439 protein-coding genes, 6 tRNA genes and 8 pseudogenes (1 of these 453 only partly in view) are annotated in these 458,161 nt (G+C 65.9%); 164 read left to right on the top strand and 289 right to left on the bottom strand.

All coding sequences use genetic code 11. The annotated features are described in order from the left end of the window. Positions 1-172 precede the first annotated feature (172 nt). Positions 173-973: a pyridoxamine 5'-phosphate oxidase family protein gene (locus ACOOF5_RS08975; RefSeq protein ID WP_420438305.1), complete on the top strand. Its 801-nt coding sequence runs from the start codon at positions 173-175 to the stop codon at positions 971-973. Between the two features lie 18 nt (positions 974-991). On the opposite strand, the gene ACOOF5_RS08970 is transcribed toward ACOOF5_RS08975, so the two are convergent. The 5 genes from ACOOF5_RS08970 to ACOOF5_RS08950 are packed head-to-tail and all read right to left on the bottom strand — an operon-like array spanning position 992 to position 4,109. After that, on the bottom strand, positions 992-1,429 hold the full coding sequence (locus tag ACOOF5_RS08970; RefSeq protein ID WP_420438303.1) for a GFA family protein: 438 nt from the start codon (positions 1,427-1,429) through the stop codon (positions 992-994). Continuing rightward, positions 1,426-3,246 (bottom strand): SWIM zinc finger family protein, encoded by a 1,821-nt coding sequence (locus ACOOF5_RS08965; protein WP_420438301.1) that lies wholly within the window; start codon positions 3,244-3,246, stop codon positions 1,426-1,428. Before ACOOF5_RS08965 ends, ACOOF5_RS08970 begins: the two co-directional genes overlap by 4 nt. 12 nt (positions 3,247-3,258) lie before the next feature. Continuing rightward, a complete protein-coding gene (locus ACOOF5_RS08960) occupies positions 3,259-3,459 on the bottom strand; it encodes a hypothetical protein (RefSeq protein WP_420438299.1) in 201 nt (66 codons plus the stop codon). Positions 3,460-3,463: 4 nt separating this feature from the next. Further along, entirely contained in the window at positions 3,464-3,919 is a 456-nt protein-coding gene (locus ACOOF5_RS08955; RefSeq protein WP_420438297.1) for an SDH family Clp fold serine proteinase, read from the bottom strand. Beyond that, the gene (locus tag ACOOF5_RS08950; protein ID WP_420438295.1) at positions 3,909-4,109 is read right to left on the bottom strand and encodes a hypothetical protein; all 201 of its coding nucleotides are present in this window, start codon (positions 4,107-4,109) and stop codon (positions 3,909-3,911) included. Before ACOOF5_RS08950 ends, ACOOF5_RS08955 begins: the two co-directional genes overlap by 11 nt. A 297-nt stretch (positions 4,110-4,406) precedes the next feature. On the opposite strand from ACOOF5_RS08950, the gene ACOOF5_RS08945 reads away from it, so the two are divergent. Then, complete coding sequence (locus ACOOF5_RS08945; protein ID WP_420438293.1) at positions 4,407-4,976, top strand: hypothetical protein; 570 nt, start codon at positions 4,407-4,409, stop codon at positions 4,974-4,976. A gap of 1 nt (position 4,977) precedes the next feature. Here the strand turns inward: ACOOF5_RS08945 and ACOOF5_RS08940 are convergent, their stop codons facing one another. From ACOOF5_RS08940 to ACOOF5_RS08925, 4 genes are all read right to left on the bottom strand, one after another. After that, positions 4,978-5,160, bottom strand: a complete 183-nt coding sequence (locus ACOOF5_RS08940) for a hypothetical protein (protein ID WP_420438291.1) — start codon at positions 5,158-5,160, stop codon at positions 4,978-4,980. 248 nt (positions 5,161-5,408) lie between these two features. Beyond that, positions 5,409-5,828 carry a hypothetical protein gene (locus ACOOF5_RS08935; RefSeq protein WP_420438289.1) on the bottom strand — a complete coding sequence of 140 codons (420 nt, stop codon included), beginning with the start codon at positions 5,826-5,828 and terminating at the stop codon, positions 5,409-5,411. Between the two features lie 24 nt (positions 5,829-5,852). Continuing rightward, positions 5,853-6,092, bottom strand: coding sequence for a hypothetical protein (locus ACOOF5_RS08930; RefSeq protein ID WP_420438287.1), 240 nt, complete (start codon positions 6,090-6,092; stop codon positions 5,853-5,855). After that, positions 6,040-7,494, bottom strand: coding sequence for a hypothetical protein (locus tag ACOOF5_RS08925; RefSeq protein WP_420438285.1), 1,455 nt, complete (start codon positions 7,492-7,494; stop codon positions 6,040-6,042). Before ACOOF5_RS08925 ends, ACOOF5_RS08930 begins: the two co-directional genes overlap by 53 nt. 269 nt (positions 7,495-7,763) lie before the next feature. On the opposite strand from ACOOF5_RS08925, the gene ACOOF5_RS08920 reads away from it, so the two are divergent. Then, positions 7,764-8,609 carry a gamma-glutamyl-gamma-aminobutyrate hydrolase family protein gene (locus tag ACOOF5_RS08920; RefSeq protein WP_420438283.1) on the top strand — a complete coding sequence of 282 codons (846 nt, stop codon included), beginning with the start codon at positions 7,764-7,766 and terminating at the stop codon, positions 8,607-8,609. Between the two features lie 77 nt (positions 8,610-8,686). Here the strand turns inward: ACOOF5_RS08920 and ACOOF5_RS08915 are convergent, their stop codons facing one another. Beyond that, positions 8,687-9,715 carry an LLM class flavin-dependent oxidoreductase gene (locus ACOOF5_RS08915; protein ID WP_420438281.1) on the bottom strand — a complete coding sequence of 343 codons (1,029 nt, stop codon included), beginning with the start codon at positions 9,713-9,715 and terminating at the stop codon, positions 8,687-8,689. Between the two features lie 194 nt (positions 9,716-9,909). Between ACOOF5_RS08915 and ACOOF5_RS08910 the strand changes: the two genes are divergently transcribed. Both ACOOF5_RS08910 and ACOOF5_RS08905 read left to right on the top strand, forming a co-directional pair. Then, complete coding sequence (locus ACOOF5_RS08910; RefSeq protein WP_420438279.1) at positions 9,910-11,607, top strand: flavin-containing monooxygenase; 1,698 nt, start codon at positions 9,910-9,912, stop codon at positions 11,605-11,607. Positions 11,608-11,645: 38 nt separating this feature from the next. Continuing rightward, entirely contained in the window at positions 11,646-13,916 is a 2,271-nt protein-coding gene (locus tag ACOOF5_RS08905; RefSeq protein ID WP_420438277.1) for a xanthine dehydrogenase family protein molybdopterin-binding subunit, read from the top strand. Positions 13,917-13,940: 24 nt separating this feature from the next. Here ACOOF5_RS08905 and ACOOF5_RS08900 read toward each other — a convergent pair whose 3' ends face one another. Next, positions 13,941-15,149: an MFS transporter gene (locus ACOOF5_RS08900; RefSeq protein WP_420438275.1), complete on the bottom strand. Its 1,209-nt coding sequence runs from the start codon at positions 15,147-15,149 to the stop codon at positions 13,941-13,943. A 65-nt stretch (positions 15,150-15,214) separates the two neighbouring features. Between ACOOF5_RS08900 and ACOOF5_RS08895 the strand changes: the two genes are divergently transcribed. Then, complete coding sequence (locus ACOOF5_RS08895; RefSeq protein WP_420438273.1) at positions 15,215-16,747, top strand: carboxylesterase/lipase family protein; 1,533 nt, start codon at positions 15,215-15,217, stop codon at positions 16,745-16,747. A gap of 279 nt (positions 16,748-17,026) precedes the next feature. Continuing rightward, positions 17,027-18,892 carry a translational GTPase TypA gene (typA, locus tag ACOOF5_RS08890; protein ID WP_420438271.1) on the top strand — a complete coding sequence of 622 codons (1,866 nt, stop codon included), beginning with the start codon at positions 17,027-17,029 and terminating at the stop codon, positions 18,890-18,892. Positions 18,893-18,976: 84 nt separating this feature from the next. Here the strand turns inward: typA and ACOOF5_RS08885 are convergent, their stop codons facing one another. The 5 genes from ACOOF5_RS08885 to ACOOF5_RS08865 form a co-directional block, all read right to left on the bottom strand. Continuing rightward, positions 18,977-19,384 carry a type II toxin-antitoxin system PemK/MazF family toxin gene (locus tag ACOOF5_RS08885; RefSeq protein WP_420438269.1) on the bottom strand — a complete coding sequence of 136 codons (408 nt, stop codon included), beginning with the start codon at positions 19,382-19,384 and terminating at the stop codon, positions 18,977-18,979. Between the two features lies 1 nt (position 19,385). Then, positions 19,386-20,045 carry a hypothetical protein gene (locus ACOOF5_RS08880; protein WP_420438267.1) on the bottom strand — a complete coding sequence of 220 codons (660 nt, stop codon included), beginning with the start codon at positions 20,043-20,045 and terminating at the stop codon, positions 19,386-19,388. 264 nt (positions 20,046-20,309) lie between these two features. Beyond that, positions 20,310-20,456 carry a hypothetical protein gene (locus tag ACOOF5_RS08875; protein WP_420438265.1) on the bottom strand — a complete coding sequence of 49 codons (147 nt, stop codon included), beginning with the start codon at positions 20,454-20,456 and terminating at the stop codon, positions 20,310-20,312. Between the two features lie 416 nt (positions 20,457-20,872). Continuing rightward, complete coding sequence (locus ACOOF5_RS08870) at positions 20,873-21,685, bottom strand: HNH endonuclease (RefSeq protein WP_420438263.1); 813 nt, start codon at positions 21,683-21,685, stop codon at positions 20,873-20,875. A 132-nt stretch (positions 21,686-21,817) separates the two neighbouring features. Continuing rightward, positions 21,818-22,966, bottom strand: a complete 1,149-nt coding sequence (locus tag ACOOF5_RS08865; protein ID WP_420438261.1) for a serine hydrolase domain-containing protein — start codon at positions 22,964-22,966, stop codon at positions 21,818-21,820. Between the two features lie 214 nt (positions 22,967-23,180). On the opposite strand from ACOOF5_RS08865, the gene ACOOF5_RS08860 reads away from it, so the two are divergent. Genes ACOOF5_RS08860 through ACOOF5_RS08850 form a run of 3 tightly spaced genes read left to right on the top strand, consistent with a single transcriptional unit; the run spans position 23,181 to position 28,219 of the window. Then, positions 23,181-23,945 carry an ABC transporter ATP-binding protein gene (locus tag ACOOF5_RS08860; protein WP_420438259.1) on the top strand — a complete coding sequence of 255 codons (765 nt, stop codon included), beginning with the start codon at positions 23,181-23,183 and terminating at the stop codon, positions 23,943-23,945. A gap of 12 nt (positions 23,946-23,957) precedes the next feature. Beyond that, on the top strand, positions 23,958-25,313 hold the full coding sequence (locus ACOOF5_RS08855) for an ABC transporter substrate-binding protein (protein ID WP_420438257.1): 1,356 nt from the start codon (positions 23,958-23,960) through the stop codon (positions 25,311-25,313). A gap of 50 nt (positions 25,314-25,363) precedes the next feature. After that, positions 25,364-28,219, top strand: coding sequence for an ABC transporter permease subunit (locus tag ACOOF5_RS08850; protein ID WP_420438255.1), 2,856 nt, complete (start codon positions 25,364-25,366; stop codon positions 28,217-28,219). A 62-nt stretch (positions 28,220-28,281) separates the two neighbouring features. Here the strand turns inward: ACOOF5_RS08850 and ACOOF5_RS08845 are convergent, their stop codons facing one another. Both ACOOF5_RS08845 and ACOOF5_RS08840 read right to left on the bottom strand, forming a co-directional pair. After that, positions 28,282-30,681, bottom strand: coding sequence for a xanthine dehydrogenase family protein molybdopterin-binding subunit (locus tag ACOOF5_RS08845; RefSeq protein ID WP_420438253.1), 2,400 nt, complete (start codon positions 30,679-30,681; stop codon positions 28,282-28,284). 66 nt (positions 30,682-30,747) lie between these two features. Further along, positions 30,748-31,515, bottom strand: coding sequence for an SDR family NAD(P)-dependent oxidoreductase (locus ACOOF5_RS08840; RefSeq protein WP_420438251.1), 768 nt, complete (start codon positions 31,513-31,515; stop codon positions 30,748-30,750). Between the two features lie 352 nt (positions 31,516-31,867). Between ACOOF5_RS08840 and ACOOF5_RS08835 the strand changes: the two genes are divergently transcribed. The 7 genes from ACOOF5_RS08835 to ACOOF5_RS08805 all read left to right on the top strand — a co-directional run bounded on the left by ACOOF5_RS08835 (position 31,868) and on the right by ACOOF5_RS08805 (position 36,466). Next, positions 31,868-32,371, top strand: coding sequence for a hypothetical protein (locus tag ACOOF5_RS08835; protein WP_420438249.1), 504 nt, complete (start codon positions 31,868-31,870; stop codon positions 32,369-32,371). Then, positions 32,368-32,544: a hypothetical protein gene (locus tag ACOOF5_RS08830; RefSeq protein WP_420438247.1), complete on the top strand. Its 177-nt coding sequence runs from the start codon at positions 32,368-32,370 to the stop codon at positions 32,542-32,544. Before ACOOF5_RS08835 ends, ACOOF5_RS08830 begins: the two co-directional genes overlap by 4 nt. 77 nt (positions 32,545-32,621) lie before the next feature. Then, the gene (locus ACOOF5_RS08825; RefSeq protein WP_420438245.1) at positions 32,622-33,299 is read left to right on the top strand and encodes a metal-dependent transcriptional regulator; all 678 of its coding nucleotides are present in this window, start codon (positions 32,622-32,624) and stop codon (positions 33,297-33,299) included. Between the two features lie 247 nt (positions 33,300-33,546). Continuing rightward, on the top strand, positions 33,547-33,828 hold the full coding sequence (locus ACOOF5_RS08820; RefSeq protein ID WP_420438243.1) for a (2Fe-2S)-binding protein: 282 nt from the start codon (positions 33,547-33,549) through the stop codon (positions 33,826-33,828). Between the two features lie 97 nt (positions 33,829-33,925). Continuing rightward, complete coding sequence (bfr, locus tag ACOOF5_RS08815) at positions 33,926-34,402, top strand: bacterioferritin (RefSeq protein WP_420438241.1); 477 nt, start codon at positions 33,926-33,928, stop codon at positions 34,400-34,402. A 33-nt stretch (positions 34,403-34,435) separates the two neighbouring features. Then, positions 34,436-35,260, top strand: a complete 825-nt coding sequence (locus tag ACOOF5_RS08810; RefSeq protein ID WP_420438239.1) for a sterol desaturase family protein — start codon at positions 34,436-34,438, stop codon at positions 35,258-35,260. A gap of 15 nt (positions 35,261-35,275) precedes the next feature. Beyond that, the gene (locus ACOOF5_RS08805; RefSeq protein WP_420438237.1) at positions 35,276-36,466 is read left to right on the top strand and encodes a hypothetical protein; all 1,191 of its coding nucleotides are present in this window, start codon (positions 35,276-35,278) and stop codon (positions 36,464-36,466) included. Positions 36,467-36,484: 18 nt separating this feature from the next. Here ACOOF5_RS08805 and ACOOF5_RS08800 read toward each other — a convergent pair whose 3' ends face one another. The 3 genes from ACOOF5_RS08800 to ACOOF5_RS08790 form a co-directional block, all read right to left on the bottom strand. Continuing rightward, positions 36,485-37,132 carry a methyltransferase domain-containing protein gene (locus tag ACOOF5_RS08800; RefSeq protein WP_420438235.1) on the bottom strand — a complete coding sequence of 216 codons (648 nt, stop codon included), beginning with the start codon at positions 37,130-37,132 and terminating at the stop codon, positions 36,485-36,487. Positions 37,133-37,212: 80 nt separating this feature from the next. Continuing rightward, on the bottom strand, positions 37,213-38,589 hold the full coding sequence (locus ACOOF5_RS08795) for a DUF3179 domain-containing protein (RefSeq protein WP_420438233.1): 1,377 nt from the start codon (positions 38,587-38,589) through the stop codon (positions 37,213-37,215). Positions 38,590-38,625: 36 nt separating this feature from the next. Beyond that, positions 38,626-40,506 carry a hypothetical protein gene (locus ACOOF5_RS08790; protein WP_420438231.1) on the bottom strand — a complete coding sequence of 627 codons (1,881 nt, stop codon included), beginning with the start codon at positions 40,504-40,506 and terminating at the stop codon, positions 38,626-38,628. A 169-nt stretch (positions 40,507-40,675) separates the two neighbouring features. Between ACOOF5_RS08790 and ACOOF5_RS08785 the strand changes: the two genes are divergently transcribed. Continuing rightward, positions 40,676-42,595, top strand: coding sequence for a flavin-containing monooxygenase (locus ACOOF5_RS08785; protein ID WP_420438229.1), 1,920 nt, complete (start codon positions 40,676-40,678; stop codon positions 42,593-42,595). Positions 42,596-42,629: 34 nt separating this feature from the next. On the opposite strand, the gene ACOOF5_RS08780 is transcribed toward ACOOF5_RS08785, so the two are convergent. After that, positions 42,630-43,445, bottom strand: a complete 816-nt coding sequence (locus ACOOF5_RS08780) for an enoyl-CoA hydratase/isomerase family protein (protein WP_420438227.1) — start codon at positions 43,443-43,445, stop codon at positions 42,630-42,632. Between the two features lie 140 nt (positions 43,446-43,585). On the opposite strand from ACOOF5_RS08780, the pseudogene ACOOF5_RS08775 reads away from it, so the two are divergent. The 7 genes and pseudogenes from ACOOF5_RS08775 to ACOOF5_RS08745 all read left to right on the top strand — a co-directional run. Then, positions 43,586-43,999 (top strand): annotated as a pseudogene (locus tag ACOOF5_RS08775) (trimethylamine methyltransferase family protein); the annotation flags it as partial. Positions 44,000-44,012: 13 nt separating this feature from the next. Continuing rightward, a pseudogene (locus ACOOF5_RS08770) lies at positions 44,013-44,093 on the top strand (trimethylamine methyltransferase family protein); the annotation flags it as partial. A 41-nt stretch (positions 44,094-44,134) separates the two neighbouring features. Beyond that, positions 44,135-44,491: a trimethylamine methyltransferase family protein gene (locus ACOOF5_RS08765; RefSeq protein ID WP_420440934.1), complete on the top strand. Its 357-nt coding sequence runs from the start codon at positions 44,135-44,137 to the stop codon at positions 44,489-44,491. Between the two features lie 58 nt (positions 44,492-44,549). Next, positions 44,550-45,605, top strand: coding sequence for an LLM class flavin-dependent oxidoreductase (locus ACOOF5_RS08760; RefSeq protein WP_420440932.1), 1,056 nt, complete (start codon positions 44,550-44,552; stop codon positions 45,603-45,605). A gap of 52 nt (positions 45,606-45,657) precedes the next feature. After that, complete coding sequence (locus tag ACOOF5_RS08755; protein ID WP_420438225.1) at positions 45,658-46,050, top strand: nuclear transport factor 2 family protein; 393 nt, start codon at positions 45,658-45,660, stop codon at positions 46,048-46,050. A gap of 7 nt (positions 46,051-46,057) precedes the next feature. Then, positions 46,058-46,861, top strand: a complete 804-nt coding sequence (locus ACOOF5_RS08750) for an IclR family transcriptional regulator (protein WP_420438223.1) — start codon at positions 46,058-46,060, stop codon at positions 46,859-46,861. A gap of 120 nt (positions 46,862-46,981) precedes the next feature. Further along, positions 46,982-48,151, top strand: a complete 1,170-nt coding sequence (locus ACOOF5_RS08745; protein WP_420438221.1) for an alanine racemase — start codon at positions 46,982-46,984, stop codon at positions 48,149-48,151. 13 nt (positions 48,152-48,164) lie between these two features. Here the strand turns inward: ACOOF5_RS08745 and ACOOF5_RS08740 are convergent, their stop codons facing one another. Next, positions 48,165-49,661, bottom strand: coding sequence for a M81 family metallopeptidase (locus ACOOF5_RS08740; RefSeq protein WP_420438219.1), 1,497 nt, complete (start codon positions 49,659-49,661; stop codon positions 48,165-48,167). Positions 49,662-49,876: 215 nt separating this feature from the next. On the opposite strand from ACOOF5_RS08740, the gene ACOOF5_RS08735 reads away from it, so the two are divergent. The 10 genes from ACOOF5_RS08735 (at position 49,877) to ACOOF5_RS08690 (ending at position 60,957) form a co-directional block, all read left to right on the top strand. Further along, on the top strand, positions 49,877-50,731 hold the full coding sequence (locus ACOOF5_RS08735; protein ID WP_420438217.1) for an SMP-30/gluconolactonase/LRE family protein: 855 nt from the start codon (positions 49,877-49,879) through the stop codon (positions 50,729-50,731). 24 nt (positions 50,732-50,755) lie between these two features. Next, positions 50,756-52,231 carry a M81 family metallopeptidase gene (locus ACOOF5_RS08730; RefSeq protein ID WP_420438215.1) on the top strand — a complete coding sequence of 492 codons (1,476 nt, stop codon included), beginning with the start codon at positions 50,756-50,758 and terminating at the stop codon, positions 52,229-52,231. 178 nt (positions 52,232-52,409) lie between these two features. Next, positions 52,410-53,702, top strand: coding sequence for an aspartate aminotransferase family protein (locus ACOOF5_RS08725; RefSeq protein ID WP_420438213.1), 1,293 nt, complete (start codon positions 52,410-52,412; stop codon positions 53,700-53,702). Positions 53,703-53,737: 35 nt separating this feature from the next. Next, entirely contained in the window at positions 53,738-54,559 is an 822-nt protein-coding gene (locus tag ACOOF5_RS08720) for a phytanoyl-CoA dioxygenase family protein (protein WP_420438211.1), read from the top strand. 323 nt (positions 54,560-54,882) lie between these two features. Continuing rightward, positions 54,883-56,445, top strand: coding sequence for an ABC transporter substrate-binding protein (locus ACOOF5_RS08715; RefSeq protein ID WP_420438209.1), 1,563 nt, complete (start codon positions 54,883-54,885; stop codon positions 56,443-56,445). Between the two features lie 36 nt (positions 56,446-56,481). Next, entirely contained in the window at positions 56,482-57,447 is a 966-nt protein-coding gene (locus ACOOF5_RS08710) for an ABC transporter permease (RefSeq protein WP_420438207.1), read from the top strand. After that, positions 57,444-58,358, top strand: a complete 915-nt coding sequence (locus ACOOF5_RS08705; protein ID WP_420438205.1) for an ABC transporter permease — start codon at positions 57,444-57,446, stop codon at positions 58,356-58,358. The genes ACOOF5_RS08710 and ACOOF5_RS08705 overlap by 4 nt, the downstream gene beginning before the upstream one ends. After that, positions 58,358-59,362 (top strand): ABC transporter ATP-binding protein, encoded by a 1,005-nt coding sequence (locus tag ACOOF5_RS08700; RefSeq protein WP_420438203.1) that lies wholly within the window; start codon positions 58,358-58,360, stop codon positions 59,360-59,362. The genes ACOOF5_RS08705 and ACOOF5_RS08700 overlap by 1 nt, the downstream gene beginning before the upstream one ends. Beyond that, positions 59,359-60,147: an ABC transporter ATP-binding protein gene (locus ACOOF5_RS08695; RefSeq protein WP_420438201.1), complete on the top strand. Its 789-nt coding sequence runs from the start codon at positions 59,359-59,361 to the stop codon at positions 60,145-60,147. Before ACOOF5_RS08700 ends, ACOOF5_RS08695 begins: the two co-directional genes overlap by 4 nt. Before the next feature lie 39 nt (positions 60,148-60,186). After that, a complete protein-coding gene (locus tag ACOOF5_RS08690; protein ID WP_420438199.1) occupies positions 60,187-60,957 on the top strand; it encodes an SDR family NAD(P)-dependent oxidoreductase in 771 nt (256 codons plus the stop codon). Between the two features lie 62 nt (positions 60,958-61,019). Here ACOOF5_RS08690 and ACOOF5_RS08685 read toward each other — a convergent pair whose 3' ends face one another. Beyond that, positions 61,020-61,937: a succinylglutamate desuccinylase/aspartoacylase family protein gene (locus ACOOF5_RS08685; protein ID WP_420438197.1), complete on the bottom strand. Its 918-nt coding sequence runs from the start codon at positions 61,935-61,937 to the stop codon at positions 61,020-61,022. Then, the gene (locus ACOOF5_RS08680) at positions 61,934-62,089 is read right to left on the bottom strand and encodes a hypothetical protein (RefSeq protein WP_420438195.1); all 156 of its coding nucleotides are present in this window, start codon (positions 62,087-62,089) and stop codon (positions 61,934-61,936) included. The genes ACOOF5_RS08685 and ACOOF5_RS08680 overlap by 4 nt, the downstream gene beginning before the upstream one ends. Before the next feature lie 70 nt (positions 62,090-62,159). Here ACOOF5_RS08680 and ACOOF5_RS08675 point away from each other — a divergent pair, with 70 nt between their 5' ends. Then, positions 62,160-62,897 (top strand): acetoacetate decarboxylase family protein, encoded by a 738-nt coding sequence (locus tag ACOOF5_RS08675; protein ID WP_420438193.1) that lies wholly within the window; start codon positions 62,160-62,162, stop codon positions 62,895-62,897. Between the two features lie 7 nt (positions 62,898-62,904). Here ACOOF5_RS08675 and ACOOF5_RS08670 read toward each other — a convergent pair whose 3' ends face one another. Next, entirely contained in the window at positions 62,905-64,050 is a 1,146-nt protein-coding gene (locus ACOOF5_RS08670) for an aminotransferase class V-fold PLP-dependent enzyme (RefSeq protein WP_420438191.1), read from the bottom strand. Then, complete coding sequence (gene nagA / locus ACOOF5_RS08665) at positions 64,047-65,267, bottom strand: N-acetylglucosamine-6-phosphate deacetylase (protein WP_420438189.1); 1,221 nt, start codon at positions 65,265-65,267, stop codon at positions 64,047-64,049. The genes ACOOF5_RS08670 and nagA overlap by 4 nt, the downstream gene beginning before the upstream one ends. A gap of 151 nt (positions 65,268-65,418) precedes the next feature. On the opposite strand from nagA, the gene ACOOF5_RS08660 reads away from it, so the two are divergent. Further along, positions 65,419-66,288 carry a phytanoyl-CoA dioxygenase family protein gene (locus ACOOF5_RS08660; RefSeq protein ID WP_420438187.1) on the top strand — a complete coding sequence of 290 codons (870 nt, stop codon included), beginning with the start codon at positions 65,419-65,421 and terminating at the stop codon, positions 66,286-66,288. A 189-nt stretch (positions 66,289-66,477) separates the two neighbouring features. Here the strand turns inward: ACOOF5_RS08660 and ACOOF5_RS08655 are convergent, their stop codons facing one another. Beyond that, positions 66,478-66,747 carry a type II toxin-antitoxin system Phd/YefM family antitoxin gene (locus ACOOF5_RS08655; RefSeq protein WP_420438185.1) on the bottom strand — a complete coding sequence of 90 codons (270 nt, stop codon included), beginning with the start codon at positions 66,745-66,747 and terminating at the stop codon, positions 66,478-66,480. 20 nt (positions 66,748-66,767) lie between these two features. Further along, entirely contained in the window at positions 66,768-67,541 is a 774-nt protein-coding gene (locus tag ACOOF5_RS08650) for an SRPBCC family protein (RefSeq protein ID WP_420438183.1), read from the bottom strand. Between the two features lie 190 nt (positions 67,542-67,731). Here ACOOF5_RS08650 and ACOOF5_RS08645 point away from each other — a divergent pair, with 190 nt between their 5' ends. The 6 genes and pseudogenes from ACOOF5_RS08645 to ACOOF5_RS08620 form a co-directional block, all read left to right on the top strand. After that, positions 67,732-68,961 carry a hypothetical protein gene (locus ACOOF5_RS08645; protein ID WP_420438181.1) on the top strand — a complete coding sequence of 410 codons (1,230 nt, stop codon included), beginning with the start codon at positions 67,732-67,734 and terminating at the stop codon, positions 68,959-68,961. Next, positions 68,958-70,022: a hypothetical protein gene (locus ACOOF5_RS08640; RefSeq protein ID WP_420438179.1), complete on the top strand. Its 1,065-nt coding sequence runs from the start codon at positions 68,958-68,960 to the stop codon at positions 70,020-70,022. Before ACOOF5_RS08645 ends, ACOOF5_RS08640 begins: the two co-directional genes overlap by 4 nt. 1,119 nt (positions 70,023-71,141) lie before the next feature. Next, positions 71,142-71,369 (top strand): hypothetical protein, encoded by a 228-nt coding sequence (locus ACOOF5_RS08635; protein WP_420438177.1) that lies wholly within the window; start codon positions 71,142-71,144, stop codon positions 71,367-71,369. 156 nt (positions 71,370-71,525) lie between these two features. Next, on the top strand, positions 71,526-71,753 hold the full coding sequence (locus ACOOF5_RS08630) for a hypothetical protein (RefSeq protein WP_420438175.1): 228 nt from the start codon (positions 71,526-71,528) through the stop codon (positions 71,751-71,753). Between the two features lie 272 nt (positions 71,754-72,025). Continuing rightward, the gene (locus ACOOF5_RS08625) at positions 72,026-73,141 is read left to right on the top strand and encodes a hypothetical protein (protein ID WP_420438173.1); all 1,116 of its coding nucleotides are present in this window, start codon (positions 72,026-72,028) and stop codon (positions 73,139-73,141) included. 106 nt (positions 73,142-73,247) lie between these two features. Further along, positions 73,248-73,373 (top strand): annotated as a pseudogene (locus ACOOF5_RS08620) (AAA family ATPase); the annotation flags it as partial. Between the two features lie 109 nt (positions 73,374-73,482). Here ACOOF5_RS08620 and ACOOF5_RS08615 read toward each other — a convergent pair. Next, entirely contained in the window at positions 73,483-74,403 is a 921-nt protein-coding gene (locus ACOOF5_RS08615) for a dienelactone hydrolase family protein (RefSeq protein ID WP_420438171.1), read from the bottom strand. 87 nt (positions 74,404-74,490) lie between these two features. Here ACOOF5_RS08615 and ACOOF5_RS08610 point away from each other — a divergent pair, with 87 nt between their 5' ends. Genes ACOOF5_RS08610 through ACOOF5_RS08595 form a run of 4 tightly spaced genes read left to right on the top strand, consistent with a single transcriptional unit; the run spans position 74,491 to position 76,796 of the window. Continuing rightward, the gene (locus ACOOF5_RS08610; RefSeq protein ID WP_420438169.1) at positions 74,491-74,901 is read left to right on the top strand and encodes an RDD family protein; all 411 of its coding nucleotides are present in this window, start codon (positions 74,491-74,493) and stop codon (positions 74,899-74,901) included. A 42-nt stretch (positions 74,902-74,943) separates the two neighbouring features. Next, the gene (locus tag ACOOF5_RS08605; RefSeq protein ID WP_420438167.1) at positions 74,944-75,198 is read left to right on the top strand and encodes a type II toxin-antitoxin system Phd/YefM family antitoxin; all 255 of its coding nucleotides are present in this window, start codon (positions 74,944-74,946) and stop codon (positions 75,196-75,198) included. Continuing rightward, complete coding sequence (locus tag ACOOF5_RS08600) at positions 75,189-75,581, top strand: type II toxin-antitoxin system VapC family toxin (protein ID WP_420438165.1); 393 nt, start codon at positions 75,189-75,191, stop codon at positions 75,579-75,581. Before ACOOF5_RS08605 ends, ACOOF5_RS08600 begins: the two co-directional genes overlap by 10 nt. 54 nt (positions 75,582-75,635) lie before the next feature. Next, positions 75,636-76,796, top strand: coding sequence for an NAD(P)/FAD-dependent oxidoreductase (locus tag ACOOF5_RS08595; protein WP_420438163.1), 1,161 nt, complete (start codon positions 75,636-75,638; stop codon positions 76,794-76,796). 45 nt (positions 76,797-76,841) lie between these two features. Here the strand turns inward: ACOOF5_RS08595 and ACOOF5_RS08590 are convergent, their stop codons facing one another. Next, a complete protein-coding gene (locus ACOOF5_RS08590; protein ID WP_420438161.1) occupies positions 76,842-77,216 on the bottom strand; it encodes a VOC family protein in 375 nt (124 codons plus the stop codon). 272 nt (positions 77,217-77,488) lie between these two features. Continuing rightward, entirely contained in the window at positions 77,489-78,832 is a 1,344-nt protein-coding gene (locus tag ACOOF5_RS08585; RefSeq protein WP_420438159.1) for an MFS transporter, read from the bottom strand. Between the two features lie 135 nt (positions 78,833-78,967). On the opposite strand from ACOOF5_RS08585, the gene ACOOF5_RS08580 reads away from it, so the two are divergent. Then, positions 78,968-79,846: an LLM class F420-dependent oxidoreductase gene (locus tag ACOOF5_RS08580; protein WP_420438157.1), complete on the top strand. Its 879-nt coding sequence runs from the start codon at positions 78,968-78,970 to the stop codon at positions 79,844-79,846. A gap of 89 nt (positions 79,847-79,935) precedes the next feature. Here ACOOF5_RS08580 and ACOOF5_RS08575 read toward each other — a convergent pair whose 3' ends face one another. From ACOOF5_RS08575 to ACOOF5_RS08535, 9 genes are all read right to left on the bottom strand, one after another. Next, positions 79,936-80,439, bottom strand: a complete 504-nt coding sequence (locus ACOOF5_RS08575) for a hypothetical protein (protein ID WP_420438155.1) — start codon at positions 80,437-80,439, stop codon at positions 79,936-79,938. 39 nt (positions 80,440-80,478) lie between these two features. Further along, positions 80,479-81,264 carry an enoyl-CoA hydratase/isomerase family protein gene (locus ACOOF5_RS08570; protein WP_420438153.1) on the bottom strand — a complete coding sequence of 262 codons (786 nt, stop codon included), beginning with the start codon at positions 81,262-81,264 and terminating at the stop codon, positions 80,479-80,481. Between the two features lie 149 nt (positions 81,265-81,413). Further along, positions 81,414-82,496 (bottom strand): hypothetical protein, encoded by a 1,083-nt coding sequence (locus tag ACOOF5_RS08565; protein ID WP_420438151.1) that lies wholly within the window; start codon positions 82,494-82,496, stop codon positions 81,414-81,416. A 147-nt stretch (positions 82,497-82,643) separates the two neighbouring features. Continuing rightward, complete coding sequence (locus tag ACOOF5_RS08560) at positions 82,644-83,645, bottom strand: hypothetical protein (RefSeq protein ID WP_420438149.1); 1,002 nt, start codon at positions 83,643-83,645, stop codon at positions 82,644-82,646. A gap of 64 nt (positions 83,646-83,709) precedes the next feature. Further along, positions 83,710-84,234: a hypothetical protein gene (locus ACOOF5_RS08555; protein ID WP_420438147.1), complete on the bottom strand. Its 525-nt coding sequence runs from the start codon at positions 84,232-84,234 to the stop codon at positions 83,710-83,712. Between the two features lie 219 nt (positions 84,235-84,453). After that, positions 84,454-86,316 carry a hypothetical protein gene (locus tag ACOOF5_RS08550; RefSeq protein WP_420438145.1) on the bottom strand — a complete coding sequence of 621 codons (1,863 nt, stop codon included), beginning with the start codon at positions 86,314-86,316 and terminating at the stop codon, positions 84,454-84,456. A gap of 284 nt (positions 86,317-86,600) precedes the next feature. After that, positions 86,601-87,803: an acyl-CoA dehydrogenase family protein gene (locus ACOOF5_RS08545; RefSeq protein ID WP_420438143.1), complete on the bottom strand. Its 1,203-nt coding sequence runs from the start codon at positions 87,801-87,803 to the stop codon at positions 86,601-86,603. An 89-nt stretch (positions 87,804-87,892) separates the two neighbouring features. Beyond that, positions 87,893-89,083, bottom strand: coding sequence for a CaiB/BaiF CoA transferase family protein (locus ACOOF5_RS08540; RefSeq protein ID WP_420438141.1), 1,191 nt, complete (start codon positions 89,081-89,083; stop codon positions 87,893-87,895). 11 nt (positions 89,084-89,094) lie between these two features. Beyond that, positions 89,095-89,502 (bottom strand): hypothetical protein, encoded by a 408-nt coding sequence (locus ACOOF5_RS08535; protein ID WP_420438139.1) that lies wholly within the window; start codon positions 89,500-89,502, stop codon positions 89,095-89,097. 128 nt (positions 89,503-89,630) lie between these two features. On the opposite strand from ACOOF5_RS08535, the gene ACOOF5_RS08530 reads away from it, so the two are divergent. From ACOOF5_RS08530 to ACOOF5_RS08510, 5 genes are all read left to right on the top strand, one after another. After that, on the top strand, positions 89,631-90,761 hold the full coding sequence (locus ACOOF5_RS08530; RefSeq protein WP_420438137.1) for a hypothetical protein: 1,131 nt from the start codon (positions 89,631-89,633) through the stop codon (positions 90,759-90,761). Between the two features lie 109 nt (positions 90,762-90,870). Next, positions 90,871-92,298: an amidase gene (locus ACOOF5_RS08525; RefSeq protein ID WP_420438135.1), complete on the top strand. Its 1,428-nt coding sequence runs from the start codon at positions 90,871-90,873 to the stop codon at positions 92,296-92,298. A 125-nt stretch (positions 92,299-92,423) separates the two neighbouring features. After that, complete coding sequence (locus tag ACOOF5_RS08520) at positions 92,424-92,729, top strand: putative quinol monooxygenase (RefSeq protein WP_420438133.1); 306 nt, start codon at positions 92,424-92,426, stop codon at positions 92,727-92,729. A gap of 160 nt (positions 92,730-92,889) precedes the next feature. After that, positions 92,890-93,360 carry an FxsA family protein gene (locus ACOOF5_RS08515; RefSeq protein ID WP_420438131.1) on the top strand — a complete coding sequence of 157 codons (471 nt, stop codon included), beginning with the start codon at positions 92,890-92,892 and terminating at the stop codon, positions 93,358-93,360. Then, a complete protein-coding gene (locus ACOOF5_RS08510; RefSeq protein ID WP_420438129.1) occupies positions 93,344-94,237 on the top strand; it encodes a hypothetical protein in 894 nt (297 codons plus the stop codon). The genes ACOOF5_RS08515 and ACOOF5_RS08510 overlap by 17 nt, the downstream gene beginning before the upstream one ends. 88 nt (positions 94,238-94,325) lie before the next feature. Here ACOOF5_RS08510 and ACOOF5_RS08505 read toward each other — a convergent pair whose 3' ends face one another. After that, positions 94,326-94,730, bottom strand: coding sequence for a VOC family protein (locus tag ACOOF5_RS08505; protein WP_420438127.1), 405 nt, complete (start codon positions 94,728-94,730; stop codon positions 94,326-94,328). 298 nt (positions 94,731-95,028) lie between these two features. Here ACOOF5_RS08505 and ACOOF5_RS08500 point away from each other — a divergent pair, with 298 nt between their 5' ends. From ACOOF5_RS08500 to ACOOF5_RS08490, 3 genes are read left to right on the top strand one after another with little or no spacing between them, the layout of a single operon-like run. Further along, positions 95,029-95,964, top strand: coding sequence for an alpha/beta fold hydrolase (locus ACOOF5_RS08500; RefSeq protein ID WP_420438125.1), 936 nt, complete (start codon positions 95,029-95,031; stop codon positions 95,962-95,964). A 9-nt stretch (positions 95,965-95,973) separates the two neighbouring features. Continuing rightward, positions 95,974-96,564 (top strand): NADPH-dependent FMN reductase, encoded by a 591-nt coding sequence (locus tag ACOOF5_RS08495; RefSeq protein WP_420438123.1) that lies wholly within the window; start codon positions 95,974-95,976, stop codon positions 96,562-96,564. 49 nt (positions 96,565-96,613) lie between these two features. Beyond that, positions 96,614-98,293, top strand: coding sequence for an FAD-dependent monooxygenase (locus ACOOF5_RS08490; RefSeq protein WP_420438121.1), 1,680 nt, complete (start codon positions 96,614-96,616; stop codon positions 98,291-98,293). Positions 98,294-98,331: 38 nt separating this feature from the next. Here the strand turns inward: ACOOF5_RS08490 and ACOOF5_RS08485 are convergent, their stop codons facing one another. Beyond that, the gene (locus tag ACOOF5_RS08485) at positions 98,332-99,894 is read right to left on the bottom strand and encodes a DUF3179 domain-containing (seleno)protein (RefSeq protein WP_420438119.1); all 1,563 of its coding nucleotides are present in this window, start codon (positions 99,892-99,894) and stop codon (positions 98,332-98,334) included. Positions 99,895-100,212: 318 nt separating this feature from the next. Here ACOOF5_RS08485 and ACOOF5_RS08480 point away from each other — a divergent pair, with 318 nt between their 5' ends. Then, positions 100,213-100,656 carry a VOC family protein gene (locus ACOOF5_RS08480; RefSeq protein WP_420438117.1) on the top strand — a complete coding sequence of 148 codons (444 nt, stop codon included), beginning with the start codon at positions 100,213-100,215 and terminating at the stop codon, positions 100,654-100,656. A gap of 420 nt (positions 100,657-101,076) precedes the next feature. Here ACOOF5_RS08480 and ACOOF5_RS08475 read toward each other — a convergent pair whose 3' ends face one another. Continuing rightward, the gene (locus ACOOF5_RS08475) at positions 101,077-101,712 is read right to left on the bottom strand and encodes an MSMEG_1061 family FMN-dependent PPOX-type flavoprotein (protein WP_420438115.1); all 636 of its coding nucleotides are present in this window, start codon (positions 101,710-101,712) and stop codon (positions 101,077-101,079) included. A 424-nt stretch (positions 101,713-102,136) separates the two neighbouring features. Beyond that, positions 102,137-103,864 (bottom strand): HNH endonuclease signature motif containing protein, encoded by a 1,728-nt coding sequence (locus ACOOF5_RS08470; RefSeq protein ID WP_420438113.1) that lies wholly within the window; start codon positions 103,862-103,864, stop codon positions 102,137-102,139. Between the two features lie 415 nt (positions 103,865-104,279). On the opposite strand from ACOOF5_RS08470, the gene ACOOF5_RS08465 reads away from it, so the two are divergent. The 3 genes and pseudogenes from ACOOF5_RS08465 to ACOOF5_RS08455 all read left to right on the top strand — a co-directional run bounded on the left by ACOOF5_RS08465 (position 104,280) and on the right by ACOOF5_RS08455 (position 104,936). Beyond that, on the top strand, positions 104,280-104,453 hold the full coding sequence (locus ACOOF5_RS08465) for a hypothetical protein (RefSeq protein WP_420438111.1): 174 nt from the start codon (positions 104,280-104,282) through the stop codon (positions 104,451-104,453). Next, a pseudogene (locus tag ACOOF5_RS08460) lies at positions 104,428-104,610 on the top strand (DUF1697 domain-containing protein); the annotation flags it as partial. The gene ACOOF5_RS08465 and the pseudogene ACOOF5_RS08460, both read left to right, overlap by 26 nt. Before the next feature lie 134 nt (positions 104,611-104,744). Further along, the gene (locus tag ACOOF5_RS08455) at positions 104,745-104,936 is read left to right on the top strand and encodes a hypothetical protein (protein ID WP_420438109.1); all 192 of its coding nucleotides are present in this window, start codon (positions 104,745-104,747) and stop codon (positions 104,934-104,936) included. A 280-nt stretch (positions 104,937-105,216) separates the two neighbouring features. On the opposite strand, the gene ACOOF5_RS08450 is transcribed toward ACOOF5_RS08455, so the two are convergent. Next, on the bottom strand, positions 105,217-105,807 hold the full coding sequence (locus ACOOF5_RS08450; protein WP_420438107.1) for an ArsR family transcriptional regulator: 591 nt from the start codon (positions 105,805-105,807) through the stop codon (positions 105,217-105,219). Between the two features lie 191 nt (positions 105,808-105,998). Between ACOOF5_RS08450 and ACOOF5_RS08445 the strand changes: the two genes are divergently transcribed. After that, a complete protein-coding gene (locus ACOOF5_RS08445; protein WP_420438105.1) occupies positions 105,999-106,373 on the top strand; it encodes a helix-turn-helix domain-containing protein in 375 nt (124 codons plus the stop codon). Positions 106,374-106,534: 161 nt separating this feature from the next. On the opposite strand, the pseudogene ACOOF5_RS08440 reads toward ACOOF5_RS08445, so the two are convergent. Then, a pseudogene (locus tag ACOOF5_RS08440) lies at positions 106,535-107,147 on the bottom strand (DUF5131 family protein). Positions 107,148-107,477: 330 nt separating this feature from the next. Between ACOOF5_RS08440 and ACOOF5_RS08435 the strand changes: the two are divergent. After that, positions 107,478-108,101 carry an NYN domain-containing protein gene (locus tag ACOOF5_RS08435; RefSeq protein ID WP_420438103.1) on the top strand — a complete coding sequence of 208 codons (624 nt, stop codon included), beginning with the start codon at positions 107,478-107,480 and terminating at the stop codon, positions 108,099-108,101. 15 nt (positions 108,102-108,116) lie between these two features. On the opposite strand, the gene ACOOF5_RS08430 is transcribed toward ACOOF5_RS08435, so the two are convergent. Then, positions 108,117-111,242 carry a DEAD/DEAH box helicase family protein gene (locus ACOOF5_RS08430; protein WP_420438101.1) on the bottom strand — a complete coding sequence of 1,042 codons (3,126 nt, stop codon included), beginning with the start codon at positions 111,240-111,242 and terminating at the stop codon, positions 108,117-108,119. Positions 111,243-111,415: 173 nt separating this feature from the next. On the opposite strand from ACOOF5_RS08430, the gene ACOOF5_RS08425 reads away from it, so the two are divergent. After that, positions 111,416-112,708: an ISL3 family transposase gene (locus ACOOF5_RS08425; RefSeq protein WP_420437296.1), complete on the top strand. Its 1,293-nt coding sequence runs from the start codon at positions 111,416-111,418 to the stop codon at positions 112,706-112,708. Here the strand turns inward: ACOOF5_RS08425 and ACOOF5_RS08420 are convergent. Genes ACOOF5_RS08420 through ACOOF5_RS08410 form a run of 3 tightly spaced genes read right to left on the bottom strand, consistent with a single transcriptional unit; the run spans position 112,705 to position 115,720 of the window. Further along, positions 112,705-113,001, bottom strand: coding sequence for a hypothetical protein (locus ACOOF5_RS08420; protein WP_420438099.1), 297 nt, complete (start codon positions 112,999-113,001; stop codon positions 112,705-112,707). The two genes, ACOOF5_RS08425 and ACOOF5_RS08420, sit on opposite strands and share 4 nt — an antisense overlap. Further along, entirely contained in the window at positions 112,998-114,167 is a 1,170-nt protein-coding gene (locus ACOOF5_RS08415; RefSeq protein ID WP_420438097.1) for a restriction endonuclease subunit S, read from the bottom strand. Before ACOOF5_RS08415 ends, ACOOF5_RS08420 begins: the two co-directional genes overlap by 4 nt. Next, the gene (locus ACOOF5_RS08410) at positions 114,164-115,720 is read right to left on the bottom strand and encodes a type I restriction-modification system subunit M (protein WP_420438095.1); all 1,557 of its coding nucleotides are present in this window, start codon (positions 115,718-115,720) and stop codon (positions 114,164-114,166) included. The genes ACOOF5_RS08415 and ACOOF5_RS08410 overlap by 4 nt, the downstream gene beginning before the upstream one ends. A gap of 113 nt (positions 115,721-115,833) precedes the next feature. Here ACOOF5_RS08410 and ACOOF5_RS08405 point away from each other — a divergent pair, with 113 nt between their 5' ends. After that, a complete protein-coding gene (locus ACOOF5_RS08405; protein WP_420438093.1) occupies positions 115,834-116,280 on the top strand; it encodes a TIGR02391 family protein in 447 nt (148 codons plus the stop codon). 32 nt (positions 116,281-116,312) lie between these two features. Here ACOOF5_RS08405 and ACOOF5_RS08400 read toward each other — a convergent pair whose 3' ends face one another. Then, complete coding sequence (locus ACOOF5_RS08400; RefSeq protein WP_420438091.1) at positions 116,313-117,077, bottom strand: MazG nucleotide pyrophosphohydrolase domain-containing protein; 765 nt, start codon at positions 117,075-117,077, stop codon at positions 116,313-116,315. Positions 117,078-117,218: 141 nt separating this feature from the next. Between ACOOF5_RS08400 and ACOOF5_RS08395 the strand changes: the two genes are divergently transcribed. Next, the gene (locus ACOOF5_RS08395) at positions 117,219-118,568 is read left to right on the top strand and encodes an IS1380 family transposase (RefSeq protein WP_420438089.1); all 1,350 of its coding nucleotides are present in this window, start codon (positions 117,219-117,221) and stop codon (positions 118,566-118,568) included. A gap of 352 nt (positions 118,569-118,920) precedes the next feature. On the opposite strand, the gene ACOOF5_RS08390 is transcribed toward ACOOF5_RS08395, so the two are convergent. The 7 genes from ACOOF5_RS08390 to ACOOF5_RS08360 all read right to left on the bottom strand — a co-directional run bounded on the left by ACOOF5_RS08390 (position 118,921) and on the right by ACOOF5_RS08360 (position 124,128). Continuing rightward, entirely contained in the window at positions 118,921-119,466 is a 546-nt protein-coding gene (locus ACOOF5_RS08390) for a C1 family peptidase (protein ID WP_420438087.1), read from the bottom strand. A 195-nt stretch (positions 119,467-119,661) separates the two neighbouring features. Further along, on the bottom strand, positions 119,662-120,903 hold the full coding sequence (locus ACOOF5_RS08385; protein WP_420438085.1) for an ImmA/IrrE family metallo-endopeptidase: 1,242 nt from the start codon (positions 120,901-120,903) through the stop codon (positions 119,662-119,664). 72 nt (positions 120,904-120,975) lie between these two features. Beyond that, entirely contained in the window at positions 120,976-121,353 is a 378-nt protein-coding gene (locus tag ACOOF5_RS08380; RefSeq protein ID WP_420438083.1) for a helix-turn-helix domain-containing protein, read from the bottom strand. After that, positions 121,350-121,853: a holo-ACP synthase gene (gene acpS, locus ACOOF5_RS08375; RefSeq protein WP_420438081.1), complete on the bottom strand. Its 504-nt coding sequence runs from the start codon at positions 121,851-121,853 to the stop codon at positions 121,350-121,352. The genes ACOOF5_RS08380 and acpS (ACOOF5_RS08375) overlap by 4 nt, the downstream gene beginning before the upstream one ends. Next, complete coding sequence (locus tag ACOOF5_RS08370; protein WP_420438079.1) at positions 121,850-122,680, bottom strand: hypothetical protein; 831 nt, start codon at positions 122,678-122,680, stop codon at positions 121,850-121,852. The genes acpS (ACOOF5_RS08375) and ACOOF5_RS08370 overlap by 4 nt, the downstream gene beginning before the upstream one ends. Continuing rightward, positions 122,677-123,006, bottom strand: a complete 330-nt coding sequence (locus ACOOF5_RS08365; protein WP_420438077.1) for a hypothetical protein — start codon at positions 123,004-123,006, stop codon at positions 122,677-122,679. Before ACOOF5_RS08365 ends, ACOOF5_RS08370 begins: the two co-directional genes overlap by 4 nt. A gap of 66 nt (positions 123,007-123,072) precedes the next feature. Then, on the bottom strand, positions 123,073-124,128 hold the full coding sequence (locus ACOOF5_RS08360; protein ID WP_420438075.1) for a nucleotide kinase domain-containing protein: 1,056 nt from the start codon (positions 124,126-124,128) through the stop codon (positions 123,073-123,075). Positions 124,129-124,182: 54 nt separating this feature from the next. Here ACOOF5_RS08360 and ACOOF5_RS08355 point away from each other — a divergent pair, with 54 nt between their 5' ends. Continuing rightward, on the top strand, positions 124,183-124,371 hold the full coding sequence (locus ACOOF5_RS08355; protein WP_420438073.1) for a hypothetical protein: 189 nt from the start codon (positions 124,183-124,185) through the stop codon (positions 124,369-124,371). 192 nt (positions 124,372-124,563) lie between these two features. Here ACOOF5_RS08355 and ACOOF5_RS08350 read toward each other — a convergent pair whose 3' ends face one another. Continuing rightward, positions 124,564-125,412: a hypothetical protein gene (locus ACOOF5_RS08350; RefSeq protein WP_420438071.1), complete on the bottom strand. Its 849-nt coding sequence runs from the start codon at positions 125,410-125,412 to the stop codon at positions 124,564-124,566. Beyond that, positions 125,412-126,632: a toll/interleukin-1 receptor domain-containing protein gene (locus ACOOF5_RS08345; RefSeq protein ID WP_420438069.1), complete on the bottom strand. Its 1,221-nt coding sequence runs from the start codon at positions 126,630-126,632 to the stop codon at positions 125,412-125,414. Before ACOOF5_RS08345 ends, ACOOF5_RS08350 begins: the two co-directional genes overlap by 1 nt. Positions 126,633-126,700: 68 nt before the next feature. On the opposite strand from ACOOF5_RS08345, the gene ACOOF5_RS08340 reads away from it, so the two are divergent. Continuing rightward, entirely contained in the window at positions 126,701-127,168 is a 468-nt protein-coding gene (locus tag ACOOF5_RS08340) for a TIR domain-containing protein (protein WP_420438067.1), read from the top strand. A gap of 3 nt (positions 127,169-127,171) precedes the next feature. Beyond that, a complete protein-coding gene (locus ACOOF5_RS08335) occupies positions 127,172-127,780 on the top strand; it encodes a hypothetical protein (protein WP_420438065.1) in 609 nt (202 codons plus the stop codon). 195 nt (positions 127,781-127,975) lie between these two features. Here the strand turns inward: ACOOF5_RS08335 and ACOOF5_RS08330 are convergent, their stop codons facing one another. The 3 genes from ACOOF5_RS08330 to ACOOF5_RS08320 form a co-directional block, all read right to left on the bottom strand. Further along, positions 127,976-128,140, bottom strand: coding sequence for a DUF4411 family protein (locus ACOOF5_RS08330; protein WP_420440930.1), 165 nt, complete (start codon positions 128,138-128,140; stop codon positions 127,976-127,978). A gap of 6 nt (positions 128,141-128,146) precedes the next feature. Beyond that, positions 128,147-129,304 carry an ImmA/IrrE family metallo-endopeptidase gene (locus ACOOF5_RS08325; protein WP_420438063.1) on the bottom strand — a complete coding sequence of 386 codons (1,158 nt, stop codon included), beginning with the start codon at positions 129,302-129,304 and terminating at the stop codon, positions 128,147-128,149. A 153-nt stretch (positions 129,305-129,457) separates the two neighbouring features. Continuing rightward, positions 129,458-130,138: a hypothetical protein gene (locus ACOOF5_RS08320; protein ID WP_420438061.1), complete on the bottom strand. Its 681-nt coding sequence runs from the start codon at positions 130,136-130,138 to the stop codon at positions 129,458-129,460. Positions 130,139-130,293: 155 nt separating this feature from the next. On the opposite strand from ACOOF5_RS08320, the gene ACOOF5_RS08315 reads away from it, so the two are divergent. From ACOOF5_RS08315 to proX (ACOOF5_RS08295), 5 genes are all read left to right on the top strand, one after another. Further along, entirely contained in the window at positions 130,294-130,842 is a 549-nt protein-coding gene (locus ACOOF5_RS08315) for a carboxymuconolactone decarboxylase family protein (protein ID WP_420438059.1), read from the top strand. A gap of 37 nt (positions 130,843-130,879) precedes the next feature. Beyond that, the gene (locus ACOOF5_RS08310) at positions 130,880-131,053 is read left to right on the top strand and encodes a hypothetical protein (RefSeq protein WP_420438057.1); all 174 of its coding nucleotides are present in this window, start codon (positions 130,880-130,882) and stop codon (positions 131,051-131,053) included. Between the two features lie 11 nt (positions 131,054-131,064). Beyond that, entirely contained in the window at positions 131,065-131,253 is a 189-nt protein-coding gene (locus ACOOF5_RS08305) for a hypothetical protein (protein ID WP_420438055.1), read from the top strand. A gap of 103 nt (positions 131,254-131,356) precedes the next feature. Continuing rightward, positions 131,357-133,351, top strand: coding sequence for an ABC transporter permease (locus ACOOF5_RS08300; protein WP_420438053.1), 1,995 nt, complete (start codon positions 131,357-131,359; stop codon positions 133,349-133,351). A 257-nt stretch (positions 133,352-133,608) separates the two neighbouring features. Continuing rightward, on the top strand, positions 133,609-134,763 hold the full coding sequence (gene proX, locus ACOOF5_RS08295) for a glycine betaine/L-proline ABC transporter substrate-binding protein ProX (protein WP_420438051.1): 1,155 nt from the start codon (positions 133,609-133,611) through the stop codon (positions 134,761-134,763). 156 nt (positions 134,764-134,919) lie between these two features. Here the strand turns inward: proX (ACOOF5_RS08295) and ACOOF5_RS08290 are convergent, their stop codons facing one another. Both ACOOF5_RS08290 and ACOOF5_RS08285 read right to left on the bottom strand, forming a co-directional pair. Beyond that, a complete protein-coding gene (locus ACOOF5_RS08290; RefSeq protein WP_420438049.1) occupies positions 134,920-135,885 on the bottom strand; it encodes a glycine betaine ABC transporter substrate-binding protein in 966 nt (321 codons plus the stop codon). A 31-nt stretch (positions 135,886-135,916) separates the two neighbouring features. Further along, on the bottom strand, positions 135,917-137,743 hold the full coding sequence (locus tag ACOOF5_RS08285) for a BCCT family transporter (protein WP_420438047.1): 1,827 nt from the start codon (positions 137,741-137,743) through the stop codon (positions 135,917-135,919). 158 nt (positions 137,744-137,901) lie between these two features. On the opposite strand from ACOOF5_RS08285, the gene proX (ACOOF5_RS08280) reads away from it, so the two are divergent. The 4 genes from proX (ACOOF5_RS08280) (at position 137,902) to ACOOF5_RS08265 (ending at position 142,181) form a co-directional block, all read left to right on the top strand. Further along, positions 137,902-140,085 carry a glycine betaine/L-proline ABC transporter substrate-binding protein ProX gene (gene proX, locus ACOOF5_RS08280; protein ID WP_420438045.1) on the top strand — a complete coding sequence of 728 codons (2,184 nt, stop codon included), beginning with the start codon at positions 137,902-137,904 and terminating at the stop codon, positions 140,083-140,085. Positions 140,086-140,515: 430 nt separating this feature from the next. Continuing rightward, positions 140,516-140,974, top strand: coding sequence for a mobile mystery protein A (locus ACOOF5_RS08275; protein WP_420438043.1), 459 nt, complete (start codon positions 140,516-140,518; stop codon positions 140,972-140,974). After that, the gene (locus ACOOF5_RS08270) at positions 140,971-141,558 is read left to right on the top strand and encodes a mobile mystery protein B (RefSeq protein ID WP_420438041.1); all 588 of its coding nucleotides are present in this window, start codon (positions 140,971-140,973) and stop codon (positions 141,556-141,558) included. The genes ACOOF5_RS08275 and ACOOF5_RS08270 overlap by 4 nt, the downstream gene beginning before the upstream one ends. A gap of 263 nt (positions 141,559-141,821) precedes the next feature. Next, positions 141,822-142,181: a protein phosphatase 2C domain-containing protein gene (locus ACOOF5_RS08265; RefSeq protein WP_420438039.1), complete on the top strand. Its 360-nt coding sequence runs from the start codon at positions 141,822-141,824 to the stop codon at positions 142,179-142,181. On the opposite strand, the gene ACOOF5_RS08260 is transcribed toward ACOOF5_RS08265, so the two are convergent. From ACOOF5_RS08260 to ACOOF5_RS08250, 3 genes are all read right to left on the bottom strand, one after another. Beyond that, positions 142,138-142,569, bottom strand: a complete 432-nt coding sequence (locus tag ACOOF5_RS08260; RefSeq protein WP_420438037.1) for a PPOX class F420-dependent oxidoreductase — start codon at positions 142,567-142,569, stop codon at positions 142,138-142,140. The two genes, ACOOF5_RS08265 and ACOOF5_RS08260, sit on opposite strands and share 44 nt — an antisense overlap. Before the next feature lie 183 nt (positions 142,570-142,752). After that, complete coding sequence (locus tag ACOOF5_RS08255; protein ID WP_420438035.1) at positions 142,753-144,216, bottom strand: sulfatase-like hydrolase/transferase; 1,464 nt, start codon at positions 144,214-144,216, stop codon at positions 142,753-142,755. 6 nt (positions 144,217-144,222) lie between these two features. Further along, positions 144,223-145,164, bottom strand: a complete 942-nt coding sequence (locus ACOOF5_RS08250) for a Gfo/Idh/MocA family oxidoreductase (RefSeq protein ID WP_420438033.1) — start codon at positions 145,162-145,164, stop codon at positions 144,223-144,225. A 145-nt stretch (positions 145,165-145,309) separates the two neighbouring features. Here ACOOF5_RS08250 and ACOOF5_RS08245 point away from each other — a divergent pair, with 145 nt between their 5' ends. Continuing rightward, entirely contained in the window at positions 145,310-146,218 is a 909-nt protein-coding gene (locus tag ACOOF5_RS08245) for an amidohydrolase family protein (RefSeq protein ID WP_420438031.1), read from the top strand. Between the two features lie 2 nt (positions 146,219-146,220). Continuing rightward, on the top strand, positions 146,221-146,859 hold the full coding sequence (locus ACOOF5_RS08240) for a GntR family transcriptional regulator (RefSeq protein WP_420438029.1): 639 nt from the start codon (positions 146,221-146,223) through the stop codon (positions 146,857-146,859). Positions 146,860-146,969: 110 nt separating this feature from the next. On the opposite strand, the gene ACOOF5_RS08235 is transcribed toward ACOOF5_RS08240, so the two are convergent. Continuing rightward, positions 146,970-147,971, bottom strand: coding sequence for an amidohydrolase family protein (locus ACOOF5_RS08235; protein WP_420438027.1), 1,002 nt, complete (start codon positions 147,969-147,971; stop codon positions 146,970-146,972). A gap of 77 nt (positions 147,972-148,048) precedes the next feature. On the opposite strand from ACOOF5_RS08235, the gene ligA reads away from it, so the two are divergent. Both ligA and ACOOF5_RS08225 read left to right on the top strand, forming a co-directional pair. Further along, positions 148,049-148,447, top strand: coding sequence for a protocatechuate 4,5-dioxygenase subunit alpha (gene ligA / locus ACOOF5_RS08230; protein ID WP_420438025.1), 399 nt, complete (start codon positions 148,049-148,051; stop codon positions 148,445-148,447). Continuing rightward, positions 148,444-149,301: a class III extradiol dioxygenase subunit beta gene (locus ACOOF5_RS08225; protein ID WP_420438023.1), complete on the top strand. Its 858-nt coding sequence runs from the start codon at positions 148,444-148,446 to the stop codon at positions 149,299-149,301. Before ligA ends, ACOOF5_RS08225 begins: the two co-directional genes overlap by 4 nt. Positions 149,302-149,487: 186 nt before the next feature. Here ACOOF5_RS08225 and ACOOF5_RS08220 read toward each other — a convergent pair whose 3' ends face one another. Further along, positions 149,488-151,176, bottom strand: coding sequence for an amidohydrolase (locus ACOOF5_RS08220; RefSeq protein ID WP_420438021.1), 1,689 nt, complete (start codon positions 151,174-151,176; stop codon positions 149,488-149,490). A gap of 23 nt (positions 151,177-151,199) precedes the next feature. On the opposite strand from ACOOF5_RS08220, the gene ACOOF5_RS08215 reads away from it, so the two are divergent. Next, complete coding sequence (locus tag ACOOF5_RS08215; protein WP_420438019.1) at positions 151,200-151,946, top strand: SDR family NAD(P)-dependent oxidoreductase; 747 nt, start codon at positions 151,200-151,202, stop codon at positions 151,944-151,946. Positions 151,947-152,051: 105 nt separating this feature from the next. Here ACOOF5_RS08215 and ACOOF5_RS08210 read toward each other — a convergent pair whose 3' ends face one another. Genes ACOOF5_RS08210 through ACOOF5_RS08195 form a run of 4 tightly spaced genes read right to left on the bottom strand, consistent with a single transcriptional unit; the run spans position 152,052 to position 157,154 of the window. Further along, positions 152,052-153,848 carry an aryl-sulfate sulfotransferase gene (locus ACOOF5_RS08210; protein WP_420438017.1) on the bottom strand — a complete coding sequence of 599 codons (1,797 nt, stop codon included), beginning with the start codon at positions 153,846-153,848 and terminating at the stop codon, positions 152,052-152,054. Then, positions 153,845-155,065: an FGGY-family carbohydrate kinase gene (locus ACOOF5_RS08205; protein ID WP_420438016.1), complete on the bottom strand. Its 1,221-nt coding sequence runs from the start codon at positions 155,063-155,065 to the stop codon at positions 153,845-153,847. The genes ACOOF5_RS08210 and ACOOF5_RS08205 overlap by 4 nt, the downstream gene beginning before the upstream one ends. Next, entirely contained in the window at positions 155,066-156,163 is a 1,098-nt protein-coding gene (locus tag ACOOF5_RS08200; protein WP_420438015.1) for a zinc-binding dehydrogenase, read from the bottom strand. Between the two features lies 1 nt (position 156,164). Then, positions 156,165-157,154 carry a hypothetical protein gene (locus ACOOF5_RS08195; RefSeq protein WP_420438014.1) on the bottom strand — a complete coding sequence of 330 codons (990 nt, stop codon included), beginning with the start codon at positions 157,152-157,154 and terminating at the stop codon, positions 156,165-156,167. Between the two features lie 67 nt (positions 157,155-157,221). Here ACOOF5_RS08195 and ACOOF5_RS08190 point away from each other — a divergent pair, with 67 nt between their 5' ends. Genes ACOOF5_RS08190 through ACOOF5_RS08180 form a run of 3 tightly spaced genes read left to right on the top strand, consistent with a single transcriptional unit; the run spans position 157,222 to position 160,096 of the window. After that, complete coding sequence (locus ACOOF5_RS08190; RefSeq protein ID WP_420438013.1) at positions 157,222-157,974, top strand: SDR family NAD(P)-dependent oxidoreductase; 753 nt, start codon at positions 157,222-157,224, stop codon at positions 157,972-157,974. Beyond that, a complete protein-coding gene (locus tag ACOOF5_RS08185) occupies positions 157,971-158,531 on the top strand; it encodes a carboxymuconolactone decarboxylase family protein (RefSeq protein WP_420438012.1) in 561 nt (186 codons plus the stop codon). Before ACOOF5_RS08190 ends, ACOOF5_RS08185 begins: the two co-directional genes overlap by 4 nt. Then, entirely contained in the window at positions 158,528-160,096 is a 1,569-nt protein-coding gene (locus ACOOF5_RS08180) for a sulfatase (RefSeq protein ID WP_420438011.1), read from the top strand. Before ACOOF5_RS08185 ends, ACOOF5_RS08180 begins: the two co-directional genes overlap by 4 nt. A gap of 9 nt (positions 160,097-160,105) precedes the next feature. On the opposite strand, the gene ACOOF5_RS08175 is transcribed toward ACOOF5_RS08180, so the two are convergent. The 4 genes from ACOOF5_RS08175 to ACOOF5_RS08160 form a co-directional block, all read right to left on the bottom strand. Next, positions 160,106-160,678: a carboxymuconolactone decarboxylase family protein gene (locus tag ACOOF5_RS08175; protein WP_420438010.1), complete on the bottom strand. Its 573-nt coding sequence runs from the start codon at positions 160,676-160,678 to the stop codon at positions 160,106-160,108. A gap of 8 nt (positions 160,679-160,686) precedes the next feature. After that, on the bottom strand, positions 160,687-161,016 hold the full coding sequence (locus tag ACOOF5_RS08170) for a hypothetical protein (RefSeq protein WP_419837667.1): 330 nt from the start codon (positions 161,014-161,016) through the stop codon (positions 160,687-160,689). Between the two features lie 18 nt (positions 161,017-161,034). After that, positions 161,035-161,673, bottom strand: a complete 639-nt coding sequence (locus ACOOF5_RS08165) for a hypothetical protein (protein WP_420438009.1) — start codon at positions 161,671-161,673, stop codon at positions 161,035-161,037. A 165-nt stretch (positions 161,674-161,838) separates the two neighbouring features. Beyond that, positions 161,839-162,159, bottom strand: a complete 321-nt coding sequence (locus tag ACOOF5_RS08160) for a hypothetical protein (protein WP_420438008.1) — start codon at positions 162,157-162,159, stop codon at positions 161,839-161,841. A 60-nt stretch (positions 162,160-162,219) separates the two neighbouring features. Between ACOOF5_RS08160 and ACOOF5_RS08155 the strand changes: the two genes are divergently transcribed. Next, the gene (locus tag ACOOF5_RS08155; protein ID WP_420438007.1) at positions 162,220-163,788 is read left to right on the top strand and encodes a sulfatase; all 1,569 of its coding nucleotides are present in this window, start codon (positions 162,220-162,222) and stop codon (positions 163,786-163,788) included. A 14-nt stretch (positions 163,789-163,802) separates the two neighbouring features. On the opposite strand, the gene ACOOF5_RS08150 is transcribed toward ACOOF5_RS08155, so the two are convergent. The 8 genes from ACOOF5_RS08150 to ACOOF5_RS08115 form a co-directional block, all read right to left on the bottom strand. Next, positions 163,803-164,699: an SMP-30/gluconolactonase/LRE family protein gene (locus ACOOF5_RS08150; protein ID WP_420438006.1), complete on the bottom strand. Its 897-nt coding sequence runs from the start codon at positions 164,697-164,699 to the stop codon at positions 163,803-163,805. A 143-nt stretch (positions 164,700-164,842) separates the two neighbouring features. Continuing rightward, entirely contained in the window at positions 164,843-165,907 is a 1,065-nt protein-coding gene (locus tag ACOOF5_RS08145) for an oligopeptide/dipeptide ABC transporter ATP-binding protein (protein ID WP_420438005.1), read from the bottom strand. Beyond that, the gene (locus ACOOF5_RS08140; RefSeq protein WP_420438004.1) at positions 165,904-167,835 is read right to left on the bottom strand and encodes a dipeptide/oligopeptide/nickel ABC transporter permease/ATP-binding protein; all 1,932 of its coding nucleotides are present in this window, start codon (positions 167,833-167,835) and stop codon (positions 165,904-165,906) included. The genes ACOOF5_RS08145 and ACOOF5_RS08140 overlap by 4 nt, the downstream gene beginning before the upstream one ends. Next, on the bottom strand, positions 167,832-168,788 hold the full coding sequence (locus tag ACOOF5_RS08135; protein WP_420438003.1) for an ABC transporter permease: 957 nt from the start codon (positions 168,786-168,788) through the stop codon (positions 167,832-167,834). The genes ACOOF5_RS08140 and ACOOF5_RS08135 overlap by 4 nt, the downstream gene beginning before the upstream one ends. 102 nt (positions 168,789-168,890) lie before the next feature. Beyond that, positions 168,891-170,648 carry an ABC transporter substrate-binding protein gene (locus ACOOF5_RS08130; RefSeq protein ID WP_420438002.1) on the bottom strand — a complete coding sequence of 586 codons (1,758 nt, stop codon included), beginning with the start codon at positions 170,646-170,648 and terminating at the stop codon, positions 168,891-168,893. 141 nt (positions 170,649-170,789) lie between these two features. Then, a complete protein-coding gene (locus ACOOF5_RS08125; protein WP_420438001.1) occupies positions 170,790-171,317 on the bottom strand; it encodes a MarR family winged helix-turn-helix transcriptional regulator in 528 nt (175 codons plus the stop codon). Beyond that, the gene (locus tag ACOOF5_RS08120; protein ID WP_420438000.1) at positions 171,310-172,182 is read right to left on the bottom strand and encodes an alpha/beta fold hydrolase; all 873 of its coding nucleotides are present in this window, start codon (positions 172,180-172,182) and stop codon (positions 171,310-171,312) included. Before ACOOF5_RS08120 ends, ACOOF5_RS08125 begins: the two co-directional genes overlap by 8 nt. Then, the gene (locus ACOOF5_RS08115) at positions 172,179-172,346 is read right to left on the bottom strand and encodes a hypothetical protein (protein ID WP_420437999.1); all 168 of its coding nucleotides are present in this window, start codon (positions 172,344-172,346) and stop codon (positions 172,179-172,181) included. Before ACOOF5_RS08115 ends, ACOOF5_RS08120 begins: the two co-directional genes overlap by 4 nt. A 151-nt stretch (positions 172,347-172,497) precedes the next feature. On the opposite strand from ACOOF5_RS08115, the gene ACOOF5_RS08110 reads away from it, so the two are divergent. Beyond that, complete coding sequence (locus ACOOF5_RS08110; RefSeq protein ID WP_420437998.1) at positions 172,498-174,060, top strand: sulfatase; 1,563 nt, start codon at positions 172,498-172,500, stop codon at positions 174,058-174,060. Further along, entirely contained in the window at positions 174,060-175,244 is a 1,185-nt protein-coding gene (gene pobA / locus ACOOF5_RS08105) for a 4-hydroxybenzoate 3-monooxygenase (RefSeq protein WP_420437997.1), read from the top strand. Before ACOOF5_RS08110 ends, pobA begins: the two co-directional genes overlap by 1 nt. Before the next feature lie 59 nt (positions 175,245-175,303). On the opposite strand, the gene ACOOF5_RS08100 is transcribed toward pobA, so the two are convergent. Both ACOOF5_RS08100 and ACOOF5_RS08095 read right to left on the bottom strand, forming a co-directional pair. Further along, positions 175,304-177,355 carry a 4Fe-4S dicluster domain-containing protein gene (locus ACOOF5_RS08100; protein WP_420437996.1) on the bottom strand — a complete coding sequence of 684 codons (2,052 nt, stop codon included), beginning with the start codon at positions 177,353-177,355 and terminating at the stop codon, positions 175,304-175,306. A 243-nt stretch (positions 177,356-177,598) separates the two neighbouring features. After that, the gene (locus tag ACOOF5_RS08095) at positions 177,599-178,258 is read right to left on the bottom strand and encodes a VOC family protein (protein ID WP_420437995.1); all 660 of its coding nucleotides are present in this window, start codon (positions 178,256-178,258) and stop codon (positions 177,599-177,601) included. A gap of 56 nt (positions 178,259-178,314) precedes the next feature. On the opposite strand from ACOOF5_RS08095, the gene ACOOF5_RS08090 reads away from it, so the two are divergent. Beyond that, entirely contained in the window at positions 178,315-179,538 is a 1,224-nt protein-coding gene (locus ACOOF5_RS08090; protein WP_420437994.1) for a TetR/AcrR family transcriptional regulator, read from the top strand. Then, a complete protein-coding gene (locus ACOOF5_RS08085; protein WP_420437993.1) occupies positions 179,535-180,845 on the top strand; it encodes an alkyl sulfatase dimerization domain-containing protein in 1,311 nt (436 codons plus the stop codon). Before ACOOF5_RS08090 ends, ACOOF5_RS08085 begins: the two co-directional genes overlap by 4 nt. Positions 180,846-180,849: 4 nt before the next feature. Here the strand turns inward: ACOOF5_RS08085 and ACOOF5_RS08080 are convergent, their stop codons facing one another. Continuing rightward, on the bottom strand, positions 180,850-181,449 hold the full coding sequence (locus ACOOF5_RS08080; RefSeq protein ID WP_420437992.1) for a carboxymuconolactone decarboxylase family protein: 600 nt from the start codon (positions 181,447-181,449) through the stop codon (positions 180,850-180,852). A 111-nt stretch (positions 181,450-181,560) separates the two neighbouring features. On the opposite strand from ACOOF5_RS08080, the gene ACOOF5_RS08075 reads away from it, so the two are divergent. From ACOOF5_RS08075 to ACOOF5_RS08060, 4 genes are read left to right on the top strand one after another with little or no spacing between them, the layout of a single operon-like run. Beyond that, complete coding sequence (locus tag ACOOF5_RS08075) at positions 181,561-182,355, top strand: SDR family NAD(P)-dependent oxidoreductase (protein WP_420437991.1); 795 nt, start codon at positions 181,561-181,563, stop codon at positions 182,353-182,355. 1 nt (position 182,356) lies between these two features. Beyond that, positions 182,357-183,826 (top strand): aldehyde dehydrogenase family protein, encoded by a 1,470-nt coding sequence (locus ACOOF5_RS08070; RefSeq protein WP_420437990.1) that lies wholly within the window; start codon positions 182,357-182,359, stop codon positions 183,824-183,826. Positions 183,827-183,848: 22 nt separating this feature from the next. Beyond that, the gene (locus tag ACOOF5_RS08065; protein ID WP_420437989.1) at positions 183,849-184,277 is read left to right on the top strand and encodes a cupin domain-containing protein; all 429 of its coding nucleotides are present in this window, start codon (positions 183,849-183,851) and stop codon (positions 184,275-184,277) included. Continuing rightward, positions 184,274-185,173: an MBL fold metallo-hydrolase gene (locus tag ACOOF5_RS08060; RefSeq protein WP_420437988.1), complete on the top strand. Its 900-nt coding sequence runs from the start codon at positions 184,274-184,276 to the stop codon at positions 185,171-185,173. Before ACOOF5_RS08065 ends, ACOOF5_RS08060 begins: the two co-directional genes overlap by 4 nt. A gap of 94 nt (positions 185,174-185,267) precedes the next feature. On the opposite strand, the gene ACOOF5_RS08055 is transcribed toward ACOOF5_RS08060, so the two are convergent. Further along, complete coding sequence (locus ACOOF5_RS08055) at positions 185,268-185,828, bottom strand: carboxymuconolactone decarboxylase family protein (protein ID WP_420437987.1); 561 nt, start codon at positions 185,826-185,828, stop codon at positions 185,268-185,270. Next, a complete protein-coding gene (locus tag ACOOF5_RS08050; protein ID WP_420437986.1) occupies positions 185,819-186,334 on the bottom strand; it encodes a carboxymuconolactone decarboxylase family protein in 516 nt (171 codons plus the stop codon). The genes ACOOF5_RS08055 and ACOOF5_RS08050 overlap by 10 nt, the downstream gene beginning before the upstream one ends. A gap of 63 nt (positions 186,335-186,397) precedes the next feature. Here ACOOF5_RS08050 and ACOOF5_RS08045 point away from each other — a divergent pair, with 63 nt between their 5' ends. The 4 genes from ACOOF5_RS08045 (at position 186,398) to ACOOF5_RS08030 (ending at position 192,444) form a co-directional block, all read left to right on the top strand. Next, a complete protein-coding gene (locus ACOOF5_RS08045) occupies positions 186,398-186,703 on the top strand; it encodes a hypothetical protein (protein ID WP_420437985.1) in 306 nt (101 codons plus the stop codon). Positions 186,704-187,503: 800 nt separating this feature from the next. Beyond that, positions 187,504-190,410, top strand: coding sequence for an RCC1 domain-containing protein (locus ACOOF5_RS08040; protein ID WP_420437984.1), 2,907 nt, complete (start codon positions 187,504-187,506; stop codon positions 190,408-190,410). Between the two features lie 58 nt (positions 190,411-190,468). After that, on the top strand, positions 190,469-191,389 hold the full coding sequence (locus ACOOF5_RS08035) for a hypothetical protein (protein WP_420437983.1): 921 nt from the start codon (positions 190,469-190,471) through the stop codon (positions 191,387-191,389). Further along, positions 191,389-192,444 (top strand): hypothetical protein, encoded by a 1,056-nt coding sequence (locus ACOOF5_RS08030; RefSeq protein WP_420437982.1) that lies wholly within the window; start codon positions 191,389-191,391, stop codon positions 192,442-192,444. Before ACOOF5_RS08035 ends, ACOOF5_RS08030 begins: the two co-directional genes overlap by 1 nt. Before the next feature lie 206 nt (positions 192,445-192,650). On the opposite strand, the gene ACOOF5_RS08025 is transcribed toward ACOOF5_RS08030, so the two are convergent. Next, positions 192,651-192,863, bottom strand: a complete 213-nt coding sequence (locus ACOOF5_RS08025) for a DUF5615 family PIN-like protein (protein ID WP_420440928.1) — start codon at positions 192,861-192,863, stop codon at positions 192,651-192,653. A gap of 62 nt (positions 192,864-192,925) precedes the next feature. Between ACOOF5_RS08025 and ACOOF5_RS08020 the strand changes: the two genes are divergently transcribed. Together ACOOF5_RS08020 and ACOOF5_RS08015 are read left to right on the top strand one after the other, a co-directional pair. Further along, positions 192,926-193,096, top strand: coding sequence for a hypothetical protein (locus ACOOF5_RS08020; protein ID WP_420437981.1), 171 nt, complete (start codon positions 192,926-192,928; stop codon positions 193,094-193,096). A gap of 385 nt (positions 193,097-193,481) precedes the next feature. Continuing rightward, the gene (locus tag ACOOF5_RS08015; protein ID WP_420437980.1) at positions 193,482-194,762 is read left to right on the top strand and encodes a Fic family protein; all 1,281 of its coding nucleotides are present in this window, start codon (positions 193,482-193,484) and stop codon (positions 194,760-194,762) included. 578 nt (positions 194,763-195,340) lie between these two features. Here ACOOF5_RS08015 and ACOOF5_RS08010 read toward each other — a convergent pair. Next, the gene (locus ACOOF5_RS08010) at positions 195,341-196,291 is read right to left on the bottom strand and encodes a hypothetical protein (protein ID WP_420437979.1); all 951 of its coding nucleotides are present in this window, start codon (positions 196,289-196,291) and stop codon (positions 195,341-195,343) included. Between the two features lie 279 nt (positions 196,292-196,570). On the opposite strand from ACOOF5_RS08010, the gene ACOOF5_RS08005 reads away from it, so the two are divergent. Then, positions 196,571-197,365: a TIGR02391 family protein gene (locus ACOOF5_RS08005; protein ID WP_420437978.1), complete on the top strand. Its 795-nt coding sequence runs from the start codon at positions 196,571-196,573 to the stop codon at positions 197,363-197,365. A gap of 130 nt (positions 197,366-197,495) precedes the next feature. On the opposite strand, the gene ACOOF5_RS08000 is transcribed toward ACOOF5_RS08005, so the two are convergent. The 3 genes from ACOOF5_RS08000 to ACOOF5_RS07990 form a co-directional block, all read right to left on the bottom strand. Further along, entirely contained in the window at positions 197,496-197,648 is a 153-nt protein-coding gene (locus tag ACOOF5_RS08000; protein ID WP_420437977.1) for a hypothetical protein, read from the bottom strand. Between the two features lie 14 nt (positions 197,649-197,662). After that, positions 197,663-198,463, bottom strand: coding sequence for a hypothetical protein (locus ACOOF5_RS07995; protein ID WP_420437976.1), 801 nt, complete (start codon positions 198,461-198,463; stop codon positions 197,663-197,665). A gap of 427 nt (positions 198,464-198,890) precedes the next feature. Then, complete coding sequence (locus tag ACOOF5_RS07990; RefSeq protein WP_420437975.1) at positions 198,891-200,759, bottom strand: GmrSD restriction endonuclease domain-containing protein; 1,869 nt, start codon at positions 200,757-200,759, stop codon at positions 198,891-198,893. A gap of 219 nt (positions 200,760-200,978) precedes the next feature. On the opposite strand from ACOOF5_RS07990, the gene ACOOF5_RS07985 reads away from it, so the two are divergent. The 3 genes from ACOOF5_RS07985 to ACOOF5_RS07975 all read left to right on the top strand — a co-directional run bounded on the left by ACOOF5_RS07985 (position 200,979) and on the right by ACOOF5_RS07975 (position 203,441). Further along, positions 200,979-201,932 carry a DNA-methyltransferase gene (locus ACOOF5_RS07985; RefSeq protein WP_420437974.1) on the top strand — a complete coding sequence of 318 codons (954 nt, stop codon included), beginning with the start codon at positions 200,979-200,981 and terminating at the stop codon, positions 201,930-201,932. A 22-nt stretch (positions 201,933-201,954) separates the two neighbouring features. Next, entirely contained in the window at positions 201,955-203,091 is a 1,137-nt protein-coding gene (locus ACOOF5_RS07980) for a hypothetical protein (RefSeq protein WP_420437973.1), read from the top strand. A 179-nt stretch (positions 203,092-203,270) separates the two neighbouring features. Continuing rightward, on the top strand, positions 203,271-203,441 hold the full coding sequence (locus ACOOF5_RS07975) for a hypothetical protein (RefSeq protein ID WP_420437972.1): 171 nt from the start codon (positions 203,271-203,273) through the stop codon (positions 203,439-203,441). 46 nt (positions 203,442-203,487) lie between these two features. Here the strand turns inward: ACOOF5_RS07975 and ACOOF5_RS07970 are convergent. Continuing rightward, a tRNA-Met gene (locus tag ACOOF5_RS07970) sits at positions 203,488-203,564 on the bottom strand. 312 nt (positions 203,565-203,876) lie between these two features. Beyond that, a complete protein-coding gene (locus tag ACOOF5_RS07965) occupies positions 203,877-206,813 on the bottom strand; it encodes a UPF0182 family protein (protein WP_420437971.1) in 2,937 nt (978 codons plus the stop codon). Positions 206,814-207,001: 188 nt separating this feature from the next. Between ACOOF5_RS07965 and purN the strand changes: the two genes are divergently transcribed. The 3 genes from purN (at position 207,002) to ACOOF5_RS07950 (ending at position 211,247) form a co-directional block, all read left to right on the top strand. After that, entirely contained in the window at positions 207,002-207,709 is a 708-nt protein-coding gene (gene purN, locus ACOOF5_RS07960; protein WP_420437970.1) for a phosphoribosylglycinamide formyltransferase, read from the top strand. Further along, the gene (gene purH / locus ACOOF5_RS07955) at positions 207,706-209,274 is read left to right on the top strand and encodes a bifunctional phosphoribosylaminoimidazolecarboxamide formyltransferase/IMP cyclohydrolase (RefSeq protein ID WP_420437969.1); all 1,569 of its coding nucleotides are present in this window, start codon (positions 207,706-207,708) and stop codon (positions 209,272-209,274) included. Before purN ends, purH begins: the two co-directional genes overlap by 4 nt. A 149-nt stretch (positions 209,275-209,423) precedes the next feature. Then, positions 209,424-211,247 carry a D-alanyl-D-alanine carboxypeptidase/D-alanyl-D-alanine-endopeptidase gene (locus ACOOF5_RS07950; RefSeq protein WP_420437968.1) on the top strand — a complete coding sequence of 608 codons (1,824 nt, stop codon included), beginning with the start codon at positions 209,424-209,426 and terminating at the stop codon, positions 211,245-211,247. A gap of 39 nt (positions 211,248-211,286) precedes the next feature. Here ACOOF5_RS07950 and ACOOF5_RS07945 read toward each other — a convergent pair whose 3' ends face one another. The 8 genes from ACOOF5_RS07945 to ACOOF5_RS07910 all read right to left on the bottom strand — a co-directional run bounded on the left by ACOOF5_RS07945 (position 211,287) and on the right by ACOOF5_RS07910 (position 221,190). Continuing rightward, on the bottom strand, positions 211,287-212,006 hold the full coding sequence (locus ACOOF5_RS07945) for an aspartate/glutamate racemase family protein (RefSeq protein WP_420437967.1): 720 nt from the start codon (positions 212,004-212,006) through the stop codon (positions 211,287-211,289). Positions 212,007-212,038: 32 nt separating this feature from the next. Beyond that, positions 212,039-213,016, bottom strand: a complete 978-nt coding sequence (locus ACOOF5_RS07940) for an ABC transporter permease (RefSeq protein WP_420437966.1) — start codon at positions 213,014-213,016, stop codon at positions 212,039-212,041. A gap of 17 nt (positions 213,017-213,033) precedes the next feature. Beyond that, a complete protein-coding gene (locus ACOOF5_RS07935) occupies positions 213,034-214,581 on the bottom strand; it encodes a sugar ABC transporter ATP-binding protein (RefSeq protein WP_420437965.1) in 1,548 nt (515 codons plus the stop codon). Further along, positions 214,578-215,738, bottom strand: coding sequence for a sugar ABC transporter substrate-binding protein (locus tag ACOOF5_RS07930; RefSeq protein WP_420437964.1), 1,161 nt, complete (start codon positions 215,736-215,738; stop codon positions 214,578-214,580). The genes ACOOF5_RS07935 and ACOOF5_RS07930 overlap by 4 nt, the downstream gene beginning before the upstream one ends. A gap of 151 nt (positions 215,739-215,889) precedes the next feature. Next, positions 215,890-217,488, bottom strand: coding sequence for a helix-turn-helix domain-containing protein (locus ACOOF5_RS07925; RefSeq protein WP_420437963.1), 1,599 nt, complete (start codon positions 217,486-217,488; stop codon positions 215,890-215,892). Between the two features lie 8 nt (positions 217,489-217,496). After that, on the bottom strand, positions 217,497-218,546 hold the full coding sequence (locus ACOOF5_RS07920; RefSeq protein WP_420437962.1) for a dipeptidase: 1,050 nt from the start codon (positions 218,544-218,546) through the stop codon (positions 217,497-217,499). Beyond that, positions 218,543-220,111 carry a hydantoinase/oxoprolinase N-terminal domain-containing protein gene (locus ACOOF5_RS07915; RefSeq protein WP_420437961.1) on the bottom strand — a complete coding sequence of 523 codons (1,569 nt, stop codon included), beginning with the start codon at positions 220,109-220,111 and terminating at the stop codon, positions 218,543-218,545. Before ACOOF5_RS07915 ends, ACOOF5_RS07920 begins: the two co-directional genes overlap by 4 nt. Next, positions 220,108-221,190: a DUF917 domain-containing protein gene (locus ACOOF5_RS07910; RefSeq protein ID WP_420437960.1), complete on the bottom strand. Its 1,083-nt coding sequence runs from the start codon at positions 221,188-221,190 to the stop codon at positions 220,108-220,110. The genes ACOOF5_RS07915 and ACOOF5_RS07910 overlap by 4 nt, the downstream gene beginning before the upstream one ends. A 297-nt stretch (positions 221,191-221,487) precedes the next feature. On the opposite strand from ACOOF5_RS07910, the gene ACOOF5_RS07905 reads away from it, so the two are divergent. Beyond that, positions 221,488-221,730: an AbrB/MazE/SpoVT family DNA-binding domain-containing protein gene (locus ACOOF5_RS07905; protein ID WP_420437959.1), complete on the top strand. Its 243-nt coding sequence runs from the start codon at positions 221,488-221,490 to the stop codon at positions 221,728-221,730. A gap of 13 nt (positions 221,731-221,743) precedes the next feature. Continuing rightward, positions 221,744-222,187, top strand: a complete 444-nt coding sequence (locus ACOOF5_RS07900; RefSeq protein WP_420437958.1) for a hypothetical protein — start codon at positions 221,744-221,746, stop codon at positions 222,185-222,187. Positions 222,188-222,220: 33 nt separating this feature from the next. Here ACOOF5_RS07900 and ACOOF5_RS07895 read toward each other — a convergent pair whose 3' ends face one another. From ACOOF5_RS07895 to ACOOF5_RS07875, 5 genes are all read right to left on the bottom strand, one after another. Further along, positions 222,221-223,210, bottom strand: coding sequence for a malate dehydrogenase (locus ACOOF5_RS07895; RefSeq protein ID WP_420437957.1), 990 nt, complete (start codon positions 223,208-223,210; stop codon positions 222,221-222,223). A gap of 132 nt (positions 223,211-223,342) precedes the next feature. Next, entirely contained in the window at positions 223,343-224,188 is an 846-nt protein-coding gene (locus ACOOF5_RS07890) for a bifunctional 5,10-methylenetetrahydrofolate dehydrogenase/5,10-methenyltetrahydrofolate cyclohydrolase (protein WP_420437956.1), read from the bottom strand. An 85-nt stretch (positions 224,189-224,273) separates the two neighbouring features. Then, on the bottom strand, positions 224,274-224,525 hold the full coding sequence (locus tag ACOOF5_RS07885; RefSeq protein ID WP_420437955.1) for a hypothetical protein: 252 nt from the start codon (positions 224,523-224,525) through the stop codon (positions 224,274-224,276). Continuing rightward, positions 224,515-225,042: an AAA family ATPase gene (locus tag ACOOF5_RS07880; RefSeq protein WP_420437954.1), complete on the bottom strand. Its 528-nt coding sequence runs from the start codon at positions 225,040-225,042 to the stop codon at positions 224,515-224,517. Before ACOOF5_RS07880 ends, ACOOF5_RS07885 begins: the two co-directional genes overlap by 11 nt. A gap of 9 nt (positions 225,043-225,051) precedes the next feature. Next, on the bottom strand, positions 225,052-226,335 hold the full coding sequence (locus ACOOF5_RS07875; RefSeq protein ID WP_420437953.1) for an NAD(P)/FAD-dependent oxidoreductase: 1,284 nt from the start codon (positions 226,333-226,335) through the stop codon (positions 225,052-225,054). A 101-nt stretch (positions 226,336-226,436) separates the two neighbouring features. Here ACOOF5_RS07875 and ACOOF5_RS07870 point away from each other — a divergent pair, with 101 nt between their 5' ends. Then, positions 226,437-226,724 carry a DUF1330 domain-containing protein gene (locus ACOOF5_RS07870; protein ID WP_420437952.1) on the top strand — a complete coding sequence of 96 codons (288 nt, stop codon included), beginning with the start codon at positions 226,437-226,439 and terminating at the stop codon, positions 226,722-226,724. 199 nt (positions 226,725-226,923) lie between these two features. Here the strand turns inward: ACOOF5_RS07870 and ACOOF5_RS07865 are convergent, their stop codons facing one another. Beyond that, positions 226,924-227,925: a lysylphosphatidylglycerol synthase domain-containing protein gene (locus tag ACOOF5_RS07865; RefSeq protein WP_420437951.1), complete on the bottom strand. Its 1,002-nt coding sequence runs from the start codon at positions 227,923-227,925 to the stop codon at positions 226,924-226,926. Between the two features lie 121 nt (positions 227,926-228,046). Here ACOOF5_RS07865 and ACOOF5_RS07860 point away from each other — a divergent pair, with 121 nt between their 5' ends. Further along, positions 228,047-228,415 (top strand): hypothetical protein, encoded by a 369-nt coding sequence (locus ACOOF5_RS07860; RefSeq protein ID WP_420437950.1) that lies wholly within the window; start codon positions 228,047-228,049, stop codon positions 228,413-228,415. A 5-nt stretch (positions 228,416-228,420) separates the two neighbouring features. On the opposite strand, the gene ACOOF5_RS07855 is transcribed toward ACOOF5_RS07860, so the two are convergent. Beyond that, positions 228,421-228,741, bottom strand: a complete 321-nt coding sequence (locus ACOOF5_RS07855) for a hypothetical protein (RefSeq protein ID WP_420437949.1) — start codon at positions 228,739-228,741, stop codon at positions 228,421-228,423. A 157-nt stretch (positions 228,742-228,898) separates the two neighbouring features. Here ACOOF5_RS07855 and ACOOF5_RS07850 point away from each other — a divergent pair, with 157 nt between their 5' ends. Further along, on the top strand, positions 228,899-230,110 hold the full coding sequence (locus ACOOF5_RS07850; RefSeq protein WP_420437948.1) for a glycosyltransferase: 1,212 nt from the start codon (positions 228,899-228,901) through the stop codon (positions 230,108-230,110). A 52-nt stretch (positions 230,111-230,162) separates the two neighbouring features. On the opposite strand, the gene sucD is transcribed toward ACOOF5_RS07850, so the two are convergent. From sucD to ACOOF5_RS07820, 6 genes and pseudogenes are all read right to left on the bottom strand, one after another. Further along, positions 230,163-231,047, bottom strand: coding sequence for a succinate--CoA ligase subunit alpha (gene sucD / locus ACOOF5_RS07845; protein WP_420437947.1), 885 nt, complete (start codon positions 231,045-231,047; stop codon positions 230,163-230,165). 159 nt (positions 231,048-231,206) lie between these two features. Further along, positions 231,207-232,355, bottom strand: a complete 1,149-nt coding sequence (gene sucC, locus ACOOF5_RS07840) for an ADP-forming succinate--CoA ligase subunit beta (RefSeq protein WP_420437946.1) — start codon at positions 232,353-232,355, stop codon at positions 231,207-231,209. A gap of 111 nt (positions 232,356-232,466) precedes the next feature. Beyond that, entirely contained in the window at positions 232,467-234,830 is a 2,364-nt protein-coding gene (locus tag ACOOF5_RS07835) for an ATP-dependent helicase (RefSeq protein ID WP_420437945.1), read from the bottom strand. A 40-nt stretch (positions 234,831-234,870) separates the two neighbouring features. Next, the gene (locus tag ACOOF5_RS07830) at positions 234,871-236,085 is read right to left on the bottom strand and encodes a bifunctional ornithine acetyltransferase/N-acetylglutamate synthase (protein ID WP_420440926.1); all 1,215 of its coding nucleotides are present in this window, start codon (positions 236,083-236,085) and stop codon (positions 234,871-234,873) included. 255 nt (positions 236,086-236,340) lie between these two features. Beyond that, the gene (locus ACOOF5_RS07825; protein WP_420437944.1) at positions 236,341-236,721 is read right to left on the bottom strand and encodes an RDD family protein; all 381 of its coding nucleotides are present in this window, start codon (positions 236,719-236,721) and stop codon (positions 236,341-236,343) included. A gap of 1,024 nt (positions 236,722-237,745) precedes the next feature. Then, positions 237,746-237,871, bottom strand: a pseudogene (locus ACOOF5_RS07820) (IS5/IS1182 family transposase); the annotation flags it as partial. A gap of 271 nt (positions 237,872-238,142) precedes the next feature. On the opposite strand from ACOOF5_RS07820, the gene ACOOF5_RS07815 reads away from it, so the two are divergent. Next, positions 238,143-238,763, top strand: a complete 621-nt coding sequence (locus ACOOF5_RS07815) for a hypothetical protein (RefSeq protein ID WP_420437943.1) — start codon at positions 238,143-238,145, stop codon at positions 238,761-238,763. Further along, complete coding sequence (locus tag ACOOF5_RS07810; RefSeq protein ID WP_420437942.1) at positions 238,760-239,278, top strand: RES domain-containing protein; 519 nt, start codon at positions 238,760-238,762, stop codon at positions 239,276-239,278. Before ACOOF5_RS07815 ends, ACOOF5_RS07810 begins: the two co-directional genes overlap by 4 nt. 156 nt (positions 239,279-239,434) lie before the next feature. On the opposite strand, the gene ACOOF5_RS07805 is transcribed toward ACOOF5_RS07810, so the two are convergent. The 4 genes from ACOOF5_RS07805 to ACOOF5_RS07790 all read right to left on the bottom strand — a co-directional run bounded on the left by ACOOF5_RS07805 (position 239,435) and on the right by ACOOF5_RS07790 (position 242,900). Beyond that, a complete protein-coding gene (locus ACOOF5_RS07805; protein WP_420437941.1) occupies positions 239,435-239,689 on the bottom strand; it encodes a hypothetical protein in 255 nt (84 codons plus the stop codon). Positions 239,690-239,792: 103 nt separating this feature from the next. Beyond that, positions 239,793-240,002 (bottom strand): hypothetical protein, encoded by a 210-nt coding sequence (locus ACOOF5_RS07800; protein WP_420437940.1) that lies wholly within the window; start codon positions 240,000-240,002, stop codon positions 239,793-239,795. 5 nt (positions 240,003-240,007) lie between these two features. Next, complete coding sequence (locus ACOOF5_RS07795) at positions 240,008-241,651, bottom strand: thiamine pyrophosphate-dependent enzyme (protein WP_420437939.1); 1,644 nt, start codon at positions 241,649-241,651, stop codon at positions 240,008-240,010. Between the two features lie 37 nt (positions 241,652-241,688). Further along, positions 241,689-242,900, bottom strand: a complete 1,212-nt coding sequence (locus ACOOF5_RS07790) for an ATP-binding protein (protein ID WP_420437938.1) — start codon at positions 242,898-242,900, stop codon at positions 241,689-241,691. A gap of 245 nt (positions 242,901-243,145) precedes the next feature. Here ACOOF5_RS07790 and ACOOF5_RS07785 point away from each other — a divergent pair, with 245 nt between their 5' ends. The 4 genes from ACOOF5_RS07785 (at position 243,146) to ACOOF5_RS07770 (ending at position 244,460) form a co-directional block, all read left to right on the top strand. Further along, positions 243,146-243,397, top strand: coding sequence for a type II toxin-antitoxin system Phd/YefM family antitoxin (locus ACOOF5_RS07785; RefSeq protein ID WP_420437937.1), 252 nt, complete (start codon positions 243,146-243,148; stop codon positions 243,395-243,397). After that, positions 243,394-243,660: a type II toxin-antitoxin system RelE family toxin gene (locus ACOOF5_RS07780; RefSeq protein WP_420437936.1), complete on the top strand. Its 267-nt coding sequence runs from the start codon at positions 243,394-243,396 to the stop codon at positions 243,658-243,660. The genes ACOOF5_RS07785 and ACOOF5_RS07780 overlap by 4 nt, the downstream gene beginning before the upstream one ends. A 100-nt stretch (positions 243,661-243,760) precedes the next feature. After that, positions 243,761-243,967, top strand: coding sequence for a hypothetical protein (locus ACOOF5_RS07775; protein ID WP_420437935.1), 207 nt, complete (start codon positions 243,761-243,763; stop codon positions 243,965-243,967). Between the two features lie 4 nt (positions 243,968-243,971). Next, positions 243,972-244,460 (top strand): type II toxin-antitoxin system HicB family antitoxin, encoded by a 489-nt coding sequence (locus ACOOF5_RS07770; RefSeq protein WP_420437934.1) that lies wholly within the window; start codon positions 243,972-243,974, stop codon positions 244,458-244,460. A 303-nt stretch (positions 244,461-244,763) separates the two neighbouring features. Here ACOOF5_RS07770 and ACOOF5_RS07765 read toward each other — a convergent pair whose 3' ends face one another. The 16 genes from ACOOF5_RS07765 to ACOOF5_RS07690 form a co-directional block, all read right to left on the bottom strand. Continuing rightward, a complete protein-coding gene (locus tag ACOOF5_RS07765; RefSeq protein WP_420437933.1) occupies positions 244,764-246,113 on the bottom strand; it encodes an IS1380 family transposase in 1,350 nt (449 codons plus the stop codon). 270 nt (positions 246,114-246,383) lie between these two features. Next, positions 246,384-248,027 carry a glutamine-hydrolyzing GMP synthase gene (gene guaA, locus ACOOF5_RS07760; protein ID WP_420437932.1) on the bottom strand — a complete coding sequence of 548 codons (1,644 nt, stop codon included), beginning with the start codon at positions 248,025-248,027 and terminating at the stop codon, positions 246,384-246,386. Between the two features lie 184 nt (positions 248,028-248,211). Next, positions 248,212-249,864 carry a chaperonin GroEL gene (gene groL / locus ACOOF5_RS07755; RefSeq protein ID WP_420437931.1) on the bottom strand — a complete coding sequence of 551 codons (1,653 nt, stop codon included), beginning with the start codon at positions 249,862-249,864 and terminating at the stop codon, positions 248,212-248,214. Between the two features lie 34 nt (positions 249,865-249,898). Further along, the gene (groES, locus tag ACOOF5_RS07750; protein WP_419863559.1) at positions 249,899-250,189 is read right to left on the bottom strand and encodes a co-chaperone GroES; all 291 of its coding nucleotides are present in this window, start codon (positions 250,187-250,189) and stop codon (positions 249,899-249,901) included. Positions 250,190-250,484: 295 nt separating this feature from the next. After that, positions 250,485-250,913: a TA system VapC family ribonuclease toxin gene (locus ACOOF5_RS07745; RefSeq protein WP_420437930.1), complete on the bottom strand. Its 429-nt coding sequence runs from the start codon at positions 250,911-250,913 to the stop codon at positions 250,485-250,487. Next, positions 250,907-251,140 carry a ribbon-helix-helix domain-containing protein gene (locus ACOOF5_RS07740; RefSeq protein ID WP_420437929.1) on the bottom strand — a complete coding sequence of 78 codons (234 nt, stop codon included), beginning with the start codon at positions 251,138-251,140 and terminating at the stop codon, positions 250,907-250,909. Before ACOOF5_RS07740 ends, ACOOF5_RS07745 begins: the two co-directional genes overlap by 7 nt. Positions 251,141-251,624: 484 nt before the next feature. After that, positions 251,625-252,968: a HipA domain-containing protein gene (locus tag ACOOF5_RS07735; protein ID WP_420437928.1), complete on the bottom strand. Its 1,344-nt coding sequence runs from the start codon at positions 252,966-252,968 to the stop codon at positions 251,625-251,627. Positions 252,969-252,973: 5 nt separating this feature from the next. Then, positions 252,974-253,210, bottom strand: coding sequence for a helix-turn-helix domain-containing protein (locus ACOOF5_RS07730; protein WP_420437927.1), 237 nt, complete (start codon positions 253,208-253,210; stop codon positions 252,974-252,976). A 280-nt stretch (positions 253,211-253,490) separates the two neighbouring features. Further along, positions 253,491-254,498, bottom strand: coding sequence for a tRNA (adenosine(37)-N6)-threonylcarbamoyltransferase complex transferase subunit TsaD (gene tsaD, locus ACOOF5_RS07725; protein ID WP_420437926.1), 1,008 nt, complete (start codon positions 254,496-254,498; stop codon positions 253,491-253,493). After that, positions 254,495-255,178 (bottom strand): ribosomal protein S18-alanine N-acetyltransferase, encoded by a 684-nt coding sequence (gene rimI, locus ACOOF5_RS07720; protein ID WP_420437925.1) that lies wholly within the window; start codon positions 255,176-255,178, stop codon positions 254,495-254,497. Before rimI ends, tsaD begins: the two co-directional genes overlap by 4 nt. Further along, positions 255,175-255,873 carry a tRNA (adenosine(37)-N6)-threonylcarbamoyltransferase complex dimerization subunit type 1 TsaB gene (gene tsaB, locus ACOOF5_RS07715; protein WP_420437924.1) on the bottom strand — a complete coding sequence of 233 codons (699 nt, stop codon included), beginning with the start codon at positions 255,871-255,873 and terminating at the stop codon, positions 255,175-255,177. The genes rimI and tsaB overlap by 4 nt, the downstream gene beginning before the upstream one ends. 57 nt (positions 255,874-255,930) lie before the next feature. Then, the gene (gene tsaE, locus ACOOF5_RS07710) at positions 255,931-256,434 is read right to left on the bottom strand and encodes a tRNA (adenosine(37)-N6)-threonylcarbamoyltransferase complex ATPase subunit type 1 TsaE (RefSeq protein ID WP_420437923.1); all 504 of its coding nucleotides are present in this window, start codon (positions 256,432-256,434) and stop codon (positions 255,931-255,933) included. Between the two features lie 12 nt (positions 256,435-256,446). Next, positions 256,447-257,649 carry an alanine racemase gene (gene alr, locus ACOOF5_RS07705; protein ID WP_420437922.1) on the bottom strand — a complete coding sequence of 401 codons (1,203 nt, stop codon included), beginning with the start codon at positions 257,647-257,649 and terminating at the stop codon, positions 256,447-256,449. Further along, complete coding sequence (locus ACOOF5_RS07700) at positions 257,646-259,136, bottom strand: bifunctional ADP-dependent NAD(P)H-hydrate dehydratase/NAD(P)H-hydrate epimerase (protein ID WP_420437921.1); 1,491 nt, start codon at positions 259,134-259,136, stop codon at positions 257,646-257,648. The genes alr and ACOOF5_RS07700 overlap by 4 nt, the downstream gene beginning before the upstream one ends. 129 nt (positions 259,137-259,265) lie before the next feature. Next, positions 259,266-259,634, bottom strand: a complete 369-nt coding sequence (gene acpS / locus ACOOF5_RS07695) for a holo-ACP synthase (protein WP_420437920.1) — start codon at positions 259,632-259,634, stop codon at positions 259,266-259,268. A 12-nt stretch (positions 259,635-259,646) separates the two neighbouring features. Beyond that, a complete protein-coding gene (locus tag ACOOF5_RS07690; RefSeq protein ID WP_420437919.1) occupies positions 259,647-263,477 on the bottom strand; it encodes an SIS domain-containing protein in 3,831 nt (1,276 codons plus the stop codon). A gap of 116 nt (positions 263,478-263,593) precedes the next feature. Here ACOOF5_RS07690 and ACOOF5_RS07685 point away from each other — a divergent pair, with 116 nt between their 5' ends. Beyond that, the gene (locus ACOOF5_RS07685) at positions 263,594-264,517 is read left to right on the top strand and encodes a catechol 2,3-dioxygenase (RefSeq protein ID WP_420437918.1); all 924 of its coding nucleotides are present in this window, start codon (positions 263,594-263,596) and stop codon (positions 264,515-264,517) included. A 57-nt stretch (positions 264,518-264,574) separates the two neighbouring features. Here the strand turns inward: ACOOF5_RS07685 and ACOOF5_RS07680 are convergent, their stop codons facing one another. The 4 genes from ACOOF5_RS07680 to ACOOF5_RS07665 all read right to left on the bottom strand — a co-directional run bounded on the left by ACOOF5_RS07680 (position 264,575) and on the right by ACOOF5_RS07665 (position 268,801). After that, the gene (locus tag ACOOF5_RS07680; protein ID WP_420437917.1) at positions 264,575-265,987 is read right to left on the bottom strand and encodes a phosphoglucosamine mutase; all 1,413 of its coding nucleotides are present in this window, start codon (positions 265,985-265,987) and stop codon (positions 264,575-264,577) included. Positions 265,988-266,054: 67 nt separating this feature from the next. After that, entirely contained in the window at positions 266,055-266,447 is a 393-nt protein-coding gene (rpsI, locus tag ACOOF5_RS07675) for a 30S ribosomal protein S9 (RefSeq protein ID WP_420437916.1), read from the bottom strand. A gap of 53 nt (positions 266,448-266,500) precedes the next feature. Next, positions 266,501-266,947, bottom strand: coding sequence for a 50S ribosomal protein L13 (gene rplM, locus ACOOF5_RS07670; protein WP_420437915.1), 447 nt, complete (start codon positions 266,945-266,947; stop codon positions 266,501-266,503). 132 nt (positions 266,948-267,079) lie between these two features. Next, on the bottom strand, positions 267,080-268,801 hold the full coding sequence (locus tag ACOOF5_RS07665) for an N-acyl-D-amino-acid deacylase family protein (RefSeq protein WP_420437914.1): 1,722 nt from the start codon (positions 268,799-268,801) through the stop codon (positions 267,080-267,082). Between the two features lie 89 nt (positions 268,802-268,890). Here ACOOF5_RS07665 and truA point away from each other — a divergent pair, with 89 nt between their 5' ends. Then, positions 268,891-269,778: a tRNA pseudouridine(38-40) synthase TruA gene (gene truA, locus ACOOF5_RS07660; protein WP_420437913.1), complete on the top strand. Its 888-nt coding sequence runs from the start codon at positions 268,891-268,893 to the stop codon at positions 269,776-269,778. A gap of 113 nt (positions 269,779-269,891) precedes the next feature. Here truA and ACOOF5_RS07655 read toward each other — a convergent pair whose 3' ends face one another. Together ACOOF5_RS07655 and ACOOF5_RS07650 are read right to left on the bottom strand one after the other, a co-directional pair. Beyond that, on the bottom strand, positions 269,892-272,918 hold the full coding sequence (locus ACOOF5_RS07655; RefSeq protein WP_420437912.1) for a M16 family metallopeptidase: 3,027 nt from the start codon (positions 272,916-272,918) through the stop codon (positions 269,892-269,894). Positions 272,919-273,077: 159 nt separating this feature from the next. After that, the gene (locus ACOOF5_RS07650) at positions 273,078-273,422 is read right to left on the bottom strand and encodes a hypothetical protein (protein ID WP_420437911.1); all 345 of its coding nucleotides are present in this window, start codon (positions 273,420-273,422) and stop codon (positions 273,078-273,080) included. A 106-nt stretch (positions 273,423-273,528) separates the two neighbouring features. On the opposite strand from ACOOF5_RS07650, the gene ACOOF5_RS07645 reads away from it, so the two are divergent. Beyond that, on the top strand, positions 273,529-274,188 hold the full coding sequence (locus tag ACOOF5_RS07645; RefSeq protein ID WP_420437910.1) for a superoxide dismutase: 660 nt from the start codon (positions 273,529-273,531) through the stop codon (positions 274,186-274,188). Between the two features lie 36 nt (positions 274,189-274,224). Here ACOOF5_RS07645 and ACOOF5_RS07640 read toward each other — a convergent pair whose 3' ends face one another. From ACOOF5_RS07640 to ACOOF5_RS07630, 3 genes are read right to left on the bottom strand one after another with little or no spacing between them, the layout of a single operon-like run. Then, positions 274,225-278,286 (bottom strand): C-terminal helicase domain-containing protein, encoded by a 4,062-nt coding sequence (locus tag ACOOF5_RS07640; RefSeq protein ID WP_420437909.1) that lies wholly within the window; start codon positions 278,284-278,286, stop codon positions 274,225-274,227. Beyond that, on the bottom strand, positions 278,283-280,580 hold the full coding sequence (locus ACOOF5_RS07635) for a hypothetical protein (RefSeq protein WP_420437908.1): 2,298 nt from the start codon (positions 280,578-280,580) through the stop codon (positions 278,283-278,285). The genes ACOOF5_RS07640 and ACOOF5_RS07635 overlap by 4 nt, the downstream gene beginning before the upstream one ends. Continuing rightward, positions 280,577-282,061, bottom strand: a complete 1,485-nt coding sequence (locus tag ACOOF5_RS07630; RefSeq protein ID WP_420437907.1) for a DUF6361 family protein — start codon at positions 282,059-282,061, stop codon at positions 280,577-280,579. The genes ACOOF5_RS07635 and ACOOF5_RS07630 overlap by 4 nt, the downstream gene beginning before the upstream one ends. A gap of 318 nt (positions 282,062-282,379) precedes the next feature. Between ACOOF5_RS07630 and ACOOF5_RS07625 the strand changes: the two genes are divergently transcribed. After that, the gene (locus ACOOF5_RS07625; RefSeq protein ID WP_420437906.1) at positions 282,380-283,318 is read left to right on the top strand and encodes an acyl-ACP desaturase; all 939 of its coding nucleotides are present in this window, start codon (positions 282,380-282,382) and stop codon (positions 283,316-283,318) included. Positions 283,319-283,429: 111 nt separating this feature from the next. Here the strand turns inward: ACOOF5_RS07625 and ACOOF5_RS07620 are convergent, their stop codons facing one another. The 33 genes and pseudogenes from ACOOF5_RS07620 to ACOOF5_RS07460 form a co-directional block, all read right to left on the bottom strand. After that, positions 283,430-284,131 carry an RraA family protein gene (locus ACOOF5_RS07620; RefSeq protein WP_420437905.1) on the bottom strand — a complete coding sequence of 234 codons (702 nt, stop codon included), beginning with the start codon at positions 284,129-284,131 and terminating at the stop codon, positions 283,430-283,432. Positions 284,132-284,163: 32 nt separating this feature from the next. Further along, positions 284,164-284,514 (bottom strand): annotated as a pseudogene (gene rplQ / locus ACOOF5_RS07615) (50S ribosomal protein L17); the annotation flags it as partial. 2 nt (positions 284,515-284,516) lie between these two features. Next, positions 284,517-285,518, bottom strand: a complete 1,002-nt coding sequence (locus tag ACOOF5_RS07610; protein WP_420437904.1) for a DNA-directed RNA polymerase subunit alpha — start codon at positions 285,516-285,518, stop codon at positions 284,517-284,519. Positions 285,519-285,552: 34 nt separating this feature from the next. After that, positions 285,553-286,170, bottom strand: a complete 618-nt coding sequence (gene rpsD / locus ACOOF5_RS07605; RefSeq protein WP_420437903.1) for a 30S ribosomal protein S4 — start codon at positions 286,168-286,170, stop codon at positions 285,553-285,555. 1 nt (position 286,171) lies between these two features. Next, positions 286,172-286,564 (bottom strand): 30S ribosomal protein S11, encoded by a 393-nt coding sequence (gene rpsK, locus ACOOF5_RS07600; protein ID WP_420437902.1) that lies wholly within the window; start codon positions 286,562-286,564, stop codon positions 286,172-286,174. 61 nt (positions 286,565-286,625) lie between these two features. After that, the gene (rpsM, locus tag ACOOF5_RS07595) at positions 286,626-287,003 is read right to left on the bottom strand and encodes a 30S ribosomal protein S13 (protein WP_420437901.1); all 378 of its coding nucleotides are present in this window, start codon (positions 287,001-287,003) and stop codon (positions 286,626-286,628) included. Between the two features lie 18 nt (positions 287,004-287,021). Next, positions 287,022-287,135 carry a 50S ribosomal protein L36 gene (gene rpmJ, locus ACOOF5_RS07590; RefSeq protein ID WP_419837562.1) on the bottom strand — a complete coding sequence of 38 codons (114 nt, stop codon included), beginning with the start codon at positions 287,133-287,135 and terminating at the stop codon, positions 287,022-287,024. A 61-nt stretch (positions 287,136-287,196) separates the two neighbouring features. Beyond that, the gene (locus tag ACOOF5_RS07585) at positions 287,197-287,757 is read right to left on the bottom strand and encodes an adenylate kinase (protein WP_420437900.1); all 561 of its coding nucleotides are present in this window, start codon (positions 287,755-287,757) and stop codon (positions 287,197-287,199) included. Beyond that, on the bottom strand, positions 287,757-289,085 hold the full coding sequence (gene secY, locus ACOOF5_RS07580; protein WP_420437899.1) for a preprotein translocase subunit SecY: 1,329 nt from the start codon (positions 289,083-289,085) through the stop codon (positions 287,757-287,759). Before secY ends, ACOOF5_RS07585 begins: the two co-directional genes overlap by 1 nt. 9 nt (positions 289,086-289,094) lie before the next feature. After that, positions 289,095-289,586: a 50S ribosomal protein L15 gene (gene rplO, locus ACOOF5_RS07575; protein ID WP_420437898.1), complete on the bottom strand. Its 492-nt coding sequence runs from the start codon at positions 289,584-289,586 to the stop codon at positions 289,095-289,097. Then, positions 289,570-289,797, bottom strand: a complete 228-nt coding sequence (gene rpmD / locus ACOOF5_RS07570) for a 50S ribosomal protein L30 (RefSeq protein WP_420437897.1) — start codon at positions 289,795-289,797, stop codon at positions 289,570-289,572. The genes rplO and rpmD overlap by 17 nt, the downstream gene beginning before the upstream one ends. Continuing rightward, a complete protein-coding gene (rpsE, locus tag ACOOF5_RS07565; RefSeq protein ID WP_420437896.1) occupies positions 289,794-290,486 on the bottom strand; it encodes a 30S ribosomal protein S5 in 693 nt (230 codons plus the stop codon). Before rpsE ends, rpmD begins: the two co-directional genes overlap by 4 nt. 10 nt (positions 290,487-290,496) lie before the next feature. Then, the gene (gene rplR, locus ACOOF5_RS07560; RefSeq protein ID WP_420437895.1) at positions 290,497-290,850 is read right to left on the bottom strand and encodes a 50S ribosomal protein L18; all 354 of its coding nucleotides are present in this window, start codon (positions 290,848-290,850) and stop codon (positions 290,497-290,499) included. Then, a complete protein-coding gene (rplF, locus tag ACOOF5_RS07555) occupies positions 290,847-291,416 on the bottom strand; it encodes a 50S ribosomal protein L6 (protein ID WP_420437894.1) in 570 nt (189 codons plus the stop codon). Before rplF ends, rplR begins: the two co-directional genes overlap by 4 nt. A 9-nt stretch (positions 291,417-291,425) precedes the next feature. Beyond that, a complete protein-coding gene (rpsH, locus tag ACOOF5_RS07550) occupies positions 291,426-291,827 on the bottom strand; it encodes a 30S ribosomal protein S8 (protein ID WP_420437893.1) in 402 nt (133 codons plus the stop codon). 13 nt (positions 291,828-291,840) lie between these two features. Continuing rightward, complete coding sequence (locus tag ACOOF5_RS07545; protein WP_419554737.1) at positions 291,841-292,026, bottom strand: type Z 30S ribosomal protein S14; 186 nt, start codon at positions 292,024-292,026, stop codon at positions 291,841-291,843. Between the two features lie 28 nt (positions 292,027-292,054). Beyond that, positions 292,055-292,654, bottom strand: a complete 600-nt coding sequence (gene rplE, locus ACOOF5_RS07540) for a 50S ribosomal protein L5 (RefSeq protein WP_420437892.1) — start codon at positions 292,652-292,654, stop codon at positions 292,055-292,057. After that, complete coding sequence (gene rplX / locus ACOOF5_RS07535) at positions 292,651-292,989, bottom strand: 50S ribosomal protein L24 (RefSeq protein ID WP_420437891.1); 339 nt, start codon at positions 292,987-292,989, stop codon at positions 292,651-292,653. Before rplX ends, rplE begins: the two co-directional genes overlap by 4 nt. Positions 292,990-293,002: 13 nt before the next feature. Next, on the bottom strand, positions 293,003-293,371 hold the full coding sequence (gene rplN / locus ACOOF5_RS07530; RefSeq protein ID WP_419837551.1) for a 50S ribosomal protein L14: 369 nt from the start codon (positions 293,369-293,371) through the stop codon (positions 293,003-293,005). 4 nt (positions 293,372-293,375) lie between these two features. Further along, positions 293,376-293,654, bottom strand: coding sequence for a 30S ribosomal protein S17 (gene rpsQ / locus ACOOF5_RS07525; RefSeq protein WP_419917196.1), 279 nt, complete (start codon positions 293,652-293,654; stop codon positions 293,376-293,378). Next, on the bottom strand, positions 293,651-293,950 hold the full coding sequence (gene rpmC, locus ACOOF5_RS07520) for a 50S ribosomal protein L29 (protein WP_420437890.1): 300 nt from the start codon (positions 293,948-293,950) through the stop codon (positions 293,651-293,653). The genes rpsQ and rpmC overlap by 4 nt, the downstream gene beginning before the upstream one ends. Next, positions 293,950-294,366, bottom strand: a complete 417-nt coding sequence (rplP, locus tag ACOOF5_RS07515) for a 50S ribosomal protein L16 (RefSeq protein WP_323671046.1) — start codon at positions 294,364-294,366, stop codon at positions 293,950-293,952. The genes rpmC and rplP overlap by 1 nt, the downstream gene beginning before the upstream one ends. After that, positions 294,366-295,253, bottom strand: a complete 888-nt coding sequence (gene rpsC, locus ACOOF5_RS07510) for a 30S ribosomal protein S3 (protein ID WP_420437889.1) — start codon at positions 295,251-295,253, stop codon at positions 294,366-294,368. Before rpsC ends, rplP begins: the two co-directional genes overlap by 1 nt. Before the next feature lie 2 nt (positions 295,254-295,255). After that, positions 295,256-295,918, bottom strand: coding sequence for a 50S ribosomal protein L22 (gene rplV / locus ACOOF5_RS07505; protein WP_420437888.1), 663 nt, complete (start codon positions 295,916-295,918; stop codon positions 295,256-295,258). Next, positions 295,915-296,196 (bottom strand): 30S ribosomal protein S19, encoded by a 282-nt coding sequence (gene rpsS, locus ACOOF5_RS07500; protein ID WP_420437887.1) that lies wholly within the window; start codon positions 296,194-296,196, stop codon positions 295,915-295,917. The genes rplV and rpsS overlap by 4 nt, the downstream gene beginning before the upstream one ends. Positions 296,197-296,200: 4 nt before the next feature. Then, positions 296,201-297,037: a 50S ribosomal protein L2 gene (rplB, locus tag ACOOF5_RS07495; protein ID WP_420437886.1), complete on the bottom strand. Its 837-nt coding sequence runs from the start codon at positions 297,035-297,037 to the stop codon at positions 296,201-296,203. Between the two features lie 27 nt (positions 297,038-297,064). Further along, entirely contained in the window at positions 297,065-297,355 is a 291-nt protein-coding gene (rplW, locus tag ACOOF5_RS07490) for a 50S ribosomal protein L23 (RefSeq protein WP_420437885.1), read from the bottom strand. Beyond that, positions 297,352-298,059: a 50S ribosomal protein L4 gene (rplD, locus tag ACOOF5_RS07485; RefSeq protein ID WP_420437884.1), complete on the bottom strand. Its 708-nt coding sequence runs from the start codon at positions 298,057-298,059 to the stop codon at positions 297,352-297,354. Before rplD ends, rplW begins: the two co-directional genes overlap by 4 nt. Before the next feature lie 10 nt (positions 298,060-298,069). Then, entirely contained in the window at positions 298,070-298,732 is a 663-nt protein-coding gene (gene rplC, locus ACOOF5_RS07480) for a 50S ribosomal protein L3 (protein ID WP_420437883.1), read from the bottom strand. 271 nt (positions 298,733-299,003) lie between these two features. Continuing rightward, positions 299,004-299,462 (bottom strand): hypothetical protein, encoded by a 459-nt coding sequence (locus tag ACOOF5_RS07475; protein ID WP_420437882.1) that lies wholly within the window; start codon positions 299,460-299,462, stop codon positions 299,004-299,006. Continuing rightward, on the bottom strand, positions 299,462-300,589 hold the full coding sequence (locus ACOOF5_RS07470; RefSeq protein WP_420437881.1) for a mandelate racemase/muconate lactonizing enzyme family protein: 1,128 nt from the start codon (positions 300,587-300,589) through the stop codon (positions 299,462-299,464). Before ACOOF5_RS07470 ends, ACOOF5_RS07475 begins: the two co-directional genes overlap by 1 nt. Positions 300,590-300,612: 23 nt before the next feature. Continuing rightward, on the bottom strand, positions 300,613-302,307 hold the full coding sequence (locus ACOOF5_RS07465) for a GH3 auxin-responsive promoter family protein (protein ID WP_420437880.1): 1,695 nt from the start codon (positions 302,305-302,307) through the stop codon (positions 300,613-300,615). Next, the gene (locus ACOOF5_RS07460) at positions 302,304-303,266 is read right to left on the bottom strand and encodes a sterol desaturase family protein (RefSeq protein WP_420437879.1); all 963 of its coding nucleotides are present in this window, start codon (positions 303,264-303,266) and stop codon (positions 302,304-302,306) included. The genes ACOOF5_RS07465 and ACOOF5_RS07460 overlap by 4 nt, the downstream gene beginning before the upstream one ends. 193 nt (positions 303,267-303,459) lie before the next feature. Here ACOOF5_RS07460 and ACOOF5_RS07455 point away from each other — a divergent pair, with 193 nt between their 5' ends. The 4 genes from ACOOF5_RS07455 (at position 303,460) to ACOOF5_RS07440 (ending at position 307,493) form a co-directional block, all read left to right on the top strand. Further along, entirely contained in the window at positions 303,460-304,338 is an 879-nt protein-coding gene (locus ACOOF5_RS07455) for an FAD binding domain-containing protein (protein WP_420437878.1), read from the top strand. Beyond that, entirely contained in the window at positions 304,338-304,817 is a 480-nt protein-coding gene (locus tag ACOOF5_RS07450) for a (2Fe-2S)-binding protein (RefSeq protein WP_419837535.1), read from the top strand. Before ACOOF5_RS07455 ends, ACOOF5_RS07450 begins: the two co-directional genes overlap by 1 nt. Before the next feature lie 51 nt (positions 304,818-304,868). Beyond that, positions 304,869-307,142: a xanthine dehydrogenase family protein molybdopterin-binding subunit gene (locus tag ACOOF5_RS07445; protein ID WP_420437877.1), complete on the top strand. Its 2,274-nt coding sequence runs from the start codon at positions 304,869-304,871 to the stop codon at positions 307,140-307,142. A gap of 102 nt (positions 307,143-307,244) precedes the next feature. Then, a complete protein-coding gene (locus ACOOF5_RS07440) occupies positions 307,245-307,493 on the top strand; it encodes a MoaD/ThiS family protein (RefSeq protein ID WP_420437876.1) in 249 nt (82 codons plus the stop codon). 35 nt (positions 307,494-307,528) lie between these two features. On the opposite strand, the gene rpsJ is transcribed toward ACOOF5_RS07440, so the two are convergent. The 16 genes from rpsJ to ACOOF5_RS07360 all read right to left on the bottom strand — a co-directional run bounded on the left by rpsJ (position 307,529) and on the right by ACOOF5_RS07360 (position 324,792). After that, the gene (gene rpsJ, locus ACOOF5_RS07435; protein ID WP_323671069.1) at positions 307,529-307,843 is read right to left on the bottom strand and encodes a 30S ribosomal protein S10; all 315 of its coding nucleotides are present in this window, start codon (positions 307,841-307,843) and stop codon (positions 307,529-307,531) included. Positions 307,844-307,875: 32 nt separating this feature from the next. Next, positions 307,876-309,060 (bottom strand): elongation factor Tu, encoded by a 1,185-nt coding sequence (gene tuf / locus ACOOF5_RS07430; RefSeq protein WP_420437875.1) that lies wholly within the window; start codon positions 309,058-309,060, stop codon positions 307,876-307,878. Between the two features lie 173 nt (positions 309,061-309,233). Further along, positions 309,234-311,318 (bottom strand): elongation factor G, encoded by a 2,085-nt coding sequence (gene fusA, locus ACOOF5_RS07425; RefSeq protein ID WP_420437874.1) that lies wholly within the window; start codon positions 311,316-311,318, stop codon positions 309,234-309,236. Between the two features lie 51 nt (positions 311,319-311,369). Further along, entirely contained in the window at positions 311,370-311,840 is a 471-nt protein-coding gene (rpsG, locus tag ACOOF5_RS07420) for a 30S ribosomal protein S7 (protein WP_420437873.1), read from the bottom strand. Between the two features lies 1 nt (position 311,841). Continuing rightward, positions 311,842-312,213 (bottom strand): 30S ribosomal protein S12, encoded by a 372-nt coding sequence (rpsL, locus tag ACOOF5_RS07415; RefSeq protein WP_419837519.1) that lies wholly within the window; start codon positions 312,211-312,213, stop codon positions 311,842-311,844. Positions 312,214-312,400: 187 nt separating this feature from the next. After that, positions 312,401-316,339: a DNA-directed RNA polymerase subunit beta' gene (locus ACOOF5_RS07410; RefSeq protein ID WP_420437872.1), complete on the bottom strand. Its 3,939-nt coding sequence runs from the start codon at positions 316,337-316,339 to the stop codon at positions 312,401-312,403. 76 nt (positions 316,340-316,415) lie between these two features. Next, entirely contained in the window at positions 316,416-320,075 is a 3,660-nt protein-coding gene (locus tag ACOOF5_RS07405) for a DNA-directed RNA polymerase subunit beta (RefSeq protein WP_420437871.1), read from the bottom strand. A 248-nt stretch (positions 320,076-320,323) separates the two neighbouring features. After that, positions 320,324-320,716: a 50S ribosomal protein L7/L12 gene (gene rplL, locus ACOOF5_RS07400; RefSeq protein WP_420437870.1), complete on the bottom strand. Its 393-nt coding sequence runs from the start codon at positions 320,714-320,716 to the stop codon at positions 320,324-320,326. Continuing rightward, complete coding sequence (rplJ, locus tag ACOOF5_RS07395) at positions 320,713-321,363, bottom strand: 50S ribosomal protein L10 (protein ID WP_420437869.1); 651 nt, start codon at positions 321,361-321,363, stop codon at positions 320,713-320,715. The genes rplL and rplJ overlap by 4 nt, the downstream gene beginning before the upstream one ends. Positions 321,364-321,692: 329 nt before the next feature. Then, on the bottom strand, positions 321,693-322,379 hold the full coding sequence (gene rplA, locus ACOOF5_RS07390; protein WP_420437868.1) for a 50S ribosomal protein L1: 687 nt from the start codon (positions 322,377-322,379) through the stop codon (positions 321,693-321,695). A gap of 130 nt (positions 322,380-322,509) precedes the next feature. Beyond that, complete coding sequence (gene rplK, locus ACOOF5_RS07385) at positions 322,510-322,965, bottom strand: 50S ribosomal protein L11 (RefSeq protein WP_420437867.1); 456 nt, start codon at positions 322,963-322,965, stop codon at positions 322,510-322,512. A gap of 130 nt (positions 322,966-323,095) precedes the next feature. Further along, on the bottom strand, positions 323,096-323,866 hold the full coding sequence (nusG, locus tag ACOOF5_RS07380; protein ID WP_420437866.1) for a transcription termination/antitermination protein NusG: 771 nt from the start codon (positions 323,864-323,866) through the stop codon (positions 323,096-323,098). A gap of 21 nt (positions 323,867-323,887) precedes the next feature. After that, a complete protein-coding gene (gene secE / locus ACOOF5_RS07375; protein WP_420437865.1) occupies positions 323,888-324,196 on the bottom strand; it encodes a preprotein translocase subunit SecE in 309 nt (102 codons plus the stop codon). Between the two features lie 113 nt (positions 324,197-324,309). Continuing rightward, positions 324,310-324,383, bottom strand: a tRNA-Trp gene (locus tag ACOOF5_RS07370). A 112-nt stretch (positions 324,384-324,495) separates the two neighbouring features. Continuing rightward, positions 324,496-324,572, bottom strand: a tRNA-Met gene (locus ACOOF5_RS07365). 147 nt (positions 324,573-324,719) lie between these two features. Beyond that, positions 324,720-324,792, bottom strand: a tRNA-Thr gene (locus ACOOF5_RS07360). Positions 324,793-324,876: 84 nt separating this feature from the next. Between ACOOF5_RS07360 and ACOOF5_RS07355 the strand changes: the two genes are divergently transcribed. Then, a complete protein-coding gene (locus ACOOF5_RS07355; protein ID WP_420437864.1) occupies positions 324,877-325,392 on the top strand; it encodes a GNAT family N-acetyltransferase in 516 nt (171 codons plus the stop codon). A gap of 27 nt (positions 325,393-325,419) precedes the next feature. Here the strand turns inward: ACOOF5_RS07355 and ACOOF5_RS07350 are convergent, their stop codons facing one another. Continuing rightward, complete coding sequence (locus ACOOF5_RS07350; protein ID WP_420437863.1) at positions 325,420-326,334, bottom strand: 1,4-dihydroxy-2-naphthoyl-CoA synthase; 915 nt, start codon at positions 326,332-326,334, stop codon at positions 325,420-325,422. Between the two features lie 232 nt (positions 326,335-326,566). On the opposite strand from ACOOF5_RS07350, the gene ACOOF5_RS07345 reads away from it, so the two are divergent. After that, the gene (locus tag ACOOF5_RS07345; protein WP_420437862.1) at positions 326,567-327,445 is read left to right on the top strand and encodes an LLM class F420-dependent oxidoreductase; all 879 of its coding nucleotides are present in this window, start codon (positions 326,567-326,569) and stop codon (positions 327,443-327,445) included. Positions 327,446-327,612: 167 nt separating this feature from the next. Here ACOOF5_RS07345 and ACOOF5_RS07340 read toward each other — a convergent pair whose 3' ends face one another. The 3 genes from ACOOF5_RS07340 to glnT all read right to left on the bottom strand — a co-directional run bounded on the left by ACOOF5_RS07340 (position 327,613) and on the right by glnT (position 331,026). Then, positions 327,613-328,887: a rhodanese-like domain-containing protein gene (locus ACOOF5_RS07340; RefSeq protein WP_420437861.1), complete on the bottom strand. Its 1,275-nt coding sequence runs from the start codon at positions 328,885-328,887 to the stop codon at positions 327,613-327,615. A gap of 114 nt (positions 328,888-329,001) precedes the next feature. Continuing rightward, complete coding sequence (locus tag ACOOF5_RS07335; RefSeq protein ID WP_420437860.1) at positions 329,002-329,634, bottom strand: cysteine dioxygenase; 633 nt, start codon at positions 329,632-329,634, stop codon at positions 329,002-329,004. A 12-nt stretch (positions 329,635-329,646) separates the two neighbouring features. Further along, positions 329,647-331,026 carry a type III glutamate--ammonia ligase gene (glnT, locus tag ACOOF5_RS07330; RefSeq protein WP_420437859.1) on the bottom strand — a complete coding sequence of 460 codons (1,380 nt, stop codon included), beginning with the start codon at positions 331,024-331,026 and terminating at the stop codon, positions 329,647-329,649. Between the two features lie 173 nt (positions 331,027-331,199). Here glnT and ACOOF5_RS07325 point away from each other — a divergent pair, with 173 nt between their 5' ends. The 3 genes from ACOOF5_RS07325 (at position 331,200) to ACOOF5_RS07315 (ending at position 334,334) form a co-directional block, all read left to right on the top strand. Beyond that, the gene (locus tag ACOOF5_RS07325) at positions 331,200-332,099 is read left to right on the top strand and encodes a class II glutamine amidotransferase (protein ID WP_420437858.1); all 900 of its coding nucleotides are present in this window, start codon (positions 331,200-331,202) and stop codon (positions 332,097-332,099) included. A 97-nt stretch (positions 332,100-332,196) separates the two neighbouring features. Then, positions 332,197-332,919 (top strand): hypothetical protein, encoded by a 723-nt coding sequence (locus ACOOF5_RS07320; RefSeq protein ID WP_420437857.1) that lies wholly within the window; start codon positions 332,197-332,199, stop codon positions 332,917-332,919. Further along, a complete protein-coding gene (locus tag ACOOF5_RS07315) occupies positions 332,916-334,334 on the top strand; it encodes an FMN-binding glutamate synthase family protein (RefSeq protein WP_420437856.1) in 1,419 nt (472 codons plus the stop codon). The genes ACOOF5_RS07320 and ACOOF5_RS07315 overlap by 4 nt, the downstream gene beginning before the upstream one ends. Before the next feature lie 157 nt (positions 334,335-334,491). On the opposite strand, the gene ACOOF5_RS07310 is transcribed toward ACOOF5_RS07315, so the two are convergent. Then, on the bottom strand, positions 334,492-335,268 hold the full coding sequence (locus ACOOF5_RS07310; protein WP_420437855.1) for an enoyl-CoA hydratase-related protein: 777 nt from the start codon (positions 335,266-335,268) through the stop codon (positions 334,492-334,494). 225 nt (positions 335,269-335,493) lie between these two features. Between ACOOF5_RS07310 and ACOOF5_RS07305 the strand changes: the two genes are divergently transcribed. Next, a complete protein-coding gene (locus tag ACOOF5_RS07305) occupies positions 335,494-337,140 on the top strand; it encodes a SulP family inorganic anion transporter (protein WP_420437854.1) in 1,647 nt (548 codons plus the stop codon). Between the two features lie 29 nt (positions 337,141-337,169). On the opposite strand, the gene ACOOF5_RS07300 is transcribed toward ACOOF5_RS07305, so the two are convergent. From ACOOF5_RS07300 to ACOOF5_RS07290, 3 genes are all read right to left on the bottom strand, one after another. Further along, positions 337,170-337,748 (bottom strand): hypothetical protein, encoded by a 579-nt coding sequence (locus tag ACOOF5_RS07300; protein WP_420437853.1) that lies wholly within the window; start codon positions 337,746-337,748, stop codon positions 337,170-337,172. A 144-nt stretch (positions 337,749-337,892) separates the two neighbouring features. Further along, on the bottom strand, positions 337,893-338,297 hold the full coding sequence (locus ACOOF5_RS07295; RefSeq protein WP_420437852.1) for a DUF1330 domain-containing protein: 405 nt from the start codon (positions 338,295-338,297) through the stop codon (positions 337,893-337,895). A 42-nt stretch (positions 338,298-338,339) separates the two neighbouring features. Further along, the gene (locus tag ACOOF5_RS07290) at positions 338,340-339,173 is read right to left on the bottom strand and encodes a phytanoyl-CoA dioxygenase family protein (RefSeq protein ID WP_420437851.1); all 834 of its coding nucleotides are present in this window, start codon (positions 339,171-339,173) and stop codon (positions 338,340-338,342) included. A 179-nt stretch (positions 339,174-339,352) separates the two neighbouring features. Here ACOOF5_RS07290 and ACOOF5_RS07285 point away from each other — a divergent pair, with 179 nt between their 5' ends. Beyond that, positions 339,353-339,871, top strand: a complete 519-nt coding sequence (locus tag ACOOF5_RS07285; RefSeq protein WP_420437850.1) for a MaoC family dehydratase — start codon at positions 339,353-339,355, stop codon at positions 339,869-339,871. A gap of 106 nt (positions 339,872-339,977) precedes the next feature. Continuing rightward, entirely contained in the window at positions 339,978-340,754 is a 777-nt protein-coding gene (locus ACOOF5_RS07280; protein ID WP_420437849.1) for an SDR family NAD(P)-dependent oxidoreductase, read from the top strand. 7 nt (positions 340,755-340,761) lie between these two features. On the opposite strand, the gene ACOOF5_RS07275 is transcribed toward ACOOF5_RS07280, so the two are convergent. Next, positions 340,762-340,846 (bottom strand) — tRNA-Tyr (locus ACOOF5_RS07275). A 64-nt stretch (positions 340,847-340,910) separates the two neighbouring features. Between ACOOF5_RS07275 and ACOOF5_RS07270 the strand changes: the two genes are divergently transcribed. Beyond that, on the top strand, positions 340,911-341,399 hold the full coding sequence (locus tag ACOOF5_RS07270) for a YajQ family cyclic di-GMP-binding protein (protein WP_420437848.1): 489 nt from the start codon (positions 340,911-340,913) through the stop codon (positions 341,397-341,399). 9 nt (positions 341,400-341,408) lie between these two features. Here ACOOF5_RS07270 and ACOOF5_RS07265 read toward each other — a convergent pair whose 3' ends face one another. The 4 genes from ACOOF5_RS07265 to ACOOF5_RS07250 all read right to left on the bottom strand — a co-directional run bounded on the left by ACOOF5_RS07265 (position 341,409) and on the right by ACOOF5_RS07250 (position 346,763). Then, positions 341,409-342,263 carry a zinc metalloprotease HtpX gene (locus ACOOF5_RS07265; protein WP_420437847.1) on the bottom strand — a complete coding sequence of 285 codons (855 nt, stop codon included), beginning with the start codon at positions 342,261-342,263 and terminating at the stop codon, positions 341,409-341,411. Positions 342,264-342,536: 273 nt separating this feature from the next. Continuing rightward, positions 342,537-343,040, bottom strand: a complete 504-nt coding sequence (locus ACOOF5_RS07260) for a hypothetical protein (protein ID WP_420437846.1) — start codon at positions 343,038-343,040, stop codon at positions 342,537-342,539. 7 nt (positions 343,041-343,047) lie between these two features. Then, positions 343,048-345,066 (bottom strand): acetate--CoA ligase, encoded by a 2,019-nt coding sequence (gene acs, locus ACOOF5_RS07255; RefSeq protein ID WP_420437845.1) that lies wholly within the window; start codon positions 345,064-345,066, stop codon positions 343,048-343,050. A 524-nt stretch (positions 345,067-345,590) separates the two neighbouring features. Continuing rightward, positions 345,591-346,763: a tyrosine-type recombinase/integrase gene (locus tag ACOOF5_RS07250; protein ID WP_420437844.1), complete on the bottom strand. Its 1,173-nt coding sequence runs from the start codon at positions 346,761-346,763 to the stop codon at positions 345,591-345,593. Positions 346,764-347,116: 353 nt separating this feature from the next. Here ACOOF5_RS07250 and ACOOF5_RS07245 point away from each other — a divergent pair, with 353 nt between their 5' ends. The 3 genes from ACOOF5_RS07245 to ACOOF5_RS07235 all read left to right on the top strand — a co-directional run bounded on the left by ACOOF5_RS07245 (position 347,117) and on the right by ACOOF5_RS07235 (position 353,517). Then, positions 347,117-352,066 (top strand): DEAD/DEAH box helicase family protein, encoded by a 4,950-nt coding sequence (locus tag ACOOF5_RS07245; protein ID WP_420437843.1) that lies wholly within the window; start codon positions 347,117-347,119, stop codon positions 352,064-352,066. A 161-nt stretch (positions 352,067-352,227) separates the two neighbouring features. Beyond that, entirely contained in the window at positions 352,228-352,488 is a 261-nt protein-coding gene (locus ACOOF5_RS07240; RefSeq protein ID WP_420437842.1) for a hypothetical protein, read from the top strand. Between the two features lie 120 nt (positions 352,489-352,608). After that, positions 352,609-353,517 carry an ATP-binding protein gene (locus ACOOF5_RS07235; protein WP_420440923.1) on the top strand — a complete coding sequence of 303 codons (909 nt, stop codon included), beginning with the start codon at positions 352,609-352,611 and terminating at the stop codon, positions 353,515-353,517. A 121-nt stretch (positions 353,518-353,638) separates the two neighbouring features. Here ACOOF5_RS07235 and ACOOF5_RS07230 read toward each other — a convergent pair whose 3' ends face one another. Next, positions 353,639-354,106, bottom strand: coding sequence for a helix-turn-helix domain-containing protein (locus ACOOF5_RS07230; RefSeq protein WP_420437841.1), 468 nt, complete (start codon positions 354,104-354,106; stop codon positions 353,639-353,641). Positions 354,107-354,208: 102 nt separating this feature from the next. Between ACOOF5_RS07230 and ACOOF5_RS07225 the strand changes: the two genes are divergently transcribed. Both ACOOF5_RS07225 and cbiB read left to right on the top strand, forming a co-directional pair. Further along, entirely contained in the window at positions 354,209-354,835 is a 627-nt protein-coding gene (locus ACOOF5_RS07225; RefSeq protein WP_420437840.1) for an adenosylcobinamide amidohydrolase, read from the top strand. Positions 354,836-354,851: 16 nt separating this feature from the next. Beyond that, positions 354,852-355,838 (top strand): adenosylcobinamide-phosphate synthase CbiB, encoded by a 987-nt coding sequence (gene cbiB, locus ACOOF5_RS07220; RefSeq protein WP_420437839.1) that lies wholly within the window; start codon positions 354,852-354,854, stop codon positions 355,836-355,838. A 177-nt stretch (positions 355,839-356,015) separates the two neighbouring features. Here cbiB and ACOOF5_RS07215 read toward each other — a convergent pair whose 3' ends face one another. The 44 genes and pseudogenes from ACOOF5_RS07215 to ACOOF5_RS07000 form a co-directional block, all read right to left on the bottom strand. After that, positions 356,016-357,203, bottom strand: coding sequence for an SAM-dependent methyltransferase (locus tag ACOOF5_RS07215; RefSeq protein WP_420437838.1), 1,188 nt, complete (start codon positions 357,201-357,203; stop codon positions 356,016-356,018). Positions 357,204-357,217: 14 nt separating this feature from the next. Continuing rightward, positions 357,218-357,643, bottom strand: coding sequence for a hypothetical protein (locus ACOOF5_RS07210; protein WP_420437837.1), 426 nt, complete (start codon positions 357,641-357,643; stop codon positions 357,218-357,220). A 161-nt stretch (positions 357,644-357,804) separates the two neighbouring features. Further along, positions 357,805-359,469, bottom strand: a complete 1,665-nt coding sequence (locus ACOOF5_RS07205; RefSeq protein ID WP_420437836.1) for an NADH-quinone oxidoreductase subunit N — start codon at positions 359,467-359,469, stop codon at positions 357,805-357,807. A 59-nt stretch (positions 359,470-359,528) separates the two neighbouring features. Further along, positions 359,529-361,091: a complex I subunit 4 family protein gene (locus ACOOF5_RS07200; RefSeq protein ID WP_420437835.1), complete on the bottom strand. Its 1,563-nt coding sequence runs from the start codon at positions 361,089-361,091 to the stop codon at positions 359,529-359,531. Positions 361,092-361,236: 145 nt separating this feature from the next. Further along, complete coding sequence (gene nuoL, locus ACOOF5_RS07195) at positions 361,237-363,450, bottom strand: NADH-quinone oxidoreductase subunit L (protein WP_420437834.1); 2,214 nt, start codon at positions 363,448-363,450, stop codon at positions 361,237-361,239. A gap of 10 nt (positions 363,451-363,460) precedes the next feature. After that, a complete protein-coding gene (gene nuoK / locus ACOOF5_RS07190; RefSeq protein WP_419551211.1) occupies positions 363,461-363,760 on the bottom strand; it encodes an NADH-quinone oxidoreductase subunit NuoK in 300 nt (99 codons plus the stop codon). Between the two features lie 93 nt (positions 363,761-363,853). Next, a complete protein-coding gene (locus ACOOF5_RS07185) occupies positions 363,854-364,348 on the bottom strand; it encodes an NADH-quinone oxidoreductase subunit J (protein WP_420437833.1) in 495 nt (164 codons plus the stop codon). A gap of 8 nt (positions 364,349-364,356) precedes the next feature. Further along, on the bottom strand, positions 364,357-365,019 hold the full coding sequence (locus tag ACOOF5_RS07180) for a NuoI/complex I 23 kDa subunit family protein (RefSeq protein ID WP_420437832.1): 663 nt from the start codon (positions 365,017-365,019) through the stop codon (positions 364,357-364,359). Then, a complete protein-coding gene (nuoH, locus tag ACOOF5_RS07175) occupies positions 365,020-366,063 on the bottom strand; it encodes an NADH-quinone oxidoreductase subunit NuoH (protein ID WP_420437831.1) in 1,044 nt (347 codons plus the stop codon). Next, the gene (locus tag ACOOF5_RS07170; protein WP_420437830.1) at positions 366,060-367,244 is read right to left on the bottom strand and encodes an NADH-quinone oxidoreductase subunit D; all 1,185 of its coding nucleotides are present in this window, start codon (positions 367,242-367,244) and stop codon (positions 366,060-366,062) included. Before ACOOF5_RS07170 ends, nuoH (ACOOF5_RS07175) begins: the two co-directional genes overlap by 4 nt. A gap of 94 nt (positions 367,245-367,338) precedes the next feature. Beyond that, entirely contained in the window at positions 367,339-368,058 is a 720-nt protein-coding gene (locus tag ACOOF5_RS07165) for an NADH-quinone oxidoreductase subunit C (protein ID WP_420437829.1), read from the bottom strand. Positions 368,059-368,060: 2 nt separating this feature from the next. Further along, positions 368,061-368,654 carry an NADH-quinone oxidoreductase subunit B gene (locus ACOOF5_RS07160; RefSeq protein WP_420437828.1) on the bottom strand — a complete coding sequence of 198 codons (594 nt, stop codon included), beginning with the start codon at positions 368,652-368,654 and terminating at the stop codon, positions 368,061-368,063. A 21-nt stretch (positions 368,655-368,675) separates the two neighbouring features. Further along, positions 368,676-369,041: an NADH-quinone oxidoreductase subunit A gene (locus tag ACOOF5_RS07155; protein ID WP_420437827.1), complete on the bottom strand. Its 366-nt coding sequence runs from the start codon at positions 369,039-369,041 to the stop codon at positions 368,676-368,678. Between the two features lie 99 nt (positions 369,042-369,140). Beyond that, positions 369,141-369,443: a hypothetical protein gene (locus ACOOF5_RS07150; RefSeq protein WP_420437826.1), complete on the bottom strand. Its 303-nt coding sequence runs from the start codon at positions 369,441-369,443 to the stop codon at positions 369,141-369,143. A gap of 1 nt (position 369,444) precedes the next feature. Beyond that, positions 369,445-369,708, bottom strand: coding sequence for an HPr family phosphocarrier protein (locus ACOOF5_RS07145; protein ID WP_420437825.1), 264 nt, complete (start codon positions 369,706-369,708; stop codon positions 369,445-369,447). Positions 369,709-369,729: 21 nt separating this feature from the next. Continuing rightward, on the bottom strand, positions 369,730-370,197 hold the full coding sequence (locus ACOOF5_RS07140) for a PTS sugar transporter subunit IIA (RefSeq protein ID WP_420437824.1): 468 nt from the start codon (positions 370,195-370,197) through the stop codon (positions 369,730-369,732). A gap of 8 nt (positions 370,198-370,205) precedes the next feature. Continuing rightward, positions 370,206-370,535 (bottom strand): hypothetical protein, encoded by a 330-nt coding sequence (locus ACOOF5_RS07135; protein WP_420437823.1) that lies wholly within the window; start codon positions 370,533-370,535, stop codon positions 370,206-370,208. A 167-nt stretch (positions 370,536-370,702) separates the two neighbouring features. Beyond that, positions 370,703-371,794 carry a PTS transporter subunit EIIC gene (locus ACOOF5_RS07130; protein ID WP_420437822.1) on the bottom strand — a complete coding sequence of 364 codons (1,092 nt, stop codon included), beginning with the start codon at positions 371,792-371,794 and terminating at the stop codon, positions 370,703-370,705. A 239-nt stretch (positions 371,795-372,033) separates the two neighbouring features. Then, a complete protein-coding gene (locus tag ACOOF5_RS07125; RefSeq protein WP_420437821.1) occupies positions 372,034-373,533 on the bottom strand; it encodes a BglG family transcription antiterminator in 1,500 nt (499 codons plus the stop codon). A gap of 5 nt (positions 373,534-373,538) precedes the next feature. Continuing rightward, complete coding sequence (ptsP, locus tag ACOOF5_RS07120; RefSeq protein ID WP_420437820.1) at positions 373,539-375,245, bottom strand: phosphoenolpyruvate--protein phosphotransferase; 1,707 nt, start codon at positions 375,243-375,245, stop codon at positions 373,539-373,541. Next, positions 375,242-375,919 carry a hypothetical protein gene (locus ACOOF5_RS07115; protein ID WP_420437819.1) on the bottom strand — a complete coding sequence of 226 codons (678 nt, stop codon included), beginning with the start codon at positions 375,917-375,919 and terminating at the stop codon, positions 375,242-375,244. The genes ptsP and ACOOF5_RS07115 overlap by 4 nt, the downstream gene beginning before the upstream one ends. 2 nt (positions 375,920-375,921) lie before the next feature. Next, positions 375,922-376,854 (bottom strand): 1-phosphofructokinase family hexose kinase, encoded by a 933-nt coding sequence (locus ACOOF5_RS07110; protein WP_420437818.1) that lies wholly within the window; start codon positions 376,852-376,854, stop codon positions 375,922-375,924. Next, a complete protein-coding gene (locus ACOOF5_RS07105) occupies positions 376,851-378,617 on the bottom strand; it encodes an alcohol dehydrogenase catalytic domain-containing protein (RefSeq protein ID WP_420437817.1) in 1,767 nt (588 codons plus the stop codon). Before ACOOF5_RS07105 ends, ACOOF5_RS07110 begins: the two co-directional genes overlap by 4 nt. A gap of 601 nt (positions 378,618-379,218) precedes the next feature. Continuing rightward, positions 379,219-380,856, bottom strand: coding sequence for an NADH-quinone oxidoreductase subunit N (locus tag ACOOF5_RS07100; RefSeq protein ID WP_420437816.1), 1,638 nt, complete (start codon positions 380,854-380,856; stop codon positions 379,219-379,221). Between the two features lie 106 nt (positions 380,857-380,962). Next, a complete protein-coding gene (locus tag ACOOF5_RS07095) occupies positions 380,963-382,558 on the bottom strand; it encodes a complex I subunit 4 family protein (RefSeq protein ID WP_420437815.1) in 1,596 nt (531 codons plus the stop codon). Between the two features lie 103 nt (positions 382,559-382,661). Further along, complete coding sequence (nuoL, locus tag ACOOF5_RS07090) at positions 382,662-384,587, bottom strand: NADH-quinone oxidoreductase subunit L (RefSeq protein ID WP_420437814.1); 1,926 nt, start codon at positions 384,585-384,587, stop codon at positions 382,662-382,664. Between the two features lie 4 nt (positions 384,588-384,591). Next, on the bottom strand, positions 384,592-384,906 hold the full coding sequence (nuoK, locus tag ACOOF5_RS07085; RefSeq protein ID WP_419837445.1) for an NADH-quinone oxidoreductase subunit NuoK: 315 nt from the start codon (positions 384,904-384,906) through the stop codon (positions 384,592-384,594). Then, positions 384,903-385,541: an NADH-quinone oxidoreductase subunit J gene (locus tag ACOOF5_RS07080; protein WP_420437813.1), complete on the bottom strand. Its 639-nt coding sequence runs from the start codon at positions 385,539-385,541 to the stop codon at positions 384,903-384,905. The genes nuoK (ACOOF5_RS07085) and ACOOF5_RS07080 overlap by 4 nt, the downstream gene beginning before the upstream one ends. Next, entirely contained in the window at positions 385,541-386,224 is a 684-nt protein-coding gene (gene nuoI / locus ACOOF5_RS07075) for an NADH-quinone oxidoreductase subunit NuoI (protein ID WP_420437812.1), read from the bottom strand. Before nuoI ends, ACOOF5_RS07080 begins: the two co-directional genes overlap by 1 nt. Beyond that, positions 386,224-387,501 (bottom strand): NADH-quinone oxidoreductase subunit NuoH, encoded by a 1,278-nt coding sequence (gene nuoH, locus ACOOF5_RS07070; RefSeq protein WP_420437811.1) that lies wholly within the window; start codon positions 387,499-387,501, stop codon positions 386,224-386,226. The genes nuoI and nuoH (ACOOF5_RS07070) overlap by 1 nt, the downstream gene beginning before the upstream one ends. Further along, a complete protein-coding gene (gene nuoG, locus ACOOF5_RS07065; protein ID WP_420437810.1) occupies positions 387,498-389,984 on the bottom strand; it encodes an NADH-quinone oxidoreductase subunit NuoG in 2,487 nt (828 codons plus the stop codon). The genes nuoH (ACOOF5_RS07070) and nuoG overlap by 4 nt, the downstream gene beginning before the upstream one ends. After that, complete coding sequence (gene nuoF / locus ACOOF5_RS07060) at positions 389,977-391,443, bottom strand: NADH-quinone oxidoreductase subunit NuoF (RefSeq protein WP_420437809.1); 1,467 nt, start codon at positions 391,441-391,443, stop codon at positions 389,977-389,979. The genes nuoG and nuoF overlap by 8 nt, the downstream gene beginning before the upstream one ends. Beyond that, entirely contained in the window at positions 391,440-392,072 is a 633-nt protein-coding gene (gene nuoE, locus ACOOF5_RS07055) for an NADH-quinone oxidoreductase subunit NuoE (RefSeq protein ID WP_420437808.1), read from the bottom strand. The genes nuoF and nuoE overlap by 4 nt, the downstream gene beginning before the upstream one ends. Before the next feature lie 194 nt (positions 392,073-392,266). Beyond that, entirely contained in the window at positions 392,267-393,616 is a 1,350-nt protein-coding gene (locus ACOOF5_RS07050) for an NADH-quinone oxidoreductase subunit D (RefSeq protein WP_420437807.1), read from the bottom strand. Further along, on the bottom strand, positions 393,613-394,143 hold the full coding sequence (locus ACOOF5_RS07045) for an NADH-quinone oxidoreductase subunit C (protein WP_420437806.1): 531 nt from the start codon (positions 394,141-394,143) through the stop codon (positions 393,613-393,615). The genes ACOOF5_RS07050 and ACOOF5_RS07045 overlap by 4 nt, the downstream gene beginning before the upstream one ends. A gap of 146 nt (positions 394,144-394,289) precedes the next feature. Further along, a pseudogene (locus ACOOF5_RS07040) lies at positions 394,290-394,796 on the bottom strand (NADH-quinone oxidoreductase subunit B); the annotation flags it as partial. Continuing rightward, on the bottom strand, positions 394,796-395,338 hold the full coding sequence (locus tag ACOOF5_RS07035) for an NADH-quinone oxidoreductase subunit A (protein WP_420437805.1): 543 nt from the start codon (positions 395,336-395,338) through the stop codon (positions 394,796-394,798). The gene ACOOF5_RS07035 and the pseudogene ACOOF5_RS07040, both read right to left, overlap by 1 nt. Positions 395,339-395,413: 75 nt before the next feature. After that, positions 395,414-396,310, bottom strand: a complete 897-nt coding sequence (locus ACOOF5_RS07030; RefSeq protein ID WP_420437804.1) for a hypothetical protein — start codon at positions 396,308-396,310, stop codon at positions 395,414-395,416. Then, on the bottom strand, positions 396,307-397,551 hold the full coding sequence (locus ACOOF5_RS07025; RefSeq protein ID WP_420437803.1) for a c-type cytochrome: 1,245 nt from the start codon (positions 397,549-397,551) through the stop codon (positions 396,307-396,309). Before ACOOF5_RS07025 ends, ACOOF5_RS07030 begins: the two co-directional genes overlap by 4 nt. Before the next feature lie 10 nt (positions 397,552-397,561). Then, positions 397,562-398,452 (bottom strand): ubiquinol-cytochrome c reductase iron-sulfur subunit, encoded by an 891-nt coding sequence (locus ACOOF5_RS07020; protein ID WP_420437802.1) that lies wholly within the window; start codon positions 398,450-398,452, stop codon positions 397,562-397,564. Positions 398,453-398,464: 12 nt separating this feature from the next. Beyond that, entirely contained in the window at positions 398,465-398,980 is a 516-nt protein-coding gene (locus ACOOF5_RS07015; RefSeq protein ID WP_420437801.1) for a hypothetical protein, read from the bottom strand. Positions 398,981-399,274: 294 nt separating this feature from the next. Beyond that, positions 399,275-399,991, bottom strand: coding sequence for a selenite/tellurite reduction operon b-type cytochrome ExtP (gene extP / locus ACOOF5_RS07010; protein ID WP_419840735.1), 717 nt, complete (start codon positions 399,989-399,991; stop codon positions 399,275-399,277). A 147-nt stretch (positions 399,992-400,138) separates the two neighbouring features. After that, positions 400,139-400,555, bottom strand: a complete 417-nt coding sequence (locus tag ACOOF5_RS07005; protein WP_420437800.1) for a 4Fe-4S dicluster domain-containing protein — start codon at positions 400,553-400,555, stop codon at positions 400,139-400,141. A 4-nt stretch (positions 400,556-400,559) separates the two neighbouring features. Continuing rightward, positions 400,560-400,994, bottom strand: a complete 435-nt coding sequence (locus tag ACOOF5_RS07000; protein WP_419837430.1) for a hypothetical protein — start codon at positions 400,992-400,994, stop codon at positions 400,560-400,562. A gap of 343 nt (positions 400,995-401,337) precedes the next feature. Between ACOOF5_RS07000 and ACOOF5_RS06995 the strand changes: the two genes are divergently transcribed. The 4 genes from ACOOF5_RS06995 (at position 401,338) to ACOOF5_RS06980 (ending at position 403,927) form a co-directional block, all read left to right on the top strand. Further along, entirely contained in the window at positions 401,338-402,111 is a 774-nt protein-coding gene (locus tag ACOOF5_RS06995; RefSeq protein ID WP_420437799.1) for a c-type cytochrome, read from the top strand. Positions 402,112-402,201: 90 nt separating this feature from the next. Beyond that, on the top strand, positions 402,202-403,467 hold the full coding sequence (locus ACOOF5_RS06990; protein WP_420437798.1) for a geranylgeranyl reductase family protein: 1,266 nt from the start codon (positions 402,202-402,204) through the stop codon (positions 403,465-403,467). A gap of 86 nt (positions 403,468-403,553) precedes the next feature. Next, positions 403,554-403,745: a type II toxin-antitoxin system HicB family antitoxin gene (locus ACOOF5_RS06985; RefSeq protein WP_420437797.1), complete on the top strand. Its 192-nt coding sequence runs from the start codon at positions 403,554-403,556 to the stop codon at positions 403,743-403,745. Continuing rightward, positions 403,742-403,927, top strand: coding sequence for a type II toxin-antitoxin system HicA family toxin (locus tag ACOOF5_RS06980; RefSeq protein WP_420437796.1), 186 nt, complete (start codon positions 403,742-403,744; stop codon positions 403,925-403,927). The genes ACOOF5_RS06985 and ACOOF5_RS06980 overlap by 4 nt, the downstream gene beginning before the upstream one ends. Before the next feature lie 11 nt (positions 403,928-403,938). Here ACOOF5_RS06980 and ACOOF5_RS06975 read toward each other — a convergent pair whose 3' ends face one another. Together ACOOF5_RS06975 and ACOOF5_RS06970 are read right to left on the bottom strand one after the other, a co-directional pair. Continuing rightward, complete coding sequence (locus ACOOF5_RS06975) at positions 403,939-404,445, bottom strand: 3'-5' exonuclease (protein ID WP_420437795.1); 507 nt, start codon at positions 404,443-404,445, stop codon at positions 403,939-403,941. A 167-nt stretch (positions 404,446-404,612) separates the two neighbouring features. Next, positions 404,613-404,966, bottom strand: coding sequence for a hypothetical protein (locus ACOOF5_RS06970; protein WP_420437794.1), 354 nt, complete (start codon positions 404,964-404,966; stop codon positions 404,613-404,615). Positions 404,967-405,295: 329 nt separating this feature from the next. Here ACOOF5_RS06970 and ACOOF5_RS06965 point away from each other — a divergent pair, with 329 nt between their 5' ends. The 3 genes from ACOOF5_RS06965 to ACOOF5_RS06955 all read left to right on the top strand — a co-directional run bounded on the left by ACOOF5_RS06965 (position 405,296) and on the right by ACOOF5_RS06955 (position 407,290). Continuing rightward, positions 405,296-405,589: a hypothetical protein gene (locus ACOOF5_RS06965; RefSeq protein WP_420437793.1), complete on the top strand. Its 294-nt coding sequence runs from the start codon at positions 405,296-405,298 to the stop codon at positions 405,587-405,589. 467 nt (positions 405,590-406,056) lie between these two features. Continuing rightward, complete coding sequence (locus tag ACOOF5_RS06960; RefSeq protein WP_420437792.1) at positions 406,057-406,809, top strand: hypothetical protein; 753 nt, start codon at positions 406,057-406,059, stop codon at positions 406,807-406,809. Beyond that, positions 406,799-407,290 carry a type II toxin-antitoxin system VapC family toxin gene (locus ACOOF5_RS06955; RefSeq protein WP_420437791.1) on the top strand — a complete coding sequence of 164 codons (492 nt, stop codon included), beginning with the start codon at positions 406,799-406,801 and terminating at the stop codon, positions 407,288-407,290. Before ACOOF5_RS06960 ends, ACOOF5_RS06955 begins: the two co-directional genes overlap by 11 nt. Here ACOOF5_RS06955 and ACOOF5_RS06950 read toward each other — a convergent pair. From ACOOF5_RS06950 to ACOOF5_RS06885, 14 genes are all read right to left on the bottom strand, one after another. Continuing rightward, on the bottom strand, positions 407,283-410,618 hold the full coding sequence (locus tag ACOOF5_RS06950; protein ID WP_420437790.1) for a helicase-related protein: 3,336 nt from the start codon (positions 410,616-410,618) through the stop codon (positions 407,283-407,285). The genes ACOOF5_RS06955 and ACOOF5_RS06950 overlap by 8 nt on opposite strands. Next, positions 410,615-412,477: a phospholipase D family protein gene (locus ACOOF5_RS06945; protein WP_420437789.1), complete on the bottom strand. Its 1,863-nt coding sequence runs from the start codon at positions 412,475-412,477 to the stop codon at positions 410,615-410,617. Before ACOOF5_RS06945 ends, ACOOF5_RS06950 begins: the two co-directional genes overlap by 4 nt. Beyond that, positions 412,477-413,718: a DUF6361 family protein gene (locus ACOOF5_RS06940; protein ID WP_420437788.1), complete on the bottom strand. Its 1,242-nt coding sequence runs from the start codon at positions 413,716-413,718 to the stop codon at positions 412,477-412,479. The genes ACOOF5_RS06945 and ACOOF5_RS06940 overlap by 1 nt, the downstream gene beginning before the upstream one ends. A 620-nt stretch (positions 413,719-414,338) precedes the next feature. Beyond that, complete coding sequence (locus ACOOF5_RS06935) at positions 414,339-414,527, bottom strand: hypothetical protein (protein ID WP_420437787.1); 189 nt, start codon at positions 414,525-414,527, stop codon at positions 414,339-414,341. 104 nt (positions 414,528-414,631) lie between these two features. Then, positions 414,632-415,921, bottom strand: a complete 1,290-nt coding sequence (hemL, locus tag ACOOF5_RS06930; protein WP_420437786.1) for a glutamate-1-semialdehyde 2,1-aminomutase — start codon at positions 415,919-415,921, stop codon at positions 414,632-414,634. A 28-nt stretch (positions 415,922-415,949) separates the two neighbouring features. Further along, positions 415,950-416,738: a uroporphyrinogen-III synthase gene (locus tag ACOOF5_RS06925; protein WP_420437785.1), complete on the bottom strand. Its 789-nt coding sequence runs from the start codon at positions 416,736-416,738 to the stop codon at positions 415,950-415,952. Next, positions 416,731-417,645, bottom strand: coding sequence for a hydroxymethylbilane synthase (gene hemC, locus ACOOF5_RS06920; RefSeq protein WP_420437784.1), 915 nt, complete (start codon positions 417,643-417,645; stop codon positions 416,731-416,733). Before hemC ends, ACOOF5_RS06925 begins: the two co-directional genes overlap by 8 nt. An 11-nt stretch (positions 417,646-417,656) precedes the next feature. Next, a complete protein-coding gene (locus ACOOF5_RS06915) occupies positions 417,657-418,916 on the bottom strand; it encodes a glutamyl-tRNA reductase (protein WP_420437783.1) in 1,260 nt (419 codons plus the stop codon). A gap of 219 nt (positions 418,917-419,135) precedes the next feature. Then, positions 419,136-419,960 (bottom strand): SAM-dependent chlorinase/fluorinase, encoded by an 825-nt coding sequence (locus tag ACOOF5_RS06910; protein ID WP_420437782.1) that lies wholly within the window; start codon positions 419,958-419,960, stop codon positions 419,136-419,138. Between the two features lie 31 nt (positions 419,961-419,991). Next, on the bottom strand, positions 419,992-420,783 hold the full coding sequence (gene proC, locus ACOOF5_RS06905; RefSeq protein ID WP_420437781.1) for a pyrroline-5-carboxylate reductase: 792 nt from the start codon (positions 420,781-420,783) through the stop codon (positions 419,992-419,994). Between the two features lie 163 nt (positions 420,784-420,946). Further along, positions 420,947-421,423 (bottom strand): YbjN domain-containing protein, encoded by a 477-nt coding sequence (locus tag ACOOF5_RS06900; RefSeq protein WP_420437780.1) that lies wholly within the window; start codon positions 421,421-421,423, stop codon positions 420,947-420,949. A 19-nt stretch (positions 421,424-421,442) separates the two neighbouring features. Continuing rightward, positions 421,443-422,714, bottom strand: a complete 1,272-nt coding sequence (locus ACOOF5_RS06895) for a glycosyltransferase (RefSeq protein WP_420437779.1) — start codon at positions 422,712-422,714, stop codon at positions 421,443-421,445. Between the two features lie 120 nt (positions 422,715-422,834). Continuing rightward, positions 422,835-423,833 (bottom strand): hypothetical protein, encoded by a 999-nt coding sequence (locus ACOOF5_RS06890; RefSeq protein WP_420437778.1) that lies wholly within the window; start codon positions 423,831-423,833, stop codon positions 422,835-422,837. Positions 423,834-423,847: 14 nt separating this feature from the next. Further along, complete coding sequence (locus tag ACOOF5_RS06885; protein WP_420437777.1) at positions 423,848-424,090, bottom strand: MoaD/ThiS family protein; 243 nt, start codon at positions 424,088-424,090, stop codon at positions 423,848-423,850. Positions 424,091-424,255: 165 nt separating this feature from the next. Between ACOOF5_RS06885 and ACOOF5_RS06880 the strand changes: the two genes are divergently transcribed. Further along, the gene (locus ACOOF5_RS06880) at positions 424,256-424,960 is read left to right on the top strand and encodes a histidine phosphatase family protein (protein WP_420437776.1); all 705 of its coding nucleotides are present in this window, start codon (positions 424,256-424,258) and stop codon (positions 424,958-424,960) included. Positions 424,961-424,996: 36 nt separating this feature from the next. Here ACOOF5_RS06880 and ACOOF5_RS06875 read toward each other — a convergent pair whose 3' ends face one another. Beyond that, positions 424,997-425,206: a hypothetical protein gene (locus ACOOF5_RS06875; RefSeq protein ID WP_420437775.1), complete on the bottom strand. Its 210-nt coding sequence runs from the start codon at positions 425,204-425,206 to the stop codon at positions 424,997-424,999. Positions 425,207-425,286: 80 nt separating this feature from the next. Between ACOOF5_RS06875 and ACOOF5_RS06870 the strand changes: the two genes are divergently transcribed. Further along, positions 425,287-425,359, top strand: a tRNA-Lys gene (locus tag ACOOF5_RS06870). Positions 425,360-425,367: 8 nt separating this feature from the next. Here ACOOF5_RS06870 and ACOOF5_RS06865 read toward each other — a convergent pair. Beyond that, entirely contained in the window at positions 425,368-425,754 is a 387-nt protein-coding gene (locus tag ACOOF5_RS06865) for a hypothetical protein (protein WP_420437774.1), read from the bottom strand. A 103-nt stretch (positions 425,755-425,857) separates the two neighbouring features. Here ACOOF5_RS06865 and ACOOF5_RS06860 point away from each other — a divergent pair, with 103 nt between their 5' ends. Continuing rightward, the gene (locus ACOOF5_RS06860) at positions 425,858-426,349 is read left to right on the top strand and encodes a prepilin peptidase (protein WP_420437773.1); all 492 of its coding nucleotides are present in this window, start codon (positions 425,858-425,860) and stop codon (positions 426,347-426,349) included. 51 nt (positions 426,350-426,400) lie between these two features. On the opposite strand, the gene ACOOF5_RS06855 is transcribed toward ACOOF5_RS06860, so the two are convergent. From ACOOF5_RS06855 to ACOOF5_RS06835, 5 genes are all read right to left on the bottom strand, one after another. Further along, on the bottom strand, positions 426,401-427,114 hold the full coding sequence (locus ACOOF5_RS06855; protein WP_420437772.1) for a hypothetical protein: 714 nt from the start codon (positions 427,112-427,114) through the stop codon (positions 426,401-426,403). A gap of 446 nt (positions 427,115-427,560) precedes the next feature. Beyond that, positions 427,561-428,394, bottom strand: coding sequence for a hypothetical protein (locus tag ACOOF5_RS06850; RefSeq protein WP_420437771.1), 834 nt, complete (start codon positions 428,392-428,394; stop codon positions 427,561-427,563). A gap of 67 nt (positions 428,395-428,461) precedes the next feature. Next, positions 428,462-429,202, bottom strand: a complete 741-nt coding sequence (locus ACOOF5_RS06845) for a hypothetical protein (RefSeq protein WP_420437770.1) — start codon at positions 429,200-429,202, stop codon at positions 428,462-428,464. A gap of 337 nt (positions 429,203-429,539) precedes the next feature. Next, entirely contained in the window at positions 429,540-430,580 is a 1,041-nt protein-coding gene (locus ACOOF5_RS06840) for a hypothetical protein (protein ID WP_420437769.1), read from the bottom strand. A gap of 45 nt (positions 430,581-430,625) precedes the next feature. Continuing rightward, a complete protein-coding gene (locus ACOOF5_RS06835; RefSeq protein WP_420437768.1) occupies positions 430,626-435,479 on the bottom strand; it encodes a hypothetical protein in 4,854 nt (1,617 codons plus the stop codon). A gap of 120 nt (positions 435,480-435,599) precedes the next feature. Here ACOOF5_RS06835 and dut point away from each other — a divergent pair, with 120 nt between their 5' ends. Together dut and ACOOF5_RS06825 are read left to right on the top strand one after the other, a co-directional pair. Further along, positions 435,600-436,034, top strand: a complete 435-nt coding sequence (gene dut, locus ACOOF5_RS06830; RefSeq protein ID WP_420440921.1) for a dUTP diphosphatase — start codon at positions 435,600-435,602, stop codon at positions 436,032-436,034. 246 nt (positions 436,035-436,280) lie between these two features. Then, a complete protein-coding gene (locus tag ACOOF5_RS06825) occupies positions 436,281-436,496 on the top strand; it encodes a hypothetical protein (protein ID WP_420437767.1) in 216 nt (71 codons plus the stop codon). Here ACOOF5_RS06825 and ACOOF5_RS06820 read toward each other — a convergent pair. After that, positions 436,493-437,308, bottom strand: coding sequence for a potassium channel family protein (locus ACOOF5_RS06820; RefSeq protein ID WP_420437766.1), 816 nt, complete (start codon positions 437,306-437,308; stop codon positions 436,493-436,495). The two genes, ACOOF5_RS06825 and ACOOF5_RS06820, sit on opposite strands and share 4 nt — an antisense overlap. 43 nt (positions 437,309-437,351) lie before the next feature. Here ACOOF5_RS06820 and orn point away from each other — a divergent pair, with 43 nt between their 5' ends. The 7 genes from orn to ACOOF5_RS06785 all read left to right on the top strand — a co-directional run bounded on the left by orn (position 437,352) and on the right by ACOOF5_RS06785 (position 442,834). After that, a complete protein-coding gene (gene orn / locus ACOOF5_RS06815) occupies positions 437,352-437,972 on the top strand; it encodes an oligoribonuclease (protein WP_420440919.1) in 621 nt (206 codons plus the stop codon). Positions 437,973-438,003: 31 nt separating this feature from the next. Beyond that, positions 438,004-439,092: an MBL fold metallo-hydrolase gene (locus ACOOF5_RS06810; protein WP_420437765.1), complete on the top strand. Its 1,089-nt coding sequence runs from the start codon at positions 438,004-438,006 to the stop codon at positions 439,090-439,092. A 314-nt stretch (positions 439,093-439,406) separates the two neighbouring features. Beyond that, positions 439,407-439,652, top strand: a complete 246-nt coding sequence (locus ACOOF5_RS06805; RefSeq protein WP_420437764.1) for a hypothetical protein — start codon at positions 439,407-439,409, stop codon at positions 439,650-439,652. Positions 439,653-439,781: 129 nt separating this feature from the next. Continuing rightward, positions 439,782-440,126, top strand: coding sequence for a WhiB family transcriptional regulator (locus tag ACOOF5_RS06800; protein WP_420437763.1), 345 nt, complete (start codon positions 439,782-439,784; stop codon positions 440,124-440,126). 297 nt (positions 440,127-440,423) lie between these two features. Further along, entirely contained in the window at positions 440,424-441,215 is a 792-nt protein-coding gene (locus ACOOF5_RS06795) for a TlpA family protein disulfide reductase (protein ID WP_420437762.1), read from the top strand. Continuing rightward, positions 441,212-442,129 carry a cytochrome c biogenesis CcdA family protein gene (locus ACOOF5_RS06790; protein WP_420437761.1) on the top strand — a complete coding sequence of 306 codons (918 nt, stop codon included), beginning with the start codon at positions 441,212-441,214 and terminating at the stop codon, positions 442,127-442,129. The genes ACOOF5_RS06795 and ACOOF5_RS06790 overlap by 4 nt, the downstream gene beginning before the upstream one ends. 6 nt (positions 442,130-442,135) lie before the next feature. Further along, a complete protein-coding gene (locus ACOOF5_RS06785) occupies positions 442,136-442,834 on the top strand; it encodes a poly-gamma-glutamate hydrolase family protein (protein ID WP_420437760.1) in 699 nt (232 codons plus the stop codon). A gap of 102 nt (positions 442,835-442,936) precedes the next feature. Here ACOOF5_RS06785 and serS read toward each other — a convergent pair whose 3' ends face one another. Beyond that, positions 442,937-444,190 carry a serine--tRNA ligase gene (serS, locus tag ACOOF5_RS06780; RefSeq protein ID WP_420437759.1) on the bottom strand — a complete coding sequence of 418 codons (1,254 nt, stop codon included), beginning with the start codon at positions 444,188-444,190 and terminating at the stop codon, positions 442,937-442,939. Positions 444,191-444,273: 83 nt separating this feature from the next. On the opposite strand from serS, the gene ACOOF5_RS06775 reads away from it, so the two are divergent. Both ACOOF5_RS06775 and ACOOF5_RS06770 read left to right on the top strand, forming a co-directional pair. Next, the gene (locus ACOOF5_RS06775; protein WP_420437758.1) at positions 444,274-446,040 is read left to right on the top strand and encodes a uracil-xanthine permease family protein; all 1,767 of its coding nucleotides are present in this window, start codon (positions 444,274-444,276) and stop codon (positions 446,038-446,040) included. Then, positions 446,037-447,842: a UGSC family (seleno)protein gene (locus tag ACOOF5_RS06770; RefSeq protein ID WP_420437757.1), complete on the top strand. Its 1,806-nt coding sequence runs from the start codon at positions 446,037-446,039 to the stop codon at positions 447,840-447,842. Before ACOOF5_RS06775 ends, ACOOF5_RS06770 begins: the two co-directional genes overlap by 4 nt. 39 nt (positions 447,843-447,881) lie before the next feature. On the opposite strand, the gene ACOOF5_RS06765 is transcribed toward ACOOF5_RS06770, so the two are convergent. From ACOOF5_RS06765 to ACOOF5_RS06730, 8 genes are all read right to left on the bottom strand, one after another. Then, positions 447,882-448,265 (bottom strand): cytochrome C oxidase subunit IV family protein, encoded by a 384-nt coding sequence (locus ACOOF5_RS06765; protein ID WP_420437756.1) that lies wholly within the window; start codon positions 448,263-448,265, stop codon positions 447,882-447,884. Between the two features lie 10 nt (positions 448,266-448,275). Continuing rightward, positions 448,276-448,956 (bottom strand): cytochrome c oxidase subunit 3, encoded by a 681-nt coding sequence (locus ACOOF5_RS06760; protein ID WP_420437755.1) that lies wholly within the window; start codon positions 448,954-448,956, stop codon positions 448,276-448,278. Beyond that, positions 448,949-451,024: a cytochrome c oxidase subunit I gene (locus ACOOF5_RS06755; protein WP_420437754.1), complete on the bottom strand. Its 2,076-nt coding sequence runs from the start codon at positions 451,022-451,024 to the stop codon at positions 448,949-448,951. Before ACOOF5_RS06755 ends, ACOOF5_RS06760 begins: the two co-directional genes overlap by 8 nt. Before the next feature lie 35 nt (positions 451,025-451,059). Further along, positions 451,060-452,223, bottom strand: coding sequence for a cytochrome c oxidase subunit II (gene coxB / locus ACOOF5_RS06750; protein WP_420440917.1), 1,164 nt, complete (start codon positions 452,221-452,223; stop codon positions 451,060-451,062). After that, positions 452,223-453,002 carry a hypothetical protein gene (locus tag ACOOF5_RS06745; RefSeq protein ID WP_420437753.1) on the bottom strand — a complete coding sequence of 260 codons (780 nt, stop codon included), beginning with the start codon at positions 453,000-453,002 and terminating at the stop codon, positions 452,223-452,225. The genes coxB and ACOOF5_RS06745 overlap by 1 nt, the downstream gene beginning before the upstream one ends. Before the next feature lie 7 nt (positions 453,003-453,009). Beyond that, positions 453,010-453,630, bottom strand: a complete 621-nt coding sequence (locus tag ACOOF5_RS06740; protein ID WP_420437752.1) for a cytochrome c oxidase subunit 3 — start codon at positions 453,628-453,630, stop codon at positions 453,010-453,012. Beyond that, the gene (locus ACOOF5_RS06735; RefSeq protein ID WP_420437751.1) at positions 453,630-455,366 is read right to left on the bottom strand and encodes a cbb3-type cytochrome c oxidase subunit I; all 1,737 of its coding nucleotides are present in this window, start codon (positions 455,364-455,366) and stop codon (positions 453,630-453,632) included. The genes ACOOF5_RS06740 and ACOOF5_RS06735 overlap by 1 nt, the downstream gene beginning before the upstream one ends. Before the next feature lie 157 nt (positions 455,367-455,523). Next, positions 455,524-456,423 carry a heme o synthase gene (locus tag ACOOF5_RS06730; protein ID WP_420437750.1) on the bottom strand — a complete coding sequence of 300 codons (900 nt, stop codon included), beginning with the start codon at positions 456,421-456,423 and terminating at the stop codon, positions 455,524-455,526. Between the two features lie 36 nt (positions 456,424-456,459). Between ACOOF5_RS06730 and ACOOF5_RS06725 the strand changes: the two genes are divergently transcribed. The 3 genes from ACOOF5_RS06725 to ACOOF5_RS06715 all read left to right on the top strand — a co-directional run. After that, on the top strand, positions 456,460-457,461 hold the full coding sequence (locus ACOOF5_RS06725) for a COX15/CtaA family protein (RefSeq protein WP_420437749.1): 1,002 nt from the start codon (positions 456,460-456,462) through the stop codon (positions 457,459-457,461). A 122-nt stretch (positions 457,462-457,583) separates the two neighbouring features. Then, complete coding sequence (clpS, locus tag ACOOF5_RS06720; protein ID WP_420440915.1) at positions 457,584-457,931, top strand: ATP-dependent Clp protease adapter ClpS; 348 nt, start codon at positions 457,584-457,586, stop codon at positions 457,929-457,931. A 59-nt stretch (positions 457,932-457,990) separates the two neighbouring features. After that, on the top strand, positions 457,991-458,161 hold the 5' portion of the coding sequence (locus ACOOF5_RS06715; protein WP_420437748.1) for a DUF2017 family protein. 318 nt of this gene lie beyond the right edge of the window; the window shows 171 of its 489 coding nt (coding positions 1-171); its start codon is at positions 457,991-457,993; the stop codon falls past the right edge of the window.

Here is a 458,161-nt window from a genome sequence, read left to right as displayed (position 1 = left end):
CTCTTGGCTCGGAGTCTGCCGCCCGGGGCGGGTCCTGTCAGCGAACACCCCGCAGTCCTCGCAAGCTGCGGCTGCGGGGGCCCCGTTCGCTGCCACCCACCCCTCCCGCCGCTACGTCAGGATTCCTCGCCCGAGTAGACGCAGCGAGGCGTGTGCCGCGTACGGTGCTGGCGTGAACGAATCAAGCGAGTCAGACAAGAACAGCGCGCAGGCACCGTCTGCCCGAATGAAGCTGCGGCGCATGGCGGAACGCGGTCGCTATGGACGCGATGAGGTGGCCGAGATCCTTGATGCTGGGCTCATTGCGCACGTGGGCGTTGACACTCCCGACGGGCCGCTTGTGCTTCCGATGGCCTATGGCCGCGACGACGAGAATCTGTACCTACACGGGGCGCTGGCCAACCACTTGCTGAACTCCGGCGAAGGCACCGAGATCTGCGTGACGGTCACCCGCCTCGACGGGCTGGTGATGGCTCGCACGCCGTTCCACAACTCGATGAACTACCGCTGCGTCGTGGTGCGCGGTCGTGCCCATCGCGTCACCGAAGCAGCGGCCAAAGAACGAGCACTCAAGCTGGTGACTGACCACATCGTCGCCAACTGGGACACCTCCCGGCCGCCAAGCGCCGAGGATCTGCGAGCCACGCTAGTGCTCGAGCTGCCGCTGGCAGAGGCATCGGCCAAGGTCCGAACCGGCGACCCGGTCGACGACGCCGAGGACATGGCCGGTGACTGGTGGGCCGGCGTTGTCCCGCTTACCACCCGATTCGAACTGCCGACGCCCGCCGCCGACCTCACCGAAGGCATCCCCACGCCATCAGCCGTCGCCAACCTCGCCCACCGCACCCCCGACACTCGTCTGTCCGACGAACTCACAAGGACTGAAGATCCTTGGCGGGGCCGCGCAGGCTTCGGACCAGAAGGACTGAGCGTGGCGCCAGGCGAGATCGACGACGCCGTCTACGACACGTAAAGCTCGCCCTCAGTTGGTCTATTCGTGGCTCTCGGCGGGGATCGCAGGGTCAAGCTTGTGGTAGTCGGCGGCTTCGTCGATGAAGATGGCCCGCTCGGTGTGCAGGCCCGAGGGGAGGTCGAGGGTGCCGGCGCAGATCGCAATGTGGTCGATCTGGTGCAGTTCGCCCTCTGCCACCCTCCAGAACATCGACCCGCCGCACTCCCCGCAGAAGCCGTAGGCCACGTTGGGGTCGTCGGCTGGGTGGTACCACGACAGCGAGGCATCCGAGACCAGCCGGAGGTCCGCCCTCTCGCATCCTGTGGCCGCCATGAAGTGCCCCGTCCAACGACGGCACCGCCAGCAGTGGCAGTCCCACACCTGTCGGATCGGTCCGTGCACCTCGTAGCTCACACCGCCGCACATGCAGTGCCCCGACGCCACCGGCGCCGAAGCAGGCTCGGCCGTCTCGCTCATGTCAATTCCTCAGCGAGCGGCGTCAGGTCCTTCATCTCGCTTTGGAGGCGGCGCTTCGCCTTGTGATCGGTTCTGACGCGGTGCAGCAGCGAATCGAACAGCGCCGGCTCGCCAGCCTCGACGGCCAGGCGCCGTATCCGAGACATCAGGTCGACGGCGACCCAGTACTGGTCAGCCTTCTTGCGGTTGATGACCGCCAAGGCCTGCGATTCGTAGATCGCGATCGAGTCACGGGGCGCCGTCGGCTCGCGCGCTCGTGCGAGCGCCATCCACAGCTGCCAGCTGGTGCCGTGCTGCAATGCCGTCGCCCACGCCTCTTCGGCACGTCCCTCGTACAGCAGGATCTCGACGAGGACGATCTCCGCGCTCGGTGTGGCATCGAACCCGGTGGCTATGACTTCGGTCGGCAGCGTCGACGGCGATGCCGTGGTCACCGAGCTCGTCCCCAAGCGGCCGCGGAGATGCCGCAAGCAGCGTTCCAACCAGTCTGGACAGTCTGGTCGGTCGTCTTGGCGCACCAATGTCCGGCAGGCCCCTAGCGATGGGCTGGCAGTGAACGCGTTCCAGTACAGATCGACCGCCGCGCCGGATTTGCCCTGCTCACGCAGCTTCCGAGCTAGGAAATCGCACAGTTCGCCTGTGTGCCACGCATCATGGCCGAATTCGGCAATCCCCGTGCGCGCCCAAGTCACCGCTTCGTCATCGCGCCCTGCGGCCTCATACGCCCGAGCGATCTCCAGCGTCTCGTTCGGGCGGATGCGCTCACGCCGATGCGCCTCGACGAGCGCGTCCGGATCACCAGTGGCGAGCGCCCATCCGATCATCGCCTCTCGCGCGCGGTGGTCCCGGGTACGCCACTGACCGCCTGCCGGGTCGATCTTGAGCCAGCTCGGCTCGACGGACTCGCGAAATGCCGCGAGCCCCGCCGAACCCAGCAACTCCGCGTAGGGCGCCGCAGACCGAAAGAACGCCTCCAGCTCGTAGTTGAGCTCCAGCTTCGCCAAACGCTGCGCGAGCTTGACTGGTTCGGGCGATCCGGCCTCGCATGCCTGAAAATGCAGGTCCCCCAGCCGCTCGCCGACCATCATCAGCGTGCCGTCCTCGTCGTAGATCTCGCCCATTGCGAGATCGGTCCTCATGTACGCGTGCTCGACGAGCTCCGCCGCCGCCTCGCCGTAGCCCGCGTCGATGAGCTCGGCGAGGGCGTCGATCACCTCGTTCACCTCGTCTGCCCAGTCAGCAGTGTCGCGGTAGTGCACGTAGCCACGCCGGTCAAGCTCGCCGAAGCTGAATGCGCTGTCGATTGTCTCGCGCCACTGCGCGATGTCGAGTCCCAGTCCCCGTTCGGCCCTGGCTTCCAGCAGCAATTGCTCTCGCAGTCGCCAGTCAGCGCCTGTTTGACTCAGCACGATCTCCGCGAGCCGCTCGTGTTCGAGCCGGCCGACGAAGTCAGCGAGCAGTTCGCCTTCGGTGCTCTGCTTGCCTGCTTTCGCAGATGGCGTTGCGGCAGTTCCATCCGACGGCTCATCGCCATAGATCAGCGACAGAGCTACCGCAGTGCAGTGCTTGCAGAACGAGCCGTCTTCGGCTGCCGGGCATGAGCAGGTCCACCGCAAGCTGTCGTCGTCGAACCACATCTCGACGCCATAGGGCACAGTGCCTCGCACGGTCGCTTGCAGCCGCTCGTCCCCTTCAGCTAGCGACTCCACTCGGCCGTCTTCCCAGTACCCCACGCCGCGCTCGAACACATCCGGCCCGGCGAGGTCCCCGACCATGCGAACGTCAAGCGTCGGACTCAGTTCGTCGGCGATGCTCATGAGCACCCAAGCTCAGCGACCGAGGGCTTCCATGAATGCGCTGGCCTCGTCTGCGGTGAGGCTTGGGAGACTCAACTCCCCGATGTCCGCCACGGGGGCAACGTTCTGCTCATCGGCGAGTTCATCGACAGGCTTCGTCACCCAGAAGTCCGGCAATTGCCGAGTGAGATCAGAATGCCCGCCGACGGGGCTCTGGGGCACGTGGATGTTCACCTGTTTATTTTCGCGCGCAGATGCCGCCACGCAATTGATGCGGCCGAGCGCATTCCGGGCAGCTGAGACTCAGCGCGCTTGCAGATGTATCACTCATGACAACAGCCTCAGACGCCAGAGCCAGAAGGGTCGCAGCCGATGCCGCCGTGTCCGGGACAACGACGCGAAAGTCGTCGCGTTCTGCGTGGCACATCGTCGCAATACGAAGCGCGGCTTTGGCATCCCCACCAAGTGAGGTCAACATAAGGTCAAGGGGCTGACCAGGTCGTACGTCTTTGATTGCGTCCGCGAACGGTGTTACCACAGCCGAGAGGATCGGACCCCAAAATACGACGAGGGCGCGACCCGTGGAGTCCTCGTAAGCGCGAATCTCAGCTTGCCGCGCATAACGGGCAGCTTCAGACGCCCTGAAGAATGCACTCTGAGACGGCACGCCATCAGGCTGCACCTCATCGGACATGCAGTCGCTCCGAACCGAGATCAAGTTCGTCACGCACCCGCCAGCGGCGCTCATCTGGCTTGATCGTGGCGTATCGACGCGCCACTCGCTCTGCAGCCTCTTCGCGGGCTCGCCGCGCTCGAGCCACTCGTTCAACGAGCGTCGGCTCGTTCCTGCGTTCCTCGGGTGTGATCGGCAAGGTCTCAGACATCGGTGCTCCCTATCGAGCGGAGGTGCAAGGCGTGCAGCGCACCGCTGTATCTGGTGTCAAGGGTAGGCAGACCGTGTGACAGGAAGGTGCCGACGCCATAGACAGGCCGACACGTATGCGAACTCGCCACGCCCGCTCGGCCCGCGGTCAGTTCCCACCTGCTCATTGTCGCACGCACCTGACGCTCCCTCTAGGTTCAGGGCCACCCCGCACGACATTCGGGTGCTTACGACACGACAAACCGAACATGCGCAGGTTCATGGCCATCACCGACAGGTTGATGCAGGCGTGCCGGTGATGGAGACGCTTCGAGGCTCGATCACGTCTGTGGGATTCGCCTCTGGTCATCGATTCGTGATCGGCGACTGGAAGCACAGCCCCATCGGCCCCTTTGTCGACATCATGTGGGCGATGCCCAACGGGCGCCGTGTCCTGCTCGCCAATGCCGACGCGGCTGCGTACGCCGTCTCGGTATACCCATTCGACGATGTCCGCCACCAAGTCGTTTCTGCGGAACGCGACGGACGCCGCTACACCGTTCGCTCAGACGGCCTCGAACTGCGCATGAAGATCGGACTGGCCAGCCTCAGCCTGCCGCCGCGACCCCGCTGGATCACAGCCACCATCGAGAACTGGTGCTCGTTCAAGCTGCTCGGTGTCCGCACCTACGGCACCAGCCCGACTGGTGTCGTGGAGTGGTACCGAACCCGCACGGCCCGCCGGATCGTCGCCGCCACCGGGCGCCTCGACGGCACCGACCTCGAGCTGCTCGCACCGCTCGACCGGCCACTCGCTTTCGGATTCACCGATCCGCCCCGGCAGCCCTCCCACGTCAGGCTGCGAGTAGACCTGCAGCGCGCCGGGTGATTCAACGACCGCGCAAGCTGAGTACGGCATCGTCGAGTCGAACCACGCTGCGGGCGTGCCGCAGCCCGGTCCAGGTCTTGCCGCAGCCCTTGGGCCCCTCGATACGCACGGCGCCCATCGCGCGCAACTGCTCAGTGACCACGCCGTCCGCAATCCGGGACAGATATCCGGCAGGTGTCAGCATCTCACTTTCGCCGTTCGTCGCTGGCGACGTCGTGCCTGCCGCCAACATTCCCCGTCGGCTGCTCCCGAAGCGCTCGACACTCCCAGGAGTCTCTTCCCGATGCTTGACAGTGCAGAAAATCTGACTTCGACGCTGTAGAAAATTGGCCTCTCCAACTACAAGATTTCCGACTGCAGCGAATCACCCGGCCGACCATGGTTCCCGAAGTGGTACGCCTCATCGATCACCACAACATCGGCCCGAGGCGGTCAGTCGGTCGGGTTGGCGGGTTCGATGTGCAGATCGATGCCTTCGGCTTCGGCAACCTCGGGCCACGAGCGACCGACGTTGCCGTGGCCCACATGTACCGGCGTCCCGAGCACGATGCCTGCCGACAGCAGTTCTGCACCCACGAGGCTGAGCGGATACAGGGTCATCAGACGTGCGGCGGTGGCAGTGAGATTGCGCGGGTCGATCACGCGCAGCATGTCGGCAGGGGGCGCCACAACGAGGCGCAGCACCCGCTCGTCGATCCCACTGCTCAAGCGTCCCTGCAAACGCATGTCCAGGACGGCCCTCACCAGCCGGAAGTGGAATCCCCACGGAATCCAAGGAGCTCCGTCGGGCCAGTGTCGAACCTGCCGTCCGGAGAGGATCGACAGCGCGAGATGATCGTCGACAACCGACATGCCCGACGAGATCCGGCGCCCGGCCTATCCGGGCTCAGTCTCGACCGGGTCGATGCCGAGCTGCGGATCTCCGCCGAACAAGCGCCTTGACACTGCTGGATAGCCGTCGGCGAGTTCCGTCAGGGCTCGGCGAATCTCAGCGTCAAGCACGACCGGCTGGGCAGCGGCATCGTCGATGATGCCTCGCAGGACAGCGCTGCGAGTCGTGCCGTCAACGGCGGCACGAGCATCGAGATGCTCGGCCTGTTCCGCCGTCAAGTACACGTTCGTACGCTGCATACACCACATCGTACACCGCCTCGACGACATCCGCCGTCGCCTTTTGCTCCGCCGGAGGGGCTGGCGGCGGCACCACGATCGAGTACGCCCAGTGGCTGGTAGGCGAGGCGGAGTCGGAGAAGATCAAGCGCTGGCCGTCAGCGCTCCACTGCAGCGCGGGCACCATGCTCAGCGAAGCCTGCTCGACGCCCCGCACTGAAATTACCTGCAGGTCCCCGGGAGAGAGCTCCGGCAGGTCGCTGACCAAGATCGTGGCCCCGCCATCGATCCAGTCCCGAAACGCCGCTACTCGCGAGCCATCGGGAGACCAGGAGCCCGGGCCGCCGACAACTCCCACCAACAGCGTGGAACGGGACGGGTCGTCGAGCCGCAACGCTCTCAGCTCGTCGCCGACCCGATAGGCGATGGCACCACCATCAGGCGACCACGACGGCGCCGACATTCGCTCAGCACTGCTTGCAACCTCCTGCTCGTCGCCGCTCATCAGATCGACCACCACGATGCGGTGCACGAATTGGGTGCCTCCATCAGCGTCGGTTACCCGTGCTCGCCGAGCAAACGCAATGCGAGACTCACCCGGGGACCACGAGGGATCTCGATCCAACACGGCCCCGTGGGTGAGCTGAGCGAGGCCCAGGCCATCGGGCAGAACCATGAAGATGTGGCTGGCCCGCTCTCCTTCCACGATGGCACCCTGCGAGAACGCAATCCACTGGCTGTCGGGTGACCACACCGGAGCACTGAGGCCGTGCTGGGCGGTGAGAAATGGCATGTCACCCGTGCCGTCGCCGTCTGCCAACCACAGCGTTGAGCCGACCCGGAACACGATGCGCCGGCAATCCGGCGACCATGTCAGCTGGTCGATGCGATCCGGCTTGGTACTGGCGAATCGCAGGGGAAGCTGGATCCGGTTCGCCATGAGTGGCCCGCTGCAGACCTCCGCCGGCGGGCCGAGTTCGACGGGCCGTACCCGGCTCGGGATGTACGGCTCCACGCCTGAGACCGGGTGCTCTGGCTCGCCGAAGGCTTGCGACAACTCCGCGCTCTGATCGTCTTCGTCATCGGTCGATTCGTCGCCCGCGGGGTCTGGGTCGGTCTGGTCCGTGGGCGCTGAATCCGCCGGCGGCGCCTGGGGCACCTCTGCTTCATCCACCGGCGCCTCCGCGTCCAGGTCGGATGCGTCCGACGCGGCTTCGGCACCATCGCTGGCTGTGTCGGAGCCGTATTGGGAACTGATTGCGACAGCGGCAATGAGAATCGCGATCGCGGCGGCCGCGACCAGCCACCAGCGGGTTCGAGGCCCGTCGGCACCCTGCGGAGACTCGACAACCGCAGATCTGGCGTCGCTCGACTCCTGCGGCACTAGCACAACAGGGTCATCAGGCATGTCCGTGCGCCGCTCCGCATCGCCCTGAGCACTGACTGTCGCACGAGGTCGCGCACCGCACCACCATGCGCGCGACCGTACTTGCACACGCTCGGCAAATGGCCCGAGGCGAATCGCGCAACGCCACGCTGCCGGGTGGCTGAACCGCAACGTGAAGCCGGGTACTGAACCGCGAAGCGAAGCCGGGAACTGGGCAGCCAACATCAGCGCGAGACAACGGCCGATGCAGCAAACAAACGCACCTATCCGCCGCTCTCTAGGGTGGCCCGGTGCCCAAGCCGCTGATTGGATTGTCGGGACGGCGCCGCTCCGGTGCCCGCATCCGAGGCTTCCCGCCTGTGTTCGTCGACGTCGAAGTCGATCTCTACATCGCTCACTACGCCCAGGCGGTTCATGCTGCGGGGGCGATCGCGCTCCATGTGCCGCTCGATGCCGACCCCGCCGACGTGGTGCCGCACCTCGACGCTGTGCTGCTCACGGGCGGCGAGGACGTGGCGGCCTGCCTGTACGCCGATCGCCTGCGCGAGCGGGTGTACGAGGGCGTCGATCCGTTCGCCGAGCGCGCCGCCGGATTCGACAACGACAGCGACGACACCAGCAGCGTGACCCCCATGGCCACACTGCACGCTCGCGACGGCGGCCGCGCTGGGCAAGCCGGCGACACCAGCAGCGCCGACAGCAAGGTGCCGCTGCGCGACGAGTTCGAGATCGGACTGCTCGACGCCGCCGTCAACAGCGGCTTGCCGGTGCTGGGCATCTGCCGCGGCCCGCAGCTCATCAACATCGCTGCCGGCGGGACACTGCACCAGCACCTGCCCGAGCACGCGGCAACCGACGGACCGCCTGATGCCACGCCCCACACCGTCACCACGACCGAAGGCAGCCAGCTGCGCGAGATGTACGGCCCCGAGGTAGCTGTGAACTCACTGCATCACCAAGCGGTCGATCAGCTTGGCGACGGCTACATCGCCACAGCCCACTCCACCGACGGGATCATCGAAGGCATCGAGCACACCGAACTGCCGATTCTTGGGGTGCAGTGGCATCCCGAACTGATGACCGAAGCGCTGACGGACCCCTGCTTCAGCTGGCTCGTCGAACGCGCCAGCCGCTGATCTCAGCGACGAAACGGCCGCAGCACAGCCGGCCGGCTACGCCACGACCGTCCGCCACACCCCTGCCGGCTGGCTGCTCAGTGGGCGCCGCCCTCGACGGCTTCGCGCACCCGCGGGATGACGTTGCGGGCCAGACGCTCAAGCGACGTGTTGAACAGCGACGGCGCCATGCCCGGCGAGGCACCCCACGTGCACACGTCGGTGAAGCCGTAGCGCGTGATGAAGTCCACCAGCTCGGCGACGCAGTGGTCCTCATCGCCGACGATCCAATTCTGGGGGATCGCACCCTTGTCGGGGTCGAAGGCGGTGAACTCGTCAGGCGTCTCGGCGAAGAACTTGGCATACACGCCGAGCCGGTAACGCTCTGCCGCTTTGATGGGGTTCCACTCCCGCTCGGCGTCATCGGTCACGAACACCGAGCGGATGATGCCCACCCGGTAGTCGTCGGGGTCGCGGCCCGTCGCTCGCAGCTCGTCTTTCCACGGATCCATCACCACCTCGGGTGCGCCTTGGGGCAGCAGATGTGTATCAAAGCGAGCGGCCCGCACTGCCGCATTTGCGCTCATGCCTGCAATCCACAGCGGCGGCCCCCCGGGCTGCACCGGTGCAGGCGTCACCAGCAGGTCGTCGAAGTGGTGACGCTTGCCGTGGAAGCTGAACGGCTCTCCCTTCCACGCCAGCCGCAGGATCTGCACCAACTCCTCAGTCAGCGACACCCGGCGCGACTGCGGGATGCCGAAGCCCCGGAACTCGTGAGCTGCGTAGCCCATGCCGATGCCCAGCTCGATGCGCCCGTTCGAGATGTTGTCGAGGATCGCCAAATCCTCGGCCAGCCGGATCGGATGGGCGAACGGCGCCAGCAAGATGTCGGTCGACAGGCGGATGCGGGACGTGCGCGCCGCCACCGCCCCAGCTATCGGCACGAAATTTGGCAGGTGGCCGTCGTCGAGAAAGTGGTGCTCGGTGAACCATCCGAGATCGAAGCCCAGCTCGTCGGCCATCTCGAGCTGATCGAGCGCTTGGGCGTACATCTCGGCCAGAGGCACCTCGCTGCCGGGAGGGCTGCGCAGATCGTGGACGACACCGAATCGCAGAGGTTGAGCCATTCCCGGAGACTAGAGCCGGGCCGGCGAGGCCGACCGACCAGCAATACGTCCCCTGGAGATTTCCTAACATGCATTCGACTATTGTTGGAAAGCAGATCAATCGGGCGCTCTCGAGCGGGGCGGCAGCCCATTCGCCGAGTCCAAGCCGTCTGTCCAGGCGACGCGTTCAACGATTCCAGCGGGGGAAATCAGACATGTCAGCAGCAGCGACGAACGGAACCTCGAACGGCAGCGCCGCAGGCGAGCCTGAGTACGAGGTCATCATCATCGGCGCCGGCGTGGCCGGTATCTACCAGATGTACCGGCTGGCCGAGCGCGGCGTCCATGCGACCGTGCTCGAGATGGGCAGCGACCTCGGCGGCACCTGGTTCTGGAACCGCTACCCCGGCTGCCGGTTCGACTCGGAGAGCTACACCTACGGCTACTCGTTCTCCGACGAGCTGCTCGACGAGTGGCACTGGAAGGAACGCTTCTCGGGCCAACCGGAGAACCTGCGCTACCTGAACCACGTCGCCGACAAGTTCGACCTGCGCAAGTACATGCAGTTCAACTGCACCGTCGAGACAGCGCACTTCGACGACGACGCCGGCATCTGGCGCCTGCACCTCGGTGACGGGCGTGACCTGAGCTGCCGGTTTCTGCTCACCGCCCTCGGCCTGCTGTCCGCTCCCACCTATCCCCGCATCGAGGGCGTCAACGCCGACGGCACCGACGTCTTCGAAGGACCGTCGTTCCACACCTACCACTGGCCCGCCGAACCCGTCGAGATCGAGGGCAAGCGGGTTGCGGTGATTGGCACCGGCGCAACCGGCGTGCAGGCCATCGCAGCCATCGGCGAGCGAGCCGAGCACCTCACGGTGTTCCAGCGGCGGCCCAACTGGTGCGCCCCGCTGCACAACAGCGAGATCTCCGACCAGGAGATGGACGGCATCCGCGCCCGCTACGACGAGATCTTCGAAAAATGCGCACGTACTCCAGGCGGCTTCGAGCACGAGCCCGACCGCCGCGGCTTCTGGAACGTCACACCCGAAGAACGACGGGCGATGTGGGAGAAGCTGTACGGAGAACCGGGCTTCGGCATCTGGATGGCCAACTTCCGCGAGATCTTCTTCGACGAGAAGGCCAACGCAGAGCTGTCGGCCTTCATCGGCGACAAGATCCGCGAGCGGGTCGACGACCCGGTCATCGCGGAGAAGCTCATCCCCAAAGACCACGGCTTCGGCGTGCAGCGGGTCCCGCTCGAGACGCGCTACTACGAGACCTACAACAAGCCGAATGTGGATCTGGTTGACATCACCGAGACACCGATCACCCGCATTACCCCGACCGGCATCGAGACCACCACAGGGCACCACGAGTTTGATCTCATCGTGTACGCCACCGGCTTCGACGCCATCACCGGCAGCTTCGACCGGATCGATTTCCGGGGCTCGGGCGGCGTGGCACTGCGCGACAAGTGGTCCGACGGGCCGGTCACCTACATCGGCCTCATGGTGCATGGCTTCCCGAACCTGATGACCATCGCCGGGCCGCAGAGCGGCTCAGCTTCGACCAACTACCCGCGCGGCATCGAGATCGGCGTCGACTGGGTGACCGGCATGCTCGACTACGCCTGGGAGAACGGCTACACCCGCTTCGAGGCCGACGAAGACGCCGAGCGGGAATGGACCAATCACGTCATCGAGATGTACTCCATGATGCTGATGCGCAAGGCGCAGGGCTGGTTCACGGGCTACAACTCGAACGTCGACGGGCACGAGAAGGGCACGATCCGCTACCTCGTGTACAACGGCGGCGCCCCGAAGTACAAGCGACGCATCGACGACATCGCCGATCACGACTATGACGGAGTGTCGTTCGCGACCCAACGCACCGCAGTCGGCGTCGGCTGATCGTCGGGCGACGCTGCAATCGAAGGATTTCCCTGCTCATGAGCATGCTCGGCACCCGCGTGGAACGAAAGGAAGACCCCGAACTCCTCACCGTCGGCGGCACCTACGTCGATGACGTCGAATGCGAGGGGGCACTGTCTGCCGTGTTCGTCCGATCGACGATGGCCCACGCAGACATCTCGGCCATCCACGTCGACGAGGCGCAAGGCATGCCGGGCGTTGTGGGCGTGTTCACAGCGGCCGATCTCGAGCTCAGCGCCGATCCGCCCCGCATGCCCATGCTCAACCAGCAGATGCTGCGCTCGCCGCTGGCGGCAGATCGGGTGCGATATGTGGGCGATCCCTACGCCGTGGTCGTCGCCGAGTCGCAGACTAAAGCGATCGATGCGGCCGAGTTGGTGTACGCCGAATTCGAACCGCTCGATCCCCTGCTCGACACTGCAGAGTCCGCACGCAACGACCGGCTGCTGTTCCCCGAGGCCGAGACCAACACGGTGTTCGCCATCCCTTCGGGCCCCCAAGACGGGCAGGACCCCTTCACCGGCTGCGAGGTCACCGTCGAGCTGGCGTTCACCAACCCCCGGATGACCGCAGCCCCCATCGAGCCTCGCGCTGCGCTGGCCTCCTGGGACCCTGCCACACAGCGGCTTACCTATTGGGCCTGCACGCAGTTCCCCCACCAGACCCGGGACACCCTGTCGGCATTCTGCGGGCTGGAGCCCAGCCAGGTCCATGTCATCACGCCCGATGTCGGCGGGGGCTTCGGCGCCAAGAACGCCCAATATGTCGAAGACTTCGTGGTGGCGCGCCTCACCTGCCGCCTCGAACGCCCTGTGCGCTGGGCGGAGACTCGCTCGGAATCCATGACCGGATTCACCCATGCCCGGGCGATCTCGTACTCGGCACGGCTCGGGGGCACCCGTGACGGCAACGTGACGACCTACGAGGTGGACGCACTGCAGGACGCCGGCGCCTACCCCATGATCGGGTCACTGCTGCCCATGTTCGTGCGCACCATGGCAACGGGCGTGTACGACATTCCGAACGTGGCGGTGTCCACCAATTCGGTCCTAACGAACACTGCGCCGGTGGGCGCGTACCGGGGAGCAGGCCGACCGGAGGCCGCTTTGGCGATCGAACGCATGATGGACCTGTTCGCGGCCGAGATAGGGATGGACCCCGGCGAGCTGCGGCGCCGCAACTTCATCCAGCCTGAGGCGTTCCCGTTCAAGACCCCCACCGGCGCCGACATGGACTCCGGCGAGTACGCCAAAGCCCTCGACGCCGTGACGGAAGCTGCCGATTACCGGAGCCTGCGAGCCGAGCAGCAGCGACGCCGCTCGCAGGGCTCATCAAAGCTGCTCGGCTTGGGCTGGAGCGCTTACGTGGAGATCTCGAACCCGATGGGCGCACCGGAATTCGGCGCCATGGAGGTCCGGCACGACGGATCGGCGCTGGTGCTCACTGGCTCATCGAACCATGGGCAGGGCCATCACACCGCGTACGCCCAGATTGCTGCCGACCTCACCGGCATCGCGTTCGACATGATCGAGGTGCGTCACGGGGACACCGACGAGATCCCCCGCGGCGGCGGCACCGGCGGCTCCCGCTCGCTTCAGACAGGCGGGGCTGCGGTGTTCGAAGCAGCCGAAGCAGTGGTCGAGCAGGCCAAGCAAGCCGCCGCAGCAATGCTCGAGGCCGATCCCGCTGACATCGTGCTGGACGTCGAGGCCGGCACGTTCGCGGTGGTCGGGACGCCCGCCCGGTCACTCGACTGGGCCCAGATTGCGGCCCACGCCAACGAGTCCGAGGGTCGTGATCTGCAGGCTGAGAGCGACTTTCAGCCGCCGGCGGCCACGTTTCCGTTCGGTGTGCAGCTCTCGGTCGTGGAGGTGGATCGCGACACCGGCCAGGTCACCCCGCTGCGCCATGTGACGTGCGACGACGCCGGCGTGATCGTGAATCCGATGATCGTCGAAGGACAGGTGCATGGCGGCGTGGCCTCCGGCATCACCCATGCACTCGGCGAGGTGTTCGTCTACGACAACGACGGCAACCCGCTGACCGGCAACTTCATGGACTACGCCATCGCATCAGCAGCAGAACTGCCGAGCTTCGAACGGATCCCGCTGGAGACGCCGACCGACCGCAACCCGCTGGGCGCTAAGGGCATCGGCGAGTCAGGCACGATCGGCGCCACGCCGGCAGTGCACAACGCGGTGGTTGATGCGCTGTCGCACCTCGGCATCCGTCATGTCGAGCTCCCCTGCACGCCCGAGCGCGTGTGGCAACACCTGCAGCACGCGTAACAGCTCGCGGCCGAAACGGCCGATTCAGACTGGGCCGTTGGTGTCCAGCCGGCTGGCCAGTACGGCCACGACAGCGAGACCGCCAACCGCGGCGGAGGCAAGGTACGCCGCAGTCGGGCTGACCGCGAACACGGGGAGCCACACAATCGAGCCGATGGCATGACCGCTGAACCGCAGCGACAGAGTGAACGAGAGGGCGCCCGTCCGGTTGTCGGGCGCCGCAATCGAGGCGAGCGACTGAAAGCTGACCACGGTGGCCTGGATGGCGGCGCCCGCCACGAACCAGATGCATGCAAGCAGCCAGGTCGACTGTGCGACGGGCAGCAGGGCCACCAGCGCGGAGCAAGTGGCGATGGCGATCGTGGCTGCTCGCCGCCCACCTAAGCGGTCAAGCGCTATGCCCCACGGCGGCGCGGTGACCATTCCGGCAGCACCCCCGCCAAGCAGGAGCACCCCCACCTGTGAACCCGTCAATCCGATGACATCCCGGCCGCTCAACGCCACCAAGATGCTCGCGCCGACGGGTCCCAAGGCGGCCAACAGCGCCGTCGTGGCGACCAGTAGTGTCGGGAGGCGCATCAGTGTGCGCAGCCGAGGCGGCGGGATCGGCGCAAGAGAGGTGATCGCGTCGGAGGGGCTGGGCACCTTTGCCGACATGTTCGGGCTCTCGGACTTCGTGCTCGGGCTCTTCGGCAGCAGCAGTGCGATGAGTGCGCCGACGGCGGCCGTCACGACGTACGCAAGGCGCCAGTTGGTGTCTGCGCCAATCCCGCCCAGCAGCGGCGCAGACAGTTGACCGAGGGCCTGGAAGGCCGCATAACGACCGACAACGCGCCCGACGCGGTCTGCGGACGCGGTCTCGGTCAGCATCGCCAGCAGCAGCGGTGTGATGAATGCGTTCATCGACCCCTGCCCGACGCGGGCGGCGAGGAACCACAAATACCCGGGCGCGATTGCGCATCCGAGGGTCGCCACTGCATACAGCGCAACGGCAGGGCGCAATACCCGGGCGCGGCCCCAGCGGTCGGCGATCGTGCCCGACACCAGCAAGAGCCCAGCGAACGGCACGAGGTAACACCACAGAGCCCAGCCGATCTGGCCGGTGGTGACCGAGAACGTCAAGCGCAGCTCGGGGATCATCGGCAGCATCACGAACGTGCCGAGCGGCCCCATCATTCCGCCGAAATAGAGCAGCACGCGGCGCCACTCGCCCGTCGTGCCCCGCCTCTTCATAAGCCCCTGCACGCTAGTTCCGCACCGCTCGCGCCTAACATCGCAGCGCAACGAGGGGGGCAGGCATGGCTGCAGAAGTGACGATCAGTTCAGGACGTCTGGCTGGCGTCGATGATCAGGGCGTTCACGCCTACAAGGGCATTCCCTATGCGGCACCGCCAGTGGGCGACTTGCGGTGGCGGCCCCCAGTGGCCCCGGCCAGTTGGGATGGCGTCCGAAACGCCTCGTCCTACGGCCCTGTGGCGCTGCAGCAGCCCATGCCCGGCATTTTCGGCGAGCTGGGCACACCACCCAATCCCGCCGGCGATGACTGCCTGCGGCTGAATGTGTGGACGCCGGACCCGGGCGCCGGCGGCCTGCCGGTGCTGGTGTGGATCCACGGCGGCGCTTTCTACGCCGGCAGCGGCGTCGACGACGTCTACAACGGCGCGGCGTTCGCCCGTGACGGCGTGGTGTGCGTGACGATCAACTACCGGCTCGGCGTCCAGGGGTTCATGAACCTCGCCAGCCACTTCGGCCACCTGCCCGCCTCGGGCAACATCGGCATGCTCGACCAGGTCGCGGCTCTGCGGTGGGTCCAGGAGAACATTGCAGCGTTCGGCGGCGATCCATCGAAGGTGACGATCGCCGGCGAGTCGGCGGGCGGCATGAGCTGCGGAACGCTGATGGCAATGCCGGCGGCGAAGGGGCTGTTCCAGGGAGCTATTCCCCAAAGCGGCGCTGCCCACAATGGTCTCAGCGCCGACACGGCGTCGCTCATCAGCGGCTACGTGCTCGACGCTGTCGGAGTGAAGCCCGGCGATTCCGCCGCTCTGGCCGCAGTCGGCAACGACGCCCTGCTTGCGGCGCAGATCGACGTCGTCAACGATCTCGGTGCTACCCGCAACCCGGAGAAGTACCGCGAAGCGGCAGCGTCGGCGATGGCCTTCCAGCCCACGTATTTCACCGAAGAACTGCCTCAGCGCCCGATCGACGCCATCGCCGCGGGGGCAGCGTCGGATGTGCGAGTGATGATCGGCTCCACGATGGAAGAGGCGCAGATCTTCGTGGTCGACCTCAAGGAGATGTTCAACGAGGAACTCGTACGCACCAGCATCGGTGCCGTGTTCGGCATGGTCGGCAAGGATGGCGATGCCGCCCTCGGGGTGTACAGCGGAAACCGGCCCGAGGCCGCACCGCACGAGCTCGCTGCGGCGGTGGAGACCGACCGGATGTTCACCGTCCCGGCCGTCCGCCTTGCCGATGCGCAAGCTGCGCACAACCCGAATTTGTGGATGTACCGGTTCGACTGGCGCACACCGCAGGGCGACGGGGAGTGGGGCGCCCACCACTTCCTTGAGGTGCCGTTCATGTTCGATCAGGTCAACAACGACATGGCACGTGGCTTCGTCGGCGACGACCCACCGCTCGACTTGGTTGCCAACACCCATGAGGCGTGGGTTCGGTTCGTCACTGACGGCGATCCGAATCACACAGGGCTGCCGGACTGGCCGCGTTGGACTGCCCAATCGCGCCCGACCATGCTGCTCGACACCGAGTGCCGGTTGGCAAACCGCCCCGCCGACGACGAGATCAGCCTCTGGGACGGCGTCATTTAGCGCCCCCCGCCCACAAGCTGTAGGCCAATCAGTCCTCAAGCTGTAGGACGAGGTCAGTCTGCGCCGCGCTCGGCGCCACGGCTGACTGCTGAGCCGGCTGGCCGCTGTGCGCAGTTGCGCCCGTAGAGTTCAGCATTGCCGGGTCCTCGCACCCGGCAGCCATCACGACGTCCGGGTGCATTGAGAACCTGCGCAGCGCCCGGCGTCATCGGCTGCACTCACCGGTGGTGAGTCCGCACGCCGATCCTGCGCCGGAACCCCTCTCCCGTGAGGCTCGCCATGTCTGCAACCGAGCATCTTGTTGCGCGCGCAGACCTGCGCAATGTGGCGATCATCGCCCATGTCGACCACGGTAAGACCACGCTGGTCGACGCCATGCTGTGGCAGTCGGGCGCCTTTCGCTCCAATGAGACGGTCGCGGAACGGGTCATGGACTCCATGGATCTCGAACGCGAGAAGGGCATCACGATCCTGGCCAAGAACACCGCCGTCCGGTATACCGACGACGCCGGCGCGGAGACCAAGATCAACATTCTCGACACGCCTGGCCACGCGGACTTCGGCGGCGAGGTCGAGCGCGCCCTCACGATGGTGGACGGCGTCCTGCTGCTGGTCGACTCCAGCGAGGGTCCGCTGCCCCAGACGCGCTTCGTCCTGCGCAAGGCATTGGAACTGCAGCTGCCGGTCGTGCTCGTGATCAACAAGATCGACCGGCCCGACGCCCGCGTCAGCGAAGTGGTCGACGAGGTCTACGAGCTGTTCATGGACCTCGACGCGACCGACGACCAGATCGACTTTCCCATCGTCTACACCGACGCCCGACGCGGCACGGCGTCGTTGCAGCCCGAGGTGCCCGGCACCGATCTGCGCCCGATGTTCGACACGCTGCTCGCCACCGTCCCAGCCCCCCGCCACGATCCCGAGCATCCGCTGCAGGCGTGGGTGACCAATCTCGACTCGAGCCCCTACGTGGGGCGCATCGCGCTGTGCCGTGTCATGCACGGCACCATCAAGCGCGGCCAGACCGTGTCGTGGTGCCGAACCGACGGCACCGTTTCGACTGCCAAGATCAACGAGCTCTACGTAACCGAGAGCCTCGAGCCCGTCGATGCCGACGAGGCGAACGCGGGCGAGATCATCGCGATCTCGGGCATTCCGGACATCACGATCGGCGAGACGCTCACCGACCTGGAGCATCCGGCACCGCTGCCGCTCATCAGGGTGGACGAGCCCAGCCTGTCGATCACGATCGGCATCAACACCTCGCCGATGTCAGGTCGGGACGGCGACAAGCTCACCGCTCGCCTCATCAAGAATCGTCTCGACGCAGAGCTCATCGGCAATGTCTCGATCCGGGTCCACGAAGCCGACCGGCCCGACACCTGGCAGGTCCAGGGTCGGGGCGAGCTGCAGTTGGCGGTGCTGGTGGAGATCATGCGACGCGAGGGCTTCGAGCTGACGATCGGCAAACCCGAAGTGATCAGCCGCACCGTCGACGGCCAGCTCTGCGAGCCGACCGAGCGCGTCACGATCGACGTGCCCGAAGAATTCGTCGGTGCCGTCACCCAGATGCTCGGCGAGCGCAAGGCGACGATGCTGAACATGTCGAATCACGGCACCGGATGGGTTCGGCTCGACTACGTCGTGGCGACACGCGGCCTCATCGGATTCCGGACCGAGTTCCTGACCGAGACGCGAGGCACCGGGCTCATGAACAGCGTGTTCGAGGGCTACACACCGTGGCTGGGCGAGGTGCGCACCCGCAACTCGGGGTCGATCGTCGCAGACCGCTTCGGTGCAGTCACCGGATATGCGATCGCGGCCCTCCAAGAGCGGGCATCGCTGTTCGTCGCTCCGGGTGACGAGGTCTACGAGGGCATGGTGATCGGCGAGAACCCTCGGCCCGAAGACATGGACGTCAACATCTGCCGCAAGAAGAAGCAGACCAACGTGCGGGCAGCCGCGTCAGACGACACCGTCCGGTTGACCCCGCCCCGAGTCCTGTCGCTCGAGCAAGCGCTGGAGTTCATCGCCGATGACGAGTGCGTCGAGGTGACCCCGGACGCCGTGCGCATCCGCAAGACGGTGTTCGACGCCACCGCCCGCGGCCGAGCCCGCAAGCGCCTCCAGCGGACGTCCATCTGACCCCCGCCGAGCCCAGCAGCCCGAATCCCACAAAATCGCGAAGGCTCAACTCTCTTGATCTGGGTTGTGAGCGTTAGCCAGCCGTCAGATGCCGGCGTCAGCGTCGGCGCTCGGAGTTGAGGGGATCCTGAGTCCCAGATAGAAGAGGAGGTTCCCTCTTACTTCGGCCAGCCGCTGAGCGGGCAGCCGTCCTCTCCAGCGAGATGGCGCAAGGTCGGACTTTTCCAGTGGCTGCAACGCTGCCACCCGAATCCAGCTCGTCTTGTTCATGCCGGCCTCGCCGCTCTGCAACTGAACGCAGAAGGCCGTTGTTGACTTGGCCGAACTGGATATCGGACAGCCCATGACGACGGGCCAATGCTGCTGGTCGTTTCCGATGTCATTGAGGACAACGAATGGCCGTGATGCGTGAAAGCTCCGATCACCCTCAGGCAACATGCGAATCAGGTCGTCGTCGATGTCGTAGACATCGCCCAGTCGGATGTGCGACACCTCAGTCAGCCAGCAACCTGCGATTGGCTCGCGCCCGGTTGCCGCGAAACATTCCGACGATCTCGGCTGCGTCCGGGGCACCCAAGGAGCTGGCATCAACCAGGGGCATGGCAACGAGATCGGGCCGCTCAGCCAGGGCGGACATGACGGCATCGACGTCGGCCGCATCGGTTCGCCCCACCTGCAAGTCCAGCACAACGCCTCTTACTCCAGATTGCTGAGCTTCAACCATCGGAGCAGTCTGGTATGCCAAATCCGTCAACGCGCCAGCAGTCATACGGCCGTGGTCGTCGAGCACGGCTTCGAGATGCGTCAAGAACGCACTAGCCCGAGTCGAAATCTCCGACGAAGCACTGCCGGAACTCAACACCGCCTCCTCTACATCTGCGGAGAGATAACTGGTGCTGCGCTTGATCAATCCGTCAGCGACGAGCCGGTCCTCGACCCTGCGCAGCGATTGGCAATACGGGCCGTAGTGCCACCAGCGCCACAAGATGCCCGAACGGGCCCGCCCATCCGTCGCGACCGATCTAAGGTCCGCCAGATACAGCAGCTTGACCACCATGGTGCGCGTCATGCGCAACCGTCGGCCGTCTGCGGACTCCAGCAGGGCACGTATCGAGACGCTCGCACAATCCTCATCGGTAGCGAGCAGCACCACATCGCCAGTGTATGCAGCATGCTGAGTTCCGGCCATCAGGTCCGAGCAAGCGAGGCCGCCAATCGCTCTTGCGTGGCCGTCCTGAGCTTCTGCACGATCACCATGTCGCGTCGCGGTCATCGACTCTCCTCCTCTGGCAGCGACTCGAACGTACGCCGGGGATGTAACAATCACGCGGGTTGCGCAACTGGTGCTCGTCGCGGTTCGCAGGTCAGCGATGAGTCGTCCAGCGCTCGGCAATGACGTCAGCGAGCGGACCGTGGGCTAGATGCTGGGGTTGGCCGGGACGGCCAGCTCCAGGCGCGGCTCGGTGTCGATGCTGTGGAAGTTCTGGAGCCGTTCGATCGTCTCTGCGTAGCGCTCGCGCTTTGCGGCCTCACGCTGCGGGGCGCGCTCAGCGAACTCGGGCATGACTTCCAGGCGAACAGCTCCATCGACTCGCAGATGTCTTCGTGGCAGTTGCGACCCGCCTGGCTCACGAAGATCAGCTCGTCCACCCCGGCGTCCTCGTAGGCGCGCACGAAGTCGCGGATCTGGTCGGGCGTGCCGATGCAGCCCCGCAGTGAGTCCAGCCCGCCTTCCTCGATGCCAGTGTTGTCATCGGCGCGGGCTTCGTCGACCTGGGCATTCAGCTTCTCGAAGCCCATTTCGGCACGGTTCTGCTCGAACTCGGTCCAGATGTCGGTGCGACCCGGCGTGTGCGTGCCGAATTGGTAATAGTGCAGCAGCGAGTAGGCGAAGAAGTGGAAGCCGTCGAGACCACAACCACCATCATGAGTGCGAAACGCCTCTATGTCGGCGTGAGATGTAGTACCGCCGACAATCCGCTATTGAGCGACATCCTGGATGATCTTCTGAAGTTCCTCGACGGTGCGGGGCTCATCGACACCTATGTGGAGCATTTCGTGGCAGTTAGGGCACACCGGCACTAGATCGTTTACTGGATCAAGTTCATATCCAGATCCGTCTACCGCTCCGGAGAGGGGCACCTTATGATGGACGTGAATGTGGCCGGCACCAATTTGACCATACATATCTTCAAAGTCAAGCCCGCAGACTGCGCAACGCGCACCGTGCGCCCTTATGCAATGCTCTCTCGCTTTCTTGCTGCGCTCAAAACGATTTACGACCACTCGTTTTGACGCACCTTCGACTATCCGCCTCTCCGCGCCAGATCGCACTCCGGCCTCATTTGCCGGGAAATCAACATCGAGGCCCACGAGCCAGTCGTACCACGCTTCAAGCAGTGATTCCTGGTCCTCGACTCGGACCTCAGCTCCTGACGATTGCAGACTGTTCCATGCTGTGTTAGGAGCAACATTCACGACTACGTCGATCGGCATGCGGTCATCTACCGGAAGAATGGTCTGCCAGACAACATCGATATAACGAGCGATTCTGTCCGAGCCGTCCCAGTGCTCGTCCTCAAATATTTCGCTCTCCGCAGTCCCGAGTGCCACAATTCCTCTTTCCCGCTTAACCCGAAGCAGGAACATCTTATCGCCTATCGAAACACCTCCTTTGCGATGTACCGACCAGTCACGGACAAGCGAATTTTCTTCGCTGAAATCGTGTTGCAACATTTCGAACTCATGGTCGTCGACACTCGACGAGTCGGGGTTCCACAACAAGACAAACATTTCAATTCTCCGGGCATGGCCGCGCCGGGCGGACCACACTTGAATTCAACGCATGGTCGCTTCTGGCCACAATCCCGGCTCTCGCCGCCGGGGGCGCGGTTCGGTCGTGCTCCGACATCGACTATGTCCTACTCAGCCGGCGGCGGAGATGCTGGCGAAGGCGGCATCCACGATGCGGCCGCCGCGCGGGTCGCCGGTGATGGCGGCATCCATCCGGTTCATCACGTAGGCCACCGACGCTCGCACGTCGAAATCGACCACGGCAATCGAGCCGCCCCAGCCGCCCCAGAACATGTGATTCGGATTGGGGCTGGTGACCCAGCCGTCGAGCTCGCGGGCGAAGCCCAGACCATGCCGGAGCCGCAGCAGAAGCACATCGTCGATGTTGTCGATCTGTTCTTCGAGAGCCTTGCGCGCCCCGGCATAGGACATGATGCGCACGCCGTCCACGTCTCCCCCGCATGCGAGCATGGAATGGATCCGTGCAATGGACCGTGCGTTGCCGAAGCCGCCGGCGGCGGGGATCTCGGCTGCTCGCCACGCCCGTGTCCGAGGCTCAGTGGCGTTGAGCAGGCAGCTGGTCATCGTGCGGATGCAAGTCGAGTCGGGGCCGACCGGCACACCGTTCAGCTCCGGCATCGGCGGTGGCGGTGGGGGGATCAGGTCGCTCACCCGGCGATCCTCGGAGGCGGGCAGGCTCATCCAGAAATCAGCGCCCAGCGGCTCTGCGATTTCCTCACGAAACCAGTCGGCCATGCGCCTTCCGGTGATGCGGTAGAGGATCTCGCCTTCGAGGTTGCCTTGGGTGACTGCGTGATAGGCCGATTTGGTGCCTGGCTCAAACCACAGTTCCTGGGCCGCGAGCCGTTCGGCGATGACGTCGAGGTCGTACAGGTCCTCCGCCGAGACTGCCGGCACGAAACCGGGGAGCCCGGCGGTGTGGGACATGACGTGGCACACCAGCACGCCGTCCTTGCCGTTCTGAGCGAACTCTGGCCAGTACTCGCACACGGGCGCGTCGAAATCCAGCTGGCCGCGGTCGGCCAAGGCCAGCATGCAGGTCGCCGCCATGGTCTTGGTGGTGGAGTACACGTTGACGATCGTGTCGCGATCCCACGAGGCGCTCTGCGGGTCGGCATCGCCGGCCCAGATGTCCACGACGGATTCGCCGTCGACGGTGACCGCCGCTGCGGCGCCAACCTCGAGGCCTTCGGCGAAGTTCTGTTCGAAGGCGTCGCGGACTGCCTCAAAGCCTTCCTTGCATGTCCCGCTGACTTCCATGACCAGTCCTCTCTGCCGTGCCGGACCCTCCGGCCGCCGATTCGACGTTCATCATTGCAGCCGCGACATCGCGCGAACGGAAAGCGGGACCGTCGGTCCGCTCGCCGGCAGAGGTCGGCGCGTGCGCTGTTTGACGACTCGGCCGACGGGTATCGGGACGAGGCCGTCACCGACGCCTACCTTGGTTCCGAGGTCCACACATGAGCCCAACCGCATGAGCACAGCCGAGGCCGCAGTCCCCGAAGGCACCGCTGTCGCAACCCGTGCGCTGGATGTTCGGAATCTGGTGGCCGGCTGGGGCGGCGTGCCGGCCGTACGCGACCTGTCGCTCCATGTCAACCCGGGAGAGGTAGTGGCGCTGCTCGGACCCAACGGCGCGGGCAAGACGACCACGCTGCTGACCATCGCGGGTGTCCTACGGCCCATCGACGGCGAGATCGACGTGCTGGGCAAGCCCCTCGGCGGCGCCAGCGCGCACCAGGTGGCCCGTCGAGGCGCAGCGCTGCTGCCCGAGGACCGCGGCATCTTCTTCCAGCTCAGCGTTGCGGAGAACCTGCGCCTTCACCGGCACCGCCGCAGCGAGGTCACCGAGGACGACATCATCGGCTGGTTTCCCGCCCTCTCCGAACTCCTGGACCGTCGAACCGGATTGCTCTCGGGCGGCGAGCAGCAAATGCTGGCCTTGGGCTGCAAGCTCATCGCCGATCCGAAGCTCCTGATGGTGGACGAGATGAGCCTCGGCTTGGCGCCGATCATCGTGGAGCGCCTGCTGCCGGTGGTGCGCCGCATCGCCGACGAGACTGGCACGGCTGTCCTGTTGGTGGAACAGCACGTGCACGCCGCGCTCGCCATCACCGACCGGGCCTACGTGCTCAATCACGGCGAGCTGGCGCTGTCGGGCACGGCGGAGGAACTGGCGCAACGGCCCGAGGTGCTCGAGGCCAGCTATCTCGGTGAGCGAACCCTGGACCACGAGTAGCGTCGAAGCCCCGTGTTGCTTCTCCTGCCTCGACTCTTCGCAGTCCTCTGCGCTTTCAGTCTCGTCGCAGCCGCATGCGGCGGCTCTGACGACGCCAGCGACACCGACGAGCCTGTGGCCACCACGGCACCCGCGGCGACCGGCGACTCGGAAGCCGACGACGATGCCGGCGACGGCTCGGCATCTGACGGCGATGACGCAGCCGGCGGCGATGACCCCTCAAGCGCCAGCGCTGCCATCGACCGCGCCGGCGAGGTCATCCGGGTCGGCTACGTCAACAACGAGGGCGGCAATATCTCCCTGCCGGAGATGCGCATCGGCGGCGAGGTAGCCATCGACGTCATCAATCGGAACGGCGGTATCCACGGCGCCGTCATCGAGCCGGTCGTGTGCCTCTCCGACGGCACGCCCGAGAGCGCCATCAACTGCGCCATCAAGCTGATCGAGGAAGACGTCGTCATGGCCTACATGGGCGTCGAGCTGAGCTCAGAAGCCGCACTCGGGCTGTGGGTCGACGCAGGCATTCCCTACGTCTCGTCTCACTCGTGGGGCCCCACCGAGCGCAACAGCCCCGGCGCGTTCCTGCTTCACGTCGCGACCGGCGCTTTTGCCGTCGGCCCGGCCAAGACCTTCAAGGAGCTCGGCATCGACCACATCGCCGTGGTCATCCAGGATTCGTCCACCGCCCTGGACTTCATGGACAACATCATCGCCCCGGTGCTTGAACACCACGGCATCAACATGTCGCGCATCGTGGTTGATATCGCTGCGCCCGACTGGACTGCCGCGATTGCAGCCGCCCAGTCCGCCGGCGTTGACGGCATGATGGGCCAGCTCGACGAGTTCGGCTGCATCGGCATGGTCGGCTCTGCGGCCGCCAGCGGCTTCGACAAGCCGATCTTCGCCGGGTCGTGCTCTCTGTACATCGACGTGCTCGGGCCTGCTGCTTTGGGCACCTACACCCAAGGCGACCAGTGGGTGCCGTGGGTTGCCGAGTTCGCGCCTCCCGAGATTCAAGAACGCCTCGCGGCGTACGCGCAGGACATGACCGCGGCAGGTCATGAACAGCTCATCGAAGGATTCGCCGTGGCACCCTACGGGGCGTGGCGCGAGATCGAGTTTGTCCTCGAGACGATCGAGGGACCCATCTCCGCCGAGTCGATAACCAATGCATTCGCAAACTCCGGCGAGACGCCCGGCTGGTTCGGGCCCAACCTGCGATGCGGGCAAGCGCCGTGGCCGCCGGAGTCGTCGCACTGCATGTCGCACATCATGGTGTGGCAAGTCGTCGAAGCCGAAGACGGCACGCTTCGCCGGGTCGTGGTCGGCGACGGGCCCTTCGACGCCTACGAACTCAGCGGTTTGTAGCGACCACCATCCACACAACCGCCGGCTCATCCGCGAGCATTCCCAGATGAGTGACCGGCCGGTCTGAGGTGGACCAGTACCTCCTCTTCGCGATCGTCGGCCTGGGATTCGGCTGCATATACGCGGCGCTGTCGATGGGCTTGGTCATCACCTACCGCGGCACCGGCATCATCAACTTCGCCACCGGGGCCATGGCGATGTGGGGGGCCTACGTCTACGACGAGCTCAGCCGCACCGGCGATCTCGTGCTGCCAGTGGTGGTCCTTCCCAACCGGATCGGCCTCGGCGGCAGCTCAGGCACGGTGGCATTCGCGGTGGCGATCATCCTCGCCGTGCTGTCGTGCAGCCTCGTCGGTCTGATGGTGCACTTCCTCGTCTTCCGGCCGCTTCGACGCGCTCCGATCCTGGCCCGCGTCGTGGCGTCGGTGGGCGTACTGCTCGTGATCCAAGCCATGATCGTGATGCACTTCACCAGCACGGCCCGTGTCGTGGCGCCGATCCTGCCGAACGAGCCGGTGAGCTTCGCCGGCATCAGCTTCTCGCGCGACCGCCTGTGGCTCAGCGCTGTCGTGCTCGCGACTGCCGTGGTGGCGTGGGCATGGTTCCGCTTCACGCGACTGGGGCTCGCCACCCGGGCGTCCGCCGAGAACGAGCGGGCGGTCAGCCTGGCCCGCTACTCGCCGCAGATGCTGGCGGGCTCGACGTGGGTGCTGTCGAGCACCGCCGTCGGCTTCATCGTCATCCTGACCTCGCCGATCGTCACCTTGAGCCCGTTGACCTACATCCTCGCGATCGTGCCCGCGCTGGCCGCCGCGGTCATCGGTCGCTTGCTGTCCATCGCTGTCAGCGTGGCGGCAGGGTTCGGCCTCGGCATCTTCCAGTCGATCGTCGTGTACCAGACCACCAACCCGTGGTGGCCCGACTGGGCCATCACCGGAATCTCCCATGCGCTGCCGTTCGGCGTCATCGTGATCGCCCTGTTCGGCTTGGGTCACACGCTGCCGTCCCGCGGCGCTGTCGAAGCCGACGCCCTGCCCGAGGTGGTGAGGCCGAAGATGCGCCCCGGTGTTGTCACAGCCGTCGTGGTGGTCGCAATCGTGCTGACCGTGGTGACCCAAGGCAGTTATCGCATCGGGATCATCACCAGCATGGTCATGACCATCGTCATGCTGTCGCTGGTGGTGCTGACCGGGCTTGTCGGCCAGATCTCACTGGCGCAGGCCGCAATTGCGGGAGCGTCAGGCTTTGCGCTCAGCAAGCTGGGCGACTCCCTCGGCGTCCCATTTCCCATCTCCCTGCTGCTGGCGGCACTCATCGCTACCAGCTTCGGCCTCGTGGTGGGAATCTCCGCCCTGCGCATCCGCGGCGCGCAACTTGCCGTGGTCACCCTGGCGGGTGCCGTCGCGCTCGAGGAATTCGTCTTCCGCAACACCGCCATCACCGGCCTGTATGGCAACCCGATCTCAGGGCCGTCGCTCTTCGGTGTCGACCTTTCCATCCGCGAAGGCAGGAATTTCGCGCGCATGGAATTCGGGCTCTTGGTGGTGGGGGTGGTGACCGTGTGCGCGATCGCCGTGGGCAACCTTGCGCGCAGCGCGACGGGGCGCCGGTTCCTGGCCGTGCGCTCGAACGAGCGGGCCGGGGCGTCGATCGGCATCTCGGTGGCAAAGACCAAGATGCTGGCGTTCGGGATCGCGTCGTTCCTCGCCGGCATCGGCGGTGCGTTCATCGGCTACAGCCGGGGCCAGCTGTCCGCGGAGAGCTTTGCCGTGCTGATCGGCTTGAGTTTCCTGGCGCTGGCGTACCTGTGCGGCATTACGAGCGTGGCCGGCGCGATCATCGCCGGGCTGTTCGCGCCGCTCGGCATCGTGTACATCACCGCCGACCGGATCGCCACACTCGGCCGCTGGTACCAGTTCGCCGCTGGCGTGGCACTCGTTGTGACCGCCATCTTCTTTCCCGAGGGCCTTGCCGGCGCCTACCGACAGAACCTCGCACGGTTCAAGGCAGTTCGGGCGCGCAGGCGCGCCAGAGCAGCGGCCCGCGGAGGCGAACTCAAGGCCGTGTTCGGCGCCGACGCCACAGAGTCTCCGGGCGAGATCCCAGCATCATCGAGCTACCGGCGCAAGGTGCGCCCTCGGAGCTTTGACGATGCGCCCGTCGTGCTGGACGTCACGGACCTCACGGTTCGATTCGGCGGGCTGAAGGCAGTGGACGGGGCATCGCTGCGAGTCCGCGAGGGCGAGATCGTCGGGCTGATCGGGCCGAACGGCGCCGGCAAGACGACATTCGTCGATGCCCTTACGGGGTTCGTGCCATCGCGAGGGCAGGTCACCTTCTGCGGGACGCCGCTCACCAGCGAAGCCCCCCATGAACGCGCCCGGCTGGGCTTAACGCGCACTTGGCAGTCGCTCGAGCTGTTCGACGACCTGACCGTGCGAGAGAACGTGCAGGTTGCCGCCGAGCGTTCCTCGTTCCGCTCAGTTCTCGCCGACTTTGTGGTGCCGACGCGACCTGCGCAAGAGTCGCGGGCGGATGCCGCGATGGCGCTGGTCGGGCTGGACCACGACACTGAGGTGAAGCCGACAAGCCTGCCGCTCGGCAGCCAGAAGCTGGTCGGCGTGGCGCGGGCACTTGCGCCGGCACCGCGCGTGATGCTCGCCGATGAGCCTGCCGCCGGCCTGACGACACCCGAGAGCATCGCGTTGGGCGTCCGGCTGCTGGATGTGGCCTCGGAGGGCGTGTCGATCTTGCTGATCGACCACGACATGGGCCTCGTGCTCGAGGTGTGCGACTACATCTACGTGCTCGAATTCGGCCGGGTCATCGCGCAGGGCACGGCAGCCGAGATCCGCGTCAACGAGACCGTGGTGAACGCATACCTCGGCTCAAGCGCCCACGTCTGAGCACCCCTCAAGCTCGACGGCGCAGACGGCGATGTCTCCATGCGGGAGGCAGCATCTGTGCTCTAGCGCTGGGCGCCCGCAGCCCTGATTGCTGCATGGACCCGGGCGGGGCTGAGGGGCAGATCGTCGATGGTGACGCCGAGCGGGGCGAGCGCATCGCAGACCGCGTTCGCGATGGCGGCGTAGGGACCGAGCGTGCCGCCTTCGCCCACGCCACGGATCTGGTTCAGGTTGTGGGCAGGATCGGCGATGTGGCCGAGCTCGATCGGCGGCACGCGATCCGATGAGATCGCCAGGTAATCCATGAAGGTGCCCGACTGCAGCTGCCCGTTGTCGTCGTACACCAAGTGCTCGTACAGCGCCCCGCCCACACCTTGGGCGATCGCGCCCTGCACTTGACCGTCCACGATCATGGGGTTGATCGCACGCCCGGTGTCTTCCACGCAAACGATCCGCTGCACGTCCACCTCGCCGGTGTCGGGGTCCACCTCGACGACGGCCGCCTGGGCACCCGCGGCAAACGTGCCGGTGATCGGATCGTAGAAGCGGGTCGCCTCCAGTCCCGGCTCCGTGCCGGGCGGCAGGCGTTGCGGTTCGAAGTAGGCAACAGCAGCGACCTCTGACAGCGACACGCCGACAGCAGGCGCGTCGGCGGTGTGAATGAACCTGTCGTCGATGCTCAGCCACTCCGGCTCGGCTTCCAGCAGATGCGCGGCGATGACGAGCGCCTTGGCCCGCACCGTGCGTGCTGCGAGCGTGGCCGCTCCCGAGCCGATGACGCCTTGACGGCTGGCGAAGGCCCCCAGCCCGAAGGAGAGCCGGTCGGTGTCACCCATCTCCACAGATACGTCATCGACGCTGACGCCCAACTCGGCTGCCACCACTTGGGCCATCGTGGTCTCGAGGCCTTGGCCCTGGGAGGTCGCTCCCATCGCTGCGGTAACGGCACCGGTGGGGTCGATGCGCACGCTGGCCGATTCGTGCCCGGTGCGAAACGGCAGCCGCGGACCCGCCGAGGCCTTCTGTCCCAGGCCGGTCAGCTCGTTGTAGCAAGCGAATCCGATCCCGATCAGCCGTCCATCGCCGCCGGGCGCGCCAGATGCCTTCTGCAACGTGCGAAAGTCCTCGTAGCCGACGCGTTCGACCACTCCTTCGAGACAGTCGAGATAGGTGCGCGAGTCGTGCACCAAGCGGGTGGGTGCGGTGTACGGCAGGTCCGCGGGCGCCACCAGGTTCTTGCGGCGGATGTCGAGCGGATCGATGTCCAGCGCCGCCGCAGCGTCGTCGAGCAGGCGTTCCATCACGAACACCGTGGCGGGCCTCGCCACCCCGCGATAGGGGCCTGTCGGCGCGGTGTTCGTGGCAACGCCTTTCACGTCGCAGCGGTAGTGGCCGAGCTTGTAGGGCCCGGTCAGCAGCCCGCCTGCCATCAGCGGTTCGATGCCTGCTGTCCAGGGCGGCGCGCTGTATGCGCCCACGTTGGCGTGCAGCGCGGCATCGACCGCTATGAGCGTCCCGTCGGCGTCGAAGCCAGCCCGCGCGGTGTAGTGATGGTCGCGGGCGTGCAGTGCTGTCAGCAGATGCTCCGAGCGGGTCTCGACCCAGCCAACGGGCTGGCCGAGCCGCCGAGCGAGCTGGCTCACCACGGCGTCCTCGGGATACAGCACCGCCTTGATGCCGAAGCCGCCGCCCACGTCGCCGACCAGCAACTGCACCGCGCCGTCGGGCACCCCCAACACCTTTGCGAGGCCGTTGCGGTGCAGATACGGGACCTGCGAGGTGGCATGCAAGGTGAGCTTGGTGCGGTCGCTGTTCCAGCGCGCCACCGCGCCCCGGCCCTCCATCGGCGTGCCGCCGTGACGGTTCGTGCGGTACTCCCGCTCGATCACCAGGTGCGCATCGGCGAGGGCCCCCTCGACGTCGCCGGCATCGAACAGGCGTGTGACGATGAGGTTGTCAGGAGCCATGTCGTGCACGGGATCGCTCGGATCCGCTGCGGCAGTGACGGCATCGACGTGGCAGGTCAGCTCGGCGTAGGTGACCTCGACCAGTTCGGCGGCATCCGTCGCCAAGGCTGCACTCGTGGCGACGACGGCGGCGACTGCCTCGCCCTGGTAACGGACTTTCTGCGCCGCCAGCACGGGCTGGGGCGTAGCGATGTGGGTTGGCAGTGCCGATTCGGCCACCAGTGCCATGTGCTCGAAGTCGGCGTCGTCTCCTGTGGCGATGTCGACCACGCCGGGGGCGGCGAACGCCGCTGAGGTGTCGATGCCCACGATGCGGGCATGTGCGACTGGACTGCGCACGAACGCCACCGCGAGCTGCCCGTCGTAGCGGATGTTCGCGATGTAGCTGCCGCGTCCCCGCAGCAGCCGGGGGTCTTCCCGCCGCGGGATCGGCTCGCCGAACGGGCCGCCTTCGGTCGGCGCTGTCTCGTCCAGCCGGAACGGCTCGTCTGCCACGCTGCTCTCTTTCCGACCGGCGTCCCGCCGGCACGCTGGCACGCACCGGAAAGACAGTTTGGCCGCCTAGACCATCGAGTAGCCGCCGTTGACCGAGACGGTTTGGCCGGTCGTCCAGCCCGACAGCGGCGAGGCCAGCAGCAGGACCATCGGCGGAACGTCATCGGGTGCGCCGACCCGTCGCAACGGATACATCTTGGCGATGCGCGCCATGCGCTCGTCGTCCGCATTGCCAGTGTGGTGGGCGAACCGCTCCGAGCGCACCAGCCCCAGCGACACCGTGTTGGCGCGGATCCCGTTGCGGCCGAACTCCTTCGCCACCGACTTCATCAAACCCATCGTCGACGCCCTTGTGGCGGCCACGCCCGCCAGGCGGCTCTCGCCGACCCGGCCGGAATCGCCCATGAGCGACACGATCGAGCCTTCGATGCCCACCTCGACCATGTGGCGCACGACAGCCTGCGTCATCCGCATGGTGCCCATGACGGTCACGTCAACCATGCGCTGCAGATCGTCGGCATGGATGTCGAGGAAGGGCCCGGTATCGGTGTATGCAGCGTTATTGACCAGCACGTCGATGCTGCCGAGCTGGCTGACCACCTCGCTGACGGTGCGCTCCACGTCGCCTCCGCTGGTGACGTCGCATCGGATCGCAAGTGCCGCGCGGCCGGCTTCCTGGGCAGCGGCAGCCCCCTTTTCCGCACCCTCGCTCGATGCGTTGTACGCGAAGGCCACGTTTGCGCCTTCGTCAGCAAACGCTTCGGCGATGGCCAGGCCGAGCCCCTGCCCTGCTCCAGTCACGAGGACGTTCTTTCCTGCCAGATGCAGATCCATCGCACACTCCGTTCCGTAGGCCCCGCCCACAGAGGGCACCGTCAGTCTGCCCCGAAGAGACCGTAAGCGCCCGTGCACTCCGATGCCGGACCATTGCGACGGCAAGAAACCGAGCCCCGCGCGGGACGTGAGCGCCCACGCGTTCCGGCGCCGGTCAATATGAAGGAGTTCATAGACAGGTTGACGGGTTGACGACCCAACTACTAGGCTTGCCCCGAGGCCGATACCCGAACCGCCGTCCTGAACCGCGAGGTGCCACACGCCAACCACCGCCAGCGGCGACGCACTCACCGATGCGCTGCGACAGCGTCTGTCCGTTGGCGAGAGTGTCCAAAGCGAACACGAGGCGCCGATGGTGATCGTCGCTCAGAGCTTCATCGACTCTCTCGCCCGACAATCGGGCCGCAAGTACACCACGGTGATCGATGACGAGACGGCGAGGCGGATGGGGCGCACCGCTGCCGAGCAGGTCATGGCGCTCGCAGCGTGGGATGCGGCCATCGGGGATCGCCTCGACACCACTCAAGTACGTGAACTGCTTGGCATCAGCCGGCAGGCGCTGGCAAAGCGGCAGCGCAGTGGCTCGCTCATCGCACTCGACGGGCAGCGCACGAGTTGGTACCCCGAGTGGCAGTTCGATCGCGAGCAGCGACGCGTCCGGCCGGTCGTCGCTGACATCATCGCAGCATTCTGCGAATACCTCGACGAGGTCGACCCCGTCCTCATCGCGGCATGGGCCACGACTCCCCAGCTTGACCTTGGCGATCGCACCCCCGCGCAGTGGATCGCAGACGCGAACGGTGACGAGCATCTGACTCGCGCCGCAAGGCGCGCGGCGGTCCGGCTCGCACAGTGACCGACTGGCACGATCCGCAGATGCTGCTTGAGGCGCTCGCACTCTTCGGCGAACCCGAAGCGACAGCCCATGCTCGCCTGAGGCAAGACAATCCGTCACCCATTCCTAGATCGCTCATCAATGACGGCCGGCAGTTCGGCATCGAAGTGCTGCCGAGGTGGGTCGGCGCATAGTTGAGCGCACGGCAGGAATGCAGGCGCCCCCCAAACCCGGTGCAGCCGATCTGCGGGGTACCGCTATGGTGGCGATCATGGGGTACGAGCCGGTGGAACACCACCCTGCCTTCGAGGAGTACTCCGAGACGGTGTACGAACTGGCAGAGGATGGCGTCGAGGTCATCCAGGCACGCATCGCCGAACGGCTGGAAGTCTCGCGCCCAGCAGTGTCGGAGATGATCCGGCGTATGCAGCGAGAGGGCCTCGTCAAGGTCGACGATGACGCCCACATCACCCTCACCGACGAGGGCCAGCAGATCGCCACGACCGTGGTCCGCCGCCACCGGCTGGCAGAGCGGTTTCTGACCGACATCTTGAAGCTGAACTGGGCAGACGCCCATCACGAGGCAGGCCGCTGGGAGCATGTGATCTCCCCCGTCGTGGAACGGGCAATGATGGACGTGCTCCACGATCCGAACACCTGCCCGCACGGCAACCCGATCCCCGGCTCCGATTACATCGCTCCCACCGATGCCAAGCCGCTCGCCGATGTCGGCACGGCCGGGAGCTTCACCGTGCAGCGCATTCCCGAGGAGCTCGAGTTCGAGCCTGGGCAGCTCGAGTTCCTGGAGCAATCAGGGCTCATGCCCGGACGCGCAGGGACGGTCATGTCGGTGTCACCCGACGGCACCGCCACCATCGAGATGGACGAGGGCACCGTGGGAGTCAGTGCGTACACCGCAGCGCGCATCCTCGTCACCGCCGGCAGCTAGGGCGCCGCGCTATTGGGTGCGCCCGCTGCGGAGGCGGCAGATCCCTCTGCTCCGGCGATCCAGCCGACGAGAGATGCGCACCTACCCGCATTTCTCACCGACATCATCGACACGTCGCGATGCCTCCAATATGGAACCGGTCGCAACGTCGCAGAGTCCCCTGCCGCCTCCGCGGCTACGGCATCTGTGTCGATCAGCGCTTGCGCGCAGTGCGTTAGCGACGCCTAACATTGGACATCAAGGTTGCGTGCGCCGCTCACTGGTGTGCGCCTGTGCCATTCCGGAGACCGCAGCTTCGATGATCGTCTGTCAATGCCTCGCCACCAATGAGGCGACTATCCGCCACCTTGCCGCCCAGGGCGTCGACTCCGTGGGCGACATCGGGCGGGCGTGCGGTGCGGGCACCGATTGCGGCAGCTGTCTCATGACGATTCGGGCGGTGCTGGATCAGAGCCGGGATGGCGCGCTTGAGGGGACGCACCACTCGGTGCGCTCAATCGCATTCGACCCGATCGCCGTCGGCGCATAGCGGCTGCGGAGCGGCGCCCTGCTCGCAGCGAACGCAGCGCACGCGTCGGTCATCGGCCGCGGTGTGTCTTCGCGCAGCCTGCGCGTAGGGTGGAACCATGCGAGGAACGCCCGAGGTCATCGAGTTTCTGAACGAAGCACTGACGGCCGAACTGACGGCTATCAACCAGTACTTCGCCGCTTCGAAAATCGCTGACAACTGGGGGTACGGACGCTTGGCGTCGCAGTACCACGAGGAGTCCATCGAAGAGATGCGAGACGCCGAGAAGCTCATCGAGCGCATCCTGCTGCTCGATGCGCTGCCCAATATGCAGCGCCTCGGGACCGTGATGATCGGCGAGACCGTGCCAGAACAGCTGGCGCTGGATCGCCAGCTCGAAGAGCACGCCATCGATCGCTACCGCAGCGGCGTCCGCCTGTGCCTCGACCACGGTGATGCGGGCACCCGGGAGCTTCTCGAGCATCTGCTGGTCGGCGAAGAAGAGCATCTCGACTGGATCGAAACCCAGCAGAGCATCATCGAAGACATCGGCGTCGAGCGCTACCTGCAATCACAGATCGGCGACGGCGACTAGCTCGACGACGGCCCACAGAACGGGAGAGGCCGCATGGGAGGGATCGACTGGGGTCTCCTCATCGCGTGCGTTGGCGGTGCCAGCTTCGCGGGCATTGCCGTCTATCACGCAGTCGCTGGCTACCTCTATGTCCGCTACTACGTCCGGCGGCGCACGACGGCGGAATCGTGGAAGCTGCAGCCTGAGCGCTACCTGACGCCCGAGCTTCACCGCCTCGCCATCTGGTCCGGCACCCGCAACATGACGCTGAGCGGCCTGCTGAGCGGAGTTCTTGTCTACGTCATCGCCAGCGGCAGCTTGGACACGCCCATCTACACCGACGTGGCGGGATGGGGCGGTTGGGCATACACCCTCGGCTCCACCGTCGTGTTGTTCTTGCTGACCGACTACATCGCCTACCTCGTGCACCGCACGCTGCACACGAGGTTCCTGTTCAGACACCTGCACCGTTTCCATCATCGGTTCGTCGCAACAACGCCCTACGTGACATTCGCACTGCACCCAGTGGAACTGCTGATCCTGCAAGCGGCCACATTGGCGCCGATGCTCGTCATCCCGTTCCACGCCGTGTCGATCGTCGGCGTCCTGCTGTACATCGTGGTGTTCAACATCGAGGGTCATTCCGGCGTCAAGCGGGTCTCGGCGCTGCCGTGGCAGCCGCCCTCCCAGTTCCACGACGACCATCACGCCCATTTCCATGTGAACTACGGACAGCATCTGATGATCTGGGATCGCGTTCACCGCACCTTGCGAAGGCACGGCAGGCGCTATGGCCCGGAGGTCTTCGGCGGGCGCGGCGAGCGAGACACCGGCGGTGCCGACGCGGGGCGCGAACTCGAATCGTTCATCAGCTACTGACAGGGCGACCCGACGTTGAGAACACTGCCGTGGGACACGTCGCCGCACCTTCCTTGGAAGGTGTTCACCGTCCCTGCCGAACAGTGGGCCGCGCTGCCGACGTTCCTGATCGGGGAGTACGTGATTATCGCGTGTGCCGCGCTCGCCCTGATCCACGCGCTCCGCGCAGGCCGTGCCAACCGGCTGATCTGGGCTGCCGCGCTGATCGCCGGCACTGCGAACGATCTGATCTTCATGGCGTTGCCGGTGGTCGACACTTTCTGGCAGGCCCAGGCGACCATCATGATCACCCCACGCCTGCCGCTGTACATCCCGTGTGTGTACATCGTCTTCCTGTACTGGCCGACAGTCGGCGTTCGTCGGCTCGGGTTGGGGCGCTGGCCGGCAGCGGCACTCACCGGACTGGTGGCGTGTCTGCTGTACGCGCCCTACGACATCGTCGGCGCGAAGTTCCTGTGGTGGACATGGCACGACACCGATCCCGCCATCGCTGAGCGGCTCTTCGGAGCGCCGCTCAGCAGCAGCCTGTGGGTACTCACGTTCACCGGCGCGTTCGCGCTCGTGGTTGACCTTGTCCTGCGTGCCAAGAGCGTCACTCATCGAAGGTTCATCGCCGCCATCGCGCTGACTGCCTGCTTCACGACGCCGTTGATGACGGCGCAGATGTTCGTTCTGCAGCTTCTGGACGGGGGTGTGCCCGGCGTTGCCGCCTTCTGCACCGGCGCAGTCCTCTATGCCGCAGTTTCATTGGCGGGGCGCCGAACTGCGCTTCCCGACGAGCAGCCGGTGGACTGGCTAGGGCGCGGAGCCGCCGCCTACTTGATCGCGTTCGCCCTCAGCATGGTGTTCTTCGCGCCGGAGACCCACAGCAGCAGCGGCGTCCACCAGCTGCCCGGCCCTTGCGGCGTTTCCGAATCAGACATCACCGGCAATACGCGCGACAAGTACCTCTGCGTGGACGACTACGCGGAGGACTACACATTTGCGTGCGCCACGCCTCCCACCCATGGGGTGGAGTGGTACACCGTCTGCGGCAAAGAGCATGCGAACTACCCGGCATATGCCGCCGTCGTCAGCGGCCTGATGCTTGGGGGAATCGCGGCATTCTTCGCCACGTTCGGTGCCAAGGGCCCCAGCATCCGGCGGCCGGAGGATCCCTATCGGGCACCGAGCCATCACGGACGTTCGGCAGTCGGGCGCCTGTGATTCCCACGCTGCGATCGGCTATGCCGGCTTGCGCACGAGGACGAAGTACATCGGGGTGAATGTCCGCAGCCGCCCGGATTCTGCGAGGGCTGCGGCGGCGGTGTTCAGTAGTCGCGCCGCTCCCGGAGTGCCGCGCGGAACGACCCGTAGGGCTTCGAGAATCCGCAGGAACTGGTAGGTCGCCGATCGCCCGACACGCGAGCTTCGCAGACCTGTCAGCGACAGCCTGGGGCCGGCCAATGGCTGGTACCACGAGATCGAAGGCTCGGGGGCCTCAGCCATGTCGAATGCTTCCAGCACCTCAAAACCGACCTTGTCCAGAGCGGCATCCACCTCGTGCAGCGAGACGATGTCCTGAAGCCCGCCACCAAGTTCGATGTCGTGCTTGAGCTGGCAGTGGTGCGAGTCGCCCGCGTCGAATCGATCCGTGAGGCACCACTCGAACGATTCGAAGCAGCCTCCTGGCTCGAGCAGACGGAACGCTTCCGCGAAGACGTCGACGCGATCAGGCGCATGGCAGGTCGAATCGAGCGCGTAGACGGCATCGAACGACTCGTCCGGTTCATCCACAGCGGTGAAGTCCGATTCGAGATAGGTCCCGAGCTGGCTCAGCCCCGCCGCCTCGGTGTAGGCGCCGACGCTGGACTCGACATCGTCGGGACCCAAGGATCGTCTGAGTATCTGTGAGAGCCGGCTTGGCCTGCTTGTCGAGGCGGTTCGCTCCGTGATTCGGCGCGCCGCGGAGCCTAACCGTCCAGTGTGTGCAGGCTGATGTCGAGGTCGTAGGCGGCTGCTGCGAACCAGAAGGTGTCGATGTGCTCGATGGGCTGAAGCTGGGTTCCGGCCAGCGGGCCGGCGAGGGCCCGGCCGAGTATCGACCATGTCGTGCCGGTTTGATCGTCGGTGAAGCCTCCTGGGCCGTCCGAGCTCGCAGCGTCGGGCACGCGCGTGAAGGTCAGCACCTGGCCATTCACCGATGGGTCGAACACTCCGGTCGCGCCGACATCGCGGCCGAACGCGACCTGATCGTGCTGGATCGGCGTGGCGGTGCCCGGCAGATGGAAGGCGACGACCTGCGAGCCACCCAGATCCAGCGGCAGCACGCCTTCGGACTGCAACGAATCGTGCTGGACCGCGAGCGAAGCGCCGCCGTTGCGGACGACCAGCACGCGGGTCTGTGGCGGCAGTCGCGGATCGGGCGTGCCGCCGAAGAAGATCGGATTGCCGTCGGGAGAGTCGTAGTTGGCATAGGGATTGGTGCCGTATTGCCGGCCGAGACCGCCGGGCCTGGTCAACACCAGACCGTTGGGGTGCTCGTCGAGGAACGTCTCGAAGGCCACCGTGGCGACTGGTATGAGTTCGAGTTGGGATCCGGTGAGCGCGCCTGCGATGGCTTGACCGGTGTAGTGGGCCCACAGGCTCTCGGTCTGGCGGTCATACATGACGAGCGCCGAGTTGTAGAGCCGTCCCGAGGTGCCGAAGTCGAAAATTCGGTCGCCGAGCTGGCGGTAGTACCCGATGGCGGTATTGCACAGCGGGCAGTAGGTGATGGTGACGGGCTCGCCGCCGACGGTGTCATTGACAATCTCGTGCCACAGCAGCACTTGCACCGGGTAGGCGCGGGCATCACCGTTGAGCGTGAGCGCGACGACAGCCTCTTGGGGCTGCAGGAATCCGACGTCGGTAGCCCGTTCGAATTCCGGCACGTCGATGGCAGGTATGCCGTCGGGCGCCGGTCCGCCGGACAGGACATCGACCGGAGACACCAGCGGCTCAGGCAGCAGCGGCGCAGTCATGCCCTCGCGCAGCGCCGAGACGGTGACTTCGCGCGGGCCGCCAGGGATCTGCGTGACCTTGACGTCGACGATCACCTCGGCTGGAGTGGTTGTCGCGGGCGCGGTCGCCGTTGTCGCCGGTGCGGTGTCGGCACTCGGTGCCCCCGTCTGTGTTGCGTCTGAGCCAGCGGTGTCCGGCGCGGGCTCCTCCTCGCCTGACGAGGCGTCTGCGCATCCCAGTGCGATGAGCATGAGCGCGGCTGCCAGCAGCGCCGGGATGCCACCAGCGGCAAGTGGTCGTGCCGGCGCGACCTTCAGCCGGGACGAATGCCGCTGTCGTGGAGCCATCGTGCGACGCTACTCCGGCAGTCCAGGCCCATCTGCTCACAGACCGATGCACATGCGCCCAGGCAGATGCCACAGCGCCCACGACGCCGCGGGTTCGTCGACGAGGCGCCGGGCATTCGTGCAACGCTGCCCAAGATCGTCGTCGGCAATGACCAACTCCGAGCAGGACGTGCTGCCGGCGTTCAGGCTGATCCGTTCGTGTGCGATCTCGGGGACTTCCAAGCGGTACAGCCACAGCGCATAGTCCGGCACTGATGTTCGGTCGTGGCCGAGGCAGTCCAGATTGGCGAGATCGGCGGCGTCGGCAACCGCGTGGGCTGCGGTGGCCTGGTTGCGTGCAACGGCACCGACATCGGCGAGATGGCGGTGATTCAGCACCGTCGCTGCAGCCCCGAGCCCGACGGCGGCCGCGACGAGTGCCATGGCGGCGCCCGATGCCAGGTATCGGCGCGGCGGCTTGCTGGAGGGGGCCGACTCCTGCGGTGGGGCTGCCAGGTGGTCTCGATCAACGCCTCCCCAGCGCACCACGGCCGCGGCTGCCAGCACGCCGACAAGGGTCACGCCGAGCGCAGCTACTGCAACCAGCGACAATCGCTCGTCCAGCCAGACCCACGCCGGGCTGAATGACAGGGTCATGATGCGGCGGGGAGCTGCGTCATAGGAGCCCGCGGCGCCCACGACCACGGCGCAGGCGACCAGCGGCACCGCTGCGCTCACCGCCAGCACCCCCAAGACGCGGCGTTGCTTCGCAGATCGTGTTGCCAACCAGCAAAGCGCCACGATCGCAAGCGGCACCGCCCACGGGTCGAGATAGCGCCCGTACAGCACCGCATCCGCCCGGTCGCTGCCGGTCAAAGTCCAACCGCCAACCAGCACGGCCCCGACTGCGCCGAGGGCCAAGAAGAGTGCCGCGAACGCATGCGGATCGCCACGGTGCAGGCCCGCGTTGGGGCCTCCTCGCTGTCGCTGCCCCGAATGCCCCTGCGGATCGGGCGCAACGGCGGTCGTCGCTGCCGGCGCGTCGCCGTCGATCAGCTCGTCCGGATTGCGAGCAGGCGCCCTTGCGAACACGTCGAATGCGCTACCGATGCCGACGATGAGACCGATCAGCCCGAGCCCGACCGTTCCGGCACCCAAGGCCAGCAGCTGGCCGGACACCGTGGCGATCGGTTCGAGGCCACGGTCAAGCTGGGCGGCCTCGCTGAGCCGCGCTCCCGGCCACGTGTCGGTGAGCAGCAGCGCCATGATCGTCGCTGTTGCGCCGATCAGCAACCCGCCGCCGAGGGCGATCCAAGCACGGCGGCCGATGCGGCACACCGCTGCCGTCACGACGAGGGCGACTACCAGCACGACCATCCTGGCGTGGAGCGACACCGCCAGCGTGGCCAGCATTCCTGCGCTGCCCCAGATCCGCCATGCGGCGGTTCCGCGCTGAGTTGTGACGGCGACCGCTGTGGCGACCCCGAGCACCGCCAATCCGAGCAGTGTCTCGGGCCACGCGATGCGCGACGCGCTCGACAGCGACGGATGCACCGCTGCGATAAGCGCTGCTGCGCCTGCCACCCACCAGCGTCGGGACAGGATCATTCCCAGGCGTCCCGCAACGAAGACCGCTGCAGCCGCCGCCAGCGAATTCACGATCAGCGCGAGCTGGTGCACCGCCTCGCCCTGGACACTCAGCAGCGAGACACCAGACAGCGCCACGAGCGGTGCAAGCAGCAGTCCGTAGCCGGGCTGGAACGGAATGCTCTCGGGCGCGAGCCCGTCGCCGCCGACCCATTGGGCGATGCCCAGATAGGCCGGGACGTCAGGTACCGCTACCGGCCCGCCCGCGGCCATCGCCGTGATCAGGTGTCCCGAGAGCACGGCTGCCAGCACGCCCGTTCCCACGGAGAACCACGCGAGTGCTCGCGGCATGTGACGCTGCATGTCGTTGCGAAGGCTGTCACACGCAGGCGAGGTGCCGGCCCGGCAACGTGTCGCGTGCCTCCCCTAACATCGACCGGGGCGAAGCGGCCGGTCGGCGCGGCAAGCACCCGACGAGTTCGGCGACGCAGCGCGAAGCGCACGCACGGAGGTCAGAACCATGGCAGCAGGCCAGACGACAGAGGATGTGGGCATGCGTCCAGCGATCAGCATCGACTCCGAAACGGGTCGCAAGGTCTTCAACACCCGGGCGGCGAAGGCATCGGAGAAGATCGCCGGCAAGGGCTACTCGGTGACAGCCGATGAGCACCTCAAGGAGCTGCCGCCTCCCCCGCCTGGTGCCGTGTTCAATGCCGAGGAACAGGCCAAATACCGGGACTTCAAAGAACGGCGCCGGGGCGCGGCGGACTACATGGCGATGGAAGGCGAGTTCAAGCGTTACCTCGACGACGTGTATTCGGAGCCGCCGATCGAGCGTGAAGCGCTCGACGACGAATGCGAGGTGTTGGTGATCGGTGCAGGGTTCGCCGGGCTGTTGCTGTGGCACAAGCTGAGCAACGCCGGCTTCACCGACGTGCGCTTCTGCGAGAAGGGCGGCGACGTCGGCGGCACCTGGTACTGGAACCGCTACCCGGGTATCGCCTGTGACGTCGAGTCCTACAGCTACCTACCGTTGCTGGAGGAGATGGGCTACATCCCCTCGATGAAGTTCGCGTCGGGCTTCGAGATCCTCGAGTACTGCCAGTCGATGGCCGACAAATTCGGCTTCTACGACCACTGCCTATTCCACACCACGGTGGATTCGACCGTGTGGGACGAGCAGACGGGCCGCTGGACCGTCTATACCGACCGCGGCGATGCCATGAAGGCCCGCTACGTCATCTTGGCCAACGGCATCCTGACCAGCCCAAAACTGGCCCGCATCGACGGCATGGCCAGCTTCGACGGGGAGTCATTCCACACGTCACGCTGGGATTACAACATCGATCTCGAAGGCAAGCGCGTCGGCATCATCGGTACCGGCGCCACGGCGGTGCAGGTCATTCCCGAGATCGCCAAGGTCGTCGGCGAGCTGTACGTGTTCCAGCGGACGCCGTCGTCGATCGACGTGCGCGACCAGCGGGCCACCGACCTCGAAGAGATCGCCGAATGGTCGAAGGAGCCCGGCTGGGCACGGGCACGGCGCAAGCGGTTCTCGCGCATCTCGTCGGGCCGCACTGCCATCAAGGCCAACGACGACTACCTCGCCGGCCGGGTGGATGACTTCAAGGAGCGCAAGCAGCATGAGCGCAAGCTGTCGCCCGAAGAGCTGGTGCAAAAGCAGCTCAACACAAACTTCCGGATCATGGAGCAGATCCGCGCCCGGGTGGATGCGATCGTGGAGGACCCAAAGACGGCTGAAGCGCTGAAGCCGTACTACCCCTACGGCTGCAAGCGACCGACATTCCACGACGAGTACCTGCCCACGTTCAATCTGCCCCATGTGCACTTAGTGGACACCGCACCGATGGGAGTGCAGGAGATCAACGAGCGAGGCGTCGTGCACGAGGGCATCGAGTACCCCCTCGACGTGCTCATCTACGCCACCGGGTTCCAGTGGATGGCAACCTCGACGTTCAACATGATCGAGGGCCGCGACGGCGTGACGCTGAGCGAGAAGTGGCAGACTCAGGGCACCCGGACGTTCCTCGGGCTGCACAGCCATGGGTTCCCGAACCTGTTCATTGTGTCGGGTCCCCAAGGCGGCGGCGGCAGCTTCAACTTCACCGACGCCATCGACACCCACGGCGACTACATCATCTGGATGCTGACCGAGATGCGGGACAAGGCGCTCAACGTGGTCGACATCACTGAAGACTCAGAGGTGTCCTACGCAGAGCACTGCCGGGTGGCTGACATCACCACCGCTCCGCTGCGCGACTGCCTGTCGTATTACAACGGGCACGGCGATGCCCAGCCTGGCAGCTTGGCGTACTACGGCGGCGGCTACTGGCACAAGTTCCGGATCGCCGCCCAGGAATCGCTCGACCCGTATCTGTTCGAGTTCAAATCGGAACGGGTGACCCAACCCGCCGGCTAGCCCCGCTTGGGCCGGCTGGCGGTGGCGACCCCGTTCAGCGGTTGGACCACTTCACCTGGCGGCGTTCGAGGAACGACGCCATGGCCTCTTTGCTGTCCTCAGTGAGCGACGACATGATCTGGGTGCGGTTCTCGAGGTCGATGCCGGCGCGCAGACTGCCGATCTCGAGGTTCGACCACATGACTTCCTTGGTCATCCACACGCCGAATGGACTGTTCGCGGCGATTTCGGCGGCAACGCCCAGGCAGGTATCCATGAGGTCGTCGTCGGGGACGACCGCGCTGACGAGCCCAATCCGGTCGGCTTCGGCAGCATCGATAACCCGGCCGGTGAGCAGTAGCTCCCACGCACGGGAGGCGCCGATGAGGCGGGGCAGCATCCAGCTCACACCGATGTCGCAGCCCGAGATGCCGAGCCGTACGAAAGCCGTGCCGAATTTGGCATTCTCGGCGCAATAGCGGATGTCCGATGCGCAGGCCATGGCGAATCCGCCTCCTGCAGCTGCGCCGTTGATTGCTGCGATGATCGGCTGGCGCACGTCGCGCATGTGGTGGACCAATTCGGCGATCTCCTGTTGGACGGCCATGCCGCGCTGGGGGCCGCCGTGGTCCTCGGTGCCCGGCACGGTGCCGTAACCGGTCAGGTCGAGCCCGGCGCAGAATCCTCGACCGGCACCCGTCAGCACGATGGCGCGGGTGTCGTGGTCGGCGTCGACGGCACTGAACACGTCATGCAAATCGCTGACCAAACCATGGGTGATGGCGTTCAGCCGTTCGGGCCGGTTGAGCGTGATGCGGGCGACGCCGTCTGCTGGTGCGTCGATCGCCAAGTTCTCGTATGTGTCTGCCATGTGCGGATGCTCCTGTGCCGTGAACCGGAACGACGCCGTGGGACGTTGCGGACTGATCGGCACAGTACCCAGCCGCTGTTGCACGGTGCCGTGGCGGGTGAAGGGCGCGGCCGGTCTCCGGCGTCGCCCAGAATGTGCCGATGGCCGGTGGGGATGGCAGCGGTCGAAGCGTGCGGAGGGGGCGATCGAGCCGGGTTGCAGCACGCACCGCCGGTCCGACGCCAACGGCGGCCGGAACCACGCCGCGACGCAGCATTCCCACCTACGAGCTGCTCGACGACGCGAATCTCGTTCGGCTCGAAGCTCATGCCGACTGGATCCTGTCCGAGATCGGGGTCGAGTTCCGTGGCGACGACGAGGCTCTGGAACTGCTCCGAGCCGCGGGTGCGCAGGTGGACGGTGTACGGGTGCGATTCGAGCCCGGCCTAGCCCGCCAACTGTGCTCGACGGCGCCGGGGCGCTTTGCCATGTGGGGCCGCGACGGTCGGCGTATCGAGATCGGCGGCGATCACGTGCTCTTCACGCCTACGTACGGCCCGCCGTTCGTAACGGACCTCGGCCGAAGCCATGACTGGTATCGCCCTCACCCAGCTGGTGCAGCCCGGCTCGCCGATGATCTACGGGAACTTTCTGACCACCATGGATCTCCGCTCGGGTGCGCCGACGTTCGGGACCGCCGAGTCGTCGCGATGGACGCCGACCGCTGCGGCATGCTGCACCGGCTGCTGGAGGGCCTTGCCATCGACGACAATGAGCTCGGGTCGTCGGCGTTCAACGAAGCCGGTCCGGGCGGCAATTTTCTGGCGACCGCTCACACCATGGCCAACTTCGAGTCGGCGAACTTCGAGGCTGCCTTGTGCGACACCCGCTCGTTCGAGCAATGGTCTGAAGAGGGCAGCCTCGACATGGCCCAGCGAGCCAACCGGCAGTGGAAGCAGACGCTGGCCGACTACGAGCCGCCCCCGCCATTCGATCCTGCGGTCGACCGGGAGCTGCAGGCGTTCGTCACCGAGCGCAAAGCAGCCGTTCCCGACGCCTGGTACTGAGCCCGGATGGCTCCACAAGCGTCGAACTAGCTTCCCGTATTCGAATGAGGAGTACGCGATGGCGCAGTCGCTCAGGTTCGGGATCGTGCACGACTTCCGCTGCCCGCCGGGCAGCGATGTCACGATGCCGCAGGTGTATGCCGAGACATTCGAGCAGGTGGTGCTGGCCGAACAGCTCGGCATGGAGCTGTGCTGGTTCACCGAGCATCACTTCATGGCCGACGGCTACCTGCCCAACTTCGTGCCGGTGGCGGGCGCCGCGGCTGCGCTCACCACCAGCATCCGATTCTCCACCGACATCTGCCTGATGCCGTTCCGGGATCCGGTGCGGCTGGCCGAGGACCTGGCCGTGCTCGACAACATCTCGGGTGGCCGGATGGAACTGGGCATCGGCATGGGCTACGCCGCCCACGAATTCGCCGGGTTCGGGCTGCCGCTCAGCCGGCGGGTGTCGCTGACCGAGGAGCCCATCGAGATCCTGCGACTGGCGTGGTCGGGCGAGCCGTTCAGCTACGAGGGCAAGCGCTACACCTACCGCGACCTGCGGGTCACGCCCGATCCCGTGCAACCCGGCGGACCACCGCTGTGGGTGGCGGCCACCAGCGTGGCCGGCGCGCTACGGGCTGCCCGATTCGACACCAACCTGCTGCCCCAAGGCCCGAAAGCTGCCGTGCTCGAGCCGTGGAAGGAAGCGCTGGCGGCGGACGGTCGGGATCCCGGCGACAAGCGGGTCGGGATCATTCGCGGCGTATACGTGACCGACGGCTCCGACGCGGCCGACGACCCGAACTGGGAAGCAGTAGCCGCGGCCGAGAAGTACCGCCGCGGCGTCTATGTCGGCATCATCAAGGCCAGCACCGACCACAAGCAGACGGCCCGTGAGCGTTCGGCTCGCACCGGTCCACGCCAGCCCGATCCGCTCAACCCGCTCGTGTGGACCGTCGGCGATGCCGACCATTGCGTCGGCGAGCTGACCGCCATGATCCGCGACCACGACGTCACCGACCTAGTCACCTGGGGCGGCCCGCCCGGTCTGCCGCCGTCGGTCATGAACGATTCGCTGGAACGCATGGCGCGCGATGTCATCCCCCAAGTCCGCGCCAACTTGTCGTAGCGGCTAGCGGCGCGTTCGGCCCAACGAGCAAGCGCTGCCCTAGGGTCGGACCATGGATATTGGTGACCGTCTGGAAATACATGAGCTGCCGGGCCGCTACGGCGACATCATCGACGATCGAGACTGGGACCGGCTGGGGACGATCTTCACCGACGATGCGGTGTTCGACCTGACCGATTTGGGTGCGCGCCGGCTGGAGGGGCTAGCTGCGATCCGCAAATTCATGGCGGACGACGCAGAGCACCCTCGCACCCACACGATGACGAACATCTACGTGAACGAGACCGACGATGGCGTGGAGCTGAAGTTCCGGATCCTGGCGCTGCTGGGTGGCGGCAAGGTGGGAACCGCGTCGTATCACGATCGGGTAGTGAAGACATCGGACGGCTGGCGTGTGCAGGATCGGATGCTGAAGCACCGCCGGACGCAGGTGTATCCCGACTGAGAGACCGATGAACAACAAGAAGTCCTCGACATCGGACGACACGACGTCGGCTGGCTCATCGAACGCTTACCCGATTCGAGCTGTCGAACGCGTCTGCGACATCCTCGACCTCCTGCAGCGTTCGCACGAGGGGGTGTCGCTCCCTGAGACCGCGTCGGTCACGTCGCTGCCGAAGAGTTCGGCATTCCGGTACCTGTCGGCGCTGGAAGCCCGCGGCTACGTCGAACGTGACACCCAATCAGCGCTGTACCGAATCGGGCTCGCCTTTCAGCCTCACAACACGCGCCAGCTCGAGGCATTTCTCGCGCGGGCAGGCGGTCCGCTGCAGCGACTCCGCGACGACACCGGCGAGACAACGAACCTCGGAACGCTCCAGGGTTCGATGATCGTCCACAATCTCGTCTTCGAGAGCAGCCAGATGATGCGCCTCGCGGCCCGGGTCGGAGATCGCGCCCCCATCCACTCGACGGCTCTCGGCAAGGCGATCGCGGTGGAGTTGCCCCCTGATCGTGTCCGGGCGATCCTCGACACCGTCGGAATGTCGCCGTTTACCGACGCCACGATCACGACGCCAGAGGCCTATCTGTCCGCGCTGGAGACTGTTCGAGATCAGGGGTTCGCGATCGATGACTGCGAAAACCAAGCCGACGGCCGATGCGTCGCCGTTGCTCTGCGGGGCATGCCGTTCCCCTGCGGCATCAGCGTGAGCGCACCGGCGCGACGGCTCACCATCGACATGGTGCCGTCGGTCGTCAAACGAATTTGCGGCGTCGGCAAGCATCTGGTCAGCGACTTCCTCAACGAAGGCTGAGGCGGCGCCATGGAGCCCGAACCACCACTGCCGGCCCGGCAGGTATCCCCCAGCGGACAGCAATCACCTTCGAGACCGAAGGGGCTGCCTCTCTCTTCGACACCAGACTCCCGATGGTGTGTGTTCGATGCCGACGTGCCCTATCCCGCCGCATTGTTGTTCGCATCGGCGATCGAGCACAACAGCGCGGCGATGATGGCCTTCTGCGAGCGCAACAGCGTCTCCTTGGCTCCCCATGGCAAGACGACCATGGCCCCGGCGCTGCTGCGCCGACAGCTCGACGACGGCGCCTGGGCCATTACCGCTGCGACGACATGGCAAGCCAAGACCATGCGGGAGGCAGGGGTCGATCGGGTCCTCATCGCGAATCAGGTCGTCGTCCCCGCTGAGATCGAATGGCTGGCACGGTCGGGCGCCGATGGCTTTGATGTCTACTGCTACGTCGATTCCCTCGAAGGCGTGGACATCATCAACGAGACCTTGGCCCACGTCCGACCGGCGCGTCGGCTCGCGGTACTGGTTGAGCTGGGCATAGCTGGCGGACGTACCGGGGCACGCAGCATTGACGACGGCCTGCGAGTCGCGGCGGCTGCCCATGCATCCCCGTACCTCGCCCTCACCGGAACATCAGGATTCGAGGGGATTCTCGGGCCGATGGACGACCGGCTTCCACGAGCGGGAGTCGAGGAGTTCCTCGACCAGATCGTCGAGCTGACGCACGCCATTGATGCCAGCGGGTGGTTCGAGCCGACACCAGAGGTGATCGTCACCGCTGGCGGCAGTGCATACTTCGATCAGGTCGTCGACAGGTTCTCACTCGTCGACATCAAATCACCGCTGCGGATCGTGCTGCGCAGCGGCTGCTACATCACCCACGACGACGGTTCGCTGCACCAGGTCTCCCCGATGGGCGCGGCACCGCGCATCGACCAAGACGAGCAGCTCGTGCCAGCCATCGAAGTCTGGGGTGTGGTGCTGTCGCGCCCTGAGCCCACGCGCGCCTTGGTAGGCATCGGCAAACGCGACGCCTCCACCGACGGCCTGTTGCCGGTGCTCAAGAAGGTCCGTCGCCGGGGGTCAGCCCGCATCGAGACAGTCCCCCATAACCGCGCCGTCGACATCAACGATCAACATGCCTACCTCGATCTCGATGCCGACGATCCGCTCGCCGTCGGCGACCTCGTCGGGTTCGGCATCTCCCATCCGTGCACCACGTTCGACAAGTGGCGTGCGATCCCCATCGTCGACGACGACTACTGCGTGGTGGAGATCGCCGAGACGCTGTTCTGATCGCCGCTGAGGGTCAGGCTCGCAGCGGGCTGTAGTCGGCATCGCGCTCGTAGGGGAACATCGGCCGAGGCCGATGCGCATAGTCGAGTGCGCTGATGTCGGCGCTTGTGCAGCCAGGAGTGTTCAGCCAGATCATCTCGGCTGCAATCGGCTCATACGCGGCCCGCGGCGAGTGGACGCCCTTGGCGACGATGATCGGCTGTGTCGCCGGATCGAGTCCAGCGCTGATCAGTTCTTGGCGACTGGTGTTGCCGCGAGGATGCGACGTCAGCAGCACCATGTGATCGTCTCGCGTGTGGACCAGGGCCCTCGGGCCGTGGTCATAGAACCGCCAGCCGCCATGGGTGGGCCCGTCATCGGTGAATTTCCCGTCATCGAGCATCAGAACCGTTCCCTCGAGGGTCACCGGATCGCCGTGTTGATCGTCGGTCTTTCCGCCCGCGCGCACCACGACGCCGGCGCCTACACCAGCGTGTGCGCAGGCGGCGACCGCATCGGGATCGCACAGCGAATGGAACAGCCCGCCGATCGCCAGCCGCTGCGCTGCTGCCAGCACATGAGTCGAATCGCCCGGGCTGCCCCCACCGACATTGTCTCCAACGTCGAGGAGCACGACGGGATGGGCGTCGGCCCCGGCGGCGCGCCGCAGGGCATCGTCGATCGCGACTCCGTCGCCTTCAAGTTCGCCGCGGGCCTCCCACACGGCGAGCGCGAGTTCTCGGGCGACTTGGCGAGCCAGATCAGCATCGTCATCGGTCACCGCCACCACGGCCATCCCCATCTCGGAGACATCGGCATACGGGAAGCCCTCGGCGATGCTGACCGACAGGACGCCTGTGCGAGTGGCAGCCTGCGCGGCCAGCGCGACGAGCTCGCACATCGGCGAGTCGCTCGTGCCCTGCCGCAGGATGTTGACCGCTACCGGCGGCTTCTCGAGAGCCATGACCGGTCGCACTTCCCCGCGTATGGAAGCGAAGAGCACCTCGGCGCATTCTCGGGCACGAATACGGGCATCGAGGTGGGGATTCGTCATGTATGTGGTGACCACGTCGGCGCACTCGACCATTCGACGCGAGATGTTGGCGTGCATGTCGTAGGTGACCGCGATGGGAGTCTCGGCTCCGACAAGTTGCCGTACCCGTTCGAGGACTTCGCCATCGGCGTCACGACACTGCTCAGATGCTGCAGCGCCATGCAGGGCCAGCAGGATCGCGTCCCAGGGACCGTTGCTGTCGAGTTCGATCAGCAGCCGCTCGGTGATGTGCTCCAACGCTTCGGCCGTGATCGTGCCCATGGGGTTGAGGTCGAAATACACAAGCGGTACCAGCTCGACATCCGCTTCAGCTGATGCTGCTTCGATGAATCCCGCCAGCGTGGCCTGCGAAGGGGCGTACTTGGCGACCAAACCGTCGCCCGCGTCGGGTCCGCTGGCCAAGAACTGATCAAGGCTCGCCGGCACCGGAGCGAACGTGTTCGATTCGTGGTGGAAGCCGAGTGTCGCAACGCGCATGGATTCCTTAGTTGTCAAGCGAGCCAGCCGGCTAGGCGTTGGCGTGGTTCGAGCCTCTTCGAAAGACTCGCCCGGGACGATCGGTGCTGATGATTCCATGATCCAGCACGACGGTGCCGCCGACGATGACGACATCAATGCCGGTCGGTGATTCGGCGGGCTCGGGGTCGAACGTCTCGAAGTCGCCGGCGAAGGCAGTGACCTAGAGTGCCGACGTGACTCCCGAAACAGTCGTGGAGTGTGCTTGCGATCTCGGGGAAGGACCCACGTGGGACGCAGCACGGCAACGGTTGTTGTGGCTCGACATCGACGGTCAGGTCCTCCATCAGCTGAGCGTCGATGGCCACCACACCGCGGTGGCCATCGATCAGCGTGTCAGTGCCGTCGTTCCCGATGTGGAGGGCCATCTGGTCGCCGTTGCGGGCCTCACGGTGGCTCGGCTCGGCCCCGACGGCCGCGTCGGAGCGGTGCTTGCGACGCTGCCGCCCGATGGCGACGGTCTGTCGAACGACGCTCGTTGCGACCCGCAGGGGCGTCTGTGGGTCGGCACTGTCGACCGCTCAGGGGAGATGCTGGCGGGTCTGTTCTGTGTCTCGCCCGACGGAACGATCCGCCAGGTTCGCGATCGTGTGGCCTTGTCGAACGGCATCGACTGGAGCCCTGACGGGCGAACCTGCTACTACGTCGATTCGCTCCTGCATCGAGTCGACAAGCTGCAGCTCGACGACGACGGGTTCCCGGTTCGCACCGAGACCCTCGTCGAGATCGACGCCATTCCCGACGGCCTCAGCGTCGACGCCGAAGGCGGGGTCTGGGTCGCCCTGTGGGATGGTGGCGCTGTTCACCGGTACTCCCCGACCGGAAGCCTGGACCGCACCGTCGAGGTGCCGGGAGGCTTCATCACGAGCTGCGCGTTCGGTGGTCCTGAGGGAACCACGCTGTTCATCACGAGCGCGCGGGGCGGCCTGCCAGAAGCGGACCTGCGCTCCCAACCGCAAGCTGGTGCCCTGTTCGGGGTCGATGTCGGCGTGACGGGCCGCGGCTATACGCCGTTCGGCGCATCGAATTGACAGCCACCAGTCAGGCAGCCGCACATGCGCATCGGGCTTATCCAGATCACCCAGGAGACGAGCAGTTTCAACCCGACGCTGACGACGCTCGCCGATTTCGAGTCGTTCGGGATCTACGAAGGCGTCGAAATGCTCGAGCGTCTGCACGAGTCGGGACCTGTCGGGGGCTATCTCGACGCCATCGGTCGCACTGACGTCGACGTCGAGACCGTTCCCATCATTCGCGGTGCCGCCCGATCCGGCGGCCGGCTGTCGCTCGAGGCGTTCGAGTTCTTCGACGCGAAGGTGCGAGACGGACTGCGCAGCGCTGGCGAACTCGACGGGCTGGTCATGCTGCTGCACGGAGCGGCGTCGGCGGAGGGGATCGATGACGTGGAAGGTGCCCTGCTTCGCACCGCTCGGGACGTCGTCGGCCCGTCGCTGCCGCTGGCGTTGATGCTCGATCATCACGCGAACGTGACCCAGGAGATCATCGACCGCTCCGACCTCATCGTGGGATTCCGAACCCAACCGCACGATCAGTACGAGACCGCTCGTGACTTGACTTCGCTCGCAGTGCGGTTCTTTGGCGGGGAGATCTCTCCGGCGACGAGCTGGCGAAAGCTCCGCATGCTCACCCATCAGGAGCAGTACCTCACCTCGCGCGGCCCGATGAAGACGTTGTTCGACCGGGCGCGGGACGCAGAAAGCGACCCTCGGGTGCTGGCCGCATCGCCGTTTCCGATGCAGTGCTGGCTCGATGCCGCCGAAGGCGGCTGGGCGATCATCGTCGTGACTGACGACGATCCGCATCTCGCCGAGTCACTGGCCGAGGAATTGGCCGAACTGGCGTGGTCGATGAGGGAGGACTTCCAGCGCACCGAGAGCCTCCCCATCGACCAAGCCCTCATGGAGGCCGACCGGGCCGAGCGCGGTTTGGTAATTCTCAGCGACACCGGCGATTCGGTGCTGGGCGGTTCGGGAGGCGACAGCACCGTGATCCTCGAGGCGATCCTGCGGCTCGGCATCCGGAGTCGTGCCCTCGTGCCGATGATCGACGCCGCTTCTGCTGTTCGACTGGCACAGGCCGGTGTCGGTGCCACCGTGACCGTCGACCTGGGCGGCCGATCCAATCCTTTCTTCACGCCCCTGGAAGTGACCGGCGTCGTGCGCGCCGTCTCCGACGGAGTCGTTGATCTGAAGGGCCATGCCGAGGACCAGATCCAGATGGGTGCCACGGTTGCCTTCGATGTCGGACCGGTGACGCTGCTGGTGAGCGAATACGCAGGCATCGCAGGCATCGATCCGGCCGTCTACCGACACGTGGAAGTGGAGCCAGCCGACTACAAGTTGGCCGTGATGAAAACTGCGTCCAACTTCCAGTACATGACCCCGCTCACATCGGCGATCATTCGCGTCGCCACGCCCGGCCCGACGCAGTCCGACATCGCATCGCTGCCGTGGAAGCAGATTCCGCGGCCGATCTTCCCGATGGATGCGCCGGCGACTTGGCGGGGCTGATCTCAGTCGGACCGGCGCGTGGTTTCAAGATGTGGAACCAGTGTTGCAGTGATTGACACGGTGTGTTACGACATACTGAGGTCCGCTCACCTCACCGCCGACCTCACCGAGTCTCCTTTGAGGTGACCGTCACCACCACGAGCAGGACCTGAATCGCCCATCGCAACGAAGGTGGCAGATGACAGCCGCGAACTCTCCCCGCTACGACCACAGTCGGACGGAGCACGCTCGACGCAAGAAGGTCATCGCCGGGGGCGTCAATTCAAATGTCCGCCTGCACGGCGCGCCGGTGCCGCTCACATTCATTCGTGGCGAGGGAGCGCTCCTGTGGGACGTGGACGGCAATGCCTACATCGACTACGCGGCTGGCATGGGTCCCATGGTGCTCGGCCACAACCACCCATCCGTGACTGCCGCCGTGAAGGAGTCCCTCGTGTCGGGCCAGCTCTTCGCGGGACAGCACCAACGCGAAGCTGAGTTCGCCGAAGCTCTCGTCGACGCGTTGCCCTGGATTGAGAGCATTCGGATGGGCATGAGCGGGACGGAGATGGATCTCTTGGCGGTTCGAATCGCTCGGGCCGCGACCGGCCATCGCAAGATCGTCCGGTTCGCCGGCCATTACCACGGCTGGCTGGATCCGTTGTTCGTCGACATGTCCGTCACGACAGACCCACTGGCGCCGGTGCCGCTCACTGCGGGCCAGTCGGCCTCAGCGGCAACCGACGTGATCATGTGCGAGTGGAACGATCTCGCTCAACTCGAGCGGGCGTTTGAAGACGACGATATCGCTGGCGTCCTGATGGAACCGGTGATGTGCAATGTCGGATTGATCCCGCCGTCGGCCGGATACCTCGAGGGCGTCAAGGCACTGTGCCGGCACCACGGAGCACTGTTCATCGTCGACGAGGTCATCACCGGCTTCCGCTTGGGACTGCGCGGGGCCCAGGGCTTCTACGGGATTCACGGCGACATCTCGATCTACGCCAAGGCGATCGCATCGGGTTTCCCGCTCGCTGTTCTCGCCACCAGCGCCGAGCTCCTCGCCGGTGTCGGCAGCGGGGAGATCAACCATTCCGGCACCTACAACGCCGGTGTCTCGTCGGTGGCCGCCGGCGTGGCCACCCTCCGATTCCTGATCGACAACGACCCGTACCCTCAGATGGATCGCCTGACGTGTCAACTAGCTGATGGTCTGCGCCGACTGGACGCGGAACTCGGCGTCGGCCTCGTTGTCGATCACATCGGCGGCTCAATGCTCCAGACCCGATTCGGCAAGCCCGGGCCGATGGCATCACGTGCGGAGTTCGCTGCGAACTCCGACGATGACCGACTTGCCCGTTTCCTCGGGCATCTGCAGGATCTCGGGGTGCGGCCAACAAGCCGGGGCTTGTGGTTCGTGTCGGCCGCACACGACGAGGCCCTGATCGACAAGAGTCTCGAAGCCGCCCGACAAGCGCTGCGTCAGCTGTAGGCGCCGTCCCCCAAGCCGTTGCGAGCAGTTCGCCAATGAGACCCACATACGAACGCGACGGATACGTCTTTCCGCTCAAGGCCATGACACCACAGCGCGCGGTCGAGTATCGAGCCATGTTCGAGTCGGCCGAGGCGGCGAATGCAGACGATGCCCTCGTCAGCCGGATCCTGAAGGGCTGCCCGAGCATCGTGCTGCCGTTCATCAGCGAGATCACTCGCCTGCGGTCAATCATCGAGCCGGTCAGGTCGATCCTGGGCGACGATCTTCTGACCATCGGCGCCAACTTCTTCATCAAGGAACCGGCAACGTCATCGTTCGTGAGCTGGCACCAAGACTTGACATATTGGGGCTACGACGACGCGCTCGAGGTGACAGCGTGGGTTGCGCTGAGCCCTGCGACATCACACAGCGGCTGCATGCGGTTCCTTCCCCGCAGCCATCGGTCCGAGATCGTCGAGCACCGCGACACCTTCGAGGATTCGAATCTGCTGTCGCGAGGCCAGATGGTGACGGTTGACGTGGACGAGGCGGACGCAGTCGACGTCACACTTCAGCCCGGCGAGATGTCGCTGCATCACGGCCGGTTGTTCCATGCGTCACATCCCAATTGCTCGGCCGACCGGCGCATCGGACTGGCCATCCGTTACGTCGCCCCATCGATGCGTCAGGTAAACGGCCTGAAGCCATCTGCGCATCTGGTCGCCGGCGAGGATCGCTACGGGCACTTCCGGCTCTTGGAGCCGCCCACTCGCGTCTTGACACCCCACGACATCGATGACGCCCTGCAGGCGATCGCCGTGCAAGAACGCGTCGGATATGAGGGGTCCGCTGACCGCGGCAAACGCATCACCTGAGGGGCAGATCCGGCGCGTCGCGTCCCACGCTGCGAACATGCAGAACGCGCTCTTCGCACGCACCGGGCCGCTTGACCGGCTAGGGCGTCAGGACTACGGTTCGGCTACGGTTCTAGACAGTGAAACTCCAGTTTCAGAGGTCGCGTATTCGCGACATCACTTACGCCGTTGAGAGCCGTACCGGACATGGGCCGACACCGCTTGAACGATCATGGACCAGGACTTGAGCGCTCACGCGCGCAGTCCTATTGCATCGAGCCAACCGGAACAATCCTGAACGGATTGCGCAGCGGCGTGAATACGCACCAAGAAAGGACCACCTCATGAAGACCCACAAACGCAGTTGGCTGATTGTCAGCCTGCTCATGGCCTTCGCCCTGTTCGCTGCGGCGTGCGGTTCGGACGACGACGGCGACGATGCGGCCCCGGCGACGACCGCGGCTGCCGGAGACGACGCTGGCGATGGCGCCGTAGATGACGCTCCAGAACCGCAGGAGCTGATCCTCGCTGTCGCTCAGGAGCCGGCCAACTGGGACTACGTCGTCAACGGAGCGACCGCCATCAAGACGCCGCTGCTGTACAACGTCGTCGAGACGCTTGTCGAGAAGCAGGCCGACGGCAGCGTTGCCCCGATGCTCGCTGAGTCGTGGGACATCAACGATGACGGGACGGTGTACACGTTCACGATTCGCGAAGCCAAATTCCACGACGGGAGCGATCTCGTCGCCGCCGACGTCGTCTATTCGCTGGAGTACAACCGGGCCGGAGTGGGCGACATCACCACGCCGTTCGATGCTGTCGCATCCATCGAGGCAACCGATGACCACACCGTCGTAGTGACGCTGACCCAGCCCAGCCAGGCCTTCCTGCAGGGCATGGCACGCATCAGCGCGGCAGTCGTTCCCGAAGGGACCGGCGAGGACATCGCCCAAGGCCCCGTCGGCACCGGCCCCTACGTCTTCGTCGAGTGGAAGCCTGACGTCTCGGTCACCATGGACCGTTTCGCCGACTACTGGGGTGAGCAGCCGTTCTTCTCAGATGTCACCTGGCGGTTCATCACCGACGAGACCGCGAGCCTGAATGCACTGCTGGCCGGTGACATCGACGGCGTTGCAGGCATCCTCGGAGAAGGCATCGACCGCGTCGACGAGATCGACGCCGAAGACGGCTTCAGCATCCTGACGGTCTCCGGATTCGAGATCTCATATCTCAGTCTCAATGCGACCGCCGACATCTTCCAGGACCCGCTGGTCGTCCAGGCGGTGAACCATGCCGTCGACCGTCAGCCGATCGTCGATGCTGCGTTTGCCGGGCTCGGCGAGCTGACCTGCACCTTCGTGAATCCGCCGAACGAGCCGTGGAACAGCGACTACTGCCCCTATGAGTACGACCCGGCAAAGTCCCAGGCACTGCTGGAAGAGGCTGGCGTCCCAGGTCTGGTCATCCCGTTCAAGTACCTGACCATTGCGGAGTTCCCGCCGATTCAAGAGGTCGTTACTGCACAGCTGACCGAGGCAGGCTTCACGGTCGAACTCGAAGGCCGTGAGCTGACGACGTACCTCGACGAGGTGCTCGGCGAGAGCGCGGACTACGTCTTCACATCGCTGAGCGGTCCCAGCACCATCGACGCATGGAAGTGCCCGGGCTTCTTCACCCTGTACTGCGACCCGGCGTTCGATCAGCTGCTCGACGACGGCGATGCGGCTGTCGACTCGAACGTGACGACAGAGCTTCGACGTCAGGCAGTCGAGATGCACGCCGACGCCGGCTACCTGATTCCGATCGTCGCGAAGCTCCAGGCTGTGGCCGTGCGCGCTGATCTCAAAGGCGTCAAGAACTTCACCGCTGGCAGCGAATTCGACCTCGGCAATCTGAGAATCGAGTAGAAGAAGACATAACGAACTCACGGAATAGGACGATGAATGGTTCGAGTTCTGGTTCGCGCGGTTGCCTCGGTGGTGGCGTCCGCTCTCATGGGCTCGATCATCGTCTTCCTCTTGTTGCGGTTGCTCAAGGGTGACGTCGCAACGGTCATCCTTGGGCAGACCGCAACCCGTGAGGCGTTGGAGGAGCTCCGAGCCGAGATGGGCTTGGACGCTTCGCTCGTCGAGCAGTACCTGCAGTGGATAGGGGGAGTACTCCAAGGCGACATGGGCACGTCGTATGCGGCGGAATTCGACATTGCCCATGAGATCTGGGTTCGGATACCGCTGACATTCACGCTGGCATTCTCGTCACTGATCCTCTCGGTCATCGTCGCTCTGGTCATCGGCACTTTCTCGGCAATCCATGCCAAGAACTGGCGCGGCACCACAGTGGACATCCTGTCCCAGGTCGGAATCGCAGTTCCCTCGTTCTGGCTGGGCCTGTTGATGGCCACGTTGTTCGCCGTGCACCTGGGTTGGCTGCCCGCCGGCGGGTACGTCCCGCTTTCTGAGGACTTTGTGCGGGGCGTCAAATCGTTAACGATGCCCGTGCTCGCGCTGGCGATCCCGCTCAGCGCCGTACTCGTCCGCTACGTGCGCTCAGGCATGCTCGAAGTGCTCGACGAAGACTTCATCAGGACGGCCCAGGCCAAGGGTCTCACGCTCAGACGGGCTGCATGGCGTCACGGGATCCGCAACGCGTCGATTCCGCTCGTGACCGTCACCATCCTGCAGTTGGGCCAGCTGCTCGCAGGCGCGGTGGTCATCGAGAATGTGTTCACGCTGCCAGGGCTCGGCCGCATGCTGGTCGTGGCGGTCGGCGGGCGCGAAGCCTTGTCGGTCCAATCGCTGGCCTTGGTGCTGATGCTCATGATCCTGACCTTGAACTTCCTGATGGACATCGCCTACGGGCTGTTGGATCCGCGGATCCGCGGACGCGGTCAGACGGTGTCGCACGCATGACCGACGAAGCATCCACGCAGGCCGCCTCGGTGCCCGACACCGACGAGCTGAAGACGTTCGAGGGCTCGACCCGTCGGTCGTTGCGGTGGCTCCCGCCGCAGCTCATCATCGGCGGAGCGATTGTGGCGTTCATCGTCGGGATCGGCCTCGTGTCGCTGTTCTGGACCCCCTACGACATCAACAAAGTCGACGTCCCGAACCAGTTCCTGCCTCCGGGATCGGACGGCTTCCTTCTGGGCACCGACAAGCTGGGGCGCGACATCACCAGTCAGATCATGGCCGGCGCACGGAATTCCCTTCTGGTCAGCGTCGTGTCGACGATCGCGTCGCTGGTCCCTGGGGTCTTGATCGGTTTGATCGCCGCCGGAGCCAAGCCGATGCAGCAGCGGATCCTCAGCCGCATGACCGATATCGGGGTCGCCCTGCCCGGCATCGTGGTGGCCCTGGTTGTGGCGACGTCTTTGGGTCCGGGCAACACGACGGCGATCGTCGCCATCATGTTCTGGCTCATCCCGACGGTCGCCCGCGTCGTCATCGGACCAGCGCGCCAGATTCTCGCGCGTGACTTCGTAGAAGCCGCTCAGGCGTACGGACGCTCTCGGCGGTTCATTCTGTTCCGGCACGTGTTGCCCAATATCGGACCGCTCATCATTGTCCAGGCGTCGATCATGTTCGCGATCGCGATCCTCGTCGAGGCGGCTCTGTCGTATCTCGGCATCGGCGCTCAGCGGCCGACCCCGTCGTGGGGACGCCTGCTGAAAGAAGCTCAGCCGCTCATCGATCAGGCGCCGTATCTCATGATCATCCCCGGGATCACCATCATGGTTGCGGTGATCGGATTCAACGTTCTCGGCGACGGCCTGCGGACCTATCTGGATCCGCAGCAAACCGCCAAGGGCGCAGACGTCTGATGCTCGAGATCAACGACTTGAACATCACGATCGGGCCGAACGAGATCGTCTCGATCGAGCGTTTGTCGATTCCGGCGGGGCGGCGCCTCGGGCTCGTCGGCGAGTCGGGCTCGGGCAAGACGATGACCGCCATGAGCATCATCGGCCTCCAGCCCCGTGAGGCCGTGGTGACCGGCTCAATCACGTTCGCCGGCACGGAGATGGTCGACCGGTCCGAGCGTGACCTCTCCGATGTTCGCGGTGCCGAGATCGGCGTCATCTTCCAGGATCCGCTGCGGGCGCTGAACCCGACGATGAAAGTCGGCAAGCAAGTCGCTGAGGCACTTCGACTCCACAACACGGTCCCCCGCAAGGACGTCAAGGCACGCACGCTCGAATTGCTCGAGCAGGTTCAATTGCCGAACCCTGCAGCCCTAGCCCGCCGATACCCCCATCAGCTGTCGGGCGGCCAGCAACAGCGGGTGCTCATCTCGATGGCCATCGCCTGCGACCCCAAGCTGCTGATTGCCGACGAGCCGACAACCGCGCTCGATGTGACGGTCCAGAAGGAGATCTTGGAGCTGCTGGCGCGCCTCAGCGAAGAGCGGGGCATGGCGATCCTGTTCGTCAGCCATGACCTCGGCGTCATCCAGGCCATCTCGGACTACATCGCGGTGCTCTACGGCGGCAACCTGGTCGAGACAGGGCCCACCTCCGACATCGTCGAACTGCCCAGACATCGCTACACCGAAGCGCTGATCAGCGTCAATCCCGGCCACCCTGAGGACATCAGTGCTTCCCTCGGCGAGCCTCTCGTCACGATAAGGGGCTCGGTTCCGCCCTCCGGAGGGTTCTTGCCGGGCTGTCGCTTTCGCGGCCGCTGTCCTCACGAGATCGAGCAGTGTGCGCAGGCGCCGCCGATCTCTGAAATGGCGGGCGGGCACACGTTCAAGTGCTGGAACCCGGTCGACGAAGCGGCACCCGCCCTCGCACACAGCGCTGAACTCGCGGACGGCCGTCGATGACTGCACTCATTGAGATCGACGATCTCTTCTTCGACTATCACGCCCGTACGCCGCGACGTGACGCCAGTGACGAATGGACGCTGCGAGACATCGCCTTCACCATGGCTGCGGGCTCCACCGTCGGCATCGTCGGCGAGTCCGGTTCGGGCAAGTCAACCCTGGTTCGGCTGCTGTGCGGCCTGCTCGTTCCTTCGCAGGGTCAGATCACCTTCGACGGTCAATCCGTGAAGGACTGGCTGTCCCAGGATCGTCGCGAGTTTCACCGCCGCAACCAGATCGTGTTCCAGAGCCCTGCTAGCTCGCTGGATCCGAGACTGCGAGTGCGGACATCGTTGTCCGAGCCGACCAAGGCTCTGGAGCAGCGCAAGCCCGGGTCCGACGAACTCGGGGCCTGGCTCACCGACGTGGGCCTGAGCAATGAGATCCTCTCCCGCTACCCGCACCAGCTCTCAGGCGGCCAACTGCAGCGGATCGCCGTGGCCCGTGCGCTCTCGGTGCAACCCGATGTGCTGTATGCGGACGAACCCACCAGTGCTCTCGACGTGTCTGTCCAGGCGCAGGTGCTGAACCTGCTGATGGGGCTGAAGCAACGCCACGGGTTGACGCTGGTGCTCGTTTCTCATGATCTGGCTGTGGTGGCTCGTGTGTGCGAGCAGGTCATCGTGCTGAAGGACGGACAGGTCGTCGAAGCCGGCTCAACCGCTGAGGTGATGAGCGACCCCAAGACCGACTACACCCGCACGCTGGTGGAGGCGTCCCGAGCCACGAGCTTGATCAGGACCTGACACTGCGCAATCGCTGGAGAACGACCCGGAGGGGCAGCCGTGGGAAGACTTGACGATCGTGTCGCGCTGGTGACCGGAGCCTCGCGTGGCATCGGCGCTGCGGCGGCGGAGGCCTTTGCCGCCGAGGGCGCCAGCGTGATCATCAACACGATTCCCGATGAGCGAATGGAGGCCTTGGCCTCCGAAGTCGTGTCGAGGATCACCGACGCAGGCGGCGCCGCTATCACTGTGGCGGCCGACGTCACCGTTCCTGCTGACGTCGAGGCGATGGTCGCCGAGGCCCGGAGCGCGTTCGGCGACATCGACGTGCTGGTCACCAATGCCGCGTACGCGAGACGCTCGCCCTGGAACGAGATCAGCGTCGAGCAATGGGATCAGACGTTGGCGGTCAATCTCCGGGGTGCCTTTGTGTGCGCCAAGGCGGTGCACCCCGGAATGCTTCGACGCGGACGCGGCAGCATCATCACGGTGACGAGCGTGATGGTCGATCTGGGCATGGCGGGCGCTCTTGACTATGTGGCGTCGAAGGGCGGCGTCATCGGTTTCACTCGGGCATTGGCACGCGAAGTCGGTCCTGACCAGATCAGGGTGAACAGCGTGATGCCGGGTGCGATCCGTACCGAGTACGAAGTCGAAACCGAGACCGAGACCGAGGAAGAAATCGCCGAGCGGTTGGCAGGACTCCAGTCGCTTCCCCAGCGCGGCTACGCAAAAGACCTCGCCGCCACCTTCGTCTATCTCGCGTGCGATGACAGCGCCTTCGTGACCGGCCAAGTCATCGCTGTCGATGGCGGTTGGGTCCACCACTGAGCTGTCATACAGGAACTGAGTCGCGCCGGGATTGAGCCCCTCAGCAAGTCGCCCTCTGTGGCCTACTCATCAGCAGTGGCGAGACAGACGACGAGATCACCGGCCACCACCGGCGGACGCCGCTTGACCGCCATCACCCAGGCGTCCTTCGGGGCATGTACTTCTTCGAGAGTCTGTCCGTCTGTGGTGACCACCGTTCCCAGCAGCTGGCCGGCTTCGACCTGGGCTCCACCCCGCAGATCTGTCAGGAACTGGCCTTCGTTGCGAACCGAGATCATGTCGCGGTCCAAGTCGCCGCCACCGGTGATGCGAATCGATGAGCGGGGTGGATCAAGCGCCGGGTCGGCAACCATGTCCATCGCAGTGAGGACACGCAGGACACCCCCGACGTAGGCATCGACCGAAGCGTTGCTCACCAGTCCGCCGCCGGAGCACTCGACGTAGATGGCCTGATCGACCACGCTGACCGTGCGGCCTTCGGTGCGAACCGGATGACGCCACAGGAATTCCGCGCCGAATGCGGCGGCAGCCTTCTGGGACAGGGACTCGGCCGTGGCGGTTTCGGCGATGTAGCCGGCGAGGAACGGCATGTCGTAGCCCTGCCCAGAAGTGTGCAGGTCGATCAGCAGGTCGGCACCGCGCAGAACCTCGGTGTACAGGTGATGTGCGAGCTGCGCGGTCGGGGTGCCGTGGGGATCTCCCGGGAAGACCCGCGCCAGGTTGCCGTCGTCGATGGCACTCGTGCGGCTGTCAGCGGCGAACGCTGCCTCGTGACAGACCGGCACGATCGCGACGCTGCCGCGGGTCAATCGGGTCTCATCGGTTGCCAAGCATCCCGCCGCCAAGACGCCCTGAGTCTCATCGCCGTGAACTCCGCCGAGCACCACGACACGCGGGCCGACCTCGGTGGCCGCGGCGGTCCAGACATCGAAGCCGCCAGCTTCCCCCGCCGCGACCCGACGTTGGGAGTAGCCGATCACGACGGCGCCTCAGTCCCTGCAAGCACACCACCGACGGCGACAGCGACGGCGCCGTCGGGGAGCGTCACCAGCCGGGCACCGGCGACCTGCGACAGCTGTCCGACGTGAGCCAGCAGTCCAGTGCGATCAAGCGGTTGACCGTGCACCTCCATCAGCAGGCAACCTAGACGCAGATGTGAGTTACGGTTGCGGAGGCGCTGAGCGCTCCGAACCGCCGATCCGATGGCCATTCCTCTCGACCAGATCACGTCGATGCCGGCGTTCTCGCCGTACTTCCCCCCACCACCGGCGCGCTATCGCAACGCCAAGTTCCAGTACGTCTATTTCCGGGCGAGCCTCGAAGCGATCGACCGAGTGCTGCCGGAGTGTTTCGAACCCAGCCCCGACGGCATGTGCGCGGCCATCGGCCTGAGCGTCCCGTGGTGTTCCAGCTACGGGGCGTTCGACGAGAGCGTCCTGTCCGTCAAGTGCGTCTATGAAGGCACCGAAGGCTGGTTCGCGCCTGTCGTGTTTCTGAACTCCAAGTCCAGCATCCCCGCAGGCCGCGAGATCTACGGCACGCCGAAGGTGCACGCAGACTTCGAGATCGGATTCGACGAGCGTGTCATGTACACGAACACCTTGGTCGGCGGGACGATGCTGATGGGCGTGCGTTCGACGATGCATCGCCCCGCTGACGCCGATGAGATGCCATCGGGCAATCCTGCGTGGCGGATCAAGGCAATCCCCCGCGCCGACGGCAACGGCGTGGACGTGCTGCAGTTGATCGACGTCACCAACACCCCGACCGACCAGGTGATCCATGTGTGCCGGGCGGGCGACGGCGTCGTGCAGTTCAACCCGTCGCCGATCTACGACCTGTCGGACTTCACGCCGCTCAAGTACTTCGGGGCGTTCTACGTCGAGCTGGACATGACCGAGAACTGGGGCGAGATCGTCAAGGATTTCCTGGCGGAGTGATCTGCGCTCAGCGGGTTCGCCGGGCGCATCGCTCGATGACAGCGAGGAAGTGGTCGAGCTCTTCTTGGGTGTTGTAGAAGGTCGGGTCGCAGCGGATGCCGTCGAGAAAGCTGCCGCAGTAGATGCGCTCGGCCTTCAGCTCTTGGTGAACTGCCGCTGCATCGGGAATCCTGAAGAACACGATGCCCGCCCGCTCGTCAGCCGGCAGCGGCGTCCAGATCTCGAGGCCCAGTCGGCCCAGCCCGTCCAGCAGGTATTGGGTCAGATCCCTGACTCGCCGTTCGATGAACGGGCGGCCGATCTCATTGAGCAGGTCGACGCCGGCGAGTGCTCCGGCGATGCCGACGAGTTTGGGTATCCCGCCTTGGAATCGGCCCGCATCGTTGTGAAGTTCGCAGTTGCGTACGTCCCACTGGTCGACGTTCGCGGCTGACATCCAGCCCACGGTGGGCGGTGTCGCATCGAGATGCTGATCGGCCACATAGAGGTAGCCGACGCCCGTGGGTCCTATCAGCCACTTGCTCGTCGTGCCGGCCAGAAAATCCACGGGTGTCGCACCGACATCGACGTCGATCACCCCCAGCGCCTGTGCGGCGTCGACGATCAGCGGAACTCCGGCCGCCTGGGCCATGTCGGCCAGCGGTGCGAGGTCGTAGCGGTAACCGCTTCCCACGGTGACAGCACAGACGGAAACACATGCCGTCTCGGTGTCGATCGCCGCTTCGATGTCTTCGAGTGCGACGCGTCCGGCTCGTTGCTCGACGAAGCGGACATCGGGTATCGCGGACGTGCTCGCGAGCCACTGGTACGTGCTTGACATGAACGCCAGATCGGTGAGCACCACGTTCTCCTCCGGCGTCGGCGCGAGAAGCTGCGCGGCGAGATTGAGACCGGCAGTCGTGGATTCGGTGATCACGATGTTGCCCGGTTCGGCATGTAGCAGGCTTGCCAGCCGCTCCTTCAGCAAGCCGAACCGTTCGTACCCGGCGTGGAAGGCATCTTCTCCCCCGCGTGCGCATTCGTCGACTGCGTTGTTCATGGCCTCGGACACGGGTCTGGCGAGGGGGTGGATGCTGCCGTTGTAGAGATACGTCCAATGATCGACGACCGGGAACAGCTCCCGCAGGTCTGAGACCGTCTGCTCGTCGGTCATCGCAGCGCCTCGGGCTCGGTCGAATACACCAGCCGCCCGCCGACCAGGGTGTGCTCGACGTTGCCGTGGCTGTCGAGCACCGTGATGTCGGCGTCCTTGCCCGGAGCCAGGCTGCCCTTGCTGGCGAAAATCCCTACCGCTCTCGCGGGCGCCTCGGTCGCCATCACCAGCGCGGTCTCAACGGGGACTGAGGCGACCGCCGCAACATTCCGCACAGCGCTCGACATCGACATCACGCTCCCGCAGAGCCAGCCGCCCGCGAGCCGTGCGACATCCTCATCGGCGGTCGTCACCAGTTCCTGGCCATCACTCATCTGGTGGTCACCGGGCTCGAGGCCGGCCGCGAACATCGCGTCGGTGATCAGCGACAGCTTCGCTTCGCCCTTGCAGCGCAATGCGAGCTTCACCAACGCTTCGTTCACGTGGGCGCACGCCGAATCGCACACGATGTCAGCGGTGAGGTCGTCGTCGATGAGTGCGAGTTCCTCCAAGCCGACTCGTCTGGTTCCGTCGTAGCCCTGCGCTTCGGTCGGTTGCCGGGGTTCCATGGCGTTGAAGAGATGGGTGACGTGTGTGGCGCCTGCGCTGCGGGCCGCCGAGTAGTCGGCCGGTGTGGCGTCGGAATGGCCGAGCGACACCAGGGCGCCTGCGGCGGCGAATTGTCTGATCCCCTCGATCGCGCCGGGCTGCTCGGGAGCGATTGTGACCATTGCCAGCGCTTCGCCCGACGCTTGGATCAGCATCTCGACCGCCTCAGGGCGTGCGTCAAGCACGAAGTCGGGACGCTGGGCGCCGTACCGCGGGTTGAGGAAGGGCCCTTCGAGGTGGACGCCTCCGATGGTGGCGCCCCCGTCGACAGGTCCCGACGATGCTTGGATCTTGGCGGCCGATTCGACCATGGCGAGCAGTTCGTTCGTCATCAACGTCGGCAACAAGTACGTGCATCCGCCGCTCGCGACATGTCGGGCCATGCCGATCGGGTCATCCTCGGCGTAACAGCCGCCCGACCCGTGAATGTGCAGATCGATGAAGCCCGGCGAGATGATCCGGTCGGGCATGTCGAGACGGCGAGCGTCGGGCGGAATATCGAGCCCGTCCCGCTGGCCTGCCGCCACGATCTGTTGGCCGAGCACGAGGACGACTCCATCGTCGACGATGGCTCGATCGATCAGAACCCGACCTGTGATTGCCAGCGGGCGAGCAGCGTCTGCCGACATCTAGCGACCGTTCCGGGGCGAACCCCGAAGTTCGCCGAGCGGCTGCGACACCTTGGGCTCACCCATCACGCATCCCCCAGAATTCGCGGTGCTCCGCGTGGGCTCTCACGCTAAACGACATGCCGCGCGGGGGTGGCTCTAAGGTTTGGAGATGACTGCCGTCGTCACTCGCGCGGACGTGGCGTTCTACGAGGAACGGGGCTACCTCGTCGTACCTGATGTCCTGTCCGAGGCCGAGCTCAAGGTGATCCGCGGTGAACTCGACCAGCTGGTCGAGCGGGCGTGCGAGGTCACCGAGAACGACGACATATTCGACCTCGAGGACAATCACACCCCCGCGGTGCCGAAGATCAGGCGGATCAAGAGCCCCGACGCCGTCATGCCGAGCGTGGCGGCGCTCCTTGGCCACCGTGGAATGCTCGATGTGCTCGCCCAATTGCTCGGGTCGGGGGTTCGCTTCCAGGTCAGCAAGCTCAACATGAAGGCCGCCCACGACGGCTCAGCGGTCGAGTGGCATCAGGACTGGGCGTTTCACCCGCACACCAACGACGATCTGCTCACCGTCGGGGTCATGCTCGACGATGTCGACGAGACCAACGGGCCGCTGTGCGTGCTGCCCGGAAGCCATAGAGGCGAGATCCACGATCACCATGCGAACGGCTACTTCAGCGGCGCCATCGACCCGGTCAAGAACCCGATCGATTTCTCCGCCGCTGTCCCATTGGTCGGCACTGCGGGTTCGATGACGTTTCACCATGTGCGCACCGTGCACGGCTCAGCCCCGAATCGGTCGGTGCGCCAGCGGAATCTGCTGCTGTTCCAGTTCGCCGCGAATGACGCGTTTCCGCTGGTGCACCCGATCGGCGACCTCGCCAGCTTCGACCGGATGATCGTTGCGGGCGAACCCACGATCGAACCGCGGGTGACCGAGGTGCCGGTCAGGATGCCGTTGCCGCCCGCACCCCAAGAAGGCTCGATCTACGAGATCCAGCGGACAATGGCGAATCGATTCTTCGACTGAGGTCGACTGCACCTGGCGCTGCCTCGTTTCGGAGTTGGGCTGCGTCGCGGGACTCGACGGGCGTCGAAATGTGCCTGAGATATACGGCGGGTCGAGGGGATTCGTTCATGGCGGACACATCCTGCTCCGAGGCCGCAGGCGTCGTTGGGTCCGGTTATCCGATGTCCGAGGACTATTGGGCCTCGATTGTCACGTATGCCGAAGCGCCCGTACTGCCTCTACACCGCGCACTACATCACCCCGCTCGACCGCCTGCTCGCCCTCGGCAATCGCCTGCATCTCCTCGGGGTCGCTCAGGATCGCCAACGTCTCTTCGAGCGATTCAAGATCTTCCGGGTTGATGAGGATGGCCGCGGGCTCGTCGTTCCGGGTGATGACGAACCGCTCATGGTCGCTATGGACCCGCTCGACAAGATCGGCGAAACGATTTCGAGCAGCCTGAAATGACACGGACGACATGGAATTGATCGTCTACCGATTCAACTCGCTTGCGGGGCGCGACTGTCGAGCCAGGCGCGCCAGCTTGTGTCGCCGCGCTCGGCCGCGGCTGCGCCTTCGGGGCCGTAGAGGTAGAGCCACACCGAGACCATCGTGAACCCTCCCCCGTCCTCGGAGGTCAGGAACCCGGTACCAAGTGCGGGGGTGTCCAGCAGCAGGCTGATGCGGCGCGGGCCGGTGTCGACGACCGTGCCGCCCAGCTTCGTGTCGTAGTCGGCGGCCACGTCGAACCGATCGCCGATGCTGGGCATCTGGCTGATGCCGAGACCGCCGGCCAGGATCTCCCAGCCCTGCTCGGGTGTGACGGGCCACATCACCATCGGGAGCGCCGAGGTGGCGGTCTGGCCGGCGAAATGCTCGAGGTGGAGCTGCAGGTTGGACATGAACAGCTTCCAGCCGTCGATCATGGCGTCGTACTGAGGGTCGTCGTCGCCGAAGCCGGCGTTGTTCAGCCGCACGGTGCAGGTGTTGTCATCGTGCGGCTCGACGGTCCACTCGAATGACAGGCCCTCGACGCCCTCGCCTCCGTCGAACACCACCCGGTGCGGCGGCTCCCAGACCGCGACCCGACCATCGATCTGCATCTCGGGCTCCGGGCCGAACGATGCGGTGCCCGCGCCCCCAGCGCGCTCCTCAACGGTGTGGGGCACGTACCACGCCGAGATCCCCGGCCCAGTCGCCACCGCTCTCCACACCGTGTCAACGTCGCCGATCACCTCGACCGAAAGGTCAATCACCCGTCCCGTGTTTGCCATCCCCACAGCCTGCCAGTCAATGACGGTCGGTGCGTGCGTACAAACGTCCGCACGAAGACTGCGAGGTGAACGCACCGCTGTGCCTGCGTTAGTGCCGACACGACGCTTCGCCGGTACTTCCAGCCACAATCGATCCATTCGTCAGGCTCGTCTCGTGCCCAAGTCCGCAACTGCGTACGCTTGATGGGCCATGGCGACGGATTCTGGATACTTGCCTCGGCTCCAGTCCCGAGAGGCGTTCGTCGACCACCTCGAGGGTTACACCGAGCCCACGGTGGCCGAGCTCCGTGACGGCAAGCTGACTCGAAAACTGCTCAAGACCTACATGCTCGAGACAGCCAGGCACGACCACGCGACCCCGGAATTGGCGGCGCTCTTCCCGCCTCACATTCAGATGCACCGCCTCGACGACACGCTCTACCGCGTCGAGGACGCAACTCACGAGGGTCGCGTTGTCGGATTGCTGGAAGCGCTCGAAGAGCGACATCCGGTCTTTTACACGACGCTGGCCGCTGACGACAGCAACAAGTGGGTTCGGCAGGTCGTCGACCGCAACCCGTGGCTGGACCGGCTCTGGCTCTCGTCGCCGATTCTGTTCGAACTATGGAAGTACGTGCAACGCACCACTCCAGCGCACCGCTACGTCCGCCTCGGTTTCGAGCACGAAGCGTGGTACGAGACCGCCTCCGACCTCAGTGACACAGATGCGGCCGAAATCGACGATGACGAGCCCGCTGACGATGAAGCGGCTCATGGGTTTGTCGAGCGCCGACGGTCGAAGGTGGCGCTCACCGAGCGGCTAGGTGTGCTTCAAGAGAAGCTTCCGCAGTTTCGAGACCTGTACGACCCGATGCACTCGTTGGTTCAGTTGCAAATCCCCAGCGGGAGCAGGGGAGGCCACCTGCTCTACCACGACGGCCACGCGACCAACAGAAGTGACTCGTTCGTTGAGCATCGGTCGGCAGTTGCGCAGGTCCTCGGCTTGTATCGGCGCATCACCGAGCACTCAGAAGATCAGCTCTGGGTCGACACAATCGAGGTTGGTGAGGACGGCTTCACGGTCAAGGGCGCGCCGGTCACTATCGGGTTCCGTCAACCCTTGAGCGAGGCGACCTTCAATCGATTCGTCGATCTCGGGCTCGAGCGCCGGACCAGTCGGCTTCGAATCGGCGGCTATGTCACGCGACGTGGGCCGACCAAGGTCCATGTCGCTGCCATAGATCGTCACCTCTGGCAACCGTTCCTGCTCGAAGTAACGAGCAAGCAACTTGTCGCCGTCCTGCCTCGTGGGACCTGCGGCAACACGATCCACCGGCTAGTGACCAACGTCCAGCGCCTCCTCGACCCGAGCGTGGACGTATGGCTCGGAAACGAGCGCTACGACACTGCCGTCGAGAATTCCATGCTGGCTGCCGCATGACCGACGCATCCACACTTCTCTCGGATCAGGTCTTCCAGCTCAACACGTTCTTGTGGGCTCTCGAAGACCTCCCCGACGAGAGCCAGATCCAACCAGTCCTAAGGCAAGCTGGCTACTACCTCGGCTCCATCGGCAGAAGCGTCCTCATGCCGAGGGGTGAGCGGGCGATCGCTGCGCTCACGAGCCTAAGTGGTTCCGCGAATCGTTCACCATGTCGTCCGGACCTTTGGCTGAGGCACTCAAGTGACTCAGTCCAGCCCATCGTCGAACTGAAGGCGCGAGGCTTCTCAACGGACTCGTCAAATCGTCGACAGGCGCTGAAGCTCATCGCTGCATCCTTCAACCTCGCTCCGTCGCTCGCCGAGCCAGGCGAACGACCGGGTCACGTCCTTTACGCAACCACTGCTGCCGATGCCGACGGACTCGCTTCGACGCTCAAGGACTTGGCCCGATCCCTTGTCGCCGAGAGCGTTCCCGCTGCGCCAACCGGGGCCATCGGTCTCTCACTCGAAGCCGAAGGTGTCGCATTGTCGAGTCCGCGGCCGGTCGATCTGCCGACGCCGCTCGGCGCCGCACTCGCCGACCGACCGATCGTTCTACGCGCAGATGGGGAAAACGAGGTAAAGCCCCTCTACTTCGTTCCCTGGATGCCCGGGATTGACGGCAGCCAAGAACCAGAACTTCGCTCGGCTGGGCTTCAGGAATTGACGGCGCGCGTACTCACCCACATGCTTGCCGCAGTCGGCCAAGCACGGCCTCCGACGACGCTGATGCTCGATGGCACCCGACTCCTGAGCGCCGCGACGTTTGGTGTGTTCGATCAGTGGCGAGACACCGATAGGCAAGAGTTCAGCGAAGCCGTTGGAAAGATTGTGGACAGAGCACTGAAGCCGGTGGTCGAAGTGCGTCGAGTCTCGGGGGACTGCCGAGAAGTAGACCTTCCGAACGCCGAGCTTCAAGACGCGGTCACCGACCGTCTCGAACGAGCGGATCCGGCCAACCCGGCAACAAATCTGGAGACCGCCGTCGAAGAACCGGCCACCCTCTTCGACGAGTTGTAGCCACGGCCATCTACGGCGGGTGATCGTCGACAGCGTGCAGCTCGAATTACGTGCTGCCCAGGCGACTCGAAATCGCACGCGCCCAGCACGGGCAAGTTCTCCCGCGAATAGCTGCCGAATGATGTCAGCAACTCGCCGACATTGGGAGTCTGCTCGGGAAGAATCCAGCGGATGGCGGCGAACATCCAGAGCGCCGCCACGACCGCTGCGAAGCCGATGGCGAGCGTGGCAGGCGCGAGCAGCAGTCGCTGCCGTCGACTCACCGGGACCGCACACCGAATGTTGCGCTCGTACCGGTAGAGCATTCCCGGCGCTATGAAGACCGCCGTCAGCAGCAACGCGACCAGCGCTGCGGACATGGCCTACTCGCTTGCTGAGTCGGCGTCCTCCGGCTCTTGTGGCGGCGGTGGCGGCGGTGCCTTGGCGTTCGGGCCGGGCAGACCTCGCACGTCGCCTGAACCCGGCCAGCGATGGCTTCGCCCATCGCCGCGCTCATGCGCCTGACGGCGGCGAGCAGCCGCTTTTCGAACTTCACGGGACTTGGAATGATCGGGCATCGTCTTCCTTTCGACTATTCCCAATTTCGCGCGCGACAAGCCCGCGACTGCGCCGGATTCTCGTTCGGTTCGCCCGCAACAGCGCCTCCAGCTAGACGGCGCCAATGACTTCAAACTCATCGAACTCGGTCTGGAGACTCGGGGCGACGGCGTGTGTATCGCCCGCTGGTCGAGGGGGCACCGTTGGGCGCGAGGTTCCGCCTCGGGCGCTTCGCCACATGCTGAGCGAACGCGCGTTGCTGAATGACGCCGAAATTCCGGATCTATTGCGGAGGTAAGCGCAGAGCCGCAGGAGCAACGCATGCACACCGTACGCGTGTACCGAAACTCTGGGAAAGGCGCCAACTGATGGGCTGAGGACGATCTGGGCTTCGCCGGCGGTGCGAACCATCTGACGGACCTCATGGCCTCCATCCGCGAGTGGGCCGAAGCCGAAGGCGTGCTTGACGACCTCGCCGTCAGCATCGCCTATGGCGGCCGCACGCCCGCATGATTGGCCTCTGGACGGGCAGTGCCGAAACGTTTGCCGTCGAGCGCACAGTCGTCCAATACATTCGATGGCATGGCCCGGAGAACGGTGCGGCTAGACGACGAAGGCCGACAGATCCTCGAGCGGCTCGCTCCCAAGTTCGGCGGCAAGGCAGCCGCCGTCCACGATGCGCTGCAACGACTCGCCGCTGACCACGACCGCAAGGTGGCCTTCGATGCCTTCATGAAGGCGTGGGAGGAAGCGGACGGCCCGCTCAGCGACCAGGAGATCTCCGCCATGGCCAAGCGCTGCGGCCTGTAATTCTCGACGCTGGTCTTCCGATCTCGGCACATCGGCGGATCGCGAGGCCCGCAGCGTGCCTGTCGTCGCCTAGGACGATCAACGCGCATGCTTGTTCGACGGCCAACCGATTTAATTCGGGCGACGGGCCAGCAGGCGTCCAATTCAGTCGGCGCCATGGCGAAGACTGCAGTTCGGCTCGACGATGAACACCGCCAACTCCTCGCACGGCTCGCTCCGGCATTCGGCGGAGCGACCGCCACGGTTCGCGAAGCGCTGTGTCGTCTCGCGGCCGATCAAGATCGCCGGGAGGCGCTCGACGACTTTCTCGCGGAGTGGGCCCGAGAAAGCGGGCCGCCCGATGAGGCTGCAGTCGCGGCGATGGCCGAGCGCTACGGCCTGTGATCCTTGACGCGGGCGTCTTGATCTCGGTGGACCGGGGCGAGGATGCGGCGCAGGTTCTCCTCGCGACTCGAGGGCCCGATTCCTCGTTGCACACCACGCATCCCGTCCTCGCACAGGTCTGGCGTGACGGCTCCCGGCAAGCACGCCTCGCGGCGAAAGTCAAGACCTTGACGGTGCATCCGTTCGATGACGGTCCAGCAGTTGGACGGCGGCACAGCCTCATGCCGAAATTCGGGCGAAGGTTGTGACAGCCCCTGCCTACGTTGCGGGACATGACACAACACACCACACGCATCCTTCCCGACTACGACTCGGCCGAGCGGCCGCCGTGGCTGGTGCATGGCGCCAAAGAGGCGCTGTACGCCGCACTGCAGACGGAGAGGTACATCGATTGGTCCGAATTCGTCGTGCGCGCGTGCGACGAGATGGCGACTGCGGCCGATGGGCTCCCCGGCTTCCCCGGTCCCGGCAGCGACCCGCCGAGCGCAGTTGGGCGCCAGGTCTGCGGAGGCACCCACCAGCTGGCGACACGGGCCGATGCCCGGCGAGAGCGCGGGGGCGGCGCGGCTGTTGAGACCTGCACGCCCAATGGAGGCTTCGAGGTTGCCATGGCAGCAGAACTGTTGGGCGGAATCGCGACGAGAGCTGCGTCGCCGTACGACGCCAACGATCTGTGCCGCACAGCGTTTCCGCGCCGCTGGGATTCGGCGCTGGGCGATGCGGCTGCCGACCCCCACGCAGCCCTCGAACCCGACCCGGTCCTCTACGACCACAGCGTCACGCTGCGGTCGGTGTGCGAAGCCGAGGGACCGTGGCCCGCAGGCATGTACGAGGCTCTTGACGCGGTCATGGATCTCGCGAATTTCGTGGGTGCTGCCAGCTCGCTCGGGCTGAGCCTGGCCCATGTCGCTCCCAGCCCGGTGGTGTGGCCACCGCCCGAAGCCTCGTCAGCGCTCGACGCCGCCCGGCGCGACCTTGACAGTGCCCTTACAGGAACACTCGTCAGCCAGCACGAGCACACGGCCATACTGCACAGCTACCTGTCGGCTCGTGACAATCCCGACGTGCCGGATCCCTCGCCGGCAGAGTCCGAACAGGTGGAGACATCGGTACGCGACTGGTACGGCTCCGTCGTACCTGCCGCGGTGCGCCTGGCCACAGCCACGTTCGCCCACGCATACGAATGGGCCAGCGTCGACACCGACCGCTGGGATCCCGCAGCCATCGCCTACGCCCACACCGAGGCCTACCTGTCGATCCATCACCTGCGCCAGATCACCGACTCCTATGACCTCACCAATGGCGCCGTGTGCAGCTACGCCTGGTGGTGGTGTCACGACCGCCGGCTCGACTTGGCGGGCCTGCAGGAGCTGGCGAGCACTTGGTAGCTCCGACCTGAGGGCGGGGCGGTTGGCTTCTGCGGCACATGTATCGCTAGGACTGCGATACCTGTATTGGTATTAGTGCGTTAGTTGTATTGATAACACTGCGGGGCTCCGATGGCTCGCCGAACGCATCGGTGACCGACTTGCCGACGCCGTCATCGTGAACACAGGACCGCAGTCATATCGACGTCAAGATGGCATCGCGGTAGTGCCAGCCGCCCTCCTCGGCCCCTGACTGGAGTTGCACAGGCTGATGCGGGCGCTCAGCGCCCTTCCCGATGCGACTGGGCTTGGCAAACCGGCGGTAGCTGACGAGCACATGGCGACGCCGACCTGGATGGCATTCACTCCGAGGTCAGTGCCAGGACTTCGAGCCAGAAGGTGGTCATGTCTTCGACGAAGAGGCGGGCGAGCTCGGGGCTGCCGCCGATGTGGGCGCCGCGGACGCCGTAGCCCGCGTTGATGGCGTGGAGGAAGCCGTCGAGATCGACCATCGACGGGTCCGGCTCGTCGGAGGTCGGCGGGATGAAGGCGCCGTCATCGGCGATGTAGACGGTGGGCGCTCCTGGCGTCACGGCAGCATCGGGGATGTGCTCGAGCGGCGTGGTGCGGTCGAAGCTGTGGTGGGCATCGGGCACGATCCGCACCGAGGCGTCGCCGCCCGCGACCCGCATGGCCCCGATGTGGGCTTGGACCTGCATCGGCGAGCACCAGTCGTCTTGATCGCCGATGATCGCTCGGACACGCGTGCCGCCGACAGCAGGGTCGACGAACTGGTGGCCGCACCAGGGATAGGCGGCATAGACGCCCGCCAGCTTCGGGGCGCCGGAGGCCGCGGCGAGGTGCACTGATGCAGCGCTGAGCACCGCCGAGCCGCCCCGGCTGTGGCCCTGCGCGCCGATGCGGGTCGCGTCGATATCGGGGCGTTGGGCGAGCACTTCGGCGGTAGCGAGCACATCCCAGGCGCTCGTCGCAAACGAGTACTGGACCTGATTGGCGACAGTCGAGGTGACGCTGCGTGGACCGAAGGGATCAATACCGCACGCAGCGATGCCGAGGTCAGTGAGCGCCGACGCGTGAGCGAGATGATGGGGCTGGAGCCCGAGACTGCCCGGAACCACGATGACGACCGGGAACAGCCCAGGCCCCTCGGGCAGGAAGAGCTTCGCCGAGATGTCCTGGCAAACCATCGCGGCAGTGTCCGATATGGCCTGATGGAAGTTCGTGGGGTTCGCCGAGGGGATGGTGAGCGCAATGTCGGCCATTGGCACAGCCTGCCGCGTCCCGACCCGTCCGGCTTCCACGAAACGCCGATCACTGCGTCGGCGGGGGCGCGCTGACAGACTCGCCGCATGTCCGATGGCTTCGAGCCGCCGCAGAACGAGCCATATGCGCACGTGACCAGCGCGGGACCCATTCGGCGCCTGACGGCCCACGCGATCGACGGGTTCTTCGGCCTGCTGGTTCTCATGTTCTGGTGGCTCATCGTCGTCTACGTGCCGTGCTGGCTCTTCGTGCTGGCATGGGGTCAGACGCCGGGCAAGTTCCTCACCGGATTGGTGGCGGTGCGATCCGACGGCACACCCTTCGGCTGGGGCCGCATGTTCGTCCGCGAAGTCTTCCAACGCCTCTTCTGGGCCGTCTCGCTGGGCTTCGGATCGATCGTGGACGCCGGTGTCCTGATGCTGAGTCGCGACCGCCGGTCATTCACTGACCGGGTCGTGTGCAGCACGATCGTCCGCGTCTCGGCCCGGCAGAGCTAGCAAGGAGTGCTACATACGTCGCATATGTGCGACACTGCCTTCATGGAAACCGTGGCCTCTCGTGAGTTGCGCAATCAAACGCGTGAATTGCTAGAACGAGTCGCTGCGGGCGAGTCGGTCTGCATCACGGTGCACGGCAAGCCGGTCGCCGAACTCCGGCCCATCGAGGAACGCCCTCAATGGATGAGTCGCGAGCGCTTCATCCGTGATGTCTTGGCCCATCAAGCAGACCACGGTCTGGCTGATGACCTGGCAGATCTCAAGTCCGAGACAACGGACGACTTGCCGTGGCCGTAGGCCGCGGGCTGGCGGACACGTCGCTGTTCATCGCACGCGAGACGGGTCGTCCGTTGAGAACCGATGCATTGCCTGATCGTCTGAGCGTGTCGGCCATCACGATCGGCGAACTTCGCGTCGCTGTGCTGAAAGCAGCCGACACTGTCGTGCGTGATCGCCGACTCTCGACACTGACCAGCGCATTGGCACTGCATCCGCTTCCGGTGGACAGCGACGTGGCTGCCGTATGGGCACGGTTGCGAGTCACGCTGCGAGAGCGAGGATTGGCGATGCCGATCAACGACTCGTGGATCGCAGCTACGGCCGTCGCCCATGGAGTTCCTGTCGTCACTCAGGACGCCGACTTTCTTGAACTCGACGACTTGGGTGTTGTCCGAGTTTGACCACGAGTTTCCGGTCACCGGCACTTCTGCCCCGAGAGCATCTAGCTTGCGGGCGTGTCGCAGTTCGAAGTTGCAGTTGTCGGGCGGGGTCTGATCGGGAGCGCTGCCGCCCGGCACCTGGCGGAGGCCGGGCGTTCGGTGGCGCTGATCGGGCCTGGTGAACCGGCGGATTATGCGACGTCGTCGGGTCCGTTCGCGAGCCACTACGACGAGGGGCGCATCACCCGGATGATCGATCCCGATCCTGCGTGGTCGCACCTGGCGATCCGTTCGATCGGCAGGTACGCAGACATCGAGGAGCGCTCCGGCATCTCGTTCCATTCCGGTGCCGGGCTCGTCTACTCCCCCGCAGATCCCCAAGCGGATCTTGCTCACGCCCGCAAGCTTGACGTCGACGCACGTGAAATCAGCGCGGCTGAGGTCGCAGAGCGCTTCGGGATCGACATGTCGAGCGCGGACACAATCATCCTCGAAGCTGCGCCGGCGGGCCACATCAACCCACGACGGATGATCGCGGCGCAAAGCAAACTGACGGCCGCAGCGGGCGGGACGGTCGTGGATGCGCCGGTGTCCGCAGCTGTGTCGACACCAGACGGCGTGCAACTCACCGTCGAGAACGACACGCTCGTGGCCGAGGGCGTGCTGTTGTGCACCGGCGCCTGGGCGGCCGAGCTCGTCGGAGTCGACTTGCCGCTCGAGCGCAGCCTGCGGACGATCCTGATGGCCGAACTCGGCGAGGGCCCGACGCTGCCGAGCTTCATCTCGCGGACGGACCCGGCCACGTGCGAGGCAGACCCCCGCCACGACGTCTACTGGGTTCCGCCCGTTCGATTCCCGGACGGTCGGGTCATGCTGAAGATCGGCGGTTACGACCCCGCCGCCACCATGGCCGACGATGTCGCCACCGTGGTCGACTGGTTCCGCAGCGGCGGGAGCCAGGCCGAAGCAGACGATCTCGAGAGCCGGCTGCGTGAATTCCTCCCCGAGCGCACGATCCGTTCAGGCGACATCAAGCCCTGCGTCGTCACGAATACCCCGCACGCCTTGCCCTGGATCGACTGGGTCGACGATCACGTCGCCGTCGCGGTCGGCGGCTGCGGCTCAGCAGCTAAGTCCGCCGATGAGATCGGGCGGTTGGCGGGGACGCTGTTCACCGAAGGCGGCTGGAACGACCCGGTGCTGGAGCTTGCGTCGTTCCGGCCTTCGAACACTTGAGGAGACGAAGCGGCTGACAGAGCGCCGCCGGTGAGAGCGATTCGGTCAGGAACGCAGCACCGCCGGCTCCATCAACTCAAGGCGGTTGCCGAAGGGGTCGTCCACGTAGACACGGTGGTAGCCCTCGAGCGGTTCGTCGTCTCGGACGGTGATCCCCGCTGCCCCCAACCGCTCGACTAGGGCCGCGAGGCCATCCACCTTCAGTGCTGGGTGCGCCTTGCGTGCCGGCCGAAACGGGTCCTCGACACCGAGATGAATCTTGACGGTGTCGCTCTCAAACCAGCAGCCCCCACGGACCTCCAGATGCGGCGGCTTTGGCACCCGCTGTACGCCAAGCAACCCCTGATAGAACGCCTGCGCCTCGGCTTCACGGCCGGATGGCATCGCAAGTTGAACGTGGTCGATGCCCACGACGCTCATCGGGCGGCCCTCGCAATAGTTCCGCTCGCCACACGGCTTTTGCCGGTGGCAGGGTTCGAATGAGCCATGCTGCAATCCTGCCGACTGTGGCGACAGATCGGCATCGGGTGTCAGACTCGAACGGCCGAGACGCGAGGGCGCAGCGAGGAGACGACACCGGTCAGACGATCCACGTCGACGGCGGTTGGAGCGCCTGATCACCCGGGGCAACCCGCGCCGAGTTGACATGACGCTGGTCATGGTGGAGCCGCCGCCCGAAGAGACGCCCTAAATCAGCTGCGGACGGCGGCAGCGGTCTGCTCGTGCTGCGGTCGTCGCGTCGCCCGCCGCATCCCGGTGTAGGTGAAGAAGGTGACCGCCACCAGCGCGATGCCGAACAGAGCGTTCGCATAGTTCACGCCGCGGTACTGGAACGTCTCGTACAGGGCGCCCGAGCTGAGCCCAGCCAGCGCACCCGCGCCGAGCATCGCGAAGTCGCCCACGCCCTGCACCGACACTCGCTGATGGATCGGGTACAGCTCCACCAGCAGGCTCGACGCGGCGACCACGCCGAAACACCATCCCAGCCCGATCAAGAAATTTCCCATGAACACGCCGAGGACGCCCTCGGGCGGTGTCACCGCCGCCCACCACGCACCCCACGTGCAGAGCCCTCCCGCGACATACAGCATCGGGTACTTGCCGACCGAGTCGGTGAGGCGGCCCACGAGGGGCGACAGGAGATACATGCCCAAGATGTGGAATCCCATCATGTGACCGATGACGTTCTGGGACTGGTCGCCTTCATTCATGTGCAACGGTGTAAGCGCCATGACGCCGACCATCGTCACCTGCGAAACAATCATGGCGAACACGGCGAGACGTGCCTGTCTCTGCTGCATGATCAGCGAGATCGCCTGACGCACAGTCGGCCGAGCCTCGGCCTTGCGGGTCCCGTTGGCAACACCCTCGGCCGCCAGCTCGTTGGCCATGTGCAGCGGGTCTGGGCGCAGGAAGACCTCCACGATCGCCGCTGCCAGCAGGAACATCACCCCGGCGAACACGTACGAGCCGGTTTTGTCGGGCAAGCCGATCGAGACGCCGACCTCGCTCGCATAACCCGACACGACAGATCCGGTGTAGGAACCGAATGTGGTCGCCCACACGATCATGCTGATGGTGCTGGCGCGCCGGTTCTCCTGTGCCAAGTCCGACGCTGCGTAGCGAGTCGCCAAGTTGGCGGCGTTGCCGGCGCCGGCACCGAACACGCCCAGGCACAGCAGCGGGTAGCTGAGCAGGATCGCTCCCAGCACCGCCAGCGTCGCGCCCCCCGCACCCACCAGGTATCCGAATCGCAGGCCCGACCGGCGGCCGTACTTGTTCATGAGCTTTGACATCGGGGCGGCGACCGAGGCAGAGCCGATGGACAGGCTGCTCGCCGCGATCGTCGCCAGCGTGGAGCTGCCGGTGATGTCCTCGGCCAGCAGCGCACTCACGATGTAGGTGGCGACCAGACCGAAGCCGCCGGCGGCCTGACTGGCGATAAGCACGATGACCGTGCGCTTTTGGACGCGCTCCTGATCCGCACGGGTGTACGCGGAGGCGCGCTCCACTGCGAAAACGGCGTCCCCCGGCATCGGCACAGCTTGGCCCACAAAGACGCTGCGTGCACGACTGCGCGGAACGCAGGTCGATCGGCTGAACAGGCTGGCCGCGCCACCGGCCGCTCGGGCGCGGAGCGCCCGCTGTGGGTCTTGCGTACAGTCCCGCAGATGCACGTCGGCATCACACCCATCAACTCGGCCGCCTATCTCGACCCCGGGTACCTGCGGTCCTTCGCGCAGCAGCTCGAGGAGCTCGGCTACGAATCGGTGTGGACGTTCGAGCACGTCATCGTGCCGTACGACTACGAGAGCCGGTACCCCTACAACCCCAGCGGCAAGCTGGGCCTCCCCACCGACACAGGATTCACCGACCCGTTCATCGCCCTGACGTTCGTCGCCGGGGCAACGCAGCGGCTCCGGCTCGGCACCGGCGTCAACATCGTCACCCAAGCCAATGCGCTCTACTTCGCCAAGCAGGCGTCGTCGCTCGACCACCTGTCGGGCGGGCGGCTCGAACTGGGCATCGGCGTGGGCTGGCTGGAAGAGGAATTCGACGCGCTCGGTGTGCCCTTCGATCGGCGAGGCGCCCGCGCGGATGAGTACATCGACGCCATGACCGCCGCTTGGTCCGGCGAGGATGTGGACTTCGTGGGCGAGTTCCTGAACTGGACCGGGTTCTCGATGCTGCCGACGCCTGCGCAGCGGCCCCGCATGCCGTTGCTCATCGGCGGCACGACACCGCCTGCCATTCGCCGCCTAGTGGCCCGAGGCGACGGCTGGTATGTGATCCACAAGGACCTCGACGACTTCAAGCGCCTGGTCGGCGAGATGCACGCCGAATGCGACCGCCAAGGCCGCGACCCTGCCGAACTGGCGCTGACCGCCTACTGGAACTACCACCGCGAGGGGCTCGCAGGGTTCGAGATCTACCGCGACCACGGCGTCGAACGGCTGCTGGTCAACACCGCTGCGCTGCGCATGGGCAGGCCCGAAGACGCGATCGCGCAGTTCGCCGACGAAGCGCTGCCGGCCTGCAACGAGGCCTAAGGGGTCACGCGCGACCGCTGCGGCGGCTATGGCATCTGTGCTTGCCGGCCCAGGTTCCGATGGGTCGACGACATCTCAGGCTTGCTGATTCATTCGCCGATGGAGATGCGGATGCTGCCCGCCGGGTGCAGCGAGCAGTAGCTATTGAACGCTGCTGCCTCGCCGAATGTGTGCTCGGAGGTTTCGCCCGGCCCGACCTCGAAGGGGCCGATGGTGTGCTTCACCGAGTCGCGGTTCACGATGATCAGCAGGTCGCGCAGCTTGAAGTCCAACTCGTCTGGGACGATCTCGACGTCCTCGCCGGCGGCCAAGCGCTCCGCCGTGCCGGGCGGGATGTCAATGGTGTACGCCTCGCCATCGGGCTGATCGACAAGGCGCGACGCCGCAACGGGGATCGCCGCTATCAGCAGCCCTCCCACCAGGTACAGCAGAAGCGTCCGCTGGTTCGGCCAGCCGACTTCTCGATGGCGACGCGCAGATGGCTCGGTCTCGGCCTTGTCTCGGCCGTCAGGATTGGCGTGGCCGCCGATGGCCTTTTCTTCGCCGCCGGGCGTCGAGTCGTGTCCTGACGGGTCCTCGCTGCGGGGACTCACGCGACCATCCTCGCAGGCGCGCTCATCGGGCGATGCCGCTCAGTCGTCGGACCAATTCCTCTCGTTCTGGTCGAAGTAGCTGCGCACGGCGGTACGGGAGCTCTCGCTCTTGCCCATGTAGCCGACGGCGATGTGGTCGAGGTGGTTGATTGCTCGGCCCAGCGGCATCGCCTGTGCGTTGATCGACGCCTTCGACGACGTGACGGGCACCGGCGGCTGGTTGACGATCGCCGCGGCGAGGCGCTCGGCAGCAGGCACCAATTCGTCGTCACCAGACACCGTCTCGGTGAAGAACCCCCACGAGTCCAGCTCCTCCACGCCGTAGGTGCGCCCGAGGATCAGCATCTCCTTGGCCCGGTGCGGACCGACCAGGTTCACCAGTGCCGGCACCGAATGCCACGTCAGGTTGAACCCGATGCTGACCTCGTTGAGGGTGAGGCTCATCGACGGGCTGCCGATACGGAAGTCGCACGCGGCGGGCAGCACCCCTCCGCCGCCGATCATGTACCCGTGACACAGGCAGATCGTGATCGCGTTGAGGTGCATCAGGGTGTCGTACATGCGAGCACCCTGCTTGGAGCCCAGCATCGCGTCGAGGCTGGTGCCGCGCGCCTGCTTGAGATCCGCGCCCGAGGAAAGGCTGCGGCCTTCGCCGCGCACGATCACCACCCGCACGCTGGGGTCCGCGTCGAGCGCGAGGCACGCAGCGTGAACATCAGCGACCAGCTGGGAGTTGACAGCGTTGTGCACCTCTGGCCGGTTCAGCACGAGGTGCCGCACCGCACCATCGCCGTCCACCCGCACCGTCTCAAGTTCCAACGACATGCCCGCTCCCCCGCTCCCGAGATCCATACGCGGCAGTTTGACACGCGCCGACCGCCAGGCGTTCAGAGACCACGCCGGGAGGAATGAGTTGGAAGGAATGAGACTGCGAGCAGATCGCGAACTGGGCGAAGTCGAGGCGATCAGCCGACTCAGAGATCGAATCCCATCAAGTCGCCGAAATCGCCGACGATCTCGTCGGCCGGAGGCGCCTCGATGCTGATATCGGCGTCGTAGTCGTAGAAGTTGACCGTTTGGCCGAGTTCGGGAAGCTCATCACCCAGATCAGCCGACTCACCGGTGAAAGCGCCCATGAGGTCGCCGAGGAGGGCGGCAAGGTCGATGCCCATTCGGCGCATCAGCCCATCGGAATCCACCCAGAAACTCACGGTCAGTTCAACGGGCAGCAAGTCGCTTACCAAGAAATCGGTCAGGTCCTCGTCTCCGACGATGGCACCTGCTGAAGGGTCCTGCTCGATCAGCGCAGAGAGGTCGATCGAGACGTCGATTCGAGTCGTCGAGGTGCCACCGAGGTCTTCGGTGCCAACAATCTCGGCGCCGGTCGCGGCATCGAGCAGACCGGACATGTCATCGGGGAACTCGCATCCCCCCTCAGTCCCGAGCTGCCCCAAGATCGCTGTCGGGCACACCGGACCCACCACGTCGACGGCTTCAGGTCCGACGGTGAACCAGCCCTCGGGCGGCAGACGAACGGTCGAAAAATCCCGTATCTCAGGCGGGACGACGACACGAACGAAGCTCTCGGCGCTCACCGACCGGTATTCCAGAGCGATTCCTGCAGTCGAAGCATCGTCGGGCGCGTCGGGGTCCAGGGCCACCTCGCCGTCGAGTTCAATGAACGCTGAGACATCGCCCTGCGCATCGGCTTCGAAGCGCAGGGAAAGGGGCGGAACATCTTCGCCGGGCTCGGGGAGCATCAGCGTCATGTCGCCGCGGACGGATCGACCCAAGCTCGTCTCCACGCTGGCGCGCAGCAGATCCAAGGCATCAGACGACGACGCAGCGGTCGGAAGCGCAGTCGAGGGCGGCGGCGGTGCCGCAGTTGTGGGTGACACGGTGGTCGGGGGCGCTGCGGTCGTAGCCGGTGCAGCGCTCGCCTGCGTTGCGGCACCTTCCCCGTCCCCGTTGGTGGCGTCACCACTGCATGCAGCGGCGATCAGCGCCGCTGCCGCCATGGCTGCCGCGAATCTCGCCCTGCGAGCCTTCACGTTCATCATCTCCTTGCCGGTGCGGCAGCGTCGTCTGCTGGGCACCGCAGATGTCAACCGGCCTGCGTCGAGTGTGACACAGGTTCCTGTCCGCTCAAAGTCACTTTTCGCGGCATTGCCGGTGGAACAGCGACCTCGTGCCGACGCCGAGCGCTATGCCGTGGAGATCGGATCCGCGACCAGGCCCGGGAATCCCAGCTTCTCGAGCCACTCGCCGAACTCGCCGATGATCTCGTCGGCGGGCGGCGCCTCAATGGTGATATCGGCACCGAAGTCGTAGAAGTCCATCACGACGATCACCGTCGGCACCTCGTCGATCTCCTCACCGAGCTCTTCGCCCAACGCCTCGAGATTCGGAGTGACGTCCATACTCATGCGATGCACCCGCAGGTCGTCGTCAACCCACAGCTCTAGGGGAAGTTCGCTGGGCATCATGGCAACGACCAGGTCCATGAAGCCCTCGACGGAGCCGTCATCCAAGGCCTCTTCCATGAGCGACTTGAAGTCGAGTGCCGATTGGACTCTGATCGTCTCAACACCGCGCACGGATTCACGTCCGACGATGGCCGCCTCGAGCACGAAGTCCGTCATCCCAGAGAGATCGTTGGGCGGCACACACGCCTCGCTGTCGAGTACGGAACCCGGTACCGGAGGCCCGCAGCTGACGCCGAACAACTCCATAGTTTCGCGTCCCATCGTCATCCAGCCGTCGGGAATCTCGATTTCCGATTCGCCGAGTTGCTCGTCAGGGATAGAGAGCCGGATGTACCCGACACCATCGACGTCGAGCACCTCATGGGAACTCAGAGAACCCGGGTCTCCCGGTACCAACTGCTGGAATGTAGTGGTGCGCGTATTGCCGTACGCGTCGATCTCATACTCGGCCGTGTTGCTGCCGGCATCGCCCATGTCGGTGGTGGCGCTCGCTCGGCTCGACTCGCTGACCTGAAGGCTCATGGCTGCGAGGACGAGCTCTCGAGCGGTGAGCTCTGATGGATCTGGTCTGTCCACGCCGGCCAGACCGTCAGCCTGGTTGCCAGCAATCACTCGTTGATCGGACGATGGTCCGCACGCGCTCAGCGTCAGTACTGCTGCGACGATGAGGACCGTCAGCAGTTTCTGCTTCGACCGCCGTTGCGTGGGTCGCATCTTCATCGAGTTCCCTTGCACCGCATTGCTGTATGCCTCCACCAGATATTGCCAGATTGCGGAAGGGTTTCTACAGGCTCGCGGCGGCGTCAAGAATCAGGCGTTTCAGCTTCGCTGCCGCCTCGTTCCATGCCGTGGGCCGCAGCGGATGAGGCTTCGGGCGACGGCTCACGTCGAGCACGACGGACTGCCGCAGACCTCGGCGGCGGCGTGCTCGGCAGGCGTACCGTCCGCCTCGGCGCAATGCGTGCGCGGTGACAGTCAGGCCGCATGAGCATTCGATCACGCCGACGGCCGAGCGCACACTTTGATGGCCGCCGCTCACGGGGCGACCGTCTCGGCCTCGATGGTCGTTACAGCGGTGGGCAACGCTGCGAGATGCGTCAGCCGGTCGGCTGCCGTCGAACGGCGCTCGCGGCGCCAGGATCGCCAACGCCCCGCGGGTGTCGCCGCTGTCGACCGCGACGGCGAGCAGCCTGTCCAACGCGACCGCGTCGGCGGCGGCGTCAGTATCGGCGTTGATGGTGCCCGCGTCGACCTCGGCGAAAATACGACACGCGGCATGACGGGTGACGCCGAGCTCGTCGGCGATCACGCGCTCTGAAGCACAGTCAGCACGCAAGGCAGCAGCACGTGCCTGCAGCCGCTAAGCATCAACGGTCATGCACACAAACTGCACAACCAACGGTCGCAGCAATGCAACCAACGGGCGCGCAGCCGTCCTGCGACCTCACCCCACGGCCGAACGCGCTCAGCGGCCGCCCGTGCAAGTGCCAGCGTTCCGGGCGGCGGTGATGTCACGGTCAGGCAGATGTCAGTCGGTGAAGCAGACCTCCGGATCGTAGACCTTGTCGCCGTAGTCCTCCAGCCGACCGCCCGGGAGGGCGATCACAGTCGGGTGCCATTCGCCGAAGATCTTGATTTCGATTCGCAGCCTGCGATAGCCGCATGCCTTCAGCGCTTCGGCCGCAGCCGCCGAGCCGGCCACGACGGCACCGTTGTTGGCTGGAATCGTGCGAACCGTGCGAGGCGTGTTGGGAGGCTCCCGGTAACCAATCTCGAAGGTGTCCCACACGATGGTTGGTGTGAGCCGAATGGCGTCGATGGGGTAGGAGGCATGGCCATCCCAGTCCACCGTCGGGTTGAAAATACCGACGTGCACGGGGAGCGTTACATCGTTGTAGCCGAGGGACAGGACAAAAGGAGTGCGGCAGGCGTTTTGGTGGAAGTCGCGTTCGAAGCGTTCTGGGGTGGTGCCGAAGGCTGTTTGGAAGCGTTGTTGGTGGGTGCCGGGGGTGGTCCAGTAGTCGGTGATTGCGGCCCAGCCGTGTTGGTCGGCGAGTTCGGTGAAGGCGAGTTCGCCGGCACGGTACACCGATTGTGAGAATTGGCCGGGTCCCATGCGTGAGAGGTCGTTGTTCTCGCCGAGCGGATTACCGCACAGCTCGCGTTCGCCGCGGGCGTCGCCGGGTGAGTATTTGTGGGCGATGTATTCGGCGAAGCCTTCGACGACCCACTCCGGGAAGTTGTGGAGGTTGTCTGTGGCGTGCTGGTAGACGTGGGTGTATTCGTGTGCGAGCAGGTCGCCCTGGAGCTGTGCGGGCGAGTCGGTGTAGTGGATGGTGTCGCCGACGGCGCACGCCGCCGCGAAGCCTCCGCATGCGCCCGATGAGAAGGTGACCGGGACGGGTTCGCCGAGGCCGATCTGGGCGAACCAGTCCTGTATGTGGGTGACGCGTTCCTCGGGGGTGCGGCCGGTGGCTGTGGTGGCCGGCGGGGCGATCCGGACGCTGCTGCGGGCTGCTGTGGCTATGAGGCTGCCGGCGCGGTCGCCGACGTCGGCGGCTGTGTGCCAGCGGTCGGCTCCGGCGATGCGGGCTGCGATGTCTTTGCCGGCGAGCTTCGCGGCGGGGACTGCTTTGAGGCCGCCGACGACGAACACTGCGGCCGCTGTGTCGAGGCGTGCTTTTTGGGCGGCGGGCAGCCCAGTGTCGCTGCGGTTGCCTGCGAGCACTACGCAGTCGGTGCCCAGCGCGCCGGCGAGGGTGACGGCGCTGTAGAGGTCCGACTGGGCTGCGGCGTCGGAAGCGGCGACGACTGCGGGCTTGGCGGTGCAGTCGGTGCGCCACGGCGGGGCGGGCCAGCCGGCTTCGGGCACGGCGGTGGCCAGGTCGGGCAGCAGGGCGCGGTACCAGCCGTCCTCGGCGATCAGAGCTGCGGCAGCGCCGACTCTCGCGGCGGTGCGCCACCGGTCCGTTCCGGCGATGCGCACGGCGATGTCGTAGCCGGCGAGCTTGACGTCAGGCACCGCCGATTCGCCGCCGACGACATAGATGTAGAAGCCTGCCGCGTCGAGGCGTGCCTGCTGGGCGGCGGGCAGCCGTGGGTCGCCGCGGTCGCCTGCGAGCACTACGCAGTCGGTACCCAGGATGCCGGCCAGGGTGACGGCGCTGTAGAGGTCGGACTGGGCTGCGGCGTCGGACGCGGCCACCACCGCCGCGTCGGAGCTGTCGCACTGCGAGGCTGTCCACGGCTGGGAGCCCGCCACGAACGCGCTGCTGCCGGTCTGGGCTACGGCGGGCGGCACAGCGGCCAGAGTCGCCGCCGCCCACACCGCCACCGCCAACAACAACACCCGACGCGTCGCTGTGAACCCCAAAACCGACAGATCAGCCATCGCCCCGACAGTAGAGAAAGGGACGGCCCGCGGCGCTCATGGCGCGAGCGCGCTCGTCGGCAGCGGTGCGCTGAAGGCGCTGCGAGCAGCCGCCAGCGCCTCGGCCGTCGGGCGCGGGCCGACGTTCACGGCCACGGGCAGCCGTCGACGGTGAGCCGTCAGCGGTCAGCGTCGAGCGTGTCGGCGGCCCATTCGGCGGGGGTTCGTCCGACTTTGCGGCCGTTGCATGCGGCGCAGGTCAGCACGAGGTTCGCCGCGCCGTCGATGTCGCCGCCGTAGTCGGCCTACAGGGGGTGGGGGCCGGGGTCCATGCCGAGGCGGGTGCGGCCGTAGGCCTCGCCGATCGTGTCGAGATCGGCGACTTGGTGCTGACTGGCCATGGTCGCGTCGCGGAATGCCTGCTGCAGGCGGCTGCCGTCGAACACGGCTCGCCCGCCAGCGGCGGTGGTGACGCGGTCGAGCGCCCGACGGCATAGCTCGATGGCGTAGCTGCCCTGATACTTCGCCTGGGCTCGCAGCTCTTTGGAATCGGCGCCCTCGGCGGCTTGGCGCAACAGCCCGAGGGTGTCGTCGATTAGCAGTTCGGCCGAACGCACCTCGGTGTTGGCCGCCGCCAGGCGCATGTGCAGGCCTGGGCGCTTGGACTTCGACGACCCCAGGTATCGATCGTCCTGCACGCCGAAACGCTCGGCGGCATCGTCGAGGCCGGCCCTAGCGAGCCCGAGCGTGGTCGCTGCGACATGCACGGCCAGCCCGGGCAAGATCGGCGTGCGGTAGACGCTGGTGCGGTGCCGGCTTGACCACGGCGAGCGGCCGCCGAGCAGCTCGCCCGAGTCGATCATGCGGTACGTCGGCACGAAGGCCTGCTCCGCGACCACGTCGCACGAGCCGGTGCCACGCAGGCCGATCGGATGCCAGTTGTCGTCGACAGCGATGTCGTCGCGGGGGATGACCACGTGCAGCAGACGGGGGCGCTCGCCCGGTGCGACCACTTGGGAGCCGAGCAGGAACCACTCGCCCCAGATCGCGCCGCTGGTAAACGGCCAGCGTCCGTCGATGAGCCAGCCGCCGTCGCACTCGGTTGCACAGCCGGCCGGGGCCAGCGAGCCGGGCACGATGGTGTCGGGATCTGCCCCGTAAACCTCGTCCTGCAATTCCTCGGTCATCGAGCCCAACATCCAGCTGTGCCCAACGAGCACCATCAGCACCCACGCCGCGGCGCCGTCGTAGAGGGCGGCCTCGCGCACATTGGCGACCATGTCGGCGAATTCCCGTTCGTCGCCCCCGGCTCGCTCGGGCACGAGCAGGCGCAGCGCGCCTGAGTCGCGCAGTGCCCCCAGCGCCCCGTCGGCGAGACGACGGTGCTCTTCGTTCCAAGCTGCGTGGTCGGCCAGCACGGCACCGGTGCGCTCGTCGATGCGCAGGTCTCGGCCCGAGCTGTCGGACCCGTTCGAGCCATTCGAACCCGTCACTTCATCAGCCGTCATCTCACCATTCCTACTGCACTTCGCATGACGACTTCCCATAACGACTGCCTGGGTCGCCTCGTTGGCTCGCTCTGGTGGAATCGCCGGCCCTACTTCACTATTCCGGCGGTGCGGAGTTCAGCGATGCTGTCTGGCGTCATGCCGAGCTCGGCAAGAATCGCGTCGGTGTCGGCGCCGCGCTCGACGGCGGGACGCAGCTCGGGCGTGCCGGCGGCGAAGAGCGCTGCGGGGCGGTTCTGGCGGATCCGACCGACGATGGGGTGGTCGACCTCGCGGATCACCCCCGTGTGCTGAACCTGGACGTCGTTCGCGACCTCGTCGGGCCGCAGCGCCGGCGCAACAGGCACGTCGGCAGCGATGAGCCGCTCGACAATGTCGTCGCGGGCCACATCAGCCACCACCTCGCCGAGAGCGTCGAGCATCTCGCTGAAGTGAGCGGCCCTCGACCCTCCTTCAGCGAAGCGAGGGTCGGTCAGCAGGTCGGGCCGGTCGAACGCATCGGCCACGCCCTTCCATTGCCCGTCAGTGAGCGGCATGACCGCCACATGGCCGTCCCGGCAGCGCAGCAGCTTGTAGCCGTACAGCGGGTTGGGCCGGTGGTCGGCGTCGTCGGCCAGCACGACCTGCTCCATCATCGAGTCGGGCCACATGAAGCTGACTGCGGCGTCCAGCAGGGACAGCTCGACATGCTCGCCCACACCGGATCGCTCCCGATTGAACAGCGCCGCACACACCGCCTGGGTCCAGGTGAGCGAGGTGACCTTGTCGGGAACGAAGCTCCTCACGAACTGCGGTTCGTCGTCGCCGCCCTGCACGGCGGCGATCCCGGTCCAAGCCTGGATGACGGCATCGTAGGCAGGCCGGTTCGAATACGGCCCGTCGCGGCCGAAGCCGCTGATCGACACGTAGATGATGCTCGGGTTGCGCTTGCGCACATCGGCTTCGCCGATGCCGAGCCGATCAGCTACACCGGGGCGGTACGCCTGCACGAACACATCGGCAGTCGCCAGCAGATCAGCCATGGCCTCACGGCCCGCTTCGGAGGCGATGTCCATGCACAGCGATCGCTTACCGGCGTTGAGGTTGGCGAACCAGCCCGACATGCCGCCCCGACTCGACCCGAACATGCGCAACGGGTCGCCGACGACCGTGTCCTCCACCTTGATGACCTCGGCGCCTTGAGAGGCCAGCAGGTGGGTGCCGCCGGGAGCGGCAATGAAGGTCGCTATCTCGACGACGCGGATGCCTGCGAGGGGCCCCGCTGCTGTCGGGCCGGTCACACCGTGTCGGCTCAGGCGGGCTTGCCGCCGCGTGTTCGCACAGGCGACCACGCAAAGAACCGGACGCTTCGAGTGCCGACGGCGTTCAGACCCCCGAAAGAAATGAGACCGACGGCGTTCAGCCCGCCGAATGAGATGACGCCGATGCTGTTGAGACCGCCGATCGAGACGATCCCGATGGCGTTCGTCCCGCCGATGGCGACGATGCCGATGGCGTTCCATCCACCGAAGGCAACGACACCCATGCCGTTGGCGGCGCCCGCAGCGAGGACCCCTGCATCGGTCCTGGACACGTCGTCGAGCAGGCCCCATTGCGTCAGGGCGAACATGAGAGTCACGCCACCGACGAGCAACAGACCCCACAATAAGGTGAGCCCTCGCATCTGGAGGCGCTCGAACTTGCCGGGTTCGTCAGCCATCGCACGGCTCCTTCTCGACGGGGCCTACAAGAAGCAACGCTAACCCATCGTCGCTGTGTGGCCCGACCTACATTGACGATCAGGCATTGACGGCCAGCGAAGACGAGCGCCGGGCCTGACGGTGCGACGTGGGAGCAGGCGACGTGGGAGCAGGCATGGACATCTTGGTCATCGGCGGGACCGGTCCGACCGGGCCCCACATCGTGAACGGTCTCGTTGACCGCGGTCACACCGTGACGATCCTGCACACGGGACGCCACGAGGTCGACACCATTCCTGCGCACCTCGAGCACATCCACACTGATCCGTTTGACCCCGACGCGTTCCGGTCTTCGATCGAGGGCCGCACCTTCGACGTCGTATTCGCCATGTACGGCCGGCTGCGGGCGATTGTTCAAGTGCTCAAAGGCCGGACACCACGGTTGTTCTCGATCGGCGGCGTGCCCATCTACAGCGGGTTCTCCGAGCCTGCCATCGAGTTTCCCGAAGGCATGCCCGTACCCACCCACGAGAGCGACAGGCTGATCAGTGACGAGCGCTCGGGGCCCAAGCCGCTCAAGATCGCCCAGTCAGAGGAGCTGACGTTCTCGCTGCACCCCGACGCCACCCACTTCCGGTACCCCTACATCTACGGACCCAACCAGGTGCTGCCCCGTGAGTGGACACTCGTCAAGCGGGCTCTGGACGGCCGGCAACAGATCATCGTGCCCGACGGCGGCCTCACGGTGATGACGTCGGCGTTTGTTGAGAACGCCACGTCGGCGGTGCTGCTGGCGGTGGATCACATCGACACCTCGGCGGGCGAGATCTACAACGTGGGCGACGATCTGCAGTTCACCTATGCGCAGATCGCGCAGATCGTCGGCGATGAGCTCGGCAATCCATTCGAGCTCGTCTCGGTGCCGTGGGACCTGGCGGCGACTGCCGGGCCGTTCCTCCACAATCACTCGTCGACGCATCGCATCCTCAGCACTGAGAAGATCCGCCAGCAGCTCGGCTACCGCGACCACGTGCACCCCGAAGAAGGGCTGCGACGCACGGTGCGCTGGCAGGCGGAGAATCTGCCCGCCAACGAGGATGTGGCGGTTCGGCTTCAGGACCCGTTCGACTACGCCGCCGAGGACGCTTTGATCGCTGCGACTCAGCGCTACGCGAGCGACGTCGGCCGCATCGAGTGGGAGCACACGCCGGGCTGGAGCTTCGGTTACTACGGACCGCACGAGAATCCCGGAGGGCGCCGCGGGAGCTTCCGAGCCTGAGCTTGGTTCTACTGACGCCCTGCTGATCGTCCGGGATTGATCGCGCGGCCTCCGCAGCGGGGCGCGAGACTGCTCGTTGCGAATCGGTTGGGCGGCGAGCGGGGGAAGCGTGACGGCGACGATTGCTGAGCTGGCGGCGGGCTACCGGGATGGATCACGGTCTCCGGTCGAGGCCACGCAGGAGTGCTTGGCGGCGATCGCCTCGCTGGACGGGCGCGTCGGCGCTTGGCAGGCGGTCTATGGGGACGAGGCCCGAGCGGCGGCCGAGGCTGCCGAGGTTGCGCTGGACCTGGCGGCGGGCGAGCCGGTGGGGCCGTTCTGGGGGGTGCCGTTCGCACTCAAGGACATCGTGGACGTCGAGGGTCGGGTGACCACGGCGGGATCTGCTGCGTGGGCCGACCGGATTTCGCCGATGACGGGCACGGTTGCTCGGCGGCTGCTGGAGGCCGGCGGGATCCTGCTGGGCAAGACCAAGACGGTCGAGTTCGCCATGGGCGGCTGGGGCACCAACCAGCACATGGGCACGCCGTGGAATCCGTGGGATGCTGACGTGGCGCGCACACCGGGCGGCTCGTCGTCGGGGTCGGGCGCGGCGGTGGCGGCGGGCATGGCGCCGTGCGCAGTGGGAACTGATACAGGCGGCTCGGTGCGGCTGCCGGCGGCGCTGTGCGGGATCGTCGGGCTGAAGACCACCGAGGGCCTGCTGCCGATCGACGGGATCGTTCCCCTGTCGCACACGCTGGACACGCCTGGGCCGCTGGCTCGCTCGGTGCTCGACGCCGCGCTGATGTTCGATGCCATGTTGGGCACGCCGCCCGCCGAGGTTGAGCGGGACTGGCTGGCAGGGGCCGGTCGGTATGGGGCGCTGCGGGCGGCTGCGGACGGCGGCCTGGGCGGGCGGCGCATCGGGTGCTTGAGCGATGCCGAGCGTGCAGGTGTGGAGGCTGACCAGCTCGCTGCTTACGACGCCGCGCTCGAGGTGCTGGCTGGACTCGGTGCCGAGTTGGCAGTGTTCGACCCGCCGACGTCGTTTGAGGAGATGAAGAACACCCGCTTCCTGATCGTGACCGCTGAGTCGTACCACTACTACGGCGAGCTCATGGAGGATCCGAGTTCCAAGGTGGACGAGCGGGTGAGGGCGAGGGTGCTGCCGGGGGCGGGGATTTCGGCGAGCGCCTACATCGAAGCGATGTTGCGGCGACGCACAGATCTGGCCGAGTTTGCGGCGGCCTTCGAGGGCTTCGACGCGATGGTGACACCGACCACGCCGATGCTGCCGATGCCGGTGGACGAGGCCGACGAGACGAACACCCCGGCACTGTTCACCCGTGCGGCCAACTTCTTGGCGTTGTGCTCGACGACGGTGCCGTCGGGCGTGTCGGGGCCCGGATTGGCAACCGGATCGCCGGGCGGCCTGCCGACGTCGATCCAGTTCATGTGCCGTGGCGGCGACGAGACGCGGTCGCTGAGCTTGGCGGCCGCGTATGAGGCTGCCCGGGGGGCGATGCCGAATCCGCCGCTGTGGGCCGGCGGCTGAGACGTACCTCGCTGTCGCTGACGCCCGCGGGCAGCCTGCACTGTTCGTGGTAGGCATGCAGCCGCGGCTCGGTGCTCAGCGCATCTCGACGCCGCCGCAGCGAATACCACCAAGGAGCGACGACCATGGGCAAGGCGACGGTGATCGGCAGTTTCACGTGCCAAGACGGCAAGGCCGACGAGATGGAAGCCGTGCTGGCTTCGATGGTCGAAGCGGCCAAGGACGAGCCCGGCGTGGAGATCTACTCGTACCACCGCGGCGAGGGAAACCAGTTCTGGTTCTTCGCCTTGATGAACGACGCCGAGTCGATGCAACACCACGGCCAGACGCCTGCCATGCAGGAGGCGATGGCTGCGTTCGGCCCGCTGATGGGTTCGCCCCCGCAGATGCAGATGACCGCGCCGATCGCTGCAATCGGTCTGGATCTCTAGATCCCTCACCTGAGATATCCCGCCGTCGCCGACGCGGGATGCAGCTGGGTCGTTGCCTTCTTCGCCGGCAGGCGGCGAGAGGCCCAGGTCAGATCCTCATGGCCAGACTGCGACGAGGCGCGACAGAGCGCACCCGCCGGGCGGCCATAGGGTGGGCGGCGTGCTGGCGGTGCTGATTCTGTTGCTCCTCTCGGTGCCGCTGGTGGAGCTGTTCGTCATCGTGCAGGTGGCGGGCGGGCTGGGCGCTGGGCAGACCATCTTGCTGCTGGTGGTGGTGTCGGTCGTGGGAGCTTGGATGGTGCGGCGCTCGGGGCTCGGCGTGCTGAATCAGATCCGCACTCGCTTGTCTCAAGGCGAGATCCCCGGCAACGAGCTCGTCGACGGACTGCTGATCCTGCTCGCCGGAGCATTCATGCTGACGCCCGGCTTTCTGACCGATGCCGTCGGGCTTGCGATGCTCTTCCCGCCGACCCGCAAAGCCGTACGCTCGATACTCGTGCGCCGTTACGCCAAGCGAGTCGACATCGCTGGCTGGTCGGGTGCACAGGGCGGTCCTGGCGGTCCTCGTCGCTTCGGCGCCCCCCTCGACGCCGAGAGCTTCACGAAGGACACCGATGACCGGACCGACTGACTTTCCAGAACCCCCTGGCATGGGACCTCCGCCAAACGAGGGCCTGATAGCGCTGAAGGATCGACTTCCCCTCGGCATTGCGCTGCTGGCACTCGCGGTAGCGATCGCAGCGCTGGTGGTTGCCGTCGGCGACTCCGACAGCGACGATGAGGGCGATGCGCCTGAAGCCACCGCCACTACTTCGGCACCCTTGGCGACGACGCCAGCCCCGATGCCCACCACGACCATCGGCACGGTCCAGACACTGCCGCCCACGCCCACAACGGCGGCCGACCAGCAGATCGTTACCGCCACAACAGTCCCCGAGGTCGAGGTCGAAGACGGCGCAGCGCAACGCTTGATCTTTGCTGTCGTGGGCATCGGCTACGACAGCACGCTGAACGTGCGCGATGAGCCGGGAGGCCAGATCGTCGCCAAGCTCGACTCGACGGACACCGGAGTCGTTCCGACTGGCACGATCCAAGTGGTCACCGGGGTGTCCTGGCACGAAGTGCACGCAGCCGGCGTTGTCGGCTGGGTCAGCGGCGAGTACGTGACCCCGTTGGGTGCCACCGTCGACGCGACAACCGAGATCGCGGGACGCCTCGGCGAGACGCCCAGCGCCGCCAACTTGGCAGCCTTGGGTCGGACCGTCGCAGGTGCTGTCGCATCCGATGAGCCCGAGTCGCGGGTGAGGATCTCGGGTGAGCCGACCGTGGGCGAGCTCAGCGAGGTCACGATGGATGTCGTCGGTCAGCCTGACGACTCGATCCGTGGATTCCGGCTGCACATATTCGCGACCCGCAACAGCGACGGAACGTTCACGCTGCGCAACGTTGAGGGCACCATGATGTGCTACATCGAACGAGGCGTCAACGCCCAGGGCATCTGCAACTAGCGAAGGTCCGGCTCACGGGCGCAGCCGGTGTACCTGTAGCGGTCAGGCGCAGTCCGGCTCACGGGCGCAGCCGGTGTTCCTGTAGCGGTCAGGCGCAGTCCGGCATCTCGGCGGTGCCGTAGCTCTCGTCCACCACGCCTTCGGTGAAGAACGCCTCCCACCACAAGCCGTTGGGATCGGTCACCCAGGACTTGTGCTGGAGCTGGTAGCCGCACACCAAGTCGTTCTGGTCGGAACGAGGCAACTCCGCTGAGTCGATATGGGAGCGCAGGTCGGTGAGTTCGTCGTGCGTCTCCACCTGGATGCCGTAGTGGGCCGAGCCGGGTGGTCCGTCGCCGTGGGTGTCCAGCGAGAAGTTGACCTGGGGGTCCTCGAGCATCCACTTGGCGTAGTCGGGGCGCCGCAGCGTGGGTTCGCAGCCGAAGAGCCGGGTGTAGAACTCGACCGACTCGCCGAGGTCGTCGACCTGCAAACCGATGTGCATGCGCCGCATGGTCCGAACGTTACGGCACCCTGCGACGTTCTGTCTGCCCGGTCTTGCAAACCAGCTGCACCAACTGCCTGCGGCAAGCTGGTGACGCCGACCGGCCGAAACACGGCGTTGCGTCAGTCGCCCCCGAGCGTTGGCCTGCTGTGCCGTGCCGAAGAGCACAGCTGTGCCAACGGCTGCGCCAGTGGGCCGTCGGCGCAGCTGCGGCAGACTGCTCGCCGTTGGAACCGGCTTCCCGAGCTGAGCACTCCAGTCGGATGCTGAGATTCGCCGTCGTCCCGGCAGCGAGCAGGAGACCACCATGTCCATTGCGATCGTCAACACGTTCGATTCGAGCCAGCGCAGCGACTCGGCAGAAATCCGGCTCTACTACGAGACCCACGGCGACCCCGCCGACCCGGCGCTGCTGCTGGTGAACGGGTACTCCTCGCAAATCATCGGGTGGCATCCCGGCTTCCGGGAACAGCTCGCCGAACGGGGGCGGTTCGTCGTGAGCTTCGACAATCGTGATGTGGGCCTGTCAACGCACCTGGACGGGATCGAGGTGGATCTCGCCGCAGTGAGCAAGGCCGCCGTCAAGGCTGCGGCCGCTGGCGAGCCCATGCCGCCTGTGCCGTACACGCTGTCCGACTTCGCCGATGATGCCGTGGGGCTGCTTGACCACCTAGGCGTCGGAGCGGCGCACATTGCCGGCATGTCGATGGGCGGGATGATCGTGCAGCAGATGGCCATCGACCATCCCGACCGGGTGCTGTCGATGACGTCGATCATGTCCACGACCGGCGAGCCTGGCTACTTCGAGGCCACGCCCGAAGCCATGGCGGCACTGATGACACCGCCGCCGGCCGACCGCGAGGGGTACATCGCCGCCAGCGTGGCCTTCCGCAAGGTCAGCTCGAGCCGGCGCTACTTCGATCCCGATCGGGCTGCCGAGATGGTGGCCGCTTCCTACGACCGCATGTACTACCCCGAGGGCCTCCCCCGGCAGATGGCGGCCGTGCGCTGCTCGCCGCCGCGGGCCGATGCGCTTCGCCGGCTGGCGGTGCCGACGCTGGTGATCCATGGCCGGGACGACACGCTGATCCAGCCGAACGGCGGGGAGCGCACCGCCGAGCTGGTACCCAGCGCCGACCTGCTGCTGGTGGGCGACATGGGCCACGATCTGCCCGAACCGCGGTGGCCGATGCTGATTGACGCGATCATCAGCCACACTGCTCACGCCGGCCCACATGAGTGAGACGACACCATGAAGCTCTTGGCCTTTGCCGCCTCCAACGCCAGCCATTCGATCAACCGGCAGCTCGTGGACTACGCCGTCGGGCTCCTTGCCGACGGGCAGATCGAGGGCGTGCCGGCCGGCGCGCTGGAGATCAGCTCACTCGACCTGAACGACTTCGAGATGCCGATCTACAGCATCGATCGGCAGAACGCTGACGGCATCCCGCAGCCGGCGCACGACTTCTACAACCTGCTCGGTGCGGCGGATGCGCTGCTGATCTCGTTCGCTGAGCACAACGGCTCGTACACCGTCGCGTACAAGAACGTCTTCGACTGGGCGTCACGGATCGACATGCGGGTGTACCACGACAAGCCGATCGTGATGCTGTCCACGTCGCCGGGCGGCGGCGGGGGCGGATTCGTGCTGCGGACTGCGGGTCATCTGGCCGGGTACTTCGGCAACGAGGTGCTCGCCAGCCTCGCTGTTCCACGATTCGGCGAGAACTTCGACACCGAGGCGGACAGGCTGACCGATCCCGACCTCGATGTACAGCTGCGTGAGGCCCTCGCCACGCTGGCGGGAGTGTTGACCGGATGCGCCGACAACCCTGATTCGTAAGGCGCCGCGTCGTCGGTACGGTGCACTATGCCCAAGCCGCCGAGCGCTCATGACTGACGCCGCTGTTCTCATCGCGGGTGCGGGGCCGGCGGGACTGTCGATGGCGATCCTGCTCGGGCGCATGGGGCTGGAGACCATCGTCGTGGAGCGTCGCAGTGGCGTGAATCCCCATCCTCGGGCCCGGTCGATCAACGTGCGCACCGCCGAGCTGATGCGCCAGTGGGGGGTGCTCGACGAGATGGTGGAGGTGAGCCTGCCGCTGCGGTGGACCGAGCAATTCGTGTACTGCGAGACCTTGGCGGGCGATGAGATCGGCCGGGTGACGACCAACGTCCAGCCGGTTGTAGACGGTGTGGAGCTCTCGCCGGCGCCGTGGCTGCTGACCTCGCAGGACCGGATCGAGGAGATCCTGCTCCGCCACCTCGGTGGCATGAGCGAAGTGCAGATCTATTGGGACACCGAATTCGTCGATGTCGCTCAAGACGGCGAGCAGGTGACAGTTGATGTGCGCGGCCCATCGGGCACCCGGCACCTCACGGCTCGCTGGCTGGTGGGTGCCGACGGGGCTGCATCGAGAGTGCGACGCAGCCTCGACATTGACATGGCTGGCATCGCCAGCTTCGGGACGATGATCAACTGCCAGTTCTACGCCGACCTCGGACCGTGGACCGATCATCGTCCCGCTGCCTTGTACTGGACCACCAACCCGGCGCGGAATGTCTTCCAGAAGATCGATGTCAACGATCGGTGGCTGTGCCAGCTCAACTACGACCCGTCGATGCACCGGCCGGAAGACTTCGACGTCGACACGGCAACGGAGTGGATCCGGCGGTCGATCGGGCCGGAGCTTCCTGACGGCTTTGACCTTCGGGTCACCGATGTCATCCCGTGGGTGATGTCCTCGATGGTGGCTGAGAGGTTCTCCGACGGGCAGGTGTTCCTGGTCGGCGATGCGGCTCACCAGCTCCCGCCGACTGGCGGATTCGGCATGAACACGGCAATCCAGGACGCCCACAACCTGGCGTGGAAGCTCGCCGCGGTGGCGGGGGGTCACGGTGGCGCTGCGCTGCTCGATACCTATGGAATCGAACGGGCGCCCGTCGCGCAGTACAACGCAGATCGGTCCCGTGAGAACTCCCGCAGTGTCGGGCGGATCCGGCGGCTGGTCGAATCGGGCACGGCGACCGTCGAGCAGAAGCGCGAGGCCCTCGGGGCTTCGACGCAATACGGGAGCTGGCTCGGCATGGATCTGGGGCTGCAATACGACGAGGGGTGCCTCATTCCTGATGGGACTGAGCCTCCGCAGGTGGATGACCCGGTGTCGGTCTATTCGCCGATCGCCCGGCCGGGTCACCGTGCTCCCCATGTCTGGATCGACGGGGCGACGTCGACGCTGGATCTCTTCGACACGCACTTCGTTCTGCTGTGCGGGCCTGACGTCGACGCCGAGGCCGACACTGAGAACGAGCCCGGGACCGTTGAGACCGGCACTGTGGCTGACGCCGAGCTCGTGGCTGAAGACGTCGGCCGCAGCGGACACCCGGCACTGCGGTTGCTGCGGCTCGGTGTCGATCTCCACGATCCGGGCGGACGGATCGCTGATGTCTACGGCATCGACCGCAATGGAGCCGTGCTGGTGCGGCCGGACGGCCACGTCGCCTGGCGAGATCTGCACGCAACGGCCACTTCAGCGATAGCGGCGCTCAACACGCTGCTCAAGCAGGCTTAGCCAAGCGCCGACCGAACCAGCTCAGACTGGACCGGGAGCTAGGGCTCCCACAGGAGCGTGTCTGCCATGAACTGGCTCCAGGCGAACCAGAACGACTGGTGGCCTTCGACCCGATTGCCGTCCGCGTCGACGGCACGCACCCCGCCGCCGTCGAGCTGCAGCGTGACACCGGCGAGCTCGACGGTCCCGCCTGCCTCGAGTTCGGCCCTGGCAGCTTCGACCCCGAAGGCGACCGGGCTGCCGTCGTCGAGCACGACGCCGAAGACCTGGTCTTGGACGCTGAGTCGCTCGTCGACATCGCCGACCGGGAAGATCGGCCCGTTGTCGTCCCGCCCGCCCAGCGGGTTGAACGGGTAGCTGCGCCCGATCCCGCCATCGGAGGCGATGATCGTCGTGTCGGGATGGGCGGCCTTCCACTCGCCCCAGGTGGTGGTGACCACGGTGGTCTGGGGCAGCACGACGCCTCGCTCGCGCAGCGGGCCCGAGATGGCCCTGCCCGTGAAGGTGTTGAACACCGACTTGGTGACGAGGTCGTACATGACCTTGTTCGACCGTGAGAGCAAGCCCGAAGTCCGCAGCACCGGGGTGGTCACACCGTCGGGCACTTCGGCGGTCAGGTACGCCTGGGCGGCACCGCACAGCGTGCAGTACGGCATGCCGATGCGTTGGCCCCCGAGGGTGTCGTTGATCATCTCGTGGATTTCCATGATGTGGCGGGGGTATGCCCGGGCTTCGCCGCCGAGCACGACGGCGAACACGATGCCGTCGTCTGGGTACCACGAGCCGCCATCGGCATCGGTGACGCCGGGGTTGTCGAGGGCGGGGATGCAGCCTTGGGGGCACGGGCGGGGGTCGCCGAGCTCTCGGTTGTCGATCAGCACCCCGCCCCAGCTCACGATGCGCCAGTCGATGTCGGAGTCGGTGTCGTCGAAGAACGGCTGCCAGCCGGGCTCGACCAGCGTGAACAGCCGCTGCTTGTACTCGGGGTAGCCCTCGAAGACGGGCAGATCCCAGGCGAGCAGGTGATCGGTCACCGATTGCCATGGGCTGCGGCGGGCCACGGGGTCGTCGAACAGCCTGACGCCGGTCAGCGACTGGAAGGCCGAGACGGCCCCTTCGGTGAGTTCGCCGGGAGGGACGAACCTGAGCAAATCGGCGACGATCCAGGCGAGTCTCGGGTCGTCCGTTCGGCCCAGTTGGGCGACGGCGTCGCCGTCGATGCCGCCCCGCTGCAAACCGGACCAGATCATGTTGAGGTCGTTGAGCACGGTGCGTTGCAGCGGGCCGGTCGGCACCTCAGGTGCGGGAGGGAACGTGTAGCCGAGGAAGTTGCGCAGCTTCCCGGTGTCGCGTGGATCTCGGACGACAGCGTCGGAATCGGTATCGGGGGCCGTCGTCGTGCCGGCAGCGTCGGGTTGTGCCGTCGCCGCGGGGGAATCATCGGGAGCATCCTGTGCCCGGGCCGCCGTCTGACCGCCCGCCGACTCAGCCGTTCCTGACTCTGAAGCAGGGGCCGACGTCGGCGCAGTCGTCTCGGTGGCGGCGCAGGCGGCTGCCAGCAGCGCGGTCCCGATCAGCAGGGCGCCGACCCGGGACTGCACGACGCCACCTTATGACGCCGCACGCCGCACGTTGCCTCACCCGCTGACGCGCTCTGCCACGCGCCTTCCACGTAGCGCAGGGCGTCCGGTTGCGCCGGTGGGCGCCAGTAACCAGAGTCCGGCGACGTGCGAACCGCCCCCTAGTCGTTCTTCATGGCGCAGGCGCTTTCGTGGACGGCGTAGACGCAGTCCTTTGCGGCGATCCTACGGTGCTCCATCGAACCGGCTAGCCCGCCCTCGGTACGCTCGCCCATGGGGGATACTGGCGCCGTCGACAGCATCGGCACTGACGGCCGGGACACCCCGGGAGGTTGCCCGATGTTCCGATTGACGTCGCTGGATCACATCGTGCTGCGGGTCTCCGACGTCGAGCGGAGCATGGACTTCTATGGCTCAGTGTTGGGCTGTGGCGTCGAGCATGTCAACGCCGAGATCGGCCTGTATCAGATGCGAGCCGGCGATTCCATCATCGACCTCGTCGATGTCGCGGGTGTGCTCGGCCTACAGGGCGGCCCGCCGCCGAGTCCGACGGCACACAACGTCGATCACTTCTGCGTCCGGATCGAGCCCTTCGACGAGGACGAACTGCGCCGGTATCTCACCGGCCACGGCGTCGAGGCCGGCCGCCTGTACAACAACTGGGGCGCCGACGGACGCGGGCCCTCGATGTACATCAAGGACCCCGACGGCAACACAGTCGAGCTCAAGGGCCCCCCGACCCACCCCTACGATCCCGCTGTCGGCTACATCCACGCGCCATAGACCGTTCGCCGAGGGCATCTGAATGGACCGGGCTGCGGAACCGCGCGGGTAGGTACGCCCGCTGTGGAGGCGGCATGAGCCTCTGCGACCGGCGATCCGGCAGGCGAGAGATCTGCACCGCACCGCATCCCTTGGACGGCGTCAGAGACGCATCGCCGTGCATCCGATAGGGAACCGGTCGCAACGTCGCCGAGTCTGCTGCCGCCTACCCAGCTCTGGCATCTGTGCCGACTGGCTCGAGTCCTCAGTGCGCCGGCGAGGGAGGTTCCGCGATCAACCCGCGTGGGAGCACCCGCCTCGGAACTCAAGCCGCGTCGGAACTCAAGCCGCGTCGGAACTCAAGCCGCGTAGGAGCTCAAGCCGCGTGGGAGCACCCGCCTCCGGGCTCAACCCGCCTCCGGGCTCAACTTGCGTCGGGGTTCAACCCGCGTCGGACCACAGCGTGGCTTCATAGCCCGCTTCGAGGTTCTGGTCGATTTCCTCGGGCTCGGCCCGTAGCTCGTGCTGGGAGGCGAGGATCTCCCCCGCGGTGGGCACCTCGCTCTCGGGCCACGTGGAGGTGTCCCAGATATTGGCGCGAATCAAAGCCTTGCCACAGTGCAGGAAGCACTCGTCGACATCGACGACCACGGCCGTCTTGGGCACCCGATCCCCCACAGTCGCTGCAGCGCAGATGTCGGGGTCGGTCGTGAGCGAGGCAGTGCCGTTCACCCGCACGGTGTGGTCGCTGCCGGGCGCGAAGAAGATCAAGCCGACCTGGGGATTGTCCAGGAAGTTCGTGTACGAATCGAGACGGTTGTTGCCGGCAAGGTCGCCGAAGGCCAACTGTGCACCGTCATCGAGCACACGGGCGAATCCGGCAGGCCCGCCGCGGGGCGAGGCGTCAGTCCCACCCGGTCCATGGGTCGCCAGCACGCACAGCGGCGAGAGCGCCAAGAACCGGGCCGACTCAGCATCGATCGCCGACACGTTCTTGTTGGCAACCAGCTTGGACGGCTGGCGATAGATCTCCCGCAGTGCAGTCGTGTCACTGATCTGACTGACTTGTCTGTCCATGGATCCCTCTCTTGAACTCCGTCGCTTGAGTCTCGTCGTTTCGCCTCCGTCGCGTCGGTTCCCAAGCACACTTGCCGCCCGCTGGTTCCACACGTCGATTTCTCGCTTCCGCAGCGTCGGTTCCCGACCACACTTGCCGCCCGCTGGTTCCACACGTCGATTTCTCGCTTCCGCAGCGTCGGTTCCCGACCACACTTGCCGCCCGCTGGTTCCAAACGTCGATTTCTCGCTTCCGCAGCGTCGGTTCCCGACCACACTTGCCGCCCGCTGGTTCCACACGTCGATTTCTCGCTTCCGTCGCGTCGGTTCCCGGCCACACTTGCCGCCCGCTGGTTCCACACGTCGATTTCTCGCTTCCGTCCTCGGCGCCCTGTCATCAGTCTTCGCAGCGGTTCTGCATGTCGCGTCCGCTTGACGAATCTGATCAGCAGTTCTGCCGGACGCGGTCCGTAGCTGGCGTACGGGCTTTGCGCGGTGGGGCCGGCGTGACCGTCCACCCCTCGCCGGGCGGGGCCGGACCCTGCGGGGGATGCAGCATCAAGTTGTACTTGTGCAAGCGGTGATGGTGGCTGTGACACAACAGGGCCAGGTTGACCAGGCTCGTCGGGCCGTCGTCGAGCCAGTGCTGAATGTGATGCCCGTCGCAGTGGATCGGGGCCCGGTCGCAGCCGGGCCAAACGCAGCCTTGATCGCGGGCAATCAGTGCTCGGCGGATCGCCGGCGGGATGGTGCGAGTGGCCCGCCCGACATCAAGCACTTCGCCGAGACCACTCATCACCACGGGGATGACACGAGTGTCACAGGCGATCTTGCGCGCGTCAGCCACGCCAAGCACGGTGCCGGTCTCGGTGGTTGCCACGGCGCCGGGAACTGCCAAGAGATCGCGCACCGGAATCGAGGCTGCGCCCGTGCAGCCAGCATCAGGCTGCCTGCCCGCCGAAGCACCACGCAGATTGTCCAGGGTCGTAAGCACGATCATCTGTGTCGGACTCGGAACAACCCAGCCGTCGTCTCTCAAGCCCTCGCCGACAACGCCTCCAGCATCACGAGCTGCAGACCCCGCACCGGAAGCACCACGGGACGCACGCCCCGCGCCGGGAGCACCATCGGCCGCCGCAGCATCCCACGGCGTCGCGCCGGCATGCAGGGCGCCACCGTCCGCCGCACCAACCCGCGGCATCGCATCGGCATGCAGGGCGCCACCGTCCGCCGCACCAACCCGCGGCATCGCGCCGGCATGCAGGGCGCCGCTGGGAGTCGCACCGTCTCCGCCCGCAACTCCCGCGCCTGGGACGCCGGCCGAGGTGAGCAGCCATGCGAGCGCGTCGGCAGCGCGCTGTTGCACGCTGCGCCGCTTCGATTCGGGCAAGTCCTTGTCACTGCGCCAGTTCCGTTCGATGGCGCTGATCAAGAGGCGGTTGATCGCGTCCCCCGTCAACGCATCGAACTTGGCCCGCAGGTGCCACATGCCGTCGTTCGGGTAGATCCACATCGACGCCGACCTCGCTGCGCGCTGGCGCGCATGCCGTTGCGCTTCGCTCTCGCGCCGCCACGCTGCTTCCGCACTACGCACTGTCTGCCGCGTCTGATCTGCTGTCTGGTTCCTCGCCTGTTTGCACAGATCGCTCCGCACGTCGTCGGGTACATCTGCCGCGGCTACCACCGCCGCCTGATCTGAGGTGATCTCACCCCGCCCCAGCGATTCGGCCACGGGAGGGTGGGCGCCCAGGGCCTGAGCCTCGCGTTCGATCCGGCGCGCCAACGCGCCGCCCACCGCCGTTGCATTGACCAGCGTCTCTGCCCCTGAGGCCTCCCCGCGGCGTGCATGCAATTGACGTCGAACTACTTCAGCGGCCAGCGAGCTGCGCGCTCCCTCAAGCATGTTGATGGCCCGTTGCACCGACTGCGCACACCACACCAAGTCTTCGTCGTGGGCGGATCGAACCGCCTTCGCATCGACCAATGGACCCGCACCCGCGACCGACCCCACCGCGGATTCGACTGCTCGCCGAACGACATTGCCGTCGCCAGAGTCGTCCTTGCAGCGCCGTACCAGCCGTGCGCGCAACTCCACCAGGCAGGCACCACTCACGGCGGGGCGGCGCGGGGTCCCCCGGCTGCCGACTTCCGACGGGCGTGAGGCGGAGTTCATGACAGCGACCTTAGAAGAGGGGTGTGACATTCGTTCACCACAACCCATCTCCGAACCCCGGTCGGACGAAGTGACGGCCGCAAACTCATATCGGCCAACGTAGAAAAGGGGTGTGACAGTCATGATCTTGGGGTCAGCAGTTCGGGCCGGGTTCCGGCTCGGGAGGATGCGTTCGGTGTCTCGATGAGCTGGTCTGACTCTGGGTGCGACGGGCGTCGGTGCCTTGATCTGTCGGGTTGGTTTGCGGGCTGCTGGCGCGCACCGACCGGCCCGCTTACACGGAACATGGGACACTCCGACCGGTCGGGCAGCCGCACAGCCATGGCGGAACCACAATTCAGCGTGTCGCTACCCGAGCTGCACCGCGGCCGGAAATCGGGCAGTCTCGAACCCGCCGCTGCCCTACCGTTCTCGCATGGCCCCAGCGACCTGCAACGCCGACGAAGGACACGCCCGCGTGCGCTGCCGCGCCGACGAAGGACACGCCCATGCCGCCTGTCACGCCAACGACTCATTCCAAGAACGCCTCGCCGCCTCCATGAAGCGCAACCGCCGGATTCTCGATCGTCTCGCCCGCGAGTCCGGCTGAGCCGGCGACCATAACCATCCGCTGTGTCGTTCTCCCCCGGGGCATCAACGTCGGCGGACACAACCGGGTGCCCATGGCCGAGCTTCGCCCCAAGCTGGCAGAGGTCGGCTACGCCGACCCCGCCACGATCCTCCAGAGCGGCAACATCATCGTCACTGCCGAGCTCGCGTCCGAGCCCACAGCCGACCTGCCCGACGATGCCGCAAACGTACGCAACCCCCCGAATGCCCCACGCCGACCATCGCGAAATCTCTGGCTCTGTTCGTCAGGCGTGTCGCTACGGTCGGCGAGATGCAAGGCCGAAGCACCATCGCCTGCCTCATCGAAGCGGGACGACTCGAGCGGGTTGCCGTTGAAGGCCGACAACAAGCGGGTGCCTGGGTGCTCGGTCAAGCTGAAAGGAGGCTCGGCGCGGCGATCGCTGTGCTCGAAATCGACGACATCGCAGGCGCGTTGTCCCTTGCGTACGACGCATACCGGTAGGCGGCCGAATCACTGTTGCTGCGCCAGTGTCTGCGGCCGATGTCCGGGGAGGGCTCTCATATTGCTGTTGAAGACGCTGTCTCGTCGCAATTTGTGGATTCGATCCCCCAGTTTGCGAAGCCGACGTATGAGAGGCTCTGCCGGAATCGGCACGCTGCCCGGTACTACGACGCTGACACGCCGCCACTGACAGGCGAGGACGCGCGGTGGGCGATCTCACTCGCCGAGGCTGCTCTGGAGGGCTCGCGCAGGGTCGGCGAAGAAGATGCCTTGGAGCCGTTCAGCCCTGACCGAGATCGATCTGAACCAGAGGCCGGCTGACGACGGTTGCGTGGAAGCTGTCGGTGCCGTTGGCAATCCAGTCCGCCGGGCGCACGGCTACCTGGACCGGACGTCCGAGTCGTTCTTCGGCGGCGGAAAGCGCTGCATAGAGCCGATCACGATCCGGAGCGCCAAGCACGAGGACGTCGATGTCCGCGACGGGACGGTTGCCCCCGACTTCAGCCCAACGGGCTGCCCACGATCCGAAGATATACGCAGCCTCGATGCCGTCGACATTTTCGAGCACTTCCGCAAGCACTTGCGGGGGGCCGAATGCCTTGACCAGCACGTCGGCGAGTCCCGCGTAGTAGGGACTGTCGGTGTCGGCCCGCACGAGCCGGACGTTGCCGATTTTCCGACTCGTGACGATGCCAGCCGCGTGTGCCCGCTCGATCTCGCGGTGCACCGAGCTGATCGGTGCGCCCAGCATCGCTGCGATGTCCGTGACGCTCGCTTCGAGTTCAGGGTCGCCGAGCAGCCGCGCCAAGATCTCGCCCTGCTGACGCGATCGCAGCAGCGGCAGCAGCTTCGGCGTAGCCGACTTGCCCATATTTTGGAAACTATATCCCTATATACGGAATCTCTGTCCGCACCTAGCGACCGGCACGCGCAAGCAGTACGCAGCGGCCGCCGGCCTGGCACAGAATGACGCTGTCTAGCGCGGTTGACACAGACGAGCGGCAAGCTGTTGTGCACGTCGCGCCAGCTCGAACCGTGCCTCGGGAAAGGATGGCTGAGACGATGACCAGCTACACCGTGACCTACCGGCGTGATCCGGGTGACGACGCTTGGCTCATCGACATCGAGGGCATGGCCGATATCCACACCTTCGGCCGGAACCTCGACGAAGCGGCGACGAATGCCCGCGAGGCCATCGCCGTCACCGCCGACATCCCCGAATCCTTCGTGGAAATCGACGAGCGCATCTGCGTTGCGGACGTCGATATCGATGAACTCGCGCGCCTGCGCGACCAAGCGCTGGAAGCGCACGAGATCTACTTGGCTCGCCAGCGGGCCGCTGCGCTGCGGCTCACCGAGGCCGGCGTCTCACGCCGGGATGCGGCTCGACTGCTCGGCGTGTCCCACCAACGAGTCCAGCAGCTCGTGGCCGACTGAATCACGTTGCAGGGGCAACGGGTCCTGATGTGAACGAGGTCGACCCCCAAACGCTAAACAGCCCCGACCGAAGTCGGGGCCGTCGGACCGGGGTTACGCGCCCCGGTGGGGTGCGCTCATCGTACCGAAGGCATCACTGGAAGGGCGGTGCCGTGCCGCACCTAGGCGCTAGCCAGCAGTTCCCAACGTCCGCCGTTCGACCGAGCCGCCTCGAGCGGCAGCTCGTCCCACAGCGCGCCCTCGAGTTCCCGGCCGCCGGCCTTGGGCGTCCTGCCTCCCCCAAACCCCCACCGCTGCGGTCACCTTGCGCAGGTGATCGATGCGGAAGGCGTACCGGCGGGTCTCGACGCTCACGCCCATCGGTAGGTTCGGCGGCCAGTCGAGCTCGCCCGCGACCCAGCTGAGTCGCTGCGCTCGCTTGGTGAGCACCTGGTAGGTGTGCTGCGGCGTCTCTCGGATGACATCGAAGACCTGCGCGATGAACTCGGGCGGCACATCGTCATGGAACAGATCGCTCATCGAGTCCACGAACACGAGGCGGGGTGCGCTCCAGCGTCGAGGCATATCAAGCGATGACCGCTACAAGGTGAGCTTGAAGCCCGGCCCGCTCGTCGACGGATCGCCGTCGTTCTGGTATTTCGGCGACCCCATCGCCTTGAGCCTCTTGGTCAGGGTCTGCGCATGGCAGCGATCACAACCCGGCGACACCCGATCGCAACCCGTGGTCGGGTTCCACGTCGCCTCGGTCCACTCGATCGCCGCCTTGTCAGCCACGCTCCAACCGTAGGGACGGGCTGTGACAGCGACGGGGCCAGATTCGGAATCTCGTCGCCGATCGCGGGCGTCGGTGTATCGCGCACGACACGAAGCGCGGCCCCTCCGGACTTCGCTGCCCCCCCACCAATACGCTGGCGCGTATTGGTGGGGGGGCGCGCGAACGAATTACGGACCAGCAACACCTGTGAGAACTCTCGCCCAGACGCTAAACAGCCCCGGCCGAAGCCGGGGCCGTCGGACCAGGGTTACGCGCCCCGGTGGGGTGCGCTCAGCGTACCGCCATCGGTACGCCTGTCAAATCCATTGGACATCTAACCTCGACGTGCCATGTCTGTCGAACGGGTTGCCGCATACATCGATGGCTTCAACCTCTATCACGGTCTCATGGAAGCCAAGCTGGGCTCGTCGCGCTGGCTGGATCTCAGGGCCATGTGCAGCAACCTGCTGAAGCCGCATCAACAACTCGTCAGCGTCCGCTATTTCACGACCCGCGTCAGGAACGATCCCGAGAAGCAAGCCCGCCAAGGGACCTACATCGATGCGCTGCTGGCGCATGGAGGAGTCGAAATCGACTTCGGCCACTTCCTCTCAAAACCCGCTCAATGCAAGCAATGTGGCAAAAGATGGCAGCGCAGCGAGGAGAAGAAGACGGACGTGAACATCGCAGTGCGACTTCTCGACGATGCGTACGACGACCTGTTCGATGTCGCAATCGTCATTTCGGGAGACAGTGATCTTGCACCTCCAATCGAGTCGGTCCAACGAAGGCACCCAGCGAAGACCGTCGTCGTGGCATTTCCCCCAAAGAGGCGTTCCGCTGAACTCAGACGAGCAGCCCGTGTGGCCCTTCCCATCGGAGACGGCGTCATCCGCAGGAGCCGCCTGCCGGACTCGATCTTCAAGGCCAACGGCCACAAGTTGCAGGCACCACAGGGGTGGTTGCCGATTTAGGGCAGCGTAAGCCGGTCAGACGGCGGCTGTGCTGCGAAGGTGCTTGACGATCTCGAAGAACTCGTCGACGTCTTCGGGCACGAAGATGGCGTCGGGTCCTTCGGGGGCGACGCTGATGAAGGGTGACTCGTAGACGCGGCGCTCTTCGACGGTGCCGTGCTCGGTGAGGTAGTCGATGACCATGTCGACGAAGCGGATCTGGTTGGTGCTGTAGCGCTTGTCGTCGAGGAACTTGGCGAAGGCGCGCTTGGCGGCGGCCCGGTCGAGTCCTACCAGCGAGCGGATGAACAGCCCGAAGCTGCCGGCGCGCTTTGACGCCTCGGCGAAGGTGTCGGTGTCGCCGATGCCGGCGGCTACCAGGACGCGCTGCAGGGCGTCCATGTCGACGAGCGTCAGTGTTTCGCCGCTGCGGACCTTGGCCACGACATCGGTGGCCAGGTTCTCGGTCAGGAAGTGCTGGGTCTTCTTGCGGAACTGAGCGAACTCGTCGCCAGCGCCACCACCAACAGCGTCGTCATCGTCCCCAGCATCACCATCGCCGCCGGGATCGCCGGTGCCAGGCAGCTTGATCACACTGGCCCCGCCGAACTCGTCGGCGAAGTCGCTGTAGAGCACGTTCTTGTTCGTGTGCACGATGAGCTGCACCAGGTTGCGGAGCCGCTTGCGGGCGTCCTCAAGCATCGGATATGTGACGTCGGCCCACCACTCGTCGGTCTGGATGTCGACAATCAGCTCTTGCTGCTGTGCCACCACCGGAATCGCCGTGCCCAAGTCCGCCAGCGCGGACGCCACACGAATGATCCGCTTGCGCTGCCGCTCGAACGGCTCGCGCCGCAGCAGGCCCAACTGCGCATTCAGCATCACCACGTCGAAGCGTTTGGCGTCCTCGCTGTCGGCATCGAGCTGGTCGGGCAGCTTGGCCACCCGCTCATTGAGCTCAGCCAAGTCCGCCAGCGAGGCCGTCTCCCACGCTTCGAGCGAGCTGAATCGCTCCACCAGCTCCAAGTGAGGCCGCACCAGGAAGTTGTCGGGGTTCATCGACGCCACGGTCTTGTGCAGCGTGGCTGCGATCTCAGCCCGCTCGTCGCCGAGCGCCGCCACCGAATCGAGCGTGGCCAGCAGCTCCAACCGGGCCGAGAACAGGATCTCGCTGAGCGATTTGCCGCTCGATTTCGCCACCGGCACCAGCGGCTGGCTGAAGTACTCGAGGTTCCCGCAGAAGTCGAACACGTTGAAGTGCGTCTTGTCCTCCCCGGGCCCGAACAGGTCCCCACACAGTCGGGTCCCTCGCCCGAGCATCTGCCAGAACTTTGTCTTCGACCGCACCAGCTTGAAGAACACCAGGTTGACGACTTCGGGCACGTCGATGCCGGTGTCCAGCATGTCCACGCTGATCGCGATGTGCGGCGCCTTCGCCTTGTTGGAGAAGTCGTCGATCAGGCTCTGGCCGTACTTCACCTGATGGGTGATGACCCGGGCGAAGTTCCCGGCATCTAGCGACGGGTAGTTGGCGTCGAAGCGCTCCTTGATGAACTCGGCGTGCTTCTGGTTCTTGGCGAAGATGATCGTCTTGCCCAGCCGGTCGCCGCCGGCCACCTTGACGCCCTCGGTCATCAGATACTCGAGCACCCGGTCGACGGTGTCGGTGTTGAACAGCCACTTGTTGAGCTCGGCGGGGTCGACCGCCTCGGGCGGCGCCAGCGGGCTGCCCTCATCGTCGGTGCCCCAGTCCAGCTCGTCCCAGTCGTCCTTCTCGTCTTCGCTCAGGTCGTCGTAGCGGATGCCCTCGCGCACGAATTTGAGCTGAACCGACACGCTCTGGGGCGGCACCAAGAACCCGTCCTTGATGGCGTCGTCCAGCGAGTAGGCGTCGGTGGGCACCCCCGTCTCCAGGTCGAACAGGTCGTAGGTGTTCTTGTCGACCTCATCCTTGGGGGTGGCGGTCAGGCCCATCAGCAGCGAGTCGAAGTACTCGAAGATTCCCCGGTACTTGCGGTACACCGACCGGTGCGCCTCGTCGATCACCACCAGGTCGAAGTGCCCCACCCCGAACCGGCGGGTCTCGTCGGCCCGGTACTCGTCGATCTTGCCGACCATCGTCTGATAGGTCGACACGTACACCCGGCCGTCCACGTTGCCCTCGGTCACCAGGTTCACTGGCGCCGAGTCCGGCAGATGAGTCTTGAAGGCGTTCACCGCCTGGTTCACGAGCGCTGTGCGATCAGCCAGGAACAGCACCCGCTTCACCCACCCGGCTCGCATCAGCAGGTCCACCAGGGCGATTACCGTGCGGGTCTTGCCCGCCCCGGTGGCCATCACCAGCAGTGCCTTGCGCTGCCTGCTCTGCTCGAAGTGCTCGGCGATAGCGCTGATCGCCCGCCGCTGGTAATGGCGATCGACGATCTGCTCACCGACATCCAGTGACACCAGCGGCCTGCGAGCCGTGCGTCGCTGGATGAGCAATGCCAGCTCGTCGCGGGTGCAGAACCCTTGCACTCGCCGGGACGGATATTGGGTGTCGTCCCACAGCCAGTGCTCGTAGCCGTTGCTGCAGTAGATGACGGGCCGCTGCCCAGTCTCGGCCTCCAAGCAGTCGGCGTAGAGCTTCGCCTGCTCCATGCCGACCTTCGGATCAGCCAGCGCCTTCTTGGCCTCCACCACGGCCAGCGGCAGTCCGTCGGCACCCCACAGCACATAATCCACATAGCCGACGCCTGAGTCGGAGGGCATCCCGTGTACCTCGTACTCGGTGTCTCGGCCCTCGACGAATCCGGTCCAGCCGGCTTCTGCCAGCAGGGCGTCGATCTTGAACTTGCGAGTCTGGGCCTCAGACCAGTCGAAGGCCTCCGGCGGGACCGTCTCGGCCGCCTTCTTCTTCGCCGCGGCAACCTCTGCCCGCAGCTTCGCCAGCTCGGCGTTCAACTCCTCGGCGGTGCGAGTCGAATCCGCCAGTCGCAGCTGGGCCGCAGCGAGTTCTTCGGACTCGTGCTCCAGCTGTGCCTCGAGCTCTTGGCGCTCGCGTAGCGATGCCCGCTCTGCTTCGCCCGCGTCGAGCAACCGATGTGGGTTGAATCGCAGCGACAGGTCGGGCTTCGATGTGCGGCCGTAGGTGAACGCGAACCAGAGGCAGAACTGGAACAACGCCGAGACAATCTCGACGGCCTCCAGCTTCGATGGGGCCTTCGACTGGTGAACAGCACGGTTTCCCGGCGCTTCGCGTTTGCGCGTGGGGTGAGCGTTTGAGGGTCCCGGCTCGATAGGGAGGGATCCCCCAGAATCGGAGGTGTTGAGACCCCGAGATCTGGAGGATCCCTGTGGCTGTTGACTGTACGCGTGCGTTGTTGCTGATCGTCGGTTTGGGTCCGGGTGTCGCGGTGCGCGATGTTGGGGGCGGCCGCGGCGGCCCGCTCGAGGTCGTGATAGCGCTGACGGATCGGCCGTGCTGTGGGGGCTGCGGCGGGCGGGTGTGGGCTCACGGGGCGAATGGGGTGCGCCTCGCTGATCTGCCGGCGTTCGGGCGGGCGGTGAAGCTGGTGTGGCGCAAGCGCCGCTGGCTGTGCCCCCATCAGGGCTGTGCGGTGCGCACGTTCACCGATCAGCAGCCCGCCATCGCGCCGCCCAGGGGGCGCATGACCAGCCGGGCTGCGCGTTGGGCGACCCGCCGCGCCGGTGCGGGACGCGCGATCAAAGAGATCGCGGCCGAGCTGGGCTGCAACTGGCACACCGCGATGGCTGCGGTGCAGCGTTGGGGCCAAGCGCTGCTCGAAGCCGACGCCTCGCGCATTGACGGGGTGACCGCTTTGGGTCTCGATGAGATCTTGATGTTCCGACGCGGCCGGTACCGCGAACAGCACTGGGGCACCACCATCGTGGACGCCGGAAAAGGCAAGCTGCTGGACATAGTCGCTGGTAAGAGCGCTAAGGGCGCTACCAGATGGATCCAGGGACGCACGTCGAGATGGCGAGCCCGGGTGCGCTGGGCAGTCATGGACCTGTCGGGCCCGTACCGCAAGGCGTTCACCGACGCGTTGCCCAAAGCGATCCAGGTCGCCGATCCGTTCCATGTCGTCAAGCTCGCCAACTCGGCCGTCGACGAGGTGCGCAGACGCGTCCAGAACGAGACAACCGGCGGACGCGGCACCAAAGACGATCCCTTGTATCGGATACGGCGGCTTCTGCTCAAAGCCCACGAACGCGTCACCCAACGCGGCGAGGCGAAGCTGCGCGGCCTGCTCGCAGCCGGCGACCCCCGCGGCGAGGTCCGCGACGCCTGGCACGCCAAGGAAACCCTTCGCATGACCTACCGCATCGGCGACCACAAGACCGCTCTCGAAGCGCTCGACGAGCTGTCCCGCGACCTGCGCGACGAGGCGTACTCGCCGGAGCTGAACAAGCTCGGCCGCACGCTACGCACCTGGCGCACCCCGATCACCAACTGGCACCGCTCACGAGTGACCAACGGTCCCACCGAAGCAGCCAACAACCTGGCCAAGCTGATCAAGCGCGTGTCGTTCGGGATCACCAACTTCGACCACTACCGCACCCGAGTCCTGCTCTACGCAGGAAAACCCGACTGGACCCTGCTCGACACCCTCACCCCACGCTAAAACGCGAAGAGCCGGTTTCCCGCCCTCTGGATTTTCCGAGCCACGTCGAAGATCCGGCCGCCTTCCAGCGCCTTGAACGCAGCCTCGTTCAACAGCGTGTTGAGCGAGTCGCCGTAGGCCGAAGGAAGGGACGGATCATGCTGGTAAATCCACTTGACGGCTGATTCCAGACTCTTGCGCGCATAGATGACCGCGGCACCCGGATCCGACAGCGTGTACCCCTCGGCCCGCGACGCGGACTCGAACTCGGGCTTGAATTCGGCATCGAGGAACGAGAACTGCGACTCGCTCACAGGTCCCCCCGAAACGCCCGCTGTTGTAGCGAGGCAAACAACACGTCCAAGGATTGAGAACTCGCTTCGAGAGTTGTTCGGTGATGTCGAATCCGCTCGACCGCGTCGACGAATTGGTGCTGTGATTCCATCGGCGGCAGGGATAACTCAAACTGCGCATACTTGCTTGCATTGACATTGGGCTGGGCGACGGTCGTGGCCGCCCCCGCGACCCAACTCCGATATCTCTCAGTTCTCGTGCACTGGTATAGGAACTCAGGCAGAATCCGCTGCTGGTCGGGCACGAACCTGATCAGATATCCCGCGAAGACGAAAGGTGCACTCTCGTCCTGCATAAGGAATGTCTTGCCCACCGTCGCTCCCGAACGAGCGAACACCAGATCTCCGGGATTCAGGATCTTCGAACGCCATTGGTCTTCCGTGCCACCGGGTCCTACGGCTTCATCAGTCAGGGTTCCATCGCTGCGTATGTCCGTAATTCTCAGGTAGCGGGGCATACCACTGACGAGTTCGACAGCAGGAACATTCGCGCCGTACTCACCCTTGTGGCGACAGACCTCCTCCAGTCGTACCCTTGGCCACCCCGATTCGACCGTCGGGTCACCGAACATGTCGAAGAAAACGGCTTGTACAAGGTCATCCAGCTTGCCGAGCGCCTGACGGCGCTTCGCCTGAAGCGCCTCAGCCGCGTCCAGCACTGCCGCAATCCGCCGTTGCTCCCCCAGCGGCGGCAGCGGAACCAGGAGCTTCTTCAGTTTCGATGCATTGACTCCCTTTTGGACTCCGCCGTCTGATGCGCTGGCAATCTGTCGCCAGTAGCTCGGAGAACGAAAGAAATGACTCACGTAGCCGGGTTCGGCGATCGCTGGTTGCACCCGCAGCCGAATCAAGTACGACGCGAAGACAGCTCCTTCGGGACAGTCACGAACTAGCAAGCTATTGCCCGTCGACCCAGTCCGAGCGAAGACGATGTCACCGGCCCTGAGGCGCCGGGCCTTCACACCCTTCGTAGTTTCGGCACAGTGGGGCACAGTTGACCAGTTGATCCCGGTTTCTCTGATGTCAGTGATCCGAAGCATCTTCGGGCCGATCGGATCCTTGGATGCGGAGGCCGTTACCCCGTAGTCGACCTGAGCCGCGAAGTCGCCGACGGGAACCGTTCTCATCCGAGAACAGCCCTGAGTTCGTGGAGGCCCGATTGGATGTCGTTTTCCAGCATCTGCAGTTCATCGATGATTGAGGCCGGCGAGTCATACGGCACTTCGTCGAAGACAATCTCCTTGTAACGGTTGATGCTGAGGTCGTAGTCGTTGATGACGATGTCGGCCTTGGGCACACAGAAGGACTGCTCGGTCAGGGCCCGCTCCAGTTCCAAATCGTTGCGCGCCCACCAACGGGTCAGCGCGTCGGGAAGGTTGTTGGCTGCGTGTTCATCCTCGACCAGGCCCTCAGCGAGTACACCGAGCTTGTCGTCGTGCATCAGCGGAGCCCGCTTGTCGTCGAGGCTGTAGCCGTCTGCCATGAGGTCGTAGAACCAAACGAGGTCGGTGCCTCCGGAGTTCGTCTTCGTGAACAGCAAGATCGCTGTGGACACGCCCGCATACGGCTTGAAAACACCCGCGGGCAGCGACACGATCCCGTCGAGCTTCTGATCCTCGACCAAGATCCGGCGGAGTACCTTGTGTGCCTTCGTCGAGCCAAACAGCACTCCGTCGGGAACGATCACGGCGGCTCGGCCACCCGGCTGGAGGAGCCGCAGGAAAAGCGAGAGGAACAGCAGCTCAGTCTTCTTCGTCCTGGCGACCTGCAGGAGGCCCTTGGCGGTGCCCTCGTAGTCGAGCGATCCGGCGAACGGGGGGTTGGCGAGAATCAGGCTGTAGGCCTCAGCGTCGCCAGCGTGATCCTCGGCGAGCGAGTCCCGGTAGCTGATGTTCGGGTTCTGCACTCCGTGGAGCTGCATGTTCATCGACCCAATGCGGAGCATCGTGTTGTCGAAGTCGTAGCCCGCGAACATCCCGTTGTGGAAGTGACGCTGCCGGCGATTGTCGGTGAGGGCGCCCGGGTGCTCGCGACGGATGTACTCACTGGCACCGACCAAGAATCCGCAGGTGCCGCTAGCCGGGTCACAGATCACGTCGTCGGGCTGGGGCGCCATCATCTCGACCATCAGCTCGATGATGTGCCGTGGCGTGCGGAACTGGCCGTTCTGGCCGGCCGTGGCGATCTTCGAGAGCATGTACTCGTAGACGTCGCCCTTGGTGTCCCGGTCGGCCATCTCGACCGCGTCGAGCCCGTCCACGGCCTTTTGCAACAGCCCAGGCGCGGGAATCGTGAGCTTGGCACCGGTCATGTGCTTGGCGTGGGTGCTCTCGTCGGCTCGCTGCTGGAGGAACGGGAACACGTAGTTCTCAACGATGTCGAACATCTCGGATGGAGGCAGATTCTTGAATCTCGACCAGCGCAGATCCCGGTACGGCCGGCCTTCGGCCCGCCCTTCGGGCTGGAACGCCTGACTCTCAGGGAAGATGTCGTCCTCGGCCGGGATCGGCTTGCGCGTGCGATTCGCCTTGTTCTCCGCGAGCGTCTGCTGCTCATCGAGGGCCTTGACGAACAGCAGGTAGGTGAGTTGTTCCATCACCTCCAGCGGGTTCGAGATGCCCCCCGACCAGAAGTCGTTCCACACCGCATCGATCTGCCGTTTCAGCTCACCCGTGACCATGGCCACCCATTCTCGCCGGTCCAAGCACGCCGCGTGAAACCGGCCGCGTCGCGATCCAACAGGCCAATCACAACCGTTTCCGAGGGCGATCGCGTTACCTCTTCTCGGTCTTCGTGACCCGAGCAGGGCATGAGGCGTTGGGGCGCGGGATAGATCACGTTCGTGCCCTGCACAGCCTCGCGGAGGGCCTCCACCCAGAAATCGACCGTCGAGCCCGTCGGCAATTCCTGCTCGGCGAGCACGAGCAAGCCGTATTCGTCTCGATGAATGCGATCGAGGTGCGGGTTCGCGGACTCAGTGACCTCGGGGACGATCTCATCGGGGTCGATCTGATGAACCAGGCATTCGGCCAAGGCGGTTCGTTGACCGATCCGAATGCGGTGGCCAGCGAGCGCGAGGGGCGGCGGGCACTCTTCGCCGGTGCCTACGCCGTGCTCAGGAATCCGGCCGGGCATCGGGATGTGGACTACAACGATGTCGCCGAAGCCGCGGAAGCCGTAGCCACCGCGAGCCTGCTCATGCGGATTCTCGACTCCATCGGGAACAGCCGGACGGTCTGACCAACGGCAACTCGTGGCGGGTCAGCCCACTGTTACCCCAACGGTGCGTACGTCAGCCTTCTGGCGGCAAGGTCGCCCCGCAGGACACCGCCGTTATTCTCCTTCAGTTGTCGCCATGCGGCGAATCCTTGGAACACGGCTTCCTCGACCTCCCACAGATGGCGCTGTGAGACCTCAAGTTCGGCCGTGAAAATGCGAAAAGTTCTGAGCGCGTTGTAATCGAGGTGTCGCACGTTCTCAAGGTCGTTGTGCTGGCACGCGTATTCGAACATGAATGCTGCGAACGCTTCTTCGACCACGATGGCCCGACCACCGTCCTCGACAGCGTCAGTCATCGTTCCCTTCGGACGCTTGCGGTCGAAGATCTTGCCTCGGGCCACAGGCGACCAACCAAGAACCGCAGCGTTGGCCAAGTGAAATGCATCGTGGTATCGGTAACCGCTGTCGCCGTAGGTGTTGTCTGCGAGGCTGCTGGCGACGCGCTTCCTGTTCCAGATCACCTCTATCAACGGTTCGGGTCCGTCGCTGGACGCTGGCCGAATCGTCACGGTGAACTTGCGGGGAAGCCGATGTCTCCACGGCAACCCATCATCGAAGTGCTCTGATGGCCTTCGGCGCCTCGGCGTTGCCTCGCCGCGAGTCGGCCATCGATCGGAAGTCTTGGCCAGGTTGCTCCGAGCAACCTCATCGAGCGAGAGACCAGCCTTTTCGGCGGCGTTCGCCAAGTACCACAAGATGTCCCCGAGTTCTTCTGCGACGTTGTCTTTAAAGAGCTCATACGCCGCGCCATCTCGCAACCGCTTCTTGTACGCCGCTAGCCCTGATTCTTCATGGGGCTGTGGGTCGGTGCGGTGTGGGTCCGCGGAAAAGCCCCTCTGACCTGCGACGATGCATGGCGTTGAGTCAAGCATCAGCGAGTTCAGGGGGGCATCTCCGAGGTGAAACCTACCAGTGTCACGAACGCGCAGTTGACAGGCGGCGGGGACCGGGTTGTTTGGGGTGCGGGCCTGTTCGCGCTGGGGCGGTTCGCGGACCGTGTGGGGCTGACCGAAGCGCTGTCGGCGGCGGTGCCCGCACGCGGGGAGCGCGCCCCGGTTCATGACCGCGGCGCGGTTTTGGTTCATGCGTTGTTGGTGCTGGCGGGCGGCGGTGAGGCGTGCACCGATATCGAGTATCTGCGTGCTCAGCGTGAGCTGTTCGGCGAGGTGGCGTCGGACTCGACGCTGTATCGCACTCTCACCGGTCTGGGCCCCGGCGGCCCCGAAGCGCTGATGGGCGCAGCGGCAGCGGTACGCGAGCGGCTGTGGGCCGGCCGTGATCGCGGTCGCCCGCTGGTGGTCGACGTCGACTCGACATTGGTGGAGATCCACTCGGAGAACAAGGAGGGCGCAGCGCCGCATTTCAAGGGCGGCTACGGGTTTCATCCGATGGTGTGCTCGACCGCGGACGGGGAGCCGCTGTGGGTCAAGCAGCGTCCGGGCAACGCCGCAGCGAACGACATCGCCGATCATCTCGAAGTGATCGACGCCGCGGTGTCGATGCTGCCCTGCCCTGACGCGGCAGGGCACCGCCCAGGCGACGACAGCGAGCTGGCGCAGCGTTCGCTGGTGGTGCGCATCGACGCGGCGGGCTGCTCGGCGAAGCTCGCGAAAGGACTGCGGGACCGCAACATCGGGTTCATGGTGTCAGCACGCTCGACGCCCGGCATCCAAGCAGCGATCCGCGGCGCTTTGGGCGACCCGGGCCGCTGGCACAACGCCGCCAAGAGGCCCCGCCAGCGCAAGCCCGGCCGCGCTCAGGTCGCGGACCTCACCGACCTCGTCGACCTGCCGGGCTGGCCCGCTCGAACCCGGCTGATAGTGCGCCGCGAACCATTGCATCCCGGCGCGCAGCGCAGCCTGTTCGGAAGCGACAACTACCGATACTGGGGATTCCTCACCGACCGGACCGGCGACACAGCCCAGCTCGACCGTCTCATGCGCTCACACGCCGACGTCGAGAACGCCATCTGCCGGCTCAAAGACAGCGGCCTGGCCCGCATGCCGTTCACCGACTGGCACGCCAACAGCGCCTGGGCCGCCCTGGCCATGACCGGCCTCGCGCTCGTGGGATGGTTCCAGACCCGCTGCCTCACCGGAACGCTGCGCCGAGCAGCCCCCAAACGGCTCCGCTGGCAGCTGTGGCACCTCCCAGCGGTCGTGTGCCACAGCGCACGACGCGTCCTGCTGCGGCTCCCCCAACAACACCCCGGCGCCCGAGCCCTGCTCGCCATCGCCCACCCCCGCTGACCCGCCGCGGCACCCGAACTCGACGATGCCCGCACCAGCGGGCCGGCTCCGCCGCGCCCCCGAACACGCCCCACAGCATGCCCACACCCAAATCGGAGCCAAAAACAGCCCGGCCGAGCCCCGGCCCGCACCCCGACAACCCCGACACGACAAATCAGGCCAACCGGCATGCCCAAAAGACGACTCGCGGCATTCTCATGAATAATCAGGGCTAGCAATGTCCCGACTTCGCCCGCAAGACCGAGCAGGGGACCCAGTAGGGGATCGCCCCCTTCATCGTCAGGCTCTGGAAAGTGGTCCGTTAGTTGAGAGCGGTGTTGGAATTCGGCGATGGTGAGCGGGTCGTTCGTCATCAGGAATCGATCCTCCAAGTGCTCGGTAGTGAGCCGCTCGTCAAGCTCAATGGGTCGATCGCACCAGCGCGTGCGCCGAACGCGATGAGGTAATCCGTGGGCAGCCAGCCGTAGCCGCCCGCTCCCCATCCGGGTCCCCAGCTATTTCGGACGAGCAGGACTCGGACCTGTTCGTGTGTCCGAGCTCCAACCACCAACACGGCGTGGTAGGCACCTTGCGGTGCAGTCAACGGAGGCACTTCGATGGTGCCTTCAGGCGCTGCCTGCTCGAACTCAGTCGTGATTTCGATGATCAACGCGACGACGAGGCCAGCCGCGAGCAGATCTTCGATGACGTCCTCGATGCCATCGTTGGCCACCGACACAGGGGTCAATTCGGCTTGGTGCCAGACGGACACCTGGGCCGCCGATGGCACCTGATCCGCACCGTGACCGATCGCGGAATTGAACGGCCAGACCACCAGGCTGGGCTGGCCGACTGTGCGGAGCGCATCGGCAACTGCCTCCAGGATCGTGCCTCCACGAGATGCTGTGCCGATCGCCACGCAACGGGACCACAAGGCGTCGGGTGCTAGCGGCTCGGGAGGCTGTGTACGACACGCTTCATGCGCAGCGGTCACGACGATTGGGATGCACAGCGGCCGGAATCCTTGGTCGATGGCGGGAGCGAGCATCGGTCTCAGATCGACCGGTGAACGAGCCAAGCTGCGCTGTCGCCTTGCGTCGTAACCGGCCATCGTCTAGCTGGGATCATCTGCCGATGATGTGACGCCGGAGCGCTTGCCTTCCCGTGTGATATTGGCCCAGGCGTCTGTGCCGTCGCTGATCTGATCGATAGTGATCGCCTCTCGCCGCGCTTCGACGGCCGCCGTGATTCGGTACTCGTCGACCGGATCTGCATCTCCGTACTCGTTGCGCAGCACCAGCCGAAGCTGCGTCGTGCCTGGCTCTGTCAGCCGAACCCCGAGCACTCGCCGGCCCAATGCACCAGCGACGATCTTCTCCTCGCGAACGTGCTGCACAGCTTTCCGCGATTCGGAGGCTCCAAGTCTCGCCAGACGGCGGCTTCGGATGGCCGCGTCGGTCATCGCCTGAGAGAAGCGATCGGCGATGTAGACATCGCCGACCACGGCTGCCCGTCCGCCTGCAATCTCGAGCGGTTCCGGCCTGTCCGGCGACGCCGGCTGGCGCGCTCGGTCGACGGCCTGGCTTGGCGGCCTGGCTCGTGGCGCCGCCTTCGGTTCTGCCAGCGGCAGTGCTGCCGGCTCGAGGGGACCGTCATCGGCGAAGGGGGGAGGCGGCGGTGCCGCGGCACGTCGTGGGCTCGCATTGGGACTCGCGATCGACCACCTGTAGCCGGTGCTGCGGTCCTCAGGCAAGGAAATAATGATCTCGTCATCAGTGCGAACGTTGAGCAGTTGGCCGTGCCACGCCATATCGACTGGCCAAACGTCCGCAACGCCAACAACGGGTCGACGTCCGGCCCCAATCGACTGCTTGACCTTCAGCGGCTGCACCTTGAGCAGCTCTCGCAGTTCGTGCTGCGTGATCCGGTCGAGGTGGTGCAGCTGCCTTGCGGCCGCCTCGTAGCTGACGCCAGCTTCACGGGCGACGGTGTAGACGTCGAGCGGGCCAAGCGATGTCGCACTGCGGCGCGACAGGATGGTGTGGACGAGCGGGGGTGGGATCAGCAGCGCCCCAGCGAAGACCTGCGCGAGCGTCTCGCGCTCCAAGGTGGTGCGTCCCAGTACATCCGATTCGGTATCGAGGGCAGCATCGTGACCGCCGTCGAGTCGCCAGTGACCGAGTTCGTGCGCTGCTGTGTATCGCTGGATCGGCGTCGAACGTTCGGTGGTGATGAGGATCCCACCGGTGCCCTCCGGCAGGTATGCCCCTAGCAGCCCATCGAGCGGGAAAAAGGCGAGCCACAACCCGAGGCTTTCGACTAGGCCGAACACATCGACTTGGCGCGTCTGATCCAAACCTGCCTCGCTCAAGAGGCGGCTCGCGGAACTCGCAGCCGCGAGGCGTCGGGTATGACCGGAAACCATGGGCTATTCCGCTTGCTCGGTCCGAGCAGCTCCGGGTCGTCCCGCGCCAGCGAGGAACTCGGCGAAGCGCAAGACTTGCTCCTTGTCTTGATCCGACAGGTCCGCCGTCGCTCGGTACAGAGGCGTGTCCATATCAACCTCTGCGCCTTCCTCTCCGAGCAGCCACGCCACGGGCCGGCGATACAAGCGGCCCAGACGCCTGAGTTCAAGTGATGAGACGCGCCGCTTTCCGGACTCAATGGCGGACACGCTCGCCCTAGGGATGTCCAGTGCCGTTGCGACATCCTCTTGCAGAAGGCCGATGTACTCGCGCGCGTTCCTCAAGCGCTGTGCGAGCGCCATCGCTTCACCCTCGTCTGACTCGGGCGCATCCGTGCTCATGATCCGTCCTCTCGTTGTATTGCCACTTTGGAATCTTGGTGTTCTGTCGATGCCGAGGCGACCGCAATTGCCGCGGCCCAGCCACTCTCGTGAGTTGCCGAGACGTGGAACTCGGAGATCCCGAGCGATTGGGCCCGCCCGGCAGCCGAGCCTCGCAACACAACGCTTGGAGCGCCCGAATTCTGCGACACGATCTCGACGTCTCGCGGGTCGAGGTCGCTTATCCCCACACCGAGGCATTTCATTACGGCTTCCTTCGCCGCCCAACGTGTTGCGAGCCGTTCTGGGTCGTCGCCCGCTTCGGCGAGTTCGTGTGATGTCCAACAGCGCTGAAGAAACGCCGGCCCGCCTTCGGAAACCAGGCGGCTCATCTTGGAGACGCAAACAACATCAACTCCGACACCTGCTGCTTCATCACGATCACCGGCAAGCGCTGAGGCATTCACCGCTGATGCGAGAACCGCGGAAGGGTCGGGCACCAAAGCGCCGTCGCCTGTCACAGCAGTGCCTCTATGGACTGGACGAGATCTCGTGGCTTCGCCGGATGACCCGGCTCCGCGTCAGCCAAGGTGGCGTGGACTACCAGTTCGCCACACTCGGCGCCCGTCTGTTCGCACAGGAAGTGCATCAGCCGGCTGAGGCCGACCAAGTTCCCGTAGGCCTTGGTGATGAGGTACTGGTGGCGGTATACGGCCATGCAGTGCAGCGTCCCATCGAACAAGGTGAGATCGATATGCACCAAGCAAGGAAAGCCGCGCATGCGCCGATCTGTCGGAGCGTAGAGCTGCACCCCAGCAAGAGATTCAGGGAGCAAAGCATCTGCACCGACGTCGATATCGAGCGTGTTGTTGGTTCGCTTCCCCTTGGAAAACTCGCCGCGTATGCGGGCGATCCTCAAATCCAGTTGATTTGTTCCTCCGGACCTATTGCCCGGCCAGGTGATCATTCGCGCGAAATAGGTGCCTCTGCTGTTCCCAGGGAACTTCAACAACTTGGGCAGCATGCCCGCGTAGCGCTCGTAGAGATTGAGCGCGGCAGCATCCAAGGCACGAACGGCCGGTTCGTCCAGGTCAGGAGACCATGAGAATCCGGGGCCCGAGTACAGCGCTGCCGGAAAGATGGTGCCCGCGACCGTCTCCACGCTCGGATCCCCGGCAGCGTTGAGAGCCGTGTCGATCACATCGCGTACAACCTCGTCTTCTGCGCCGGGCTTCTCAACCGTCATAACCAAATTGACGCAGCGCCCGCGCGGCTGGCTGGCCGCATGCACCAGAGCCTGAGACCACGCCTCGCTCAACGTGCTGGTCGCGTCGAGTAGTTCGCTCATGACTTGACCAGTGGTGCCACTCGCTCGCGGATCTGCCTGTGCAGCATCTGACTCAGCGCCGCCGGCGTAGCGAAGTCATCTTTGGTCAGATCGCGAGGGTCAACGAGGGTTCCGGCTCCGCACGCCTCCTCGATCTGGCTAATCACCCACACCGCGGCAAGGCTGGCCACGCCGGAACTGGCACCACTCGTGGCTTCGCCAACGCTGGCGAGCAACCTGTTCACGTGGGCCCCAAGCTCGCTCTCAGTGAGTCCGTGGACTTCGACCGTGTCCGCCGGAGGAGACTGAGGCGGGGAAATGGTTCCCGTGTCGATGTCATCTGCCATGACATCGATGTTAGATTTTCCGACATCTGCTGTCAAGTGGAACATTTCTCCTGTGGCGACCCAGACCTAGACAGCAGCGCCGAGACAGGATGGGGCTTGCGCTGACAACGGCAAGCCCCACTTGGGTGGGTAACCCAGCGTCAAGGGGCGCTGGTCAACCCGATACACCTGCTTGATACGGCCGGGCCCGCCCAACGAGTGCTCAGGATGAGCGACCCGTGCGTACTTGTCGACCTCGCAGAACAGGTTCTGACAGTCGATGAGCTGAAGTGGACGACCCCACAGGTCCCGAAACGGGGTCGGCGTCGGGGTCATCTCAAAGAACTCAGTGGCTGTGTCCGCCATTGCCGCGATCACTTCGGCTGCGTCGAGGCCGCCTGTGTCCGCAAAGCACTTGCGGATGCCGCGAACAGCTCCCGGACCGGCGACGACAAAATCCATCTCGTCGAAATCGAAGTGCGGCGAGTAGTTCAAGTCGATGGCGTACTGAAATGCCAAGAACGGTCCGAACGACGGCACCTCGCAAAGTCTTTCGTACAGGGATCGCAGCGAAGAAGCTCGTTCGAGGTGGGCCAACACGCCCGTCCGTAGCAGCATCTCGACAAGTGAGAGATGGTCACGGTGCTTGCGGTCCGCCCCTCGCCGCGGACTCGGCATGATGTACGCCGCCGAGTACACGCGTCGGCCCCGATCGAGCAGTTCGTCCAACGCCTTTGCGTAGCCGTCGGTGCCGAAGCCAGCCGCTGCTGGTTGCCCGACGCGGTCGACCAGATGCTCCCAAGTATCGATCCGGTTGAAGATCTTGAAGAGTAGGACCCGGAGGATCGTGTCCAGCGCGTCGCGCTCTTCGTCGTAGATCACATGATGAAGCAGGTACTGACTGACGCGGTCCGACGCCCGGTACGCGTTCGTGAACCTGTGCCGGGCGAGGATGGGATCGCTCGTCCACGGACCGAGCTCGCCCGCGGCGCGGCGATAGAAGATGGCCTGCCGCTCGGCCGCCAGACGCCAGTACGACCAGAAGACCTCCGTCACCTGCACTCGCCGCCCGGCGAGGCGGAACACGCGGTTCTCCTCGAACGGAAGCTGGCCTTGATCAGGGTCGCGAGTGGCGAGTGGCACAGCGGCTCACAGTACCCACAGCAGGCTGCTGACCTCAGGTCCGCGCAGTACCCCATGATCGGCAGGCAGGCCGAGTCGCTGGCAGCCCGCTACCGGCCGATCACCGACTGGTCCACGCCCGCCTCCGCCTGGTCGGCCTGCCCAGCGAGCATCCTCACCCGCAAGTCGTACTTCTGCTCTGCTGAGAGCAGCCTCTTCGATTTGCGCTCCGGCGAATCCGTCAGCCGCGGCCTCCTGAACTGAGACCGCTAGCCCAGCCCGACGCTGCTCGAAGAAACTCAGAACTTGTCGCGCGAAGCCAGACGCAGCACAAGACGATGTCGTGGAAACACTTATCCGCCGCGCCCTCGCTGACCAGGACAAGCGATGCAACACGCGCCAAATTCGGGTCCGAACTGCGCTCGCGGCGGCTCAACCGGTGGGTTGCAACAAGAGCTAGCTGAGTGCCCGGGACAGCCCTCTCACAGCGAGTGCTGCGATTTCGCCTGCGCGGTGTGATGCCGACAGTTGGCCGAGCTCGTCGGTCTCGAGTCGGGTCGCCCTGGGATCCCACCCCGAATCAGCAGCTGCCTCTTCAAGCTCGGCCACTGCTCGATCGATTCGAACGTCGTCGGGCCGTCGCGGGAAATCGCTGGGCGCCCAGCCGAGGTCGTCTATCCCGAGATGACGCGCCGCCAACGCAGCTGCGCCGCCAAAGCCTGCGGACACGAGCAAGGGCTGATTGCCGGCCACAGCGATGATCGCTTCCTCAAGGATTCCCGGCATCGATCCCGCAAACGTGGACAAGTTGCCACCCAGCAGCACACGCGCATCGGTGATGGTCCCCATGAGGCGCCGAAGAGCGCTGAATGCGGGGGCCTTGGCGGCTTCGTCGGTGTCCTCTGGCTCGGGTGGCTTGAACTTCAGGATGTCGGGAATATGGTTGCCTCGCTCATCCAAGCAGACCACCCGGCCCTTCGAACCCAGTTGTCGATCGATGCTGTCGAGTTCGCTTCGGGAGAGCTTCCGATGCTCGGGCGCTGCGAGGCACAGCGTCAAGGCGTCGCTGCGACCGTACCGATGTATCTCGTGCAACAGGCATTGCGTGAATCCGGAGGGCCGGATCCTGCCTCCGTAGACCAGCGAGCCCCCGGCGACGAGTACGGCGCGGGCGATCTCCCCGATGGCAAGTTCTGCGTGAGCGTTCGCCAGCCCAAGGCGAGGTAGATCGTCGCTGTCGGAGACTGAGATACCGACTCGTACGCCGGCCAACGCCCCTGTCGGGATTAGGCCCTGCGCCAGCATCAGAGAGTCCCTCCTCCGCGGCTCGCGTAGGTCCGCGGCGTGACCACGTCGACACGCGCTGCGGCGCCTGCGACCTCGAAGAGCTGGCCGATGACATCGGACTCATCGGGTCCCAGCGGTGGGTCCGGGTGCATCACAAGGATCGGGTCGTCTTCCGTGACCTGCGCACTGTTCTCGAGCAACCACCGGATGGCTGTCGCAGGCTCCGGCGCATACGGCGGCGCCCAATCGATGCCGCCCAAGCGAAGCTCCTCGCCCTGAGCATTCCAAATGGCCCGTCGCAGCGCCCCGTCAACTAACAAGTTCAGCGCAGCCTCGACGCTGCTACGCCTTGAGTCGTCGTCCCGGTCGTCGTAGCGCACTGTCGGCACATGATCCATGAGGAATGACCCCCGCTCGTCTCGATCCCGGACGGCGTTGAGCGTCACCACCGGCATGCCGTGTCGCTTGGCGGTCAAGAATTCCTTCTGGCACCACTCGCGGCCGGCATACAGATCTGTGCGTATCGCCAGCAACGCGCACGACGAAGCGCTTGCCCGCAGTTCTTGATCCCAGTCGGACCCAGGAAGCACGTCGGCCGCGTCCAAGTACGGCCGTAGATGCGTGCCTCCGATGGTCGATCGCACGAGGTCCACGATTTCGTCGACGTAATCGGGCCCCTCAGCGATCGAATGACGCTTCGTGTGGCTGATGAAGACCGTGAGTCGATCGCCGAACGGGTCATTGACAATCTGGGCGACTGCTTGCGAGACCTCACGGCACAGCACCGCAGGGTCGTCAACGCTCTCTGGATCGAGTTCTTGGAGATCACCGAGCACGTCGACCAGCACTCCGTCAACTGTCCCGGGCAACCGAATCGGGAAGACGCCGACGATCTCTGGTGCCGCGTCAACCGCCGCACGAATCTCCGTGAGGTAGGTCCGCCAACCGGACTGCAAATCCTCTACGGCCCGGGCGAGACGCACACCGACAACGGGCAGGACTGCCGTCACACGAGCCGCTGGCAGGTCGTGAGGCAGCGCCACCTGGCAAGGGAGAGGCCGCGGTGCATCGGAGCCAGGACCCCACGGAGCAGACCTCGTGTACACCTCGACGGCACCGCCAACGAGGCCCGAGTACGGGGTGCCGCGAAAGTGCTCCAACAGGGTGTCGGCGATCTGGGCCCCCTCAGCATCATCGGGATGCCAGACGACGTAGACCTCGAGCACCGGCGGCAGCACGGCGTAATCGTACGAGATTTGTCACACCCCCTACGTAACCTCGGAGTTGATGGACCGAAGGAGGTCTAATGAGCGAAATCCACAACGTGTTCATCAGCCACCGGCATGAGGACGACTATCACATCGCAGGCTTCAAGGGCCTGCTCAAGGGTAGGGACGTGGCTGTACGCGATAGGTCAATCACGAGTGACAGGCCTAATCAGGCGAATAGCCCGGATTACATCAGGTCACAGATTCTCGCACCCGGCATTCGGGGGGCAGGCAAGCTCGTCGTCATCATTACCCCTGACACGAGGAACCACGACTGGGTCGCCTGGGAAATCGAGTACGCGAACAAGCTGGGAAAGCCAATCATTGGCGTGTGGGCGCCGGGTTCCGCCGGCTGCGAGGTCCCAGAGCCGCTCGAAAGGTACGCCGACGCGATCGTCGGCTGGAATTCGGAACGGATACTTGCTGCACTGAACGGCGAACAACAATTCGAAGACTCGAACGGTGAGCCCCGGCCAGCCCAGCCGCTCAATCGAATCGGCTGTTAATCGGTGGCAGAGCTGTTCACGTATGTCGTGCTCTACGACATCGGCTTCGCGCCGAACCCATACTTTGGCACCTGCACGCTTGCGACCTGCAAGCCAGAAATCCGAAAGTCTGCAAGTCCGGGAGATTGGGTGGCGGGGATCGGGTCGATGCAGAAGGGGCAGCAGGATCACCTCGTCTACGCCATGCGGGTTGAGGAAACGCTGTCGTTCGACGAGTACTGGACCGATCCGAGGTTCGCGAGCAAGAAGCCAAACCGAGTGGGCAGCCTAAAGCTGCGCTACGGCGACAACATCTACCATCGTTCGGCCGACGAGAGCACATGGATCCAAGAGGACAGCCGGCACAGTCTTGGGGACGGCAGCCCGAACCTGGCCCATGTGAAGCGGGACACGAGCGCGCCGCGGGTCTTGGCCTCAACGTCGTTCGCCTACTACGGCGCCGATGCGATCCAGATACCAGAAGAGTTCCGTGATTGGGAGGGCAAGGACTACTTCGGCAGCGTCCGTGGTTACCGTCGCAACTTTCCCGATGGACTGCGCACAGCATTTATCTCGTGGCTTGAGTCTCAGTCCGATGTCGGCATCGCAGGCGAGCCTCTGGATTGGCAGTAGCACCATCTACTGCTTCCCAGACCCGAGTTGTCGCCTCCTGGCGTGATGATCAGGCGTTTCATGTCATTCGTCGACGCGACTTCCCATTTCAGTCGGTGCGTCAACGTCGGTCACGGGCAACGCCAGTTGCTGACCCTGTGTCCTGAGTTCGAATCTTGCGCCCTCGATTCGCAACATGGCAAACGGGTTGAGCGCTCACACACCAGCCGCGGCAGCGGCGTTCGGGATCTTGATCCGAGTGCGCTTCCTACCGGGTACTTCGTGGGTCACGACGCTATGGCCCCCGGCGCGTGCATGGCCAATCAGAAACGAGTCGGCGGCAGCCGCGAAGAGCGATGAAGACGTTGGTGTCCAGCAGATAGGCCACTACAGGACTCCGAGGCTGCGGCCAAGCCCTTCGAGCGTCGAGACCTTCTTCACACCGAGCAGTCGGAACGCTTCGGTGTAGGTGGTTCGTCCTTCGAGTGTGCTCGCGATGAGGTCGCGCGTGAAGCGTTTACCTACCTGCACCGGCTTGGTCGCGTAGTAGTTGCCGCCTGAAGCACTGCGCCCGCTGTCAAGGGACTCGATCCGGGTTCGCTCAATATCCCGTTCGAGCATGAACTCGTCCCAGCCGATGGCACCAGCTTCACGGACACGAGCGAGGATGACCTCTGTCGACACCCGATAGCGCCGTGCCAACGGTTCGAGCTGAGGGCGCAGCGCACCCGCAGGATCGAATGCCTGCTCGAAGTCAGACATCGGCACCAGCAGCTCCGCCGCCACGGCGTTGCACCAGCGTTCCTCGGCGAACTCACGGCCGGACTCCGCTTCGGCGTCGGAGAGCCCCGTCGCGCCGAGCCACAGATGCGCCAGTTCGTGAGCCAAGGTGAACACCTGCGCCGACTTCGCATCAGCGCCGTTGACGAACACGAGCGGCGCGTAGTCGTCGACGAGGGCGAAGCCTCGAAACTCATTCGGATCCAGCCTGCGATGAGTGTTCGATCCGACAATCCCGCTGATCGTCACCAGCACACCCACGTCCTCGGCACGCTCCCGAAGCTGGGCCAATGCTTCCTGCCAGCTCCCGAGTTCCTCGCGAACTTCACCAGTCCAGCCCAGTGCATCACGCATCGACGTAGCGGCCACGGTCGGCGGTGTCGACACCGTGACGGAACCGACGAAGTCGACGTGCGGCTCGTTGTGCAGCAGCTGATTGTCTCGGTACCACTCTTGCCGGGCTTGGCAAGCGCGTAGGGTGTCGAGCAGGTTCCCCGTCGCCGGCATTGTGCCGCCCTGCCCGGCGGGCGTGCGAAAGTCCGCTACGGGCAGCGTTTCGACCGGCGGCTCGTCGAGCAGCAGGAATCCGACCGGCGTGTATGTCTTGGCGGCATAGTCCTGCAACTGACGCAGGGTCGGCTGCGCATCACCAGCGACCCAAGCATCGAAGAGCGGAAATCGCTTGTGCCAAACGGTCTCGTCGATACCTGACCGGGAACGCGCCCACTCGAGCAACGCGGGACGAACCGCAACCCGGACGCTCATGGTGTCAGTATCGCCGCTCGGCGGCCGGGGCGCGACGACTCGCCAGATCTCGGCCCAGTGCATGGCTGCGCAGCCTCGTCGAACAAGTCGCGAGGATCCCGCGATTGCGGCTGACGATCAGTTCAGGAAAGTTGTGATCCAGCGGGAGCTGCATCACGCAGCCAATGAGCTCTCGAACTCGACCGCATCCCTGAATGCCGCCGCGTCGAAGCCCGGGTAGAGATCGGCAATCGCTTTGTAGTCGCCGAGGCTCTCGTAGAGAGCGGCCGCGGACAGCGTCGTGATACGTGACCGGGCGAGGTGAGGTTCGCCTGAGACCCTGCCCGGAACGATGCGCAGGCTCGGGCGGGGACGGATGAGGTCGGGTCCTTGGCGGTCGGCGACATCGAAGGGACCCAAGAGGTCCAATGACTCCTGCATCGCCGCTTGCCCCGCCTGATGAGGGATGCCCTCCACGTCCACCCAGATCTTGCCGGAGGCATCGACCCGCAATGGCGACGTCAGCCGGCCCCCGCTGTCGTCCCAGATGTCCAAGCCGAGCTGCTCCAACTCGGCCAAGGCCTCACGCACGCGCGGCATCGGGCTCGCAGGAACACTTGCCTCTGTTTCGAACTTCGGATGTCGCAGCCAATAGACGATGCGCAGCGCCATCAAGTCGGCGTAGGACCAGAGCTTCACCCGAGTGGGCGACACCGACGGTGTCACGAGCCCATTGCGAGCCCAGAGGTACACCGTCGACTGCGGCACGCCCGACAGGGCCGAGGCGCGATGGGCCTCGTAGCAGCCGTCGAATGCGGAGTTGAGGCGTGCCGAGAGCGGCCCGTAAGCGGTCATCGAACTGATCTGGCTCCGAGTCCTCGGCCGTGAACGGGCCTCACCGACGCTGAACTGTGCCTCAATGTACCTACGACCCGAGGTGCCGAAGAATTGTTTCCGAGCGAGGCACGGCCGAGTGCAACTGACGCCCTGCCGGTGTGAAACGCTGGCGCATGGCACGCATCGAGGTCATTGCTGACGACGACTGGGGCGGCCCCCTCGGCGAGCTGTACCCCCGGGTCGTGGACCCCGCCTACGGCCGGGTCGACCACATCTTGGCCATCCACTCGCTCAACCCCCGCTCCATGGCCGCACACCAAGGCCTCTACGAATCGGCCATGGCCGGCTCCGCCACGCTGCGCAAGGCCGAGCGCGAGCTCATCGCCCTGGTCGTCAGCCTCACCAACGACTGCCACTACTGAGTGGTCCACCATCGGCGCGGTCTGCGCCGCCTGCTCCGCAACGACGAACTCGTCGCCGCCGTCGAGCACGACTGGACCACCGCCGCACTGTCGCCCAAGCGCACCGCCATGCTCCGATACGCCGTCAAGCTCACCGAAACCCCCGCCGCCACCACCGACGCCGATGTCGACGCCCTGCGCGAAGCCGGCTTCAGCGACCGCGACATCCTCGACATCACCGAAGTCGTCGGCTACTACGCCTACGCCAACCGCATCGCCGACGGGCTCGGCCTCCAAACCGAAGACTGGATCCCCGACTGAGCGGTGGTAGCTGGGACAACCACTGTGCAGTCGAGTCATGCCATTCATGGTCGATGTGCAAGCCCGACTGAGCGCAATCGGGCACTTGCGAAACGTGATGGCCCACTCACGCCTCGAGGACCAAGAGGTCACCTCCGACGATCTCGAAGCCCAGATCGACGACCTCGCAGCTGAATTCCGGCAGCGGCGTGACCTCTGGCGCACTGAGTAGGGCAATCAACTGTGAGCCGCCTCGCTGCCCCAACCGGGGACGGGCACACGCTGCTGTCTGACGAAGATCGAGGCGGCCTGCTCCAGCGGGACATCGCAACCCGGCAAGAACTCTTCGACGCCGAACAGCGCTACATCGCAGCGTTGCACTCCGCCGACGCTGGGGACATCGACGACCTGATCAGATTCGCCCGCAGCTAGGGCATCGTCGAGGGCGTCTACTGCACCCATCCGTCGAGGCCGACACACGTAAGTGACATCATGTTTTGAGTTGCCGGCCCCCGCAATCCGAGGGGTTACGTTCGTGAACTCCAAGGACTTCATCGGGGAGAGCTCGGGCACGCTCGCCACCAGTTTCTGGGACAACCGCACCCTCGACGTCTGGGAGATCCCCTTCGGTCGCTGGATCGAGGAAATCGTCTTCTGGCTGACCACCCACATCACCGGATTCCTCGACGCCGTCAAGTGGCCCGTCGATCAACTCCTGCGGCTCATCATCGACAACCTGCTGCAGACCTGGCTGCCATGGCCGATCGTCTTGCTGCTGTTCTTCCTGCTGGGGCTCACCACACGCAACGCACTGGTGGGGCTCGGCAGCGCGGCCGGCCTGCTGATCTGCGGACTGCTCGGCAACGAGTACTGGGACCTCACGATGGAAACGGTCGGGATGATCATCGTGGCGGTGATCATCTGCACGGCGATCGGCATCCCACTCGGGATCCTGGCGGCCCGCGTCGACTCGTTCTGGAGCAGGCTGCGTCCCGTTCTCGACGGCATGCAGGTCATCCACCCCTTCGTCTATCTGCTGCCGATCATCTTCCTGTTCGGCGTCCGCCGGACACCCGGCGTGCTGGCCACGCTCGTGTTCGCTCTGCCTCCCATCGTCCGCCTGACCAACCTGGGGCTCCGTCAGGTGCCAGCGGAGGTGGTCGAAGCGGCCCGGGCATTCGGCGCAACCGAGAGCCGGGTGCTGCGCGAAGTGCAGCTTCCCCTGGCGCGGCCCGCGATCATGGCCGGGCTCAACCAGACCCTGCTGCTGTCGCTGTCGATGGTGGGCATCGTGGCGATCATCGCCGGCGGAGGCCTCGGCAAACCGATCCTCACCGCGCTCAACACCGCCGACATCCCCGTCGGCGCGTCGGCCGGTGCCGGCCTCTACTTCGTCGGCGTGCTGCTCGACCGGATCTCCCAGCCCGACGACACCGTCGACCGCCGCAGCCTGTTCGCACGGATGCGCAGCGCATGGACCACACGCTCCGAACCGCAGGTGCCCCCCGTGCCGGGCCTGGAGCCCGACGCCGAAGTACCCCCGCCCACGGAGGAGACGGCGCCGGCGTCGCTGACTTCCCCCCAGGCCCTGGGCGCAGTCGCAGCACTGGGCGGCGGCCTCGTCTGTGCGTTCTCGGCGCTGCTCACCTGGGGCAACGACGCGGGCCTGCTGTCGGGCTGGGCCCGATTCGACGACAACGACCTCGCCGGAGCGCACAGCGGGCTCGACGCCACCGGCGGCTCGTGGTTCGGGATCCTGTTCGGCTTCGTCGGTCTCACCGTCGCCTTCGGCGGCGCCGCCGCACTGTGGAGCCCACGGAGTCGGGCCAAGTTCATTGCCAGCGCCAGCGCGTTCTTCGCCGGCGGCCTGATGCTGGTGTCGCTGATCGTCGCCTACCTGAGCGTCGCCCCCCGCGGCGACAACTACAGCCACGGCACAGGCGCGTGGATGGCGCTCGGCGGCGCGCTGGTCGTTCTGGCTGGCGGCGCCGTCGCTGCGCTGCGGGCACCCTCCGAGGGCGACGTGGCTCGTGTGGGTATCACCGAAGTGATCGGCATCGCGGTGCTGACACTGTTTCTGGTGTTCGCAGGAGCGTCGGGATCCTGGCTGCTGGACCAGCGCAGCGACGCAGCCCAGATCGCCGCCGAGTTGGCAGCCGAAGCCGAGGGCGTCAACCAGGGCGGCCTTGCCGCGGAACTGCTGGCTGAGGCCCTGTCGCAGACCCGGCGCGTCACGGTCCGCGGCCTCGATGCGGCCGGGCCGCAGATTGGCTACGTCGTGTTGGCGCTCGCCTTGATCGGCGCCGCGGCGGCCCTCGTTCGGCTTGTGCGCCGCTATGCGCTGCAGCGATTCGGAGGCCTCGTCATGTTCGGGACGGGGTGCGCCATCACCGCAATCGGAACCGCCTGGATAGCGACGTACGTCCGGCTTGCGACCCCGGCGCTCGGGCCCGGGGCCAGCGCATTCCTCACCGCCATCGGCGGCCTCATACTGGCTGCTCGTGGCTGGCGCGCCAGCGCTGTGCAGTAGACGGCGAGATCTTCGAGAAGATCGACTGCGGTCGATCTGAGGGCTCGGCACACGGCCGTCCACACGGGTCAAGCAGCGCCGGCGCGGGCCAAGAACAGCGACATAGACATTGCAATTGCAACGGTGACACATACGAACTGGTGCCGCGTCAGGCGACCTTCGGGGTGCTCACGATGCGCGGAAGCCCTGACATCATGTGGTGGGCTGGCATCTCCAAGCACGCAGACGTTTGCTGACACGGCACTAGACACAAATGCATGGTCGAAGCCCGCGGGGCTCGGGCGATCATCACTCAGGGGGACACACCGATGCAAACCACGCGAGGACGATTGCTCATCGTCGTTCTCATGGCGTTCGGCCTGATCGCCGCCGCCTGCGGAGATGACGACTCCACATCCGATACCGCAGCACCGACCGCCGAAGCCGCCGCGTCGGCGGCGACCGCGTCGGCGGCACTGCCCGGCGAGGGCGTCACGGTCACCATGGCACGGGGCAACTGGATCGAGACCAACTTCCAGAACTTCGTCATCCAGCAGCTGCTCGAAGAGCTCGGCTACGAAGTGACCGACCCGGAGGAAATCGCGCCGGCGACGTTCTATCCGGCCGTGGCTCAGGGAGATTACGACTTGTGGGGATCTTCGTGGCCCCTCAACCACACGCCCCTGCTCGAGGGCGAGAGTCCCGAAGGCGGGACGTTCGCCGACAAAGCTCGCTACATCGGCACGATGATGGCCTCGGGTGCGCTCCAAGGGCTGCTCGTCGACATTCCCAGCGTCGAACAGTTCGGCTTCACGACGCTCGGGGAACTGCTCGACAACCCTAACGCGGTTGCTCACTTCGACAGCGACGGCGACGGCAAGGCCGACATCAACGGCTGCGACGACGGCTGGGGCTGCCAGAAGGTCATCAACGACACCCTCGCCAAGAACGGCTGGGATGACCGTGCCACGCAGGTGTCAGCGACATACTCGGCGCTGTTCGCAGAGTCCCAGGCGAGCTTCGCCGGTGGCGGACCGGTGCTGCAGTACGTGTGGACACCGACCGCCTTCGTCGGCAAGCTCGTGCCAGGCCGGGACGTGCTGTGGCTTGCCATCGAGCCCGAACAGGCCCTCGAAGGCCAAGACGGTGTTTCCGAGGTCGGCGATGCATGCACCAACGAACCATGTTCGACGATGTTCACACCGTCGAACATCGTGGTCACCGCCAACGTCGACTTCCTGAATGCCAACCCGGCGGCAGCGTCGCTGCTCGAGAGCTTCGAGCTCGACCCGCTGGCCGTTGCCGTGCAGGCGGTCGCCATCGACTCGGGTGCCAATTCCGATGAGCAGATCGCAGGCGCGGCCGCCGATTGGATCGCCGCCAACCGCGACGTGATCGATCCGTGGATCGAGGCCGCGCTGGCCGCCGGCTAGGTCGACCGCGCAGCGCTCAACACGGCCCCGGCGGGCGGCTGCGATCTAGCGATCTAGGAGGCTGTTGAGCAATTCCCGAATCACCCTTTTGGGCCGAGCAAAACCGCAGGTCAGAGACTTGCCGTAGGTGCCGAAACCGAATAAATCAGCAGTCTCCTAGGACGCGGCGCGTGCGTTTTCGAGCCAGCCGTTGACTGTGGCCCGGTTCTCCTCGATCCACTGCGATGCATCTGCACGTACGTGCTCTTGGGTGTAGCCGCCGGCTGCCATCCGCTCGTTCTGCGTCGAAATCCATCCCAGATCGATCGTCACCTGCTCGAGGAGCCTGCGAACGTCGGGATGGTCGTCGAGGAAATCGGCATTGGCGACCGCCTGAATGTCATTCACCTCGAAGTCCGACGCCAGCCACACCACGTTGTCGCCAGGGGTGAGGACGGTGTAGGTCCAATTCGGCGTCCAGCCGTAGAACAGCACCGGCTGCCCAGCCCCGACTCGGGCTCGAACCTCGCCGATCAGGTCGTTGTAGTTGCCCGAGTCCTGCTCGACGTTGGCACCCCAGTCATTGTCGGCGATATGGCCGTCAATGGCCTGGGCACATCCCCAGTCCTCGTTGCATCCGAACAGGTCGGCGGTGCCGTCGCCGTCGATGTCGAACTCCGCGGCAATCGACGGATCAGACAGCTGGCTCATCGAGACAAGGCCCAGCCTGTCAGCAGTTGCCTTGTCGACCATGTAGCCTTCTTGGCCTCCACGGCCCACTTGAGTCCCCACCGGTTCGATCTCTCCTTCAGTCGAGAGACCAGCGACAGTCTCGAAATCGAGGAAGACCTCGTGGTTGGGGAACCAGCCGTTTGCCCACAGGTCGTATTGGCCGGTCCTCAACGCGGGGTAGAAGTTGAGCGGTCCGAGTTCGTGTTCGGAAGGATCGGTGACCTCGTAGCCGAGCTCTTCGATGAGCGCTGCGTAGATCTCCGCTTGTGCGTAGCCGCTGTCCCAGTTGGCCCGCGCCATCCGCACCGTGCCGTCTTCCTCCTCGCTCGAGAAGATCACGACGAGTACGACGACGACCAGCCCAACCAGGGCACCGACCAAGATCAGATTTCTGCGTCGTTGCTTGGTCATTTCTTGTCTCCTCGCTGCTGTGTTCGCGCGGTCATCGCGTCGGTCCGTGCTGCAGTCGATCTTTGACAGTGGCGATCAGTCCGCTGTGCTGGGATCGGAAGATCTGCTCGTCGTAGTGGCTTTCGAGCAGGTCCAGTTCCTCGTCGAACGCCTTCTTGCAGCTCCAGCACATGATCAGCAGGATGACCGCGAACGGCAATCCGATCGAGACGGCCGCAGTTTGCAAGGCGCTCAATCCGCCTCCGATCAGCAGTGCGATCGCCACCGCGCCTTCCATGCACGCCCAGAAGACCCGCTGAGGCTTCGGTGAGTCGAGCTTGCCGCCGGAGGTGAGATGGTCCACCACCAGCGATCCCGAATCCGACGACGTCACGAAGAACGACACCAGCAACAGCACGCCGACGAACGAGACGAGGCCGGTGAGCGGGAACGACTCGAGCATGTCGAACAGTGCGGTTGCGACGTTCTCGTTCACCGCTGTGGCCACGTCACGCAGCCCGTTCTGCTGCAGGTGGATGGCGGCGCCTCCGAACACCGACATCCACAAGAAGCACAGGATCGAGGGCAACACGATCACGCCGAGCAGAAGCTCGCGCACCGAACGGCCCTTGGAGATGCGGGCGATGAACATTCCGACGAACGGCGACCACGAGATCCACCATCCCCAGTAGAAGATGGTCCACCACGCCTGCCATTCGGTCTCCTCGAAGGCTGCATTCCAGAATGAAAGCTCCGGCAGGACCTGGATGTAGTTGCCCAAGCTCTGCGTAAACAGCGACAAGATGAACAGCGTCGGGCCGACCAGCAGCACAAAGATCAAGAAGGCGCCCGCCAGCCAGATGTTCAGCTCGCTGAGTCGCTTCACGCCGGCGTCGAGTCCGGCAACCACCGAAATGGTCGCCAAGACCGTGATGCCGCAAATCAGGAGCACCTGGAACCATTGCTCGTCGGGAAGACCGAACAGTTTGTTCAATCCTGCTGAGGCCTGGCTGGCGCCGAAGCCGAGCGAGGTGGCCAATCCGAACAGCGTGGCGAGCACGGTCAAGATATCGATGACGTTGCCCCACGTGCCGTAGATCTTCTTGCCGAGAATCGGGAAGAAGATCGAGCGGAACGTCAGCGGCAAGCCTCGGTTGTAGGCAAAGAAGCCCAGCGCTAGCGCAACCAGCCCGTAGAGGGCCCAGCCGTGGATCCCCCAGTGGAGATAGGTCGTCGCGAGCGCGGCGCTGCCTGCCGCGTTTGTCCCCGCCTCGACGCCTTCGAAGAACGGCGACGGCGACGTGAAGTGGAAGATCGGCTCAGCAACGCCCCAGAACATGAGCCCGATGCCCAAGCCCGCCGACAGCAACATCGCATACCACGAGATCGTGGAGAATTCCGGCAGGGCGAATGGGCCGCCCAACTTGATCTTGCCGTACCTGCTGAACGCGAAGTAGATCGCGACCAGCACGAAGATGTTGAAGTCGAGGATGTAGAACCAGCCCAGCTTCTCGTTGATGAAGTCGAGAATGGCGCTGAATACATCCTGGGTGCCGTCGACGAAGACCGACAGCAGGATGAATACCGCCAGGATCCCCGCCGACCAGAACGTCACCTGCGGATGGATGTCGAAACCCGCCTTGACGATGTTGCGGTCGCCGGGTTCACGGTCGGCGACCTCAGGGTAAAAGTCGATGTCGGGATCGACCTGCAGGCCCTCCAGCGGCTTGCGGTTGTGAATCGCCTCCTCGCGTCGGCGCTCCTCTTCTTCCTCCCAATCATGCAAGGCAAGCGTTGCCTCGGTCAGATTGATGTCGGTGTCATCGGGGCTGCGGTGGACTCTCGGGTCCCCCCCGGCCTCGGTCTGCGCGTCGTCCATTTCGGACCTCCGAGTTACCTGACCCGGACCTGGACGTGCAGCTATCGGGCGACACGCCGCCCGGTCCCCACCAACTTAGTCATTCGGCGTAGACCGAGATGACCTAGCCGTCGCGACGGGGTGTCGTCATGGCTGCTGAAGTGTGATCAGACTGTGCTATGGGACGGCGACGCACTCGCTCGGGAGTGGCAGCCGCGAAGCTGCGTGTACGTCAGTGCGGGATCTTGCTGGGCGTCTTGGTTGCGCTGGTCGCCGTGCTGTCGCCGGCGAGCGCCATGGCGGCCTCAGACGCCGCAGCGTCAGGCACGGCAACTGCAGATTCGTCAGCTTCGGACACGGCGGATTCAGATTCGGACGACACTCCCCGCGTTCGACTTGCGAGACCCACGTGGGACACCGGATGGTTCCAGGCCGAGGTGTACCGGATCCTGCTCCAGCAGCTGGGCTACCAGGTGGACGACCCGGTCACCATGGGCAACGCCGAGTTCTACGATGCGGTCGCAGCCGGCGAAGTCGACATGTGGGCCAGCGGCTGGTTCCCCCTGCACGACACCTACCTGTCCCCCGACTCCCCGGTGGAGGCCGTCGGCACCGCCGTCGACGCCGGTGCACTGCAGGGCTACTTCGTGGACCTGCGCACCGCCGAGACGCACGGCATCACAGGCCTGGGCGATCTCGCCGATCCTTCCGTCGCGGAGCTGTTCGACCATGACGGCGACGGCCGGGCTGATCTGGTGGGATGCGACGTGGGCTGGTCGTGCGCGGCGGTCATCGACCACCATCTCGACGCGTACGGACTGACGGACACCGTCGAACATACCCAAGGCGACTATTCGCCCCTCATCGCCGGGACCATCGATCGCTGGCGCGCCGGCGAACCAGTGCTGTTCTACACATGGACGCCCAACTGGACGGTCGGGGTCATGGCACCGGGCGTCGACGCAGCGTGGCTCGAGACCCCGTTTGCATCGCTCCCCGCCGACCAGTCCGCCGCCCTCGCCCGCACTGCCGTGTCCGGGATTCGGGGATGCGCGAACGACCCGTGCCAGACGGGCTGGCCGCCGAACGACATCCGGGCCGTTGCGAACACGGATTTCCTCGACGCAAACCCGGCGGTGCGAACGCTGCTCGAGCAGGTGGCCATCCCGCTCGCAGACATCTCCGCGCAGAACGTTCGCATGATCCGAGAAGGAGGCGACCCTGCCGACATTCGCCGACACGCCGCCGAATGGGTGCAGGCGAACCAGGCAATCGTCGCCAAGTGGATCAACACCGCCGATCCCTCTGCGGTCGCGTTCGCACCCCTCGGCGAGGACACAGCGCCGAGTGGCGTGCTGCGCGTGACGGCGCGCGTGCTGGCACCGTTCGTCATCTACCACGAGGGTGCCTACAGCGGCTTCGAGGTCGAGATCGTCCGGCTCGTTGCGGCTCGCATGGGCATGACCGCCGAGATCCATTCGGTGGACACCGTCGCCAAGCAGATCGACGACATCAAACGCGACATCGCCGATGTCGGACTCGGCGGCGCAGCGATCACCGAGTCGCGCGAACAGACCATCGACTTCTCGATGCCGGTGCTCGACTCAGGCCTCACCATCTTGACGACCGCCGAGGGGTCTCGCGGTCTCGGGCAGAGAATCGTCGCGTTTTTCGGGGCAATCGCTCAGTCAGACTTGCCGTGGCTGCTCGGCGTCTTCGCCGCGGCGGTGCTGATCGCGGCACACCTGATCTGGCTGCTCGAGCGCCGCCACAATTCTGATTTCGCCGTTCCGTACCGCAGAGGAATCTGGGATTCCTTCTATTGGTCGGTGGTGACCATGAGCACCGTCGGATACGGCGACAAGGTTGCGCGCGGCACACGGGGGCGGGTGTTCGCCTTGCTGTGGATCTCGCTGGGAACCCTGATTTTCGCGAGCTTCACCGCTGCCATCGCCTCATCGCTCGCCGTCAGTGAGCTGCGATCGGAAATCTCGGGTCCCCATGATCTCGCCGGCAAGCGCGTCGCCACGGTCGCCAGCTCGGCCGGCGAGACCTACCTCCCGTCGATCGGGGTCGGCCCCGTCGTCGTGGAAGACGTCGACGACGCCTATCGGCTGCTGGACGAGGGCGGCGTCGATGCCATCGTGTTCGACGCTCCCGTTCTGCGTTATCACGCCGCGCATGAAGGAACCGGCGATGTGGTGACAGCCGGTCCGGATTTTCAGCGTGTCCGCTACGCGCTCATGGTCGACGACGCAGACTCACAGCTGCGCGAACAGCTCAACCTGGCACTGCTCGATCTTGTCGAGTCCGGAATTTACGGCCGGCTCCACGACGGCTGGTTCGGCGCGGACGACTCCTGAGAGTGGACGAGCCACAGGCCAAGATAGGGGACCTATTGGACGCTGCCGTCGGGAACGCTGCGCCGCGGACCTCGAAGGTGCACGTGGCCTCAGGCTTCGGGGCTGTCGGTTCCGGTGTAGAAGGCGAGGGTGCGCGCCGCGGCGGCTCGTCGGGGACAGCGAACGCCGAGCTGCCCCAAGATATTCAGCAGGAGTGAACTTCATGCCGCGATTGTCTCAGCCCCCGCGAACGCCCCGCGCGACCAGAGTTCGACGGCGGCGGCCGACGAGGTCAGATTCCGACCAGATCATCGAGATCCCGGCCGTCCAACACGTTATATATTGTCATTTATGAATCAGTTGACAATACATAGATTGTTAATCTATACACACTTTGCTATATATGTGTTGTGGCAAGACTAGTTCCAAGTCTGGGACCGCGAGGACAATCATGAAGAGCCAACGAGCCGTTGCCCGCAGCCGTCTCGACGCGCGCCTGTCTCGCATGCCCGATCTGGCGCGACCGCACAAGGGCTGGATCCGGGCGCTGCGCGACGCCCTCGGCATGTCGAGCGCCGACTTGGCGCGCCGCATGGGAATCAGCCAGCAGCGAGTGCCCGCGATCGAGCGCGGCGAGCAGGACATGACCATCAAGCTCGCCACGCTGATGCGCGCGGCCAACGCACTGGACTGCGAGCTCGTCTATGCGCTGGTGCCCCGCGCCAGCCTCGACGCCATGGTCAAGGACCAAGCGAGAAGGCAAGCATCCGAGCGGGTGCGCCGCGTCACCCAGCACTCCCGACTGGAGGACCAGCAGCCCACAGACGCAGACCTCGCCGAGCAGATCGAAGAACTCGCCGCCGAGCTCGCCGAACGGCGCGGACTGTGGAGCACCGCTCCGAGCCGATGAGCGACTGGCGCTTCCCCCAACACGACGGGCACACCCCGTTGTCCGAGGAAGATCGCCGGGGCCTACTGCTCAGCCACATCGCGACCCGAGACGACCTCAACGACGCCGAACAGCGCAACATCGCCAAAGCGCTCGGTCGTCGCCCACCGACGGCCGAGCGACTCCTCGACGACATGTACTTGCGCGGCCTGCACAAGTCGATGTTCGGCGAAGTATGGGAATGGGCAGACAGGTACCGACAACGCGTCACCAACATCGGCGTCGCCCCGAACCAAATCGCCGCGGACCTGCGAATGCTCACAGACGATGCCAAGGAATGGGTCAGCAGCGAGTACTTCGAACCCGACGAACTTGCGGCGCGCTTCCATCACCGGCTGGTCACCATCCACCCCTTCGCCGACGGCAACGGCCGACACAGCCGCATCAGCGCCGACTACCTCGCTCAGGCGCTCGGACGTCCGCCCTTCACATGGGGCGCCCACCTTGACCTGGCCACCGACGCCCTCAGGCACACGTACCTGACTGCGCTGCGCACCGCCGACCGCGGAGACATCTCCCCGCTGCTCAGCTTCGCCCGGAGCTGAAGGGCACCGCTGAGTTCTGGCATGCAGCGCGTTCCATTAGGAATCACCAGCAGCCAGTACCAGATGAGTGCCTGCAGCGCCCCTGCGGAGTACGGCACAAGCAGCCACCATCGCGCCAGCGAGAGATGACCGGTGACGAGGGACACGAAGATGCCTCCGACGACGAGTGCCGCGGGAGTTTGCTTGGCGGTCCGCGAAATGCGTTCCTGAGACGTCGCATCCCCTCGGTACGGTCGCGGCAGCACTCGAATTCGGCACTGGACATGACCGCTGACCTGATCACCGACATTGCGACCCGCACCGAGATCGGTCCCCGCGACCGACAGGAGGACCGCGTCCGCGCTGTCGAGAACGATGACGGATCGTGGGTGATCGCTGTGGCTGACGGGCTCGGCGGGCACCCGTTCGGCGACGAAGCCGCGCAGGCGGCCGTCGACGCGCTGCCACCAGATCGACGCGCCTCCGCCGCCGACGCGGCGGACACGCTGATGGACACCGCCCGGTTCGCCGGACTCCAAGACGACATCACGATCGCAGTCGCACGCACCACTCCCGATGCCTCGACGGAATCCGGCGGAATCAGTCGGTCACTCCATCCGCACCGACCAGCGTCGTCGCTGTGACGCGTACCAGAATCTCGTCGGCGCCGCTGTTGCGAATCCCGAACGCATCGGCCCGATCGTCGCCGACGTAGCGACGGCACGTCTCGGTCGCCCAGTGCCGCAACGCGGCGGCATCTTGTTCGTAGGTGGTGATGCTCGCCGTGCCGTCCACACGTGCGAAGGCGTACGGCTTCTCCATGAGGTCGACGCAGATCGACACCCGCGGGTCGCGCCGCAACATCTTCGCCTTGCCGCTGTCCTTGCCGGTCATGAACATGAAGTCGCCGGTCGCTGGATCGACGTCGAACCAGATCGGGGTGACGGTGGGGCTGCCGTCCTTGCGCACCAGCGCGAGCTTGCCAGTGCGGGAACCAGTGGTCATGAACTCGACCACTTCGTCTGGCGACATCGGGTGCATCAGGCCTCCTGGGGGCTGAGGTTGTAGCTGGCGACCGTGCAGCTGACGGCGAAGATCGGGATCGGCTCACAGTAATGAACGGTGCCTTGGGCTCCACCTGACGCCGCGCTCACCGCCATGAAGGTGCGGATCTCGAACCCGCCGAGGCCATCGTCGCCTCCATCGTCACCCGCGTCAGGGTCCGTCGGGGTCGACGATCGCCATGATCGCGGGCGAGGGAACCGACCATCCCCGCGCCAGCGTGCCGTACGCCGTACGTTTCGGCGCCCCACCGGCCGGAGGGGGCTCGGCTGCGGCAAGTTGCTCCGCCTGGCCGGCACGGATTCGGAGATCGGTCGCTTCGGGGTCGAGTATCGAGTGCAGCTCGGCGTCGAGGTCTGCAGCGATGTCGGGTTCGGCGTCGACGCGGTCGTCGAGTTCGTGCGGATCGGCGACGAGGTCGAAGAGTTGTGGTCGGGTGTCGGCGGCCATGTGGGCGACGTACTTCCACCGGTCGCGCCGAACCATGTACGACGCGGCCGTCGAACTGGGGCCGTGGTATTCGGAGAAGGCGATTCGATCCGGAGCGACGTCTCGCAGCGACGCGCCGGGCAGTTCGGCGTCGGCATCGATCGCGGGAAGCCCCATCACGTCGACGGCCGTGGGGTAGACATCGACGAGAGAGACCGCGGCGCCTTCGACCACATCGCGACCCACGCCGGGGCCAACGATGAGCATCGGCACTCGGGCCGAGGCGTCGTACATGAGGCTCTTCATCGCGAAGCCGTGACCGCCGAGCATGTCGCCGTGGTCTGAGGTGTAGATCACGACGGTGTCGTCGGCCGCACCCGACCCGTCGAGCGCGGCCAACACCTCGCCGACCTGGCGGTCAACGAACTGCACCATCGCCGTGTAGACCCACCGCAACTGACGCAGCTCGTCTTCGGTGAACGGCTCGGCGTCGATGCCCATCATGTGGCGGTGCTCGTCGAGCTCCGGATTGTGCGGCCAGTCCTCGGGGCGCCAGGCCGGCGGCAAGGGCACGTCGACGTCGTCGGCCGGCAATGAGTCGGCTGGCGCCCGGAATGGGTAGTGCGGGTAGGCGAACGACACATGCGCGAACCACGGCGTGCCCGAGGGTGCCTCGGTGGTCAACCAGCGGCAGGCGGCCTGCGTGGTGTGGCGGTCGTAGAGCTCGTATTCGGACACGCCCACACCCGCATCGCGGACGTGGTCCGACATGATCGGGCTGGGTGGGGCGTTCCCGCGCGCCCAGCCGAGGCGAGCACCCAGGTAGCCGCGCTTCGCCTGCAGGGGCAGGTAGGCATCGAATCCCGAGTCGGTTTCGTCGTCGAAGTGGAGCTTGCCGAACGTGACGGCGGGTCGAGCATTGGCGCGGAGCCGATGGCCGAGGCTCTCGGCCTGTTCACGCTGGTACGGCGCGCCGTTGTCGTATGCGCCGATCGCCGAGCTGTACTGCCCAGTCGCCAGCGACGCCCGAGCCGGCATGCAGATCGGACTGTTGGTGTACGCGGCGCTGAACGTGGTGCCGGCCTCGGCGAGGGCGTCGAGGTTGGGCGTGCGGGCCAGCGGATCGCCCGCGTAGCCGGTGACGAACGGATTGTGCTGATCACTCGTGATCAGCAGCACATTCGGCACTGCGACTCAGCCCTGTAGCTGCTGTTCGAGCTTGTGCAACCACTCATAACAGCTCATGACCTGCCGGACCGAGCTGTTGGGTTCCCGGCCCTCGCGAATCGCCGCGATGAACTCGCGGTCCTGGAGCTCGATGCCGTTCATCGAGACATCGACGTTCGAGACGTCGATCGGTTCCTCTCGGCCATCGACCAGGTCGTCGTAGCGGGCGATGTAGGTGCCGGTGTCGCCGATGTAGCGGAAGAACGTGCCGAGCGGACCGTCGTTGTTGAACGAGAGCGAGAGCGTGAGGATCGCGCCGCTTGCGGTCTTCATCTGGATCGACATGTCCATCGCGATGCCGAGGTCGCGATGGTGCGGACCTTCGAGCACGTTGGCCGCGACGATCGGTTCGCCGGCCTGATATTCGAACAGGTCGACGGTGTGCGCAGCGTGGTGCCAGAGCAGGTGGTCGGTCCAGGTCCGCGGTTCACCCAGCGCGTTGGTGTTGGTGCGCCGGAAGAAGTATGTCTGCACATCCATCTGCTGGATGTTGAACTCGCCCGCCGTGATCTTGTTGTGAACCCACTGATGCGACGGGTTGAACCGTCGGGTGTGGCCGACCATCGCAACCAGGCCCGCCTGCTCCTGGTTGGCCAACACGGCCTGCGCATCGGCGAGTGAGTCGGCCAACGGGATCTCAACCTCGACGTGCTTGCCCGCGTCGATGCACTGGATCGCCTGAGCGGCGTGCATCGGCGTCGGGGTGGCGAGGATCACGGCGTCGACGTCATCGATCGCCAGCGCCTCAGCCAGATCGGTTCCGTGATGGGGGATTCGATACTCGGCAGCGACCGCCGCTGCGTCGGCGACAGGATCGACCACCGAGACGACTTCGACGTCATCGATGTTCTTGAGCCCGTCAAGGTGCTTGCGGCCGAATGCCCCGGCGCCCGCAAGTGCGATCTTCATGGCTTTGATCTTCGCACCTTGCCCCCCGGAATGTCGACAATCTTGTTGACATTTGCCAAGATTGGCCGATGACCCGCGGGATGCCCTGCATGATCATGCGCGGCGGCTCGTCGAAAGGCGCCTACTTCCGCCGCCCGGAGTAACCATGGCCACACTGAACCCACCCCACGACTTTCCCCTCGATCGAACGGTCCCTGGCCCGCGACCCGAGGCGAGCTCTCCCACCGCCTTCACCGCACCGCCGCGGGCATGCGATGCGCACTGTCACGTGTTCGGCCCCGCCGAGCGGTTCCCCTTCTCGCCCGCCCGCACCTACACGCCGCCAGACTCGGGGGTCGACGACTTCTTCCGAGTTCAAGACCGCCTTGGGCTGAGCCGGGCCGTGTTCGTGCAAGCGAGCTGCCACGGCTCGGACAACTCGGCGATGGTCGATGCGATCCAGCGGGGTGAAGGCCGCTTCGCTGGCGTGGCGATGATCGACCAGAGCTTCACCGACGCCGACCTCGACGAGCTCCACGCCAACCAGGTCCGGGGCATCCGCTTCAACTTCGTCGCCCATCTCGGCGGCGCACCAGACCTCGATGTCTTCTGGGAACTGGTCCACCGGGTCGCGAAGCGCCACTGGCACATCGTGCTGCACTTCGACGCGAAGGACTTCGGCGAGTACGCCGCCGTCCTCGACGCCATGCCGGTCCCCTACGTCATCGACCACATGGCACGCGTGCCCGCCACCGACGGCGTGGAGCAGGCGCCGTTCCAGCGCCTGCTCGAACGCATCACGAGCGACGAGCGGTGCTGGGTGAAGATCAGCTGCGCCGAGCGACTCACCGACGGCAAGGTCTCACCGTTCGACGACGTGGTGCCGTTTGCGCGAGCGCTGATCGAGGCTGCACCCGACCGCGTGCTGTGGGGCACCGACTGGCCCCACCCGAACCTCGAGGCCATGCCGGACGAAGGCGAGCTGCTCGACCTCGTCGCCGCGTACGCCCCCGACGAAGCCGTACGCAACCGAATCCTCGTCAACAATCCTCAGGACCTCTATACCTTCTCCTGAAGATGAGCAACGCCGACACCATCACCGACGCCCTTCGTCACGACATCCTCAAAGGCCGCTTCGAACCCGGCGACCGGCTGCTCGAGGTGTCGTTGGCCGAGCAGTACTCGGTCGGCCGCGCCGCGATCCGCTCCGCATTGGTCGAGCTGACGTCGGAGGGCCTGGTCGAGCGCGAGGCCAACCGCGGGGCAACGGTCCGGCGCATCTCGATCCGCGAGGCGATCCAGATCACCGAAGCCCGCTCGGTCCTCGAGTCGCTGATCGCTGCCCAAGCCGCGCGCCACGCAACCGCGGCCGACCACGCCGACCTGCAGCAGATCATCGCCGACATGGAAGCGGCCACGAACGACGCCCAAGGCCACGCCTACTCCGAACTCAACGCGGTCCTGCACCGCCGGCTCCGCGAGATGAGCGGCCACGAGGTCGCTTCGCAGCTCGTGGCCAACCTACGAGACCGCGCCGCTCACCACCAGTATCGGCTCGCCCTGATGCCAGGGCGGCCAAGCGAATCGCTCGGTCAGCATCGAGCCATCGTCCAAGCAATCGTCGCCCGCGACGAGGACGCCGCGGCGCAAGCGATGCACGACCACCTCTCCTCGGTGATCGAGGTGCTGTCGCGCTGGAACGACGCCCAGGACTAGCCCGTCGAGAGGGTCACTCGGGCGGCAATTCCAGCTACAGGCCGGCGTCGAGCGGGGCGCGCTCGATCGAGGTGACGACGACGTGGCGGTTGCCGTGAGCGTTGGTCATGTCAGGCTCTGAGTCGGGGGTAGACGCGACGGATGTTCGCGTCGTAGATGGCTGAACGGTCGGCGTCGTCAATGGCGGCCGAGTCGACATAGATCTTGGTGTCGTCGTAGTAGTTGCCGGTGTCGGGATCGATGCCCCGCACCGCCCCGACCATCTCCGAGGCGAAGAGCACGTTCGACCGAGGCACGACGTCGACCAGCAGGTCGATGCCGGGCTGGTGGTAGACGCACGTGTCGAACCAGATGTGGTCTATCAGGCCGTCGAAATCCCATCCTTGATCCTGGGCCATGCCCCTGAAACGACCCCAGTGGTATGGGACGGCACCGCCGCCGTGCGGAATCACCCAGCGCAGCCCGGGGAAGTCCCTCATGAACCCCGACGTGAGGGCCTGCACGAACGCGGTGGTGTCGGCGCCGAGGTAGTGCGACCCGGTAGTCCAGAAGTTGTCGTTGCACGACGTGGAGACGTGGATCATCCCCGGCACATCGAGCTCCTGCATCGCCTCCCAGAGCGGCCACCAGTAACGATCCCACAGCGGCGGCCCGTTCCAGTGACCACCCGACGGGTCAGGGTTCACATTGCAGCCGATGAAGCCCATTTCTTCGACGCAGCGGTGGAGCTCGTTCACCGACGAGTCGATCGCCACGCCAGGCGACTGAGGCAGCTGGCAGACGGGTGCGAAGTTCTCGGGGTACAGGTCGCAGCACCGACGGATGAGCTCGTTCTGGTGTTCGGTCCACAAGCGCGACGTGTGCTCGTTGCCGACGTGATGACCCATCCAGCTGGCACGAGGCGAGAAGATCGTGAGGTCGGTGCCGCGTTCGCGCTGGAACTTCAGCTGGGCCCCCTCGAGCGACTCGCGGATGGCGTCGTCACTGACGTCGATCACACCCTTCTCACCGACGTGAAGCGGGTCGGCTTCGACGGCGGCTTTCTGGGCGTCGCGCCACTCGCCCACCGGCGGCGGCGTTGTGGTGTAGTGGCCGTGGCAATCGATGATCACGAGATTCCCTCGATTGTCAACAATCGAGGGAGCAGTTTGCCATACTCGCACCAAGGTCCACAGAGGAGGTTCGACAGATGGCGATCGAGAAGCCGTATCTCGACATTCCCGGCACGACCGTGTTCGATGCCGACCAGGCCCGACTCGGCTACCACCTCAACCAGATGGCCCGGTCGCTCATGCACGCCGAGAACCGCGATCGATTCATGGCCGACGAGCGGGCCTACCTCGACGGGTGGGATATGACCGAAGACCAGAAGCAGGCGGTCCTCGATCGCGACTTCAACCGCATCCTCGAGCTCGGCGGCAACATCTACTTCGTGGCCAAGATCGGAGCGACCGAAGGCAAGAGCTATGTCGAGATCGTGTCGTCGATGACCGACAAGGACGCGGCCGGCCACGCCGAGCTGATGGTCAACGGCGGTCGCAGCATCGAAGGCAACCGCTACCTCCACGAGTGGGAGGACCGAGCATGAGCGCTCGCATCACCGCCGGACTGTTCATGTCGCACGTGCCGGCCATCGGCGCGGCGGTCGACAAAGGCCTCACCGAAGAGCCCTACTGGCAGCCCCTCTTCGAAGGTCTGAAGACCTCGCGTCAGTGGATCGCCGACAACCCGGCCGACGTCGTGATCCTCGTCTACAACGACCACGGCAACGCCTTCTCGATGGAAATGATCCCGACGTTCGCGCTGGGCATGGCCGCCTCGTACCAGCCCACCGACGAAGGCTGGGGACCACGCCCGGTCCCGATCGTCGAAGGTCATCCGGAACTCTCGGCACATATCGCACAATCGGTGATCCCGGCCGGCTTCGACCTCACGCTCGTGAACGAGATGACCGTCGATCACGGCCTCACCGTGCCCCTCTCCATGATGTACGACCAGCCCGCCGCCTGGCCGACCAAGGTCGTGCCCCTGGCCATCAACGTCATCCAGCACCCCGCCCCGACGGGCCGCCGTTGCCTCGAACTCGGCAAAGCGATCCGGGCCGCGGTCGAGACCTTCGACGACGACCTCAACGTCCAGATCTGGGGCACCGGCGGCATGAGTCACCAGCTACAGGGCGCCCGCGCGGGCCTGATCAACCCCGAATGGGACCACGCCTTCCTCGAGCGCATGATCAACGACCCCGAAGGCATGGCCGACGTCCCCAACGTCGACTACCTGCGCGAGGCGGGCTCCGAAGGCGTCGAGCTCGTCATGTGGCTCACCGCTCGCGGCGCGCTCGCCGACCTCAACGGCGGCCCGGCGCCCACCGAGGCGCATCGCCTGTACCACGTGCCTGCCAGCAACACCGCCGTGGGGCATCTCATCATCGAAAACGCTTGACCGGAATACCGGTGTCGAGATCGTTCTCGTCATCGCGATCCTGGGAAGGGTCGCTGATCACCTTCACGGACAGCATGCCAGCGTCACCGGACGGGCCGGCGGCTCGACGTTCAAGCGTCGTCGAAGCCGACTCGGGCGGCGTTGAGCCGGTCGGCGACAAGGATGAATACCAGCTTCGGTGCCATGTCAAAGCTCCCCGTGCACCACGAGGCCGTCGACCATGGTGAGCGACACGGCCGTATCGGCGAACGTGTGCGGGTCGTCGGTCGAAAGCCGGGCGTCGACGACGCACAGGTCGGCGACCTTCCGCACCTCGATCGTGCCCTTCCACGACTCGGCGGCGTCCTGCCAAGCGCCGGCCTCGGTGTAGGACCGCAGCGTCTCGTCGACCGTGAGCCGCTGCTCGGCGCCGTACACCTCGCCGTCGGGCGTCTCGCGCAGCACGGCGCTGGCAACGCCGTGGCGCCAGTTCGGGGCGCAGATCGGTGCGTCAGACGAGGAAGCCACGAGCGCTCCACTGTCGACCATCGATCGCAGTGGCCATTGCCACTCGCTTAGCTCGCGCCCGAACAGTGCCTCGATCGCGCGCGTGGAGGTCGACTTGAGCGACGGCTGCACGTTGAAGCCGACGCCGAGGGCACCCGCCCGCTGGACGACTTCCGGCCGCGCCATCGGCCCGTGGATGATGTAGTGCCGAGGATCGGCTCGAGGCACCGCCGCGAGCGCGGCCGCGAAACCGTGGATGACAGCGTCGGCGGTGCGGTCGCCGGTGGCATGAACGCCGACCTGCAGCCCCCGGTCGTGCCCTTCTCGGATCAGGAGATGGAGCTCTTCGATGCGGTCGTCGTCGGTGTCTCCGCCGACGGTGAGACACCCGTGGCTGCCATCGGGGTACGGCGCCGACATCCATGCGGTGCAACTCGGGGGGACGCCATCGGCGAAGATCTTCAGACCGCGAACCGCGAACCAGCGCTCGTCGGTCTCGGGCCGCTGCCAGGCCGCGAGGCCCTCCCGGGTCGGGTCGATGAGCGAGCTCCCCACCGGGCTGAATGTGAGCAGCGCGTTCGTTCGCATCGGCACGTCGTGACGGCCACAGATGCGCTGGAGCAGTTCGTAGACCGCGGCACTGCCGAGGGGATTGTCATAGCCCGACTGGGGGCTGAGCGCGGCGTCAGTGATCGACGTGACGCCGTTGCGATGCAGCTCCGCCATCGCGGCCCGCACCGCGGCTTCGAGTTCGGCAGGCGTTGGCGGCGGGATGTGGTGATCGATCAGCTGGCGAGCACCGTCGACGAACAAGCCGGTGAAGTCACCGGCCCCGTCGCGTCGGGCGAGGCCACCGGTCGGCACGACCGACTGCCGGGTGATGCCTGCCGCGGCCATCGCCGCCGAGTTGACCCAGACTGCATGGCCGCTGAAGTCGGTAAGCGCGACCGGGTTGACCGGGGACACCTCATCGAGCAACGCGGCCGACGGCTCAGCTGCGGGAAGATCCAATAGCGCATGACCCGACCATCCGTGGCCGCGGATCCAAGCGCCCGGTTCGACCTCCTCGACACGATCAGCGATCGCGTCACGGACCGAACGCACCGTCGGGCGTGCCGCGGGCGAGACGTCAATCGACAGGGGCGGGAGGCTCCGGCCGTACATCCCGACATGGAGATGCCCGTCGTTGATCCCCGGCACCAGCGTGCGGCCATCGAGGTCGACAACATGGGTGTTGGGGCCAACTGCGGCGAGCACGGCGTCGCCACCGACACCGGTAATCGTGTTGCCCGTGACGGTGACGACGTCGACCGGTGCACCGTCTGGCGCGCCTGCACCCAGTACGAGCCCGTTGTGGAAAACGACATCGGCAGGCTGCGGAACGCCCATTTGGCGGAGATTAGGTTCCGGGCATGGACATCGCAGGGAAGAACGTCGTCATCACCGGTGGAGCATCGGGGATCGGCCAGGGGATGTGCGAACGGTTTGCGTCGATGGGCGCGAACGTGGTGGTGAGCGACGTCAACGCCGACGGCGCCGCCGAGGTGGCCGCGGCGATCGGTGGCACGGCCATCGCCTGCGATGTGGCCGACCCCGCATCGGTCGAGGCCTTGATTGCCGGCGCCATCAAGGCGATGGGGCACATCGACATGTTCTTCGCCAACGCCGGTATCGGCGCCGGCGGAGGCATCGACACCGACGACGAGAAGTGGGATCTATCGATCAGCATCAACGCCATGGGCCCTGCGTACGCAGCCCGGGCCGTGGTTCCCCACCTCGCAGAGCGGAACGGTGCGTTCGTCATCACTGCGTCCGTGGCCGGACTCGTCACCGGCCCGGTCAGCTTCAACTACGCGGTGAGCAAGCACGCGGCCGTCGGCGTTGCGGAATGGCTGGCGATCAACCACGGTCACGAGATCCACGTCGCTGCCATCTGCCCGACGGTGGTCGACACCCCGATGATCGCCGAGTTCGGCGGGGCGCTCATGGAGCCGTTGTCGGTCGACCACGTCGTCGACGCTGTTGTCGCGGGCATCTCAGCCGAGACGTTCCTCATCCTGCCGGGCGAGGGCGGCGACCAGATGTTGAAGGCGAAGCTCAACGACTACGACGGCTTCCTCGCCACCCTCAACCAGCGGGTCACCGGAGGCGCCGGCTGAGTCAGCCTTGACGACATGAGCACCAACCGACGCGACCCCCGTGTCGGGCCGACCACGTTGGAAGTCGCCTTCGCCCGACCGCCACCGGCCTGACAGCGGTGGCGATCATCGACCCGAGATACCCAGACAGGCGAGTCCGGGATGGTCGGCGTCGATCGGAACGGCGCGGAAGACCCGGCCCGCGCCACCCGGGCGCAGGTCCATGACGGTCTCACCCTCAGGGGTGACCTCGCGCAGTTGCTTGTTGAAACCGAGCGCGGTGACGGTGTTGCCGTTGGGCAAGCGCGCCGCGCCCGACATGAAAGGCGAGAACCAGCCGTTCGAGCCGTCCGCGTTGTAGGACCACACGATCTCGGCGGCATTGAGCGGATCGTCGAGATCCCACGTCCATACCCCCTCGTCATCGACAGGCATCGACAGCTCGAGGATCTCAGAGTGCCCGTCGCCGAACTGGAGGCGCTTCGGATGAGGCGCAGGAAGGTCACCGGCCGAACGTGCGCCGTTGTTGAAGACCAGCACGTTGCCCGCGCCGGGGCGGCCGGGCGGAATCCAACCGATGTCGTGTTGCCAGTCGAAGGTCCTCACCGGTCCGCCCTTGTGCGCCTGCTGGTTGCCGCAGCGGTACAACAGATCGCCGGCTGGGCCCGCAGCTTCCTCGGTGGTGGTGGCGTGGTCGATGATCCAAAGCTCGCCGTGCATTGCCGAGCTCAGCAGGATCTGGTCACGCGCTGGGTCGTAGCTGACCGAGTTGACGTGCATGACCTGGCCCATGTTGAACCGGTAGTTCTCGTACCGCGTGTAGTTCAGATCGATCTTGCGACAACCGGGCCCGATCTCGCCGTAGAAGGGCTTGTCGGGGTCGGCGTCTTGCACGAGATGGTCGATCGAGTGCCATTCCCAGACCACCCGCGTTTCGCCGGTCTCGAGATTCGGTTCAAGTTCGAGGATCGACTCCGTCCACCAGCGGGTGAGGTCGGGTGGCCGCAGGAGGACCTCACGACCCTGTTCGATCCATCCGAGGTCGACCGCCTCGTCGAAGGTGCGGCCGTCGTACATGGTGACGAGGATGTTGCCGTTGGGCATCGGATCGAACGAGTGATGCAGGACCCGCCGACCGGGTTCGAACAGCTCCCACTGCCACACGACCGTGCCGTCGGGCTCCTCGATCGAGACGATGCCGTGGGCGCCGACCGGGAACGCGAGCGTTTCGAGCCAGATGCCCGGGCAACTCGTGCGGATCAGCAGGCCGTCGTCGCGCAGCCGGGCGCTCACCGTCTCGGACGCATGATTGCGAGCCGGCCACCAGTGCACCCGCTCACCCTGGGAGTCGAGGAGGTAGAGGTCGCGAGCGACCCACACGTCCATCGCGTTGGCGTGCTCCTGGACGAGGTGAAACGAGGGATCTTGCCGAGGGTCGGTGCCCGGCAGGACCTCACCGGTGTCTTCGAGCACGTACGACCGCAGCGTGTCTTGGTTCGCCAGGAAGTGGGCTGGGCCATCGAACCAGTTCTGGCGGACCGCATTGCCCCCCATGCCGTTGTCGGCGGGGGTCAGGTGACCCTTGCCGAGCCGGTCGAGCCGCCGCAGCCGGGCGGGCGCGTCGGTGATGTCGGCCGCGGCGATGACGCCGTCACCGTCGAGATCGAGGATGCGGTAGATCGCGCTCGTGCGACCACCCCCGGGGTAGCGGAACGGGCCACCACATTCGTCTTCGGAGAGTTGGCCGTCGCCATCGAGGTCGAGAGCGAGCAGCGACTCGGTAGCCCGGTCGATCTCGTCGGCGGAGATGATGCCGTCGCCATCGAGGTCGAGGGCCCGGAAGAGCGTGCCCACGCGGTGAGCCTGGTTGGCCTGAACCGCTTTGGCCTCGTCGTCGGTGAGGCCATGGGAGTAAGTGGTCATAGGGCCTCCAGAGCGCGGCGGGCGAGGATCGCCGCGCCGAGCGCCGTCGCTTCGGTTTCGGGCGCGACAGTGATCGGGCGACCGCCGATCGCTTGCTTGCGTTCGATCAGCCGGTGGTTCCGGGACCCGCCACCGGTGGCGATGTGGCGAACGTCGGCGGCTCCAGCGGCGTCGAGCAGTTCGGCGATCCTCGCTTCGCCGTCGACGGCCACCGACTCGATGACCGCGTCGGCCTCAGGCGTGGCAAGGAACGCATCCCAATCGAGCCCCGAGTCTTCGCGGGCTTGATCGATGCGGCCGCCGCCCGGCGCCAAGCCGGTCATGGCGTAGGTGCGCCCCGGTTCGACGTGGGCGCCTTGGCCGATGCCCGCCGCCGCCAGACGATCGGTGTCGTCAACGCCGTCGGTGACCAGGAAAAACGCCTCGGCCGTGCCGATCGAGTCGAGCAACATGCCCGGCTCGGTCACGTCGAGCGCTAGGGCGGCACAGACGTGATCTTGCCCACCGGCCCCGACCGGAAGGCCGACCGGAAGGCCGGTCGATTCAGCCGCCTCGGTGGTCACCGTCCCGACGCGCTGCCCGCTCTCGATCAGCGGCGCCAGCATCGTGGGATCGAGGCCTGCAGCACCGATCAGCTCGTCGGACCAAGTCCGCGCCGCCAGGTCGAAGAGCATCGTTCTTGACGCGAGCGAATGGTCGGTGGCCATCACGCCGCTCAAGCGAAGCGTGGCCCAATCGGCCATGTTCAGCCAGTGCTGGCCCGCAGCCCACGCAGCAGGGAGGTGCGCCTTCGTCCACAGCATCTTGGCGGCGGCGAACATCGGCCGGGGCTGGACTGCTGCGATCGCTTGGGTGCGCTCCGCCCCCACGTGCTCGCGCCACCAGGCGGCTTGCGGCTCGGTGCGTGCATCGAACCACGCGATGACCGGGGCAACCGACTGGCCCGCGCTATCGACGAGCACGCCCGACTCGCCCATCGAGGCCACCGCGATCGCGGCCGCGACGTGGCCGGAGGCCGTGAGCTGCTGCGTGACCCCCTGCAGGACAGAACACGCAGCAGCCCACAGTTCTTCGGCGCGGTACTCGGCGCCGCCGGTGGGCACGTGGTTGGTCGGCGTCGGCACCGTGGTGAGTGCGAGCTGCCGATCGTGTTCATCGAACGCGACCGCTTTGATCCCCGTGGTTCCGAGATCGAGTCCGATGAAAGCGTCGGCCATTTACAAACCCGGCGCGAGGGTGACCTTGATGGAGTCGGACCCGCGGGCGGTCAGTTCCAGCGCTGTGTCGATCTCGGAGAACGGCAGGCGGTGGGAGATGATGCGTTCCAGCGGCAACGCCCCAGCGGCGATCATCTCGATCGCTCGGGGGTAGGTGTACGGCCCGAGATGGGCACCGAGAACGTCGAGTTCCTTGCGGTCGCCAATGATCGACCACTCGGTGGTGACCTTCTCCTTGAAGACACCGAAGACCACGAACGTGCCGAGCTTGCGGAGCATCCGGAGCCCTTGGTCGACGGCGGATGGATGGCCTGACGCTTCGAGGAAGACGTCGCACCCGTACCCCTCGGTGAGGCCGCGAACCTCGTCGATGATGTCGACCTCGCCAGGGTTGATCGTGAGATCGGCGCCGCACGCCCTCGCCAGCTCGAGCCGGCCGGGGTGCAGGTCACTGGCGATCAACAACCCGGGATTCGCCTGTCTTGCCGCGGCGACCATCCCGAGCCCGATCGGCCCGCAGCCGGCGACCACCACCGTGTCGCCTTCGGTGATGTTGCCGCGATCGACGGCGTGGATCGCACACGCGAGCGGCTCGATGAACACGGCGTGGTCGATCGAGACGGTGTCGGGCACCTTGTGGTTGATGGCGTTGGCCGGGAACACCATGTAGTCGGCCATCGCTCCTTGGGCGTGCTGGCGAAACCCGTAGATCTCGGTGTTCTGACACATCCAGTACTGCCCCCGATTGCAGAACCGGCAATCCCAACACGGCGTGATCTGCTCGCTGACCGCGACATCCCCGAGCGCCAACCCGTGCTTGTTGGCGGCACCTTCTCCGAGGCCCACAACGGTGCCGACGAACTCGTGACCGGGAACAACAGGTGGTTGAACGAAGCCAGGCATGCCGTCGCCGGGCCAGTAACCGAACGCCCCCTTCCAGCAGGCGACGTCGCTGGCGCACAGTCCGGCCGAATGGACAGCCAACAGGACCTCACCCGGGCCGGCCGTCGGCACCGGCTTGTGGTCGTGGCGATAGTCGTGCGGACCATGACAGATCACGCACTCCATCGAGCCCGGCAGATGGTCGAGCTGTTCCACGTCAGCTTCCCAGCAGCTCGGGGGTCTCGATCATGAGATCGTCCTCGAGCGACCGGGACGGCGTGATGCCGGCCGCGGTGAGGCGTCCGTGGTACTCGCGAGTGGCGTCTTCGGGCGAGAGTTCGTCGTCGGCGACTCGGCGGAGAAGCTCGCAAAACAAGATCGGCGAGTCGGCGACCTTGATGCGACGGCCGAACAGCGCCACCCGTCCCCCGGATCGCTTCACGTCGCGCACAAGCGTGAAGGAGTCGTTGGCCGTGCTGGGCGGACCCCCGAGCACGCCGACGACGACGTCGATCCCCCTCACGAGGTCTTCGAGCGCGTGGGGACCGTTGTAGGCGACCTTCAGGAACTCGGGCCGGCTCGCTCGCGGAACGCCCGCAAGCATGCGTGCGATGCAGTCGTTCACATAGTCGCCGACCGGCCCGTCGATGCCCGGGTCCGCGACATTGGGGTTGAAGACCTCGACGAAGTGCCGGAACCCCTCCTGCGCAGCCTCAGCCCGGAAGTCGCGGTAACGAAGGAGCGACCGTTCGTCGGCCTCGAGATCGTTGTTGAACGTGATCGACCACAGCCCGAGCGGCACGTCGACCGCCTGGTCCGGCACGGGATGGAGCGTGCCGTACATGGCTTCGCGCACCGTCGTGGTAGCGAAGGGACGGGATGGCTGCGTGCTGTACGACCCGCCTCGCACCATCCAGATGTCGGTGGTGTCGTTGGCCCGGATCGCCGGCGTTACCGGCGACTCGCGGAACAGGCCGCGATCGCGGGCGAGGTGGTCCATCGTCGAAACCGATGCGAGCAGGATGTCGGTGTGCCCGGCTTCGGTGATGGCGGCCATCTCGTCTCGCCAGACCGCCGGGTCGATCCCCTGCCCGATGGTCGGGCGCAGGCCGCCGCCCATGTCGGGGTCAGCGGCGTAGCAGATGATGAAGTCGCCTCCATCGGGCCGTGCGGCGAGCGCATCGAGCTTGGCGTCCAGCGTCTTCACAGACTTCGTTCTAGCCGATCATCACGGTCGTTACTAGTGTGCGAGAGACGGAGGAGAGGGGTCGACGATGCGATTCGAGGGCAAATCAGCGCTGATCACCGGCGGCACGATGGGAATCGGTCTCGAAGCGGCGCTCCGGCTCGCCTCCGAAGGCGCATCGGTTGTCATCACCGGACGACGGGCCTCAGCGGGCGTGGCCGCGGTGGCCGAGATCGAGGCAGCGGGCGGCACGGCATGCTTCGTCCAGGGCGACGTCGCCATCGCCGCTGACGTCGAGCGCATGGTGGCCCAAACGCTCGACGCCTTCGGCCGGCTCGACGTCGCCGTCAACAACGCGGGCATCGGCGGGCAGAAGACCCGAGCCCACGAGATGGACGAGACGTACTTTCGCGAGGTGATCGACATCGACCTCACGGGCGTCTGGCTCTCGATGAAGTACGAGATTCCGCCGATGCTCGCGCAGGGCGGCGGCAGCATCATCAACATCTCGTCGATCGCGGGGATCAAGGGCGGCGAGGTGGCCGGCAGTGCGTACCACGCCGCCAAGCACGGCGTCGTCGGTCTGACCAAGGTCGCGGCGGTCGAGTACGCCGCCGACCAGATCCGCGTCAACTGCCTGTGCCCTGGCTTGGTCGAGACCCCGCTCGCGGCGAAGTCGTTCGCCGATCCGGTCCTGCGGGCTGAGGTCAAGGCCAAGGTTCCGATGGGCCGGTTGGGTATGCCTGCCGACATCGCATCCGCGATTGCCTACCTCGCGTCCGACGAGGCCGCCTGGGTCACGGGAATCGCAACCCCCATCGACGGCGGGATGATGCTATGAGCGACGCATCCGAGCGCCTCGCTGCGCCGCGGGTTCCGCTCCTCGCTCCTCACGAGTTCAACGAAGAACAGCGCTCGCTCACCACCGACGAGCAACGACACGTCAACCTCTTCCAGCTCGTCGCCCAACACCCGGAGGCCCATCGGCGGCTCAAGGCGACCGGGTCCTTCGCCAACTTCGAAACGCAGCTCCCGGTCCGCGATCGCGAGCTGATGATTCTGCGAATGGCGTGGCTCTATCAGTCGGAGTTCGAATGGAGCCAGCACGCGCAGCCCGCCCTCGATGCGGGTCTGACCGGCGACGACCTCGCCCGGGTGAAGGTCGGCGCCGAGGCCGGCGGCTGGGACGACTGGGATCGCACGGTTCTCCGCACGGTCGAAGGGCTCGTGTCGGACTGCATGATCCCGACGCCGGTGTGGGACGCACTTGCCGAGCGCTACTCGACCGAGATGATGCTCGAACTCGTCATCTTCTTCGGGCACTACACCTTGGTCACGACGCTCGCCAACGTCTTCGGGCTCGGCGTCAACCCAGGCAAGCCCGGGTTCGACGCATGAGCGACCGCCCGAGTTTCGTGCTCTTCATGACCGACCAGCAGCGGGCCGACTGGCTCGGTTGTGCCGGCCACCCTGTCCTCGAGACGCCGAACATCGATGCCATCGCGGCGAGCGGCACCCGGTTCGTCAACGGCTTCGTCGCGCACCCGATCTGCATGCCGAACCGGGCGTCGCTGCTCACGTGCCGGATGCCGAGCGTCAATGGTGTTCGCCACAACGGCCTGTCGCTGCCGCTCGACAGCAACACGTTCGTCGACTGCCTCCGCCGGGCCGGGTACGCCACGGGACTCATCGGCAAGGGGCATCAGCAGCCATTCAGCGACATGAGCGCGCGGATGCAGCGGGGCGAGTGGGACACCGACCCCCACACCGAGGCCCGACTCGTACCACCCGGAACGGTGTACCGGGACGAGAACGCCGACCGCTGGGCTGCCGACCCCGACCACGACATCGAGCCCCCCTACTACGGCTTCGACCACTTCGACCATGTGTCGCGCCACGGCGATGGATCCGGCGGCGGTCATGAGCGCTGGCTGCGCGAGCACCTCGGCGAATACGAACGGCTCATCGGCCCCGAGAACCAGTTGCCCCACGACTTCGTCCGACCCGACGCGATCCGGACCGCACTTCCCGAAGAGGCCTACTCGACAGCTTGGATCCGCGACCGGGCCATTGACTTCATCGAGGCGCGCACCGAGAGCGACCGACCGTTCTTCTTGATGGTGTCGTTCCCCGATCCGCACCACCCGTTCACACCACCGGGCAAGTACTGGGACATGTACTCACCCGACGACATGTCGCTGCCCGCGAGCTTCGTTGGCATGGAGGGCGGCACCCCGCTCTACGAGATGTTCCGCAACCGCCGACCTGAGCCTGGAGCGTTCCGCGGCGCGCTCGAACGTGTCGACGAACGCGAGGCGACCGAAGCGATGGCGCTGACCGCCGGAATGTTGGCGATGGTCGACGACGCCATCGGCGTGATCCGTGGCGCGATCGGGGCGTCGGCCCAGGCCGACAAGACGGTGCAGATCTACACCAGCGATCACGGCGACATGATGGGCGACCATGGATTGATGCTGAAAGGGCCGGTCAACCTCGACGGCATTCTCAAGGTCCCATTCCTGTGGAGCGACCCCCAGCGCCCCTCGGTTGCAACGTCTGACGCGCTGGTCTCAACCATCGACATCGGCGCCACCGTCCTCGCCCGCGCGGGGGCGAGGGGCTTCAACGGCATCCAGGGCATCGACCTCACCGACGCGCTGGCGACCGGTTCGCCAGTCCGCGACCAGCTTGTGGTCGAACACGATGGCCACGTGCCGATCCCGATCACGGGCGACCAGTGGCCGCCGCGGATCCGCACGCTCGTCACGCCCGAATGGAAGATGTCGGTGTACCTCGATCAGGACTGGGGCGAGCTCTTCAACCGCGACGACGACCCGCAGGAGATGCGCAATCTCTGGGACGATCCATCGGCCCGCGACGTCCGCGCCGAACTGACGTGGCTGCTGAGCCACGAGCTCATCCGCACCGTCGACCGGAGCCCGCTCCCGATCGTGCTGGGCTGAGCGCCAGCGTCAGGCTTTGGTCCAGCCGACGCTGGAGGGGTGGCCCTTGCGTTGCTCGTGGGCTTCGCCGACGTGCTTGCCGACCTTCCAGCCGACGCTGCTGAGGTTTTCGGTGGCCCAGTCGACGGATTCCTGGTCGGTGACGGTGGCGATCGTGTCGTTCCATCGGTTGAGCCAGCCGGCGAGGCAGGCCGACGCCACGATCTCGATGATCTGCTCGTTCGAGTAGTGCTCCCGCACAGCGTCGAAGTGTTCGGGCCGAGCCGCGTTCGGCAGCTGCGCCGCGGCGCGCACCAGGTCGAGCGCGGCTCGCTCCGCATCGGTGAACAGGTCGGACGTTTCGTATTCCCAGATCGCCTGGATGCGCTCGGTCTCGACGCCCATGCGGTTGAGCGAGAAGGCGCCGTGGGACTGACAGTGGGTGCAGCCGCTCGACACGCTCGCCATGGTGAACAGCATCGACTTGAACTCGCGTGGAATCGTCCGCTCGCTGTTGACGAGATTGACGAGTTCGTTGACCTTCTCGCGAAGCTCAGGCCAATGAGCAAGCTCGAACTCTTGACGGTCGTGATAGTCGCTCATCTCGGTTATCAGCCCTTCAGGTGTTCGGGAATGGTCACGCCCAGCTCGTCGCCGATGTCGAAGTAGCGCTTGTTGACCGGCACGCCCACCGCATCGACCACTCGGTTGGTGCCCTCGAAGCCGGCGCAGACCGCGGCGGCACGGGTGACCGCTCCGGGACCGGCAGCGTCAAACAGCTCTTGGCGGGCGATCGGCAGCTCATCGAAATCGGTGAGGACGATGGCATCGACGAACGCGATGAGCTCGCGGCCAGCGGGCAGGAGCGGGTCGAGCATCGAGTTGGTGATGGCGACGACATTGACCGGCTGGTTCTGGTGCTTGGCGCTCTCACGGAGCATCCATGTGTGACCGAACAGTCAAAAGAAGCACTCATTGAGCCACGACGTTCGTGACGCCACCAGCTCCATCTGCATGCGGGTGAGCTCGCGGCCCGGCTCGACGTCGTACTGGTGCACGACCTTGTCGGAAAGGTAGAACGGCTTGCCGAGATCGGCCTTGTGCTTCGATTCGTTCGGGAGCGCTGACAGCGCGGTGGGCGCGAGCGCTATCCCGACCGTTGGCACCCAGGCGTTAACCTTGGTGGCACCCTCGCCGATGACCGGGACGGGGTCGCCGGGGGTCGGCGGAGGCAGCGTCTCGAGTTCGGCACCGATACCGATGCGGTACGAGTCGATGGTGGTGATCAGGGAGACGACCGCGACCAGCTCGACATAGCTCAGAATGTCGTGGCCGTCGGCTTCCCAGGCCGCGATGTGCTCGGGGCGGGTAGTGATGGCCTCGACAGAGATCCGGCGCGCGGCCTCGGCGACCGCCGCGGGGAGCTCCGGTGCGGCCGACGCAAGGCCTCGGGCAACGCGGGCGTGGGCCGCGATCGCGAGCCGCTCGGCGCCGGTGAAGAACGAGCCGGGCGCGGCCAGCGCATCGAGCGAGCTCCGGACGGCGTCTTCGGCCGCCAGGTCGACCTCTGCGAGTGAAGAAACGGTGGATGTACTCATGGGTGCAAGACTCCCTTGCCGTCGGGCGGATTGTCAACACTCTTGCGCGCAAAGACCATGTCTCGGCCGAGAATGTGCGGCGACGAAACTCGGCGGTCCCGGCCGTATCTGCCGAGCGTTGCCCTACGCGCTCGACGACCCGGCACTCCAGCGGTTGGGCTGACCTCAATCACGGGCGTCGGAGGTCTCGAGAATTCGTTCTCCCGTGACCGGGTGCGGTCCGATCACGGTCATCATCCCGCCGTCGAAGGTGTCGCCCGAGACGGTTCCCTTGAAGCGGATCTTGAAGTCGGTCATCACCGTCTTGTGGGTGACGATGAAGACCACGTCGTCGCCGTCGTAGGTCGCCTCGACCCCGAGCAAGCCTTCGGGACTCTGGTACACACCGGTGCCATCCGCCGCGAGGGCGACCACCGGAGTCTCTTCCCCTCGGGCCGTCTGCAAGCGGAGCTTCCAGCCTCCCACTGCGGCAGGTGTGGCTCCCATGGTCCTCCTGACCAAATTCCTAACGTTCGTTACAGTATCGGTCTCGACGAGGGGATGCCAGTGAAGCCGAACATCGTGATCGCATTCGCGGACGACTGGGGTCGCTACGCCAGCGCGTACCGCGGGATCGACGGCACCAGCCCCTGGAACGACCTGATCGAGACACCGAACTTCGACGCGATCGCCGCCGAAGGCGCGCTCTTCACCAACGCGCTCGTTCCGGCTCCGACCTGCACGCCGTGCCGGAGCTCGATGCTCGCCGGCCGCTACTTCTGGCAGACCGGTCTCGGTGCCATCCTCATGGGCTCGTACTGGGACGACGACATCCCCACCTTCCCGCTCGAACTCGAAGCTCGCGGCGGCTACGAGATCGGTCACACCTACAAGGTGTGGAGCCCCGGGCAGACCCGCAATGCCCCGATGGGCGGCGTGCGCACGGCCTACAACCAGGCCGGGCTCGACTTCAACCAGTTCACCCACTTCGTGACCCGACTCGGGGAGCAGTACGGCATCGAGACGGCCAAGGAGCTGCTCTACGCCGAAACGCGCGACAACATCCGGTCGTTCATGCTCACGCGGCGAACCGATCGGCCGTTCTGCTACTGGTGGGGCCCGGCCAACACGCATCGGTCGTGGGAGCGCGGCTCGGGCAAGGCCCTGTGGGATATCGATCCCGACGACCTCGAGGGCCGGATGCCGGGCTTCATGCCCGATGTCCATGAGGTTCGCGAAGACGTCGCCGACTACCTGGGCGAATGCCTCGCCTTCGACCGTGGTCTTGGCATCTTGGTCGAGGAACTGACCAAGGCGGGCGAGTACGACAACACGATCATGGTGGTGTCGGGCGATCACGGCATCCCGGGCATCCCCCGATCGAAGAACAACCTGTACGACATCGGCTGCGAGGTCGCGTTGGCGGTGCGGTGGCCAGGCGTGGTCGAGCCCGGCCGCGTCGTCGACGATTTCGTGAACCTCATGGACTTCGGCCCCACCCTGTGCGAGGCGGGCGGCATCGAACCGCCGGCCGACATGAGCGCCACCAGCCTCATGCCCGTGCTGCGGTCGACCGCCAGTGGCCAGGTCGACCCCGAACGCGACTTCGTCGTCACCGGCCGCGAGCGCCACGTTGCCCAGGCGAGAGCCGGCTTCCTCCCCTACCCCCAGCGGGCGCTGCGCGAGAAGGACTTCATCTACATCATCAACTTCGAGCCCGATCGGTGGCCGATGGGCGATCCGATCAACCTGGGGCCAGAGGAGGAGCCGCCGTCGTACCAGGCGTTGTGCAACAACCCTCTCGTCACACTGATGGACTGGGACAACGGCCCGACCAAGGCGTGGATGGTGCTCAAACGCGAGGATCTCGACATCGAGCCGTTGTACGACCTCGCCGCGGGCAAGCGCCCCCGCGAAGAGCTGTACGACCTGCGCACCGACCCCGACTACCTGCACAACATCGCCGCCGATCCGGCCTACGAGGACGTACGGGCCCGCATGGAAGCCCGGCTGCTCGCGATCCTCGAGGAGCACGACGATCCCCGCCTCACCGAGGACCCGTGCCGCTACGAACTCGAGCCCTACGCCGGGCCCCCCGACACCGAGTGGTTCGCGTACATGTGGTTCGCCAAGTAGACAGGCGCCGTTGATCACCAGGGGCTGCTGAGGTCCTCGTTCACCAGGTTGGTGATGCGTCGTAGGCACCCGGCCGAATCAGTCAGGTAGAGGTCGCGGCCCGCGGCTCCGCCGAAGCAAAGGTTCGACGGATTGACCTCGGTCGGGATGTCGAGCACGTGGGTGTGGTCGGGAGCGAATACTGCGACACGTGGGCCCCGTCCGCCCTTCGGCCAACCGCAAGCGGCCAGCAACGAGCCATCGGGTGCGAGCGTCATGCCGTCGACGCCGCGATCGTCGCCGAAGTCGAACAGCACCTCGTAGTCACCGAGGGTGCCGTCGTCGCCGATCGGGTACGCGCGGAGTTCGCGGCACGACTCCGGTGGCGGCATGTGGGTTTGGGCCACGTAGAGCGTGCGTTCGTCGTGGCTCAACAACACGCCGTTGGGACGGGTCGTGTCGAACGTCGCCCGCTCGACCAGGTAGCCGTCGCCGTCGGGAACGGCGATCAGCACGGACTCGTGATCGAGCTCCATCACGGACTTGTCGGGCTGGTAACGCGGGTCGCTGAACCAGATCCGCCCATCGGCCCCGATCGTGAGATCGTTCGGGGCGTTGAGGCGCGCGCCCTCGAATCGGTCAGCGACGACCGTGCGCGAACCATCCGCCTCGTAGCGCTCGACGCGACGTCCACCGTCGACACAGCCGTACAACCGTCCGTCGGCGTCGAGCGCGAGGCCGACCGCCTTCTCGGTGCCGTCGATGAGCACCACCGTTTCACCGGTGCGAGGGTCGAAGGTCAGTATCCGGCTCGTCGGCACGTCGGTGAAGATCACCCGCTCGCCATCCCACACCGGGCCCTCGGTGAATGAGAACGGGCCGGCAACCGTTTCCCACTCCCACGACGACTCGAGCAACGAGTGCACCGTCACGATGAGAGGCTGAGCCGATAGGCGAAGCCGTGGCCCGAGCGGCCCGTGAGCGACAGCGAACAAGAGCGGGAAACGACTGGTGCGACAACGGAAGGGTTCACCTATTGGCGCTTCCTCTGAACGATCTGCCGACTCGACGTCGCTCAGAGCGCGACCTGGCCGCGCGCCTCGGTCTTGATGTACTCGACGACCGACTCCCCGCCGAGCTCGGGCCCCGACGTATGGAGGTGGCATCGCACCTGGCCGCCGTGATGGGCGGGGCTGGGTGCGGGCATCTCCTCACGGCAGATGTCCAGGGCGACGGGGCACCGGTTCTCGAACGGGCAGCCCGGCGGCATTCGCGCCGGCGACGGCGGCTCAGCGTCGTTGTTGAACGACTGCCGTAGCTCGCGGCGACTGGCTTGCATGATCGGGTTGGGCATCGGGATCGACGCGACCAGCATCTCGGAGTACGGGTGCGTCGGCCCTTCGTAGATGGCGTCAGCATCGCCCTGCTCGACGAGGTAGCCGAGGTACATGACGCCGACGTCGTCGCTCACATGCTTCACGACTTCGAGATCGTGGCCGATGAAGAGGAATGCCACGCCCGTTTCGGCCTGGACCCGCTGGAGCACATTGATCACCTGCGATTGGATCGACACATCGAGGGCCGACGTGGCCTCGTCAGCGATGATCAACTCGGGTTCGACGGCGAGGGCGCGCGCAATCGACACCCGCTGCCGCTGACCACCCGACATCTCATAGGGGTACCGATCGAGGAACTCGGTCGACATGCCGACTTCGTCGAGCAGGTTGATGATCCGCTGCTCGCGTTCGGGGCCGGACTTGATCCCGAAGTGACGGGTGATGCCGTCGCCGATGATCCTGCGGGTCTGGTGGACCTGGTTGAGCGACGAGAAGGGATCCTGAAGGACGGCCTGAACCTTCTTACGGAAAGCCAGCTCTTTCGGGCGGGGCACGTTGGTGACGTCGTCGCCGTCGAGACGGATCGTGCCGGCGTGCACATCGACGAGCTGCAGGATCGCGCGGGCGACCGTCGACTTGCCGGAGCCCGACTCGCCGACGAGCCCGAAGGTCTTGCCCGGCTCAATCGAGAAGCTGATGCCGTTGACCGCCTTGACCGGCGGCGGCGTCTCGCGAAACAGCTTGGCGCGCGAGGCGAAGTGAACGTGGAGGTCGTCGACGTCGAAGAACGCGGACCCGCTCACGCCTGCACCTCCTCTGCGGGCACGAGTTGGAACTCGCCGTGCCGGATGCAGCGCACGAGGTCGCCGCCGATGGTCTCAAGCGTGGGCATGTCGTTGGTGCAGGCGTCGGTAACAAAATCGCAGCGGGGAGCGAAGCGGCAGCCCTGCGGCCACGCGGTCGCCGACGGCACCATGCCGCGGATCACCGGAAGCTCGCCGTGGCCATCGTGGCTCTGTGGCATCGTGTCGAGCAGGGCACGGCTGTAGGGGTGCTTGGGGCGGTAGAAGACATCGTCGGCCGACGCCGTCTCGACGACCTGCCCGCCGTACATCACGAGCACGCGATCGGCGGCTTCGGCGATCACGCCGAGGTCGTGGGTGATGAGAATGATCGCCATCTTGTGCCGCTCCTGCACCTCAGCCATCAGGTCGAGGATCTGGCCCTGCACAGTGACGTCGAGCGCAGTCGACGGCTCGTCGGCGATGAGCAGCTTCGGCTCGCATGCCAGCGCCATGGCGATGCCCACCCGCTGCGCCATACCTCCGGAGAACTCGTGGGGGTACTGGTCGAGGCGACGGACCGGGTCGGGCACTCGAACCTCAGCGAGAAGTTCGCCCGCCCGTTGGAGCGCAGCCTTCTTGTTGAGGTTCGAGTGGATCATCAACGGCTCGGCGATCTGTCGACCGACCTTGATCGCCGGGTTCAGGACCGCGATCGGCTCTTGGAAGATGACGCCGACGTCCTTGCCCCGGATGGCTTGCCACTCCGACTCGGTGAGGTTCGTGACATCACGGCCGCCGAACTGAACGCTGCCGCGCGTCATTCGTCCGGGCGCGGGCGTGAGACCGAGGGCCGAGAGCATGGTCATGCTCTTGCCCGAACCGGATTCGCCGACCACGCCGAGCGTCTCGCCGGCGCGCACTTCGAGCGACACTCCTTGGAGGATCTGGCTCACCTGTCCGCTCTGACCGGGGAACTCGACGTCCATGTCACGGACCGACAACACAACATCGGGACCGGTGGCGTGCGGTGTTGTTGCTGCGGTGACCGCTGTGCGCTTCGTGATCGAGAGAGCGTTGTTGCTCGAGTCGCGACCGATTGCGTCGCGGATCGCATCACCCAGCAGGTTGAACGACAGCACCGTCAAGATCAATGCCATCCCAGGCGGAACGACCTGCCAGACGCCTTCCACCCGGAACAGCTCACGGGAGCGGTTCAACATGACGCCCCAGTCGGGGTCGTCGAGACTCGCGCCGATCCCGAGGAAGCTCAGCGTGGCGCCGATCAAGATGATGGCGCCCGAGATGATGGCCGCCTGAACGATGAGCGATGACAACAGGTTCGGCGCGATGTAGCGGGCGAGAATCGTCGGAGTCGACAACCCCGTTATCCGGGCCGAGTCGACGTAGAGCTCTTCCTTCTCCTGCAGCGTCACCGCCCGGGTGAGTCGGGTGAAGCGGGTCGACATCGCGATGCCGACACCGATCATCGCGTTGTCGAGCGACGGCGTGAGGATGATGATCACCGCCATCGCGAGCAGGATGATCGGCAACGAGAACAAGACGTCGTTGACCCACATGATCGCCCGGTCGATTCGCCCGCCTCGCCAACCCGAGAAAAGTCCGAGCGGGACGCCGACCACGACGGCAATCGTCATCGCGATCAGGATGGAGCGGAAGGCGTAGCCGGCGCCGAAGATCACCCGGCTGTACCAATCGCGACCGAGCTGATCGGTGCCCAGCCAGTGATCGCGGCTCGGACCCTCGAACAGCCGCTGGAGGGTGACGTCCTGCTGGAGCGGATCTTGCGTGGCGAGCAGTTCGGGCCAGACCCACGCGATGAGAAGGATTACGAACCAGATCATCGAGAAGATCCCGAGCGGGTTCTTGAACATCCGGCCCCAGAAGCGCCGTCGCGGAGATTGAGCGGCCGACGGGGCTGCAGTCACTTCGCGAGCCTCACCTTCGGGTTCAAGAAGCCGTAGCTGATGTCGACCAGGAGGTTCACAACGGCCACAACGAGGCCGACGATCAGCATCCCGCCCTGGAGCACCGTGACGTTGCGGTTGAGGATCGCTGTCACCAGCAATTCGCCCATGCCGCGGATGCCGAACACGATCTCGACCGCGGTCGTCAGCCCGATCGCGGCAGCCGCCCGGAAGCCGAACACGGTGATGGTCGGAACCATCGCGTTCGGGAGGGCATGCCGACGGATCAATGGCGCGCGACCGACCCCGCGGGCCCGCGCCGCGAGCACGTAGCGGGACTGAAGTGCGTTGGCCATCGAGCTCCGCAGCTGGCGCTGAACGATGGCGATGGTCGGCATGCCGAGGGCGGTGGCGGGCAGGAGGATCGACGTGAACCACCCAGTGACCGACTCGCTGAGAGGCGTGTACCCGATGGGGTCGAGCCAGCCGAGTTCAATCGCGATCCCCCACGACAGCATCATGCCGATGATGAAGCCGGGCGCCGCGATGACGCTGGCGGCAACGACCGACAGCGAGCGATCAAGCAGTCCGCCCGGGCGGATCGCCGCCACGATTCCCATCACCATCCCAATGGTGATGCCGATGACCAAGCTGAACCCGACGATGCTGACCGAGGCCCAGATGCGTTCACCGATGAGACCGGCGACGGAGGCGTTCTTGTCGAGCAACGACGCCCCGAGATCGCCGCTTACGACGTCGCCCAGCCATTGAATGAAACGGACGGGAATCGGATCGTCCAGCCCCAGGTTCTCCTCGACGGCACTCACACACTCCGGCGTGGCACCCTCCCCACAAACCTGGATGGCGATCGAGCCGTTGGCCTCCATCGCGACCGCGATGAGGAAGGTCACCACCGCGATCGCGAACATGAGCGGGATTGTCGCCAGCAGCCGGAAGCCGATGTATTTCGCCATTCGCGAAGTCCCCCTCCGAACCGACGCTATCTAACGTGAACGACGAGGGTCCCGGGCCCGATCGGCCCGGGACCCTCTCAGTCGTTCAGCGCGCGGGCTGGATCAGCCCTTACGCACACCGTGCGGCCAGAACGAGACAGGGATGCCCTGAGTGTGCTGGAGACCGGTGATGTCCTCCTGATGACCGATCGTCGTGGTCAGTGCGTGGTTGATGATGAAGATGCACTCTTCGATCATGATCTTGAAGGCGGCAGCCACGTCGGCCTCTCCGTCTTCGAAGGTCTTGCTCTTCGCCGCCTCAACGAATTCGACCACGCCGTCGGGCGAGACGCCAGACGGGTTGAGGAAACCGGTACCAGTGCGGGCGATGAGCGACATCAGCGCGTTGGGCTCGTTGTAGGCCACGATCTGCACCGGGTGCTGGGCCCGGGCCAGACGGGCGAACATCTCACCGGCGCCTGGAGGGTCGAGGGCTTCGTTGTTCATGGTGATGCCGATCTCGGCGAGCGCACCAGCCCAGGCCGAGGCGGTGACGGGCCAGAAGCCAGCGGGCAGGTGACCGTTCGTGAACTCGAATCCTTCTTCGCCGCTGGCGTCCATCAGGCTCTGGGCGAGCTCGAGGTCGAAGTCGGGCGAGTCGAGGTCGTCGATGTAGGCATAGTCGGTCGGGCTGACCGCAAACTGCTTGATCGCGGACTCCGGGGCGTTGCCGCCGGCTTCCTGGATCCCGACTCGGTTGAGGGCGGCTGCCATGGCACAACGAACGTCCCTGTTCGCCAGCTGCGGGATCTGCTCTCCCAGCCAATCGGCAACGACGAAGCCGATGCGGACGGTGGTGTTCGCGCTGAAGGCGGGGACAAGCTCCTGCTCGTTGTTGTTGATCGTGGCGATGTCAAACTGACCGGCGATGAGACCGTCGAGGCGGGCCTGAGCGCTGAGACCGCCCTGGATGTTGGCCGTCTCGAAACCAACCAGCTGGGGCTGCCAGTAGTCGGGGAACGCGGCGAGATTGATATCGGTGTGATCCTCGGACTCGCTGTCGACCGCGTAGGGCCCGGTGCCCGACGGGTTGGCGATGGCGCTGCCGAGCGAGTTGGGCGACACCATGAAGCCCGAGTTGCGGATGAGGCCGCTGAGGACCAGCGCAGCACTCGGGGCGTTCAGGTTGTACTGCACCGTGTACTCGTCGACGGCCACGACGCTCTCGACGCTGGCCAGCTGACCCGCGACCGGCGGAAGAACCTCGGGCGGACCGGCGGTCTGGATGAACTCGACGTTCGCAATGACGGCGTCAGCGTTGAACGGGGTCCCGTCGTGGAAGGTCACGCCCTCGTGCAGGAAGAACGTGATCTGGTCGCCGGCTTCGGAGATCTCGAAGCACTTGGCCAGCCACGGCACGATGGCGCCCGTGACTCCGTCCTGGCGGACCAGACCCTCGTACACCCAGCCGTAGTAGGCGAAAGCTGCAGGCGCCTGGTTGTTGTGCGGGTTGAATCCACCAGTGAGGATGAATCCCATGCCGACGTCGGCGTGACCGCTCGGGGCGTAGTCGCCGACCTCGAGCTCGACCGCTGCGGCGCAATTGGCGGACTCGTCGATCTCGACATTGCCGACGTCTTCGGCTTCGGTCGCGTCGTGGTCGTCTTCTTCGGCCGCGTCGTCGGCATCGGCCGCGTCGTCGGCATCGGCCGCGTCGTCGGCATCGGCCGCGTCGTCGGCATCGGCATCGGCATCGGCACCGGCTTCGTCAGTCGCGGCGTCGGAGCCAACTGCATCGTCGTCATCGTCGCCGCCGCATGATGCGGCGACAAGCGAGATAGCGAGCAGCGCTGCGAGCAGCCGCATCCACTTCTTGGTCATGTCCCCTCCAAGGGTCCCCTCGTCAAACCACGCCGCACATTCGTAACGATCGTGATGGTTCAGGATAGTAGCCCGCCCCCGCGCCGAGATTGTCAACAATATTCTAGTCGAGGACTAGGAGTCGTCAGTCGAGGTGAGTTGTCAGTCGAGGTCGGAAAACACCGCCGCCCAATCGCGGGATCCGTCGGGCGGTGGCGGCAGCTCAGAGGTGCGGACGAATTCGTTGACCCGGCTGAGGAGGTCGTCGAGTCGGCCGCGCTCGTCTTCGTCGAGACACGAGAAGACGTGCTCGTACATCAGCGCCTCACGCCGGATCATGTCAGCAGCGAGTTCCTCGGCCAGAGGCGTCGCGGTGAGGAGGCTTCGGCGTCCATCGGCCGGATCGGGCGACACCTCGATGAGCCCCTTCTTGCGCAGCGCTGCGACGGCCCGGCTCACATTCATCACATGGATCGCTTCGTCCGCGGCCACATCGGCTCGGGCCTGGCCGGGCTTGAACACCACACTGCGTAGCACCCTCCACTCGGGGAGGCTGATGCCGAAGGGCTGCTCGGTGCGCTTGTAGAAGCTGGCCTGGATCCGGTTGCTGAAAGCGTGAATCCGACGCCCGAGCACACGCTCGAGCGTCTCGGGCAGGTTGCGGACGGCCCCGGCGTCGACCTCAGTCATGAGAGGCGACTGTACGCCGCTGCGGCAGAGGCCCGGACATGCGATCGAGGAACTCGACGAGGTCGGCCACGATTGGTTCGCGAAACCCCTGCACCATCATCATTGGATGACCGACACCCTCGAAGCGCCGGAACTCGAGTCCGGGTGTGTGCTCAAGCACGCCCGCCAGCTGCCCGTCGGTGAACGAGCCACCGAGCGCAGGATCGGCGCCGGCGACCCGAGTTGGAACTACGAACGCAGGGGCGCGGGGCGGTTCATCGGGGTAGCCCGCGATCGTTGCCTCGATCGCACCGACGTCGACGAGCGACAGTGATTCGGCGCGACCCCGAAGGCGCTCAGGCGTGAACGCCTCGCCGACCGTGACCCCTCCCGGGTACGGCTGGCTCGCGAGCCAGGCGACATAGTCGTCGACCGGCCGGCCCGCGGCCTGGTACTCGTGCAGCATCTCGGCGATCCGAACGAACACGCCAGTCGTCGTCGCTTGCGCACCCGGCCGTCGAACCAGCGTGCTGTCCATGATGTAGACCGCGTGCAGGAGCGGGTGGCCCTCCGAGGCGACGCCGGTGATCGCGCTGCCGCCGAGCGAATGGCCGACCGCGACCGCCGGTCGGCCGATGTGGTTGAGCGCCGCCGCGACGTCGGAGGCGTAGCCCGACTGCAGGTAGCGGTCGGCTCGGTCGGACGCGCCGTGGCCGCGGAGGTCGAGCCGCCAACACCGATACCGATCAGCGAGGTCGGCCACGACGTCGTCCCATATCTCGGCCGCGCTCCCGAGGCCATGGACGAACAGCACGTCGGGACCGGCACCCTCCTCGAAGAGGGCGAGCTTGAGGCCGTCGTTGTCGACCCGATGAGCGGCCGTCATCCGAACAGGCTCCCGCGCAGCGTTGGGCTCGCGTAGCCCTCGCGCACTCGGCCCTGGCGCTGCGGCTCGGGACCGAGATGGTCGACGATGGACTGGAAGTAGTCGGGCGGCAATGCCGTCACATCGAACCCCGCCGCTGGCCGCAATGCCGCGATGTTGGTCATTGGGGCGGATCGTAACATTCGTGATGAATGTGGTTTCTGGCTATGGTTTCGCCATGACGCCAGACCAGGAGGCGCAGCAGATTTTCGCGGAAGTCCGCCACGCCGCGAGCACGCTCTTCCGGGCGCTCGGGCTCGATTCGGGAGGACCGTCGTGAGTCGCCCGAACGTCCTTCTCATCATCACCGACCAACACCGCCCCGACCATCTCGGTTTCGGCGGCAACCCGATCGTGCAAACGCCCACGCTCGACGCGTTGGCCGCGCGCAGCATGCAGTTCACGAACGCGTTCGTGGCCAACCCGTTGTGCCAACCGAACCGGTGCTCGATGCTCACGATGCGCTACCCGTCGGTGCACGGCACCCGTCACAACGGCATCGCGCTCGACTGGGACGCGAACACGTTCGTTCGGCGCCTGCGGTCGAGCGGCTACCGAACTGGCCTCGTCGGCAAGGGACACTTCCAGAACTTCGAGCTGTTCCCCGAGATCGCTCGGCGGCAATTCGACTTCTCCCACGACGAGCAGGCCCGCCTCACCGGCCTACCTGGGACCAACGGGTGGGATCGCTACGAGTCGATCGCTGGTCACCTCGCCGAAGACATCGTGTTCCCCGACGACTACTACGGGTTCGACCATGTCGAGATCGTCTCGAACCATGGTGACCAGTGCACCGGCAACTACGTCGGATGGCTCCGTGAGAAGGGCCACGACTGGCATGACGTCGCCGGCCTCGACAACGCCGAGTGGACGCTTCCCGAATGGGACCAGGTCCGCAAGCCGTCGATGCCGCCCGAGCTCTACCCGACGACCTACGTCGCGGAACGGTCGGTCGACTGGATCGAGTCACGCGCCGGCGGCGACGAGCCGTGGTTCCTCCAGTGCTCGTTCCCCGACCCACACCACCCGTTCACGCCGCCCGGCGACTACGCCCACATGTACGACCCCGCCGACGTCGAGGTCCCGCGCACGTTCAACGACCCCCACACCCGTTCGGCCGCGCACATCCAGCGCATCGTCGGCGGCCGGGGCAACGTTACGAGTTCGCCAGACCTGCAGGCTCCCGACGAGCACCAACTCCGCCACGCCATGGCGTTCGAGTACGGCGCGATCACGATGATCGACGACGCTGTCGCCAACGTGCTCGGTGCGCTCGAACGCTCAGGGCAAGCCGACGACACGATCGTGATCTTCACGTCCGACCACGGCGACATGTTCGGCGACCACGGCCTGCTGCTCAAGATGTTCGTGCACTACGACGGCGTGCTGCGGGTGCCGTTCACGATCACCGGTCCGGGCATCGGTGCGGGCACCACAGACTCGCTGTGCAACACCCTGGACCTGGGCGAGACGGTCCTCGACCTGTGCGGTGTCGCCAGCTACTACGGCTCCCAGGGGCTGAACCTCACCCCGATCCTCGACGACCCGACCGTCGAGCTGCGCCACGAGCTGCTGATCGAGGAGGACCAGATCCGCGATGGGATCCGCGCCGGCGTGCAGCCGCGTATGCGCACGCTCCTCACAACCGAGGCCCGGATCACGCGCTACCAGAACCTCGGCTACCACGATCTGTACGACCTCGAGAACGATCCCGACGAACTCGAGAACCGGTGGGATGACCCGTCGAGCGCTGGTCTGCGGACCGAAATGGGCGAGCGACTGGCCGAGATGATGATCGCCTGCGCGAACCCCAGCTACCGGCCGAACTACATCGCCTGATGAAGAAGCAGGTCGTGATCGTCGGCGGCGGACCCGCCGGAGCGCTGCTCCTCCACATCCTCCACCGCGCCGGGATCGATGCAATCGTCCTCGAGCGGCAAACCCGCGAGTACGTCCTGGGGCGCATTCGGGCCGGTGTACTCGAATGGGGCACGGTCGAGCTGCTGCGTCGGCACGGACTCGGTGCCCGCATGGACGAGGTCGGCACCCCCAAGGACACCATCAACATCGCGTGGAAGGGCTCCGAGCTGTTGAGTGTCGACACGCACGAGCTCCTCGGCAAGCGGATGATGGTCTACGGCCAGACCATGATCCAAGAGGACCTGTACGCGGCCTCCGACGAGGCCGGGACCCACCTCGTGTTCGAGGCGGAGGACGTCGCGCTTCACGACATCGACACCGACTCGCCATGGCTCACTTACCAACACGACGGCACCGAGGTCCGGATCGACTGCGACTATGTCGCGGGCTGCGACGGCTTCCACGGCGCCAGCCGGCCGACCATCCCCGCATCGATCCGCCGAGAGATGATCAAGGAGTACCCATTCGGCTGGCTGGGCGTCATGGCCGAGACACCTCCCCTCCCGATGCTCATGTACGCCAACCACGAGCGCGGGTTCGCCCTCTGCTCCAGCCGCAACGCCAACCTCGCCCGGCTCTATGTGCAGTGCCCGCTCGACGACACGGTCGACGATTGGTCCGACGATCGGTTCTGGGACGAACTGTTCGCCCGCATCCCGCCCGAGCAGGCCGCCCAGATCACCCCGCAGCCCACGATCGAAAAGTCGATCGCCCCGCTGCGCAGCTTCGTGTCCGAACCGATGAGCCACGGCCGACTGTTCCTCGCCGGCGATGCCGCCCACATCGTGCCGCCCACCGGGGCCAAGGGGCTCAACCTCGCCGTGTCCGACGTCCACTATCTCTCGGAGTCACTGATCGCCGCGTTCAGCGGGAACCCGTCGGGGCTCGAGCGCTACTCCGAGATCGCTCTCCGCCGGGTGTGGGGCGCCGTCCGGTTCTCCTGGTGGCTCACCGGCCTCCTTCATCGATTCCCCGACCAGACCGACTTCGACCAGCGGGCCCAGGAGCAAGAGCTGCACTACATCACCGGCTCGGAGGCCGCCCAGCGGTCGCTGTCGGAGCAGTACGTCGGCCTGCCGTTCGAAGACGTCGTCACCGCTTGAGGGCGGCTCGGTCGCGTGCGGAACCAGCAGGGAAGGTCAGCACGACGGAGCCGCGGCGCTCAGCGACGACCGACGCGAGCCCACGCCGCAGCCGGCGTCTCGGCCTGTTGGCGCCGAAGAATCGCTTCCTTGCGTTCGAGCTTGACCGGTACCCCCTGGTTGTCGCCCGCGGGGAGCACGTCGGGCGGGTAGATCGCCACCTTCTGCTTGGAGGCGATGCGGCCGCCGTTCATGTCGAGTTCGCGGGCGTTGGTGCCCTTTTCGGGCTCGATGGTGCGGCCGTCCTTGAATTCGAGGTCCCACCACCACTTCTTGATCGGGTTGATCGAGCCGTTGCCGACCTTGTCGTCGAGGTTGGCGATGAACTTACGGGTGAAGGGCAGCTTGATCGCCGACCACAAGAACACCCGTTCCGCGAGCACGCCTTCGATGTTGAACGGGCACGTCTTCATGCAGCGCCCACACGCCGAGCCCTTCATGTTGCCGAGGCGGTACTTGGTGCACTTCTCGACGTCGGGCTTCCACATCTCGTACCCGTTGAACATGATCTTGTCGCCGAACTCGATCGCCCCGCACGGGCACTCGCGGGCGCACTTGGTGCATTTGTTGCAGAAGTCCTGGAGCCCGAAGTCGATCTTGCGATCGGGCGTCAACGGCATGTCGGTGGTGAGCACGACCGACTTGAACCGCGGTCCGACAAATGGGTTGAGCACCAGTTCGCCGATGCGGCTCAGTTCGCCCAGCCCCGCTTCGAGCACCAGCGGGATGTGCAGCACTTCGCTGTCGCGGTTGGTGTGGCTTCGAGAGCTGAAGCCGAGCGCTCGGAGATGTTCGGCCATGAGGCCGGCGATCTGCGCGCCGCGCATGTACGCGCGCATCGACTGGGCGCCACTCACCCAGTCGTCACCACTCGCGCCCTCCATGGTCTCGTAGCCCTGGTCGAGCAGGATCACAACGCCGTACTTGTGGCGTGGCGTGATCACTTCGCCTTTGCCGTTGTGCGAGTACCAGGCATACTCCGGCACCTCGCACACGCCGACCATGTCGCCGCCGAGGTGATGGGCGAAGGCCTTCAGCGCGTCGGCGTTGCGATCCGGATCGCTGGTGCCCGGCGCGCGCTCGGGGGCGACCTCGCCATCCTGATACGGCACCATCTCGCCGATCTGTTGGATGTAGGCCTGCGCCTGCGGCGTCTTGTACGAGAAAACCGCCAATTCCTTCTGGAACTTCGGCCCCATGTCGCCGTGACCCGCGCGCGGAAAGCCCCCGGCCCGCACCGGCACCCGCTCGATCTCTTCGGGGATCACCAACGTGGTCGCCTCCGGGACGCGCTTGATGCGCTCCATCGGGTAGCGGCCCATGTGCAGCGGACGGTGGTCGCCGTTGAGCCGGCCGAGGCCCGCCCGGGTGCCACCTCGACCGAGCAGCCATCCGAGCGAGTGGGTCGACCGCAAATTGGCGGCCAGGCCGCGGCGAGCGAGCGGCGCGTCGGGCGCGATCTCCATGTCGGTGGACACGACCGAGAGCGAGAATCCGGTCTTGATAAAGGGGGCGCGGAGTTCGCCACCGACCGCTTCGATAAGCCCGCACTGCAGCGCCACCTTGTCGATGTCGACGTCCGAGGTTGTCGGGGTGTGAGCGACCGCGTCGAAGCCGATGCGGCGGATGTAGCCGGCGATCAAGACGGCGAGCTCGGCGGCCCGCAAGTCGGCGTTGACCTGTCGGGTGCCATCGATCCAGTCGTCGCCGGGCTGATCGCGCCCGACGGTGCGGGAGTGGGCCACCAGAGTGACCACCGCAAATCCGTGGTCGCAGGTCTCGCCCGTCCAGGCGTCGGCGGTGAGCACGCCGCACCCCGCCATGTCGGCATCGAGGAAGTAGAGGCCGCCCTTCAAGTTGTCGGCTCGCTCCTGGGGGTCGTCCGGGATCGGGGCTCGCTCGGACACGTCGCCCGTGTGCTGTTGGTCGAAGAGGCCGAGGTAGAGCTCGTACGCATGGCTGGCGGACAGCGGCCCTTCCTGTCGGGCCTCGGCGGGACGAACGCCCGCGCCGCCGACCGGCGCGGCGGGGTCGGCAAGCCGCGGAAGTCGCTCGAGCGGGTACGGACCCATGCCGGTCGGACGCTTTTTATGTGAGAAAAGCTTCACTGGTCCCTTTGCATGACCCGTCGTCAGGGCCGACTTTAGTTGCTGACTAGGTTCGAACACTGGGTGTTGTGGATCGTGTCCCCCATAAGTGGCAAGGCGTCTGACATCCGCGCCACGATGTGGGGGACGCTGGCGCACTCGCCGAGGTGGCGTCGTTAGCGGTCCGGGGTGCTGCGGCCGCCTGTTCGATCAGGTCTTCCTCGACGGTCATGAAGCTTCGGCCAGGCCGTTCTCGTCGAACAAGGGCATGTCCTCGGGCTTGGGATCGAAGTAGTCGGGGTCGTTGTCGATGTCGAGGACTCGCCGGTACTCAAGTGCCGCCTCGATGTTCTCGTTCCATCGTTCCTCGGGGAACTCGTACATCATCTCGACGACCGTGCCGTCAGGGTCGCGGACATACAGGCTCTGGCTCATGCCGTGCTCCATACGGAACTGAATCGGGTAGCCAGTGTCGACCACGTGGCGAACCTGCTGCTTCCACGTCTCGAGGTCGGGATATGTCCACGCGAAGTGGTTCAGGCCGGGAGTCTGCAAGGGCCCGGTCGGGATCGGGAGCGAATCGGGGTCCTTGGCTGGACTCAGCGCGATGTCGTGGTGGGTGTGACCGTGGGACCGGTAGAAGCGCAGGAACCGCGGCTGCCCGGGGCCGCCTTGTGTCCCACAGTGCTCGAGGCGCATCACCCGGGTCCAGAAATCGTGCGACTTCTCCATGTCGCGGACGTTGAGCACCATGTGGTTCACACCGTTGGCACCGCCGTAGACGCCGCCGAGCGTGGCGACCTCGCTCGACCCGTCGTCCTGCCACTCGCGGAAGGTCTTGTCGAGGTTGCCGGCATCGTCGCCGGGAGAAGAGGATCCTTGAGCCATGAGGGTCAGGGTAGTCCTGGCAACACAGTCCTAGTCAAGGACTAGATTGGGGGGCGATGATCGCAGGGGCCCATCGCCACGAAGCCCGCGATCGGGGGCCGGATGCCGTCCGGGCACGCCTGCTGAGGGCCGCGACCGAGTTGTTGTCCCAACGCACACCGTTCGACGTGACCGTACGCCAGATCGCCGAGCGAGCCGGCGTCAACCACGGGCAGATCCATCACTATTTCGGTTCCAAGGACGGACTGATCGCGGCGACGATCGCCGATGGCGCTGCGCGCTACCACCAGGACCGCATGCACGACGGTCAACACTTTCCCCTGCCGCTCGATGCGGCCAACCGGCCGGCTGGATGGCGCACACTCGCTTACCTCGCAAGCACTGGGGCGTGGCGCCAACCACCGTTCGAACCGTCGCCGGTCGTCGGCTGGTTGGCGCATCGGCGGGCCGACGACATCGGGCGCCCGGCAAACGACCCCGAGGTGATGGCGGTCACCGCTGCGACTACGGCACTGCAGCGCGGCTGGTGGATCTTTCGCGACATGATCCTCTACGCGCTTGCCCCGTTCGACCCCGACGTCGACGCGATCTGCGAGGACCTTTCGACGCGATCGATGCGACTCCTCGACCCGATCCGCTCAGAGGTCGACGAGCCGGCCGATGTGCCCGAGGCGCCAACCGTCGAGCCGGCACTCAAGCACGACCGCGGCCCTGAAGCCGTGCGGGCCAAACTGATCTCCGCCACGACGGCGCTCCTGCGCGACGCCACGCCGTCCGCCATCACCCTGAAGGACATCGCAACCGAGGCGGGAGTCAATCATGGCCAGGTGCACCACTACTGCGCGTCGAAGGAACACCTGATCGCGAGCTGCATCCAACACCGAGCCGCCGCCTTGCTGGAGAGCGGCGCCGCCGAGGCGAACATCGTGCCGATCCACGCCGAACGCCGTCTTCCGCTCTGGCGCACGCTCGCGCACCTCGCCGCAACCGAGGAATGGGATCATGAGGCGTACACCCGCTCGCCCATGGTCGCCCGCATGGTCGAAACGGTCGCTGAACGCACGGGCCGCGCCACGACCGACCCAACCGTGCACGGCCAGGTGGTCGCCGTCCACGCGCTCGACCTCGGCTGGGGCATCTATCGCAACATCATCGAGTACGGGCTCGAGCCGCTCGGTGGCGACCTCGTGGCGATGCGCCGGTATCTCGCCGCCCTCTCCACCCAACTCGTCGACCCCGACGTCCACACACTGCAACCAACCCAAGGTTCACCCTCATGACCGACACCGCTGCTTCCGCCAGGCTTCGTTCGATCGACCACCTGTTCGCCCGCGATTGGATCCAGCTCTCCGAGCGGGTCCACGTGGCGGTCGGCTATGGCGTGTCCACCTTCTCGTTCGTTGTCGGCGACACCGGTGTCGTCGCCGTCGACTCCGGATCGGTGCCGGCCCTGTCGACCGAGGCGATCGCCGAGCTGCGCAACCACACCGATCTGCCAATCGTGGGACTCGTCTACACCCATGGCCACCCGGACCACACCGGCGGCGCACCCGCGTTCCTCGACGAGAACCCCGACATCGAGATCTGGGGCAACGTTCGCTTCGGCGACGAGGCGCGGCGCTTCGCTCGCAACGGCGCATCGATCGCGCAGGTTCGCGGCAAGCGCCAGGCCGGGTTCTTGCTGCCGCCCGAGAAGCGGATCAACAACGGCATCGCACCGGCGATTTACCCGAAGGCGGGCGCGCTGGCGGGTGGGCCCGGGGGCGGCCCCGACCGTCGCACCTTCCCCACCGAGACGTTCGACGCCAACGGAGTCGTGGAACTCGGCGGGGTGACCCTCGAAGTCACGTCGAACCCAGGCGAGACACAGGACCAGATCATGACGTGGTTCGCTCAGGACAGGGTCGTCTTCGCCGGCGACAACATGTATCGGTCGTGGCCCAACCTCTACGCGATTCGCGGCACGCAATACCGCGATGTCCGCGACTGGTGCGAATCGGTCGACCGCATGCGGGAACTCAAGGCCGAGCATCTCGTCCTGGGCCACACCACGCCTTTCTCCGGCGCCGCGGAAGTCGACGAGGCGATCGGCACCTACAGCCGAGCGATGTGGCACGTCTACAACGCGACGATCGAGGGGATGAACGCGGGCAAGACCCCCGACGAGCTGGCCCATGAAGTGACGTTGCCGCGCGACCTCGCCGACAACCCGATGCTCGGCGAGTACTACGGAAACGTCAGCTGGAGTGTGCGGGCGATCTTCACGGGCGTGCTCGGCTGGTTCGACGGCAACCCCGCAAGCATGAACCCGCTGCATCCGGCCGACCGAAGTGGCCGCATCGCCGAGCTCGCGGGTGGTCCCGATGTCTTATTCGAGCGGGCCCAAGCCGCGATGGAAGGTGGTGAGGCCCAGTGGGCGGCCGAGCTGTGCGACATGGTGATCGCGCTCGACCATCGCACCGCCGAGGCGAAGAACCTGAAGGCCGACGCGATCGACGAGCTCGCCTACAACCTCGTCACCGCCACCGGCCGCAACTATCTCCACACCAGCGCGCAGGAACTGCGCGAGGCGGCCGCGACGCCGTGACCCCCTAGGAGGCCGCGTGCTTGCCGGCCTCCCAACCCATCCCGCCGAGGACCTCCGTCGCGAACTCGACCGGTGCCGTTTCGGTCTCGGTGGCGACGCTGTCGTTCCAGCAGGTGAGGAACCCGAACAGGGAGATCATCGCCATGAGGTCGACCAGTTCGGCCTCGACGTAGCCGACGTCGCGCAGCCGATCGAACTGTTCTGGTCCGGCCATGCTCGGCCGCTGCGCCGCGGCCAACGCAAGGTCGAGCGCGGCCCGCTCCCTATCGTCGAAGAGGTCGGAGGTCTGGTACTCCCAGATTGCGCGGATCTTGTTGGCATCGACGCCCTGCTGGGAGAGGTTCTTGGCCGCGTGGCTCTGGCAGTGCCGGCACCCGGCGATCTTCGACGTGAGCTCGGCCACCATGAACATGGTCTGCATCGGCACGGTCGACGACCCGCCGATCGATTGCTGGAGGTTCTGCACCGCCTTCGCAACCTCCGGGCGGCGGGCCAGCGTGAGTTGCGCATTCGAGTAGTAACCGGTGCGCTCGCACGACGCCTCCATCCGCTCCCGCATCTCGGGCGTGAGTTCGTCAAGGGTGAGGGGCCAGATGTTCGGCATCAGAAATCGCCTTTCAGACAGGTCGAGACGAGCGTTTGGAATTCCGCGACCCGCTCGCATGTGTTCCGGCCTAATCTAGTCCTCGACTAGATTTCGTTCCTGGGGGGATCCATGGACGTCAGCGGGAAGAACATCGTCATCACCGGAGGAGGCTCCGGTATCGGCGAAGGCATGGCGCGCCGCTTCGCCGCCGAAGGCGCGGCGAACATCGTCGTGGCTGACCTCGATGGCGACAATGCCCAGCGAGTCGCGCAAGAGGTGGACGGCCACGCCATCACGTGCGACGTCAGCGCCGAGGCCAACGTCGTCGCCATGATCGCGGCCGCCGACGATCACATGGGCCACATCGACATGATGGTGTCCAACGCCGGCATAGCGGGTGGTCGCGGTCTCGACACCCCGAGCGAACTCACCCAGAAGATGTTCGACATCCACGTCAACGCCCACATCTGGGCCGCCCGTGAAGTCGTTCCCGGCATGATCGAACGGGGCGGCGGCTACCTGCTCCACACGATTTCGGCCGCTGGTCTGATCTCAGGCCCGACACCGATGCCGTACGTCACCACCAAGCATGCGTCGTTTGGCTTCTCCGAGTGGTGCGGTATCCACCTCAAGCCGAAGGGCGTTGGCGTGTCGACCCTGTGTCCGACCATGGTCATCACACCCGGCTTCGCCCCGCCGAAGCCGCCCCCCGGCGCTGAGCCGCCCAAAGACCTCGCACCGCCGATGAGCGTCGAGGAGTGCATGGACGCCCTCATGGATGGACTGGCCGAGGAGCGTTTCATCATCCTCCCAGAACCGGGCGTCGCCGACATGTGGGCGGCCCGCGGCAACGACTACGACGCGTGGATCGGCCAGATGGGCGCCATGTTCGCAGACACGCCACCACCGGGAGCAAGAAGCTGACATGCCTGATGTCGAGAAGAAGAGCGTCCAGCACTTCATCGACGGCGAGTTTGTCGACAGCGCCGACGGTGCCACCTTCGAGTCGATCAGTCCGATCGACAACGAGGTGGTCGCCGACGTCGCGCTCGGCAGCGCCGAAGACGTCGACCGGGCGGTTCGGGCCGCACGACGGGCATTCGAAGAGGGGCCATGGCCGCGCATGTCGGCGGCCGAACGCGGCGCGATCCTGTACAAGCTTGCTGACCTGCTCGAGGCCAACCGCGGCGAGGTCGCGAACTGGGAAACCCGCGACACCGGCAAGCCGATCATGGCGTCGTCCACCCGCGACATCCATGGAACGACCGAGCGGTTCCGGTTCTTCGCCGACTACGCAAAGCAGTCGCTCGATCACGGCGACCACTTCGACAGTCTCGAGACCAACCAGAGCACCATCGTGGTGAAGGAGCCGGTCGGCGTCGTCGGGGCGATCGCTCCCTGGAACCTGCCGCTGCCGATGATGGGATGGAAGCTCGGCCCGGCGCTCGCGTTCGGCAACACCGTCGTGGCCAAGCCGTCGGAAGACTCGCCCATCACGACGTCACTTCTGGCGGAGATGTTCGCCGAAGCCGGGCTCCCCGACGGCGTCGTCAACGTCGTCAACGGCTTCGGACCCGGCAGCGCAGGCGGCGCGATCGTCGACCATCCCGGCGTCGACGCCATCACCTTCACCGGGTCGGGCGTTGCAGGGCGCGCGATCATGGCCGCGGCCGCACCGACGCTCAAAAAGGTGGCGCTCGAGCTCGGCGGGAAGAGCGCCAACATCTTCTTCGCCGACGCCGATCTGTCGAAGGCTGTCCCCGGCTCGGGTATGGCGATCTTCGGCAACTCCGGCCAGATGTGCATCGCGTGTTCGCGCATGTTCGTCCAGCGACCGATCTACGACCAGGTCGTCGAGATGACCGCAGCCATGGCCGAGAAGCTGCCGATCGGCGATCCGCGCGACCCGGCCACGATGATGGGGCCGGTGATCAACACCGAGGCCGTCGAACGCATCCAGCGCTACATCGAATTCTCCACCGAAGACGGCGCTCGCCTCGTGGCCGGCGGCTACAAGCTCGATGGCGAGTTCGCAGCCGGCAACTTCATCAAACCCACGGTCTTCGCGGACGCCACCAACGACATGCGTTCGTGTCGCGACGAGATCTTCGGGCCAGTGCAGCACATCATCCCGTTCGACACCGAAACCGAAGCGCTCAAGCTGGCCAACGACTGCGACTACGGCCTCGGCGGCGCGGTCTGGACGACCGATCTCGGCAAGGCGAACCGAGTCTCACGATCGATGCGGACCGGCTTCGTCTGGGTCAACGGCTACGCCCGCCACGACGACCGAGCGCCGTTCGGCGGCTACAAGCAGTCGGGCATCGGCCGCGAGGGCGGGAAGTACTCCGAGGAGTTCTTCACAGAGCAGAAGGGCATCGAGTTCACCTACTGAACTCGTCGAAAGGAACTGAGTCATGGAACCCGATCAGGACGCAACCGTTCACAAGTACGACGACATGGAGGTGTTGGCGTTCGGCGAAGGCATCGGTCTGCGACGGGCCGCCGTCGGCGGCCTCGTCCAAACCTGGATCGAGATGACCGAAGGCAACGCCTCGCCGCTCCATCGCCACGAACCCGAACAGACCATCGTGCTCGTCTCTGGCAAGCTCCGCGCCCGCAGCGGCAACAACGGGCAGGAGACCTACACCGAGATGGGGCCCGGCGACATGTTCATGGTGCCGTCCAACGTCATGCATCAGGTCGAAGCGCTCGAGGACTCCGTGTTCGTCGAAGCGTTCGGTCCGGGCTACGACGCGGACAAGGCGAGCAAGTCGCCTGAGAAGCGTCGCCAGGAGCGAGCCGCCGCCCGTGCCGCCGCGGCCGACGGCGAACCTGCTGCATGACCACGACGGTCACGATCACCGGGAGCGGCACTCCGATGCCGACCCCGGGCCGGGCCGGTCCGGGGGCCCTGATCCGCCACGGCGACACGGCCATCCAAATCGACGCCGGGCGGGCGACCGCCCTACGGCTCGTCGAGGCCGGCCTGGCGCTACCCGGTCTCGATGCGCTCCTGGTCACGCATCACCACAGCGACCACATGCTCGGCATCACCGACCTGGTGCTGGCTCGTTGGATCAGCAATGGCGCGGGCCCCTGCCCGAGTCTCCCGATCCACTGCCCCGCGGGGCCCGCCGAGACCTTCGTCGGATCGCTCTTCGATCAGCTCGGCGCCGACATCGAGAATCGCCGCGCCCAATTCCCCTACGTCGACGCACCCGAGCCCACGATGATCCCGTTCGAGGCCACGGCCGAACCCACGCTCGTTGCCGAGTACGGCGAGATCGCCATCCATACGGTGAGCGTCGACCACGGCGGCCTCGAACCTGCAGTCTGCTTCCGCTTCACCACGCCCGACGGCGTGATCCTGATCTCGGGCGACACGCGCGTGTGTGGCGCACTCGAAAAGCTCGCGGCAGACGCCGACGTGCTCGTGCACGAGGCGTTCTCAACCGACCTGCTCGCTCGCCGCGGCATGCCTGCCCCCGTGATCACGAACTTCTCGCACCACCATGCCGACGCCGGCGAAGTCGGCGCGCTCGCCGCGCGGCTCGATGTCTCCGAGCTCGTGATCACGCACATGATCCCGAGCCCGATGAACGCCGAGGAGACCGCGGTGTTCGCCGATGCAATCCGCGGCGCCGGCTTCGGCGGCGATCTCACGATCGCCGACGACCTCTTCACCGCGACGATCGATTCCGCGATCGCGGGATCGGGATCAGGGTCGGGGTCGGTGTAGGCCCCCTACGCCGCGCCGCCCTTGCGGAGGCGAGCAGCGTCGTGGAAGGTGACGCCGGGATTGGAAGTGAGCATGGCTGATTCGGGCCCGCTCGTTAGAAGTAGCCGTCGAAGTCCGGGCCGTCTAGGTCGTGTTCGAGGTGGAAGGTCTGCGCGACGGCCGTGGTCCACGCCGCGTGCGCGGCCATCGCCGTCGACTCGGTGAGTTCCTCGTCAGTCCAGCCGACCTCCCGGAGCGACTCGAGATCGGCGCCCACCGTGCCTGCCGGGTCGACCGCGATCTTTCGGACGTATGCGACGAGCAGCCGATCCTTCTCGCTCCATGCGTTGTTGGAGTCGCCCTCACGCATCACCCGTACGTCGGCCTCGTCGTAGCCGAACTCCTGCACCAGGAGCCGCGAGTGCCCTCCCGCGCAGTACGGACACTCACGCGCCTGGCTGGCTGCGACGAAGAGCATCTCCTTGAACTCACGGCTCAGGACACCGCCCAGGAAGATCGGATGGTAGAGGTCCTCCATGGCTTCGAGCGCCGGTGGTGACCACGCCAAGATCTGCCGAAGGAGCGTGGGCCGGCCATGGTCCTTTGCAAAGCTGTCGATCGCGGCTTGTGCCTCCGCATCGATCGAGTCGGCATCGGGGTAGGGAATCAGCGCCACGGCTCACCATCCAGGGTCGGGTCGTCGAGCAGACCGCCCGCCGCGCTCATCACGGTCATGTAGCCGGACAGGCTGACCATCGTGACCGCCTCGACGATCTGTCCGTTCGTCCAGCCGGAGTCCTTCAGGCGCTCGACGTCGGCCGCCACCATCTTGAAGGCCGTCTCCGTCGACTTGCGGCAGAACGCGAGCAACACGCCCTCGGCGGTCGTCGGTTCACCACCCTCCGCGTCGGCGATTAATGCGGCCAAGGCTTCGCGCTCGATGCCCTCGCGCATCGCCTGCGTGAACATGGCACCGGCGATGTAGGGATCGGAGCGCCATCGGGCCGACGCGCCGAGGATGACGAGTCGGAGCGTGGCATCGAGACGACCGTGCCCGACCATCCGTTCGTACATCTGATCGAACGCGGCGAGCCCGTCCGGGAAGTTCGCGATGACGCGGCGGGTCTCAGGAATGGCCGACTCGGCAATCGGCTCAATCTCGGCGAGCGGCAGATAGCTCAATCGTTCCTCCCCACCCGGTGCTACAGCACAGCGGACGTTGGAAACCCTACGTTGGGTGCACGATTGTTGACAATCTTCAATCCTGGGATCGACGCCGAGGGCGAGGAGATCGTCCACCAGTTCGGGGTGCTGCAAGACCACCCACGCGAGGCGGTCTACAACCTGTGCGGCAACCACGACCGAGGCATGTGGCGGACCCACTACCTCGTCAAGTGGAGCGTCCCGAAGAGCCACGTGCTGACGTTCACCGAGGGCAGCGACGAGGTCCGGGTTCGGTGCTACATGCACACCGACGAGTTCAGGACCCAGGGCTGGTACACCGACGACGAGCAGGTGTTGAAGCTGAGCCAGTCGTTCGCGGCCGGCTGACCCCGACTCGGGGAAGGGCAGCAGACCGTCGACAACCAGCACCACGCGCTCAACCCGCCGATACCGGCAGCGTCCGACACCTGAGCCGCTGAGCCAACGATCAACACGGTTTGCGGTCACTCCCGCGTTGGTGGGATGTTGGCCAGTTTTGTTTCCGCAGGTCAGATGGGGTGGATTTTGGCCCTCGCCGCGATCTCCACATTGCTTTGGGCGAATCTCCACATTGGTCCTCGATCCCGTGGTGGTCCTCACCGGCCGCTGCTGGGTACGCCCGCATGACGCGAGCCTCCGCCACGCTGGCCGCACCTCGCTGATTGCCGCCCACTGAAGCAGACTGCCCCCGTTGCGGCCTAGCGCCGTGCACACGCGGCCTGTGCGCCCCGCACTACACCGCGGCGTGGAAGGCGGGACGGCTCGCCGACCGCAACGGCAACCCGCTCGGGCCGCCCCCGCCTGCCGAGTGCACAAGCTGCCACGAAGTCAAACGGATCAAGAGCCGCGGGTTGTGCAGCAGATGCCACGTGGCGGCGACGCGGGCGGGGAGGCTCGAAGAAGTCGGTGATCCGCCGAAGCGCAGGCGCCGTGCGGACGCCGCCTCGGCGACTCACGAAGCCACGGAAGCGGCGTGACGGCTGCGGTTTGCGGGTCTGGGTCGGTTCGGAGCTTGGCTGCCGCCGTGTGGGCACGGCGACGATAATGGCGTTTATCGGAGTGCTTCATGGGATTGTGTGCGGCTCGGCAGGAATGAGATGAGCTGCAGGAGCAAGAGGGCATCGCGGACTTGCCGCCGCAGCGGAAGGGTGCGCGTTGTTGCCGCGGTGGTGGGAATCGTGCTCGTTGTGTCAGCGTGCAGCGAGGGCAGTACTGGGCGTCAGGACGCAACGACGCCGACTGTCGAGACAGGTGCTGCGGCGGAAATCGCAGCCGAGCCTGCGGCGACACCTGGAACGGCTTCGCCAGACCGGCTGGAGCCGGACGGCGAGTCAGGTGTTGTCGGGGATGCCGGCGGCAACCTGGCTGCAGCTCCAGCCGACTCCCCCGTGGTAAGACCAAACGCCGAGGTGAGGGCTGGACCGGACGCGGCCGATGTGGGAGCCGAGGACGAGCGCGACGCGCTGCCAGTGGAACCCACGCCGGAGGAATTGGCGGTGCTGCGGACGGCTCTTGATCTTTCGACGTCGGGCGGCGGCGTTCTCGCTGGGCACGCCAATTACTGGTGTGCATTGACGTCTGAGGGTCACATCGTGTGTTGGGGGACGCACCCGAGTCGCTTGGGGCAGCCGCCTCGCGGGGTGTTCACTTCGATATCTGTCGGTCACGATATGGCGTGCGCCATTCGTGCTGACGAGTCGCTGGTGTGCTGGGGGTCAGAGCGCCTTGGCGGCCTCGAAGTCCCGACTCCGGGCGGAGAATTCGCAAGTGTCACGCTCGGTAGCGGTCATGGGTGTGCCGTCCGGGTTGATGCCACCGTGGCGTGCTGGGGCAGCTTCCACTATCGAGAAGATGTGCCCGAGAACGCACGGGTACCCGATGGAGAATTCGTTTCGATTGCGGCACGAGACGATCAAACCTGCGGTGTCCGGATTGACGGCGATCTCATCTGCTGGGGGCTCATCGACCACGATCAGGTTCATCCTGTCGATGGGAAGTTCGTCAGCGTCGGCGGGTCCTGCGCTATTCGTGTTGACCGCTCCCTTGCCTGCTGGGACCGCTCCGAACGTCTCCGCTGGACAACAGCTATCCCATTTGGGGAGTTTCTCTCGGTCATAGCGACGGGCGACCGGGGTTGTGCAGTTGCTCTCGACGGCGCGCTTGTGTGCTGGGGATACGAGGACTTGATGCATCGAACGTCGGAAGTGTTTCCTGGTGAGCACATCGCGGTCGTAGCCACAACGCACGGCGTCTGTGCGCTCGCTTTCCACGGCAGTATCAGATGCTTCGACGACCACCACGGCTCGCCGATTCGCGGCCAGTTCGGGCCAGGCCGCGCATCGGTCCAGCTTCCCGGTCACGACACAGTGGCTGTCGACGACGCAAGGGGCGCGATGGGCGCCCGAGCACGCCGTGTCGGCATCGGCGACCACTTCAAGTGCATGTTGCAGGCCGATTCGACTATCCGCTGTTTCGGCTCGTTCCTGCAGTGGTATCACGAGACGAACGAGTTCATCGGCGCAGCGGCGCCTCCGGGCAGATTTGTCTCTGTGGTTGCCGGCCCGAATCAGGCATGTGCCTTGACGACGCAGCGTACGGCTGTGTGCTGGGGACCCGCTTCGCAGGAACGCGATCCCAGGTGGGGCGACCCGCTGGGTCCGGCTGCCATCCCGGGTGGCACTTTTGCGTTGCTTACGGCCGGACAATGGCACGCATGCGGGTTGCGCGACGATGGACGAGTCGAATGCTGGATCAGCGCTACCGGCAGCCTGCTCGACACGCCGGAAGGAAACTACGTGGATGTTTCTGCCGGTTCGGAGCACACCTGTGCTCTTCGCCTAGACGGTGTGATCGTCTGCTGGAGTGCTCGTGGAGATGAACCGAGTTGGCAGCATTCGGTGCCAGACGGCCGATATGTCAGGCTGGCATCGGGCGCGGATCAGTCGTGCGGGATTCGAGAAGGCGGCTTCGCCGCATGCTGGGGCGACTACCCAGACGCTCGACCCGATCCGGTTTTCGCCGCGTTCACCGACGTGGCGGCGGCAGTCGACCGCGCTTGTGGTCTGAGACCGGACAGCACCATCGCGTGCTGGGACCATTTCGGCTTTGAACAAGTGGCCCCGCCGACAGGAGTGTTCGTCGAGATATACGCCGGGTCGTCGGCTTCGTGCGCAATCGACGCCCAGAACCAAGTCACATGCTGGGGCCGCAATTTCGGGGGCCGAGCCTCGACGACCGGGCCCCAGTACACGTCGGTCTCGTCCGCCGACGGGTACTCATGCGGAATCCGCACCGACAAGGCCCTCTCATGCTGGGGGACGGAAGCGCCTGGCCTGCCGACGCTGCCCGCAGGAGAGTTCGCGCAGGTCGACCTCGGCACCTTCCGGCATTCCTGCGCGCTGCTAACCGACGGCTCCGCTCGATGCTGGGGCGATCTTTCCCATTTGGGCGTGGACGTGCTGCCTGAGACCTACACATCGGTCTCGGCCGGAGGAATCCATCTCTGCGGAATCCTCTCAGACAAGACGATCAAGTGCCGAGGATCATTCGAGCACGGACTCCGAACGCCTCCCGAAGGGCACTTCACCGCGGTCGCCAGCGGCGAGAAACACTCCTGCGCGCTCGACGACACCCAGTACATCGCCTGCTGGGGACTGGACTCCTACGGCCAGTCAAGCCCGCCGCAGGGCCGCTTCGAACACATCGCAGCCGGCCCGTACCACACCTGCGGTATCCGCGTCGGCGGCCGGGTCGACTGCTGGGGCCAGAACGCCGAAGGGCAAGCGTCGCCGCCCAGCGGCACATTCGTCAAGATTGCAGCCGACGCCGACCTCACCTGCGGAATCCGCTCGAACGCGACCATCACCTGCTGGGGCAAACCCGGCTTCCGCTCCGATGTCCCCACCGGCGAGTCCGCGGACCTCTCCGTCGGCTATTCGCACGCGTGCGCCCTCAGCACGACCGGAGACATCACCTGCTGGGGCCGCCTCGCGGGAGTGATGTGGCAGCCGCTCGGGAATGGAGAAATACGACTGATGCGCACAAGCAGACCGTGACGGCGACCAGCCGACATGTCGGCCGGACCCATGCGGCGCCAGCGCGAGTGGTGTGCGCGTGAGTCGCGTTCGGGCGGCTGCGGTCGGTGCGGTGTTCGCCTTCGTGGCGTTGTTGACGGTCGGGCAGGCGTCTGTGTCTGCGCAGTCTGAGGACGATGCGTCAGGCGAGAGCGAGCCGCAGTCCGCTGCCGATGACGGGACTGCGCCGGAATGGCCGTTCGTCGGCGTCGTCGGTTTGCAGTACGACCCTGAGCGTGAGAGCGGCGTCTTTGTGTTCTTGGATTCTGAGGCGGGTGCTCTCAGCGAGGTCGGTTTGGACCAGCGGCTTTGGCAGACCTATTGCCCCTACGAATTCTCTGCGAACCGAAACAGAGTCTTCTATTCCCTGGACGCGTTCGGGGATCATTCCTTGGAGTTTGTCGTCCCGTGGGGCGATGACGCTTACCCAGTTTTCCCCAGCGAGCGTTTTGTCGATTTCCATGCGCCCGCCGAGGACCAATCCGATGACGATGGTCACACTGGGAATCTGGATGCGGAGATGCGGTACGGCGTCCTGCGGGTGGACAACTCGACCGAGGTCGCCTACTACTGGCTTCCCTTCGATTTCGATACCAAGGGGCACGGGCTGGCGCTCGTCGACCCACAGGAAGGCGAGCAGAGGTTCGAGACCGAACCCGACGACGAGGAGCGCATCTGGGGGACGAGGGGCCGCGAATTGGGCGCTGCGGGGTTCTATTACGGCTTGGAGGTGCGCTACTCCGAACCCGCCTGCCAAGACGAGGACGCATTTGTCTTCGACGGCCGCACGGGCGAACTGGTGGCGTGCTTCCATTCATTAGGGGGTCCTTCGCCGGTGTTCGTCGGGCCGTCGTCGCTCGACACCGTTGAGCTTCCCAAGCCTTTCTCCGACAAGGTGTGCGACGGGTTCGATCTGGGCAAGCTCGACCCGAACGGTGCGCCTCAGGGAGAACCCGACTGATGGCCCGCCTGCGCTCCGCGTCGATACTGCTCGCGCTGGCGGTCCTCGGCGCCTGCACCGGTGCCGAGCCGTCGGACACCTCGGCGGCGGCATCGGGAACTGAGGTTGCCGAAGCGCCGACCGCAACCACAGCAGCCCCCGCCATGTCGGCCGCTCCGACACAGACAACTCTGTTGTCAGCCGAGCCTGCGTCCACTGCTGCGGCTCCGACGGTGAGCGCGCCCGCAGACGCAGACGACGCCGACACCGTTCCAGCAACCACAGCAGCTGACGGCGACACCGACGCCGCCCAAGACAGCGATCCAGAGGGCCAAGACACATCCGATGAACAAGATCTCAGCGGACAGCCTGACGCCCCGAACTTCAGCACCGGCCGCGCACCGGAGTGGCCGTTCTCGGGGCTGATCCAGCTTTGGTACAGCGGCGACAGAGAGTCGCATTGGTTCCTTCGCTACTGGCACTGGCACTCGACCGGCACAGTCGATGCCGAGGTATGGCTTCCCGGCTTCGAGACCGACTGCCTCGGCCAAACAGCAGTCGTGCTGCACGGCCCCGACGGCATCGAGGTCGGCACCACCGACGGCACCGACCCTTCCACCTACTGGCTCACTTGGAACGGCGGAGCGCACCCAACCCAACAGCCCACCGAACAACTCACCACCGAAGCAGCGACACGACCCTCCAACATCGAAACCCGCACCGAAGGCGACCTGCTTCACCTCGCCGTCGGCGACCAGTCACAGACCTACAGCCTGCGCGAACCCGTCCGCCCCGACGGACAGCGATGGATCGCCCAAGCCCGCCACGACGGCGACGTGCTCATCATCACCGCCCACCCAGCCCACCTGCCGTGCTTCTCAGGCGTCACGTGGCTCAGCCACGCACCAACCGGCCAACTGCTCGGCTGCGGCGCCAGCACCCACATCGTGCGCTTCGTCTCCCCCACACCGACAAACCCCGACAACCTCGTCCTGCCCTACCCAGAAGCACTCGGCACCTACCTCTCGTGCGCCCCGCCGCTCGACTTCGCACGCGTCACCCTGCCAAACCCATAGGCCATCGGCTCCCGCGTCGCCGAGCTTCGCCGGGACACGAGGCGCCCAGCATGCACGGGCTGTCTGCATGTCCGTTGCGTCTTGTCGGGGACGACCCGGATGCGGCACCGACGGCTGCGGAGATCACTGCGGCGTGGCATTCAGCCGGATCGGCCGAGCCTGATGGGATCAGCGGAGGACTCCGTAGTTTGTCCGCGTGAATTCGGTCAACGTCGAACTCGCCAAGGAACAGGTCGCGGAATTCCTTCGACTTCTGTGAGGTAAATCGCTTGGGCGCGTTGCCTTCTGCTGGTGAAGTCGGAATCCTGCGTTACGAGGACGCATCCGTTGTCACGGCACCACTGTGCAATGTCAACGTCGGATGCTGGTGATTGTCCTCGTCGGCTGCCGCGAAATTGGGGCAGTTGCGATACGTGCACCACATCGCGAATGTTCAGAGCTGCCTCAATCGAGAAGTTGGCGTACGGAGCCAGTAGACACGATGGCCAAGAACGGCGGCAAGGGCGGCGGCCGGAACGGAGCCATCAGAGGCCGCAGCCAGTTCCAGAATCCGAAGAACGGTAACTGGACCAAGCGCGACGCGTCCTCGGGCCGATTCATGGCGATGAAAAGAGCCGGCGGCCCGTTCAAGGGCGTGCGACGCGAGGACTGACCGACGCGAAACAAGCCCCGGAGCTGGGCTCACGGGGCTTGCTGGTTGGTGGCGGGGGCAGGATTTGAACCTGCGACCTTCGGGTTATGAGTTCGCGAAAGCCCATATCGACGGATGTCGATTGGTGTCAGAAAGGCCGTCTGACCTGGGGTTTCGCGGAATCGCCGTGTCGGCTCGTGCCTGTGGATAACGGCCTCTGACGGACCGTCCGTTAGAAGACCCGTGAGAAGTGTGTTCCGGGATCGGGGATGTTTCACCGCTCCTGAAACGGGCGCGATTCTGAAACGCCGAGGCCTCCGGCAGCAGCGCCCGCCTGCTCCAAGGATCCGTTGACCTCTATGATATTTAAGTTACGGTTATCGCGTAACCGATACTTAGAGGGGCCATGGCATCACACCTGCGAAAGCGCTGGGACGCGAACTTCCAGGGGATGAGTCGACGAGATCGACGCGGCTGCGACTATGACGCATACCTCGCCGATCCACTCGCCGACTGGGACCTGTCGATCCCCGCCGACGTCGCTGCCGACGTCGCCGACGCCGAAGCAGCGGTTCGAGCACTGAATGACGCGGGCACGACTCATGTGAGCCTCGAGGGTCTGGCACGGTTCTTGCTGCGCGCCGAGTCCGTCGGATCGTCCAAGATCGAAGGCCTCGAGGCCGCTGCCCGTCGCCTCGCTCGAGCCGAGGCTGCGATCGCGCTCGGCGGTGACGCCAATGATTGCGTGGCGGTCGAGGTGATCGGCAACATCGCAGCGATGGAATCGGCGGTCGAACTCGCCACCAGCGCGGACCCCTTCGAGCTTGACGACCTGCTGTCGGTTCATCGCACGTTGATGGACAACTCGCCCACCCCCGAACTCGGCGGCGTCGTCCGACGGGAACAGAACTGGATCGGCGGGAGCTCGTTCAACCCATGTAGCGCGGCGTTCGTCCCGCCGCCGCACGAGTACCTCCCGGACCTGTTGGCCGACCTGCTCGACTACGTCAACGGCGACGAGCACTCCCCACTCGTCCAAGCCGCCATCGCCCATGCTCAGTTCGAGACCCTCCACCCCTTCGCCGACGCCAACGGTCGCACCGGCCGAGCGCTGATCCACGTCGTGCTCCGACGCCGGGGCCTCGCCCCCACCTTCGTGCCCCCGATCAGCCTCGTGCTCGCAACGTGGTCCGATGACTACGTCAACGGATTGATGACGTTCCGCCACCTCAGCGAACCCGACAGCGCCGAGCGATCCGCCGCTGCGGTCGAATGGCTTCGCATGTTCGCCACCGCCACCAGCCGAGCCTGCCAGGACGCCGACGCCTACAGCGACGACATCGACGAAATCACTGCGGTCTGGCGTTCAAAGCTCGGCCGCGTCCGAGCGAACTCGAGCACCGACTTGCTACTGGGCGTCCTGCCGGGCGCGCCGATCGTCACCGTGGAGTCGGCCAGCAAGCTGATCGGACGGTCCAAGGCGCGGACCACCGATGCAGTGAACACCCTTGCCGAGGCCAGGGTGCTCCGTCAGCGCAACGTCGGCCGGCAGCGGTACCGGGTCTTCGAAGCAACCGAAGTCCTCGACTTGTTCACCGATCTCGAGCGAGCGCTTGCCAGCCCGACGGGAAACACAAGAAGCGATCGACCCGTCCGGCTCGTGCCCCAGCGCCCCGAGGGCCACTGAGGGCGGTCGAACTCGGCCCCAGAAGATGCCGGATCGATCGGCGTCGATCTCGTCAAGCAGCTCGTCTACGTGCTGCGTCGGTTCGGCCCCCTCCTCGGGCCGCTTCATGGCGATGAAGAGAACCGACGGCCTGTTCAAGGGCGTGCGACGCGAGGACTTACCGGCGCGAAACAAGCCCCGGAGCTGTGCTCACGGGGCTTGCTGGTTGGTGGGATGTTGGCCAGTCTTGTTTCCGCAGGTCAGACACGGTGGATTTTGGCCCTCGCCGCGATCTCCACATTATTTGTTGGCGAATCTCCACATTGGTCCTAGGTCCCGTGGTGGTCCTCACCGGCCGCCGTTGGGAGCGCCCGCTTGACGCGAGCCTCCGCCATGCTGGTCTCTTCCTGACTGACAGGCCCTGAAGCAGACTGCCCCCGCCAGCCGAGTGCACAAGCTGCCGCGAAGTCAAACGGATCAAGTCGCGTGGTTTGTGCAGCCGGTGTCACACGGCGGCGATGCGGGTGGGGTGCTGGACGAGGTGGCTGCGGCGCCTAGGCGGCGGCGTGAGGGGGCTGCATGCGCAGCCTGATACTGAGCTACCAGCACCGCCTCCGGATGTAGCGCAACATGACGTAGGTCGTGAACACCGCCGCTAGGTACCCGTTCAGTTTGACGTAACCGGAGATCGCTGGATGGGGCTCCCAGACGTTGATCAGGTGCATCAGCAGCACCGCGTTCTCCCATGCCTGCCCGACATCCACCCTGATGGCACCGACCATGTAAAGCATCGATGCCATCGCGACCAATACGGCCAGCGCGAGCACGACCACAAGATCGACTGCTGATTCTGTGTCTGCTTCGACCTCGACATCTTCGGTGGGCGGCTGTACGAGATCAGTCGCGTCATGTGTACGCGTACAGTCCGGCAACCGTAGCGGCCGATCGACGAGCGTATTGAACGGCTCCAAGGACGTGACCAGTTCGCCGGCGGCAGACAGGCTCTTCGCCAGCGCGGCCTGATCCAGAGCGACGGTCTTGTCAACGCCGCCGAATAGATCAGCCACACGAGGCAGGTCCGTGAACCCCTCAGTGACTCGAAACTGGTCCCCGAAACCCTTCAAGGCAGCGCTGCTCGCCTGAGCGATGCCGACATCCCGCACAGTCGCGGCAAGCGTTGACTGCGCAAGAGCGACGGTCTTGTCAACGCCGGCGAACAGATCAGCCACAGAAGTCAAGTCGGCCAACCTCTCGGAAGCTCGGAGATCAGCGTCGAAACCCATCAGGGCCGCACTGCCCATCTCCGCGATTCGCTTCGACGCAGCGATGGCGGCCGTCTCGGCGAACCTCAGCGTGTCTGTGGTCTGTCGTTCGAACTCCGCGAAGAGGCGCGTCTGGTCTCGGCACTGCTGCTCGACGGCGGATTCCGCCTCCCTCAGCCGCTTCCACTGCTGTTGCCACTGCCGCTCAGCTCTGCAGGCGTCCTCGGCAATCCGCGAAGCAACATCGAACGATCTGTCAATCGGTTCATTGAATGCCGGTGGTGCCATCGCGGTCCTCGTGGGCGATCGTAACATTCGTTCGGCCGCGGTCCGGGGAAGTTTCGGACGGCTCCAGGTATACAGGCTTCGATTGGCGACCTCGTTGGCACCCCGAGCCTCGCCGGGCCACGAGGCGACCAGCACGCACGGGCTGTCTGCATGTCCGTTACGTCTTGTCGGGAACGACGCGGATGCGGCATCGTCGGCTGCGGAGATCATTGCGGCGTGACATCGAGCCGGATCGGCCGAGTCTGATGGGATCAGCGGAGGACCCCGTAGTTTGTCCGCGTGAATTCGGTCAACGTCGAACTCGCCAAGGAACAGGTCGCGAATTTCCTTCGACTCCTGAGAGACAACTCCGCCGTTTACCAAGCCGAGCACAAGCGTCAACCATCCAGCGCACTTCGGCAGTTCGTCATCAACCGAGCACGTGCAGCAGCCGTCAACGACTCGACGCAGAGCGAGCTGCTGCGCCTGCAACCACTGATCGAAGAGATCGCCGAAGCCCTCGATCCCAACGAAGGACGGGACCGATTCAAGCCGCGCGGCGATCAATGGCCATGGGCAACCAGCTACCCGCCGACGGAACGCCTAGCGGGAATCCTGGACCAACAAGAGACACGAGAGGCACTGTTCGAGCCGACCGGTCCGAGACTGCAAGCGGATCGTCTTCACCGGTGGGTCTGGGATGCCGCCAAGAACCTCTGGGACGACGGGCACTACGGGCATGCCGTTCACGGCGCGACAAAGGCTGTCGAACACCAGACGCAGATCAAGCTGAAACGGCTCGATTTCGACGGCAAGGACTTGTACGCCCTGGCGTTCTCCACCAAGGACCCTGAAGTTGGCACGCCGCGTCTTCGATTCACCGAGATCGACAAGATCAAGCAACCGAAGCGCTGGACGTCTGCCCACGAGGGGGCACAGTTCCTCGGCATGGGCTGTGCGCAAGGCATCCGGAACCCGCAGGCGCATGGCACAGACGATCTGGACGAGCAGGAGGCTCTCGAACAGCTTGCGGCGCTCAGCGTTCTCGCCCGCTGGGTGGAATCGAGCGGCGTGGTGGAGCACGTACCGGAGTGAGTCTGGTCACCGGGTAGACGCATCGGGCCGGCGCGCCTGATCCGCCTCGCGGCCATATGAGCCACGCCGGTCCGGAATGTCCTTGAGGGCGTCGGTCCGTTCAGGCCGGTTTCGTCTCGATGAACAAGCCTCAGGTCATCTTGAGACCAGGCGCCGCGTCGCCGGCGGCGCGGAGGGTCCTCGGGTTGATCACGTCAGGGTCGGGAAGCGCCAATTGAAGGTCATCGATGCCTGACTCGGACCAGCGTGCGACCGCCGAAGACCACAGACAGTCGATGATCACGCAGGACACGGCTATCAGCTTGCTTGCCTGGCCGAAATTGATCCAGTGCGTCTCGACGCTCCATTGCCGCTCTTCCCGCCGCCTTCGCCGGGAGGACGCGGCTGCCAGTCGGTGTGGTTCAAGAACTTGATGCTCGGGCCGTCGGCCATCGTCACCAGGTCGTCTGGAGTCCTTCCGAGGCGGAACGATGAGTCGGTCTGGGAGACACGCAGCCCGTGCTTGATCGCGTTGTAGGGACGGCGGGCGTCGAGCCATTCACGTGCGAGCACGTGCAGGATTCCTGACAGGTTGTCGATGACCGCCAAGCGCTCGGCGTCGTCATCTGGCACCGACTCTTTACCGAGCAGCAGATAGCTGACGTCGGATCGCATTTCGTCCTTGTGCTTGCCGGTGATGTGCTGCTCGACGAGCTTTGGCAGCCTGCGGTCCCGGTCCGCAAGAGCCGCCAGCGGGTCCCACCAGTCCACAGCGTCAACCAAGCCTGTGTAGAGCTGCAGCAGCGTCTCCAGCGCGTGATGCAGCGGCGAGATCGTCTCGGCTTGGATGTACCACTGCAAGGGGTCGTCGTTCGCCGACGGCGGGTCCGGCAGAGCGTTGTCGACTTCGACGCTGGGAATCGAGATGTCCACGCCGTAGAAGCTGAGGCCCTGATCAGCCCATGCGATGAACTGCCCCCGGTGCTCGTTGACCGCGGCGAGCATCGCCAGGCGAGTGTTGAAGTAGGTGCTGATCGACTCCTCGCTATAGAACGAATCGCAATGGCCGCGAACCTGTTCAAGAACGTCCTCGTTTCGGTCTGACGAGTCAGTCGTCATCAGTCACTCCTCTCCCAGGATCGGTGTCCTTGCCTCTGCCGTCGCCGCTGGGTCCGGATCACTGCGCAGTGTCACCATCAGGCCCTCAGCGCCGGATCGTCGTATTCGCATGTCCACCACCCCAAACTGACCAGACCGTCGCCGAGCAGCACGGGACCGACCCGCACACGGCTCCCAGGACCAACCCCCTTACACAGAGGAAATGACACTCTCTGCTGCGAGCACGAGGCCGCGGTGAGGCTCATGCTGTCGTGGCGAAGCCATGTGCTCTCGGTCTCTTACGCCGTCCTGACATGTCCCACCCCGTCACTCACCAGATCGGAATGCCGTCAACTAGCTGGCACCGAGCACACAGGCTCGCTCTGCAGCTCGGGTGAGCGGTACACCCGTCGGACCAGTCACGATGGTTGTGGCCGCTGCCCGGAACTCACGGAGATGTGACTGCATGTTCGAGGCTGTCGCTGTCTGCCGTGAAGGGATTGTCGTCCCCGTCTTTGGAACGGTTGGCCGGCTTGCCCATCGCCTCTTCGATCTGGGCGACGAGGTACTCGAAGCGCTGAGCGAAGAAGGCCGTGAAGTCATCGCGCCGCAGTGCCATCGGATCGACGCCGTGTGACCGGACGATGGCGTTCAATTCGGCCGGTTCGATCCCGTCGCGTTCTTCCAGTCTTGCGAGGTATCGACGCGGCGCATCGCCGCCGATGATCTTGTTCGTGCGGGCGTCGATCGCCGTCTTGTTGACGACGCTGTCTGCGACATCGCTTTCGATGCCGTTATCTGTGCACCATTTCTTGGGGAAGATGTGGTGGATGTCGATGCTGTCATCGAAGTACGCGTGGACGTCGATGGGTTTGCCTGTTCGAAAATCGCGGCCGCCGTGCTGCATCTGCAGCGCGTACAGCCCCTTGTAGGCGGCGCTGTTGCGAGTCCGCAGCGTGAGCAGCCGCGACGCCTGAAACTGGGATGCTGTGATCGTGCGCGGCGTAGGTCCGCCGTGTTGGACCCAGTCCACGACATCTTGCAGATCGTTGGCGAATCGGGTCTCGGTGGCGCCGCCGTACATTTCGCCGAACACGCCGCACCAATACCACCGGCGTAGCCGCTGGGTGAGGCCGATGCCCTCGGCCTCGGGACCAAGTACTGCAAGGATCGACGCGAGGGGCACCAGCTGTGTCGTGTACGGCAGGTCCCACGCCGCGAAGATGCTCTCGGAGTGCAAGAACGGAACAGCTCGCCGCACCGCATCGGTCGCGATGTCGGCCCACTTCTCGTAGTCCGCCAAGGTGAGACGGAGCACGTCTTTGCGCTTGCACGAGACTGCCGGTGCCCGATCGCCCTCGTGACCGCCAGCGATGTGCGATCTTCGCTCTTCAAGCGTCGCAAGCAGGGTCACGATCTGCAGAAAATCCGTCGCCTCGAACCGCGCAAGGACTGGTGAATCGTCGAACTTGGACTTCCTGCGATTCCAGTCATCGCGCAGATTGACGTTGTCGGCGGCGAACGTCGCGGTGAGCAGCTCGAACACGGTGAGCGAAACGCCGCCCGTGTTGACTTTCTCGAAAACCTGACAGACAGCTTCCTTGGGTGTCGATTTCGCGAGTTCGATGGCCGGCACCTGGTAGGAGGTGAATGGCTTCACCACGGCTTCGACGAATCGCTTCCACTTGTCAAGCCGCTCGTCGCGTTCGCCTGGGCCGTCACTGAGAAAGGCCATCTGCCAGTCCATGGTCTCGTTGCCGTCGAGGACGATGTCGAGCGGAAAGTGGCCAACCTCGATCTCGGCTTCTCTGGTTGACAGGTCGAGATCAATCTGGCGACCGAAATCCGAGGTAATCCGCCGATCCTCCGGCACGCTGACGATCCCGTCATCCTCGCGATCGGCGAACGGATCGATGCAGGCATCGATGCTCGCGTAGTAGTGGCGCCGTGCGTCGCGGCCCCTTGAGTCTCGCGTCGGCACAGGGTCCGACGAGTGCAGCGCCAAGTACAGCGAAGTCATGCGCTGCTGCCCGTCAAGCAACATGAACTCAGGCTCCTGGGGCTGATCGAGCTTCACGCCCTCGATCGGTCGAGGCCGAAACTTCACCTCCGGGTTCCCGGTGCGAAGCGTCATCACCGCACCGATCGGGTACGAATGCGAAATCGAGGCAAGAAGGCTCACAATGTGGGCGTCGTCCCACACCCAGCCGCGCTGGAAATCCGGCAGCTGCAGCAACCCGGCCGCCGCCTTACGAAGCAGGTCAGAAAGCGGCTCCTCGTTGCTCGTGAACTTCTGGTCCATTTCGTCCGACCTCACAATCCCGAAACGACAGGCGGCGAGCCTACGACGCGCCGTCCGATTCGACAGGTTGGAGCCAGAGCCAGCCGACGGCCACTTTGCGATCGAGCAGCAGGCTCAACCCATCACGCTGCAACCAACCTCTATGTCCACGACATGCGTGTCTGACACTCCCCAGGACCGTCTCGCCAACCGCAGTCCGCTGTCGTGTTGCACCCCGTTCCTATTGTGGACTGCATGAGCAATCGATCTGCCAATGCGTCGACACCTCAAGCATCCGAGATCTACTGCGGTGATGCATTCGATCTGATCGACAAGCTCCCTGAGTCATCCGTGGACTTGATCGTGACGAGCCCGCCGTACTGGTGTCAACGCGTGTACGAGGGGCAGGAGCACCACGATTGGGGAGTTCAGGATGCGTGGCGTCGCGAGGGCAACCTGCTCGATGCAGCCCCGCCGTATGACTGGTATCGAGCGAACGGCGGCATGTTGGGCCTTGAGCCGACCCCCGACTGGTACGTGGCGCACCTGGCCGAGTGGTTCGATCGAGCGCGCCCTGTTCTCAAGCCCGATGGGAACGTTTGGATCAATATGGGAGACACCTATTTCGCGCGGTGGGCAAGCATCCGCCCCCGGGGCCGCCAGGGTCTCGGAGACACGGGCAGGGTCAGGCGGCGAACCCCGATGGGTGACTACCGACAGGAAAAGCAGTTGCTGATGGTGCCAGCACGGTTCGCGATCGCGATGCAGGGTCGTCGCTGGATTCTTCGCAACGATCTCATCTGGTCGAAGCCGAACGTTCCGCCCCGTCCAGAGAAGGATCGTCTTCGGCTGACCCACGAGCACCTGTTTCACTTCGTCCACCGACCGAGCGAGGGCCGGGCCTCATATTTCTACGACGCGGAGGAAGCCGAGCCCGGCCGGCGCGACGTCGTGACAGTCAACGCTCGCTCGGGTGCGCATGGCCACACGGCGACATTCCCGCCTGACCTGATTCGCCCTCGCATTCTGTCGTCTTCACCGGTCGGCGGCGTGGTTCTGGACCCGTTCTGCGGCACCGGACGCGCGCTCACGATCGCGGCCGAGACTGGGCGCACTGCGATTGGATTCGAGATGGCCGAATCGTTCGCAGAGGCTGCTGCGCAGGATCTGGCGACCACGACCAGCACCCGGTCTGATGCCTCCGAGTAGCTCGCGGCGGCCGAATCACTTCGTGGGAGAGTGGTTCGGGCAGCGCATCTTCCCCGGTGTGCAACTCGGCGACGCATCGCTGGATGCGATGAAGACTCAACTGTGCCCCTTTCTGACCGCCGCAGTCGGCGAAGCTCAGGAGTGCATCAAGGCGACGCCCTCCCAAGGTGTGTGCACCATCACCAGCCGGGACGCGACGCGATATGGCGTGGACGAGGGTTCGATCGACTGGCTGGTTTGCCCATATCGCACACTCGACCACGGGTTGCTCAACGAAGTCGCGCATCACCTATTCGACATCGCCGTTGATGCGGATGCGCTGATCGTCGCAGCCGTGACGCTCGACGAACCGACAACCCAGTCGCGCATTCGAGCAGCGCTCGCCGCCGGCACACCGGCGTTCGTCTACTTTCGTGCTCGCCTCGGCGGTGAAATCTCTTTGAGACCGACCGACCGGTCACCGGAGTTCTCGTTCGACATCACAATGGTTCAGCTACTGCCGGGTTCTGGCGATCCCGAGATCGGTCGGTACGCCATCGTGGAGGTGCAGACAATGGAGTTCCACGGGTCGTATGGGGAAGCCACGAGCGCGCTGCGAAGCGCGCTCGACCTGCACGAAGCGAGCTTCGCCGATCAGATTGGTGAGAATCCCGAGTGGGCGGGGCGAGCAATCCAAGGGCCCAGCATCGCCGACACGTTCAAGCGGACCTTTTACCAGATGATTTTCAAGTTCCAGTTGGGTCTGCACACGAGCTGCGCAGGAACCGTGTTGGCGCTTCCGCGTGCTGTGTGGAATTCCTGGCAGCCCCATCTCGGCCGACCTGAGCTACAAGCCGATCCTGACAATCCGACGCTCCGGTCGTTGCCTCGACCGGAGGGCGTCGGTCTAACCGAGGAAGCCCCGGCGTGGATTCTCGTGTTCGACACCGATCAGACCGTCGGCGTTTCACCCAACCCGTTGCTGATCGACATGGTGATCGAGACCGACACCCCCACGCTGCTGCACTATGCATTCGATGTAGCCCCAGAGGCTGCATTGGGTGGAGGCGCAACCGAACGCCTATACGCGGACATATGCAGCAAGATGCTCAATCGTTGGCCCGAACTGCAGCGAGACTCGGCAGCGGATGACAGGGCGCCTGCGCAGGACGACCCATAGCTACGCCGAACGAGTCACACCGGGTATGGCCTGCATGGGTGGTCTGCCAGCCGTGGCAGTGAGCTGACTGCTGCCGCACGCCGAGGTTGGGTGGGCCGAATCGGCTTGGGCAGGGGGACGCGACACCGTCACCTTGACCAGCTCAGAAATACACTGAGTTGACGGAGCCAGGAGGCACGATGGCCAAGAACGGCGGCAAGGGCGGCGGCCGGAACGGAGCCATCAGAGGCCGCAGCCAGTTCCAGAATCCGAAGAACGGCAACTGGACCAAGCGCGATGCGTCCTCGGGCCGCTTCGTGGCGATGAAGAGAGCCAGCGGCCCGTTCAAGGGCGTGCGACGCGAAGACTGACCGGCGCGAAACAAGCCCCGGAGCTGGGCTGCCGGAGCTTGCTGATTGGTGGCGGGGGCAGGATTTGAACCTGCGACCTTCGGGTTATGAGCCCGACGAGCTTCCAGACTGCTCCACCCCGCGGCGAGAGCGACAACACTACCAGCGGCCCTCCGACACCAGCAAGGTTGGGTGCGGAATCTCGCTTCATCCAGGGTCGAGGGCTGCTGCGCGGCTAGGGCGACCTGAGGTTCGCAGGCTTGCCGGCCGGAGATTGCGGTGCTTTGGCCTTTGATCGAGCGCGATCCCGGAGCGAAGCGAAGTAGTGCTCGTCGGCACGCCCAATCACTGGCCCTACGGCGCCGTCAAGAATCAGTTCACGAAGTCGTGACCGTGCTTGTTCAGACGACATCAGGCCGCACTCGCACTCAGACCTAGAGCCGGGTCGCAGTCGACTTAGCCGGAGGCGGCTTGTTCGAGGATTCGGGCGGCTCGGGCGATGAGGCCCTCGGCCTCGTCTACGGCCTCTTGGTAGGTAGCCAGGTCGCCTTCGCGCAAGGCGGCGTCGGCCCGGTCGAACGCCCGTGAGGCTCGCTCGAGCAGGTTGGTCACCGTGTCGGTCTCGGGGGCCGGGTCGGGCTCGTCGGCCTCGTCATCGGGCGCAGCTGCCGGCTCGTCGTCGGCATCGTCGGTTGTCGTGGGCGCCGCAGTGGTCGACCGGATCGTTCCATTGCCGATATCGATTTCGGCCCCGCCGATCGCCTTCTCGAGCGCCCCTTCGAACGTCTCAGAGATCGCCACATTCGACCCGATGCCGGCAATCACCAACTGCAACTCAGGCACCGCCGTCGGCCCGGTCGCCGCAATGAACAGCGGTCGCACATACAGCAGCGAGTTCTCCACCGGGATCAGCAGCAGGTTGCCGGGCCGCACCACCGAGCCGTTCTGGTTCAGCAGCGTCAGCCGCTCGGAGATCTCCTCCTCGGTCTGGATGTTCGAGTTGAACAACGCTGGACCGTCGATCGGCTGATCCGAGCGGATCTCGAACACCTCGATATCGCCATACCGGTCCGGATCGTTGTGGACCACCATGAAGCCTTCGAGGTTCTTGCGCGAATCATCCTCAGAGAACGGCACGAACGGCCGGAAGATCACGAACGACGCATCGTCGTCGCCCGGCAATCGGAACAACAAGTACTGCGGCGAGATTCTGGCCTCGACCGTGGCGATCACCTGCCCAGTCGTCTCGTCGCGCACCGTCTCTACAGTGGTCTGGCCGATCGAATCGCCCGGATCCTGCGCAACTGCCCACGCACCCGCAGCGTCGTAGAACTCCGACGGGTTGTTCAGGCGGTAACGGCCCCACGCTTCGGTCTGCACCCGGAACAGATCCTCGGGATAACGGAAGTGGTCCTGCAGCTCGGGCGGCGGCGCCTCGTCGGAGAACAGCGCCGGGAACTGCTTGATGTAGGACTGCACGATCGGATCGTCATCGTCCACCACATAGAACGTGACCGTGCCGTCGTACGCGTCCACCACGGCTTTCACCGAGTTACGCACATAGTTGAACGGCTGGCGCAGGTCGCTTCCCACCGTCGACGCCCGCGAATTGGTGCGCTGCGCATAAGGGAACTGCGTGGTGGTGGTAAACGCGTCGAGCACCCACTTCACCTTCCCGTCGAGCACGACGGGATAGGGATCGTCGTCGTAGGACAGGAACGGAGCCAGCAGCTCCACCCGCTGGGTGATGTCGCGGTTGAAGAGAATCCGGCTCTCGCCCTGGATCTCGCCCGACACCAGCAGGTTCGGTTCCGCGAAGCGAACTGCGAACGCCAAGCGCCGGAAGAAGCCGCCGATGCCCACCCCGTCTTCACCGTCGTAGCGGGTCGTCTCGGTACGGTCGTCGTCGTCCTGGAAGTCGACCTCGGCTCGCTGGGCACCCACGATCGCGTAGCCGTGCAGGTCCTCGCCGACGTACAGGCCCGGCTCGTCGAGCGCAAGCGCCTCCGCGCCCGGGGAGATCACGTTGGGAATGTCGCCCAGCGCGTACGCCGGCCGGCCATTGGAATCGACACCGTTGGCGGGCGCCGCCGCCACGCCGTAGCCGTGGGTGTAGGCGACGTGCTCAGTTTCCCACGTGTCGGTCGGCAGCTCGGTGGGGCGCAGCTCACGGGCCGCCAGCACGATCTGGGTGACCTGGCCGTTGATCTCGTAGCGGTCCACATCGATGTCGCGGAAGTCGTAGAAGCTCTTGATGCCCTGGGTCTGCTGGAACGTGTCCTGCATGACTGCGGGGTCGAGCAGCCTCACGTTGCGCACCGTGTCGAAGTTCTTCTCGATGTCTTCGGCTGTCAGCTCGGGTTCGTAGTTGAACTCGCTCGACGTCACGTTGTCGAGCCCGAGCGCGATTCGGGTCATCTCGATGTTGCGCTCGATGTAGGGGGCCTCCCGGGTGGACTCCGAAGGTTCCACCTGGAAACGCTGAACGATGGCCGGATATGCCGCACCCGCGAGCCCGGCAATGACCACCCACAGCGCCACGGCGATCACCGGGTAGGTGAAGCCGCGCCGCCAGATGTTCACCACCAACAGCACGAAGCTGAACAGGCTGATGACCATGAGCAGCCGCAGCACCGGCAGCTGCGCGTTCACGTCGGTATAGGTGGCGCCGTCGACGAAGCCCCGTGTCGACAACGTCAGCTCGAACTGGTCGAAGTAGTAGCCGACCGCCTTGATGAGCGCCAAGATGCCCAGCAGCAGCGACAGGTGGGCCTTCACCTGCGGCTGCACTCGGCTGCCTGCGGGGGCCTGCACCCGGATCGCGCCGCTCAGGTAATGCCAGACGGTGGTGAAGATGAACGTCACCAACACGGCGGCGAACGCCCAGCCGACCAAGAAGTTGAAGAACGGCAGACGGAAGACGTAGAAGCCGACGTCGCGGTCGAACTGCGGGTCGGCGAGGCCGAAGTCGGTGGCGTTGATGAAGAACAGCCACGATTCCCACTGGCCTGAAACTCCCGAGCCGACCATGAAGGCCAGGACCAACGAGACGCCGATGCGCACGAGACCACGGCGGCGGCGGGACATCTGGTGCCAGCGGGCGGCGATGTCCTCGGCCGGTCCTGCCGGTGTCGCGCGGGCAGCGAGACGCTCGGCGATGAACAGGTTCAACCACACCAGGACGAAGAAGATCGCCGTGAACAGCAGGCCCAAGCCGATCTTGGCCCACAGCACCTTCCACCACACCGAGGAATAACCCAGGCTGTCGAACCACAGGTAGTCGGTCCAAAAGCCGGCCAGGCCCCGGATGGAGAACAGCAGGACGAGACCGACCGCAACGGCGATGCCGATGATCAGGCGGAAGCGCGTGAGGCCGCGTGGTCGGCGTGGCACCCGCTGGGGACCTCGCGGTCCCTGCGGGCCTTGCGGTCCTTGGGGACCTTGTGGTCCGCCGGGCGGTTCGGACGAAGAAGGAGGCATGTCCTCAGGCGGACGCATATGGCAGCGAGGCTACTGGGGCGCGTGAGTAGTGCAGTCTGCGGACCGCGCTGTCGCCGGGCGCGGCGCGTAGCTTCGGCGGCGTGCAATTGGCGGTACTGGTCTCGGGAACCGGTTCGATCCTCGAAGCGATGCTCAATGTCGGCCTGCCCGTGGACTTGGTGGGTGCCGATCGGCCGTGCCGTGGGCTGGGGATTGCGGCCGATGCGGCGATATCCACGGTGCTGGTCGGGCGCGACGATTGGACGGCCAGCCAGGCTGGCGGGGCCGGAGATGCCAGCGGGGCCGGAGCGGCCGGCGGCGCTGGCGGGGCCGATGGCGGAATGGGCCCACGGCGGTTCGATCGCAAGGGCTACAGCTGCGAGCTGGCCGCTGTGCTGGGGGGACGAGGGGTCGACGTGGTGGCGATGGCGGGCTTCGGCACAGTGTTGGACGCAACGTTCTTCGAATGGGGCGACGGCCGCTATCGGGGACGGGTGCTGAACACCCATCCGTCATTGCTGCCGGCGTTCCCGGGCTGGCATGCCGTGCGTGACGCGTTGGATGCCGGGGCCACCGAGTCGGGCTGCACCGTGCACGTAGCGATTCCCGAGGTGGACGCCGGCCCGGTCTTGGCACAGCGAGCGGTGCCGGTGCTCGCCGGTGACGACGAGGCCACGCTGCACGAGCGCATCAAAGCGACCGAACGAGAGCTCTACCCGGCGACCATTGCGGCGTTCCTGGAGCAATGCGCTGGTGACGACGGCAGCAAACTCGAACCGAACGGCAGACAGGAAGGACAGACCCGATGAGGGCGTTGATCTCGGTGTGGGACAAGACTGGCGTGGTCGACTTCGCGACCCGGTTGTCGGGGCTCGGGTGGGAGATCACCTCGAGCGGCGGCACGGCCGCCGCGCTGGCCGATGCCGGGGTGCCGGTGCTGGCAGTCGAAGACGTGACCGGCAGCCCCGAAATGCTCGACGGCCGGGTGAAGACGCTGCATCCCCGCATCCACGGCGGGATTCTGGCGGATCGGTCAAAGCCCGCTCACTTGGCGTCATTGTCGGAGCACGACATTGCGGCCATCGACTTGGTGGTGTGCAACCTGTACCCGTTCCGGTCCGATCCGGGTCCCGAGCTGATCGACATCGGCGGGCCAGCGATGGTGCGGGCTGCCGCGAAGAACCACGGCGACGACGCTGGTGGCGTCGGAGTGGTGGTGGACCCGGCCGACTACGAGCCGGTGCTGGCTGAGCTGGCTGACTCGCGCGCACTGAGCACTGCGACGCGCCGGCGGCTGGCGCGTGCGGCCTTCGCCCATACCGCGGCGTACGACGCGGCGATCGTGAGCTGGCTCGACGAGCCGGTCAGCGGCGGCGTCGAGCCCGCACCGGGGGCCGGCGAATCTGACGAGGCTGCGCCCCTGCCGCCGACGGTGCACCTGGCGCTGGAACGGGTGGACGAGTGTCGCTACGGCGAGAACCCGCACCATCTCGGCGCCCGCTACCGGCCGGTCGGCGAGCTGACTTGGTGGGATCACGCGTACCAGCACGGTGGGCTAGCGCTGAGCTATCTGAACTTTTTCGACGCCGATGCGGCGTGGCGGATCGTGCACGATCTCGGCGATGCCGAGGGTTCGACAGCGGTCGTGATTGTGAAGCACGCGAATCCGTGCGGTGCGGCTGCCGGCGGCGATCTTGCCGACGTGTACCAGCGGGCCTACGACTGCGACGCCCGCTCGGCGTTCGGCGGGATCGTGGCGTTCAATCAGTTCGTCGATCTCGACACGGTCGAGCGCATCGAGACGGCGGCACAGGCCGACCTGATCATCGCGCCCGGCTACGAGGACGGCGTCGTAGAGCGCATCGAGGCGAAGCGGCGCAATACCCGGGTGCTCGAAGCGCCCCGGCCTGACGAAGCCGGCATTTCACTGCGGCAGATCAACGGCGGCTGGCTGGTGCAGTCGCCGCACGCGTTTGCTTCGGCGCCCGAAGAGTGGCAGGTGGTCACCCAGCGCAAGCCGACGGCAGCCGAGCTCGCCGATGCCCGCTTCGCGTGGCGAGTCTGCGGGCACGTGACGTCGAATGCGATCGTGCTGGCGCGCGACCGCACGGCGTGGGGCATCGGCGCGGGCCAGCAGAACCGTGTCGAATCAGGCCAACTCGCCGCCGCGAAGGCCGACGGGCGGGCGGCGGGTGGTGCCTGCGCCAGTGATGCGTTCTACCCCTTCGCTGACGGCGTCGAAGCCGCCGCCGAAGCCGGAGTGGCTGTCGTCGTGCAACCCGGCGGCGCCTTGCGAGACGACGATGTCATTGCCCGGGCTAACGAGCTCGGCCTCGCCATGCTGTTCACCGGCGAGAGGCAGTTCCGCCACTAGTGGCGGAACCATCAAACACAGCCGGCACTGATAGGTGCCGGAACCATCGAACACAGCCGCCACTAGTGGCGGAACCATCAAACACAGCCGGCACCACTGACTGCCGGAACCATCAGACCAACGGGCACGAGCGACGAGGGCAGAACGAGATGAACGCGCCAAGACTCGGTCAACGCGGCGCGGCAGTCGCAGCTGTAGTCGTGCTGCTGGCCGCACTTGGCGTGCCGTTTCCGCGTCCTGCGGGCGCGCAGACGTCTTCGTCCGCGGCGGCTCCAGTGCTGCCGCCGCCCGAGGTGCTCGGCGACTGCACCGACGCCGTGCCGGTGATCGTCGCGTCCGACGCCGATGCACAGTCCGACATCTACTCGGCGGTGACGCTCGTCGGTGTGCTGGCCGAAAGAGCCTGCATCGTGCTCGCTGGGGATCGCGACGAACCGTTTCCGGGGGACCAGCTCCGCAGGCTCGCCACAGCGGCGGCCGGCGGTTACGTGGTCGGCGGCCCTGCAGCAGTGTCCGGCGCCAAGCTGGGGGGCCGCGACATAACCCGCGTCTACGGCGCGGATCGCTGGCAGACCGCTACCGCGGTAGGCGCCGTCGCGGCAGCGCTCGCAGCAGGCGAAGACCCCAGCGCGCCCGACAACACAGATGACGAGCCCAACGACAACACCCCAGCGTGGCAGCAGCGGCTGGCCAACGAATTCTCGGCCGCGCTGCGATCCAGCGAGGCGACTGAAGACATGTGCATGTCGCTGTATCGCAACGGCACGCCGGTCTTCGAGCACCAGGCCAACACACCTTTGCTGCCGGCGTCGCTGGCCAAGCTTGCGACCGTCACTGCGGCACTGAGCGAACTGGGCGCCGATGCGACGTTCACGACACAGGTGGTTGCTGATGCCAGCGCGCTCGCTTCAGTCAGTGACGGTGTGCTGCGGGGCGACCTCTACCTGATCGGCGGTGGCGACCCGGTGCTGGCGACGCCCGGGTACATCAATCGCATCGCCGATGCCCGCCCCTACACCGACGTGACCCAGCTCGCCGACAGCGTCATGGAGGCACTCGACGCGCTCGGCATCGACACGATCGACGGTGCGATTGTCGGGGACGGATCATGGTTCGCCGACGGTGAGCAGAGCTACACGACGCACTATCCGCCCGGCGCGACGTCGGAGACGCCGCCGATCTGGAAGCAGTCGTACCTGTCGCAGAACTTCGTGGGCGTTTTGTCGGGCTTGATCATCAACGACGGCTACTCGCCCTACACCGTCGACCGGCGAAGCCACACCCGCAGCACCGATTCAGTCCAAGCAGCAGCGTCGAATTTCGACGACCTGCTCGAGGCACGCGGCGTGGTGATCCGTCAGCGACCACGGTCGGGCAGCGCCCCGGCGGCGAACGACTCGACCGATCTGGGCGCCATCACCTCACCATCGGTCGCAGAGATGTTGGTACGGATATTGCGCTACTCAGAGAACACCCCGGCGGAGATGCTGCTCAAGCAGATCGGTCGACTCCACGGTGACTCGTCACGGGCGGCCTCGGCGGCGGCAGCAACTGCCGCGCTCGCCGAGGTCTTGGGAACGACGGCCGACGAGATCGTGCTGGTGGACGGCTCGGGGCTGTCGGTCCACAACCGCATGAGCTGCGAGGCGGCTGTGCGTTTGCTGCTGCTGGCGGGAGCCGATTCCCGCTTCGCGACCTCGCTGTCGATCGCAGGGCGAACCCCGACGCTTACGAGCTGCGGCCCGCAGACTCCCGCCAACGGGAATGGGTCCACGAACACGGTCTTCGCCAAGGGAGGTCAGCTGAATGACAGCTCGGCCATCGCCGGCGTCAGCACCGCTGCCAACGGCGACGTGCTGACTTTCGCCATGATCGCCAACGAACCGCTCATCATCCGCATCGGAAGCTGCAACTCGCTTCGCCAGCGCACCCTCAACGCCATCGGTCGCTACACCTACGGCCCGTCAAGCTGAACCCAGGCCGAGCGCCAGGTTCGCCACTGAGGAGCAGCGTCAGGCGCCGATGCGCTCCTTGTCGGGGGGAGGCATGTAGGTGCGGCGGCTCGGCCTTAAGCCCATCGACTGCAGTGTGAGCAGTAGTCCGAGCGACGCGCCGGTCGGATCGACGACGGGAACCCTCACTCGATCCGTCTCAAGCTGGGACTGCAGCGCAGCAGCTACGCCGAGCATGCCGGTGCAACCCAGCACCAGCACATCGGCACCTTGATCGAGAGCACGGTGCGATGCCTGGGCGAGGCTTTTTCCGAGCGCTTCGCCGTCGTGTAGTTCGAGCACGGGCGTGTCGACGACTTCGACGGAAACCATCCGTTCACGGATGCCCATTCGTGTGGCGAGATCCGAGATCATCGGCACGACGTTCTCCAGCACGGTGAGGACTGAGAAGCGCGCACCCAAGGTGAGCGCAGTCGCGACCGCGGGTTCGAAGCCGCCGACAACCGGGATATCCACGAGCTCACGTGCTGCAGGCACAGCCGGGTCGCCGAAGCATGTGATGAAAACGCTGTCCGCCCCGGAGTCAGCGGCGCGGCGCACTTCGGAGAGAATTGCTGGCCCCGCGAGCGCCTCGTCATAGAACGACTCGATGGAGGCCGGCCCATGGCTCAGGTTTGAGACCTCGATCTCGATTTCCGGCCCGACGTAGCTTCGAGCTTCGAGAAGAATCTGGTCGTTGAACGCGTCAGATGTGATCGGAATGACGATGTGAATCTTCACAGTGAGTCCTTTGTGTGAGGAAGAGTCGGTAGTCAGGTTCGGCGGGATCGGGACCAGGCGTCGGCGGCTACGGCGACGAGAATCACGACGCCCTGAATGACGCGCTGCCAGATCGGATCGACCTGGTGGAGGTTGAAGCCGTTCACCATGAACGCGATGAAAAAGGCGCCGAGCAGCGTCCGCCAGACGGCGCCGGTGCCGCCGGCGATCGACGTGCCACCGACCACGATGGCGGCGATGACACCGAAGACGAAGCTGAAGTCGTCCGACGGTGTGGCGCTGATCGTCCGGGAGGCTGCCACGACGCCGGCAAGCCCGGCCGCGAAGCCGGACAGCGCAAAGACGGACACGACGATGAATCGGGTGCGGACCCCAGCCAGCCGCGCGGCCTCGGCATTCCCTCCCGTTGCATAGACGTGGCGGCCGAAGCGGGTGCCTGCGAGTGCAACCCACGCCACCGCCACCACGGCAAGCGAGATCCAGGTAGCCGTGGTCAGGCTCAGCACCCGTGTTCGTGCGATGTCACGGAAGTTGTCGCTAACCGGCCGCAGGATGCTGCGTTCGCTCACGATGTAGCCCAGGCCGAACACGATGAACGACGTCGCCAGCGTCGTGATGAACGAGTTGATGCGGGCGAACGCCACGATGGAGCCGTTGGCGAGCCCCACCGCCAAGCCGAACGTGCATCCCGCGGCCAGCGCCAGCAGCACCGAGCCGGTGGCGTTCTCAACCCTCAGCGCAACCAGCGGCGCCACGACCGCAACCGCGGCGATCGACACGTCGAAGCCGCCGGCGATCATGGTGAGCGTTGCCACCGAGGCGGCGATCAGCAGAGTCGCCTGCTGGTCCAGCACGTTGCGCAGATTCGGGGCGGTCAGGAATCCGTCGGTCGTGATGGCCAGAACGACGAAGAGCACAAGGGTGACCCAGACGATGCCGAAACGCGCCAGCACGTTGAGTTGGTGCCTGGTACCGGACGGTGGCGGCACCGAGATCGCTGAGTCGGCCACGCCGGGCCCCGTGGCCCTCACATCGCCTCGCTTGAGGGGGCTTCGCCGAAGGCGTGGCGGAGCAGTTCGGCCTCGTCCAGATCGGGATGGATGAATTCGGCAACGAATCGGGCATCGCGCATCACCAAGACGCGATGGCACAGACCCACAAGTTCCTCCAGTTCGGACGACACCACCAGCACCGCGAGGCCCTCTGCAGCAGCGGAAGCGATCAGGTCGTAAATGGCGCGCTTGGAGCCCACATCGACGCCGCGGGTCGGCTCATCGGCCAACAGCACTCGCAGCCCCGGCACCACCCAACGGGCGAACAGGCACTTTTGCTGGTTGCCGCCCGACAGCAGCCGCATGGGAGTGTCCATGCCGCCGTCGCGCACCCCGGCATCGGTGTTCGCTGCCCGGACGAAGCGGCGCTCAGCGATGCGACTGACGACGCCGGCCCGGGCGATCCGGTCCAGATGGGGCAGGCTCACGTTCTCACGGACGCTGCGCTCCATCAGCAGCCCGTGGTCCTTGCGGGACTCGGGGATCAGCCCGACGCCCGCCCGGATCGCATGATCGGGCCGCGAACCCCGCAGCGTGTCACCTCCGACGGTGACGGTGCCTCCTGCCGCTGCGTCCGCCCCGTACACGGCGCGCAGGAACTCGGAGCGGCCTGAGCCGACCAGTCCGGCGATGCCGACGATCTCGCCGGCGGCCACGTCAAGATCCAGTCCTGCGTGTCCCTCGTCGCCGACCGAACCTGCGCAGCGCAACCCGCGCACACGCAACGCAAGCGCACAAGCGCGGTCCACCGATGCCGGTTTCGGCGGGAACGTGGCGTCCAGCTCGCGGCCGATCATGGCCTCGACCAGAGAGTCAGCCGTCTCCGCCGAGGGAGCGGTGGTGCGCACGACGCGCCCGTCGCGCATGATCGTCACTGCATCGGCCAGCTCCAGCACCTCGTCCAGGAAGTGCGAGATGAACAGCACCGTGATGCCCTGATCACGCATCGAGCGGACCAGGCGGTGGAGCTGGCCTCGCTCTGCTGCAGACAGCCGAGCCGAGGGCTCGTCCATCACTACCAGCTCGGTACGGCGAGCCACTGCTCGCAGGATCTCGACGCGCTGTTGGTCAGCGACGCTGAGGTCGCCGACCCTGGCTGCAGGGTCGACATGGATGCCGGTGTGCTCCGCCAGCGTCCGGAATCGCCTGCGGGACTCGGTGCGGCGCACCCATCCCCAGCGAGTGGCCTCCACACCGAGGAAGACGTTGTCGGCCACGGTGCGGTCTGGCACCAGCGCAAGTTCCTGGGCGATGGCGGTGATGCCGGCATCGAAGGCGTGCCGCGGCGAGCGGAACTGGACTGGCCGATCGTTCACGGACACCAAGCCGCTGTCCGTCGCATGCAGCCCGGAGATGATCTTGCCGACCGTGGACTTTCCCGCGCCGTTTTCGCCGACGAGGGCGTGGATCGAGCCGCGGTGGACGGCGAGGTTCACGCCGTCCACCGCTTGCGTCGATCCGAATCGCTTGGAAACGCCAGTCAGTTCGACGTGGACAGGTCCCCGAGCCGGCTCAGCGATCACCCATCCCACTCCGCAGTGAACTGATCCACGTTGGCAGAGGTGACGAGGCCCTCATCGATGAAATTCGCATTGGGGTCGATGCCGCCAGTGATGCTGCCGTCGCTCAGGGCAGCGATCATCGCCTCCATCGCTAGGCGGCCTTCGCTCGCGGGCGCGTAGTACACAGTGGCGAACCAGCGGCCGTCACGCACGCCCTCGATCGCAGGCGACGAGCCGCCCAAGCCGATGAGTGCGACGCCGTCGAGCTTGCCTTCGTCGGTCAGCACCAGCTCGACGCCTTGCAGCGACTGGTCTGCGCCGACCACCACGTCGAAGTCCGGCTGCGCCTGCAGGATGTCCTGCATGGCGTTGATGCCGCCCTCAGGTCCCAGGTACATGCCCTCCCCCTCGGCGACGACGTCGATGTTGGCGTGCCCGGCGACGGCGCTGTCGAATCCCTGCCGCAGCGCCACGTCCAGCGGGAAGCCTCGGATGCCGAACAGGTAGACGACACGGCACGGGTCGAGCCCCTCGCATGCCTGGACGGTGAGCCGACCGGCGCGTTCGCCGGTCACAACCGGGGGCGCCATCACCGACGCCGCGATGCCGTCGACTTGGGGCTCGTTGGTGGAGAGATCGTCGCCGACAATCTGATTGAACAGCACGACCTGCAGGCCGCTTGCCAGCGCTGCCTCCACGTCCGGCACAAGCCCGGGTCCGTTGAGCGCTACCAGGATGATGCCGTCGTACTGACTGCTGGCGATGGCGTCCTGCAGCTGGGTGGTCTGCAGCTCGGCATTGAACTGGGCGTCGAACTCGACCAATTCGATGTTGTTCTCATCGGCGAGCCGCTGCATCTCGCCGACTGATGCCAGCAGGAACGTGTTTGCCGAGCTGGCGGAAAGGTATGCAATACGCCAGGGCTCGGGTTCGGGCTCGTCGGTCGTTTCGGCGGGTGCAGCGGTCGTGGCCGGAGCACTGTCGTCGGGCTCAGCCGGGGCGGCATCGGTGGCGTCAGGCTCATCGTCGCCGGCTGCGGGCTCTGCGACGGTCGGCGTGGCTGCTGCCGTGACATCGGTCGTGGCGTCGCTGTCGTCATCACCGTCGCCGCATGCAGCTACAAAGAGTGTCAGCGCGAGCACCGCGCCAAGCAGTTTCATCAAGGTGCGTGCCTTCATCGGATCCCCCCTCAGGGCCTGTTCCGGCCTGTGGAGGCGACCGTATGGACGGGCTCTCCGCCCCTCAATGGGCAAAACGCTGCGATTGGAGGCCTTAGCGGTGCAGTTCACGCATGCCCGAAGCGGGGCTTCAGACAGGGCGGCGTGGGAGCTAGCCGCCAGTGAAATGCTGGGTCCGGTCCAGCCGGTGCTTGCGCATCACGAGCTGCAGGGCCAACCGCTGATCGGGATCGGCGAGGTTGACGTGGAGCGCCTCGGAGATCCGGTCGATTCGTTTCATCACAGTGTTGCGGTGCACGCTGAGCATGGCTGCGGTGTTGGTGGCAGACGACTGGCAGTCCAAGTACGCCTCCAGCGTCCGCAGCAGGGTCTCGTCGGCATCGGTCGCCTCCAGCGGCGCCAAGAATGCATCGACTACCCGACCGAAGTCGGCGGAGCCGTACCAGCCCAGCATGATCCGCTGGATGCCGAGTTCGTCGATGTGCCGGACCGCGACCCGGCGGCCGCCGGCACCGGCCAGAGTTGCGGCTTGGCGCGCATCGGTCAAACTGGCACGCAGGCCCGGCAGACCGGTCGCGGGGCGTCCCACTCCGACGTGCGCCATGACATCGGCGACCTCATCGGTGAGCTGGGTGACGGCATCTCGCAGCCGGCGCGTCATCGCCCGGTATTCCTCGACAGGCGGCTCCGTGCGGGAGCTCACCCAGCCTGACCAGCCGTCGGTGCGCTCGATCAGCGGGCCGTCGATGCCGCACGCGCGCAACTGCTCGCCCATCACGTCGGTGTTCACCAGCACCCATGCCGCATCGACTGAGCCGGACAATTCGACGTGGAAGGCGGTCACCCATCCCGCGGCCGACCAGCCCGCCGTCGCCATCTGTGCCAGCACAGTCTCATCGGGAAGCTCGCCGCCGCCCACGATCTCGTTGAGCAACGCCAAGCGGTGCCGGGCGTCGCGTTCCATCACCAGCCGGTCCCGGACCAGATAGGCGCCGACCGCCCACGACGTCACACCCATCAGCTCCAGGCCGGTGCCCATGAGTGCCTCGTCGGCCTCGTCGAGTACGCACACCAGCCAGAACCGCGCCGGCTCACCCGGCACCACGATCACTGGGCACGTCATTCCGGGCGCGCCTTCTCCGCCGACACGCGGCGAGCTGAAGGCGGCCTGCCGCAGCGCGCCGGCTTCGACCACGACGTCTGGACCGGCGACGATTGCGCCGGTGGCCTCGACCAGCGAGCACGGCCTGCCCAGCACATCGGCCACCAACTGCAGGGTGTCCGGCACGGTCTTGGTGCCCATCAGGCCGCTCAGCAACTTGGACACCATCGCGGCTTGGCGGACCGTGGGCTGCAACAGCAGTTCACGCACCGAGGCGGCCATCGACAGCACATCTGGGGTGCTGGTCTCGACGAGTGCTGTGGAGAACCGATCCGCCAGCCGCCGGGTGGCGAGTCCTGGCGTTGCCACTGCGTTGACCGCCACTAGCCCGGCACCGCCGCCGTCGCGCACGGCGCGCAGCGCAATGTCCAAGGCATAGGAGTTCGGCGCCAGTGAACTCGCGTCCAGCACCACCAGGAGCCCTCCGGAGATCGGCGTCGCCCGATCGCAGCGTTCGGTCACGGCGACGTCCGCGACGACGCTGTCGAGTCCCTGAGCGCCCGCCACGACACGCGGATCGCCGAGCACACCCGCCGCCAGCAGCTGCCGCAGGGTCAGCGGTCGAGCTTGCGAACTGGAATGCAACACTCTGACTCCTAGAGGCCGGCGGCTCTATTCTCCGCGACCTCGTACGGTCGGCGGGACGGCAGGCTGCCCCGGACGAACTCGATCCAGTTGTCGCCCGCGACTCTGGCTGCGGTCCCAGGGCCGAGCTTCGCGACCAGCAGCTCAACCAGCGGCGCCAGGTCGGCCGGCGAGCGCAGCCCGTCCACCAGCGGCAGGCAATCAGGATCGACCAAACCGGCACCCAGGATCGGGTCGATCGCGTGCATCAGGTCGTCTATGAAGTCCGGGCCCAGACCGACAGCCCTCTCGCCGGCGACGCCGAGTGCGTGGGAGATGTGCGCCACGTAGTCGTCGAGCGCAGGTTCGCCATCGGCGAGGAAGCCACCAAAGGCGTTGATGCCGATGACGCCGCCGCAAGCGGCTATCTGGCACATCTGCTCGTCGCTGAGGTTGCGCGGGTGTCCGCACAGGGCATGGCACGACGAATGGGTCGCCACGAAGGGACGCTCGGCGACAGCGGACACGTGCGCCACGCCAGCCGCCGACAGGTGACTCACGTCGACGATTATTCCGAGCCGTTCCATCTCGGCCACGGCGTCGAGCCCGAGACGCGTCAGCCCGGCGCCAGTCGCGGCCTCGCCGACGCCGTCGGCCATCATGGTGCGACGATTCCACGTCATCGACATGCAGCGCACACCGAGCCGGAAGAACGTTTCGAGCAGCTCGAGATCGGCGCCGAGCGGCTCGGAGCCCTCCAGAGCAAGCAATAGCCCGATCCGGCCGGTCGCCAATGCCTGTTCGAGATCCGCCCGGTTCTCGACTACTGCGACATCGGCGGCGTGAAGGTCGGCAATTCGGCGAGCTTCTTCCAGCAACAACAAAGCGCGCCGCAAGGCACCTTCGCCGACGTGCTGGTCCTCGGTGAAGATCGGCAGGAACTGCAGGTCCACACCGCCCGAGCGCAGCTGCGGCAGCCAGTAATCCCCAAACGGATCGGCCCGGCCGCGTTCTCGCTGATGCAGGACTGCAAGCAGCAGGTCGTTGTGAGCGTCCGCGACGCGGACCCCGGCGTGGCTCACGCGGCGAGCGGCCCGACAGCCTTGACGATGACCCGGCACCCGCCGCCCGGCACATAGGTCATCGGTATCTCCACAACGCTCGTGATCCGGACTTCGTCCGCATTCGCCCCGGCGCGGATGGCGGCATCGGTCGCTTCCTCCCGGGCGCTGCGCAGGCAGTCCTCACGGCTGGTGGCGTCGTAGCTGTACACCTTGTCGATCGATCCGGCGGCCTCGGCGATCGCTGCACCGAATGCGTTCGCCACCGAATGATGAGGCGGCCAGATCACCTCGCTGAAACCAGCCAGTTCAGCCGGCACGAGGTGGGCGCCGCCGCCCACGGCCATCAGCGGGAGCGGTGTGCTGGACGCCTTCATTCGCTCACCCAGTACTTCGATCCGCTCATCAACCCAGGCGATAGCGGCCTCGCAGGTCCCGTCCCGCACCCCGCCCAGCAGCGACGGGTCGCCGAAGCCGTCCAGCCTTCCCACTGCCAGCGACACATCGGACAGCGTCAGCGTGAGGCCGCCCATGCACATCGCATCGCTGATGACCCGGTAGCCCACCGAGTCGGGACCGACTGTCACACCGCCGCCGTCGGCTTCGCCTTCGTGGCGCACGATGGTGCCGCCGCCGAGGCCCACCGAGATCAGGTCGGGCATGCGGAAGTTGGTACGCACACCGCCGACTTCGACCGCCGCCGTGGACTCACGGGGGAAGCCGTTCACCAGGATGCCGATGTCAGCCGATGTGCCGCCGACATCGATCACGAGCCCATCGGTGAGCCCGGCCAACGCGCACGCACCGCGCATCGAATTTGTCGGTCCCGAGCCCACCGTGAGCACCGGATAACGGTCGGCTTCCTCCACCGTCATCAGCGTCCCGTCGTTCTGGGTGAGAAAGCTCTCGACGTCGAGTCCAAGGTCGGCGAGCGTGTCACGGAAGCCGTTCACGACCCGCCTCGCGACGGTCAACAGCGACGCGTTCAGGATGGTGGCGTTCTCGCGTTCGAGCAGACCCAGCGACCCGACAGTGTGGCTGAGCGAGACCGGCAGAACCGTCCCGCATTCCGCTTCGATGATCTCGGCGACTCGCAACTCGTGATCGGTGCATGCCGGACTGAAGGCGCACGACACCGCGACGGCGGAAACGTCACCCGCGCAGGCCCCGGCGAAACGACGAACGGCGTCTTCGTCGAGCGGGGCAATCGGCGTGCCGTCGTACTCGAAACCGCCCCCGATGATCTGGCTGTGCCCGATGACTAGATCCCGCAGGTCGTGGGGCCAGTTGGCGCTGGGTCGCACGCCGAGCGACGACGGTGCCGCCAGCCGGAGCACACCCACCCGGTCTAGGTCGCGGCGACGGATGATGGCGTTGGTCGGGTGCGTCGTGCCCAGCATGGCCTTGCCCAGCCGGGAGGTGTCGTCGAGGGGGTCGATGACCGTGGTGATTGCGGTGACGATGCCGTCTATGGGTTCGGGGGTGGTCGCGGTCTTCGTCTCGACGATGATGCGGCCCTCGCCGTCCACCACAACGGCATCAGTGTTCGTTCCCCCAACATCCACACCGAGCCGCAGATCTTTCATCGCACACGCTCCCGGAAGTCGACGTAGTCGATGTCGTATCCGAAGGCCCTCGGCCCGACGAGATCCAGCATCCCGTCGCGGTGCCACTCGGGTGCGCACGGCATAGCCAGCACGTTGAGGCGCTGCCCGTAGGCCAGCCCCTCGGTGGTGATCGGGTCGGCCGACTCGTAGTCGAGCAGGCAGAGCAAATCGGGAACCGTGACCACGGCGTCGCCATCTTCGAACGCAATGAGGTTCTCGTTCTGTATCTCGACGCGCATCGTCCGGCTGGGGTCGTCAATGTGCTCCAGCACCACCGTGCCGCGGGCGAAGCCCTCAGTGGTCCGGCGGTCGATGTCGATGACCTTGCCGCTGAAGACAAGGGCCGCATCGGTGTAGTCGAGGAGTTCTTGCCACGCCCCTGGGGCCCCCAGCTTCACGTGAGCGAGCCGCCTGCCGACCTCGGTGCAGTAGCTCATGGAGCCTGCGATGCCGGCACGCCGCACGTCGGCCACCTTCATCGGGTAGCAGCTGATGGCGTCGGCGAGGCCGAGCTGGATGACCGCGGCGCGGGCGAGCGACTCGGCGATCTGGTTGGTGTTCGCCTCGAACACGCACATGTTGCCCTTCTCGTCCGCGATCGACAGCGGACCTGCAGGCAGGTCGTGCAGAGTGAACACGGTCATCTCGATCTGGGGGAAAGCCCGGCGCATCCCGTCGGCGTCGACCACCGGCAGGCCCATCTCGACTGCGGTGGCGATCGGCACGAGGGTGTTGACGCCGCCTACTTCGATCGGCATGAGGGCGACCGGGTCCTCACCCATGTACGCCGCGAGCGCCTGAATGCCAGACCGGAACTCGGTTCCGGCGGGGATCTTCTCCAAGATGACGGTCGGAGCGCCGATGATGGCTGTAGTCAGCACCAGGCCGTCGTCGGGGAGCTCATCGGCAGTCACGACCTGAGCGGGCCCGTGGTCGGCGATGGCTTGGGAGACCAGCAGCTTGCCGACGTAGGGGTCTCCCCCGCCGCCGGTGCCGAGCAGCGTCGCCCCGAGCGCCAAGTCGTCGATGTCGTCGAGGGTCAGTTCTCTCACGAACATCCTTCCGCTGGGAGGGCTTCACTGCCTGATCAGCGAATGTAGGTGGCAGCCGGACACGCCATCGATGGGCACATCGCAACCCCAGACTCTCCCCGCAGCGCAATCTGCCCTCCGGATGCCGACATGTGGAAGCGGCATGAATGACGCTCGCAGAAAACGACTGCGTTCTCGGCGATCACGCGCGTCAGACTCGTCCGATGAATCTCTCGGTATCGGCACTGGTCGCCGGCGCACTGCGCTCAGCGGCGTTGCCGTGCAGATTTGTAGACATACATGGTCCCCTTGTAAACTCGGGTTATGGCTGTTGCGCACTACCGGGTTTCGGAACGAGGTCAAATGGCGCTGCCCGCTGAGACACGCCGTCGGTGGGGAATTGCTGCGGGAGGAGCAGTCGAGATCGCCGATCTCGGCGCTGCAGTGGTGGTAGTACCGGCCGGCCGCGGCGGATTGCAGTCAATGCTGGGTGAGGCTCTCGAGGAGTCCGGTGGTTACGAGTCGCTCGCACGCCGCGTCGCCGCCAGCGAGCCCGATCTCGCATGAGCCCGTTTCTCCCATGAGCTCAGGCGTCCTCGTGGACGACCACATCCTGTTGAGGATGCTGCTCGGCGAGGAGCCGGGCGAGTTGCGGCCCCGAGGCGGCATCGTCGCCACGACGGGGCTGTGGTACCACCGTCTCTGCCGTGCACTCGCGGGGCAAGCTGTCGTCGGCTCGATGTCTCGCCGGCTCGGAGGCGTGTCGCCCGAAGTCGCAGCCGAAGTCATTGCCGCTGTCATCGAACTGCCGGCATCCATCGAGCTGGTGTCGCTTCGCACGGTCGGCTGGCCGATGGGCGAACTCTTACGGGACGGGGCCCGCCTCAACCTGCTCTCGCTCGAAGCACTGGCGGCCGCTCGCTTTCTAGATGCGGAGATCTGCTGCGCGCAGGCCAACGAGAATGAACCCCTCACAGACGCGGCTCGCACCCACGAAATCGCGATTCGCAGCCTGCAGCTCTGAGCACCCGTCTCCGTAACGAGAAGGTGCCGGCTATCAGCCGAGGAGGCCCATGCCTGCGACGGTGTCGCGCTCTTCGACGAGTTCGGCCCAGGAGGCCTCGATGCGGGACCGGCTGAAGTCGTCGAGTTCGAGGCCGGTCACGACGTGGTACTGGCCGCCTGAGACCGTGACCGGGTACGAGGTGATGATGCCCTCGGGGGCGCCGTAGTCGCCGGTGGAGGCGATGCCCATCGACACCCAGTCGCCGCCGGGCGTGTCCGAGGACCAGTCGCGCATGTGATCCACCGCGGCCGACGCTGCCGAGGCCGCCGAGGACGCTCCCCGTGCGTTGATGATGGCTGCGCCGCGCTGCTGCACCGTGGGGATGAAGTCGTCTTCCAGCCATGCCTGGTCGTCCACTAGCGCCGCCGCGTTATGGCCTCCAACTTCGGCGTGGAAGATATCGGGGTACTGCGTGGCGGAATGGTTGCCCCAGATCGTCATGCGAGTTACGTCATTCACCGACATGACGGCCTTGTTGGCGAGCTGAGCTATGGCCCGGTTGTGGTCCAGCCGGGTCATCGCCGTGAACTGCCCGTCGGGAATCCCGGGCGCGTTGCGCATGGCGATCAGGCAGTTGGTGTTGGCCGGGTTGCCCACCACCAGCACCCGCACGCTGGGGTTGGCCGAATCGCTGAGCGCCTTGCCCTGGGTGGTGAAGATGCCTCCGTTGGCCTCCAGAAGGTCGCTGCGCTCCATGCCCGCCTTGCGCGGCATCGAACCCACCAGCAGCGCGTAGTCGGCACCTTCGAACGCCTCATTCGGGTCCGAGGTGCCGGTGCGGGACGCCAGCAGCGGGAACGCACAGTCGTCGAGCTCCATCATCACGCCCTCGAGCGCGCCCAAAGCCGGGGGAATCTCCAGCATCCGCAACTCGACAGGCTGGTCGGGGCCGAGCATGGCGCCCGAGGCGATCCGGAACAGCAGGCTGTAGCCGATCTGGCCAGCGGCCCCGGTGACAGCAACTCGTACGGGATCGTTCACTGTTCTCTCCTGGTTCGACACGCCGAGCAGGTGCCCCGGCTGCGGGCGTTTCTAGCGCGGCAATGCGGCAACTGCACTCGCGTTGCCGTCGCGTCGATCGAGCAACTTCGAACGGCTGAATGCGGCCGCGTATCAGCTCGCTGCAGCGGCGGCGTCGACGGTATTGGCGAGCAGCATGGCGCGGGTCATCGGGCCCACGCCGCCGAGGCGGGGGGTCACCCAGCCCGCGACCTCGCCGACCGAGGGGTCCACATCGGACAGGATCTTGCGGCCTTCGCGGGTGATGCCGCCGCCGACTACCGCTGCGCCGGGTTTCACCATGTCGGGCGTGATGAGGCCGGGCACGCCGGCCGCGGCGATGACGATGTCGGCCTGGCGGGTGTAAGCGCCCAGATCGGCCACGCCGGTGTGCACGACGGTCACGGCCGCATTGGCGACCGGCCGCTTCAGCGCCATCAGCAGCGCCATCGGGCGGCCGATCGTGAGGCCGCGGCCCACGACGACCACGTGACGACCCTCCACCGGCACGCCGTAGTGCTCGAGCATGACCTGGATGCCCCGGGGAGTACACGGCAGCGGACCGTCCGCGCCCATCACGAGCCGGCCCAGGTTCACCGGATGCAATCCGTCAGCGTCCTTGTCGGGGTCGATAGCCAGCAGTGCCGCTTCCTCGTTGAGCTGGCGCGGCAGCGGCAGTTGGACGATGTAGGCGTGCACGGCCGGATCGGCGTTGAAGCGTTCGATGACCGCATCCAGCTCAGCCTGGTTGATGTCGGCGGAAAGCTCTTCGTGAATCGAGGAAATGCCCACCTCGCTGCAGTCACGGATCTTGGCGCCCACATAGCTGTGCGACGCCGGATCGTCACCGACGAGGATCGTGCCGAGCCCCGGTGCCAAGCCCTCCTGGGCAATCCGGATTCGCAGGTCGTCCTTGATCTGGTCGGCCAGCGCCTGGCCGTCCAACAGCACCGCAGTCACAGCGTGCCACCGTAGTGCTCTCCCGGCAGGAGCTTGGCGTGCGCCGCCGGTGAGCGTCGCACCGCGAAGTGCAGTGCAGCAGCGCTCAGTGAGCGAGGTTCAGGGGCTGTTCTACAAACGGCGCAGGAATCAGGTCTTCGTACATGGCAGGGTCGGGAGCGATGACCCGGACTGCACCGTCGCGATGCACCACCACCCCGGTGCCGGTCTGGTATGCCCTCAGGTGCGCCTGCTTCGCCGCTTGACGCAGCGCCTCAAGGACATCTTCAAGGCCCTCTTCGAGATCCGCGGGCTTCCGCTGCCCATTCGTGGCGGGCACGGCACCGTTAGTGCTCATCGCGCTCCTTGCGCTCGAGAATCAAGGGTACGTCGTCCCGATTGTCGAACAGCACCCACTCGTCCACGGCCTCAGCATAGACGTTGCGAAAGTTCGACAAGCCTGCTGCGAAACGACGCCGCACGTCGTGCTCGGGTACATGATGCCCGCCTTCGGCCACGCGCTGTCGCACCCTCTCGACCGCTTCATCTGCCGTCGGCAGCGACAGGAACAACAGCGTGACCTGGTAACCCAGCTCGCGCCAGCGGATGATGCGGCGCAGGTAAGCCCGACCAGCCAGCGTCGTCTCGAACGCGAAGCTTTGCTGTGCTGCGGTGAGCCGATTGAGCTCAGCCAGCAGCAGCTTGCCGGCGCGAACATTCGCACCGAGCGGGTCGATGGGCGCCAACCCGGCGGCGATCAAGTCGGCGTTGACGTAGTCCATGCCATCGGCTTGGTCCGGCAGGTACTCCATGGCGAACGTCGTCTTGCCGGCACCATTTGGCCCAGCAACGATGATGATCTCCTGGGCCGCCATGGGCGAATGCTAGGGAGCGATGCCGCCGCGATCAGGTCCTTTTTCGCGGCTGTGACGGGCGACGGCAGCACGCTCGTGGCGGCGCTGGTGCAGGCGTCGCAAGGCGGGCGACGCGGCAGCGAGGGTGCGGTCGGCGGCAGCGAGGACCCGACCAGCAGTACCGGGCGTTTCGTTGTCGATGAGGTTGCCCATCACCTGCAGGGTGAGGCGGGCGATGGCATCGGTGCCGACTGCCAGCCGCAAGCCGCTTCGCAGAATGCGGGGATGACCGATGAGGAACGAGAACCGCCTGCCGGTACGCAGGAATGCGTCGAACTTCTCGGCGACGATGCGATCGTAGGTGTCCGCAACTGCGGGCGGGTCCTCTGCGAACAGGTCGGCGGCGAGAATGCCGGTCTCGAGGCCGTAGTCGATCCCCTCGCCGTTCATCGGGTTAATCAGCCCTGCCGCGTCGCCGATGGCTACCCAGCCGGGGCCGTGGCGTTTCGTGGCGCTCATCGGCAGGCGCCACGCACGCGGGCGTTCGAGGTAGGGGCCGAGCTGCCAGGCGTCGGCCACCAGGTCGCGGTAGCTGTCGCAGAGCCGGTTCAGGTTGAGCTTCTCGAAGCCCTTCATGGTGTTGAGCGCGCCGACACCGATGTTGACCGTGCCGTCGCCGGCGGGAAACAGCCAGCCGTAGCCGGGCACTGCAGTGCCCTCGCCGTCGCGCAGCGTCAAGCAGGCTTCGAGGTATTCCTCGGCGTGGCGGGGAGTCTCGGCATAGGTTCGGATGGCGAGACCGAACGGCTCGTCGGGGTCGCGCAGCGCACCGAGCATGCGGGCGGCCTGGCCCTGGGCACCGGCGGCCAGCACGACGAGATCGGCGGTCCAGCGTTCGCCGCCGGCGGTGACCCCCACCGCTGCGCCGTCTTCGAGGATCGGCAGCGCCTCGGTGCCGAAGCGGAGCTCAGCCCCCGCAGAAGCAGCGCCGTCGCACAGCGCACTGTCGAGTCGGCGCCGGGGCCACACCGCTCCATAGGGCCCGAACTGGCCATTCGCCGGCCAGTCCAGCTCGCGAACCTGCCGCCCGGCGATCATCCGAAGCCCGGCGATGCGGTGAGCCTCATCCAGCGAGATGCCCAGCTCGTCGAGCGCAGCGACCGCTCGGGGCGTCAGCCCGTCGCCGCACACCTTGTCGCGGCCGGCGGGGGCTTTCTCGAACGCGGTCACCTCGATGCCCGCACCCGCGGCTCGCATGGCCGCCGCCGCGCCGGCGGGACCGGCCCCGATCACGATCATGTCCCGGTGCGGCACCACTACAGCCTGCCGACCCCAGCGCTGGATCGCTCAGGCCACTGCGGCCGATGTGCGACCCGCGCCTCGCGGCGCCTCGCGTGGCCTGCTAGACCGAACCGATGCCTGCATACCTCATTGCGAACTACGACGTCGTCGATCCCGACAAGTACAAGGACTACCAGCGCAACGCAGCGCCCATCATGGCGGGCGGCGGAAAGCTCCTGGTCCTCGACCCGGCATCGGTCCTCAAGGAGGGCGACGCCGGAGCGCAGACGGTCGTCATCGAGTACCCCACGATGGAAGCCGCACAAGCTGCCTACGAATCCGACGACTACCAGGCCGTCGTGGGCATCCGCCTAGCAGCCACCGCCAACGGCCGCGCCGTGCTCGCCAACGGCATGGGCTGACCCGGCGCAATTTCCCGTTTGCGCCCGTCGAAACAGTTGGTGGCAGCGCGGTCGTAGTTGAATTCCTCGTACGTCGCGAACTCGCCGAGCCCGAAACAGCTGACCAGCTACGGCGAGGCCAGCTGTGGGGCCTGCACCGCGGGTTTATCTTGCAGGCGCGGACGGTGCCTTCCCCGCTGACCGGTCAGGGGGAAGCGGTTCAGTGGGCATTCCGGCCGTGCCCTGATCCTCTCGCCGTGCTCTTGCCCACCGCTGCAAGCGGGAGCATCACGAGTTCGTGCGCGAACTCCAGCAGCCGCACTGCGATGGCGAACGCGGCTGCGTCGCCCACTCCAAAGCGTTCGGCCAGCAGGGCTGCCACCACGACCTCGCGCACGCCGAGCCCGGCCGGTGTGATGCCGACCATGCCGACGACTATTCCTGCGGCGGTCGCCCCGGCGATCAGCCAGATGTCGTCGACACCGGCGGCAAGCAGCGACCCTGCGAGCAGCACCGCTGCCATGAGACGTTGCGCCACGGCCAACCCGTAGACGAATGTTGCCCGCCACACAGCCGCCCGCTCTGCGCTGAGCGCGTCAGGGTGAACCAGCCCGCAGATCCGCCTCAGGAGGCCCACTCGCCGCATCAGACCGTCGATGCGGCGCCACCACGCCCCAGCGCCCGCCAGCGTCCACGGCAGGGTCACCAGGCCGGCCGCTGCGGCGACGCCGATCACGATGCGTGCGAACCAGCCCCCGGCGGTTCCCAGCCAATCGGCTGGCGCCCACAGTGCCGCGAACACTGCCGACCAGCCGACCAGCGTGGCAGTCTCGACGACCACCGACGCCCCGGCGGCGGCTCGCTTCACGCCCAGCGGGGCAGCAAGGCCGGCTCGGACGACGATGGGCACCAGCCCGGTCGGCAGGTAGCGCGTTGCCTGGGACAGCATCCAGATGCGCAGCGCCGGGCGTTGCGCCAGCGGTGTGCCGTAGCCGCCGATGAGTTCCCGCCATCCGAGTGCCAGGCACCATGTCGCGGTCATCGACACCACCACGGCCGCCGCCAGCCCAACGGCGTCGACCTGAAGATCGATCTGGCGCAGGTCATCCCAGTAGCGGACGGCGAGCCAAACGATCACCGCTGCGGTCGCCAGCCCGAGCGCCCACCGTACGGCGGTGCCGGATCGCTGCCGTTCCCCGACGCCGCCGTCCGAGCCCGTCACGACGATGCCGCCCCGCCGCGCGTCGGGCGTAGCGCCAGCATCCTGCCGAGCGTACCGAGACCTCGAGTCCTCACCCGATACGCCTCGAGCAAGCGAGCAGGCTCACCGCCAAACTGTTCGAGTGAGCACCGGTCACCGAAGTTTCCAGCGGGCGCGGCCAGTGCCGGCACCGCCGCCCGAGAACGTTCCACCTCAGCATCCCGGCGGATGGGGGAAGTTCGGAGACTTCGTCACGTGGGCGTTGATCGGCGGTGCCGTGTGGTTCTTGTCGGGGGGAGTGGTCTTCATGATGCTCGTCGGGGATTGGGACCAGCCGCACCCGCCGAACCCGATCGCAGCGTGGTCGGTCGTGCTGATTTCTATGGTTGCGATCGTCGTGATCGGGTGGCGCCTGCGCGTCCGTGCCGTTCGCTTTGCCGCGCTGGCGTCAGTGCCTGTGCAGTTCGCTTGGTGGCTGTTCATGATCCCCAAGGCAGGAATCCCGAACTAGATGACTCAGCCGAGCGGGCTTGCTCCTGGGACTGCAAGCTCGATCGGTTGCTCGTCAAGTTCGCCCTGAGCTTCGGCCGCCAGAACATCGCCAAGCGCCTCGACCAGCCTGTGGTCCGCCCAGCCTGCGGACGTGGCCTCGCCCACGAGGCGCGCCGCTTCAAGCGTCAGCGGCGACCAGTCGCCATTGACCGTCAACATCGTCAAGTCAGCAAGCAGGCCTGACACATCAGCAGGTCCGGTCGGCAGCCACGACTCCAAGACCGCGCGCGAATCGCCTTTGGACGTTGACCTTCGAGAGTCTGTGATGGATCCGTCTGCACTCACCAAGCATCCAATCTAGCAGCCAGATAACGTATCATTTAAATCATTTTCAATTTATTTAAGTGCTTTTGTACCTCAGCTAGCCGAAGCCCAGTCTGGTGGCCAAACAATCTTTGACCGCGGATCCGTAGTGGCGCGGATCGCTTGCCAGACTGGGGCTGTGCGAGTGGTGCTGGTCACGCCGGGGTTTCCGACCTCGCTCGATGATCACCACAAGCCGTTTCTCGCTGATCACGCTCGTGCGCTAGCCGTCGCTGGCGCAGATGTGACGGTGGTGTGCCCTGCCCACCCCGGCGCAGCACGCCGCCACGAGGTCGGCGGGGTCGAGGTGCGCAGGGTCCGTTTCGCTCCGCGACGCATCGAAGCCCGGGTGGCGCTCGGCGAGAGTTACCGGGTGTTCTCGGGTCTGTCGGCGCTGTGGGTGATCCCGATGATTGCCAGACTCACGGTGGCAGCGGCCCGCCAGGCGCGTGACCGTGCCGCTGACGACCGTGCCGCGGTCATACACGGTCACTGGTGGTTCCCCTGCGGGCTCGTCGCTGTGGCTGGGTCAGCCGCGGCGGGACGGGCCACCGCCAGCGTGGTCCAGATTCACGGTTCCGACGCAGCGGTCACCACCCGTGCAGTACACCGTTGGCTGGCCCGTCGAGTGCTGCGCCGGGCCGGTGCTGTCGTGGCTGTGTCGGAGGACCTCCGCGACTGGGCAAGTTCGCTTGTGCCGCGACCTGGCGGCCTGCACCCGCCGCCCAGCTCCGAGCCTGCCCCACACCGAGCCGGACCGCTGCTGCGAGTCGCATCGATGCCGGTCGGCACCGACCGGGTCGGGCCGACGACGCCGACGCCCACTGACGGCCCCGTCGTCGCCATCGGCCGCTTGATGACCGAGAAGGGCTTCGACGTGCTGATCGAGGCCGCGGCGTTGCTGCCGCCGGACGAACGACCCGACGTGGCCATTGTCGGCGACGGTCCCGATCGGACGCTGCTTCAAGCACTGGCTGTGCGGCGCGGCGTGACCGTTCAGTTCGCCGGCGCGGTCTCGCCCGGCGACATCGGCGAGTGGTACCGGCGGGCCCGCCTGGTGTGCGTTCCAAGCCGCCGTGAAGGCTTCGGCCTGATCATCGCCGAGGCACTGGCGTCGGGCCGCTGGGTCGTGGCAACCTCGGTCGGCGCCGCTCCCCAATTCATCAATGACGGCACCAACGGCCGCCTCGTCCCGCCCGACGACGCCGAAGCACTGGCAGAGGCACTCGCTGATGCCCTGCGGCGGGACAACGACCACGGGGCTCCGAGCACGAACGCGCCAACACCAATCGGCCCGCAGGCCCACGCGGCGACGCTTATGGACCTGTACGCCGAACTCGCTGAGATTTAGCAGTCGAGAAGCGAAGAGCCCGACGAAGCAAGGTGCCCCTGAAGCGCCCGCTTTAGAGCTCGGCGACGATCTCTGCCATGAGCTCGCCAGCCTCGGTCGGGTTCAGCCCGACGCGCACGCCGGCGTCGCGCAGCGCGTCCATCTTGGCCGCTGCCGTTCCTTTGCCGCCCGACACGATGGCGCCGGCATGGCCCATCTTCTTGCCCGGGGGCGCGGTGACGCCGGCGATATAGCTCGACACCGGCTTGGACATGTTGTGCTTGATGTACTCGGCTGCCTCTTCCTCGGCCGAGCCGCCGATCTCGCCGATCATCATCACGGCCTTGGTGTCGGGATCGGCTTCGAAGGCTTCGAGGCAGTCGATGAACGACGTGCCCGGCACGGGGTCGCCGCCGATGCCCACGCAGGTCGTGACGCCGATGTCCTTCTGCTGGAGCTCATAGAGCGCCTGGTAGGTCAGCGTGCCCGACCGGCTGACGATGCCCACCGGGCCGCCGGGCTTGGCGATGTGGCCCGCCGTGATGCCGATGTTGCACTCCCCCGGCGTGATGATGCCCGGGCAGTTCGGCCCCAGCAGCCGGACGCCGGGGAAGTCGCGCTTCAGCATGTTGAAAAAGCGGGCCTCATCGTGCGCCGGCACACCCTCAGTGATGCACGCCACGAACTCGATGCCCGCCTCGGCGGCGTCCATCACAGCGGAGAACACCCCGGGCGCAGGAATGAAGATGCATGCGGCATCGGCGCCGGTCGCTGCAACTGCTTCGGTGCAGTTGGCGAATACCGGCACGCCTTCCACGTCGGTGCCCGCCTTGCGGGGATTGGTGCCCGCCACCACGTTGGTGCCGTAGTCGCGGTTCAGCATGCCGTAGTACCGGCCCTGCGAGCCGGTGAGTCCCTGGTAGACGACCTTGGTGTCGGAATTGACAAAGATGCTCACGTCATGCCCTCGCCGCGGCCGTCGCGACCGCATCACGTTTGATTGAACGAATTGCCTTTCGGGGGATGCTCACGTCATGCCCTTGCCGCGGCCGTCACGGCCGCATCACGTTGGATTGAACGAATTGCCCTTCGGGTGATGCTCATCTGCAGCTCCCGTTCAGCTCGCTGCCGCGGCCATCGCGACGGCTCGACGGGCAGCGTCGAGCATGGTCGGTTCCATCACGAGCTTCTCGTTGAGGTGAGGCGCGAGGATCTCGCGACCCTCTGCGGCGTTGGTGCCGTCGAGGCGCAGCACGATCGGTGCTTCGATGTCGACCGCTTCGAGCGCCCCGATGATGCCGTTGGCCACCTCCTCGCCGCGGGTGATGCCACCGAAGATGTTGATGAAGATGGCCCGCACATCGGGGTCGTTGTTGATGACCTCGAGCGCGTTGGCCATCACCTGGGCATTCGCGCCGCCGCCGATGTCGAGGAAGTTGGCGGGCTTGCCGCCCACCTGGTTCACCACGTCGACGGTGCTCATGGCGAGTCCGGCGCCGTTGGCAATGACGCCGACGCTTCCCTCCAAGCCCACATACTGCAGCCCCTTGGCGTGGGCGGCCTCCTCGCGCTCGTCACGCGGCTGGGTCTCGTCGTACTGCTCGTAGTCGTTATGACGGAACACTGCGTTCGAATCCAGCGTGACCTTGGCGTCGAGCACGTGCACTCGATTGTCGGGCGTGAGGATCAGCGGGTTGATCTCGACTAGGTCGGCGTCGCCTTCGGTGTAGGCGGTGTAGAGCTGCTGGAGGATTTCGACGGCCTGATCGGTGGCGACGGGGTTGAGGTTGGCGCCCTCCACCCAAGCCCGAGCGGCCTCGGCGGTGAGCCCAACAGCTGGGTCCACGAGCACCTTGGAGATGGCATCGGGATTCTCGGCGGCAACCGTCTCGATCTCCACACCGCCCTCAGCCGACAGCATTCCGAGATGCTTCTTGGCTGAGCGATCCAGCGTAAAGCTGGCGTAGTACTCCTCGGAGATGTCCGACGCCTTCTCGATCCACAGTCGCTGCACGATGTGGCCGTTGATGTCGAGCCCCAAGATGTTGGCGGCATGGGTCCGCACGTCGTCGACAGTGGCGGCGAATTTGACGCCGCCTGCCTTGCCGCGCCCGCCGGTGTGCACCTGCGCCTTGACCATCACCGGCGTGCCCAGGCGCTCCGCGGCGGCTACCGCTTCGTCCACGCTGAAGGCAACTGCGCCGTCGGATACCGGCATGCCGTAGTCCTGGAAGAACTGCTTGCCCTGATACTCGAAGAGATCCACGGCGGGGAGCATAGGAGCGAAGACCGCGCGCCCGCTGTGGAGGCGGCAGCGCCCTGCGCTCCAGCAATCCAGCCGGTTACAACGTCGCAGATTTCCCTGCTGCCTCGGAAGCTAGTTCGTCTGTGCCGAGCCGCTGGAGCGCAGGCGGCGGAGGTCGGCGAAGCTGGCGACGAGCGTCTTGGTGCCGACGTCGGCGAAGTGAACGGTGACCTCCCAGTCGTCACCGTCGGGCCGCACCTGCTGGACAACACCGGCACCGAAACGGGCGTGCAGTACGTCATCGCCGACGGCGTAGCCAAGATCGGCCTTCGGTGCCGGCTTGGGCTCCCCTAGCCGGGCTGCTACCCGGCGTCGGGCCTCCTCGCGACGAGATTCGCGGCCCTTGGAGGTGCTGTCGTCATGGCGAGCGGGGTCGGCCCGCTGCTGTTGGGAAACAGCAAGTTCTGCCTCGTCGAGCTGGCTGTATTCGCTGGGCTCGCTGGCGCGGCGATTGGCACCCCAATCGCTCGTCGCTGGCCGCCATGACGAGCCGTAGCGGCCGGTGTCAGGCGAGCGATCGTCGAGCAGCTCGGAGGGGATCTCGCCGATGAACCGGCTCGGCGGGTTGTAGCTGGTCTGGCCGTGCAGCATCCGGCTCCACGCATGGGTCAGGTACAGCTGCTTGCGAGCGCGGGTGATGCCGACGTAGGCCAAGCGGCGTTCCTCTTCGAGCTCGATGGAATCGGTCATCGAGCGGTGATGGGGGAAGACGCCGTCTTCCATGCCGGTCACGAACACGAGGTCGAATTCGAGGCCCTTGGCGGAGTGGAGCGTCATCAGTGAGACCTGCGAGGCATCGGTCATCGCGTCGACGTCGCTCACCAGCGAGACCTGCTCGAGGAACTCGTCGCAGTCCTCGAAGTCGGCCGCGGCGCCCGCCAGCTCTTCGAGATGCTCCAGCCGACCGTCTGCCTCGACCGTCCCCTCGTCCTGCAGCGCCTGCACGTAGCCCGATTCGGCCAGTGCCACTTCCAGCACCGCAGCGGGACCGTTGGGAATCTGGGCCCGAGCACGACCCATCAGCTCGCGGAACTGCAGCAGACCACCGCGGGCGGTGCCCCGCACGCCGAGCGATTCGAGCCCGTCGATCACTTCGGCCAGCGAGGTATCGCCGCGCGCCGCCACGTCGTCGAGCTTGGCGATCGTGCGGTCGCCGATGCCGCGGGCGGGCAGGTTCACAACTCGCTTGAGCGACACCTCATCGGACGGGTTCACCGCAGCACGCAGGAACGCCAGCGCATCCTTGATCTCGCGCCGGTCATAGAACCGGGTGCCGCCGATGATCTGATACGGCACGTCGTTGGCAACGAGCTCTTCTTCGATCACGCGTGACTGGGCGTTCGACCGGTAGAAGATCGCAGCGTCGGACCAGTCGATCCGGCCCTCGCCGTGGAGGCGTCGCAGCTCCGTGCAGATGTAGCGCGCCTCGTCTTCCTCATTGGTTCCGCGGTAGCTAATCGGCTTGGCACCGCCGGACTGGTCGGTCCACAGGTTCTTCGTTGGCCGTCCGAGGTTGTTGCGGATCACCGAATTGGCAGCGTCCAGGATCGCCTGGCTGGAGCGGTAGTTCTGGTCCAGCACGTAGGTCGAACTGTGATCGAAAGTGGCGCCGAACTCCAAGATGTTGGTGACGTCCGCGCCCCGGAACGCGTAGATCGACTGGTCGGAGTCGCCGACGACGAATACGTTCTGGGCGGGTCCGCTCAGCAACCCGATCAACCGCACCTGCGCCAGATTGGTGTCTTGGTACTCGTCGACCAGGATGTGCGAGAAGCGCTGCCGGTAGTGCTCGGCCACCTCGTCGTGAGTGGTGAGCAGCTCCACGCCCAGCATCAGCAAATCGTCGAAATCCATGGCGCCCGCGCGTCGCATCCGCTTCTGGTACTCGGAGTAGACCCGGGCCACGTCGCGGTTGAACGGGCCGCCGCCGTCGGGCGAGTCGACCAGCTCAGCTGCGCGGGTCGGCGTCGTGAGCTGATTCTTCATGGTCGAGATCGCGGCGTGGACTGCGCGCTCGTTGTATCGCTTGGGGTCCAAATCGAGGTCGCGCACCACATAGCGGGTGAGGCGCCGCGAGTCGGCCTGGTCATAGATGCTGAACGTGGCGGGGTAGCCGAGCACATCGGCGTGGCTACGCAGAATCCGGGCGCAGGCGCTGTGGAAGGTGGAGATCCACATCCGCTGCGCCACCGGGCCCACGAGGCTGCCGATGCGCTCGCGCATCTCCCCCGCCGCCTTGTTAGTGAAGGTGATCGCCAGCAGGCCGAACGGGCTGATATTGAGGTGCGCCAGCAGGTAAGCGATGCGATGGCTCAGCACGCGGGTCTTGCCCGATCCGGCCCCGGCCACCACGAGCGCCGGGCCGTCGCCGTGCAGCACCGCAGCCCGCTGGCCCGCGTTCAGCGGCGCAAGGATCGGGTCGTCGCCAGTGCTCATGGATGCAGGCTCATCGCCCAAGAGGGTCGTGTGCGGCGCTTCACGTGGTGTAGTCGGCGTTGATGCGGACGTACTGGTCGGTGAGGTCGCAGCCGTACACGGTGAACGAGCCATCTGCGATGCCCAGGTCCACCGAGATCAGCACCTCGTCCGAAGCCAGGTATGCCTCAAGCTCCGCAAGGGCCTCGGGCGTTGCAGGCGTCGGGTACACCTCTTGGTCGCCGAATCGAATCCGGATGCGCTCGGGGTCGATGTCGGTCTCGTCGCTGCACTTGCCGATCGCCATCGCGACCCGGCCCCAGTTGGGATCACAGCCGTGCACGGCGGTCTTCACCAGCGGGGAGTTCACAATTGCCTTGGCGACGCGCTTCGCCTGTGCGTCGTCGCGTGCTTCGTTCACGGTCACCACGATGAGAGTCTCAGCGCCCTCGCCGTCGAATGCCAGTTGGCGAGTGAGGTCCAAGCTGACGGCACCCAGCGCGGCTTCCAGTTCAGCCTCGTCAACCGGACCGGCTGCCCCGTTCGCCAGCATCACCACCATGTCGCTGGTGGAAGTGTCGGTGTCCACGCTGAGCGCATTGAAGGTCACATCGCACACCCGACGCAGCATGGCGTCAAGCCGGTCAGGTGCGATCTCGGCGTCGGTGGTCATCACCGAGATCATCGTGGCCATGTCGGGCTCGATCATCCCCGAGCCCTTGGCGATGCCCACCACCGTGGCGGCGCCCGCCGAAGCACTCGCCGTCTTGGGATGCGTGTCGGTGGTCATGATCGCAGCAGCCGCAGCAGCCGCGTCGGTCGTCCACAGGCCTTTTCTACCGCCGTGATCCAGGTCATCGACGTCGCCGACGCCGGTCGGCCCGCCACGCCGAGCTACCAGGTCGTCGGTGCGTTCGGCTATTGGGACAGTTCCCTCGGCAGCCCCAGCCAGCCGGCCGAAGTACGCGTCGACTTTCCCCTCGGGATAGGGCACGCCGATCACTCCGGTGGAGCCCACCAGCACCTGGTCGGGCTCGCAGCCCACCAGCTCGGCGACTCGCTGCGCGAGATTTGCTGCGTCCCACTCCCCCTGCTCCCCGGTCGCCACATTCGCGTTCTTCGACACGACCGCCACCGCTTGTGCGTGCCCGTCGGCTGCGTTGGATTGGCTGAGGCGCACGCTGGCGCCGGCGAACCTGCTCTTGGTGAACACACCGGCTGCCGACGTCAACCGATCGGCCGCGAGGACCACCACGTCGTCCGTGTCGTCTTTCATGCCGATGTTGCCCACGTGACAGGCAAAGCCGACCGGCAAGTTCACCGACGCAGCCGCGTTCTTGGCCCCTGCTGAGGTCATGATCAGCCCCTGTGGCATGCTCGCGGCCCGGCCGCGGCGTGCGGCAAAGGTACTGGCCGCACGTTGATCCATGGCTGCATTTCCCTGCGGCCCGTCGCAAAGGCAACGAGCGGGTCCGCCAGCGGGGTGGACCCTGGACGGAGTCAGCCTCTCAACCAGCGGGCGTAACGAGGCTCAGGTGCTCGGCCCCCGACGATTGACCACACGGCTGCCGATGAGCCGGTCGGTCACCGAGCGGCTCTCGTCGTCGCCTAGCAGAATCAGCAGAGCGTCCACGAGGAAGTCGACACCAAACGTCACGCACCAGAACAGGTTCTTGAGCGCTTCTCTGGCCAACGTCCGGCCCCATCCGAACTGGCTGCCGTCGCCATGTGCCGCGGCCAAGCCCAGAACCTGCTTTCCGGGAGTCTGGCCCCGGCGCAGCGCAAACGCCAACCAGATCAACCAGCCGATTCCGAGCGTCAGCGAACTCACCAACCCGTCGATTAGCAGCGCTGCGAACCGACGCAGCGGAGTCGCCGTATCCAAGATGGCAGCAGATTCAGATCGACCCATGGGCGGCCACGGCGCCGACGACTCCATTCAGGCCCGCACCTCATACGCATGTCCGCGCTGCCCGCGGGCGCTCGTCTTGCAGGTGCAGCCCGGTCCGAAGCGTTTGAGGCTCATCACGTGTCGTCGCTGCGCCAACGTTGCCAAGGGTGGACCACGTCCTCGCTGCGGGCACGGCCCCACGGCTGCCACCCGCTCGCCGTCTCCCGATCGTCATTGCCTTCGGATCGCCTGCGGTCCCGCCGCGCGTCGGCGAAGGGGGCTACTGCCGCTGCCAATGCGAGAAGCAAAATGGGGACTCGCCGGCCAGATTCCGGAAACAGGAGAAAGTGGGCACCAACGATCGCAGTGGCCGTCGCCAGACCTGCTACCAACGGCCACACCCGCGGCTTCAAGATGGGCACCAATATCGCTCCACCCACTCTGAGACCGGCTCCCAAGCCCCCCCTTCTACCTCCTCGGCGACCTCCTGAGTGATCGGGAATTTCTTCTCGACACCCTTGACCCACTTGTAGGCCCACCCCACCACCTTAGGAACCCACCGAATAACGGGCGGAGTCCACACATAAGTGACGATCTCGACGAGTTTCAAAGAACAATCCGGCGGGATGTTGGGCGGCGCATCGTAGGGACTCGAACATGAACCCGACTGCTGCAAATTGACGCTTTATCGGCCCGACAATACCAGCGCAGTGATTCAGCCTGGGACGTTCTCATAAGAGCGTTAGCGGATAGGTGGTCAGTGGGAATGCCATCGGTTGCGGTGGTCGATGAGTTTGATGGTGATGATCAGGGCGACGGCGAGAGCGAGCTGGGCGAGGCGGTGCGAGGGTTTTCGGTCGGTGTTGCGGCGGAGCTGCCCGTAGTTGGACAGCCATGAGTTGGTGCGCTCGACTCGCCAGCGCAGCCCCAGCGGCGACCCACTCGTCGCGGCGGGACCGCAGCGTGGTGTCCGACACTTGGTTGTCCAAGAGGATCTCCACGGACTGCCACGAGCAGCCCAGCACCAGCCGCCAGATGATCCCCCCAAGCACAGCCGGTCGCTGAGCCGGGGCCGGTGGCAGCCCAGCGGATGGCGATCCGGCGCCCGAGGCAACAGCGGCTCGACCGCCGCCCAGATCACATCCACCACAGCGGTCGTCTGAGCGCGCATGACGTGCAGGCACCTCCGCCATGTCGTCGGTTCGGAGCGCAGCCCGCATCACAGCGGGCCCAACCCGACGACTGGTGGACGGTCGCCTGTCCGCGCGGCCTCTAAGGCTCCGTCAATTCTGAGCGGTGGGTTGGCGGGAGAGGCCCGCAGGCTCAGCGGTCGCTGTCGGGCACGGTGAATGGCTCGTCGAAATGCAAGACCCAGCGGGCGCGTTGACGGTTCGGGTCGGCGGGGTCCTCGTTGATCCCACTGGTCGGATATCTTTTGGACTGTGAGAAATCTCCGAATGCAGTCTGTAGACAGTCCGTTCGACCAACTCGGGCTGGCACCTCACACGGCCGCGGCGTTGAGTCGTGCTGACGCAATGGGACTGTTGGGCGAGCCGGTCACCTGCCTGGACTTCTCTGCGCTCGAACAGCTTCGGTCGGGGATGGCCAAGGCCGGCATCGGCGAGGCATTCGTGGCCGAGTTCGAACAGTTGCGAACCGGCGACCCCGCCCAGATTCGAGCACTGGTGACCAAGATCATTGACGCACTGGAGCAGTCGCCCGCGCCGAGGCACGAGTGGCCCGCGCTGGTGGAAGTCCTCGGTCTCGAACTGGCAGTCCGGCTCCTTGGAATCTCCCAGTCGAGCGCGCGGCGGTATCGCTCGGGCGAGCGATCTACCCCTGACTCGGTGGCCGCTCGCGTGCACTTTCTGGCGCTCGTTGTAGGCGACCTGGCTGGCGCGTACAACGACATCGGCATCCGGCGCTGGTTCGATCGGCCACGATCGCAGCTGCACGGCACCGCTCCCGCCGAAGCGCTCGGCACGCAGTGGTCCCCCGATGACCCCGCAGCACGGCGCGTTCGCGAGCTTGCCAGCGCGCTGGTGTCATCGCCCGCGACATGATCGTCTTCCGCCACACCGACCCACGCCTTCCGTTCCTGCGGGAAGACAGCTCCCAGCCCGCCAGCCGCTGGAACGACACAGGCGACCTGACCCATTACTTCTGCGATACACCCGACGGCGCGTGGGCTGAATTCCTGCGCCATGAGGAGATCAGCGACCCTGCCGACATCGGCACGATCCAACGCGCTCTCTGGGCCGTCGAGATCGGCGACCCGCCGTCGCTTCAGCCCGACCTGCCACCCGAGACGATGACTGGCGACCCGACGACGTGGCCGGCGTGCAGCCGGTTCGCAAGTGCCCACCGAGCCGACACCGACGGCCTCATCGCTCCCTCCGCAGCGCTGCAGCCCGGAGAGGCGCGGGGCTGGCAGGTGGATCAAGGAACGCAGCCCGGTCCCGACCGCGACGGCCACGTCATCGCCCTGTTCGGATCCCGGCCCGATCTCGTCGGATGGGCAGCCACAGCCGAAGGCCGCCCCGAAACAACGCTGCTGGCAAAGGTCGCCCACTTCTGAGGTACCGCGGCGACACATCACAGCGTCCGCGAGCAAATTGAGTCGTCATTTCATGCGCACGACTGCGGTGCTCGCCACGCGCCGATCCCGTCGGCCGGAGCGCGACGTAGGTCGCGACCGGAAGAGCCGTGTTGGCTATTTCGGTGGGGCGATGCATCACTTCATGAACATGTCGCGCTGTGCCGCTTGCTTCGACCACGCTCGGTGACGCCGTTTCTCCGTCACCCACCGGTAGATGCCTCGTCCGATCTCGAACGGCAACAGGCTTCCCACGATCAACCTCACCACCAGCACAATCAGCGCGACGGCACCAGCCGCGGTGCCAGCAAGGAAGCCCCATGAACCGAAGGGCGGCCCCTCTGCCCAAAGGATCGAACCAATGGCGGAAACGATCAAAGCAACTGCTGCCAAGGCGACAGTCCAGCGAATGGCTCGCCTGCGGAACTCGGGCTTGTCCCACGCCGCTCGAACATCGCGCCATGTGGGACCGAGTCGATCAGGACTGCGATCTGGTTTACGCCACACGATCAGTCCGATCCGTCGCGGCACCAACGATCGCAGCGGCCGTCGCCAGACCTGCTACCAACGGCCACACCCGCGGCTTCAAGATGGGCACCACATTCGCTTCACGCACGTACACGACCCGCGGCAACGGTTCGAGCGCTATGTCGCTGACGCCGTCAGCCATGACCTGGTCCTGGTAGAAGCTGATGTTGAACGGCATGCGCTCTACCCGCTTGGCTGCTGGCCCCGGATCGGTGGCCGCATGATGTGCGGCCACGGGAACGGCACCTCGCCGAAGGGCACCTCGATCACGGCCGGCTCATCGGAGCCCAGTGCTTCGCGCAGGCACGGGCGCAACTCGTCGGGCGTGGTCGCCCGCATGGCCCGGACACCAAATGAGTCGGCCAGCTTCACGAAATCCGGGCTCGTGAGCTCGCTGGCGATGACCCGGCCATCGAAACGCTCCCGCTGGATCCGGCGAACGTTGCCGTAAGCGTGGTCGTTGAACACGATCGTCGTCAGCGGGATCCGATGGTGCACCGCTGTCGCCAGCTCGTTGAGGGTGAACAGCGCCCCACCGTCGCCGATGATCGACAGCACCGGGACGTCGCGCCGTGCATGTGCTGCGCCCAGCGCCGTGGCGAATCCGTAACCCAGCGTCCCCTGGTATCCCGCACTGAGGAACGTTCTCGGCCGGTAGACGTCGTACCCGAGCCAGGACACATAACCGCACTGGGTCATCTCGTCGACGAAGATCCCTTCACCCGGCAGCTCGGCCCGGATGGCGCCAAGCCAGCCGTACTGGGGCGCGAGCGCCGCGGCGGTGGCGGCTTCGGCACCGGCCCGAGCGTGCTCGAGGTCGGCGCGCCACTCCGAACGGTCGGCCTGGGTGGTGCCGAGTGCATCCGAGAGCAGCGGCAGCGCATCAGCGAGATCTGCATGGATGCCCACTGTCGGCGGTCCGAAGCGGCCGATCTCATCGGCATCGATGTCGACATGGACGATCTTGAGCTCGTCGTCGACGCCCCACACTGACTGCTGCATGGCCATCCGGGTGCCCAGCCCGATCACCACATCGACCCGCGGCCAGAGCTGGTAGGCGGTCGGCGTGGTGATGCTCATCGGGTGATCCGACGACACCACACCGCGCCCCCTTCGGAAGGCGACGACCGGCGCAGACAGCCGCTCGGCGAGTCGGGTGACGTGCTCGGGGCACTCCTGCGCGCCACCGCCCACGACGATCATGGGTCGCTCTGCAGCTGCCATGAGCTGCGCCGCCTCGGCGACGGCTGCGTGGTCGGGCTCGGGGCCCGGTCGTGCCGGGGCAACGAGATCATCGGGCGCGGATTCGACGGTCGCACTCCAGATATCGGTCGGAACCTCCACTCCGACCGGTCCGCGGCGCCCAGAGCGCAGCTCGGTCATCGCACGCCGGAGCACGGCGTGAGCACCGGCACCGTCACTGATGCGTTCGGCATGCCGCGTGAGCCGCTCCAGCACGCCCAACTGATCGGGCAGCTCGTGGAGAGCGCCGTAACCCTTGCCGATCCCCGCAGACGGGATTTCGCTCACCAGCGCCAGCACCGGCGCGTTGGTGGCGTACGCCGTGCTGAGCGCAGCGGCGGTGTTCAGCAGGCCGGGCCCCGGCACCACGCAGAACGCCTGCGGCTCGCCGGTCGCCAGCGCCGCGCCGAGCGCCATGTAGGCCGCACCCTGCTCGTGCCGCGTTTGTATCGGTGCCAGGGCATCACGCCGGTCGTACAGCGCATTGAAGAAGGGGTCGTTCTGCACCCCGGGCAAGCAGTACAGATTGTCGATGCCGTTCGCGATGAGCGTCTCGACCGCCAAGCTCGCAACCGTCTGCGTCATGGGCCCCTCCGGATCAAGGCGACCGTACCCGACGCTGTCAAGGCGCTTCGGGGGCTGCGGTGACGCTGGGGCCTTGTGCTAGCGGGGACGCTTCGAGTTCGAGCCATGGGATGATCTCCCCAGCGCCTCGGTGTTGCCGGCTGTTGCCGCCGTAGACGGCGGCGGCGCGTACCTCGGTGGACAGACTGCTCAGCTGCTCAGTCAGCGCAGCCGCAGGAGCGATCAAACGGCCGCTGGGAGTCGCTGTCGCCTTCGCCTCCACCAGCGTCAGGGTGCCCGTGTCTTCGATCACGATGTCCGCTTCGCGTCCGCCGCGCTCGCGGTAGTGCATCAAACCGCCCGACAGCCCTCGGTTTGCCCGGTGCTTTGCGATTTCCGAAGCTGTCCATGTCTCGAACAGCGCACCGCGCAGAGGATGGCTGGCGAGCTGTGACGGGTCTCGGATGCCTAGCAGCCAGCAGGCCAAGCCGGTATCGAAGAAGTGGAGCTTGGGCATCTTGACGAAGCGCTTGCGCAGGTTCGCGTGGAACGCCGGCAGCCGGAAAGCCACGTAGGTGGCTTCCAGAATGCTCAGCCATGCCTTAGCAGTGGGCTGTGAGATGCCGCAGTCGGCCGCGAGCGAGGAGTAGTTGACGAGTCGGCCGCAGAGGCCCGCGCACAGCCGCACGAACCGAGTGAGCGCATCGAGGTCGCCGACATTTGTAATAGTGCGTACGTCTCGTTCGAGATAGGTCGCCACATAGGCGGCGTGCCAGTCGGCAGGCTCGATTCCTCGCTCGAATATGGCGGGATAGCCACCGGCGTGCAGCGCTTCGTCGAGGCTCATGGCGGGGTTGCCAAAGCGGGCGATCTCGTTGCGAGTGAGCGGCAGGAGTTGCAGCATCGCGGTGCGGCCCGTCAGCGACTGGCTGACCGACGCCGCGAGCGCAAGGTTGTGTGAGCCCGTCAGTATCCAGCGTCCCGGCTGGGGGCTGTCGTCGATGATGCCTTGGAGGTACGACACCAAGTCGGGCTCGCGCTGAATCTCATCGATAATGGCGCCCCCAGTGAGCGACGCCAGGAATCCGCGGGGATCCTCGGTCGCGAACTGGCGCGTATCGGGAGATTCCAGCGACACGTATGCGTAGTCGGCGAAAACGCTGCGACACAGCGTGGTCTTCCCACTTTGACGCGGCCCTGTCAGCGTGACAGCGGGCCACTTGCTAGCAGCATCGCGCAGCCGACCTGCCAGATCCCGCTCAACCAGCATCGGTCGATCATAGCCAACTAGTGACTGATTCAAAATTCAGTTTTCAATCAGTACATCTTGTAACGGACGGGCGCAGACGATGGGAACCAGACCATCGGTCCCGTCGTGTGCAGCTATCCAGGGAGTGCAGTGCACATCTCCAAGCAGAGGACATGCGAAATTCAATTTGGAGGCTGAACGGACAGGCGGTCAGTGAGGCTTGGGCGCAGTGTCGGCTTCTGGTTTCTGAGTTGTACGGTTTGTACATGACTGAATTGGCCGTGAGCGAGGCACGCAGCCGGCTGGCCGAGACGATCGACGAGACTCGCCGATCCGGGGAGCCGGTCACGATGACGAAATACGGCCGCCGAGTGGCCGTGATCCTGAGCGTCGAGGCGTTCGACCGGCTCGTCGACATCGCCGATGACACCGACGATCGCCGCGAACTCGCGGCGGCGCGGCAAGAGGACGACTACGTGCCATGGGACGAGGTCAAAGCTGAGCTGGGAATGCAGTGAGCCGGTATCGAGTCGCGGTCGCTCGGCGAGCGGTCAAAACAATCCGGCAACTGCCGCGCAGCGACCAGCAACGCATCCGAGCCGCAATTGACCTGCTGGCCGACGAACCGCGACCGAACGGTTGCATCGCGCTCAGCGGAGAAGACGCCGTCTACCTGGTCCGCGTCGGCGCGTACCGGATTCTCTATGAGGTGCTCGATGATCGGCTGGTTGTGCACATCATCCGCGTCGGGCATCGGCGCGAGGTGTACCGACCCCGGTGACACTCGGCTCGGCTATTGCTGCTCGCCGATGATGGTGGTGAATTCCTGACCTCCGAAAATCAGTTGACGCGAGGCGGTTGCGTCAGTGGTCTTACGGCGCATGACTGACCGGGAGTTCCTGCGCCGCCTCCGCCGCTACGCTCGACAGCGGAGGCTCGCGGTCGCGTATCTGCCCGAACACGGCAAGGGCAGTCACGCCCAGGTTCGACTGGGCGAACGAACGACGACCTTGCGGCATGGGGAACTCGGTCGGGGTCTCTTGCGCAAGATGCTGGGGGATCTCGACATCGACAAGAAGGAGTTCTGAATCGATGCGTTACGCGTATCCGTGCATCGTCGAACGCGATGAGGAGGAGGCCGCGGCGACGGGGCGGACGTGCTACCTCGCAACGTTCCCAGATGTCCATTCGGCGCACACCAGCGGTTGGTCGGTGCAGGAAGTGAACGACCACCTGCGCGACTGCCTCGAGACGGCGCTGAGCCTCTGCATCGAAGACAATGAGCCCCTGCCTGAGCCGAGCGAGGCCGAGCCCGGCCAAGTGCTCGTCGCAGTGTCCGCGTCAGTGGCAGAACAGTTCGCGCTCCACGAGGCCTTGCGAGCCGAGGGTGTCACGGCAACCGAGCTGGCGCGCCGCATCGGCATGCGCCCTTCACGTGCTCGTCGTCTCACCGACATCTTCCGTCCCGCCAAGCCGAGCGAAATCGAACGAGCATTGGCCGCCATGGGCCTGCACATGGTCAGCGAAGTCGCACCGCTCGAGCGGTGGTCACCAAGCGTTGATCCCGCCCCGGCACTCTGAACCAGCCCGGCGAATCCGACAGCCCGCAACCGACTCGGACAACCGGACAACTGCAATTCATGCAGTTTGCGCTCTGCAATTCATGCAGTTAACCCTGATTATTCATGAGAATGCCGCGAGTCGTCTTTTGGGCATGCCGGTTGGCCTGATTTGTCGTGTCGGGGTTGTCGGGGTGCGGGCCGGGGCTCGGCCGGGCTGTTTTTGGCTCCGATTTGGGTGTGGGCATGCTGTGGGGCGTGTTCGGGGGCGCGGCGGAGCCGGCCCGCTGGTGCGGGCATCGTCGAGTTCGGGTGCCGCGGCGGGTCAGCGGGGGTGGGCGATGGCGAGCAGGGCTCGGGCGCCGGGGTGTTGTTGGGGGAGCCGCAGCAGGACGCGTCGTGCGCTGTGGCACACGACCGCTGGGAGGTGCCACAGCTGCCAGCGGAGCCGTTTGGGGGCTGCTCGGCGCAGCGTTCCGGTGAGGCAGCGGGTCTGGAACCATCCCACGAGCGCGAGGCCGGTCATGGCCAGGGCGGCCCAGGCGCTGTTGGCGTGCCAGTCGGTGAACGGCATGCGGGCCAGGCCGCTGTCTTTGAGCCGGCAGATGGCGTTCTCGACGTCGGCGTGTGAGCGCATGAGACGGTCGAGCTGGGCTGTGTCGCCGGTCCGGTCGGTGAGGAATCCCCAGTATCGGTAGTTGTCGCTTCCGAACAGGCTGCGCTGCGCGCCGGGATGCAATGGTTCGCGGCGCACTATCAGCCGGGTTCGAGCGGGCCAGCCCGGCAGGTCGACGAGGTCGGTGAGGTCCGCGACCTGAGCGCGGCCGGGCTTGCGCTGGCGGGGCCTCTTGGCGGCGTTGTGCCAGCGGCCCGGGTCGCCCAAAGCGCCGCGGATCGCTGCTTGGATGCCGGGCGTCGAGCGTGCTGACACCATGAACCCGATGTTGCGGTCCCGCAGTCCTTTCGCGAGCTTCGCCGAGCAGCCCGCCGCGTCGATGCGCACCACCAGCGAACGCTGCGCCAGCTCGCTGTCGTCGCCTGGGCGGTGCCCTGCCGCGTCGGGCTCGGGCAGCATCGACACCGCGGCGTCGATCACTTCGAGATGATCGGCGATGTCGTTCGCTGCGGCGTTGCCCGGACGCTGCTTGACCCACAGCGGCTCCCCGTCCGCGGTCGAGCACACCATCGGATGAAACCCGTAGCCGCCCTTGAAATGCGGCGCTGCGCCCTCCTTGTTCTCCGAGTGGATCTCCACCAATGTCGAGTCGACGTCGACCACCAGCGGGCGACCGCGATCACGGCCGGCCCACAGCCGCTCGCGTACCGCTGCCGCTGCGCCCATCAGCGCTTCGGGGCCGCCGGGGCCCAGACCGGTGAGAGTGCGATACAGCGTCGAGTCCGACGCCACCTCGCCGAACAGCTCACGCTGAGCACGCAGATACTCGATATCGGTGCACGCCTCACCGCCGCCCGCCAGCACCAACAACGCATGAACCAAAACCGCGCCGCGGTCATGAACCGGGGCGCGCTCCCCGCGTGCGGGCACCGCCGCCGACAGCGCTTCGGTCAGCCCCACACGGTCCGCGAACCGCCCCAGAGCGAACAGGCCCGCACCCCAAACAACCCGGTCCCCGCCGCCTGTCAACTGCGCGTTCGTGACACTGGTAGGTTTCACCTCGGAGATGCCCCCCTGAACTCGCTGATGCTTGACTCAACGCCATGCATCGTCGCAGGTCAGAGGGGCTTTTCCGCGGACCCACACCGCACCGACCCACAGCCCCATGAAGAATCAGGGTTAAAGGTCTGCGAATCATGCATTTGGAGCAACCGGACATGATGCCCGTGCGCTGAGTGACAGGGACCCGTTAGTTGGTCCAGGCGCAGTCGGCTGAGCGTGGCGACAGGGGCCAAGCAGCCCTGATCCCACAAAAGGACGAAGGCTCGGCTATTCCCATTCGATGGTGCCGGGGGGTTTGGAGGTGATGTCGTAGACGACCCGGTTCACGCCGGGCACCTCGTTCACGATCCGAGATGACATCTGCTCGAGCAGATCGTGGGGCAGGCGGGCCCAGTCGGCGGTCATTGCGTCTTCGCTGGTGACGGCGCGCACAATGATCGGGCGGGCATAGGTGCGCTCGTCGCCCATCACGCCCACGCTGCGGATGTCGGCCAGCACGGCGAAGCCCTGCCAGACCTCGCCGTCCAATCCAGCCTTCGAGATCTCTTCACGCACAATGACATCGGCCGCGCGCACCGTCTCGACGGCTTCGGGTGTGACTTCGCCCACGATCCGCACGCCGAGGCCCGGCCCCGGGAACGGCTGGCGCTGAATGATCTCGGCCGGCAGGCCGAGCTCGGCCCCGACGGCGCGCACCTCGTCTTTGAACAGGTTCCGCAGCGGCTCGACCAGCTCGAAGGTCATGTCGTCGGGCAGACCGCCGACGTTGTGGTGGCTCTTGATCTTCGCCGCAGTCGGCGAACCCGATTCGATCACGTCGGGATACAGAGTGCCCTGCACCAGGAAGCGGGCATCGGTGATCCCGCCTGCGGCTCGCTCGAAGATGCGCACGAACTTCTCGCCGATGATCTTGCGCTTGTCCTCGGGATCGGTCACGCCGGCCAGCGCATCGAAGAACTCGTCGGCGGCCCGCTCGTGGATCAGCTCGATGCCCTGCGTACGCCGGAACGTGTCGGTGACCTGCTCGCCCTCGCCGGCACGCATGAGCCCGGTGTCCACGAACACGCACGTGAGCTGACTGCCGATCGCTCGCTGTGTCAGGGCTGCAGCTACGGCACTGTCCACCCCGCCCGAGAGCCCGCAGATGGCCCGTGCCCCCCCGACCTGAGCGCGGATGGCTTCGACGCTCTCGGTGATGACGTTGGTCATCGTCCACTCGGCGTTGATCTGGCAGATGTCGTGCAGGAACCGCTCCAGCTGGGCTTGACCACTGGGGGTGTGTGCGACTTCGGGGTGATACTGCACGCCGAAGAAGCGCCGCCGCGAGTCTTCGATGACTGCAGCGGGACTGTCGGGCGTGGAGGCAGTGATCTCGAATCCCGGCGGAGGCGCTACCACGGCATCGAAATGCGACATCCACACCGACTCTGCGGGTGCCGTGCCGCTCCGGCCGGCGGCTTCACTGTGATCGTTGTCGGCGTCCTCGCCGGAATCGTGTGCAGTACCCCCGTCGGCAACGGGGTCGAGCAACTGCGACGACGCGCCGGTGCGGCGCAACCCCGTGCGCCCGTACTCGCCACGGCCGCTGCGATCCACGGTGCCGCCGAGATCGCGGGCCAGCAGCTGCGACCCGTAGCAGATGCCCAGGATCGGCACGCCGAGTTCGTAGACGCCGAGGTCGATGCCGGGCGCACCGTCGACGTGCACCGAAGCCGGTCCGCCGCTGAAGATGATCGCTGCGGGCGAGCGCTCGGCCAGCTCGGCCGCAGTCGCCGTGTGAGGGACGATCTCGGAGTACACATGCGCTTCACGCACCCGCCGGGCGATGAGCTGCGCGTACTGCGCGCCGAAGTCCACCACCAAGACCGTCGGGTGAGCGACCGGGCCGGCCGCCGGAGAGTGTGGGGGCATAAGTCCGGCGCCGCAGCCGCGCCACGTTCGGGAAAACAACGAGGGTACCGCTGGACCCTCAGCGGCCCGGGGGATGGGGTTCCAAATTGAACTCGCCAACGACGCAGGGCCGGCGATATTGCCGGCCCTGCGTGTGAGTTGTTGACAGCTGATGGGCGGCCCTGCAGGCCACCCGAAGCGGGAGCTACATCATCCCCGGCATGCCGCCCATGCCACCGCCGCCCATGGCAGCAGCAGCTGCGGCCGCAGCGGCGGGGTCGGCCTCTTCGGGCTTGTCTGTCACCAGCGTCTCGGTGGTGAGCAGCAGAGCCGCGATGGACGCCGCGTTCTGCAGCGCCGCACGGGTCACCTTCGCCGGATCGATGACGCCGGCCGAGACCAGGTCTTCAAACTTGCCGTTGTCGGCGTTGAAGCCCGTGTTGCCGTCGGACGACTCGATCTGCTGAACGATGACAGCGCCCTCGAAGCCTGCATTCTGCGCAATCTGGCGGCTGGGGCCTTCCAGCGCCCGGTGCACCATGCGAGCCCCGGTGGCCTCGTCGCCGTCGAGATCCAGCGCTGCCACTGCGGCACGAGCCCGCAGCAGCGCTGTGCCGCCGCCGGGCACGATGCCCTCTTCGATCGCAGCCCGGGTCGCCGACACGGCGTCCTCGATGCGGTGCTTCTTTTCCTTCAGCTCGACCTCGGTGGCCGCGCCAACCTGGATCACTGCCACGCCGCCGGCCAACTTCGCCAGCCGTTCCTGCAGCTTCTCGCGATCCCAGTCGGAGTCGGTGTCGTCGATCTCACGCTTGATCTGAACCACACGACCCTCGACGTCGCCGGAATCGCCGCCACCGTCCACGATGGTGGTCTCGTCCTTGGTGATGATCACCTTGCGGGCGGTGCCCAGCAGGTCGACCGTGGTGTTCTCCAGCTTCAGGCCCACCTCTTCGGAGATGACCTGACCGCCGGTGAGAATCGCCATGTCGGCCAGCATCGCCTTGCGCCGCTCGCCGAAGCCGGGCGCCTTCACCGCGGCCGATGAGAACGTGCCGCGGATCTTGTTGACCACAAGCGTGGCGAGCGCCTCGCCCTCGACGTCCTCGGCGATGATCACCAGCGCCTTGCCGCCCTGCATGACCTTCTCGAGCACGGGGACCAGCTCGGTCACCGAGGCGATCTTGCCGTTGACGAACAGCAGGTACGGATCGTCGAAGACTGCTTCCTGGCGGTCGGGATCGGTCACGAAATACGGCGACAGGAAGCCCTTGTCGAACTGCATGCCTTCGGTGAACTCGAGGTCCACGCCGAACGTGTTGGACTCCTCCACCGAGATGACGCCGTCCTTGCCGACCTTGTCGAAGGCCTCAGCGAGGGTCTCGCCGATCGTAGTGTCGGCCGAGGAGATGCCGGCCACGCTGGCGATCTTGCCCTTGTCGTCGGAGACATCGGTGGACATGTCGCCCATCGAGTCGACGGCCGCACTCACAGCGGCTTCGATGCCCCGCTTGAGCTCCATCGGGTTGGCACCCGCAGCAACGTTGCGCAGGCCCTCACGGACCATGGCCTGAGCCAGCACCGTCGCGGTGGTGGTGCCGTCGCCGGCGACATCGTTGGTCTTGGTGGCTACTTCCTTGACGAGCTGAGCGCCCATGTTCTCGAACGGGTCGTCCAGCTCGATCTCACGGGCGATGCTCACGCCGTCGTTGGTGATGGTCGGTGCCCCGAACGACTTCTCGAGCACGACGTTGCGGCCCTTGGGTCCCAAGGTCACCTTGACAGCGTCGGCCAGCTTGTTGACGCCAGCCTCGAGACCACGACGGGCCTCTTCGCTGAACTTCAGAATCTTCGGCATGTGTTGGTTCTCTTTCTTGTCGTCGCAGCGTGGGTCAGGCGACGATGGCCAGCACGTCGCGGGCGCTCAGGATGAGCAGGTCCTCGCCGGCCACGGTGATCTCGGTGCCGCCGTACTTGCTGTAGACGACGGTGTCGCCGACGCCGACGTCCATCTGGATGATCTCGCCTGACTGGTCGGAACGCTTGCCCGGGCCAACCGCGAGCACCTCGCCCTGCTGGGGCTTTTCCTTGGCGGTGTCGGGGATGACGAGCCCGCTGGCGGTGGTCTCCTCGGCGTCGCTGGGACGCACGACGATGCGGTCCTCAAGTGGCTTCAGGTTCATGGTCGGATGTGCCTCCTGTGGCGCTTTAGCCCTATCAGTTGGGCCATTCTTCATGGGACTGCCCGGCAGCACTTAGCACTCTCACCGGGCGAGTGCTAACGATACGAGCACAGGACACCGCCCACAACCTCGCTGACACCGTGACGACGCACCATGGCGCGCGCCCCCGACGCGAAACAGGCCGACAGATCGTTTGCAAGGCACGAAACCAGCGAAGCGCGGAGTCAGACCCGTAACCGTCGGGGGCACAACCACCGCTATGAGTGCGAAGCGCCGGTCTTGTAGGGGGCCGGTGTTATGCCGCGAGAGGGTTCTCCCAGCGAACCTCAGCGAAGCGGGCGAAATCGGTGTCGGTGCTCATCACTGTGAGACCGTGCTCAATGGCCAGCGCGGCGAGCATGGCGTCGGGCACGAGATTGGCCGTGGCGTGGTGCTTGATGAGGAGGTCGCCCAAGATCGTCGTAGTGCGTTCGGTGGGCGGCGGGATCCAGGTCGGTTCGGCGTCGACCCAGCGTTGGACGCAGCCCCATGCCTGCCGCGCGGTCAGCGGGTTGGAGTAGACGCGCGGGTTGGTGCCGATGCGCAGGAAGGCCCCGAGGGTCTGCCACGGGAGCGCCACCCTGCGGCGCCCGTTGAGCACCGCCACCAGCCACCGCGCTGACTGCTCGTGGTGTGGTGAGGAACTGTCGACGGCGTACAGCAGCAGATTGGCATCGATCAGCACGGCAGGTCGGTCTCGTCCAGCAGGCCGATCACGTCGCCGATGTTGGTGATATCGAGCTTCTGTCCCATGTCGTGGGAGTCGTGCTCATAGGAGGGAACGGTCTTGGGCTTGGCCAGTCCCTCGCGGACTAGGCGGTTGACGGCCTCGCTCACGCCGATGCCCTCGGATCGCCGCAGACGATCCACAGCGGCAGCCACATCGTCGTGCAGCGTCAGTGTCGTGCGCATGACAGAAATCTAACATCATGATGCAGAGATACCGTCATTCGATGCGACTACCCCGCCGCGGATGACGACCCTGCCGACGAGCCTGACCGCGCCCTCACGTTTGCCGTCAACAGTGGCACCGGTGACGCGGTGGGGAGCCCGTTCTCAGCGACGATCACGATCAGAGGCAACGACCCGACGGTGGCGAGCCTTAACGACGCGACCCGCTGAGGCTGATCGGCGACCCGGTCCGGCAGCAAAGTCAGGCGCGGCCTCCCGGACTGAGACCGCCAACCCAACGCGAAGCGCCGGCGCTCACCGCCGCTGAGGCGAAAGAGCGAGAGTCCAGATGGTTCGGCTGGAAGCCGGTCCGTCAAACACTCGAGTGCATCGAGGCCACCAACTGAGCCCACTGCGATGCCGGCCGCAGCGGTCTCGGCTCACCAACCGGCCGAGACCGCTGCGACGGGCGGTTCTGTTGCACCCGTCGGGGGCATAACCACCGCTATGGGTGCGAAGTGCCCAGTTTGGGCCGGGACTGAGTGTGGCCGACTTGCTTGAGGTGGCGGCGAGCCGAATGGATCGACGTGAGGCACTCTTCGGACCGGCGTTGCATACTCGAGGCGAACTTTGCGACCTCCTCGGCGTCCTGCATTGCCGGCGGAAGCGCTTGTATCGCCGCCTGCATGGTCCCGGGAAGACCGGAAGCCATTTCTTCGGCTCGGTCGACGAGGGCGCTCGCGGGAATTCTCAGCCTGAGCGCCATGTCCGGCAGTGCTTGTTTCGAGCCGGCTGAATAGACGGTGAAGGTGCTGCCGTAGCGCATCGCCATGTTGGCTTCGCCGATCTTGCGTCGCCGGAACATGAGCGACGAGTTGGTGTCGTAGAGCGGCGCCAGGCGGATGCGGTCATAGGCGTGAATGATGCTGTAGTTCCTGGCGTGCGCGTCACGGTTGATGACCAGCCATGAGTAGACGAGAGCATCTGCGAAACGACGGATGTCGGCTTCTGGGCGCGTGGAGTGCAACCGAATGAGATCGCCTAAGGCAGTCATGCCGGGACCGCCGCTGTGCTCATACTTCTGCACTCCGTCGCGCCCGAGGGCCTGACACATGTCCTCTTGGTGGATGCGTCTCCAGATGCCGTCTACAAACTCGCGGTCGTAGCGCTCCACGACGAGAACCGTGTTGTCGTCGAATTGTTCGACCGTCGATGCGGCTGCCTCCATCCCAAGTGCTCGGGCGGCGCCGAGACAGAGATGCTCAGCGACGGCAACGAATCGACTCGCATGTGGACGCGGCTTGAGGATGTGAGTCGTCGGAATGTTGCCGAACGGTCGAGCCCATTGATGACCTTCCAGATGCAGGGCGATCTTCGTCTGGTAGCCGCCAAGGCTGAAATAGGGTTCTACATCATCTGGGTGCCACGCCCCCGGCTGCCCGATGGATGCGGCGATCTCGCGGGCGACGTCTGCTCGCGTCAGACCCTCGAGACCGCTGGCGCGCTCATCGAGTTGCTCTTCATCACCCGCCGGGCAGAACTGGACAGCTCCCGCGCAGTCCAAGCCAATCCTGGTTGACAACAGGCCGACGGGCGAACGATGGAGCACTTCTTCTCGGGCGTACCAACGGTTCAGAGTCTCGGGGTTGTCTGGGAGGAGCGAACGAATCCACCGCTGCGGACCCGCTCCCCTGTGCGGCCGTTCCGAGAACGGCAGCGACAACGACAGCGGGATGGACCGGGGATCCTCCATGTAGTCACCGTCATAGGTCAGCGACAGATTGCCGTCGGGGGAACCTCGCAAAAGCGCGGCGACGTCCCCATGCATCAGCACCGACAGATCCGGCATCGCGTTCATCGCTCTGGGAGAGACTCGAAGCGCATTGCCAAACCCAGCGCTCTGGTGAGGCGCATGATGTTGTCCAACTCGGCACCGACATGGCCGCGCTCAAGCCGGCCGACCCAACGCCGCGACACTCCCGACAGTTCCGCGAGTTGTGCTTGTGAGAGCCCAGAAGACTCGCGAAGACGGCGGACCTCCATGCCGAACTGTCCGACCGTCTGCATGTTCCGGAACATCTTGCCAGACATGACCCCAACCTACGGATTGGAACAGTTCTGTGTCAACGCCTTGTTAGGAACAGAGCTGTTCCAACCCGTTCGATGGCACCGAACTGTGTCACGCTCGATGCGGGCGACCGGGTGATGTGTTGGCGGTCGACATCACGAGATGTTGCAAACCGGCATTACAAGGTGTTGTAAACCAAAATCTTGCGTTCCGCGGCTACGCCTGCAGGCTGCGGCGATGGCCGCGGGCACGAAGACGAGATGACGCGTTCGTCCTCGATCCGCTGAGCCAGAACGACACGGCTCAGTCCACGAAAGCGATGCGCAGGTTGGGATCGGCGCCGCCGTCGAGAGCCGAGGGGCCGTCGCTGGACAGCCGGTACCAGGCAGTGGCGGCGATCATGGCGGCGTTGTCGGTACACATCGACCGGCTGGGCAGGTACACGTTGATGCCGTCCTCCACGCAGATGTCGAGCGTGCGTTCGCGCAGCGCGCTGTTGGCTGCCACGCCGCCGGCCAAACAGATGCCCGCGGCGCCGAATTCTCGGGCCGCCTTTCGGGCCTTGTGCGTCAGCACGTCGGTCACGCAGGCCTGAAATGACGCCGCAACGTCGGCAGTGGCGACCTCGGGGTGGGCTCGCACCCAGTTGATGACTGCGGTCTTGATGCCCGAGAACGAGAAGTCGTATCCGTCGTCGAGCATGGCTCTGGTGAGCGGGACCGCGGTGGGGTCGCCCTGCGACGCCAGCCGGTCGATGGCGGGGCCGCCCGGGTAACCGAGCCCCAAGTAGCGGGCCACTTTGTCGAAGGCCTCGCCGGCGGCATCGTCACGGGTCGCGCCCAGCAGGCGGTATCGGCCGTGGCCCTCGAACGAGATCAGCATCGTGTGCCCCCCCGAGACCAGCAGGGTGACCAGCGGAAATTGCACTTCGGCGTCGTGCTCGTCGAGCAGCGCCGCGTACAGGTGGGCTTCGTGGTGGTTGATGCCGATATAGGGGACGTCCCACACCAGCGCCAACGCCTTGGCTGCGGCCACCCCCACCAGCAGGCTGCCCACCAAGCCGGGGCCGCAGGTAGCCGCCACGACATCGATGTCTTCGTCGGCTGCGCCGGCTTCCACCAACGCTTCGGCCACCACCGGGGTGATCAGCGCTTCGTGGGCGCGCCCCGCGATCTCGGGCACCACGCCGCCATAACGAGCGTGGAGATCAACCTGACTGCTGACGATGCTGGAACGCACCTCGCGGCCGTCGTCCACTACTGCTGCGGCCGTCTCATCGCAGGAGGTCTCGATGCCCAAGATGGTTGTCATGCGACCCCCAATGCTGTGTCGCATGCGCCCTCGGTAACGCCGAGGGCCGTGCCCGATGCGCCCTCGGTAACGCCGAGGGCCGTGGCTATTGCGTCGAGTCGTTCGCCGTGCCCGTCGCCGTCAATGTCGTGGCACCACATCACCAGCGCATCCTCACGGCCGCGGGGTCCGTCGCGGTAGTAGTTCTTGCGCGTGCCGACCGGTGCGTAACCGAACCATCGGTACAGCCGCTGTGCAGCAGCGTTGGAGGAACGTACCTCCAGCGTCAGCGCCTCGAGCCCGTCGATGCGACGCGCCTCGCGGTGCAGTTCCAGCATCAGCCGTGCGCCCACGCGCTGGCCTTGGCATTCAGGATGGACAGCCACCGATGTGATGTGTCCCTCGCCGGCCACGATCATGAACCCGCCGTAGCCCACAACGCCGGTTTGACGGACGCGCAGTCGCCGTTGGCACGCCACGCGGTACACCCGGTCGTCACCGCGTCGCAGCTCGTCGAGATACAGCGACATCGACCAGGGCCTCGGGTACACCAACCGATCGATGCGTCGGATGTCGCGCAGGTGCATTCGAGCCATCGGGCAGATCAGCAGCTCTGAGTCGGCGGCATGTCTGAAGTCGGAACTCTCAGCAACGCCCGACGCCGAAGGGGCCGAAGAGCGCGCGGCCGAAGCGGCGTTCACGACCGCTCCCGCTGCTGCCAGTTGATGCGGGCATCGGGAGCGCGCAGGTACATCGGCGTGATCTCTGATGGACTCACGAACTCCTCGCGCAACGCCCGCGCGTGCGCCAGCTCTACCAAGGCACCGGCATTGGGATGGCGCAGCCCTTCCCGGCCGATTTCCGCACCCCGCACGCCGCCGAGCACCTCTGCGTATCGCTGGGCGCCGTCACCCACGATCAGCGTTTCCGCACCCGTTGCCATCAGCTGCCCCGCCACGTCGGCGGGTTGGTCGACGGCCGGCGGGCTCATGAGCTGGATGCCCCCGGGCGCGCGCCGGTAGGTGGCATGGAAGATCTCGCCCCGGCGGGCATCCACCGTCGAGACGATGAGCCGATCGCTGAAGCGTGCCGGGAATGCGGTGAGGTCCAAGCTGGACACACCGATCATCGGGACCCGGCAGGCATGCGCGATGGACTTCGCTGTCGCCAAGCCCACCCGCAGACCCGTGAACAGACCCGGGCCGACGTCGACAGCGACGAGGCCGATCTGCGAGAGCTTCATCTGGGCCTGCGAGCACAGGAACTGGATTGCCGGCACGAGCGTCTCGGCATGGCGCCGGTCGCGGGTGGTGTGGAACGAGGCGATGATGCCCTCGTGACCGCCGATGGCCACGCCGACCTGCGGCGTCGCTGTCTCGATGCCGAGAACTAACACAGCGCTGCCTCCGCGCCGTCGAGCACTAGCACGGCGCTGCCTTCGCGCATTCGAGTACTAGCACGGCGGCACCAGAGAGCTGTCGGCAAAGTGCCATGCGTCGGCGAGTGCGTCGGCGCGGTCGTGCCAGCTCGGGCCGACGAGGTCGGCCTCGAAGAGGCGGATATCGGGCGATTCATCAGGGTCGGCGAGCCTGATGCGAAGTCGCAGAAAGTCGTGCGGCAGTTCGCCGATGACCACTTCGCCCCATTCCACGCACACCACCGCGTCGTCGTCGAGCAGCTCGGGCAGGTCCAAGTCCAGCACCTCGCCCAGGTTGTCCAACCGGTAGACGTCGAGGTGATGCAATCGCATCCGGCCCTCATAGCTCTGCGCCAAGGTGAAGGTGGGGCTGGTCACCTGCTCGGTGACACCGAGTGCCGCCGCCAGTCCCTGAGTGAAGACGGTCTTGCCCGCCCCGAGGTCACCCGACAGCAACAGCACGTCGCCGGGGCGCAGCAAGGGTTCGAGTGCTGCTGCTACGGCCCGAGTCCCCTCCACGCTCGTCGTCCGGAACCACATAACGGGACTTGTCTAGCGTGCCACGGAGACGGCGACGCCTCGTGAGGCGGTTTCTCGGCGGCGGTAGAGGCGCGGGACACGCATAGAGATGCCGGTGAGCACTTCGTAGGGACTGCGACCGGACCAGCGGGCCAGGTCGGCGATGGTCACCCGCTCATCGCCGTGGGCGCCCACAAGCGTGACGCGGTCGCCGTTGTAGGCGCTCGCATCGCCGATGTTCACCATCGTTTGATCCATGCAGACGTTGCCGACCACCGAGTGCAGCGCACCCTCGACGAGCACGCTCGCCGGCTCATGGGCCGGGTTGTGCGACGGCCCGGTGCCAAGCGAGCGGGCATAGCCATCGGCGTACCCCACGGGCAAGGTGATCACCCGCGTCTGACGGTCGGCCGTCCAGGTACTGCCATAACCGACCGACGCCCCTTCAGGCACGACCTTGAAGTACACGACCTCGCTGTGCCAGCTCAGCACCGGTTCGGTCGGCAGGGCGGACGCAATCTCTGGCTGAGGAGCGACGCCATAGAGCAAGATGCCGGGACGGACACGTTCGAGATGGGCTTCGGGCAGGCGGGCGATCGCCGCGGATGCCGCCATGTGCCGCACGGGTGTCGGCAGCGAATGGCGTTCGTAGAAGCTCAATGCCTCGTTGAAGCGGTCGAGCTGCGTGCGCGCATCGGCCAGATCAGGGTGGTCGGCGTTGGCGAAGTGGCTGAACACGCCTTCAATGCGTACCGAACGGCAGCGGAGCGATTCGGCAAAGAGTCGGTGGGCGTTGTAGTGATGGACGCCGATGCGTTCCATGCCGGTGTCGATCTTGAGGTGCGCCCGGGCGGTGGTGCCCGCCGCGGCCGCTGCTTGGTCGATCTGGTGGAGCTTGTCGATCGACGGCGCGGTAAGGATCAGATTGTGGGCGAGAAACAACGGGATCTGGCGTTCGACCGCGCCGCCGAGGACGTGGATGTCGATGGTCACCCCGGCGCTGCGCAGTGCCAGCGCTTCCTCTACATAGGCAACGGCCACGCACGACACGCCGGCCGACTGCAGCGCGAGCCCCACGTGCGCGATGCCGTGACCGTAGGCATTGGCCTTGACAACGGGCACCACTTCGGCACCGCCGACATGACGGCGGATCGTGGCCAAGTTGCGGTCGAGTGCATCGAGATCGATGTCGCACCAGGTAGGACGCATCTCCGGTGCGTCGGTCACGTCGGTCACGCGCCGCTCGATTTCGCACGCGATGCAGCGAGCCTTTCTCGCGCCGCGGTCAGCAGCTCGACCTGGCGCATCGCAGTCAGCGGCGTCAATGCTGACCCGGAGCCCTCAACCGTCGCGGTGCGCCCGTGCCAGTGCGCCGCCGCAGCAACCTGCGACACCACGCCAGCGAGGTCTGCTGGGCCCCCAGACAACACCGCTGCGATCACACCGCAGAGCACGTCGCCCGACCCGGCAGTCGCCAGACGTGGCGTTCCGGCGGTGACCGCCAGCACGGCAGCCGGCGCAGCACCTGCTGCTGAACTATCAGGAGCAACCGGCGGGGTCCCCGACCGGGCATCAGTCTCGGTGCCCCCAGGCGCGGCCACCAGGGTCGTCGGGCCCTTCAGCAGGACCACAGCGCCGAGCCGATTCGCCGCTCGGCGCACGGCATCGAACCGATCAGCCGCGGGCGGGCTGCCCGTGAGCCTGGCGAACTCCCCGTCGTGGGGCGTGAGGACGGTCGGCGCCGCGCGTTTACGCAGGCACTCTGGATGATCCGCCAGTGCCCCCAGAGCGTCGGCATCGACAACGAGCGGCACGGGGCAGTCCGAGATGAAACGGGCCACCTGGGCCGACGCCGTCGGGTCGGCGCCGATACCCGGGCCGATGACCGCAGCGTCGAAGCGCTCGATGCCTTCGAGTGCAGGCCCGGCCCAATTGCCAGGTCGAAGATCACGCGCGACGGTCTCGATTGGCCGAGCAACTTCAGCTGCCCGCAGACCCGGCGAGCTGACCACCACCATGCCCGCGCCCGCTTGCTGGGCGGCTGCGCACACGAGATGTCCCGCGCCGCGCATCTGAGGGGAGCCGGCGATGACCCGCACGGCACGACGCCACTTGTGTGCCGTCGGCTCGGTCGCGGGCAGCACCGCAGCAGCGTCAGCATCAGTGACGAGCCACGACGGCGCCGCACTGGCGTCAAGTCCGATCGGAGCCACCTGTACCTTGCCCACCGCAGCGGCCCCGGGATGCAGCAGCAGACCCGGCTTGAACGCTCCGAAGGTGACGGTCGCAGTCGCCGGCCAGCAGCCATGGTCGACGCCGGTCAGCGCGTCGATGCCTGAAGGGATGTCGACCGCCAACACCGGCGCAGCCGGTGCTTGGCCAGCCCCCCACGATCCGCGCAAACCGGTGCCATACGCCGCGTCGATGACCAGGTCCCACGCCGAAGAGGCGGGGGCTCCCGCATTCGGTGCGGCAAGTAGTTCGAGCGCTCGTGATGGCGTCTCGGTCCGGCAACGAACGCCCCAGCGCTCCAGCGCTGCGGCGGCGACGCGTCCGTCTGCACCGTTGTTCCCCTTGCCAGCGGCCACGAGCACCCGACGCCCGTATGTGCCCCCCATCAACCGGCGAGCCGTTATGGCAACGGCTGCGCCAGCACGCGCGATCAGCACGTCGGAGCCTTCGGGCGCAGCCGCGTCGATTGCCGCCATCTCATCCGGCGTCACGATCGGTATCACGACCTCAGCCCCCGGCGGGCAGCGTGCAGGGCCGCAGCGGCCCCTGAGCCGGTCTCGCCGCAGCGCCGGGAACACGAGCGACAATCACCGGGTGAAGCCGCTGCCTGAGCGGCGCGCTCATTGGGCGAGCACCATGGCCGCGGCCACCGAGTCGGTGTGGGTGAGGGTCACCTGCCACTCAGACAGGCCTGCGGCCGTCGCCCGTTCTGCCGCAAGGCCCCAAAGCAACAGTTCGGGACGACCGCTGGAATGGCGCGCCACTTCGATATCGCGAAAGCGGCACGCGCCCAAGCCGATTCCCAGCACCTTCATCACCGCTTCCTTCGCGGCGAACCTGGCGGCGAGGCGAGTGTCGGGATTCACCGTTCCCATGGCGTAGGAGAGCTCGGCGGGGGTGAACAAGCGGGTGCGCATACCGCTGCGCCGCTTGAGCACCGCGGCGAATCGCCCGACATCCACCATGTCGAGCCCAATCGAGGTGCTCACTCGCAGACGGTCCTATTTGCCCGGCTCGCCGGAGGCGTCGGCATCGCCCAGCCAGTGCTCGGCGAGCACGTAGACCGGTCGGGTGAGCAGATCGAAGACTTCGAGCGTGCCGAGCAAGTCGTCGCGGAACCAAGGCAGCGTTTCGGTGACCGCGTCGGCGAGCGCCCCGTAGCGGCCGCGGTAGCCCATCATCACTGACCGCATCGACGGTGCACGCAGTCGCTCGACGAAGCGGCAGTGCAACAGCGTCAGCCCAGTGGTCAAACCGTCCTTGGTCTCGGGAATGTGGAGCACCGTGCGGCCGTCACTGCCGCGGGCCACGGTGACTTCGCGTTCGTAAGCAGCTCGGTGCTTGCTGCCGCGTAGCTGCGGGTTGGTCACCGTGCGCGACTCGATGCCGAGTGCCGTGCCGCCGCGGTCGCTCAGCCAGATGGTGACCTCAGGGCTGCTGGCAGAACCCACATCTCCCTCGATGCGATAGCGCGACCAGCCCGTCACCTCGGCCACAACCGGGTCAAGCGCAGCAAGCGTGCGTAAGGCCGCGTACGAGAGCCGATCCCTCGGTGCGCCGGCTTCGAGCGCTGCTGCCACCAGCATCGAGTCGAGCAGCGTCTCGTCGGCTCGCGAGATGCCGACCGTAACGGTCTTGGCCTGATGCTTGATGGTGTCGACCGGCCGGGTGAGTTCGTCGATGGCGAGGTTCAGCGCATCGGTGAGGTCGTCGATGACGACCGAGGGCAGCCCCACCTTGCCGATATCAGCCTGGTACATCTCCAGCGGTGCGATGCCTGCGGCGTACCGCAGCACCGCTCCGAGGCGTGCCGCGGTTCCCGCCCGCAAGTGACCGTCAAAGCTGCCTGCGCGCACACCGTCCCGAAAGCGATTGGCCGGGGCGCGCAGGCGCTCCGCCAGCACGGCGAGCAAGTCTCCGTCGCGGCCCGCGGCCGCGAGCAATGCGTCAGTGCGGCCCGCGGCCGCGAGCGATGCGTCAGTCCGGCCTCCGGCCGCAAGCGATACGTCTGAGCGGCCCCCGGCAGCGAGCGATGATTCCGTGCCGTTTGCAGCCGCGAGCAGCGATTCGGTGGTGGCTCGCATCTCGCGCAGCGGATCGGCAAGTGCGTCAATCGTCAGCGCCGCCTCGTACCCGTACAGGTGGCCAGCAGCCGTCGCCAGTACGAAGTCGACCGCCGGATGCACGGCGGGAACCTCCAGCAGCTCAGCCGCAGCGTCGAAGCGCCCCGTGCCAGCGGAAGCCACCACGATCGGCGTCGCCCGGTGCGCCCGGTAGATCGCCACCTCCTTCGCAACATCGTCGGCGACCGAGCCCACCAGGCCCGTCGCGCACACCCAGATGAGCGGCTCGCACGAGAGATCAATGTGCTTCTTGTCTTCGGTGCTGTCCTCGGCGACGGCGTGATAGCAGATCTCGGACAGCTTGATCCTGATCTCACGTGAAGCGATCCGGTTCGCGCCATTTCCCACCACGGCCCAATGGCGGTGAGCTCCCACGTGGCGCTGGGCGATCCGGGCGATCTCGTCGCGCGAGGCGAACACCGCTTCGAGTGCGGTTGGCAGCTTGCCCAGCGCACCGAGCAAGTCGCTGATGGCACTGGCCGTCGCAGCGTCGTCGGGACGGATGTCCGCAGCGATGGCGGCGGCGAGCAGCGCGCACGCCGCAACCTGCGCATAGAACGCCTTGGTGGACGCCACCGACATCTCCACGTCGCGGCCGTCGGAGGTGTAGAGCACACCGTCAGCCCGGTCGGTCAGGTCGCTGCCACGCCGGTTGACGATGGCAACCACCGCAGCGCCCCGAGCGCGGGCGAGATCGACCGTGCGATTGGTGTCGGTCGTCGTGCCGGACTGGCTGACCGCCACAACCAGCGTGTCGGACAGGTCGGCGTGCAACCCGAATCCGCTGAACTCCGTCGCCAGCGGCGCCGACACTTCCACGCTGCTGAGTACGCGCGATGGTGCCAGCAGCGTCTCAAAAAAATGCGGGAGCGCCGACGCCGCGGCAGCGGCCGTGCCCTGGCCGATGGCAACAATCCGACGGATGGAGCCGTCCCGCAGCCGCGACCGAACATCGGCAGGCAGAGCGTCGGGCCCGAGCCGGGCGTGCCGCAATGGTCCGGCTGACTCAATGCCGCCACGCAATGTGGCTGACTCAATGCCGCCACGCAATGTGGCTGACTCAATGCCGCCACGCAATGTGGCTGTCTCGATGCGGCCACGCAATGTGGCCTGGAGCGAGCGGGGCGCCTCGCCGATCTCCTTGAGCAGGAAGTGAGGGTGGTCGCCCCGGTCGATGTCGCGGGTAGTGACCTCGGCGGTGACGACATCGCCCGCTTCGACGGGCAATTCGGTACCGTCGTAAGAGAAGCGTCGGAGGCCAGTGAATTCGGCCGCAGTCGGCTCGTCGTCGGCTGGCTCAGGCGGCGTGCCGACCAGCATGATCTGACCACGGCTGCCCACGGGATTCGCCGGATCAGACGGTGTCTCGCCATCGAGGCGGACGTAGTGACGGCATTCGGTGACCAAGCCGTACGGCTCACTGGCCACGACATAGGCCCCGTCCGTTGCGCCCACGTACAGCGCCTGCCCGCTCCCCCGCAGCGCCAACGCCACCACGTCGGGCATCTCCGAGACATGCGCCGCGATCGCTACCGAGCCCTCGAAGCTGCTGACGGCATCAGCGAAGGCTTGCCGCAGCTGCCCTGACCCAGAGAAGGCTTGCCGCAGCTGCTCCGACTGAACAGTGCTTGGCGATTTCGCTGCACGGTCTCGCGTCGCGGCGAGAGCCTGGCCCACCATCGCGGGGATGACCTTCGCATCGGTAGTGATTTCCGGCGCAATAGACAGGCGCCGCTGCGCGATCAGGTCGGCGTAGTTGTCGACGTCCCCGTTCAGGACTGCGGCAATGTGCGCTCTGTTGACATTCGGACCAGCAGCATGAGAACCGCTGTGCGTCGCATCCCACGCATCGAGCGGATGGGTGTTCGGCACCGAGACGATCCCGATGCTGGCCCAGCGGGTGTGCCCCAGCACCACCACTTCGGCGGCCTCGGCGCACAGAGCCCAGCGAAGCAGGCTGTCCTGACGAATCTGTGACCGCAGGGCGGCAGAGTTGTCGCCCAACTCGCCGATCTCCGAGGCGGTCTTGTAGACGAAGGCGAGGCCGTCGGGAGTGTTCCGCACGGCGCCAGTGCCAAAGAGTGGATCGACCAGGCGTCCGCTGAGCGAACCCGCTGCCCCTTGGGTGGCATCGGCTTCGATATGTGCTCCCCGCACGAACACCTGCAGCCCGGCCGAATCCCGCCCTCGAACCTCGAGCCGGTCAAGTGCGGACAGCGCTACCTGGATCGACCAGAGCCCTCCCGCAGCCGCCGGCGGGGGTGTACCGCCCCAGAGCCCGACCACTTCCCGGGCCATGCGCAGGCGGTCTCGTCGCAGCGCGAACGAATGGTCCTTCAGTTCGCCCAGCGCCACCAAGATGCGCTCCATGTGTGCGCCAGCTTCGACGGCGCCGTCGATCTCAGCGATGCGTGCATCCACCTGCGCCAGAGCGGCTTCGATGTCCAGCACGCACTTGGCGTCTTCGACCAGCAAGCGGACGCCTGGCAGCGACCGCAGGGCCTCGTCGGCTTCCCGCAGCACGCGTGCCGCGGCTTCGAGCTGAGCGGCAAAATCAGCACTGGCGGCCGGAGCACTGGCGAAATCAGCACCGGCGACGATCACATCAGCCAGCAGCGCCCCGGCGTCGATCAGCCGCCCTACGACGGCTGACGCTTCCAGAGCGTCCCGGTCGTCACGGCGGCCGATGACAGCCACGATCCCGCACACAACAGCGAGGGTACCGAGCACCCGACGGCGCGTCGGTCGAGTGCATCGCCTCCGGCGGCGGGGGTGGGGGATGCGTGATTAGATAGGTGAGCCTGCTCACAAAAGGGGGAATGACCATGGCCATAACTGGAGTCATGCGAGCCGGGTACGTCCAGATCCGCTGCACCGACGTGGAAGCCTCCATCGTCCACTACCGCGATCGCGTCGGTCTGTCGGTTGTCGCAACCGGCGATGACGGGCGTGTCTACCTCAAGGCGTACGACGAGTTCGATCACCACAGCATCGTCCTGCGGCCCGCCGATGAGCCCGGCATGGACTTCATGGGCTTCAAGGTGCGCAACGACGACGACCTGACCGAACTCACCGACAAGCTCTACGACCATGGCGTGCAGGTCGACCACCTCGAGCCGGGTTCACAGCCCACGCTCGGTCGAGTCGTCAGCTTCACCATCCCGGCGGGTCACACCATCCACCTCTATTCGGAGATGGAGACGGCCGACAAGACGCCGCCGCTGCACAACCCTGACGTCTGGGACGAAGAGCCCCGAGGCATGCGGGCCACACGCATGGACCACTGCCTGCTGTACGGGCCGAATATCGCGGAGACCGTCGAATTGTTCACTGAGGTGCTGGGCTTCGAGCTGTCCGAGGTGGTGATCGCTCCCGACGGCTCATACATCGCGCCGTTCCTGACGTGTGCCAGCAAGGCCCACGACGTGGCGTTCGTTCACAACGACGAACCGGGCATCTTCCATCATGTGTCGTTCTTTTTGGAGAGCTGGAACGACGTCGCGCACGCAGGCGACGTGATGAGCCGCTACGACATCCCCGTCGACATCGGCCCGACCCGGCACGGCATTACCCGCGGCCAGACGATCTACTTCTGGGATCCGTCGGGCAACCGAAACGAAGTGTTCTCGGGTGGGTACATCTACTTCCCCGACAATCCCCGTCGGACCTGGGATGCCGAGCAACTCGGCAAGGGCGTGTTCTACGTCGACCGCCGGCTCAACGAGGCGTTCCTGAACGTCTACACCTGATCCTGCGCGGCACAGGCCGTCTCAGCAGGACACGGCGGCGTCAGCCGCGCAAAGTGATTACCCGGCACCGGCCGCGCTTACCACCTCGATCAGACGGTCGGCGAGAATCGCCGCGTCGCGCTCGGTGGAGGCTTCGACCATGACCCGGATGACCGGCTCCGTGCCGCTCGCGCGTACCAGCACCCGCACATCGGTACCTGCCTCTGCTGCGATCTCATCAATCGCCCGCTGGATCTCATCGGTGAGCAGCCCAGATCCGGCTGGCACATTTCGAAGCACCTGCGGAGCTGCCTGCATCGCCTGAGCTGCAAGCGCGGCGCTCGAAAGTGCCGAGCCACCAGACCCAGCGGCTCGTCGGGCGACGAGATCAGCCAGGTGGACTGCGCTGCGCAGCCCGTCACCCGTAGTGGCCTCGCGACCGAACACGACATGGCCAGACTGCTCGCCGCCGAGGCTGTGACCGCCTGCGTCCAGCGCTTCGAGCACCGCACGGTCTCCCACAGCGGTCTGTACCACCGCGATGCCCGCCTCGGCCATCGCGCGGTGCAGCCCCAGGTTCGACATCACCGTCACGACCAGCGTGTTGTCGGCGAGCAGGCCACGCTCATGCAGGTCGACAGCGAACAGTGCCATCTGGCGATCACCGTCGATGACCTGTCCGCCGCTGTCCACAGCGATCAATCGGTCGCCATCGCCGTCAAAGGCCAGTCCGACATCCGCTCCCACCTCGACTACGGCCGCTTGGAGCGATCCCGGGCTCACCGAACCACAGCCGTCGTTGATGTTGCGGCCGTCGGGATCACACGACAGCGCTGTGACCTGTGCGCCCAAGCGTCGAAGCACCTCGGGCGCAAGCGATGCGCTCGCTCCGTTTGCTCCGTCCACCACCAAATGCAAACCGTCGAGCGTGCGTTGGTCGATGGCGTCGGCAAGCGAAGCCTCATAGGCGTCCAGCACCCGAGCCGACTCATCGGCCGGTGCAGCGCGTTCTGCTGTGGAGTCGGCTTCTCCTCGGCGTAAGACGTCGGCTGCCGACGGCCGATCGCCGTGGGTCAGTCCCACGTCGGCGAGGCATTGCGAGACTGCGGCCTGCGCCGCATCGCTGAGTTTGATGCCTCCCGTAGCGAACAGTTTGACGCCGTTGTCGTGCCATGGATTGTGGGATGCCGAGACCATCGCGCCGGCGGTGCCGAGGTGCCCGGCTGCGAACGCGACGACCGGTGTGGGTACGACGCCGAGGTCGATGACTTCAGCGCCGGCCGCTCGCAGACCCGCAGCCAAGGCGCGCGCCAGCGCCGGACTCGACTCGCGTGTGTCGCGGCCCACGGCCCAGCAGGCGCTGCCGACGCATGCCGCGCCGCCCGTCAATACCCGGTTCGCCGCTTGTCCCAGCGCATGCGCGACGACCTCGTCAAGCTCAGCGAATGCCGACCCTCTCATGCCATCGGTGCCGAAACTGAGTCCGTTCACGCTTCGTTGCCGAGTCCGCATCTGGGCGCTGGATTGCCGGGGCCGGGCAACCGGACCGGACGGGCCTCTAGCGCTTGGAGTACTGGGGCGCCTTGCGGGCCTTCTTGAGGCCGTACTTCTTGGATTCCTTCTTGCGGTCGTCGCGATGGAGCATCCCGGCGGACTTCAGCGTCGGCCGCATCTCCGGATCGAGCACCAGCAGCGACCGGGCGATGCCCAAGCGCAGAGCGCCGGCTTGTCCTGCCACGCCGCCGCCGTCCACGGTGGCGGAAACGTCATAGGCCTCGACAGACTCGGTGAGACGCAGCGGCTCGGTGATCTCCATACGGTGCACCGACGAGGTGAAGTACTCGTCGAACGGGCGTCCATTCACCAAGATGTTGCCGCTGCCGGGCAGGAATCTCACCCGGGCGACGGCGCGCTTGCGGCGGCCAGTGGTCTGCGTCAGCGGAACGGGCACGAAATCGGGGTCCTTCGGGTCGGCTTGCGAATGTGGCGTGGAGAGCGTCGGCCCTAGCTCGCCATGGCGGCGGGCAGCGGCAGCGCTTGGGGCTGCTGGGCGGCATGGGGATGGTCTGGACCGGCGTACACCTTGAGCTTGCGCAGCTGGGCCCGGCCCAAGCGATTGTGCGGCAGCATGCCGCGGATGGTCCGCCGCACGGCATCGGCCGGACGACGAGCCAGCAGATCGCCGTACTTCTCAGTGTGCAGTCCGCCGGGGTAACCCGAGTGGCGGTGCACGAGCTTCTGCGTCGCCTTGTCGCCGGTGAGCACCACCTTGTCGGCGTTCACCACGACGACGTGGTCACCGCAGTCGATGTAGGGGGCGAAGGTCGGCTTGTGCTTGCCGCGCAGGATCCTGGCGACCTCAGTTGCCATGCGACCCAGCACCATGCCCTCGGCATCGACAACGAACCACGCTCGTTCGATCTCCGAGGCTTTGGGGGCGTAGGTGCGCACGCTGGAACTCCGCTTGGGGTGGTTTCTCGTCCGCTCCTGTGCCGCACATCGGCACCAAGGATCGGACCCGGCAAGGCTACCGGGCAGCGGTCACGACGCTGCGGGGCAGCGATGCAGTTGGCGCTCGGATCCTCAACCGGTTGCCGTGACAGGCACCGTGTCTCGGCCTGCCCGCAGCAGGGTGCCGGGGCGGGCATCGGTGAACTCGCCGCCGCTCACCGCGACTTGGCCGTTGATGAGCACTGTGTCGATGCCATCGGCCTCGCCATAGAGCCTCCAGGCACCTCCCGGCAGGTCCTCGCGCACTTCGATCGAGCGCGGCGCTACCTCGTTTGGATCGAACACGACGACATCCGCGTGCCAGCCGGGGGCCAACCTGCCCCGGCCTGCCAGGCCGTACAGCCGGGCAGGCACGTCAGTCAGCTTGTGCACGGCGTCCTCCAGCTCGAGCATGCCGCGATCGCGGGCTGCTGCCAGCAGGTACGTCGAATAGTTGAAGGTCGCCAGGAAGTCGAGGTGTGCACCGGCGTCCGACGCTCCGATCACGCAGCGGTCGTCAGTCCACAGCTCCTTGCGAAGCTCCCAGCTGTCGTCATCGTCCCCGGCGGCTCGAGGGTAGAGGCCGGTTTTGAGATCGTCCGCAACGACCAAGTCGCACAGCGCGTCCCACGGAGTGATGCCTTGGGTGTCGGCGATCTCACCGATCGTGCGACCTTCGAACTGCGTCAGCTCGGGCTTGGTCACCTCCCCGACCGTGAGACGCTCCCAGCGGGCGACGCCGCGGAACGCACTGGGCTGCTGCGCGAGATCGTTCAGCTCGGCTCGACGCTGCGGGTCAGCCATCAGTTGCATCTTCTCCTCATGCGGCAGCGCCATCGGCTCGGCCCAGCCGTGCAGGGTGTCGAGCAGGAAACCGCTCTCGAAGCACAGGCGGCTGACGGCGGGCATCGGGGCCGTGAGCGCGACGACTCGCCCGCCCTGGCGGGCGGCGAAATCGCTGGCTTCGAGCTTCTGGGCGATGGCGTCTCGATGCCGGCCGTTGGCGAAGATCACGTTCCAGTTGAGCGGACGGTCGGCCGCCACCGACATGTCAGCCAGCAGTTGGTACACGTCAGTGTCGAATCGTTCGATGCTCGGGATGAACTCCAGCGCCACTGCCGGGCTGGTGCGCAGCACCGAGCACAGCTCGACGAGCTCGTTGGTCGAGGCGTAACGCGACGGCACCATCTCGCCGTCTGCGTCGTTGTGGGTCTTGGCCCATGACGAGCTGAAGCCCAGCCCGCCTGCGGCGATGCTGTCGGCCAGCATGCGCTTCATGGCGTCGAGTTCGTCGGGCGTGGCTTCGTGGCCCACCGATCGCTCCCCCATCACCACGCGTCGCAATGCGCTGTGACCGACGAGGAATCCGGCGTTCGGCATGAGCGTGCCGTCGATGGAATCGAGGTACTCGCCGAAGCTGCGCCAGTCCCAGGGGACGCCTTGCTGCAGCGATGCGAGCGGCATGCCCTCCACCCGGGCCAGCATCCGCATCAGGTAGTCGCCGTGGTCCGGTTCCAGCGGGGCGATCGTGAATCCGCAGTTGCCGCCAATGACGGTGGTCACTCCGTGCAGCGGCGACGGCGACAGCGTGGTGTCCCAAAAGACCTGCGCATCGAAGTGCGTGTGGATGTCGACGAAGCCGGGCGAAACCACCATGTCGGAGGCATCAATGGTTCGCTTGGCGGCTCCTGCCGCGCGCACCGCATCGTCGCCCACGGCCACGATGCGCCCCTCCGCGATGCCGATGTCTCCCTGGACGCGTGGCGCCCCGGTGCCATCGATGATCGTGCCGCCCGCAATCCTCGTATCGAGCATGTACCCCGTCCCCCTGTGATCTTGCCGACGCGGCCGAGCCGGCGTCTGCCTGTACCCGTGCCGCTCCCAGCGAAGTTACCGTGCCAGCGGTGAACGAGCATGAGGCCCGCCGGGGGAACGGGCACCGAACAGTCCGGCTGGATCTGTCGTACCGCGGCACGGGTTTTCGCGGCTTCGCGGCAAATGCAGGCGTACGCACGGTTGCCGGCGAACTGAGCGCTGCGCTGGAGCGCATCTTGGGCGAAGCACCGGTGCTCACTGTGGCCGGCCGCACCGATGCCGGCGTTCACGCAACGGGTCAGGTGGTGTCGTTTCGGCTCGGCCCGGACGGATTGGGGCGCATCACTGCAGGCCGGGGCAACGGCAGTCAGCCGGACGGCAGATCCCACAGAGCCGACCGGCGGGCCGGTCTTGACGGGCTGGACAAGTTGGCGACGTCACTGACCCGGATGTTGCAACCCGAGATCGCGGTGACCGCGGCGTCACTCGCTGACGACGGCTTCGATGCTCGTCACTCGGCTATGTCCCGTGCCTACGAGTACCGAGTCCGCAACGCCGCCCATCCCGATCCCCGCTACGGCGACTTCGAGTGGCATGTTGCTGTGCCGCTCGAAGTTGACTGGATGAATGCGGCAGCGAGGCACTTCGTCGGCGAGCACGATTTCGCCTCGTTCTGCCGGAGGCCGAAGGATCGTCCCGACGCTTCGCTGGTGCGGACCGTGTCGGCGGCCCGCTGGTCGGCGCAGGACAGGCGACTGCTCTTCGAGATCGAGGCCAATGCCTTCTGTCACCAGATGGTGCGGGCCATCGTGGGCCAGTGCGTGGCGGTGGGACGCGGCGACCGCTCCGCCGGCGATGTGCCTGCGGTGATGGCAGCGCGCCGGCGCGACGCAGCCGCGCCGATCGCGCCGCCGCACGGGCTGACGCTCGTCGCGGTCCGTTACCCCAGCGGTGTGTCCTCGAAGCCACGCAGGTAGGCGGGCCTTCCCGCTGTCGCACCAGTTGTTTCCCGCTCTTGTTCCCCATCATCATGCGATTGGGCTCACGGGCCGCTCAGGCCGCGGCTTCGCCTGCCGGCTCAGCCCCTTGGCTATTCGGCTGAGCGGAAGACCTCGATGCGGTTGTCGAGGTTGAACAACAGCGCAACGTGGTCCCGCACATCGGCGACGGTGATCTCTGCGAGCACCGCCCGACGCTGGGTGGGAGTCGCAACGTCGTCGTCGCCATGACGGCGTCGCAGCAGCGGGTTGATGATCGAAGAATTGGACTCCAGCACGTAGTTGTCCCGAGTCACCGCGATCGCCTGCTGCAGGTCCGTCTCGGTCGGGCCGTTCTCTATGAGTTCAGTGAGGATCTTCAGGATCGCCGCGTGGCTTGTCGTCAGGCCATCGGACGGCCCGGTCGCGCTGATCCGTGCGGTCCACCTGTCCGTCGCATCCTCAGGAGCGACCGACGAGTACACCGAGTAGGTGTCGCCGAGCTCCTCTCGTACCTGTCCGACAAGCAGATCATCGATCACCGCTGACGCCACATCTGCGAGCACGCGCGCCCTCGTGGACAGCGCAGTCTCCGCCCCGAACACGATTTCGAGGCCCGTTGAGCCCGAATCGGCTTCGACCGGGATCGTGATCCGCCGAATCCCCGCCGGGAAGCCTGGGTTGTGATCCACGAATGTGTCGTCCTCGCCGGTCGGCAACGTGCCGATGTAACGCGTCGCCAAATCGGCCACGGCCGCCCGGTCGATGTCACCGACGACGACCACCACCAAGTCGTCAACATCGCTCAGTCGCGCTTGGTAGAGGCCGAGCAGCGATTCCGCGGTCGTGGCATCGATCTGCTCGGAGGTGGCAACGAACTCGTACCACGGACTGTCCTGGTACAGCGCGTCGATCAGCTCCAGCTCGGAGATCCATTGCGGGAACGTCTCGGCGTTTGCCAGACGGGTTTGCATCGCCTGGATCTGCTCGTTGACCGCCACCTCGGTGATGCGGGGCGCCGTGACATACAGATGCATCAGCGCAAAGAGGGCTTCGAGGTCGTCGGATCCGGCCGCGCCCGAGAAGCCCTCGGAGTGCTGTGCAATGAACGGGGTGACCCGCGCCGTCGTGGTGGCCAAGTATTCGTCCAGCTGTGTCGCCGTGGCATTTCCGACGCCGCTGGATGCGACAGCTCCTACTGCATGACGCACCAGCGCCGAGTCGCCAGCCGACAGTGCCGACCAGCCGCCGAGGCTTTCCGCCACGACGTTCACCTCGCCGGCGGCAATGTCGGACGGCGCGAAGACCACCGTGGCGCCGTTGGGGAACTCCCATTCGTACGCATCGTCGAACAGGTCGACAGAACGCTCGGCGGCCGGCGCGGCCGGGTCCGGCGGCGACATCAGCGCATCGATCGACTCCTGCGCCTCCGGCGGTGCGAGCGGTGCAGCGGCGTCCACGGCGGCTCGGAGTTCCGCAGCGGTCGGCACATCGGACGGGTCGGGCCCGATCGACACCACCAGCGGCGGTGCCTTGTCGAGCAGCCAGCGCAGGTGAGCGGTCATTTCGTCGGCTGTGTAGCTGTCGAGCAGCGCAGTGACCCGATCCACCCGATCCTCTGTCGAAGAGATGTCTGCGCCGCTCAGGAAATGCGCTGCATAGGCGAACGAGTAATCCCCGTCTTGTCGGGTCTCATCGCTCTCGAGCTGGAATTCGAGCGCGGTGCGCAATGCGCTCGCGGCTTGGTCGAACTCAGCTTGGGTGAAGCCATAGTGCGCCGCACCGTGGACCACAGAGATGTAGTCGGTGGTTGCCTGGTTGAGATCGGGACCCTGATAGTTGGTGCCGTACAGGCGCAGCCCGCGGCCCGCCGCGAACGCGCCGAAGTGGGGCTCGGTGGCCTGGGACAGCTGACCGGCCTGGAAGGAGGCATCCAGTCGGATGTCGAGCATCCGTGCGATCAGGTCCTCCATGAGTCGCAGCCGCTCGCCCCCGACAGTCCCCGCAGGCCACGCCGGCAGCTGCCAGTCCAGCGAGATATAGATCGGGCCGTGATCGGGATGGGTGACCGCATCGGTCACCGGCTCATCCACGAAGTCCGCAATGAATGCGGATCGGTCGGGCTGCGGCGGAGCCGCTGGCGTGCGTGCCGTCACGTCTTCGAAGTGGTGCAGCAGCAGCGTCTCCATGTCCGCGACGGGCATGTCTCCCACCACCACCACGGCCATGTTGTCGGGGCGATACCAGGTGTCGTAGAACTCGCGCAGGGTCTCAGCTGTCATCGACGAGTTGGATTCTTCGCTGCCGCCGATGAGCATGCCCTCATAGACGGTGCCCGAGTAATAGATCGCGTCGATGAAATTCCCGATCCGTCCTGACGCCGATTCATCGCGCAGGCGGTACTCGTCGAGCACGATGCCGCGTTCTGCGTCGACATCGGCGGGCAGGAGCGTGGCCGCTGAGGCCCATTGGGACAGCACGGTGAGTCCGAGGCCGAGTGCGCCCGGGTGGTCGAGCTTGAAGTCCAAGATGTAGACGGTCTCGTCGGGGCTGGTGTACGCGTTCACGTCAGGACCGAAATCGGTGCCGAAGTCACGGAGCACTTGGAGGAGTTCGTTCTTGGAGAATTGCTCGGTTCCGTTGAACATCATGTGTTCGAGGAAATGGGCTGCGCCTTCGGATCCGTCGGGGTCGAGCACGGCGCCCGCATTGACGACCAGATGCATGATGACCGAGTCGCCCGGCGAGTCGTTCGAGCGCAGGTAGTAGGTGAGGCCGCTGGGGAGTTCGCCGATCAGCACATCTGAGTCGACCGGCAGCGGCGTCGCATCGGGGTCGCCGGGCTGGTAGTCGTTGAAGGCGCCAAGGTCGGCGGGCTCGCCGATCGGCTCTGGCGCCGGCTCGGCGACAGTCTCTTGTTCTTCGGCTGGGGCCTGGGGCTCATCGGGTTCGTCTTCGACCGCGGAGAGCTTTTCCGGTTCGGCGGAAGACTCGGGTTCCTCTTCGTGAACCTCAGCCATTTCCTCGTCGGGCTCGTCGGCCTCGGGGACTGCGTCGGGTGAGTCGGGTGCGCAGGCTGCCGCCAAGAGCGCAGCCGCGAAGAACAGTGCAATGATCCTGCGCCAAGAGGTTGAATTCATCGACGGAATCGCCTTTCGGACGTGTGGGTGAACCCTTCGGGGTGCGGCCCGAAACGTTGGGCCGGAGTGCTGCGACTCGGCTGCCAGCATGCGGCAGCCGACGGTACTCGCGCCGGACCCGACTGAGACAACGCGAACTGATTCAACCGGGGCGGCGGCTCACCATGCGGCAAGGCGCGCCAGCAAGCCCTCCGGGTCGCCCTTGAACGTCGCTATCTCGGCAGCGGTGAGGGCTTCTTCCCAACCGTGGCCATGGGAGCCGACGATGCTCGGCAGCGCCGTGGCAGCACCCAGTTGCTCGGGGGTTGCGTCGTCGCGATGCACGAGCTCGAGCTCGACCGATGACGCCGCGCATGCCTGTCTCCACCGGCGCGAGCCCATCGGGTTCCAGCCGTGGGTGATGTTGCACAGGGCACAGCTGCTGCGACCCGTGAGCTTGCCGAGGGCGTACCGCAGCTCACCGGCGAGCGTGCCGTCTGCGTCGTAGATACCCACCAGCTGCACGCCGCGCACCATACCGACGTTCCGGACGATGCCTTGGTCACCCTGACGGGGAATTCGCTATGGGCGGTGGCATACTCGCCCGGGCCGGAGATCACGTGATGCTCGCATGACGATTCACCTTCCAGACCTTCCCTACGCAGCTGATGCATTGGCGCCGCACATCAGCGAGCGCACGATCAGCTTTCACTACGGCAAGCACCACGCCGCCTATGTCACCGCAGTGAACGATCTGACGGCCGGCACCCCGCACGCCGATGTGTCGCTGGAAGCGCTCGTACGCTCGTTGGCACCCGGCGGCCACAACAGAAAGCTCTTCAACGCCGCAGCGCAGGCGTGGAATCACGACTTCTATTGGCGCTCGATGTCGCCGGATGGCGGTGGCGAACCAGACGGCGACCTCGCGACTGCGCTCGTGGCGAGCTTCGGCAGCCTGGACGCGTTCTGCAGCGAATTCGCAGCAGGGGCGATGGGCAATTTCGCCTCGGGTTGGGGCTGGCTGGTATTCGACACGGCCGCGGCCGGCACCGGGCCCGGCGCGCTTCGCATCGTTCAGACCGATGACGCCAGCACCCCGATCGCCGGCACCAGCGCAGCCCCGACACCAGCACAGCAGGTGCCACTGCTGGTGATCGACGTGTGGGAGCACGCCTACTACCTCGACTACCAGAACGCCCGCGCCGCCTACATCGACGCCTACGTCGAGCACTTGCTCAACTGGGAATTCGCCTCAGCCAACTACGCAGCCGCCCTGCGCGCCGAGACCTAGTCGGCGAGCCAGTACCGACGGCGACGCTGCAGGCCTCTAACTCGCGCTTCTCGCTGATTCAGGTGGGGTCAGATTGATGCGAATCTTGGCGAGTTCGCTGGCAAGCCATGTGTCGGATTCGTCGTCCAAGACACCGCTGCGGCTCAGATAGTCCAGCAACTCCGACTGGCGGGGTTGGCCGATGGCGAGTCGGTACGCACCGAGGGTCTGGCGGAGCCGAGCGAGTTGGGTCTCCTCGCGGCTGAGCGGCAGCATCGGCACCCAGCGCTCGATGCGTGCGACCGGCGCACCATTGGCTTGTCCATCCGCGATGCTCGCCGCGGCCGGGGTGCCGCCGTCCGCGGTGACCCCGACGGGTTCTGCTTGAACCGTCCGAGCAACGCTGGGTCCTGACGCTGCAGCCTCGGTGCCCGGATACACCCAGCAGGGCACCATCTCGTCATCTCCGCTGCGACCGAGCTCGAACAGCGTCTCCCAGAGATCTTCGCCGGCCCCAGAATTGCGCAATGCCTGGGCGCCCAGCGCTGCGGCCAGATTCCGTCGCACCGCGTGATTCTTGTAGCGATGCACTCGGCCTTCGCGCTGCTCGAGATCGACGGGGTTGGAGGGCAGGTTCCAGTGGACGACCGCGTGACACCACAGGTGGAAGTCGAGCCCCTCTTGGCCGACCGAGGTCGAGGTGAGCACGAACGGCCAGAACGGGGAGTTGAACGCCGTCGAGACATGTTCGTCTCGCTGCTCGCCGTCATCACTCTGTTGCGCGCCGTAGGCGACCGCGAATCGGTGCCGCATGGAGTGGGTGGCCTTCTTGGCGCGCCCACGAGGACTCTCGTCGTCATCGCTGACCACGACCCGGCCGTCGGATCGTCGGACGGGCGTGTCGATCTTGATCGTCGATGTTCGCACCCGAAGTGCCTCACCGAGCTTCTGGGAGACCTCGCGGACAGCTCGGATGTCGCAACGCCCGTCGGTGTCGGAATCACGGCCCCTTGCTGGCACCGGCTTGGGTGCAGGGAGTGTGAGCCAGTCGCGCAGCATATGGACGTGCTCGTCCAGCAGAGCGCCGAGATTGCCGCCGACACAGTGCGTAATCGCCTTGCGCCAGTAGGGCAATTCAGGCGAGCCGAACACCGGCGCACCGGGCTGCGCCGAACGAGTGACCAACGCCGCTGCCTCTGGCCTGTTGAACAAGTGCCGGAACGCATTGCCGACGTGCGCCGCCGCTGCCAGAAAGGCCGGGTCGGTCAACGAGACACTGGCCGAATCCGAAGTCTGCGAAGGGGTGCCCAGCACCGCGGCGAGCGAGCGCAGCGCGCACACCGCCGGGCCGCCGACAGCGACGTCGGTCAGGACATCGATCAGATCGCCAGGAATCCTGCCAAGCTGGACAGTGCTGCCAGTCGCGCGGGGTGCTGCATCGAACCACTCCGCCAGTTCCGACTCGTCGACGCCGGCTGCGCGCAATTCGTCCCGCAGACGGCCCGTCAGCGAGGAACCGCGCTCATCTGGGCCGTAGCGTCCAAGGCCAGCATCGTCGCGGCGACGAATTTCGGCAATAAGCAGACTCCACGCTCGATCGACGTGCTCATCCACGATGTCTCGCTGGCTGAGGCCGGCGCCGCCGCGTCGCGAGCCGCGCTCGGACTCGGCGGCTGTCGTGTCGCCGAGGTCAGCAGCGGAACACCAGAACCAAGGACCGAAGCGGTCAGGCGATCTGGCCGCATCCAGCAGCAGCGGCGTCAGCCAGTACCACTGCTGGTCGCCACGGCGCGGTGCCGTTGAGTCCTTGCCGACGCGAGACGGATCAATCGCTCTCGCCAGTGACTCGTCCAGCGCAGCGCGCTCTTCGGCATCGAGCAGCGTCCGCAACTCCTTCGCGATCCGCTGCGCGACCTGTGCACGCAAGTCCGCTAGCGGTCGCAGCGGACCGGGGGCATGGTCTCTGCTTGCGTTGCGGGGATCGCCCAGTTCAGCGAGCACGGGAGATGGAAGCATGAACTGCAGCGAGCTCATCATCCCGGCGTGGGTGTCGCGCTCCGTGGCCGCGTCGGCCGAATCGCTCGTGCCCGCCGACGTGCTTCGTGGGCTCAGCGCCAAATTGCCGCCGCCATGGCGGTGACGTGGGGAGGTGTACTTCACCGCCCCATCGTCGGCGACCGCGCTGGCGTCGGTATCGCCTGCTGCACCGCCGCGTACCGCGCCGATGGAGCGACGCTCGGCTTCATAGCTCACCAGGCTCGACACCGCACGGGGCACGACCCGCCATCCCGAGAAGATGAGCCGTTTCGTCAGCCCCGACCCGTTCTCGGCGGCTTCATCGGCAGTGCCGCCGACGACACCAGTCGAGCCGACGACCGTGTCGTAGGCAGTTTCGGCCCGGTAATACGGGAGCGACGGCGGTATCCACAGCACATCGAACGCATTGCGGCCATCGAGATCGTCAAGGAGCCAGCGCAGCCGCGGATTGCGAGGGTCGACCGCGCCGTAGCCGTCGACACCTTCCCAGTCGAGCATGCCCACGCCGTGCGGATCGAACCGGGCCAAATCGCCGTTCGTGGCTTGATCTCGGAACGCTCGTTTGATGACATAGTCGTCGTGGCCCATGAAGTTGAGCGCATAGGGACTCGACTTCCAGAACTCCATCGGATCGGTGATCCGCTGCGCCCCTTGCCCCGCGGCCGTCGGCTTGGCATTCAGCCGCAATTCATCGGCAACCGCACCGATCTGCACGTAGGCCCGCACGTCATCAGGCGCCAAATCGGTCGCAGCCTTGCACTCGGCGAGCATCCCTGAACGATCAGGCGTCGCCGCCAAGCGCTCAGTCCGCGACATGACCTTGCGCAAGCGCGCCGACAACGCCTCGCACTGCTGCTGAGCCAGTTCGAGAGCGGATTCCAGCGCTTGGCGACCGTCGGGCTGCTGAGCGTCGCGATGGTGTAGCCGAGCTGCATCGCCGATATCACGCAGCGAACCGCGCAGGTCAGCGAGCAGCTGCTTGACCGCTCCAGTCGTGTCCTCATTTTCGAAGAGGAACCTGCAGGTCTCCACAAAGTCTGCGTAATGGTCATCGGGCTCACCGGCTGCGGAGTACGACTTGTACGGCGTAGCAGACAGCAGCAGGCAGCGCACCTGCTGGTACTTCGCTTCTTTGCCGGGGTCACGGTGGCCGAAGAATGCCTGCGCGTGTTCAGTCACCTCCGTCCGGTGATCTTCGTCGGGGTTCAGCAAGTCCTTGAATCGCTGGAACTCGTCCAGGATCACCAAATCGGGATTCAGCAGCGAGATGCCCGTCCGCGCCATGATGTGCCGCACTTCGCGCATGAAGTCGAGGCGACTTTCTCTTGCCCCGGAGGTCCACTTGCCAGTGCGCCGGCTGGGGACTTGCTTGGCGAGGCGATTGAACTCCACCTTGAGCGACGGCTTGCCGCGGCTCTTGCGCTGTGCGTTGGTGTGCTTCAGCTGCTCTCGAAACGATCGGCGGACCGCACGCCCCCGCTGGCAATTCAGCTTTTCGAGCAACGTATTGGCGCGACAGGTGAGCTCGGAATCGGGGCGCCTGCTGGGGTACCAGAAGATCCGCCGCACGGCGGCGCTTGCGAGGGGTGCCGACTTCCATTCTGCCGAGAGCAGCGCAGCGGCCAAGATCCGTTCCTCGAGGCGTCCCGAACGGTTGCCCATCTTGAATGAAGTGGCCGGGGTCAGAGCCACGAGGTTGACCGGGTTGACCTCGGCTTCGCCGCCGGTCTCGGGTTGATAGTTGGGGTGCAGCAGCATCGACAGTCGGTCGATCGGTTTCGGTGTAGCGACATCGGCGGGCACCAGCTTGCGAATGTTCTGGCGGGCGATGGCTGCGTTGGAGCAGATGTAGACGATGTCATGCCGCTCGTCGCAAATGCTGCCGAGCTTGTCGAGCACCTGAGCAACAACGCCCTTGGCGACGTAGGTCTTGCCCAGACCCACCTCGTCGGCAACGAGGAAGCGCGACGTGTAGTCGTTGTCCTCGAACATGCGGCGAAATGCGTGCTCAGCAGTGCGTCGCTGAAACTCGCGCAGCTTGCTCAGTTCCGCCTCGACATTCACGATGCTGCCGCCGCTCATTCCCGCTTCCTCGCTGAACGACGGTGATTGCGGGGCCCACTGCCTGCGCCGATGTACCCAGGTGGCTTCGGGCCGTCTGCGTCAGCGTCCTCGAACTCGTCACTGAGGGCAAGCAACACGGTTCGCCAAACCGCGGTGAAGCGTTCGGGCAGCCCCGTGCTCACGGGTTGTCCCGGCGCTGCGCCAGTGAACGATTCGACCAAGGGCAGCAGCGACAGCAGGCGTCCGGGATCGGTGCGCCCTGTGCGCAGCATGGCTTCGAGCATCGGCGTCGCCGGTGCCGGCGCCAGACGACGCGTGGCATCGGTAGCACCGTCGCGGCCTGTGGGACTTCGCGGCTGCACGGGCTCGACTGGACGGTCGGGCCTCTCGGACTGGATCGGTTGCCGACTGGATCGCATCAACTCGACGAGATACTCCATGAGCCGGTCTCCGTTGCCGACCAGTCTGCGCATGATCTCGGTGTCACGAGCGTTCTCGAAATCAACTGGCACATCGACCATCTCGATCTGCAGCAGCCGTGACACCGACGCGCCATCGGGCGAGGTGATCTCCACCAGACACCATGTGCTCACATCGCCAAGCGCGATTTCGAAGGCAAGGTCCAGCGGAGCGCCGATCGGCACTGGTCGAGACGGGACAGGACTCAGTGGCCGAATCGAGATCGACCAGCCTGCTGCATCGTCGACATTGCCAACATCGCCAGCATCCTCGGAGTCGCCACCCGTCTCTTGCTCCTCGCCCGAACTGCTGGCACCCCGCAGCCCGTCGCGGAGCGACACGGGTCCTTCGGATCGGATGCGCAACGTCGCGCGGCCGTCCGCCATGCTGATCGAGCCGGTGAGCCCGAGCGTCGCAGCGAGATGACGGACGACTCGGTCCACATCCACACCGGGCGGTGGCCCCGGTTCGGGCTCGGCGGGTTCGTACGGCACGAAAAACCTGCGCAGTGACGCGTCGGGCGCGCCCGTCAGCGCATCGATGCCTACTTTGCGAGTGGGTCCGTCCAGTTGCAGCAGCATCTCGACATTGCGTCGAAACGCCGAATTCGTTGCGTTCGCGGAACCGATGAACAGCGACGACCGTCCCCGCGGCCGGTCGAATGCGTAGAGCTTGGCGTGCAGGTCGCTCAATGAAGGTGCTGGATGCCTCGGTCCAACGGCGCCGGCTGCCTCGTCGGCTGGAGCGGTTGTCTCATCACGCCACTCGCTGGCCGCCTCGTCGGACTCGCCTTGGGCACCCGCGTCGAACATCGCGACCGCGCCGACATGGCCCTGCGAACGCAAAGCACAAACGTCCAGATGTTGCAGTTCCGACGCTCGGGCAACCAATTCGGCGTTGCAGCGGGGCAGCACGTTCGAGAAGAATCCCGCTCGAACGAACGGCGATATCACGAGCGACCGCGTCGAATCGTCGGGAAAGGGCCGATCGAACGGCGCACCGCCGTTGCTGGGGGGTTCTGCATCGAGGCCCAGGACGTGCAAGCGAGCCCCATCGAAGCCGTCCGGACGTGCGAACTCGGCATCGCGCAGATCGGTGCAAAGCGAGGCGACACGCTCGCGGTGCCGCGCAAGGCGATCAGGCGGCCCGGTTCCGTCGCCGGGCGCCCGCACCCGCAGCAGACCCTCGAACAGGTCTGCAAGTCCGTCCAGCCAAATCGACTTCGGATCCGAGGCACGCGACCGATGCGCGGCGTCGAGGAACGCATCGAGCCGGATGATGGTGTCCCAGTTGCGGTCGTAGGTCAGATTCCGGCTGCTCAGCAGCACCCGCAGATGCGACCCGCCGGAGCTCGCGGGACCGTCGCCGGCCATGCGGTAGCGCAGTACCCACGCCTTTGCATGGACGACGCCGCCGCGTGGGGCGTTCACCTCGATCACACTGTCTTCGAGGAAGCTGAAGATGCGCCGAGCAGTGGGCGGCGCGGAGATGTGGCCGCCTTGGGCCATGACGGTAAGCCGGCCGGCACAGCGCTTCAACGCCGCCAGCAACGCCACGGGCGTCCGCTCCGCCTCGCTCCTGGCCCCGCGCGGCGCATTCGCAGCCGGCCCCTGCGAGACGGCCGAAACGGCATCGCCGTTTGACGAAGCCGTTTCGGGGACTGCTGCAACGGCAACATCCACAGCATCAGCGGCGGCGCCTGCGAGGTCGCTGTGGCTGAGTGCCATCGGCACGGCCAGCAATGCCCGCAGGTCCAAGCTGTAGGTGACTGCCATGGCAGCGTCAAATTCGGTGCCGTCCGGCGGTGCCAATGCCTCGGCCAGCAGCATCCGATCGTCAGGTTGCAGCGTCATCGGCGCCTTCGCGGTCGGCTTCGGTCAGCATCCGCCTTCGGCACGGCACTGCCGTCGCCTTGCAGCTCGTTGCCGGGCGGGCCTGAGGCATCGGAATCCCAGCCGCCCCGCCCGGCGGCGGCAAGATCACCCAGGTATCCGACGACTTGGGCCCAGCGATAGTCGAAGGCGCCGCCGGTGAACGGCATGCCCCGAGCGATCCAGGCTTTCAAAGGCCCGTAAGTGCTACCCAATCGAGCCCGGTTTCCCTTCAGTGAACACTCGCGCTGCCTGATGCACGCCCGGATGGCCTCGTTGTCGAAGTTGGCGGGGGACTTCACGACTTGGGTGGCCATGTCATTCACGAATCGAGACAGGTCGGGACTGGCCTCACGCCCTCGCAATCCGCGAAGGCAGGCCCAGAAGCCCTCGGCCGGATCGGAGCGGTTGAGGCTGCGATGCCACTGTTCCAGCCTCTTGGCCGTCGCCGGCTGGCTGACTCGTTCAGCCCATTCGCCAAGCCTGCCGTTCCAGCATTCAAGTTTCGATTGCGCCTCGTCGGCGCTGTCCTCGCCGGACGTCTCCTCGCCCGAGGTGTCCTCGCCGCCAGAAGTTTGGCTGGCACACTCAGCAAGCATGACGTTGTAGAGAATCCGGGGACCTTCGGTCACCTCGGACACGCATCGAGCGTGGTGCAGCGCCTCACGGTTCCTGTTATTCAGCCTGCCGATGGGAAAGTCGCCAGGCAGGTCCCACGGCGTGGCCCAATCGCGGACCCTCTCCGCCTCGCCGACCGTGCGGGCTCGGTCGGCGTAGTCCGCAGCGTGCCGCAGCACGGAATCACGCGTCGCAGCAGCGGCCCGCAGTCTGTCCACCAGCCACTCGGCCTCGGGGATCGACAGAGACAAGTGCTCGGGGCGCTTCAGGAATCCGTCCGGCACGGGCAGCAGCTCGCACCACAGGTCCAGACCTGCTTCGACACGATGCCCGTCGGCGTCGGTCTCAACACGACGCACCCGCGCACTGCCGGCCCGCTCTATCGCCTGACGGACGGACCCGTCGAACCGCGCGATCTCCCAGGTCCGCAAGCCGGTCCAGTACAGCGTGCTGGGCATCACCTTCAGGTCGCTGCGCGATTGCAGCCCGATGACGCCCTGCCGCGGACCGAGGCGGCTCAAGCGCTCGATCAGCTCGACTTCGCCATCGCGCAGGCGTCGGGTGTATGGCTTGCGGCTTGACGCCGCAGCGACCTGCTCGAACAGCCACGGTATGAGCACGAAGTAGCGCAGCCTGCTTTGCGCAGTGGAGACCCCCGGCGCAATCTCATCGGCCAACGCATCTCGGATCGCGCCCAGACCCAACGAATCGAGCGCGCGCGGCTCCTCGGACATATCGAGCAGACGGCGCACTTGCTCCTGAGACGCCAGGTCGCGGTCGAGCCATGCAATCTCGGCGGGCATGCTCCCGAGCGCCGCTGCTGCACTGCGGCGAGGTTCAGCCATACAGGCGGGACAGCACAGAGCTGCGCATCAGTGAGACCACCACCCGCAGCAGGTCCGCACGGCACCGGTCGCCAGGCACGGGCCGCAACCGTACAGCAGCAGGCGACGACCATTCGCGTCACCCACCGCTGGTTGGACCATCGACCGGCGGCACGACATCCGCTCGTGTGGGTTCTCCCGCTGAACACACGCAGGCACGAGTGACCGGCTGGGCGGAGGCCCGATCGACTGCACTGCGAAGAGCAAGTCGCGGCGTCCGGCATTCACCCGGCGGCTCGGTCGTTAGGCTTTGTCGCGAATGGTGATTGGCGATTCCCGATGCCGGTAGCGGCCGATGCCCGGACGCTCGCCGATCTCGAGCCGACCGTAGGGCAGCTACTAGAGCGACACCTTCGGCAGACGAAGGAATGGCATCCCCACGCGCTTGTGCCGTGGAGCCGGGGCAAGGACTTCGCGCCTGACTATGAGTGGTCGCCCGAAGAGGCGAATCTCACTCCCGAGGCTCGCAGCGCCCTGTTCGTCAACGTGCTCACCGAAGAAAACCTGCCGTACTACTTCCGCGACAGCGAGCGGCTCTTCGGCCGCGAGGGCGCGTGGGGCGAGTGGGTCCGCCGCTGGACAGCGGAGGAGGGGCGGCACGGACGGGTCATCTACGACTACCTCTCCGTCACCCGCGCGCTCGACCCGGTGGCGTTGGAACGGGCGCGCATGGCACAAGTGCAGTGCGGGCAGGTGCCCCAGCCTCCGAGCTTGCTGGAAGGCCTCGCCTACGTGACGCTGCAGGAGCTAGCCACCCGCATCGCTCACTTCAACACCGGGCGCCACATCGACGACCCCGCCGGCAAGGCCATCATGCGGCGGGTCGCCTTCGATGAGAACCTGCATTTCCTCTTCTACCGCGACGTCATGAGCGCTGCGGTAGAAATTGACCCCTCAAGCGCGGTGGTCGCCATCGCCAACCAGGTCAAGGACTTCGCGATGCCTGGGCTGGGCATCACCGACTTCGATACCCACTCGCGCATCATCGCCGAAGCCGGGATCTACGACTTGGCCATCCACCACGACCAGATCCTGCAGCCGGTCGTATTGCGCGACTGGAACCTGCCGGCGCTGACAGAGCTGTCGAGCATTGCCGAGGCAGCCCGTGATCGGCTCATGAAAATGATCGAACGGATCGGCCGAGTCGGGCAGCGACTTGCCGAGCGCTATGCCGAAGCCCGCAGCGCTCTGCAGCGCGAGGCAGCTATCGCTCGATAGCAGGCAACCTGCGGAACTGCGCAGCAGGTGTCCCAGCGTCTCGTGAGCGCTGCGAACTCGAGCGGGAGACAAGCGGCGAGATGCCTTGCCGCATCGCGCCGCCGCCCAGGACTAGTGGTCGCCCTTGGGGTCGAGCAGTGCCGTCAACCGGTCAATCGAGAAGTCGGGGCTGCGGGCGGCGTCGATCAGGATGCGCTCAGCGGCGGCGATCTTGGCAGCCGCGCCAGGAATATCGACAGCCACGTCGGCAGGCACGACAACCGCGCCGTGACGATCCGCATGAATGAGGTCGCCAGGGCGGACCGTCATGCCATGGACGGTCACCGTCACGTCGTATTCGACGACATGAACCCACGCGTGGGACGGGCCGATCGAGCCCGCGAGAGCGCCGAAGCCCGGTGCCCACTCTCCCAAGTCTCGTATGGAGCCGTTGGTGATGACCCCGAGCGAGCCCAGCCCGGCGTGGATGCTGCTGTTCACCTCGCCCCACCAGGCGCCATAGCCCGGGGAGGCATCGATGTCTTCGATCACCGTGATGGTGGGCTGTGGGCCTGCGGCCATGTGCCGGTAGTAGCCCACGCGCACTGCGAGGTCGTCGGCGCCGGATCGACCCGAGGGAGCGTTCGCCCGGATCGTGGCGGTGCGGGCGTAGCCGACCATGACGGTGTCCGGATCGGGACAGACCAGCGGCGAGGTGGTGTAGCCGTACGCACGGCGCTGTGGCGCGACGATCTCGAGTGCATTGCAGACCGTCGGGGTGTCGAACTGACGTAATTCCTCGAGCACATCGGCGCTCAGCGGTGCAGTGTCCATCAGCGAACTTGGGCCACGTCCGTGGAGGTCTAGACCAACTCGATGAGCGCCATCGGTGCGTTGTCGCCCCGGCGCGGGCCGAGCTTCAAGATGCGCGTGTAGCCGCCCGGGCGTCCCTCGTAGCGCGGGCCGATCTCGTCGATGAGCTTCTGGGCCATCTCCTGGTCGCCGTTGAGGCTGGCGACAATCTGGCGGTGCCGTGCCAAGCCTCCCTTGCGGGCCTTGGTGATGAGCTTCTCGGCGTAGGGCCGCAGTGCCTTGGCCTTGGCTTCGGTGGTCTCGATGGCCTCAGCCGCGAACAGCGACGCCGCCAAGTTGGCCAGCATGGAACGCTGGTGGCTGGCGCTTCCGCCTAGGCGTCGACCCTTCGTGGGCGTGGGCATGCTCAGCTGACCGCCGCTGGGGTGGCCGGCTCGGCCTCGGCCTCGGGCGAGGGGCTCATGCCACGCAATGCCAGACCTCGCTCGTCGAGCTTCTCGATGACCTCGTCCAGCGATTTCTGGCCGAAGTTCGGGACGGTCATCAGTTCGTCGACCGATTGATCGAGCAGCTCGCCGATGGTGTTGAACTGCGCACGCTTGAGGCAGTTGCGAGCACGCTCGGACAGACCCAAGTCTTCGATCGGGCGTTCCAGATCGCTGGTCTGGCCTCCGACAGCCGCTACCTCAGCGATATCGAGACCCAAGCGGTCCTCTGAGAGTTCGGCGATCATGAGCATGAGTCGGCACAGGGTGTCACCTGCCGACGCGAGCGCCTCGCGTGGAGTCATCGCTCCATCGGTCTCGATGTCGAGCACCAGCCGGTCGAAGTCGGTGGACTGCTCGACACGAACCGGTTCGACCTCCACCGCCACACGACGCACGGGGCTGAACAGAGCGTCCATGAGGATCACGCCGATCGTGCTGGCGGTGCGCTCGCTCTCTGGCGCGGTATAGCCCCAGCCGCGCTCGACGGTGAGGTCCATCGCCAACCGGGCGCCCTCAGCGAGCGTCGCGATGTGCAGGTCTGGCGTCAGGCAGTCGACATCGATGCCCCAATCGACGTGGCCCGCCAGTACCGGACCCACGCCTCGCTCATCGAGACGCACCGCCACGGGCTCGTCGCTGTGGCTGCGAAGCACCACATCCTTGAGATTCAGGATGATGTCGGTGACGTCCTCGACGACGCCCTCGATGGTCGTGAACTCATGCAGCGCATCATCGAACCGGACCTGAGTGACTGCGGCGCCGGGAATCGACGACAACAGTGTGCGGCGCAGCGAGTTGCCCAGCGTGTGCCCGAATCCGGGCTCCAGCGGGCCAATCGCGAAGCGCTGGCGATTGCCCTCGGGCTCGCCGAGGATGTCGATCGTCGGTCGGTGCATGACCAAGGTGTCGGAAACTGACACGTTCACCTCTTCGTGGGCGGCGGATGTTGCAGGGTTATTTGCTGTAGAGCTCGACGATGAGTTGCTCGCGCACCGGGATCTCGATCTGGGATCGGATCGGCAGCTCGCGCACGGTGACACGTTGGCTACCGTCGCTCGCTTCCAGCCACGCTGGTGGGGTGCGGTCAAGCACGTCGAGGTTCCAGCGGATCGTGACGATGTCGCGGGCTTTCGTCCGCAACTCGACTACGTCATCAGCACGCGCCCGGTAGCTGGGAATGTTCACCCGCCGACCGTTGACGTCGATGTGACCGTGGTTCACGAATTGGCGAGCCTGCGGACGGGTCGCCGCCCAGCCGGCCCGGTACACGATGTTGTCGAGCCGCAGCTCGAGCAGCCGCAGCAGGTTCTCACCGGTGACGCCGCGCTGGCGGGCGGCCTCTTCGTAGGTATTGCGGAATTGCCGCTCCGTCATCCCGTAGGTGAAGCGGCACTTCTGCTTCTCCTGCAGCTGCATCAAGAACTCGGAGTTCTGGCTGCGGCGTCTTCCCCGCCCGTGCTCACCAGGCGGATACGGACGCCGGTCGAGCGCCTTCGTCTCGCCCTCGGTGCCCCAGATGTTGGTGTTGAGCCGCCGAGAGACGCGCGCCTTGGGACCCGTGTAGCGAGACATCTCAGACCCTCCGGCGCTTCGGCGGACGGCAGCCGTTGTGGGGCACCGGCGTCATGTCGCGGATGCCCTTGATCTCGATGCCGGAGTTCTGGATGGAGCGGATCGCGGTCTCGCGGCCGGAGCCGGGACCCTTCACGTGAACATGCACTCGCCGCACGCCGTGCTCCATGGCGCGCTCAGCCGCTTGCTCAGCGGCCTGTTGTGCAGCGAACGGCGTTGACTTGCGGGAGCCCTTGAAGCCGGCGTTGCCGGCCGACGCCCACGAGACCACGTTGCCGCCCAAGTCTGTGAACGTGATGATCGTGTTGTTGAACGAGCTCTTGATGTGCGCGACGCCGTCGCCGACGTTCTTGCGCTCCTTGCGCCGCCCGCGCCGGGGCTGCTGCTGATTCACTTCCGCCCGCTCCTCGTGTGTCCACTCTCATGCTGCTGACGGGCTCGCGCCGCGTACCTCGTCACTTTCGCACCTTCTTCTTGCCCGCCACCGTCTTGCGCGGACCCTTGCGAGTGCGTGCGTTCGTATGTGTTCGCTGACCCCGCACCGGCAGTCCCCGGCGGTGGCGGACTCCCTGGTAGCAGCCGATCTCGATCTTCCGCTTGACGTCTTGGGCGATGTCACGCCGCAGGTCGCCCTCGACGGTCAAACTCGCATCGATGTGGTTGCGGATCCGAGCCACCTCAGCATCGGTCAGGTCGCGCACGCGGGTTCGCTCGGCGATGTTCAGGTCTTCGCAGATCTGCTGGCTGGCCGAGCGGCCGATGCCATAGATGTAGGTGAGCGCGATCTCCACGCGCTTCTCACGCGGTATGTCGACGCCAGCGATTCGGGCCATCGATTCGGGACTCCTGTCTTAGCCTTGCCGCTGCTTGTGCCGCGGGTTCGGGCAGATCACCCGAATCCGCCCATGACGGCGGATAACGCGGCACTTGTCGCAGATCTTCTTGACGCTCGGACGGACTTTCATCGGGTGACCTGCGCTTTAGGCGAGCGGGCAAGTATAGGGGTCTCGACGGCGGCGACGATGCTCACGGTGCCGCCTCGACGGCGGCGACGATGCGGCCGTGGACCTGTTCGGGTGTGCCGAGGCCGTTCACGGTGACCAGCACGCCCCGGTCGGCGAACAGCTTGCGGAGCGGCGCCGTCTCGGCTTCGTACAACTCCAGCCGACGGGCAATGGCTTCAGGCGTGTCATCGGCCCTGCCCCGTTCCAGCATCCTGCGCGTCACGACCTCGTCAGGCACATCGAGATCGATGGCTCGCTCAATCGTGTGCGGTGCGAGGAACCCAAACAAGCCCTCAGCCTGGGCCTCGGTGCGCGGAAACCCGTCGCACAAGAAGCCCGGCTCGGTGTCGGGCTCGGTGAGCCGCTGGGCCACGATGCCCAGGATCAATTCGTCGCTGACGAGCTCGCCCGCGTCCATCACCTCTTTGACCTGGCGCCCGAGCTCGGTACCGGCGGCCACCGCAGCTCGAAGCACGTCGCCCGTCGAGATGTGCGCCACGCCGTAGCGCTCTACGAGGAGCTCGCACTGGGTGCCCTTGCCAGCACCCTGCTTGCCCAGAATGACCAGTCGCCGCGTCGTCATCAGGCGAGGAATCCTTCGTAGTTGCGCATCAGCAGCTGGCTGTCGACCTGCTTCATGGTCTCCAGCGCCACACCGGAGGCGATCAGGATCGACACGCCGCCGAAGCCGATCGCGGCACCGGCACCGCCGCTGCCGAGCGCATCAAGATCACTCGTCAGCGACAGCAGCACGCTGGGCAGCAGCGCCACGGCTGCGATGAACATTGCGCCGGGCAGCGTGATGCGGTTCAGCACTCTGGCCAAGTACCGCTCGGTCTGGGGACCCGGCCGGATGCCGGGAATGAAGCCGCCCTGCTTGCGGATGTTGTCGGCCTGGCGCACCGGATCGAACGAGATGGCGGTGTAGAAGTATGCGAAACCGACAATCAACCCGCCGAAGAACAGGATGTAGGCGATGTTGTCAGGCTGGGTGAGGTAGTCATCGACTGCGGTCTGCAGCCAGCCCCAGTTTGCGACATTCGATAGCAGCACCGGCAGGAACAGGATCGAGCTGGCGAAGATGACCGGGATCACGCCCGACTGGTTGACCTTCAGCGGGATATAGGTGTTCTGCCCGCCGTACAGCCGGCGCCCTACCTGCCGGCGGGAGAACTGCACCGGGATGCGCCGCTGGCCCTGCTCGATGAAGATGATCGCCACCATCATTCCGGTCGCCACGATGATCGCGGCCGCCAGGTACACCGTGCCCTGCACCGCCAGCAGGCGGGCCCCGTCGAAGGGGATCGTGGACACGACCGAGGCAAAGATCAGCAGCGACATGCCGTTGCCGACGCCGCGCTGGCTGATCAGCTCGCCCATCCACATGAGCAGCGCCGTGCCTGCGGTCAGCGACAGGATCACCAGCGCCACCCGGTTGAAGGTGAAGTCGGGGATGACGATGACACCAGCGGTGTTGCCCAGTGCAGTGCCCTGACCCCGGCCGAAAATGAACGTGATGCCCGTGGCCTGCACGAAAGCAATGCCCAGCGTGAGGTAGCGGGTGTACTGAGTCAGCTTCCTCTGCCCTACCGCGCCCTGCTGCTGGAGCTGCTCGAAGCGCGGGATCGCCACGGTGAGAATCTGGATGATGATCGAGGCCGTGATGTACGGCATGATCCCCAACGCGAAGATCGCGAACCGCGTGAGCGCTCCACCGGAGAACAGGTTCAGCAGCGCTAGCACGCCGCCGCTCGAGCTGGCCTGCTCGCGCAGCGACACCACGGCGTCGAAATCGATGCCCGGCACCGGCACCTGAGAGCCCAGCCGGTACGCCGCAATGATGAACAGCGTGAACAAGATCTTCTGGCGCAGGTCTGCGATCCGGAAGATGTTGCGCATGTGGCCAAGCACGACGAGCCCCTAGCGATTGGTGTGCTGGTTGCCCTGGGCGGGTGGCCGCGGGCCGCCGAAGGTGGGCGACAGGATCTCGATGCTGCCGCCGGCGCTCTCGATGGCGGACCGCGCCGAGCCCGACACCGCGTGGGCTTTCACCGTGACCGACCGGTTGATCTCGCCGCGCCCGAGAATCTTGACCATGGAGCCCTTGGAGACCAAGCCGCGAGCCCGCAGCTCGTCGGGTGTGATCTCGTCGAGGCCGCAATCTTCGAGGGTGTCGAGATTGATGGGCTGGTACTCGACACGGAACGGATTCTTGAAGCCCTTGCGCTTGGGAACGCGCACTTGCAGCGGCAGCTGACCGCCCTCGTACCAGATGGGAACGGTGCCACGAGCGCGCGTTCCCTTGGTGCCGCGGCCTGCAGTCTTGCCGCCCTTGCCGCTGGTGCCGCGCGCTACGCGCTTGCGCTTGCGCTTCGATCCTGGCGGCGGGGCCAGGTCATGCAGTCTCAGCATCGCCGACCTCCTGGGGAGTGACATGTTCGACCGTGATCAGATGACTCACCTTGCGCAGCATGCCGCGGATCTCAGGTCGATCCGGCAGCGTATGGCTGCGGCCGATCTTGCCGAGCCCCAGCGCGCGCAGTGCGCCGCGTGCCTTGGGCTTGGCCCCGATGGCTGACCGCACCTGGGTCACCACGATCTGGGGGGTGCTGGAGGCATTCATGACCCAGCCCCCGCTCGGGAAGCGCTCAGCTTGCGAGTGCGCTCTGTTTCCCGATACGCCTCCAGCAGGCCCGCGGGGATGCACTCCTCAGCTGACAGCCCGCGCAGTTTGGCCACTTCGTCGGGTCGCTTCAGGGCTGCGAGACCCGCGATGGTGGCGCGAGCGACGTTGATGTGATTGGACGAGCCGAGCGACTTGGCCAGCACATCGCTGATGCCGGCCTCCTCGAGGATCGCCCTGGCCGCGCCGCCGGCGATGACCCCGGTGCCGGGCGCCGCCGGTTGCAGCAGCACCTTGCCCGCACCCATGACTCCCAGCACGGGATGGATGATGGTGGAGCCGGCCAGCGGTACATCGAAGAGGCTCTTGCGGGCTTCCTCGGTGCCCTTCTGAATTGCCAGCGGCACTTCCTTGGCCTTGCCGTAGCCCAGGCCGACCCGCCCGGCGCCGTCGCCGATCACCACGAGCGCGGAGAACGAGAATCGGCGCCCGCCCTTGACCACCTTGGCCACGCGGTTAATGTCAATTACCCGCGACTCGCGCAGGCCGTCGTCACCGCTGTTACGGGGGTTGTCGAACTGGCGATCACGCGGGCGGCGGCCGCCGCCGCGCTCGTTGCCGCCGCGCCCTCTCTCGTTGCTGCCGCGCTCCCGTTCGGGACGGGCATCTGAGGTTGGTGCATCTGTCACGAGTCCTCCCTCAGAACTCCAGGCCGCCCTCGCGGGCAGCATCAGCAAGGGCCGCGACGCGGCCGTGGTAACGGTTTCCACCGCGGTCGAAGGTGACCGTGGTCGTGCCCGCCGCACGGGCGCGCTCGGCAATGAGCCGACCGATCTCGCCGGCGGCCGCGATGTTGCCGCCGCCCGTCACCGCAGCCTCGCGCGATGACGCAGCAGCAAGCGTGCGGCCTGTTTCGTCGTCGATGAGCTGTGCGCTGATGTGACGGTTCGACCGGAAGACAGCGAGGCGCGGGCGCTCTGCGGTGCCCGTCACCTTCTTGCGGACGCGGCGACGGCGGCGATCGCGCCGGTTCGCCTTCGTGGAAGCACTCACTTTGCGGCCTTCCCTGCTTTGCGCAGCACGCGCTCGTCGAGGTAGCGAATGCCCTTGCCCTTGTAGGGCTCGGGCTTGCGCAGCGCACGGATGTTGGCCGCGACCTGCCCGACGAGCTGCTTGTCGATGCCCTTGACGATGATCGACGTCTGGCTTGGCACTTCGAAGCTGATGCCATCGGGTGCGGACACCCCCACGGTATGGCTGAACCCCAGCGACAGCTCCAGTGCCGATGGCCCCTTCGCTGCCGCGCGGTATCCCACGCCGACAATCTGCAGTTCCTTGGAGAAGCCGTGCGACACGCCATGGACCATGTTGGAGATCAGCGCCCGGCTCAGCCCGTGCAGCGAACGCTGCGAGCGACTGTCGTCGGCTCGTTCCACGACGGCCTCCCCGTCGCCGAAGCGGACCCGAATGCCCGCAGCCAGCGTGCGCGTGAGCTCGCCACCGGGACCGCTGACGGTCACCACGTCGCCGGACACAGAGCCGGCGACCTCCGCGGCCGGTTCCGCTGTGATCCTCACCCCGTCGGGAATCGAGATGGGCGTCTTGCCCACGCGTGACATCGTCGCCTCCTACCAGACGTAACAGAGGATCTCGCCGCCCATGCGGTTGCGGCGGGCCTCGCGATCGGTCATCAAGCCCCGGCTCGTCGACAGCACGGCAATACCGAGGCCGCCGAGTACGCGGGGAACCTTGTCGGACTTGGTGTACACCCGCAGACCCGGCTTGGAGATGCGCTGCATCCCCGAGATGGTGCGATCCCGGTCGCCGGTGTACTTCAGTTTGATGGTGAGCGTCCGGGCGGGACCGGTGGCATCGTTCACCTGATAGTCGCTCACATAGCCCTCACGCTTGAGGATCGCCGCAAGGCGCTCCTTTTGCTTCGAGGACGGCATGGCCACCTCGTCCTTGAACACCATGTTTGCGTTGCGGATGCGAGTGAGCATGTCCGCTATGGGGTCGGTCATCGACATGCGGGCACCTCCCTCACCAACTGGCCTTGGTCACGCCGGGCACCTCGCCGGCATGGACCATCTTGCGGAGGCACACTCGACACAACCCGAACTTGCGGTACACCGACCGCGGTCGACCGCACACGCGGCAGCGGGTGTAGGCGCGCACCTTGAACTTGGGCGTGCGCTGCTGTTTGTTGACGAGTGCCTTCTTGGCCATCAGTACTCCCTTGTGAAGCAGTCGGGCGCTATGCCGTTGGGGTTTGGCGGAATGGGAAGCCCAGCGCAACCAGAAGGGCACGTCCGCCCTCGTCGTCGGCGGCTGATGTCACGAGCGTGACGTCCATGCCGCGTACCTGGTTGACGCTGTCGTAATCGATCTCTGGAAAGACCAGCTGTTCGGTGATGCCGAACGTGTAGTTGCCGTGTCCGTCGAAGCTGCGTGGCGACAGGCCGCGGAAGTCACGGATGCGGGGAATGGCCAACGACACGAGACGGTCGTAGAACTCCCACATCCGGTCGCGGCGCATCGTGACTCGGGCGCCGATCGCGTTGCCCTCGCGCAGCTTGAATCCCGCGATGGACTGCTTTGCCCGCGTCACTGCCGGGCGCTGACCGCAGATGCGGCTGAGATCCTCAATGGCGCCCTCGAGCAGGGCTCGATTCGTCAGCGCCGCGCCCACACCCATGTTCACGCTGATCTTGGTCAGCGCAGGTACCTGCATGACGTTTGCAAGCCCGAGTTCGTCCTTCAATTGAGCCCTGATGGTGTCGCGGTACAGCACCTTCATCCGGGGTTCGGGCCGCGCTTGGTTGGTGTCCACCGGTTGGGCCTCGGTGACGCTCATGGCAGCTCCTCCCCGGAGACCCGGTGGTAGCGCACCTTGCGACCGCCCTCGAATCGAAAGCCGACTCGACCCGGCTGGCCGGTGCGCGGGCACACCACCGCCACGTTCGACACGTCGACCGGCAGGAGGTAGTCGATGATCTGGCCTTCCTGGTTCTGCTGGGAGGGTCGCTGGTGCTTGTGCCCCACGTTGACGCCTTCGACGGTGAGTCGGCGTCGGGACAGATCCACCGACACCACCTCGCCCTCTTTGCCCTTGTCGGGGCCGGACATCACGCGCACGGTGTCGCCCTTGCGGACTCGCAGCCGTGGGAGTTGGTTCTTTTGGCGTGCCATCACATCACCCCCGTCACAGAACTTCCGGTGCGAGCGACACGATGCGCATGAAGCGCTTGTCGCGGAGCTCGCGGCCGACGGGACCGAAAATGCGGGTGCCGCGCGGCTGGCGATTGTCGTCGACGAGCACCGCAGCGTTCTCATCGAATCGGATGTAGCTGCCGTCAGGGCGCCGGCGCTCCTTGCGCGTGCGCACCACGACGCAGCGCACCACGTCGCCCTTGCGTACGGCTGCGCCGGGGATGGCGTCCTTGACGGTGGCGATGAACACGTCGCCGATCGAGGCGTAGCGCCGACCCGTGCCACCGAGCACGCGGATGCACAGCACCTCGCGTGCACCGGAATTGTCGGCGACCTTGAGCCTGGATTCCTGCTGGATCATGGTGTCACCGCGCCCGTTCGATGATCTCCACCAAGCGCCAGCGCTTGGTCTTCGAGATCGGTCGGGTCTCCATGACGCGCACCCGGTCACCCGGGCGGGTGTCGCCCGCGGGGTCGTGGACGTACAGCTTCTTGGTGCGCTGAACGGTCTTGAAGTAGCGGGGGTGGCGCACGCGCTCGGTCACCGAGACGACCGCTGTGCGGTCCATCTTGGTGGAGGTAACGATCCCCTCACGTACCTTGCGCCGGTTGCGTTCGACGGCCTCGGCAGTCTCGGTGCTCATGACTGATCTCCTGTCGAAGCTGCGCTGTTCGCGGGCGAGCTTTGCGAAGCGCCAGCCGTTACAGCGGCCGAGCCATGCGAGGCGTTGGCTTGCAGTTCGGCGGCGGCAATCTCGCGCTCGCGCAGCACGGTATGAATGCGGGCGATATCCCGCTTGGTCGCAGCCACCTGCGCGGAGTTGTCGAGCTGTCCGGTGGCAAACGCAAAGCGCAGATTGAACAGTTCCTTGCGAGCACTGGCGAGCTCGTCGAACAACTGATCGTCCGACAGGGTTCGAAGCGTCAGGGCCTTCGCCATCAGATGGCCTCCTCTCGGGAGATCACCCGCGCCCGGATGGGCAGCTTCTGGATGGCGCGCTCCATAGCGCCACGAGCCAGCTCGGCGTTGACGCCACCTAGTTCGAACATCACCCGGCCGGGCTTCACCACGGCCACCCACTTTTCCGGATTGCCCTTGCCTGATCCCATGCGGGTCTCCGCTGGCTTGGCAGTAACGGGCTTGTCGGGGAAGATATTGATCCAGACCTTCCCGCCGCGCTTGACATGGCGGGTCATGGCGATGCGGGCAGCCTCAATCTGGCGGGCGGTGATCCAACCAGGTTCCAGCGCCTGGATGCCGTAGTCGCCGAAATGCACGGCGGTGCCACCCTTGGTGCGGCCTTTCATGCGGCCGCGATGCGCCTTGCGGTGCTTCACCTTGCGGGGCATCAGCATCAGTCGTCTCCCGGCCTGAAGTTGGGAGTCTGGGACTGGTCGCGGGTTGCCCGCTCGATCTGCTCTTCCTCTTCGAGCAGGCGCTCGAATTCCGGATCGGCCTCGCGCAGCAGCGGGACCGGTTCCTCGGGCGCTTCCTCTAGATCGCCCCGGCGACCGGCCGAGGAAACAACGCCTCCGGCGGGTGCGCCATCGCCAGACGTCTGGCCCGTGGCCATCGCCGCTTCGCGGTGAATGCGATCGTCGGAAGAGACTTTGTAGGGGAGGATGTCGCCCTTGTAGAGCCACACCTTCACGCCGATGCGGCCCGCTGTCGTACGGGCCTCACGGAAGCCATAGTCGATGTCGGCACGCAGCGTGTGCAGCGGCACGCGGCCTTCGCGGTACCACTCGGTGCGGGCCATCTCCGAACCGCCGAGACGGCCTGAGCACTGCACCCGGATCCCGAGCGCACCCGCCTTCTGGGCGTTCTGGACTGCCCGCTTCATGGCACGCCGGAAGGCAACCCGGCCAGCGAGCTGATCGGCCACGCCCTGGGCGATCAGCGCAGCCTCGAGCTCGGGTTGCTTGATCTCCTGGATGTTCAGCTGGACCTTGGGATTCCCGGAGATCTTCCCGAGCTTTGTGCGCAAACGGTCAGCCTCGCTCCCGCGCCGACCGATCACGATGCCGGGCCGAGCCGTGTGAACGTCAACCCGCAGACGGTCCCGGGTTCGCTCCACCTCGATGCGGCTGATCGCGGCATGCGGCAACTCAGTCCGCAGGAAGTCGCGGATCTTCCAATCCTCGATGAGGTAGTCCTGGTATTCCTTGTCGGCGTACCAACGGGACTTCCAGTCGGTGGTGATTCCCAAGCGGAAACCGTACGGGTTGACCTTCTGACCCATGATCAGTTCCGTTCCTCGGGGTCGGCAGCTTCGGGCTCTTCGGACCCGCCGGCTGCGTCAGTCTCGTCAGCAACTTCGACATCGGCGGCCGCGACCTCGGTGACCTCGGAGTCGTCCACCTCATCGATCACTGCGGGGTCTGCCGCATCGACCGTTTCTTCAGCCGCTGAATCGTCGACATCGGTTTCGTCTCCGGCATCAGTGTCGGCGCGGCTTGCGGCCACGCGAGCTGCACGGGCAGCGGCGGCGGTTTGCGAACCCGAGGCGGCCATGCGGGCCTCGCGCATCTCGAGTTCCTCGGGGCTGAGCTGCGCCACGATCACGGTGATGTGACAGGTCTGCTTGAAGATGCGAGTCGCACGACCGCGTGCTCGCGGGCGCCAGCGCTTGAGCACCGGACCCTCGTCGGCCCAGCATTCAGCTACGTACAGCTCGTCGGCATCGAGCTGCTCGTTGTTGGTGGCATTGGCCACCGCGCTCTCGAGCACCTTGGACACCACCTCGGCAGCGCCGCGCTCGCAGAAGCGAAGGCGGTCCCTGGCGAGGGCCAAGTCCTCGTCACGGACGAGGTTGAGCACCACCCGGGCCTTCGAGGCGGACAGGCGGGCGTAGCGGTGCGTCGCCTTCGCGCCGGCGATGACGTCGAGATCGATCAGCCCGCTCATCGTCGCCGGCCCCCTCGTTCCTGGCCGGCGTGGAACTTGAACGTTCGCGTCGGCGCGAACTCGCCCAGTTTGTGGCCCACCATCGACTCGGTGACGTAGACGGGCAAGTGCTTGCGCCCGTCATGGACGGCAATGGTGTGGCCGATCATCTCGGGGATGATCGTGGAGCGCCGGCTCCACGTCTTGACGACCTTGCGCTCGCCGCTCTCATTGAGTGCGTCCACCTTGGAGAGCAGGTGGTCGTCAACGAAAGGGCCCTTCTTGAGACTGCGCGGCATCGCTCTACCTCCGGGACCCGCGCGTCCGGCGACGGCGGACGATCAGGTCGTTGGACTTGCGGTTCTTCGAGCGCGTACGGCCTTCGGGCTTGCCCCACGGAGACACCGGGTGGCGGCCGCCTGAGGATTTGCCCTCGCCGCCGCCCAAGGGGTGGTCGACAGGGTTCATGGCCACGCCGCGGGTCTGGGGGCGAATGCCCTTGTAACGGTTCCGGCCGGCCTTGCCGATCTTGATGAGGTCGGCCTCGGCATTGCCCACCGAGCCGATCGTTGCGCGGCAGTCGATCGGCACCCGGCGCATCTCGGTCGAGGGCAGGCGCAAGGTGGCGTAAGCGCCCTCCTTGGCCACCAGCTGCACGCTCGAACCAGCCGAGCGAGCCATGCGGCCGCCACCGCCGGGCTTGAGTTCCACGTTGTGCACGGTGGTGCCGACCGGCACGTACCGCAGCGGCATCGCATTGCCGACACGTATTTCTGCCTGGGGGCCGTTGGCCAGCTTGTCGCCGACCTCCAGCCCTGCGGGCGCCAGGATGTAGCGCTTCTCGCCGTCGTGATAGTGGAGCAGCGCTATGCGTGAGTTACGGTTGGGGTCGTACTCGATGGTGGCGACCGTGGCGGGCACGCCGTCCTTGGCGCGCCGGAAGTCGACGACCCGGTATCGCTGCTTGTGACCGCCGCCACGGTGGCGGGAGGTCCTGCGGCCGTCGTTGTTGCGGCCACCGGTGGAGTGCTGCTTGGCAATGAGCGAGCGCTCGGGCTTGCTCGCGGTGATGTCAGCGAAATCCGAGACGGTTTGGAACCGTCGGCCGGGACTGGTCGGTTTGCGTACTCGTATGCCCATGACGCCCTGTATCGCTTCTCTGCCTGCTCAGGAATTGAAGATCTGTATCGAGTCGCCCTCGACGAGGGTGACGATGGCCCGCTTGGTGTCGGGCCGCTTGCCCATGGTGTTGTTGCGCCTGTTGCGGCGGACCTTGCCCTTGCGGTTCAGCGTGTTGACCTTGGCGACCTTGACGTCGAAGATCTCTTCGACCGCTTGACGGATCTCCGGCTTGCTTGCGGAGGGGTGAACGCGGAAGACGTAGACGCCCTCTTCGAGGAAGTCGTACGACTTTTCCGAGATGACGGGGGCGATGAGCACGTCGCGGGGGTCCTTCACTGGTCGTCGCCCTCGCTCTCGGCGCCGCTTGTGGCTGAACCTGTGCTGGTCGGCCCAGAAGCGGTCGGCCCAGAAGTGGTCGGCCCAGTGCTGGTTGGCAACGTGTCGCGGGTAAACACCAGCCAGTCTGAGCGCAGGATGTCGTAGGCATTCAGTTCGGCCGCGCTGACCGAGCGCACCGACGGGAGGTTGCGGAAGCTGCGATCGGCGGTTCGGTGTTCGGGGCTGTCGCCCAAGACGAGCAGAACCTGTCCCTCAAGGGACAGGTTCTCGAGTACAGCGACGGCGTCCTTCGTGCGCGGCTGAGCAAAATTCCACCCGTCGATGACCATGACGCGCTCACTGCGCGCCCGGTCGCTGAGTGCAGACCGAAGCGCCAGCCGCACGGTCTTGCGGTTCACCTTCTGGCGGTAGTCGCGAGGCTTGGGGCCGTGCGCCACACCGCCACCGGCCCATTGCGGCGAGCGGATCGAGCCTTGACGGGCCCGGCCGGTGCCCTTTTGCCGCCACGGCTTGGCACCGCCGCCGCGTACCTCAGAGCGGGTGAGGGTGCTATGGGAGCCGCTGCGACGGGCAGCGAGTTGAGCGGTGACCGCCTGGTGCAACGCCGCCATGTTCGGCTCGATGCCAAAGATGGCCTCGTCGAGCTCTACCGATCCGGCGGTGCCACCGTTGGGGGTGCGGACGTCAAGCGTGAGCGTCATCGCAAGCCCCTCAGACCGTCGCCGGTGCTGCGCCTGCCGGCGCTTTGACTGCGTTGCGAACGATGACCGTGCCGCCCTTGGGTCCAGGGACTGAGCCGCGAACGAGCAGCAGGCCGCGTTCAGCGTCGGCCTCGACGACCGTGAGGTTCAACGTGGTGACCTTCTCGCCACCCATGCGCCCGGCCATGCGGGTGCCCTTGAACACCCGTGAAGGCGTGGCGCAGGCACCAATCGCGCCGGGCGCTCGGTGGACCCGGTGGGCACCGTGGCTGGCGCGCTGGCCTGAGAAGTTGTGCCGCTTCATCGTGCCTGCGAAGCCCTTGCCCTTGGAGGTTGCCGTCACGTCGACGAGCTCTCCAGGACTGAAAAGGTCGGCACCCAATTCGGTGCCGACCGGTATTTCACTCACATCATCGAGCCGCAGCTCTACGAGGCGTACGCCGGGATCGATCCCGGCACGCTCATAGTGGCCGACGGTGGGCTTGTTGAGCTTGCGGGCCTCGCGGTGGCCATAGGTGACCTGGACCGCGGTGTAGCCGTCTTGTTCGGTGGTGCGAACGCGGGTGACCCGACAATCATCGACGCGCAGCACCGTGACCGGGACGACCTGATTGTCGTCATCCCAGAGCTGTGTCATGCCGACCTTGGTGGCGACAAGCGCCTTGTTCAACATGGGCGTCTCTCTCGGGCCTTCACCGGATTGATGGTCGCCCGCAGAGCGGCCGACTCGGTTGCCAGCCGCCCGCAGAGCGGCCGACCATGCGAACGCTCCGCACGGCACTGCCGGCGGAGCGGTTTGGAGGTTGTGCCGACTGGTTCCGCGCACCCGCTGCGTTCTGGCTTTGGGCACCCGGCCTTGCCGGACGTCGGTTCGGCGCGAGTCGTCTCGCACCGCGGATACCAGAGGCTACCGAGACACCATCGACGCCCCAACCCGGCGGCGCTCAGCGCGACTGCTGCAGTTGACTCCTCTGATACGCCGCAAACAGCATCAACTCACACGCCAAGACCAAGTGGAAAGACGTCGGCAGGTAAGCGGTGAACCATTTGCCAGCAGCGATGCTGTCATCGCCGAACACACCGGCGTCGCCTCCGATCCCGATCAACAGCCGCACCGACATGGCGGTGAAGTACAAGATCCCAAACCAGCCCACAGGCTTCACCCAGTTCAGCGCGAAGAGATTCTTGCCGGCGCCCATCCGCACCGTCGCGATCGCGATGATCACCAAGATCACCAGCTGCGCCCCCAACAGCGCCCCGAACGGCAGGCTGCTGCCTTGCCATGCGTCCTGCGATGGCAGAAAGTCCACACCCCACCATCGCTGAACGGCCTGGCCTGCCACGCGTGCTAAGAACGCCAGACCCAACGCCGTGCTCACTGCGGCGAAGCGAGCATTGGTCATCAGCCCGCCGCCGGTTCAAGGAGGTTCTCAGACCCGAGCCGCAGGCCCAGCCCGCCATTGCTGCGATCGGGCACGTCGCGGCCCCGCAGCACGCCGCCGTAGCCGAACATGATCGTCGGGTCGGTCAAGTCCCGGCTCAGCAGATGCGTTCCGAAGGCACCTTCCGCCGCGATGACGGCACCGGGAGCGCTTGCGATGACCGCGAGTGCTGCTCGGGTGAGCAGGCTCGTCTCGCCCACCTGACATCCGACGACGACATCAATGCCTGCACGTGCCGCAGCCGCCACAACCTCCAGTGATCGAAGGACGCCACCCATCTTCGACACACGAACATTGGCGATCCATCGTTGTGGTTCCGCCAACGTCTGCAACTGTTGGCTGAGCCGCAAGCTCTCGTCGGCGATGATCCTCACCTCGCAGTCACGCGCGATCCGGACGCACCCCTCGATGTCGCCCGCCTGCAGCGGTTCTTCGATGGCGAACGCGACATCCCCCAGCGCATCGAGGTGCTCGGCGCACTGCTCGGGTGATTCCCAGAGGTTGTTCGCGTCGAGACGCACAGAGGTGGCGCCCGAGCCTCGGGAGGCAAACGGGGCCAGCTTGGCGCGGTCACGTCTCAGCGAGCCTGAGAGCTTCACCTTGTAGTCGGTGAATCCCCGCACCCGGTAACCGCGCAGCTGCCACCGATAGAGCGGCAGCGGCATGTCGCCGAGTACTGCTGAGTAGGCCACGTCGGGCGGCCCCGATGCGACGCCGAGCAGCTGCTCGAGATTGCGGCCATGTGTCTTGCCCAGCAGGTCCAGCGCGGCGATCTCCATGGCGCAGAACGCAGCGGGATTCAGGTCGATGATGTCGCGGTGAGCGTCAGCCCAAGCCCGCAGATCGTCCACGCTCCCGACCTCTGCGCAGAAGGACTCAGCGTGCCGACGGACGAATTCGGCGCAACCGTGGACTGTCTCGCCTGTGACGTAGAGCCGCGGACACCCTTCCCCGTAGCCGATTGTCCCTTCGGCGGAGTGCGCTGCGACGATGAGGTTCTCGGCATTGCGTCGACTCGCGGACGCATGTTTGAAGGCGCGCTTGAACGGCACCGGGAAGGTGAATGTTTCGAGCTGGCGAATCTGCACGGACGGTCCTCGTCGAGACTCGCTCAGCGAGCTGGCACAAACGCGTCGAAGCCGAAGGAGCAGTCGGCGAGGTATTGCAGGCGCAGGTACTTGAACTGCACGTCGCGCTGACCGTCTGCAACGCGCTGGCGACGGTAGGCATCACCTGTGCCTGGTGCAAGAAGCGTGACGCCCAGCGGCGCCAGCCGACCGCTGGCGCGTTTCGCGCCGTACTCGACGTTCGCTTCCCGCAGTGACCGCTCCACCAAGACAGCCAGATCACCGGCGACCGTGCCAGCCGCTTGGCCCGGAGCAGAGTTCGCCATCTCCACATACAAGGTGTACGTCGATTCGGATTCGTCGGCGAGCATGATGAAGAAGGGAGACACGGTCCCGAGTTCGGCAACCGACGTCGTGACGGCCGTGATGACCTGGGACTCATAGAGCTTCTCGCCCGTGATGCTCGTGACGCCCTTTCCCTTCTGAATGAAGGACAGGACCGGGGTGCGGCCCACCCAGCCGGTCACCCTCACGATGTCGTTCATGTCGTAGCGGTACAGACCGTCGGCTGTGGTCACGATGACGTAGTAGTCGTGCCCGAGCTCGAGGTCGGCCAACGTGCAGGTCTGCAAGCCCCGATCCGCATCATCGGCAGCGTCTTCCCATGCGTCACGTTCTGCGAACTCGAACACGTTGTCGGCCAGGGTGGCCACGCACGAACCCTCGATGGGGTCGATGTTGACTGTGCCGCTGACCTCGCTGGCGAGGTACCCCAATTCGAACACTGGGCAGCGCGAAGTCAGCATCGGCGCGAGACGCTCGACGGCGAGGCCGCAACTCCCTCCGGTCCACGTCACCACAGCGCGCAGGTCCTCCCAGATGTCCGCATAGGTGAGCGCGCCGGCGGCTTCGAGTCTCCGCCCCAGCTCTGCTGCTCGCTGCGGGTCGCGACGGATTCGGGGCTCCTCGCCGCGAACCGCGCCGGCGCACTCCGCGGGCAGCATCCCCGTCGCCACGGCGTCGATCACCGATTCGGCGTGTTCGTTGAGCACGTCCATCAGCCGGACGAACGTCGACGGATTGGCCGTCGCCATGGTGGTGACAGATCGGTCTGCAGCACCGAGCACTGCCATCGCCAGGTAGCGGGCGTCGTAGTCGGTGATGTCCGACACCGATGCGGGCAGCACGTACCTGCGGCGAAGCAGCGCGCCTTGGCTCGCGTACAGCTGGCCTGATGCCGAGCCGTATGGGGTGCCGGCGGGCATGGTGCCTTCGTGGGCAGCGCCGCTCACCACGAACACCTTGCCGCCGAGCGCCGTTGTGCTCTTCGACAACGCGTACGCCGCGAGCCGCTGCAATCGCTGGATGCGACCCAAGCCGGCTTGGGTCAGCGGAATGTTCTTCGGAGCGGCGACAGTTCCGCTGGTCTGGTTGTAATAGACCGGCGGCGCGGCGGTCAGGCACGGATCGCCAGTGGCCTCCTGCCGCTCGATCGCCTCGCGCAGGTCCTCGTAGGTTTGCACTGGCACGGCACGCCGGAAATCCTCGAAACCTGAGATGGAGCCGAACTGGTGATCAGTGCCGAAGATGGTGCCGGCGTTGTCGGTCAGGATGCGCTGCAGGACGTCGTGCTGCGTCGCAGCCGGATCGGCGGAAGCCTCAATGATCCGGCGGTGCACGCGGCCGCTGGCCGCGGCCAATCCTGCGCGTAGCAAGCGGTAGCTCAATCCGTCGGTCACGACGTCGCTGTCGCCTCGACGTCCCGCTTGTCGAGATCCCGAACCAGCGGAGTGCGCATCTGGGCGACGAAGCCTGTCGGATACTTCCGGTTCAGCAGCCCGAGGCGGCCGACGGCTGTGTCCGCTGGCAGGAACCGGGTCCCGAACGCCACGTCCCAGATGATCAGGTTGTTGCCGAAGTTGTGATCGGATTCCGCCGGCAGCTCCGAGTGATGCCACCGGTGCAGTTCGGGTCCGCTGATGAGGTAGTTGAGCCAACCCAGCCTCACGTCGCAATTCGAGTGCTGGTAGAAGCCGTTCAGGGCGTAGAAGACGAAATAGGCCGCGAGCACTTCATCCCCGACGCCCACGAGCACGAACGGCAGTGCGTCAACGCAGTACTGAACAGCCTTCTCCGCCGGGTGGAAGCGCCCGACGTTCAGCCAATACAGCCGGTGCGGCGAATGGTGCACCGCGTGCCATCGCCACATGAAGGCTGAACCGTGAAAGGCCCTGTGCAGCCAATACCGAAAGAAATCGGCGACGGCAATCATCAGTGCCGCCTGAAGGAAGACTGGCCAGGAGTGCGGCCACAGACCTGCGAGCGTGAGATCTCCCTCTCGCAACCAGCCGGCGAACGCCACGGTTGCTGCCAGTGACAGCAGCAACGGCAGGACTACTTGGATCGTCAGCATGAATGCTGCGTCGGCCCGCACGTCGCCGCGCTGCGGGCGCCACTCGAGGCGGTAGGGCAGGACGATCTCATGCAGCGTGATCAGTCCAGCCCCGACCAGTACCGCCAGGTACGACGCAGCGATCACGGGCAGGCCGAGCAGTCCAGCACCGGAATAGACAGCGATCCCCAACAGGATCACGACCGGATACGAGCCTCGTACCGCGAGCTTTGTGGCCGTCGATACCGGGTCTCGTGGTGTCGGCAGCGGCGCGGTGCCCGTGTGCGCCCGCCCATCCGCCGCCATGGGCTGAGCCTAGGTGGGCCCACTCCCACGCCAAGAAGCGCGGCGGAGCGGATCGTTCAGTCGCCAAGGACGGTCCAGCGCAACTATCGTCCGCTGCCGTACAGGCCATTGCCGCAAGGCGGCCTGTCAGACACAGCCGCTCACAGGCGGTGCTGAGACATATGCCGCAGAGACCGGATCGGGAGCTATCCGCATGAAATACGCCGCACCGACCACCATCGATGAGGCTCGGGCATTGCTCGCAGACGATGCCGACGCCATCGTGTTCGCGGGCGCAACCGACGTCGTGCCGCAGATGCGCGGCGGACGGCCCGAACCATCGATGCTGATCGACCTCAAGAACATCGATCGTCTGATGTCAGTCAGCCTCGAAGGCGATACCTGGCTCGTCGGTGCCGCAGCGCCCAGTTCGGCTCTCACCGCAAACGCTGAGCTCGCTGCCGACTTCCCGGGAGTGACGGAGGCTGCGGGACTCATCGGGTCGGATCAAATCCAGAATCGCTCGAGCCTCGGCGGGAACCTGTGCAATGCCTCGCCCGCAGCGGATTCGGTCCCGGCGCTGGTCGTCAACGATGCGGTCGCAGTGATCGCAGGCGCCGGCGGCGAGCGGCGGGTACCCGTCGCCGATGTGGTGACCGGGCCAGGTCAGACGTCGCTGGCGCACGACGAGATCGTGGCGTGCTTCGAACTCACCCGCCCGGCGGCCCGCACTTCGGACGCTTACCTGCGGCTCATCCCGCGCACCGAGATGGACATCGCCGTGGTCGGCGCCGGCGTCCGGCTCACGCTGGACGGTGACGGCACCGTGAGCGCTGCCACCGTGGCGCTCGGCGCAGTCGCTCCCACCGTCGTGCGGGTGCCCGCGGCAGAGGCGGCGCTGGCCGGCAGCCGGCTCGATGACGCTGCGCTGGCCGCAGCCGCCGCAGCGGCCAGCGACGCCTGCAACCCCATCGACGACAAGCGAGGCACGATCAACTACCGGCGCCAGGTCGCCGGTGTGCTTACCCGCCGAGCCGCCGGCATCGCCGCAGACCGCATTCGAACCACCAACGGACAGAACGGAGCCTCTTGATGAGCCGTACCCACGTGACCTGCGAGGTCAACGGCGATGCCGTTGATTTTCTGACCGAAGACGGCGAATCGCTGCTCAACGCTCTGCGCGACGAGCTGGGGCTTATCGGCGCCAAGGAGGGCTGCGGCACCGGCGACTGCGGCGCCTGCTCGATCATCATGAACGGGCGCCTGCAGTGCTCGTGCCTGATCTTTGCCCCCGAAGCCGACGGCGCAGCCATCACGACTTGTGAAGGTCTCGCCAGCGCCGACGAGCTGCACCCGCTGCAGCAGTGCTTCCTCGAAGGCGCTGCGCTGCAGTGCGGCATCTGCACGCCCGGGTTCCTCATCGCCGCAAAGGCACTGCTCGACGAGAACCCCGACCCCACTGAGACCGAAGTGCGCTACGCGCTTGCCGGCAATCTGTGTCGCTGCACCGGGTACGACAAGATCGTGCGCTCTGTGCTCGAGGCCGCCGTCCAGATCCGTACCCCCGCTTGATCGACATCGGCTGATCGAGACTTACCCGACATCGCAGAAGGACACCTGAACATGAGCACCACCGAAGCTCCCGCAAGCACCGGCACCAACGGCAACGGTGCATCGGGCTACCGCTGGGTCGGCACCCGTCCGGTCCGCCACGACGGCCTCGACAAGGTCGCCGGTAAGGCCCGCTACGCAGCCGACCTGAACCTGCCGGGAATGCTGCACGGGCACATCTTGCGCTCGCCGCATCCCCACGCACGAATCGTGTCGATTGACACGTCAAGAGCCGAGGCGATGCCCGGCGTGAAGGCTGTGGTCACCGGCGCAGACTTCCCCGAAGCGCCCCCCAAAGGCGCCACTCGCAACCTGATGTGCACGGTCATCGCGCGCGACACGGTGCTGTACAGCGGCCACGCCGTCGCCGCAGTCGCTGCATCGACCCGGCGTGAGGCCAAGGCTGCAGCGGAGGCCATCGAGGTCACCTACGAGCAGCTCCCCCATGTGCTGAACATTGCCGACGCGATGGCCGATGACGCCCCGGTGATTCACGACAGCCTGTTCACGCGCGGCGTCGAGCCGCGACCGACCGAGCCGTCGAATGTTGCGGCCCGAACGGTGTACGAGCGCGGCGATGTCGAACAAGGCTTCGCCGAAGCCGACATCGTGATCGAACGGGAATTCTCGACCCAGGCCGTGCACCAGGGCTATATCGAACCGCATGCCTGTGTCGTGGACTGCGATCAGGAGGGCAAGGCAGTCATCTGGGCTTCCTCGCAGGGTCATTTCATGGTGCGGTCTTCGACCGCCACGGTGCTGGGCTGGGATACGTCGCGCATCAAGGTCATTCCTGCCGAGATCGGCGGCGGATTCGGCGGCAAGACCACCATCTACATCGAGCCAGTGGCAGCGCTGCTGTCGACGAAGGCAGGCCGTCCCGTCAAGGTCGTGATGAGCCGCGAGGACGTCTTCCGGGCCACCGGCCCAGCTCCGGGCTCGATCATCAAGATGAAGGTCGGTGCCCGCAACGACGGCACGATCACCACGGCAAAGGCCTGGCTGGCGTACGAGAACGGCGCCTTCCAGGGCATCGCCGCCATGCTCGGCTGCATGTGCGTCGTGTCGGCGTACACCCTCGATCACCTCTACGTCGAGGGTTTCGACGTGGTGCTCAACCGTCCGGTCAACGTGGCCTACCGTGCGCCATCGGCACCGGCGGCGGCATTCGCCATGGATTCGGTAGTCGACGAGATCGCTGCGCACCTCGGCATGGACCCGATCGACCTCCGGCTGCACAACTGCCCGTCGCAGGGAGACCCGACGCCCTATGGCCCCAAGTGGCCGATGATCGGCCTGCGCGAGTGCCTCGAAGCAATCCGCGACAGCGATCACTACCAAACGGCGCTGCCAGACGGCCAGGGGCGCGGCGTGGCCACGGGCTTCTGGTTCAACATCGGCGAGGCGTCGAGCGCGACGGTCAACCTGAACGAGAACGGCACCGCCACGGTGATCACCGGCAGCCCCGACATCGGCGGCAGCCGGGCGTCGATGGCGCTGATGGCCGCCGAGGAACTGGGCCTCGATGTGCACCTGATCCAGCCGGTCGTGGGCGACACCGAAGTGGTCGGCTTCACCGACGTCACCGAGGGCAGCCGTGCCACATTTGCCACTGGCATGGCGGTCGTGGAGGCCTGCCGCGATCTCAAGACGCAGCTGCGCAAGCGTGCGGCCAAGACCTGGGATTGCGATGTGGAAGAGGTCGAGTGGGTGGACGGCTCGGCTGTGCACGGGCCTGGCGAGCATGAAGCGCTGACCCTGGCTGCGATCACCGGCAATGCGAAGCGCACGGGCGGCCCGCTGGGTGCCACCGCGTCACTGAATGCCCGTGGCGCTGGTCCGGCCTTCTCGGTGCAGGTTGCCGACGTGTCCGTCGATCAGGAAACCGGGCGAGTCACCGTTGAGCGTTACACGACTTCCCAAGATGCCGGTACGGCAATCCACCCGAGCTACGTCGAAGGCCAGATGCAAGGGGGCGTCGTGCAGGGCATCGGCTGGGCGCTCAACGAGGAATACATCTACTCCGATGACGGCAACCTTGAGAACCCGGGATTCCTCGACTACCGCATTCCGGTGGCGTCGGACCTCCCGATGATCGAGACAGTCATCGTGGAGGTGCCCAACCCGTCGCATCCCTATGGCGTGCGCGGCGTCGGCGAGGTGGGCATCGTGCCGCCGCTGCCGGTGCTGGCCAATGCCGTGGCAGACGCGACAGGAGTACGGATCAGCGATCTGCCGCTCTCGCCGCCGCGAGTGCTGGAGGCACTGACAGCGGTCGAGGGCTGATCGCAGCCGATGTGAGCACCGCTTGCGACGCCATGCCCCAGCCACAGCACGTCGTGGTAGTGACCGGCGCGCGGCGGCGGGCCAACTGAGACGGGCATCAGCGTGGCCGTCGTTCACTTCTCGACCGATCAGCGCCAGCACACCGGCGTCACCGAGGTTGTCCTCGACGCCGCGAATGTGCGCGATCTCGTACGGCAGCTCTCCGAGCTCTATCCGTCGCTGAACGCACACCTCGTCGAGACATCGTCAACGGCCGTCGCCATCGACAGCGAGATCATTCCCGACCCAATGCTCGAAGAACTCACTGCCACCGCAGAGGTGCACCTAGTCCGCCCGCTCGCGGGCGGATAAGTCAGCACATCGCCCGCTCGCAGGCGGATAGTGCGCTAGGGCTGGACTTTGAGCTCGATCTCTACGCCGGCGGGTAGGTCGAGCCGCTGGAGCGAATCGACCGTCTTGTCGGTGGGATCGATCACATCGATCAGGCGCTTGTGAATGCGCATCTCGAAGTGCTCGCGCGAGTCCTTGTCTTTGTGGGGGGACCGCACGACCGTGTACCGATGCTTCTCGGTCGGCAGCGGCACGGGCCCGCGCACCTTGGCATTAGTACGCAGCACCGTCTCGGTGATCTTCTGCGCCGACTGGTCCACGATTTCATGGTCGTAGGCCTTGAGCCGCATACGGATCCGAGGTGCTGCCATGTGAGTGCCTGACTGGTCGCTTGAGAATCGGGTTACTGAACGATCTTGGTGACCCGGCCGGCGCCCACAGTACGCCCACCCTCACGGATGGCGAAACGCAAGCCCTCGTCCATCGCGATCGGGTTGATCAGCTCGACGGTCATCTCGGTGTTGTCGCCCGGCATGCACATCTCGGTGCCGCCAGGCAATTCGACCACACCGGTGATGTCGGTGGTGCGGAAGTAGAACTGCGGCCGATAGTTCGAAAAGAACGGCTTGTGGCGACCGCCCTCGTCCTTGTTCAGCACGTAGACCTGAGCCTCGAACTTGGTGTGCGGCGTGATCGCGCCCTTGCGGGTGCAGACCTGGCCACGCTCGACGTCTTCCTTGCCGGTGCCTCGCAGCAGCAGACCGACGTTGTCGCCGGCCTGGCCTTCGTCGAGAATCTTGCGGAACATCTCGACACCGGTCACGGTCGTGGTCTGCGTGTCGCGGATGCCGACAATCTCGATCTCTTCGCCGGTGTTGATGATGCCCTGCTCGATCTTGCCGGTCACCACGGTGCCGCGGCCGGTGATCGAGAAGACGTCCTCGATCGGCATCAGGAACGGGCGCTCGGTGTCGCGCACGGGCTCGGGCACGTACTCATCGACTGCGTCCATCAGCTCGATGATCTGCTCGGCAGCGGCTGCGTCGCCCTCGAGCGCATTCAGCGCGGAGACGCGCACCACCGGAACGTCGTCGCCAGGGAACTCGTACTCGCTGAGCAGTTCGCGTACTTCAAGCTCGACGAGCTCGAGCAGCTCCTCGTCGTCGACCATGTCGACCTTGTTCAGCGCAACCACGATGTAGGGCACGCCGACCTGGCGGGCCAGCAGCACGTGCTCACGGGTCTGCGGCATCGGGCCGTCGGCAGCGGACACGACCAAGATGGCCCCGTCCACCTGGGCGGCACCGGTGATCATGTTCTTGATGTAGTCGGCGTGGCCGGGCATGTCGACGTGCGCGTAGTGGCGGTTTGTCGTCTCATACTCGACATGCGCGATGGAGATCGTGATACCGCGCTCGCGCTCTTCGGGTGCCTTGTCGATCTCGTCGAAGGCTGTCGCCTGGCCGCCGACTTGCTCGGACAGCACGCGCGTGATGGCAGCCGTCAGTGTCGTCTTGCCGTGGTCGATGTGTCCCATCGTGCCCACGTTGACGTGAGGCTTGGTCCGCTCGAATCGCTCTTTTGCCATGTCGTACCCGCCTTTCGGGGTTCTGCTCGCCTATCGGGGGAGAGTGAGGTGCAGGGATGTAGTTGTTTCTTGGTTTCTTCGCTGTTCTGAACGGTGTGAGGCTAGGGATGCCGTGGCCTCAAACCAAATGACTCGTCACCGGCGCCAAACGCGTCCGCCCAAGGCGGACTGGGTCATTCGCCGCGGATGCGCTTAATGATCTCCTCAGCGATGGTGCGCGGCACTTGTTCGTACGTGTCGAACTGCATGCTGTAGGTCGCGCGGCCCTGGGTGCGAGACCGCAGGTCGTTGGCGTAGCCGAACATCTCCGACAGCGGCACCTTGGCATCGATCACCTGGTTCACGCCACGCAATTCCATCTGCCCGACTCGGCCGCGCCGTGAATTGAGGTCGCCGATGACGTCGCCCATGTAGTCCTCGGGCGTGACGACCTCCACCGACATGACCGGCTCAAGCAGAACCGGCCGTGCCAGCCTGGCCGCATCGCGCATGGCCATCGTGCCAGCGATCTTGAACGCCATCTCCGAAGAGTCGACGTCGTGATGGTTGCCGTCAATCAGATCGACGGCCACATCCACCAGCGGGAATCCCGCCAGCGGGCCGTTCTCCAGCGACGACTGCAAACCCGCATCGACCGAGCTGATGTACTCGCGTGGGATCACGCCGCCCCGGATGCTGTCCTCGAAGACGTATCCCTCGCCAGGCTCGGACGGGCGCACGTTGATGACCACCACGGCGTACTGGCCCGAGCCGCCAGTCTGCTTGATGTGCCGGTACTCGAACTTGTTCACCGGCGACGTGATCGTCTCGCGGTAGGCCACCTGCGGCTTGCCGATCGAGGCGTCCACTTTGAACTCGCGCAGCATGCGGTCGACCAGCACTTCGAGGTGCAGCTCGCCCATACCCGAAATCACGGTCTGGCCGGTCTCGTCGTCGGTCTTGACCTGGAAGGTGGGATCTTCCTCGCTGAGGGCCGTGAGTGCTTTGCCCAGCTTGTCCTGGTCGCCCTTGGACTTGGGCTCGACAGCGACGTGCACGACCGGGTCGGGGAAGTCGAGCTGTTCGAGCACGATCGACTTGGACGAATCGCACAGCGTGTCGCCGGTGCGGGTGTTCTTGAGGCCGATGCCGGCGACGATGTCGCCGGTCGCGATGTCTTCACGGTCTTCGCGGTTGTTGGCGTGCATCTGCAGGATGCGCCCGATGCGCTCGCGATTGCCCGTCGTGGTGTTGAGCACCTGGCCGCCACGCTCGAACCGGCCGCTGTACACCCGGAAGTAGGTCAGCTTGCCGACGTGAGGGTCGGTCATAATCTTGAACGCCAGTGCCGAGAACGGCTCATCGTCGCTGGGCTTGCGCTCCAGTTGTTCCTTGCCGTTGGTGGAGCTACCCGTGATCGCAGGGATGTCCACCGGTGCAGGCAGGTACATCGTCACGGCGTCGAGCAGCGGTTGAACGCCTTTGTTCTTGAAGGCGCTGCCGGTGAGCACCGGCACAATCTGGCCTTCGAGCGTGCCCCGCCTGACTGCCCGCCGGATCGTGTCGGCATCGACTTCGTCGCCTTCGAGGTAGGCCATCATGATGTCTTCGTCGACATCGGCGAGCCGCTCGAGCAGCATGCTGCGGTACTCGGCGGCTTGGTCGGCGAGATCGGCAGGGATGTCGACGATGTCGTAGGTGGCGCCGAGATCGTCGCCCTTCCACACCACTGCGTTCATCTCGACCAGGTCGACGACACCCTCAAAGTCGGCCTCGAGCCCGATTGGCAACTGCAGCACGGCGGTGTTCGGCGTCAGACGTTCCTCGATGCTCGCCAGAGAACCGAAGAAGGACGCACCGGTGCGATCGAGCTTGTTGATGAAGCACATTCGCGGTACGCCGTACCGGTCGGCCTGTCGCCACACGGTCTCGGTTTGCGGTTCCACGCCCGCAACGCCGTCGAATACCGCGACAGCGCCGTCGAGCACGCGCAGCGAGCGCTCCACCTCGACGGTGAAGTCAACGTGGCCTGGCGTATCGATGATGTTGATGACGTGGTCGTTCCAGTGGCAGGTGGTAGCAGCGGAGGTGATGGTGATGCCCCGCTCCTGCTCCTGCTCCATCCAGTCCATCGTTGCGGCGCCGTCGTGGACCTCGCCGATCTTGTAGTTGACACCGGTGTAGTACAGGATCCGCTCCGTCACCGTGGTCTTGCCCGCGTCAATGTGGGCCATGATCCCGATGTTGCGGACGCGATCGAGAGGTTGCGTTCGAGCCATTTCAGCGTTGTCCCATTGATCAGATATCCCGATCAGCTCACCAGTGATCGATTACCAGCGGTAGTGAGCGAAGGCCTTGTTGGCCTCTGCCATGCGGTGCGTATCTTCACGCCGCTTGGCAGCCGAGCCGGTGCCGTTGGAGGCGTCCATCAGCTCGTTCGCGAGACGTTCAGACATCGTGCGCTCGCGGCGTTCGCGGGCGAAGCCCACGATCCAACGGATCGCCAGCGCGGTTGCGCGGCGGGGACGCACTTCGACAGGCACCTGGTAGGTGGCACCGCCGACCCGGCGGCTCTTCACCTCGACTTGCGGTCGGGTGTTGTCGACCGCTCGCTTCAGGATCTCGAGCGGCTCACCACCGGTTCGCTCTCCCATGGCGTCCATCGCCTGGTACACGATGCGCTCGGCCACCGAACGCTTGCCGCGCCGCAGCACCTTGTTGATGAACTGAGTGACCAGCGTGGAGTCGTACACCGGGTCGGGAGCGATGTCGCGGCGTGGCGCGGCGCCTCTGCGGGGCATCTCAGGACTCCCGCTTGGCGCCGTAGCGCGAGCGTGCCTGCTGGCGGGCATTCACGCCCGAGGCGTCGAGCGCGCCACGGATGATCTTGTAACGGACACCGGGAAGGTCCTTGACCCGCCCACCGCGAACCAGGACGATGCTGTGCTCTTGCAGGTTGTGGCCCTCACCCGGGATGTAGGCGGTCACCTCGACACCGCTGGTGAGGCGCACGCGGGCAACCTTGCGCAGCGCGGAGTTCGGCTTCTTCGGCGTGTGCGTGTAGACGCGTGTGCAGACCCCGCGCCGCTGGGGCGAGCCCTTCAACGCAGGCGTTCGCACCTTCGTCGGCTTGGACTTGCGGCCCTTGCGGACCAATTGCTGGATCGTGGGCACCAGTACCTCGGGGAGTAGGGGACCCCAGTGAGTCGGGGCTGTCAACTGGACAGATTGATGAACAGGAGTCGGCAGATCTGCGCAATGCCCCACCCGGCGGCGCGCCGAAACCGGCTTTGAAGGCTAGGCAGCGCGCCCTTGCACGACAACCGTTCGCGTCGCGCGAGCCGCAGGGCGCAGCGGCAGCTCAGCCAGCGTCGGTGATCGGCGCCACGTTGGGGTCGAGGCCTGCGGGGTCCGCGTCAGGACCGCTGCCGATCGAGGCAAGCCAAGCGGCTGGGTCCTGGGAGTCTTCGGACGACCAGAATTCCATCGGCTCGTATTCGGGGGCGATCGTGTCGATGTTGCGATACACGTCCTGTCCGGTACCCGCAGGAATGAGCTTGCCGATGATGATGTTCTCTTTGAGGCCCTTCAAACCGTCGCGGCGGGACTCGATGGCAGCCTCGGTCAGCACGCGAGTCGTCTCCTGGAAGGAGGCAGCCGACAGCCATGACTCGGTGGCGAGCGATGCCTTCGTGATGCCCATGATGATCGGGCGGCCCTCAGCAGGCCGGCTGCTCTCGGCCACCAGCTCGCGGTTGGCTTCACGGTAGATCCGCTGGTCGACCTGTTCGCCGGGCAGGAACGGCGAATCGCCCTGCTCGCCCACGAGCACTCGCCGGGTCATCTGGCGGATGATCAGCTCGATGTGCTTGTCGTGGATCGACACACCCTGCTCGCGGTACACCCTCTGGACCTCGGAGACGAGGTACTGCTGGGTCTCGCGCACGCCGCGGATCTCGATGAGCTCCTTGGGGTCGCGCGGACCGTCCACGAGCGGATCACCGGCGCGGATGTCCTGCCCGTCGATCACCGCGAGCCGCGACATGGACGGGACCGTGTAGGTGTCTTCGGAGCCGTCATCGCCGATGACGTCGATCTGGCGTCCCCGACCGTCGTCCTCGCCGATGCGCACCACTCCGGATCGCCGAGCCAGAACGGCCTTGCCGCGCGGCGTGCGCGCTTCGAACAGCTCCACAACGCGCGGCAGACCGCCGGCGATGTTCTCGCCGCCGATGACACCACCGGTATGGAACGTCCGCATGGTCAGCTGCGTGCCGGGCTCGCCGATGGACTGGGCGGCAATGACGCCGACGGCCTCGCCGACTTCGATGAGCTTGCCGGTCGCGAGCGATCCGCCGTAGGCCATCGCCGACACGCCAAATTCGGAGTCGTCGGTGAGCGGGGACAGCACACGAACCCGTGTCACCTCGGGGTCGTCGCGCATTGCGATCAGTTCGTCCTCGCCGACGAGCCTGCCGGCCTCGAGCACGGTGCCGTCACTGAGCGTGACTTCCGCCGCGAGACAGCGGCTGAAGAGCCTTGTATCGAGGTGCGTGCGCTTGTCGGGGCTGTCCGCGGCGACGTCCTCGATCCACAGCCCGTTCACCGGACCGGGACGCTCGAAGGGGTTCTCGCTGTTGATGATGAGCTCCTGGGCCACATCGACGAGGCGGCGGGTCAGGTAGCCCGAGTCGGCGGTACGCAGCGCCGTGTCGACGAGGCCTTTGCGGGCACCGGGCGTCGAGATGAAGTACTCCAGCGTCGCCAGGCCTTCCCGGTACGACGACTTGATGGGGCGCGGAATGATGTCGCCGCGAGGGTTGGCGACCAGCCCGCGGATGGCGGCAATCTGGCGCACCTGCATCATGTTCCCGCGTGCACCGGAGCCGACCATCATGCCGATCGGATTGAAAGTGGTGCGGGCCATTTCGGCTTCGAGCGAGCGACGTACCTCGTCGGTGGCGTCGGTCCAGATCTCTACTTCCTTCTGGCGCCGCTCACCGTCGGTGATGATGCCGCGCCGGAACTGAGTCTCGACTCGCTCCGCTTCGCCTTCGTGACGCTCGAGAATCTCCGCCTTGTCGGGTGGGGTGCTCACATCGGCAACGGAGATCGTCAGACCCGAGCGGCTGGCGTAGGCGTAGCAGAGGTCCTTGACATGGTCAAGGCTGACAGCAATGTCGCTGGCGGCGTAGTTGTCGGACAGCGCGCGCACGATGTGGCCCATGTCGCCCTTGCGCACAGGATGATTCACGTACTCGAAGTCGTCGGGCAGTGCTGCGTTGAACAGCGCCCGGCCCGGTGTCGTTGGCACGTAGCCGCCATTGCCGTCGCTGAGCTGCGGGATGCGCCATTCGATGCGCTGGTGCAGCTTGAGCTGGTCGAGATCGAGCGAGCGCTCGATCTGGTGCAAGTGCCGGAAGACGGGTACCTCAGCGTCGGGATCGGCGGAGTCGCCGTCAAGGGCGCTCGACTCGGTGAGGTAATAGCTGCCGATCAGCATGTCCAGATTGGGCACGGTCATCGGACGGCCGTCGGCGGGGCTCAAGATGTTGTTGGCCGACAGCATCAGCACCCGTGCTTCTGCTTGGGCCTCTGAGGACAGCGGCAAGTGCACGGCCATCTGGTCGCCGTCGAAGTCGGCGTTGAAGGCGGCACATACGAGCGGGTGGATCTGAATCGCCTTGCCCTCCACGAGCAACGGCTCGAAGGCCTGGATGCCCAGCCGGTGCAGCGTGGGTGCCCGGTTCAGCAGCACAGGGTGCTCCTTGATGACGTCCTCGAGCACATTCCAGACGTCCGCTCGCCGTCGTTCCACCATCCGCTTGGCCGACTTGATGTTCTGCGCGATCTCGGAATCGACCAGCCGCTTCATGACGAACGGCTTGAACAGCTCGAGTGCCATCAGCTTGGGCAGCCCGCACTGGTGCAAGCGCAACGTGGGTCCTGCGACGATGACGGAGCGACCCGAGTAGTCCACGCGCTTGCCGAGCAGGTTCTGGCGGAATCGCCCCTGCTTGCCCTTGAGCATGTCCGACAGTGATTTCAGTGCCCGGTTGCCGGGACCTGTCACAGGACGGCCCCTTCGGCCGTTATCGAAGAGCGCATCCACCGCCTCTTGCAGCATGCGCTTCTCGTTGTTGACGATGATCTCAGGCGCCCGAAGGTCGAGCAGGCGCTTCAAGCGATTGTTGCGGTTAATCACCCGGCGGTACAGATCGTTGAGATCCGACGTCGCGAAGCGTCCGCCGTCGAGCTGCACCATCGGCCGCAGGTCGGGCGGGATGCACGGCACGGCGTCGAGAATCATCGCCCGCGGATCGTTGATGCGGCGCCCGTGCTCGTCCCGCCGATTGAACGCACTCAGGATCTTGAGACGCTTGATCGCCTTCTGCTTGCGCTGGGCCGACAGCGGCCGGCGCCCGTCGGACGCCTCGATGGCGGCACGCAGCTCAGTCTCCTCGACGTCGAAGTCCATGTTGGCCATGAGCTGCGCGATCGCTTCGGCGCCCATGCCGCCCTCGAAGTACTGGCCGTAGCGATCCTCCAGCTCCCGCCAGAGATCCTCGTCGTCGATGATCATCCGCTCGTGCAGGTCGCGAAGCGCCGCGAAGGCACGCTCGACGAGGTCCTTCTCTTCGTTGGCTTCTTCCTCGATGGCCTCGAGATCCTTGTCGGACTCGCGCTGGGCCGACCGCAGCTCGCGCTCCTTGGCGTCCTCGGCCTCCAGCGAGGCGAGCTCGTTTTCGAGTTCGACGAATCGTTCTGCGCGGCGCTCGGCGAGCTCCTCGTCGATGACGGCGAGCTCCTCGGCCTTCTCGGCCTCGAGCCGAGGCAGATCAGCGTGCAGCTTCTCGCTCTCCACCTTGGTGACGAGATTCGCGGCGAAGTAGATGACTCGTTCGAGCGCCTTGGCCTTGAGCTCCTGGCGGGGATCGAGGCCGGTCAAGAAGTACGCCAGCCACGACCGGGTGCCGCGCAGGTACCAGATGTGCACCACCGGCGCGGCCAGCTCGATGTGGCCCATGCGCTCGCGCCGCACCTTGGAGCGGGTGACCTCCACCCCGCAGCGCTCGCAGATGATGCCCTTGAACCGGACGCGCTTGTACTTGCCGCAACCGCATTCCCAGTCCTTGGTGGGACCGAAGATCTTCTCGCAGAACAAGCCGTCCTTTTCGGGCTTGAGCGTGCGGTAGTTGATGGTCTCCGGCTTGCGGACCTCGCCGTTGGACCAGGTACGGATGGCGTCCGCGGTCGCCAGGCCGATCCGGATGTCAGAGAAGTCGTTGACGTCGATCATGAGTTATGTCCGGCTCTGTGTGTGTGTCGTGGCAGTTCTTGGGGTGCTGTTGCGGCTGCTGGGTGCCATGCGTTGTTCAGATGCGCTGGCGACGCAGCTCGTCTTCCTCGTCGGTGCCGCGCTCAGGGCGACTGATGTCGATGCCCAGCGATTCCTCGGCGCGGAAGACGTCCTCGTCGAGGCCCTGGATGTCGATCTGCTGTCCTGCTGTGGACATCACCTCGACGTTCAGGCACAGCGCCTGCATCTCCTTGATGAGCACCTTGAAGCTCTCGGGGATGCCGGGCTCGGGGATGTTCTCGCCCTTGACGATCGCCTCGTAGACACGGACCCGGCCCAGCACGTCGTCGGACTTGATGGTGAGCAGCTCCTGCAAGCAGTAGGCGGCCCCGTAGGCCTCGAGTGCCCACACTTCCATCTCGCCGAAGCGCTGGCCGCCGAACTGCGCCTTGCCGCCCAGCGGCTGCTGGGTGATCATCGAGTACGGCCCGGTCGAGCGAGCATGAATCTTGTCGTCGACCAGGTGCGCCAGCTTCAAGATGTAGCTGTAGCCGACCATGATCGGCTCGTCGTAGGCCTCGCCGGTGCGTCCGTTGAAGAGCACCGTCTTGCCCGAGCGGGTCATGAGGCGGTCGCCGGTCACCGACTCGGGCCGCAGATTCTCGAGCGTTTGCTGGATGGTGGGGTGCCGCCCAGCGGCTTCCTCCTCGTCCCAGCGCGCGCCGTCGAACACGGGCGTCGCGATGAACACCGACGGCTCAGTGGTGGGGCGGGTCTTGCGCGCGGTATTGCTGACCGGCTCATTGCCGATCATCTCGGCATGGCCGTTCTCGCCGGTGGCTTTCCAGCCCCAGCGGGCCGCGTAGCCCAGATGTGCCTCGAGCACCTGGCCGACGTTCATGCGGCTCGGTATGCCCAGCGGGCTCAAGATGATGTCGACGGCCGTTCCGTCGGCGAGGTGCGGCATGTCCTCGACGGGGAGGATCTTCGAGATCACGCCCTTGTTGCCGTGGCGGCCGGCGAGCTTGTCGCCGACGCTGATCTTTCGCTTCTGGGCGACGTAGACGCGCACGAGCTGGTTCACGCCGGGCGGCAGCTCGTCGTCGTTGTCGCGGCTGAACACCCGGATGTCGGTGACGACGCCGTTCTCGCCGTGGGGCACCTTGAGCGAGGTGTCGCGCACCTCGCGGGCCTTCTCGCCGAAGATGGCACGCAGGAGCCGTTCCTCAGGGGTGAGCTCGGTCTCGCCCTTGGGGGTGACCTTGCCCACCAGGACCGCGCCCGGCTCGACCTCGGCGCCGATGCGCACGATGCCTTGTTCGTCGAGGTCGGCGAGGATGTCGTCGGCGAGGTTGGGGATGTCTCGGGTGATCTCCTCGGGCCCCAGCTTGGTATCGCGGGCGTCAATCTCGTACTCGTGGATGTGGATCGACGTGAGCACGTCGTCCTTCACCAGACGCTCGGAGAGGATGATGGCGTCCTCGTAGTTGTAGCCCTCCCAGGCCATGTAGGCCACGAGGAGGTTCTTGCCCAGCGCCAGCTCGCCGTGATCGGTGGACGGCCCGTCAGCGATCACTGCCTGGGGCTCCACGCGATCACCGACGCGCACGAGTGCCTTCTGATTGATGCAGGTGTCCTGGTTCGAGCGTCGGAACTTGAGCAGCGGGAACTCGTGCCGCTTGCCGTCATCTCCGGCAATGGCGACATAGTCGCCGGCGACGTCGATGACCTCACCGCCGATGCCGTGACGCTCACCCATGTCGTCTTCGACCTCGGCAAGCACCATTTCGGCAGCATCGGCCATCGCCAAGCCTTCGATGCCGGTGCCGATGTAGGGCGCCTCGGCCCGCAGCAGCGGCACCGCCTGGCGCTGCATGTTGGCGCCCATGAGCGCCCGGTTGGCATCGTCGTGCTCGAGGAAGGGGATCAGGGCGGTGGCTACCGACACGATCTGCTTCGGCGAGACGTCCATGAGCTGGACTTCGGACGCCGGCACGTAGCTGATCTCGGTAGTGGCCGCAAAGTACGTGTCGCGCTCCATCTGCAAGCGCAGATCTTCCAAGTTGGCGCCTTGGGGGCTCTTGCGCACGAGCACGCGGGGATTGCGGAACGACCCATCGGGTTCGAGCGGCGCGTTCGCCTGCGCGACGACGAACTCCTCTTCCTCGTCCGCGGTCAGATAACGCACTTCGCTGGTGGCCTTACTGTCACGGATGACCCGGTACGGCGACTCGATGAAGCCGAACTCGTTGACGCGGGCAAAGGTGGCCAAGGCACCGATCAGGCCGATGTTGGGACCCTCTGGCGTTTCGATGGGGCACATCCGGCCGTAGTGGCTGAAGTGGACGTCGCGCACCTCGAAGCCGGCACGTTCCCGTGACAGACCGCCGGGACCGAGCGCGGAGAGGCGCCGGCGGTGGGTGAGGCCCGACAGCGGGTTCACCTGGTCCATGAACTGGCTGAGCTGGCTGGTGCCGAAGAACTCCTTGGTGGCTGCCACCACCGGGCGGATGTTGATCAGCGTCTGCGGCGTGATGGCCTCGACGTCCTGGGTGGTCATGCGCTCGCGCACGACCCGCTCCATGCGGCTGAGGCCGATGCGCACCTGGTTCTGGATGAGCTCGCCGACGGAGCGGATGCGGCGGTTGGCGAAGTGATCCTGGTCGTCCAGCCGGTAGCCAGGCTCGGCGTTCGCCAAGTGCAGCAGATAGCTCGCCGTGGCCAGGACTTCACTGCGGGTAAGCACAGTCGAGTCGGGATCGGGACGGATCAGCTCGGGATGCTCGAGTGCCCGCGGGTCATCGGGATCGACGAAGTCCAGGCCGAACAGCTCCGACACGCGGTCGAGCTCAGGCCCGAGCTTGCGATTCAGCTTGTAGCGGCCGACCTTGGACAGCGAGTACCGGCGGTCGTCGAAGAACGCATTTTGGAAGTAGTTGTTCGCCGCGTCGGCAGTCGCCATCTCTCCGGGTCGGACCCGCTTGTACAACTCGATGACCGACTCTTCCTGGGTCGTCGCGACGTGGCGGTCTTTCTCCCACTGCGGCTCAAGGAAGTCGAAATGCTCGACGAAGCGCTCGAGCAGTCCGGGGTAGCGGTCTTCGCCGTAGCCCAGGGCTCGCAGCAGCGAGAAGATGCTGAGGCGGCGCTTGCGCGCCACCCGGCTGCCAGCGGTGGGGTCCTTGCCCGGCTTGTGCTCAACGTCGAACTCGATCCATTCGCCCCGGTAGGGGTGAATTGTCGCCGTCACCAGCTGGTGCTTCGACATGTTGCGCAGCCGGTAGCGCTCACCGGGCTGGAAGATGACGCCGGGCGAGCGAACGAGCTGGCTCACCACCACCCGCTCCGTGCCGTTGATGATGAACGTGCCCTTGGGCGTCATCATCGGGAAGTCGCCCATGAACACGGTCTGGGCTTTGACCTCACCGGTATGGGCGTTCTTGAACTCGGCGCGCACGAAGATCGGCGCCGAGTAGGTCATGTCGCGTTCCTTGCACTCCTCCACGGAGAACTTGGGCGGCGGGCGAAGATCCTCATCGTGAGGATCGAACGAGAAGACGAGCTGAAGGTGCCCGCCGAAATCGCTGATGGGGCTGATATCGGCGAAGGTCTCAGCGAGACCTACGTCAAGGAATCGCTGGAAGGAATCCTTTTGAATAGACACGAGGTCCGGGAGTTCCAGGACTTCGTCGAGGTTGCCGAACGAATAGCGTTCGCGGCCGACACGAGACGACAACGGACTCTCCTAGCGCTTCAGTTGTGCGGGATGGATCGCGGGCGACTGCCCACGGCAGGCAACGAGGGGGCGGAAACGCGCGCAGTCGCAGGCGTCCGCAGCAAACAGGGAGCCCACCGTTGGGCTTCGATGCTGGGGACTGGTGGGTGCGCGAATGGGGAGGCCACCTGAGCCACGGCGTTGGCAACGCTACCCAGCAACGCTGGGCGCCACAACCGCAGCTCGAAGAAACGCTCCCGGGCCGCCGTTCAGGACAGCTCGACGGTGGCGCCGACGGCCTCGAGGGCGTCCTTGGCCTTGTCGGCGTCTACCTTCGGCACGCCTTCGAGCACGGCCTTCGGGGCGGCCTCCACGAGATCCTTAGCCTCCTTGAGACCCAAGCTCGTGAGCGAGCGCACCTCCTTGATGACCTGGACCTTCTTGTCGCCGATGGCGGTCAACGTGACGGTGACCTCGTCGGCGGCCTCCTCGGCAGCTTCACCGGCGCCGTCTGCCCCTGCGGCACCCGCTGCCACCATCATCGGGACGGCCGCCGCGGCGGTGACATCGAAGCGCTCTTCGAACGCTTTCTTCAGCTCGACGAGTTCGAGCACCGTCATATTGCCGATGGCGTCGAGGATCTCTTCGGTGGACGTGCTCATTGGTTGTTCTCCGTATTTGATTCGGCTGGGTCTGATTCGGCTGGGTCTGATTCGGCCGGGTCTGATTCGGCCGGGTCTGATTCGGCTGGGGTCGGTGGGCTGTCGGGGGTCTTGTCGATCAGGGCTTGGACAAGACCGGACATCTCGCCGATCAAGTTGTTCATCATCGATGCCAGCGAGCTCAACGGCGCCGCCAATGCACCGACTATCTGCGCCATCAGCTCATCGTGAGACGGCAGGTCGGCGAGGTCGCGAACTTGGGCGTCGCTCAGCAGGGTGCCCGCCAGCACGCCGCCCTTGATGATCAGCGCTTCGTGCTCAGTCGCGAACGTGCGCAGGGCCTTCGCGGCCGCCGATGGGTCCTTGCCGCAGAATGCCAGCGCTGTCGGCCCCCCGAGCAGATCGAGCGTCCCGGCCGGCGCATCGTCGGACAGCGCAAGGCGAACCAGGGTGTTCTTGTAGATCTTGTAGCGGCAATCGGCATCGATAAGGCGGCCCCGCAGGTCAGCCATCTCGGTGACGTCCAGCCCCCGGTATTCGGTGAACAGCACCGCCTCGGCATCGTTGTAGCGCTCGCGGACTTCGTCCACCACGGCGACCTTGTCGGCCCGTGGCGCGCGTTCGTCAGCGGTTGTTGCTGTCGCCACTATGGGGACCTCCTGTGTTGCGGGATGCTGCGGGAGACCGCGGCATGTGATGTTGTCGGGCGGTGGGATCGCTCCCGGTCCCAGATTGGGCACCGGTCCGCAGACCAGACAGAACCGCACCCCGACGCCGACGCGCACAGGAAGACAGTCCGCCTCATCGGGCCCGGCCCATATGGCTCACCCGAGGCGGGCGAACCCCTGAACGTGGTTCAGACAGGGCCGGTTTCAGGCCGAAGCCACCGGCTTTCTACGGCGAGCAAGTTGTCGAGTGGCAAACGCTACCGGCCGCTCCCGGCGATTCAACTGCCGGAAGATCCGGCGGTGCACCGCTAGTTGAAGGTGGTGGGGTCGATGTGGATGCCCGGGCCCATGGTTGACGAGACAACCATCTTGCGGACGTAGCGACCCTTGGCACTGGCCGGCCTTGCCCGCGCCAGCTCGTCCATGACCGCTTCGAGATTGGCACTCAAGTCCTCAGCAGAGAAGCTCACCTTGCCGATCGCCAAATGCACGTTGCCGTACCGATCCGTGCGGTACTCGATCTTGCCGCCCTTGAACTCGCCCACGGCCTTGCTGACATCGGGCGTGACCGTGCCGGATTTGGGATTCGGCATGAGGCCACGCGGGCCCAACACCTTGCCCAGCCGGCCGACCACGCCCATCATGTCCGGCGTCGCGATCGCGACGTCGAAGTCGGTGAAGCCGCCCTCCACACGCTCGGCCAGGTCGGCGCCGCCCACGACATCGGCACCTGCCTCGGAGGCTTCTGCTGCGGCGTCGCCTTGTGCGAACACCGCGACACGCACGTCTCCGCCTGTTCCCGAAGGCAACGCGACGGTGCCGCGCACCATCTGGTCGGCCTTGCGCGGGTCCACTCCGAGCCGCACCGACAGGTCGACGGTCTCATCGAACTTCGCTGGTGCAAGCGTGCGCACCATGTCGATCGCCTGGGTGGGCTCGTGCATCATCTGCCGGTCGTACCGTCGGGTCGCCTCGGCGTATTTCTTGCCTGACATCTTGGGGGTCTCCTTCGCTGCGCCGCTACTCAGATCGCGGGCTCGTGCATCATCTGCCGGTCGTACCGTCGGGTCGCCTCGGCGCAACTACTCGCTGACATCTTGGGGGTCTCCTGCGCTGCGCCGCGACTCAACCGGCAACTTCGATGCCCATCGACCGCGCCGTGCCGATGACCTGCAGCTTGGCGCTCTCGAAATCTCGGGCATTGAGGTCCGGCATCTTCGTGGTGGCGATCTCAGCCACCTGGGCCTGGGTGATATGAGCCACGGTCTCGCGGCCAGGATTCTCGGCCGCCTTCTCCAGCCCGGCGGCCTGGCGGAGCAGCACCGAGGTCGGCGGTGTCTTGGTAATGAACGTGAACGACCGATCCTCGAAGATGGTGATCTCTGCGGGCACGACCGTGCCACGCTGGCTCTCCGTCTTGGCGTTGTACTCCTTGCAGAAGTCCATGATCGCCACGCCGTGCGGGCCGAGCGCTGTGCCGACCGGCGGCGCCGGCGATGCCTGCCCCGCGGGGATCTGGATCTTCACAACCGCTGCGACCCGCTTGCGGCCTGCCGCGGGTCTTGCCGGCTTGTCTGCCATCAGGTGCTCCTTGTGGAATCGCCCTCGCAGGGGCTCGGGTCTGAGTGAGATTGCCCTCGCAGGGGCTCGGGTCTGAGTGAGATTGCCCTCGCAGGGGCTCGGGTCTGAATGAAATTGCCCTCGCGAGGGCTCAGATCTTTGCGACTTGGACGAAGTCGAGCTCGACGGGAGTCTCACGGCCGAAGATGTTCACGAGCACCTTCACCTTCAGCTGCTCCTCGTTGATCTCGATGACCTGACCCTGGAAGTCAGAGAACGGTCCTTCCTTGATGCGCACGCCCTCGTCGATCTCGAAGATCATTGAAGGCTTGGTGCGGCGCGGCATCTCGGGTCCGTCGTCGGGCTCGGCGAGAAACGACTCCACCTCCCTGCGGCGCAGGGGCGACGGCTTGCCGCCGGGACCCGCGTACCCCGTGACCCCAGGCGTGCTGCGGATCATGTGGTGGGCCTCGTCGCTGGGACGGCAACGGATCAGCAGGTAGCCGGGGAAGACCTTCTTCTTGGCGACGACCTTGCGGCCGCCCTTGAACTCGATGACGTCCTCCATCGGGATCGCGACTTCGAGAATCTGCTCCTCCATGTCGAACGTTCCGATACGGGCTTCGAGGTTCTGCTTGACCTTCTTCTCGTAGCCCGACTGCGTGTGCACGACGAACCAGCGTCCTGGTCGGTCGTAGGGCGAGACCCGCTTGGTCTCGGGCTCTTCGGTGGCGAGCAGCTCATCCTCGGTGAGCACGTCGACGAATCCGCCCTCGTCGGCGGCATCCGCGGCGTCAGCAGATTCAGTCGCCTCGGCACCCGGACCCATCAGCGTGGTTGCCGTCTGAGAACTCAGCAACCGGCGTGCGGTCGCCATCGGATCAGTCTCGGGTTCTGCGGGTGTCTCGGTCACGTCACTCATGTTGGTCAGTTCTGCAGTTCGTCAGTTCACGTCGAAGAGGCGGAGGACGCCTTCGCCCAGAATCCAGTCGAATCCGGCGATCATCGCTGTCAGGATGACGATGGTGATGAACACGACAATCGAGTAGTTGACGATCTCGGCGCGAGTCGGCCAGATCACCTTCTTGAGCTCGGAACGCACTTCGCCGACGAACTGGGCCGGTCCAGCTCGCTCCGAAGTGGGCGACGCCGACGCTGCCTGGCGTCGCTCGCGCCTGCCCGCGGGCGCGCCGTCAGCCCCCATCTCGCCCTGACGCTGCAGGTGACGGCGTGTGCGTCGGTTCATGGCCATCGGGGAGGTCTCCGACCCTCTATTTCTTCGAGACTTGTTTTCTCAGTGACTTGTTGTCGGGGGCTTGGGCATGGTCGATCCGCCCGGCTGACGGTCCAATCTTGGCGGATGCGCAGGGCAGGAGGGACTTGAACCCGCAACCGCCGGTTTTGGAGACCGGTGCTCTACCAAATTGAGCTACTGCCCTGAGCGTCGGCGCATCGCGTGCGATGCACGGGTGACACTTAGTGCGGGCTTTCTTGGCGAATGTCCGCCGCAACAGGCTACCGGCAGCGATCTGGGTCGCGTCCAAAGCGATCTGGTAGCGGGACTGGGACTCGAACCCAGGACCTCACGATTATGAGCCGTGCGCTCTGACCAACTGAGCTATCCCGCCAAAATATGCACGCAGAGCCTACTAGCACCACCAATCGCGCTCCCCGCCAGGACCTCACGATGCTGCGCTACCGGCGGCGACCGCAAGCGGCCGCCGCTGCCGTGCGCTCTGACCAACTGAGCTATCCCGCCAGGACCTCGCTCGGCGAGCCCCGTGCCGGAATCGAACCGGCGACACCAGCCTTACCATGGCTGTGCTCTACCTACTGAGCTAACGGGGCGAAATCGGCGCACAACTCGAGCGGCCTGCACCGACATGTGTGGGGTCCGGAGTGTATCTGTGGACCCCCGATAGCTTCGCTGCCATGCGGACCCGGCTGGCAACAATGGCCGACGCCGATGCCATCGCGGAGATCTACAACCGCGAGGTCACCGAAGGCACCGCGACGTTCGACATGGTGGCCCGCACCGACGCGGAGCAAGCGGCGTGGATGCGGGACCACTCAGGTGCCTACCCCTGCATCGTGGCGGTGCCCGACACCGGCAGCGACGACAAACCCGGCGACACGGTGCTGGGCTGGGCGTGCCTGTCGCCATACCGCACCCGGCCCGCGTACTCGACCAGCGTCGAAGACTCCGTCTATGTCCACCGCGATCATCACGGTCGCGGTGTTGGCAGCCTGCTGCTCGGCGATTTGGTGGCGCTGGCCGACGAGCACGGCTTTCACGCAGTCTTCGCCCGTATCGCAGATGCCGGCGCCGCTTCGGTGGCTCTGCACTCCAAGCACGGATTCGAACTCGTCGGGGTGGAGCGAGAGGTGGGCCGAAAGTTCGGCCGATGGCTCGACGTGACGCTCATGCAGCGTCTTCGCCCTGCCTGAGGAGTTCTCGGAAAGCAAGCCCGGAATTCAGAAGTGCCAGGGGAATTGCTCGAACTCCGGGTCTCGCTTTTCGAGGAATGCGTCGCGCCCTTCGGCGGCTTCGTCGGTGCCGTAGGCGAGGCGGGTGGCCTCGCCTGCGAACACCTGCTGGCCGACCAGGCCGTCGTCGATGAGGTTGAACGCAAACTTGGCCATCCGCTGCGCCGTTGGTGAGCGGGAGACGATTTCCGCAGCCCATTCCAACGCCACCGATTCCAGCTCAGTGTGGGGCACCACGGCGTTCACATCGCCCATATCGAAGCGCTCCTGAGCGGTGTAGGTGCGGCCGAGGAAGAAGATCTCGCGGGCCTTCTTCTGACCGATCTGGCGCGCCAAGTAGGCCGAGCCGAAGCCGCCGTCGAAGCTGGCCACGTTGGTGTCGGTCTGGCGGAAGCGGGCGTGCTCTTGGGACGCAATAGTCAGGTCGCACACCACGTGCAGGCTGTGGCCGCCGCCAGCAGCCCAGCCGCTCGCCACGCAGATGACCACCTTGGGCATCATCCGGATAAGCCGCTGGCACTCCAGGATGTGCAGGCGCCCAGTGCGGGCCGGGTCGATCTCGGCGGCGGTCTCGCCGTCCGCGTAGCGATAGCCGTCACGGCCCCGGATGCGCTGGTCGCCGCCCGAGCAGAACGCCCAGCCGCCGTCCGCGGGTGCCGGCCCGTTGCCGGTGAGCAGGATGCAGCCGACGTCAGGCGTCATGCGGGCGTGGTCCAGCGCCCGGTACAGCTCGTCAACAGTGTGCGGTCGGAAGGCGTTGCGCACGTCGGGCCGGTCGAACGCGATGCGAACGGTTCCGTGCTCGGCGCTGCGGTGGTACGTGATGTCGGTGAAATCGAACCCGTCAACGGCGTCCCAGCGCGACGGGTCGAAGATGTCCGAGACGTGTGGCAAGTACGGCATGGGTGCTCCAAGGCCGGCCGGGTGAGCGCAGTGAACCCGGTGCGGGCGACGAGGGCACGGTATTGGATCAGGTCACCGCAGCGGTCACCGCGGGTACGAGGCGAAGCCGATGGCTGACGCGGTGATCCGCGTAACCGCTGAAGGAAGCGGTTGAGCGGTCAACGAGTGACGCTGCGCGCGAGACTGCAAATTCGGCACCGAGCGAGGGGCCTGCATCGAAGGGACAAACAGCATGAAATTCGCACTCAGGTATTGCAACACCGGCAAGTTCGCCATGGATACGACGTTCGCCGCCGAGCTGGTGCAGGCGGGCGAAGCGGCCGGATTCGAATCGGCGTGGACGGTAGAGCACACCGTCATCCCCTCGGGCTATGAGTCGCAGTACCCCTACAGCCCCGACGGCAAGATGGCCGGCGGCGTCGAGGATCTGCTGCTGCCCGATCCGCTGATGTGGATGGCCTACATGGCCGGCGTCACCTCCACCATCAAATTCGGCACCGGCATCCTGATCGTGCCCCAGCACAGTCCGGTGGTGTGCGCGAAGCAGATCGCCACGCTCGACCACATGTCCGGCGGCCGGGTGCTGCTGGGCATCGGCGTCGGCTGGATGCGCGAGGAGTTCGAAGCGATCGGGGTCGGCGATCACTTCGACGACCGCGGGCGCCGCACCGACGAGTACGTGGCCGCCATGCGGGAGCTGTGGTCGGCCGACCGACCCACCTTTCACGGTGAGTTTGTGAATTTCGATGCCGCGTACTGCCGGCCGCAGCCGGTGAACGGTTCGGTGCCGATCATCGTGGGCGGCGATTCGAAGGTGGCTGCACGGCGAGCCGGACGGCTCGGCGACGGCTATTTCCCCGCTCGCGGTGCGCCGTGGGATCTCATCGATCTGGCTCGCCAGACGGCTGCGGAGGGCGGGCGAGACCCCGATGCGCTGGAGATCACCGTGCAGCTGCCCGCCGACATCGAGGAAATCCCCGAGCTGGCCCGCCGCGGCGTCAGCCGGATCGCCGTGCCAGTGTCGCCGATGGCCGGATTGCAGACCGTGATCTCCACGCCCGACGACGCCAGCGCCTGGGCCGAGACCATCGAGCGCTTCGCCGACCTCTAGCAGCCCCAAATTGGTAGGGGTCGAAATATATCGAGATTCGTCAAAAGGTATCGGCAACTACGTTGCGATACCGGCGGGACGGACCCGGACCTACAAAATGAGCCGTGCGCCCCGGGTCCGTCTCGCTCGTATCGCGCGATACCGCAAGCGTAGACGCGATGAGGCCGCTAACAGAAACGGAATTCGACCAGATCGTCGCGGGCGTACTGGTCGGGCAGCGCGATTTCCCAGTCGAGGTAGCCCTGCATGGCGGCGCGGGCGACTTCAGCGTCTTCGGGGTCGTAGGGCAACGGCGGCTGGCGCGAGCGCAGCGCTGCCTCGGCGGCGTCGTTGCCGCCGGCAACCAGATCTTGCCCGCCTGCGCTGGCCAGCCAGCCGGGCTCGAGCACCCAGGCGTCCCAGCCCATTTGGATGAGCCACGACGCGCTCATGGTGGCACCGATGCCGTCATGGTCTGCCAGCACCACCCTGGCTCCCCGCGTCACCAGGTACTCGTCGGTGGCCTGCACCAGCTGGCCGCCGGGAGCACCGGTGGCCTCCGGCAAGTGCCCGGCTGCGAATTCTTCGGGGGTGCGCACATCCATGAAGTAGGTCGTGCGCGTGACGTCAGCGAGCCACCCGTCAAGCTGTGCACGGTCAATCGTGCGAACCCCGCAGCGCTCGGCCACCGCCGCCGCCGCAACGAGTGCCTGCTCGCGGCCCTCCGCATCGGGCTCGGGAACCTGCTCGTCGCGGCCGTGTTCCAGCTGCAGCCCGGCCAGCTCCCAGCCCATCGTGCCGTCTTTCAGCGCGACGACCCGCTCCAAGCCAGCCGAGCGCAGCGACTGCGCACCCATGATGCTGCGGGTCCGCCCGGCACAGTTGACAACCACCGTGGTGCCCTCGCCGATCAGGTCTCCCACCCGGCGCACCAGCTCACCACCGGGGCACGACCGGCCTGTCGGGATGCTCATGCGGTTGAACTCGCGACGGGTCCGCGAGTCCACCACCGCCAAGTCGCGGCCCTCCGCCAGCCAGCCGGCCAGCTCCGTCGAAGAGACATGCGGCGTGCCGAAGTGCGCCTCGACCAGCTCGCCGAACAGCTTTGAGGGCACATTGATGCCCGAATACAGCTCGCCACCCGCGGCCGCCCACGCGTCGATGCCGCCGTCGAGCACCGTTGTGTCGGTGTAGCCGAGCACGGTGAGCTCGAGCGCCACCGCCGCGGCCTCTCCCCCACCGGCATCACACACCACCACCGGCGCGCTGCGCCGGGGAATGCGCGCCGCGACTTCAAGTCCGACATGGCTCAGTGGCAGGTTCGCGGCATACAGCAGGTGGCGCTGCGTGAACTCGGTGGGCTCGCGGGCGTCCACCAGAGCCAGCTCCGTGCCGTCGCCGCGCAGCAGACCGCGGTGGCGTTCCATCAGCTCAGTCGCCGAGACGGTGCGTACGTCAGCCATCACACTTCCCTCGCGACAGGGGCGGCAAGGCCGGCTGACGGGCGAACCTTCTCACGGTGTCGCTCCTTGTCTCGGGCCACAGGCTGCTCGGGTCCCGGCCGCACCGGTGGAGGCTCAGGCAGCGGCTGTTGTCGGGTAACCCGGGCGGGCCTCGACGACGCTGGCCACGTCGGAGAAGATACGCCACTCGCCGTGCTCGGCACTCCAATAGCGACGGCCCGTCATCGCCTCCATCGCGAGGCCGTAGCAGTGGAAGTTGGTCGACGCGCCTTCGATGTGAATTGAGTGAATGTCGTGGCCGAGCATGGCAACGCCGGTGCCGCGCTCGACCATCTCCTCGCGTTCGACGTTCGGTTCGCCCTCACCAGCACAGCAGTCGTAGAAGCGATTCAGCTCCTGGCCTCGCATGCCCACGATGACCGCCCACGTCGTGTGCTCGTGCGGCGGTGCCGACGTGCCGGTGCTGACGCTCTGGACATACAACGCCAGCGTGTCGTCGTCGTTTTGGGCGAGCCGGTAGTTGAACGAGCCGCGCTCGCCGTCTGGCGGCGGGAAGTCTTCCGATGGGAACAATTCGGTGTGGGTGGCCAGCTCGAGCAGCCGTTCCTTGATGCGTGCGATGCCTGACCGATCGATGCCGCCGTGTTCCCGGCCGTGCGCATCGATCTTGGCGATGTCGTCCATCGCGTCGGCGACCGCTGACGCACGCTCTGCCGCCCTTGTTTGTGCCGAATCCGATGCGCTCATGGACTCATCCTTTCAGAACAGCGTGAGGTATTGATCGACCTCGCTGGCCGTCACGACACTGTGGTGGGCGAGGAACTCATCGCGCTTCACTTTCGCGAAGTAGTCGCGGTAGGGGCCTTCGGCGGTCTCACCGAGGCCGGCGCCCAGAACGCTGCAGGATGCAAGCTCGTCGGCTGCGTGCAGCAGCGTGGGCGGGAGCACCGCTATCCCCTTCGCCGCCACCTCCTCGGCGGACATGGCGTACAGGTTGTCGGTGTTGGGTTCGCCGGGGTCGATGTCGTTGTCGATCCCGTCGAGCCCGCAGGCCAGATAGGCCGCGAACATCAGGTACGGGTTGGCGGCCCCGTCGCCGAGGCGGACCTCAATCCGGTCGGGTTCGGGAACGCGGATCATCTGGGTGCGGTTGTTGCCGCCGTAGACCGCATAGGCAGGCGCCCACGTGGCGCCCGATGTCGGCGCGCCCACTCCCATGCGCTTGTAGGAGTTGACGATCGGGCACACCACGGCCACCAGCGAGCGGGCGTGGCGGATGAGCCCGCCCACGAACTTGTAGGCGAGGTCGCTCAGGCCCAGCCCCTTGGTGTCGGGACCGCCGCCGCTGCTGCCGATGAACAGCGGCTCGTCGGTGTCGGCGGTCCACAGGCTCAGGTGAGTGTGCAGCCCGTTGCCGGTCTTGTCCGCGAACGGCTTGGGCATGAACGTGGCGTAGCGGCCGTCGCGCTGGGCCAAGGTGTGCACCATCAGCCGGAACAAGATCAGCCGGTCGGCCGTGGTGAGCGCGTCGGAGTACAGCCAGTTCTGCTCGTACTGGCCGTTCGCATCCTCGTGGTCGTTGGCGTAGTTGCCCCAACCCATGGCATCGAGGTTCTTCGACACTGCGGTGAGGTGCGGGAGCATCCGGGTGAGGCCCTTGGCGTCGTAGCACGGCAGGGTCATGTTGTCGCGGTCGTCGGCCACGCAGAGCGAGCCGTCCTCGTTGCGCACCACCAGGGAGTACTCGGCCTCGACGCCGCACTTGAGCACGAGGTTGCGCTCGGCCGCAGCTTCCAGCGCCCGGCGCAGAATCACCCGCGGCGCATAGGGCCACAGTTCGCCCTCCACGGTGGGGTCGCATTGCATCGCAGCAACGTTGGGCTGCCAGGGCAGCTGCGTGTACGACGCTGGGTCGGGCAGCGCCAGGATGTCAGGACTGGAAGGGTCTTGACCCATCGGACCGGCGGCGAAGCCCGCGAATCCGGCCCCGTCGGCCATCAAGCCGTCCAAGGCGCTGATCGGCACCAACTTGGCGCACGGCTTTCCGTGCATCTCCACAAACATGGCGTAGATGAACTCCACGCAGTCGGCCTCCGCCTTGCTGCGGATCTCCTCGAGTGCATCGGCACCGTCACTCACGCCACTCCCCCTGCGTCATCGCCCGGCGCTCATGGTCGGGTCGGCCGTGCCGACACCGGGCATTCCCCGCGCCGACAGTAGTCAAGGTTTTGGACAGAAAACGCGGGGTGGGGCGCTACGGTGCGGGAGGCTGGACAGACGGATGCGGGGATTGTCGAGCCGGGGGGTGCGTCGTGTGCGGGATCGTGGGCCTGTTCTGCAAAACCGATGCCCACCGTCACGAACTGGGCCGGCTGACCGAATTGATGCTGGCCGAGATGGGGGACCGCGGCCCCGACAGCGCCGGGTTCGCCGTGTACGACGCCAGCGCTCCGGGCCAAACTCGCATCACCGTGCTGGCCGAGGGGTTGGCTGTGGATTGGGCGCCCGTCGCTGAGGCCTTGGAGCGGGCCCTGGGCGCGTCGGTAACAGTGCGAGCTGTGCACGACCATGCGGTGTTCACCACCGATGGCGACGGCCGGGCCGCTCGCCAGTGGATCATCGACAACGTTGCCGGCGTGACGGTGCTGGCCTACGGCAACCAGATTGAGCTGTACAAAGCGGTGGGGTACCCCGACCAGGTGGCCGAGCGCTACGACTTGGCGTCGCGCACTGGCACGCACGCTCTGGCCCACACCCGCATGGCCACCGAGTCGGCGATCACCACCGCCGGTTCGCACCCCTTCGCCACCGGCGCCGATACCTGCTTGGTGCACAACGGTTCGCTGTCCAACCACAACCGGCTGCGGCGCTTCCTGGAGGCCCACGGCGAGTCGTTCCAGACCGAGAATGACTCCGAGGTTGCTGCGGGCTACCTGTCGTGGCGGATGCGCTCGGGCGACGCCATCTCCGAAGCGCTCGAGGGTGCGCTGAACGACCTAGACGGCTTCTACACCTTCGCCATCGGCGTGGCCGACGGGTTTGCGATCCTGCGCGACCCCATCGCCTGCAAGCCGGCAGTGGTGGCCGAGACCGACGATTGGGTGGCGATGTCGTCGGAATACCGAGCCATTGCCCGCCTGCCGGGCGCAACCGACGCGCAAGTGTGGGAACCCGAGCCGGCCCGCATCTATTCCTGGAGCCTGGCCGCGTGACAGGCCGCCAGACGCCGGTCGATCTCACGCGCCGCCGCGACGGCATCGCTGGGCGATCGCGCGCGCGGGCCATCGCGTGGCAGCGATGAGCGGGTCCATGCGGACCTTTGACCTGGCCGAGGTGACCAAGCGAGAGCTGAACCAGACACTGCACGACGCCGCGGACGGCGAGTCGTTTGAGGTGATCAACCCGCGCGGCGCGCATGCGGTGGCCTGCGGGATCACCGCAGACATCGAGGTGGTGGTGCGCGGCTCAGTCGGCTACTACTGCGCCGGCATGCATCAGCAGGGCCGGGTGCGGGTGGAAGGCAATGCCAGCACCGGCCTGGCCGAGAACATCATGTCGGGGACGGTGCACATCACCGGCAACGCCACGATGTCGGCGGGTGCGACCGGTTGCGGCGGCCTGCTGGTGGTAGGCGGAAACGCCGGCGCCCGGTGCGGTATTTCCATGAAGGGCGTCGACATTGTGGTGGGCGGCGATGTCGGGCATATGAGCGCGTTCATGGCCCAAGCGGGGAATCTCGTGGTCTGCGGCGACGCCGCCGCCGACCTGGGCGACTCCATCTACGAGGCGCAGATCTTCGTGCGAGGCAACGTGGAATCGCTGGGCGCCGACTGCGTCGAGAAGGAGATGCGGTCTGAGCACCGCGAGCTGCTGACGTGGCTGCTCGGCGCAGCAGCTCCCGAGACCCGCGGTGTGTTCGCAGAAGAATTCCGCCGGTTCGGATCGGCCCGCCGTCTGTACAACTTCGCCGTCGACGATGTGGCCGCGCTGGAAGCCGCAGCGCGAGGCGAGCACGGGAACGCAAGCCAATGACCGGGGCGCCAAGCCGTGACGACGAGACAAGCAGGCCAGCAAACGGGTCAGCACGTCCGCCCGCCGCGGATCGCGACCTGAAACCGTTCGCCGAACCAGGCCCGGAACACTGGCACCTGCGCGAGTCCTACACCTTCGATCGCAACGTGATCGCCGAGATCCGCCGGGCGGCCAACACTGGCATCTACCGCATCCGGGGCTGGGGGGCCAAGCGTCGCTTGCCCACCCTCGACGACCTGGTGTTCCTCGGTGCGTCGATGTCGCGCTATCCGCTGGAGGGATACCGCGAGGCCTGCGGCACCGATGTGGTGATCGGCGAGGATCGGGCCGAGCGGCCCGTACACCTGCAAGTCCCCGTCACCATCGCCGGCATGAGCTTCGGCTCGCTGTCTGCCGAGGCAAAAGAGGCGCTCGGACGGGGCGCCTCCGCGGCCGGCACCTCCACGACTACCGGCGACGGCGGCATGACCATGGAGGAACGCGAGCACTCGGGGCTGCTCGTCTATCAGTACCTGCCGTCGCGCTACGGCATGAACCCAGACCATCTCCGGATGGCCGACGCCATTGAGGTGGTGGTGGGCCAAGGGGCGAAGCCCGGTGGCGGGGGGATGCTGCTGGGCCAGAAGATCACCGAACGGGTGGCGGAGATGCGCACGCTGCCCACCGGGATCGACCAGCGCTCTGCCTGCCGCCACCCCGACTGGACCGGCCCCGACGACTTGGAGATCAAGATCGGCGAACTGCGCGAGATCACCGACTGGCAGGTGCCGATCTACGTGAAGGTGGGCGCGGCCCGCCCGTACTACGACACGGCGCTGGCCGTGAAGGCCGGCGCCGATGCCGTGGTCGTCGACGGCATGCAGGGAGGCACTGCCGCCACCCAGGACGTGTTCATCGAGCACGTCGGCATCCCGACGATTGCCGCCATTCCCGAAGCCGTCCGAGCCCTGCGCGAGCTCGGCGTGCACCGGCGAGAGGTGAAGCTGATCGCGGCGGGGGGTTTCCGCTCTGGCGCCGACATTGCCAAGGCGCTGGCGCTCGGCGCCGACGCTGCCTCGATCGGCACCGCAGCACTGATCGCCATCGGGGACAACGACCCGGCCTACGAGGCCGAGTACCGCGAGCTGGGCACCTCAGCCGGATTCTGGGAGGACTTCCAGGCCGGCACCGACCCCGCCGGCATCACCACCCAGGACCCGGACCTGTCAGCCCGGCTCGACCCGGTGCTCGCCGGGCGCCGCCTCGCCAACTACCTGCAGGTGCTCACCATTGAGACGCAGATCCTGTCCCGCGCCAACGGCAAATCGCACGTCCTGAACCTGGAACCCGAAGACCTGGCTGCTCTCACTGTGGAGGCCGCGGCCATGGCCAAAGTACCGCTGGCCGGCACGAGCTGGATACCCGGCGCCGACTGAAGAAACCCAGTGGTCCGAACCGCGGGCGCATGACTACCTTGACGCGCCGGTGCGCCGTCCCAAACACCGCTCTAGCAGGGAAGCGCCAAGGCGGCGCACTCGCACTCGCCAGATTAGGCAATACTGCTGCGCGGCAGCAAGTGACTTCGGCGGCGAGTTAGCGGCCCTGCCACTCGGGCGGGCGCTTCTCGGAGAACGCGCGGGGGCCTTCGATGTAGTCGGCGCTGTTGCTCATGGCTCGCACCGCCTCGTACCGGCCCTCGTGCGCCGCCTGCACGCTGGCCTCGTTAAGGCCCTGCATCGCTGCCTGCTTGGTGGCCCGGATTGACATCGGCGAGCACTCAAGGACCATCTCGGCCCAGCGGCGGGCGCACGCAAGCGCCTCGCCCTGGGGAACGACGTCGGCGACGATGCCCATTTCCTTGGCCTCGGCCGCTGGCACGTGACGACCAGTCAGCATCATGCTCATGGCGCGCTTGAGCCCGATGTGGCGGGGAAGACGATGCACGCCTCCCGCCAAGGCTGCAAGACCTACCTTCGGCTCGGGCAGCGCCAGCAGCGCGTTCTCCGAGGCGACGATGATGTCGCAGGCCAGCGCTATCTCGAAACCGCCGCCCATCGCCACGCCGTTCACTGCCGCGATGACGGGCTTGTCGAGGTCCCAGCGCGACGTCAGCCCGCCGAAGCCCGACGATGGCATCGCCGAGCGGTCGCCGCCTTCGGCCTGATACCTCAGGTCGTTGCCGGCCGAGAAGGCACGGTCTCCCTCGCCGGTCACGATGGCCACCCACAGCTCCGGATCGTTCTGGAACTCGTCGAAGAGGTCGGCCATCTCGGCATTGCCCGGCGGGTGCAGCGCATTCATCCGCTCCGGCCGGTTGATCGTGACGACGAACAAGTGCCCGTCGCGCTCCGCATAACAGAATTCACCCATGCCGGCGGAACCTAGTTGTCCCCTCACGACTTCGCTCAGCAAGATGCCGCGATGTGAGACGGTCCCGCCGATCCAGATGTCGACGCTGCACCCGCAGGGCAATCACGAGCAATCCACAGCTGTCTGAGCGGCGCTGAGATCTCGTGAGCGTTATTCATATTGCGCGCGTAATGTTCCGGTGGCGTTCCTGCTGACCAGCGGAAACGGCCATCTCGGGAGCGGCAGATGCGAGCTCGGGGGTACGACCTGCGCACGCTGCGCGGTGACATCTTCGGCGGTGTCACCACGGCGGTCGTCGGATTACCGGTCGCGCTCGCCTTTGGTGTGGCTTCGGGCCTCGGAGCGATGGCCGGTCTGTACGGCGCCATCGCATTGGGCCTTTTCGCCGCCGTGTTCGGCGGCACGCGTTCGCAGATCTCCGGACCCACGGGCCCCATGGCCGTGGCTATGGCGGTCGTCATCACCGAACATGCCTCGACGCTTCAAGAAGCGCTCACCGTGGTGGTCATGGCAGGCGTCATCCAGGCACTGCTGGGCGTCCTGCGATTCGGCCGTTTCGTCTCCTACACGCCGTACTCGGTGATCTCGGGCTTCATGTCGGGTGTCGGCATCATCATCATCATCCTGCAGACGCTTCCGGCATTGGGCGTCGAGGGTTCCAGCGGCGGCCCGCTTGACGTCATGCGCGGCTGGCCCGACGCCATCGTGAACCTCAATGCCAGCGCCGTGGCCGTTGCGGCGGTCAGTTTGGGCGTGTGCATCTTCTGGCCTGCCCGATTGCATCGCTGGTTTCCCGCAACGCTCGCGGCCCTTGCCGTGGGAACCCTGATGGGCGTACTCCTCCTCGGCGACGCGCCGGTCATCGGCGAAGTTCCCTCGGGCGTGCCGGATCTGCAGGTACCGCTGCTGTCGTTGGGGGTCTTGGCCGCGGCGGTGCAGCCCGCCGTCACGCTCGCGCTACTGGGCGCTGTCGACAGCCTGCTGACGTCGCTGATTGCCGACTCGATGACACGCACGCGGCACAACCCCAACCAGGAGCTCATCGGACAGGGCTTGGGCAATATCGCCGCGGGCCTGGTGGGCGGGCTGCCCGGGGCCGGGGCAACCGTGGGAACCGTGGTGAACATCCGGGCCGGCGGCAGCACCCGAGTTTCGGGCGCGCTGCGTGCCATCGTGCTGCTGGGCATCGTGCTGGGCGCCGGACGCTATGTCGAATCGGTGCCGCTGGCCGCGCTCGCCGGCATCTTGCTGAAGGTGGGCTGGGACATCGTGGACTGGCGGTTCCTCAAACGCATGCACCACGTGCAGCGCGAGCATCTGATGATCATGGGCATCACCATGGTTCTGACGGTGGTGCTCGACCTGATCACTGCGGTGGCGATCGGGCTCATCGTGGCGGCCATGTCTGCCGCCCGCCAATTCGAACGGCTCCAGCTCGACAGCGTCGTCTCGGTGCCACTGCTCGACGTGAGCTTCCTGGGCGCAGATGCCAACGAGGCAGACGAGGCCACGCCAGGCGATTTCTCGGCACGGGTCGGGCTGGTCGCGCTCCGAGGCACGTTTACGGTGGCGTCGTCGAAGAGCCTCATCGACATCCTGGGCGCGGACATCGCCGAGCACGAAGTCGTCATTATCGACTTCACCGACACGGTGTACATCGACGACAGCGCGGCAATGCTGGTGGAGTACCTCATCGGCACGGCCGTGGAGAGCGAAACCGAAGTCATCGTGATGGGACTCAGTGGCCCGCCGGCGACCAGCCTGCACGCACTGAACGCACTCGAGAAGGTGCCGAGAAACCGATTTGTGCCGACACTGGACGCGGCTCGAACCGCCGCCCGGATCTTGCTGAAGCTGCCCGAGCCGAAGTGAGCTGACCGGCGGCGAGTGCGAGGGTCTGCTCAGTCGATTGGCGAGTAGATGGGGTGCGTCCCGAACTGGTTCTTCGTGACCGGCGTACCCGTCTCTGCGAAGTACGCGGTGCCGCGCACGACACTGTCGAGGTAGGACGGCAGCGGCCGGCGGATCATGTGCTCGGCGTAGTGCTCTCGCTCGGCTGCCGACACGTCGTCGCGCAGCAGTGCCACCACTTTGATGCTGAAGTCGCTGCCGGTCTCAGCCTCTGAGATGCGCCAGCGCACAAGCGCCGTACGGGCCTGCGGCGGGCCGAGCACCAAGTCGTAGCCGACGCCGTCGAACCAGTCGGCAAATTCTCGCTGGTAATGGACGCCGCTGTAGTAGTAGACGTGGTCGCGGCTGGCGGCGGCGTCCCACACGTTGATCTCGTTGCGCTCGCAGAATGGGTGGATGTTGAGGAGGTTGCCGGGCGGGCTGATGGCGGCCCAGACATCGGCCGGCGGTGCTGCCACGGCAACCCTGCCGATGATCGGCGCCATCATCTCGTAGCCGGCGCCTGCGTGACTCGCCACCAAGGCTCCGTCCGAAGCCGTCAACGCGCCGCTCGTCGCTTCGTCATCCATGCCGTCATTGTGACCGATGTTCTGCAGCGACGCGGCTGACGCTCGGCGGCCGGGTCGCCGTGCTGTGACTGATGCTGCTGGGACAGTCGACGGTCAACGGCTCAATCGGCACTCACAGCGACACTGGGGCCGACGCATAGCGGCTCAGGTCTTCGGCAAGAGCTGGGTGGTCTCGATGATGCGCGAGTCCGCGAGTGCGGCCGCCCGGATGGGCGCAATGGCGTGGTAGTCGGGGTCGCGGAACATGGCGACGAATTGCGACCGGGTGGGATAGCGCACCAGAATCGCGATGTCCCAGTCCTCGTCGTCGGGGCCAATAGCGATGTTGCCCGCACGTCCCATCCAGATGGGCTCGCCGCCGAAGCGCGGATGCAGTTCCGCGAAGCGCCGGCCGTACTCGCGATAGGCGGCTTCGCCCGACATCCCGTCGACACCATGGCCCGACTCGGCCACCTCGCGGTACTTCAGCAGGTTGAGCATCACGACCGGCTCGTCAGGGTCGCCTTCGGCGATGGCGTCGATCTGGTCGGGGCTCGCGTGAAGATGCATGCGGTCTCCTGTGTCAGTGCAGAGAGTGTCTAGCAACTCGGCTCAGCCTGAGCGGGGCCAGACCACGGGGTAGCGATCGAGCTCCATGGGCGAACCCGCCTCGAGCCCGTCGACGTGCAGCACCTGGGCAGTGCCGATGCGTGGGTCGTAACGGACGTCAGTGCCGATGTAGCGGGCGGCATAGCCCCGCCGTGCTCGGCCTTCGTTCGAATTTCCCTGCGAGCCGTGCAGGATCATCGCCCAGAAGGCCACCGCATCACCCGGCTGGAGATCGAACGAGATGATGTCGTAGCTGTCGCGGTCGGCTTCGATGTCGGGCATGAGTTCGTAATCGGGGTTGCGCTCGTAGTCGTGGGCGTTCGTCGGGGCGAAGGTGCGCGGCTGGAACCAGCGATCCCAGGCGTGCGAGCCCCTGACGTACTCGACCCGGCCGTTGGTGGCATCGACGGTGTCGAGTGCAATCCAGAACGACATCACCTGCCGGCCCGAGATCGGCCAGTACGGCTGGTCGTTGTGCCACGGCACCGGCTGGCTGGAGCCGGGTTCCTTGACGAAGAGCTGGTCGTAGTACATGCGCACCACCGGCGAGCCGAACATGGCGGCTGCCATCTCGCCGAGCCGGGACTGGGTGACGAATTCTTCGAACAACGGGTGAAACCGCCACAGATCCAGCGAGCCGAAGAAGCCGGTGGACGCGTAGTTGTGCGCGGTGGGACTGGGGTTGGCCATTTCGTCGGCTACGCCTCCGCGCAGCCGTTCCACCCATTCGACGTCGACAACGTTGCGCAGCGCGACCACACCGTCGGTGCGGAACCGCTCGATCGTGTCGTCGTCAACGATCTCTTGTGCTGGTCGATCCAGAACCGTGTCGCTCATCGTCGTCCCCTGTCGCGAACGTCAAGCCAACACGGTCAAGTCAACACGATGGATGCACTGCATTGCCAGACAACGCAATGCCTGAAATGGCACCGTCAGCCCATGCACTGCCAGACGATGCAACGCCCGCAATGGCACCGCCGACCCATGCACTGCCAGACTCAGAGCCGGGAGGCGACATGAGCGATGATCAAGGCAACGACGACGACGGCACCGCGACAATTCCGGGCCTGCCGCCCCGGCCGCACCGGGGCTGGACGTTCGACGAGCATCCGATCGGCAAGCGCTGGAGCACAAGTCGGCGAACGATCACCGAGACCGATCTGGTGGTGTACGCCACCCAGTTCGGGTTCGGCGAGGGGTTGTTCCTGGATGCCACCGCCTCAGAGCGCGCCGGTTACAGCGGGCGGTTGGTCCCCGGCAGCTTGGTGATGTCGCTGGCCGAGGGCCTCGTCATCAGCGGCGGAGCGATCGCCGGCACCGGTATCGCCTACCTCGGCGCGACCGTCGAGGTGAAGGGGCCCACCTTCGTTGGCGACACCCTGCAGGTCGTCGCCGAGGTCACCGCCGCTCGGCTCACCTCACGGAGTGACCGCGGCATCGTGACGACCCGCAATGAGGTCTTCAACCAGCACGGCAACCTCGTGATGGTCTATTCCCCCACCCGCATGATCCTCAGCCGCCACGCCGACGAATAGGACACGCGCCCGATCCCGTCAATGTGGGCGGCGGCTGGCTCGGCGGGTTGGACCGGGTCGCAGTACGGTCGGCGGGATTCTTGAGTTGACGGCAGGGAGCGCATAGATGAGCAGGTTCACGGGACGGGTGGTGATCGTGACCGGCGCGGCCGGCGGGATCGGGTTGGCGGCGTGCGAGCGGTTCGCGTCCGAGGGGGCGTCGGTGGTCGCGGTGGACCTTGCGAGGGCCGATCTGGGTGCAGCCGTGTCGACGGTGGAGGCGCAGGGCGGCTCTGCGCTGGCTGTCGGCGCCGACGTCACCAGGTCCGACGAAGTGGCCGGGTATGTGCAGGCGACGCTCGACAACTTCGGTCAAGTCGACGTCCTGTTCAACAACGCCGGTATTGAAGGCACCTACGCCCCGATGATCGAATACACCGAAGAGTCGTTCGACCAGGTCATGGCGGTCAACGTGCGCGGCGTCTGGCTGGGCATCAAATACGCCGCCCCGGCCATGATCTCTGGCGGCGGCGGCTCGATCGTCAACACGGCGTCGGTGGCCGGCCTGTTCGGCTCGCGGGGCATCTCTCCGTACTCGGCGAGCAAGCACGCTGTGGCCGGGCTTACCAAGTCCGCGGCTCTCGAACTGGCCACTTCAGGCGTGCGGGTGAACGCCGTGTGCCCTGCGCCGATCGAGACACGCATGATGCGCTCACTCGAAACCTTCATCGGCGGCGACGATGCCGACGACATCCGCAAGGCAATGGCCGAGCGCTTGCCCGTGCAGCGCTACGGCGAGCCCCACGAAGTGGCCGCGCTGGTGGCGTTCTTGGCTTCGGACGACGCCAGTTACATCACTGGCAGCCTGTACCCCATCGACGGCGGCTACAGCGCCGGCCGCTGATTCTCGCTGGTGGGCCGGGGAGGATTCGAACCTCCGTAGGCGAAGCCGACGGGTTTACAGCCCGCTCCCTTTGGCCACTCGGGCACCGACCCAGATGAGCACCGCAGCCTAAAGCGTCCCGTCGCCTCAGCAACTTCGCCTCGCTAGCTTGCGGTCATGGCTTCATTCGACGTCGTCTCCAAAGTGGACATGCAGGAGATCCGCAACGCCGTGGATCAGGCGTCCCGTGAGATCGCCAACCGGTACGACTTTCGCAACACCGGCAGTGCCATCGAGCTTGGTGAGAGCGCCATCAACATGCGCTCGAGCACCGAGGACCGGCTGGCTGCGATGCGCCAGGTGCTCGAGGAGAAACTGGTGCGCCGCCAGGTCAGCCTGAAGGCCGTCCACTACGGCAATGTCGAGGAGGCTTCCGGCGGCACCGTGCGCCAGGAGGCCGCGCTGCTGGCCGGCATCTCGTCAGACCGGGCTCGTGAGATGAACAAGTTCATCAAGGGACTCGGCATCAAAGGTGTGCAGTCGCAGACCCAAGGTGACCAGCTGCGAGTGATGTCCAAGAAGCGCGACGCCCTGCAGACCGTCATCGCCGAGCTGAAGGAAGGCGATTTCGACGTGCCCCTGCAGTTCGAGAACTTCCGGGACTGAGCGCCGGACTCAGACCGCTTCCTGCCAGGAGCCGTCACGCAGGCGGCGGATACGCTCTTCCATCGGCGGGTGCGTGGTGAACAGCCCCTTGAAACCCATCCGGCGGCTGGCCAGCGGGTTGGCGATGTACATCTGGGCCTGATTGGCGTCGGCCAAGCTGGGCACGGTCTTGGAGGCCACGTCGAGTTTCTCGAGCGCACGCGCCAGCGGTTCCCCGTCGCCGATCATGCGGGCCGCGGTGCGGTCGGCCTGATACTCGCGGCTGCGGCTGATAGCCATCTGCAGCAGCATCGCGGCGATCGGCGCCAAGAAAATCAGCAGCAATTCGCCAATCGGGTTGCGGTCGTCGTCGCGGCTGCCACCGCCGAAGATCAGGGCGAATTGGGCCATGCGAGCGGCGAAGGTGATGGCTGTGGCCACCGCTGCGGCAACGGAGCCGATGAGGATGTCACGGTTGCGTATATGAGCCATCTCGTGGGCCAGCACGCCACGGATCTCGTACCAGTCGAGATGGCGGATGAGTCCTTCGGTGACGCAGACCGCAGCGTTGGCCGGGTTGCGGCCTGTGGCGAACGCATTGGGCTGCGGGTCGGGCGAGACGTACAGCCGGGGCATCGGCATGCTGGAGAGTTCGGTGAGCTCCCGCATGATCGTCCAGTACTCGGGGAGCTGATGGGGCCGGACTTCCTGGGCTCGGGCGGAGCGGATCGCCAGCTTGTCACTGAACCAGTAGCTGCCGCCCACCATCACCAAGGCGATGATGACGGCGATGGTCAAGCCGCCTTGGCCCCAGAAGCTGCCGATCCACAGGATCAGGCCGGCGAGGCCAGCCAGGAGAACGGTGGTCTTGGCCGTGTTGCGCACGTTTCGTGATACCTCGTTCCCGACGTTGTGATTCAGACGCTGTGCGGTCTCGATTCAGGCTAATGACGGCAGCCTGTTGCCCAGACGCGCATCATCGTCTACGCATCCGCGCTCTGCGTGCCACGGCCAACGACCTGCACGGCAACTACTACCGCCGCAAGCGTCACCTCGATGCGTAATCGATCGCTGCTGACCTCGAAAGCGTGGCCGAACTCGTCGAGATGCTCGCACCACTGACTTCGCTGTAGCCGTCATCGGTCACTGTTGCGAGCTTCAGTGGGGGTGGTAGCCGCTGTCGATGTAGAGGGTGGGCAGATCGAGGTCTCGGTACATGCGGACGTTGCGCATGTCGTCGTCGATGGCGAGGCGAGGGAGATAGCCCAGTTCAGCCAGTGCCTCGGTCTGCTCGCCCTTGAACATCGGCGAGGGGCGGAAGTCGCCCATCGGTCGCATGATGAGCAGGTCCCAGCGGAGCTTGTGCTTCACCAGCCAGGTGAGGGTGGCGTCGGACACCCATGTCGGGCGCGACGTGAGCGCCACCACCACGAGTTCGGGAGCGAGCAGCACCAGCAACTCGGCCACCTCGTCGAGCACATCGTCGTCGCCGACATCGGCGAAGAACGAGTCCCAGTCGCGCCACGGGCCGTCGAGATGATGCTGACGGTGGGCGGCATCGGCGAGCACCCCGTCGATATCGACGATCACGCAATCGCCGGGCGACACCGGTCCATCCCGCCACCACCAGTACGACGGCCAGTCATCGTCAGAAGAAGCCAAGCGCGGTTCAGTCTTCGCTCGGCGCCTCAGCGGCGCGGGTGCGGATCTCGTCTACCACGCCGGCGTCGGCGAGGGTGGTGGTGTCGCCGAGCTGGCGGCCTTCGGCGACGTCGCGCAGCAAGCGGCGCATGATCTTGCCCGAGCGGGTTTTGGGCAGGTCGGGCACCAGCACCACGGCTCTGGGTCGGGCGATCGCACCCAGCTTGGCGGAGACGTGCTGGCGCACTTCTTCGCGCAGCTCATCGGTGGCGTTGTGGCCGCCTCGCAAGATCACGTAGCCGACGATTGCCTGGCCAGTCGTGTCATCGGTCGCGCCCACCACTGCTGCTTCCGCTACGGAAGGGTGGTCGACCAGCGCCGACTCCACCTCGGTCGTCGAGATGCGGTGGCCGGACACGTTCATGACGTCGTCAACACGGCCGAGGAGCCACAGGTAGCCGTCGTCGTCGAGCTTGGCGCCGTCGCCTGCGAAGTAGCGGCCTTCATACGTGCTCCAGTAGGTCTGCCGGTAGCGCTCGGGATCACCCCAGATGCCTCGCAGCATCGACGGCCACGGCTCGGTGATGGTCAGGTAGCCGCCGCCGCGTTCGACCTGGTTGCCGGCATCGTCCACCAGCTCCACTGAGATGCCCGGCAGCGCGTGGGTTGCCGAGCCTGGCTTGGTCGTGGTGACACCCGGCAGCGGCGTGATCATGTGACCGCCGGTCTCGGTTTGCCACCAGGTGTCGACGATCGGGCAGGTACCGCCGCCGATGTGGGTGTGGTACCACATCCAGGCTTCGGGATTGATGGGCTCGCCGACAGTGCCCAGCACGCGCAGGCTGGACAAATCGTGCCGCTCGACCTCGGCTGCGCCCCACTTCATGAACGTGCGGATAGCCGTGGGCGCGGTGTAGAGCTGGGTCACGCCGTAGCGCTCGAGGATGTCCCACAGCCGGTCCTTTGGCCACGACGCCCGGTCGCCGTCGCGAAACTCGGGTCGGGGCGTGTCGGGCGTGCCCTCGTACATGACCGACGACGCGCCATTCGCCAGAGGCCCATACACGATGTAGCTGTGGCCGGTCACCCAGCCGATGTCCGCCGCGCACCAGAACACGTCGACGTCAGGCTTCAGGTCGAACACGTAACGATGGGTGAACGCCACCTGGGTGAGATAGCCCCCGGTGGTGTGCATGATGCCCTTCGGCTTAGCCGTCGTGCCCGAGGTGTACAGCAGGTACAGCAAGTCCTCGGAATCCATGTGCTCGGGCGGGCAGTCGGCAGAGGCGCCGTCCATCAGGTCGTGATACCAGTGGTCGACGCTGTCGTTCCACGACACGTCCTGACCGGTGCGGCGCACAACCACGACGTTCTCGATCGTCGACGTTGCAGCCACCGAGGCGTCGGCGGTGTCTTTCAGCCCGAACGGATCGCCGCGCCGGTAGCCGCCGTCGGCAGTGATGAGCAGCTTCGCCGAGGCGTCGTCGATGCGATCCGACAGCGAGTCGGCCGAGAACCCGCCGAACACCACCGAATGGGCGGCACCAATGCGGGCGCATGCCAGCATTGCCACCGGCAGCTCGGGGATCATCGGCATGTAGATGCACACCCGGTCGCCCCGCTCCACGCCCAAGCCCTTCAGCACGTTGGCGAACTTGCACACCTCATCGAGCAGGTCGGCGTAGGTGATGGTGCGCGTGTCGCCTGGCTCTCCTTCCCACCAGTAGGCGACCTTGTCGCCGCGACCGGCCTCGACATGACGGTCGAGGCAGTTGTACGACACATTGAGCGTGCCGCCGATGAACCACTTGGCGAAGGGCAGATCCCACTCGAGCGCGGTGTGGAAGTCGGTGAACCAGGTGACGTGCTCGCGGGCCTGGCGAGCCCAGAACGCCAACCGGTCGGCGGCTGCTTCCTCGTACAGCGACCGGTCTGCGGTGAGCGCTGCTGAACGAAATCCATCAGCAGGCTCGAACACTCGGTCCTCGACGTAGTAGTCCTCGATCGTCGCCTCGGTGGATGCGCCCGTCTCAGATGTTGTTGCCATCGGTGCCCCTGTCTCGTCGTGCTGCTGGTGTCGGTGTGCAGTTCGGGTCGGCATCGCTTGTCCCGCCCAGTCCCGCTCAGCCAGATTCGCAGAGTAGTTGCCACCCGCCAACCGCCCCACAAGATCACGCCGGATTCAGCTTCTCGGTTCAACGAGGCTGAATGTTTGTGTGCATGGTCGGCGCATCAGGGGGATTGGCGTCGGCAGGCACCCGGTCGACTGCGAGCCAAGGCTTCGAGAGACTCAGTGGGGCCTTGTGCTCGTGGTACGTAGCAGCCAAGATCGAGGCGACGAGCGCTCACCGAGACAGTGTGTAATCGCCGTTATCCATGCTGTTGAGTCCCCTCGGCATGACAGGGGTCCCCATCTTGGGTACCCGTCAGCAGGCCGAATCCGCAGAGTAGCAACGCAATCACGGACCTTCCGATACCGACCCCCCAACCGGCGCACGGCGGGCCAGTCTGCGGATCGCGGAGTCTGGTTGCGGTGCGGCAGGTGCTGTGCATCGAGCAGTTCGGTGCGGATTAGGCCGTCTGAGGCGGCTCGCGGGGGTCTCGTGGGTAGTTGTAGAACTGCGCGATTGCACCTCGGTCGGCGGTCTCGTTGCGGGTGTAGTGGGCGGGCATCGTCGGGGAACGCCACCGTCCCGCCGTCATCAGGCTGGGCAGTTCGACGCCGATTCGTGCAAGGTCCTGAGCCATGCCGACACGCGGCGAGTGCCCGCTGAAACCGTCGCCCAGGCCGCCCGTCGCGGCTGCCTTCTTGATCCGCAGCGAGATCTGATTCGGACAGAGCTCGAACACCCGGAGTTCCGCTGGGGCGCCATTGCGAATCGACGCAAGGGCCGACATGGTCTGCGGCGACACGAACACCACGGCACCTTCACCGTCGGGGTCAGTCTTCGAACGCCGGATCAGCAGCCGCCCGCTGCCATCGGGCACCGCCTCAATGTCACTCCAAGTCAGCGCAGCGCACTCGGATACCCGCAGCATCGCATCGCGCATGAGCCTCACGAGCGCGATATCGACCCTTCCTCGCCTCGCGGCGGCCTCTGCGCTCTCTCGTCTGCCGTTCTTGCTCAGGCGCGGCCGGCAGGCGGTGGCTGTGATTGCGTCGAGCGCATCGGCAGTGAGGCCCTTCGCCTGCTTCTGAGCCTTGCCGGCCACTCGCGTCGCCCCCCGCAGGATTCGCCTGACGTCGGGATGACTGCACGGGTTCTCAAGGCGGCAGCTGTTGTGGACGTAGGCGATCGCAGCGGCAGCGACACGCAACGTAGCCGGCTTGTGCCCGAGCTGATCGAAGCGTTCGAACAGGTACGCAGCGACATGCTCGGGCTTTGCAGGGACCGTCGGAAATCTCCGGGCAACGGCCCAAGTGACGAAGCTGCGCCACTGGCTTCTGTAGCTGCGGACCGTGTTGGGAGTGACCTCGTGGCCAAACAGCCCTTTCAGATTGTGGGCATCGGAATCGGTGAGGAGGACGACATCGGCGATTGCCTCGTGACCCGAATGGTCAACGGACGCGATCCGAGTCGGTAGCTCACTGGCGATGGCCGCGCTGCCGCTGACGACATCCTGTCGGCAGCGGCAGCGATGAGCGGCACCCCGTTTCGTCGCATCCTCACCAGTCGACGGTCCATCCGACTCGTCCCGAAAGCCATCGGCCCCGCCGGTGCGGGTGACCTCGGCCGGTGGCATTTCGGCTTCCGCAGGCCCAGGCTTCATACTGGACGTTCGCTCCAGTGGCGCCGTCAAGGGCTGGCGTTGCGAGCCCGGAGAACCCCTCAAAGAGTGTTCGGGCCCTGCACAATCACATGTAGTCATACGGAGATGCTGCGAGGTTTCGCCATCCCCTCAGGAGCGGCACTCCTTGTATCCCGTTCTTGCTCCCCGTCTCGAGTGGCGGGACTCACAGCCCGCCCGGACCTCTGATTCGCCGTTCGGCTCAGCCTCGAAGATCAGTGTCCGAGGGATAACGGCGATTACACGCGGCGGCTGAAGCGGACGAGGCTCAGGTCAGCGCAAGCATGCGCGCCAGGCCTCGTAGCGGCATGACCGGCGGTTCGGACCGGGCGGATGTGCTTGAACGTGCCTCTGAGACGCTGGAGCACTACTCGCCTCAGTCAACAGACGGCACGTGGCTCGAAGATCTCACCGTCGAGGTGGCCCCGTTCTTGGCGGACTGGGACGTCGAGGTGATCTACCCGTGGGCGGAATGGCCGTCCCGGGTGGAGCATTTCCCCAACACCACCAAGCAGGACATCGGTATCGACTTGGTGGCGCACCGGCGATCCGACGATCGCCCAATTGCCGTTCAGTGCAAGGCCCGCAAGCTCGATCCCGACGGCGCCGGGGCTGAGATCGGCAAGGGCGAGGTATCAGCGTTCTCGACCCCTGCGGCCAACGATCTCTTCGCGGAGCGCTGGCTGGTCACCAACGGCGCTAACCCGCTCAATGCCAACGCCGAGAACGCTATTGAGGTCAGCGGCAAGCCGATCAAGTTGGTGAATCTGACGGCGGACCTCACTGCTGAGACCGCCGCCGCAGCGGCTCCGCAATCTGATGACGAATGTCCCCACTGCGCCGAACCCGCTAATCCTGAGGCCACCCAGACCCGTACGTGCATGCAGCGCGAAGCGGTAGAGCACAGCGTTCGCATCCTGCGAGAGCACGCCGAAGCCGACTCGGGCGGTCTGCCCAAGGGACAGGCCAGGGGCCGGATCATCCTGCCGTGTGGCGCCGGCAAGACCCGCATCGCTTTGCGGATCGTCGAAGAACTCACCGAAGCCGGCCATCTCTCGGTGGTGCTGTGCCCGTCGATTGCACTTGTGGCACAGCTGCGACGCGAGTTCCTCCAGAACGCCGAATCGGACATCCGTGCGATGGCCGTGTGCTCGGACCAGACCGCGGGCTACGACCCCAAGAAGGAAGGAAGCGCCAAACGGGCACTTGACCCCACTCAGGACAACAGCAACGTCAGCGCTACTGAGATCAAGGGACTGGTCACCACCGATCCCGAAGAGATTGCCGCATGGATCGCCGATGCCACCAATGTGCCCCGCATCAGCGTCATCTTCGGCACCTACCAGAGCGCCAGCCGCGTCGCCGAAGCGCTCGGCCTCGCCAACGCCGACGTCCAGGTGCTCGTCTGCGACGAGGCACACCGAACTGCCGCCTTGCGCCGTCACCGCAAACCAGACGAGCAGGCCCGACTCCAGGAGTTCACGCTGTGCCATGACCAGCAGGCCTTCCCGGCTCGCTATCGCATCTATCAAACAGCCACACCCCGCATCTACAACCACACCACCTCGCCCCGCAGGGTCGACGCTTCCGAATTCGTGGTCCGTTCCATGGATGACGAGACGATCTTCGGCGTCGAGCTCTATCGCAAGAGCTATGTAGAAGCCGTCCGCAACGGCTGGCTTTCGGATTACCGGATCATCGCTCTCGGGGTCAACGACCCAGAAGCGTTTGCGGCAGCCAACGAGCTGGCGCGTACGACCGAGTCCAAGGGCAAGTCCAAGCTCACCACCGTCGACTACCTACGCGGCCTGGCGCTCGTGCTCGTGATGGGCGGGGCCACCCGGTCCGAGAACGAGCACGACGTCACGGTCGAGTCGTGCATCGCCTTCATGAACACCGTCGACAAGTCCAAGAACATGATGAAGGACCTGCAGACCGACGCAGTCCGCGACTGGCTGGCATCGCGCATGGAAGGCACCGAGCCCGCCACGTTCACCTTGGAGCATCTCGACGCCACCTACAACGTCGCCAAGCGGGACAATGCCAAGCAACATCTAGCCGCCGCAACGGCCGACAATCCGCACGGCATTGTCAACGTCGGCATCTTCGGCGAAGGCACCGACTCGCCATCGCTCAGCGCGGTCGCCTTCCTCGAACCCCGCAAGAGTCCTATCGACGTCGTCCAGGCAGTCGGACGAGCCATGCGGACGGCTCCGGGCAAGAAGTACGGCTACATCATCTGCCCGATCCTCATTCCGCCCAACGACGACCCCGAACGATGGCTGACGAGGGCCAACCCCGAAGAAGGCTGGTCCGAGCTAGGCCAGATCCTGCTGGCACTGCGAGCGCACGACAGCCGCATCGAGGAAGAACTCGCCGACATGATGCAGGTGTACGTGCCGCCGCCGCAGCTGAATCTGGAGACCACCAGCCTGGTCGGGGTCGCGTCGGCGTCAACCGGCCGCATCCGCTACGGCGAACACCGCGGCCCCACCGACTCGGTGTTCGAAGTGATCGAAGCGGCAGCCGCAGCCGACACGCCCCTGTCACAGCACGGCCTGATGCCGGTGCGTCCCGAAGACTGGACGCCCGATACCGAGCCGACCCAGATCGTCACAGTCGCCCCGACCACAGACGGCGCACTGCAGTTGCGCCACGACACGGTGGTGCGCAACAAACCGAAAGCAACGGAGACCATCGGCCAGGTCGATGCAGAGAGGACCAAGAAGCACGCCCGCAAGATGATCAACAACGGCGAGGGCAAGCCGGTGCCGTCGGCAGCCGAACGAAAGAAGCGCGCCGCCAAGAACAAGAAGCAGAAGCAAGAAGAGCACGCCCAGCAGATGCTGGAGCTGATCGAGGGCGAGTTCGGCACCGACATCACGGTCAACCTGCTCGCCAAATCGGGCCTGCGGCGCGATCGGGTCAGCCGCGACCTGAACGTTCTCGAGGAGAGCGTCAACGAAGCCGCCCACCACCTTCGCCAAGACGGTCTCAAGCCAGCCCTGGATGCTCATTTCGGCCTGGACCAGCTCGCGGCCGACAAGCGCTCAGGCCAGGCCGACGGCTGCACCATCGCGGCGCTACTGCTGATGAACGCCGCCATGCTGCACCAGCGCATCGCCGCCGGTGGCTGGCTCCGCAACATCGAGTCACTGTCGGAGATCAAGAACGACCCCGAGGTTGTCGAGCGCCTCCGAGACAACTGGCAGAACATCACGCGGCAGGACTTCCTGCCGGTGATCGATCCCGCCATGAGGTGCATCAGTGCCGTCCGCAAATCCGGCAAGCTCGCCGGCCTGGAGCGTGCCCTGCGGCATCTGACAGCCGAGGCCGAACGCATCGCCGAGACGTACGCCGACATGGGCGCCGACCACGCCGGACCGCTGTTCAACAAGGTGATGGGCAATCAAGCCTCCGACGGCGCCTACTTCACCCGCCCACCTGCAGCCACCATGGCGGCCCGGCTCTCGCTCGATGCTTGCGGCGACCAGGACTGGACCGACCCGGCCACTTGGCGCGCCCACAAGGCGGTCGATCTCGCGTGCGGCAGCGGCACCTTGCTGGCGGCGCTGCTCACGGAGATGAAGCGGCGAGCCCGCGAACAAGGCGCGCTACCTCGGAAGCTGGCCGATCTCCAAAAGCTCGCAGTCGAAGACGTGCTCAAAGGGATGGACATCAACTCGGTGTCGCTACAGCTCGCCGCCACGCAACTGACCGCCGGCAACACCGACATCAAGTACAGCGGGATGGGGCTCTACGAGATGCCCTACGGGCCGACCGGCGATCCAATGGTGCCCATCGCCGCCGGGACGCTGGAGCTCCTCGCCGAGGACGAAGTCGTGCCTCGGTCTGACCCCGAGATGTTCGCCAACTCAGCGCAGGGCTCAGCCGTGAAGGCCAGCCTCGGCGACCCCGAAGTCGAACGCGCAGCACGAACAGCGATCGGCGCCCGCATCGCAATCATGAATCCGCCGTTCAGCGAGCGGGAACGAATGGGCCAGAAGTTCCCGAACAACATCCAGATGCGGCTCCGCGACCGTGTAGACGGGCTGGAGAGCACTTTGGTCGGCATGGATCCGGCGTTAGACGGGTTCGTCTCGAAGCGATCTCTTGCACCGATGTTCGTCGCGCTGGCCGAGCGGTGCGTGTCCGGAGACGATGGTGTGCTCGCGATGCTCCACCCGACCATCGCGCTGGCGAATCATTCCGGCTTGGTTGAGCGCCGCATCTTGGCGAGCCGGTTCGCTGTCGACACGATTCTGACTTGCCATCAGCCCGGCAACATCAACCTCAGCCAGAACACCAATATCAACGAGAGCATCATCGTCTTACGGCGTATGGACTGCGTCCGCCCACCCACGCGCATCATTGCTCTCGACCGCTTCCCCAACGACGACGCGGAAGTCATCGAACTATTCGAAGCAATCGAAGAGCGTGGATTCGGCGTGCTTGCCGATAGCTGGGGCGAAGTCTCCGAATGGCCCAGCGAGCGGGTCCGGCGGGGCGATTGGACGGCAGCCATTTGGCGTTCGCCGCTACTCGCCGAAGCTGCAGCGCAGTTCGCCGAGCACCCGGCGCTGAGCCAACTTAGTGAATCGGGTGTGTCCGCGCGTCTGCTCAGTCCTTCGTTGACACTGGCTCATAAGCGCGCATCGGCGGAGGTCCACGGAGCATTCCCGATTCTGAAGAGCAAGGGCGCCGGGGGGCAGTTGCGGATCGCAGCGACGCCGGACGAACACTGGGTCCATATGCGGCCCGGTCCCTCGCCAGTACTCAACAAGGCCGGCTACCTGCTCGTGACCGCAGGCCAAGACACAAGTACCGCTCGACTCACCGCCGTGGCTTCGGGAACAAAACACGTTGGGCATGGCTGGATGCCTGTCGTCGGTTTTAGGGCACGGCAGGCGAAGGCGGCGGCCGTCTACCTCAACTCGACGCCTGGCCGATTGCTACTGATGCGAAATCCTGGGCGCAAGTTGAACTTCCCGACCTACCGACCTGCGGTGGTCAACGGCCTCCCGGTGCCTGATCTCTCTGACTCGCACACCAGTTCAATTCTCGCTGACTGCTGGGCTGCAACCCGCCGCATGCCCGTCCCGCAGTTCCGAGACGGCGAGTGCGAAGTCCGCGAGATCTGGGACGCAGCTGTTTGCGAGGCCGTCGGTTGGGACAAAGCCGAGATTGCCGGACTCCGCCAACTCCTCCACGCCGAACCCCACGTCCGCGGCCTCGCCTACGGCCAATTCTCCGATTAGAGAGTCGTGGACAGCGGCCGACACCGCCGGTTCCGGCCGCTGGCTACAACATCATTCGCTGTGGGTCGGGAGCATCCGACAAGCTTGAAGCGTCGGAAATGTGAAATTCGAGGCGTCGAAATGGACAATTTCAAACCGTCGAAATCGTAAACTGGAACTTCGTGGGCGCTACTGACGCCGTTGGGTACATTCCGCGCATCGTTGACAGGCGGCTCGACGAGATGCTGGCTGGCCTGCCCGCAGTCTCGCTGGAGGGGCCGCGCGCGGTGGGCAAGACCGAGACGGCGCTGCGTCGCGCACGCACGGTGCATCGCCTCGACGACGAGCAGCAGCTGGAACTCATGTTCGGGGACCCGTCGCGCCTGACTGGGGGCGAGCCGCCGGTGCTCATCGACGAGTGGCAGCGCTACCCGGCGTCTTGAGATCTCGTCCGACATCACGTCGACGACCGCACGAAGCGCTCGAGCTTCTTGCTGTCCGGCTCGGCGACACCGCGCGAACGGCCAACTCACTCGGGCGCGGGACGTTTCGTCACGTTGCGGATGCACCCGCTTTCGCTGGCCGAGCGCGGACTCGCTGCGCCGGCCGTAAGCCTCAGTGGACTGCTGTCAGGACGACGGCCTCCGCTCTCGGGCGGATCGGAGGCGAATCTGGCCGACTACGCGCACGAGATTGCCCGTTCCGGCTTCCCCGGAATCCGACAGCTTGACCCGGTGCTGCGCACCGATCTGCTCGACTGCTACATCGACCGGGCCGTCGACCACGACATCGGCGAATCCGGCGCCAGCATCCGCAACCGGCTGGCACTGCGACGCTGGCTTGCCGCGTACGCCGCGGCCACGGCGACTGCGGCGTCTCTCACGGTGGTCCGCAAGGCCGCAGCAACCGACTCGGCCGAGCGACCTTCCCCGCCCACAGCCACCGCCTACCAGCGCGCGCTCGAGCAGATCTGGCTGATCGAATCACTGCCGGCGTGGCTGCCGACCCGCAACCGGCTGCGCCGACTCGCCGCGGCACCTAAACACCATCTGACAGACCCCGCCCTGGCACTCCGCTGCCTCGGCCTCGACGCCACAGCACTGCTCGATGGACGGTCAACCGATCACCCGGTGCCCCGCGACGGCACTCTGCTGGGCGCAATGTTCGAGTCGCTGGCGACTCTGTCGGTACGGGTGTATGCGCATGCGAACCGGGCACGCACCTACCACCTGCGAACTCACGGCGGCGAGCACGAGATCGACCTGATCGTCGAGCGGAGCGACGGGCGGGTCGTGGCGCTCGAAGTCAAGCTGTCCGCGACGGTCAAAGACCGCGACACCCAGCACCTGGCATGGCTCGCAGACCAGCTCGGAGACGAACTGCTCGACGCAGCCGTCATCACTACCGGCAAAGAGGCATACCGCCGACGCGACGGCACCGGCGTCATCCCCGCCGCCTTGCTCACCGCATAGAGCATCATCCCAGGAGGCGACGCATCGCGCGGCCGGTTCGAAGACTGCATCCGAAGATGCTTCAGCGTCTCTGTATGTCCCGTCTGTGTGCGCTGCGCGTCCCACGATCGTGTCGGGATGGCTATCTCGCGCTGCGCGCTTCCGAGATTCCCGGAATTGGACGCGTCGGCTCGGGCACTTCGGCAGGCGGACCAGCGGGAATGGTGATGCGCTCGTCGTGAAACACGGCAACCAGTTCGAGCTGGCCGCCCATCGCTTCGACCGCCGCACGCCATGTCGAGAGCAGATTGTCCCGTGACGTCTCCATAGCCGAAATCGACGCCTGGGCCCGCTCAAGACGCTGCGCAAGCTCAACCTGGGTCAGCCGCCGATGCTTGCGGAGCTGCGCGAGATTGAACGCGACGGCTTCGGTTCGGGCTGCGTGCTTGATCGCATCGATACGCGCACGCCGTACTGGCCCGATGTCGCCGACGATCTGGCCGAACTCCTTGTGTCCCACCTCTTGGCCTCCTGAACCCAGTTTCGCTCCGCGACCGAGTTCGCCGAACCACTCAGCGAACTCGTCCGTGCCGTTGATCTCCCAGACCATCGGCTAAACATAGATCTTAGTCTATATAGATTTAACTGAATATTCGAGTTAGCGACCTCGCTTGTCTACCGATCGCAGCAGCGTCTCTGTAATGTCCCGCCGGTGAGCGCCGCCCTCGAACCTGTTGTAGCGAGTGTGGGTGGGGACGTCCTGGTATGGCGCTTCGACCGGCCAACCGAGGCGATCTCGTCGGCGAGCGTGAACGGCGGTGCCGGCCGGATCGACTGGATCTTGAACGTCGGTGTGGAACGTGGCTACGCCCGCACTGATCTTGATGAGCACGCCGCGGAAATCGCCTCGAACTTGGGCCTCGACGGAAGGGGGACGGCTCTGTTCACCGCGGTCGACGTCCGTGGCGTTTGCCGGGCTGAATGCGACGGCGTCGTCGTCCACGCCACCGTCGGCATCTCGCAGCCCACTTGGGCTGCAGAAAGCGACGATGTCCCAGAGCCGCTGGAAGCAGGAACCATCAACGTGGTCGTCCAGCTTCCGGTCGGACTGGATCCGGGCGCGGCTGTGAACGCCACGATGACGGCCACCGAAGCGAAGGTGCAGGCGCTGGCCGAGGGCGGGATTGACGGCACTGGCACCGCCACGGATGCGGTGGTCGTTGCGTGGCCAGCGACTGGGCATCAGGAGCGCTTCGCGGGACCGCGGTCGGTGTGGGGGCGCAAGCTCGCTATCGCCGTGCACAGCGCAGTGCAGGCCGGATTGCCGCAGAACCCATGAGTGCGTCAGGCTCGCCATGAACCAGATGGCACGGCGCAGCGGCGCCGCGGCGCTGGGACTGCTGGGCGATCGGATCGGTGGGGAACCTCCCCCAAGCGTCCATCCGGTGCGTGGGTTCGGATCATTGATGACCAAGCTCGAGCAGCGCATCTGGGCTGATCGACGCTCAGCCGGCGTCGTCTACGCAGCGACTGGCGTGACCGTCGGAGCGGTCGTCGGCACCCTTTTGAGGTCAACCGCTTGCGCTGTTGCGCTGACCGCTGCCGGCCGAGAGCTGCGTTCGGTTGCGCTGCAAATTGCTGATCACCTGGCGGCGGATGAGATGGAGTCAGCTCGAGCTGCGCTTCCCGCGCTGGTGGGCCGCGATCCCAGCGAACTCGACGAGTCCGGCATCGCTGCTGCGGTCATCGAGTCAGTCGCCGAGAACAGCGTCGACGCTGTCGTTGCGCCCGTGTTCTGGGCCGTCGTGGCGGGATCTCCGGGTGCGACGGCTTACCGGGCAGTCAACACGATGGACGCCATGGTCGGGCGGCTCGATGAGCGATACCGACAGTTCGGCTGGGCTGCCGCCCGAATCGATGACGTGGCGAACTACGTGCCAGCGCGGCTGTTCGCCGTGCTTGTCGCAGCGTTGCGTCCGCGCCGGGCACGTGCCATCTGGCAAGCGGTGTGTGGGGACGCGCCGGCGCACCCTTCCCCCAACGCTGGGGTCGCCGAAGCAGCCGTAGCGGCCGCCATCGAACGCGAACTCGGCGGCCCACTGCGCTACGGCACGCGCCACGAAGACCGGCCGCGGTTGGGTGACGGCCCACGACCATCGGCGGCGGACATCGACGCCACCGTGCGTCTCGCGTCGCAAGTCGAACTCCTGGTCACGGCTCTCACCGGTGCCATATGGATCACACACATGAAGGCCATCCGACGAGCCAGGAATCAGTCGGTAGCAACCCGCCAGATGAGCACTGCCAAGAGGATGATGAAGGCAACGGACTCGATTCTCTGAAGGGCACCCCAGAGGCCCGATTCCCAGAAACGGCTCCAGTACCGTCGCATGCCGGCCCACGCACGACGCATGAAGGTCGGCGGCGGCTGTTCCATGCTCGGAAACTCAGACATTCAAGACTCCTCGCAATACAACGGCCAATATTCAAGTACACATGATGCGTCCATAAATCGTCGGCTACTGCGCCACATGCCATTCTGCGGCCCAGAAGGCGCCCATGCCGGTCGGGTCGGTCAGTGCCGCTGCTTCGGACAGCAGAGCCCGAGCCGCCAGTGCGTCGGCGGTCGGGTTGGACCGGCTTCGCTCCCACAGCGCCCTCGCGCCTGCCGTCAATTCGTCGATGCCGGCCCCGGCCAGCCAATCGGCCTGCGTGCTCAACACCACGCCCGCCGGCAGCTGGTCGAAGGCGACCTCGCAGGTGATGTCGGCGCTTCCGGGATCCCGCAGCGGCTCGTGCCCGCGGCGCTGGGCGCGATAGGTGCGCAGCCATTCAGCCTGCTGACGCGCCGCTAGCTCGGCGGTGGCGCGGACGCCGTAGTCGAAGACCAGCACACGGCCACGGCCGAGCAGGCCGAGAGCGCGTCTCATCCATACCGCGGCCCGCAACTGCAATGGAACTTGTGCCCCTGGCTCGGCGTCGGGTGCCAGCGCTTCAGCCATTGCTGCCGCATCGGCCGGCGCTGTCTGCAGCACTTGAACCGCTTCAGTCGGCGCCCGCAAGGCGACATCGGCCCGAGGCCCAACACCGAGCGCTGGAGCGGTGTGGACAAATCCAGCGCCAGACGCAGCATCGGGAGCAGCAGCGTCGGGGGCAGCCCACGTCACATAGACCTCCTGCCAGCCGGTGGCCGAACGTTCCAGCAGTCGGAAGGGCAGGTTGTCAAGCAGTTCGTTGGCGAGCACCACACCGACATGCGGCCCGGTCGGCAGGTCTGGCGCCGTTAGGACGGGTGGGTGCGGCGGTACGGCGTTGCTCGGGTCCTCGAGGGTCTCGGCAACATGTCCGGCTTCCGGTTCGAGGACCGCTGCCAATGCCGCGTCACGCTGGTGGGCCACTCGCTCGACCATCACGTAACGAAGCGCGTCATTGCACTCGACCACGTGGGCGAGCACATCGAGACACAGCTTTCCCCGCCCTGCCCCGCCTTCGATGACCGTAAACGGATCGGGTTGCCCCAGCTCATGCCAAGTGCGATCCAAGTAGCCGGCCACGCACCTTCCAAACAGCGAACCCAACTCGACTGACGTCGCGAAGTCGCCGCCCCGCAAACCCGGCTGCCCGCCACGCGTATAGAAGCCCCCGCTGCCGTACAACGCCTCGTCCATGTACTCGTCGAACCTCATGGACGCCAGACCGTCGCTCATGCTGCGACCACGGACTACGCCGTTGCTGCTGACGCTCCTGCGAGCGATGCCGCTGTCTCATCGGAAGCCGACTCGAATTCGCTCGGATCGTCTCCGAACAGCCGCCCGACCAGTTTCGCCTGGCCGAGTTCGAGTGCCCGAATGCGCTCTTCCAGTTTCGATTGGCCGAGTTCGACCGTCCGCATCCGCTCTTCCAGTTTCGATTGGCCGAGTTCGACCGTCCGCATCCGCTCTTCCAGTTTCGATTGGCCGAGTTCGAGCATCCGCAGCCGTTCTTCCAGACGCTCGAACCTGGCGTCAAATCGGGCCCCTAAGCGGTCGATGCGGGTATCAAGACGGTCGATGTGACGCTCGATGCGCTGAGCGAGATAGAGCACAAGGCCGGCCAAGACGGTGAACTGCACGATGACAACGGCGCTGATGAGTGCGGTTTCGGACATGGACACTGCCTCCAGTATTGCGCGCAGACGCCCTGCTGAGTGAGCGTTGCTGGAACGGCTCAGTCTTAGCGGCAGCCGTTCTGTGAGTTCCAATGAATTTCATTGAAACTCAATGGAGACCAACTCGCCCACGTATCGCGGGCGGCCACTCCGCCAGGCGATCAGCCGCCCAAGTAGAACGACGCGACGTCGCTGAAGTGGCTGACGAGGCCGGGGAAGATGCCGAGCGCCATGGTCGCAATCGCGGTGATGGCCAGCGCGGCTGCGAGCGCGCCGGTCATGGGGATCGGTCCCGGGGTGAACGCCACCATTGTCTGCTGGCGAGTCTCGGTGGCCACGAACCCACCGTCGTCGTGCGCAAGGGCTTCGGCTGGCTCGTCGGCTGGCTCGTCGTCGGCATCGCCGCTCGCATCCACTCCGAGCGCAACCGTCTCGGGCACTGGCTGGAACCACATCTGGGTCAGCACTCGGGCGTAGTAGCCGAACGCAATCACCGCATTCACTGCGACAATCGCCGCCAGCACCCAGCCCGCCGGTGTACTCGCTTCAGCCAGCGTCCGGAAGATGACCAACTTGGCGAACCATCCGCCTGCAGGCGGGATGCCAGCCAACGATGCCAAGAACACCGTCATCAGCACCGCCATGCCTGGCGCGTACCTGAACAACCCGGCGTAGCTGTCGATCTCGCCCGAGCGGGTCCGCCGTGCCACTGCCAGCACCACGCTGAACGCTCCCAGGTTCATGAAGGCGTAGATGATGGCGTAGACGATCACCGCCTCATAGGCACTGGGCAGCGTGGTCGTGGTGATGCCGGTCCCAGCGGCGGTCCAAGCATCGCCCTCGAACGCCACAGCGAACGGCACCAGCATGAAGCCGCCCTGCGCGACGCCCGAATAGGCCAGCATCCGCACGATGTTCGTCTGACGCAAAGCGATCAGGTTGCCCACCGTCATCGTCACCACGGCCAGCACCCAGAAGAACGGCTGCACCACGTCTGCGGCCCCTTCGAAGGCCACGAACACCAAGCTCAGCAGCGCCACCATGCCGGCTGCCTTCGACGCCACCGACAAGAACGCCGTCACCGGCGTCGGCGCGCCCTCGTAGGTGTCGGGCGCCCAAGTGTGGAACGGCACAGCCGACACCTTGAACGCGAAGCCGATCAGCACGAACAGGATCGCCACGATGACGATCGGGCTCGATCCCTCGCCCTTCAGCGCCTCAGCGATCGTCCCGAAATCGGTATCGCCGGCCACGCCGAACACCAGCGACATGCCGTACAGCATCACCGCAGAAGCGAAGACCCCCATCAAGTAGTACTTCAGACCCGCCTCGTTCGAACGGGGCCCGCCCTTGCGCCACGCAGCCAGCATGTACGCCGGGATCGACAGCAGCTCCAGCGCAACGAACATGCTCACCAGATCGCGTGAGCTGGCCATCATCACCATGCCCAGCAGCGATGTCAGCAGCAGCGTGTAGTACTCGTTCTCGTAGTAGTCGCCTTCGCGCACGTAGTCGACCGACATCAGCACGACCACGTAGCCGACCAAGATGAACAACGCTTTGAGTACCAGCGAGAAGTCGTCGACAACGTAGGCCCCGCCGAACATGGACCGTTCGGCGCCGTCGGCTGCCAACGTCAGTATCGGCACCAGCGTGATCAGCAGGCCGATGCCGGCCAGCGTCGGCATCATCCGCTTGGCCTTGTCGTCGAGCGCGATGTCGAAAACGGTCACCAGCGTGCCGACAGCCAGCAGAGTCAACTCGGGCGCGAGCGCGTGCCAGTCAAGTTCCGGCCGCACGAACGCGAGCATCGCCTCGGTGCCCATCGCTAGCTCCCGTCAGCCTTCGGTCGCATCGGCGTCGGCGTCAATATGGTCGGCATCGATCATCGGGACCCCACTGCCGCGCTGATGCTGTCGGCGATGCCGGTCGACACGCCATCGACCATGTCGAAGATCAGGCCGGGGACCCAGCCGAAGAGCACCATCGCGATGATGAGCGGCATCCACGCCGCCCACTCGTAGCGGTTCACATCAGCGATCGTGTGGCCTTCCCACTCGGGCTTGGGTTCGCCGAACGCACTGCGCTGGAACAGCCACAGCAGGTACCCCGCAGCAAACACCGTGCCCACCGCGGCAATCACCATGTAGGTGCGGAACAGCTCTTCGGAAAGTCCGGCGCCAGGGTTGTAGGCCGACAGAATCACCGGGAACTCGCCCCAGAACCCCGCCAAGCCGGGCAGGCCCAGCGAAGCCATCGCCGAGATGGCCAGAATCCAGCCCATGCGGGGCGCCGATTTCAGAAGGCCGCCCAGCCGACCGATCTCCAGGGTGTGGTAGCGCTCCTTGACCGAGCCGGCCAGGAAGAACAGCATCCCGGTGATGATCCCGTGGGCCACCATGCCGAACACCGCAGCGTTGATGCCGATCGGGGTCAGCGTCGCAATGCCCAGCATCACGAAGCCCATATGAGCCACCGAGCTGAATGCGATGAGGCGTTTCATGTCGGTCTGCGCCAGGCAGCCCAAGGCGCCGTAGATGATCCCGATCACCGCCAGCAAGCCGATCCACGGCGCCCACGCTGCAGCACCCTCGGGCAGGAATGGCAGTGCGATCCGCACAAAGCCGTAAGTGCCGAGCTTCAGCAGAACGGCCGCCAGAATCACCGAGCCCACCGTGGGCGCCTCGGTGTGCGCATCGGGCAGCCAAGTGTGGAAGGGGAACATCGGTACCTTGATGCCGAAGCCCATGAACAGACCCGCGAAGATGATCGCCTGGGTGCCGCGTGCCAAGTCGCCGCCAGCGGCCTCGGCGAGTTCGCTCATGTTGAACGTGTTCAGCGCTGCCCCGGCGTCGTTGGTGGCCACGAAGTACAGCGCCACGAAGCTGACGATCATCAACGCCGAGCCGAACAAGGTGAACAGGAAGAACTTCAGCGAGGCATAGCGGCGGTTCTCGCCGCCCCACACCCCGATCATGAAGTACATCGGCAGCAGCACGACTTCGAAGAACACGAAGAACAGGATCAAGTCCTGCGCTACGAATGTGCCGTTCATGCCTGAAGCCAAGATCAGCATCAAGATGAAGAAGGCCTTGGCGTTGCCCGGCTCAGGGATGTGCTCCCACGAGTAGATCACGCACAGCGGGATGATGGCCATCGACAGGATCAGCAACGGCAATGACAGCCCGTCGAGACCCAGGATGTAGTCCGCGTTGATGGCGTCGATCCAACCCTTGTGCACGCCGAACTGCAGCGATCCGGCATTGCTGTAGTCGAAGGCGAACAGCAGGTAGACACCCACGGCCAGCGTGGCTAGCGAGGTACCCAGCGCCACCATCTTCAGTTCGAGTTCGTGTGCGCGCGGCACCACCATCATCACGAGCGCACCGACGGCCGGCAGGAATACTGCGAGCGTCAGCGCCCAGGCGTCGAATCCAGTTGCGTCCACTAGGAAGCTCCCTCTCGATCGGAACACGGAGCGGCGAGGTCAAGGCCGCGGGCTAGCGAGGTCGCGCTGCGTCGGGCGAAGCCGCCTGGAGCGACATGCCGACAGGACATGACCTTGACGGCGACGGGGCGAGCGGCGGGGAAGGTCACAGGACGATCACGAACACGATGGCGACCACGGCTGCGGTGCCGAACAGCAGCGAGCCGTAGTTCTGGACCTTGCCGGTCTGCATCACCCGCAGACCCTGACCGCCGGCGTCGGCACCCGAGCCGAGCGCGTTGACGGTGTTGTCGATGGTGCCCTGGTCGATCCAGCGATACACCCAACGGCCGCTGTCGCGCGCCCCCTCGCCCGCTGTGTTGACCACCTTGTCGATCACGTTGTTGTTGACCCAGTTGGCGGCCCGGGCGATCGGCGCCTTGATCGAGCCCACCACGATGTCGGTGTAGAGGTGGTCGAGGTAGTACTTCTGCTCAAGGAACGTGTAGCCCGCCTTGGCGTAGCGGTTGCGCTCGGTGAGCCCATGCGGCCCGGCGTTGCGCCAGAAATACAGGAACGTGATGGCGATGCCGCCCAAAGCGAGCGCCAATCCCACAAGCGCTAGCCACAGCGACGGATCGGGATGCGACAGGCCGATCGCATTGAGGTAGTGCGTCGGCTCGGCGTAGGTCTGCACCAGGTGGGCAAAGCGCTCCAGCCCGAACAGCTCCAGCACTGGTGTCGGCAGGTTGAACGCGCCAGCAACCACCGCCATGACCGCCAGGATCCACAGCGGCACGGTCATCACCTTGGGCGACTCGTGCGGGTGTCCGTGGCCGCGGTACTCGCCCCAGAACGTGTACCAGATAACCCGGGTCATGTAGGCGGCGGTCAGCAGGGCCACGATGCCGCCGAACGCCAGCATGATCGGGTACGCGTTCTGTTGGCCCGCGAACGCTCCCAACAGGATCTCGTCTTTGGACCAGAAGCCGGCGAACGGGAAGATGCCCGCGAGCGCCAGCGTCGCGATCACGAAGGTCTTGTAGGTGTGCGGCATGTACTTGCGCAGGCCGCCCATCTCCCGCATGTCGAAGGTGTGGTGGGCGGCGTGGCTCACCGAGCCTGCGCCCAGGAACAAGCAAGCCTTGAAGAAGGCATGCGTGAACAGATGGAACATGGCGGCGGTCCAGGCGCCCACGCCCAGCGCCATCACCATGTAGCCGAGCTGGCTCACGGTGGAGTAGGCCAGCACCTTCTTGATGTCCCACTGAGCGAAGGCCAGCCCGGCGCCGACCAAGGCCGTGAACCCGCCGATGAACGCCATCAGATTGATCGACGAGGTGCCGATGGAGAAACCCTCGAAGAAGACCGGGTACAGCCGGCCGATCATGAACACGCCCGCGACGACCATCGTCGCTGCGTGGATCAACGCGGAGACCGGCGTGGGGCCGGCCATGGCGTCGGGCAGCCACGTGTGCAGCGGGAACTGGCCCGACTTGGAGCACACCGCCGCCATCAACGCGATCGAGGCCATCAGCAGTGCGAAGTGGTGCTCGTTCGGCATGCCTGTGGCCGCGGCCTCTTGGCTCGCCTCACCGATCTTCGTGTTGATGCCGTCGATGCTGAACGTGTCGAACGTGCCGAACAGGATGATGACGCCGACGAGCAGGCCGATGTCGCCGACACGGTTGGTGAGGAAGGCTTTGAGCGCCGCGTCGGTATTGGGGCGTTCTTCCCACCAATGCCCGATGAGAGCGAAGCTGCACACGCCCACCAGCTCCCAGCCCACGATCATCTGGACCAGGTTCTGGGCCATGACGAAGAAGAGCATCGAGGCGGTGAACAGGCTCAGGAAGGCGTAGTAGTGGACGAAGCGCCGGTCGCCCTTGACGTACTCGCTGGAGTAGATGTGCACGAGCAGCGAGATGGAGGTCACCACCACCAGCAGCAACACGGTCTGGCCGTCCACGAGCGTGCCGACGGCGAAGCTCTCCAAGCCCGAAGACCACCAGCCGTCGACCTCGGTGATGACCGGGTTGGGCCCTGTGGCGTAGGTATGGCCATCGTCGGCACCGTGGCCGTCTTCCGCGGTGAGATGCAGATCACCGTCCACGACGGTCGAGCCCGAAGCGCTCAAGCCTTCGTTGGCGACGATCAGTGCGTGCTCGCCGTCGTCAGAGGTCGAAGACGTGGAGTCCTCCACTTTGGTGACCCACGACGCCGCCGCGATCATCGAGAGAATCCACACGATGCCCACGGCGGTGATGCCCACCCGGTGAACCCGCTCGGCGCCGATGACGCTGCGCCCGAACAGCAGAATGACCAGGAAGGAGACCGCCGGGATCAGCGGGATCAAGAACGCGTTCTCAAGGATCCACATGCGCGTTCCGTCAGCCCTTCATCAGGTCGAACTCGTCGACCGCGATCGATCTGCGGTTGCGGTACAGCAGCAACACGATGGCCAGGCCCACGCCGACCTCGGCGGCTGCAACGGCAATGATGAACAGGGCGAAGACCTGCCCCGACACAACGTCGTGCTGCAGCCCGAACGCCACCAGGTTGAGGTTGACGGCATTCAGCATCAGCTCAATCGACATCAACACCATCACGCCGTTGCGGCGCGCCAGCACGCCATAGACGCCCACCGCGAACAGCAGCGCACCGAGCAGCAGGAACTGGTTCAGCAGCATCGCAGCACCTCCTCAGCGTGCGACGCCGCTGTACCTACCGCTGCGGCCCTCATCACGGAGACACCCATCACTGACGCATTCATCACGGCCGCCTCAGTCCCGCCGCGCCAGCACGACAGCGCCGATCAGTGCTGCGAGCAGCAGCACCGAGACAGCTTCGAACGGGACGATGTACTGCGAGAAGACCGAGTCCGACACGTCGGCCGTGCGGAAGACCGTGTTGTCGGTAGCCAGCGAGTCGGTGCCGAAGCGGTCGATGAGGGCGTAGATGGTGACGCCGCCCAGCGCCAGCGCCGACAGCGCGGCCACCGGCCAGGTGGCCCCGGTCATCTGCGGTATTCGCCCGATCGGCGCCCGTGTGAGCATGATGCCGAACAGGAACAGCACCATCACGGCGCCGATGTACACGAGCACCTGCGTGGTAGCGATGAACTCGGCGGTGAGCAGCACGTAGTTCGCGGCGAGACCGCCTAGCACCGCCACCAGGAACAGGGCTGCATGCACGATGTTGCGCGTCGTCACCATGCCCAGCGCGGCCAGCACGGTGATGCCCGCGATGATGCCGAAGGCGATGTTCTGCGCAACCATCGGGCGTCCTAGCTCCCCTGCCCCGACGCGAGCTTGCGAGCGCCATCGGACTCAGCGGACTCGAGCTCGCGAGCGCCATCAGACGCTGCGCCAGCTTCGAGCTTGCGCGCGGGAGCGAAATCGTCGATTCCGAAGTCGGGCACCACGCGCACCTTCTGCTCCGAGCCGGGCTCATAGGCCTGGAACTCGGGCACGGTCTCCATCCACTCGCTGAGCCGGATCCGGTCATGCAGCAGATCGGCGATATGCGGCTCGGAGTATTCGTACTCGGGTGTCCAGAACAGCGCGTCGAACGGGCACACCTCCACGCAGATGCCGCAGTACATGCACAGCGCGTAATCGATGTCGAACCGGTCGACCACATTGACCGAACGGACCGCACCGCCAGCACGCCGGGGCGGCGCCTTGACCTTGTGACCCTCGATGTAGATGCACCAATCGGGGCACGAGCGCGAGCACAGCATGCACGCGGTGCAGTTCTCCTCATGCAGGGCGATCACGCCCCGGGCGCGGTCGGGCGGGGCTTCCTTCTCGTGGGGGTACTGCACGGTGACCGACCCCTGCTGGGGGGCAGGGATGAGCGTGCGCATGCCTCGCTTGGGGAACAGCGTTCGCACCGCAGTGCGAGCAGTCACGCCGAGGCCCTTCAGCAGTCCGGGGAGCTGTGGCATCTAGAGCACCACCTTGAAGATTCCGGTCACGACGATGTTCGCGAGCGAGAGCGGGATGAGGACTTTCCAGGCGAACTTCTGCAGCTGGTCTTCGCGCAGGCGGGGGTAGGTGAAGCGGATCCAGAAGATGACGAAGGCCACCAGCAGGATCTTGACGAGCATCACCACCGGTCCGAGCACGTTGAGTATCGGGGCGTCGATGTCGAACCCGGGAATCCACCAGCCGCCCAGGAACATCACGGTGGCCAGCGCCGAGAACGCGAACGCCGTGGCGACTTCGGCCATGAAGAACAGCAGGAAGCGGAAGCCGGTGTATTCCACGTGGAAACCGCCGACAAGCTCGGTCTCGGCCACGGGCATGTCGAACGGCGTCTGGGTCAGCTCGGCCTGCGCAGCGATCATGAAGATCAAGAAGCCGATGAACTGGGTCAGGATGAAGGGGTTGCCGATGAGGCCGAATCCGAAGATCTCGCCGGTTGCCTGTGCCTCGACGATCGTCTGCAGGTTCAGCGAGTCGGCCTGGATGACCACGCCCATGACGGCGAGGATCAGCGGCAGCTCGTATGCGATGAGCTGGCCGGCCGCCCGCAGGCCGCCGAGCAGCGCGTACTTGTTGGCCGAGGCCCAGCCCGCCATCAGCACGCCCAGCACCGACAGCGACGAGACCGCCATCGCGTAGAAGATCCCCGTGTCGAGGTTCTCCACGACGGCGTCGGGGCCCGTGGGCAGCACTACGAAGAGCAGGAACGACGAGGCGAGCACCACTACCGGGGCCGCCCGGAACACCCGCCGGTCGGCAGCGGCGGGGTGGATGTCTTCCTTCTGGAGGAACTTCACTGCGTCGGCAATGAGCTGCAGCGAGCCGTGAGGGCCCACGTCGGTGGGGCCCAGCCGGCTCTGCATGAACGCCATCATCTTGAGCAAGAACAGGTAGCCCAGCATCAGCGCAGCCGTCGGGATGACGATGAGCGCGACGCCCAGCTTGATGCTGGTCTCGGCCCAGTACGCGAGGCCGAGCGCTCCCGAAAGGGTCAGCTCGCTCACCGGTCGATGTCCCCGAGGATGAAATACAGCGAACCGAGGATGGTGATGATGTCGGGCACGTAGGTGCCTCGCATCACCCAAGGCACGATCGAGATGTTGCTGAAGCTTGGCGTGCGAATCTTCACCCGGAACGGTTCGAGGCCGCCCTTGGACACGACGTAGTAGCCCATCTCGCCCAGAGGGTTCTCGGTGGAGACGTAGGCCTCGCCGGCGGGCACCTTGATGATGCGCGGCACCTTGGCCATGATCGGGCCCGAGGGGATGGCGTCGAGCAGCTGGTCGACAATCTTGGTGGCCTCGCGGGTCTCCTGCAGGCGCACCCAGTAGCGGGCGAACGAGTCGCCGTCGGGGTGTGTCCACACACGCCAGTCGATCTGGTCCCAGGCGAGGCCCGGGTTGGCGTCTCGGCGCAGGTCCCAGTCGACCCCGCTGGCTCGCAGGTTGGCGCCCGACAAGCCGTAGCTCAGCGCCACGTCGCCGGGGATCACGCCGACGCTGCGGCAGCGAGTCTGGAAGATCTCGTTGCCCATCAGCAGGTCTTCCATCTCGTCGCAGAAGCCGCGCATCTTGGCCATGACAGCGTGCGTCTCGGCAATCCAGCCGCGGGGGATGTCATCCTTCAGACCGCCAATACGGTCGAAGTTGGGATGGAAGCGGCCGCCGGTCACTTCCTCGATCTGGTTGAGCACCCGCTCACGGTCGCGGAAGGCGAAGAAGACCGGCGTCAGCGCCCCGACCTGCACGCCCATGTCGCCCAGGAACAGCGACAGATTGGCGATGCGGCTGAGCTCGAACAGGATCGTGCGGATCCACTGCGCTCGGGGCGGGGCCTCGACGCCCATCAGCTGTTCGGCCGCCAAGATGAACGGCACTTCGTTGGCGAAGCTGCCCAGCCAGTCGATGCGGTTGATCAGCGTGGTGCACTGGGGGTAGGTGCGGACCTCGCAGAGCTTCTCATAGCCACGGTGCATGTAGCCCATCAGCGGTTCGGCTGAGATGACCTGCTCGCCGTCGAGCCGGCAGGCGATGCGCAGCGTGCCGTGGGTGGCGGGGTGCTGCGGGCCGATGTTCAGCGTCATGTCGCCAGTGTCGAGCTCGATGTTGACGCGGGCGTCGGCGGCCTGAGCCGCCACGTAGGCCTGCTGCTCGCGCAGCGTCGTCGATGCCGCTGCGGGACTCATGCGCCCGCTCCAGATGCGAGCCTGCGAGCACAATTGGACACAGACGCGAGCCTGCGAGCGCCATCAGACATCGCCGGTGCCACGGAATCGGGACTCATGCGCCCGCTCCGGATGCCTCGAATTCGGCCATCACTTCGGCTTCGAGCTGGGCTTCGAGCTCGGGCGGGATCTCTTCGATGTCGACCACACCAGGCCACGGCTTGACCGCACGGGCCAGCAGCGGGAAGTCTTTGCGCAGCGGGTGGCCCTCGAACTCGGTGGGCAGGTAGATGTGCTCCAGGTTCGGGTGACCGTCGAAGACGATGCCGAACATCTCGTGGGCTTCCCGCTCATGCCAGTCGGCGCCGGCGAAGATGTCGATGATCGACGGCACCGGTTCAGGCACACCGTCGACGTCGGACAAGTCGGCCTTGATGAGAACGGCGGCGTGACGGGCCGGCGAGTGCAGCTGCGCCAGCAACTGGAAGCGTGTCTCGCCGCCTCCCCGCCGCACAGTCTCGGCGGCAGTGGCGCTGGCGGCTTCGTCGTCATCGGTCCCGACGCCCGCGGCATCGAATTCGGTGTCCTCGTAGCGGCCTTCAGGGGCATCGGTCCAGTCGATGGCCGACAGGAACCCGAAGTAGGCAAACCCGGCGTCGCGCAGCGCAGCCATCACGGCGTGCCAGTGCTCGACTTCGACGCGCAGCCAGAGGTTCTCGCCTGCCTCAATATGGGATTCGACCAACGCATCGCCGAGCAACCCAGACAGTTCGGCGGCGAGTGCTTCGCGGGCATCATCGCCGGGCGCTGCCGCGTCGTCGGTCGCGTCCGTCATCGCTACGCCTGCACCTGCGCGGGGGCGGTTGCCGAGGGCGGCACTGCCCCTGATGCTCCCGCCGTCGGCGGGACACGTGTCGATGCTGATGCCGAGGGCGGCACCACGATCGGCTCGCCTCGCCAGCGTTCCTGGATGTCTTCGCGCTGGATGCGCTCTTGCAACAGCACGATGCCTTCGAGCAGCGCTTCGGGCCGTGGCGGGCAGCCGGGCACGTACACGTCGACCGGGATGATCTGATCGACGCCCTTGGTGACCGAATAGCTGTCCCAGTAGGGACCGCCGCAGTTGGCGCATGAACCCATCGAGATGACGTACTTGGGCTCGGGCATCTGCTCGTACAGGCGCCGGATGACCGGGGCCATCTTGTCGGTGACGGTGCCCGAGATCACCACCAGGTCGGCTTGGCGCGGGCTGGCCGGGAACGGGATGACGCCCAGGCGCATGACGTCGTAGCGGGGCGAGCCGAATGCGGCGCCCATCTCAATGGCGCAACAGGCCAGACCCCACTGGTACACCCACAGCGAGCGTGCCCGGCCGAAGTTCAGCAGCCAGGTGAGCGGCTTGGGCAATTTGACCTTGTCGACCAGTGCCATCGTGCGGTTTCCCTCAGCCCCTCACACCCAGCGCAGGACGCCCTTGCGCCATGCGTAGAACAGGCCCAGCACCAAGATGAAGATGAAGATCGCCATCTCGACCAGGCCGAACAGGGCATACACCTCGAGCCGTGTCGCCCAAGGGAAGATGAACACGGCCTCTACGTCGAACAGGACGAAGAGCACCGCGAAGACGTAATAGCGGATCTGGCTCTGGGACCAGTCGCTGCCGACCGGATCGACGCCGCTTTCGTAGGCGATCAGCTTCTGGCGCGTCGGTCGCTGCGGCCGCAGGATCCGGGCGACGCCGAACATCGTGAAGGCCATCAGAACTGCCGCTGCACCGAAGATCGCGACAGTCAGATAGCTCCGCAAGAGGTCGGACACGGATCGCAACGCTAGCGACTTCGCGCCACCCTGCGCCGATTCTGCGCCGATCCACGGTGAACGTGTGCGGGCGCTCTCGCGGCCATCGCAGACGTGCGGTCAGACCTTCCTGCGGGGTATGTCTGCGTTCTTGAGAATCTCGCCATGGGCGTCGATGATCCCGGCCTTGGACCCGAGGGAAAGCGGGTTCGCACCGAACAAGTCGGCGCGGTTGATGGCCACCCACCGGTAGCCGTCGATCTTCTTCACACGCTTGAAAGCGCCCTTCAGGTCGTCGGCGCTCGCCGCGACAACGATGGAGCCCTTGTCGAAGACGAGATCGGCCGCGCCCGAGGCATCGGCTGATGCCCCAACCGCTGCCACAACTGATGCAATGAGTTCGTCATGGTTGAGTCGGCTCATGTCACTCCTCCTCGGTGAGAATGGCCACGACAGCCTCAAGCGCGGCTTGCGCCTGCGGTCCCTGGGAGTGCACACGTGCGGTGTCACCGGTCCCTGCTCCGAGCGCGAGCACGCTCATGATGCTCGCTGCGCTGGCCGTCTTTTGGCCAGCCTCGATCCTGACTTCCGCATCGATGGTCTTCAGCCTCTCGACCATGACGGCCGCCGGTCGGGCGTGAAGGCCATGGGGATTGGTGATGACCACCTCGGCGAACACTGAGTCCATCGAAATCTCCAGTTCCTGCGGTCAATCGTCGTCGGGTGGTGCAGCGCTCAGCTGGTCGTAGACGAAGTCAGCATCGCCGGTTTGCGCCAGCTCTTCGCACAACTCCTCGTCTTGCAGTATCTCCGCCAGCTGGGACAGGACGCGTACGTGATCGTCGCCGACCGCCGCCAGCCCGACCACCAGATAGGCCGTCCCCTGCCCCCAGTCGACGCCCTCGGGATACTGAGCGAGCACGATCCCCGTCGTCCGGATGAATTCCTTGCTCTCGTTCACCCCATGGGGCAGGGCGACACCGTTGCCCAGATAGGTCGAGACAACCCGCTCCCGCTGCTTCATCCCCTCGACGTAGGGGGGAGTGACCGAGCCGCGATTGACGAGCAGACTGCCCGCGTGCTCGATGGCCTCGTCCATGGAATTCGCGCTGCACCCGAGCACGACATCCGCTCGAGTCAGGACAGACCCGAGGCCGCCGTCTGCGCTGCCGTCCACGCCAGGGCTCAGATCTTCGACACGACCGGATCACCGGCCTTCAGCGTCGCGACGAGTTGCTTCACCGACGGGTCATTCATGAACAGGACGAACGGCACGATGGCCGCCGTGGGAACTTTCTCCTTCGCCTGCTTCGCGAGACCTTGATGAACGACGATCACATCGGCATCGTCTGCGAGCTGCCCCACGGGCCGATGCACGACGGTGATGTCGAGCTTCGCCTTCTTGACCAGCTTCTTCAACTGATTCGCGCCCATGAGGCTGCTGCCCATCCCTGCTTCGCAGGCGAACACGATCAGCTTCACGTCGTTCGCTGTCTTGGTTACTCGCTCCGTCATCGTTGACCTCCGGTCGGTACCTCAGACACTGGCGCCCCCCGTACGCCCCCAGCACGCAGGGAAACGGTGCCATCGAGATTAGGAGGACCGGGGCGGTCAGCAAACCTGAACCGCCCCGGCCTCCTCAGGCTGCGCTCATCTGGGGGTCTGCACAACCTCCGCGTACTTCAGCTCAGCGGGACGCCTTCCATCGCATCGTCGAGCGAGGTGTCGTCGTCGCTGTCGTCGATCTCTGGGACCGGGAACAGCCTCAAGAGGATCGCGCCGACTACGAACGCGGCTGCGGCCCCTGCTGCAATGCCGAGGAACACGCCTGCAACGGCCCCGCCGCTGGACGGCAAGAACGAGATGTAGGCGAAGATGCTGCCCGGCGACGGCGGCCCGGTGAGGCCTGCATCGAAGATGACGAACACGATGTCGGCCACGATGCCCCCGGCCCACATGGCGCCGATCATCACCGGGTTCATCAGGACATACGGGAAGTACACCTCGTGGATGCCACCGAGGAAGTGGATGATGATGGAACCTGGAGCAGACAGCTTGGCCAACCCCTTGCCGGCAAACCAGTACGCAAGCAGCAGCCCCAGACCAGGTCCGGGATTCGACTCGAGCATGTAGTAGATGGAGCGGCCCGTCTCCGCCACGTCGGTGCTGCCCAGTGGCGTGAGCACCCCGTGGTTGATGGCGTTGTTGAGGAACAGCACCTTGCCGACCTCGATGGGCAGATCCATCAGCGGCAGCAAGCCGGCATCGCTGATGCCCTCGACCATGTTGCCGAACGCCGTCGCGAGGCTTGACATGATGGGGCCGATGACCACATAACCGAGCATCGCCAAGATGACGCCCGCAATGCCTTGGGAGAAGTTGTTGATGAGCATCTCGAAGCCCGCAGGACGCTTGTCCTCCAGGTACTTGTCGATCTCTCTCATCACCCAGCCGGCGAGTGGGCCGATAACCATGGCACCGAGGAACTGCGGCGGATCGCCGACAGCACCGGACGACAACTCGAACGAGGCACCGCCGATGACGCCGAGCACAGCAACAGCGCCCAGCACCCCCCCCCTATGACCATGGATCAGCTTGCCGCCCGTATAGGCGACGAGCATCGGCAGCAAGTACTTGATCATCGGGCCGACGGTGTTGCCGGTGATGGCATCCCAGTCCCAGTCGAGGTTGGTCTTGGCTAGCCAACCCGTCGGAATGAACAGGGCGGTGATCAACCCCCAAGCGATGAACGCACCGATATTCGGTATGACCATGCTCGACAAGAACCCGCCAAAACGTTGGACACGTTGAAGCATTCGTAGAACCCCCTTGCTTCAGGCGATGGGAACATCATCGCCCTTGGGGCCCACCCGGCTCTACTGCCAATACGGCACCGGTCGACAGTGACATTCCGGTGCGCGCGCCGCGCTTTGCCTCAACACCAATCGGCCGATGGTGACGTCGCAACGGGAGACATTTGCCTCTCAGGCGACCGGCTGGGACAGCGACAGGATCAGGCGTACGCGGCAACCTGGGCGACATCGGTGGTCGACAGCAGGGGGCTGACCACCACCACTGGCACGTCGCTTGGCCCAAGCGGCACCGTCGAGATGACCAAATCGAAGTCGTCATGGCGGACTTCTTCGAAACCTTGTTCAGACAGGACCTGCACAAGGTCCAGTTCGGGGAACTCGGACTTGATTCGCGAAACGAGCACCCAGACGGTGGCCATCCCGCTGGGGCACACGACGAGGGCGCGACGCCTCGGCCGCAGCCTGGCTCGCTCCATCGCACCCGAGAGGTACATGGTGATGAAGCCGATCTCGTCGGGGGCGACCGCCACATGCATCGCCTCGGTGATCAGCGACGCCATCTCGCGGGCGACCGCGTACACATCGGGATACCGCTCGCGCACTTCGTCGAGCAGCGGATTGTGAATCGGCAACCCGTAGCGCATCCGGACACCGAGACGCTCGAGATGGGACGCCAGTCCCCGCCTGAGCTCGGAATCATCGACGAGAGCGGTATGCAGCCGCTCGCCGGCAAGGTGCATGATCTCGTCGAGAAGATCGTCGCCGACCGAGTCTGAGCTGGAACGTGCGGTGTCGAGCGCGTCGAGTCCGAGCAGGTACTCGGTGATCGTTGCGACCTCCGCAGCAGGCAGGCTGGCGCCGGCGAGCTGCTCCAAGCTCGGAACGATCGCCGCGACGTTGCGGGCAATGGGATGGTCCATTGCAGAGCGGTGCGAGCCGGCATCGAGTGCGACGCTGCGGCCAGCTTGGATGCGGGCGACCGAGACTGCGAGATACAGGGCAAAGACCGCATCGCTGCGCCCCGTGGTGAGGGTTTGGCCGAGCGCGCTGGACCTGACTATTGCAGCGGTCTCGACCAAGGGAAGCGTGAAGATCCGCTCCAGCAGGCCGACCGGTATCCGAGCGGTCGCCTGCTGTGCTGCAGACGGAGCCTCCGCAAGCTGCAGGTGCAGGACCTCTTCTGGGATTGCTTCGAGTATGAGCTGCACGGTGACGCGGCGGATACGTCGCTCGGTGCCGACAACAGAGATTCCCCGACCTGCGCGTCGCACCAGCGGAAGCCCGTTGCGTTCCAGCCATGGCTCGCAGCTCTGCAGATCGCGCCGGGCCGAGGTCTTCGAGACTTCCAGCTCCAGGTGGAGCTCCTCGAGGGACACCACATCGGGCGCCTCCCACAGCAGCGCGGCAAGGAGTATCCGGACCCGTTCAGGCGGGGCATATACCCGCGGCACATCTGGCAACGACCGGATATCGGCGGCAATTCGTGAGCGAACATCGGGCGAGGCATTGACGAGCAATCCTTGACCGCGTTTGCGCGCCAGTTCCGCGCCGCACCCAAGGAGGAACCGCTCGACTTGGTCGAGGCGGTAGCGGACGACGCGCTGGCTCAGTCCGAGATCCGAAGCGAGCGCGGCCGTGCTGCGGGGCTGGTCTTGTTGCAGCAGCCACCGGGTGATCCGCAGGGCGCGGGTGTCGAGCATGGCCCTCATGGGCTTCGAGTCGGGTTGGCGATCATGCTGCGAGCCTCGTCAGCCGTAGCCGCCGCGAGTGCGGTGCGCACCATCTCCTCGGCGGTTGACGCTTCAGTCGCCGCAATCGCCGATTTCACCAAATTGACCGTTCGCGGGCTGACCGAGAGCTTGTCGACGCCCATGGCAGCGAACACCGCCGCGCCGAGCGGGTCGGCCGCAGCGAGTCCGCACACCGACACGCTGATGCCGTGGCGCTTCGCCGCGGCCACCGTGCGCTCGCACAAGGCGAGCACCGCAGGGTGGAGCGGATCCTGGAATTCGTCGAGCGCGGTGTTGGTGCGGTCGGCGGCCATGGCGTACTGCGTGAGGTCGTTGGTCCCGATCGAGAAGAAGTCGACATGCGGCGCTACGGCGTCGGCCACGAGTGCCACCGAGGGGACTTCCACCATGATCCCGATCGGCGGCATCTCATGGCGGATGCCGCGGGCCGTCAACTCAGCCGCAATCTCGGAAATCCAGCCGCGCAAGTCACCGATCTCGGTCACCGTCGACACCATGGGCAGCATCAGACAAATCTGGGTGTCGGCCGCAGCTCGCAGGATTGCGCGCACCTGCGTCTCGAAGACCTCGGGAAACTCGCGGTACAGGCGCGCGCCGCGCACACCGAGGAACGGGTTCTCCTCCGCGGCGATGCCGAGGTAGGGCGCGGGCTTGTCCCCGCCGATGTCGAACGTCCTGATCACGACGGGCTGGCTGAAGCTGGCGCCGGCAAAGGAGTAGAAGTCGAACTGCTCGTCCTCGCCGGGGGCATCGGACCGGTCGAGAAACAGGAATTCCGTGCGCAGCAGGCCGATGCCGTCGGCCGCGGCCTCCACGGCGCGCTCGACATCGTCCCGGGACCCCGCGTTGGCGGGTACGTCGACCCGATGTTCACCGAGGGCCACGCTCATCCCGCGGAACTGCTCGGCGGCAGCAACGGCTGCCTCGAAAGCCTCGCGGCGTGCCGCGAAGGCCTCGGCCGTCACCTCGGTCGGGTGGATGACGACGTCGCCGGTCGCGCCATCGATGGCAACTGGGTCACCTGCCCGCGTGCGCTCGACGATGCCGGCGGCGCCCACCACGGCCGCGACCCCCAGTGATCGAGCAATGATGGCGACGTGCGAGGTGGGCCCGCCGGCCTCGGTCACGAAGCCGAGGACACAAGCAGGGTCGAGCGCAGCGGTGTCGGCTGCCGTGAGCGCCCGTGCAACGAGCACCGACGGCTCGGCGATCTGGCCCAAGTCCGGTACGTCGACGCCGGCGAGCCATCGGCTGATCCGCTCGGTGACCTCGACCACGTCTTGGGCGCGTGCCGCGATGTACGGATCATCGATTGCCGCGAATAGTTCTTCGATCTGTTGGCGCGCCTGTTGCAGCGCCTCGCCGAGGCCAGCACCGTCGCCGAGGGCAGCAGCGACGGCATCGGCCAGCATCGGGTCCTGTGCCATCAGCGCCTGGGCTTCGAGGACGTCACCAGCTTCGGCGCGTCCGGCCGCACGGGCCGTCTCGCACATCGCTTCAAGTTGTCGACTCACCGCCGCGCTCGCTTCGCTGAACGCGTCGGCTGGATCCTCCAGATCAGGCACCACCACGGCTTGGGAGTCGATGACGATCGCCGGCCCCACCGCAACGCCCGCCGAGGCCGGCGTGCCGCTGAGCCTGACCTCAGGTGATTCGCTCATTGCTCGCCCAATCGTTCCGTCAGCGCGTCGTACAGGCACGCTCCCCCCACCAGCGTGATGCTGGCAGTCACCGTCAGCAGGGCGAGCGTGAGCACCACCGTCAGCGCCGACACCCCGTAGCCGAGTGGAATCGCAGCCAGCAGATTGAAGACGGCGAACAGCGCCAAGATCGCGAAGAGCGCAACGCGGCGCTTGGTGCCGAGACGCACGCTGGTGCCGAGTGCTCGCAAGCCTCCTTTGGCCGCTCGATCGGCGACGACATAGCCGTAGAAGCCGTAGAACAGGGCGGCGAGAATCGACGGGATCCCTGCCAGGTAACGCAAGCCGAGCATGAAGGCGGCCCAGAAGAAGATCGCGCACACGAGCTGCGCGGCGAACTGCCCCCCGCTGCGCCACGGCGCGGCAAGGTCGATCGGCTTGATGCGAGCCGCGTCCAGGGCATAGGCGAACCACGGCAGCGAAACCGTTCCGGCAAGCACCAGTCCGAGAAGATCGAAGACGATCGACTGAAACGTCTTGCCGTCGTCGATCGCCATCTGCGCCCAGAAGCGGAAGATGCCGAAGACGGCGATGGTGACTGCGCCAGCAGCCGTGAGCGGGACGAGATTCTTGACATACCCCGAGATCCCGGAACGGAACATTGCCGAGATCCGGAGCGGAAACTGTTCGCTCATGCTCATTCCCCCACTGGCAGATCTCGCGGTACGCATGGCGACACCGCGACCGCGCGCCGATCGTCGAGGCTGACTCGGGTGCCGGCTGTGCCCATCGATCGCACTGCGGCTGACGCCCAAGCCAGCCCCTCAGCCAGTGCCTCCGAGCCCTGGCCGCCTGCTGCGATGAAACCGGCGAGGAGTGCATCGCCCGCACCGACCGTGTTGCGCACGTCGGTCACCGAGATGGTGCCGTAGCAGATCTCGTCGCTCACCAGCACGGCCCCGAAACGACCGAGACTGACCAGCACCGCGCCCCAGCCGCGGTCGCGCAGATCCGCGGCTGTGTCGACGACATCGCCCACGGTCAACATCTGCAGACGTGTGAGGCTGGCCAACTCGCTGAGATTGGGCTTCACGACCGCGCACGGCGTCCCGACGAGCAGCTCGAGCGGTTCACCGCTGGAATCGACAGCGAGCCGCTGCGCTGCGTCGGGGAGCGCCTCGGCAAGCTGCGCATAGAAGTCCGTCGGCGTTCGAGGCGCGAGGCGCCCGCTGGCGATGAGCCAGTCCGAGCCCGAATCGGTCACCGCGGCGCGCATCAGCTCGGCGGCCTCCGCTGCATCGAGTTCTGGTCCCGGCTCGTTGATCTTCGTCGTCGTGCCATCGGGCTCGACCACGGTGATGTTGCTGCGGATGGATCCTCGAATCCGGACCGCATGCGACATCACCCCAGTGGCGGCCAGCGCTGCATCGAAGACTGCGAAGTCGTCGTCGTTGGCCGGGAACACGGCCCGGGCCCGGTGTTCGTTGACGGCGAGAGCACGGGCGACGTTGACCCCCTTGCCGGCACACTCGACCCGTTCGAGTGATGCACGGTGCACGCCGCCCGGCTCAAGTGCGTTGACGCGCAGCGTCCGGTCGAAACTCGGGTTCGGCGTCAGCGTCGTGATCACAAATCCTCGACGACCCCATGGGTCTCGATGAGCCGTCGCTCAGCCTCGGATGTCCATTGGCCCTGCGGTCCCAGGGCGCTGCCGATATCGGGATATCGGTCGGCCAGCTCGTCGAGTCCCAGCAGCGGCATGCCAGCAACTTGGGGGAAAATGACGATCTTGCCGGCAAACCGGCCGTCGAGCATCGCCTGCACACCGTCTCGCCCGGCTTCGATCCCGCCGAGGGCAGCCAGATTCAAGTCGGGCGAAAGCAAGCCCGCCGCCGTCTTGTCGAGCACGAGCGCTTGATCGTCGAGTGTCGAACCAGACGTTCCGGTGTACTGGGTATTGCTGAGATACACCGGACTCATATCGAGCTGCCCGGTTGTGCCGTTCGCGACTCCTGCGAAGAACACGAGCATTCCATCGGCACTCATTAACCGCGCCGCCGATGCCATGACCGACGCGACCGGCACGGTGACGACAACATCGTCTGCGCCGGCGCCGCCGGAACGCTCGTCGATCAGTGCACGCACAGTCGGGTCGGACGCATCGGCGTTCAGCACGATGAGTTCGCAGCCAGAACGTTCCGCGAGCGGGCCGAGCGATGCCGCCAGCACGTCCAGGCGCGCACGGTCTGGGTCGATGCCGATGACGACGGACGGGCCATCGGCCTTCTCGAGCGCCCGCTGCACATGCATCTGACCCATCGGCCCACCTGCGCCGACGAACACTGCCACCCCACCGGGACGCAGATCGCAGCGGTTTCGCTGCTCGCCGTATGCCGTCTCGATGGTCGGGCCGCGTGTGCCGACGAAGGCTGTGTAGTCGTAGTGCAAGCGGCCGAAATCGATGGATGAGAGACCGTCGAGCGGGCGTTCGCCGACGAGGTTGAGCGTGCCGCGAAACGCGATGTGCCGTGCGACCTCGGTCACCTGCGAAGCAGACCGTGGATCGATGAGGATGATGTCGTCGAAGCCGTCTCCGCCGGTCTCGCGGTCGACGAGCGAGGAGTACTCCGACAACTCGGGGGCATCGACGACTGACGCCTCGGTCTTCGGACCTATCGCTTCGAGCACCGCAGAGGCGGTGTTCGGGTTCAGACCGGTGAGCACGACGCGGGCGGCGTGGCGGAGCGTGTCGCCGAAGTCGTAGTCGCGCTGGTCGTCGGGGTGACCGATGATCCAGGCTGTCCCGCCGCTGAGCGGCCACAGACGGCGGCGCTGCGTGTACGCGGCTTCCACGCATGCCCAGGGCTCAGACAGCGCCGCTGCTGCGTAGCCGATGTCATCAGCGACTGGGATGACGTATGAGACGCCGTCCGCGTCGAGGACCTCTGGACCGATCAGGTGGTACTGGATCAGGCCACCGGGGATCGTGTAGCCGTAGGCGGTGCTGCGACCGTCGATGAAGATGTCCGGCTGAATTGCGAGTCGATCACCCGTGCGGTAGGTCTCAGCAAGATCGTCTCCCGCCTCGATGACCGTCACCGTCGCCTCATGGCCGAGTCGGATGGGGTCCACCGACAGATCGCGGCCGTACAGCTTGGGATGCTCCGAGCCGAGACGGATCAGCTTCACGTCTGAGAAGCAGAGCCCGACCGCGTCTACCCGCACGAGCAGCTGGTCGGGCGCTGGTGCAGGCACGTCGACCGACTCCGGGCGCCCGTCGCGGCCGATGCTCTCGACGCCCCCGCCGTAGGTATTCCACGCAAGATTCGGGTGAGGAAGGGGCGCCGTGCCCTCGCGATATCGGTCGTATGACCATGCGCCGGTCACCGTCACCCCTCGGACCTCCCTGCGGGAGCTTCACCCCGAGCTCCGCAGGCACCATCGTTGACGGCTGCCCAGTGGGTTGCAACCGGCAGTTTGACGCAGAGCAGATCAGCCAAACTGGCGCAACAGATCATTTCTGTCACATCAGCCGCAGCGTTCGCGCTAGAGCCTTGGAATCCTCCCTATCTGGGCGTCGAGAAGCCATGACCGCACCACCCATCGCCTCACACCGGCGGCCTTGGCAATCTCCTTCGTCGTCGTACCGGCACTTGTGAGCTTGCGTCCCAACTCTTGCCGGAGGGACTGTTGATGCTCGATATCGCCCATCTGCGATGCCCCATCTGCAATCTGCCGGGCAAGGCTGCGCAGCTCGCGTCCGAGCGGTGTCATCACGATGTCACCGTACGCAACGCGCAGAGCGATACCCCGGCACCCGATGGCAACCAACCGTCAGAGCCAGGGGAACCATCGCATTTCCTCTCGGGTTATAGGCGGACTTCGATGGCGGAAGACGGTCGGCCACCGAACAGCGAATTCAAAGTTATGAAACTTGCTGTGAGTTTGAAGTCTTGTTCAAAACTTTGCATACGCGGTCGCCGCTCGACCTGCTCTACAGGATGATCGACAGGACGGCCTCGGCGCTCCACTCCAGGAGACGCTGCGGGAAGACGCCGACGACCACGGTCACGGCGACCGCGAGGCTGATGGCGAGTACCGATGTCAGGGGCAAGCCTCCCCAGCGCGGACGGCTCGCCAGGGCGACCGGCGCGCTGTTGCCATCGGCGTCCGATCCTTCTGGCGCGTACATGGCCAGCACGACTCGCAGGTAGGCGAAGGCGCCGACAACTGCGGTGATCATGGCGGCCGCGGCCAGGACGTAACCGTCGGTGCTGACCGCTGCCCGGATGACCTCGAACTTCGCCACGAAACCGGCCGTGAGCGGCACGCCTGCCTGCGCCAGCAGCAGCACAGCGAACGCGAGTGCCAGAACAGGGCGACGGCGCGCCAGCCCGCCGTATCGGCTGAGGGCATGCGGGCTGGTGTCAGGATCCAGCGTTCCGCGTTCAGCACTGATGACCGACAGCACGGCGAAGCTGCCCAAAGCCATGAATGAGTAGGCGATCAGGTAAAACACAGCCGACGAGACTGGGCTGGCCACGTCTGCGGTGCCGCCCGTCAAGATGCGAGGCGCTTGACCAGCGACCCTCACGATCCATTGCGCGCCTTCGCCGGTGCTGGCCCACAGATCCCGCAGCGCCCCTGTGTCGACCGCGGAGAGGCCGACGAGCACGAAGCCTGCGTGGCTGATCGAGCTGTAGGCCAGCATGCGCTTGACATCGGATTGGCAGATGGCCATGACGGCGCCGACCGCAAGCGTGGCGAACGCCAGCCCGATGAGGATCGGCGCCCAGGCAGTGCTCTGCTCCGCGACCGCCACGTACAGCACACGCGCCAGCGCAGCGAAGCCAGCTGCCTTGGCGATCGACGCCAAGTAGCCGGTGACCGGGCTCGGCGCACCCTCGTACACATCGGGCGCCCAGAAGTGGAACGGGACGGCGGCCACCTTGAAGCCGAGCCCGACCAGCAGCAGCGCTATGCCGACGAGCAGCAGGTAATCGGTTTCCCTGATGGATCCGAAGAGGAAGTCGCCGATCCCGCTGAGGTTCGTGCTGCCCGTCGAGCCGTACACCAGTGCGATGCCGTAGAGAAAGAAGGCCGAGCTGAAGGCGCCGAGCACGAAGTACTTCATGGCCGACTCGCGGGCGGAATCCCGCCGCCCTGCCAACGCGATCAGCACGTACAGCGCAATCGAGAGCGATTCGAGCCCTAGGAACAGCACGATCAGGTCGTTCGCGCCGGCCATCACGACCGCGCCGGCAGCAGACGCCAGCAGCAGCGCCGCGAACTCCGGCGGCGCCATGTCGTAGCGGTCGAGTACCGAGTGGGCGACGAGGGCCGTCATCACCACGCCCGCGCCGATCAGCACCGTGAGCAGCAGGCTGAAACCATCGCTCACGAAGGCGCCTGCCAGCGTGGGCCGAGGCGTCGAGCCCCACATGGCCCACTGGACGGCAGCCACGATGGCTGCAGCCGCACCGGCAGCGATCGAGATGACGGTGGACACCCAGCCGGGCAGCGTCCGCGGCGCCAGCGAGGAAACCAGCAGCAGTCCGAGCGCGACGCCGACGAGGATCATCTGCGGGACGAGCACCCACCAGTCGACGGCCGGCGATTCAAACGACAGCATCAGCTGTGGCCTCCGCCGAGTTCACCGACTCGTTCGCCGGTTCGGCCGTGCACAACCATGACCGCCGAGCCGGCTGGTCTGAGCAACCCGGTGTCGAGCGGCCGCATCAGTGGCCGTCCTCGTCGTGCTCGCCGGCGCTATTGCTGTGGTCCACGACGACTGGATCACCCAGATCGGGCACTTCGAAGTCGCTGTAATCGTCGAGGTGAATCAGCAACTTCTCGGCAGCCGGCTCCACCGCGTTGAGCAGGGGTTTGGGGTACACGCCGAGCGCCACCACGGCGATGATGAACGGCGCAAGTGTCGCCAGCTCTCCCTTTCGCAGATCGGCCGTCTGGCGGTCCGCCGGAGCGGGAGGTCCGTGAAACACACGCTGGTATGCCCACAGCAGGTACAGCGCTGCCAGGATCACCCCGGTTGCGGCGACGATGGTCCACACGGGCCGCGTGTCGAACGATCCGATCAGGATCAGGAACTCGCCGACGAACCCGTTCAGGCCCGGCACGCCCACCGACGACAGCATGATCAGCGTGAACACCCCGGCGTAGACCGGTGCTGCCGACTGGATGCCGGCCAGCTCGTCGATCTGACGGGTTTGGCGACGCTCATACAGCATCCCCACGAGCAGGAACAAGGCACCGGTGCTGATGCCGTGGTTGACCATCTGGATGACGCCGCCGCCGATGGCCTGGGCGGTGAAGGCGAAGATGCCCAGCACGATGAAGCCCATGTGGGCCACCGAGGAATACGCCACGAGCCGTTTGAGGTCGCGCTGCATGGCCGCGGTGATCGCGCCCCAGATGACACCCACCACGCCGACGGTGACCAGCACCGGGGCTGCCCAGTTCGACGCCTCGGGGAACAGGTACAGACCGAAGCGCAGCAGACCGTAGGTGCCCAGCTTCAGCAGCACGGCTGCCAGCACCACCGAGCCCGCCGTGGGCGCTTCGGTGTGCGCGTCGGGCAGCCAGGTGTGCAGCGGCACCACCGGCACCTTCACCAGAAAGGCGATCGCGAACGCCACGAAGCACCAACGGGCCGCGTTGGTGGGCAGATGCTGGCCTTCGGCAAGCGTCTGCAGGTCGAACGTGATGCCGCTGTCGGGCGAGCCGAGCACGGCGGTGGCCACGATGGCCACGAGCAGCAGCGCCGAGCCCGCCATCGTGTAGATGAAGAACTTGGTGGCGGCGTAGCGACGCCCCTCGTAACCCCAGCCCGCGATCAGCAGGTACATGGGCACCAGCACCACTTCGAACATCACGAAGAACAGGAACAGGTCGAGCGCCACGAATGCGCCGACCGAGCCCGCCTGCAGCAGCAGCATCCACGCCGTATAAGGCTTGGGGTTGTGGTGCGGGTCGACGCCGGCCAGCACGATCGGCACAACCAAGCTCGTCAGCACCACCATCCACAGCGAGATGCCATCGACGCCCACGTTCCAGGAGATGCCGAGCGCCGGAATCCACGACACAGTGCTCTCGAACTGGAAGCCGGGATTTGCCGCATCGAATTGCCACGCCAGCGCCAATGCCAGCGCGCCACCGACCGCGGCGAACAGCGCTCCGAGCGGTCGGGCCAGGTCCGGGCGGCTGGCCGGCAGCAGGGCAACGACCAGCGCACCCACAACGGGCACGAAGATCAACGCGTTGAGGATCGGAAAATCAACCGAGCCGGAAGCCGCGAGCAACGCAGTCGTGCTCATTGATCATCTCCGCAACACGAAGATGTCCAGATAGTGCGAGACGGCGGGTCCGGCGGTCGCGCATCGGCAGCGCGCGAACGCAGAGACGAGCAGCGCGGCGCGCTCACGATGCGCCTCGCAGTGCGAGCCAGACGACGAGGATGATCGCGCCGATCGCGACGCCCGATGCGTAGTGCCGCAGATAGCCCGACTGCAGCGGCCGGATGGCTTCACCGATCATGCGTACCAGCCGCGCGACGCCATTGACGGCGCCGTCGACGAAGCGCCGGTCAGCGGTGGCCGCCGCCTCGAACGCCTTGGTGCCGGGCCCGCCCACAAATGTGGAGATGGACGAGTCGACGTAGAAGGCGTTCTCGAGCAACGCGGGTTCGAGCCGGTCGGTCGATATGCGCGAGCGCAGCCAGGCGAGCGCGGCGATGGTGATGCCGATGAGCGCCACGAGAACCGCCACGAAAGCGAACAACAGTTTCTGCCAGGTCTCTGACTTGAAGTGATGTTCATGGGCCAGTACAGGCTCCAAGAAGTGCTCAAGCACCAGCCAGTCACCGACCAGCGGCAGGTTGATGATGCCGCCGATAGCCGCCGCACCTGCCAGCAGCACGAGCGGCAGCGTCATAGTGGCCGGCGACTCGTGTGGGTGGGCGTCGTCATCCCAACGCTGGCCGCCGAAGAACACCAGGAACGTCTGGCGGCTCATGTAGTAGGCAGTCAGCAGCGCTGTGATCAGGCCGACGATCCACAGCAACGGACCGATGTCGGGCTGCTCCCACGCGGCCAGCAGGATCTCGTCCTTGGACCAGAAGCCCGACAGCGGCGGCACGCCGGCGATTGCCAGCCAGCCCACGATGAACGTGACCGCAGTGATGGGCATGGCGGCGCGCAGCGCGCCCATGCGGCGCATGTCCTGCTCGTCGCCGAGTCCGTGGATGACCGAGCCGGCGCCCAGGAAGAGCAGACCCTTGAAGAAGGCGTGGGTGATGACGTGGAAGATCGCCGCCACGTACGCTCCCGAGCCGATGGCCAGGAACATGTAGCCGAGTTGGCTGACAGTGGAGTACGCCAGCACCTTCTTGATGTCGTGCTGCGCGACTGCGGCAAGTGCTGCAAACAACGCGGTGGCGGCGCCGACGATCGCTATGACCGTTAGTGCCCCGCTCGACGCGTCCAGCACAGGGTTGAGCCGCACCAGCAGGTAGACGCCGGCTGTCACCATCGTGGCGGCGTGCACCATGGCCGAGACCGGTGTGGGGCCTTCCATGGCATCGGGCAGCCAGACGTACAGCGGGAGCTGGGCTGACTTGCCTGCAGCAGCGAGCAGCAGCAACAGCGACACCGCCATGGCGGTTCCCGTCGCCAAGGTCGGAGCACTTGCTGCGAGACCTGGGGCAGACGCCGTGCCGGCGTAGGAGACCGTGCCGAGTGTCGTCCACAGCAGGAACGTGGCGACCATGAAGCCGAAGTCGCCGATGCGGTTGGTGACAAAGGCCTTTTTCCCGGCAGTGGCGGCGGTAGGCCGCTCGTGCCAGAACGAGATCAGCAGGTACGAACACGTGCCGACCCCCTCCCAGCCCAGGAAAGTGACCACAAGGTTCTCGCCCAGCACCAGCATGAGCATCGAGAACAGGAACAGGTTGAGATACAGGAAGAACTTCGAGTACTTCGGGTCGCCATGCATATAGCCGACCGAGTACAGGTGGATGAGGGTCCCGACACCCGTCACGAACAGCGCCATCGTCATCGACAGCGGGTCCACCAGCAGCGCCGCATCGACTTCGAGGCCGCCGATCGGCATCCACTCGAACAGCGTCGAGACGAACCAACGACCGCCATGACCGCCTGCACCGCCGGTATCGGCCGAATCGAGCCCGAGCAGCCCACCGAAGGTGATGAGCGTGAACAGGAACGATCCAGCGCTGGCGGCAGTGGCGAGCCAGCCCGCACGGGGTTCGCCCAGGCGCGGACCCGCCAACAGGAGCACCGCAAACCCGGCGAGGGGCAGCGCGGGTATGAGCCAGACCAACTCGACCATCGACTCAGCCCTTCAACGCCGACAGATCGTCCGCCGTCGCACGAGGCGAGGCTCGCAGCACCGCCACCACCAGACCGAGACCGACCACCACCTCTGCTGCCGCAACGACCAGCACGAAGAGCACCACCGTGTGCCCGTGCACATCGCCGAAGCGGTCAGCGAAAGCAATGAAGCTGAGATTGACGCCGTTGAGCATCAGCTCGACGCACATCAGCATGATCAGCGGGTTGCGCCGCAGCAGCAGCCCAGTGCCGCCGATGAGGAACAGCATCGCTCCCAGCGTCAGGTACCAGCCAGTCGTCACCTCGAGGCCGCTCATCGGCGTGCCTCCTGCTGCCCCGCAGCGCCCTCAGCCGGCTGCGGATCGCCCCCGTGCGTACCGTCGAGCCGTCCATCGTCGCCGGAGCTGCGCCGGGCCAGGATCACCGTTCCGATGACCGCCACGATGAGCAGCAGGGAAGTCAGCTCGAACGCGTACACGTAGTCGGAGAACAGCGACCGGGCGATTGCGCTGACATCGGTGAGATAACTCGAGGCGGCTGCGTCAGCGTCACCGGCGGCAACTCCCGCTGCCTCAAGTTCGTAGGAAATGGCTCCCTTGTACAGCCGGTCGACTGCCGCGACGAGCCAGACCAGCACGGCGGCACCGCCGATGCCGAATGCGGCTGCAGTCCACCGCTGGGCCGGCAATGCGCCCAGCGACAGCTCGGCGGCCCGGTCTACGCCGAGCAGCATGATCACGAACAGGAACAGCACCACGATGGCGCCGGCGTAGACGATGACCTGCACGGCGGCGATGAAGTGCGCCTGCTGTGCCACGAACAGTACCGCGACGCCGAACAGCGTCATCACCAGCATGAGCGCCGCATGCACCGGATTGCGCGACAGCACCACACCGATAGCGCCGACGAGGCACGCAGCGCCAGCCACCGCAAACACCGACACCTCAACCATCAGTGATGATCTCCTGCCGCCGGCGACCCGCTGTGCTCATCGAGGTCGGCGGGTTCGTCGCCGACGGCAACCGAGTCGTCCTCCCCGCCGTCGAGGTCAGCGTGCTGTCCCTGTTCGGGAGCGCGCACGCCATAGCCCAGCTCGCCGCTCCACCCGACCCGGCCCTCGTAGTCGGGCTGGCCTGAGGGAGAGGTTGCCCGCATCCAGCCAGAGGTGTGCTCGTCGTCGCCTTCGTGCCACAGCTCCCAGGGCTGGCGCCGGGGCCGTCCGTCGTCGTCGGTGAGCAGTTCATCCTTGGTGTAGATGGCGTCGCGGCGGGTCGGGAAGCTGAACTCGAAGACCTTCGTCTCGGTGATGGCCTCGGTCGGGCAGGCCTCCACGCACAGGTCGCAGTGAATGCAGCGCAGGTAGTTGATCTCGTAGACGTAGCCGTACCGCTCGCCCGGCGACACCGGGTCATCGGGCGCGTTGTCGGCGCCCCGCACGTAGATGCAGCGGGCCGGGCACACGCCGGCGCACAGCTCGCAGCCGATGCACTTCTCCATGCCGTCGGGATAACGGTTGAGCACGTGCCGCCCGTGGAACCGGGGCGGCTTCGGACGCTTCTCGTGCGGGTACTCGGTGGTGACCCGCTCGCCGAAGAGCTTGCCGAACGTGACCTTGAAGCCGTCGAGGTAGCCCATCAGCCTTCCCCTCCCGGTCCGACGTCTCCCGGCGCTGCACCGGTGAGTGTGCCAGCCAGATCCTCTGCGTCGAGAGGCTCTTGGGCCGTGTTGCGTCGGGCTGCGCGCAGCGCCGCCGACAGGAGCAGCCATCCGAGCGCGCCGCCGACGGCGGTCACACCCAGCGTCACCACCAGTTGCTGCGCCAGATTCCAGCTCTCCTGTTCGAACACCACTTGCCGCAGACCCAAGAACATCAGCCAGAGGAGCATCACCGGGATGAGAACCTTCCATCCCAGCGACATGAGCTGGTCGTAACGCAGGCGCGGCAGCGTGGCACGGAACCACACGAACACGAACAGGAAGGCGAGCACCTTGGCCAGGAACCACACGGTCGGCCACAGCCACGTCAGGCCGAAGAAGATGGGCCCGGCCGGACCGCCGAAGAACAGCGTCACCATGATCGCCGACATCGTGATGACGTTCATGAACTCGGCCAGGAAGAACAGGGCGAAGCGGATCGAGGAGTACTCGGTGTGAAATCCGCCCACCAACTCCTGTTCGGCTTCCACTAAGTCGAACGGCGGGCGGTTCAGCTCGGCCGTGGCGGCAATCAAGAAGACGATGAACGGCACGATGCCGGTGGTGACGACGAACCAAGTGTCCGCACCGCCGGCCTGAAGCGACACGATGCGCTGGGTGGAGAGCGATCCCGCCACGAGCACCACCGCAACGACGGACATGCCCAACGCGGCTTCGTACGAGATGGCCTGTGCCGAGGCCCGCACCGACCCAATGAGCGGATACTTCGATCCTGAGGACCATCCCGCCAGCATCACGCCGTAGACGGCAACCGAGGACATCGCAAGCAACAGCAGAATGCCGACAGGCGGATCGGCCACCTGCAAGATGGTCTCCTTGCCGAAGAGCGTGACCGTGCCGCTGCGACCTTCGGTATCAGTGAAGACGCCGCCGATGGGCACGATTGCGAAGGCAACGAACGCCGTGACCGCCGAGATATAGGGCGCCAGCCGGAACACGAGCGGATCGGCGTTGGCGGGGCGGAGGTCTTCCTTGAAGAAGAACTTGATGCCGTCTGCCAGAGCCTGCAGCAGGCCCCACGGACCGGCAACGTTGGGGCCGATGCGGTGCTGCATGTCTGAGATCAGCTTGCGCTCGAACCAGATCATGAACATGGTGGCGACCAGCAGGGCGGCGAACGCCACTCCGATCTTGATGCCCATAATTCCGATGTCGCCCCAGTCGACACCATCGGCGAACAGTGGGTCGCCAGTCATCGCGACGCCCCACTGCGAGTCTCGACCCGCACGTCAGTGACGGGCGCAGTCACGTCGATCAAGACGCCCACATCGACGTGAGGCGAAGGGAACTGCACGACGACGTTCCCCCGGGCGATTCCGGCGTCAGCCACGATCGGCAGCCTCAGGGCACCGCGCTCGGAGTGAACCTCGACCTCGGTGCCCGATTCGACGCCGACGCGTTCGAGGTCGAGCGGATGCACACCCAAGACCGTGTCAGCCGCCAGCGACGCCAGCGCCGGCGTCCGCTCGACCGTCACGCCGCCGTCGTAGAGCTTGCGGTTGCAGACCAAGCGGAGGCCGTAGGCGTCGCGCGCTGGTGCGACGTGTTCAGCCGGCAATTCGGGCTCGAAGGCTGCCCCCCTTGCCACCACACCGTCGGTGCCGAGCTCAGGCCCGATCGCTTCAGCATGGGTGGCGCACACGGCGGCAATCTCGGCGGTGATCTCATCGACCCCCAAGACTCCGAGGTCGCCGCCGCAGAGCACGGCCAGCTCGGCCGCGATCATCCAGTCGGGGCGGGCCGAGCCGGGCGCGGTGACCAACTCTCCGACGGACGAGATACGCCCCTCAAGATTGGTCGTCGTTCCCGATTTCTCACCGAACACTGCCGCAGGCAGCACGATGTCGGCTTCCGCGGTCGATTGGTTCACGAAGGAATCCACCGCCACCACCGTGCCCGCGCCCGACACGCCGAGGCGCGCCAGCATGCTGTCGGGGAAATCGGTGAGGGGGTCCGCACCGAGCAGGAAGAGCACATCGATCTCCCCGGACGCGGCTGCCGCGAGGATTCCCGTGGCGTCGTGCCCCCGTTCGCTGGGCAGTTCGCCCCATGCCTGCGCCAAGCTCGGCGGCGGGCTGGCGCGCAGCGCCCGGCCCGGGATCAGTCCTGGGGCCAGGCCCATGTCGAGCGCGCCGCGGACGTTGCCCCGCCGTGCGGCAACGAGGAAGCGGGCGTGAGGGACCCGGGATCGGATGACCGACGCCACCTCGGCCGCCGTCTCAGCAGACTCCGCGACCGACGAGCGGCCCAGCACCACGACCACGGATCCCGATGCCAGCTCGTCTGCCAGGGGATCGTCGCCATCGAGCAAGTCACGCAGCACCGATGCAGCCTCGCCGCCGCGGCACTGCTCGCTTCGCGCTGCGTTGCGAGTCAGGCCCGTCCTGACCGTCGCAATCTCGACCAAGCGAGTCGTGCCCGCTCGCGCCGCACCGCGCAGACGCAGGTGCAGCACTGGCAGATCTTCGCGCAGGTCTCCGCACATCAGCAGTGTCGTGTCGGCGTTGCACGCCTCGTCAATCGTCGCCGCGGGCAAGCCGACGACCAGTTCAGCGGGCAGCCCGTCGCCGAGCTGCGCGTCCACATGGTCGGTCCGCAAAACCGTGCGGGCCAGCTTCGACCATGCGTAGGCATCTTCGTTGGTGCCGCGAGCGCCGCCAAGCACGGCAATCGCGCCAGGTCGGGCCGCCTTCACCGCAGCGGCCACAGTGCCGAGAGCGCTTGCCCAGTCGGTCGGCTGGAAGCGGCGCAGCGGCTCGGTGTCAGCCAGCTCGGAGGCGGTGCTCGTTGGCGTGCGCGCCTGCAGCGGTGACGTCACCCGTTGCGGGCTCGAGACAGAACCGAAGGCAAACCTGCCCTTGTCGCACAGCCAGCCGTGGTTGACCGGGTCGATGTCAACTCCGAGGTAGCGCACCAGCTCGTTGCGAGACGATTGCACCGCGATCCGGCAGCCCACCGCGCAGGTCGTGCAGGTGGACTCGGTCTCGACGAGATCCCACGGCCTCGCCTTGAACCGGTACGGCGCTGCAGTAAGCGCACCGACGGGGCAGATCTGCACCGTGTTGCCCGAGAAGTACGACGAGAAGGGCTCGCCGGGAAAGGTGAGCACCTGGGTCTCGTTGCCGCGCTCGGTGAAGTCGATGAGCGGGTCGCCCGCTACCTCGTCCGCGAATCGGGTGCAGCGGTCGCACAGGATGCAACGCTCCCGGTCGAGGTGCACCAGGTCGGAGATGGGGATCGGCTTTTGGAAGTGGCGCTTCTCCTCTACGAACCTGGACTCGCCGGGGCCGTAGGCCATGGTCTGGTCCTGCAGCGGGCATTCGCCGCCCTTGTCGCAGACCGGGCAATCCAGCGGGTGGTTGATGAGCAGCAGCTCGAGCACGCCTTCCTGTGCCCGCTGTGTGCGTTCGCTGGTGGTGTCGACCACCATCTGCGGCGAGACGGGGACCATGCAGGAGGGCTGCAGCTGCGGCCCCCGGCCGGTGTCGATCTCGACGAGGCACATGCGACACATGCCCACCGGGCTCATTCGTTCGTGGTAGCAGAACCTCGGGATATGCACACCGGCGCGATCCGCGGCTGCGATGACCAGCTCACCCGGTCGCGCATCAACAGCGACACCGTTGATCGTCACTTCCACGGTGCTCGGCGCTGCTTCGCCTGCCACAGTGTCAGACACGGATCGCCACCTCCGAGACAGAGCCCGACGCCGAGCTCGCCAACAGCCCGGTGCCCCCAGACCCAGCACCGGTCAACTCGGCGTCGAGGTGCGCGTTCGGCGCCACCCGAGCCTCGAACTCCTCGGGGAATAACGTCATGGCAGAGTGCACCGGGGCGAACGCGGAGGGTCCCACGAAGCAGATCGTTGTCATCTGGTACGGGAACGGCTTCGGTTCGAGGCCTCGTTCGGGCACCGCGGCATGGGGGAAGTCGCCTGGGCAGATCGAGGCACCCACCTCGAACAGCAGGTCGAGGTCGCGCGGCGTGCCCGTCCCGTCGCATACCCGGCGCAGCACGCGCTCAAGCCAGGTTGCCCCTTCCCGGCACGGCACGCACTTGCCGCACGACTCGTGGGCATAGAACTTGGTCAGCGTCAGTGCCGCCGCGGGGATGTCGGTGGTGTCGTCCATCACCATCACCGCGCCGGAGCCCAGCATCGACCCCTGGGGGCCAATCTCGGAGGCCTCAAAGGGCAGGTCCAACTGTGCGGGCGTGAACCAAGGCGCTGAGCCACCGCCTGGAACAAACGCCTTCAGCTCACGTCCCGGTCGCATGCCGCCGCAATAGTCGGGGCGATAGATGAGGTCGCGGAATGTGGTGGTGCCATTGGTGATCTCGAACACGCCTGGACGCTGGACGTGCCCGCTGACCGCCACCATGCGCGTGCCAGGCGATGTCGGCGTGCCGATAGCCGTGAACGCCTCCGCGCCATGACGCAAGATCCATGGCAAGTTCGCCAGGGTCTCGACGTTGTTCACGATCGTGGGCTGGCCGTACAGCCCGATGGCCGCTGGGAAATACGGGGGCTTCAGCCGCGGCATGCCGCGGTTGCCTTCAAGGCTTTCGATGAGAGCCGTCTCCTCGCCCACCACATACGCGCCCGCGCCCGAGTGCAGCACGATGTCGACCGAGAAATCGGTCCCACAGATGTTGCGGCCCACCCAGCCGGCCTCGTATGCATCATTCAGGGCTTGCGCCACACGTTCTTGCGCGAGTGCCATCTCGCCGCGGATGTAGAGGAAGCACTGCGACAATCCCACGGCATAGCAGGCAATGAGACAACCTTCGATGAGCTGATGCGGGTCGAGCTCCATGAGCAGGCGGTCCTTGTAGGTACCCGGCTCAGACTCGTCGCCGTTCACCACGAGGTAGCGAGGCCACACACCCGGCGGGCAGAAGCCCCACTTCACACCTGCGGGGAAACCGGCGCCGCCGCGGCCAAGCAAGCTTGCGTCGCGCACTTCGCCGTGAACTTCGGCTGGCGTGCGCCCAAGTGCAGCGCGCAAGCCCTCATAGCCGTCTGTCGCGAGATACCGCTCAAGTGTGTAGCTATCGGGGTGATCGAACCGCTCGGTGACGATGCGCGGCGCGTCGTTGACGACAAACCCGGGCGCATGATCAATGGTGTACGGCGTCATGAGCTGTGCCTCTCACCGTTGGTCGCCGGAGATGTCAGCCACACGGGTTCTTCGTTCACTTCTTCGGGCGGAACGGCGCCGACCGCCCTTTCGGCCGGAATGTGTTGCCGTACACGCGCCGTGGTGCCATGCGGCGGGATCTCGTCATCCAGGACGCCCGCAGCGAGATCGTCGACGAGCTGGTCGAACCCGTCGGCGTCGACCCGGTAGCGGTAGCGGTAGTTCACCTGCAAGCACGGCGCTTCGGTGCAGGCGGCCTGGCATTCCGCGGACGCCAGCGTGAACATGCCGTCGGAAGTGGTGCCACCGGCGCGCACACCCAGGCGCTCTTGCGCGTGGGCCATGAGCTCGACCGCTCCGGCGAGCGCACACGACATCGTGGCGCAGATGTTCACGAGGTACTTGCCGACGGGCTCCCGCTTGAACATCTCGTAGAACGAGCAGGTGCCGAGCACCTCGGCCGATGTCGTGTCGACGAGCTCGGCGATCTCCACCATCGCGTCTTGCGAGACCCAGCCGGCTTGTGCCTGCGCGACGTGCAGCAGCGGGATCATCGCCGAGCGACGCTTCGGGTACCGGCCGATGATCTCGTTCGCCAGCGCTCGGTTCTCTTCAGTAAAGAAGCTCACTACCGGTCGACCGCCCTTCCACCGTCGGACGCGGGACCAACACCGACGCGGCGGTCGCAAACCCTCATCGATCTACCTCCCCGCCTCCGTCGGACGCGGGACCAACACCGACGCGGCGGTCGCAAACCCTCATCGATCTACCTCCCCGCCTCCGTCGGACGCGGGACCAACACCGACGCGGCGGTCGCAAACCCTCATCGATCTACCTCCCCCATAATCGGGTCGACCGAGGAGATGATGGCAACGGCATCGGCCAGCAGGCCGCCGTACATCAGATGAGGCAGGCTCTGCAGGTTCACGAACGACGGCGCCCGGATGTGCACGCGCTGCGGCTTGGGCCCGCCGTCAGACACCAGGTAGCAGCCCAGCTCGCCACGGGGAGACTCGACCGCGACGTACGTCTCACCGGGAGGCACCCGGAACCCTTCGGTGAAGATCTTGAAGTGGTGGATGAGCGCTTCCATCGACTCGTCGATGCGGGCCCGGGGCGGCGGCGTGACCTTGCGGTCTTCTGCGCGGTAGGGGCCCTTCGGCATCTTGTCGAGGCATTGGGCAACGATGCGCATCGATTCCCGGATCTCGTTCAAACGGATGGAATAGCGATCGAACGTGTCGCCATAGGCACCGACGACGACGTCAAAGTCAACCTCGTCGTAGGCCAGGTACGGCATGGTGCGGCGCAGGTCCCAGGCTTCGCCGGTGCTGCGCAGCAGCGGCCCCGTGGCCGACATCGCGATGGCCTCCTCGGCGGTGATGACTCCGACGCCTTGGGTGCGGTCCCGCCAGATCGGCTGGCCGGTCATCAACGTGTCGAACTCGGCGAGCCGGTCGGGCAGCACCGCCAAAATGTGCTCCACGTCGTCCTGCCAGCCGTCGGGCAGGTCGGCCGCCACGCCGCCGGGGCGGATGTAGTTGTGGTTCATCCGCAAACCGGTGACGCTCTCGAAGAACCGCAGGATCTCTTCCCGCTCGCGCCAGCCGTAGAGCATCATCCCAACGGCGCCGAGGTCCATGCCGTTCGTCGCAAGAAACAGCAAGTGCGAGCTCATGCGGTTCAACTCGCACATCAGCATGCGGATCCAGGTAGCTCGCGGCGGGATCTCGGTTCCCAGCAGGTCTTCGACGGCGAGGCAGAACACCAGCTCGGTGAACAGCGGCGAGGCGTAATCCATGCGGGTGACGTTCGTCGGCCCCTGCAGGTAGGTGAGATCCTCGGCGGTCTTCTCCATGCCGGTGTGCAGGTAGCCGATGATCGGCTTTGACCGCAGCACGGTCTCACCCTGCAGTTCCATCGCGATACGCAGCACGCCGTGGGTGGACGGGTGCTGCGGACCCATATTGATGAGCATCGGACCGTCGTCGGGTGCCGCAGCGACGGTCTCTATCTCGTCATCGACATCGGCTGGGTCCAACGGCGCCGATGAAACATCGGCTGGGTCCAACGGCGCCGATGAAACATCGGCGGCTGCCAGCGCTGTCTCTTCGGAGATGCGCAGCACGGCGTCGGTCGGCCGGCGCACGGGCGCTGTCGTCGCGGTGCTCATCGGCCTTCGACTGCCTTGAACTGCACCGGAATGGCACCGATGGCGTAGTCCTTGCGCAGCGGGTGTCCATCCCAGTCCGGCGGCATGAGGATGCGGCTGGGATCGGGGTGGTCGCCGAAGCTGATCCCGAATAGGTCGGCCGCCTCCCGCTCCGGCGCTTCGGCACCCGGGTACAGCCCGACCAACGAGGGCAACTGCGGATCTTGTGCAGGCACCTGGGTGCGGATACGCAGCCGACGCCGGCCACGCAGGTCCAGCAGATTCACCACCACCTCGAAGCGTTCGAGCTCGACGCCGGGCGGCACGGTACGGCTGCGATTCGTGAGCCCGTCAACGGCACACACGTCGACACACAGCTCAAAGCCATCGGCTGCGGCCATGGCCAGCACATCGAGGTACTCGTCACGGCGCGGGTGCAGCACCTGCTGGCCGCGGTCATCAGAGCACGGAACGCCGAACATGGTCGGCCCCGAATCGACCTCTGCCGCCGGCGCGGCATTGTCATCGGTTACGTCCTCATCTGCCATCAGCGCGTCACCACGGCGCTCGACGGATCGGCTCCATGTGCCGCTGGATTCGACTGCGGCACCACATGTGCCGCTGGATTCGACTGCGGCACCACATGTGCCGCCAGATCCACGGCAGCGCCGCCGCCTCGCTTGGCTCGGCGCTGGGTCAGCTCGCCGGTGCGGATTTTCTCGTGCAGCGCAAGGATCGCATGCAGCAGCGTCTCAGGTCCCGGCGGGCAGCCAGGCGCATACATGTCGACGGGAACGACCTGGTCGACGCCCTGCACGATGGCGTAGTTGTTGAACATCCCGCCGCTGGACGCGCACACGCCCATCGACAGCACCCACTTGGGCTCCATCATCTGGTCGTAGATCTGGCGCAGCACCGGGGCCATCTTCTGGCTGACGCGGCCCGCCACGATCATCAGGTCGGCTTGGCGAGGCGAAGCGCGGAACGTCTCCATGCCGAAGCGGGCCAAGTCGTAATGAGCCGTGCCCGTCGCCATCATCTCGATGGCGCAGCAAGCGAGCCCGAAGGTGGCCGGCATCAAGCTGCGTCGCCGCGCCCACTTCACCAGCTCCTCGACCGGTGCGGTGAAGACGTTGTGCCCGAGGCCCGCGAGACCGTCGTCGATGCCGAGTCGCGTCTTAATGTCGTCGATGCCCGCCATCAGCCCGCTCCCATGCTGTTGCTGGCTTGAGCGACACCGTGTCGTGGTGCGCCGCTCCATGCGGCGCCGGGCCGCTCGTCGCTCGAAATGTAGGTACGACCCGTGAGTCCGACGGTGCGCACGCCTTGAACGCCGCTGCGGCTCGCGGGGGGCAGCGGGAGGACTCGGCGTTTGCGCGGCCCCCACTCCAGCCCGCCCATGGCCAGCTCATAGACGAACGACAGGAAGAAGATCACGACAAAGATCAGCATCGCCACGAACCCGAAGAGGCCCAGCTCGCCGTTCGCGACTGCCCACGGGTACAAGAAGACGATCTCGATGTCGAACATGATGAACAGCATCGCCACGAGGTAGAAGCGCACGGGAAACCGTTCGGGAATGGCGGCCTGATCGACGATGCCGCATTCGTAGGACGCCAGCTTGGCGTTCGTGGCGCGCTGGGGCGCCAGCAGCCGCGACGCGATGATGCTCACCAGCACGAACACGACAGCGAGCACGCCGAGAACCAACACCGGCAGGTATTCCGCCAAGCCGCTGTTCATGCGCCGGTCCCCCTCAGCGAGTCGTCGATGTACTGGCGGCCTCAGTCTGGCCCAAGAACAGCTCAGCCTCTGCGGTCACTGGTTCGCAGCTTCGCGCACCGCCCAGATTGCCTGGTCACGCCGGTGCAGGTGATAGCAGCCCAAGCCGAACAGCAGCGCCGAGAAGATGGTCAGCAGCGCTGGGCGGAGCCGGACGCTGCCGTGATCGCGCACCAGCACCACGGAGTACACAGGCTCGTTCTCGTCGATCTGAGCGTCAGGGATCACGATCTGTCCGTCGTCTCCGAACAGATTTGGATCGATCTCGACTCGCGGCCTGAACGGCTGGATCTGCACGACGGCGTAGTGCGGTCTGCCCCTGCTCGGCAGGAAGTACTGCGTGATGACGTTGTCGGGGACGCCCAACGGCCGGTATCGCTCACCGCCCCGGATCAGCACTCGGTAGGTCTTATATTCGTCCGCGGCTGAGAACAGGCACGAATTCACTGCCAGCAACTGCCGCGGGTCCGCAGCATCGCAGACAACATGTCCATCGGCAGCTGAGCGAGCGTCAGCCGCAAATGCCTGGGCTTGCACGAACTCGGGATCGACGACGTCTTCGGCGTTGTCGTCTCGTTTCTCGTCGGCAACGATCTGTATCCAGCCATCGGGTGGCTGATCGACGGGGATGCCCCTGAGCTGCTGCACCTCGTCGACGAGCACCGTTGCGGGATCGGAAGTCACAGCCAGCACGTTCCAGCCGGGCTGGCTGCCGATCCATCCGATGCCAAACACCCACCACACGATGGACATCAGCAGCATCCAGCCCCACAGCCCGGTCCACGCCACCAAGAAGCCGAGCCGGACTCCCAGATTGGTGGCCAACAGCAGGTACACCGACCCGCACAGCACGGCGATGCCGAGGATGACTGCCAAGTAGCCGGTGAGAACTGGATCCCAGCTGACAATGCCGACAAGGTGCGAGGCGGTCATTGATCATCTCCCGCTTCGTGCAGCAGATCGAAGCCGACCGCAGTCTGACTCTGCGGAGCGAGGCCGCGCTCGTACTCGACGATCTTGCGGATGTCGTCGGGGGTCAGCACCCTCTTGAAGCCGGGCATGCCGTAGTTGCCCAGCCGCGCGAATTCTCCAAACGCCACGTTGTCGGCGGCACCCTCGGAGACGAACGAGATGTGATCTTCGATGTCGGGGAACAACCGCTCAAGGCTCACGCTGTTGAGCGCCGGGCCGTAGCGTCCGGCGCCGTCAGGTCCAGGGAGCACCTCCACCGTTCCGCCGTTGTTGGGCAGCTGAGCGGAGCCGCGGCCCGGCCAGCGCGGCGTGTGACAGCGGGCGCAATGCAGGTCGAACAAAATCTTCCCGTCCGACGCTTCCGCGTACACGTCCGACGCCCTGGCTGCCTCAAACCGGGCCGTCGCCCGGGCGTGGGCCTCCTCATTGAGCGGGTCGTCGTCCGGGACAAATTCGTCTATCAGGAGCTGGGCGATCTCGTCGTCGACGTCGAACGCGTCCGCGACGATCTCGCGAGTGATCTCGTCGTCCGCGGAATCTGCTGCGTCTTGGTCTGCGCCGATCCGGTTCGCCCACAGCCACGCCACGAGGTCGTCGATCTGCTGGTCGTTGTAGGGACCGCCGCCCTCGAGGCCCCACGCCGGCATGACGCCTCGGCCGTAGACGATGATCTGGCGCACTTCGCTGACTTCATCCAACGTCTCGGCATCGGTGTCGAAACGCGTGAACACGTCGTCGAGGGACGGTGCCTCCCATGTCGTGTTGATGATGAAGGACTCCTTGTCGGAGAACTGGTGGCCGATGTCGAGCACCACCGGTGCGAAACGTGCCCCGCCCAGATCTGCACCATGGCAATCGGTGCATTCCGCCGCGGCGGCGACGGCTGCACCTCGGCTGACGGCCGCTTCGGAGAACGACGTTTCCGCGCCTGAACGGCGCCCGCCCTCGAGCATCCAGTAGATCGGCAGCACCAGCGCCATGATCAACAGCATCAGCACCCCGAAGGCCTGCACCTTCTCGAGCCGGCTGCCCTCGAGTTCCTCGTCGTCGGGCATGTTGCCGCGGTTCGGCGCAAGCTCGATTTCGCTGCCGATTTCGGCCTTCGCCTGGCGAATGTTGACGAAGACGTAGATCGCCCATCCGACGACGACAATCGCCAAGAGCACGATCGCGATCGAACGCTCCGTGCTGACGGCCAGCATGCGGCTTACCTCAGGCACAGTGCGGCCCCTCGAGGCCCTGCCCCGTGGTGTCGGTGCCAATCGCAGGTCCCTGCGACACCTTGCCGGTGTCGACGAACACGTTGCCGCCCTCGATGGTCACCGGGAACCTGTCCATGCCGCGAGGCGCGGGGCCTGATTTCTTCTCGCCGACGCGGTTGTACTTCGAACCGTGGCAGGGGCATTCGAACCACTGCGAGCTGCCGCATACCGGCACTTTGCAGCCGAGGTGCGGGCACACCTGCCACAGCGCGACGTAGCCCTGCCTCATCGCGTCGAGCACCGAGCCGCCGTACACCGTCTCGGCATTCGCCAGCGTCGCAGAGTCTGTCGGGTAGGGCTGGATGTAACTCTGTGCCTCGGAGAAGTACGAGAAGTTCTCGGCTGGGGTTGATGACGTGATCGCCTCGTCGACCGATGCCACCGAGCCAATCTTGATCTTCGAACCGAAACCACCTGTCGGGCGTGGCCACAAGAAGGCGATCATGGCGGCGTTGAAGGTTCCCAGACCAGTCGCCATCAGCAGCACCGAGGACCGGTTCAAGAACTGCCGTCGAGTGACGCCCACCTCTTCGGCGGGCGGCGGCGCCCAGTCTTGGGGCAGCTCAGGCTCGGCCACCGCGACGGTCGACGGGCGACGCTCCAAGGCCACCGAGCGCTCCAGCTCGCGAGCTTGCGAGCTGATGCCGAAGGCACCGGCCTCGTCCTCGGCCGCTGCATCGTCGCCGGCCGCACCAGCGGCCAGCTCGTCGCGGCGACGCGTCTCGCGCGACATGTGCCCCAGGCCGGTGGCATCTCGGCGACGCAAGGAGACGAACGCGACCACCGCACCCAGCACAACGATGACCGGGATGGCAATCGCGAGAATCGTTCCGGTGGACATTCCGACGTGCTCCTACAGGTGGAAGATGCCGTGCAGACCGGTGTCCCACGGGTAGGTGAAGTTGAAGCCCTGCCCCCGGAAGAACGAGCCGATGATCACCAAGACCGCCCAGAACATCAGGTGGATGGTCTGGATCGAGATGGCGAATTTGCGGTCCTCGGGCCGCAGCGAAGTGTTCCTGTCGATGTAGGGCGCGAACGCCAGCAAGATGAGCGCTACTCCGGGGATCGTCACGCCGGCGATCATCGGGTCGAACATCGTGAGCAGTTCTTGCAGGCCCAGGAAGTACCACGGTGCCTTGGACGGGTTGGGTGTCTCGTTGTGGTTGGCCAGCTCCAGCAGCGGCGCATTGATGAACAACGAGAAAACCAACGTGAACGCGGTGATGAAGAGCGCCGCCGTGAATTCCGCGGCCAACAGGTGGGGCCAGACATGGACCTTGTCGCCTGGGCTGGCCTTGACGTCCTGGATGGAACCCGACTTGACGACTGTCAGCAGTCGGTGGGTGTTGCCTGCAGGCCCTCCCATGAGCGGAGGAAGTGCTGTGGCGACGCCCCCACCTGCCGCAGCGGGACTGCCTGGCTGCGCCGTTCCATACGGCGCCATGCCCGCGACGGCGGGGGCTCCGCCTGGCTGCTGGCTGGCTTCGAGTAGTGAACGAGGAATCGTGACACCGTCATCGTCGCCGGGCTGCCCGGCTTCTGGGGCCGCGGCTTCGCCGGACGAAGGCGCGCCGGTCGCACGGGCCCTCGCTTCGGCACTTCGCCGCAGAAGGTGTTCAGGGATCTCAGTCATGCTGATGGGGGCGGGCGTTCAGGCTTCCTACAGCGGCCCCGAAATGCCTCCGTCCTTTCTCACTCGCCAGAAGTGGATCGCCATGAAGATGACGATCACAAAGGGGAGCATCAAGACGTGCAGCACATACCAGCGCAATAACGTCTCGGCTCCGATCTGTTGGCCGCCGAGCAGCACGAAACGCACTTGCTCCCCGAAGACCGGCGTGAATCCCATCATGTTCGTGCCCACCGTGACCGCCCACAGCGCGAGCTGATCCCACGGAAGCAGATAGCCGGTGAAGGCGAGCAGCAGCGTCAGCTGCAGCAACATCACGCCGACGACCCAGTTGAACTCTCTCGGTGCTTTGTAGGCGCCGTGGTAGAAGACCCGAGCCATATGCAGGAAGACCGTGATCACCATGAGGTGCGCGGCCCATCGGTGCATGTTGCGCACGAGCAGGCCGAACGCCACCTGGGTGTGGAGGCTCTCGATGTCCGCCCATGCCGCAGTGTCGGTAGGGCGGTAGAAGAACATCAGGAAGATGCCGGTGATGGTCAGCAAGATGAACAGGAAGAAGCTGAGGCCGCCGAGGCACAGGGTGTAGCTGACCTTCACCGCGTGCCGCTTCACCTTCACCGGGTGAAGGTGGTACAGGACGCTGTTCATGATGACGTAGGACCGGTTCCGGGGGCTGTCGGTGTAGCCCTTGCGGAAGATCGACCCGGGACGGAAGACCGACGTCCAGAACTGACTGTCCTGCATCCAGTCGGCCGCCTGCTGCTGCGCGTTCTGCAAGCGCTGCGGCAGGGGCGGCTTGGTCTTGGGGGACTCGAGAGTGTTCGCCATATCTGTTCGATCTAGTTGGACCGTGTCCTTCGCTTTCGCATCACTTCACGCATGGAGCCGGCGCTACAGGCGCATCCCGTAGGAGTAGCCGTGGGTGTGGGTCCGGCCGTGGACATCGCCCTCTGGCGGGGGATTGTTGCTGACCCGCCCGAGCGTGATCACGCCGGTGGGGCAGCGGTCGACGCACAGCGCACAGCGCGTGCAGACGTCGTCGTCGATGATGAAGATGGCGTTGTCGGTGGGATCCAGCCCCGGCAATTCGACGCCGACGGCTTCATCGATCGCTTCGGTGGACACATACCAGATGCACTTCCACGGGCAGATGTCGACGCAGCCTTCACACTGGATGCACTCCGACTGGTCGATGTTGATGAACTGCTTCGGCTTGACCGCTGCCTCGAGGTAGGAGGCGTCGACCTGCTGCAGGAGGTAGTCGTCCCGGAACTTGGGCATCGGCGGATTTGCGTCGTTCGCAGCCATGTTCTCAGTTGCCCTTGACGAGAGGACGGCCGTAATCAGATGTCGGCTCGGCGGCGGGCTGGGCCTTATCGCGCCGTTGCCACCACATCACGAGCACGGGGAGCCCGATGAAGGCCGCGAGGTGCTCGATCACGACCACGATGTCGCTGACCTTCTTCAGGTCGATGCGCATCGGCGGGAAGGTGATGGGCGACGTCATGAACTGGCCTTCTGTCACCAAGAAGCGCTCGACCGACCAGCCCCACTCGTTGTCGGTGAGGCGGATCCAGCGGTCGGGCACGATTCCGAACACCAGCAACAGCAGCATGAACACATAGGCCGCACCCACCATGGCCTCGCCCCACGTGGTGGGTCGGTCGGTCGGTCGGCGCTTGCCGTACCAGACCAGCCCGTGAACCATCAGCGCGGTGACGAGGATCGATGTGACGAGTGCAACCACTCCTTCGTTCCTCCCGAGTTCGAATGTCGGCGTTTCCGGGCTGCTGCGGGCTGGCGATTTCGACGGTGCATCGAGTGCGTCAGCCGCAACAAGACCGGGGCAAAGATTACCGGCGCCCCGGCTATGGCGCGTGATGTTCTAGCACGACATCTGGCGCTCGCCACCGTGTCGTCGCAATCGGCCCGCGCCAATGGGCGCGGTGAATGGACCCTCTACGGCTGCGCCTTCGGGGCGACTGCATGGCAGACTTGCGCCTCGGTGCGCTCGGGCGCGTATCGTGCCCTGCGAACTTGGCCGTGCCGGCCGTGCCAGAACCCCTGGGGGCGACCCCGCGGAGGATCCCGTGACCGATGTTCCCGAGTACCTGCTGGAGCGCTCGCGACAGCGTCGCATCGCGCTGGGGGTCCTCGAAGACGACGGCAGCGGCGACGGCGGCGCTGCGAGCGCGACAGCGCCCGCTGCCGGGGGGGCTCCCGCAGCAGGCCCCGGCCAGGCGGAGATGATCGCTGCCGCTCGCGAAGCGGCGCAGCTCGAAGCCGAACCTGAGGCACCGCCCGATTCGTCATGGGTGCTCGCAGCCCAGAAGAGACATCGAATTCCGATCTGGGTGCTGCCCGTGCTGTTCTGCCTGCCGCTGTGGGCATTCGTGTATGTGCAATTGACCGAACCGCCGCCTGAGCCCATTACTGCCATCAACGAAGGTGCGGCGACCTACACGGTGCGCTGCGCGAGCTGCCATGTGGGCGACGGCTCCGGCAGCGACGGCAGCGGCGTGGGACGACCGCTGTGGAACGGCGAAGTGCTGCTGACCTTCCCAGATCTGGACGACTCGTTCATCGAGTGGATCGCGGTCGGCTCCGAAGGCATCGGCCTCGGACAGGTCTACGGAGATCCGAACCGGCCAGGCGGTGCGCACATCACTGGCGAGACTGAGTCCAACATGCCGGCGTTCGGCGAAGTGCTCAACGACCATCAGCTGTACTCGGTCGCGCGATATGTCCGCGAGGTGATCGGCGGCGAGATGATCAGCGACGAGGTGGCTGCCGAGCGCGACGCCGAGTGGGAGCATCTGGGTGGCGGCGCTCTGTCCGGCGGGGGTGGCGGCGGCGGTCACTAAGAGGCTGAGCGGCAGGCGAAGCCGTGGCCCCGTCTGCGGCGCTCATGCCGGGTTCCCGTCTGGGGGAATCCCGATCGTGATCACGACACCTTGACCCAGACACTCGCTTGCGACGTGCTCGTCGTCGGTGGCGGCCCTGCGGGCAGCGCGGCCGCGTACTGGCTGGCGCGGGCGGGACACGATGTGCTGGTCATCGAGCGCTCGACGCACCCTCGAGAACGCGTGTGCGGCGACGCGCTTACGCCGGTGGCTGTGGGCGAGCTCATCGGCATGGGCTGCGATCCTGCCAGCGCGCGTTGGCACCGGCACCACGGTCTGCGCATCACCGCCCACGGACAAAGCCTCGAGGTGCGGTGGCCACAAGGCGAGCAATGGCCCGGCTATGGCGTGGTGGTACGTCGGTCGCGACTCGACGCGCTGACGTTCGCCCGCGCGCAGTCTGCGGGTGCGCGCGGGCTCACCGGTACAGAGGTCACGGCGCCGCTGATCACCGATGGCCACCTACGCGGCTGCACTGCTGTGGACCGCAGCGGAGCACAGCCGCGCGACGTGACGGCACGCGCTCGCTACGTCGTGATCGCCGACGGCCCGCGTTCGAGCTTTGGCCGGGCACTGGGGACCGTGCGCTCGGGGACCTACGCGCAGGGGTTGGCGATGCGCGCGTACTACCCAACGCCCCGCCACAACGAGCCCTGGATCGAGTCAGTCTTCGCTTTGGCTGACCGCTCCGGGAGCCAGCTGCCGGGTTACGGCTGGGTCTTTCCGGTCGGCGACGGCACGGCCAATGTGGGCGTCGGCCTGCTCAGCCATCACTACGGCAACGAAGCCATCTCGCTCGAGCGACTCTTCGAGCAATGGGTCCCGCAGATTCCCGAGCGCTGGGAAATCGACCCTTCGGGACCCTGCACCGAACCGGCGAGCGGCCGGCTGCCCATGGGAGGATCGGTACGCCCACGCTCGGGTCCGAATTGGGTGGTGGTCGGCGATGCAGCAGGCAGTGTCAACCCTTGGAACGGCGATGGCGTCGGCCCCGCACTGGCCACCGGCCGACTGGCAGCCGAGGTCATCGGACAGGCGCTCGACAACGATGACGGTCTCGAGTTAGCGCGCTACGAGGCCGAGCTTGCCGCGCGCTGGCAGCAGTACCACCACCTCGGTCGGCTGACGACCCGCGCGCTCGGCCGCCCCGGCCTCATGCGACAGCTGACTCAGCTCGCGATTCGCTCCCCCCGCATGGGGAATCTGGCCATGCGGGTCTCGACCGATCTGATGCAGGCCAAGACCGGCCCGCTCGGCCCCCGCGGCATCTACCGAGCCGCCTCGGGAGTTGCCCGACTCTGGCGCGACCGCGCCTGAACGCTGTCCGTCACCAATATCGCCTTGGGGCCATCTCTCCAAAGACGCTAGGTTCAAGATCAGATGGCCAGCAGGGAGACGTAGACGTGCGGACCACGAAGATCGTCTACTGGCAAGAGGATGAGCTGTGGCTCGGCTACCTCGAAGAATTCCCTGACTACTGGACCCAAGGCACCACGGTGGAGGACCTCGAGGAGCACTTGCGCGACCTTCACGCGGACGTGACGAGCGGTGAGCTGCCCGGGGTACGCCACGTCGCCGACCTCACGCTGGCGTGAAGCGAGCTGAACTCGTCAAGAGAATCCGTGCGACGGGGTCAGTATTGGTTCGTCATGGCTCCAAGCACGACTGGTATCGCAACCCCGATACTGGCGTGTACCAGGCGGTCCCGCGCCACAACGAGATCAACGAACGACTCGCCAGACGGATAATCAAACAACTGAGCCCACCGAGCGATTGACGTCTGAACCGTCAGGCAGCTGGGATGCGGATCGTCTCGAAGTGATCACGACCGGCGTCGATGAGTGAATGCGGCTTTTCGCTGCAGAGGACATACAGCGCATCACGAGCGCGAGTCATGCCCACGAACAGCTTGGAGGCGGCCAATGCCTCCGCATCGGTCCGCTCAGCGGCATTCGATACGCCTTTCGCTGTGAAAGGCCACGCGCCGTGCGACACACCGAGCAGGAAGACCACCTTGAACTCAAGACCCTTCGCCCGGTCGAGCGTTCCTACCTTGATGCCGTCATCCTTGGCGTCGCCATTGCCGAACACCGAATCCTTCAGATTCTGGGTCAGTAGGCGCGAACCCGACAACACACTGACGGCAGCGTCAACCTCTTCGTTTCTGGCGGCGAACACACCGAAATCGCTCAGGGCGAGATCCTCCGGGTTGGCCTCCCTCAGTCGGGCGATCTCGGCAGCAACCCAGCGCCGCTCGGCCGACTTGTCGGCGGTGATTACCAGCCGGGGTGGCACGCCGTCGGTTTCCGTCTCGCGGGCGGCGTCGCTGCGGCGCGGGGACGAGTCCCTTCCCTGCTCAGCCTCGAGGTCAGCGACAGCAAAGCTGCCTGCACACGCGATTGCTGCCTCGATGATCTTGCGCGTGTTGCGGTAGTTGCGTCCGAGATTGTGGCTGCGACCGCCTACGTCAACTCCAGCAGCCAGCAGCGTGTAGCCGCCCGGAAGGGCATTTCGCGACCGATCCGGTCGATGCCCAGGTAGCTGTCGAGATCGTCGATGCCGCGCCCGATGATGACCCGCTGGATTTCCTCTCGCAGGTAGCCGTCAGAGCAGCCCAGCTCGTGCAGCGGAGTGCCCGGCCTTACGATCTCCTTCTTTGCAAGCGCAAACGTGTTCTCGTTCTGCACCCCGTTCCAGTTGCGCAAGTCACCAGCTTCTTCGCACATCTGAGCGGCGAGCAGGTCGATGTTGGTGAACCGGACGGCGTCGCGTGCGGAACCAGGCAGTCGCTCATAGAGCGTCTCGAGAACGGGCACCAAGCTCTTCACATAGGTGGTGAACAGGATCGGAGCTCCTCAGATGCGCGCATCGACCACAGCTGACCGGCCGGACTCTTGCCGCGCAGCTTCTTGAGCCTCAGCCCCGGCAACCACGGATCTTCGAGGTACCGCATCACTGCCTGGTTCACCCGATGCTGATCGTCCTTGGTGAGGCAAAGGACTGAATCGCGGAATCCCGGCGAGTAACGCACGCTCGGTGAGTCGGCGTCAGCAGTCGGGACCACGACCGTCGCGGCACCGTCGAGCGGGGCTCAGACGCCTACGGCAAGGCGTTCGAGAACTGGGTGTTCCATGAGTTGTGCGCGATGACGGCGTATCACGAGACCGGCGAGGAACTCAGCTACTGGCGGCTGCCCAGCGGCATCGAGGTGCACTTCATCGTGGGCGACATGCGCATCGCAGTCGAAGCCGAGGCCACCACCACCGTCACGACACGCCATCTACGAGGGCTGCGCACACTGGCCGAGGAGCATCCTGAGCTAGCGGCCCGAGTGGTGGTTTGTCTCGAAGTCTGGCCACGCCGCACTCACGACGGCATCGATATCATCCCCGCGGACCACTTCGCCCGCCGCCTCTGGCAAGAGGGCCTCGCGCCATAGCACCTGGGCGTCGCCGCCGTCGAAGCCAAGCCCTCCGCCCTCGCGAACCACGACGCCATCCGCGTTCGCTCACCTGCAGCATGAATCCGGGAATCCGCCTCCGCGAGACAGTGAAGATTTGGGCAGGGAGCCCCACATTCCTTCCGACCGGCTGGTGCGCGCCCCCGACGCGACACAGACCCACAGATCGTTTGCAAGGCACGAAACCAGCGACGAGACGAGTCACACCAGCACCAGTCGAGGGCACAACCACCATCATGAGTGCGGAGCGCCGAATTGGTGCTTCGCGATCCAAGGGATCCGCTCGGAGCTGATCCAGATGGACACGGTGACCACTGCCTTGGCTCGACTCGGATGCCAACGGTTGGTTACCAGCAGCGAGTCCGATCGCGGCCCATCCTGCGAGCTGATACTCGTTGACAGAAAGTACGGCAGGGCGGACAGATGTCGGAAGTACGATCCGCGTCATGCGCGAAGACGAGGTTCGCTTGCGGGTCGGAGGCGAAGTCACTGTGGATCTGCTGTCAGCCGCGCTGACGGCATTCACAGCGGCACTGTCGGCCGCTGAGGCGAGCCATGATGCGCGGATTCGTTGGGTGGTGGCCGATTTGGATTACGGCAGCGCCGTGGCCCTGGTGCGAGCTGTTCCCAACGACGATCGTTCCGAAAGGCTCGTCCCACGGGTCTGCCTGTCTCTCGTCGAGACCGGACGGGCGTTGGCCGACGGCGTGGCCGATACGGCGCTGCCCATGACCCGTCACCTGACCAAACTGCAGGAGCTCGCCGGCGGCGAGCAGCCGGTCTCCATCGAGTGCGCCTCTGCTGCGGTTGAGTTCGCGCCGGGCCGATCGGCTGAGCCGTCCGGCGCAGAGACCGACCGTTACAGGTCGCTGGGCACCGTTCGGGGCCGCGTCGAGATGCTCTCGCACCGGCGTGGCTTGCACTTCAGTCTCTACGACCTCGTCGACGACGCCGCGGTGACGTGCTACCCGACAAGCGGCATGGAAGCCGTGATGCGCGATATATGGGGCCGCCTAGCCGACGTGACGGGCACGGTGCGACGGGACCCTGCGACGGACAAGCCGCGCTCGATACGAGACATAACCAGCGTCGACCTCGTAGAGGAGGGCTCCAGCACCGCGTACCGCTCCGCCCGGGGCGTGCTCAAGACGCACGAACCGGCCGAGGTGCTCGTCCGCCGGATGCGAGATGACCAATAGCCCCCGGCGCGCTTACTTGGACGCGAATGTCCTGATCGCCTATCTGTCCAACGAGCCCGGAAGGGGCCCCGTTGTAGCGTCACTTCTCGAAGATGCCGAACGCGGCAGCATCGAGCTGCTGACATCCGTCCTTACGGTGACCGAAGTGGCATTCGTGGCGAGCGACCACGCATCGGGCGACGGCCCAAGTGCAGAAGAGGACAACATTGCGAAGCTCTGGGTCCCGGAGTCACCCGTCAAGCTGACCGACGTATCGATGCGGGTCGCCGAGCGTGCACGCGACATCGTCAGGACAGCACGCAGCAGCGACATGAAGGGCGTCAAACCACCAGATGCCATTCATCTCGCCTCGGCCGAGGTGCATGGCTGCCAACACTTCTTCACCTACGAAGGCGAAGCGACTCGCGGACAGTGGGCACACTGGGTAGCACTGGCGGTCGACGAGCCGTACACCGACAACCCACAACTGGATCTCAGCTAGAGGTGAGCTGAAAAGGACGGCCGGTAGCGGCTTCGGCCATCGCTGGCGGTGAGAGGTCGATCTTCAAGTGGGCTGTCAGCTGCTGCAGCTCTTCGTCGGTGCGGTCGGCGCTGAGGAATTCGACCAGCTCTTCTTGACGGGGTTGACCGAAAGCGAGGCGGTATGCGGCGAGGGCCTTGCGCAGTTGTGATACGGCTGCTGCGTCGCGGCTGAACGGCAGCACGGGCATGTGGCGTTGGATCTTCGCCGGGCCTTCGTTGAAGACCCAGTACGGCACGATCGCTCCGTCGGCGCCCTGGTTCTCACTCAATGCAGCGTCGAAGAGCTCGTTCCATAGGTCGCTGTCGGGCGACATGCCGTTCGTGAGCAGGTCCGGTCCCAGGGTCGCAGCGAGATTCCGTCGCACCGCGTGACCCTTGTAACGGTGCACGCGTCCCTCGCGCTGCTCTAGGTCGACTGGGTTGGTCGGCAGGTTCCAGTGGACGACTGCGTGGCACCATAGGTGGAAGTCGAGGCCCTCTTGCCCTACCGACGTGGAGGTGAGCACGAAGGGCCAGAACGGGGAATTGAACGCTCGTGACACCGCCTCGATCCGGGCCTCACCGCCCTCGTCGAGAGTCTGGTTGCCGAAGGCCACGGCGAACCTTGTCCGCAGACGGTGTTCCTCCAAGGTGAATTCTCGGCCGTTCGCCGTTCGGCGAGGAATGTCCACTCGGAACAGCGAAGTCCGAAGATCCAGCGCCTCTTCGACCTTGTAACCGATGTCGTCGGCTGCTGCGGCGCGCTGGTCGTCGTCGCTCGGGTTCAGGTGGCCGAGCCAATCGCGAAGAACATGGAAATGCTCGTCGAGGACGGCCTGGAGGTTGCCGTCGATTGAGTGCCGCACGACATCGCGCCAGTACCGCTCAACACCGGGCTCGCCATCGGCCTCATCGAGTCTCCCGCGGACTACGACGCCGGTGATCTCAGGTGCGTTGAAGAACCGCCGGAATGCCTCGGCGATCCATGCAGCGTTCGACACTGTCGACTCGTGCGAGATCGGGAGGCCGACAGCCGAGCTGACCGCCCGCAAGGCGCACGGCGCTGGGCCGCCGACCGCGACTTCGGCGAGCACCGCTGCGAGATCATCGGGCGGGCGGCCGAGCGCAGTATGGCCGTGAGCGACCATCGTACGTGCCTGGGTGAGATGTGCCCTGAATCCCCCGCCAACTTCGTCACCCTCCCAATGCTGCGCGCCGTTGGGGGCCAGCAACCGCTCTGCCGCCGAAGGGTGCCGCTGCTGGTCGAGGAACAGCGGCGCAGCCCAATACCAGCGTCGATCCACGACGCCGTCCGAGGGCGCGGCCCGCACCAGCGGCGAGATGGCGTCGGCGATCTGCGCCTCTATCTCGGCGAGCAACGCCGAGACATGGCGGCGACCGTCCCGGGCCAGTCGCCGGGGATCGCCCAGTTCGGCGAGGCTCGGGCTGGGCCACACCAGCAGAAATGCCGTCATCGAGGCAGCTCGGCGGGCGCTCCGCGCCTCCCCCGCTCGGGTCTCGCCCGCCGTGCGCTCACTGGTGCGGAAGTCGAGGCGCTGGCCTCCCCGTCGGCGGTAGTCGGCGGTGTAGTTGTGGTTGCGGCCGGCGAAGGCGTGCCGCTCGGCCTCCAAGCTGACCAGCGACGAGACGACCTTCGGCACCACCGCCCAGCCCGAGAAGATCAGCCGCTTGGTGAAACCCGCGGCTTCGGCTGATTCGTACACCGAGCCGGTGTCGTAGTAGCGAAGGGACGGCGGCACCCACAGCATCTCGAACGCCCGGTGACGCTCCAAGTCCTCGAGCAGCCAGCGGAGCCGCCCGTTCTGGGGATCGATGCGCTGATACGCCTCCACGTCCTCCCAGCTCAGCAGGCCGGGGCCGGGATCGAGCCGCCCTTCGTCGGCAAGCCGGCCTTCGGTTGCGGCCTGCCGGACGGCTTCCTTCAGCTTGTACCGCTCCATGAAGTTGACGAGATATGGGCCCGACTTCCAATACTCAGTGGGCTCGTGATGGTCGACATTCTCCGCAAGATCGCCGATGCGCAGATAGGCCCGAAGATCATCGGGCGCCACAGTCACATGAACGTCACGCTCGGCGAGCATTCCGTCGCGGCTCGGCGTGGCCGACAGTCGTTCGGTGCGCGCCATCACCTTGCGCAGGTCCGAACTGATGTCGGTGCAGATTGCCTCGGCGTTCGGAAGGGACTCCGCAGACGTGAGCGCGGACCGAAGACCGGCGAAGTGCTGCCTCAGCCGGTCGACCCGCTCTTCGTTCTGGAACAGGAACTGGCACGTGTCGAGAAAGTCCGCATAGTGATCGCTGTCGATCTCGTCGGCCGTCGTGTACATGCGATACGGCGTGGCCGACAACAGCAGCGTCCGGGTGAGGCGACCGGTGGCGCTGTCGGTGTAGTTGAACAAGCGATGCGCCAGCTCGGCGGCGAAATTGTCCGGATCGGGTCGCAGCAGATCCTTGAAGCGCTGAAACTCGTCCAGCACCATGAGATCGGGCTCGAGCGCTTCAATACCGACGATTGCCAAGATGCGACGGATCTCCCCGATCAACACGCGGCGGTCATCCCACAGCTCGCCGGGAAAGGACCGCTTCCATTTCAGGCCGTCGACCAGCCGGTCGAAGAGCGTGCGAAGCGTCGGCTGGCCGTGGCGACGACGTGATTTGTCGACCTCGGTGAGCTCTTCGGCGAACGCCTTGAGCGACGCAGTGATGCGCGGCCGGTGGTCGCGCTCCCATGAGCGCAGGCGCGCATCGGGATCGCCGGCTGTGATGCCCTCCCAGAAGATCCTTCGAGCCGGGGCGGTCATGACCTCGGCGCCCCAATGTGCCCGCAGGAATGTGTATGCCAGGCAGCGTTCTTTGAATTGGCCGGTGCTGCGACCGAATTTCAGCGACGTGCCGGGCGTGATCGCGATGAGATTGATGCCCGGCTGCGTGCGGTCGCCCTCGTTCAGCGCAGTGAGCGGGAGCATGGCGAGCCGACCGACGTCGTCGAGCGGTTCGATGCCTTTGGGAACGAGATTGCGAAGGTTCTGGCGTGCGATCGCTGTGTTGGAGCAGACGTAAACGATGTCGTGGCGTGTGTCGCCGATGCGACCGAGATGGTCGATGACCTGTGCGATGACGCCCTTGGCGACATGGGTCTTGCCGAGGCCGACCTCGTCGGCGACCAGGAACCGGAACGCCGGATCGTGCTCGGCGAACATGCGCTCGAACGTCCAGCGAGCGGTTCGACGCTGGAAGTCCTTCAAGTCACCGAGGACTGCCTCGACGTCGACGTGCCCTTGAGTCATCGGGTTGGTGCTCCTGCGGGTGCTTGCGCGGTGTCGCCCTGGGCCGCCCCTGCGATCGCTACGTCGAAGATGGCATTCCACAGTTCGGCGAAGCCCGCCGGCAGCGCGTCGTCGGCCGCGAGGTCTGACACGAGCGGGTGAAGCCCGGCCAGCTTTGCCGGGTCTCGACGCATCGTTCGCAGCAGCTTCTCCAGGACCGGCAAGGCGACCGCGCCGGTTCCGTCGTTGGAGGCGTCGGCACTGGCTCGCTCCACCGCGTCCAGCAGGTCCCGCTGGCCCGGGTCCTCGTCGAGCAGTGCCAGCAGATAGCGGAAGAAGCGTTCAGCGTTGCCGATCAGGGAGCGCAACAGGAACCGTTCTCGATGCTCAGGCACGCCACGTAGCGGGACCGGCACAACGAACTCGGTCAACAAGCCGTCTTCGTCAGCGAGTTCGAAGGCGAGAAAACCGCTCATGGCTTCGAGGCTCGTCTCGAAGCGTTCCTCCAATGGGCTGCCCCCGGCCACTTCACGCCGATTGCCCGCCGACGAGAGCGGCCAGCAGTGGACGTCCATGCCATCAAGGCTCGGCAGCGGCGCGCTCGATCGGTACGTGACCGCCCAGTTCGACCCGCTCGCCTCGACATGCCCTTCGAACTGCAGCCGTGCGATGACAACGCGTGCCCTGTCCAGCGTCGATGTGTCGTTCAGCGGGATCGGCTCGCCGTCGGGTGGCCGGTACGAGATGAACCATTCGCGCAGGCCGGGCTCGTCCTCGTCACCGTCGCAGAGCCGATCGATGCCGAGCGTCGCAGTGGGCCCCGTCAGCTCCACAAGGATCTCCACGCTGGAATGGAAGGCCGAGTAGGTCGCGTTCGCCGAACCCATGAACAGACGCGCCCGGTCGCCGGTTTCGAACGCGAAGACCTTGGCGTGCAGTCCTGCGAGCGGCCGGGCCGGATCCAGCGGCGATGACCGGTCATCGGGGGTGGCGAGCTCGATCGGGCTGTGGTCGTCGAACGTGTACGTCGTGCCCACGTTGGCGAGGGCAGCCGGCTTGAGGGAATCGAGCCATGCCTCCAGGCTCACAAGTTCGGTGATGGGGTGCGGGTGCACGGTGTTGAAGAAGCCGTCGCTCACGAACGGGGAGATAACCAGTGATCGCTCGGCGTTGCCCGGCAGCGGCGAACCCTTCGGCGGCGTAGGCCGGCTGTCGAGGCCCAGCACATGGACCCGCAGGTCGTCCACGCCTTCGGGCAGGGCGAATGTGGCCGTCTGCAGCACTGCTGCGAGCGATTGGACCCGCTCCCGGTGGGCTTCGGCGACGTCGCCGACCGCGGCATCGAGCAGGCCTTCGAACAGCTCACCGATCGGCTCGAGCCGGGCGCCGCCGGGACCGGGGCTCTCATCGAGCCGCAGCACGGCGTCCCAGCTTGCATCGAAGGTGAGGTTTCGGCTGGCCACCAGCACACGCAGACGCTGCTGACGCGCCTCGCCGGCGGGCCCGTCATCGCAGGCCTCGTAACGCAACACCCACACCTTGGGATGCACGATCCCGCCGTGTGGCGCATCGACCGGAACCACTGCTCCTTCCAGGAAGGCGAAGACCCGCCGGGACGGCGGCACAGCGGTGAAGCCGGCCTGATTGAACACAGTGATCTTGCCGGCATGGGAGCGCAGGGCGTGCAGCAGCTCGACCGGCTCCAGTTGCTCGCCGTCGGCAACAACACCGTCCGGCCCGGTGAGCGCAAACGCCGCCGGTGCCGCAAGCAGTGCCCGAAGATCAATCGTGAACGTGACGGCCATCGCCGATTCGATCCGGAAGCCCGCCGGCGGCCGCATGGCGCCGATGAGCGTCAACCGGTTGGTGGGCTGCAGCATCAGGCGTCCGCCACCGGCTGCGCCGCGGCAATGTCGGCCATGTAGCTCTGCGTGATGCCCCAGCGGAAATCGAACTGCCCGCCGACGCCTGCACCGTTCCAATTCTCCAGCGAGGAGCGGTGTGCCAGTCGAGCTCGCTTTGACTTCAGACGCAGTTCGCGCTGGTGGATTCTGCGGTGGACCGCTGAGTCCTCGGCGAAGCTCTCAGGGTCGGCCGCGATGCGCTCGACCATGGCGTTCACGAATTCCTGGGCACCGACGCCGACGCCGTGCTCGTTCAACATGGCCCAGAACTCGGGTAGATCGGCGACCCACGAGCGGACATCGTCGAGCCGCGACGCCACCTGCTCAGACCAGTCGTCGAGACGGGTGCGTTCGTTGGTCTCCAACTCGCCCGTGTCCCATTGCAGCTCTGATCGAGCCTGACGGGCCAGCAGCATGTTGTAGACGTACTGAGGTCCGACGGTCAGCTCGGAGAAGTTGTGGGCGTGGCGGAGGATCTCGACAAGCGGGCCCGGCATGGTGTGGGTCGGCAATTTCCACGGGTAGTCGACGCCCGCTGCTGCCTCCGGCGTCGCGCACAGCCAGGCCAGCAGCGTGCCTTCATGGCTCCGCCGGATGTGATCCACCAGCACCTCCGCCTCACCGGGGCCAAGGTCGAAGGTGATCTCTTCGTGCAGGAAGTCTTCAGGAGCGTGTGGCAGTTCCGCCCACATCGAAACTGCCCGCGTCGTCGCGTTGCCGTCGTCGTCGCGATCGGGCCGATGCTTCCCGAGGGCGGCGGCACGCTGTCCGTACTCGGAGATGCTGTAGTCCAGCCGCCGCAGGCCCCACGTCCACAGGCCTCCCCAGTAGGCGTCGCTCGGCATGCGCTGGAGGTTCCGGCCGGCGGTGTAGCCGATGACCCCTTGGTTGCGCCCAAGGTGACGGAGACAGTCGATCAGCCGTGCCTCGTCGTCCCGCAGCCGGCGCGGGAATTCTGCTGCAGGCACACGCTGGGCCTCAAGCCCCGCGCAGATCCACGGCACGAAGAGGAAGTAGCGGAGCCTGGTCTGAATGGTCGAGGTTCCCGGATTGAGCATCCCCGAGAACGCATCGCGCACGGTGCCCAGACCCAGAACGTCGAGCGTGCCCGGCTCGTCAAGCGCCCGCAGCAGTTCACCGACCCGCTCGCTCGCCGCGCTGTCCAGGTCCAGCCACCCCAGCGACGACTCGGGAACGTAGTCAGTCGCCGTCGCCAAAGAACAACTCCAGATTCTCGCTCCCGGCCAACCGGCACACACAATGCTGACCGGTCACACAGTTCCTCACCACTGCTCAGCCCGACCCGTATCACGCGCCCGCTTGCGTGTCTTGATGCGCTCTATCGCTTCCGGGCTCAGCGGGAAGCGGGCGCGACCATCATGCAGCCACCAACCACCGGCCAACGACGCCACCACCCAATATGCACCCAGCAGGGCGAAATCGCCGAGAAGACTGATTGAGGCCCAGAACCTGGACCACGGAACAATCATTCACGGCACCGCGGTAGACGCCAGGCGCCAAGCCCACTTCTCGCCACGACTGCGGAACTCCGGGAACTCCCCCCACGCCCGCCGCACCTCTCGCCAATACGACGGCTGAATCCGTTGAATCGTCCCGTTCGTCATCTGAGCAACTCAAGTGCCGTCATCGATGCTGAGACTATGCGCCATCCACAGGCCACGACCGTGCCGCTACTGGGTGGCCGCCAACACGGGCTCCCGCAATTCGGCATCGGACACCTTGACGCTCGCGTAGATCGCAGCGGGGTCCTCGTGCCGCCGAATTGCAGCCTCGTCGAACAAGTCGCGAGGATCCTGCGAATGTGGCGCACGCTGTCTCATCCAGACGTCAGCCGGCCGCAGCTGTCGTCCCAGATGTCCAAGCCGAGCTGCTCCAACTCGGCCAGGGCCTCACGCACGCGCGGCGTCTGGCTCGCCGGAACATTTCCCTCCGTCTTGAACTTCGGATGTCGCAGCCAGTAGACGATGCGCAGCGCCATCAAGTCGGCGTAGGACCAGAGCTTCACCCGAGTGGGCGACACCGACGGTGTCGCGCGACCGATGCGTGTGAGTACCAGGAGATGCGCATGGATCTTGAGCGCAGACCACGCGACTTGACTTCTGGCGGACCCTAACCACGCAATTCGGCCGCTGTGGCGGCGTCGGCTATGGAAGCGACGGCATCGTCGATGACGTCGGGAGTGTGCGCGAGGCCCACGAAGATCGCCTCGTAGGCACCAGGGGCGAACGCCACGCCGCGTGCGAGCAACTCGGCGTGGAGTCGCGCGTAGGCCTGCTCGTCGGTGGTACGGGCATCGTCGTAGTCGACCGGCAACCGGCCCGCATCAGGCCCTGCGCCGCAGTACAAGCCGACGAGCGTGCCGACCTGGCAGACGGCAGCATCGAAGCCAGCGTCAGCTAGCGCGTCACGCGCGCCGTCGGCGAACCGGCTGGCCCGCGCTTCCAGTTCTGCATAGGCCGCCGGTGTGAGCTGTTCGAGGGCCGCTAGGCCTGCTGCTGTGGCGAGTGGGTTTCCCGACAGCGTGCCGGCTTGGTACACGGGACCGGTCGGGGCAAGCGTTTGCATGATCTCGGTGCGGGCGCCGAGCGCGCCGATCGGCAAGCCGCCGCCGATGACCTTGCCGAAGCACGAGATGTCGGGCGTGACCCCGTAGCGCTCGGCGGCGCCGCCGCGGCCCAGACGAAATCCGGTGATGACCTCGTCGAAGATCAGCAGTGCGCCCGCTTCGTCGCAGGCGTGCCGCAGGCCCTCCAGGAATCCGGGCACGGGCGGCACCAGGCCCATGTTCGCTGCCACCGGCTCGACCACGACCGCCGCGGTCTCCTCGTCGAGTGCGGGCACGACGTTGTATGGAACGACCACCGTGTCGGCCACTGCGCTCGGCGGGACTCCGGCTGAGCCCGACAACCCGAGCGTGGCAACGCCGCTGCCGCCTGCGGCCAACAGTGCGTCGGCGTGGCCGTGGTAGCAGCCGGCGAACTTGACGATGCGTGAGCGCTCGGTGAATCCCCGTGCCAGCCGCACCGCGGTCATGGTGGCCTCGGTTCCGCTGCTGGTCAGCCGCACCTGCTCGACGCCGGGCGCCGCCTCGGCGATCAGCTCTGCTAGCAGCACCTCTCGCTGCGTCGGCGCGCCGTACGAGGTGCCGTCCGCGGCAGCCTTCGCCACTGCCTCAGTGACGGCCGGGTGGGCGTGACCCAGGATGATCGCCCCGTAGGACTGCACGAAGTCGAGGTACCGGCGACCCTCGACATCGAAGACGTACGGCCCTTCGGCCCGTGCAACGAAATACGGAGTGCCGCCGACCGAGCCGAAAGCTCGTACCGGCGAATTGACGCCCCCCGGAATCACCCGCTGGGCAGCTTCGAACAGGTCGGCATTCGTCGGCGGCGCGGTCACGGCTCGCAGCGTAGGGGTGCCGACGCGCTCACTCGTTCGCCGCATGTTCACCGGCGCGCAGCGCCGTCGCGACCGCTTCGACGAGACCTTCGCTGGAGGGACGGCTGGCGACGGCTGCCACCGGCAGTCCGGCTTGCGCACACGCAGCAGCCGTGGTGTCACCGATGCAAACCACCTTGGCGCGGACCTCTCGCTCGCCGATCTGGCTCAGATGGCCCGTCACCGCGGACGGTGAGGCGAAGATCACGGCATCCGCGGCAGCCACATCGGCAATGAGATGGTCTGACAGCGTGGGCGTGACCGTGCGGTAGGCGCTGACTGCGTCGACGGCCCAGCCGCGGGCTCGCAGGCCGTCGACGAGTTCGGGGCGGGCTTGCGCAGAGTGCGGCACAAAGCACGCGTCGCCCGGTTGCGGATCGCCGAAGGCCTCAGCGAGGCCGACCGCGTCGTTCCGGTCGGGCACGAGGTTGGCCGGTCGGTCTAGCTCGGCCTCGACGCGGGCTGCGGTGGCAGGACCGATGGCCGCCACGCGGATGCGCGCGAAGCGACGGCGCACCCCGCGCCGGTCGGCGCGTGCGAGCGTCGCCGCGACCGCGTTGGGTGAGGTGAACGCAACCCAGCTGAACTGTTCGAGCCGCAGCAAGGCATCGTCGAGCGGTTGGCCGCCGTCCAAGGGCGGCACCACCGCAATGGCCGGAGCGATCACGGGGCGCGCTTGGTGGCTGCGCAGCGCGTCCGCCAGCGGGGCGGCCTGATGCGACGCCCTCGTGACGACAACCGTGCGGTCGGCGAGTTCGCTGAATTGGCTCTCAGACATCGTCGCCCAGAGCGGACCACATGGCGGCGACTGTGCCGGTCCGGGTCATCAGATCGCGGGCCAACGCTGCTCCCAGGGAGAGACCGTCAACATCGCTGCCGCTGGTGCGCACAACGTCGCTGCGATCTGGCGTCGCCAGCAGCGCGGTCATGTGGAGGTGCCCATCGGCGCCGAGAGTGGCGTAAGCGCCGGTCGGCAGGTCACAACCACCGCCGAGCGTCCGCAAGAAGGAACGCTCGGCATGCACGCAGCGTGTCGTCGCCTGGTCGATGATCGCCCCGACTGCGGCGGCGGCTTGCGCGTCGTCGGTTCGATGCTCGATCGCGATGGCACCCTGCCCGACCTGGGGCACGATCTCGTCGGCGGTGAATCGCTGCGCGATCTGCCCAGCTTCACCGAGACGCTCCAGCGCTGCCGCTGCCACGATCACCGCGTCGATGCCTGGTTCGCCGGCTGTGGCGATGCGACGAGCCATATTCCCGCGCAATCCGGTGAACCCCAGATCGGGACGCAGTGCGGCCAGTTGGCACTGCCGGCGCTGTGATCCGGTTGCGACAACGCCGCCGTGCCCGATCGCATCGAGCTCCAGACCGACCAGCGCATCGCGCACGTCACCTCTCGCCAGGCAGCCTGCCAGCGTCAAGCCGGGGGTCGGATCCGAGCGCATATCTTTCGCGCTGTGCACCGCCGCATCGGCGCGCCCATCGAGTACGGCGGCTTGCACCTCAGTCACAAACACCCCCCTGCCGGACATCTGCGCGATCGGCGTGGACACGTCGAGGTCTCCGCTTGTGCGCACCGGCACGAGCTCGATGTCACCACCGGATGATCCGGCTGCCCCAAGTGCAGTCGCGACAGCGCGCGCCTGCCACATAGCGAGCGGGCTCGATCGTGTCGCGATCCTCACGCGGCCAGGGTCTATAAGTCGAAGAGGTCGCGCACCGAGTCCGCGAGCCGGTCGCCCTTGGCTTTGCCTGCCGCAGTCCGCAGCGCGACGGTGGGCTGATGCAGCAGCTTGTTGACCAGCGCTGCGGTTGCCCGCTCGAGGGCCTCGCGCGCGCCGTCGTCGAGTTCGGGGTGCGCCGCCAGTGCACGCTCGATCTCGGACTGGCGGACAGCTTCAGCCCGGCCACGGAGCGATTCGATCAGCGGCGCCATCTCTCGGGCACTGCGATCGGCCGAGAAGCGTTCTGTCTCGTCGACCAGGATCGACTCGACTGCTGCCACTTCGGCTTGGCGGCGGACGTGTCCGGTATCAGCGAAACGGGACAGGTCGTCCATGTCGAGGAGGGTGACGCCCGCAAGGCGCGCCACAGCAGGGTCGACATCACGGGGTACGGCGATGTCGACGATCAGCAACGGGCGGCCTGCACGCCGCTCGATGACTGCGCCCACACTGGCGTGGTCGACGATCACCGACGTCGCGCCTGTGGATGTCAGCAGCAGATCAACTTCGACCAGGGCGTCCTCCAGGCTTGCGAGCGGCAGATGATGGCCGCCTACTCGCGCAGCCAAGGCCTCGGCGTGCGAGGGCGTGCGATTGGCTACCTGCACGGCTGCGGGACCGGCCGCCGCGAGGGCAACGATCATGCCCTCGGCCATTTCGCCGGCACCCACGACGAGCACCCGGGAGCCTTCCAACGTGCCGAGATGGTTCTTGGCCATGCTGACCGCGGCGTGACTGATCGAGGCGGTCCCCCGTGAGATGCCGGTCTCGGTGCGTGCACGCTTGCCAGCGCTGATCCCGTACCGGAACAGCTGGTTGAGCACTGTGCCTGCGGTTCCCTCGGTGCGCGCTGCGTCCCACGCCGTGCGCACCTGGCCCAAGATCTCATGTTCTCCCAGCACCGCGGAATCCAGGCCGCTCGTCACACGGAACAGGTGGCGGGCCGCATCGTCGTCGTAGTGGACGTAGAGGTGGTCGGACAGATCGGCGGGCGCCGCACCCGACAGCGTGCAAAAGAAGTCGCGCACCTCGCCGAACGCGGCATGGAACCGCTCAGCCACCACGTAGGCCTCGGTGCGGTTGCACGTCGACACGACGATGGCTTCGCTGACGTTCTCGCACGATGCGAGATCGCCAAGTCGTTTCGGCACGTCGGTAGCGGGAACCGTGCAGCGCTCCAATAGCTCAAGCGGAGCGCTGCGATGGCTCACGCCCATGACAACGATGGACACGAGGACTACCCAGGGTTCGGAAATGCGGCCCGCACAGTCTCGCCGATCTGGTACCCCGTTTCCACGCGATCAGCAAGATTCGGTACAGGAAGTGCAATGAAAGATGTGGTCGCGAATCGCTCAGTTGAGGGCGACGAGCAGCTGAATCGTGGACGTGAGCAGGATGAGCGCAGCGAGCACCGCCAGCACAATCGCCGTTCGAGGTCTCATGTCACCGTCTCATGTTGAGGGGCGCAGCCGGATCTCGGTGCCTGCGGCGAAGCCCAGGTGCGCGGCGCTCCCGCTGGCCACCGTCAACTCAAGCAGACCGAATGGATCATCGGACAGCGCGAGGCTGACCGCGCCGGCTGCGCCCGTGGGCGCCACCTGGACCGACTGCGCGTTCGCTTCGGCCGGGTGCGAACCGGTCGCGACGGCTGTCCACTCCGCTACTAGGAGATCGCCGAGCGGTGCCACCGTCTCGCGGTCGACGTTGAGCTGAATCGTGCCCCAGCGCGTGACCGACAGCACTTCCGCGGTCACCGAACCATCGTCTTCGACGCGCGGCACCGCAACCAAAGAGGGCAGCAGCAGCGTCGATTCAACGGGTGAGCCCAGCGCCTCGATCGGCTCACCGGCCGCAAGGCGACCGGCCGCAGGTGCGAGCACGTCACGCGCCGGGTGGAGCACCGATGGTGGGTTGTCGCCGCCGGGAACATCGATGCGGATGGCCATGTCTGCGCCGCCGACCGCCGCTGTTGCCGCCGCCAGCACGCCGCTGTCTGGTCCCACCAAGATCGACTGGCCGCCGCCGACCGAGACAGCTATGGCGGGTCTGTCCAATCGGCGACCCAGTGAAGCAAGCACCACCCCAGGCGCGAGGTGCGGCACGCTGCGCACCAACATGAGCGCCGCGGTGCGCGAGTCACCCGGGTCGATCTCGTGGCACAAGTCGATCACGGCGGTGTGGGGGGCGGCTTGGCGCACGATCGAATGCATGACACCCACGGATTCGTCCGCGCTGCCGAGGTCACTCAGGAGGGTGACGGTGTCGAAGCCCGTCATCGTTGTTCGCCCGCCCTCGTCCCTCTTCTGATCACGCTGCGCCGAGTTCGGCGGATCGGTGGGTCGCGGCTTCGATGGCCGCCGCGAATGCAGCGCGCACACCGTGGCGTTCCAGCTCGCGAAGCCCGGCTGCAGTGGTGCCGCCGGGCGATGTCACGTCGGCTCGCAGATCGGCAGGCGAACGCCCCTCGGCCAGCAATGTCGCTGAGCCGAGCAGAGTCTGGATGGCCAGTTCGGTGGCCACGGGACGGCTCAGACCCATGAGGACGCCCGCTTCGATCATCGCTTCGGCCACAACAAAGACATATGCCGGACCCGATCCTGACAAACCAGTTACCGCGTCCATCAGGTGCTCAGAGACGCGCGCGACCTTGCCGACCGACCCGAGGATCTCGCTGGCCCAGTCGAGGTCGGCATCACAGGCGTGCTCGTTCGCGCAGATGGCCGCCGCCCCTTCCGACACCAGCGCGGGCGTGTTGGGCATGGCACGCACGATGGGAGTGCCGCTGCGGGCCGCGCCGCCGAGCGTTGCGAGCGTGACACCTGCGGCAATGGAGAGGATGCGGTCGGTGCCGGCCGCGGTGACAGCAGACACAACAGTCGGGATCACGTCGGGCTTGGTCGCCAGGATGGCACCCGCCGAGGCGGCGATTTCGTCGGTGACGGCGACGCCGTAGCGGTCTGCGAGCTCATCGCGGCGGGCGGGAATCGGTTCTGAGACGCAGATGCTCTGGGCATTGCGGCCCGCGGCGAGCAATCCGCCCAGCAGCGCTTCGCCCATCTTGCCGCCGCCGACGATCAGCAAATCGACCCTGTCAGCCATGGGGTCACGGTACCGGACGGCATCGGGACCCCTGCTGAGCAGGCGGTGCCGGGGCACTCGCAGTCAGTGAGTGGAGCACTTCCCTGCATGCCTGCTGGCGAGTGCCCCGGCGAGCGCCAAATCAATCAGAAAACTATGAAACACATCAAATGGTTTTCGACATCTACTTCTGGAAGCCCAGCCGGACGAGCGTCGTGAAGTCACGCTCGATGTACGCCCAAAGCGACCCGACAATCCGGTCCAGCTCGTCCTCGTCAACGCAGTGGGTGGGCAATTCTCCCGTCACATACAGCGCATCCTCGGGACCGATGCCGTACTGGGCACCCACCAGCGAGTAGTTGCGGCGCAGAACGAAGTCGGCAACCTGATCTGCTCGAAGCTGCGGGGCCGGAAGGACATACGACTCATAGGCCAGGGTGCGCTGGCGCAGCGTCAACCAGATGGCGATGACATCGCGGGACTCCCCCGCAAGACGCACGTACCAGCGGCGCGGCACCTCGGAGTCACGGGTCACGTCCAGCAGCATCGGTCGTTCTTCGGGAACGCCTTGAGACTGTGAGCGAGCCCATTCGGCCAGCCAGTCGTCCATGCGGGCCTCGAGCTGGTCGAGCTCGGCGGCGGTTGCGGGGCGACGCGTCATGGTGCGACCGGCCCGAGATTCACAGGCAAGCGACAAGCTCTCGTCGGCACGCGGCGTCGAGCACGTCCAGTGCTGCTGCCGCGCTCGCACGCCAGCTATAGCGCTCGGCGCGGCGAGAGCCAGCGTCGCCGAGGCGCAACGCCAGCAGCGGATCGGTGAGGATGTCTATGACGCGACGGGCATACGCCTCGCCGCTTCGGCCAGCGATGAGGTAGCCGGTGCGTCCCTCGACAACGTTGTCGCGCAAACCCCCGACATCTGACGCGACGACCGGTGTCCCGCACGCCGCGGCCTCCAGGGCGACCAGGCCGAACGACTCGGATCGGCTCGGCACCAGGCACACATCAGCGGCCCGGTAATAGGTCGACAACAGGTGGTGCGGGAGAGGATCGACGAAGCGCACACAGTCCGAGACCGCCAGATCGTCGGCCATGTCCTCCAACCGGGCGAGCGTGTCGTGACCTTGGGGACCGCTGGGCCCGCCCACGATGACGAGCTGCGCGTTAGCGCCCGCTGAGCCCCCGGCTCTCGTGGCGGCGAGGGTCTCGATCGCCAATTCGGCGCCCTTGAGCGGCTGCAACCGTCCGACGAACAGCAGCACCGGTCCGGGCGGCAGCCCGATTGCCGCGCGCGCGGCGTGTCGCTGGCCTGGCGCGAACATGGCCCGGTCCACGCCGGGTGTCAGCACGTGAACTCGTTGTGGCGGTACGTCGTACAGCGATCTGAGCTGGCCCGCCTCCGCGTCTCCCGAGGTGAACACGGCGTCCGCGCAATCGATGACACGCTGCTCGGCCTCGCCGCGGTGGCGCGGCTCGGCATCGCCGGTGCTCGCCTTGACGCGGCCCAGCGTGTGAAAGGTGACGGCCAGCGGGACATCGAGGCGGTGCTTCAGCACATGTCCGGCCAAGCCGCTCAACCAGTAGTGAGCGTGGATTGCGTCGACTGGCCGTCGAGCGAGGTGCTCGCCGACCCGATCAGCAAACGCTGCGACGACCGCGAGCAGGTCGTCCTTGTCGAGCGATGGCGCACCGGCGTCGACGTGGGTGACGCTCAGCCCCGACTCGACTTCGATGTGGTCCGGTTGCGACGGATCGGTGCGACGGGTGTAGATGTCGCAATCGACGCCAAGATGGGCCAGCGCGGCGGTGAGCTCACGCACGTACACGTTCAAGCCGCCGCCGTCGCCGCTGCCTGGCTGGTGGAGCGGCGAGGTGTGCATGCACAGCACCGCGACTCTCGCGACGCGACCAGGTTCGCCCGGCATCTGAAGATCAGGAGCATCGGCGGCCACGGCCGATAACGCTACGCAGATCGCCGCAGATGCACGATCTCAGCGAGCCGAACCACGCCAGCGCGGCGTCGCGACCACGCCGGTGCCGCTGGGGCGCAGCGATCAGACCAGGCGCAGCGATCAGACATTGAGCAGACCCAAGCCCCACATCCACGCCAGCGCCGTGACGCTGAGCGAGTCGATCCTGCGCACGGCCCATTCTCCACTCAGGCGCTGGCGCGCTCGATGGGCCCCGCCGGCGAGCCGTGACTCGCTGCGGCCGACGGCTGATCGGCTCGCAGCATCGGCCTCATCCCGCAGTCGCTCCCGGGGTCGTGCGGCGATCGCGGTGTTCGTTCGGGCAGCGGCAGGGCCGAGCGGCAGCGTCACCGCAGCGAGCAGCCCAAACCTGATGACATCGGTAGGTGCGAAGGGCGGCACGCTCAAACCGGTCAGCGCGAAGATCACGATCCCGGCTGCGACCACCCCGACCAGGGGGCCCCGCACACTCGGCGGCCGACCCGCCGCGCTGAGGTGATTGCCAGCGTCGTAGATCGCAGCCGCGCTCACCAGTACGAGTGCCGCGCCGAGCGAGTAGCGGGCGACCGCCGCCGCACACGCAGCGGTGACGCCGACCTGCATCCACGTGCGAACCAGCAGTCCCGCACGGGCTAGGAATGGCGGCGGAGACGAGCGATCTGCGGACGGTGTGTTGGTGCCGGAGCGGCCGGGCCTCAAGACACCGGCCACGATGAAGCTGGCCACAACGGCTGCGCCGAGCACGGCGCCTGCCAAGCGGGTGTCGAGGACGCCCGCGAACCCGACTGCGCCGGCCAACGCGGCCGCCGGCAGGCGGTAACTCGGGTGCGGCGTCGGCGCTGCGGAAGGCCCGCCAGCGCCCGGCGAGGAACGTGGCACTTTGGTGCTGCTGCGAACGCTTGCGGCTTGCCAAGCTCCCACCATGGCGATCGCCGTCATGGTGAGCCCGAATGTCATGGCGCCCGCCCACAGCGCACCGATCAGCACCCCGAACCAGATCAACCCCGCACTGATGGTGGCATCACCCAATGCGACCGCTGGCCCAAGCCACAGCGCTGCTGCGGGGTGTGACGCCGGTCTGAGACCCGGCGACGCTGCCACCGTGCCGCCGCCGCTCAGCCGCCTGATACCGGCGGAAGGACGGCGATCTCGTCTCCAGCGTTGAGCTGTTCCCCTTCGAGCGCCGGTTCGCCGTTCAGCCAGACTCGGCTGGCCGCCAGCACGGCGATGAAGCCATCACCAAACGTCGCCTTTGCCCAGTCCAGTGCCTCGGCGACCGACGACGCCTCTGTCTGGATGCTGCCGACGCCAGCCGCTTCGCGCGCCCCCGCGAACAAGCGGATCGTCACCGTCGGCATCGCCGTGAGGCTACCGATCACATCTCGGAGGCATCGCTGCCCCAATGACCCTCCCGTCGCGTCACCTGCTGCTTCCCGCTCTTGTTCGCTGCGCTCACGGGCCGCGCGGGCCACGGCTTCGCCATTCGGCTCAGCCTCAGTGACGGCCCGCTACGGTCAGGCGCCGTGACACAGCATTCAGAGTTGCTGGCGGTGCGACACGGCCAATCCGAATGGAATCTGCGCGGCCGCTGGCAAGGACAGGCCGATCCTGCATTGACCAGTCTCGGTGAACGGCAAGCCGAGATTGCCGCCGATGCCCTGGCGGCAACGCTCGCTGAGGCGGACGACAGCTGGCGAACGCCGGTGATGCACGGACGCGACCTGCATACCGGTCGGCATGCATTCGACCTGCCCGCATTCGACCTCATCGTGGCGAGCGACCTGCAACGTGCGCGCCGGACTGCGGAGATCATCGCGAAGCAGCTGGGCGTCAGCGAGGTCGTGGCCGACGACGCACTGCGCGAGCGCAGCGCGGGGCCTTGGGAAGGCCTCACTCGAGCGGAGATCGACGAGGGTTGGCCTGGCGATGTCGCCGCCAGGCGATGGCCGCCCGGATTCGAGTCTTCCGACAGCATCGCCCGGCGGCTGCTGCCGGCATTGCAGCGTCATCTTTCTGTGTGCGGACGTGTTCTGCTGGTGGGTCACGCAGGTGTGCTCAAGACGATCGACGCACGAGTGGGCCTCGGCGACGATCGGGTGCCGAACCTGGCAGGCCGCTGGTTCTGGCTCGACGGGGCTGCGGCTGACGCGACGTGGAGCTGGGATCAGCTGGAGCCCCGCAACCGGGTCGAATTGGTTTCATCCGACATCGACCTCATGATCGAGTAGCTGGCCCAAGCCGCACAGGCGCACGCGGAGTGACGTTCAGGACTCGGTGAGCCAATCCGTGGCGACTGCGGGATCGATGTCATCGTCCGCCAGCAGGCCCAGGGTTCGCTCCGCCCGTTCCAGATCGTCCTCGATGGCGTCGAGTTCGTCGTCGCCGAGCAGTTCGGGGTGCAGTTCCGACTGGGGCGGCCCAGCACGCAACCCATCGGGCGAAGGCGGCTCTTCGGGCCCGGATTCGGGGGACACCGTCGTCAGGCTAGAGCGAGAACCCCCGCCAGTAGCCTCGAGACGAGTGCCGGAGCGCCGGATCGGCGATCGTGGACTGCGGGCCGCTAGCTCATCAGGTAGAGCAGGGGACTTTTAATCCCAAGGCGCCGGGTTCGAGTCCCGGGCGGCCTACCGCTGCGTCAGGGTTGGGACGGTTCGGTCCCGAAGGGGCGGAACCGTTCTCGTTCGCCGCGGATGTCTTGCAGGCTGCACACTGGCAGCTTGTGCACTTCGAACCAGCCGCCTTCGGCGGCGAGCACGCCGTGCTTCCAGTGCGGCCGCGCCTCGGTGTCAGCGAACGTGATCCCGATGCGGGCGCATCGTTCGGAGTAGCGACGGTTCGCCTGATCGGCGTCGAAGCGGTCCGCGGGCGCCTGGGCGCGCCACTCGCGGGTCACAGAATCGGCCGCGATCACCGCAGCGCGGAAACGGGCGCTGTAGCTGCCCGCGTCGACCGCCACGTCACGCACCTGGGTCTGCACCACCACGATCGCAGTGGCGCAGATCGCCCCCACCGCAGCAGTCACCAGCAGCCAGCTCAGCGAAGCAGTCCCCCCGCTGGAGCGCCCGCGTCCGCCGTCGCGGCGCCGCCTCTGCCGACAAGCCGGCGGTAGCGGTCCCGTGGCCGACATGCACTCGATCGGCACCGCAGCAGTGTGGGCCGCCGTCGGCGTCTGGGTGCTGCTCGGCGTCCACGCCAGCGTCACCGACCTGCGGCATCGGACCATCTCACGACCATTCTGCTGGGCCGCTGCACTGGCCGTCTCGGCACTGCTCACTGCTGCCGCGGTCGCGTACGACCAGCCGAGTCACATGCTTCTCGTCGCCGCCGGGGTCGTGCCGGTGCTCGCCGCCGGCGAAGTGCTGTACCGCACCAAACCCGACGCGATCGGCTACGGCGACATCCGCCTCGTCAACGCCGCCAGCATCCTCACCGCATGGTGGGGACCCCAATGGCCCTGGTGGGCACTGCTCGCCGGCACCACGCTCGCACTCCCACAAGCCGTCACCGCCCGCACCCGCCATGGCCCTACCGCCGCCATCGCCTGGGCGCCCGCACTCACCGCAGGCACCGCACTCGTCGTCGTCGCACAACTCACCGCCCACGGCACCACACCATGAAACAGTCCAGACCAGACTCCCGGCCCTGCACGCTTCACGTCGTGTCGCTGGTCAGCCGGTCCAGCGCCGAAGCGGAACTAGCGCCAGGTCCAGCCGGGGCCCGCAGTCGAGATACGTACCCACCTCATCGGGTTCGGGCAGCACCGGAGCGCCCCGCGCGGCGCTGTCAGGAGCGACGAACCGAGTTGCCCATGTGTTCGCGCCGCACGCCACCACCTCACCCGAGGCACCGTCAACCAGCCACGTCACACCCGAGAAACACTCGTGATTGGCCGGATGCACCGTCATCACCAACAGCGCCCCGTCGCGCCGAGCCTGTATGCGCCACCAGTCGCCTTGCGCACGAGGTGGTTCCCGCATGGCATACGACGTAAGCCGGTCATCGACCGCCAGCCACACGACATCGCCTGCCGCGCCGGCCTCCAACGTCGAATGACGAGTACCGATCTCAGTAGCCAGAGCCTCCGATGGCCCCTCCAGACGCCGCGCCGGCTCGCCCCAACGAACCAGATACGACCCGGACTCGATCCCGAGCGCGCCGCCCACCTCGATGCCGCCTTCGCCGTGAGACACCATCCCCACCCCGCCAGAACACCCCACCGCCAGCCCCGGCAACGGAACCTGGCGCGACGTCTGAGCATCGGACCCCCACGGCCAGTACCGCAGCCACCACACCACATCCGCATCACCCGACGGGATACCGCTCGAATGCGCCCACAACTGCACCACGCCAACAAACGGCCACGAAGGCGCCACGCCTTCCACAAACCGAGGCCACTGCCCCGGCGGCTCGGGCTGCGTTGGGGCTGACGCCCTCGAAGGCTCCGAAATCTGCGGCATCTGAATGTCAGCATCACCGTTGTGCTTCTCTGCCGGGCCCCCTGCCTCACGTCCATCTGCCGTAGCAGGCGATGCTGCATACGCAATGGCCGATCCGGGGAACGTTGAATCTGGCTTGCCCGAACACGCCAGAGGGGCCAATAGCGACAGCACTGCCAACAACCTCCCAATTCGACCGATGCTACGGACACGCATTCGGCAGTCTGCCTCACACATATTCGTCTCCCGTGACACAGAGCGCCCGACAGTTTCCCGTCCCCGCTTCGAATACTCTCGTCGTCGAAACCCTTGCGCGAACTACGTAGGTCCCACTCATGTCGCTTTCGTCTCGTCGATCATCAAAGGATCCGTCAGAACTTGGCAGAAAATCGTCACGCGATCTCACGTCTCGCTTTGATGCTCTCAAAATCAATACCGTTACGAATGCCGTCACTACAGTTACGCTCTGACGTTCGCGGGAGCTGGTAACTCGACGGCTCGTCGTTTGACCCGTTCGATCGGATGAACGCTATGCCGCCGGTGACTTGGCCGCATGCAATCAAGGTACCAGAATTTCCGTCAATTACGTAGGCAATATTCCACGGACAAGCTCCCTCGGGATCCCTATATTGCAAGCCGTAGTTGCGCCCATCGTGTCCCGCGAAGAATACTGCCGAGTAATCATCATACCATTCCCGCAGGCTCTCGTCCACGTCAACTTGGCCAATGTCTACTTCGTCGAATCTTCCTGAGGAGAGCATGTACCACTGGCTCTTGCTTCCAATCGAAACGTCAACAGCCCAGCTCGGGTAGCCGGCATCACGTACCGGGACGCCAGCTACCGAAATATCAATCGGTTTCACTTCTTCAGAGTCAAGAGGTGCTAGCAATTCCGTAAACAGCGGGTACGCATAGTCACCCCATGGAGCGAAGTAGATCGACGATCCGCCCGACCCACTTATCTGGGTTCCTCGATCATCGGCAACAGGTGGCGTCGGGCAGTCATCTGTGCCGCCGATCTCCAGCAGATGAAAAGTCTCTTGACTGTCATCCCAATAAGATAGTGCGCCTGTAACGAAGCCATAGAATGGCCAAGGAGGCGCCATCCTGATTTCAGGTTCCTCACCGACCACATCATCTATGGCAACCAAAGCTGCTGCTGTCCCTCCCGCCCTCTCTACAACAGGGTCTATCAACATAGCCACCATCATGAGCACTAGACCCATGATGAACTTTCGCCGGTGCCGGAACTGCACCCTGAATCGCCCGCGAGTTACTGACGAGGCATTGGTTCTATGTGACAACCGACGCAACATCGATCCCCCACCGGTAGGTTCCAGCACGACTGTTGCTGAAGCCATGCATCATGATATAGTCTAAGAAGAGCAGGTATGCGTTTACATTTGTCACTGGATCCAGTCGCTCCATGCCGAGGTCCGATAGTAGCACAGCGAAGTTGGCGCTAGTACCGTCATCCCACTTGCCGGTGTATTCTTGAGGTATGTCGGTGAATGCTCTAATGCAATCTTGAACAAAATAGTGACAGGATTCGTAGGGTCGCTTTGCAGCCGCTGCCTTCACGCGCAATGCAACTCCACCGGGACAGCCATTGTCTACATGAAAATGATGCTGATGACCGTCAATTTTGCGGGCTAGCACATAGCTAAACCACTTTCGTAGGCCCGCTTCAATTGCGACGAGGCGCCTATGTCGCGCCACGTCAACAATTTCTTCCTGGCCATTGCACGGGCGGCTTGCTGTATGGACATTGCCGTTCTTCCAGCCCAACCAATAGATATCTATAGCGCTGCCGGTATAGTGAAAGCTGTCCTTTCCGTTCGAGGTTCTGAGACCACCTCCGTGTGCCAAGACCGATACGGAACCCAGCGATGCACCAAAAGTGCGCGAAAAATAGCTAGTATTCTCCAGAAAGGCCCTCAGAGGTGCATACAAACTCTTGTCACACTGCAAACCAGAGCCGCTAGCGGAGAAAATTCGCTTTCCGTTGGCATCCTGAACTTCGTCAACATCCATGGTGTCGAGATTACAGACCGGCATGTTTTGACTATTGTAATACCATTTTTCGCCTCTGCTGCTCAATCCCCAGTTGATAACCCTTCTGATGCTAGCGGGTAGAGGATACGTGACAGAATCATCCTTATGTCCGATAACAGGCAAAGACTTTCGGAGTTTAGCGACTGCGTCTTTATCGTATGCCGGAGGGTCGTATACACATGTGTTATTCTCTAGAGCCAACTTCTTGTCCTATTGTTGAGAGGAGTATGCATGAGTGAGTACGTGCGTCAATGCCCGTTCTAAGAATCCAAGACCAATGTCTTCTAATGTTGACTCCGCGGCATTCCACTGATCATTAGTTCCAACTGGATACGACAGCGAGCCCAGAATCCAACTGATGAACTATGGGAGACTCAGCTAATTTTTCTCGGATGCCAATTGCCTCTCCGTCTTCGAAATACCTTACTAACCGCCTTCCGTCGGCACTCAGCACATCGACATGTAGCCCATGACTGCCTGCATGCACGCCCAATAGACTTTCGTTGGGAGAGATCTTGAACCGCTGGAGCCCATTCGCCTCGTAGCCGGTTGTACCCAATGTATCTCCAATCACCAATATCGGGCCAGAACCATCGTGACATGTTCCCCATATTCCTCCGTGGTTGACGGCTATGACCTCTACATCACCGCTGCGGGCGAGTAGTTGCTCGATATCACCGACTTCTACTTTGAACAGCGAGTCTGGACTGTCCGCGAATACATATCGCTCGATGGCTATGGTCGAATCGCCGCCGACAAACGCACCGACTGCACCACCGAACTCATCTTCCGGTCGAAATGGGTCTCGTGACCATGAAGTTAATTCTTCAGACGCAATGAGCATCGGGAGCCGTTCCGAGAATTGATGACGATGACCCGAGGCTGTGGCACGCCATGGTTGATTTCGCAACCGCTGCGACTCTGCTCCCGCAGATGCAAGGAGCGATTCGTAATCGGTACCATGATCGAAAGATACGGTTTCTGTCATCACAAGTTGATGTCCACCGACCGCGATCGAGTCTTCGATGACACCGAGGCAGCGTGCGGTGAACCCGTGGGGTGTTTGGACTGTGTGGTCGGTGCCGATTGTTTCCGATCGAAGGGTCACACTACCGTTATCGGAACCAACGCGCAAGGTGAATAGTTGGCCTTTCCAGACAGTTGCGTCCGCGAATCCGGGCTGGACTTCTACGATCTCCACACCAGACTCGATCTCTCGTAGGCCGCCATCGAGGGTTGGAGCCGGCCGGCTGTCGGTGAGGAGACTCCAACTTCCCCATCCGGCGACAGTTGTGATGCCGGTGCCACCGATTACGGCCAGGAAGCGGCGGCGATTCATCGACGACCCAGTGTTCATGCAATCTCCAAGTGGCTGTCTGAGTGCTTCGGGACAGTCAGCGGTTCACGACCCCGACTGATCCGACCCGCTCTGCTGCGGATAGGGAATCTTGACGTTCAGCGTGAACCGGCCGACCGCCGTGACCTCCGTGCCGGAAACCGTCGCTGGAGGAACGGTGGCCGCGACCACGTAGACGCCCTGTGACAGTTCGAGTTGCAGCCGCGAGTCGGTCGCGTGCCCGTCCAAGTACCCATATCCGGTGTCGACGTTGTTGTTGGCTCGGCTGCTGGGAGGCGGCGTGTCTAGGTCGACCGTGACGGTGTCGCGACCGCCGACGGTTTGGGTGCCTGTCGCCCGGTACAGCTCCAGATAGGTGTCTTGCGGGCTAGGCGAGGTCACTGCGCCCAGCCGAATGGTCACGTCCGCGGCGGCGTCGTACACCCTGAACACGAAGAACTGCGCCGGCCGGTCCCCGTTCGCGTGCGGCACAGAACATCTGGCATCGGCGGGCCAGCTCTGGGAGGCCATGTGCCAACGGCCCCGGGGGACATGGGTGACGCAGCCCGCAGGCACAGAGACCGTGCTGCCGCTTGACGTCTTGGAGATCGTGAGCGCATAACGCGACGGCGACGCACACACGCTGTCACCCACAACGACGGCTTGTCCGGTCTTGCAAGTGGTGCCGCCGATGTCGAGCAGCGCGGCAGCGTGATGGCCCGAGCCCGAGTCGGGCACGGCGATGTTGAGTTTGGCGGTGTAGGGGCCTGCTGTGGGTGAACTCGCGGTGAGGATTCCCGATCCGCTTGCGTAACTGAGCACGGTGCTCACGTTGGTCTGGCCGGTGACCGTGACGCGGGCGTCGGCAGGCTGGTAGCCGAACACGAACGTGGCGGCCTCGCCGGGCACAGCGTGCATCTTTGTGCTGAGCCCGTGCATGGTGACTGCGGATACGGCGAGGTCGTAGTTGCCGGTTCGGCTGGGGCTGTAGGTGGTGGCTACGATGGTGTAGCGGCCGGGTTCGAGCTTGATGCCGGTGAGCCGCGAGTTGGTGGACGCGGTGCCGGCGTGGGAGCCGACGTCGTCGTTGAAATGCAGCACAGTGCCTTTGCCTGCGGGCTGTGCGCCGTCGAGCAGCACGAGGTAGGTGTCGAGCCGGCTCGGGTTCGACGCTGCGGACTCCAGTTCAACGGTCACCCACATGGTCCGTTTGAGCTCGAAGGCGTGCCGTCGTGCGTAGCTGGCGCTGATGCCGATCCGACGCACTTGTGATGTGCACTTGGGGTCCGCGGCGATGGTCCCGTGGCGGGTGACCGCGCCCGGCGCCAGCACCCCGATGTCCTCGAAGCACTGGGTCTGCGCTTTCAGCGTCGCTTTCAGTGTGACCTGCTGCGAGGCGGGCGCGTAGCCCGGCTTGGTGCATGACACGGCGACATCGAGGCTGCCGGGCGCGGTGACGGCAGCGGACACAGTGCGGTCGGCGGGATTGGTGCCATCGGCAACGGCGGCACCGGCGGGCGTCGCGGTGCACACCGCGTCGGCGGGTGTGACGGTGAAGTCTGCTGTGACGGTGACCTGGCCGGTGCCGTCCGCTGTGGTGTCGTCGAGGCCGTTGATGCTCACCGGCGGCTGGCAGGTGACCGTCAGGCGGGCTGTCTTGGCGGTGCCGCCCAGGGTGGCGGTGGCTGTGGCGGTGCCGTCGGCGGTGCAGTTCAGGGCGGCGGCGGCGGTGCGCCGATGCAGGGTGGTGCCGTCGGGTCCCACCACTGCGGCGGCTGTGTCCTGGGTCTGGGTGTCGACGGCGACGCCGCCGGTGGCTGCCCATGCCACGTTCAGCGCGGCTGCGGTGGCGGTCGCTTCGGCCTCGACGCGCAGCGTGCCGCCTCGCGCCATAGTGCACGCATAGGCGACATCGACGCCGTCGGGCACAGTTTCGGCGGCGTCGCACTCGCCGCCGCCGAGCGCTCGAGCGCCGATAGTCGTGACGCCTGCGGCGAGCTTGGCTGTGAGGGTGACAGTCTGGGTGCTAGCGGTGTGCCCCGGCGCTGTGCAGTTGACGGTGACGGCGAGGCTGCCCGGAGCGGTGATATCGGCGGACACGGTGCGGTCCGCGGCGCCGGTGCCGTCGGTGATCGTGGCTGTGGCGGGCGTCGCGGTGCACGCGGCTGCGGCAGGGACGACGGTGAATGCCGCTGTCACGGAGACGGCGCCGGTGCCGGCTTTGGCGGTGCCGGCGAGGCCGCTGATCTTGACGTGCTTGTCGTGCTCCGCGTCGACGGTGAGCTTGTAGGCGCCGGTGCGGCTGCCGCCCCAAGTGGTGGCCTCAATCGTGTAGTCGCCGGCGGGCAGTTTCTTGGCGATGCGGCTGTCGGTGCTGGGCCCGCCGTCGTCGTCCCGGCCGATCACCGCCCCGTCGGCGCCGTGGCCGCCCAGCAGCAGCGCGTAGGTGTCGAGCTTGACCGCGTTGGCGGGGTCGTTGCCAACGTCGATCGTGACCTGCGCAGGTGCGTCGAGGGCGAACGTGTGCCGACGCGTGTAGAACGTGCCGCTCTTGTCTCTGTGCGCGGTGGTGCAGTCCGCGTCGGCTGTGATCGTGCCTGACCGGGCGGTGGTCCCTTCGGGAAGGGTCCCCAGCGGATCGTCGCAGGCCACCGCCGGCGGCACGGGGCCGCAGGCGACAGCGACTGTGACCGTGCGTTTGTGGGCGCCTGCCGTGGCGGTCAAAGTGAGGGTTCCGTCTGCTGTGCACGACACCGTCGCCGCGGCAGCACGCGAGAACACCGCCGGGGCCGCATCAGCCGCGACCGTCTGGGCCTTAGCCTGAGACTGCGAGCCCACCGCCGCGCCACCCGTCGCCGCCCACGCCAAACTCAACGCACTCGACGGACCCTGCGCCGTGCCGCTGACCACGAGCGTGCCGCCGGCCGGCACGGTGCACCCATAGTCCGCAGTACCGCCTGCGGTCTTGGCGCAGCCGCTTCCCGAAACGGTCAGACTGGCTATCGCGAGATGCCCGCGCAGCGTCGCTTTGGCTGTGCCCTGGGAGCGTCCCGCAGCAGTGCAAGAAACGGTGACGTCTTGGCTGAACGGCGCCGCGCGGGTGAGCGAGACCGTGCGCGCTGCGCGCTGGCCCACGCTGATCTTCACGTCCGACGGCGTGGCGGTGCAGGCGGCTGTGTCGGGCTCGACGGTGAAGTCGTCGCTTGCCGCGGCCTGGGTCTGGCCGATGCCGTACCCGTCGGCGAGGCCGATGATCTTCACCGGCGGCTTGTCGGGCGTGACGGCGAGCGTGAGCGTGAACGCTCCGGTGACATTCGCGGTCGGGGTGGTGACCTCGATCGTGTAGGCCACGCCCGCGGCGAGGGCGACCCCGCTGAGCTCGGCGTCGGTGCCGGTGCCCGAGTCGTCATCGGACGCTGCCACCGTCGCTGTGGCGCCTGTCCCAGTCAGCATGTACACGAACACGTCCGCTGCTGCGGACGACACGCCGACGTCGAGCTTCGACGCTGCGGCAACGGTGAGCGTGTAGCGGCGCGCCCAGTGCGGGGACTGCGCGTTGCCCTTCTTCCACGACGCGCAGCCTGCCGCCAGCGTGCCCGAACGTGTCACTGTGCCTGCACCGAGGCTGCCCAGTGCCTCGCTGCAGGCCCCGGTGCGGACGAATGCTGCGGTCGCCTCGGTGGGGGCATGGTTCGTGGCTGTGCACGCGATCTTCACCGTCACAGTGCCGGTCGCGGTGCCTGTTGTGGTGACGGTCACGGTGCGGCTGCTGCCGGAGTCGTCGCTGAACGCCACCGTCGCGACGATGCCTGAGACCCGCGTCGCTGTGCATGCCGCGTTCGCGGGAGCGACCGCAAATGCGTCCGCGAGCGCCGCTGTGGTGCCGGTCGCGCCGCCGACGCCGGTGATGCGCACCGGGTCGCGGCAGTCGATCGCGAACGCGGCGGTGTGCGCCGTGGCGCCGGCGACGCTGGTCGTCGCCCGTGCGGCGCCGTCGGCGGTGCAGGTGATGGAGGCTGTGCTGCTGCGCTGGTAGCGGCCGGTGACCTCGTCGAATAGCGCGGCGCTCTGAGAGGCCGTGACGGCGACGCCGCCGGTGCGGGATGCGGCAGGCCATGCCACAGCGATGTCCGACACCGACGCGGTCGCGGTCACCACCGCGGTGAGGGCACGATCGGTTCCGGTCCAGCAGTCCCACGCGGCATCCGCGCCCGCCGGAGGGGACGCGTCGGGCGAGCATTCCCCACCCGAGGTCGCCCGAGCCGTGACCGTCAGGTTGACCGCGCGGGCCGTGAACGTCACGGTCAGTTCTGCTGCCGCACGGCCGGCCGCCGTGCAACGCAGCCTGACCTGCACCGTGCCGGTGCCGGTCGTGGTCACGCTGACAACACGGTCCGCGCCGGAGCGGGGCGCCACCGCGACGGCCGCGGCGATACCTGACACCCTTGTCGCGGTGCAGGCCGCATTGGACGGCGTAACGGAAAACGACGCGGTCATCAAGCCCGCCCCGTTGCGCGACGCCCCGCTGTAGCCGGTGATGCTCACACCCGGACGGGCGGTGAACACTGCTGTGTCGGACCCTGCCGTGTAGCCCGTCGCTGTGCAGGTGACGCGCACCGTGATCGTCCCGGTCGCGGTGCCGGTGTCGACCTCGAGCACCCGACTGCTGGAGGTGTCATCAGTGAAGTCGAAGCGGGCCGTGATGCCCGACACCCTTGTCGCGGTGCAGTCAGCCCCCGACGGCGACACGCTGAAATTGTCCGCCAGCACACCCGGGCCGTCCTCGGCGTCGCCGCCGAAACCACTGATGCTCACCCGCTGCTCGCGGCTGGTGAACGTCGCTGTGCTGGTCGCGGTGGTGTAGTTGCTGCGGCTGCAGGTCACCCGCACGGTCACCGACCCGGTGCGGGCGGTGGTCACCGTCAGTGTCCGGTCCGCGAGGCCCGCGCCGCTGACGGTGGCCGTCGCGGAGATCCCTGACGTGCGCCGCGCCCGACACCGGTCAACACTGTTCGGGCCTCACCTACAGTTCTCGCCGTGGTGGCTGTTCCGATTCGACGCCTTGATCCGGACCTTCCGTTGCCGGCCTACGCGAAGCCCGGCGACGCGGGATGCGACCTGCTGGCCGCCGAGGCGGTCACGCTCGCCGCAGCCGGCGGCCGGGCGATAGTGCCAACGGGCATCGCTGTTGCGATCCCACCTGGCTATGCGGGTTTCGTGCAGCCTCGCAGCGGACTGGCGTTGAGGCACGGGGTCACCTGCGTGAACTCGCCCGGGTTGATCGACAGCGGCTTCCGGGACGAGCTGCGGGTGCTGCTGTTGAATACCGACCCGACCGAGCCCTACGAGATCCAACGCGGCGACCGCATCGCCCAGCTGGTGATCCAGCGTGTCTCCCAGGCCGAGTGGGTCGAGTTGGATGCGCTCGACAAGACCGAACGGGGTCTCGGGGGATTCGGGCACTCGGGTCGCTGACGGGGGATTCCGTCGCCCTCGCGCACGAGGCACGCGTCGATTGGCCATCGACGGTTCTGAGCGGTTACCCACCCAATCGAGACCGCCGCGACCTCATTGCTGTGACACCCCATCGGTAGCCATAACGGCATGACGACGAATCCGCCAACACCTCCCCCGGCCCAATCTTCCCCGGCGCAACCGTTAGCCCAGCCACCCCTCACGCTGTTCGATGCTTCACAGTTCGAGTTCGAAGCCGCTGCGGATATGAAGACACCGAACCGTCCCGCGGATCGGGTTTCGGTCCGGGGCGGTTTCGCTGCAGCAGTCCCTGCAAGGAAATTCGCGGTCAACCCCGAGGCAGCGCAAGCACGCAGGCGCCGCGCTCGGGCGCGACTGGCGAAACGTCGCTACCTCGCCGACACCGACGGCTTCGAGCGCATCGAGCAGACCCGCCGCGCCTTGCACCTCGTGGCCGACTAATGCTCGCCGTCCTCGGCCGCGTCCTGGTGCAAGGCAGCCGCGGCCATGTGCGCTCCGCCGATCAGGTGAGGGTTGATGACGCGATCGGCGCCTGCTTGTTGCAGTTTCGGCAGCGCGTCCGCCGAATTTGCTCTCGCCACTATGAACAGATGTGGGCACAGCGCGCGAGCGCTCAAGGACACGTAGAGATTGTCGACATCGGAGTCCATCGCCAGCACCAGCGAATCGGCCCGCTCGATGCCGGCATTGCGCAGCGTTGCGTCGTCGGTGGCGTTGCCGAGCACCATGAAGCGATCGTCAGGGCCTGCGTCGGGGTCGCGGTCGATGACGACCACCTCGGTGCCGGCGTCCCCCATGACCGCGGCGATGGCCCGGCCTACCTGGCCGTAACCGCAGATCACCGCGTGACCGGAAAGATTGTCAATGGAACGCTGCATGCGTCGCCTCCTGACATGATCGTCGAGCCGCCCCTCGAACAGCATCTCGATCACAACGCCGATGGTGTAGAGCGAAGTGGCGGTGCCGAGCAGGATGAGCACGATCGTGAAGAGCTGGTAGCGGCCTCCCACGTTCTCGGGGTCGCCGTAACCGACCGTCGAGACAGTGATGACGGTCTGGTACAGCGCGTCGAGCACATTGAGGCCGAGCAGCACATAGCCCGTCGTGCCGGCCGCCAAGATCGCCGTGAGCACCGTGAGGCCGGCAACGAGCCGCTCGACAGGTTCAAGCCCTCCCGAGACAAGACGCCGCCGCGATTCGCTTCGGGTTCGCGAACTGCGGCGCGACCGCCGTCGTCGCAGCACGCCTTTCATCGATTGCACGCTATTGCGGTCAACAGCGCAGGTCGTGCCTACGATGCAGCCCGTGATGGTCTGGCTGGATCTGGAGATGACCGGACTCGATCATCGGCGCCATCGAATCGTGGAGATCGCGACCGTGATCACCGACGATGCACTCGACGTGATCGCCACGGGTCCGTCGTTGGTTATCGGGGCGTCACAAGCCGACCTCGATGCGATGGATCCCGAAGTCCACACGATGCACACCAAGACCGGGCTGCTCGGCGAGATCGGGGCGTCGCAGATCACCGTGGCGGAGGCAGCCGAGCGCACGCTTGCGTTCGTGACCGAACACGTCCCCGAGCCGCGCACGGCGCCGCTGTGCGGGAACTCGATCGGGACCGACCGCCGCTTCTTGGACCAGTACATGCCGGCGCTGGAAGAGCACCTGCACTACCGGGTGGTCGACGTGTCATCGATCAAGGAGCTCGCCAAGCGTTGGCGACCCGAGATCGCTGAAGCGTGGGCGCAACAGAGCCGATCCCGGGCGGGCACCACCAAGCATCGGGCCCTCGACGACGTGCTCGAGAGCATCGACGAGCTCCGTTTCTACCGAGACCAGTGGCTGGAGCCGGTCGCGACCGGTGCGATCGCCGATGTGGCCGTCGAACCTGGCGCAGAATCGAACGCTCTTTAGAAGTTGATGGCCGTTGGCTAACCTGCACCCCGTGTCACGCCCGACGCGCGAGGAGCAGATGCCGCCCGACGGCAAGGTCACTGAGCTGGCGCCCGACGTGCGCCGGCTGCAGCTGCCGATGTCGATGCCAGGTCTCGGGCACGTGAACTGCTACATCCTCGACGACGACCGCGGCGCCGCCCTCGTCGATCCCGGCCTGCCGGGCCCGGCCAACTGGAAGGCGCTCATGGCAGGGCTGGCACAAGCTGAGGTGCCGCCCGAGCGGGTCCACTCGATCATCGTCACCCACAGCCACCCGGACCACTTCGGGGCAGCGGGGCGCTTCTCACGCGAGTACGGCGCCGACTTGGTGACCCATCGCCAGTTCCGACTGTGGTGGGACACCGCAGACGAGGATGAGGAAGCGCTTGAGCAGGTCTCCGCTGACGGCGAGAACAACGAGCTGGTCGCGGACCCGGTGTACAGCGGGCGCGATACCGGACCAGGCGGCCCCACCCCGTGGGGCGGTCAGCGCTACAAGATGCCCCTGCGGGCGAAACTCGGCTACTGGGCGATGCGCAATGGTTGGGGCGGTCGCTGGTTCGCCACGCCTCACCCCACGCACCACGTCGAAGACGCAGACCGCATCAAGCTGGCGCGGCGTGAGTTCGTGGCCGTCCACACCCCGGGGCACACCATCGACCACCTGTGCCTGTTCGATCCCGAGGGCGGCTTGATGATCTGCGGCGACCACGTGCTGCCGACGATCACGCCGCACATCTCAGGCATCACGACGGCGCGCGACCCGCTCAAGGACTTCTTCTCGAGTCTCGATCGGGTCGCCAGCTTTGACGGCGTGACGATGGGTCTGCCGGCTCACGGCCAGCCGTTCACCGACCTGTCTGGCCGCGTCGAAGACATCAAGCGTCACCACAACGAACGCCTGGACCTGCTCCGTTCGTCGTCGGACCGGCTCGGTCGCGCACCCGTGCAGGACTACATGAAACAGCTCTTCAAGGAGCGTTCGTGGGGTCCGATGGCGGAGTCCGAGACCTTTGCCCATCTCGAGCATCTGCGCTACATCGGCGAGGTCGACGTCTCCCGGCGACCCGACGACGTCCTCGAGTATCAGTTCGACTGAACGCACACTCTGTTCGCAGCCTTCGGAACAGATGCCAGAGCCGCGCGGGCGGCAGGAGACTTTGCGACGTTGCAACCGGTTCCCGAGTGGATGCACCGTGAATCGTCGATGACGTCGGCAAGAAATGCGGTTCGGTGCGCATCTCTCGCCTGCCGGATCGCGGGAGCAGAGGCTTCTGCCGCCTGTACAGCAAGCGCGCCGAAAATAACTTGACACGGCCTGCGGTGAAGTGATGTTCTTGGCGCCGCTGCGGCCTATCGTCGGGATTCCGCAGCTGGCCACCAGCCCCGACCATTCGCTCGACTGGATCTGTGATGTCCGACCTCGGCACCTACACCACGGCGCGTGCCTGCGGGTACTGCGTACGGGTGCCTGCACCTGACGCGCGTTGCCGCTGGCAGCCCGTCACGCGGTCCTGGACACGCGGCACGGCCATCGACGTGCTCACGGCGATGGGTCCCATGCAGACCATGTTCCAACACGCGGTACACGGTCACGGTGCCGACCCAGCGGCAACCGTCAAGCGTCACCGCCTGCGGCCCTCGGAGTGTCTGATGTAGTCCACTGAGACACCAGAACTCTCCGAACGGCCGCCGGGACAACCCGGCGGCCGTTTCGCGTGTACGGCACACCTACCGAGATCACCCCCACCACCCAGTTCGCAACCCACACGACGCAGGAGCAAACCCATGCTGGAACTCATCATTGACAACACACCGACCTACACCAATGAGGGTTGGCGCACGCGGGGTCGCTGTCGCGACCTCGTGGGCACCCTGACCCCGTTGTTCTTCTCGGAGAACTTCTACGAGATCGCTCGCGCCAAGGCCATCTGCTCAGCATGTCCAGTGATGAGCGAGTGCTTCGAAGCCGCCACCGAACGCCATGAGCCATGGGGCGTCTGGGGCGGCGAGCTCTTCGAGAACGGGCGGGTCTGCAGGGACAAACGCCCACGCGGCCGTCCGCCCAAACGGTCCCGGCCGCATCTGATCGTCGAGGAGGTGCCTCTGCCTCCCGACCTGGTCCGCGCCTGAGTCGTCCCCCGCTCAGGCGCGTCCTCCGAGTGGATCCGCTCCCCTTGTCGGGTCCCTCCGCTGGGCTGGCCGGCCCCCTCCGGCAAGCCCAGCCGCCATGGCCTGCACTGCCCCCGCAGGCCTCCTCCGACGGTCTGCTCCGGTGGACTGAGGCTGCCCGAAATGGGCGGCTGACAGCCCCGGAGCAGGCCGTCAAGCGGTGATGCAATGCGGCCGTGACCCAACGATGCCGAGGCCATCTCACCGTCGGGTGCCTGAGCTAGCCGCTCCACAGAGCGCCAGTAGCCTCACCGCTACATGGCAGCACCGTCTCAGGCTCGCGAGCTTCCGGAAACGAAGAGCAGGTTTGCCGGCCTTGCTCGATCGAGAGCAGGGCGGTTCGTCCAGGACCAATGGCGCGGCATTCTCTTCGGCCTCTTCGGGGCGTACGCCGTCGGCGCGGCCGTGTTCCTCCTGGCAGGGGGCGCTCAACCCGCGATGACCTCGCTGGTGGCGATGGAAGCCGAGGTGGAAAGCGGCGAAGCCGGCGACGACGCCGAGGGGGCCTCTGGGGATAACGCGGCCGTCTTAGATGTGGTTGCGCCCGACGCGACGAAGGCTGCGTCGACAGCAGCCACCACGCCGGAATCGCCTCCGGCGTGCAGTGACATCAACCCTGTCGATCACGGCGTGAATCCGGGCCTCACCGGCGTGCACGCGCTGGAATTCGTCACGCTCGACGAACAACCGGCAGCGTTCGCCGGGTACGAAGGCTGCCCGCTCATCGTGAATTTCTTCGCGTCGTGGTGCGTGCCATGCGTCACCGAGATGCCCGACTTCGAACGTTTCTGGAATACCCACGGCACGCAGGTTGCGGTGCTGGGATTGGCGGCGAATGATCGGCTGGAAGACGCCATTGCTACGGTGGCTGAGCGGGGCGTGACCTATCCCACCGGCCTCGATGAGGGCGAGCTGTTCATCGACTTCGGCGGGCTGGGCATGCCCACAACAGTGTTCGTGTCACCCGAAGGCCAAATCCTCGAAACGCACAGCGGCCTGCTCACCCTCGAAGACATCACCACCCGAGCAGAGGAGCACTTCGGCCTATGAACGGCGCTCGCCTCACCTTCGCCTTCACCGCCGGCATCGTCGCGACGGTCAACCCGTGCGGGTTCGCGATGCTGCCCGCCTACCTGTCGTTCTTCTTGGGAATCGACCGCAGGGCTGGCGAAGGCAGTTCCCGGGCAGGTGTCGGGAGGGCATTGGCAACCGGTGCCGTTGTCACCACCGGCATCGTCGTTGTCTTCGGAGTCGTCGGCATCGCGCTGTCAGCGGGGTTGAGCGCCCTGCGCGACTACGTGCCGTGGGCAGCCATCGTCATCGGTGTCGGACTCATTGCACTCGGCGTCGCTATTCTCGCCGGCTTCCGCTTGACGGCGTACCTGCCCAAGTTCGAACGCGGCGCCTCAGGGCGAGATGTGCGCTCGCTCTTCCTGTTCGGCGTCAGTTACGCAGTGGCATCGGTGTCGTGCGGGTTGGCGACGTTCCTCGTCGTGGTCACCGCGTCAGCCGGCGATGACAGCTTCGTCGGGGGCATCGTGTCATTCGTGCTCTATGCGCTGGGCATGGGCCTCGTGCTTACCTCGCTGGCAGTCAGCCTGGCGCTGGCCCGCGGCTGGCTGCTCGGCAAGCTGCGAGTGCTGATGCGTTACACGGACTCCATCGCCGCTGTGCTGATGATTGCCGCCGGCGCCTTCACCATCTGGTACTGGTTCATCGACCTGACCGGCCGCGGTGGCGACGGACTGGTGGTGACGGTTGAACGCTGGAGCAGCAGCCTGAGCAACTGGGTCGCCTCGGTCGGCGGATTGCGGCTGGGTCTGATGATGAGCATCGTGCTCGCCATCGGAGGCATGGCAATGCTCGTGTCAGGCCGTGGCGACGACCCAGCCACGGCGTCGGTCGTCTCCGACGAGTCCGCCGGGCCAGACCAAGCGGGCACTGCCGCTGAGGTGCTGAACTAAGCCACTGTGGCACTGCACCTGAAGGACCGCACGCTCCTCGATGCCGAGCGGCCCTTCGCTGAGCTCTTGGGTCGTCCCGGCGTGACCGAGGTGTTGCAGCTCGGCTCGCGATTCGGCTTCATGGCGTTTCACGGCGGCTGGCTCGAGGAGATCACCGATGACATCGCGGCGTCCGCCGCCGAGCGCAGCGGGGCCTCGGTGTACGCCTGCCTGCAAGGCCCCGACGATCAGTGGCACCTGCCCAGCCACTGCTTCGATCCGACCGACTCGCCGGTGCTGCGCGAATTCCTCGATCACGTGGACGTCGTGGTCGCAGTCCACGGATTCGGCAGCCCCCGCTTGTTGCGGGCGGTGCTGCTCGGCGGACGCAATCGGACCCTCGCAAGCCATGTCGCAGTGCATCTGATCGGTCGGCTGCCCCACTATGAGATCCTTCACCGTCTCGACGAGATCCCCAAGTCGCTGGCAGGCCAGCATCCACGCAACCCGTGCAACCTGCCCCGAGGCGGCGGCGTCCAGATCGAACTGCCCCCACGCATCCGCGGCAAGAGCCCTATGTGGACCGGATTCCGGGGACCCGGCCGTGTGCCGCATCACGAGGCGCTCATCGAGGGCCTCGCGGCGGCGGCTCGCGCCTGGACGCTGTGCGAGGACCCGGCCGTCGAACATGGCGGCCGCCTTCCCGAGTCTTCGATCGCCGGCTGAGTGATCGCCGATGCGCAGGCGCATCTCGTCTCGATTGCACGGCCGACGACATCGACGATCCTCCTGCCGCCTCCGCAGCGGGCCGCACCGGGCCGCACCGTTTCAGGCGGGGGCGGGGATCTCGGTGAAGTTGAGCCAGGGGTGGAGCACTTCGGGCACCGCGATGGAGCCGTCGGGACGCTGATGGTTCTCCATGATGAACACGAGCGTGCGGCCGACGGCGCACGCTGTGCCGTTCAGGGTGTGGACCAGGCCGGTTCCGTCGTCGTCCGTCCAGCGGGTACCGAGACGGCGGGCGGAGTAGTCGGTGTAGTTCGAGCACGACGTGACCTCGCGGTAGGCCCGCTCTGACGGCAGCCAGACCTCGAGGTCGTACTTCTTGGCCGCGGCGGCCCCCAAGTCGCCCGCTGCCACATTGATGACCCGGTAGGGCAGGTCCAGCGAGCCGACGATCTCTTCCTGGATGGCCCGCAGTGCCTCCAGCTCGTCCCAGCTCGTGTCTGGGTCGCAGAACGAGAACATCTCGACCTTGTCGAATTGATGCACCCGAAAAATGCCGCGGGTGTCCTTGCCATAGGTGCCGGCCTCGCGCCGGAAGCACGATGAGAACCCGCCATAGCGCAGGGGCAGCTCGGCACGCGCCAAACGCTCGCCCCGGTGAAGGCCGGCCAGCGCCACCTCAGAGGTCCCGATGAGGAACAGGTCGTCGCCGTCGATCTCGTACACCTGGTGACGGTCGGCGGGGAAGAACCCGGCCTCCACCATCAATTCCTCGCGCACCAGCACGGGCGTCACCACCGGCACGAAGCCGTTGCGTTCCAGCAGATCCATCGTCCACTGCACGAGGGCGAACTCCAGGCGCACTGCGGCACCCTTGAGGTACGCGAACCGCGAACCGCTGTTGCGGGCCCCGCTCTCGGAGTCGACCAGGCCGGTCAGCGCGCCGATCTCGGCATGGTCATGGGCGGGCGGCTGGCCTCGCTCCCCCACCTCGTGCACCGTCTCGAAGTTCTCCTCGCCGCCGGAGGGCACATCGGCAGCGGCGGGGTTGGGGACCTGCAGCGCCAGATCGGTTCGTCGCTCGGCGGCTTCCCGCTCTGCCGCCTCGAGACGCTCGACCTCTTCCTTGAGACGTCCGGCTTCAGCGATCTTCGCCGGGCGATCGTCGGGGGCGGCGCGCCCGATGTCCCGAGACGCTGCATTCTGGGCGGCCCGTGCTTCCTCGGCTTGGTGGGTCACCGACCGCCACGTTTCGTCGGCCGCAAGCACGTCGGAGATGAGTTCGTCGGAAACGCCCTTGCGCGCAGCGCCGTTGCGGTACGCAGCGTCGTCACGAAGCCGGCGAAGGTCGATCACGCCGGGTGAAGCTACCGGCCTTGCACGCTGCCGGTGAGTTGCCGCAGCTTGCGCGCGCACTCGTGGCGGGCAAGCATCGTCGGATGGGAGAACACGCGCCGGCACCTGACCGGCACATCCGTTACGAAGCTGACGACAAGCCCCCACTGCCACTCACGGCCGCACTGGGCTTGCAGTTCGCCATTCTCACCATCGCCGGCATCGTGCTGACGCCTGCCATCGTGGTGCGAGCCGCCGGCGGCACCGACGCCTACTTGGCGTGGACAGCGTTCGCTGCTGCTGCGATCAGCGGCGTCAGCACCATCATCCAGGCGGTCCGGTTCAGGCGTATCGGCGCCGGCTATGTGCTGATGATGGGCACCTCTGGCGCATTCATTGCCGTGTGCGTCACCGCGCTCACCCAAGGCGGCCCAGGTCTGCTGGCCACGCTGGTCGTGGCATCGTCACTGTTCCAGTTCTTGCTGGCCGCGAAGCTCTCGCTCTTTCGGCGATTGCTGACGCCGACCGTGGCGGGGACCGTGGTCATGCTGATCGCGGTCACTGTGATGCCGCTCATCTTCGACTTGGTGACGGCGTCGCCGCCCCGCAGCGCTGCGGCGAGCGCCCCCGTCAGCGCGTTGGTCACCATGGTCGTCATCGTGGTCATCGCGCTGCGGGCCACCGGCGCCCTGCGGCTGTGGGCGCCGGTGATCGGCATCGCCGCCGGATCGACGGTCGCCGCTTTCTTCGGGCTGTATGACTTCGACCGGGTCGTCGAGGCCGGCTGGGTGGGTCTGCCCGATGGCGGTTGGCCCGGCTTCGACTTCTCGTTCGGTGGCGCGTTCTGGAGCCTGCTCCCCGCGTTCGTGTTCGTCACGCTCATCGGCGCTGTGGAGACCATCGGCGACTCCGTGGCCATCCAGCGCGTGTCCTGGCGCCGGCCTCGGGCTGTCGACTACCGGTCAGTGCAGGGCGCCGTGGCCGCCGACGGCGTCGGCAATCTGCTGTCGGGACTGGCCGGCACCATGCCCAACACCACCTACTCCAACAGCATCTCCGTCACCGAACTGACCGGTGTGGCGGCGCGCCGGGTCGGCGTAGTCATCGGCATCTCGTTCATCGTGATGGCACTCGTGCCCAAGATGCTGGCCTTGGTGCTGGCGGTGCCTGATGCGGTGGTCGCGGCCTATGCGACGGTGCTGCTGTCGCTGCTGTTCGTGGTCGGCATGAAGATCGTGATCTCCGACGCCACCGACTACCGCCGCGGGCTGATCGCGGGCTTCTCGTTCTGGATCGGCGTTGGCTTCCAGAACGGCGTGATTTTCCCTGAGTATCTCGACGGATTCGCCGGCGGTTTCCTGGAGAATGGCATGACGGCCGGCGGGCTGACAGCGATCGTCCTGACGCTGTTCACCGAGGTCACCCAATCGCGCCCCAAGCGGTTGCGCTGCGAGCTGGCGACATCGGCATTGCCGCAGATACGGGAGTTCCTGGGCCAATTCGCGCACCGCAGCGGATGGAGCCGCGCGATGTCGGATCGTCTCGACACCGTGGCCGAAGAAGCACTGTTGACGCTGATCGACGCCGAACCTCCGGTGGGCAGTGATGCACTTCGTTCCCTCCGCCTGACTGCACGCAAGCAGGACGGTCGCGCCGTGGTCGAATTCGTCGCAGCTGCGAGCGGCGACAACATCGAGGACCGGTTAGCGGTGCTCGACGAGCAGCAGATTGACCGGCCGGTCGAACGAGATCTCTCGCTGCGAATGCTCCAGCACCACGCCTCGACGGTGGCGCACCAGCAATATCACGAGGTGGATATTGTGACCGTCCACGTTGATGTGCCCGCATCGGCTCCTCGCGAGGTGTCATGACCGCCGCACCCTTATCTGGCGAGCCCTCCTACGACGTCGTCTGGCCGGGATCCCCGTCGGGAATCGAGCGGCGGGAACTGGCGCCACGGCTCGACACGCTGGCCGGCAAGCGCATCGGTTTCCTCTGGGACTACCTGTTCCGGGGCGACGAGCTGTTCCCGATCCTCGAGCGGGAGCTGGCGGCGCGATACGAGGGGGTCACCTTCGTCGGCTATGAGGATTTCGGCAACACCCACGGCGGGGATGAAGCCGAGTTGATTGACCGCTTGCCCGATTCGTTGCGCTCACGAGGTGTGGACGCGGTGGTGTCGGGCATGGGTTGCTGAGGCAGTTGCACGCCCGCCGTGGCGCGGGCAGCGGTAGCGGCCGAAGCGGCCGGAGTGCCGTCGGTCTCAGTGGTATGCGAGAGCTTTGACGGCCAAGCCGTCGCGACCGCCCGCGGACACGGCTTCGACGGTCTGCAGTTAGCCGTCACCGTGGGCCACGTCGATGCCCAGTCGGCCGCCGAGATGGAACGCAACTTTGTCGACCACACCGTCGACGCCGTCATCGCCGGATTGACGAGGTCAGCGAACAACGGCAGCGGTGGCACGAACGGTGCAGTCGCCCTCGGCGGTTCAGACACCACGCATCCGCAGCGGGGTGAGCCGGACCTCCTTCATTCGACTACCGCCGACCCGGACCCATTGGACACGGTGGTCAGCGGTTCGATCGACGAGATCAATGACGTCTTCGCCAGCCGTGGATGGTCTGATGGCCTGCCGATCATCCCCCCGACACGCGAGCGCGTCGAGGCATTCCTGGCCGGCGCCGGTTTAGACCCGCAGCAATCGCTGGGGCTCGCTCGTACCACCGGGCGCGACATGACGGTGTGGTCGGTGGCAACCAACGCCGTCATGGCCGGCTGCGAGCCGCGGCACCTGCCAGTGCTGCTTGCGGCTGCGCGCATCCTGGCCGACCCGCACTACGGCGCCGAGCACTCCGGCAACACCACCGGCGCCGATGCGTTGATGATCCTCAACGGCTCCGCGGCGGCGGGGCTCGGCTTCAACTCCGGCGTCGGGGCGCTGCGTGACGGCGTGCGCGCCAACACCAGTGTCGGGCGTTGGCTGCGGCTGTACCAGCGCAACGTGTTCGGCTTCACTGCCGCCGAGCACGACAAGTCCACCTTCGGGAACACCTTCCGGGTCGTGCTGTGCGAAGACGCGGCTGCGCTCGCGGACATCGGCTGGGCGCCCGTCAGCGCCGAGTTCGGATTCGATCCCGACGATGACGTGCTGACCATGGCCCGCTTCAACAGCGGCGCGATCATCGGCAGCGTGTTCGGCTCAACCCCCGACGAGATCGTGCCGTACCTGGGTGACGGGCTTGCCCGCATCACCGGCTGGGATCTCGTGCACCTGTACGGCCTTGGGCAGCTTCACTACCGCCCGCTGCTGGTGCTGTCACCGATCCTGGCGCGCACGTGCGCGGCCAGCGGATGGACCAAGGCAGACCTTGGCGAGGCCCTCTTCGAGCACGCACGCATCCCGGCATGGCGCTTCGAGAAGCTCGTTGGGGAGTGGTCCAACCTGGTTGCGGGCAAGCCACGACTGACCGATATCGTCGCCGCCGGCGATCTGCCCCCGCAATTCGCGGTCTCAGACGATCCCGAACGCCTGGTGCCGATCGTGTCGGACCCGGCAAAGATCGCCATCGCGGTGGCAGGCGATGCGAACCGCACGAACGCCTACGTGTTCAGCCACGACGGCCCGCATGGCGACTACACCGCCAAGGCCATCGAGCCGCTCAGCAGCGACTGACGGGCGGGCTCGCAAACTTGCCGCGACAAGCGGCGCGGCTCAACAGTTTGGGTTGGGGCTGAGGTCGCAGCCTGCGGGGTCGGTCCAGAACACCATCGAGGTGCCCATGGCCGCGTAGACGGCGAGGGCGAGGATGAGGCCCCCGACGAAGACCCACGTGAAGAGCTTGTTGTCGAAACGCAGGTGCATGAAGTACGCAGCGACGATCCAGAACTTCACCACCATCAAAATGAGCAGCCCAGGCACTTCGACCGGTCCTGTGTCGAAGAAGTACGTCATGACCTCGGCTGCGGTCAAGACACCAAGCAGCAGCGCGACCTTGATGTAGCCGAAGTCGCTCAGGCCGTGGTCATGGTCGTCATGGTCGTCGTCGGGGTGTTCGTCGTGGACCTCTTCAGGGGCGGCTTCGGTGGCGGTGCTCATCGATCTCCCCCTACGGAATCAGGTACACGACCGCGAAGATCACGATCCAGACGACGTCCACGAAGTGCCAGTAGAGGCCGATGATCTCGACCGTCTCGGCCCGTTCAGGGCCGATAATCCCTCGATTCACCATCACCCAGAGCGTGACCAGCATGATGATGCCCAGCGACACGTGGACGCCATGGAACCCAGTCAACGTGTAGAACGCCGACGAGGAAATGCTGACCGTGTAGCCGAGGCCTTCGCGGTAGAAGCTCGTGAATTCGTACACCTGCCCGGCGATGAACACGGCGCCCTGGGCCGCGGTAGTCAGCAGCCACAGCTTGCAGCGCTCCAGCTCGCCACGGGAGATGGCCGACACGGCGAGCACCATGGTGAGCGAACTCATCAGGAGCACAAACGAGCTCACCGAGGTGAACGGGATGTCGAACAGATCGGCCGCCTTCAGCGACTCTTCACCGGAAAGCGGCCGACGGTTGCGCAGCAGCAGGTAGGTCGAGATCAGCGCGCCGAAGAGCAGGCAATCTGAGCCCAGGAAGGCCCACATCGTCATCTTCTCGTTGGACAGGCTCGTCGTGGGCGGAACGATCTCGTAGTCGTCCCACTCCGTACGTGGGTACGCGGCCTGCGGTTCGTCGCCCTCAATCGGCTCGGCGGCGGCTGTGCTGGAAGCCATCGGAGTATCAGTCACCGGCGGCCTCCCCGTTTGAAGTGCTGGAAGTCAACACGCCGTTGCCGTCGTCGTGGCCGTCGGGCCCGCCGTCATGATCGTCGCCGTGGCCCCCGTCATCATGGCCGTGGTCACCGTGGCCGTGGCCCGCATCGGGATCGGTCGCCGGCTCCAGGCTCCAGCCGTACATCGCGCCGACCAGCAGCAACAATCCGATGCCGGCGATCCACAGGTTGTAGATCAGCCCGAATCCGATGAGCGGCAGGCCTACTGCCAGCACGATCGGCCAGTACGACGGCGATGGCAGGTGTGGGTGCTGGTCGCCGCGCTGGGCGATGTCGTTGCCATAGGCAATCCGCCGCAGCTTGCCGGTTTCGTCGGGCTGGTACTTCTTGTGCCAGAAGTCGTCCACGTCGCTCACCACCGGCACGTAGTCGAAGTTGTGCTCAGGCGCCGGCGAGGGAATCGCCCACTCCAGCGTGCGGCCGTCCCACGGATCTGCTTCGGCCTGCGGTTCGAGACCCCGGCGATAGCGACCCCACGTCCGGAAGATATTGACGGCCAGGATCGTCATGGCGATGAACATGAAGAAGTAGCCGATCGTGGCGATCTTGTTCCAGAACTCGAAGCCGTCGAACTCGCCGTACACGCTGTGACGCCGCGCCATGCCCTGCAAGCCGACGATGTGCATCGGCCCGAACGTGACGTTGAAGCCCAGGAGCATCAGCCAGAAATGCCAGCGGCCGAGCCGGTCGTTCAGGTGGTAGCCGAACGCCTTGGGCCACCAGAAGTACAGACCGGCGAACATGCCCATGAGGGCGCCGCCGACAAGCACGTAGTGGAAGTGCGCCACGATGAAGTACGTGTCAGTCTGCTGCGTGTCTGCGGGCGCGACGGCATGCATGACGCCTGACAGGCCGCCGATGGTGAACATCGAGACCAGCGACACCGAGAACATCATCGGCACGGTGAAGCGGACTTTGCCAGCCCACATGGTCGCGATCCAGTTCAGGATCTTCACGCCCGTGGGCACGGCAATGAACATGGTCGTCGCCGAGAATGCCGCCACCGACACCGGTCCCATGCCGGCGGTGAACATGTGGTGGGCCCACACGCCCCAGCCCATGAAGCCGATCGCAGCGCCCGACAGGACCACGATCGGGTATCCGAACAGCGGCTTGCGGCTGAACACAGGCAGTGTCTCAGACACGACGCCGAACGCAGGCAAAATCAGGATGTACACCTCAGGGTGACCGAATATCCAGAACAGGTGCTGCCACAGCAACGGATCAGCGCCCGCTTCCACGTTGAAGAAGTTCGAATCGAAGGTGCGGTCGAAGGTCAGCAGCACCAACGCCACGGTGATGACCGGCAGCGCGAACACCAGCAGGAACTGCACCACCAGGATCATCCAGGTGAAGACGGGCATGCGCAGCAGTGTCATGCCCGGGCAACGCATGTTGATGATGGTCACGAGCAGATTCAGCGCACCCAGCAGCGAGGCGATGCCAGCGATCTGCAGGCCCAGGGCGTAGAAGTCCATGCCGTTGCTGGGGCTGAACGCCATCCCGGTGTTGGGCGCGTAGGCGAACCAGCCTCCGTCGGCGCCGCCGCCCAGGAACCAGCTCAGGTTCAAGAAGATGCCGCCGAAGACGAAGATCCACAATCCCAGCGCGTTCATTCGCGGGAACGCCACGTCCCGAGCGCCGATCTGCAGCGGTACGAGATAGTTCGCAAACGCATTCGCCAGCGGCATGATCACCAAGAAGACCATCGTGACGCCGTGCATCGTGAAGAGCTGGTTGTATGCGTCGGCGCTCAGCACCTCGCCGTCGGGCGCCCACAGCTGCAGGCGCACCAATCCGATCTCGATGCCGCCCACGAGGAACCAGAACAGCGCAGCAGCGCCGTACATGATCCCGATCTTCTTGTGGTCCACCGTGAAGAGCCACTCGCGCCAGCCCGTCGCGTGCGTGGGGCGGGCAAAGACGCCAGTGCGCGGCGCGTCGTCGTGATCGGGGGCGCCGTCAGCCACCTCGAGTTCGGTGCTCGGCCCAGCGCTGTCCGGCTGATCGGTGATGATTGCCATCAGGTCGTCCTCCTAGGCCCGTGCGCCAGTGCTCATCAGGGCAGCACCGGCGGGCTGCCGAGGGTCTTCAAATAGGCCATGAGATGGTCGAGATCCTGATCGGTCAAGACCTCCGAGAAGTCCAACATGCCCTGCTGGTTGTCGGCGCGAGCCGGCTTCATCTCGGGCGCATTGCGCACCCACTCGCGCATTTCGGCGATGTTGAGGACGAGGTTGCCGCCGGAATCGCGCAGGTACTCGCCGTCGGGTCCTTGCAGATAGGTCTCATACAGCGCGCCGGCAAAGGCCGTGCGACTCATGAGGTTGGTGAGATTCGGTGCGATGCCCGCGAGGAGGTTCGCGTTGCCGTCCGCCGCGCTCTCATACGTGCCGTCGACGACGTGGCAGCTGATGCAGTGGGTTTCGAACAGCGTTGCCCCGGCAGCTACGGCCGATCCTTGCGCGAGGGCCGCCCGCGCTGCCGCCTGACCGTCGAGCTGGTCTTGCTTCCAGCGCTCGAAGTCTTCTGGGGTGAGCACGATCGTCCGCATCTGCATATTGGCGTGACTCAGACCGCAGAACTCCACGCACTCGCCGTAGAAGATGCCCGGCTCGTCGGATCTGATCCGCCAGTTGTGAACGCGGCCGGGCACCACGTCGCGCTTGCCGTTGAGCTGGGGGATCCAGAACGAGTGGATCACATCGTTGGAGTGAAGCTCCAGGTTGACGTCTTCGCCGGTCGGGATCACCAGATCGTTCGCCGTGACGATGTCGTCGAATTGCCCGTCTTCGTCGAGGTCGTAGCTGAACTGCCACCACCACTGTTGGCCCTCGACCTTGATGGTGCGTCCGTCGCCCTCGCGGGCGAGCGCGAACACTGTCGGCAAGGTCCATACCGTCAGGAACACGAGCAAGACGATGGGAATGATCGTCCACGTGAGCTCGGCCTTGCGATTTCCGTGAATCTGCGGGGGCAGGTCGTCGGGGTCGTCGCCCGGTTTGGCCCGGAACTTCACGATGATCGTGCCAACCGCCGCTGCCACGAAGATGCCGACGCCCACCGCCATCCAACCGGACACGCGCATGAGCACATCGATGTCGCGGGCTTCGGGCCCGACGGGCTTCGTCGCGTCGAGACGGCCCGTGGCACAGCCGGCGACGATCAGTCCCGCGAGCGCTACGGCCGCGACACGCCCGCATCGAGCGAAGCGGATGCCCATCACTCGTGCCCTCCGTCTGATTCGCTCATCTCGCCCGATTCGTCTGAGCCTGCGGAGCCATGATCGTCGGAAACCTCGGCGTGCCCGCCGTGGTGGAACTCGCGCTCGCCGATCACGGCTGAGGTGATGCCGGCGACAATGAGCGCGACGCCTCCCAGCACCAGCATCGATGCCGTGACGGCGCGTCGCAGCTGGGGCTTCGCATACACCACGAAGGCGAACGCCAGGATCACCGCTGCGATGACGATCGCTGCATAGCTGGCCGCCGTCTTGCTGACCGTCAAGAAGATGCGAGACGCGAGCACCACCGGAATGGCGATGCCCAGCGCGCCGTAGAGCGAAATCTCAAAGGGCCGCAGCAACCGTGCGCGCTCGGTCGCATTCGACGCCGCGTCGCTGGACAGGTGCTCTGCCCATGCACTCATCGTCCACTCGACCGCGGAGATCAGCAGCAACGCCACCCCCGCGATCGTGAACAGGGAGTCGGTCACCAGGCCGACCATGAGCACGCCCATGCCAACCGCCGCCATGATGGGCCAGTACGCCGGCGCGGCTCGGTGGGCGTGCGAATGCGCCCGGTCGAGCGAGTCGCCGTCGCCCACGGTGAGCGCCAGCGCGAACAGCAGTGCGAATGCCCCGGCGGCGACGCCCAGCACGATCGTGGCGTACATGACCACATGGCCCGTGCCGTCCATGCCGGTGAGCACGCCGACCACCACCGCGGCCGCGGCAGCCAGCGCAATGCGCCCGGCGAAGTACCTGCTGGCGATGCCGACCATCGATCCCCTACTTCACCACGTACACGACGTACCAGGTGGCGGCCCACGCAAGCACGGCGAAGTCCCAAAAGAAGACCGCTGAACCCAGCGGTGTCGAACGGTCGCGGCCCACGCTTCCGCCCAGCGAACGAAGCGTCATCAAGCCGAGATAGAACATCCCCACCATCACGATGGCCAGCGAGAGCCCGGTGACGGCGAACGCCAAGGTCGCCCATTCGCCCGAGCCGACCTCGATCTCCATGCGGTTCAGGCTGAACATCACCATGTTGAAAAAGGCGAAGCCCATCAGCAGGGTCAGGGCCATGCCCACCCAGGTGTGGCCACGCTCGCCGCGGCCACTTGCCCACACGGCCCAGTGAGCAGTGACGACGGAGACTGCCAGGGTGATGAGCGCGTAGACGAGTTGCGGGTTTGGCACCGAATGGCCGGCGAGCCACTCATGGCCGGGATCGATGCCGGAGGCATGCCGGCGCGCCATGTAATGACCCAGCGCCCCCGCGACGGCCATGGCGCCGGCCGCGACGGCGAACCCGGTCCCGACGAGCTGGCTACGCGGGCGCGGCGGCGGACCGGGGAGGTTGTAGCGGCCCGGCGGGGGGGCCTCGACGGTGCCGGTCGTGTCCGCCATCAGGCCGGCACCTCGTGCGCGTCGCGGTCGGCCGCGACGCCACTGCCGTTGAGCCCATTGCCGTTCAACTCAGGGTCGAGCAGCGGAGTGCCTGAGGTGAGCTCCGGCAGGGTCTGCGAGGGACCGAGCGGGGGCGGCGAGTCGAGCAGCCATTCCGGCGTCAGACCGCCCCACGGATCGGACTCGGCCGGGGCACCCTTGCCCATCACCACAGAAATCAGGAGATTCGCCACGACAAGCGCCAAGCCTGCCAGCACGATGGCCACACCGACAGCACCGAGCGCGGAAAGGCCTTCGGCGCCGGAATCGTCGACCTGGCCGCTGTAGAGCGTGGTGAGCAGCGGCTCGCCGTACACGAATTGGGGCTGCTCGGTGAATGCACCCGACAGTGTCGGGCCGAGCCATGCCAGAAAGGCGCCCCCGCCGATGGCGGCGAGGCTGGCCCAGCCGGCAAGCTCGGACAGCCGCCGGCCCCAGATCTTGGGCGCCCACCAGTGCAGCGCCGCCAGCGCGCCCAGCAGCCCTGCGCCGTAGATGAGCAAGCTCTGCTGACCCGTGACCCACGTAGTGAATCGCAACGGTGCGTTCCCGTCGACGCCACGGCCCGCAATCTGCAGCCAGTCCACGCCCGCGCCCACCAGCCCGACGAGCGCGGCAACGGCGATGAGCTGTCCGGCGGCGAATGCAGCCAGCACCGCTGTGCTGGGCCGCGGCCACGTGCGGCTCTGCCACACGGTGAAGCCCAGCAGCGCCAGTAATCCCCCGACCCCTGCAAGGGCACCTGCATAGAGGCCGACCAGCACGATGCCCTCGAGGCCGTCGACGATGTCGGCGCCCTCATCGGTGATGCCGAAGTTCGCCCACGCGCCGAACCCGAAGAGCCCGACGAGTCCCATCGTGAAATACAGCGCCAACGGCTCAAAGACCCAACGGCGGGCGGCCGCCAGCATGATCTCGGCAATCACACCCAGTACCGGCACCACGTAGATGAACAGCTGCGGCGTGCGGTACATCCAGTCGATACGAGACCAGATGCCGTAGTTGCCGCCAAGGAAACGGGGACCATAGCGGTGTTCGATGTAGAGAATGACGATCTGGCCCAGCACCACGCCGAGGCTGACGACCAGCATGGACGCCGTGACGAGCGCCGACCAGGCGAACGGGGGCGTGCGGTCCATGTACATGCCGGGCGCGCGCATTGTGAGCGTGGTGACGGCGACACAGATCGCTCCCGTCAGCAGCGATATCACGAGCCCCGCGACGGCCAGCAGGTGCAGATCCACTCCGTCCGCGAAACCGCCCCCGGGACCGCCGTTGGCGGCGTAGGCCCCCACCAGCACGCCAGCCGAAACCAGCCAGCCCCAAAACGACAGGGCGGCTGCTCGCCCAAAGGCCACGTTCGGCGCGCCGACCTGCAGCGGCACCACATAGATGGCAATGCCCAGGAACAGCGGGATGAGCATGCCGAACACAAGGGCGTCGCGTGTGAAGGTGAAGACCTGCACAAACGAGTCGCTGTTGAGAACGGTGTGTCCGCCCGATGAGGTCAAGTCGAGCCGGACCAGCAGGTCCGCGATCGCGCCGGCGAGGCCGAACAGCAACGAACAAGCGATGAACAGCCGGCCGATGCGCTTGTGGTCAACCGTGTTGAGCCACCCGAACGCCGTCGGGTCTTCCTCCGGTACGACTCCGGCAGATCCTCCCGAATTCGTCGCTTCAGTCGTGGCGTCGGTCATGCGGTGAAGTGGTTCCCGGACTCGGCTGGCAGCGCCGCTTGGGGGCGACGCCAACGGGGCACTCTAGCGACCCGCGGCCCCCTCAACCAGATTGTTCTTGTCCAACCCTCAGCGTCCTCTCGCACGCGCGCAGCGCCCACGTCACATCCCAACCTGGTCACCAGCTGAGCCGAACGACGACGTCCACGGCCATGGCCGCGAACAACAGCCCCAAGTACGCGATGGAGGTGTGAAAGACACGCATCGCGGTCGGGGGCGTCAGCGCACGCCACAACCTCACGAGCTGCCATCCAAACGCTGCGCCCCCGGCCAGCGCGACCGCCCAATACAGCCCGCCCGTACCGGCAGCCACCGCAAACCACAGCGACAGCGCGATCACCGCAACGGTGTGCAGCGTCATCTGCACAAGCACCGAACGCTCGCTGGCAACCGAGGGCAGCATCGGCACCTCAGCGGCGTCGTAGTCCTCGGCGTAGCGGATCGCCAGCGCCCAGAAATGCGGAGGCGTCCAGAAAAAGACGATCGCGAACGCGATCCAGGCCTCGAGCGACAGCGTCCCGGTCACGGCCGCCCAGCCCACCAGCACCGGGGCCGCACCGGCTGCCCCGCCGATGACGATGTTCTGAGCAGACGACCGCTTGAGCCACAACGTGTACACGAACACGTAAAACAGGCACGCCGCCAGCGCAAGCGACGCCGCCAGCAGATTGGCACCCCACCACAAAATCCCGAAGGCCGCCGCCTCGAGCACCACGCCGTAGATCAGCGCTGCACGCGGCGTCACCGTGCCGACCACCAGCGGGCGGTGCGCTGTGCGCGCCATCGTCGCGTCGATATCGCGATCGATGTACATGTTGAAGGTGTTGGCACCGGCCGCGGACAGCGTGCCGCCGATGACGGTGAGCGCCATCAGCGCCACGCTGGGCACGCCTCGCTCGGCCACGAACATCGGCGGCACCGTGGTCACCAGCAACAGCTCGATGATGCGCGGCTTCGTGAGCGCGACGTATCCCCGCAATGTTGATCCACGCAGTGTTGGCCGCGGCGTCGCCAGCATTGCTGTGAGGCTACGAGTCGCCTCTAGCGTTTCAGCGTGAGGTTGGATGACTCGTCGCGTCTGCACGAGCAACGACTGTGGGTCACGCCCCAACGGTTCGCTCTGATCGCGCGCTGGGCGCTGTGGTCGCTCGTGGCAATTGTCATCACCGGCTCGCTCGTACGGCTGACCGGAAGCGGCCTGGGATGCAGCGCATGGCCGAACTGCGAGCCCGGAGAATTCGTACCGGCAGCGGACTTTCACGGCTGGGTGGAATTCGGCAATCGCATCGTGACTGGCCTGGTATCGGTGGCCGTCGTCGTGGCAATCGGGGCGTCATGGTGGCGCCGGCCGCGCCGGAACGACTTGGTGTGGTGGTCGCTGGGCCTGGTGGCCGGAGTGGTCTTCCAGATCGGGCTCGGCGCCGTCACCGTGCTGACTCATCTGTCCCCGCCGATCGTGATGTCGCACTTCTTGGCGTCGCAGGTGCTCGTGTCAGCTGCGGTCGTCTTGGCGCATCGCGCAAGCGATGATCGGCCAGACAGCGGCAGACCCCCGGCCGCGTTGCTGCCGGCACACAGCGGGATGCTCGCATGGCTTGCAGCCGCGCTCACCGCAGCTGCGCTGTTCACCGGGACGGTGGTGACCGGAACCGGTCCCCACGGCGGTGACGAGCACGTCGAGCGCTTGCAGTTCGCACTGCCGTCGGTGGCGCGGATTCACGGCATCACGGTGGGGGTGCTCGCGGCGGTCGTCTTGTTCCTCGCCGTTGCCGCTCGGCGCTTGGCCGCGGCACAGCGCAACGAGACGTCCAGTCCCGTCGCGATGCTGCGGCGGCGCATCCGGATCGTGATCGGCGTCATGGCAACCCAAGCGGCCATCGGGTACGTGCAGTACTTCAACGAACTGCCCGTGCTGCTGGTGGCCCTGCATGTCGCCGGCGCAACGCTGCTCACCATTGCGATGACCCGCCTCGTGCTCGCCGCTTGGGGCGGCGGGGCCAGCGACGGCTGGTTCGCTTATGCGCCCAACACCGTGATCTCTGGTCGAGACCGATGATCCGACACCCGCACGGTGTGGGGTCGGCGAATCGGTTGGCATCGCGGGCCGCGATTTCGCAGAATGAGCCCGTGAGCTCGACCGCTCCAGCTATGTCGCCCGATCTGGTGCGGGCGCCGGCCATGTCGTCGGCGTCGGCGGACGCTATTGCTGTGTTGCCTCGCCTGGCGAACGCTCCCGCCGTGGCTGAACCCGACGTCATCCGTGATCCGACCACCGAAGACTCCCACAGCACTGACGTGCCGTGGGTGGTCCTCGTGTGGAACGACCCGATCAACTTGATGAGCTACGTCGTGTACGTGTTCCAGAAGCTGTTCGGCTACAGCGAGGCCAAGGCCACCGAGCTGATGCTCGACGTGCACAACAAGGGTCGCGCCGCCGTGGCATGGGGCGCGCGCGAGAAAGCCGAGCTCGACGTCTTCCGGCTCCACGAGTACGGACTGTGGGCCACCATGCAGAAGGACAACTGAGCGATGCCCGCGGCACCCCGACGGCGACCGCCTGAGGGCGAGACTGTGGCGGAGGCCTCGTGAGCGGGACGCGGTTCGGGGCTCGCGGCTCGCTGGTGAGCGTGCACCTCGCTGATTGGGAGCGGCGTCTGCTGGCCGAGATGGTGGGAGAGCTGCGATCCAACCTGCTCGACCACACACCGGCGCGAGATGGCGGCGACGGTTTGGACCCCTCGTTGCGGCGTCTGTTC

This window comes from Candidatus Poriferisodalis sp. (genome assembly GCF_965214215.1).
In the GTDB taxonomy this organism is placed as follows: Bacteria; Actinomycetota; Acidimicrobiia; order Acidimicrobiales; family Poriferisodalaceae; genus Poriferisodalis.
This window is presented reverse-complemented; position numbering and strand designations above follow the sequence as displayed.

Coding starts and splice junctions, on each gene's coding strand:
- ACOOF5_RS07885 (WP_420437955.1), bottom strand. CDS start 224,525: ATGAGCACTAACGGTGCCGTGCCCGCCACGAATGGGCAGCGGAAGCCC.
- ACOOF5_RS08590 (WP_420438161.1), bottom strand. CDS start 77,216: ATGAGCGTCGTGGGCATCGACCACGTTCAACTTGCGATGCCATCCGGC.
- ACOOF5_RS08125 (WP_420438001.1), bottom strand. CDS start 171,317: ATGACTGAGGTCGACGCCGGGGCCGTCCGCAACCTGCCCGAGACGCTC.
- ACOOF5_RS08610 (WP_420438169.1), top strand. CDS start 74,491: ATGTCCGATGGCTTCGAGCCGCCGCAGAACGAGCCATATGCGCACGTG.
- ACOOF5_RS08725 (WP_420438213.1), top strand. CDS start 52,410: ATGACAGCCGCGAACTCTCCCCGCTACGACCACAGTCGGACGGAGCAC.
- rplL (WP_420437870.1), bottom strand. CDS start 320,716: ATGAGCACGTCCACCGAAGAGATCCTCGACGCCATCGGCAATATGACG.
- ACOOF5_RS08660 (WP_420438187.1), top strand. CDS start 65,419: ATGACTGCCGTCGTCACTCGCGCGGACGTGGCGTTCTACGAGGAACGG.
- ACOOF5_RS07245 (WP_420437843.1), top strand. CDS start 347,117: ATGACCGGCGGTTCGGACCGGGCGGATGTGCTTGAACGTGCCTCTGAG.
- ACOOF5_RS08625 (WP_420438173.1), top strand. CDS start 72,026: ATGACACAACACACCACACGCATCCTTCCCGACTACGACTCGGCCGAG.
- ptsP (WP_420437820.1), bottom strand. CDS start 375,245: ATGAGCGAATCACCTGAGGTCAGGCTCAGCGGCACGCCGGCCTCGGCG.
- ACOOF5_RS08615 (WP_420438171.1), bottom strand. CDS start 74,403: ATGGCCGACATTGCGCTCACCATCCCCTCGGCGAACCCCACGAACTTC.
- ACOOF5_RS08225 (WP_420438023.1), top strand. CDS start 148,444: ATGAGCGCTCGCATCACCGCCGGACTGTTCATGTCGCACGTGCCGGCC.
- tsaD (WP_420437926.1), bottom strand. CDS start 254,498: ATGACAACCATCTTGGGCATCGAGACCTCCTGCGATGAGACGGCCGCA.
- ACOOF5_RS08655 (WP_420438185.1), bottom strand. CDS start 66,747: ATGTCGTCCGTGTCATTTCAGGCTGCTCGAAATCGTTTCGCCGATCTT.
- ACOOF5_RS07975 (WP_420437972.1), top strand. CDS start 203,271: ATGGCCAAGAACGGCGGCAAGGGCGGCGGCCGGAACGGAGCCATCAGA.
- ACOOF5_RS07825 (WP_420437944.1), bottom strand. CDS start 236,721: ATGGGTCGATCTGAATCTGCTGCCATCTTGGATACGGCGACTCCGCTG.
- ACOOF5_RS08060 (WP_420437988.1), top strand. CDS start 184,274: ATGACCACGACGGTCACGATCACCGGGAGCGGCACTCCGATGCCGACC.
- ACOOF5_RS07165 (WP_420437829.1), bottom strand. CDS start 368,058: ATGACGGACGCGACCGACGACGCGGCAGCGCCCGGCGATGATGCCCGC.
- ACOOF5_RS08505 (WP_420438127.1), bottom strand. CDS start 94,730: ATGCGGCGCATGCACATCGGTTTGCAGGTCGACGACCTCGGCGAGTCG.
- ACOOF5_RS06775 (WP_420437758.1), top strand. CDS start 444,274: ATGGGAGAACACGCGCCGGCACCTGACCGGCACATCCGTTACGAAGCT.
- ACOOF5_RS08785 (WP_420438229.1), top strand. CDS start 40,676: ATGGCAGCAGGCCAGACGACAGAGGATGTGGGCATGCGTCCAGCGATC.
- ACOOF5_RS08075 (WP_420437991.1), top strand. CDS start 181,561: ATGGACGTCAGCGGGAAGAACATCGTCATCACCGGAGGAGGCTCCGGT.
- ACOOF5_RS06795 (WP_420437762.1), top strand. CDS start 440,424: ATGGCAGCACCGTCTCAGGCTCGCGAGCTTCCGGAAACGAAGAGCAGG.
- ACOOF5_RS07320 (WP_420437857.1), top strand. CDS start 332,197: ATGCGGACCTTTGACCTGGCCGAGGTGACCAAGCGAGAGCTGAACCAG.
- ACOOF5_RS07045 (WP_420437806.1), bottom strand. CDS start 394,143: ATGGCAGATGAGGACGTAACCGATGACAATGCCGCGCCGGCGGCAGAG.
- ACOOF5_RS08905 (WP_420438277.1), top strand. CDS start 11,646: ATGAGCATGCTCGGCACCCGCGTGGAACGAAAGGAAGACCCCGAACTC.
- ACOOF5_RS06965 (WP_420437793.1), top strand. CDS start 405,296: ATGACGGCGTATCACGAGACCGGCGAGGAACTCAGCTACTGGCGGCTG.
- ACOOF5_RS08465 (WP_420438111.1), top strand. CDS start 104,280: ATGGCCCCAGCGACCTGCAACGCCGACGAAGGACACGCCCGCGTGCGC.
- rplK (WP_420437867.1), bottom strand. CDS start 322,965: ATGGCAGACAAGCCGGCAAGACCCGCGGCAGGCCGCAAGCGGGTCGCA.
- ACOOF5_RS08835 (WP_420438249.1), top strand. CDS start 31,868: ATGGTGATCGTCGCTCAGAGCTTCATCGACTCTCTCGCCCGACAATCG.
- ACOOF5_RS08480 (WP_420438117.1), top strand. CDS start 100,213: ATGTTCCGATTGACGTCGCTGGATCACATCGTGCTGCGGGTCTCCGAC.
- nusG (WP_420437866.1), bottom strand. CDS start 323,866: ATGAGTGACGTGACCGAGACACCCGCAGAACCCGAGACTGATCCGATG.
- ACOOF5_RS08455 (WP_420438109.1), top strand. CDS start 104,745: ATGCAAGGCCGAAGCACCATCGCCTGCCTCATCGAAGCGGGACGACTC.
- proC (WP_420437781.1), bottom strand. CDS start 420,783: ATGGCTGACAGGGTCGATTTGCTGATCGTCGGCGGCGGCAAGATGGGC.
- ACOOF5_RS06945 (WP_420437789.1), bottom strand. CDS start 412,477: ATGCTGCAGCCCACCAACCGGTTGACGCTCATCGGCGCCATGCGGCCG.
- ACOOF5_RS06950 (WP_420437790.1), bottom strand. CDS start 410,618: ATGACTCAAGGGCACGTCGACGTCGAGGCAGTCCTCGGTGACTTGAAG.
- ACOOF5_RS08680 (WP_420438195.1), bottom strand. CDS start 62,089: ATGGAGGTGCACGGTCAACCGCTTGATCGCACTGGACTGCTGGCTCAC.
- ACOOF5_RS08285 (WP_420438047.1), bottom strand. CDS start 137,743: ATGGACGACGCGCAGACCGAGGCCGGGGGGGACCCGAGAGTCCACCGC.
- ACOOF5_RS06955 (WP_420437791.1), top strand. CDS start 406,799: ATGACCAATAGCCCCCGGCGCGCTTACTTGGACGCGAATGTCCTGATC.
- rpsD (WP_420437903.1), bottom strand. CDS start 286,170: ATGTCTCGCTACACGGGTCCCAAGGCGCGCGTCTCTCGGCGGCTCAAC.
- ACOOF5_RS08670 (WP_420438191.1), bottom strand. CDS start 64,050: ATGACCGACGAGCAGACGGTCTCAGACCTGCGGGAGCTGTTCCCGGTC.
- nuoF (WP_420437809.1), bottom strand. CDS start 391,443: ATGACGCCGTACACCATTGATCATGCGCCCGGGTTTGTCGTCAACGAC.
- ACOOF5_RS08945 (WP_420438293.1), top strand. CDS start 4,407: ATGGAGACGCTTCGAGGCTCGATCACGTCTGTGGGATTCGCCTCTGGT.
- ACOOF5_RS08865 (WP_420438261.1), bottom strand. CDS start 22,966: ATGGAAGTCAGCGGGACATGCAAGGAAGGCTTTGAGGCAGTCCGCGAC.
- ACOOF5_RS08630 (WP_420438175.1), top strand. CDS start 71,526: ATGGCGAAGACTGCAGTTCGGCTCGACGATGAACACCGCCAACTCCTC.
- ACOOF5_RS07005 (WP_420437800.1), bottom strand. CDS start 400,555: ATGGCTGCGAACGACGCAAATCCGCCGATGCCCAAGTTCCGGGACGAC.
- groL (WP_420437931.1), bottom strand. CDS start 249,864: ATGCCGAAGATTCTGAAGTTCAGCGAAGAGGCCCGTCGTGGTCTCGAG.
- ACOOF5_RS08100 (WP_420437996.1), bottom strand. CDS start 177,355: ATGGGTCCGTACCCGCTCGAGCGACTTCCGCGGCTTGCCGACCCCGCC.
- ACOOF5_RS08925 (WP_420438285.1), bottom strand. CDS start 7,494: ATGCCTGATGACCCTGTTGTGCTAGTGCCGCAGGAGTCGAGCGACGCC.
- ACOOF5_RS07410 (WP_420437872.1), bottom strand. CDS start 316,339: ATGATCGACGTCAACGACTTCTCTGACATCCGGATCGGCCTGGCGACC.
- ACOOF5_RS07300 (WP_420437853.1), bottom strand. CDS start 337,748: ATGGATGACGAAGCGACGAGCGGCGCGTTGACGGCTTCGGACGGAGCC.
- rplP (WP_323671046.1), bottom strand. CDS start 294,366: ATGCTGATGCCCCGCAAGGTGAAGCACCGCAAGGCGCATCGCGGCCGC.
- ligA (WP_420438025.1), top strand. CDS start 148,049: ATGGCGATCGAGAAGCCGTATCTCGACATTCCCGGCACGACCGTGTTC.
- ACOOF5_RS07620 (WP_420437905.1), bottom strand. CDS start 284,131: ATGGACACTGCACCGCTGAGCGCCGATGTGCTCGAGGAATTACGTCAG.
- rpmJ (WP_419837562.1), bottom strand. CDS start 287,135: ATGAAAGTCCGTCCGAGCGTCAAGAAGATCTGCGACAAGTGCCGCGTT.
- ACOOF5_RS07995 (WP_420437976.1), bottom strand. CDS start 198,463: ATGACGACTGACTCGTCAGACCGAAACGAGGACGTTCTTGAACAGGTT.
- ACOOF5_RS07210 (WP_420437837.1), bottom strand. CDS start 357,643: ATGTCCGAAACCGCACTCATCAGCGCCGTTGTCATCGTGCAGTTCACC.
- nuoI (WP_420437812.1), bottom strand. CDS start 386,224: ATGGGCTACCTCGACGGCTTCAAGGTCACGTTCGGCAAGCTCTTCGGC.
- ACOOF5_RS07635 (WP_420437908.1), bottom strand. CDS start 280,580: ATGACGCTGCAACCTGACGATCGGATGCTGCTGGCCGAGGCATTGGCA.
- ACOOF5_RS07810 (WP_420437942.1), top strand. CDS start 238,760: ATGATCGTCTTCCGCCACACCGACCCACGCCTTCCGTTCCTGCGGGAA.
- rplV (WP_420437888.1), bottom strand. CDS start 295,918: ATGAGCGGGCTGATCGATCTCGACGTCATCGCCGGCGCGAAGGCGACG.
- rplC (WP_420437883.1), bottom strand. CDS start 298,732: ATGTTGAACAAGGCGCTTGTCGCCACCAAGGTCGGCATGACACAGCTC.
- acs (WP_420437845.1), bottom strand. CDS start 345,066: ATGGCAACAACATCTGAGACGGGCGCATCCACCGAGGCGACGATCGAG.
- rpsG (WP_420437873.1), bottom strand. CDS start 311,840: ATGCCCCGCAGAGGCGCCGCGCCACGCCGCGACATCGCTCCCGACCCG.
- ACOOF5_RS07645 (WP_420437910.1), top strand. CDS start 273,529: ATGACGATTCACCTTCCAGACCTTCCCTACGCAGCTGATGCATTGGCG.
- ACOOF5_RS07735 (WP_420437928.1), bottom strand. CDS start 252,968: ATGCCGGATCTGTCGGTGCTGATGCATGGGGACGTCGCCGCGCTTTTG.
- ACOOF5_RS07020 (WP_420437802.1), bottom strand. CDS start 398,452: ATGTCCACCGGAACGATTCTCGCGATTGCCATCCCGGTCATCGTTGTG.
- ACOOF5_RS08170 (WP_419837667.1), bottom strand. CDS start 161,016: ATGCTCCGTGAGAGCGCCAAGCACCAGAACCAGCCGGTCAATGTCGTC.
- guaA (WP_420437932.1), bottom strand. CDS start 248,027: ATGCCCCCACACTCTCCGGCGGCCGGCCCGGTCGCTCACCCGACGGTC.
- ACOOF5_RS07665 (WP_420437914.1), bottom strand. CDS start 268,801: ATGCTCGATACGAGGATTGCGGGCGGCACGATCATCGATGGCACCGGG.
- ACOOF5_RS07640 (WP_420437909.1), bottom strand. CDS start 278,286: ATGAGCGGCGGCAGCATCGTGAATGTCGAGGCGGAACTGAGCAAGCTG.
- ACOOF5_RS08435 (WP_420438103.1), top strand. CDS start 107,478: ATGTCTGTCGAACGGGTTGCCGCATACATCGATGGCTTCAACCTCTAT.
- ACOOF5_RS08245 (WP_420438031.1), top strand. CDS start 145,310: ATGGCCACACTGAACCCACCCCACGACTTTCCCCTCGATCGAACGGTC.
- ACOOF5_RS06860 (WP_420437773.1), top strand. CDS start 425,858: ATGCACTCGATCGGCACCGCAGCAGTGTGGGCCGCCGTCGGCGTCTGG.
- ACOOF5_RS08410 (WP_420438095.1), bottom strand. CDS start 115,720: ATGGTCACGGGTGAGCTGAAACGGCAGATCGATGCGGTGTGGAACGAC.
- ACOOF5_RS08340 (WP_420438067.1), top strand. CDS start 126,701: ATGAGCGAAATCCACAACGTGTTCATCAGCCACCGGCATGAGGACGAC.
- ACOOF5_RS07130 (WP_420437822.1), bottom strand. CDS start 371,794: ATGGTCATACCGAATATCGGTGCGTTCATCGCTTGGGGGTTGATCACC.
- ACOOF5_RS07545 (WP_419554737.1), bottom strand. CDS start 292,026: ATGGCCAAGAAGGCACTCGTCAACAAACAGCAGCGCACGCCCAAGTTC.
- ACOOF5_RS07625 (WP_420437906.1), top strand. CDS start 282,380: ATGCCGGTAGCGGCCGATGCCCGGACGCTCGCCGATCTCGAGCCGACC.
- ACOOF5_RS07030 (WP_420437804.1), bottom strand. CDS start 396,310: ATGACCGCCTCGCACCTTGTCGGCATTGTCAGCTGGGATCCAGTTCTC.
- ACOOF5_RS08355 (WP_420438073.1), top strand. CDS start 124,183: ATGATCGGCAGGCAGGCCGAGTCGCTGGCAGCCCGCTACCGGCCGATC.
- ACOOF5_RS08740 (WP_420438219.1), bottom strand. CDS start 49,661: ATGCGCGTTGCGACACTCGGCTTCCACCACGAATCGAACACGTTCGCT.
- ACOOF5_RS08010 (WP_420437979.1), bottom strand. CDS start 196,291: ATGGCACCACCGGCATTCAATGAACCGATTGACAGATCGTTCGATGTT.
- ACOOF5_RS08265 (WP_420438039.1), top strand. CDS start 141,822: ATGACCGCTGACCTGATCACCGACATTGCGACCCGCACCGAGATCGGT.
- ACOOF5_RS06755 (WP_420437754.1), bottom strand. CDS start 451,024: ATGGCAATCATCACCGATCAGCCGGACAGCGCTGGGCCGAGCACCGAA.
- ACOOF5_RS08030 (WP_420437982.1), top strand. CDS start 191,389: ATGGCCCGCCTGCGCTCCGCGTCGATACTGCTCGCGCTGGCGGTCCTC.
- ACOOF5_RS08635 (WP_420438177.1), top strand. CDS start 71,142: ATGGCCCGGAGAACGGTGCGGCTAGACGACGAAGGCCGACAGATCCTC.
- ACOOF5_RS08185 (WP_420438012.1), top strand. CDS start 157,971: ATGAGCGACGCATCCGAGCGCCTCGCTGCGCCGCGGGTTCCGCTCCTC.
- ACOOF5_RS08020 (WP_420437981.1), top strand. CDS start 192,926: ATGGCCAAGAACGGCGGCAAGGGCGGCGGCCGGAACGGAGCCATCAGA.
- ACOOF5_RS08350 (WP_420438071.1), bottom strand. CDS start 125,412: ATGCTGGCGCAGGGCCTAATCCCGACAGGGGCGTTGGCCGGCGTACGA.
- ACOOF5_RS08160 (WP_420438008.1), bottom strand. CDS start 162,159: ATGGGAGCCACACCTGCCGCAGTGGGAGGCTGGAAGCTCCGCTTGCAG.
- rplO (WP_420437898.1), bottom strand. CDS start 289,586: ATGCTGAGACTGCATGACCTGGCCCCGCCGCCAGGATCGAAGCGCAAG.
- ACOOF5_RS06825 (WP_420437767.1), top strand. CDS start 436,281: ATGAAGACACCGAACCGTCCCGCGGATCGGGTTTCGGTCCGGGGCGGT.
- groES (WP_419863559.1), bottom strand. CDS start 250,189: ATGAACCTGAAGCCACTTGAGGACCGCATCGTCGTGCGTCCCAGCGAC.
- ACOOF5_RS07185 (WP_420437833.1), bottom strand. CDS start 364,348: ATGGTTGCGCAGAACATCGCCTTCGGCATCATCGCGGGCATCACCGTG.
- tuf (WP_420437875.1), bottom strand. CDS start 309,060: ATGGCAAAAGAGCGATTCGAGCGGACCAAGCCTCACGTCAACGTGGGC.
- ACOOF5_RS07295 (WP_420437852.1), bottom strand. CDS start 338,297: ATGCATCTTCACGCGAGCCCCGACCAGATCGACGCCATCGCCGAAGGC.
- ACOOF5_RS06740 (WP_420437752.1), bottom strand. CDS start 453,630: ATGGCGGACACGACCGGCACCGTCGAGGCCCCCCCGCCGGGCCGCTAC.
- ACOOF5_RS07135 (WP_420437823.1), bottom strand. CDS start 370,535: ATGACGGAGCGAGTAACCAAGACAGCGAACGACGTGAAGCTGATCGTG.
- ACOOF5_RS08165 (WP_420438009.1), bottom strand. CDS start 161,673: ATGAGTACATCCACCGTTTCTTCACTCGCAGAGGTCGACCTGGCGGCC.
- ACOOF5_RS08065 (WP_420437989.1), top strand. CDS start 183,849: ATGGAACCCGATCAGGACGCAACCGTTCACAAGTACGACGACATGGAG.
- ACOOF5_RS06800 (WP_420437763.1), top strand. CDS start 439,782: ATGCTGGAACTCATCATTGACAACACACCGACCTACACCAATGAGGGT.
- ACOOF5_RS08510 (WP_420438129.1), top strand. CDS start 93,344: ATGACCGGACCGACTGACTTTCCAGAACCCCCTGGCATGGGACCTCCG.
- ACOOF5_RS06805 (WP_420437764.1), top strand. CDS start 439,407: ATGTCCGACCTCGGCACCTACACCACGGCGCGTGCCTGCGGGTACTGC.
- ACOOF5_RS07790 (WP_420437938.1), bottom strand. CDS start 242,900: ATGCTGGTTGAGCGGGATCTGGCAGGTCGGCTGCGCGATGCTGCTAGC.
- ACOOF5_RS08500 (WP_420438125.1), top strand. CDS start 95,029: ATGTCCATTGCGATCGTCAACACGTTCGATTCGAGCCAGCGCAGCGAC.
- ACOOF5_RS07050 (WP_420437807.1), bottom strand. CDS start 393,616: ATGAGCACCGCGACGACAGCGCCCGTGCGCCGGCCGACCGACGCCGTG.
- ACOOF5_RS08520 (WP_420438133.1), top strand. CDS start 92,424: ATGGGCAAGGCGACGGTGATCGGCAGTTTCACGTGCCAAGACGGCAAG.
- ACOOF5_RS08900 (WP_420438275.1), bottom strand. CDS start 15,149: ATGAAGAGGCGGGGCACGACGGGCGAGTGGCGCCGCGTGCTGCTCTAT.
- ACOOF5_RS08640 (WP_420438179.1), top strand. CDS start 68,958: ATGACCGACGCATCCACACTTCTCTCGGATCAGGTCTTCCAGCTCAAC.
- rpsS (WP_420437887.1), bottom strand. CDS start 296,196: ATGCCGCGCAGTCTCAAGAAGGGCCCTTTCGTTGACGACCACCTGCTC.
- ACOOF5_RS08175 (WP_420438010.1), bottom strand. CDS start 160,678: ATGAGCGACTATCACGACCGTCAAGAGTTCGAGCTTGCTCATTGGCCT.
- ACOOF5_RS07450 (WP_419837535.1), top strand. CDS start 304,338: ATGAGCCGTACCCACGTGACCTGCGAGGTCAACGGCGATGCCGTTGAT.
- ACOOF5_RS07335 (WP_420437860.1), bottom strand. CDS start 329,634: ATGAGCGCATCGGATTCGGCACAAACAAGGGCGGCAGAGCGTGCGTCA.
- ACOOF5_RS07235 (WP_420440923.1), top strand. CDS start 352,609: ATGCACCCGCTTTCGCTGGCCGAGCGCGGACTCGCTGCGCCGGCCGTA.
- orn (WP_420440919.1), top strand. CDS start 437,352: ATGCAGCCCGTGATGGTCTGGCTGGATCTGGAGATGACCGGACTCGAT.
- ACOOF5_RS08950 (WP_420438295.1), bottom strand. CDS start 4,109: ATGTCTGAGACCTTGCCGATCACACCCGAGGAACGCAGGAACGAGCCG.
- rpsC (WP_420437889.1), bottom strand. CDS start 295,253: ATGGGTCAGAAGGTCAACCCGTACGGTTTCCGCTTGGGAATCACCACC.
- ACOOF5_RS07340 (WP_420437861.1), bottom strand. CDS start 328,887: ATGGCTGACGTACGCACCGTCTCGGCGACTGAGCTGATGGAACGCCAC.
- nuoK (WP_419551211.1), bottom strand. CDS start 363,760: ATGCTGCTGAACCAGTTCCTGCTGCTCGGTGCGCTGCTGTTCGCGGTG.
- bfr (WP_420438241.1), top strand. CDS start 33,926: ATGCGAGGAACGCCCGAGGTCATCGAGTTTCTGAACGAAGCACTGACG.
- ACOOF5_RS08115 (WP_420437999.1), bottom strand. CDS start 172,346: ATGACCAACATCGCGGCATTGCGGCCAGCGGCGGGGTTCGATGTGACG.
- rplF (WP_420437894.1), bottom strand. CDS start 291,416: ATGTCACGCGTGGGCAAGACGCCCATCTCGATTCCCGACGGGGTGAGG.
- ACOOF5_RS08365 (WP_420438077.1), bottom strand. CDS start 123,006: ATGGCAGATGACATCGACACGGGAACCATTTCCCCGCCTCAGTCTCCT.
- pobA (WP_420437997.1), top strand. CDS start 174,060: ATGAAGAAGCAGGTCGTGATCGTCGGCGGCGGACCCGCCGGAGCGCTG.
- ACOOF5_RS08710 (WP_420438207.1), top strand. CDS start 56,482: ATGGTTCGAGTTCTGGTTCGCGCGGTTGCCTCGGTGGTGGCGTCCGCT.
- rplN (WP_419837551.1), bottom strand. CDS start 293,371: ATGATCCAGCAGGAATCCAGGCTCAAGGTCGCCGACAATTCCGGTGCA.
- ACOOF5_RS07350 (WP_420437863.1), bottom strand. CDS start 326,334: ATGCCGTACTTGCCACACGTCTCGGACATCTTCGACCCGTCGCGCTGG.
- ACOOF5_RS08730 (WP_420438215.1), top strand. CDS start 50,756: ATGCGCATCGGGCTTATCCAGATCACCCAGGAGACGAGCAGTTTCAAC.
- tsaE (WP_420437923.1), bottom strand. CDS start 256,434: ATGTGGTTCCGGACGACGAGCGTGGAGGGGACTCGGGCCGTAGCAGCA.
- rplA (WP_420437868.1), bottom strand. CDS start 322,379: ATGTCAGGCAAGAAATACGCCGAGGCGACCCGACGGTACGACCGGCAG.
- ACOOF5_RS07145 (WP_420437825.1), bottom strand. CDS start 369,708: ATGGACTCAGTGTTCGCCGAGGTGGTCATCACCAATCCCCATGGCCTT.
- ACOOF5_RS08415 (WP_420438097.1), bottom strand. CDS start 114,167: ATGAGAACGGTTCCCGTCGGCGACTTCGCGGCTCAGGTCGACTACGGG.
- ACOOF5_RS07785 (WP_420437937.1), top strand. CDS start 243,146: ATGACTGAATTGGCCGTGAGCGAGGCACGCAGCCGGCTGGCCGAGACG.
- ACOOF5_RS06730 (WP_420437750.1), bottom strand. CDS start 456,423: ATGCTGGCGACGCCGCGGCCAACACTGCGTGGATCAACATTGCGGGGA.
- ACOOF5_RS08290 (WP_420438049.1), bottom strand. CDS start 135,885: ATGACCAAGCAACGACGCAGAAATCTGATCTTGGTCGGTGCCCTGGTT.
- nuoK (WP_419837445.1), bottom strand. CDS start 384,906: ATGAGCGGCCTCGAGGTGACGACTGGCTGGTACCTGACGCTGGGAGCG.
- ACOOF5_RS08790 (WP_420438231.1), bottom strand. CDS start 40,506: ATGCCGCGAGCACTCGCGTGGTTCTCCGTGGGAACGGGCGTGCTGGCA.
- ACOOF5_RS08475 (WP_420438115.1), bottom strand. CDS start 101,712: ATGGACAGACAAGTCAGTCAGATCAGTGACACGACTGCACTGCGGGAG.
- ACOOF5_RS07355 (WP_420437864.1), top strand. CDS start 324,877: ATGCGGACCCGGCTGGCAACAATGGCCGACGCCGATGCCATCGCGGAG.
- rplE (WP_420437892.1), bottom strand. CDS start 292,654: ATGAGCGTCACCGAGGCCCAACCGGTGGACACCAACCAAGCGCGGCCC.
- ACOOF5_RS07025 (WP_420437803.1), bottom strand. CDS start 397,551: ATGCTGGCCGTCAGCACGGAGCGTTCGATCGCGATCGTGCTCTTGGCG.
- ACOOF5_RS07230 (WP_420437841.1), bottom strand. CDS start 354,106: ATGGTCTGGGAGATCAACGGCACGGACGAGTTCGCTGAGTGGTTCGGC.
- ACOOF5_RS08120 (WP_420438000.1), bottom strand. CDS start 172,182: ATGACGGCCGCTCATCGGGTCGACAACGACGGCCTCAAGCTCGCCCTC.
- ACOOF5_RS08895 (WP_420438273.1), top strand. CDS start 15,215: ATGGCTGCAGAAGTGACGATCAGTTCAGGACGTCTGGCTGGCGTCGAT.
- rplX (WP_420437891.1), bottom strand. CDS start 292,989: ATGGCACGCCAAAAGAACCAACTCCCACGGCTGCGAGTCCGCAAGGGC.
- ACOOF5_RS08795 (WP_420438233.1), bottom strand. CDS start 38,589: ATGGCTCCACGACAGCGGCATTCGTCCCGGCTGAAGGTCGCGCCGGCA.
- ACOOF5_RS08275 (WP_420438043.1), top strand. CDS start 140,516: ATGAAGAGCCAACGAGCCGTTGCCCGCAGCCGTCTCGACGCGCGCCTG.
- ACOOF5_RS08190 (WP_420438013.1), top strand. CDS start 157,222: ATGCGATTCGAGGGCAAATCAGCGCTGATCACCGGCGGCACGATGGGA.
- ACOOF5_RS07795 (WP_420437939.1), bottom strand. CDS start 241,651: ATGACGCAGACGGTTGCGAGCTTGGCGGTCGAGACGCTCATCGCGAAC.
- ACOOF5_RS08705 (WP_420438205.1), top strand. CDS start 57,444: ATGACCGACGAAGCATCCACGCAGGCCGCCTCGGTGCCCGACACCGAC.
- proX (WP_420438051.1), top strand. CDS start 133,609: ATGGTCGAAGCCCGCGGGGCTCGGGCGATCATCACTCAGGGGGACACA.
- ACOOF5_RS07250 (WP_420437844.1), bottom strand. CDS start 346,763: ATGCCACCGGCCGAGGTCACCCGCACCGGCGGGGCCGATGGCTTTCGG.
- ACOOF5_RS07205 (WP_420437836.1), bottom strand. CDS start 359,469: ATGGGCACCGAGGCGATGCTCGCGTTCGTGCGGCCGGAACTTGACTGG.
- fusA (WP_420437874.1), bottom strand. CDS start 311,318: ATGGCTCGAACGCAACCTCTCGATCGCGTCCGCAACATCGGGATCATG.
- ACOOF5_RS08250 (WP_420438033.1), bottom strand. CDS start 145,164: ATGAAGATCGCACTTGCGGGCGCCGGGGCATTCGGCCGCAAGCACCTT.
- rpsJ (WP_323671069.1), bottom strand. CDS start 307,843: ATGGCAGCACCTCGGATCCGTATGCGGCTCAAGGCCTACGACCATGAA.
- ACOOF5_RS06845 (WP_420437770.1), bottom strand. CDS start 429,202: ATGGATGTTGACGAAGTTCAGGATGCCAACGGAAAGCGAATTTTCTCC.
- ACOOF5_RS07655 (WP_420437912.1), bottom strand. CDS start 272,918: ATGAATTCAACCTCTTGGCGCAGGATCATTGCACTGTTCTTCGCGGCT.
- coxB (WP_420440917.1), bottom strand. CDS start 452,223: ATGGGCATCCGCTTCGCTCGATGCGGGCGTGTCGCGGCCGTAGCGCTC.
- ACOOF5_RS07160 (WP_420437828.1), bottom strand. CDS start 368,654: ATGGCACTGGTCGACAAGGTCAAATTGCCCAAGCCGCTCACCTGGCTG.
- ACOOF5_RS08085 (WP_420437993.1), top strand. CDS start 179,535: ATGACCGACACCGCTGCTTCCGCCAGGCTTCGTTCGATCGACCACCTG.
- ACOOF5_RS07775 (WP_420437935.1), top strand. CDS start 243,761: ATGACTGACCGGGAGTTCCTGCGCCGCCTCCGCCGCTACGCTCGACAG.
- ACOOF5_RS06910 (WP_420437782.1), bottom strand. CDS start 419,960: ATGACGGGCTTCGACACCGTCACCCTCCTGAGTGACCTCGGCAGCGCG.
- ACOOF5_RS08915 (WP_420438281.1), bottom strand. CDS start 9,715: ATGGCTCAACCTCTGCGATTCGGTGTCGTCCACGATCTGCGCAGCCCT.
- ACOOF5_RS08095 (WP_420437995.1), bottom strand. CDS start 178,258: ATGGCTCAAGGATCCTCTTCTCCCGGCGACGATGCCGGCAACCTCGAC.
- ACOOF5_RS07305 (WP_420437854.1), top strand. CDS start 335,494: ATGCGAGCTCGGGGGTACGACCTGCGCACGCTGCGCGGTGACATCTTC.
- rpsQ (WP_419917196.1), bottom strand. CDS start 293,654: ATGAGCACCGAGACTGCCGAGGCCGTCGAACGCAACCGGCGCAAGGTA.
- ACOOF5_RS08090 (WP_420437994.1), top strand. CDS start 178,315: ATGATCGCAGGGGCCCATCGCCACGAAGCCCGCGATCGGGGGCCGGAT.
- ACOOF5_RS08130 (WP_420438002.1), bottom strand. CDS start 170,648: ATGACCAAGAAGTGGATGCGGCTGCTCGCAGCGCTGCTCGCTATCTCG.
- ACOOF5_RS08700 (WP_420438203.1), top strand. CDS start 58,358: ATGCTCGAGATCAACGACTTGAACATCACGATCGGGCCGAACGAGATC.
- ACOOF5_RS06765 (WP_420437756.1), bottom strand. CDS start 448,265: ATGAGCACCGCCACCGAAGCCGCCCCTGAAGAGGTCCACGACGAACAC.
- ACOOF5_RS08750 (WP_420438223.1), top strand. CDS start 46,058: ATGAACAACAAGAAGTCCTCGACATCGGACGACACGACGTCGGCTGGC.
- ACOOF5_RS07095 (WP_420437815.1), bottom strand. CDS start 382,558: ATGAGCACGACTGCGTTGCTCGCGGCTTCCGGCTCGGTTGATTTTCCG.
- cbiB (WP_420437839.1), top strand. CDS start 354,852: ATGAACCAGATGGCACGGCGCAGCGGCGCCGCGGCGCTGGGACTGCTG.
- ACOOF5_RS08645 (WP_420438181.1), top strand. CDS start 67,732: ATGGCGACGGATTCTGGATACTTGCCTCGGCTCCAGTCCCGAGAGGCG.
- nuoL (WP_420437834.1), bottom strand. CDS start 363,450: ATGTGGATCCTTGAGAACGCGTTCTTGATCCCGCTGATCCCGGCGGTC.
- ACOOF5_RS08580 (WP_420438157.1), top strand. CDS start 78,968: ATGCACGTCGGCATCACACCCATCAACTCGGCCGCCTATCTCGACCCC.
- ACOOF5_RS07015 (WP_420437801.1), bottom strand. CDS start 398,980: ATGGGAGGGCCTGCAGGCAACACCCACCGACTGCTGACAGTCGTCAAG.
- ACOOF5_RS08840 (WP_420438251.1), bottom strand. CDS start 31,515: ATGGATCTGCATCTGGCAGGAAAGAACGTCCTCGTGACTGGAGCAGGG.
- extP (WP_419840735.1), bottom strand. CDS start 399,991: ATGCAGGACAGTCAGTTCTGGACGTCGGTCTTCCGTCCCGGGTCGATC.
- ACOOF5_RS06925 (WP_420437785.1), bottom strand. CDS start 416,738: ATGTCTGAGAGCCAATTCAGCGAACTCGCCGACCGCACGGTTGTCGTC.
- ACOOF5_RS07310 (WP_420437855.1), bottom strand. CDS start 335,268: ATGGGTGAATTCTGTTATGCGGAGCGCGACGGGCACTTGTTCGTCGTC.
- ACOOF5_RS08310 (WP_420438057.1), top strand. CDS start 130,880: ATGCCATTCATGGTCGATGTGCAAGCCCGACTGAGCGCAATCGGGCAC.
- ACOOF5_RS07280 (WP_420437849.1), top strand. CDS start 339,978: ATGAGCAGGTTCACGGGACGGGTGGTGATCGTGACCGGCGCGGCCGGC.
- ACOOF5_RS07150 (WP_420437826.1), bottom strand. CDS start 369,443: ATGAGCCGACTCAACCATGACGAACTCATTGCATCAGTTGTGGCAGCG.
- ACOOF5_RS07630 (WP_420437907.1), bottom strand. CDS start 282,061: ATGGCTGAACCTCGCCGCAGTGCAGCAGCGGCGCTCGGGAGCATGCCC.
- ACOOF5_RS08545 (WP_420438143.1), bottom strand. CDS start 87,803: ATGACGGCTGATGAAGTGACGGGTTCGAATGGCTCGAACGGGTCCGAC.
- ACOOF5_RS08325 (WP_420438063.1), bottom strand. CDS start 129,304: ATGAGCGTCCGGGTTGCGGTTCGTCCCGCGTTGCTCGAGTGGGCGCGT.
- ACOOF5_RS08760 (WP_420440932.1), top strand. CDS start 44,550: ATGGCGCAGTCGCTCAGGTTCGGGATCGTGCACGACTTCCGCTGCCCG.
- ACOOF5_RS07585 (WP_420437900.1), bottom strand. CDS start 287,757: ATGACGACGCGGCGACTGGTCATTCTGGGCAAGCAGGGTGCTGGCAAG.
- rpmD (WP_420437897.1), bottom strand. CDS start 289,797: ATGAATGCCTCCAGCACCCCCCAGATCGTGGTGACCCAGGTGCGGTCA.
- clpS (WP_420440915.1), top strand. CDS start 457,584: ATGTCGTCGGCGTCGGCGGACGCTATTGCTGTGTTGCCTCGCCTGGCG.
- secE (WP_420437865.1), bottom strand. CDS start 324,196: ATGGCCATGAACCGACGCACACGCCGTCACCTGCAGCGTCAGGGCGAG.
- ACOOF5_RS08380 (WP_420438083.1), bottom strand. CDS start 121,353: ATGAGCACGGATGCGCCCGAGTCAGACGAGGGTGAAGCGATGGCGCTC.
- ACOOF5_RS08490 (WP_420438121.1), top strand. CDS start 96,614: ATGACTGACGCCGCTGTTCTCATCGCGGGTGCGGGGCCGGCGGGACTG.
- ACOOF5_RS07475 (WP_420437882.1), bottom strand. CDS start 299,462: ATGACCAATGCTCGCTTCGCCGCAGTGAGCACGGCGTTGGGTCTGGCG.
- ACOOF5_RS08870 (WP_420438263.1), bottom strand. CDS start 21,685: ATGTTTGTCTTGTTGTGGAACCCCGACTCGTCGAGTGTCGACGACCAT.
- ACOOF5_RS07880 (WP_420437954.1), bottom strand. CDS start 225,042: ATGGCGGCCCAGGAGATCATCATCGTTGCTGGGCCAAATGGTGCCGGC.
- ACOOF5_RS07035 (WP_420437805.1), bottom strand. CDS start 395,338: ATGAACAGCGGCTTGGCGGAATACCTGCCGGTGTTGGTTCTCGGCGTG.
- ACOOF5_RS08720 (WP_420438211.1), top strand. CDS start 53,738: ATGAGACCCACATACGAACGCGACGGATACGTCTTTCCGCTCAAGGCC.
- ACOOF5_RS07125 (WP_420437821.1), bottom strand. CDS start 373,533: ATGCTCGACACCCGCGCCCTGCGGATCACCCGGTGGCTGCTGCAACAA.
- ACOOF5_RS08135 (WP_420438003.1), bottom strand. CDS start 168,788: ATGGCGAAATACATCGGCTTCCGGCTGCTGGCGACAATCCCGCTCATG.
- ACOOF5_RS08220 (WP_420438021.1), bottom strand. CDS start 151,176: ATGGGCGTTCCGCAGCCTGCCGATGTCGTTTTCCACAACGGGCTCGTA.
- ACOOF5_RS07290 (WP_420437851.1), bottom strand. CDS start 339,173: ATGAGCGACACGGTTCTGGATCGACCAGCACAAGAGATCGTTGACGAC.
- ACOOF5_RS07315 (WP_420437856.1), top strand. CDS start 332,916: ATGACCGGGGCGCCAAGCCGTGACGACGAGACAAGCAGGCCAGCAAAC.
- ACOOF5_RS08825 (WP_420438245.1), top strand. CDS start 32,622: ATGGGGTACGAGCCGGTGGAACACCACCCTGCCTTCGAGGAGTACTCC.
- ACOOF5_RS07830 (WP_420440926.1), bottom strand. CDS start 236,085: ATGAAAGACGACACGGACGACGTGGTGGTCCTCGCGGCCGATCGGTTG.
- ACOOF5_RS08585 (WP_420438159.1), bottom strand. CDS start 78,832: ATGCCGGGGGACGCCGTTTTCGCAGTGGAGCGCGCCTCCGCGTACACC.
- ACOOF5_RS08550 (WP_420438145.1), bottom strand. CDS start 86,316: ATGGCTGATCTGTCGGTTTTGGGGTTCACAGCGACGCGTCGGGTGTTG.
- ACOOF5_RS06960 (WP_420437792.1), top strand. CDS start 406,057: ATGCGCGAAGACGAGGTTCGCTTGCGGGTCGGAGGCGAAGTCACTGTG.
- ACOOF5_RS07345 (WP_420437862.1), top strand. CDS start 326,567: ATGAAATTCGCACTCAGGTATTGCAACACCGGCAAGTTCGCCATGGAT.
- ACOOF5_RS08370 (WP_420438079.1), bottom strand. CDS start 122,680: ATGAGCGAACTACTCGACGCGACCAGCACGTTGAGCGAGGCGTGGTCT.
- ACOOF5_RS07460 (WP_420437879.1), bottom strand. CDS start 303,266: ATGGCGGCGGATGGGCGGGCGCACACGGGCACCGCGCCGCTGCCGACA.
- ACOOF5_RS08605 (WP_420438167.1), top strand. CDS start 74,944: ATGGAAACCGTGGCCTCTCGTGAGTTGCGCAATCAAACGCGTGAATTG.
- rplB (WP_420437886.1), bottom strand. CDS start 297,037: ATGGGCATACGAGTACGCAAACCGACCAGTCCCGGCCGACGGTTCCAA.
- ACOOF5_RS08320 (WP_420438061.1), bottom strand. CDS start 130,138: ATGACCGCTTACGGGCCGCTCTCGGCACGCCTCAACTCCGCATTCGAC.
- ACOOF5_RS07930 (WP_420437964.1), bottom strand. CDS start 215,738: ATGAAGGCACGCACCTTGATGAAACTGCTTGGCGCGGTGCTCGCGCTG.
- ACOOF5_RS08450 (WP_420438107.1), bottom strand. CDS start 105,807: ATGGGCAAGTCGGCTACGCCGAAGCTGCTGCCGCTGCTGCGATCGCGT.
- ACOOF5_RS08810 (WP_420438239.1), top strand. CDS start 34,436: ATGGGAGGGATCGACTGGGGTCTCCTCATCGCGTGCGTTGGCGGTGCC.
- rpsH (WP_420437893.1), bottom strand. CDS start 291,827: ATGTCGATGACCGACCCCATAGCGGACATGCTCACTCGCATCCGCAAC.
- ACOOF5_RS07905 (WP_420437959.1), top strand. CDS start 221,488: ATGGCTGTTGCGCACTACCGGGTTTCGGAACGAGGTCAAATGGCGCTG.
- ACOOF5_RS08780 (WP_420438227.1), bottom strand. CDS start 43,445: ATGGCAGACACATACGAGAACTTGGCGATCGACGCACCAGCAGACGGC.
- ACOOF5_RS08940 (WP_420438291.1), bottom strand. CDS start 5,160: ATGCTGACACCTGCCGGATATCTGTCCCGGATTGCGGACGGCGTGGTC.
- ACOOF5_RS08935 (WP_420438289.1), bottom strand. CDS start 5,828: ATGTCGGTTGTCGACGATCATCTCGCGCTGTCGATCCTCTCCGGACGG.
- ACOOF5_RS08445 (WP_420438105.1), top strand. CDS start 105,999: ATGACCAGCTACACCGTGACCTACCGGCGTGATCCGGGTGACGACGCT.
- purH (WP_420437969.1), top strand. CDS start 207,706: ATGAGGGCGTTGATCTCGGTGTGGGACAAGACTGGCGTGGTCGACTTC.
- ACOOF5_RS08080 (WP_420437992.1), bottom strand. CDS start 181,449: ATGCCGAACATCTGGCCCCTCACCCTTGACGAACTCACGCCCGAGATG.
- ACOOF5_RS07900 (WP_420437958.1), top strand. CDS start 221,744: ATGAGCTCAGGCGTCCTCGTGGACGACCACATCCTGTTGAGGATGCTG.
- nuoL (WP_420437814.1), bottom strand. CDS start 384,587: ATGGTCGAGTTGGTCTGGCTCATACCCGCGCTGCCCCTCGCCGGGTTT.
- ACOOF5_RS08205 (WP_420438016.1), bottom strand. CDS start 155,065: ATGGCCGACGCTTTCATCGGACTCGATCTCGGAACCACGGGGATCAAA.
- ACOOF5_RS08210 (WP_420438017.1), bottom strand. CDS start 153,848: ATGACCACTTACTCCCATGGCCTCACCGACGACGAGGCCAAAGCGGTT.
- ACOOF5_RS07770 (WP_420437934.1), top strand. CDS start 243,972: ATGCGTTACGCGTATCCGTGCATCGTCGAACGCGATGAGGAGGAGGCC.
- ACOOF5_RS08965 (WP_420438301.1), bottom strand. CDS start 3,246: ATGAGCATCGCCGACGAACTGAGTCCGACGCTTGACGTTCGCATGGTC.
- ACOOF5_RS08495 (WP_420438123.1), top strand. CDS start 95,974: ATGAAGCTCTTGGCCTTTGCCGCCTCCAACGCCAGCCATTCGATCAAC.
- ACOOF5_RS08570 (WP_420438153.1), bottom strand. CDS start 81,264: ATGTCGTTGGAACTTGAGACGGTGCGGGTGGACGGCGATGGTGCGGTG.
- ACOOF5_RS07950 (WP_420437968.1), top strand. CDS start 209,424: ATGAACGCGCCAAGACTCGGTCAACGCGGCGCGGCAGTCGCAGCTGTA.
- ACOOF5_RS07445 (WP_420437877.1), top strand. CDS start 304,869: ATGAGCACCACCGAAGCTCCCGCAAGCACCGGCACCAACGGCAACGGT.
- ACOOF5_RS08015 (WP_420437980.1), top strand. CDS start 193,482: ATGGCATCACACCTGCGAAAGCGCTGGGACGCGAACTTCCAGGGGATG.
- ACOOF5_RS07100 (WP_420437816.1), bottom strand. CDS start 380,856: ATGCTGTCGTTTGAATCGCCGGCCGTCGACTGGTGGGTGCTCGTCCCG.
- ACOOF5_RS07180 (WP_420437832.1), bottom strand. CDS start 365,019: ATGCCACAGCTCCCCGGACTGCTGAAGGGCCTCGGCGTGACTGCTCGC.
- ACOOF5_RS08470 (WP_420438113.1), bottom strand. CDS start 103,864: ATGAACTCCGCCTCACGCCCGTCGGAAGTCGGCAGCCGGGGGACCCCG.
- ACOOF5_RS08875 (WP_420438265.1), bottom strand. CDS start 20,456: ATGCCCGAGTTCGCTGAGCGCGCCCCGCAGCGTGAGGCCGCAAAGCGC.
- ACOOF5_RS07170 (WP_420437830.1), bottom strand. CDS start 367,244: ATGAGTCCCGCAGCGGCATCGACGACGCTGCGCGAGCAGCAGGCCTAC.
- rpmC (WP_420437890.1), bottom strand. CDS start 293,950: ATGGCGAAGGCCCTGACGCTTCGAACCCTGTCGGACGATCAGTTGTTC.
- ACOOF5_RS08970 (WP_420438303.1), bottom strand. CDS start 1,429: ATGAGCGAGACGGCCGAGCCTGCTTCGGCGCCGGTGGCGTCGGGGCAC.
- ACOOF5_RS08215 (WP_420438019.1), top strand. CDS start 151,200: ATGGACATCGCAGGGAAGAACGTCGTCATCACCGGTGGAGCATCGGGG.
- ACOOF5_RS08755 (WP_420438225.1), top strand. CDS start 45,658: ATGGATATTGGTGACCGTCTGGAAATACATGAGCTGCCGGGCCGCTAC.
- ACOOF5_RS07730 (WP_420437927.1), bottom strand. CDS start 253,210: ATGTCTGGCAAGATGTTCCGGAACATGCAGACGGTCGGACAGTTCGGC.
- ACOOF5_RS08650 (WP_420438183.1), bottom strand. CDS start 67,541: ATGGCAAACACGGGACGGGTGATTGACCTTTCGGTCGAGGTGATCGGC.
- ACOOF5_RS07215 (WP_420437838.1), bottom strand. CDS start 357,203: ATGAGCGACGGTCTGGCGTCCATGAGGTTCGACGAGTACATGGACGAG.
- ACOOF5_RS08860 (WP_420438259.1), top strand. CDS start 23,181: ATGAGCACAGCCGAGGCCGCAGTCCCCGAAGGCACCGCTGTCGCAACC.
- ACOOF5_RS06850 (WP_420437771.1), bottom strand. CDS start 428,394: ATGGGTCTAGTGCTCATGATGGTGGCTATGTTGATAGACCCTGTTGTA.
- proX (WP_420438045.1), top strand. CDS start 137,902: ATGGGACGGCGACGCACTCGCTCGGGAGTGGCAGCCGCGAAGCTGCGT.
- ACOOF5_RS06790 (WP_420437761.1), top strand. CDS start 441,212: ATGAACGGCGCTCGCCTCACCTTCGCCTTCACCGCCGGCATCGTCGCG.
- nuoH (WP_420437811.1), bottom strand. CDS start 387,501: ATGACTGGCGACCCACTGTTCGCCGATGGTGTCGACTGGGGCGACATC.
- ACOOF5_RS07915 (WP_420437961.1), bottom strand. CDS start 220,111: ATGAAAGATCTGCGGCTCGGTGTGGATGTTGGGGGAACGAACACTGAT.
- ACOOF5_RS08695 (WP_420438201.1), top strand. CDS start 59,359: ATGACTGCACTCATTGAGATCGACGATCTCTTCTTCGACTATCACGCC.
- ACOOF5_RS06745 (WP_420437753.1), bottom strand. CDS start 453,002: ATGGTCGGCATCGCCAGCAGGTACTTCGCCGGGCGCATTGCGCTGGCT.
- ACOOF5_RS07080 (WP_420437813.1), bottom strand. CDS start 385,541: ATGGTTGAGGTGTCGGTGTTTGCGGTGGCTGGCGCTGCGTGCCTCGTC.
- ACOOF5_RS06840 (WP_420437769.1), bottom strand. CDS start 430,580: ATGAACACTGGGTCGTCGATGAATCGCCGCCGCTTCCTGGCCGTAATC.
- ACOOF5_RS08260 (WP_420438037.1), bottom strand. CDS start 142,569: ATGTCGCCAGACGAAGTGGTCGAGTTCATGACCACTGGTTCCCGCACT.
- ACOOF5_RS08070 (WP_420437990.1), top strand. CDS start 182,357: ATGCCTGATGTCGAGAAGAAGAGCGTCCAGCACTTCATCGACGGCGAG.
- ACOOF5_RS08765 (WP_420440934.1), top strand. CDS start 44,135: ATGGACGCCGACCGCTGCGGCATGCTGCACCGGCTGCTGGAGGGCCTT.
- ACOOF5_RS08180 (WP_420438011.1), top strand. CDS start 158,528: ATGAGCGACCGCCCGAGTTTCGTGCTCTTCATGACCGACCAGCAGCGG.
- ACOOF5_RS06735 (WP_420437751.1), bottom strand. CDS start 455,366: ATGACCGACGCCACGACTGAAGCGACGAATTCGGGAGGATCTGCCGGA.
- nagA (WP_420438189.1), bottom strand. CDS start 65,267: ATGTCGGCAGACGCTGCTCGCCCGCTGGCAATCACAGGTCGGGTTCTG.
- ACOOF5_RS06820 (WP_420437766.1), bottom strand. CDS start 437,308: ATGAAAGGCGTGCTGCGACGACGGCGGTCGCGCCGCAGTTCGCGAACC.
- ACOOF5_RS07115 (WP_420437819.1), bottom strand. CDS start 375,919: ATGAGCGAACAGTTTCCGCTCCGGATCTCGGCAATGTTCCGTTCCGGG.
- ACOOF5_RS07910 (WP_420437960.1), bottom strand. CDS start 221,190: ATGTTCGTGAGAGAACTGACCCTCGACGACATCGACGACTTGGCGCTC.
- ACOOF5_RS07985 (WP_420437974.1), top strand. CDS start 200,979: ATGAGCAATCGATCTGCCAATGCGTCGACACCTCAAGCATCCGAGATC.
- ACOOF5_RS08715 (WP_420438209.1), top strand. CDS start 54,883: ATGAAGACCCACAAACGCAGTTGGCTGATTGTCAGCCTGCTCATGGCC.
- ACOOF5_RS06885 (WP_420437777.1), bottom strand. CDS start 424,090: ATGCCGACGGTGACGATCCGCTTGTTCGCGGGGGCGCGCGAAGCGGCT.
- ACOOF5_RS07455 (WP_420437878.1), top strand. CDS start 303,460: ATGAAATACGCCGCACCGACCACCATCGATGAGGCTCGGGCATTGCTC.
- rplD (WP_420437884.1), bottom strand. CDS start 298,059: ATGACGCTCACGCTTGACGTCCGCACCCCCAACGGTGGCACCGCCGGA.
- ACOOF5_RS07800 (WP_420437940.1), bottom strand. CDS start 240,002: ATGCCGTTCAACATCAGCTTCTACCAGGACCAGGTCATGGCTGACGGC.
- ACOOF5_RS08240 (WP_420438029.1), top strand. CDS start 146,221: ATGAGCAACGCCGACACCATCACCGACGCCCTTCGTCACGACATCCTC.
- ACOOF5_RS08675 (WP_420438193.1), top strand. CDS start 62,160: ATGGCCATTCCTCTCGACCAGATCACGTCGATGCCGGCGTTCTCGCCG.
- rpsM (WP_420437901.1), bottom strand. CDS start 287,003: ATGGCCCGAATCGCTGGCGTCGACATACCGCGTGAGAAGCGCGTGGAG.
- ACOOF5_RS08560 (WP_420438149.1), bottom strand. CDS start 83,645: ATGAAGATGCGACCCACGCAACGGCGGTCGAAGCAGAAACTGCTGACG.
- typA (WP_420438271.1), top strand. CDS start 17,027: ATGTCTGCAACCGAGCATCTTGTTGCGCGCGCAGACCTGCGCAATGTG.
- ACOOF5_RS07285 (WP_420437850.1), top strand. CDS start 339,353: ATGAGCGATGATCAAGGCAACGACGACGACGGCACCGCGACAATTCCG.
- ACOOF5_RS07870 (WP_420437952.1), top strand. CDS start 226,437: ATGCCTGCATACCTCATTGCGAACTACGACGTCGTCGATCCCGACAAG.
- ACOOF5_RS08565 (WP_420438151.1), bottom strand. CDS start 82,496: ATGAACGTGAAGGCTCGCAGGGCGAGATTCGCGGCAGCCATGGCGGCA.
- ACOOF5_RS07270 (WP_420437848.1), top strand. CDS start 340,911: ATGGCTTCATTCGACGTCGTCTCCAAAGTGGACATGCAGGAGATCCGC.
- ACOOF5_RS08270 (WP_420438041.1), top strand. CDS start 140,971: ATGAGCGACTGGCGCTTCCCCCAACACGACGGGCACACCCCGTTGTCC.
- ACOOF5_RS07740 (WP_420437929.1), bottom strand. CDS start 251,140: ATGCGCACGACACTGACGCTGCACGACGATGTGGCTGCCGCTGTGGAT.
- ACOOF5_RS08955 (WP_420438297.1), bottom strand. CDS start 3,919: ATGTCCGATGAGGTGCAGCCTGATGGCGTGCCGTCTCAGAGTGCATTC.
- ACOOF5_RS06900 (WP_420437780.1), bottom strand. CDS start 421,423: ATGACGCGTCGCCCCGCAACCGCCGCCGAGCTCGACCAGCTCGAGGCC.
- ACOOF5_RS08535 (WP_420438139.1), bottom strand. CDS start 89,502: ATGGCTGACGAACCCGGCAAGTTCGAGCGCCTCCAGATGCGAGGGCTC.
- ACOOF5_RS07685 (WP_420437918.1), top strand. CDS start 263,594: ATGGCCATAACTGGAGTCATGCGAGCCGGGTACGTCCAGATCCGCTGC.
- ACOOF5_RS07835 (WP_420437945.1), bottom strand. CDS start 234,830: ATGAGCACTGGCGACGACCCGATCCTTGCGCCGCTGAACGCGGGCCAG.
- ACOOF5_RS08910 (WP_420438279.1), top strand. CDS start 9,910: ATGTCAGCAGCAGCGACGAACGGAACCTCGAACGGCAGCGCCGCAGGC.